This is a genomic window from Polynucleobacter necessarius, from assembly GCF_900095175.1.
Lineage (GTDB): Bacteria > Pseudomonadota > Gammaproteobacteria > Burkholderiales > Burkholderiaceae > Polynucleobacter > Polynucleobacter necessarius_I.
Window position 1 is genome coordinate 1,548,460 of sequence record NZ_LT606946.1, and the last position, 359,250, is coordinate 1,907,709.

The 359,250-nt window shown below is 46.0% G+C and carries 372 protein-coding genes, 10 tRNA genes, 3 rRNA genes, 1 other RNA gene, 20 pseudogenes and 1 riboswitch (1 of these 407 only partly in view); of the genes and pseudogenes, 213 read left to right on the forward strand and 193 right to left on the reverse strand.

Annotation, left to right across the window (positions count from 1 at the left end; genetic code table 11):
- The 12 genes from DXE44_RS08030 to DXE44_RS11445 form a co-directional block, all read right to left on the reverse strand.
- A protein-coding gene (locus DXE44_RS08030) for a DUF294 nucleotidyltransferase-like domain-containing protein (protein ID WP_114653975.1) crosses the window boundary here: on the reverse strand, positions 1-876 show its 5' portion. Its footprint begins 291 nt before the window's first position; only the first 876 of its 1,167 coding nucleotides appear in the window; the start codon lies at positions 874-876; its stop codon lies off the left edge, out of view.
- A gap of 4 nt (positions 877-880) precedes the next feature.
- Positions 881-1,021, reverse strand: a complete 141-nt coding sequence (locus DXE44_RS08035; protein ID WP_231970627.1) for a CBS domain-containing protein — start codon at positions 1,019-1,021, stop codon at positions 881-883.
- 5 nt (positions 1,022-1,026) lie between these two features.
- Positions 1,027-1,596, reverse strand: a complete 570-nt coding sequence (locus DXE44_RS08040; RefSeq protein WP_114653977.1) for a Crp/Fnr family transcriptional regulator — start codon at positions 1,594-1,596, stop codon at positions 1,027-1,029.
- Positions 1,597-1,754: 158 nt separating this feature from the next.
- The gene (locus tag DXE44_RS08045) at positions 1,755-2,252 is read right to left on the reverse strand and encodes a pilin (RefSeq protein ID WP_114653978.1); all 498 of its coding nucleotides are present in this window, start codon (positions 2,250-2,252) and stop codon (positions 1,755-1,757) included.
- 122 nt (positions 2,253-2,374) lie between these two features.
- Positions 2,375-3,082 (reverse strand): TerC family protein, encoded by a 708-nt coding sequence (locus DXE44_RS08050; protein WP_114653979.1) that lies wholly within the window; start codon positions 3,080-3,082, stop codon positions 2,375-2,377.
- 81 nt (positions 3,083-3,163) lie between these two features.
- A complete protein-coding gene (gene sucD / locus DXE44_RS08055; RefSeq protein WP_114653980.1) occupies positions 3,164-4,057 on the reverse strand; it encodes a succinate--CoA ligase subunit alpha in 894 nt (297 codons plus the stop codon).
- A gap of 15 nt (positions 4,058-4,072) precedes the next feature.
- Positions 4,073-5,242 carry an ADP-forming succinate--CoA ligase subunit beta gene (gene sucC, locus DXE44_RS08060; protein WP_114653981.1) on the reverse strand — a complete coding sequence of 390 codons (1,170 nt, stop codon included), beginning with the start codon at positions 5,240-5,242 and terminating at the stop codon, positions 4,073-4,075.
- Positions 5,243-5,416: 174 nt separating this feature from the next.
- Positions 5,417-5,953, reverse strand: a complete 537-nt coding sequence (locus tag DXE44_RS08065) for a RecX family transcriptional regulator (RefSeq protein WP_114653982.1) — start codon at positions 5,951-5,953, stop codon at positions 5,417-5,419.
- Positions 5,954-5,960: 7 nt separating this feature from the next.
- Positions 5,961-7,043 (reverse strand): recombinase RecA, encoded by a 1,083-nt coding sequence (recA, locus tag DXE44_RS08070; protein ID WP_415065543.1) that lies wholly within the window; start codon positions 7,041-7,043, stop codon positions 5,961-5,963.
- Between the two features lie 121 nt (positions 7,044-7,164).
- A complete protein-coding gene (locus tag DXE44_RS11065) occupies positions 7,165-7,374 on the reverse strand; it encodes a DUF2878 family protein (protein ID WP_197712930.1) in 210 nt (69 codons plus the stop codon).
- Positions 7,341-7,544: a hypothetical protein gene (locus DXE44_RS11440; protein WP_415065388.1), complete on the reverse strand. Its 204-nt coding sequence runs from the start codon at positions 7,542-7,544 to the stop codon at positions 7,341-7,343. The genes DXE44_RS11065 and DXE44_RS11440 overlap by 34 nt, the downstream gene beginning before the upstream one ends.
- Positions 7,501-7,674, reverse strand: coding sequence for a hypothetical protein (locus DXE44_RS11445; RefSeq protein ID WP_415065545.1), 174 nt, complete (start codon positions 7,672-7,674; stop codon positions 7,501-7,503). Before DXE44_RS11445 ends, DXE44_RS11440 begins: the two co-directional genes overlap by 44 nt.
- Here DXE44_RS11445 and DXE44_RS10415 point away from each other — a divergent pair.
- Positions 7,600-7,755, forward strand: a complete 156-nt coding sequence (locus DXE44_RS10415; protein ID WP_197712940.1) for a hypothetical protein — start codon at positions 7,600-7,602, stop codon at positions 7,753-7,755. The two genes, DXE44_RS11445 and DXE44_RS10415, sit on opposite strands and share 75 nt — an antisense overlap.
- A 5-nt stretch (positions 7,756-7,760) precedes the next feature.
- Here the strand turns inward: DXE44_RS10415 and DXE44_RS08080 are convergent.
- The 3 genes from DXE44_RS08080 to DXE44_RS08090 all read right to left on the reverse strand — a co-directional run bounded on the left by DXE44_RS08080 (position 7,761) and on the right by DXE44_RS08090 (position 8,990).
- Positions 7,761-7,837, reverse strand: a tRNA-Met gene (locus tag DXE44_RS08080).
- A 39-nt stretch (positions 7,838-7,876) separates the two neighbouring features.
- Positions 7,877-8,530: a VTT domain-containing protein gene (locus tag DXE44_RS08085; RefSeq protein WP_114653984.1), complete on the reverse strand. Its 654-nt coding sequence runs from the start codon at positions 8,528-8,530 to the stop codon at positions 7,877-7,879.
- Positions 8,531-8,582: 52 nt separating this feature from the next.
- Entirely contained in the window at positions 8,583-8,990 is a 408-nt protein-coding gene (locus DXE44_RS08090) for a hypothetical protein (protein WP_197712871.1), read from the reverse strand.
- A gap of 46 nt (positions 8,991-9,036) precedes the next feature.
- Here DXE44_RS08090 and DXE44_RS08095 point away from each other — a divergent pair, with 46 nt between their 5' ends.
- Positions 9,037-9,648, forward strand: a complete 612-nt coding sequence (locus DXE44_RS08095) for an MOSC domain-containing protein (protein ID WP_114653986.1) — start codon at positions 9,037-9,039, stop codon at positions 9,646-9,648.
- 60 nt (positions 9,649-9,708) lie between these two features.
- Here the strand turns inward: DXE44_RS08095 and DXE44_RS08100 are convergent, their stop codons facing one another.
- The 5 genes and pseudogenes from DXE44_RS08100 to DXE44_RS11455 form a co-directional block, all read right to left on the reverse strand.
- A complete protein-coding gene (locus tag DXE44_RS08100) occupies positions 9,709-11,379 on the reverse strand; it encodes an MFS transporter (RefSeq protein ID WP_114654404.1) in 1,671 nt (556 codons plus the stop codon).
- A 151-nt stretch (positions 11,380-11,530) separates the two neighbouring features.
- Positions 11,531-12,459 (reverse strand): annotated as a pseudogene (locus tag DXE44_RS11450) (TRAP transporter large permease).
- The gene (locus DXE44_RS11075; protein WP_269460681.1) at positions 12,459-12,857 is read right to left on the reverse strand and encodes a TRAP transporter large permease subunit; all 399 of its coding nucleotides are present in this window, start codon (positions 12,855-12,857) and stop codon (positions 12,459-12,461) included. Before DXE44_RS11075 ends, DXE44_RS11450 begins: the two are co-directional and overlap by 1 nt.
- Positions 12,850-13,374, reverse strand: a complete 525-nt coding sequence (locus DXE44_RS08110) for a TRAP transporter small permease subunit (protein WP_114653987.1) — start codon at positions 13,372-13,374, stop codon at positions 12,850-12,852. The genes DXE44_RS11075 and DXE44_RS08110 overlap by 8 nt, the downstream gene beginning before the upstream one ends.
- Before the next feature lie 33 nt (positions 13,375-13,407).
- Positions 13,408-14,507 (reverse strand): annotated as a pseudogene (locus DXE44_RS11455) (TRAP transporter substrate-binding protein).
- 236 nt (positions 14,508-14,743) lie between these two features.
- Here DXE44_RS11455 and DXE44_RS08120 point away from each other — a divergent pair.
- Positions 14,744-16,342 (forward strand): annotated as a pseudogene (locus DXE44_RS08120) (gamma-glutamyltransferase family protein).
- Here DXE44_RS08120 and DXE44_RS08125 read toward each other — a convergent pair.
- Complete coding sequence (locus DXE44_RS08125) at positions 16,329-16,958, reverse strand: trimeric intracellular cation channel family protein (RefSeq protein WP_114653988.1); 630 nt, start codon at positions 16,956-16,958, stop codon at positions 16,329-16,331. The pseudogene DXE44_RS08120 and the gene DXE44_RS08125 overlap by 14 nt on opposite strands.
- 80 nt (positions 16,959-17,038) lie before the next feature.
- Here DXE44_RS08125 and maiA point away from each other — a divergent pair, with 80 nt between their 5' ends.
- Positions 17,039-17,719, forward strand: a complete 681-nt coding sequence (maiA, locus tag DXE44_RS08130) for a maleylacetoacetate isomerase (RefSeq protein WP_114653989.1) — start codon at positions 17,039-17,041, stop codon at positions 17,717-17,719.
- Here the strand turns inward: maiA and DXE44_RS11235 are convergent.
- The 3 genes from DXE44_RS11235 to DXE44_RS08145 all read right to left on the reverse strand — a co-directional run bounded on the left by DXE44_RS11235 (position 17,690) and on the right by DXE44_RS08145 (position 20,397).
- A complete protein-coding gene (locus DXE44_RS11235; RefSeq protein WP_331851859.1) occupies positions 17,690-18,523 on the reverse strand; it encodes an AEC family transporter in 834 nt (277 codons plus the stop codon). The two genes, maiA and DXE44_RS11235, sit on opposite strands and share 30 nt — an antisense overlap.
- Before the next feature lie 111 nt (positions 18,524-18,634).
- On the reverse strand, positions 18,635-19,159 hold the full coding sequence (locus tag DXE44_RS08140) for a gamma carbonic anhydrase family protein (RefSeq protein ID WP_114653990.1): 525 nt from the start codon (positions 19,157-19,159) through the stop codon (positions 18,635-18,637).
- Between the two features lie 35 nt (positions 19,160-19,194).
- Entirely contained in the window at positions 19,195-20,397 is a 1,203-nt protein-coding gene (locus tag DXE44_RS08145; protein ID WP_114653991.1) for an ammonium transporter, read from the reverse strand.
- Between the two features lie 138 nt (positions 20,398-20,535).
- On the opposite strand from DXE44_RS08145, the gene DXE44_RS08150 reads away from it, so the two are divergent.
- A complete protein-coding gene (locus tag DXE44_RS08150; protein WP_114654405.1) occupies positions 20,536-20,898 on the forward strand; it encodes a Rap1a/Tai family immunity protein in 363 nt (120 codons plus the stop codon).
- 48 nt (positions 20,899-20,946) lie between these two features.
- Entirely contained in the window at positions 20,947-21,234 is a 288-nt protein-coding gene (locus DXE44_RS08155; RefSeq protein ID WP_114653992.1) for a glycine zipper domain-containing protein, read from the forward strand.
- Positions 21,235-21,340: 106 nt separating this feature from the next.
- Here the strand turns inward: DXE44_RS08155 and htpG are convergent, their stop codons facing one another.
- Both htpG and DXE44_RS08165 read right to left on the reverse strand, forming a co-directional pair.
- A complete protein-coding gene (gene htpG, locus DXE44_RS08160; RefSeq protein ID WP_114653993.1) occupies positions 21,341-23,242 on the reverse strand; it encodes a molecular chaperone HtpG in 1,902 nt (633 codons plus the stop codon).
- A 90-nt stretch (positions 23,243-23,332) separates the two neighbouring features.
- On the reverse strand, positions 23,333-23,743 hold the full coding sequence (locus DXE44_RS08165) for a rhodanese-like domain-containing protein (protein ID WP_114653994.1): 411 nt from the start codon (positions 23,741-23,743) through the stop codon (positions 23,333-23,335).
- 81 nt (positions 23,744-23,824) lie between these two features.
- On the opposite strand from DXE44_RS08165, the gene DXE44_RS08170 reads away from it, so the two are divergent.
- From DXE44_RS08170 to DXE44_RS08210, 9 genes are read left to right on the forward strand one after another with little or no spacing between them, the layout of a single operon-like run.
- Complete coding sequence (locus DXE44_RS08170; RefSeq protein WP_114653995.1) at positions 23,825-25,087, forward strand: putative Na+/H+ antiporter; 1,263 nt, start codon at positions 23,825-23,827, stop codon at positions 25,085-25,087.
- 55 nt (positions 25,088-25,142) lie between these two features.
- Positions 25,143-26,501, forward strand: coding sequence for a tRNA (N6-isopentenyl adenosine(37)-C2)-methylthiotransferase MiaB (gene miaB / locus DXE44_RS08175; RefSeq protein ID WP_114653996.1), 1,359 nt, complete (start codon positions 25,143-25,145; stop codon positions 26,499-26,501).
- A complete protein-coding gene (gene ybeY / locus DXE44_RS08180; RefSeq protein WP_231970631.1) occupies positions 26,473-26,979 on the forward strand; it encodes an rRNA maturation RNase YbeY in 507 nt (168 codons plus the stop codon). Before miaB ends, ybeY begins: the two co-directional genes overlap by 29 nt.
- Positions 26,980-27,035: 56 nt before the next feature.
- Positions 27,036-27,875: an HlyC/CorC family transporter gene (locus DXE44_RS08185; RefSeq protein ID WP_114653998.1), complete on the forward strand. Its 840-nt coding sequence runs from the start codon at positions 27,036-27,038 to the stop codon at positions 27,873-27,875.
- An 8-nt stretch (positions 27,876-27,883) separates the two neighbouring features.
- A complete protein-coding gene (gene lnt, locus DXE44_RS08190) occupies positions 27,884-29,407 on the forward strand; it encodes an apolipoprotein N-acyltransferase (protein ID WP_114653999.1) in 1,524 nt (507 codons plus the stop codon).
- A gap of 60 nt (positions 29,408-29,467) precedes the next feature.
- Positions 29,468-30,352 (forward strand): glycine--tRNA ligase subunit alpha, encoded by an 885-nt coding sequence (glyQ, locus tag DXE44_RS08195; protein ID WP_114654000.1) that lies wholly within the window; start codon positions 29,468-29,470, stop codon positions 30,350-30,352.
- A 16-nt stretch (positions 30,353-30,368) separates the two neighbouring features.
- Positions 30,369-32,507 (forward strand): glycine--tRNA ligase subunit beta, encoded by a 2,139-nt coding sequence (gene glyS, locus DXE44_RS08200; protein ID WP_114654001.1) that lies wholly within the window; start codon positions 30,369-30,371, stop codon positions 32,505-32,507.
- Entirely contained in the window at positions 32,504-33,076 is a 573-nt protein-coding gene (gene gmhB / locus DXE44_RS08205; protein WP_114654002.1) for a D-glycero-beta-D-manno-heptose 1,7-bisphosphate 7-phosphatase, read from the forward strand. Before glyS ends, gmhB begins: the two co-directional genes overlap by 4 nt.
- A 7-nt stretch (positions 33,077-33,083) precedes the next feature.
- Positions 33,084-33,818 carry a lysophospholipid acyltransferase family protein gene (locus tag DXE44_RS08210; protein WP_114654003.1) on the forward strand — a complete coding sequence of 245 codons (735 nt, stop codon included), beginning with the start codon at positions 33,084-33,086 and terminating at the stop codon, positions 33,816-33,818.
- Positions 33,819-33,828: 10 nt separating this feature from the next.
- Here the strand turns inward: DXE44_RS08210 and rsmA are convergent, their stop codons facing one another.
- From rsmA to DXE44_RS08230, 4 genes are read right to left on the reverse strand one after another with little or no spacing between them, the layout of a single operon-like run.
- Positions 33,829-34,608: a 16S rRNA (adenine(1518)-N(6)/adenine(1519)-N(6))-dimethyltransferase RsmA gene (gene rsmA, locus DXE44_RS08215; RefSeq protein WP_114654004.1), complete on the reverse strand. Its 780-nt coding sequence runs from the start codon at positions 34,606-34,608 to the stop codon at positions 33,829-33,831.
- Positions 34,605-35,624, reverse strand: a complete 1,020-nt coding sequence (gene pdxA, locus DXE44_RS08220) for a 4-hydroxythreonine-4-phosphate dehydrogenase PdxA (protein WP_114654406.1) — start codon at positions 35,622-35,624, stop codon at positions 34,605-34,607. The genes rsmA and pdxA overlap by 4 nt, the downstream gene beginning before the upstream one ends.
- A complete protein-coding gene (locus DXE44_RS08225; protein ID WP_114654005.1) occupies positions 35,599-37,047 on the reverse strand; it encodes a peptidylprolyl isomerase in 1,449 nt (482 codons plus the stop codon). The genes pdxA and DXE44_RS08225 overlap by 26 nt, the downstream gene beginning before the upstream one ends.
- On the reverse strand, positions 37,044-39,578 hold the full coding sequence (locus tag DXE44_RS08230; protein ID WP_114654006.1) for an LPS-assembly protein LptD: 2,535 nt from the start codon (positions 39,576-39,578) through the stop codon (positions 37,044-37,046). The genes DXE44_RS08225 and DXE44_RS08230 overlap by 4 nt, the downstream gene beginning before the upstream one ends.
- Positions 39,579-39,611: 33 nt before the next feature.
- Between DXE44_RS08230 and DXE44_RS08235 the strand changes: the two genes are divergently transcribed.
- The 10 genes and pseudogenes from DXE44_RS08235 to ruvB all read left to right on the forward strand — a co-directional run bounded on the left by DXE44_RS08235 (position 39,612) and on the right by ruvB (position 49,186).
- Entirely contained in the window at positions 39,612-40,613 is a 1,002-nt protein-coding gene (locus DXE44_RS08235; RefSeq protein WP_114654007.1) for an aminoglycoside phosphotransferase family protein, read from the forward strand.
- Positions 40,614-40,625: 12 nt separating this feature from the next.
- A complete protein-coding gene (gene murU, locus DXE44_RS08240) occupies positions 40,626-41,342 on the forward strand; it encodes an N-acetylmuramate alpha-1-phosphate uridylyltransferase MurU (RefSeq protein ID WP_114654008.1) in 717 nt (238 codons plus the stop codon).
- Positions 41,335-42,705 carry a Xaa-Pro aminopeptidase gene (pepP, locus tag DXE44_RS08245; RefSeq protein WP_114654009.1) on the forward strand — a complete coding sequence of 457 codons (1,371 nt, stop codon included), beginning with the start codon at positions 41,335-41,337 and terminating at the stop codon, positions 42,703-42,705. The genes murU and pepP overlap by 8 nt, the downstream gene beginning before the upstream one ends.
- 10 nt (positions 42,706-42,715) lie before the next feature.
- Positions 42,716-43,885 (forward strand): FAD-dependent monooxygenase, encoded by a 1,170-nt coding sequence (locus DXE44_RS08250; RefSeq protein ID WP_114654010.1) that lies wholly within the window; start codon positions 42,716-42,718, stop codon positions 43,883-43,885.
- A gap of 149 nt (positions 43,886-44,034) precedes the next feature.
- Positions 44,035-45,005: pseudogene (dusB, locus tag DXE44_RS08255) on the forward strand (tRNA dihydrouridine synthase DusB); the annotation flags it as partial.
- 71 nt (positions 45,006-45,076) lie between these two features.
- Positions 45,077-45,316 (forward strand): helix-turn-helix domain-containing protein, encoded by a 240-nt coding sequence (locus DXE44_RS08260; RefSeq protein ID WP_114654011.1) that lies wholly within the window; start codon positions 45,077-45,079, stop codon positions 45,314-45,316.
- 48 nt (positions 45,317-45,364) lie between these two features.
- The gene (purH, locus tag DXE44_RS08265) at positions 45,365-46,945 is read left to right on the forward strand and encodes a bifunctional phosphoribosylaminoimidazolecarboxamide formyltransferase/IMP cyclohydrolase (protein WP_114654012.1); all 1,581 of its coding nucleotides are present in this window, start codon (positions 45,365-45,367) and stop codon (positions 46,943-46,945) included.
- A gap of 6 nt (positions 46,946-46,951) precedes the next feature.
- Positions 46,952-47,473: a crossover junction endodeoxyribonuclease RuvC gene (ruvC, locus tag DXE44_RS08270; protein WP_114654013.1), complete on the forward strand. Its 522-nt coding sequence runs from the start codon at positions 46,952-46,954 to the stop codon at positions 47,471-47,473.
- Between the two features lie 26 nt (positions 47,474-47,499).
- Positions 47,500-48,084: a Holliday junction branch migration protein RuvA gene (gene ruvA / locus DXE44_RS08275; RefSeq protein ID WP_114654014.1), complete on the forward strand. Its 585-nt coding sequence runs from the start codon at positions 47,500-47,502 to the stop codon at positions 48,082-48,084.
- 31 nt (positions 48,085-48,115) lie between these two features.
- On the forward strand, positions 48,116-49,186 hold the full coding sequence (gene ruvB, locus DXE44_RS08280) for a Holliday junction branch migration DNA helicase RuvB (RefSeq protein ID WP_114654015.1): 1,071 nt from the start codon (positions 48,116-48,118) through the stop codon (positions 49,184-49,186).
- Positions 49,187-49,189: 3 nt separating this feature from the next.
- On the opposite strand, the gene tyrS is transcribed toward ruvB, so the two are convergent.
- On the reverse strand, positions 49,190-50,422 hold the full coding sequence (tyrS, locus tag DXE44_RS08285; protein ID WP_114654016.1) for a tyrosine--tRNA ligase: 1,233 nt from the start codon (positions 50,420-50,422) through the stop codon (positions 49,190-49,192).
- Between the two features lie 101 nt (positions 50,423-50,523).
- On the opposite strand from tyrS, the gene DXE44_RS08290 reads away from it, so the two are divergent.
- Positions 50,524-51,654: an anhydro-N-acetylmuramic acid kinase gene (locus DXE44_RS08290; RefSeq protein WP_114654017.1), complete on the forward strand. Its 1,131-nt coding sequence runs from the start codon at positions 50,524-50,526 to the stop codon at positions 51,652-51,654.
- An 18-nt stretch (positions 51,655-51,672) separates the two neighbouring features.
- Here DXE44_RS08290 and erpA read toward each other — a convergent pair whose 3' ends face one another.
- From erpA to rplM, 4 genes are all read right to left on the reverse strand, one after another.
- Positions 51,673-52,050, reverse strand: coding sequence for an iron-sulfur cluster insertion protein ErpA (gene erpA, locus DXE44_RS08295; protein WP_114654018.1), 378 nt, complete (start codon positions 52,048-52,050; stop codon positions 51,673-51,675).
- Positions 52,051-52,133: 83 nt separating this feature from the next.
- On the reverse strand, positions 52,134-53,192 hold the full coding sequence (gene argC / locus DXE44_RS08300; RefSeq protein WP_114654407.1) for an N-acetyl-gamma-glutamyl-phosphate reductase: 1,059 nt from the start codon (positions 53,190-53,192) through the stop codon (positions 52,134-52,136).
- A gap of 113 nt (positions 53,193-53,305) precedes the next feature.
- Positions 53,306-53,707: a 30S ribosomal protein S9 gene (gene rpsI, locus DXE44_RS08305; RefSeq protein WP_076023685.1), complete on the reverse strand. Its 402-nt coding sequence runs from the start codon at positions 53,705-53,707 to the stop codon at positions 53,306-53,308.
- Between the two features lie 9 nt (positions 53,708-53,716).
- Entirely contained in the window at positions 53,717-54,145 is a 429-nt protein-coding gene (gene rplM, locus DXE44_RS08310) for a 50S ribosomal protein L13 (protein WP_114654019.1), read from the reverse strand.
- A gap of 418 nt (positions 54,146-54,563) precedes the next feature.
- Between rplM and DXE44_RS08315 the strand changes: the two genes are divergently transcribed.
- Entirely contained in the window at positions 54,564-54,989 is a 426-nt protein-coding gene (locus DXE44_RS08315; RefSeq protein ID WP_114654020.1) for an OsmC family protein, read from the forward strand.
- A gap of 12 nt (positions 54,990-55,001) precedes the next feature.
- Here the strand turns inward: DXE44_RS08315 and rnpB are convergent.
- The 13 genes from rnpB to DXE44_RS08380 all read right to left on the reverse strand — a co-directional run bounded on the left by rnpB (position 55,002) and on the right by DXE44_RS08380 (position 70,851).
- An RNA gene (rnpB, locus tag DXE44_RS08320) (RNase P RNA component class A) lies at positions 55,002-55,308 on the reverse strand.
- Positions 55,309-55,374: 66 nt separating this feature from the next.
- On the reverse strand, positions 55,375-56,433 hold the full coding sequence (gene pyrC, locus DXE44_RS08325; RefSeq protein ID WP_114654021.1) for a dihydroorotase: 1,059 nt from the start codon (positions 56,431-56,433) through the stop codon (positions 55,375-55,377).
- A gap of 2 nt (positions 56,434-56,435) precedes the next feature.
- The gene (locus DXE44_RS08330; RefSeq protein ID WP_114654022.1) at positions 56,436-57,758 is read right to left on the reverse strand and encodes a glycerate kinase type-2 family protein; all 1,323 of its coding nucleotides are present in this window, start codon (positions 57,756-57,758) and stop codon (positions 56,436-56,438) included.
- A 9-nt stretch (positions 57,759-57,767) separates the two neighbouring features.
- On the reverse strand, positions 57,768-59,591 hold the full coding sequence (locus DXE44_RS08335) for an ABCB family ABC transporter ATP-binding protein/permease (protein ID WP_114654023.1): 1,824 nt from the start codon (positions 59,589-59,591) through the stop codon (positions 57,768-57,770).
- Positions 59,592-59,615: 24 nt separating this feature from the next.
- Entirely contained in the window at positions 59,616-60,059 is a 444-nt protein-coding gene (nudB, locus tag DXE44_RS08340) for a dihydroneopterin triphosphate diphosphatase (protein ID WP_114654024.1), read from the reverse strand.
- Between the two features lie 22 nt (positions 60,060-60,081).
- A complete protein-coding gene (gene aspS / locus DXE44_RS08345; protein WP_114654025.1) occupies positions 60,082-61,881 on the reverse strand; it encodes an aspartate--tRNA ligase in 1,800 nt (599 codons plus the stop codon).
- 16 nt (positions 61,882-61,897) lie between these two features.
- On the reverse strand, positions 61,898-62,551 hold the full coding sequence (locus DXE44_RS08350; protein ID WP_114654026.1) for a DUF502 domain-containing protein: 654 nt from the start codon (positions 62,549-62,551) through the stop codon (positions 61,898-61,900).
- A gap of 64 nt (positions 62,552-62,615) precedes the next feature.
- The gene (gene ubiB, locus DXE44_RS08355) at positions 62,616-64,202 is read right to left on the reverse strand and encodes a ubiquinone biosynthesis regulatory protein kinase UbiB (protein WP_114654027.1); all 1,587 of its coding nucleotides are present in this window, start codon (positions 64,200-64,202) and stop codon (positions 62,616-62,618) included.
- Positions 64,203-64,208: 6 nt separating this feature from the next.
- Complete coding sequence (locus DXE44_RS08360; protein WP_114654028.1) at positions 64,209-64,826, reverse strand: ubiquinone biosynthesis accessory factor UbiJ; 618 nt, start codon at positions 64,824-64,826, stop codon at positions 64,209-64,211.
- Between the two features lie 52 nt (positions 64,827-64,878).
- Positions 64,879-65,796 carry a Tim44 domain-containing protein gene (locus DXE44_RS08365; protein WP_114654029.1) on the reverse strand — a complete coding sequence of 306 codons (918 nt, stop codon included), beginning with the start codon at positions 65,794-65,796 and terminating at the stop codon, positions 64,879-64,881.
- Between the two features lie 56 nt (positions 65,797-65,852).
- Positions 65,853-66,596 (reverse strand): bifunctional demethylmenaquinone methyltransferase/2-methoxy-6-polyprenyl-1,4-benzoquinol methylase UbiE, encoded by a 744-nt coding sequence (ubiE, locus tag DXE44_RS08370; protein WP_114654030.1) that lies wholly within the window; start codon positions 66,594-66,596, stop codon positions 65,853-65,855.
- A gap of 26 nt (positions 66,597-66,622) precedes the next feature.
- Entirely contained in the window at positions 66,623-67,012 is a 390-nt protein-coding gene (locus tag DXE44_RS08375; RefSeq protein ID WP_114654031.1) for a gamma-butyrobetaine hydroxylase family protein, read from the reverse strand.
- Positions 67,012-70,851 (reverse strand): DUF3683 domain-containing protein, encoded by a 3,840-nt coding sequence (locus DXE44_RS08380; protein WP_114654408.1) that lies wholly within the window; start codon positions 70,849-70,851, stop codon positions 67,012-67,014. Before DXE44_RS08380 ends, DXE44_RS08375 begins: the two co-directional genes overlap by 1 nt.
- Before the next feature lie 135 nt (positions 70,852-70,986).
- On the opposite strand from DXE44_RS08380, the gene ilvA reads away from it, so the two are divergent.
- The 3 genes from ilvA to queF are packed head-to-tail and all read left to right on the forward strand — an operon-like array spanning position 70,987 to position 74,257.
- Positions 70,987-72,507 carry a threonine ammonia-lyase, biosynthetic gene (gene ilvA, locus DXE44_RS08385; protein ID WP_114654032.1) on the forward strand — a complete coding sequence of 507 codons (1,521 nt, stop codon included), beginning with the start codon at positions 70,987-70,989 and terminating at the stop codon, positions 72,505-72,507.
- A gap of 14 nt (positions 72,508-72,521) precedes the next feature.
- Positions 72,522-73,430: a 5'-nucleotidase gene (locus DXE44_RS08390; RefSeq protein WP_114654033.1), complete on the forward strand. Its 909-nt coding sequence runs from the start codon at positions 72,522-72,524 to the stop codon at positions 73,428-73,430.
- Positions 73,430-74,257, forward strand: a complete 828-nt coding sequence (queF, locus tag DXE44_RS08395; protein ID WP_114654034.1) for an NADPH-dependent 7-cyano-7-deazaguanine reductase QueF — start codon at positions 73,430-73,432, stop codon at positions 74,255-74,257. The genes DXE44_RS08390 and queF overlap by 1 nt, the downstream gene beginning before the upstream one ends.
- Here queF and DXE44_RS08400 read toward each other — a convergent pair whose 3' ends face one another.
- From DXE44_RS08400 to DXE44_RS08415, 4 genes are all read right to left on the reverse strand, one after another.
- Positions 74,258-74,491 carry a hypothetical protein gene (locus DXE44_RS08400; protein WP_114654035.1) on the reverse strand — a complete coding sequence of 78 codons (234 nt, stop codon included), beginning with the start codon at positions 74,489-74,491 and terminating at the stop codon, positions 74,258-74,260. It lies immediately after the preceding gene.
- A gap of 60 nt (positions 74,492-74,551) precedes the next feature.
- The gene (locus DXE44_RS08405; protein ID WP_114654036.1) at positions 74,552-75,493 is read right to left on the reverse strand and encodes a hypothetical protein; all 942 of its coding nucleotides are present in this window, start codon (positions 75,491-75,493) and stop codon (positions 74,552-74,554) included.
- A 125-nt stretch (positions 75,494-75,618) separates the two neighbouring features.
- Complete coding sequence (ssb, locus tag DXE44_RS08410) at positions 75,619-76,074, reverse strand: single-stranded DNA-binding protein (protein WP_114654037.1); 456 nt, start codon at positions 76,072-76,074, stop codon at positions 75,619-75,621.
- A gap of 82 nt (positions 76,075-76,156) precedes the next feature.
- Positions 76,157-77,341, reverse strand: a complete 1,185-nt coding sequence (locus DXE44_RS08415) for an MFS transporter (RefSeq protein WP_114654038.1) — start codon at positions 77,339-77,341, stop codon at positions 76,157-76,159.
- A 37-nt stretch (positions 77,342-77,378) separates the two neighbouring features.
- Between DXE44_RS08415 and uvrA the strand changes: the two are divergent.
- Positions 77,379-80,271 (forward strand): annotated as a pseudogene (uvrA, locus tag DXE44_RS08420) (excinuclease ABC subunit UvrA).
- A gap of 28 nt (positions 80,272-80,299) precedes the next feature.
- Here the strand turns inward: uvrA and DXE44_RS08425 are convergent.
- A complete protein-coding gene (locus DXE44_RS08425; protein ID WP_114654039.1) occupies positions 80,300-82,279 on the reverse strand; it encodes a monovalent cation:proton antiporter family protein in 1,980 nt (659 codons plus the stop codon).
- An 11-nt stretch (positions 82,280-82,290) separates the two neighbouring features.
- Here DXE44_RS08425 and DXE44_RS08430 point away from each other — a divergent pair, with 11 nt between their 5' ends.
- From DXE44_RS08430 to rapZ, 9 genes are all read left to right on the forward strand, one after another.
- Positions 82,291-83,283, forward strand: coding sequence for a KpsF/GutQ family sugar-phosphate isomerase (locus tag DXE44_RS08430; RefSeq protein ID WP_114654040.1), 993 nt, complete (start codon positions 82,291-82,293; stop codon positions 83,281-83,283).
- A 35-nt stretch (positions 83,284-83,318) separates the two neighbouring features.
- Complete coding sequence (locus tag DXE44_RS08435; RefSeq protein WP_114654041.1) at positions 83,319-83,891, forward strand: KdsC family phosphatase; 573 nt, start codon at positions 83,319-83,321, stop codon at positions 83,889-83,891.
- Positions 83,892-83,903: 12 nt separating this feature from the next.
- Positions 83,904-84,548 carry an LPS export ABC transporter periplasmic protein LptC gene (gene lptC, locus DXE44_RS08440; protein WP_114654042.1) on the forward strand — a complete coding sequence of 215 codons (645 nt, stop codon included), beginning with the start codon at positions 83,904-83,906 and terminating at the stop codon, positions 84,546-84,548.
- The gene (lptA, locus tag DXE44_RS08445) at positions 84,545-85,102 is read left to right on the forward strand and encodes a lipopolysaccharide transport periplasmic protein LptA (protein WP_114654043.1); all 558 of its coding nucleotides are present in this window, start codon (positions 84,545-84,547) and stop codon (positions 85,100-85,102) included. The genes lptC and lptA overlap by 4 nt, the downstream gene beginning before the upstream one ends.
- Positions 85,099-85,866, forward strand: coding sequence for an LPS export ABC transporter ATP-binding protein (gene lptB, locus DXE44_RS08450; RefSeq protein WP_114654044.1), 768 nt, complete (start codon positions 85,099-85,101; stop codon positions 85,864-85,866). The genes lptA and lptB overlap by 4 nt, the downstream gene beginning before the upstream one ends.
- Before the next feature lie 191 nt (positions 85,867-86,057).
- On the forward strand, positions 86,058-86,381 hold the full coding sequence (gene hpf, locus DXE44_RS08455; protein ID WP_114654045.1) for a ribosome hibernation-promoting factor, HPF/YfiA family: 324 nt from the start codon (positions 86,058-86,060) through the stop codon (positions 86,379-86,381).
- Between the two features lie 33 nt (positions 86,382-86,414).
- On the forward strand, positions 86,415-86,873 hold the full coding sequence (locus DXE44_RS08460) for a PTS sugar transporter subunit IIA (protein ID WP_114654046.1): 459 nt from the start codon (positions 86,415-86,417) through the stop codon (positions 86,871-86,873).
- Entirely contained in the window at positions 86,870-87,859 is a 990-nt protein-coding gene (hprK, locus tag DXE44_RS08465) for an HPr(Ser) kinase/phosphatase (protein WP_114654409.1), read from the forward strand. Before DXE44_RS08460 ends, hprK begins: the two co-directional genes overlap by 4 nt.
- Before the next feature lies 1 nt (position 87,860).
- On the forward strand, positions 87,861-88,751 hold the full coding sequence (gene rapZ, locus DXE44_RS08470; RefSeq protein ID WP_114654047.1) for an RNase adapter RapZ: 891 nt from the start codon (positions 87,861-87,863) through the stop codon (positions 88,749-88,751).
- On the opposite strand, the gene mutY is transcribed toward rapZ, so the two are convergent.
- Positions 88,696-89,856, reverse strand: coding sequence for an A/G-specific adenine glycosylase (gene mutY / locus DXE44_RS08475; protein WP_114654048.1), 1,161 nt, complete (start codon positions 89,854-89,856; stop codon positions 88,696-88,698). The two genes, rapZ and mutY, sit on opposite strands and share 56 nt — an antisense overlap.
- Positions 89,841-90,677, reverse strand: a complete 837-nt coding sequence (gene mutM, locus DXE44_RS08480) for a bifunctional DNA-formamidopyrimidine glycosylase/DNA-(apurinic or apyrimidinic site) lyase (RefSeq protein WP_114654049.1) — start codon at positions 90,675-90,677, stop codon at positions 89,841-89,843. The genes mutY and mutM overlap by 16 nt, the downstream gene beginning before the upstream one ends.
- 35 nt (positions 90,678-90,712) lie before the next feature.
- Here mutM and DXE44_RS08485 point away from each other — a divergent pair, with 35 nt between their 5' ends.
- From DXE44_RS08485 to pth, 6 genes are all read left to right on the forward strand, one after another.
- Positions 90,713-92,200: a lipoprotein insertase outer membrane protein LolB gene (locus tag DXE44_RS08485; protein WP_114654050.1), complete on the forward strand. Its 1,488-nt coding sequence runs from the start codon at positions 90,713-90,715 to the stop codon at positions 92,198-92,200.
- Positions 92,201-92,210: 10 nt separating this feature from the next.
- Complete coding sequence (gene ispE, locus DXE44_RS08490; protein ID WP_114654051.1) at positions 92,211-93,083, forward strand: 4-(cytidine 5'-diphospho)-2-C-methyl-D-erythritol kinase; 873 nt, start codon at positions 92,211-92,213, stop codon at positions 93,081-93,083.
- A gap of 5 nt (positions 93,084-93,088) precedes the next feature.
- Positions 93,089-93,165, forward strand: a tRNA-Gln gene (locus DXE44_RS08495).
- Between the two features lie 73 nt (positions 93,166-93,238).
- A complete protein-coding gene (locus DXE44_RS08500) occupies positions 93,239-94,195 on the forward strand; it encodes a ribose-phosphate pyrophosphokinase (protein WP_114654410.1) in 957 nt (318 codons plus the stop codon).
- 136 nt (positions 94,196-94,331) lie between these two features.
- Positions 94,332-94,952 (forward strand): 50S ribosomal protein L25/general stress protein Ctc, encoded by a 621-nt coding sequence (locus DXE44_RS08505; RefSeq protein ID WP_114654052.1) that lies wholly within the window; start codon positions 94,332-94,334, stop codon positions 94,950-94,952.
- A gap of 90 nt (positions 94,953-95,042) precedes the next feature.
- On the forward strand, positions 95,043-95,639 hold the full coding sequence (pth, locus tag DXE44_RS08510) for an aminoacyl-tRNA hydrolase (RefSeq protein ID WP_114654053.1): 597 nt from the start codon (positions 95,043-95,045) through the stop codon (positions 95,637-95,639).
- Between the two features lie 4 nt (positions 95,640-95,643).
- Here the strand turns inward: pth and DXE44_RS08515 are convergent, their stop codons facing one another.
- From DXE44_RS08515 to DXE44_RS08535, 6 genes are read right to left on the reverse strand one after another with little or no spacing between them, the layout of a single operon-like run.
- Positions 95,644-95,913: a YfhL family 4Fe-4S dicluster ferredoxin gene (locus tag DXE44_RS08515; RefSeq protein ID WP_114654054.1), complete on the reverse strand. Its 270-nt coding sequence runs from the start codon at positions 95,911-95,913 to the stop codon at positions 95,644-95,646.
- Positions 95,914-95,930: 17 nt separating this feature from the next.
- Positions 95,931-96,425, reverse strand: coding sequence for a pantetheine-phosphate adenylyltransferase (gene coaD, locus DXE44_RS08520; protein WP_114654055.1), 495 nt, complete (start codon positions 96,423-96,425; stop codon positions 95,931-95,933).
- A gap of 36 nt (positions 96,426-96,461) precedes the next feature.
- Positions 96,462-97,091, reverse strand: a complete 630-nt coding sequence (gene rsmD / locus DXE44_RS08525) for a 16S rRNA (guanine(966)-N(2))-methyltransferase RsmD (RefSeq protein ID WP_114654056.1) — start codon at positions 97,089-97,091, stop codon at positions 96,462-96,464.
- Positions 97,084-97,743: a M16 family metallopeptidase gene (locus DXE44_RS11090; RefSeq protein WP_331851860.1), complete on the reverse strand. Its 660-nt coding sequence runs from the start codon at positions 97,741-97,743 to the stop codon at positions 97,084-97,086. The genes rsmD and DXE44_RS11090 overlap by 8 nt, the downstream gene beginning before the upstream one ends.
- The gene (locus DXE44_RS11095; RefSeq protein WP_269460682.1) at positions 97,670-98,419 is read right to left on the reverse strand and encodes a M16 family metallopeptidase; all 750 of its coding nucleotides are present in this window, start codon (positions 98,417-98,419) and stop codon (positions 97,670-97,672) included. The genes DXE44_RS11090 and DXE44_RS11095 overlap by 74 nt, the downstream gene beginning before the upstream one ends.
- Entirely contained in the window at positions 98,406-99,791 is a 1,386-nt protein-coding gene (locus DXE44_RS08535; protein ID WP_114654057.1) for a M16 family metallopeptidase, read from the reverse strand. The genes DXE44_RS11095 and DXE44_RS08535 overlap by 14 nt, the downstream gene beginning before the upstream one ends.
- A 62-nt stretch (positions 99,792-99,853) precedes the next feature.
- Between DXE44_RS08535 and ftsY the strand changes: the two genes are divergently transcribed.
- On the forward strand, positions 99,854-100,744 hold the full coding sequence (gene ftsY, locus DXE44_RS08540; protein WP_114654058.1) for a signal recognition particle-docking protein FtsY: 891 nt from the start codon (positions 99,854-99,856) through the stop codon (positions 100,742-100,744).
- Positions 100,745-100,831: 87 nt separating this feature from the next.
- Complete coding sequence (gene rpoH / locus DXE44_RS08545) at positions 100,832-101,773, forward strand: RNA polymerase sigma factor RpoH (RefSeq protein WP_114654059.1); 942 nt, start codon at positions 100,832-100,834, stop codon at positions 101,771-101,773.
- A 22-nt stretch (positions 101,774-101,795) separates the two neighbouring features.
- On the opposite strand, the gene DXE44_RS08550 is transcribed toward rpoH, so the two are convergent.
- Genes DXE44_RS08550 through DXE44_RS08570 form a run of 5 tightly spaced genes read right to left on the reverse strand, consistent with a single transcriptional unit; the run spans position 101,796 to position 105,858 of the window.
- Positions 101,796-102,359, reverse strand: a complete 564-nt coding sequence (locus DXE44_RS08550; RefSeq protein ID WP_415065548.1) for an SCO family protein — start codon at positions 102,357-102,359, stop codon at positions 101,796-101,798.
- 49 nt (positions 102,360-102,408) lie between these two features.
- Entirely contained in the window at positions 102,409-103,302 is an 894-nt protein-coding gene (cyoE, locus tag DXE44_RS08555; RefSeq protein ID WP_114654060.1) for a heme o synthase, read from the reverse strand.
- The gene (locus DXE44_RS08560) at positions 103,299-104,429 is read right to left on the reverse strand and encodes a COX15/CtaA family protein (protein ID WP_114654061.1); all 1,131 of its coding nucleotides are present in this window, start codon (positions 104,427-104,429) and stop codon (positions 103,299-103,301) included. The genes cyoE and DXE44_RS08560 overlap by 4 nt, the downstream gene beginning before the upstream one ends.
- On the reverse strand, positions 104,426-105,085 hold the full coding sequence (locus DXE44_RS08565) for a hypothetical protein (RefSeq protein WP_114654062.1): 660 nt from the start codon (positions 105,083-105,085) through the stop codon (positions 104,426-104,428). The genes DXE44_RS08560 and DXE44_RS08565 overlap by 4 nt, the downstream gene beginning before the upstream one ends.
- A complete protein-coding gene (locus DXE44_RS08570) occupies positions 105,082-105,858 on the reverse strand; it encodes an SURF1 family protein (RefSeq protein WP_231970632.1) in 777 nt (258 codons plus the stop codon). Before DXE44_RS08570 ends, DXE44_RS08565 begins: the two co-directional genes overlap by 4 nt.
- 20 nt (positions 105,859-105,878) lie before the next feature.
- Here DXE44_RS08570 and DXE44_RS08575 point away from each other — a divergent pair, with 20 nt between their 5' ends.
- Complete coding sequence (locus tag DXE44_RS08575) at positions 105,879-106,091, forward strand: twin transmembrane helix small protein (RefSeq protein ID WP_114654064.1); 213 nt, start codon at positions 105,879-105,881, stop codon at positions 106,089-106,091.
- Positions 106,092-106,150: 59 nt separating this feature from the next.
- Here the strand turns inward: DXE44_RS08575 and DXE44_RS08580 are convergent, their stop codons facing one another.
- The 7 genes from DXE44_RS08580 to DXE44_RS08605 all read right to left on the reverse strand — a co-directional run bounded on the left by DXE44_RS08580 (position 106,151) and on the right by DXE44_RS08605 (position 111,745).
- A complete protein-coding gene (locus DXE44_RS08580) occupies positions 106,151-107,005 on the reverse strand; it encodes a cytochrome c oxidase subunit 3 (protein ID WP_114654065.1) in 855 nt (284 codons plus the stop codon).
- 29 nt (positions 107,006-107,034) lie between these two features.
- Positions 107,035-107,229, reverse strand: a complete 195-nt coding sequence (locus DXE44_RS08585) for a DUF2970 domain-containing protein (protein WP_197712874.1) — start codon at positions 107,227-107,229, stop codon at positions 107,035-107,037.
- Positions 107,226-107,819 carry a cytochrome c oxidase assembly protein gene (locus DXE44_RS08590; protein WP_114654066.1) on the reverse strand — a complete coding sequence of 198 codons (594 nt, stop codon included), beginning with the start codon at positions 107,817-107,819 and terminating at the stop codon, positions 107,226-107,228. Before DXE44_RS08590 ends, DXE44_RS08585 begins: the two co-directional genes overlap by 4 nt.
- Before the next feature lie 15 nt (positions 107,820-107,834).
- On the reverse strand, positions 107,835-108,050 hold the full coding sequence (locus DXE44_RS11460; protein WP_415065417.1) for a cytochrome oxidase small assembly protein: 216 nt from the start codon (positions 108,048-108,050) through the stop codon (positions 107,835-107,837).
- Positions 107,950-109,569, reverse strand: a complete 1,620-nt coding sequence (ctaD, locus tag DXE44_RS08595; RefSeq protein WP_114654067.1) for a cytochrome c oxidase subunit I — start codon at positions 109,567-109,569, stop codon at positions 107,950-107,952. Before ctaD ends, DXE44_RS11460 begins: the two co-directional genes overlap by 101 nt.
- 40 nt (positions 109,570-109,609) lie before the next feature.
- The gene (gene coxB / locus DXE44_RS08600; protein WP_114654068.1) at positions 109,610-110,767 is read right to left on the reverse strand and encodes a cytochrome c oxidase subunit II; all 1,158 of its coding nucleotides are present in this window, start codon (positions 110,765-110,767) and stop codon (positions 109,610-109,612) included.
- A gap of 174 nt (positions 110,768-110,941) precedes the next feature.
- Positions 110,942-111,745 carry a methyltransferase domain-containing protein gene (locus tag DXE44_RS08605; protein WP_114654413.1) on the reverse strand — a complete coding sequence of 268 codons (804 nt, stop codon included), beginning with the start codon at positions 111,743-111,745 and terminating at the stop codon, positions 110,942-110,944.
- A 23-nt stretch (positions 111,746-111,768) separates the two neighbouring features.
- Between DXE44_RS08605 and DXE44_RS08610 the strand changes: the two genes are divergently transcribed.
- Positions 111,769-112,530, forward strand: coding sequence for a ComF family protein (locus DXE44_RS08610; protein WP_114654069.1), 762 nt, complete (start codon positions 111,769-111,771; stop codon positions 112,528-112,530).
- Positions 112,523-112,993 carry a tRNA (uridine(34)/cytosine(34)/5-carboxymethylaminomethyluridine(34)-2'-O)-methyltransferase TrmL gene (gene trmL / locus DXE44_RS08615; RefSeq protein ID WP_114654070.1) on the forward strand — a complete coding sequence of 157 codons (471 nt, stop codon included), beginning with the start codon at positions 112,523-112,525 and terminating at the stop codon, positions 112,991-112,993. Before DXE44_RS08610 ends, trmL begins: the two co-directional genes overlap by 8 nt.
- 3 nt (positions 112,994-112,996) lie before the next feature.
- Here trmL and DXE44_RS08620 read toward each other — a convergent pair whose 3' ends face one another.
- From DXE44_RS08620 to DXE44_RS08635, 4 genes and pseudogenes are all read right to left on the reverse strand, one after another.
- A complete protein-coding gene (locus tag DXE44_RS08620; protein WP_114654071.1) occupies positions 112,997-114,019 on the reverse strand; it encodes an NAD(P)H-dependent glycerol-3-phosphate dehydrogenase in 1,023 nt (340 codons plus the stop codon).
- A gap of 26 nt (positions 114,020-114,045) precedes the next feature.
- The gene (secB, locus tag DXE44_RS08625; protein WP_114654072.1) at positions 114,046-114,567 is read right to left on the reverse strand and encodes a protein-export chaperone SecB; all 522 of its coding nucleotides are present in this window, start codon (positions 114,565-114,567) and stop codon (positions 114,046-114,048) included.
- 22 nt (positions 114,568-114,589) lie between these two features.
- Positions 114,590-114,842: pseudogene (grxC, locus tag DXE44_RS08630) on the reverse strand (glutaredoxin 3).
- Between the two features lie 17 nt (positions 114,843-114,859).
- A complete protein-coding gene (locus DXE44_RS08635; RefSeq protein WP_114654073.1) occupies positions 114,860-115,273 on the reverse strand; it encodes a rhodanese-like domain-containing protein in 414 nt (137 codons plus the stop codon).
- Between the two features lie 22 nt (positions 115,274-115,295).
- On the opposite strand from DXE44_RS08635, the gene gpmA reads away from it, so the two are divergent.
- Genes gpmA through DXE44_RS08650 form a run of 3 tightly spaced genes read left to right on the forward strand, consistent with a single transcriptional unit; the run spans position 115,296 to position 118,208 of the window.
- A complete protein-coding gene (gene gpmA / locus DXE44_RS08640; protein ID WP_114654074.1) occupies positions 115,296-115,985 on the forward strand; it encodes a 2,3-diphosphoglycerate-dependent phosphoglycerate mutase in 690 nt (229 codons plus the stop codon).
- Between the two features lie 14 nt (positions 115,986-115,999).
- Positions 116,000-117,433 carry a S41 family peptidase gene (locus DXE44_RS08645; RefSeq protein WP_114654075.1) on the forward strand — a complete coding sequence of 478 codons (1,434 nt, stop codon included), beginning with the start codon at positions 116,000-116,002 and terminating at the stop codon, positions 117,431-117,433.
- A 22-nt stretch (positions 117,434-117,455) separates the two neighbouring features.
- Positions 117,456-118,208 (forward strand): HesA/MoeB/ThiF family protein, encoded by a 753-nt coding sequence (locus DXE44_RS08650; protein WP_114654076.1) that lies wholly within the window; start codon positions 117,456-117,458, stop codon positions 118,206-118,208.
- Between the two features lie 4 nt (positions 118,209-118,212).
- Here DXE44_RS08650 and ptsP read toward each other — a convergent pair whose 3' ends face one another.
- The 8 genes from ptsP to DXE44_RS08690 form a co-directional block, all read right to left on the reverse strand.
- Positions 118,213-119,964 carry a phosphoenolpyruvate--protein phosphotransferase gene (gene ptsP, locus DXE44_RS08655; RefSeq protein ID WP_114654077.1) on the reverse strand — a complete coding sequence of 584 codons (1,752 nt, stop codon included), beginning with the start codon at positions 119,962-119,964 and terminating at the stop codon, positions 118,213-118,215.
- 2 nt (positions 119,965-119,966) lie between these two features.
- Positions 119,967-120,236: an HPr family phosphocarrier protein gene (locus DXE44_RS08660; RefSeq protein WP_015422104.1), complete on the reverse strand. Its 270-nt coding sequence runs from the start codon at positions 120,234-120,236 to the stop codon at positions 119,967-119,969.
- Positions 120,237-120,244: 8 nt separating this feature from the next.
- On the reverse strand, positions 120,245-120,679 hold the full coding sequence (locus DXE44_RS08665) for a PTS sugar transporter subunit IIA (RefSeq protein ID WP_114654078.1): 435 nt from the start codon (positions 120,677-120,679) through the stop codon (positions 120,245-120,247).
- A gap of 2 nt (positions 120,680-120,681) precedes the next feature.
- Positions 120,682-121,623, reverse strand: coding sequence for a glutathione synthase (gene gshB / locus DXE44_RS08670; RefSeq protein WP_114654079.1), 942 nt, complete (start codon positions 121,621-121,623; stop codon positions 120,682-120,684).
- Positions 121,624-121,648: 25 nt separating this feature from the next.
- Entirely contained in the window at positions 121,649-122,947 is a 1,299-nt protein-coding gene (gene gshA, locus DXE44_RS08675; protein ID WP_114654080.1) for a glutamate--cysteine ligase, read from the reverse strand.
- Positions 122,948-123,066: 119 nt separating this feature from the next.
- A complete protein-coding gene (locus DXE44_RS08680; protein ID WP_114654414.1) occupies positions 123,067-124,452 on the reverse strand; it encodes an ammonium transporter in 1,386 nt (461 codons plus the stop codon).
- Positions 124,453-124,477: 25 nt separating this feature from the next.
- On the reverse strand, positions 124,478-124,816 hold the full coding sequence (locus DXE44_RS08685) for a P-II family nitrogen regulator (RefSeq protein ID WP_011903792.1): 339 nt from the start codon (positions 124,814-124,816) through the stop codon (positions 124,478-124,480).
- A 25-nt stretch (positions 124,817-124,841) separates the two neighbouring features.
- Positions 124,842-125,684, reverse strand: coding sequence for a TorF family putative porin (locus DXE44_RS08690; protein ID WP_114654081.1), 843 nt, complete (start codon positions 125,682-125,684; stop codon positions 124,842-124,844).
- A gap of 262 nt (positions 125,685-125,946) precedes the next feature.
- Here DXE44_RS08690 and DXE44_RS08695 point away from each other — a divergent pair, with 262 nt between their 5' ends.
- Complete coding sequence (locus tag DXE44_RS08695; RefSeq protein ID WP_114654082.1) at positions 125,947-126,201, forward strand: accessory factor UbiK family protein; 255 nt, start codon at positions 125,947-125,949, stop codon at positions 126,199-126,201.
- Between the two features lie 79 nt (positions 126,202-126,280).
- Here the strand turns inward: DXE44_RS08695 and DXE44_RS08700 are convergent, their stop codons facing one another.
- The 7 genes from DXE44_RS08700 to DXE44_RS08730 are packed head-to-tail and all read right to left on the reverse strand — an operon-like array spanning position 126,281 to position 130,927.
- A complete protein-coding gene (locus DXE44_RS08700) occupies positions 126,281-126,814 on the reverse strand; it encodes a hypothetical protein (RefSeq protein ID WP_231970634.1) in 534 nt (177 codons plus the stop codon).
- A complete protein-coding gene (lipA, locus tag DXE44_RS08705) occupies positions 126,807-127,823 on the reverse strand; it encodes a lipoyl synthase (RefSeq protein WP_114654084.1) in 1,017 nt (338 codons plus the stop codon). The genes DXE44_RS08700 and lipA overlap by 8 nt, the downstream gene beginning before the upstream one ends.
- The gene (lipB, locus tag DXE44_RS08710) at positions 127,820-128,464 is read right to left on the reverse strand and encodes a lipoyl(octanoyl) transferase LipB (protein ID WP_114654085.1); all 645 of its coding nucleotides are present in this window, start codon (positions 128,462-128,464) and stop codon (positions 127,820-127,822) included. The genes lipA and lipB overlap by 4 nt, the downstream gene beginning before the upstream one ends.
- A gap of 9 nt (positions 128,465-128,473) precedes the next feature.
- The gene (locus tag DXE44_RS08715; RefSeq protein ID WP_114654086.1) at positions 128,474-128,743 is read right to left on the reverse strand and encodes a YbeD family protein; all 270 of its coding nucleotides are present in this window, start codon (positions 128,741-128,743) and stop codon (positions 128,474-128,476) included.
- A 28-nt stretch (positions 128,744-128,771) separates the two neighbouring features.
- Entirely contained in the window at positions 128,772-129,488 is a 717-nt protein-coding gene (locus tag DXE44_RS08720; RefSeq protein ID WP_114654087.1) for an alpha/beta hydrolase, read from the reverse strand.
- A 23-nt stretch (positions 129,489-129,511) separates the two neighbouring features.
- Positions 129,512-129,820 (reverse strand): (2Fe-2S) ferredoxin domain-containing protein, encoded by a 309-nt coding sequence (locus DXE44_RS08725; RefSeq protein WP_114654088.1) that lies wholly within the window; start codon positions 129,818-129,820, stop codon positions 129,512-129,514.
- A 12-nt stretch (positions 129,821-129,832) separates the two neighbouring features.
- Positions 129,833-130,927: a VanZ family protein gene (locus tag DXE44_RS08730; protein WP_114654089.1), complete on the reverse strand. Its 1,095-nt coding sequence runs from the start codon at positions 130,925-130,927 to the stop codon at positions 129,833-129,835.
- A gap of 46 nt (positions 130,928-130,973) precedes the next feature.
- On the opposite strand from DXE44_RS08730, the gene DXE44_RS08735 reads away from it, so the two are divergent.
- On the forward strand, positions 130,974-131,774 hold the full coding sequence (locus DXE44_RS08735; RefSeq protein WP_114654090.1) for a biotin--[acetyl-CoA-carboxylase] ligase: 801 nt from the start codon (positions 130,974-130,976) through the stop codon (positions 131,772-131,774).
- The gene (locus DXE44_RS08740; protein WP_114654091.1) at positions 131,771-132,592 is read left to right on the forward strand and encodes a type III pantothenate kinase; all 822 of its coding nucleotides are present in this window, start codon (positions 131,771-131,773) and stop codon (positions 132,590-132,592) included. The genes DXE44_RS08735 and DXE44_RS08740 overlap by 4 nt, the downstream gene beginning before the upstream one ends.
- 26 nt (positions 132,593-132,618) lie before the next feature.
- Here DXE44_RS08740 and rfaE2 read toward each other — a convergent pair whose 3' ends face one another.
- Positions 132,619-133,110: a D-glycero-beta-D-manno-heptose 1-phosphate adenylyltransferase gene (gene rfaE2, locus DXE44_RS08745; RefSeq protein ID WP_114654092.1), complete on the reverse strand. Its 492-nt coding sequence runs from the start codon at positions 133,108-133,110 to the stop codon at positions 132,619-132,621.
- Positions 133,111-133,212: 102 nt separating this feature from the next.
- Here rfaE2 and DXE44_RS08750 point away from each other — a divergent pair, with 102 nt between their 5' ends.
- From DXE44_RS08750 to DXE44_RS08770, 8 genes are all read left to right on the forward strand, one after another.
- Positions 133,213-133,779: a glutathione peroxidase gene (locus tag DXE44_RS08750; protein ID WP_415065550.1), complete on the forward strand. Its 567-nt coding sequence runs from the start codon at positions 133,213-133,215 to the stop codon at positions 133,777-133,779.
- The gene (locus DXE44_RS11240) at positions 133,779-134,369 is read left to right on the forward strand and encodes an NAD(P)-binding protein (RefSeq protein ID WP_331851845.1); all 591 of its coding nucleotides are present in this window, start codon (positions 133,779-133,781) and stop codon (positions 134,367-134,369) included. The genes DXE44_RS08750 and DXE44_RS11240 overlap by 1 nt, the downstream gene beginning before the upstream one ends.
- The gene (locus DXE44_RS11245; RefSeq protein ID WP_331851846.1) at positions 134,370-134,684 is read left to right on the forward strand and encodes an NAD(P)/FAD-dependent oxidoreductase; all 315 of its coding nucleotides are present in this window, start codon (positions 134,370-134,372) and stop codon (positions 134,682-134,684) included.
- Between the two features lie 6 nt (positions 134,685-134,690).
- Positions 134,691-135,161 carry an NAD(P)/FAD-dependent oxidoreductase gene (locus DXE44_RS11250; protein WP_331851847.1) on the forward strand — a complete coding sequence of 157 codons (471 nt, stop codon included), beginning with the start codon at positions 134,691-134,693 and terminating at the stop codon, positions 135,159-135,161.
- Positions 135,162-135,947 (forward strand): DUF1365 domain-containing protein, encoded by a 786-nt coding sequence (locus DXE44_RS08760; protein ID WP_114654094.1) that lies wholly within the window; start codon positions 135,162-135,164, stop codon positions 135,945-135,947.
- Complete coding sequence (locus tag DXE44_RS11100; protein WP_269460683.1) at positions 135,944-136,489, forward strand: class I SAM-dependent methyltransferase; 546 nt, start codon at positions 135,944-135,946, stop codon at positions 136,487-136,489. Before DXE44_RS08760 ends, DXE44_RS11100 begins: the two co-directional genes overlap by 4 nt.
- Positions 136,489-137,187 carry an SAM-dependent methyltransferase gene (locus DXE44_RS11105; RefSeq protein ID WP_269460684.1) on the forward strand — a complete coding sequence of 233 codons (699 nt, stop codon included), beginning with the start codon at positions 136,489-136,491 and terminating at the stop codon, positions 137,185-137,187. Before DXE44_RS11100 ends, DXE44_RS11105 begins: the two co-directional genes overlap by 1 nt.
- Positions 137,188-137,282: 95 nt before the next feature.
- Positions 137,283-138,011 (forward strand): SDR family NAD(P)-dependent oxidoreductase, encoded by a 729-nt coding sequence (locus DXE44_RS08770; RefSeq protein WP_269460701.1) that lies wholly within the window; start codon positions 137,283-137,285, stop codon positions 138,009-138,011.
- A gap of 9 nt (positions 138,012-138,020) precedes the next feature.
- Here DXE44_RS08770 and DXE44_RS08775 read toward each other — a convergent pair whose 3' ends face one another.
- The 3 genes from DXE44_RS08775 to argS are packed head-to-tail and all read right to left on the reverse strand — an operon-like array spanning position 138,021 to position 141,072.
- A complete protein-coding gene (locus tag DXE44_RS08775; RefSeq protein ID WP_114654096.1) occupies positions 138,021-138,683 on the reverse strand; it encodes a thiol:disulfide interchange protein DsbA/DsbL in 663 nt (220 codons plus the stop codon).
- Positions 138,680-139,294, reverse strand: a complete 615-nt coding sequence (locus DXE44_RS08780; protein ID WP_114654097.1) for an SPOR domain-containing protein — start codon at positions 139,292-139,294, stop codon at positions 138,680-138,682. Before DXE44_RS08780 ends, DXE44_RS08775 begins: the two co-directional genes overlap by 4 nt.
- 50 nt (positions 139,295-139,344) lie before the next feature.
- Positions 139,345-141,072, reverse strand: coding sequence for an arginine--tRNA ligase (gene argS / locus DXE44_RS08785; RefSeq protein ID WP_114654098.1), 1,728 nt, complete (start codon positions 141,070-141,072; stop codon positions 139,345-139,347).
- A gap of 35 nt (positions 141,073-141,107) precedes the next feature.
- On the opposite strand from argS, the gene DXE44_RS08790 reads away from it, so the two are divergent.
- Entirely contained in the window at positions 141,108-141,425 is a 318-nt protein-coding gene (locus tag DXE44_RS08790; protein WP_114654099.1) for a DUF1840 domain-containing protein, read from the forward strand.
- A gap of 30 nt (positions 141,426-141,455) precedes the next feature.
- Here the strand turns inward: DXE44_RS08790 and metH are convergent, their stop codons facing one another.
- Together metH and DXE44_RS08800 are read right to left on the reverse strand one after the other, a co-directional pair.
- The gene (metH, locus tag DXE44_RS08795; protein ID WP_114654100.1) at positions 141,456-144,203 is read right to left on the reverse strand and encodes a methionine synthase; all 2,748 of its coding nucleotides are present in this window, start codon (positions 144,201-144,203) and stop codon (positions 141,456-141,458) included.
- Positions 144,200-145,264, reverse strand: coding sequence for a homocysteine S-methyltransferase family protein (locus DXE44_RS08800; protein ID WP_114654101.1), 1,065 nt, complete (start codon positions 145,262-145,264; stop codon positions 144,200-144,202). Before DXE44_RS08800 ends, metH begins: the two co-directional genes overlap by 4 nt.
- Before the next feature lie 80 nt (positions 145,265-145,344).
- Here DXE44_RS08800 and DXE44_RS08805 point away from each other — a divergent pair, with 80 nt between their 5' ends.
- Positions 145,345-145,791: a PhaM family polyhydroxyalkanoate granule multifunctional regulatory protein gene (locus DXE44_RS08805; RefSeq protein WP_114654102.1), complete on the forward strand. Its 447-nt coding sequence runs from the start codon at positions 145,345-145,347 to the stop codon at positions 145,789-145,791.
- Here the strand turns inward: DXE44_RS08805 and DXE44_RS08810 are convergent.
- The gene (locus tag DXE44_RS08810) at positions 145,703-146,788 is read right to left on the reverse strand and encodes an MBL fold metallo-hydrolase (RefSeq protein WP_114654103.1); all 1,086 of its coding nucleotides are present in this window, start codon (positions 146,786-146,788) and stop codon (positions 145,703-145,705) included. The two genes, DXE44_RS08805 and DXE44_RS08810, sit on opposite strands and share 89 nt — an antisense overlap.
- Positions 146,789-146,810: 22 nt before the next feature.
- Between DXE44_RS08810 and DXE44_RS08815 the strand changes: the two genes are divergently transcribed.
- Entirely contained in the window at positions 146,811-146,987 is a 177-nt protein-coding gene (locus tag DXE44_RS08815; protein ID WP_114654415.1) for a DUF1289 domain-containing protein, read from the forward strand.
- A gap of 17 nt (positions 146,988-147,004) precedes the next feature.
- Here DXE44_RS08815 and acuI read toward each other — a convergent pair whose 3' ends face one another.
- Positions 147,005-147,988 carry an acrylyl-CoA reductase (NADPH) gene (acuI, locus tag DXE44_RS08820; RefSeq protein ID WP_114654104.1) on the reverse strand — a complete coding sequence of 328 codons (984 nt, stop codon included), beginning with the start codon at positions 147,986-147,988 and terminating at the stop codon, positions 147,005-147,007.
- An 87-nt stretch (positions 147,989-148,075) separates the two neighbouring features.
- Between acuI and DXE44_RS08825 the strand changes: the two genes are divergently transcribed.
- Genes DXE44_RS08825 through DXE44_RS08835 form a run of 3 tightly spaced genes read left to right on the forward strand, consistent with a single transcriptional unit; the run spans position 148,076 to position 149,569 of the window.
- The gene (locus DXE44_RS08825) at positions 148,076-148,378 is read left to right on the forward strand and encodes a hypothetical protein (RefSeq protein ID WP_114654416.1); all 303 of its coding nucleotides are present in this window, start codon (positions 148,076-148,078) and stop codon (positions 148,376-148,378) included.
- A gap of 25 nt (positions 148,379-148,403) precedes the next feature.
- On the forward strand, positions 148,404-148,892 hold the full coding sequence (locus tag DXE44_RS08830; protein WP_114654105.1) for a flavin reductase family protein: 489 nt from the start codon (positions 148,404-148,406) through the stop codon (positions 148,890-148,892).
- Positions 148,893-148,942: 50 nt separating this feature from the next.
- On the forward strand, positions 148,943-149,569 hold the full coding sequence (locus tag DXE44_RS08835; RefSeq protein WP_197712875.1) for a glutathione S-transferase family protein: 627 nt from the start codon (positions 148,943-148,945) through the stop codon (positions 149,567-149,569).
- A gap of 91 nt (positions 149,570-149,660) precedes the next feature.
- Here DXE44_RS08835 and DXE44_RS08840 read toward each other — a convergent pair whose 3' ends face one another.
- The 9 genes from DXE44_RS08840 to DXE44_RS08880 all read right to left on the reverse strand — a co-directional run bounded on the left by DXE44_RS08840 (position 149,661) and on the right by DXE44_RS08880 (position 162,127).
- Entirely contained in the window at positions 149,661-152,696 is a 3,036-nt protein-coding gene (locus tag DXE44_RS08840; protein ID WP_114654106.1) for an efflux RND transporter permease subunit, read from the reverse strand.
- Positions 152,697-152,703: 7 nt separating this feature from the next.
- Complete coding sequence (locus DXE44_RS08845; RefSeq protein ID WP_114654417.1) at positions 152,704-153,843, reverse strand: efflux RND transporter periplasmic adaptor subunit; 1,140 nt, start codon at positions 153,841-153,843, stop codon at positions 152,704-152,706.
- Positions 153,844-154,012: 169 nt separating this feature from the next.
- A complete protein-coding gene (locus DXE44_RS08850) occupies positions 154,013-155,515 on the reverse strand; it encodes an efflux transporter outer membrane subunit (RefSeq protein ID WP_114654107.1) in 1,503 nt (500 codons plus the stop codon).
- A 180-nt stretch (positions 155,516-155,695) separates the two neighbouring features.
- Entirely contained in the window at positions 155,696-156,493 is a 798-nt protein-coding gene (locus DXE44_RS08855) for a pirin family protein (protein ID WP_415065435.1), read from the reverse strand.
- Between the two features lie 116 nt (positions 156,494-156,609).
- A complete protein-coding gene (gene glmS / locus DXE44_RS08860) occupies positions 156,610-158,442 on the reverse strand; it encodes a glutamine--fructose-6-phosphate transaminase (isomerizing) (protein WP_114654108.1) in 1,833 nt (610 codons plus the stop codon).
- Positions 158,442-159,932 (reverse strand): bifunctional UDP-N-acetylglucosamine diphosphorylase/glucosamine-1-phosphate N-acetyltransferase GlmU, encoded by a 1,491-nt coding sequence (gene glmU, locus DXE44_RS08865; protein ID WP_114654109.1) that lies wholly within the window; start codon positions 159,930-159,932, stop codon positions 158,442-158,444. The genes glmS and glmU overlap by 1 nt, the downstream gene beginning before the upstream one ends.
- A complete protein-coding gene (gene ttcA, locus DXE44_RS08870) occupies positions 159,929-160,837 on the reverse strand; it encodes a tRNA 2-thiocytidine(32) synthetase TtcA (protein ID WP_114654110.1) in 909 nt (302 codons plus the stop codon). Before ttcA ends, glmU begins: the two co-directional genes overlap by 4 nt.
- A gap of 28 nt (positions 160,838-160,865) precedes the next feature.
- On the reverse strand, positions 160,866-161,261 hold the full coding sequence (locus DXE44_RS08875; protein ID WP_114654111.1) for a dihydroneopterin aldolase: 396 nt from the start codon (positions 161,259-161,261) through the stop codon (positions 160,866-160,868).
- A 44-nt stretch (positions 161,262-161,305) separates the two neighbouring features.
- Entirely contained in the window at positions 161,306-162,127 is an 822-nt protein-coding gene (locus tag DXE44_RS08880; protein ID WP_114654112.1) for an SDR family oxidoreductase, read from the reverse strand.
- Positions 162,128-162,242: 115 nt separating this feature from the next.
- Here DXE44_RS08880 and DXE44_RS08885 point away from each other — a divergent pair, with 115 nt between their 5' ends.
- Positions 162,243-163,340, forward strand: a complete 1,098-nt coding sequence (locus DXE44_RS08885; protein WP_231970635.1) for a class I SAM-dependent methyltransferase — start codon at positions 162,243-162,245, stop codon at positions 163,338-163,340.
- Between the two features lie 4 nt (positions 163,341-163,344).
- Here the strand turns inward: DXE44_RS08885 and DXE44_RS08890 are convergent, their stop codons facing one another.
- The 4 genes from DXE44_RS08890 to DXE44_RS08900 are packed head-to-tail and all read right to left on the reverse strand — an operon-like array spanning position 163,345 to position 167,379.
- Entirely contained in the window at positions 163,345-164,484 is a 1,140-nt protein-coding gene (locus DXE44_RS08890; protein ID WP_114654114.1) for a polynucleotide adenylyltransferase, read from the reverse strand.
- A gap of 4 nt (positions 164,485-164,488) precedes the next feature.
- Complete coding sequence (locus tag DXE44_RS10815; protein ID WP_231970636.1) at positions 164,489-164,896, reverse strand: Rossmann-fold NAD(P)-binding domain-containing protein; 408 nt, start codon at positions 164,894-164,896, stop codon at positions 164,489-164,491.
- A gap of 9 nt (positions 164,897-164,905) precedes the next feature.
- Positions 164,906-165,397, reverse strand: coding sequence for an NAD(P)H-binding protein (locus tag DXE44_RS10820; protein ID WP_231970637.1), 492 nt, complete (start codon positions 165,395-165,397; stop codon positions 164,906-164,908).
- A 23-nt stretch (positions 165,398-165,420) separates the two neighbouring features.
- Positions 165,421-167,379: a lytic transglycosylase domain-containing protein gene (locus DXE44_RS08900; protein ID WP_114654115.1), complete on the reverse strand. Its 1,959-nt coding sequence runs from the start codon at positions 167,377-167,379 to the stop codon at positions 165,421-165,423.
- Positions 167,380-167,434: 55 nt separating this feature from the next.
- Here DXE44_RS08900 and DXE44_RS08905 point away from each other — a divergent pair, with 55 nt between their 5' ends.
- A complete protein-coding gene (locus DXE44_RS08905) occupies positions 167,435-168,058 on the forward strand; it encodes a 5-formyltetrahydrofolate cyclo-ligase (RefSeq protein WP_231970638.1) in 624 nt (207 codons plus the stop codon).
- Here the strand turns inward: DXE44_RS08905 and metF are convergent.
- The 3 genes from metF to metK form a co-directional block, all read right to left on the reverse strand.
- Positions 168,048-168,878 (reverse strand): methylenetetrahydrofolate reductase [NAD(P)H], encoded by an 831-nt coding sequence (metF, locus tag DXE44_RS08910; protein ID WP_114654117.1) that lies wholly within the window; start codon positions 168,876-168,878, stop codon positions 168,048-168,050. The two genes, DXE44_RS08905 and metF, sit on opposite strands and share 11 nt — an antisense overlap.
- 55 nt (positions 168,879-168,933) lie before the next feature.
- On the reverse strand, positions 168,934-170,379 hold the full coding sequence (gene ahcY / locus DXE44_RS08915; RefSeq protein WP_114654118.1) for an adenosylhomocysteinase: 1,446 nt from the start codon (positions 170,377-170,379) through the stop codon (positions 168,934-168,936).
- A 61-nt stretch (positions 170,380-170,440) separates the two neighbouring features.
- A riboswitch (S-adenosyl-L-homocysteine riboswitch) is annotated at positions 170,441-170,552 on the reverse strand.
- A gap of 88 nt (positions 170,553-170,640) precedes the next feature.
- Complete coding sequence (metK, locus tag DXE44_RS08920; RefSeq protein WP_114654119.1) at positions 170,641-171,807, reverse strand: methionine adenosyltransferase; 1,167 nt, start codon at positions 171,805-171,807, stop codon at positions 170,641-170,643.
- Between the two features lie 203 nt (positions 171,808-172,010).
- On the opposite strand from metK, the gene DXE44_RS08930 reads away from it, so the two are divergent.
- From DXE44_RS08930 to dapF, 3 genes are read left to right on the forward strand one after another with little or no spacing between them, the layout of a single operon-like run.
- Positions 172,011-172,871, forward strand: a complete 861-nt coding sequence (locus DXE44_RS08930; RefSeq protein WP_114654121.1) for a lysophospholipid acyltransferase family protein — start codon at positions 172,011-172,013, stop codon at positions 172,869-172,871.
- Between the two features lie 25 nt (positions 172,872-172,896).
- On the forward strand, positions 172,897-173,796 hold the full coding sequence (locus DXE44_RS08935) for an LpxL/LpxP family acyltransferase (RefSeq protein WP_114654122.1): 900 nt from the start codon (positions 172,897-172,899) through the stop codon (positions 173,794-173,796).
- 59 nt (positions 173,797-173,855) lie between these two features.
- On the forward strand, positions 173,856-174,710 hold the full coding sequence (dapF, locus tag DXE44_RS08940; protein ID WP_197712936.1) for a diaminopimelate epimerase: 855 nt from the start codon (positions 173,856-173,858) through the stop codon (positions 174,708-174,710).
- Positions 174,711-174,751: 41 nt separating this feature from the next.
- On the opposite strand, the gene pyrE is transcribed toward dapF, so the two are convergent.
- Entirely contained in the window at positions 174,752-175,420 is a 669-nt protein-coding gene (pyrE, locus tag DXE44_RS08945) for an orotate phosphoribosyltransferase (protein ID WP_114654124.1), read from the reverse strand.
- Between the two features lie 8 nt (positions 175,421-175,428).
- Between pyrE and DXE44_RS08950 the strand changes: the two genes are divergently transcribed.
- Positions 175,429-176,211: an exodeoxyribonuclease III gene (locus tag DXE44_RS08950; RefSeq protein WP_114654125.1), complete on the forward strand. Its 783-nt coding sequence runs from the start codon at positions 175,429-175,431 to the stop codon at positions 176,209-176,211.
- Here the strand turns inward: DXE44_RS08950 and DXE44_RS08955 are convergent.
- The 12 genes from DXE44_RS08955 to gatC form a co-directional block, all read right to left on the reverse strand.
- Positions 176,204-177,538: an AmpG family muropeptide MFS transporter gene (locus DXE44_RS08955; protein WP_269460685.1), complete on the reverse strand. Its 1,335-nt coding sequence runs from the start codon at positions 177,536-177,538 to the stop codon at positions 176,204-176,206. The genes DXE44_RS08950 and DXE44_RS08955 overlap by 8 nt on opposite strands.
- Positions 177,531-178,112 (reverse strand): methionine biosynthesis protein MetW, encoded by a 582-nt coding sequence (metW, locus tag DXE44_RS08960; protein WP_114654127.1) that lies wholly within the window; start codon positions 178,110-178,112, stop codon positions 177,531-177,533. Before metW ends, DXE44_RS08955 begins: the two co-directional genes overlap by 8 nt.
- The gene (gene metX, locus DXE44_RS08965) at positions 178,109-179,248 is read right to left on the reverse strand and encodes a homoserine O-succinyltransferase MetX (protein ID WP_114654128.1); all 1,140 of its coding nucleotides are present in this window, start codon (positions 179,246-179,248) and stop codon (positions 178,109-178,111) included. Before metX ends, metW begins: the two co-directional genes overlap by 4 nt.
- Complete coding sequence (slmA, locus tag DXE44_RS08970) at positions 179,245-179,901, reverse strand: nucleoid occlusion factor SlmA (protein ID WP_114654129.1); 657 nt, start codon at positions 179,899-179,901, stop codon at positions 179,245-179,247. Before slmA ends, metX begins: the two co-directional genes overlap by 4 nt.
- Before the next feature lie 21 nt (positions 179,902-179,922).
- On the reverse strand, positions 179,923-180,825 hold the full coding sequence (argB, locus tag DXE44_RS08975) for an acetylglutamate kinase (protein WP_114654130.1): 903 nt from the start codon (positions 180,823-180,825) through the stop codon (positions 179,923-179,925).
- A gap of 26 nt (positions 180,826-180,851) precedes the next feature.
- Entirely contained in the window at positions 180,852-181,229 is a 378-nt protein-coding gene (dksA, locus tag DXE44_RS08980) for an RNA polymerase-binding protein DksA (protein ID WP_174221145.1), read from the reverse strand.
- A gap of 224 nt (positions 181,230-181,453) precedes the next feature.
- Positions 181,454-182,476 (reverse strand): CobW family GTP-binding protein, encoded by a 1,023-nt coding sequence (locus tag DXE44_RS08985; RefSeq protein ID WP_174221146.1) that lies wholly within the window; start codon positions 182,474-182,476, stop codon positions 181,454-181,456.
- A 63-nt stretch (positions 182,477-182,539) separates the two neighbouring features.
- Positions 182,540-183,541 carry a tyrosine recombinase XerC gene (locus DXE44_RS08990; protein ID WP_114654133.1) on the reverse strand — a complete coding sequence of 334 codons (1,002 nt, stop codon included), beginning with the start codon at positions 183,539-183,541 and terminating at the stop codon, positions 182,540-182,542.
- Positions 183,522-184,085: a DUF484 family protein gene (locus DXE44_RS08995; protein ID WP_231970639.1), complete on the reverse strand. Its 564-nt coding sequence runs from the start codon at positions 184,083-184,085 to the stop codon at positions 183,522-183,524. The genes DXE44_RS08990 and DXE44_RS08995 overlap by 20 nt, the downstream gene beginning before the upstream one ends.
- Before the next feature lie 147 nt (positions 184,086-184,232).
- Positions 184,233-185,702 (reverse strand): Asp-tRNA(Asn)/Glu-tRNA(Gln) amidotransferase subunit GatB, encoded by a 1,470-nt coding sequence (gene gatB, locus DXE44_RS09000; RefSeq protein WP_114654418.1) that lies wholly within the window; start codon positions 185,700-185,702, stop codon positions 184,233-184,235.
- The gene (gene gatA / locus DXE44_RS09005; RefSeq protein ID WP_114654134.1) at positions 185,702-187,219 is read right to left on the reverse strand and encodes an Asp-tRNA(Asn)/Glu-tRNA(Gln) amidotransferase subunit GatA; all 1,518 of its coding nucleotides are present in this window, start codon (positions 187,217-187,219) and stop codon (positions 185,702-185,704) included. Before gatA ends, gatB begins: the two co-directional genes overlap by 1 nt.
- On the reverse strand, positions 187,216-187,509 hold the full coding sequence (gatC, locus tag DXE44_RS09010) for an Asp-tRNA(Asn)/Glu-tRNA(Gln) amidotransferase subunit GatC (protein WP_114654135.1): 294 nt from the start codon (positions 187,507-187,509) through the stop codon (positions 187,216-187,218). The genes gatA and gatC overlap by 4 nt, the downstream gene beginning before the upstream one ends.
- Positions 187,510-187,569: 60 nt before the next feature.
- Between gatC and DXE44_RS09015 the strand changes: the two genes are divergently transcribed.
- From DXE44_RS09015 to rodA, 5 genes are read left to right on the forward strand one after another with little or no spacing between them, the layout of a single operon-like run.
- Positions 187,570-188,613: a rod shape-determining protein gene (locus tag DXE44_RS09015; protein WP_114654136.1), complete on the forward strand. Its 1,044-nt coding sequence runs from the start codon at positions 187,570-187,572 to the stop codon at positions 188,611-188,613.
- A 24-nt stretch (positions 188,614-188,637) separates the two neighbouring features.
- Entirely contained in the window at positions 188,638-189,567 is a 930-nt protein-coding gene (gene mreC / locus DXE44_RS09020; RefSeq protein ID WP_114654137.1) for a rod shape-determining protein MreC, read from the forward strand.
- Positions 189,564-190,088, forward strand: coding sequence for a rod shape-determining protein MreD (gene mreD / locus DXE44_RS09025; RefSeq protein WP_114654138.1), 525 nt, complete (start codon positions 189,564-189,566; stop codon positions 190,086-190,088). The genes mreC and mreD overlap by 4 nt, the downstream gene beginning before the upstream one ends.
- Positions 190,089-190,096: 8 nt before the next feature.
- Positions 190,097-192,004 carry a penicillin-binding protein 2 gene (gene mrdA / locus DXE44_RS09030; protein ID WP_114654139.1) on the forward strand — a complete coding sequence of 636 codons (1,908 nt, stop codon included), beginning with the start codon at positions 190,097-190,099 and terminating at the stop codon, positions 192,002-192,004.
- Positions 191,986-193,137 carry a rod shape-determining protein RodA gene (gene rodA / locus DXE44_RS09035; RefSeq protein ID WP_114654140.1) on the forward strand — a complete coding sequence of 384 codons (1,152 nt, stop codon included), beginning with the start codon at positions 191,986-191,988 and terminating at the stop codon, positions 193,135-193,137. Before mrdA ends, rodA begins: the two co-directional genes overlap by 19 nt.
- A 93-nt stretch (positions 193,138-193,230) precedes the next feature.
- Here the strand turns inward: rodA and DXE44_RS09040 are convergent, their stop codons facing one another.
- Complete coding sequence (locus DXE44_RS09040) at positions 193,231-193,533, reverse strand: HU family DNA-binding protein (RefSeq protein WP_331851861.1); 303 nt, start codon at positions 193,531-193,533, stop codon at positions 193,231-193,233.
- A 93-nt stretch (positions 193,534-193,626) separates the two neighbouring features.
- A complete protein-coding gene (locus DXE44_RS09045) occupies positions 193,627-193,992 on the reverse strand; it encodes a hypothetical protein (protein ID WP_114654142.1) in 366 nt (121 codons plus the stop codon).
- A gap of 163 nt (positions 193,993-194,155) precedes the next feature.
- Here DXE44_RS09045 and DXE44_RS09050 point away from each other — a divergent pair.
- Positions 194,156-195,060 (forward strand): annotated as a pseudogene (locus tag DXE44_RS09050) (aspartyl/asparaginyl beta-hydroxylase domain-containing protein).
- A gap of 3 nt (positions 195,061-195,063) precedes the next feature.
- Here DXE44_RS09050 and DXE44_RS09055 read toward each other — a convergent pair.
- The gene (locus DXE44_RS09055; protein WP_114654143.1) at positions 195,064-195,360 is read right to left on the reverse strand and encodes a DUF167 domain-containing protein; all 297 of its coding nucleotides are present in this window, start codon (positions 195,358-195,360) and stop codon (positions 195,064-195,066) included.
- A 22-nt stretch (positions 195,361-195,382) separates the two neighbouring features.
- On the opposite strand from DXE44_RS09055, the gene can reads away from it, so the two are divergent.
- The 4 genes and pseudogenes from can to DXE44_RS09075 all read left to right on the forward strand — a co-directional run bounded on the left by can (position 195,383) and on the right by DXE44_RS09075 (position 199,443).
- On the forward strand, positions 195,383-196,048 hold the full coding sequence (can, locus tag DXE44_RS09060; protein WP_114654144.1) for a carbonate dehydratase: 666 nt from the start codon (positions 195,383-195,385) through the stop codon (positions 196,046-196,048).
- Between the two features lie 8 nt (positions 196,049-196,056).
- Positions 196,057-196,944: pseudogene (locus tag DXE44_RS09065) on the forward strand (LpxL/LpxP family acyltransferase).
- A 67-nt stretch (positions 196,945-197,011) separates the two neighbouring features.
- Complete coding sequence (locus DXE44_RS09070; protein ID WP_114654145.1) at positions 197,012-197,749, forward strand: pseudouridine synthase; 738 nt, start codon at positions 197,012-197,014, stop codon at positions 197,747-197,749.
- Positions 197,750-197,808: 59 nt separating this feature from the next.
- Positions 197,809-199,443: a peptide chain release factor 3 gene (locus tag DXE44_RS09075; protein WP_114654146.1), complete on the forward strand. Its 1,635-nt coding sequence runs from the start codon at positions 197,809-197,811 to the stop codon at positions 199,441-199,443.
- On the opposite strand, the gene DXE44_RS09080 is transcribed toward DXE44_RS09075, so the two are convergent.
- Positions 199,430-199,678, reverse strand: coding sequence for a hypothetical protein (locus DXE44_RS09080; RefSeq protein ID WP_114654147.1), 249 nt, complete (start codon positions 199,676-199,678; stop codon positions 199,430-199,432). The genes DXE44_RS09075 and DXE44_RS09080 overlap by 14 nt on opposite strands.
- Before the next feature lie 228 nt (positions 199,679-199,906).
- Here DXE44_RS09080 and DXE44_RS09085 point away from each other — a divergent pair, with 228 nt between their 5' ends.
- The 3 genes and pseudogenes from DXE44_RS09085 (at position 199,907) to DXE44_RS09095 (ending at position 201,296) form a co-directional block, all read left to right on the forward strand.
- Positions 199,907-200,071, forward strand: a complete 165-nt coding sequence (locus tag DXE44_RS09085; RefSeq protein ID WP_231970640.1) for a hypothetical protein — start codon at positions 199,907-199,909, stop codon at positions 200,069-200,071.
- Positions 200,072-200,123: 52 nt separating this feature from the next.
- Positions 200,124-200,630, forward strand: coding sequence for an MOSC domain-containing protein (locus tag DXE44_RS09090; RefSeq protein WP_114654419.1), 507 nt, complete (start codon positions 200,124-200,126; stop codon positions 200,628-200,630).
- Positions 200,631-200,649: 19 nt separating this feature from the next.
- Positions 200,650-201,296, forward strand: a pseudogene (locus DXE44_RS09095) (histidine phosphatase family protein).
- A gap of 44 nt (positions 201,297-201,340) precedes the next feature.
- Here DXE44_RS09095 and DXE44_RS09100 read toward each other — a convergent pair.
- The 4 genes from DXE44_RS09100 to DXE44_RS09115 all read right to left on the reverse strand — a co-directional run bounded on the left by DXE44_RS09100 (position 201,341) and on the right by DXE44_RS09115 (position 203,505).
- Positions 201,341-201,580 (reverse strand): hypothetical protein, encoded by a 240-nt coding sequence (locus DXE44_RS09100; protein ID WP_114654149.1) that lies wholly within the window; start codon positions 201,578-201,580, stop codon positions 201,341-201,343.
- 72 nt (positions 201,581-201,652) lie between these two features.
- A complete protein-coding gene (locus DXE44_RS09105) occupies positions 201,653-202,405 on the reverse strand; it encodes a transporter substrate-binding domain-containing protein (protein WP_114654150.1) in 753 nt (250 codons plus the stop codon).
- Positions 202,406-202,442: 37 nt separating this feature from the next.
- Positions 202,443-202,808, reverse strand: coding sequence for an aspartate 1-decarboxylase (gene panD / locus DXE44_RS09110; protein WP_114654151.1), 366 nt, complete (start codon positions 202,806-202,808; stop codon positions 202,443-202,445).
- Between the two features lie 139 nt (positions 202,809-202,947).
- Positions 202,948-203,505, reverse strand: a complete 558-nt coding sequence (locus tag DXE44_RS09115; protein ID WP_114654152.1) for a phasin family protein — start codon at positions 203,503-203,505, stop codon at positions 202,948-202,950.
- Between the two features lie 269 nt (positions 203,506-203,774).
- Here DXE44_RS09115 and pagP point away from each other — a divergent pair.
- Positions 203,775-204,239, forward strand: a pseudogene (gene pagP, locus DXE44_RS10825) (lipid IV(A) palmitoyltransferase PagP).
- Between the two features lie 6 nt (positions 204,240-204,245).
- Here the strand turns inward: pagP and DXE44_RS10830 are convergent.
- The 3 genes from DXE44_RS10830 to DXE44_RS09140 all read right to left on the reverse strand — a co-directional run bounded on the left by DXE44_RS10830 (position 204,246) and on the right by DXE44_RS09140 (position 205,836).
- Positions 204,246-204,491 (reverse strand): redoxin family protein, encoded by a 246-nt coding sequence (locus tag DXE44_RS10830; RefSeq protein WP_231970641.1) that lies wholly within the window; start codon positions 204,489-204,491, stop codon positions 204,246-204,248.
- Between the two features lie 310 nt (positions 204,492-204,801).
- Positions 204,802-205,371, reverse strand: coding sequence for an SRPBCC family protein (locus DXE44_RS09135; RefSeq protein ID WP_114654155.1), 570 nt, complete (start codon positions 205,369-205,371; stop codon positions 204,802-204,804).
- 60 nt (positions 205,372-205,431) lie between these two features.
- Positions 205,432-205,836: a BLUF domain-containing protein gene (locus DXE44_RS09140; RefSeq protein ID WP_114654156.1), complete on the reverse strand. Its 405-nt coding sequence runs from the start codon at positions 205,834-205,836 to the stop codon at positions 205,432-205,434.
- Positions 205,837-206,326: 490 nt separating this feature from the next.
- Here DXE44_RS09140 and katG point away from each other — a divergent pair, with 490 nt between their 5' ends.
- Complete coding sequence (gene katG / locus DXE44_RS09145) at positions 206,327-208,480, forward strand: catalase/peroxidase HPI (RefSeq protein ID WP_114654157.1); 2,154 nt, start codon at positions 206,327-206,329, stop codon at positions 208,478-208,480.
- 215 nt (positions 208,481-208,695) lie between these two features.
- The gene (locus tag DXE44_RS09150; RefSeq protein WP_114654158.1) at positions 208,696-210,102 is read left to right on the forward strand and encodes a GntP family permease; all 1,407 of its coding nucleotides are present in this window, start codon (positions 208,696-208,698) and stop codon (positions 210,100-210,102) included.
- Positions 210,103-210,135: 33 nt separating this feature from the next.
- On the opposite strand, the gene DXE44_RS09155 is transcribed toward DXE44_RS09150, so the two are convergent.
- The 3 genes from DXE44_RS09155 to DXE44_RS09165 form a co-directional block, all read right to left on the reverse strand.
- Positions 210,136-210,693, reverse strand: coding sequence for a haloacid dehalogenase type II (locus tag DXE44_RS09155; protein WP_331851862.1), 558 nt, complete (start codon positions 210,691-210,693; stop codon positions 210,136-210,138).
- On the reverse strand, positions 210,694-210,819 hold the full coding sequence (locus DXE44_RS11255; RefSeq protein ID WP_331851848.1) for an HAD family hydrolase: 126 nt from the start codon (positions 210,817-210,819) through the stop codon (positions 210,694-210,696).
- A 285-nt stretch (positions 210,820-211,104) separates the two neighbouring features.
- Positions 211,105-211,641, reverse strand: coding sequence for a peroxiredoxin-like family protein (locus tag DXE44_RS09165; RefSeq protein ID WP_114654159.1), 537 nt, complete (start codon positions 211,639-211,641; stop codon positions 211,105-211,107).
- 232 nt (positions 211,642-211,873) lie between these two features.
- On the opposite strand from DXE44_RS09165, the gene DXE44_RS09170 reads away from it, so the two are divergent.
- Complete coding sequence (locus tag DXE44_RS09170; protein WP_162785908.1) at positions 211,874-212,497, forward strand: helix-turn-helix transcriptional regulator; 624 nt, start codon at positions 211,874-211,876, stop codon at positions 212,495-212,497.
- Here DXE44_RS09170 and DXE44_RS09175 read toward each other — a convergent pair.
- The 7 genes from DXE44_RS09175 to DXE44_RS09205 form a co-directional block, all read right to left on the reverse strand.
- A complete protein-coding gene (locus tag DXE44_RS09175) occupies positions 212,487-212,687 on the reverse strand; it encodes a hypothetical protein (protein WP_231970642.1) in 201 nt (66 codons plus the stop codon). The genes DXE44_RS09170 and DXE44_RS09175 overlap by 11 nt on opposite strands.
- Positions 212,688-212,915: 228 nt before the next feature.
- The gene (locus DXE44_RS09180; protein ID WP_231970643.1) at positions 212,916-213,416 is read right to left on the reverse strand and encodes a DUF1134 domain-containing protein; all 501 of its coding nucleotides are present in this window, start codon (positions 213,414-213,416) and stop codon (positions 212,916-212,918) included.
- Positions 213,417-213,474: 58 nt separating this feature from the next.
- Positions 213,475-213,873 (reverse strand): MAPEG family protein, encoded by a 399-nt coding sequence (locus tag DXE44_RS09185; RefSeq protein ID WP_114654162.1) that lies wholly within the window; start codon positions 213,871-213,873, stop codon positions 213,475-213,477.
- A 136-nt stretch (positions 213,874-214,009) separates the two neighbouring features.
- Positions 214,010-214,495: a hypothetical protein gene (locus DXE44_RS09190; protein WP_114654163.1), complete on the reverse strand. Its 486-nt coding sequence runs from the start codon at positions 214,493-214,495 to the stop codon at positions 214,010-214,012.
- A 198-nt stretch (positions 214,496-214,693) separates the two neighbouring features.
- Positions 214,694-215,155, reverse strand: a complete 462-nt coding sequence (locus DXE44_RS09195; RefSeq protein WP_114654164.1) for a DUF411 domain-containing protein — start codon at positions 215,153-215,155, stop codon at positions 214,694-214,696.
- A 54-nt stretch (positions 215,156-215,209) separates the two neighbouring features.
- Positions 215,210-215,833, reverse strand: coding sequence for a DUF6803 family protein (locus DXE44_RS09200; RefSeq protein WP_197712878.1), 624 nt, complete (start codon positions 215,831-215,833; stop codon positions 215,210-215,212).
- A 68-nt stretch (positions 215,834-215,901) separates the two neighbouring features.
- Positions 215,902-216,234: a hypothetical protein gene (locus tag DXE44_RS09205; RefSeq protein WP_162785909.1), complete on the reverse strand. Its 333-nt coding sequence runs from the start codon at positions 216,232-216,234 to the stop codon at positions 215,902-215,904.
- Between the two features lie 84 nt (positions 216,235-216,318).
- Between DXE44_RS09205 and DXE44_RS09210 the strand changes: the two genes are divergently transcribed.
- A complete protein-coding gene (locus DXE44_RS09210; RefSeq protein WP_114654421.1) occupies positions 216,319-216,669 on the forward strand; it encodes a DUF3147 family protein in 351 nt (116 codons plus the stop codon).
- A gap of 92 nt (positions 216,670-216,761) precedes the next feature.
- Here the strand turns inward: DXE44_RS09210 and DXE44_RS09215 are convergent, their stop codons facing one another.
- The 5 genes from DXE44_RS09215 to DXE44_RS09235 all read right to left on the reverse strand — a co-directional run bounded on the left by DXE44_RS09215 (position 216,762) and on the right by DXE44_RS09235 (position 220,867).
- On the reverse strand, positions 216,762-217,472 hold the full coding sequence (locus DXE44_RS09215) for a carbonic anhydrase (protein WP_114654166.1): 711 nt from the start codon (positions 217,470-217,472) through the stop codon (positions 216,762-216,764).
- 125 nt (positions 217,473-217,597) lie between these two features.
- Positions 217,598-219,118, reverse strand: coding sequence for a SulP family inorganic anion transporter (locus tag DXE44_RS09220; RefSeq protein ID WP_114654167.1), 1,521 nt, complete (start codon positions 219,116-219,118; stop codon positions 217,598-217,600).
- A gap of 383 nt (positions 219,119-219,501) precedes the next feature.
- Positions 219,502-220,254 (reverse strand): LpxL/LpxP family acyltransferase, encoded by a 753-nt coding sequence (locus DXE44_RS09225; RefSeq protein WP_114654168.1) that lies wholly within the window; start codon positions 220,252-220,254, stop codon positions 219,502-219,504.
- 56 nt (positions 220,255-220,310) lie between these two features.
- Positions 220,311-220,386 (reverse strand) — tRNA-Phe (locus tag DXE44_RS09230).
- A 139-nt stretch (positions 220,387-220,525) separates the two neighbouring features.
- Positions 220,526-220,867, reverse strand: coding sequence for a MarR family winged helix-turn-helix transcriptional regulator (locus DXE44_RS09235; RefSeq protein WP_114654169.1), 342 nt, complete (start codon positions 220,865-220,867; stop codon positions 220,526-220,528).
- A 194-nt stretch (positions 220,868-221,061) separates the two neighbouring features.
- Here DXE44_RS09235 and DXE44_RS09240 point away from each other — a divergent pair, with 194 nt between their 5' ends.
- Positions 221,062-221,289, forward strand: coding sequence for a hypothetical protein (locus tag DXE44_RS09240; protein WP_114654170.1), 228 nt, complete (start codon positions 221,062-221,064; stop codon positions 221,287-221,289).
- Positions 221,290-221,993: 704 nt separating this feature from the next.
- A pseudogene (locus DXE44_RS10835) lies at positions 221,994-222,710 on the forward strand (DUF3014 domain-containing protein).
- Between the two features lie 526 nt (positions 222,711-223,236).
- Here DXE44_RS10835 and DXE44_RS09260 read toward each other — a convergent pair.
- Positions 223,237-224,043, reverse strand: coding sequence for a spermine/spermidine synthase domain-containing protein (locus tag DXE44_RS09260; RefSeq protein WP_162785912.1), 807 nt, complete (start codon positions 224,041-224,043; stop codon positions 223,237-223,239).
- A gap of 9 nt (positions 224,044-224,052) precedes the next feature.
- Positions 224,053-224,247 carry a CopG family transcriptional regulator gene (locus tag DXE44_RS09265; RefSeq protein ID WP_114654175.1) on the reverse strand — a complete coding sequence of 65 codons (195 nt, stop codon included), beginning with the start codon at positions 224,245-224,247 and terminating at the stop codon, positions 224,053-224,055.
- 600 nt (positions 224,248-224,847) lie between these two features.
- Here DXE44_RS09265 and DXE44_RS09275 point away from each other — a divergent pair.
- Both DXE44_RS09275 and DXE44_RS09285 read left to right on the forward strand, forming a co-directional pair.
- Positions 224,848-225,606 (forward strand): YoaK family protein, encoded by a 759-nt coding sequence (locus tag DXE44_RS09275; RefSeq protein WP_114654177.1) that lies wholly within the window; start codon positions 224,848-224,850, stop codon positions 225,604-225,606.
- A gap of 921 nt (positions 225,607-226,527) precedes the next feature.
- Positions 226,528-227,112 (forward strand): DNA-3-methyladenine glycosylase I, encoded by a 585-nt coding sequence (locus DXE44_RS09285; protein WP_114654179.1) that lies wholly within the window; start codon positions 226,528-226,530, stop codon positions 227,110-227,112.
- Between the two features lie 484 nt (positions 227,113-227,596).
- Here the strand turns inward: DXE44_RS09285 and DXE44_RS11110 are convergent, their stop codons facing one another.
- From DXE44_RS11110 to def, 13 genes are all read right to left on the reverse strand, one after another.
- On the reverse strand, positions 227,597-227,800 hold the full coding sequence (locus DXE44_RS11110; RefSeq protein WP_114654180.1) for a hypothetical protein: 204 nt from the start codon (positions 227,798-227,800) through the stop codon (positions 227,597-227,599).
- Positions 227,739-228,101 carry a DUF1275 family protein gene (locus tag DXE44_RS09295; RefSeq protein ID WP_114654181.1) on the reverse strand — a complete coding sequence of 121 codons (363 nt, stop codon included), beginning with the start codon at positions 228,099-228,101 and terminating at the stop codon, positions 227,739-227,741. The genes DXE44_RS11110 and DXE44_RS09295 overlap by 62 nt, the downstream gene beginning before the upstream one ends.
- A 120-nt stretch (positions 228,102-228,221) precedes the next feature.
- Positions 228,222-228,746, reverse strand: coding sequence for a calcium:cation antiporter (locus tag DXE44_RS09300; protein WP_162785914.1), 525 nt, complete (start codon positions 228,744-228,746; stop codon positions 228,222-228,224).
- A gap of 10 nt (positions 228,747-228,756) precedes the next feature.
- Positions 228,757-229,230, reverse strand: a complete 474-nt coding sequence (locus DXE44_RS09305; protein ID WP_114654183.1) for a calcium:cation antiporter — start codon at positions 229,228-229,230, stop codon at positions 228,757-228,759.
- A 27-nt stretch (positions 229,231-229,257) separates the two neighbouring features.
- Positions 229,258-229,899 carry a trimeric intracellular cation channel family protein gene (locus DXE44_RS09310; RefSeq protein ID WP_162785915.1) on the reverse strand — a complete coding sequence of 214 codons (642 nt, stop codon included), beginning with the start codon at positions 229,897-229,899 and terminating at the stop codon, positions 229,258-229,260.
- Entirely contained in the window at positions 229,880-232,096 is a 2,217-nt protein-coding gene (locus tag DXE44_RS09315; RefSeq protein WP_114654185.1) for an OsmC domain/YcaO domain-containing protein, read from the reverse strand. The genes DXE44_RS09310 and DXE44_RS09315 overlap by 20 nt, the downstream gene beginning before the upstream one ends.
- Before the next feature lie 107 nt (positions 232,097-232,203).
- Positions 232,204-232,884, reverse strand: a complete 681-nt coding sequence (locus tag DXE44_RS09320; protein WP_114654186.1) for a response regulator — start codon at positions 232,882-232,884, stop codon at positions 232,204-232,206.
- A gap of 2 nt (positions 232,885-232,886) precedes the next feature.
- A complete protein-coding gene (locus tag DXE44_RS09325) occupies positions 232,887-235,196 on the reverse strand; it encodes a sensor histidine kinase (RefSeq protein WP_114654187.1) in 2,310 nt (769 codons plus the stop codon).
- On the reverse strand, positions 235,193-235,774 hold the full coding sequence (locus tag DXE44_RS09330; protein ID WP_114654188.1) for a DUF4390 domain-containing protein: 582 nt from the start codon (positions 235,772-235,774) through the stop codon (positions 235,193-235,195). Before DXE44_RS09330 ends, DXE44_RS09325 begins: the two co-directional genes overlap by 4 nt.
- Positions 235,771-236,979, reverse strand: coding sequence for a 16S rRNA (cytosine(967)-C(5))-methyltransferase RsmB (gene rsmB / locus DXE44_RS09335; RefSeq protein ID WP_231970644.1), 1,209 nt, complete (start codon positions 236,977-236,979; stop codon positions 235,771-235,773). Before rsmB ends, DXE44_RS09330 begins: the two co-directional genes overlap by 4 nt.
- A gap of 107 nt (positions 236,980-237,086) precedes the next feature.
- Positions 237,087-237,953 (reverse strand): zinc metalloprotease HtpX, encoded by an 867-nt coding sequence (gene htpX / locus DXE44_RS09340; protein WP_114654189.1) that lies wholly within the window; start codon positions 237,951-237,953, stop codon positions 237,087-237,089.
- On the reverse strand, positions 237,946-238,968 hold the full coding sequence (gene fmt / locus DXE44_RS09345) for a methionyl-tRNA formyltransferase (RefSeq protein WP_114654190.1): 1,023 nt from the start codon (positions 238,966-238,968) through the stop codon (positions 237,946-237,948). Before fmt ends, htpX begins: the two co-directional genes overlap by 8 nt.
- 7 nt (positions 238,969-238,975) lie before the next feature.
- Positions 238,976-239,491, reverse strand: coding sequence for a peptide deformylase (gene def / locus DXE44_RS09350; RefSeq protein WP_197712879.1), 516 nt, complete (start codon positions 239,489-239,491; stop codon positions 238,976-238,978).
- A gap of 71 nt (positions 239,492-239,562) precedes the next feature.
- Between def and dprA the strand changes: the two genes are divergently transcribed.
- Together dprA and DXE44_RS09360 are read left to right on the forward strand one after the other, a co-directional pair.
- A complete protein-coding gene (gene dprA / locus DXE44_RS09355; protein WP_114654192.1) occupies positions 239,563-240,237 on the forward strand; it encodes a DNA-processing protein DprA in 675 nt (224 codons plus the stop codon).
- A gap of 216 nt (positions 240,238-240,453) precedes the next feature.
- Positions 240,454-243,132, forward strand: coding sequence for a DNA topoisomerase III (locus tag DXE44_RS09360; protein WP_114654193.1), 2,679 nt, complete (start codon positions 240,454-240,456; stop codon positions 243,130-243,132).
- On the opposite strand, the pseudogene mnmC1 reads toward DXE44_RS09360, so the two are convergent.
- The 7 genes and pseudogenes from mnmC1 to rpmH all read right to left on the reverse strand — a co-directional run.
- Positions 243,102-244,193, reverse strand: a pseudogene (gene mnmC1, locus DXE44_RS10840) (FAD-dependent 5-carboxymethylaminomethyl-2-thiouridine(34) oxidoreductase MnmC1); the annotation flags it as partial. The gene DXE44_RS09360 and the pseudogene mnmC1 sit on opposite strands and share 31 nt — an antisense overlap.
- Before the next feature lie 46 nt (positions 244,194-244,239).
- On the reverse strand, positions 244,240-246,087 hold the full coding sequence (locus DXE44_RS09370) for a phosphoenolpyruvate carboxykinase (GTP) (protein ID WP_114654195.1): 1,848 nt from the start codon (positions 246,085-246,087) through the stop codon (positions 244,240-244,242).
- A gap of 89 nt (positions 246,088-246,176) precedes the next feature.
- On the reverse strand, positions 246,177-247,556 hold the full coding sequence (gene mnmE, locus DXE44_RS09375) for a tRNA uridine-5-carboxymethylaminomethyl(34) synthesis GTPase MnmE (RefSeq protein WP_415065556.1): 1,380 nt from the start codon (positions 247,554-247,556) through the stop codon (positions 246,177-246,179).
- Between the two features lie 41 nt (positions 247,557-247,597).
- On the reverse strand, positions 247,598-249,274 hold the full coding sequence (gene yidC, locus DXE44_RS09380) for a membrane protein insertase YidC (protein ID WP_114654422.1): 1,677 nt from the start codon (positions 249,272-249,274) through the stop codon (positions 247,598-247,600).
- A 6-nt stretch (positions 249,275-249,280) separates the two neighbouring features.
- Positions 249,281-249,523 (reverse strand): membrane protein insertion efficiency factor YidD, encoded by a 243-nt coding sequence (yidD, locus tag DXE44_RS09385; RefSeq protein WP_114654197.1) that lies wholly within the window; start codon positions 249,521-249,523, stop codon positions 249,281-249,283.
- A gap of 1 nt (position 249,524) precedes the next feature.
- On the reverse strand, positions 249,525-249,773 hold the full coding sequence (locus DXE44_RS09390; RefSeq protein WP_231970645.1) for a ribonuclease P protein component: 249 nt from the start codon (positions 249,771-249,773) through the stop codon (positions 249,525-249,527).
- A 77-nt stretch (positions 249,774-249,850) separates the two neighbouring features.
- Entirely contained in the window at positions 249,851-249,985 is a 135-nt protein-coding gene (gene rpmH, locus DXE44_RS09395; protein ID WP_011903922.1) for a 50S ribosomal protein L34, read from the reverse strand.
- Between the two features lie 222 nt (positions 249,986-250,207).
- Between rpmH and dnaA the strand changes: the two genes are divergently transcribed.
- The 25 genes and pseudogenes from dnaA to priA all read left to right on the forward strand — a co-directional run bounded on the left by dnaA (position 250,208) and on the right by priA (position 276,235).
- Positions 250,208-251,635, forward strand: coding sequence for a chromosomal replication initiator protein DnaA (gene dnaA, locus DXE44_RS09400; RefSeq protein ID WP_174221128.1), 1,428 nt, complete (start codon positions 250,208-250,210; stop codon positions 251,633-251,635).
- A 263-nt stretch (positions 251,636-251,898) separates the two neighbouring features.
- Positions 251,899-253,014, forward strand: coding sequence for a DNA polymerase III subunit beta (gene dnaN / locus DXE44_RS09405; protein WP_114654198.1), 1,116 nt, complete (start codon positions 251,899-251,901; stop codon positions 253,012-253,014).
- A gap of 11 nt (positions 253,015-253,025) precedes the next feature.
- On the forward strand, positions 253,026-255,524 hold the full coding sequence (gyrB, locus tag DXE44_RS09410) for a DNA topoisomerase (ATP-hydrolyzing) subunit B (RefSeq protein ID WP_114654199.1): 2,499 nt from the start codon (positions 253,026-253,028) through the stop codon (positions 255,522-255,524).
- Positions 255,525-255,527: 3 nt separating this feature from the next.
- Entirely contained in the window at positions 255,528-256,022 is a 495-nt protein-coding gene (locus DXE44_RS09415; protein ID WP_114654200.1) for an SET domain-containing protein, read from the forward strand.
- An 8-nt stretch (positions 256,023-256,030) separates the two neighbouring features.
- Positions 256,031-256,255: a DUF3717 domain-containing protein gene (locus DXE44_RS09420; RefSeq protein ID WP_114654201.1), complete on the forward strand. Its 225-nt coding sequence runs from the start codon at positions 256,031-256,033 to the stop codon at positions 256,253-256,255.
- Positions 256,256-256,369: 114 nt separating this feature from the next.
- A pseudogene (locus DXE44_RS09425) lies at positions 256,370-257,115 on the forward strand (ABC transporter ATP-binding protein).
- Positions 257,112-257,818 (forward strand): annotated as a pseudogene (locus tag DXE44_RS09430) (ABC transporter ATP-binding protein). The pseudogenes DXE44_RS09425 and DXE44_RS09430 overlap by 4 nt, the downstream one beginning before the upstream one ends.
- A 22-nt stretch (positions 257,819-257,840) precedes the next feature.
- Positions 257,841-259,064 (forward strand): ABC transporter substrate-binding protein, encoded by a 1,224-nt coding sequence (locus tag DXE44_RS09435; RefSeq protein ID WP_114654202.1) that lies wholly within the window; start codon positions 257,841-257,843, stop codon positions 259,062-259,064.
- Positions 259,065-259,085: 21 nt separating this feature from the next.
- Positions 259,086-260,003, forward strand: coding sequence for a branched-chain amino acid ABC transporter permease (locus tag DXE44_RS09440; protein WP_114654203.1), 918 nt, complete (start codon positions 259,086-259,088; stop codon positions 260,001-260,003).
- 1 nt (position 260,004) lies between these two features.
- Positions 260,005-260,934, forward strand: a complete 930-nt coding sequence (locus DXE44_RS09445; protein WP_114654204.1) for a branched-chain amino acid ABC transporter permease — start codon at positions 260,005-260,007, stop codon at positions 260,932-260,934.
- 263 nt (positions 260,935-261,197) lie between these two features.
- Positions 261,198-263,123: a tRNA uridine-5-carboxymethylaminomethyl(34) synthesis enzyme MnmG gene (gene mnmG, locus DXE44_RS09450; protein ID WP_114654205.1), complete on the forward strand. Its 1,926-nt coding sequence runs from the start codon at positions 261,198-261,200 to the stop codon at positions 263,121-263,123.
- Positions 263,116-263,778, forward strand: coding sequence for a 16S rRNA (guanine(527)-N(7))-methyltransferase RsmG (rsmG, locus tag DXE44_RS09455; RefSeq protein ID WP_114654206.1), 663 nt, complete (start codon positions 263,116-263,118; stop codon positions 263,776-263,778). Before mnmG ends, rsmG begins: the two co-directional genes overlap by 8 nt.
- A 25-nt stretch (positions 263,779-263,803) precedes the next feature.
- Positions 263,804-264,574, forward strand: coding sequence for a ParA family protein (locus tag DXE44_RS09460; RefSeq protein ID WP_114654207.1), 771 nt, complete (start codon positions 263,804-263,806; stop codon positions 264,572-264,574).
- A gap of 22 nt (positions 264,575-264,596) precedes the next feature.
- Positions 264,597-265,484, forward strand: a complete 888-nt coding sequence (locus DXE44_RS09465; protein ID WP_114654208.1) for a ParB/RepB/Spo0J family partition protein — start codon at positions 264,597-264,599, stop codon at positions 265,482-265,484.
- A gap of 69 nt (positions 265,485-265,553) precedes the next feature.
- Positions 265,554-266,048, forward strand: coding sequence for an ATP synthase subunit I (locus DXE44_RS09470; RefSeq protein ID WP_114654209.1), 495 nt, complete (start codon positions 265,554-265,556; stop codon positions 266,046-266,048).
- A gap of 38 nt (positions 266,049-266,086) precedes the next feature.
- The gene (atpB, locus tag DXE44_RS09475; RefSeq protein ID WP_114654210.1) at positions 266,087-266,962 is read left to right on the forward strand and encodes a F0F1 ATP synthase subunit A; all 876 of its coding nucleotides are present in this window, start codon (positions 266,087-266,089) and stop codon (positions 266,960-266,962) included.
- 45 nt (positions 266,963-267,007) lie between these two features.
- Positions 267,008-267,274 carry a F0F1 ATP synthase subunit C gene (atpE, locus tag DXE44_RS09480; RefSeq protein WP_114654211.1) on the forward strand — a complete coding sequence of 89 codons (267 nt, stop codon included), beginning with the start codon at positions 267,008-267,010 and terminating at the stop codon, positions 267,272-267,274.
- A 63-nt stretch (positions 267,275-267,337) separates the two neighbouring features.
- A complete protein-coding gene (locus tag DXE44_RS09485; RefSeq protein WP_114654212.1) occupies positions 267,338-267,808 on the forward strand; it encodes a F0F1 ATP synthase subunit B in 471 nt (156 codons plus the stop codon).
- Between the two features lies 1 nt (position 267,809).
- Entirely contained in the window at positions 267,810-268,346 is a 537-nt protein-coding gene (locus DXE44_RS09490) for a F0F1 ATP synthase subunit delta (RefSeq protein ID WP_114654213.1), read from the forward strand.
- 45 nt (positions 268,347-268,391) lie between these two features.
- Positions 268,392-269,933, forward strand: a complete 1,542-nt coding sequence (gene atpA, locus DXE44_RS09495) for a F0F1 ATP synthase subunit alpha (protein ID WP_114654214.1) — start codon at positions 268,392-268,394, stop codon at positions 269,931-269,933.
- A 19-nt stretch (positions 269,934-269,952) separates the two neighbouring features.
- Positions 269,953-270,822, forward strand: a complete 870-nt coding sequence (atpG, locus tag DXE44_RS09500) for a F0F1 ATP synthase subunit gamma (RefSeq protein ID WP_114654215.1) — start codon at positions 269,953-269,955, stop codon at positions 270,820-270,822.
- Between the two features lie 55 nt (positions 270,823-270,877).
- Complete coding sequence (atpD, locus tag DXE44_RS09505; protein ID WP_015420207.1) at positions 270,878-272,278, forward strand: F0F1 ATP synthase subunit beta; 1,401 nt, start codon at positions 270,878-270,880, stop codon at positions 272,276-272,278.
- A 21-nt stretch (positions 272,279-272,299) separates the two neighbouring features.
- Positions 272,300-272,716 (forward strand): F0F1 ATP synthase subunit epsilon, encoded by a 417-nt coding sequence (locus DXE44_RS09510; protein ID WP_015420208.1) that lies wholly within the window; start codon positions 272,300-272,302, stop codon positions 272,714-272,716.
- Positions 272,717-272,725: 9 nt separating this feature from the next.
- Positions 272,726-273,844 carry a uroporphyrinogen decarboxylase gene (gene hemE, locus DXE44_RS09515; protein WP_114654216.1) on the forward strand — a complete coding sequence of 373 codons (1,119 nt, stop codon included), beginning with the start codon at positions 272,726-272,728 and terminating at the stop codon, positions 273,842-273,844.
- A 261-nt stretch (positions 273,845-274,105) separates the two neighbouring features.
- Positions 274,106-276,235, forward strand: a complete 2,130-nt coding sequence (gene priA, locus DXE44_RS09520) for a replication restart helicase PriA (RefSeq protein WP_114654217.1) — start codon at positions 274,106-274,108, stop codon at positions 276,233-276,235.
- Here priA and gcvH read toward each other — a convergent pair.
- Positions 276,232-276,624, reverse strand: a pseudogene (gcvH, locus tag DXE44_RS09525) (glycine cleavage system protein GcvH). The gene priA and the pseudogene gcvH overlap by 4 nt on opposite strands.
- 74 nt (positions 276,625-276,698) lie before the next feature.
- Here gcvH and DXE44_RS09530 point away from each other — a divergent pair.
- Positions 276,699-277,337 carry an MBL fold metallo-hydrolase gene (locus tag DXE44_RS09530; protein WP_415065471.1) on the forward strand — a complete coding sequence of 213 codons (639 nt, stop codon included), beginning with the start codon at positions 276,699-276,701 and terminating at the stop codon, positions 277,335-277,337.
- 261 nt (positions 277,338-277,598) lie between these two features.
- Here the strand turns inward: DXE44_RS09530 and DXE44_RS09540 are convergent, their stop codons facing one another.
- Positions 277,599-278,633, reverse strand: coding sequence for a fatty acid desaturase (locus tag DXE44_RS09540; protein WP_114654426.1), 1,035 nt, complete (start codon positions 278,631-278,633; stop codon positions 277,599-277,601).
- A 191-nt stretch (positions 278,634-278,824) separates the two neighbouring features.
- Positions 278,825-278,900 (reverse strand) — tRNA-Arg (locus DXE44_RS09545).
- Positions 278,901-279,005: 105 nt separating this feature from the next.
- Here DXE44_RS09545 and DXE44_RS09550 point away from each other — a divergent pair.
- A complete protein-coding gene (locus tag DXE44_RS09550; protein ID WP_231970646.1) occupies positions 279,006-279,422 on the forward strand; it encodes a c-type cytochrome in 417 nt (138 codons plus the stop codon).
- A gap of 124 nt (positions 279,423-279,546) precedes the next feature.
- On the opposite strand, the gene rsmI is transcribed toward DXE44_RS09550, so the two are convergent.
- A complete protein-coding gene (gene rsmI, locus DXE44_RS09555) occupies positions 279,547-280,452 on the reverse strand; it encodes a 16S rRNA (cytidine(1402)-2'-O)-methyltransferase (protein ID WP_114654427.1) in 906 nt (301 codons plus the stop codon).
- Positions 280,453-280,557: 105 nt separating this feature from the next.
- Here rsmI and DXE44_RS09560 point away from each other — a divergent pair, with 105 nt between their 5' ends.
- From DXE44_RS09560 to DXE44_RS09570, 3 genes are read left to right on the forward strand one after another with little or no spacing between them, the layout of a single operon-like run.
- Entirely contained in the window at positions 280,558-281,160 is a 603-nt protein-coding gene (locus DXE44_RS09560; RefSeq protein ID WP_114654219.1) for a phosphoheptose isomerase, read from the forward strand.
- Positions 281,161-281,187: 27 nt separating this feature from the next.
- The gene (locus DXE44_RS09565; RefSeq protein WP_114654220.1) at positions 281,188-281,835 is read left to right on the forward strand and encodes a BON domain-containing protein; all 648 of its coding nucleotides are present in this window, start codon (positions 281,188-281,190) and stop codon (positions 281,833-281,835) included.
- A gap of 44 nt (positions 281,836-281,879) precedes the next feature.
- Positions 281,880-282,212 (forward strand): c-type cytochrome, encoded by a 333-nt coding sequence (locus DXE44_RS09570; protein ID WP_197712881.1) that lies wholly within the window; start codon positions 281,880-281,882, stop codon positions 282,210-282,212.
- Here the strand turns inward: DXE44_RS09570 and DXE44_RS11465 are convergent.
- Positions 282,209-282,867: pseudogene (locus DXE44_RS11465) on the reverse strand (GNAT family N-acetyltransferase). The gene DXE44_RS09570 and the pseudogene DXE44_RS11465 sit on opposite strands and share 4 nt — an antisense overlap.
- A 493-nt stretch (positions 282,868-283,360) precedes the next feature.
- Between DXE44_RS11465 and DXE44_RS09580 the strand changes: the two are divergent.
- The 53 genes from DXE44_RS09580 to dsbD all read left to right on the forward strand — a co-directional run bounded on the left by DXE44_RS09580 (position 283,361) and on the right by dsbD (position 323,318).
- Positions 283,361-284,893: ribosomal RNA gene (locus tag DXE44_RS09580) — 16S ribosomal RNA — on the forward strand.
- A 58-nt stretch (positions 284,894-284,951) separates the two neighbouring features.
- Positions 284,952-285,028: transfer RNA gene (locus DXE44_RS09585), tRNA-Ile, on the forward strand.
- Between the two features lie 30 nt (positions 285,029-285,058).
- A tRNA-Ala gene (locus DXE44_RS09590) sits at positions 285,059-285,134 on the forward strand.
- A gap of 267 nt (positions 285,135-285,401) precedes the next feature.
- Positions 285,402-288,275, forward strand: a 23S ribosomal RNA gene (locus DXE44_RS09595).
- A 108-nt stretch (positions 288,276-288,383) separates the two neighbouring features.
- A 5S ribosomal RNA gene (rrf, locus tag DXE44_RS09600) occupies positions 288,384-288,497 on the forward strand.
- The 16S, 23S and 5S rRNA genes sit together here with 5 tRNA genes alongside, the layout of an rRNA operon.
- 112 nt (positions 288,498-288,609) lie before the next feature.
- Positions 288,610-288,694 (forward strand) — tRNA-Tyr (locus DXE44_RS09605).
- 5 nt (positions 288,695-288,699) lie between these two features.
- Positions 288,700-288,773 (forward strand) — tRNA-Gly (locus DXE44_RS09610).
- Between the two features lie 21 nt (positions 288,774-288,794).
- Positions 288,795-288,869: transfer RNA gene (locus DXE44_RS09615), tRNA-Thr, on the forward strand.
- 56 nt (positions 288,870-288,925) lie between these two features.
- The gene (tuf, locus tag DXE44_RS09620) at positions 288,926-290,116 is read left to right on the forward strand and encodes an elongation factor Tu (protein WP_114654221.1); all 1,191 of its coding nucleotides are present in this window, start codon (positions 288,926-288,928) and stop codon (positions 290,114-290,116) included.
- A 12-nt stretch (positions 290,117-290,128) separates the two neighbouring features.
- Positions 290,129-290,204: transfer RNA gene (locus DXE44_RS09625), tRNA-Trp, on the forward strand.
- 20 nt (positions 290,205-290,224) lie between these two features.
- On the forward strand, positions 290,225-290,602 hold the full coding sequence (gene secE, locus DXE44_RS09630; RefSeq protein ID WP_114654222.1) for a preprotein translocase subunit SecE: 378 nt from the start codon (positions 290,225-290,227) through the stop codon (positions 290,600-290,602).
- A 7-nt stretch (positions 290,603-290,609) separates the two neighbouring features.
- Positions 290,610-291,185: a transcription termination/antitermination protein NusG gene (gene nusG, locus DXE44_RS09635; protein WP_114654223.1), complete on the forward strand. Its 576-nt coding sequence runs from the start codon at positions 290,610-290,612 to the stop codon at positions 291,183-291,185.
- Between the two features lie 154 nt (positions 291,186-291,339).
- A complete protein-coding gene (gene rplK, locus DXE44_RS09640) occupies positions 291,340-291,771 on the forward strand; it encodes a 50S ribosomal protein L11 (protein ID WP_114654224.1) in 432 nt (143 codons plus the stop codon).
- Positions 291,772-291,773: 2 nt separating this feature from the next.
- Complete coding sequence (gene rplA / locus DXE44_RS09645) at positions 291,774-292,475, forward strand: 50S ribosomal protein L1 (RefSeq protein WP_114654225.1); 702 nt, start codon at positions 291,774-291,776, stop codon at positions 292,473-292,475.
- A 236-nt stretch (positions 292,476-292,711) separates the two neighbouring features.
- Positions 292,712-293,320, forward strand: coding sequence for a 50S ribosomal protein L10 (gene rplJ / locus DXE44_RS09650; protein ID WP_114654226.1), 609 nt, complete (start codon positions 292,712-292,714; stop codon positions 293,318-293,320).
- Positions 293,321-293,354: 34 nt separating this feature from the next.
- Entirely contained in the window at positions 293,355-293,729 is a 375-nt protein-coding gene (gene rplL, locus DXE44_RS09655; protein ID WP_114654227.1) for a 50S ribosomal protein L7/L12, read from the forward strand.
- A 178-nt stretch (positions 293,730-293,907) separates the two neighbouring features.
- Positions 293,908-298,008 carry a DNA-directed RNA polymerase subunit beta gene (gene rpoB / locus DXE44_RS09660; RefSeq protein ID WP_114654429.1) on the forward strand — a complete coding sequence of 1,367 codons (4,101 nt, stop codon included), beginning with the start codon at positions 293,908-293,910 and terminating at the stop codon, positions 298,006-298,008.
- Position 298,009: 1 nt separating this feature from the next.
- Positions 298,010-302,272, forward strand: a complete 4,263-nt coding sequence (gene rpoC, locus DXE44_RS09665) for a DNA-directed RNA polymerase subunit beta' (protein WP_114654228.1) — start codon at positions 298,010-298,012, stop codon at positions 302,270-302,272.
- Positions 302,273-302,448: 176 nt separating this feature from the next.
- On the forward strand, positions 302,449-302,829 hold the full coding sequence (gene rpsL / locus DXE44_RS09670; protein WP_041484791.1) for a 30S ribosomal protein S12: 381 nt from the start codon (positions 302,449-302,451) through the stop codon (positions 302,827-302,829).
- 150 nt (positions 302,830-302,979) lie between these two features.
- Positions 302,980-303,450, forward strand: coding sequence for a 30S ribosomal protein S7 (gene rpsG / locus DXE44_RS09675; RefSeq protein WP_015420229.1), 471 nt, complete (start codon positions 302,980-302,982; stop codon positions 303,448-303,450).
- A 27-nt stretch (positions 303,451-303,477) separates the two neighbouring features.
- Positions 303,478-305,580, forward strand: a complete 2,103-nt coding sequence (fusA, locus tag DXE44_RS09680) for an elongation factor G (protein ID WP_114654229.1) — start codon at positions 303,478-303,480, stop codon at positions 305,578-305,580.
- 50 nt (positions 305,581-305,630) lie between these two features.
- On the forward strand, positions 305,631-306,821 hold the full coding sequence (gene tuf, locus DXE44_RS09685; protein ID WP_114654221.1) for an elongation factor Tu: 1,191 nt from the start codon (positions 305,631-305,633) through the stop codon (positions 306,819-306,821).
- A gap of 110 nt (positions 306,822-306,931) precedes the next feature.
- Complete coding sequence (gene rpsJ / locus DXE44_RS09690; protein ID WP_011901899.1) at positions 306,932-307,243, forward strand: 30S ribosomal protein S10; 312 nt, start codon at positions 306,932-306,934, stop codon at positions 307,241-307,243.
- A gap of 197 nt (positions 307,244-307,440) precedes the next feature.
- Positions 307,441-308,097: a 50S ribosomal protein L3 gene (rplC, locus tag DXE44_RS09695; protein ID WP_114654430.1), complete on the forward strand. Its 657-nt coding sequence runs from the start codon at positions 307,441-307,443 to the stop codon at positions 308,095-308,097.
- Positions 308,098-308,108: 11 nt separating this feature from the next.
- Complete coding sequence (gene rplD, locus DXE44_RS09700) at positions 308,109-308,729, forward strand: 50S ribosomal protein L4 (RefSeq protein WP_114654230.1); 621 nt, start codon at positions 308,109-308,111, stop codon at positions 308,727-308,729.
- Positions 308,726-309,040 (forward strand): 50S ribosomal protein L23, encoded by a 315-nt coding sequence (rplW, locus tag DXE44_RS09705; protein ID WP_076024545.1) that lies wholly within the window; start codon positions 308,726-308,728, stop codon positions 309,038-309,040. The genes rplD and rplW overlap by 4 nt, the downstream gene beginning before the upstream one ends.
- 2 nt (positions 309,041-309,042) lie before the next feature.
- Positions 309,043-309,873 carry a 50S ribosomal protein L2 gene (gene rplB, locus DXE44_RS09710; protein WP_114654231.1) on the forward strand — a complete coding sequence of 277 codons (831 nt, stop codon included), beginning with the start codon at positions 309,043-309,045 and terminating at the stop codon, positions 309,871-309,873.
- Positions 309,874-309,892: 19 nt separating this feature from the next.
- The gene (gene rpsS / locus DXE44_RS09715) at positions 309,893-310,171 is read left to right on the forward strand and encodes a 30S ribosomal protein S19 (RefSeq protein WP_114654232.1); all 279 of its coding nucleotides are present in this window, start codon (positions 309,893-309,895) and stop codon (positions 310,169-310,171) included.
- A 7-nt stretch (positions 310,172-310,178) separates the two neighbouring features.
- Complete coding sequence (rplV, locus tag DXE44_RS09720; RefSeq protein ID WP_197712938.1) at positions 310,179-310,511, forward strand: 50S ribosomal protein L22; 333 nt, start codon at positions 310,179-310,181, stop codon at positions 310,509-310,511.
- 8 nt (positions 310,512-310,519) lie between these two features.
- The gene (gene rpsC / locus DXE44_RS09725; protein ID WP_114654233.1) at positions 310,520-311,341 is read left to right on the forward strand and encodes a 30S ribosomal protein S3; all 822 of its coding nucleotides are present in this window, start codon (positions 310,520-310,522) and stop codon (positions 311,339-311,341) included.
- A gap of 2 nt (positions 311,342-311,343) precedes the next feature.
- Positions 311,344-311,757, forward strand: coding sequence for a 50S ribosomal protein L16 (gene rplP / locus DXE44_RS09730; RefSeq protein WP_114654234.1), 414 nt, complete (start codon positions 311,344-311,346; stop codon positions 311,755-311,757).
- Between the two features lie 14 nt (positions 311,758-311,771).
- Positions 311,772-311,966: a 50S ribosomal protein L29 gene (gene rpmC, locus DXE44_RS09735; protein ID WP_114654432.1), complete on the forward strand. Its 195-nt coding sequence runs from the start codon at positions 311,772-311,774 to the stop codon at positions 311,964-311,966.
- Positions 311,967-311,978: 12 nt separating this feature from the next.
- Complete coding sequence (gene rpsQ / locus DXE44_RS09740; protein ID WP_076024550.1) at positions 311,979-312,248, forward strand: 30S ribosomal protein S17; 270 nt, start codon at positions 311,979-311,981, stop codon at positions 312,246-312,248.
- A 186-nt stretch (positions 312,249-312,434) separates the two neighbouring features.
- The gene (gene rplN / locus DXE44_RS09745) at positions 312,435-312,803 is read left to right on the forward strand and encodes a 50S ribosomal protein L14 (protein WP_015420241.1); all 369 of its coding nucleotides are present in this window, start codon (positions 312,435-312,437) and stop codon (positions 312,801-312,803) included.
- Positions 312,804-312,812: 9 nt separating this feature from the next.
- A complete protein-coding gene (gene rplX / locus DXE44_RS09750) occupies positions 312,813-313,121 on the forward strand; it encodes a 50S ribosomal protein L24 (protein ID WP_011901911.1) in 309 nt (102 codons plus the stop codon).
- A 16-nt stretch (positions 313,122-313,137) separates the two neighbouring features.
- Complete coding sequence (gene rplE / locus DXE44_RS09755) at positions 313,138-313,680, forward strand: 50S ribosomal protein L5 (protein ID WP_114654235.1); 543 nt, start codon at positions 313,138-313,140, stop codon at positions 313,678-313,680.
- A gap of 9 nt (positions 313,681-313,689) precedes the next feature.
- A complete protein-coding gene (gene rpsN / locus DXE44_RS09760; RefSeq protein WP_046329384.1) occupies positions 313,690-313,995 on the forward strand; it encodes a 30S ribosomal protein S14 in 306 nt (101 codons plus the stop codon).
- Positions 313,996-314,019: 24 nt separating this feature from the next.
- A complete protein-coding gene (gene rpsH / locus DXE44_RS09765; RefSeq protein WP_114654236.1) occupies positions 314,020-314,415 on the forward strand; it encodes a 30S ribosomal protein S8 in 396 nt (131 codons plus the stop codon).
- Between the two features lie 10 nt (positions 314,416-314,425).
- Positions 314,426-314,959: a 50S ribosomal protein L6 gene (rplF, locus tag DXE44_RS09770; protein WP_062307051.1), complete on the forward strand. Its 534-nt coding sequence runs from the start codon at positions 314,426-314,428 to the stop codon at positions 314,957-314,959.
- Between the two features lie 13 nt (positions 314,960-314,972).
- Entirely contained in the window at positions 314,973-315,326 is a 354-nt protein-coding gene (gene rplR / locus DXE44_RS09775; protein WP_062307056.1) for a 50S ribosomal protein L18, read from the forward strand.
- Between the two features lie 18 nt (positions 315,327-315,344).
- On the forward strand, positions 315,345-315,863 hold the full coding sequence (rpsE, locus tag DXE44_RS09780; RefSeq protein ID WP_114654237.1) for a 30S ribosomal protein S5: 519 nt from the start codon (positions 315,345-315,347) through the stop codon (positions 315,861-315,863).
- Positions 315,864-315,887: 24 nt separating this feature from the next.
- Positions 315,888-316,076, forward strand: a complete 189-nt coding sequence (rpmD, locus tag DXE44_RS09785) for a 50S ribosomal protein L30 (protein ID WP_114654238.1) — start codon at positions 315,888-315,890, stop codon at positions 316,074-316,076.
- A gap of 27 nt (positions 316,077-316,103) precedes the next feature.
- Positions 316,104-316,544, forward strand: a complete 441-nt coding sequence (gene rplO / locus DXE44_RS09790; RefSeq protein ID WP_015420250.1) for a 50S ribosomal protein L15 — start codon at positions 316,104-316,106, stop codon at positions 316,542-316,544.
- Positions 316,545-316,561: 17 nt separating this feature from the next.
- A complete protein-coding gene (secY, locus tag DXE44_RS09795) occupies positions 316,562-317,899 on the forward strand; it encodes a preprotein translocase subunit SecY (RefSeq protein ID WP_114654239.1) in 1,338 nt (445 codons plus the stop codon).
- Between the two features lie 4 nt (positions 317,900-317,903).
- Positions 317,904-318,122: a translation initiation factor IF-1 gene (infA, locus tag DXE44_RS09800; protein WP_114654240.1), complete on the forward strand. Its 219-nt coding sequence runs from the start codon at positions 317,904-317,906 to the stop codon at positions 318,120-318,122.
- A 35-nt stretch (positions 318,123-318,157) separates the two neighbouring features.
- A complete protein-coding gene (rpmJ, locus tag DXE44_RS09805; protein WP_012357167.1) occupies positions 318,158-318,274 on the forward strand; it encodes a 50S ribosomal protein L36 in 117 nt (38 codons plus the stop codon).
- 24 nt (positions 318,275-318,298) lie between these two features.
- On the forward strand, positions 318,299-318,664 hold the full coding sequence (rpsM, locus tag DXE44_RS09810; RefSeq protein ID WP_114654241.1) for a 30S ribosomal protein S13: 366 nt from the start codon (positions 318,299-318,301) through the stop codon (positions 318,662-318,664).
- A gap of 18 nt (positions 318,665-318,682) precedes the next feature.
- Complete coding sequence (gene rpsK, locus DXE44_RS09815; protein WP_114654242.1) at positions 318,683-319,090, forward strand: 30S ribosomal protein S11; 408 nt, start codon at positions 318,683-318,685, stop codon at positions 319,088-319,090.
- Between the two features lie 118 nt (positions 319,091-319,208).
- A complete protein-coding gene (rpsD, locus tag DXE44_RS09820) occupies positions 319,209-319,832 on the forward strand; it encodes a 30S ribosomal protein S4 (protein WP_114654433.1) in 624 nt (207 codons plus the stop codon).
- 22 nt (positions 319,833-319,854) lie between these two features.
- A complete protein-coding gene (locus tag DXE44_RS09825) occupies positions 319,855-320,835 on the forward strand; it encodes a DNA-directed RNA polymerase subunit alpha (protein WP_114654243.1) in 981 nt (326 codons plus the stop codon).
- Between the two features lie 16 nt (positions 320,836-320,851).
- Positions 320,852-321,244, forward strand: a complete 393-nt coding sequence (rplQ, locus tag DXE44_RS09830; protein ID WP_015420256.1) for a 50S ribosomal protein L17 — start codon at positions 320,852-320,854, stop codon at positions 321,242-321,244.
- A gap of 68 nt (positions 321,245-321,312) precedes the next feature.
- Entirely contained in the window at positions 321,313-321,645 is a 333-nt protein-coding gene (gene cutA / locus DXE44_RS09835; RefSeq protein ID WP_114654244.1) for a divalent-cation tolerance protein CutA, read from the forward strand.
- A 5-nt stretch (positions 321,646-321,650) separates the two neighbouring features.
- Complete coding sequence (dsbD, locus tag DXE44_RS09840) at positions 321,651-323,318, forward strand: protein-disulfide reductase DsbD (protein WP_114654245.1); 1,668 nt, start codon at positions 321,651-321,653, stop codon at positions 323,316-323,318.
- Positions 323,319-323,368: 50 nt separating this feature from the next.
- Here dsbD and hemB read toward each other — a convergent pair whose 3' ends face one another.
- Positions 323,369-324,388 (reverse strand): porphobilinogen synthase, encoded by a 1,020-nt coding sequence (gene hemB / locus DXE44_RS09845; protein ID WP_114654246.1) that lies wholly within the window; start codon positions 324,386-324,388, stop codon positions 323,369-323,371.
- Positions 324,372-325,037, reverse strand: a complete 666-nt coding sequence (gene yihA, locus DXE44_RS09850) for a ribosome biogenesis GTP-binding protein YihA/YsxC (RefSeq protein WP_114654247.1) — start codon at positions 325,035-325,037, stop codon at positions 324,372-324,374. Before yihA ends, hemB begins: the two co-directional genes overlap by 17 nt.
- A 185-nt stretch (positions 325,038-325,222) precedes the next feature.
- Here yihA and DXE44_RS09855 point away from each other — a divergent pair, with 185 nt between their 5' ends.
- Positions 325,223-325,885 (forward strand): c-type cytochrome, encoded by a 663-nt coding sequence (locus tag DXE44_RS09855; protein WP_231970685.1) that lies wholly within the window; start codon positions 325,223-325,225, stop codon positions 325,883-325,885.
- A 91-nt stretch (positions 325,886-325,976) separates the two neighbouring features.
- On the opposite strand, the gene lysA is transcribed toward DXE44_RS09855, so the two are convergent.
- Both lysA and lptM read right to left on the reverse strand, forming a co-directional pair.
- On the reverse strand, positions 325,977-327,275 hold the full coding sequence (gene lysA, locus DXE44_RS09860; protein ID WP_114654248.1) for a diaminopimelate decarboxylase: 1,299 nt from the start codon (positions 327,273-327,275) through the stop codon (positions 325,977-325,979).
- The gene (gene lptM / locus DXE44_RS11470; RefSeq protein ID WP_162785916.1) at positions 327,272-327,463 is read right to left on the reverse strand and encodes an LPS translocon maturation chaperone LptM; all 192 of its coding nucleotides are present in this window, start codon (positions 327,461-327,463) and stop codon (positions 327,272-327,274) included. Before lptM ends, lysA begins: the two co-directional genes overlap by 4 nt.
- A 47-nt stretch (positions 327,464-327,510) precedes the next feature.
- Here lptM and cyaY point away from each other — a divergent pair, with 47 nt between their 5' ends.
- Positions 327,511-327,894, forward strand: a complete 384-nt coding sequence (gene cyaY, locus DXE44_RS09865; protein WP_114654435.1) for an iron donor protein CyaY — start codon at positions 327,511-327,513, stop codon at positions 327,892-327,894.
- A 19-nt stretch (positions 327,895-327,913) separates the two neighbouring features.
- Here the strand turns inward: cyaY and aroB are convergent, their stop codons facing one another.
- The 5 genes from aroB to DXE44_RS10435 are packed head-to-tail and all read right to left on the reverse strand — an operon-like array spanning position 327,914 to position 330,652.
- Positions 327,914-328,996: a 3-dehydroquinate synthase gene (gene aroB / locus DXE44_RS09870; RefSeq protein WP_114654249.1), complete on the reverse strand. Its 1,083-nt coding sequence runs from the start codon at positions 328,994-328,996 to the stop codon at positions 327,914-327,916.
- Between the two features lie 8 nt (positions 328,997-329,004).
- Positions 329,005-329,529 carry a shikimate kinase gene (locus DXE44_RS09875; RefSeq protein ID WP_114654250.1) on the reverse strand — a complete coding sequence of 175 codons (525 nt, stop codon included), beginning with the start codon at positions 329,527-329,529 and terminating at the stop codon, positions 329,005-329,007.
- 12 nt (positions 329,530-329,541) lie between these two features.
- Positions 329,542-329,706 carry a hypothetical protein gene (locus DXE44_RS11475; protein ID WP_197712939.1) on the reverse strand — a complete coding sequence of 55 codons (165 nt, stop codon included), beginning with the start codon at positions 329,704-329,706 and terminating at the stop codon, positions 329,542-329,544.
- Positions 329,646-329,966, reverse strand: a complete 321-nt coding sequence (locus DXE44_RS10430; protein ID WP_231970650.1) for a hypothetical protein — start codon at positions 329,964-329,966, stop codon at positions 329,646-329,648. Before DXE44_RS10430 ends, DXE44_RS11475 begins: the two co-directional genes overlap by 61 nt.
- A complete protein-coding gene (locus DXE44_RS10435; protein ID WP_197712883.1) occupies positions 329,963-330,652 on the reverse strand; it encodes a secretin and TonB N-terminal domain-containing protein in 690 nt (229 codons plus the stop codon). Before DXE44_RS10435 ends, DXE44_RS10430 begins: the two co-directional genes overlap by 4 nt.
- Before the next feature lie 971 nt (positions 330,653-331,623).
- Between DXE44_RS10435 and DXE44_RS09890 the strand changes: the two genes are divergently transcribed.
- The 16 genes and pseudogenes from DXE44_RS09890 (at position 331,624) to hisD (ending at position 350,033) form a co-directional block, all read left to right on the forward strand.
- Positions 331,624-333,813: a penicillin-binding protein 1A gene (locus DXE44_RS09890; RefSeq protein ID WP_231970651.1), complete on the forward strand. Its 2,190-nt coding sequence runs from the start codon at positions 331,624-331,626 to the stop codon at positions 333,811-333,813.
- A 12-nt stretch (positions 333,814-333,825) separates the two neighbouring features.
- Positions 333,826-334,338 carry a transposase gene (locus DXE44_RS09895; RefSeq protein WP_197712884.1) on the forward strand — a complete coding sequence of 171 codons (513 nt, stop codon included), beginning with the start codon at positions 333,826-333,828 and terminating at the stop codon, positions 334,336-334,338.
- 385 nt (positions 334,339-334,723) lie between these two features.
- Positions 334,724-339,469, forward strand: a complete 4,746-nt coding sequence (locus tag DXE44_RS09900) for a glutamate synthase-related protein (RefSeq protein ID WP_114654253.1) — start codon at positions 334,724-334,726, stop codon at positions 339,467-339,469.
- Between the two features lie 38 nt (positions 339,470-339,507).
- On the forward strand, positions 339,508-340,971 hold the full coding sequence (locus DXE44_RS09905) for a glutamate synthase subunit beta (protein WP_114654254.1): 1,464 nt from the start codon (positions 339,508-339,510) through the stop codon (positions 340,969-340,971).
- 148 nt (positions 340,972-341,119) lie between these two features.
- A pseudogene (locus DXE44_RS09910) lies at positions 341,120-341,847 on the forward strand (ABC transporter ATP-binding protein).
- Positions 341,844-342,627, forward strand: a pseudogene (gene mlaE / locus DXE44_RS09915) (lipid asymmetry maintenance ABC transporter permease subunit MlaE). Before DXE44_RS09910 ends, mlaE begins: the two co-directional pseudogenes overlap by 4 nt.
- Before the next feature lie 21 nt (positions 342,628-342,648).
- Positions 342,649-343,131 (forward strand): outer membrane lipid asymmetry maintenance protein MlaD, encoded by a 483-nt coding sequence (gene mlaD / locus DXE44_RS09920; protein ID WP_114654255.1) that lies wholly within the window; start codon positions 342,649-342,651, stop codon positions 343,129-343,131.
- A gap of 119 nt (positions 343,132-343,250) precedes the next feature.
- Positions 343,251-343,874, forward strand: a pseudogene (locus tag DXE44_RS09925) (MlaA family lipoprotein); the annotation flags it as partial.
- 71 nt (positions 343,875-343,945) lie between these two features.
- Positions 343,946-344,593 carry an MlaC/ttg2D family ABC transporter substrate-binding protein gene (locus tag DXE44_RS09930; RefSeq protein ID WP_114654436.1) on the forward strand — a complete coding sequence of 216 codons (648 nt, stop codon included), beginning with the start codon at positions 343,946-343,948 and terminating at the stop codon, positions 344,591-344,593.
- A gap of 34 nt (positions 344,594-344,627) precedes the next feature.
- On the forward strand, positions 344,628-344,888 hold the full coding sequence (locus DXE44_RS09935) for an STAS domain-containing protein (protein WP_114654256.1): 261 nt from the start codon (positions 344,628-344,630) through the stop codon (positions 344,886-344,888).
- 1 nt (position 344,889) lies between these two features.
- Positions 344,890-345,573: pseudogene (locus tag DXE44_RS09940) on the forward strand (ABC transporter ATP-binding protein); the annotation flags it as partial.
- 65 nt (positions 345,574-345,638) lie between these two features.
- Positions 345,639-346,427, forward strand: coding sequence for an ABC transporter permease (locus DXE44_RS09945; protein WP_114654258.1), 789 nt, complete (start codon positions 345,639-345,641; stop codon positions 346,425-346,427).
- A 64-nt stretch (positions 346,428-346,491) separates the two neighbouring features.
- The gene (locus DXE44_RS09950) at positions 346,492-346,740 is read left to right on the forward strand and encodes a BolA family protein (RefSeq protein WP_114654259.1); all 249 of its coding nucleotides are present in this window, start codon (positions 346,492-346,494) and stop codon (positions 346,738-346,740) included.
- Between the two features lie 33 nt (positions 346,741-346,773).
- Entirely contained in the window at positions 346,774-348,048 is a 1,275-nt protein-coding gene (gene murA / locus DXE44_RS09955) for a UDP-N-acetylglucosamine 1-carboxyvinyltransferase (protein ID WP_114654260.1), read from the forward strand.
- A gap of 20 nt (positions 348,049-348,068) precedes the next feature.
- Positions 348,069-348,695 carry an ATP phosphoribosyltransferase gene (hisG, locus tag DXE44_RS09960; protein WP_114654261.1) on the forward strand — a complete coding sequence of 209 codons (627 nt, stop codon included), beginning with the start codon at positions 348,069-348,071 and terminating at the stop codon, positions 348,693-348,695.
- Positions 348,696-348,707: 12 nt separating this feature from the next.
- Positions 348,708-350,033 (forward strand): histidinol dehydrogenase, encoded by a 1,326-nt coding sequence (hisD, locus tag DXE44_RS09965; protein ID WP_114654262.1) that lies wholly within the window; start codon positions 348,708-348,710, stop codon positions 350,031-350,033.
- Between the two features lie 39 nt (positions 350,034-350,072).
- Here hisD and hisC read toward each other — a convergent pair whose 3' ends face one another.
- Positions 350,073-351,146: a histidinol-phosphate transaminase gene (gene hisC, locus DXE44_RS09970; protein WP_114654263.1), complete on the reverse strand. Its 1,074-nt coding sequence runs from the start codon at positions 351,144-351,146 to the stop codon at positions 350,073-350,075.
- Positions 351,147-351,272: 126 nt separating this feature from the next.
- On the opposite strand from hisC, the gene hisB reads away from it, so the two are divergent.
- The 10 genes from hisB to tatC all read left to right on the forward strand — a co-directional run bounded on the left by hisB (position 351,273) and on the right by tatC (position 356,997).
- Entirely contained in the window at positions 351,273-351,860 is a 588-nt protein-coding gene (gene hisB / locus DXE44_RS09975; protein WP_114654264.1) for an imidazoleglycerol-phosphate dehydratase HisB, read from the forward strand.
- Between the two features lie 62 nt (positions 351,861-351,922).
- Complete coding sequence (hisH, locus tag DXE44_RS09980; RefSeq protein WP_114654265.1) at positions 351,923-352,585, forward strand: imidazole glycerol phosphate synthase subunit HisH; 663 nt, start codon at positions 351,923-351,925, stop codon at positions 352,583-352,585.
- A gap of 20 nt (positions 352,586-352,605) precedes the next feature.
- Complete coding sequence (gene hisA, locus DXE44_RS09985) at positions 352,606-353,367, forward strand: 1-(5-phosphoribosyl)-5-[(5-phosphoribosylamino)methylideneamino]imidazole-4-carboxamide isomerase (protein WP_114654266.1); 762 nt, start codon at positions 352,606-352,608, stop codon at positions 353,365-353,367.
- A gap of 11 nt (positions 353,368-353,378) precedes the next feature.
- On the forward strand, positions 353,379-354,137 hold the full coding sequence (gene hisF / locus DXE44_RS09990; RefSeq protein ID WP_114654267.1) for an imidazole glycerol phosphate synthase subunit HisF: 759 nt from the start codon (positions 353,379-353,381) through the stop codon (positions 354,135-354,137).
- A 40-nt stretch (positions 354,138-354,177) separates the two neighbouring features.
- The gene (hisI, locus tag DXE44_RS09995; RefSeq protein ID WP_197712886.1) at positions 354,178-354,582 is read left to right on the forward strand and encodes a phosphoribosyl-AMP cyclohydrolase; all 405 of its coding nucleotides are present in this window, start codon (positions 354,178-354,180) and stop codon (positions 354,580-354,582) included.
- Positions 354,583-354,626: 44 nt separating this feature from the next.
- A complete protein-coding gene (locus DXE44_RS10000) occupies positions 354,627-355,028 on the forward strand; it encodes a phosphoribosyl-ATP diphosphatase (RefSeq protein WP_114654269.1) in 402 nt (133 codons plus the stop codon).
- A 3-nt stretch (positions 355,029-355,031) separates the two neighbouring features.
- Entirely contained in the window at positions 355,032-355,418 is a 387-nt protein-coding gene (locus DXE44_RS10005; protein WP_114654270.1) for a histidine triad nucleotide-binding protein, read from the forward strand.
- Positions 355,405-355,647 (forward strand): Sec-independent protein translocase subunit TatA, encoded by a 243-nt coding sequence (tatA, locus tag DXE44_RS10010; RefSeq protein WP_114654271.1) that lies wholly within the window; start codon positions 355,405-355,407, stop codon positions 355,645-355,647. Before DXE44_RS10005 ends, tatA begins: the two co-directional genes overlap by 14 nt.
- Before the next feature lie 28 nt (positions 355,648-355,675).
- Positions 355,676-356,152, forward strand: a complete 477-nt coding sequence (gene tatB / locus DXE44_RS10015) for a Sec-independent protein translocase protein TatB (RefSeq protein ID WP_114654272.1) — start codon at positions 355,676-355,678, stop codon at positions 356,150-356,152.
- A gap of 32 nt (positions 356,153-356,184) precedes the next feature.
- Entirely contained in the window at positions 356,185-356,997 is an 813-nt protein-coding gene (gene tatC, locus DXE44_RS10020) for a twin-arginine translocase subunit TatC (RefSeq protein ID WP_114654273.1), read from the forward strand.
- On the opposite strand, the gene DXE44_RS10025 is transcribed toward tatC, so the two are convergent.
- Entirely contained in the window at positions 356,982-358,460 is a 1,479-nt protein-coding gene (locus DXE44_RS10025) for a tetratricopeptide repeat protein (protein WP_114654274.1), read from the reverse strand. The genes tatC and DXE44_RS10025 overlap by 16 nt on opposite strands.
- Before the next feature lie 208 nt (positions 358,461-358,668).
- Between DXE44_RS10025 and DXE44_RS10030 the strand changes: the two genes are divergently transcribed.
- Positions 358,669-359,250: porin (locus tag DXE44_RS10030; RefSeq protein WP_162785917.1), on the forward strand; the 582-nt coding region annotated here is incomplete at its 3' end.

A 359,250-nucleotide genomic window follows, 5' to 3' on the forward strand; every position in this document is an offset into this window, starting at 1 on the left:
TGCAGCATCTACCAAGATAGCGGTGCCATGTTTTTTCAAATCAATGCGCTGCTTGCCATCGAGCTTAATCGTATCTAAACCACCGTGCCAAGTAATAGGCACCTTCATGCGCAATGAATTGTCTGCCAATTGCTTCAGGAAACGCAGATTGCGAGGAGCATGAGTCAGGATAATTTCTTTCATCTTGAGAAGTAAGTCGGGATTGCCGGCAACCCTTCTAAAGTCAAAGTAAATACTGGCGTTCAATAAATTCTCACCAGAACCTTCGTCAATCCAGTGGGCAAACTTACGATTCCACTCGGCCTCACTTAAGCAGATCTTCGGATTGCTTGCCATCACATTACCTTTACATAATGGATATCCGCAGACATCTAAAGCCTTATTCACATCCAGAGCAAAGGCAAGATACTTGTCCCGCACAGCATCGCTTGCTTCTCCTGCAAATACCGGGGCGTTATCTTGATCAGTGGCAATGGTTTGCTCAGAGCGGCCCTCAGAACCCAAGGCAATCCAAGCAAAGCTCTTCATATCAATGTGGTGCTGGTGCGCATACAACTCAATCAACCTGTCACACACTAGATCATTCAAATCGCTAATTAATCTGGTCAGTTGCTTAGCTTGAACCCCTTGACCAATCAGGTTCTTAGCAAAACGTCGAATATCTTTTGCGCATAGGGCTACGCTCGCTAAATCTGGTGCTGAGCGAATTGCCATGCTGATATGCTTTAGCGAGAGCCTCTGCATCGCAAACAAGTCTCTCTCCGAGAGAATGTTGACCACCTCACTGCCGTCCATCACCGGGATATGTCCAATCCCCAGCTGCAAAAACATCAATGCAGCATCCTGAGCGCTATCGCGGATGGTTAGTGATTTCACCCCTTTAGTTCACCTCTTTAATAGGTAGGTGCACATCTATCTGAGGAATCGTCACTCTTCCTAGTATGTCATAACGCGTCAAGATACCCTGCAGACCTTCTTCTGAGTCACCCACCAATATCGAACCAACCCTGCGCTCATGCATTAATGTCAGCGCCTCTTTGATACTGGTATTGGGGGTGACACACAATGGTTTTTACGAGGCAAGTCTCCCAAAGGGGTTTCTAAAGACTGCTCTGAGAAAATTTGTGATGTATAGGTTCTCTGCAATACCTGCCAAGAACGCTCTAAGAATTTCATAATGCTTTGACTTAAAAAGTCAGCAAACTGTGGCGACATTTCTGCCAAGCGCCGCATCACATCAGTTGTAATACTTAAACAGAAACAATCGCCAATAGCGGCATATGTTGCGGCTGGAGATCGCCCTGCCATTGCAGTGCTGACTGGAAAAAGTTCCCCCGCTTCAAACTCATGTGCCTCACCCGCTTCATTGGAGAGACCACGACGAGAGACAACGCCGCCCTTACGAATAAAAAACAATCTATTGACCGGTGGACTCTGCGGAGACAGAAATACCTCTTCTGGCGCAAAGTACTCTTCCTGCGAATTTTCAATGAAGAAATCTACATGCTCTGGCTTCATTTCAGAAAACGGCAGAACCTGCATCATCTGCTGGGTCAGATTCACAATCAAACTGCGGGATGGGCTGGTTTTCTTCAAGGCATCCTCTGTTCTTCGCTTTACTTTAACTGTTCAATTTATCGCGTCATTAGGCTACTGTCTATATGATTTGACCCCCTTATTTGATTACGATCAAATAAGGGGGTCATTCTCTTGCCTAAACCCCAGCACTTTGCCCCTAAGAATCAAAGAGAGGCTTACTTAGCGAGTCGGCACTCTGAAGGTAGTAATTGTGGGGATAAGTTGCTATCCGGGCTTCTACAAGACCATCCTCCAGACCATGATGATGATTCAGGCCTTGATAAATCCATTGCACTCGGGATGATCGCATCGGGCTCATTTGTTGGAATGAGGTACAAAGTGTTTTTACCTGCAGGCGCCACATTGGCTTGATAGCCAATAACAACGGTCCCAGAAGGGTCAATTTCAATGAACTTCACATTGCGCGTTGGCGCAAAAGTAAAGGCGCCCTGCGTCGCCTCATCCATTGCTACAGCACCTTGACTAGAAAATACCTCCGTGACGGCAAGCTTAGCAGTAGAGGCGAGATTCAAGTCCTCCACAACTCGACTTCGGGCTATGTAATCTTGATATTTAGGAACAGCTACAGCAACCAAGATGCCAATGATGGCTACAACCACCATCACCTCAATTAAGGTGAAACCGGATTCTTGTTGCTGATCTTGCGTAGACATTTTTATAAGCTCCTGAGGTTAAATACCTCATCATCCAGTCTATACCCAACAAGCTCAAGACGTCCAAATGTAAGAAAAGCCGGCTTTAAAGGCCGGCTCTTTCTGATTAACGCGAAAGAAAATTAGTGAGCCTCTTTGGCTGCATTCTTTTTCTTAAAATAGCTGCCAACTAAAATCACTATCCCAATGCCAACCACTTCAAAAGCTAGCTTTGCATCACCTAGTGCAGCTTGAATGCTATCTTTGATAGCAGGGTCATCAACTAACATGCCGCCAGCCAAGAAACCCAAAAGTCCTGCGCCAAGAGTAATGATGATTGGGAAACGCTCCATTACTTTGAGCAACATTGCGCTACCAAAAATAATTAACGGAATAGACATTGCTAAACCAATGATCAGGAGCAAGAGGCGAGTTTCTTCAGGTCCCTTTTGGGCTGCTGCTGCAACCGCCAAAACGTTATCCAAGCTCATTACCAAATCAGCAATTAAGATTGTGCGGATAGCTGCCCAGATACTAGTCTTTGCTTCCATATGCTCTTCGCCACCACTATCAGACAAAAGCTGAATACCGATGTAGAGCAACAGCAAGCCACCAACGATTTTTAAGTACGGTAAGGTTAATAAAGCAACTGCGGTGATCGTGAGCACCACACGCAAAATGATGGCTGCAAAGCTACCCCAAAAAATAGCTTTCTTTTGTTGGGCAGGCGGCAAATTGCGAGATGCTAAAGCAATCAAAACAGCGTTATCACCAGATAACAAAATATTGGCAACGATGATTGAGAGTAATGCTGCCCAAAAAGCGGCATCTGAAAATGCTGAAAAATCCATAATGTCTCCGTACTTTTATATTTTAGTTTTAACTACAAGGTGCTACAAGAAACATGCCGACGAATCGGCATGTTTATTTGATTACAACATGGCTTTGAGTAAAGCCGCCATTTCTGATGGATTTCTTGTTACTTTAAAGCCACATTCTTCCATAACCGCAAGCTTAGCATCGGCCGTATCTGCACCACCAGAAATCAATGCGCCAGCGTGGCCCATACGTTTTCCAGGAGGCGCTGTTACACCAGCAATAAAGCCAACTACCGGCTTTTTCATGTTTTCTTTGCACCAGCGAGCTGCTTCAGCCTCATCTGGACCACCAATTTCACCAATCATGATGACTGCATCGGTTTCAGGATCTTCGTTAAACATTCTCATCACATCAATGTGCTTGAGACCGTTAATAGGGTCGCCACCAACACCAACTGCTGTGGACTGACCTAGACCAATCGCTGTCAATTGACCAACTGCCTCATAAGTCAAAGTACCAGAACGGCTAACTACGCCAATGCGACCCTTCTTATGAATATGGCCAGGCATGATGCCGATTTTGATTTCGTCTGGAGTGATGATTCCAGGGCAATTTGGTCCAAGCAACAAAGTCTTCTTGCCGCCTGCAGCTTCTTTTGCATGCATCTTGTTACGCACTTCCAGCATATCCTTGACCGGAATGCCTTCAGTAATACAGATAACAAAATCGAGGTCAGCTTCTACAGCTTCCCAAATTGCAGCAGCAGCGCCAGGAGGCGGAACATAAATTACGGAAGTAGTAGCGCCAGTTTGCTGGACAGCTTCTTTTACAGTTCCGTAAATTGGAATGTTAAAAATAGACTCGCCCGCTTTTTTAGGATTTACACCCGCTACAAAACAGTTTTTTCCGTTTGCGTATTCCTGGCACTTCTCAGTGTGGAACTGGCCAGTCTTACCAGTAATACCTTGAGTAATCACTCGTGTATTTTTATTTACCAAAATAGACATATTGAAGTTCCTTGATTATTTGTTTTTCGCAACAGCAGCAACTACCTTAGTAGCAGCTTCCGCCATTGAATCGGCGCTAATGATTGGCAAACCAGAGTCTGCAAGAATCTTCTTGCCCAACTCCTCATTGGTACCCTTCATGCGAACAACCAAAGGTACAGTCAAGTTCACCGCTTTACATGCTGTCACTACGCCATCGGCGATCACGTCGCAACGCATAATGCCACCGAAAATATTCACCAAAATAGCTTCAACACTCTTGTTTTTGAGCATGGTCTTGAATGCTTCAGTAACCTTCTCTGCTGTAGCACCACCGCCAACGTCCAAGAAGTTTGCTGGCTCACCGCCAAACAATTTAATGGTGTCCATCGTAGCCATTGCCAAGCCAGCACCATTCACTAAGCAACCGATGTTGCCGTCGAGTGAAATGTAAGCCAAGTCAAATTTAGAAGCCTCAATCTCAGCTGCGTCCTCTTCATCGATATCGCGGTAAGCCACGATCTCTGGATGACGATACAAAGCATTGGGATCAAAATTAAATTTAGCATCAAGAGCTTTGATCTTGCCGTTGCCTTCCAGAATTAATGGGTTGATCTCAACCAATGAAGCATCAGTTTCCCAATAGGTCTTGTACAAATTCTTGAATACATCACGCGCCATTGGAATAGAAGTGTCAGGAACGCCAATGCCCTTAGCAATGATGTCGCAATCAGCATCTGTCAAACCAATCAATGGATCAACAAATACTTTGATAATTTTTTCTGGGTGAGATTCAGCAACCTCTTCAATGTCCATGCCGCCTTCGCTGGACGCCATGATCACATTCTTTTGTGTGCCACGGTCAGTAACGATGCTGAAGTAATACTCTTTTTTAATATCAGCGCCATCTTCAATTAAGAGGCGATTTACTTTTTGACCTTCTGGGCCAGTTTGGTGAGTCTTCAACTGCATACCCAAAATTTCAGAAGCGTACTTTTTCACTTCGTCCATGCTGCGAGCTAATTTCACGCCACCACCTTTACCGCGACCACCTGCATGAATCTGTGCCTTTACAACCCATACTGGGCCGCCGAGCTTTTCGGCAGCTTTAATAGCCTCATCAACGCTGAATGCAGGAATGCCATTTGGGACAGGCACATTAAATTGGCGCAAAAGTTCTTTGCCTTGGTACTCGTGAATTTTCATAATTACTCCGAAACGGTGTCTTTTTTAGCAAGCGATAAGAATGTATAAAATCAGCCGCCTGCTTTTTAGTCTTTTTTCTCTATCCAACCAAAAAAATGGCGAGCGTTTTACCCGACTTTGTAAGTCTATCATGCTGCAATGCATCAACTTGGGGTTTTTGGCTCCGTAATTGCCCTAGTCAGGGCGTCCTGCGACTACCTTGGAGACCGCATCAGAGCTGAAGCCCTTAGAGGCCAGAAATCGATATTGGCGAGCCCGCTCTTTTTGTTCAATTGCCAATGCACCAAACTTGCGCAACCACAACTCATGGGCACGCTGGTATTCAGTTTCCTTGAGATTCTTGAGCAAATCAATGGTCTTTGCGCTATCTACCCCGGCCTGAGCAAGTTCATCCTGTATTTTTCGAGTACCAAAGCGCTCGCTACGGCGTCGGACCAGAGCCTCTGCAAAGCGTTGGTCAGACAACCAACCGCGAGCCTCAAAATCATCCAGAACAGCTTCAATTTGTGTGCTCAAGGGAATTACTGGGTCAAGCACCTCAGCATCACCCTCGGAAGACTGGAACTTCAACATCCTCGCTGCAGATTCTTCGAGCTTTGCAGCCAGTCCTTTGCGGCTGTACTCTCGCATAGACAAAAGGCGCAAAGCCCGAGCTTTAAGACTCGGGCTTTGTTTTTTACTCTTCTTAACAGTGCTACCTAATTCTGACATTGAAGAATTACACTTCCTCTTCTTCACTCAAAACGTCGCTCACTACTGCTGTGCCAGCCTTGACACCCAATTTCGCACGAATCTTCGATTCGATATCTTGTGCAATGGCTGGGTTCTCTTTTAAGAACTCGCGCACATTATCTTTTCCTTGACCAATCCGATCACCGTTGTAGCTATACCAAGAGCCTGATTTTTCTACGATATCGGCTTCAACACCCATATCAATAATTTCACCTTCTCTAGAGATACCGGCGCCGTACATGATGTCAAAAATGGCTTCGCGGAATGGAGGTGAGACCTTATTCTTTACCACCTTCACACGAGTCTCATTACCGACCACTTCATCACCCTTCTTAATACTGCCGATACGGCGAATGTCTAAGCGCATAGAAGCGTAAAACTTCAGCGCATTACCGCCAGTAGTGGTTTCAGGGGAACCAAACATCACGCCAATCTTCATTCGAATTTGGTTAATGAAAATGACTGTGGTGTTCGTACGTTTAATTGCGCCAGTTAATTTGCGCAATGCTTGACTCATCAAACGCGCCTGCAGACCCGGTAATGAATCACCCATGTCACCTTCAATTTCAGCTCTTGGTACCAAGGCTGCTACTGAGTCGATCACGATTAAATCGATTGAACCTGAACGCACCAATGCATCCGCAATTTCCAATGCTTGCTCGCCAGTATCGGGCTGAGAAATCAATAGATTATTAACGTCTACGCCCAAGCGTGAAGCATATTGAACATCCAAAGCATGCTCAGCATCGATGAACGCGCATGTGCCGCCAATCTTTTGCATTTCTGCAATTGCATGCAATGTGAGTGTTGTTTTGCCTGATGATTCAGGACCGTATATTTCAATGACGCGACCGCGCGCTAAACCACCAACACCCAGAGCAATATCTAAACCTAATGACCCACTAGAAACCACTTGAATATCTTGATGAATCTCTGCATCACCCAATCTCATGATTGAGCCTTTGCCAAATTGCTTTTCAATTTGCGCCAAAGCAGCCGTTAATGCCTTTTGCTTATCTCCACTCATGCCGTCAAACTCTGATGAGGCTGATTTCTTCTTATTATCCAAGGCCATTTTTTAATTCCTTTTTGCTATGTATTGGGCTTTTTCCCGAAGTTTCTGTACTGCTTAACAACTTAGAAGTTACTGTATATAAAAACAGTAGTATTTGCAAGAAACTTTTTTGGCTCTAAGGCTGATTTTTATCTAGGACCACTCTTACGCGATCCCAATACATGAACAGTGGCATTGCCGCACCCCAAACGATTGCCAAAAGTATGAGTCCGCCCACTTGCCCCTGTGGCCCCCATGCTCCAGCACCCATTCTGATGTCAGCTTCATAAGACATCGGGCCTGCAATTGCACCTAATACTGCTGCCAGAATAGGCCTTCCACGCAGCTAGGACAGCGATCCATTGATTGTGCTGGCAACCAAGGCCAGAGCGTCCACATCCAAATGGGTGATAAATATCTGCTTGGCCAAGCATCTTCAAAGATTAAAAATCCAGATAAAGATATAAGTGAGTCAGCACTTACTCCATATACAGATGCCTTGAATAATAGACTCATCTCCAAAGATGGCTGATTGGAGCGGGCAATATGGATAGCCAGATAGAGTAAGGTAATGACAACAGGCCAAAAACACCTGATGATTTGCAGCGCCAATGACACAAGCAAACCAACCCAACTGGAAAAGCACAAAGTTCCAAAATTTAGTCATCGCTTACGCCCAAGCAGTCACACCCAAGAAAAAGGCCACTGCCGCTGGGCAATGGCCTAAAGATATGGTGGCGAATCAGGGATTTGAACCCCGGACCTGCGGATTATGATTCCGTTGCTCTAACCAGCTGAGCTAATTCGCCGAAGCTGTGATTTTAGCTTATTTGAATAAGTCGATCAATTTATTTACTACGGTGAGAGAGCTTGTTAAAGACCTCTTTGACGAAAATCCAAAGAGCTGGCGAGCCCGGAATGACAATCATTGCCAGCGCCACTAGTGAGAAATTGCTTTTCACCCAGGGGTGATCGCCAATTAAGAACCCAAGGCTAGACAGGCTGCAGACCCAAAGAATGCCACCAACAACGTTATAGAAAATAAAGACGGAATAGCGCATATGCGCCACCCCAGCTACAAAGGGGGCGAAAGTACGAATAAATGGCATAAAACGCCCGAGAACAATGGTAATTGGGCCATATTTCTCATAAAAGGCATCCGCCTTATCAAATGCATTCCGATTAAACCAACGTGAGTTTTCCCAAGAAAAAACTCGGTTACCAATTTTTCTACCGATGGAGTAATTCAGAGCATCGCCCGTTACTGCAGCTGTAGTGAGAAGGGCCATCAATGCAAATAAATCTAAGCCCCCTACCGCTGCAATTGCACCTGCAACAAACAGCAAAGAGTCGCCGGGCAAAAAGGGCATCACTACTAAACCAGTTTCGACAAAAATAATGACGAATAGCAGGGCATAAATCCAAACACCCCACTGGTTAGCAACTAATGCCAGATTTTTATCTAGATGTAGAAATAGATCGATGAGGTATGAAAAGTCCAAAAGGGCTCCAGGGTTTTAATAGGTGAGCTGATGTTAGGTCTGAGCTAGGATGCTACTTGATTTGAAAAGTGCTGATGGCTTCATCTCGGTTGTAACGAACAAAAACCTCAACCTTCTTTGCCAAAAAGAGTTTTTTGAGCACCTCATCCTTATTCTCAAAGGTAATTGCGGTTTGCTCAGGGTAACGTGAGAAAGGATCGCTCATCACTTCAATAGGCTGATCATCGATCTTTATTAAACGAATTGTGCGCTTATAAAGGCGGTCGGGTCTAATGAAAATGAGGCGCTTAATATATTTATCGAGCACTAGCTTTTGCCCCTGCTCATTGGTTTTAAAGTAGTACACGAGCTCATCTTTGCCGTTGACGGTGAAGTCGCGCTCTTCCTCCCATTTTGCTAGGGCGGACTGACTCAGACAAATACTCAGAATCACCCCTACTACGATCCTATACAGTTGCATTATTTGCTTTCTTGATGTGATCGTTCAATCTTATCAGTGAATCTCTATGCGACTACTATCTATCTCCTGCGGCAAAGCAACTTCCTTATTTGGAGTAAATCATCCCAACTACTCAAGCGTAGCTTCCGCGATTAATAAAAAGCCAGTTAGCACGCTAAGCCAAGCAGTTCCAGTGGAAATCAAATCCTTGGGCGTTGTGGGTGACGAACAGGCTGATTTATCAGTACATGGCGGCCTTGAAAAAGCGATATATGTTTATCCAATCGAGCACTATGCATTTTGGAATGAACTGCTCAGCAGAGAAACCAAGCAAATAGTTAATCTCCCGATTGGCTCCATGGGTGAGAACTTCACGATCGAAGGACTTCTTGAGGATGAAGTATTTGTGGGGGATAAGTTGTCCATTGGCGAACTTGAATTTACTGTCGCTAAACTGAGAGAGCCATGTTTTAAGTTCAACGCAAAGATGAAATATAAAGGCGCGGCCAAGGCAATGCTGCAGCCCGGAAAAAGTGGCTGGTACTTACGGGTTAACAAACCAGGAATACTTGCAGCAGGCGCCAAGATTGATCTCACACCTGGACAAAGAATCACCTCAATAGCCAGTCAAAACAAAGCCCTCTTTCAGCACGGGAACCAAAAAGATCTTTGGGATTAATGTTGGCAATAAAAAACCCGACCATAGAATGATCGAGTTTTTGACAGAGCAAAAAATTAACTAATCGTTCGCATAAATATCAACATCTTTTGTCTCGCGAATAAATAAAGTACCAATCACCAATGTAATCGCAGCAATAATGATCGGATACCAAAGACCATAGTAAATGTTTCCGTTTTGAGCCACCAGGGCAAATGATATTGTTGGTAGTAAACCCCCAAACCAGCCGTTACCAATATGGTAGGGCAAGGACATTGATGTATAGCGAATGCGTGTTGGGAACATCTCAACCAACATTGCTGCAATAGGGCCATACACCATGGTCACCAAAATGACTAAATAAGCCAACAACAAGAGCACTGGCACATAACTGATTTCTTCAGGATTGGCTTTCGCTGGATAGCCCGCATAATTTAGAGCATTACGGATAGCATTTTTAAGCTCTGCGTCTCTCGACTGACTCTCTACTAAAGTCATTCCCCTTGCTGAATACGCCTGAATTTCAGTTTCACCAATTTTGATAATGGCAGCACTTCCCACTGCACCAGGAATTGTTTTGTAGCTGGCAGAGTTAGATGCCATAACCTGCTTAGCAATGTCACATGAACTCACAAACTTAGCCGTGCCAGTTGGATTGAGCTGGAAACTACACTCACTCAAATCAATAGTAATTGTTGCTGGTGCAGCAACCATCGCTTTTTCTAAGGCAGGATTTGCGAAGTGGGTTAATGCATTAAAGACAGAAACTGGTGTGCCCGGGATATAGGTCACTACAGCGAGCAATAGGCCACCCATGATGATGACCTTGCGCCCAATCATGTCCGACAAGGTTCCAAAAATAACAAAGAATGGTGTACCAATGATTAAAGCGGCAGTGATTAATAGATTAGCTGTTGTGGAGTCTACTTTGAGTACCTGAGTAAGGTAGAACAAAGCATAAAACTGGCCTGTGTACCACACCACTGCTTGACCAGCCACCAAGCCAAATAAGGCCAAGAGAACAATCTTTAAATTCTTCCAGCGGGCAAACGACTCGGTCAGCGGCGCTTTAGATAGCTTGCCCTCCTCTTTCATTTTTTTGAAAGCGGGCGATTCATTCATGGACAAACGAATCCAAATCGATATGCCAAGCAATGCAATGGATACGACAAATGGAATACGCCATCCCCAAACCTCAAAATCAGAACCCGTTAGCTCACGAGCACCCAAGATCACTAGTAGGGATAAAAACAAACCCAAAGTAGCCGTCGTCTGAATCCAAGATGTATATGCACCGCGACGACCATGAGGTGCATGCTCGGCAACATAAGTGGCAGCACCACCATATTCACCACCTAAAGCCAAGCCCTGCAGCATCCGCAATGCGATGAGGATGACTGGGGCAGCGACACCAATCGAGTCGTAATTTGGCAAGATGCCAACAACAAATGTTGAGACACCCATCAATAAAATGGTGACTAGGAAGGTGTACTTACGACCAATCAGATCTCCTAGTCGTCCAAATACCAAAGCACCAAAAGGCCGCACGATAAAACCAGCAGCAAAAGCCAACAAGGCAAAAATAAAAGCAGAACCCTGGTCTAGCCCTGAGAAAAACCGTTTGGCGATAATGGCGGCCAATGAGCCATATAAATAAAAGTCATACCATTCGAAAACGGTGCCCAAGGACGAAGCAAAAATAACTTTACGTTCCTCAGCAGTCATGGGGGTGACCTTAGTTGATTGTGACATCTCCAACATTCCTAATAATTTTTTTCAGGGGCAGATTATCCCTTGGAAATTTACTTTCAAATATCAGAATTAGGGTAATTCCTCATCAAAGTAAAAAAAATTTGATGCAAAAAGAGGAGGCGTTGCCTCCTCTTTTTTCTAACCAACTCTTCTACCAACCAATTGCTTTAGGCAACCAAAGTGAAATTTGTGGGTAGTAGAAAACTAGGAACAATGCTACGCCCTGCATAAACAAGAACGGCAAGACACCAATGTACAAGTCCCGAATCTTTACTTCGGGCGGGGCAACTCCTTTGAGATAAAAGAGTGCCCAACCAAATGGCGGGGTTAAGAATGATGATTGCAAACAAACCGTAATCGTCATCGCAATCCAAACGGGATCTGCACCTTGCGCCAAAAGAACAGGTAGGAATAAAGGAACGGCAATGTAACTAATTTCAATCCACTCAATAAAAAATCCGAGTACAAAAATTAGCAAGAGCATGAACCAAATATCGCTATTAATTCCGCCAGGTATTACCTTGAACATCCCAGAGATGAGCTCCTCACCATTAAGCCCCCTAAAGGACAAAGCAAAGACTTGTGCGCAAATTAAAATAAACATCATTAAGGCGCTAATCTTGGTAGTATCTATTGCGACTTGCTTCAAAATGTCCCACTTGAAGCGACCAGAAAAAAAGTCACCAAAATTGAGCCAACAGCACCCATCGCTGCAGCTTCAGTTGGTGCAGCAACACCGCCAACGATAGAACCTAATACAGCAACTACCAACATAATTGGTGGAACCACGACTTTCCAAAAACGCACCCATAGCTCTTTACCCGAAACACGACTGCGTTCTTCCTTGGGAATAGGTGGCATCAAATCAGGTTTGAGCCAGCCTAAGATCAAAATGAAGGCTATATAAACCACCACCAAAATGAGCCCAGGGCCCACTGCAGCGGCAAACAAAGTACCAACCGACAGCTGCATGATGTCAGAGAGCAAAATTAAAATGAGACTAGGTGGAATAATTTGACCCAAAGTACCAGAGGCGCAAATTGCACCGCAGGCAATACTCTTGTTATAGCCACGTCGTATTAAGGTTGGCGCGGGGTCAACAGACCCAAGGTGATGACGGTAGCACCAACAATCCCGGTGGTAGCACCCATCAAAGCTCCGAACAAAATAATTCCGACCGCCATGCCGCCCTTGACACCACCAGCAATGTGCCCAATCACGTCTAGCAAATCATCCGCTAGCCGGGATTTTTCCAGCATGATCCCCATAAAGATAAACAAGGGAATTGCAAGCCATTGATAACCCGCCACAATGCCAAACACTCTCGCTGGCAATAAGTTAAACAAGGATGTTCCGAATCCTAAAAATCCAAATACGAATCCCACTGTCGCCAAAGTAATAGCAACTGGAACACCAATCATCAATAAAATGAAAAAACCAATCAGCATCAGAATGGCCATCACATGCATATCAAACATGCTGACCTCCTTTGGTGCTATAACCATTCAGAATCACGCGGCACAACTCGCCGACACCCTGCAAGGCAAGTAAAGTAAATCCAATTGGGATCAAGCCCTTCACAATCCAGCGATAAGGAATGCCCCCTGGATCAGGAGACATTCCTCCGATGGAAAAAGACTGGACAACATATGATGAGGATAGGTAAATAAATAGTAGCGCTACGATGATAGTCAGTACCGCTGAAATAATATCGACACGATATTTAGTCTTAGGCGAGTAATTGGCGTAGAACAAATCTACCCGAACATTATCACCACGCAATAAGGCATAGCTCATACCGAATAAGATTAATGCTGCTAATAGATGCCACTCAAGCTCTTGTGCCCACACTGAACCAATACTCATGGAGTATCGTAAAAAAACGTTGACTGTAATTAATCCCACAATGGCCAAGGCCACGTAAGACGTGGCCTTGCCAGTGAAATCAATTAAGCCTTCGATACGCAATGCGATTTTTAGTAAAAAAGGGTGCACTGATATTCCTAACTTAAATGATTAGAACGAAAATCAACCGCGAATTTTGCTATGGTATGTAGCCTCGCTATAAGAGGCCCAAGAGTCATAGTTCCGCTTAAAGGCAAAATAAGAATCATGTACTTTCTTAGTCATAGGATCAGCGGCAGCAGACTCGTCCAATATCTTCTTAGTTTCAGCGCGCATCGCAGCCACCACTGAATCTGGTAATTGCAGAGCGGTAACGCCTTGCTTCTCAACCAAATCTTTCATTGCTTCAGCATTGTTACGCTGACACCATGCTTCACCGATTACATTGCATGCAGCCGATGCGTTTTGAACTACCGCTTGCAGATCTTTAGGTAACTTTTCCCAAGCAGCTTTATTGATTAAGAGCTCAGAGGTAGTTGCTGGCTCATGCCAACCAGTGGTGTAGTAGAACTTGGCTGCCTTTTGCAATCCAAGACGACGGTCTTGATATGGGCCAACGAATTCAGCTGCATCAATCACGCCACGCTCAAGCGCCGGGAAATCTCACCGCCTGACAATACCTTCACATCAACACCCAACTTGGCATAGACCTTACCAGCAAGTCCTGGGATACGCATTTTTAAACCTTTGAGATCTGCGACGCTATTAATTTTCTTCTTAAACCAACCAGTCATTTGCACGCCGGTATTGCCGCAAGGCATTGCAATCATTCCAAATGGTGCATAGGTTTCATTCCAGAGATCAATACCGCCACCGTCATATAGCCAACCATTCATACCCTGGAAATTTAGGCCAAATGGCACAGCAGTAAAGTACTGAGCTGCAAATGTTTTACCAGTCCAGAAATAACTGTTGGCACGATTCATTTCAACTGTGCCAGAACGTACCGCATCAAAACCCTCGAATGCCGGGATCAACTCGCCCGCTCCAAATACTTGAATCTTTAAACGGCCATTAGACATCTCGCCGATGCGTTTAGCCAAGTCAGTTGCGCTACCAGGTCCATCCATGTAAAACGGTGAGCCTTTTGGATAGGCGCCGGTCATCTTCCAATTAAATGTTTGTGATGATTGGGCCTGAACAATTGCTGGAGCGCCCAAGGCAATCCCCGCAACACCAGCTCCAATACCCGTACTCAAAAATTTCCGACGATTTGTAGTCATTAAGCTCTCCTTTAATTGATCTCGTGTTGGAAGCAAACATCACCTTGCCCCTCGATAACAATTTATTCAAACTTGAGTTCAATCGTCAGTAGAAATACTTACTTGTGGGCATAAAAACACCTGTCTGGTGCAGGCGCATCTTTTTGGGGCAATAAATCGATTAAATTCAAAAGCGTGAAAAAATGAATTACTAAAATTTGTTGTATCTAATAAAACTAAAAAAGGGACTAATAACCATGCAACAAAAATGGGGTATTCGTGGAATGGCGGTAGCGCCACACTCACTGGCATCTGAATCAGCTTTGAAGGTTCTTCGTGATGGTGGCAATGCATTAGAAGCAATGATTGCTGCAGCAGCAACTATTGCAGTGGTTTATCCCCACATGAATTCGATTGGTGAAGACTCATTCTGAGTTGTTCATTCACCCGGAAAAGCAATGGGGGGCATTGACGCTTGCGGAGCCGCAGCAGGATTGGCCACTAAAAACTGGTACGCAGAGCGCGGCATTACTAAAGCGATTCCATTCAGAGGCGCTGTTGCAGCCAACACTGTTGCAGGCACTATTTCTGGTTGGGGTGCTGCTCAGAAACTTTCCCAACAAGGTCTTTGCGGTAAGCTTCCACTCTCACGACTCTTAGCTGACGCCATCTACTATGCGGAAGCTGGCGTGCCAGTCACTTATAGTCAATCAAGCTTAACTGCCAAGAAGCGAGCGGAGCTTATTGATATTCCAGGTTTTGCAAATACCTTTTTAGTAAACGGCCAAGCACCTGCAGTCGGCAGCATCTTCAAACAAGATCGCCTCGCTAAGACCTTGCGCCAAATTGCCCGCAAAGGCACTGAGGATTATTACCGCGGAGACTTAGCAGAGCTATTAGCCAAAGAACTGACGGAATTAGGCAGCCCATTGAGACTAAGCGACCTTCATCGTCACCACGCAAAATTAATTGATCCACTGGAGTTAAAACACAGCCTGGGAAATGTCTACAACATGACCCCACCAACCCAAGGTGTCGTATCGTTGATGATCCTGGGAATATTAGATCAACTTAATCTCAAGCGCTTCAAAGTAGATAGCGCTGAGTATGTCCACCATTGCGTAGAGGCAACTAAACAAGCCTTTAAGGTAAGAGATCAATATGTCACCGATCCGGCATACATGACTAAACACGCACAGTCTTTCTTGGCGCCAGCATTCTTAAAAAAACTGGCTAAAAATATTGATCCCGAAAGAGCATTACCTTGGGGTCAAGGTAAGGGTCCTACTGACACAATTTGGATGGGCGTAGTCGATGGTGAGGGCAACTGCGTTTCCTTCATTCAGAGTATTTATCATGAATTTGGTGCAGGAATTGTGCTGCCGAAATCCGGCGTCAATTGGCAAAATCGCGGCTGCAGTTTTTCATTAGACCCCAAAACACTCAATCACCTAGAGCCTTATCGCAAACCATTTCATACATTAAATCCAGCAATGGCTTTATTTAAAGATGGGCGTTCTATGGTTTATGGAACGATGGGAGGCGATGGACAACCCCAAACACAATGTGCAGTATTTACGCGCACAGCCACCTATGGACTAGACCCTCAAGATGCAATTAGCCGTCCTCGCTGGCTATTGGGAAGAACCTGGGGGCAAACAAGTGATAGCTTAAAACTCGAATCACGTTTTAACCCCTGGGTCGCTAAAGAGCTCCATGCCCTTGGGCATGAAATTGAAATGCTAGATGCCTTTGATGAAACCGTAAGCCATGCGGGCTGCATTATTCGAGAGCCCTCCGGAACCTTGCGCGGCGGCTGGGACCCTCGTAGCGATAGCGCAGTTAGCGCATTTTAGTAATGAATAATTTGGGTACGCGTAGATCCCAATGAATGGCAGCTACGCGTAATCCGAATATAGCCAGCATGCAAACTACCGAAGCTTCTAGCGTGTATTGCGGCAAGTAATTCAGCGCTAATACATAGAGGGTGCATCCAATAGTCACAGGAATCGCATATAGCTCATGGGACATCAGCAAGGTTTTTCTACCTGCCAAGACATCTCGTAACAGACCACCCCCAATAGCAGTAACCACACCCAAGATGACAGGTGCTACCGGTAATCCGAACCCTAGATTCCAGACTTTATCCGCCCCTTGAATCCCAAACAAAGCGGCGCCTAGACCATCTATATAAAGCATCGTCCGATAGATCTGCGGTTGAGTAAAAAACGATTCCGCTACAAACGTCAACACACAAGCACCAAAAGCAACCCAGATATAAATTTGCGAAATTGACCAAAAAGCTGGGACGTCCAAAATCATGTCGCGAATCGTACCGCCGCCAATTGCAGTAATGACGCCCAAAACCAGGACGCCAAATAAATCAACACCACGATCAGAGATTGCTAAAACCCCTGTAACAGCAAAGGCAACTGTGGCGATCATGCCAATCCAGAAATTAATTTGATCCATGACCTTGAGTCTAAAGCACTCGGGTGTGACGAGCAATGAAGTCCTGAATATACTGAGACTTACGATCACAGGAAATTCTTATGAAAACCCAACTTTATAGTTTTTGGCGTAGCTCAGCAGCTTTTAGGGTGCGCATTGCCCTCAATTTAAAAGGGGTGGATCATCAAATCATTCCGATTCATCTTCTCAAGAATGGTGGCGAACAGACTAGTGCGCAATACACAGATAAAAATCCTACTCGCTTAGTGCCTCTTTTGATTGCAGGTGATCATGCTATTCATCAATCACTAGCCATCATTGAGTATCTTGAAGAAACGCACCCCAACCCGCCACTACTCCCCAAGAGTGCAATCGATCGGGCGTGGGTGCGCGCTTTAGCAATGGATATAGCCGTCGATGTTCATCCGATTGGTAATTTGCGAGTGCTACGCTACTTAATGAAAAACTTGGGTGTTAGTGCAGAGAACAAAGATGTCTGGAGTCAGCATTGGATGATGCTGGGTTTAGGGAGCCTAGAGAAACAATTAGCTAAAGACGCTAGGGTAGGTCGCTTTGCTTATGGAGATGCGCCAGGTCTTGTCGATATTTGTTTAGTGCCACAAATATTTAATGCGCTCAGTGCCAAGTTGGACATGAAAATCTACCCGACACTCATGAAGATATTTAATGAATGCATGACCTTGCCTGCTTTCATTGATGCGGCCTGGGAAAAACAAATTGATGCGGAGGGATTAAACCCCTCTATTCCACCAAAGGAATAGTGAGAGCGTCAGTAGTGATCCAACGGTAGTTACAAGCACTACTCGAGAAATGACTCTGCCATCTGCCATGTAGTACTGAGCCAGCATGTATGGTCCTGTGCCAGTTGGCATTGCTGCCAGTATTACCGCCGCATTAACCCATAGCGTAGGTAATTCCAGAAGAGGGTCAGCAATTAACCAGGCAATGATTGGCTGAATAATCAGCTTGCCGAAGCTAATACCCCACACCTTGCTCGAAGCATTTTCATCTTTACGAATCAGAAATAATCCGATTGATACCAACGCGCAAGGTGTTGCTGCTGCAGCCAAAAATGAAATCACTTGTGCCAATGGGTCGTAAATCACCCAACCAGAAGCAGACCATGCTAGACCTAATACGGGTGACACTAAGAGCGGATTTGAGGCCAAGGATTTCAGCACACTCCAAACTATTTCATGGGACTTTTTATGCGACAACATGTCGATCTCAATCAGAATCGTCGCCAATGCAAACAGAATAAACACTAGGAAAGTAGCAATAATCGCGGGTGCCAGACCATCTTGACCAAGCGCTAGTAGGCATAACGGAATACCCATGTAGCCAGTATTCGAATAAGAGGCACTCAAACCAGCAAAGCTTGCAGCTGCTAAATCACGCCCTTGATACCAATAAAAGATGAGGACGAGAGAAAAAACAATTAAGGCGCTAATTAAAAAAGCAGCAATAAACCCGGGGCGCCAGAGTGTCTCCCAACCACTATTGGCTGCGAAGTTAAAGAGTTGAGCGGGTAGCGCAAGCCAGATAACAAATCGATTGAGTTCAATAGATGCATTCGCGCCTAACTTACCACTTTTGCCACTTAAAGTAGCCTAATAAGATGAGTGCAAATACGGGTAAGAGAACGTTAAAGACGTAGATCACGGGATAAGTCTTAATTACGCAATCTTGCGTAGTGTTGATTGATAACGAAGAGCATTCTGAACATAACGTCCAGCAATGTCGTTAATACCAGTAATCTGTTCAGGACTGAGCAATTTAACAACTTTCGCCGGCGCGCCCAAAATCATGGAGCCATCCGGAAACTCTTTTCCCTCAGTGATTAAAGCGCCTGCACCTACAAGACAGTTTTTACCAATTTTGGCGCCATTCAAAATAACCGCACCAATACCAATCAAACTACCGTCACCAATCTGACAACCGTGCAGCATCACTTTGTGACCAACAGTAACGCGTTTGCCAATGACCAAGGGATAGCCTGGGTCAGTATGCAAGACAGAAGCATCTTGCACATTACTGCCCTCACCAATCTGAATATGGTCGTTGTCCCCGCGTACTACTACCTGAGGCCAAACGCTCGCATTTTTTTGGAGCTCTACCATGCCGATTACTTCAGCGCTCTCGGCAACCCAAGCCCCCTCAGCTAACTGGGGAGCATTTCCGCCTAGTTCAAATATAGCCATGACCCATTATAGGTAATGGCTATATTTATGAAAGCCTACCAGTTAGGTTCGCGGTCTGGCGTTGAAGAAATACGATGAATACTCAAATCAACACCGTCATACTCTTCTTCATGCGACATACGGATGCCCAGGAATGCTTTCAAGAGACCGTAAACCACGATACCCCCCACCAAAGCAATCCCTATTCCGATGAAGCTACCAATGAACTGCCCCTTGAAGCTAACGCCACCCATGCCGCCGAGAGCCTTGCTTCCAAAAATACTTGCTGCTAAACCGCCCCACAAACCACATAAGCCGTGTAATGGCCAAATGCCCAATACATCGTCAATCTTCCAGCGGTTTTGCACTAAGGTGAACATATAGACAAACAGGCCGCCGGCAATTAAGCCCACGATTAATGCACCCAATGGATGCATTAAGTCTGATCCAGCGCAGACAGCCACCAAACCAGCCAAAGGGCCGTTGTAAGTAAAGCCAGGATCATTACGACCAATCACCCATGCCGCCAAAGTCCCACCAACCATTGCCATCAAAGAGTTCATGGCGACTAAGCCGCTGACCTTATCAATGGTCTGCGCACTCATCACATTAAAGCCAAACCAACCCACTGCCAAAATCCAAGCACCCAAAGCCAAGAAAGGAATGCTTGATGGTGGGTGTGCGGCAATGTGGCCTTCTTTGGTGTAGCGGCCACGACGAGCACCCAACAAAATAACCGCTGGCAATGCAATCCACCCTCCTACTGCATGGACCACGATCGAGCCCGCAAAGTCATGGAACTCTTCGCCAGTCAGCCCCTTAATCCAGGCCTGAATACCGTAGTGCTGATTCCATGCAATACTCTCAAAGAAGGGATAGACAAAGCCCACCAAGACAAAGGTTGCAATTAATTGGGGATTAAATTTCGCACGCTCCGCAATGCCGCCAGAAATAATGGCTGGAATTGCAGCAGCAAAGGTCAATAAGAAAAAGAATTTGACTAGCTCATAGCCATTTTTCTCGGCCAATAATTCCGCCCCTGAGAAAAAGTTCACGCCATAAGCAATGCTGTAGCCAATAAAGAAATAAGCGATTGTCGAAACAGCAAAGTCGACCAAGATTTTGACTAAAGCATTGACTTGGTTCTTTTTGCGAACCGTGCCCAACTCTAAAAAAGCAAACCCTGCATGCATGGCCAAAACCATAATGACGCCGAGCAATATAAATAGGACATCACTGCCTGATTTCAAGACTTCCATTGAAGTACCCCCCTGATATTTTGTGCATCATTATGGGGAATATATAGGGCAAATTTTTCTGGTATTGCACTCATTTAGTGCAATTTATGGGCGTCAATATGGTTTATGATCGAAATACATACACTCGAGGGAGAACCCATGAAAAAAGTTTTATCAATTTTGGCTATTTTGGCCGCTTTTTCTGGCTTGGCACAAGCACAGGAAAAAATTCCCGTTCTGAGCACTCAAGAGCTGGCAAAGGTCTGCAAATTACCAGCTAGCCCAGAATCCCGTAGCTTTTGTATTGGTTACACCACTGCTATTTATGACACTTACTTAGCCACACGTCACCCACAACGCGCCAAGCCTTACATTTGCGTTAAGCAACCAGCTCCGGCTCGTGATGAAGTTATTGGTGAGTTTGTAAAATTTGCTGATGCTAATCAACAGACTGCGGGCAAACCGGCAGCTGGCGTTTTCTTGGGCTTCTTAGCAGCACGCTTTCCTTGCGCCAGAAAATAATCCAAGCCACTCAGCATATTTAATCTATAGACATAAGGAACAGTTGATATGAAAAAAATTATCGCTATTACTGCTGCAACCCTAGCAATCGTAGGTTGCTCCAACATGAGCAAGACAGAACAACGCACCTTATCTGGCGCTGGTATCGGCGCAGCTGCAGGCGCAGTTGGTACAGCTATTTTTCACGGCAATCCAATCTGGGGTGCAGTTGGTGGCGCAGCAGTTGGTGCAGCATCTGGCTATGTATACGATGCCCACAAAAAAGAGCAAGCATCTGAATACAACTCTGGTTACAACGCTGGCAAAAATAATCAACCAGCTAAAGCACCGAACTAATCTGCCATTACTTGTATCAGTAGTGCTGTAGATTTAAAGTAGTCAACAAAAAACCCGACTTGTTATTTGCAAGTCGGGTTTTTCTTTTAATGCCTCAGTTGCAGTCTTAACTTAAAAGCAATTGATTAATCCGCTTTACATAAGCAGCAGGATCACTTAACTGACCACCTTCTGCCAAGAGCGCTTGATCAAAAAGTACCTCAGTCCACTCATCAAACTGTTTGTCATCTGACTTGAGTTTCAATAGCAGTGGATGCTCAGGATTGACTTCCAAAATCGGCTTCATATCTGGCGCTTGTTGGCCTGCAGCCTTGAGCATCCGCAATAAATTACCAGATAGCTCATTCTCATCAGAAACTAAACATGCTGGAGAGTCAGTCAGGCGGAAGGTGACGCGCGCATCCTTCACCTTGTCTTCCAAGGCAGCTTTCATGCGATCGAGCAGATCCTTGAAATTCTTTTCAGTTTCTTCGTGCTCTTTCTTTTCTTTCTCATCACTAAGATCGCCAAGATCAAGTCCACCCTTGGCAACTGAAGTCATGTGCTTGCCATCAAACTCCGTAAAGAAAGAAAGCATCCATTCATCCACGCGATCGGACAACAGAAGCACTTCAACACCCTTCTTGCGGAAGATTTCTAGATGCGGACTATTTTTTGCAGCATTAAATGAATCGCCAGTGACGTAATAAATTTTGTCCTGGCCTTCTTTTATTCTAGAGATGTAGTCCGCCAAAGAAACTGTCTGCTCAGATGAGTCAGAGTGCGTACTTGCAAAACGCAAGAGCTTCAAAATGCGCTCTTGGTTCGCTTGATCTTCACCAACACCCTCTTTCAGAACCTGCCCAAACTGCGCCCAGAAGGTGTGGTACTTTTCTTTCTTGGTCTCATCATCGCTATTAGCCAGCTCTTCCAGCATGCTCAGCACACGCTTAGTAGAGCTCTCCCGAATAACCTTAACATCCCGTGACTCTTGCAGAATTTCACGAGACACATTCAGTGGCAAATCCGTTGAGTCAATCACGCCAGTGACAAAACGTAGATACATGGGCATTAATTGCTCTGCATCATCCATGATGAATACTCGCTTTACGTACAACTTGATCCCACCACGTTTATTACGATCCCATAAATCAAATGGTGCACGCGTTGGAACATACAGCAGTTGTGTAAATTCGCTGCGACCCTCTACTCGGTTTAATGAATAGCAAAGTGAGTTTTCATAATCATGGGGTAGATGCTTGTAGAACTCGTTGTATTGCTCTTCGGTAATCTCTGATTTGGAGCGCGCCCATAAGGCGCTGGACTGATTAATACTCTCAAGCTCATCTTTAATTACCTGCTCTTTTTTATCGGCATCCCACTCTTCTTTATTCATCTGAATAGGTAGCGAGATGTGATCGGAATATTTGCGAATAATTGACTTCAACTTATGCGTAGAAAGGAAGTCATCTTCACCTTCGCGCAAATGCATAGTGATAGAAGTTCCGCGCTGTGGGCGATCGATGCTTTCTACAGTGAATTCACCTGAGCCATCAGACTCCCAACGCACACCGTCAGCTGCTGGCAAACCAGCTCGACGAGTTTCCACAGTAATACGATCAGCAACGATAAAGGCTGAATAAAAACCAACGCCAAACTGACCAATCAAAGCTGCATCTTTTTGCTGATCACCAGAGAGTTTTGAGAAAAACTCTTTAGTTCCGGACCGAGCGATAGTTCCTAAATTGGCAATCACCTCATCTCGACTCATGCCAATGCCATTATCAGAAGTGGTGACGGTTCTAGCAGCCTTATCAAAACTGACCTTGATCTTTAAATCAGGGTCATCACCATACCAATCTGGATGCTCGATCCCCTCAAAGCGGAGCTTGTCTGAAGCATCAGACGCATTAGAAATTAACTCACGAAGAAAAATTTCCTTGTTGGAGTACAAGGAATGAATCATCAACTGCAATAATTGCTTTACTTCGGCCTGAAAGCCCAAAGTCTCTTTACTAGCAACAGTCATGTAGCTACCCCCTTAATGAATACCAATCAACTAGATTGACCCTGGATGGGGTCAAAATCCAGCATTTCAAGGCTCAAAAATGAGGGAGGGCTAGCCTGAATGGGGTTTTGGGTGCTTTTCTGCCACGGTAAGTCCCGCCTTTTTCCAAGCGCTAAATCCGCCCTCTAAGTGGCAAACACGGGGAACCCCCATTTTTTGAAGGGTTTCGGTGGCCAAGGAAGATCTCCAGGCTGAGGCGCAATAAAGCACTAAACGCTTACCCTCACCAAAAATCGGCTTGAAATAGGGGCTTTTAGGGTCCACCCAAAACTCCAGCATGCCCCGAGGAGCATGAAAAGCGCCAGGAATCATGCCTTCGCGCTCCAACTCCCGAATATCTCGAATATCAATAAAAACCGTGTTTTCATCATCAAGCAGGGTTTTGGCCTGATCCAAGGGCACCGTTTCAATCTGAGCCAATGCGTTGGCAATTAAATCCTCATACCCCAGAATTAAACTCATATTTACCCCTATATAGATAGTGATTAATGGCAGTCAAACAAAATAGAATTAGTTAAAACTACAGTCTGAAAATATCTTCCCATGAACTTTACCCCTACAGAACTCGGTGCCAGTATTATTTTCGCGATAGCGGTACTGCACACCTTTAGCACCTCCTATTTTGAAACTCTAGCCAAAAAGTCTCGCCTGCATTCTGGCTTATGGCATCTACTTGGCGAAGTAGAGATTGTTTTTGGTTTCTGGGCAGCAGTGCTGCTAATTTACATTGGCTTTGCAACTGGTCTTGATAGCGCCAGAGAATACGCAAGTAAGCGTAATTTCACAGAGCCGCTTTTTGTATTTGCCATCATGGTGGCTGCGGGTAGCAAACCGATTCTCACTTTTGCAACCCACCTTCTCTATAGTCTAGGAAAATTTTTACATGTCGCCTTGCGAACACGCGAAGCGCCAATGCTGTATTTCCTCACCTTATCCCTTACTCCGTTACTTGGTTCATTTATTACCGAACCAGCAGCAATGACGCTTGCGGCATTCTTATTGCGCGATCTAGTTTACAAACATAAATGCTCTACCCCATTGCTGTTTGGCACACTAGGAGCATTATTCGTAAACATCTCAATTGGCGGGACACTCACCAATTTTGCTGCGCCACCAGTACTGATGGTCGCATCTACTTGGGGCTGGTCAACCGCTTTTATGTTTACCCATTTTGGTTACGAAGCTGCAGTTGCAATCTTTATCAACTCTTTCATCGTAACTCTACTTTTCCGAAGTCAACTTGTCGAACCAGAAGAGAAAAAGATTCCAGAAAAAATTCCGCTCACCGTTACTTCAGTTCATTTGCTGTTTTTAGCGGGCATTGTTTACTTTGCACATGATCCAGTTATTTTCATGTGGCTCTTATTGTTCTTTATTGGCTACACCACTGCGTATCCAAAACATCAAAGCCCATTGATTTTGCGTGAGGCCTTATTGGTTGGGTTCTTCCTCGCTGGCTTGGTAGTCTTAGGTGCCCTGCAAGGTTGGTGGTTGCAACCACTCCTGGAGAAGATGAGTCCAACAGCAGTCTTCTACGGAGCAACCGCGCTTACTGCAATTACAGACAACGCGGCATTGACGTACTTGGGATCCCTAGTCACAGGCACCTCGGATGAATTCAAATTAGCTTTGGTAGGTGGCGCGGTGGCTGGTGGTGGCTTAACTATCATCGCCAACGCACCGAATCCAGCAGGCCTAGCTATCTTACGTAGCCACTTCTCGAACGGTGCTGTATCAGCACTGTATCTGTTCCTAGGCGCATTGCCTCCAACGATTGTTGCTATTTTGGCTCTGCGCTTGCTGTAATTTGTTTTTTGTAAAATTTGAGCTTGGCCCCCAGTTATAAACCTGAGAACGGCATATGAAAAAGCTCTATATCAAAACCTTCGGCTGTCAGATGAACGAGTACGACTCGGGCAAGATGGCCGACCTCTTGCATGCCGATGAGGGCATGGTCATGACTGACACTCCTGAAGATGCGGATGTCGTTCTACTGAACACCTGCTCTATTCGTGAAAAAGCGGAGGATAAAGTATTTTCCGACTTAGGTCGCTTACGTGAACTCAAAAAAACCAAACCTGATTTATTAATTGGTGTTGGGGGTTGCGTCGCCAGCCAGGAAGGTCAACAAATTATTAGCAGGGCACCTTATGTTGATGTCGTCTTTGGTCCGCAAACATTACATCGCCTATCTGATCTCATTGCTCAACGTCGCGAAACCGGTAGATCTCAGGTGGATATTTCTTTTCCGGAAATTGAGAAGTTTGACCGCCTACCTGCCTCGCGCCAAACTCGTGGCTCTGCTTACGCCTCCATCATGGAAGGTTGCTCAAAGTATTGCAGCTATTGCGTAGTTCCTTACACTCGCGGTGAAGAAGTATCACGCCCATTTGATGATGTATTAACTGAAGTGGCAGGCCTAGCTGCGCAAGGCGTTAAAGAAATTGTGCTGCTCGGTCAAAACGTCAATGCCTATTTGGGAAAAATGGGTGGTACAGAAGAAATCGCAGACTTTGCACTCCTGACTGAATATGTTGCAGAAATTCCAGGTGTCGAAAGAATTCGCTTCACCACCAGTCATCCCAAAGAATTTACTCAGCGCTTAATTGATGTCTATGCCAAAGTTCCCAAGTTGGTGAGTCATTTACATCTTCCAGTACAGCACGCATCCGACTCGGTTTTATCCGCCATGAAACGTGGCTATACCGCCCTGGAATACAAAAGCATTATTCGTAAGATGCGTGCTGTGAGGCCCGACTTGACACTCTCTAGCGACTTCATTGTGGGCTTTCCAGGCGAGACCGATGAGGATTTTGTAAAACTCTTGAAGATGGTTGAAGAGCTCAATTTTGATAATAGCTTTTGCTTTATTTTCAATGCGCGCCCCGGGACACCCGCTGCCAATTTGAGTGACGACACTCCTTATGAGGTCAAACTTAAGCGACTACAAACACTGCTTGCCCTAGTGGAGTCACAAGCAAATCAAATTAGTAAAAACATGTTGGGCAATACTGAGCGAGTACTCGTTGAAGGGTTGGCAAAAGATGGTGTAAACCTACAAGGTCGTGCTGCTAATAATCGCGTGATTCACTTTGCTGCACCAAATGAAGATATTGAATCACTCATAGGTGAAATGGTAGACATACGCATTACTGAAGTACTCAATTACACTCTCCGAGGTGAGCTTATTAGTGAACTCACTTCAACCCTTACCCATTAAGATGGTAAGCAAGCAAGCGCCTTCCTCTAAATTGGACATTGATATTCAATTTGCTAGTGCTGCCATTGAAGATAAAGTGCTTGCAATTGCCTCTTTAGCAGCAATTAAAAAATGGGTGAAAGCAGCCACCCGCCTCAATGGCCTCATCACCTTGCGTTTTGTCAATGCTGCTGAGGGTAAAAAGTTAAATTTTGCTTTTCGGAACAAAGATTACGCAACCAACGTACTCACCTTTCCATATGAGCTAACTAAAAAGACATTGGCTGCTGATATTATTTTTTGCCTTCCCATAGTTCAAAAAGAGGCAAGGGAGCAAGCTAAGACTGCTAAGGCTCACTTAGCCCATCTCATCATTCATGGTTGCTTGCATGCCCAAAGTCTTGACCATGAGAGCAATGCTGAAGCAAGTAAAATGGAAAACAAAGAAATTGCCATTCTCAAATCACTGGGTTTCGCGAACCCCTACGCACCCATTTAAAGCATTCTTAACACCCCCTTCACTGAATTTACATATTTCTACGATATTCTTGCTATATGCCTGACCCCAATAAATTCCTTTTAGAACGCTTGGCGGATTTTTTAACGCCACAGCCAACCAGCCCAGCAGAACGTCGCCAAGAGCTTATTGAGACCCTCAGAGAAGCACAGTCCGAGGGCTTAATTGATGCAGATGCTCTCTCTATGATTGAGGGCGTATTTCAGGTGGGCCAGCTATGTGCTCGCGATATTTTGATTCCTAGAGCCCAGATTGATTGGATTGATATCAATCAATCTCTACCCGAAATTATCCAGAGCGTGATTACTGCTGCTCACTCACGCTTTCCTGTATTTGAAGGTAACCGCGACAATGTCATTGGCACCTTGCTAGCAAAAGACTTATTGCGTCACTCCTCTGAAAAAGATTTTCAGGTACGCGATTGGCTCCGCCCTGCAGTTTTCATTCCAGAATCTAAACGTTTGAGTGTTTTGCTACGTGACTTCAAAGACAATCGAAACCACTTAGCTATCGTTGTAGATGAATACAGCGGCGTAGCTGGAGTGATCACGATTGAAGATGTGCTTGAGCAAATTGTTGGCGATATTGAAGATGAGCATGATATTGACGAAGAAGCAGATAACTTGATCTCTTTAGATAATGGCGATATTCGAGTTAAAGGCATTACAGAGCTAGAACAATTTAATGAGGCTCTAGGCACACAATTCCACGATGAAGACATTGAGACTATTGCTGGCTTAGTCATTCAACATCTTGGTCGTGTACCGAAGATGGGTGAACTGATTGAGATCGACGGAATTGAATTTGAGGTTCAGCGCGCTGACCCAAGACAGATACACATTCTGCTCGCACGACAACTTCCTAAACAGCTTCCCTGAGAATTACTTTGATTGATCAGCAATCAACCAGGTTTGATAATGGCGTCAATCTATTGCTGCTATTTTTTTTGGGTGGGTTGCTAGCTGCTGCTGCTGAGCTCACTTATGGTGGCTGGATACAAATCCCCATTCTCAGTTTGATTTGGTGGCGGATGAGTCTGCAAGCAAGGCCATCCATTAAAAATCAATTTATCTCTGGAATGTCCTTTGGTTTAAGCTACTTTGTTCTGGGCTTATGGTGGATCTACATTAGCCTGCATGATGTCGGCGGTATGCATGCTGCCGCCTCTGGTTTAGCTGTGTTCTTACTAGCAGCAGGAATGGCCTTATTTTTCTCCTGCGCTTCCCTCATCCTCTGTTTACCTAAACGTAAGTACTTAACGGGCTTAGTACTAGCAGCATCTTGGGTGCTCGTTGAATACCTACGTAGCGTAGTCTTAACTGGCTTTCCTTGGATGGGGCTTGCTGAGGCACAATTCAACGGCCCCTTCGCGCCAGTTGCGCCATTCTTGGGTGGCCTGGCTTGCACATTTTTAGTGGTGTGGGTCTCTTGGGAAATCAGTCAGTTAAAGAAAAATATGTTCTTTAGCAGTGCTTGCATTATTTCTACGATCGCACTTGCACAACTCGCGAGCTTGTGGACCTTCACAAGCCCAATTGGCGAACCGCTCAGCGTTCGTTTAATTCAAGGTAATTTTGAGCAAAGCCTCAAGTTCAACCCCAAGTCCATTGAAGACCAGTTTAGTTTTTATACCAATGCCATCGAAAGCCAAGCAGCTGATCTCATCATTACTCCAGAGACCGCATATCCTTGGCCACAAAGTAATCTACCTACAGGATTATTAGGATCGCCCCAACAGTTTTCTACCAATACCTCCAGCAACGTTTTGCTTGGCTTGATTGGAGAGACTGGTGACTCTACTGGTGTGAAATACACCAACCGGGCCCTTGGACTATCTCCTAATGCCCCAATGTACCAATATGACAAATCCCACTTGGTACCCTTTGGTGAATTTATTCCGCCCGGCTTTCGATGGTTTGTGAATGCTTTCCATGTTCCTATGAGCGACTTTGCACGCGGCACATTAGATCAAGCCCCCTTCAGCATCATTCGCTCTGGGAAAGAATCAGTTCATGCGGCCATCACGATTTGCTATGAGGATGTCTTTGGTGGGGAGCTAGCGTCCCGAATTCATCACAGCAGTAAACCCGTTAACTTGTTGATCAATATGACTAATCTGGCCTGGTTTGGGGATTCTCAAGCGCCAGCACAGCAATTAAGACTATCCCAGTTACGCTCCCTAGAGACTGGCCTCCCAGCGCTGCGAGCCACAAATACCGGCATTACGGCAGCCCTTGGTCCAGATGGGAAAGTGCTATCTCATCTTAGCGAATTTACCCAAGGCGTGCTCAGCCTGAAGATTCAAGCCTACTCTGGCAAAACCCCTTATATCATTTGGGGAAATGCCCCCATTTTGAGTCTTTCTTGCCTCTTGCTTATCCTGGGTCTGATTCGCCATAAACGAAACTAATCGCGATTTCATAGTTCAGCTGTTTAGCCATGTAAAATCAAAGACTTAGCCAGGTAAATCATGCTTACTTTTCAGCAAATCATTCTCAAACTCCAAGATTACTGGGACCAACAAGGTTGCGCCCTATTGCAACCTATTGACCTTGAGGTCGGTGCCGGTACATCTCATACAGCCACTTTCTTGAGGGCCATTGGCCCTGAGCCATGGAAAGCGGCTTACATCCAACCTTCACGTAGACCAAAAGATGGTCGCTACGGAGAAAATCCAAACCGTTTGCAGCACTACTACCAGTACCAGGTAGTGCTGAAACCTGCACCAGAAAATATTCTTGAGCTCTACTTGGGCTCGCTTGCCGCTCTAGGTCTTGATCTTCAAAAAAACGATGTCCGCTTTGTTGAGGACGATTGGGAAAACCCAACCTTGGGTGCCTGGGGTCTAGGCTGGGAAGTGTGGCTTAACGGCATGGAAGTAACTCAGTTCACCTATTTCCAGCAAGTGGGCGGCATTGATTGCAAGCCTGTTTTAGGCGAAATCACTTACGGTATCGAGCGTTTGGCGATGTACATCCAAAATTGCTCCAACGTATATGACCTCGTTTGGGCCGACGGCATCTCTTATGGTGATGTATATCACCAGAATGAAGTAGAGCAATCTTGCTACAACTTTGAACACTCCAATACTGACCTCTTGTTTGCAAACTTCACCAATTATGAGAGTGAAGCCAAACGCTTGATGGAAGTGCCATTAGCTTTACCCGCTTATGAAATGGTGCTCAAGGCTGGACACACTTTTAACTTACTAGATGCACGCGGTGCTATTTCAGTGACTGAGCGTGCCGCTTATATCGGACGCATCCGCAATCTATCTCGTGCAGTAGCGCAAGCTTACTTTGAGTCTCGTGAGAAGTTGGGTTTCCCGATGTGCCAACGTCAATCCAAAGCCTAATCAGCTCAATCTAATTATGAGTACACCGAATTCCCTCTCTCAATCAGACAACCTTCTGATTGAAGTATTTACCGAAGAGCTTCCACCAAAATCCTTACGCCGCCTAGGTGACTCCTTCAGTGAGGGCATTTATTCCACACTGAAGTCCGCTGGCCTCTTGAGTGAAAATTCCGTTGCGACTGGCTACGCAACACCGCATCGCCTTGCTGTTCAGATTACTCATGTCTTGAGTCAAGCGCCAGACTATCCGGTACGCGAAAAATTACTGCCGACTAGCATTGTTTTTGATGCGGAAGGCAAGCCTACTGCGCCACTTCAAAAGAAATTAGCCTCTTTGGGTTACGCTGATATTGATCTCTCCACTCTAGAAAAATCAGGTGAAGGAAAAAATGAAGCACTGTATCTCAATGTCGTTGCTAAAGGCGCAGCATTAGAGCAGACTGCCCAACAAGCACTTGAGCAAACACTCAGCAAATTGCCTATCGCCAAAATGATGCACTATCAAGTGCTACAGAAAAATGGTGAGCTGGCAGACGTTGAGTTTGCTCGTCCTGCACACCGCATCATTGCCCTGCATGGCAAACAAGTCCTTAATATCAGTGCACTAGGAATTGATGCAGCCAATCAAACTGAAGGTCATCGCTTTTTAGCTCCAGGCCTTATTACGATCGCCTCCGCAGATCAGTATGAATCCGATCTCAGCACTACAGCCAAAGTATTACCAAGCTTTGATAAGCGTCGTCAATTTATCGAATCTGCATTATTAAAAGCTGCTGGCACTGATTTAGTGTTAATGCCAGATAGCCTATTGGATGAAGTAACAGCTTTGGTTGAATGGCCAGCAATTTATGAATGTCATTTTGATCAAGAGTTCTTAGAAGTCCCTCAAGAGTGCTTGATTCTGACAATGCAGACTAATCAAAAATACTTTGCATTGACTGACAAGCAAGGCAAGTTACGCAATCGCTTCCTCATTGTTTCTAATATCGAGACTGATAAGCCAGAAGCGATTATTTCTGGTAACGAACGTGTGGTGCGCCCGCGTCTATCCGATGCGCGTTTTTTCTTCCAACAAGATCAAAAGCGCCCGTTAGCATCCCGTGTAGCTGATCTTGGAAAAGTGGTTTATCACAATCAACTTGGCAATCAATTGGATCGCACTAAGCGTGTTCAAGGAATTGCAGTAGGCATTGCCAAAGCCTTATCGGCTAATGAGGCGCTAGCCAGTCGCGCCGCTGAAATTGCTAAAACTGATTTGCTAACTGATATGGTTGGTGAGTTCCCAGAGCTCCAGGGCATCATGGGCCGCTACTATGCAACGCATGATGGCGAAAATGCCGAAGTCGCATCCGCTTGCAGCGAACACTACATGCCCCGCTTTGCTGGTGATGCATTGCCACAAACTCAAATCGGCACCATCCTCGCTATTGCGGACAAGCTAGAAACATTGGTTGGCATTTGGGGTGTTGGTCTTGCGCCGACAGGTGACAAGGACCCATATGCCCTGCGTCGTCACGCTTTAGGTGTTTGCCGTCTTTTGCTAGAGAAGAACCTGAGCCTGAGCCTGCCTGATTTAATTGAACTGGCTCGCAAACAATTTCCACAAAACGACGTGCAAGAAAAAGCTAAAGCAGAAGATATTTACGCTTTCATCATTGATCGTCTGCGCGCTTACTTACGCGACCAAGCAGTTGCAGGCAAACCATTCACGACCGAAGAGATTGATGCTGTATTAAGTCAGTCACCCGCTCAACTCAATGATTTAATCGATCGCTTAGCTGCATTGCGTGAATTTAACGCCTTGGCGGAAGCTGCTCAATTAGCCGCCGCCAATAAACGCATCAGCAATATCCTCAAAAAGAATGTAGGCGCTATCCCGGCGGCTTGCTCAAGCAAGCTCTTACAGGTTCCTGCTGAAATCGCTCTCCATCAGGCGCTTGAGAAACTCACCCCAACATTGAGCGCCGCCTATGAGCAGCGTCAGTTCGTAGATCTATTGAAGGCACTCGTAGCTCTCAGCGTCCCAATTGATCAATTCTTTGCCGATGTGATGGTGATGGATCCAAATCCAGAGCTGCGCGATAACCGCCTGGCCCTCCTGCAACAACTTCACCAGAAAATGAATCTCATTGCCGATCTCGGCAAATTAGCATGAGCATCAGCTCTTCTAAGCTCATCATTCTGGATCGCGATGGTGTGATCAATGAAGATCGAGATGATTATGTGAAGTCGAGTGATGAGTGGGTTCCTTTGCCTGGTAGTCTTGAGGCAATTGCACTACTCAATCAAGCCGGCTACCAAATTGCTGTAGCGACGAATCAGTCTGGCTTAGCAAGGGGTTATTTCAACATCAATGATCTCCATGCCATGCATGGCAAGATGGACAAACTCCTCAAACCCTTGGGTGGCCATATCGACAGTATTTTCTTTTGTCCACATACCGACGCCAATGCATGCGATTGTCGCAAGCCTTTGCCAGGAATGATGAAAGAAATTGCACTTCGGTATAAAAAAAATCAGAGTGCCACACCTTTATTAGGGGTGCCGATTGTTGGTGATTCCTTGCGCGACCTTCAAGCAGGCATTGCTTTGGGCGCTAGCCCGCATTTAGTCTTAACTGGCAAAGGCAGTAAAACTTTGGAAAAGGGTGGCCTCCCCGAGGGAACACAGATTCATGCAGATTTGATGGCATTTGCGACCACATTCCTACAAGATAGGGTTTAATAGAAATATGATTTTTATTCGCTCAGCCCTATTTACGCTTTTCTTGCTGATATTCACGCCGATCTGGTCGGTACTCTGCATTCTCGTTTTTCCTTTCCTAAATCCTGAGAATCGCTATCGCTTTATCGGTCTCTGGAATAAGGTGGTGATCTGGATCTTGCAACCCCTCTGTGGCATTCGTTACGAGATTCGTGGCATGGAAAACATGATGGCGGTTTTGGATAAACCGGTTGTTGTATTGAGTAAGCATCAATCTGCCTACGAAACCATTTTTTATATTGCCAAGCTTCCTAAACAAGTTTGCTTCGTTTTCAAAAGAGAGTTACTTTGGATTCCTTTCTTTGGCTGGGCTTTGGCCTTGCTCAAGATGATTCACATCAATCGCAATAGCAAAGAAACTGCAGCACTCTCCGTTGTCGGACAAGGAAAAAAACGTTTGAGTGAAGGTAAATGGATTTTGTTATTTCCAGAAGGTACTAGAACACCTACTGGATCACACAAACCCTATAGTAAGGGTGGCGCAAGGCTTGCCAGCGCTACTGAAGCCTTAGTAATTCCAATTGCCCACAACGCGGGTCATTGCTGGCCTAAGAACAGCCTTCTAAAGCAGCCTGGAATAATCATCTTCTCAATCGGCCCCGCCATTACTTCTGCCGGAAAAACCGGTGGTCAACTGCATCAAGAAGTGGAAAAGTGGATTGAAGCTGAAATGCGGGTGATTAATCCCGCCGCCTACAAGTAATACTGAGTGGTTAATGGGCTAAAGTTTTGGCCCACTCAATATAGCGCTCCACCGGAATATCCTGGGCACGCGCTTTTAACTCCGATTCAGATAAAGAGAGTCGATCCGCAAAAGCCGATAGGTTGGTGCGTAGCATTTTTCTTCTCTGAGAAAACGCTGCGGCCACGACCTTTTCCAAGGCATGCCACTGCGTATCACTTAAGTTGAAATCCCGTCGCGGAATCATGCGCACAACCGCTGAATTGACTTTAGGTTGTGGGTCGAAAGCTTCTGGCGGGACTTCTAAAACTTGCTCCATATCGTAGCGAGCTTGCAGCATGACAGATGGCCGGCTGAATTCAGAGCCGCCAGCCTTGGAGACCATCCGCTCGACGACTTCAGCTTGCAGCATAAATACCTGCTCATCAATTGCATGGGCAGCAGAAACGAGATGAAACAGTAGTGGGGAAGAGATGTTGTAAGGCAGGTTACCAACCACCTTACATAAGCCACTATTAGCCGGTCGTGCGTTTGCCCATTCGAGGAAATTAAACTTAACTGCATCACCCTCGATGACATTCAGACCCTGAAGATTCTCTTGATTCCAATAGGCCACTAAATCTCGATCGATTTCTAAAAGATCTAAGTGATCTAGATTATTTAATAAGGGTCTTGTGAGTGCACCAAGGCCGGGGCCGATCTCAATCACGTGCATATTTTCACTGGGATTGATTGCAGCAATAATGGAATAAATTACCCCAGAATCCTGCAGAAAATTTTGGCCAAATCGTTTACGAGCGCGATGCGTCATGTTTTTAAATTCTTTACATTGATAGCCAATTGGTAGGCCAAGCGTAGTGCCTCTAACATACTGCCTGAGTCAGCTAAACCTTTACCAGCAAGATCTAACGCTGTGCCGTGATCTACCGAAGTACGAATAATTGGCAAACCTAAAGTGACATTCACTCCACCACCAAAGCTCACAAACTTAAATGGCACCAAACCCTGATCGTGATACATCGCAATGAATGCATCCACGCTATCCAAGGCTTTAGCATCAAACATCGTATCACCAGGACAAGGCCTACTCACCTGAATACCTAACTCTTTAGCAGCTCTGATAGCAGGTTCAATCACATCAATTTCTTCACGACCGAGGTAGCCTGATTCACCTGCAGGAGGATTAAGTCCTGCCACCCGAATCACCGGCTTAGCAATTCCAAGTCTTGCCTTCAAATCCCGATCAACGATTTGAATCGTTTCCAAAATATGCTGTTGATTTAGCGCTTCAGAAACTTCTCTCAAGGGTAGATGAGTTGTAGCTAAGGCCACCCGAAGGTCACGACTTTGATGCAACCCTAAAAATCCTTCTGGCAATGTTGCGCACAACATCATGACAACATGCTCTTGATGGCAAAGCTGAGCTAGATATTCAGTATGTCCAGTAAATAAGTCATCACTTGAAACATTGCCTTCGTTGATAACGCTCTTTTGTATCGGCGCAGTTACCATCGCATCAAAACGGCCTTCAAGACATCCCTTAACAGCGGTATCCATGATACTCAGGACATACTGAGCGTTTTTAGGATTAAGCTGACCCGCTATTGCTGGGGCAGCTAAGGCGATTGATTCCACCTGCAAGTGACTCGATAACTCTTGAGGAATCTTAGTCGCCGGAATCAAACTGGGGTCAGCAAGCAAGGTAATCGTACTTGCGGGCTGCTCTTGCAAGAATGCTAAAGCAGCTGCAAGAGAAACCTCTGGACCAACCCCTGCAGGCTCTCCAGAACTAATGACTAAATTAACGAGGACTGGCTGCTGGATCATCTGCATTAATGATCTTCACCGTAGCGGTGTCGCGTAATTCACGTAACCAATCTTGATAAGCCTGTTCGAACTTACGCTCACGGATTGCTGCACGGGCAAATTGACGCTGCTTCTCCAGAGTTAATTGCGCTTCACGACGCTCGAGTACCTGAATCAAATGCCAACCAAACTCGGTCTTCACTGGGTTACTGACTTCACCAATTTGCAAGCGATTCATTGCTTGATCAAATTCTGGAACCAAATCACCGGGACCCATCCAACCCAGATTGCCACCATTCGCAGCAGATCCATCTTCAGAATACTTTTTAGCCAGTTCGCCAAAATCAGCAGTCTTTGCACGAACTTGATCGCGATAACCAGCCAATCGTCTTTCAGCGTCTTGATCCGTTAAGCCTGCGCGACTACGCAACAAGATATGACGAGACAAAGTCTGTGTCACCATGATGTTTTGTGGGGTAGTGGCACTTTCTTGAGGAGCAGCTTGCTGCGGCTCAGGAGCGCCAGCAACTAAGGCACGTCGATCAAGAACCTTGAGTACGTGATAGCCAGCGGGGCTCTTTACCACTGCATTAGCAAGTTGCCCACTACCCGTATTTCTCACAGCTTCATAAAATAATTGTGGCAAGCGATCTGGTGTACGGTAACCCAACTCTTGAAACTTAATTTTTGGATTGTCTTTTGCAGCCATTGCACCAAGCTGCAAAAAATCGACATCACCACGCGCTTCACGCAATAAAGATTCCGCCTGCTTCTTTGCTGCAGCCTGAGCACCAGCACCTGCACTTGCATCCACTGGAATAAAAATTTGAGCTACGTCGATTTCTTCTGGCTCACCTTTAGCAGCTGGAGTAGAACGCGTCGCCCTACCTGCGCCAGCTACTTCACGATTACGATCAATAATGAAATTATCCACCTCTGCATCAGAAATCTTGATCTTGCCTTCTACCTCGCGCTCACGATAGCGACTAATAATCACATCATCACGCAACATTTGACGATAGCGATCATAGGTACTGCCAGTAGCGGCAATTTTTACCTTCAACTCTGCAATGGTTAATTTATTCTTAGCCGCAATATCGCCAATAATCTTGTCGAGCTCTTTATTGCTTACCGCAACACCTTCTTGCTCGGCATTTTGGAACTGAATCTTTTCAACAATGAGACGTTCAAGCACCGTCTTGCGTAAAGTAGCAGCATCGGGAAGTTTACTTCCCTGCTTTTGTAAAGCTGCGATACGATCATCAATCTCTTTACGTGTGACGTAGCCAGTATTTACAACCGCTGCAACACCATCAATATTACGAATTTTGCTATCAGTCGCAGTCTTTGAGCCATCTTGTGCAAACGCGAGCTGAGACATAAAAGCAGTAGAGGCCAAAATCATGGCCGCAAGGACTTGGTTAAATCGATTACTACACATCATTGATAGTTCTCATATATTGAAGGTGGTATAGGCTTAGAAGTAGGCATATATCCAGGAACATTTAGCTTCATGATATCAACTGGATTGCTACCAGCGCTACCAACTCCCCTAAATTCTATTTGGAATAAAACCTGGGTAGTGGTTATTTGCGAGGTATTCAGCATTTGAGAATAGGCGCCACGTAGAGTCCAGCAATCCTTCATCCACTCAAGGGCTAGCAAGGTATTTAAGGTTTTGGTCGTTAGGGCGTCATAACCCCATCCGCCTAATACTGAAACCTCCCGAGTAAGAGGCCATTGACCAGAGATGTTGTACTGATCAGTAGTGGTCTGAGCTAGCGTGCCCGGCGTATTATTTTGTATTGATGGTTGAATGGGAGGTGACCATACGTTTCTATAACCAAAGTTCAAATTTCTACCCGGGGTTGGGCGCCAGCTTCCACCAACTGTTGTCTGAACAAATTTATTTAACTGGGTGTTGTACTGCCCAAACATAGCTGCACTAAAGTTACCCAAAAGACGCACAGAGGCAGACCCCAAGGTGTCGGAATACGTTGTAGGGTTTAGGATATTTCCGTTAAGGCCTACCTTCTGAGCTGTAAAGGCCCGACGTTGTGCAAGAGTAACGTTAGCTCGCTCAGCACCAGTACTCGCCTCAATCATGCGACTAGTTAAACCGCCCGTAAGCTTATTGTTATCTGCGATACGGTCATTACCAATAAATGTATTTTCACTAAAGATTTGAGTCATACCAAAACCAGCATCTGCTGTATCAAATAAAGGGGTTTGTGCCTGACTTTGATATGGTGTGTAGACATAAAACGCTCTTGGCTCCATCGTAAGCAACATATCACGCCCAAAAAAACCTTTTAATTCAGTGGCATCTCTTTCGAATGCCAAACCTGAATCAAGACTAAATGTGGGGATAGTGAAACCCTGGGCAGCCGGAGCGCCCACAGGGTTATAAGGAGTTGCATTGTAGGTATTGGACTGAAAGCTCACCTTTGGAGTGATGTAATAGCCAGGGGTAATCTGCGGTAGTGCCATGGCGCCTTTAATTACAGTTCGGTCTGCCTGGCTGTATGCACCCGGGGCAGTTGCTTGCAAGTTCCCACCAATGTTGTATGCAAAATGGGTGTAATCCGTTGAAAACGTTGTTATAGGGCCTGATGGCAAGGTAATGTATTTTCCGCTGACATCGCCAACCGTTGGAGTTAAACGACTGTTATAGGTGGCAGTGATATTCGGCAAAATATTGTATGGGGACTGTACTGTCACTGTGGGATCAGGCTGAAGGGTCTGAAAAGTCATCGCTCTTGCGGCAACCGTCCAGCTACTTAAGCTGCCAGTCAAGTTCTTGGTGGTACCAACTTCTTGACGAAACCGATTGGTAACTGCACCAGCAATACTTTGTGAAAAGTCGGTTGGATACAAGTTATCCGAAACCCGCGCCATATTGGCATATCCAGTCCAGGCACCAGCAATGGGGATGCCACCCATTCCCAATAAGCCACCACTGAAGTTTTGTCTCTGCTGCCAGTCATAACGCCAACGAGCAGTTCCAGTTTTGCGGTCGTAGGGAAGATAATCTCCCATTAGGTTGCCGGCATACTGTTTATCCAAAAACTGATATTTAGCGCCCAACTGCACTCCACGTTGACCCACGACCCGGGGCAGTAATAGCAAATCACGATTTGGCGCAATATTGACATAGTAAGGCTGGGTCACATCAATACCATTATTGGAATTATAGCCAGCTACTGGTGCCAAGATTCCGGAGCGCCGTTGATTTGATGTTGGCGCAGTGAAGTAAGGTACGTAAGCAATTGGTACATCAAAGAATCGCATGACCCCATGCGTACCAACCATTTCTTTTTGCTCGTTATCAATCTCCAAAGTGCTTGCCGTGAAATACCAATCTAAGTTTTCTGGGGTACAGGTTGTGTAGGTGGCCTTATCAAACACAAATACATCAGCAGTTTCAATCGTTAATTTTTTTGCATTACCACTAGCGCGGTTATCACGCAGCTCGTAGTTGGGGCTTTCCATTTCTCCTTCACGCGCATCCACTCTAAAACGCGCTTTGGGTCCCTTGAAAGATGCGTTGCCTTTTGAAAATTCAGTATTGCCCAATAAGTTCGCCACATCAGAATCAGGATCGTATTTAATTTCATCCGCTTTAATCACTGCACCATTACGACGAATTTGTGCGCGTCCCTTTAAGCGCATTTCACGACCAACAATTCCATCAATCGAATCGCTAGAAGTAAACGTTAAAGCCTGCCCATCATTAATCGGTTTTCCAACTCGTAGTTGATCGTCTAACTTAAGGACGATAACATCACCCCGGTCAGGTATTAAAACGGAGTTGGCAGATCTACCTAAGGACTGCGCGGAAGGGGGCAAAGGTGCGGGTGCCTGGGCCATAGTTGAGAGGGCAAATTGCGACAATGCAACCCCCATGATTACGCGCAGGGTGACAGCTAAAAAAAGAGGGGCGCAAAGGCCGGCGCGACGGCGATAATGACTCATAGATCCAGACCCGCCTTATTATACGAATCGACCATGACTGACTCTCGCTTAGACTCCCTCCGTAGCTGGCTAAAAGGCCTTGAACCTAGCTGGCAATTAGATCTCCCCACTTTGGCCCCCGCCTCGGCAGATGCCAGCTTTCGACGGTATTTCCGGATTGAGTCCAAAAAGCCAGATTTTCCGACTTTAATCGTGATGGATGCCCCACCCCAACATGAGCCGTTGGACGCCTTTATTAAGGTCGACTTATTGCTTGAAAGTGCGGGTTTAAATGTTCCAAAAATTCTAGAAAAAAATTTAGGCGAGGGGTTTCTTTTACTCAACGATCTTGGCACCAAAACCTACCTCGCAGAACTCAATTCTGAGAGTGCCGACCATCTCTACAAAGATGCGACGCATGCTTTAGTACAAATGCAATTAGCAAGCAAACCAGATGTCCTGCCAAATTATGATGAGGCACTCTTACAACGTGAGCTCGATTTATTTCCTGAGTGGTATCTCAAGAAGCATTTGCAAATCGAATTAACTGAACTTCAACATTTTCAAGTTAAGCAAGCATTTGAACTCATCATTCAAAATAATCTTGCACAAGCAAAAGTCTACGTTCATCGCGACTATCACTCACGCAATCTGATGATGACCGAAAAAAATAATCCTGGCGTGATCGATTTTCAAGACGCAGTTTATGGTCCCATCACTTACGATGCTGCCTCACTCTGGCGTGATGCTTATATTGCATGGCCTGAAGAACGCGTGATTGATTGGGTGATTAAATTTTGGGAAGCCGGCCGCAAAGCAGGATTGCCAATGCCAGAGGATTTTGGTCAATTCTATCGTGACTTTGAATGGATGGGCTTACAGCGACATCTCAAAGTTTTAGGTATTTTTGCAAGGCTGTTTCATCGCGATGGTAAAGATGGCTATCTCAAAGATATTCCATTGGTGCTTGAGTATGCGATTGCTACTGCAAATCGCTATATCGAATTAAAGCCTTTGGCACGTATTTTGGAATCAACACGTCCTGCCAAGGAATAACAGCAAACCATCATGAATCAGTACAATCTCATTCCATGTTTTTTGCTGGCTGCCGGTCGTGGCCAGCGTATGCGCCCGCTAACGGATGAATTGCCTAAACCGCTGCTCACCATCAAAAATAAGTCCTTGCTTGCCAGGCATTTAGAGGCTTTAAGTGCGGCAGGCCTAAAAAAGGTTGTCATCAATCATGCTTGGCTTGGTAACAAGATTGAGGAAGCCCTAGGAAATGGCAGTCAATTTGATCTAAATATCACCTACTCCCCAGAAACTAGTGCGCTTGAAACTGCTGGGGGCATTCGCAAAGCACTCCCTTTGCTGAGCCCCAGTGATTATTTCTTGGTGATTAATGGGGATGTTTTTAGCCCAAATCTACTAATTCAGGGACTTTTGGATCGAGTTTCTACCTTACGCAGCATGCCAAATCAGCCTTTGGCCCATCTTTTAATGGTTCCAAACCCAATTCAGCATCCTGAGGGGGACTTTTATCTGAAAGACTCCAAAGTGACTAACGAACCACTAGATGGAGCAGAAAAACTCACCTTTTCCGGCATTGGGCTTTATCACCGAGATCTCTTCAAAGATATAGAGTTAAATGTACTCACTAAGTTAGCCCCACTCCTCAGGGAGGCTATGGCCAAAAATCAAGTGTTCGGTGAAAAATATGTCGGTCCGTGGCACGATGTAGGTACACCTCAACGATTACAAGAGCTCAATGCAGCACATGAATAAGTCTAATTTTTACCAACAACGCCGGGTTGAACTCACAAAGCTGATCTGCGCCAAAACTAGTGGAGGCATTGCCATCATTACTACGGCACCTGAGACTGCCCGCAATCGAGATAGCGAATTTCCTTATCGTCACGACAGTGATTTTTTCTACCTCACTGGTTTTGAAGAGCCGGGTGCAACGCTCGTCTTAAAGATTGCTGGATCAACATCACAACCACAACTGGAATCGCATCTTTTTTGCAGACCTAAAGATGCGGAGCGTGAAATTTGGGATGGTATTCGTTTGGGACCAGAAGCTGCACCATCGATCTTGGGTGTGGAATACGCCCATAGCAATCATGAACTAGATAAAAAACTGGGTGAGTTATTAGCAGATCAAGATGCTGTTTATATTCGTCTTTCAGAAAGCGCTGAAACAGATCGTCGCTTACGTCATTGGATGAAACAAGTACGGGCTCAGGCACGTGCAGGCGTGAACCCACCGTCTGAGTTTCATGATGTAGAGAGTTTGATTCATGAAATGCGTCTCTTTAAAGATGCTCATGAAATCGATGTCATGCGTCGTGCTGCCCAAATTTCTGCACGCGCCCATATTCGTGCCATGCAAACCTGCAAACCCGGTATGCGTGAATACCATCTTGAAGCAGAACTGCTTCATGAGTTCCGTTATAGCGGTGCGCAAAGCGTTGCGTACAACAGCATCGTTGCTAGCGGTGCCAACTCTTGCATTCTGCACTACCGTGCTGGTGATGCCGAACTGCGAAGCGGTGATCTCTGCTTGATAGATGCCGGTTGCGAACTAGATGGCTACGCATCGGATATCACCCGTACATTCCCAGTGAACGGTAAGTTCACAGGGCCGCAACGCGCGCTGTATGACATTACCCTGACGTCACAAGAAGCCGCTATTGCAGCGACAAAGCCAGGCAATACATTTATGCAGCCACATGAGGCAGCACTCAAAGTACTCACTCAAGGCTTGCTGAATGAAAAGCTTCTCAAGCTTGCAGAAGTAGGTTCTTTAGATAACGCAATTGAGACTGGCGCCTATCGTCGCTTCTATATGCACCGCACCTCGCACTGGTTGGGTATGGATGTGCACGATGTTGGTTCGTATCGCGAGCCACTCAGCAAATCTACAGATTCCACTGAAAAACCATGGCGCCACCTTAAGTCTGGCATGGTCCTCACCATTGAGCCTGGTTTATATATTCGTCCAGCAGATGATGTAGATGAGCGCTTCTGGAATATTGGCATCCGCATTGAGGATGATGCGGTAGTGAATGATTCTGGATGCGAATTAATTTCTCGCGGCGTACCAGTCAAAGCCGATGAGATTGAAGCGCTGATGAAGAATCATTAAGTTGCGAAGCATGTCAGCAAAGAACTTCGATATTGTGATTCAAGGTGGTGGGCCAGTTGGCCTAGCCTGCGCAGCATGGTGCTTGCAAAAATTTCCAGAAGCTAAGATTGCCTTGCTCGATCGCAACCCTATGGATGATGCCGACTTAGCTGCTGCCGATAGCAGAGGGATAACCTTATCGCACGGCAGCAAATTATTGCTAGACACCATCGATGCGTGGTCTACTGAGTGTGCGGACATCCATCGAGTGCACGTATCTCAAGCAGGTCGCTTTGGTCGTGCCCTGATGACTCGCGAAGAGCTTGGGGAGGATGCACTAGGTCACATCATTCGCTATCGCGATATTCATCTCACACTGCGTCAGGCCTTAAGAGTCATTCAAACAAAGAGTCCCAATTTTGTTTGGGAGCACATCAATACCAACAAAGGTGCCGATACCGATACTTCACATATTCAAGCCAAATGCGTAGTGCATGCTGAAGGTGGTTTATTTAAAACCCAGGATTGGGTGGAATCCGGCAGAGACTACGAGCAATCCGCCTTAGTTGGCTTAGTCGAGGTTGAGAATGCATCGCCCCATCAAGCATGGGAGCGTTTTACCTCCGGAGGACCTTTAGCAGCTTTACCAAGCCACTATGGCCCCAACATTCTCAATTTGGTTTGGTGTGGAACGCCAAGCTCTTCACAAGCTCGCCTTGCTTTAAGTGATACTGATTTCCTGAAGAGCCTGCAAGCCGAGTTTGGATCGCGTATTGGTCAATTCCTCAAAATCCAAGATCGCCGCCTTTATGAGCTAGGTCTCAACTATCGCAAAGAAATTACTCAGGGCAATGAAGTTTGGATTGGCAATGCCGCCCAAACTTTGCATCCCGTTGCCGGACAAGGTCTTAACCTTGGATTAAGGGATGCCTATCTCTTGGCCGAAAAACTCAGCATCCTGTTCTCTAAGCCAGAAGATCAAAAAACTGCCACAGCGATTGAGGCAACATTGCAGGACTATGCCCAAAGCCGTAAGGCGGATCGGTCAGCCACCATAGACTTAACTGATTTCATGGCTCGAATCTTCACCTCCGATCTATTTCCTATTGTGATCGGTCGTGGATTGGCTTTATCGGCCCTCCAATGGCTCCCACCAGTCAAAACAGCCTTAGCTCGCCAGATGATGTTTGGTAGGCGCTAAGAGGCTGAAATAGCCCTCAAAATACAAGCATTCCTCATTTGATCTAAATCACAGAATCTGCCTATTTTTTAGGCAGATTTAGGTCGACCTGTGCTAAAGTGTGACCCTTCCCCAGCACTAGAAGCTCTCCAGAAATCAGCCCGCAACCCATGAAGATCGGCCCACACCTTCTCGCGAATAGATTATTTGTTGCCCCAATAGCAGGGGTAACGGATCGCCCTTTTCGCCAGCTTTGCAAAAAGCTTAGTGCCGGCTATGCCGTGTCTGAAATGATTGCCTCTAACGCTTTGTTGTGGAAGAGCGAAAAAACCCAGCGTCGCGCTAATCATCAGGGTGAATTTAAGCCGATTGCAGTCCAAATCGCCGGCGCCGATCCCAAGATGATGACGGCAGCTGACAAGCTGAATGTTGATCATGGCGCCCAGATTATTGATATCAATATGGGTTGCCCAGCTAAAAAGGTATGCAATGTTGCAGCTGGTTCCGCGCTATTGAGAGACGAGCCTTTAGTGCAGCAAATTTTGGAAGCCGTAATTCAGGCTGTAGGCGTAGGTCCCGATGCAGTTCCTGTGACCTTAAAGATTAGGACTGGTTGGGACCGCGCGAACATAAAAATGCAATTGATATTGCACGTCTTGCTGAGAAATCTGACATCTCCATGTTGACCGTTCATGGTCGCACGAGAGCTGACCTGTATCACGGCGAAGCTGAGTACGAAACTATTACCGCCGTGAAGAATAGTGTTGCCATTCCGGTAGTTGCTAATGGCGATATCACCACTCCAGAAAAAGCAGAATTTGTTTTAAAAGAAACTGGTGCTGATGCCATCATGATTGGCCGTGCTGCTCAAGGACGCCCATGGATTTTTCGTGAGATCAATCATTTTTTAGAAACCGGCGGCAAGCTACCTACACCACAGATTAATGAGATTCAAGAGATCATGAACGCCCATCTGATTGATCACTATGAGTTCTATGGCGAATATGTCGGCTTGCGTACAGCACGCAAACATATCGGTTGGCACTGCAAGGGATTGCGTGACTCCCGCGCTTTTCGCCAAAGAATGAATACCGCCGATGATTGCAAAACCCAATTACAAATGGTGAATGGTTTTTTCAATGAAATCCCATTCTGATCGTTTGTTATTTTTAGAAGCAGCCTAAATTTAGTTTTTAGTTATTTAATTTACCCATGACCACTAAGCACCCCATCACTGAATGTATTGAGACCCAACTCCAAGGTTATTTGGATGATCTCAAAGGAACACCTCCATCTAACTTGTACCAAATGGTTCTCGCAGTAGTTGAGAAGCCGATGCTCGAACTAGTGATGCAGCACGCGAAGCAGAATCAATCCTTGGCTGCCCAGTACCTTGGTATCAACCGCAATACGCTGCACAAGAAGTTAGTTGAACACCGGCTTCTGAAATAAGCCACGCCCCATACGTAAATTCCTTATTAATTAATCCTTCTGAAAAATATGATCCGCACAGTCCTACTCTCTGTATCCGATAAAAATGGCATTGTGCTGTTCGCCAAAGCCCTTCATGAGCAAGGCATCAAGCTGATTTCTACTGGTGGCACAGCAAAACTCTTGGCTGAAAATAATTTGCCTGTGGTGGAAGTATCTTCACTTACTAAGTTTCCAGAGATGTTGGATGGCCGTGTGAAGACATTGCATCCCATGGTGCATGGCGGTTTATTGGCTCGCCGAGACTTCCCTGAGCATATGGCTGCCTTGAAAGAACATGGCATCGATACGATCGACATGCTCGTGATTAACCTCTACCCATTCAATGAAACCGTCGCTAAAGCGGATTGCTCATTTGAAGATGCGGTGGAGAATATTGATATTGGCGGTCCAGCAATGTTGCGTGCCGCCGCCAAGAACCATCAAGATGTGACTGTACTCATTTCTCCAGAAGATTACGCACCTGTACTCGAAGAAATGAAAGCGAATAAGAACGTGGTTTCTTATAAGACCAATTTGGGTCTAGCTAAAAAAGTATTTGCCCACACAGCGCAATACGATGGCGCGATTGCAAATTATCTATCTGCATTAGGTGATGACCTCGATCATAAGAAACGTTCTGCCTATCCAGAAACTCTGCATCTTGCCTTTGAAAAAGTACAAGAGATGCGTTATGGCGAGAACCCACATCAGTCAGCAGCTTTCTACAAAGATATCTATCCAGTTGATGGCGCACTTGCCAATTACAAACAATTGCAAGGTAAAGAACTTTCTTATAACAACATCGCCGATGCTGACTCCGCATGGGAATGCGTCAAGAGCTTCACTGGTAATGCTGGCGGTGCTGCAGCCTGCGTCATTATCAAGCATGCAAACCCTTGCGGCGTAGCCGTTGCTGCTAATGGTCTAGAGGCTTATCAAAAGGCATTCAAAACAGATCCAAGCTCAGCCTTCGGTGGAATCATTGCCCTCAATGTGCCATGTGATGGTGCTGCTGCTGAGGCAATTTCCAAGCAGTTTGTAGAAGTATTGATTGCACCTAGTTTTAGCGATGAAGCAAAAGCCATCTTTGCCGCCAAACAAAATGTACGTCTCTTAGAAATTCCTTTGGGTACTGCATTTAATACATTTGATTTCAAACGTGTTGGTGGTGGCTTACTCGTTCAATCTCCAGATGCGAAGAACGTCCTTGAGAATGAAATGCGTGTTGTCAGCAAGCGTCTCCCGACTCCAAGCGAAATGCACGACATGATGTTTGCATGGCGTGTTGCGAAGTTCGTCAAATCCAATGCGATTGTGTATTGCGCTAACGGTATGACCCTCGGTATTGGCGCTGGCCAAATGAGCCGCGTAGACTCCGCGCGTATGGCAAGCATTAAGGCAGAAAATGCTGGCCTCAGCCTTAAAGGCTCTGCAGTAGCGAGTGATGCCTTCTTCCCGTTCCGCGACGGCTTAGACGTAGTTGTAAACGGTGGTGCAAGCTGCGCAATCCAGCCGGGTGGCAGCATGCGTGATGATGAAATCATTGCAGCGGCTAATGAACATGGCATTACCATGATCTTCACCGGCACACGTCATTTCCGTCACTAAGCACCCATGCGCTGGATAGGAATCGACCCGGGTCTACGAACAACGGGTTTTGGTGTCATTGATGTTGATGGCCAAAAGCTGAGCTACGTAGCCTCTGGGACGATTGAAAGTGGTGATCCAGACCAAGGTCTTCCCGTGAGATTGGGAATCTTGTACTCAGGCATTAAAGAGGTTCTAGAGACCTACCGCCCGGAGCAAGCTGCTATCGAAGAAGTATTCCTGAACGTCAATCCTCGTTCTACCCTGATGCTAGGGCAGGCTCGAGGTGCAGTGATTGCAGCCCTCGTATCCGACAAACTCCCTGTTGCAGAGTTCAGCGCACTGAGGGTGAAGCAGTCCATCGTGGGAACCGGTAGAGCGACTAAGCCTCAAGTTCAAGAAATGGTGAAGCGCTTACTGCGTCTCAGCCGTGCCCCTGGAACAGATGCGGCCGATGCTTTGGGAGTGGCGATTTGCGCTGCGCATCATGCCCAGATTCCGAAAGCAATTACTACCGCTCTTGCACCCAAAAAGACTAGCAAGAAATAACAATACAAACAGGTTAAGATCTTTACATGATTGGTCGCATACAAGGCGTTCTCGTTTCAGTTCACCCTCCTCGCCTCTTGGTCGATTGCCAAGGCGTTGGCTATGAGATCGATGTGCCAATGAGCACCTTGTATCAACTGCCAGAGACCAATCAAAAAATTACGCTTCTCACCCACTTTCAAGTGCGGGAAGATGCACAGCAACTCTTTGGCTTTGCTACAGAAACAGAGCGCGAAGCTTTTAAACAACTGGTCAAGATTAGCGGTGTCGGCTCACGTACCGCCCTTGCCGTACTTTCTGGTATGAGCGTCAATGAATTGGCTCAAGCCATTGCCATGCAAGAAGCAGGACGCCTGACTCAAGTCCCTGGCATTGGCAAGAAGACTGCTGAACGCCTTTGCCTTGAGCTCAAAGGCAAGTTAGCTCCAGATATAGGAATTGTAGGTGGCAAACCCCAAGCGATTGAAGCAAGCAGCGAAGTATTGCAAGCCCTCTTGGCACTGGGTTATTCAGAAAAAGAAGCACATCTTGCCCTCAAACAAATACCCCCTGACACCTCCGTATCTGATGGTATTCGTATGGGCTTGAAATACCTCTCGAAGTCTTCATAACTAAGCACTCAAACACCACTACACTTGCAGTATGGCAATCCACACAGAAGACCTTAGCTCAATTCCTGAAGATTTACCGGAGGGTAATGACCGCATCGTTAGCGGTGCAGCCGGAAACTCGGAAGTCGTCTTCGAAAGAGCTTTGCGCCCAAAACAGCTTGATGAGTATGTTGGCCAAACTAAGGCTCGAGCCCAATTAGAAATCTTTATTACTGCTACTCGAGCTCGTCAAGAAGCTCTAGATCACGTTCTCTTATTTGGTCCTCCAGGACTTGGTAAAACTACCCTGGCCCACATCATTGCCAGAGAGCTTGGTGTGAACTTGCGCCAAACTAGCGGCCCTGTTCTGGATAGGCCTGGTGATCTTGCCGCTTTACTAACCAATTTAGAAGCAAACGATGTGCTCTTTATTGATGAGATTCATCGCCTCTCTCCAGTAGTTGAAGAGATTCTGTATCCAGCACTAGAGGACTACAGCCTAGACATCATGATTGGTGAAGGGCCTGCAGCACGTAGCGTCAAGATTGATCTCAAACCATTTACCTTAATTGGCGCAACGACTCGCGCTGGCATGCTCACCAACCCCCTGCGCGACCGCTTTGGCATCGTGGCAAGACTCGAGTTCTACACCACTGAAGAGCTCACCAAAATCATTACGCGCTCTGCCAGCCTACTCAAGGCCGATATTGACCCAGAGGGATCAATTGAGATTGCGAAGCGCGCTAGAGGCACTCCACGTATCGCCAATCGCCTATTACGTCGCGTACGTGACTATGCTGAAATCAAAGGCACTGGCACGATTACCAAAGATATGGCCGATGCAGCATTGAAGATGCTCGATGTCGATCCAAGTGGTTTTGATGTGATGGACCGCAAATTACTAGAAGCCATCTTGCATAAGTTTGATGGTGGCCCTGTAGGTATTGATAACTTGGCTGCAGCGATTGGCGAAGAGCGTGACACCATTGAGGATGTCTTAGAGCCTTACTTGATTCAACAAGGCTACTTACAAAGAACCTCTAGAGGAAGAGTGGCAACGCGTCAGGCTTATGAGCACTTTGGCCTCACCCCACCAAGCGGCTCTGCTAGCCTCGATATTTAAGATTTAGCTCAGTGCAACCTTGGCAAACTTACGCTTGCCAACCTGAACAACATAAGTACCCGCATCAACTTTTAACTGTTTATCAGTAATGGTTACGCCATCAATCTTCACACCGTTTTGTTCAATGTTGCGATTGGCTTCTGATGTTGATGGTGCCAATCCGGCAGCCTTCAGAAGATTAGCGATTTGCATTGGCGCTCCAGATAAGGCTACTTCTGGGATGTCGTCCGGGATTCCGCCTTTTGCGCGATGGTTAAAGTCTTCTAACGCTTTTTCTGCAGCAGCTTGCGAATGGAAGCGCGCAACGATTTCTTGTGCGAGTAGCACTTTGCAATCTTTAGGATTTCTGCCGGCAGCAACTTCTTGCTTCATTAAATCAATTTCAGCCATCGGGCGGAATGAGAGCAAGGTGAAGTAATCCCACATTAATTCATCGGAGATGCTCAAGAGCTTGCCAAACATCTCGCCAGCAGGCTCGCTGATGCCAATGTAATTACCTTTGGACTTACTCATCTTGTCAACACCATCTAAACCAACGAGGAGAGGCATAGTCAAAATACATTGTGGCTCTTGGCCATACTCACGTTGTAGCTCGCGCCCAACTAAGAGATTAAATTTCTGATCCGTACCACCGAGCTCTAAGTCACTCTTCAAGGCAACAGAGTCATAGCCCTGCATCAATGGGTATAAGAACTCATGCACAGAGATCGGCACACCACTACGGTAGCGCTTTGTAAAGTCATCACGCTCTAACATTTGCGCAACGGTATACCGTGCCGCCAACTGAATCATGCCGCGTGCACATAGAGGATCGCACCACTCGCTGTTGTAGCGCACTTCAGTTTTAGCAGGATCAAGTACCATGCTAGCCTGACGATAGTAGGTCTGCGCATTGACAGCGATTTCTTCAGCAGTCAGTGGTGGACGGGTGGCATTACGCCCCGAAGGATCACCAATCATGCTGGTGAAATCACCAATCAAGAAAATCACGGTGTGACCCAAATCTTGCAGCTGACGCAATTTATTCAAAACAACCGTATGGCCCAAATGAATATCAGGCGCCGTTGGATCTAAACCCAATTTAATACGCAAAGGCGTACCTGTAGCCTGGCTCTTGGCTAGCTTCTGAATCCAATCCGCCTCGACCAATAACTCATCACAACCCCTTTTGGTTACTTCAAGGGCTGCAAAAACTTCAGGGGTCAGAGGGTATTTTTGTTCTGGTTTAGCCGTCATACTGATTGGGTTAGCTTAGTGACTTACTTAGTCGGTTAAATTAGTATTTAGATTGCTAAAGCATAATTGTCGCATTCCTGAGAATAAAGCCCTGATACTGCATGAATAAGCCTCAATCTCTCTATATTGGCCTGATGTCTGGCACTAGCCTAGATGGGATAGATGCCGTGCTGGCAAAGATTGAAGTCTCCGGAGAGGCATCCCTTCTGGACTCCGTAAGTATTGCCTTTAGCCCTGAATTACGTAAAGCCCTATTGGCTCTCCAGACCCCCGGGCCAAACGAGATTCACCGGGAAAATCAGGCGGCTAATTCCTTAGCTGTAGCCTATGCGGATGCGGTCAAACAATTGCTTACTCAGGCCAAGCTATCTCCTGCAGATATCAGCGCCATTGGCGCCCATGGTCAGACTATTCGTCATCAAGCTGATCTGGCTCATCACCTTGCCTATACCCATCAAACTCTCAATCCAGCCCTATTAGCGGAACTCACTGGAATTGATGTCATTGCGGACTTTAGAAGTCGTGATTTAGCAGCAGGTGGTCATGGTGCACCTCTAGTGCCAGCCTTTCATGCACAGCAGTTTTCCTCTAATGAAAATGTAGCCATTCTCAATCTTGGTGGCATTGCCAATCTGACGCTGCTGCCCAAAGTTGGAGGTGTGACTGGATTTGATTGCGGTCCAGCCAACATGTTGATGGATGCCTGGATTGCAGATCAGCAAGGTCATACCTTTGATGAGAACGGTACTTGGGCATCGCAAGGCAAAGTCAATCAAGCACTGTTATCAAGAATGATGGCTGATGCATTTTTCGCAAAAGCTCCGCCCAAAAGTACGGGGCGTGATGACTTTCATCTAGAGTGGTTGCAAAAGCAAGTTGGCTCAGACAACATCAACGCCGAAGATGTACAAGCCACCCTATTGCAATTAACCGTGGACTCAGCCTTGCAAGCTTTAGAGGGTCATGCCCCGCAAACCCAAACACTGATTGTCTGTGGTGGCGGTGCGCGCAATATTGCCTTATTGGAATTATTTAAAGCCAGAGCTGAAGACTTATTTAAAAACTCACTGGGGATTGTTACCAGTGATGCATTTGGGATTGATCCACAACTCGTAGAAGGACTCGCGTTCGCATGGCTTGCTTGGGCCCACAAAGAAAAACGGCCAGCAAATTTGCCAGCTGTTACGGGAGCGAAGGGACCTAGAATTCTAGGCGCTTGCTATCCTGCGTAATTAAATTGCTTTCTCTCTTTAAGCAGAGAAAGAAGATCCGCAACCACAAGTAGTTTGGGCATTTGGATTTTTGATTACGAACTGTGATCCATTGATGTCTTCTTTGTAATCAATCTCAGCACCAACTAAATATTGGAAGCTCATTGAATCGACCAATAAAGTGACGCCGTTCTTTTCAAAGAGTGTGTCATCTTCATTTACAGCATCATCAAATGTGAAACCATACTGAAATCCTGAGCAACCACCGCCTTGAACAAACACGCGTAGTTTTAATTCAGGATTGCCTTCTTCAGCAATCAAGTCGGCCACTTTTGCAGCAGCGCTATCCGTAAACACCAATGGAACTGGTGGCTCGGCTAAATCTTGTGCAGTGTCTTGCGTAGCTAATTGGGTCATGATTTACTCCTAATTCAAAAGGCAATGGTTCATTTTAGGCTTTTAATTCCAAGTGTGCTGAAGGGTCTTTCCAACACCCTCCATTACGGGGAAACAGCAATCTGCGTTAATCCAGCGGTCTCCGGCAAGCCAAACATCAGGTTCATACACTGAACACCCTGGCCTGAGGCACCCTTCACCAAGTTATCTTCAACCACCAAAATGACTAAAGTATCCCCATCGCCAGGACGGTGAATGGCGATCCGCAAGCCATTGCTACCCCGCACAGACCGTGTCTCTGGATGACTACCGGCAGGCATCACATCTACAAAAGGCTCGCCTTTGTAGAAATCCTCATACAGCCTCTGGAAATCCACCTTCATGCCAGCCTCAGTCAAGCGAACATACAAGGTTGAATGAATGCCCCTAATCATTGGCGTTAAGTGCGGCACAAATGTCAGACCAATCTGATCGCGACCAGCGATGGCCTTCAATCCCTGGATGATTTCTGGAAGATGGCGATGGCCTTTAACGCCGTAAGCCTTAAAGTTATCACTGGATTCTGATAGTAAGGTGCCGATTTCCGCCTTACGTCCAGCACCAGATGTGCCTGACTTAGAGTCAGAAATAATATGTGTGCCATCAATCAGCTGTTTGCCACCAGTAGACTTTGGTGAAAGCAATGGAGCAAGCCCAAGCTGCACAGAGGTTGGGTAACAGCCCGCTAAACCCACTACGCGTGCTTTTTTAATTTCTTCACGATTGATTTCTGCCAAACCGTAAACTGCCTCAGCCAAAATTTCTGGGCAACCGTGTTCCATGCCATACCACTTGGCAAATTCTTTCACGTCCTTCAAACGGAAGTCAGCAGCGAGATCCAAAATCTTCACATTGTTCGCAAGTAATTCTTTTGCTTGTGCCATTGCTACACCATGAGGTGTTGCAAAGAACACTACATCGCATTCATTTAACTTGGCCTCATCCGGCGTCGTGAATTTCAGATCAATGCGGCCACGTAAAGATGGAAACATCTCAGCTACTGGCATGCCAGCTTCTGTGCGAGAAGTAATTGCTTGGATCTTTACTTCGGGGTGTTGCGCAAGCAAACGCAGCAACTCCACTCCGGCATATCCAGTGCCACCTACGATGCCAACTTTAATCATGCCATTCTCCAAAATACCAACTGATGAATTTTATTCCTTGAATACCTCGATTGTAGAAACAAAAAGGGCCGCTTGCGCGACCCTTTCGATAAAACTGAAGCGACTGAAAGAAATTAGCGCTTGCTGAACTGCTTACGACGACGCGCGCCATGCAGACCAACTTTTTTACGCTCAACTTCACGAGCATCGCGAGTTACCAAGCCTGCTTTAGACAGGGCTGGCTTCAAGGCGTTGTCGTAGTCGATCAATGCACGAGTAACACCGTGACGAACTGCACCAGCTTGTCCAGTTTCACCACCACCGCTAACGTTTACTTTGATGTCAAAGGTAGTTAGGTGGGCTGTGAGAGCCAAAGGCTGACGAGCGATCATGCGTGATGTTTCGCGAGCAAAGTAAGCATCGATAGGTTTACCGTTAACAGTAATCTCACCTTTGCCAGATTTAATGAATACACGTGCTACAGAGCTCTTGCGACGACCTGTACCGTAATTCCAATTTCCGTAATTAATAGCCATTTGGGTTCCTTAAATCTCTAACGCTTTTGGCTGTTGAGCCGCATGCGGATGACTGGCGTCGCCATAGACTTTCAATTTCTTGATCATGGCATAGCCCAGTGGGCCTTTTGGCAACATACCCTTCACAGCCTTCTCCAAAGCGCGACCTGGGAAACGATCTTGCATCTTGTCGAAGTTAGTCGAACTAATACCACCTGGGTATCCGCTGTGACGGTAATAAATTTTGTTCAAGCCTTTTGTGCCTGTAACACGCAGCTTAGAAGAGTTGATGACAACAATGAAGTCGCCAGTATCAACGTGTGGGGTGTATTCAGGCTTGTGCTTGCCGCGTAGACGGAATGCCACTTCACTGGCGACACGACCGAGGACTTTGTCCGTAGCGTCAATCACGAACCATTCATGCACTACCTCATGGGATTTTGCAGAAAAAGTTTTCATGAGTTCTCAAATTGTTATGGTCAAAAAAATTACCCCAACCAAATTACGCCCACCTTGGCCCTGCTTATGTTTGCAAGCTCGCAGATTCTGCAATTTAACTGGTACAACAAATTACCGCTGACCGGCTCGGTAATCCAGTAAAGTCTTGAATTGTAACCCAAAAAAACCCAGGAACGAGTCCTGGGTTGGAATCCACCTATGTTTAAGTGGAGGAGACACTGGGAGGCACATCGATCTCTTATATAAGACTGACAGCCAATATGGTTATTCTACACAAGAAATATGGTGCAACGCAAGAATATTGACCAAAATCAATTTTTTGATGCTTTTTAGCAATATCAACGCCAAAACAAAGCTCCACCTTTATTGGTAAACTATTGATAATATTGATTAATTTACTAATTTAGGGGCCACTAACATGGAATGTCGAGTATCTTGGTTGGGTATTGGTGGAATGGCCTTTTCAGCAGAAACTGGAAGCGGCCATCAGGTCACCATGGATGGGCCACCTGAAGCTGGCGGTAAAAATAGTGCTCCAAGGCCCATGGAACTACTTTTGGCGGGAACTGGCGGCTGCTCAGCCTTTGATGTAGTTTTAATCCTACAAAAGGCACGCCAGGAGATCAGTGCCTGTGATGTCAAGCTAACAGCCGAGAGAGCCGAGACTGAACCTAAGGTATTTACCAAAATTAACCTGCATTTCACGATTAAAGGCAAAAATCTCGATTTGAGCAAGGTTGAGCGCACAGTGAAGCCATCCCACGAAAAGTACTGCTCAGCCACAACGATGCTCGCCAAAACAGCTGAGATCACCTATTCCATTGACGTTCTAAACGACGAATAAGTATTGAGAAAAGTGCAGAGTCAATCGATAAGCCGGATTCTGTCGCCTAGATTTGCATCTAGGGGCAATCATTCCTCTAGGCCGGCAGTTACCTGACGGCTCAAGCTCCCTACCCGCAGACTCAGCGGGACGCCTCATCGCCTGCTTACTTGGGATTGCTCCAGGTGGAGGTTACCGCGTTTCACCGTAACTAAATACGCTCGTCTCTGTGGCCCTATTCCTCACGTCACCGTGGATGGCCGTTAGCCATCACCCTTCCCTATGGAGTCCGGACTTTCCTCCCCCTCAATAAAGAGGCGGCGATTGCCCAATTGACTCTGCGCCTGCAGTCTAACGCAGTCGCAGAAATTTAGTCTAAAAATGAATTAGGAAAGTATTGAACGACTTAAGACAAAGTCCAAGCGATGGTCTCACCAGCACGTAGCGGCACAATCGTGGCATCACCCAAAGGAAGTTCTACTGGAATGCTTTGTGCCTGCTTCACCAAAGTAATTTTCTTAGTATTGCGGGGCAATGAATAAAAGTCAGGGCCATTAAAACTAGCGAAACCTTCAAGCTTATCCAACTTGTCAACACTCTCAAATGCCTCAGCATATAAGCCTAAAGCATTGAAAGCACTGTAACAACCAGCACAACCACAAGCAGCCTCTTTAGCGTCCTTGGCGTGTGGCGCACTATCGGTGCCCAAGAAAAATCTGGGGCTGCCACTCGTTGCCGCTTCTAGTAAAGCAACTCGATGCTCTTCACGCTTCAGTACTGGCAAGCAATAATTGTGTGGGCGAATGCCCCCAGAAAAAATCGCATTACGATTCATGAGTAAATGTTGTGGGGTGATAGTGGCAGCTAATGTATTTTTTCCAGCAGTTTGTGCATCACGCACATAGTGTGCAGCTTGCTTAGTAGTGATGTGTTCAAACACAATCTTCAGCTCAGGAAAATCTTTACGCAAAGACTCGAGCACTTGATCAATAAATACTGCCTCACGATCAAAGATGTCAATATGCGCACTAGTGACTTCACCATGCACTAACAAGGGCATACCGACAGACTGCATTGCCTCAAGCGCAGCATAACAACGCTTGATATCACTGACCCCTGCATCACTATTGGTTGTTGCGCCAGCTGGGTAAAGCTTTAAACCAGCAATACCAGCCTCTTTTGCCTTGCGCACCTCATCAGCTGATGTGTTATCAGTGAGATATAAAGTCATCAATGGAGTAAAGCTAGCAACACCCAATGATTGAAGACTCGCTTCAATCCGAGCGCGATAGGCATTTGCCAAATCCACTGTCGTCACAGGTGGCTTCAGGTTCGGCATGATGATGGCACGGGCAAATTGGCGCGCAGTGTCTGCCAATACATCTTTCATGACTTCACCATCACGAATATGTAAATGCCAGTCGTCCGGCTGAATCAGTTCAATTTGTATTGGGCTAATGGTCATAATTATTTATCAAGCAAGATGATGCGGAAATCATTCACATTCGTCAGTGTAGGGCCAGTTTCCACCAATGCATCTAATTGTGCAAAAAAATCGTAGCAATTGTGCTGAGTTAAATACTGCGCAGGAATGAGGCCTTCCTTGCTTGCAGCTAAGCGAGTCTCGGGAGTAAACCACGCACCGGCATTCTTCTCACTCCCATCAATCCCATCAGTATCGGCAGCCAATGCCGCCAATTGAGGAATTTCCTGAGAAGCGGCAAACAGTGAGAGTAAGTATTCGCTGCAGCGACCACCACGACCTTTTATTCCATTAGGAATTGTGACGGTGCACTCACCACCTGAAATAAGGGCAATGGACTTGCCAGTCTTAACCAACAAATGCTCACGCACCAAAGCTGCTTGCTCAATACCGACATCCCTAGCTTCGCCTGTAACAGTGTCGCCCAAGATCACCGGCTCGTAGCCTTGTGTACGGACGTAATCTGCTGCAGCCTCAAGACTCTTATGCGCAGTAGCAATCACATGATTGTTTACTTGGGCATCCTTTAGATCAGCTTCTTTTAAAGTCTCAGGAACTTCACCAGCAAGACCACGCTTTAAGTGGGATAAAACAGATGTCGGAATAACGTCAGCGCTAAGGCGATGTTTCCCTAGGATATCTAGGGCATCTTGATAGGTCGAGTAATCTGGAGCACATGGGCCACTGGCAATATCCGCAGGTGCATCTCCCGTGACATCAGAGATCAGCAAAGTCTCAACTCGGGCGCCACGTGCAATTGCTAGTCTTGCCAAATTGCCGCCCTGAATCGCTGACAAGTGCTTGCGAACAATATTCATCTCTTCGATCGGTGCACCAGAACGCAAGAGCGCCTCAGTTGATTTGCGCATATCGTCAATGCTGATCCCAGCCTGAGGCAAAGTGAGTAAGCTTGAGCCACCACCAGAAATCAAAGCAATCAGAATATCGCCAGCCTGTAGCTCAGCAACCAAGCGATAGATTTCTTTAGCACCATCCATACCAGCCTGATCGGGTACGGGGTGACCTGCCTCAATAATTTGAATGTGACTGGTTGGAGAGTTGTGTCCATATCGAGTTAACACTACGCCCTCAAGAATTACATCAGGCCAACAACTCTGCGCATGAGACTCTAGGGCTGTTGCCATAGATGCACTCGCCTTACCGGCCCCCACCACCAAACATCTTCCTTTAGGCTCTGAACCTGGGGGAAAGATCTTGCTGAGATGCTCTGGGACAATTTTCTTGGGGTCGGCAACCGCTAAAGCTACCGCAAAAGCATTTTTGAGAATAGTTTCTTGCTGGCTCATACGGATATTCTAATCAAGAGTACTTCGCTCTTGCATTTGCCACATCTCAGCATATCGGCCATTAGCAGCCAAGAGTTCAATATGGGTTCCGCGCTCCACAATTTGGCCATGATCCATGGCCAAAATTTGATCGGCATGAACAATGGTCGAGAGCCTGTGTGCAACGATCAAAGTTGTACGGTTTTTGGCTAGGCTAAGCAATTCTTCCTGAAAGGCTCGTTCCGTTTTGGAATCCAGCGCTGATGTTGCCTCATCAAAAATGAGCATCGCTGGTTTTTTGAGGAGGGTTCGTGCAATCGCAACACGCTGCTTCTCGCCACCTGACAGCTTTAAGCCACGCTCACCTACTTGGGTGTCATAGCCATCTGGGAGATGTTGGATAAAGCGATCTATCTGTGCAGCCCTTGCGGCCTCGTGCACCTCTTCAATCGAGGCATTGGGATTGCCATAGGCGATGTTGTAGCCAATCGTATCGTTAAAAAGTACTGCATCTTGTGGAACGATACCAATCGCTTTTCGCAAACTCAATTGAGTGACATCGACAATATTTTGATCATCGATCAGGATCTTGCCAGATTGAACATCATAAAAACGGAATAGCAGCCGCGCCAAGGTGCTTTTACCTGCACCACTCTGTCCCACGACAGCAGCAATTATTCCCGCAGGGATATTAAAACTCACATCTTTCAGAATTTCACGTTTAGCATCGTAATGAAACGAAACATTCTCAAAGCGAATATCAGGTCCACGGCTTTGATTCCTAATTAGTAAAGATTTTGCATTGGGCGCATCAGCAATCTCTTTCTCAGTATTGAGGAGTGAGAACATGCGATCCATATCTGTGAGCGCCTGCTTGATCTCTCGATAGATCACCCCCAAGAAATTCAATGGGATATATAACTGAATCATCAGGGTATTAACCAAGACCAAATCACCCAAGGTCATGGATCCATCAATCACACCTAAGGTCGCACGCCAAAGCATGAGAACCAAACCAACCGCAATAATAGTTTGCTGCCCAAAATTCAGAACTGCTAAGGATTTCTGAGACTTAACGGCAGCGGCCTGATAGCGCATTAAATTCTGATCGTAGCGACTCGCTTCAAATGCCTCATTACCAAAATACTTGACTGTCTCAAAATTCAATAGTGAATCAATTGCTTTTTGATTAACTTTGGAATCCATATCATTCATGGTGCGACGGAAATGGGTTCGCCATTCAGTCACGACAACCGTAAATCCGATATAAAGCAGCAAAGCTACCAGCGTAATGGCGGCAAACCAAATATCGTAGGCATAAGCAAAGTAGCCGAGTACTAAACAAAACTCAATTAAAGTTGGCAGGATGCTGTAAAGCGAATAGGAGATCAGAGACTGGATGCCACGAGTACCACGCTCAATATCCCGACTCACCCCACCGGTCTGACGAGCCAAATGAAAGCTCAGGGCCAAAGAATGCAAATGCTCAAAAACTTGTAGCGCCACTTTACGCACCGCATTTTGGGTGACCCGCGCAAAAAGAGACTCACGCAACTCAGTAAACAAAGAGGCCGAGATTCTTAAAAGGCCATAGGCTAGTATCAATCCGGCTGGGACTACCAACAATGCTTGCGGAGAATCTGCCTTGATATTGAGAGCATCAATCAATTGCTTCATCAAAATCGGAATACCGAGATTGGTAACCTTGGCAGCCACCAAACAGGTCAGAGCAATAGCAACCCTAAATTTGTACTCCAACAAATAGGGAAGTAAATCTCGAATGACTTTCCAGTCACTCCCTTGTGAAGGTTTAGAAGCTGCTGCTGAATGGTGATGCCCCGATGAATGTCTCATCGCTCTATCTTAGTCACTTCTACACTAAGGCGCAGAGAACAATTGCAGAATGGCTGCACCATTGCTAGGAGAAAAACACTTTTTAGCAGCCTCAGTAAATGGAAGCCACTGATAGGCGACATGCTCCCGGGGGGCTAATTGGACTTGGGTATCACTCGGTACTAGTAGTGAAAACCAATGCTCAGTATTTCTAGTGACGCCAGGAGCATAACGAAGACGCCATTGCGGATAAATCTCGTACTCGATCTGATAATGCATATTTCGTAAAGAGCTTGCTGGGAGAGATTGAACATCAATACCAGTTTCTTCAAGGACTTCACGCGCTGCAGCGACACGAAGGTCCTCATCAGCGAAATCAACGCTTCCGGTAACAGATTGCCAGAAGCCCGATTTATCGGCCCGCTCTATCAGCAAGACCTCCCCATTCGATTTATAGATGACAACTAAAACCGAAATGGGGATTTTCAAGATGCTTTAAATACTCTTTTACTTAAGCAGCTGGGGTAGCTTGGCGCAAACGAATGTGCAACTCTTTCAACTGACGCTCATCTACTGGGCTAGGAGCTTGAGTCAATAAACACTGTGCACGCTGCGTTTTAGGGAAGGCAATCACATCACGAATGGATTCTGCACCAGTCATCATGGTGACAATGCGATCCAAACCAAACGCGATACCGCCATGCGGAGGTGCGCCATATTGCAAGGCATCCAATAAGAATCCAAATTTAGCCTGCGCTTCTTCAGCGCCGATCTTCAGCGCACGGAATACCTGGCTCTGAACCGCCTCCTGGTGAATACGAACTGATCCACCACCAATCTCGCTACCATTGAGAACCATGTCATAGGCTTTAGCTAAGCACTTGCCTGGGTTGGATTCGAGATACTGCATATGCTCATCTTTAGGGCTAGTGAATGGATGGTGACATGCAACCCAACGGGCGTTGTCTTCATCGTATTCAAACATTGGGAAGTCCACTACCCACAATGGCTTCCAACCCTCGGTAGAGAGACCATGCTCTTTACCCCAAGCAGAATGACCAATCTTCAAGCGCAATCCACCGATAGCGTCATTCACTACCTTTTCTTTATCAGCACCGAAGAAAATAATATCGCCATCTTTAGCGCTAGTGCGCTTTAAGATGCCTTCAATGGCAGCATCATGCAAGTTCTTCACGATGGGTGATTGCAAGCCATTGCGGCCTTCTGCAACGGAGTTCACCTTAATCCATGCCAAACCTTTAGCACCATAGATTGCTACAAATTGAGTGTAGTCATCAATTTCACTATGGCTAATTTCAGCACCACCAGGTACGCACAAACCAACTACGCGTCCACCTTCTTGGTTTGCTGCACCAGAGAACACTTTGAAATCGACATCTTTCATTAAGTCAGTCAATTCAGTGAATTCAAAATTCACACGCAAATCAGGCTTGTCTGAACCAAAGCGTGCCATACCTTCTGAATATGGCATTGTTGGGAATGGATTTGGCAACTCCACATTCATGGTGGTTTTAAAAATATGACGAATCATGTTTTCAAATAAGTCACGAATTTCTAATTCATCTAAGAAAGCAGTTTCACAGTCGATCTGAGTAAATTCAGGTTGGCGATCAGCACGTAAATCTTCGTCACGGAAACACTTCGTAATTTGGTAGTAGCGATCAAAACCAGCCACCATCAACAATTGTTTAAACAATTGAGGCGATTGTGGCAATGCAAAGAACTGACCATCATGAACACGAGAAGGGACTAAATAGTCACGCGCACCCTCAGGAGTGCTCTTGGTCAACATCGGCGTTTCAATATCAATGAAACCAGCAGCATCTAAGTAGCGACGGCATTCCATGGCGACGTTATAACGTAAACGCAAATTCTTTTGCATTTGTGGGCGACGCAAATCCAGAACACGGTGAGTTAAGCGAGTGGTCTCAGATAAATTCTCATCCTCTAATTGGAATGGAGGGGTAATAGATGCATTCAAAATCACCAAGCTATGGCAAAGCACTTCAATCTTGCCGCTCACTAAATCATTATTCTCAGTACCAGCTGGACGCGCACGAACCAAGCCTTTAATCTGAATACAAAACTCATTACGCACCTGCTCAGCTAAAGCAAACATCTCCGGACGATCTGGATCACATACAACCTGCACAAAACCCTGGTGATCTCGTAAGTCAATAAAGATTACGCCACCGTGGTCACGGCGTCGATTTACCCAACCAGAGAGGGTAATTTCCTGACCAATGAGTGATTCAGTTACCTGACCGCAGGTATGGCTTCGCATCGACATAACAATTTCCTATAAATCAAAGATGATGGTTTGGCCCAATCGTGGGCAAACCAGTTAAACTAGTGGGAGGAACAGATCCCATTGAAATAATATGCTTGAGCGCCGCTTCGACACTCATCTCTAATTCAATGGTGTTCGCACGGGGGACAATCATAAAAAATCCAGAAGTCGGATTTGGTGTGGTTGGTAGGAATACGTTGACATAGTCCTCACCCAACTTCGCAGCCACTTCTTTAGCTGGCATACCAGTCTGAAATGCAATCGCCCAAGAATCTGCATGGGGATAACGAATTAATAATGCTTTGCTAAAAGCTTGGCCACTACCAGAAAATAGTGTGGAGGAGACCTGCTGAACGCTGGAATAAATTGATCGCACAATAGGAATGCGATTCATGAACTGGTGCCATATCTTTAGCCACCATTGCCCTGCAAAACTAATTGCAAGTAATCCAGTAAGCATGATGACCGCAACAACGATCAGAATGCCGACACCTGGCAACTCACGGAAATGCCGTAAATCTCCAGCAAACTGATTGGGGAAAATGGTGATAAGGGCTTGCATAACAGAGCCAAAAACACCGTCGAGCAGGCCCAAGCCCCATGCAATCACCCAAATGGTGACTGACATTGGTGCCCACACCAGAATGCCTGCGATGAAGTATTTTTTCATTTGCCTATGCTTGAACTTTGCCTAACCTGGCATTTTAGCGGTTTAAGCGCCGGCAGGCGACAGACTAGTAAAGACCAAGGCCGATTATCAGAATCCCAGCCAAAAAACCGCCGACAAATAGCAAAGCCCCTGCCAAGAGGCGATGGGTACGTCTTTCCTGCAATAAAAGGCCTTTTAAGACCTCCAATTCAGGATTTGACTCTGTACGAGGGATACGTGCCTGCGCCAAACCCTCCGCAATCAAACGCGGCAGGGTGGGCAAGATTTGCGCCCAACTTGGCGCCTCAGCCTTAATGCCATCAACCAAAGCCCGCCAACCAAGCTGCTGACTGACCCATTTTTCCAAAATTGGCTTTGCAGTCTTCCAGAGGTCTAAGTCTGGGTCAAGCTGACGTGCAAGACCTTCAACGTTCAATAAGGTCTTCTGAAGCAAAGTGAGTTGGGGTTGAATTTCTACCTTAAACCGTCGGGAAGTCTGGAATAAACGCATCAGCACGATCCCCAAGGAAATTTCTTTCAGTGGTCGATCAAAGTAAGGTTCACAAACGGAACGTACTGCTCCCTCAAGCTCTTCGACGCGCGTGTTTGCCGGAACCCAACCAGACTCGATATGCAATTCAGCAACACGACGGTAATCGCGATTAAAGAAGGCGAGAAAATTTAATGCCAAATAACTTTTATCAGACTGACTCAGCGCGCCAACAATACCGAAATCCAAAGAAATAAATCGGCCGAATGTTTCTGGCTCAAGACTGATCATGATGTTGCCAGGGTGCATGTCTGCATGAAAGAAACCATGCTCGAAGACTTGCGTGAAAAATATTTCTACGCCATCGGCTGCAAGTTTTTTAAAGTCAACACCTGCGGCGCGCAACTCGGCTGTTTTTCCAATCGAGATGCCATCCATCTTTTCCATCACGATGACATTCGTATGACACAAATCCCAATACATCTCTGGAATCATTAACTTTTTAGAATCAACAAAATAGCGACGCAACTGACTTGCATTTGCTGCCTCGCGCATCAGATCTAATTCATCATGCAAATGAGTATCAAACTCAGCAACGTTTTCACGAGGCTTTAAGCGACGCCCATCCTCGGAAAGTCTCTCAATAATTTTTGCTAAGTCATAGAGCAAAGCAAGATCGCCATCAATGATTGGCAGGATGCCAGGACGCAGAACTTTAATCGCAACAGCGCGGCCCTCCCACTCTGGATGTTTCTCCGTTCCACGTAATAAGCCAAAGTGCACTTGGGCCACAGAGGCGCTAGCCGCGGGAGTTGCATCAAAACTAATAAATACTTCTTCGATGGACTGCCCAAGTGCTTGCTCAATGAGGCGACAAGATTCTTCATTCGAAAATGGCGGGACTTGATCTTGCAGTTTCGCCAACTCGTTAGCAATATCTTCAGGCAATAAATCACGACGCGTAGAAAGCGCTTGCCCAAATTTCACGAAGATTGGACCCAGCGCCTCTAGGGTCAAACGAATCCGCTCACCTCTGGGTAAAGATTGACCTGGAGAGGTCCAACAAATGACAGTCAACACACCACGGCGAAGGCCAGATTTTAGAATATCGCGCAGTAATGGCAACATGCCATAGCGCCATGCAGTAAAGAAAATAAAGGAAAGGTGGGCTAGACGACGCACAATGAATTAACCTTTTCGCTCTATAAGTTGGATGCGCTTTTCTATGCGATCAACTGCATCACGCAAAGCGTTTAATTCATTTTTACGAATCATAAAATCTCGTTTATTCAAAAGTACTTTTCTTTCTTCGCTGACATACTCAATGACATTTTCCAACAAGTCAGTCGCCGCAGATTTCCCGGCAGAAACGAATTTTTTACCTTGGCGTACAGCAAAATTAGCAGGTGCATCTCCAATGAAACGCGCCAGATCCTCTTCATACTCCCACCGAATCTGCCCTGCCAAGCGACCTAATAATTGCGCTAGGTCAGCATCGCCAGTGATCTTGACGGACTTCATGGCCTGTTCCCGCAAATTACCTGAACCGCCAGCTAATGCGCTAAGCACCTCAGAAGAGACTTCCAGCTCAAGAGATGGAGCATCAATATTGCTTACAGCAACTAAAGAACCCTCGGGTGCTATCTCAAAACCCAAATTGCCGATTGACAAACCCAGCAAAATCACTTTGCCAGCATGTCGAGCCAACTCTGCCATAGCCCATGGCTCAGCTTTGAGTACGTGATTAATTCCTTGAGAGGCGGCAGAAGCAGCAATGTGATGGGTGGCAGATGAAGTCGTGGTCATAAGTGTAAAAAACCCGCACAAGTGCGGGCTTTCAAAGGAAAGTACCTCAAGCTTAAACTAACTGAGAAATACCCGCTAGTACCCAGCCCCCAGGACCACTTACAGGCTTACTTAAGTTCCAAATTTCAGAAAAATTATTTGCTTGTGCGCCTGCTTGCTCACGAATCATGCCCGTGAACTGAACGCTACAGTAATAAGTATTGTCAGTTGTTTCAATTCCCAATAACTGTGCATTGAGAGTAACCACATCAGTTTGGTTAGCGCTGTCGGCGCGACCTGATAGGTCTTGCTCAATCGTTGCGAACATTTCAGGTGTGGTGTACTCGCGCAAAGCATCTAGATCGCCCCGATCCCATGCTTTTTGCAGAGTTGAGAAATACTGTTTTGCATTATCCAGAAATGCATATTCATCAAAACCTGGCGGCAAGGTTGATTGGAGTGGCGCTGGTTCACTAGAAATACCACCAAATGCATTTGCAGCTGGTGTAAATGCTGGCTCCTGCCTAGGGGCCTGGTCCATATTGGCACGCTGCATTCCTTGGAAAGCCACTTGAGGGCTTTTGTTGGCACCAGATAAAGCAGGCATCATTCTTCTCATTACGAACATGATTGCAAAACCTGCTAAAGCAGCAATCAATAATCCAGTGATTAATGAAGCGGCACCCTCACCCAAACCAAAATGAGATAAGAGGTAGCCAATACCAAGTCCCGCAGCAAACCCGCCGAGGATTCCACCCATTCCGCCTAAGCGACTAGATGCTGGTGCTGGTGCTTTAGGCGCTGTAGCCGGCGTAGCTGGCTGAGCTTGTTGAGCTGGTTTTTGTACAGGAGCAGCTTGTTTTTGCATAGGCGCACTTGGTGCCTTACCAAAACTTCTGCCGCCACCTAAACGAGCGGCATCAGCATGACCAACCGTGGCAAAAATTAAGCTGACACTTAATAGCGTTGCCTTGAAAAAATGCTTATTCATCTTTTTATCTCCTATGGAACTACTTTAATTCTGGACCGCTAAAAACTACAAATTCACTAGTATTTAATACCAACATGAAGCGCGACGATACCCCCAGTCATTCTATGAGCATCAACTTCATCAAAACCGGCCGTTAGCATCATTTCCTTCAGGGTTTGAGCATCTGGGTGCATCCGAATGGATTCAGCTAAATAACGATAGCTCTCAGAATCTTGGGCGATTTTTTCACCCAACCAAGGTAAAACCTTAAATGAGTATGCGTCATAGACTGGCTGTAAAAAGGCATCTGGCTTAGAAAGCTCCAGCACCAGAACTCGACCTCCTGGCTTAATGACCCGCAGCATCTCTGCTAAGGCAACATCTTTGTGCGTCATATTGCGCAAACCAAAGGCTACCGTCACTACATCAAAATGATTATTGGGAAAAGGAATTTTCTCAGCATCAAACTGAACGCAGGGCAAAGCCAAGCCTTGATCTAGAAGACGATCACGACCAACTCCGAGCATGGAAGCATTAATGTCGCTTAACCACACTTGCGCTTCCGGGGTATGACCCCAGCCAGCTGCGCGTGCAAATGCCGCAGCCAAGTCACCTGTACCACCAGCGATATCTAAAACTTTTTGCCCGGGACGAACTTGTGCACGAGCAATGGTGACTTTCTTCCACAGGCGATGAAGGCCGAATGACATTAAGTCATTCATCACATCGTATTTGCTAGCTACAGAATGAAATACCTCTGCGACCTTACCTGCTTTTTCAGTCTCATCGACGCTTTGGTATCCAAAGTGAGTCTTACTCATATTCTTTGCTCTATCCAATGAAATACTCAATGACTACCACAAGACTTGCCACCAGCAACACCCATTGGAGCATCTCGGTCTAATCCAGCAGCAGCTAATTTATCTAAATGCTCTTTCCAAAGCTCTTCCTGGTTCTCGCACAAAAATTGCAGGTAGTCCCAAGAATACAAGCCAGAATCATGACCATCTGAAAAGGAAGGCTTCAAGGCGTAGTGGCCTACAGGCTCAATATTGGCAATGAGGACTTCACGTTTACCGGTTTGCAAAGTCTCCTGTCCAGGACCATGACCCTGAACCTCGGCAGAAGGAGAAACCACTCTTAAGAACTCAAAAGGAAGGCGATAAGTGTTGCCGTTTTCATAAGAGAGCTCTAAAACTTTTGACTGCTGATGCACCACAACATTCGTTGGAATCATTAAACCAATACCCTTTCAATGCCGCCTTGATTTGCCTTAGTAACATAATCCTGCATCCAATCAGAGCCCAATAATTTTTGCGCCATTTCAACTACGATGTAATCAGCAGTCGTATCACTATCGGCATCAAAGCGAGTAAGGCCTTGTAGGCAAGATGGGCAGCTTGTTAGCACTTTGACATCGCCAGTGAAATCATCTTTACGCAATTCATTGGCAGCCTTCTCCATCTCGATCTGCTTACGGAAGCGCACTTGAGTTGAAATATCAGGGCGAGTCACAGCAAGAGTTCCAGATTCACCACAGCAGCGATCATTCTTCTGAATGGCTTTGCCATCTTCAAGCTGAATCAACTCATTTACAGTCTTAAGTGGATCCTGCAACTTCATCGGTGAGTGGCATGGATCGTGATACATATATTTCACACCAGTTACATTCGAGAGCTTGACGCCCTTTTCAAGTAAATACTCATGAATATCAATGATGCGGCAACCTGGGAAGATCTGCTCAAACTGATAACCTGCTAACTGGTCATAGCAAGTACCACATGAAACTACGACAGTCTTGATATCTAAGTAGTTCAGGGTATTAGCAACGCGATGGAAGAGAACGCGATTGTCCGTAATCATCTTTTCTGCTTTATCGAAGTCGCCATTGCCACGCTGAGGGTAGCCGCAACAGAGGTAGCCTGGGGGTAATACCGTTTGTACACCCACATTCCACAACATTGCTTGCGTCGCCAAACCCACTTGCGAGAACAAACGCTCAGATCCACAACCAGGGAAATAAAACACCGCTTCCGTATCCGCAGAAGTCGTTTTTGGATCACGAATAATCGGCACGTAATTCGCATCCTCAATATCCAAAAGTGCGCGCGCAGTTTTCTTCGGCAAGTTACCAGGCATCTTCTTATTCACAAAGAAAATGACCTGCTCTTTTATATTGGGCTTGGTAACCGTTGCAGGTGGATGGGCAGTTTGCTTACGTGCCAGTTTACGGAATACATCGTTACCCAAACGCTGAAGCTTATAACCCCAGCCAATCATGGTCTTACGAGCCAACTTGATTGTGTCTGGATCGGTGGCATTCAAGAAGAGCATAGATGCCGCTGTTCCAGGATTGAAACGTTGTTGACCCATCTTGCGTAACAAGTTACGCATATTCATGGTGACGTCACCGAAGTCAATTTTGACTGGGCATGGCGTTAAGCACTTATGACATACAGTGCAATGCGCTGCAACGTCATCAAACATTTCCCAATGACGAATCGACACGCCACGGCGTGTCTGCTCTTCATACAAGAAGGCTTCGATTAACAGCGAGGTTGCCAAAATTTTGTCGCGTGGACTGTAAAGTAAATTTGCGCGCGGCACATGCGTAGAACAGACCGGCTTGCACTTACCGCAACGTAAACAATCTTTCACGCTATCTGCGATCGCGCCAATATCGCTCTGCTGCATGATGATGGACTCATGGCCCATCAAGCCAAAGCTCGGAGTGTAGGCAATGCGGAGATCCGCATGCGGCATTAACTTGCCTTTGTTGAAACGCCCCTCAGGATCCACACGTTTTTTATAAGCGCGGAAATCTTTGAGCTCTTCCTCAGTCAAATACTCGAGCTTCGTAATGCCGATCCCATGCTCACCAGAAATCACACCATCTAATGAGCGGGCTAATTTCATAATCCGATCGACAGCGCGATGTGCATCTTGCAACATCTCATAGTCATCCGAATTCACTGGAATATTGGTATGCACATTACCGTCACCAGCATGCATATGCAGCGCTACGAACACGCGCTTGCGCAAAATATTTTTATGAATAGCCTCTAATTCATTGAGGATGGGCTCAAACGCCAAGCCGCCAAAAATGATTCTCAGTTCAGCACGAACCTCAGTCTTCCATGAAGCACGCAAACTGTAATTCTGCAGATCCGGGAAGTACGTATCCATCTGTGTCAGCCAGTCTGACCAACGCGCCCGTACTTTAGAAATAAGTTCTAAAGCTTGCTGAACGCGATCACCCAAAATTTCAGCGCTGGGGATTTCAAAATCCTCATCATTCTTACCAAGTGGTAAAGCGCTCTTTTTCAAGAAAGCTTCGAGACCATCTAAAACTTGTAATTTATTTTTAAGCGAGAGTTCAATATTGATGCGCTCGATACCCTCGGTGTATTCACCCATACGCGGCAATGGGATCACCACGTCTTCATTGATCTTAAAAGCGTTAGTATGACGAGCAATCGCAGCAGTACGCGCACGATCGAGCCAAAACTTCTTACGTGCCTCGGCACTAACTGCCACAAAGCCTTCGCCCACTCGGTTGTTGGCCATGCGCACAACTTCACTAGTCGCCGCCGCCACCGCTTCCTCATCATCGCCAGCAATGTCACCAATCAATACCATCTTGGGCAAAGCATTGCGCTTGGACTTCGTGGAATATCCAACTGCTCTTAAGTAGCGATCATCCAAATGTTCTAGGCCGGCAAGGATTGGCCCGCCATCTTTACTCAAACCATCGAGGTAGGCTTTGATTTCTACAATGCTCGGAATCGCCTCTTGTGCTTGACCAAAAAACTCCAAGCAAACAGTACGCATGTATTTAGGCATGCGATGCAAAATCCAAGTAGCGCTGGTAATCAAGCCATCGCAACCTTCTTTTTGAACGCCAGGTAAGCCTGATAAAAACTTATCAGTCACATCCTTACCTAAACCTTCTTTACGAAAGCGCTTGCCTTCTACTTCTAAAATTTCTGTTTTAAGAATGCGCTCGCCTGGCTCACTCAAGCCATCAGACCAAGTCAGCTGAAAACGCACTTTATCTACAACGTGAATTTTTCCCAGATTGTGGTCAAGACGTTCGACATCAAGCCAATTACCCTCTGGATCGACCATGCGCCAGCTAGCTAAGTTATCGAGTGCAGTACCCCACAAGACTGCTTTCTTACCCCCAGCGTTCATGGCAATGTTGCCACCAATGCAACTCGCATCCGCTGAAGTTGGGTCGACCGCAAACACCAGCCCAGCGCGCTCTGCAGCGTCTGAGACTCTGCGGGTTACTACGCCAGCACCAGTAAAGATCGTAGAAACTTCATGCTCTACACCCGGTAAGTGTTTAAGCTTGACAGCATCGATTTGCTCAAGCTTCTCAGTGTTAATCACTGCCGACATAGCGTAGAGAGGAATAGCGCCACCGGTATAACCCGTGCCACCTCCGCGAGGAATGATGGTTAAGCCCAACTCAACACAGGCTTTCACCAAACCAGGGATTTCAGATTCATAATCCGGCTTAAGCACTACCAGTGGAAACTCAACACGCCAGTCTGTTGCATCAGTCACATGCGCTGCACGTGAGACACCATCAAAGCAAATATTGTCAGAGGCAGTAATGCGGCCCAACTCTTTACGAGCACGCTTACGAATTTCCGCAACCTCTTTAAAGCCCTGCTCAAAACTTTCAACCGCATGGTGTGCGGCTTTCAATAAAACCTGCACTTGCTCAGCAGATTCGCCGCTAGATCTTTTCTTCACCTCGCCAAGACGATGCCAAAGAGCTTCAATCAACAATTTGCGACGATTGGCGCTATCTAATAGGTCATCTTGCAGGAAAGGATTGCGTTGCACAACCCAGATATCACCCAGAACTTCGAACAACATGCGGGCCGAGCGGCCAGTACGGCGCACCCCACGCAAATCATTCAGAACGCGCCATGACTCCTCACCCAACAAGCGAATAACGATTTCACGATCGGGAAAAGAGGTGTAGTTGTAGGGGATTTCGCGGAGGCGGGGTGAGCCCGCTTCAGCATCCAACAACTGGTTCAAAGCTAATGGAGCGTTCATAGCGTCATATTTGATAAATATGCATTTTAATTGAGGGATCCTGATATTGGCAGGAAACCAAGAAAGATGTTGGCCTAAGGCGATAAACCCTTGCAAATCTAAGGGCTTAGAGCCCATTCATGGTACGCTCATCGCATGGCAACGAACTATTTAAAGAAAATTTTATCGGCCCGAGTCTACGATGTGGCCAGGGAAACAGAGCTCCAAGTAGCCCCCGAACTCACGAAGCGCTTAGGTAACCAAGTTTTACTCAAAAGAGAGGATAACCAGCCGGTTTTCTCCTTCAAACTGCGTGGCGCCTATAACAAAATGGCCCATTTGCCCCCAGAAGCCCTAAAACGGGGGGTTATTGCAGCTTCAACCGGCAATCATGCCCAAGGCGTGGCCTTGGCGGCAGCCAAAATGAAGTGCAAAGCGGTCATCGTGATGCCACTCACCACCCCCAGCGTCAAAATTGACGCAGTCAAGGCGCGCGGCGGGTCTTGGGTTGAAGTGATCTTGCATGGTGAGTCCTATAGCGATGCTTTCCAATACTCTGAATTGTTGGAGAAAAAATGGGGCTTAACCTTTGTCCACCCTTTTGATGACCCCGATGTCATTACTGGACAGGGAACGATTGCCCAAGAAATTTTTCAGCAACACCAAGAGCCTATCGATGCCATTTTTGTCGCTATCGGTGGTGGTGGCCTCATTGCAGGTATCGGTGAATATGTCAAAGCAGTCAGCCCCAAGACCAAGGTAATCGGCGTTCAGTCAGTTGATTCAGATGCAATGAGAAGATCACTCGAAGCTAATAAGCGCATCGAGATGAAAGATGTCGGCCTGTTCTCCGATGGCACTGCAGTCAAACTCGTTGGTAAAGAAACTTTTCGTATTTGCAAACGCGTAGTTGATGACATCATCACTGTTGATACTGATGAAATCTGCGCCGCTATCAATGATGTCTTCACGGATACCCGCAGCATTCTCGAGCCGGCTGGCGCTTTAGCCATTGCCGGTATGAAGAAGTATGTCGAGAAGCATCGCCTGAAAAAGAAAACATTGGTAGCAATTGCTTGTGGCGCGAATATGAATTTCAGTCGCCTACGCTTTGTTGCCGAGCGCGCTGATGTTGGTGAATTCCGCGAAGCCGTTTTTGCAGTCACCATTCCTGAAGAGCGTGGCTCATTCAAGCGCTTCTGCGAGTTGCTTGGCAAGCGTAATGTCACTGAATTTAACTACCGCATTGCCGACCAAAGCGAAGCGCATATTTTTGTTGGTATTGGCACTCAAAAGGCCGCTGATAGCACCACTATTGCAAAGCATTTTCGCAAAGCAAAATTTGCAACAATCGATTTGACGCATGATGAGTTAGCAAAATCTCACCTGCGTCATATGGTGGGCGGTCGCTCTACTCTTGCTCAAGATGAATTACTTTATCGCTTTGAATTTCCGGAGCGCCCAGGTGCTTTGATGAAGTTCCTGACCAGCATGGCACCCAATTGGAATATCAGTCTTTTCCATTACCGCAATCACGGTGCAGACTATGGTCGCATCTTGGTTGGCCTTCAGGTTCCCAAAAATGAGCAGAAGAAATTTCAAAATTTCTTGGCTTCACTCGGTTACCCACACTGGAATGAAACTGATAATCCTGCTTATCGTCTGTTCCTTAAATGAGATGTAATCCGTAAGTGTCATACACACTCACCGGGAAACTCGTCGTTGCGATTTCATCGCGCGCCTTATTTGATTTCGAAGAAGAAAATCGTATCTTCGAATCTACAGATGACAGTGCCTACATGAAACTCCAATTAGAGCGCTTATCTAAAGCTGCGCAAACTGGAGTTGCTTTTCCGCTTGTAAAGAAGTTGCTCGCATTTAATGAAGAAGGTGAGCAGCGTGTTGAGGTAGTCATTCTTTCTCGCAATGATCCAGTGAGCGGCTTACGCGTATTCCGTTCAGCAGAACATCATGGCCTTCATTTAGAGCGTGGCGTATTTACCAGAGGGCGCCCACCATATCACTACCTTCGCTCGCTACATGCCAACCTATTTCTCTCGGCTAACGAAGATGATGTGCGTGCCACGATTGATGCAGGGTTTCCTGCGGCACGTGTTTATCCAGAATCCAGTAAGACTGCAGAGTCTCACCCAAATGAAATTCGCATTGCTTTTGACGGAGATGCTGTTTTGTTTTCCGATGAGGCGGAGCAAGTATTTCAGAGTGAAGGCTTAGTAGCCTTTGTCGATCATGAAAGCAAGAAGGCTGCGATCCCTTTGCCGCCAGGCCCATTTAAACCTTTACTAGAAGTGCTGCATCGCTTGCAACGCACCACTAGTGAAAAGGGTATGCGCATTCGAACAGCATTAGTTACGGCTCGCTCTGCACCCGCACATGAACGTGCCATTCGTACGCTCATGGCTTGGGGTATCGATGTCGATGAAGCCATGTTCCTAGGCGGACTCTCCAAGAGCGAATTCCTCCGCGAGTTTGAGCCAGACTTCTTCTTTGATGATCAAACCGGTCACTGCCAATCCGCTGCATCAGTAGCGCCTACTGGTCATGTCGTATCTGGCGTATCCAATAAACCTAAAAGCTAATGCCCACACTTTCTCTTGGTCAAGCAACGCAATATCCCGATCAATACGATCCGAGCTTGCTCTTTCCTATTCCGCGTTCAGAGAATCGCCTTAAGCTTGATATCAAGCCCAATCAAGCCTTACCTTTTGTAGGCATTGATGTTTGGAATGCCTTTGAGCTTGGCTGGCTCAATAAAAAAGAGAAACCCCAGATTGCCCTAGCGGAATTTCAGATACCAGCTGATTCCCCCAATATGATTGAGTCCAAATCATTCAAGCTGTATCTGAACAGTCTCAATAGTGCCCGCTTTGAAGATGAAGCTGAAGTGCGCGAAAGATTGATTGCAGATTTATCGGCAGTAGCTGGGAGCAAGACTGCCACTCGCATCAACCCAACAGAGATAGTTGCCAAAAAAGGAATACAAGAGATGAGCGGCGTTCTCATGGATCGTCTTGATATCGAAATCGATCCAAGCCTATCCGCTGATCCTGCTTTGCTAGAGGTAAATGAATCGTTTGGACCCATCGAGCAATGCTTGGTTTCCCATTTACTTAAATCCAATTGCCCGGTGACCGGTCAACCAGATTGGGCTAGCGTACAAATTCGCTATCAAGGCCGCCCCATTTTGGAAGAAGGCTTGCTGCGCTACTTAATCGGATTTAGACAAAAGGGAGAGTTTCATGAGCATTGCGTTGAAACCATCTTTACGGATATCAAGCACCAGTGCAAACCAGAGAAACTTTCTGTCTACGCTCGCTATACCCGACGTGGCGGTCTGGATATCAACCCCTTCCGCACCGATCACAATGCGCCCTGGCCTGACAATATGCGCCACGCTAGGCAATAACTAAGGCTCGATCACCTGTTTTACTGGTGCTACGCTGGGTCCATAAATCAGCTCAAGATTTTTTTGAATCCTAGGCACTTGCGAGAAACAGCTTTTAACTAGCGCTGGATTTGCATACCAATCGGCATCATCTCGCGCTTCGTCAATAAATGATTTCATGACAATGGCACTATCGACATCATCAAGCCCAGCAGCCTTGAGTTTTGCAAATCCCGATGAACAAGCTTTTGCCAAATAAAGGCCTTCTGCCTTAGAAATACGCTGAAGTAAGCTGGGTGCTGAGCTATTTAAGATCTACATAAAATTGAGTCCCGAGCCAGGCATTTGGAAATTCAAAATGTATTCAGATGAGAGATTTTCTCGACTTGCCAATCCCTCAATTTGGGACACTGTTGGATAAAACACGCTGCGGAAAAATTGAAACTCCAGTTTCACAGTAAACAGAAGTTGTTTTTCAGATTTAGGATCTTTTTGTAATTGCAGAATTTGCTTGTCACTAAGACTGCCAACACTTTGATCCGCTTTATAAACTAGGATTTCAACCGCTCGAATCCCTTTGCGTAATTCTGACCAATTAAAAGTAATGGGCACCTTAGCGTCAATCATTCCCTGTAAAAGACTATTGGCTTTCTTTTGGGTCTCACCTACCACTGAGTTTCCAACTGTTGCTGAAATTCCGCCGATCGCAGCTGCTGAACCACCAGTTGCAACAATTGCAGCAGCCCCCAATAGCAATTTGGCAGAACCAATGAAATCCTGATTAGAGTCACTCGAACTTCTGACATTGAGCACTAAAGAGCGCGCCCCTGGATTGAATATGGAATAAGTTCCCAGCACCGTCATAGGCACTATTAATAATGGAGTGGTACTCAATGAGGCGCACTCGGAACCGCCCTCTCTTCCATCAAAGGTAGCAATCGGAATTTCTAACTTATCGACCTTACCCTTGAAGCCCTGAGTCACAACCGATAATACGAGTTGCGTTTTATCAGATCCCCAAAAACTACGACTAGCCATTTGCGTACAACTACTCACAGGAATTACTTCAGAACTAATTGTGAGGTATCCGTCATTACCTCGCCCTTCATTTAACCAATCCGGAGGATCCCCTTTAACAAAAGAGGGGTTCATGTCTGGAAAGAAAAAGGGGGCTGCCAAGGATGACTGTGGCAAAGCACCAATACAAATGGCTACAGATGCCAAAAGTGGAGATTTGATTGCCCCTAGGAGATTCATGAGCACATTTTAAGGTGAATACAGCAAATTAAGCATCGCATACGCCTATATCAAAAAGAAACCCCAGGAAGCTCATGCTTGCTGGGGTTGATTGCTACGCAGTCAAATAACTGCTTACGCACCAATTAAAACGGAATATCGTCATCCATTGCACCAAGGGATGCAGCATTTGAAGATGCTGGTGCAGACTGCTTAGCCGGCTTTGAGCGGCTATAGCTTTCGCCACCGTCACCACCGCCACCTACTGGCTTACCGCCAAGCATTTGCATTGTTTCTGCAACGATCTCAGTGGAATATTTTTCCTGGCCACTAGCGTCAGTCCATTTACGTGTTCGCAAACGACCTTCTACATAAACCTGTGAACCTTTTTTGAGGTATTGACCAGCGATCTCTGCAAGTTTTCCAAAGAATGCAACGCGGTGCCATTCTGTGGTTTCTTTCATTTCGCCAGACTGCTTATCTTTGTAACGATCTGATGTCGCTACTGAAATGTTGGTTACTGCGTCGCCGCTTGGCATATAACGTGTTTCTGGGTCGCGCCCTACGTTACCTACGATGATGACCTTATTTACCGAAGCCATGTTGTCTCCCGAAGAAAAATACTACTGTTATTACTACTAAAAAAATAAACTACTCGCTTTAATTAAACCAATGAAGCTACGGTTATGCCTTTGCCGCCTCATCCTTTGAATCCACTACTGTCGCAGGCAATTCGCGCATCGACCAAGCAATTATAAGCCAGCATAAAAGGAGGGCTGCGCCCATCGTAAAGACCGATAAATCTCCAAGGCTATCCATTAAGTAACCGCCAATTACAGCTCCTGTAAAGAGGCCAATCGACTGAGTGGTGTTGTAAACCCCCAATGCTGTTCCTTTAGATTCTTTGGCAAAACGAGAGACTAATGATGGCTGCAATGCTTCCAGTAAGTTGAAACCTACAAAGTAAATTAACAATGCAATCGCAATGCCAATAATAGAGTGAGTGCTTGTAAACACAAATTCAGCAATGAGAAGCAACACAATCGCCACCAATAAGATGGTTCTTAGCTGCTGCTTCTTTTCACCAAAAATTAGAATCGGCGCCATTAGGAAAAAGGAGAGCAAAACAACAGGGAGATAAACCTGCCAATGTGATGCCAAGGGCAAACCTGCCTGCACCAATAAACGCGGCACCACCAAGAACATCGCTACTTGTGTTGCATGTAATACAAACACACCGGCGTTGAGGCGCATTAACTCAGGGCGCAAAAATACTTCTTTCAGACTGGCTTGTTGAGCCTTGGGCTCAGGCTTAGTGCTTGGCAAAATGTAATAAGCGACAAACATCGCACCAACACCTAGCACTGCTAAGACTACAAAAATTCCGCTCAAACTAATTAAGCGATAGATTGGCGCAGCAATCACGAGCGACAAAGCAAAAGATAGGGCAATACTTCCTCCCACCAAGGCCATCGCACGGGTGCGAACCTGCTCACGCGTTAAATCGGCAACCCAGGCGGAGATTGCTGCTGAGACCGCGCCAGCGCCCATCACCCCACGGCCAATAGCAATCCAAAGAAGATCGTCTTGAGCGGCACAAATCAAGGCACCTGCGACAAATAAAGAAAGTCCCCACAAAACAACTGGTTTTCGACCAATTCGGTCAGAAAGCCGGCCTAAAGGGATATAGAAGCAAGCCTGAACAATATTGAAGATTCCCAGAGTTAATCCAACCCAGAGGGCGTGCTCACCGCCCGGCAAACCATGCGCATGAATGCTGAAAACCGGCAAAAGCAGAAATAGGCCCAACATACGGAGGCCAAAGATGCCTGCTAAGGCCAGAGTGGAGCGAAGTTCAGAAGGATTCATGGGAAAGGGCTATATTAACAAATTACGCTAAAAAATCATGAATAACGAAATTAAGATCCGCGGTGCACGCACGCACAACCTCAAAAACATCAATCTAGATATCCCTAGAGAGAAACTGGTCGTTTTGACTGGTCTGTCTAGCTCGGGTAAAAGTTCATTGGCTTTTGACACACTGTATGCGGAGGGTCAACGTCGATATGTTGAGTCCTTATCGGCTTACGCACGTCAGTTTTTGCAATTAATGGAAAAACCAGACGTTGCTACGATCGAAGGCCTCTCCCCGGCAATTTCAATTGAGCAAAAAGCCACAAGCCATAATCCGCGCTCAACCGTGGGTACGGTGACAGAAATTCATGATTACTTGCGCTTACTCTTTGCCCGCGCTGGCACCCCACATTGCCCAGACCACGGTCTGCCATTAGAGGCGCAAAGCGTCTTCCAAATGGTGGATACGGTTTTAGCAATGCCTGAAGATACCAAGCTCATGATTCTGGCTCCGGTAGTTAGCGAGCGTAAAGGTGAATTCGTTGACTTATTCCAAGATCTCCAAGCCCAAGGCTTTGTGCGCTTTCGTGTGCGTTCTGGTGGCGGCACAACTAATACTGCTAAAGCTGAGATCTTTGAGGTGGATCAATTACCAGCGCTAAAGAAAAACGATAAGCACTCAATCGAAGTCGTTGTAGATCTCATCAAGGTGCGCCCGGATATTCAGCAGCGCGCAGCAGAATCATTTGAGACAGCTCTGCGTCTTGCCGATGGCAAAGCCATGATTGTCAATATGGACACCAGCAAGGAAACGATTTTCTCCAGCAAGTTCGCTTGCCCCATCTGCTCGTATTCATTGCAAGAGTTAGAACCACGTCCCTTCTCATTTAATAATCCAATGGGTGCGTGCCCATCTTGTGATGGCCTTGGGCATCAGTCCTTTTTCGATCCAAAGCGGATTGTTGCTCATCCCGACTTATCGCGCTAGCATCTGGTGCAATCAAAGGCTGGGATCGTCGCAATCAGTTTTATTTCAAACTCTTGCAGACACTCGCAAAGCATGGTGGTTTTGATGTCGAGAAACCCTTTGAGACTCTGAATAAGAAACAACAAGATCTCATTTTGCTTGGTTCTGGCGATGTCACTATTCCATTTGAATACATCAATGAGCGTGGCAAGAACAGTATTCGTGAGCATGCCTTCGAGGGTATTGTTGCTAACTTTGAGCGTCGCTATCGTGAGACTGATTCAGCAACAGTTCGCGAAGAATTATCACGTTATCAAAATGTACAAACCTGTCCATCATGCAATGGTAGTCGTTTACGCAAAGAGGCTCGCTTTGTCAAAGTAGGTGATGGCAAGCAGTCCCGTGCTATTTATGAAATCAGTGCTCTACCTTTAAAAGAAGCGAAAGAATATTTTGAGTCTCTAGAACTCAAAGGTGCTAAACGAGAAATCGCCGACAAGATTGTCAAGGAGATTGGCTCACGTCTACGATTCCTCAATGATGTTGGTTTAGATTACCTCTCACTCGAGCGCAGTGCAGATACTCTCTCTGGTGGTGAAGCGCAGCGTATTCGTCTGGCATCACAGATTGGCTCCGGCTTAACTGGTGTTATGTATGTACTAGATGAGCCTTCGATTGGTCTCCATCAACGTGACAACGGTAGACTCATCGGCACGCTCAAGCATTTGCGTGATTTGGGCAATAGCGTTCTCGTTGTTGAGCACGATGAAGATATGATTCGCGCTTCTGACTATGTGATTGACATTGGTCCTGGCGCTGGCGTACATGGTGGTGAAGTCGTTGCTGAAGGCACTCCTGCAGAAGTAGAGGCCAGTCCGAAGTCATTAACTGGCGCCTATTTATCTGGCCGCGAGTGGATTGCAGTTCCAGAAAAACGCATTCCAGTAAATGACAAGTTCTTAGAAATCATTGGCGCACGTGGCAACAATTTGCAATCTGTTCACGCCAAGATTCCAGTCGGCCTCTTAACCTGTGTCACCGGTGTATCTGGCTCTGGCAAATCGACACTGATTAACGACACACTGCATCACGCAGTCGCACAACATATTTATGGCTCAAATGCTGAACCTGCAGCGCATGATGCAATTAAAGGCTTAGAAAACTTTGACAAGGTCATCAGTGTCGACCAATCTCCAATCGGTAGAACGCCCCCGCTCTAACCCTGCTACTTACACTGGATATTTACACCGATCAGAGAGCTCTTCTGTGACGTACCCGCTGCACGCGAGCGCGGATATGAAGCTGGACGTTTTTCTTTCAACGTTAAAGGTGGTCGTTGCGATGCCTGCGAAGGTGATGGCGTTATTAAAGTCGAAATGCACTTCTTGCCAGACGTCTATGTACCTTGCGATGTCTGTCATAGCAAACGATACAACCGCGAAACTTTAGACCTTCGCTACAAAGGCAAGAATATTCATGAAGTGCTGTCGATGACTATCGAACAAGCCCATGAATTTTTCGAAGCCGTTCCGATTGTCAAACGCAAACTCAAAACCTTACTCGATGTAGGCTTGGGTTATGTGAAGCTTGGTCAAAGTGCCACCACCTTATCGGGTGGTGAAGCCCAGCGCGTAAAACTCTCCCTAGAACTTTCTAAACGCGATACTGGAAGAACGCTATATATCCTGGATGAGCCAACTACGGGTTTACATTTCCATGACATTCAACTTTTACTAACTGTTCTTCAGACCCTGAAGAAGCAAGGTAATACGATCGTCATCATTGAGCACAACTTAGATGTCATCAAGACTGCCGACTGGATTATTGACTTAGGCCCTAAAGGTGGCGCCCCGGTGGCGGGCAAATTATTGCAACCGGTACACCTGAAGAAGTTGCGAAGAACGAGGCTAGCTTTACCGGTCACTACTTAGCGCCGCTACTAGTTCGCAAACCAGCACCTTCAAAAAAGAAGAAATAATTCAGAAAACGGAAGTAGCTGGATGTATTCAGAGCAATTTAGATTCGGCTAAATCAGTCGCCTCTGAATTGCCTGAGAGCACTAATATATCGTTGGCCTGCAAGCGCAAGTCTGGAGTGAGTTCCAATTTGACATAGTCAGACCCGCCAACTTTTCGTCTAACTGCTTGGACGCTCACACCTTCATTTTCAAGATGTAATTCTTCAAGAGTCTGCCCAATACTGGCTGACTCAGGCAGCAAGGTAACTGAGTGCAAGCGCCATGATTCCTTGGAATCTACTTCATCAGCGACACCGCGGAAGTAACCGCGCAATAGACTGTAGCGGGCTTCCTGCGCGCTGGTAATGCGCCGCACTACCTTGCGCATCGGCACGCCCATCATCAACAAGACATGTGAGGCCATCATGAGACTGCCTTCAATTAACTCAGGCACTACCTCAGTAGCCCCAGCTGCTTGCAGTTTTGCTAAATCCGCATCGTCTTTTGTACGCACCAATACAGTCATGCCCGGACGTAAGCGCTCAACTTGATGCAATACCTTTAATGTTGCTAGCGTATCTGCATAAGTAATCACTACCGCCTTTGCTCTGGACAAACCAGCAGCTACCAAATAATTTTCTCTACTAGCATCCCCGTAGACCACGTTATCACCAGCCGCAGCGGCTTCCTTCACTCGATCAGGATCCATATCCAATGCAAGATAAGGAATTTTTTCTTGATCGAGCATGCGAGCCAAGCTTTGTCCTGAGCGACCAAAACCACAAATAACAACATGGTTTTCTGTACGAACACTTTTTGCTGCAACGCGTGTCAGCGCTAATGATTGCAACAACCACTCATTACTTGAGAAGCGCATCGCAATCCGATCGCTATATTGAATTAAGAAAGGTGCTCCAAACATCGAGAGCAACATTGCCGCCAATACCGCTTGACTTAACTCCGGGTCAATTAAATTCAGACCATCGATCTGATTTAGCAATACAAATCCAAACTCGCCTGCTTGCGCAAGACATAAACCGGTTCGAATAGAAACGCCAGGACTTGAGCCGAAAGCACGCGACAGCAATGCAATCAAACCGAACTTGAAAATCAGAGGGCCGATCAATAAGAGTAAGACCAACATCCACTGCTGATAGATCACCTCGAAATCGAGCAGCATGCCAACGGTAATAAAGAACAGGCCCAAGAGCACATCTCTAAAGGGCTTTACGTCCTCCTCCACCTGATGACGGTAGGGCGTCTCAGCAATCAGCATCCCAGCTAAGAAAGCTCCGAGTGCAAGCGATAAACCAAAATGCTCGGTGAGCGCTGACATACCCAAAACAATGAGTAGCAAGTTGAGCATGAATAGCTCTTGAGAGCGCAGCTTTGCAACCACACTAAACCACCGACTTATTAAAGTCTGGCCAATAAAGAAAATGAGAATCAGCGCTACCGTAATCTTGATCGATGCCGTAGTAAGGGCAAGAAATAAATCGCTTGGGTTACTTCCCAGGGAAGGTATCAAGATCAATAAAAAAACTACTGCTAAGTCCTGGAATAACAAAATACCAATGACGTTTCTGCCATGTTCAGTTTCTAGCTCTGAACGGTCTGAAATGAGTTTGGTAACAATGGCAGTGGAAGACATGGCTAACGCACCTCCCAGGGCGATAGCTGCCTGCCATGAAATGGGGTATGCCCAATTGAGCAAAAGACTGGCTGGAACGGCCAAAAGCATCGTCAAAACGACTTGGCTGCCACCTAGGCCAAATACGATGGAGCGCATAGCCCTAAGCTTATGGAGATTGAATTCCAGGCCAATCGAGAACATCAAGAAAACCACGCCAAATTCAGCCAAATACTTGACTGTGGCCGAATCACTGGCCAAACCAAAGGCATGCGGCCCAATCAGGACGCCGATGGCAAGATAGCCCAAAATAGGGGGTAGCCCAAAATGGCGGAAAATAACTACCCCGGCCACTCCGGAGGCCAGCAAGATGAGAGTTAACTGAAGGACTGACGGCATATACTCACCCCATGATAACTAAGACTCGTGACCGAACCCTAAAGCTTGCGCGCGACACCCTCACAATTGAGGCTGCTGCACTGCACACAATGCGTGATCGCCTTGAGGGCGCTAACGCCGACGCCCTTGTTTTGGCGGTAGATCTTCTTCACTCCTGTAAAGGCCGTATCGTTGTTTCTGGGATTGGCAAATCGGGGCATATTGCACGTAAGATTGCCGCCACCTTTGCGTCTACCGGCTCCCCAGCCTTTTTTGTTCATCCCGCCGAAGCCAGTCATGGCGACCTGGGAATGGTCACACGTGATGATGTCTTCGTTGCACTCTCCAATTCCGGCGAGACTGATGAGCTTCTCACCATCGTGCCAATTGTCAAACGTACTGGTGCAAAACTCATTGCGCTGACTGGCGCACCAAACTCTTCTTTAGCAAAATTGGCGGATGCCCATTTAGATACTAGTGTTGAGAAAGAGGCATGCCCTTTGAACTTGGCGCCAACCACCAGTACAACTGCTGCACTTGCCATGGGGGATGCCCTGGCTGTTGCCTTACTGGATGCGCGCGGCTTTGGGGCCGAAGATTTTCAGCGTTCCCACCCAGGCGGCCGCTTGGGTCGCAAGCAACTGATGCATGTCAGTGAAGTGATGCGCAACTTTGATGAGACTCCTAAGATTTCGATCTCTGCGTCCCTGCAAGAAGCTTTGCTCGAAATGACTTCTAAACGTATGGGTATGGTGGTTACTTTAGACAATGCAAATAAAGTTGCCGGTATCTTTACTGACGGTGACTTACGTCGCCTACTGGAGAAGAGCACCAATTTGGATGGCCTCACTTTAGAAAAAGCAATTACTTCGGCGCCGCGTACGATTCCTCCAGAGCTGCTCGCAGAAGAAGCTATTGAGATGATGGAAAAACATCGTATTAATCATTTAGTGGTCACTGATCCTCAGGGCGTATTACTGGGAGCGCTTAACCTCCATGATTTATTTGCAGCCAAAGTAATTTGAGTTGTTTACTTTTTAATCATTCAACTATTCATCACATGCCAACTGCCTTTAACACCCATAACACCAATCCTCTGAGCCAATATCCACAGGCCTGGGATCGGGCTGGGGCAGTCAAGCTACTTGTTCTTGATGTCGACGGCGTCCTAACAAATGGTCAAGTATTTATTGGTGAAAACGGTAAAGAATCTTTGAAGGCTTTTGATATTCAGGATGGACTGGGAATTAAGCTCTTAGAAAAAATTGGCATTTCCACCGCCATCATTACTGGGCGTAGTTCCAAAATGGTTTTAGCCCGCTGCGATGAGCTGGGTATTCAACATGTGCATATGGGTGTCGAAAATAAAGCTGCGGCCTTAGAAAACATTTTGCAATCGCTTGGACTTAAGCCATCTGATTGCGCCGTCATGGGTGATGACTGGCCTGATTTTCAAATGATGAAGTCTGCAGGTTTAAAAGTATGTCCTGCACAAGGGCATGATGCCGTGAAAGAAATTGCTCATTTTGTCACTACTCGATCTGGCGGTAGTGGTGCAGTTCGTGAAGTCTGCGACCTAATCTTAAAGGCACAAAACCGCTATGACGAATTACTCACCCAAGCGCGCGCTTAAGGTCTCTTTGTAATGGAATTGAATGCCCAAAAAATTAAGCTCGGCATCATGCGTACCCTATTACGCATGATGCCCTTGATCTTGATGGGTACACTCACGCTCATCACATTTTGGCTGGTAAAAAAAAATGCTCCGGCAGAAAAATCGGCCATAGAACGGGTACGCTTACATGAGCCTGATTACACCATTACTAATGGTGCCCTATCTGCCCTCAATGAATCCGGTAATACCAAATATCGAGTGCTAGGCAAGAAAGTGATTCACTACGACGACGATGCTTCGATTGATATTGAAACGCCCCGTATACGCTTGTTCCCTCCTGAAAAATCGCCGATTACTGTTAAGGCGAATATGGGTCACATAGATGGCGATATCACCATACTGGATCTCATTGATAACGCTGAAATATTTCGTCCACCACAAGCTGCCACCGCCACCGAGCCAGCAAGACCACGCATGCTCGCACGCTCCTCCTATTTCAAGGTGCTTATTAATGACGACATTATTGAGACCGATAAGCCTATTACGCTTGAGCAAGGCGTTTCCATCATGCGCTCAACTGATGGCGGCGTGTTCAATAACATCGAACAAAGTATGGTTTTATCTGGGCAAGTAAGAGGTCGTATCGAGCGCGTTCAATCTGGAGCCCAGCCATGATCTTGTTGCGCAAACTAAGAATATCTTCTGCTGTCATTGCAGTATGTTTAATCGCCAGTGCTCATGCTGAAAAAGCGGATCAAGATAAACCAATTGTTTTAGAGGCTGAAAAAGTTTCTGTAAATGATGTGCAACAGGTATATGAGCTTGACGGTCAAGTACTCTTAACCAAAGGTAGCATTTTGATTACCGGCGAAAAAGGGAATATCAAGGTTGATCCAGAAGGCTACGAGTATGTTGATGTTCAGGGTAAGCCAGAATTGACTGCTAGTTTCAGACAAAGACGCGAAGGCCCCGCTAATGAGTTTATGCAGGGTCGTGGCCAAGCAGTTAGCTACAATGCAAAAACTGAACTCCTAAACTTAAAGGGGGATGCCAGCTTAAAGCGTCTCCTCAATATGCAAATGCTGGATCAATTACGCGGCTGGAAAATTGATTACGACGATGTCCTGCAGTGCTATCAAGTCACGTCGCCCCCAAATGCTAAAGCAGAAGATCTACCGCTGGCGAAAGCCATCCTTTCACCAAGAAGAAAAGCTACACTAGAGAGATGACTACGGATTCCAGCAGCATTCAAATGCCAGCAACCCTTAGCGCTCAACATCTTCAAAAGCGTTATGGATCTCGCACAGTAGTGCGGGATGTTTCTGTAGAAGTTAAATGCGGCGAAGTGGTAGGACTCTTAGGTCCCAATGGTGCTGGCAAAACTACCTCTTTCTACATGATTGTTGGCTTAGTCCCTCTGGATGGTGGCAGCATCGTTCTCGATGGAACTGACATTACCCATCTACCTATTCATGAACGAGCTCGCATGGGCTTGTCATACCTACCGCAAGAAGCTTCTGTTTTCAGAAAGCTCAATGTAGCCGAAAATATTCAAGCGGTCTTAGAGCTGCAGGTGCAAGGCGGAAAACCATTAAGTAAATCTGAGATTGCGCATCGCCTAGATGAGCTCTTGGGCGAACTTCAAATTAGCCATCTTCGTGACAACCCGGCACTTTCCTTATCTGGGGGTGAACGTCGTCGAGTTGAAATTGCAAGAGCACTCGCCTCTCAGCCTAAGTTTATTTTGCTTGATGAGCCATTTGCCGGCGTTGATCCGATTGCAGTCGGAGAGATCCAGCGGATTGTGCGTTTCTTGAGAGATCGTCAAATTGGTGTACTCATCACGGACCATAACGTACGAGAAACCTTAGGCATTTGTGACCACGCCTACATCATCAGTGAAGGCAGTGTGCTGGCAGAAGGTAAGCCGGACCAAATCATTGAGAATGATGCCGTTAGAAGAGTCTATTTAGGCGAAAATTTCCGCATGTAAATATTCAGATTTTTTTGAATATTTATTAAATAAACATGATCTGCCCCCTTGGTTTTCAGCAAAATCGCTGATACGCTGGAGGCTCATGAAGTTCATTTCCAAATAATTAAGTACAACATTACAGGGGCCTGCTGCGCACCCCAGGTAATTATTTGCGCATGCATTTGTTTTGCTATGAATAGGAGCTGCTGATGAATCTGAAAATTAATAGCCGTCATGTCGAAGTTACTCCAGCCATGCGTTCCCACCTCGAAGCCGGGTTAGCTAAAATTCGCAAACATTTTGATCACGTCCTAGATGCCTCAGCATTTTTGATAGTCGATAACGCGAAGGAAAAAGATCTTCGTCAAGCAGCCGAGATCACGATTCACCTTAAAGGCAAGGATCTTTATGCTGAAGCGCATAACGCCGATCTGTACCATGCCATGGATGCGGTGGTCGATAAACTAGAGCGTCAAGTTGTAAAGCACAAAGAAAAGATTCAAGACCATCACCATGAAAAGCATTTTAAGTGATGCCCGGCGTCAGGACACCTATAATCAATTGACATGAATGCCCTGACCGATCTTTTCGCTATAGACCGCATTGCCTTAAATAGCCCCTCTAAAAATCGGGCTGAGGCATTTGCGGCCGTAGGACAGCTGTTTGCCAAGCAGGCCGGGCTTGAATCCGAAGCAATTGTTGGCTTCTTAAATGCTCGCGAGGACTTGGGCTCTACTGCCTTAGGTGCTGGCGTTGCCATCCCCCACGGCCGCGTAAAAGGGCTGAAGAGCCCAATTGCTGCCTTCGTCAAATTAAAAGATCCGATTGAATTTGCTGCACCCGATGGTGAAGCTGTCTCTATTTTGATTTTTTTGCTAGTCCCTGAAAAAGCGACTCAGCAACATCTAGAAATTCTGTCCTCCATTGCACAACTCCTCTCCGACCCAGACGCTCGCAAATCGCTTGCAACGGAAGATAGCCCAGAAAAGGTGTGCCAGTTGTTACAGACTTGGGGCTCCGCTTGACAACCCAACCCCTACTCCTTGAGGGAGTAACTGCCCAGCAGATCTTTGATGACAATGTCTCTGACTTAAAGCTCTCCTGGATTGGGGGGCTCGAAGGGGCGGCTCGCACATTTCCTCCAGAGGCTGTTAAAGCTGCTGCAGCTAGCTCAGACCTAGTAGGTCACTTAAACCTCATTCACCCAAGCCGTATTCAGATTTTTGGTGAACAAGAGGTTGACTACCATGCTCAGCTAGAACAAAAACAAAGACAAGATCAGATCTCTAGCTTGATTTCCAAAACACCGCCTTGTGTGATTGTGGCGGATGGAAAAACAGCTGATGCAGATCTACAACTGTTCTGCCAAAGATCCTCTACTCCACTCTTTACAACCGCCATTTCTGCCGCTGAGGTGATTGACCACCTCCGCACCTATCTCACGAAGATTGGCGCGCCCCAGATTACGATGCATGGTGTGTTCATGGATATCTTAGGCTTAGGCGTCTTAATCATGGGCGAATCAGGCTTAGGAAAAAGTGAGTTGGGCTTAGAGTTGATTTCTCGTGGCCATGGTTTAGTGGCTGATGACGCAGTGGACTTTGCTCGTCTTGGGCCAGATTACCTTGAGGGTCGCTGCCCTGTGATTCTGCGCAACCTCCTAGAGGTTCGTGGGCTAGGCTTATTGGATATCCGCACTATTTTTGGTGAAACGGCTGTGCGTCGTAAATTGAAATTACGCTTGATCGTACAGCTCGTTCGTCGTAACGATGGCGAATTTGAGCGCCTTCCATTGGAAGCGCAGCATATTGATGTGCTGGGCATTCCGATTAGAACCGTCAAAATTCAAGTGGCTGCAGGACGCAACTTGGCAGTTTTAGTAGAGGCAGCAGTCCGCAATACTATTTTGCAACTGCGGGGCATTGATACTCTAAAAGAATTTATGGAGCGCCAGCGTCTGCAAATGAATGCAGAGGCGGAATCTACTAAGTCACAGGGTCGACTCCTTTAATATGCAAGTCAATCTGATTGCCGGTATTTCCGGCTCAGGTAAATCCGTTGCGCTGAGAGCCTTTGAGGATGCAGGCTATGACTGTGTGGATAACCTTCCGGTCACCCTCTTAGAAAACCTCATCATCACACTGGAAAGTGAAAAGAGTGAACGTGTTGCAGTAGCCATTGATGCCCGTCGTGGTCAATCTATTGCAGAGCTACCCCAGATCTTAGAAAACTTACGGCGAAATCATGATGTGCGAGTTGTTTTCTTGAATGCAGATACCAATACACTTATCCGGCGTTTTTCCGAGACCCGTAGGCGTCATCCACTCTCTGGAAAAACTCAAGAGACTCAGGCCGCCACCCTGATAGAAGCAATTGATACAGAGCGCAACCTCCTAGAGCCTCTTCGTACTCAAGCGCATAGTATCGATACCAGTAACCTGCCTGCCCATGCGCTGCGCTCTTGGATACAAGATCTCCTGAAAGATAAGCCCCAAGGACTTACAGTGCTTTTTGAATCCTTTGGATTTAAAAAAGGTTTGCCAAGTGAAGCAGATCTTGTGTTTGATGTTCGTTGCTTACCCAACCCACACTACGACAAAGCTTTGCGACCGCTATCTGGCAAAGATCAGCCTGTGCGTGAGTTCTTGGAAAAAATTCCTGAAGTGGTCAGCATGGAGAATGACATTATTCAATTTATTGAAAAATGGTTGCCTCACTATATTGCAGATGGTCGCAGCTATTTGACTGTTGCCATCGGTTGTACTGGCGGGCAGCATCGCTCGGTCTATTTGGTCAGTCGCATTGCTGCACATTTTCTGCCACAAAAAGATTTAGCATCACTCCAAATTAATTTCTTAAGTCGTCACCGTGAGCTAGACTCAATCCCTGCAGTAGCAATTTGATTGGTTGAGGTAAGCCGTACTTGCCAAGCTGACGCAGTGGCACCCACTTCAAATCATCACTAGAGAATTTCACAGCATCACGTGAAGTTACATGCCAGATCTGCATCCACAAACGTCGATGCGTAAAGATATGTTTAATCTCTACTCCCTGTTCGATGGATTGGCAATTCTTTAAAGCAGTAGTGGTCTTTTCATCTGGCAATACCAGCTGAAACAACTCTTTCACAGTAAAAGCAGCTGAATTGCTGACTGAAGGTTTAGTGCTTTTTTCCTTAGCCCTCCACGCAGATTCAGGCAAAGACCATAATCCACCCCAGATGGCTTTATCTGGGCGCCGTTGCAGCAAGACTGAATCGCCATGTCTCAGTAGCAACATATCGCAATTAAATTCGGGAGACTTTGCTTTGATTACCTTACGAGGTAATTGCAAAACCTGATCGCTGAGATTGGCCTGGCATTCTTTTTCAAATGGGCATTTTCTCTCGCCACTTAAACACACCGGCCTACGAGAAGTGCACCACGTTGCCCCAAAATCCATCAGAGCCTGTGTGTATACCGGCATATCCGAAGATTTTTTAGGAAGCAGTGTTTTAGCTAGTAACCATAGCTCTTCATTCACTGCCTTTTCTTGGATAGCGCCATCTATACCAAAAAGTCTTGCCAAAATACGTTTGACATTTGCATCTAGGATAGGTGCTCGCTCATGAAATGCAAATGAGGCTATAGCGCCCGCTGTTGACCTGCCAATGCCTTTGAGTTGTTCAAGTAATGCCGGATCCTCCGGAAACGTTCCTCCAAACTCCACCATCACTTGCTTGGCACAGGCATGGAGATTGCGAGCACGCGTGTAATAGCCGAGTCCCGCCCATTCCGCTAAAACATCATCCACCGGTGCAGCAGCCAATCCCTTCACATTTGGAAAGCGTTTCATGAAACGCGGATAGCGCTCCAGAACAGTAGCTACTTGAGTTTGTTGCAACATGATTTCAGAAACCCACACAGCGTATGGATCGCGAATACTCTGCCATGGCAAACCTTGACGTCCATCTTTGCCATGCCAAGCCAGGAGCTTGGTGGAGAAATGCTGAATTAGCGCTTCTGACATTGAGGACAAAAATAAGTGGAACGTTGACCTTGCACTATTTGTTTAATCGGCGTCTTGCATACCTTGCAGGGCTGATCTTTGCGATCATAGACTTTGGTTTGAACCATGAAGTGGCCTGGGTCACCCTCGCTATTTACAAAATCTTTCAAAGAACTGCCGCCTGCAGCAATCGCTTTTTTCAAAATCAATCTCACTGCATTAGCCAGTCTCGAACATTGTGGACGCGTTAGCTTTCCAGCAGCCTTTGCTGGATGGATGCCAGCCTCAAATAAACTTTCCGAGCAATAGATATTGCCAACACCTACTACCGCCTGTCCTGCTAATAAAAATTGCTTCACAGCAACGCTACGTTTGCGTGAGCACTGATAAAGAACCTCAGCACCAAGCTCGCCCGAAAATTCCGGTGAAAAGGGCTCAACTCCTAGTTTCTGTAAAAGGGTATTGCCCTCAATCGGCCCTTTGGATTTCGGGTGCCACAAAACGGCGCCAAACTTTCGGGGGTCATGCAGACGCAAACTCAGCTTGTCAAACTCGAATGTCACTCGATCATGTGGCTTGAGGATGTCACTGCTAGGCAGTACCCGCAATGTGCCTGTCATTCCTAGATGCAGCAATAAATACCCGGCGTCAAACTCCATTAAGAGGTATTTGCCTCTGCGTTCTATTCCCAAGACTTTCTGGCCAGAAAGTAGTGTATTTAAATTGCTGGGTACAGGCCAACGCAGTCGACCATCAATAATTTTGACTGCGCTCACCCTACGCCCCTCTAAGTGGGGCGCAATACCCAAGCGGGTAACTTCAACTTCTGGGAGTTCAGGCATAAATGGATTGTAGATTCGCGGATTAGAATGTGCTCATGACCAAATTTTCATTAAAGCCTTCTTTAAGGGTCTTATTGCTCGCAGGCGGACTTGGCTTGAGCCTTTCTTCCAGTTATGCCAGCGCCCAAAACAGTAGCCTAGAAAGCGGTCAAGCGGTGTTTGAGGTCTTAGCCTCCGAAATTGCCCTGCAACGCGGTGAAGCTGGTCTGGCATACACGACCTATTTGGAGCTTGCTCGCCAACTCGATGACCCCCGTTTAGCCCAAAGGGCCATGGAGATTGCCATTACTGCAGGGGTACCTGATTTAGCACTTCAAGCAGCACAAACCTGGGATAGGTTGGCTGGACCAAAGCAAACAAAACCCAAAGAAGTGCTCATCACACTCTTAATCTTGAATCAACGCTGGTCAGATGCAGTCAAACCCACCATCTCTCTTCTAAATCAGCAAACTCCGGCGCAGCGAGAAAAAACTTTGCTACAGATTCAGTCATTACTTGGTAAGGCAAGTAATGAATCAGAAGCCTTAAGGGTTTTTTACGAAATCGTCTCAACACTAAAGCCGGAGCCACAAGATCCTGGGCTACTCTATACCTATGCCATGTCTGCTGAAAAAGCGGGACACTTCGATGTGATGGAAAAAACTCTGCGCGAAATCTTGCGCAAGAATCCCAATGACGTCAATAGCCTGAATGCACTTGGATACTCCCTGGCCGATCGGAACCAAAAATTACCCGAGGCGTTCAAGCTCATTAGCAAAGCAAATCAGCTCTCACCTAGGGATGGTTTTATTTTGGACAGTCTCGGTTGGGTGAGCTTTCGCATGGGCAAAAATGCTCTTGCGCTCGAACAACTTCAACAAGCATTCAACATGAAGCCTGAAGCAGATATTGCCGCCCATATTGGCGAAGTCTTATGGGTTATGAATCGCCCAATCGAAGCGGAGGATATGTGGCGCAAAGGGCAGCAATTAGATGCCAACAACCCCACCCTCAAGGAAACTTTGAAACGCTTAAAGCCTGATTGGTCTGTGGCGGATACCGCCATCAAAGGCTCATGGGACGGGCGTTTCGCGGTGAAAGTCACCGGGCTTACCGAAAGTAAAAATCAAGGTGGATCAGGTGGATTTACCTTGACTCAAGATGCACTCACAGATGTTTTAGAAATTCGTAATCCAGTCGGCGGTTCCATTGCCAAAATTACGATTAAACCTGGAGAGGCAATTCTGGAGCGCGATGGTCAACTCACCACAGCTATTGATGCCGACACTCTTATTCAGAATGCATTGGGCCTTCCACTACCAGCCCGTGGTTTATCTGACTGGTTGCGTGGACAAACCCGCCCTGGTAGCAATGCGAGTGTGGAGCGAAATGAAAAAGGACAAGTCAGCAAAATTACACAAGATGGCTGGACCTTAAATTACAACTGGAATGACGCTCAGCGCTTAGAAAAACTGACGATGACTCGCAGCTCTAATATCGGATCGATTGATATCCGCTTGGTATTTGATACTCCGAACGAGTAAAGAATGAATCATGAGTAACGCGATAGAACTAGCTTGCCCTGCAAAACTCAATCTCTTTTTGCATATCGTTGGTCGCCGTGATGATGGCTACCACCTTCTGCAATCTGTTTTTCAACTGATTGATTGGTGCGATGTTCTCACCTTGAAGCTCATTCCGGAAAACGAAGTTCGCCGCAACAATCCCATTCCTGGAGTCCCTCCTGAGCAAGACTTGGTCGTTCGCGCAGCCCAACTCCTCAAAGAGCACTGCAGGATTGATCGTGGGGTTGAAATCAGCCTCAAGAAAAATATTCCCATGGGCGCTGGACTTGGTGGCGGGTCCTCTGATGCCGCATCCACCCTGATTGGATTAAATACCCTCTGGGACCTTCATCTCGATATCGCCACACTTTGCCAACTTGGCCTACAACTTGGCGCTGACGTGCCATTTTTCATCTTTGGCCAAAATGCCTTTGTTGAGGGGGTTGGGGAAAAATTACAGGCCATTTCCTTGGAAACCCAAGACTATGTGGTGATCTTCCCCAACAAGGGGGTCGCCACTGCTCAGATTTTTCAAGACCCTCAATTGACCCAAGATCATGCTCCGATTACAATAGATCGCTTTCTTGCATCACCAAGGTCTTATCAGTCAAATGATTGTCAGGCCGTAGCGGTGCAGAAATGTCCTGAAGTGAAGCAAGCATTAGATTGGATTTACAAGGCAGTGCCAAACTCGGCGCCTTGCATGTCCGGCTCTGGAAGTAGCATTTTTGCCGCCTTAGACCCTAAGACGGATCGCACTAATCTAGAAAATCTCCTGCAAAATCTTCCAAAAGGATGGATAGGTCAAATTGTTCGGGGGCTAAATAAAAATCCCGCTTACAATTTGGTTTCTTCAGATTGACCTGTAGGGGAATCGCCAAGCTGGTTAAGGCACTGGATTTTGATTCCAGCATGCGAAGGTTCGAATCCTTCTTCCCCTGCCAACTACTGTAGATAAGACCAAAAGACATCCATTCGACCCCTACCAAAATTCCAAAATCACCTATGTCCGCCCCAATGAACGCAGATTTACTGACTCTTTTCACAGGCAATGCAAATCCGGTTTTGGCCCATGCGGTAGCCAAAGAGCTCAATCTCCCGATGGGAAAAGCATTTGTTGGTCGATTCTCCGATGGTGAAATCCAGGTAGAAATTCAAGAAAACGTTCGCGGTAAGAACGTTGTCGTAATCCAATCTACCTGCGCTCCAACGAACGATAGTTTGATGGAACTCATGATCATGATTGATGCCCTAAAACGAGCATCAGCAAGCCGCATAACCGCAGTGATCCCTTACTTCGGTTACGCTAGACAAGACCGCCGCCCACGCTCAGCACGGGTTGCCATCTCTGCCAGAATCGTTGCAAACATGCTTCAGTCCGTTGCTGGCGTTGAACGTGTTTTAACCATGGATCTCCATGCCGACCAAATTCAGGGTTTCTTTGATATCCCAGTAGATAACATTTATGCCTCCCCAGTTCTATTGGCCGATTTAGAGGCTCAAAAAACCAAGAAGGACCTCATCATCGTTTCGCCGGATATCGGCGGCGTAGTACGCGCCCGTGCGATGGCCAAACAACTGGGTACAGATTTGGCAATTATTGATAAACGCCGCCCCAAGGCAAACGTATCAGAAGTAATGCACCTTATCGGCGAAGTGGAAGGCCGTCATTGCGTCATCATGGATGACATCATTGATACCGGTGGAACACTCTGTAAAGCCGCTGAGGCGCTTAAAGAGCGTGGCACTAAGGGCGTTACCGCCTACTGTACTCATGCCGTGCTTTCTGGCGGTGCTGTGGCCCGTATTGCCGCCTCTGAATTAGACGAATTAGTCGTTACTGACACGATTCCATTGACTCTAGAAGCAATGAAAATCGCCAAAATTCGTCAATTGAGCGTTGCACCCATCCTCGCTGAGACCCTTTCCCGTATTAGCAAGGGTGATTCAGTGATGTCAATGTTCGCTGAATAAGCCAAAAATAGCGTTTCTACCCCTGTTTTTGGCAGTTTTGAGCCTTTTCTAGGCAAAAATCACCATTCCCACGATATAATCAAAGGCTTTTCTGTTTGGTCGCGAACGGAAATTAACCTTAATTTAGGAATTCAATATGAAAGTAGTAGCCTTTGAAAGAAGCGTACAGGGAACGGGTGCGAGCCGCCGTCTGCGCAACTCCGGTAAAACTCCGGGCATCATTTATGGCGGTAAAGACGCCGCAACTGTAATTGAGTTGGATCACAACGCACTGTTCCATGCTCTCCGCAAGGAAGCATTCCACTCATCTATCCTTGATCTCGAAATCGGCGGCAAAGCACAAAAAGTGTTGTTGCGCGATTACCAGATGCATCCATTTAAGCCTTTGGTTCTGCACATCGACTTCCAGCGCGTTTCTGCGACTGAGAAAGTTCACATGCGCGTTCCATTGCACTTCATCAACGCTGACACATCAGCTGCAGTGAAATTGCAAGGTGCTGTAATCAGTCACATCGCAACTGAATTGGAAGTATCTTGCTTACCAGCAGACTTGCCAGAATTCATTGAAGTGGACCTGAACAAGATTGAAGTTGGTCATGGTATTCATGCTAAAGACCTCGCATTGCCAAAAGGCGTTACCTTGGTATTGCATGTTGAGCAAGAAAACCCAGTATTAGCTAATGCACGTATCCCAGCAGTGAAATCTGCCGATACTGAAGCTGCTCCTGCTGCTGAAGCTCCAAAGGATAAAGCTTAATTATTTAAGCCTTATCTTTGCGACAGAGGAAGTCCGCTTACAAGCGGGTTTTCTTTTTTGCAGAAATGCTTTTATCCTTAAGCACTCATCATGACTAAATTAATTGTTGGCCTTGGCAATCCAGGCGAAGAACACATAGAAGATCGGCACAATGCTGGCTTCTGGTTTGTTGACGCCCTTGCTAAACAATTGAACACTCGCTTTGAAACTGAAAAACGCTTTCATGGCAAAGTGGCTAAAGCTAAATGGGGGGATGAAGATCTCTTCTTGCTCAAACCTAGCACCTATATGAATCTCAGTGGCCAGTCTGTCGGGGCACTATGCCGCTTCCACAAAATTACACCCAAGGATGTGCTGGTGGTACAGGATGAGCTTGATCTCAAGCCCGGCACTGCACGCATCAAGCTTGGTGGTGGCACCGGTGGACACAATGGACTAAAAGATATTCAAGCTCACCTAGGGACGCCTGAGTACTGGCGCTTGCGACTGGGTATCGGGCATCCACGCGACCTAGCTGCAGAGGGTGCGCGAGTGATGGACGTGGCCGACTATGTGCTGAGAAGGCCTTTGCAGCTTGAGCAAAAGAAGATCGATGCGAGTATCGAAGATGGTTTACAGATTCTGGGTTTGTTTATGAAGGGCGATACTCAGGCAGCAATGCTGGAGTTGCATTCAAAAACGAATTAGTGCACTACTTTGTAGCTAGGGCTTTTTTAGCTGCAGTTAAGGCTTGATACTTCGCCATGAGTTGCGTTTGGTTTTCTGGGAACGCGGGGTTCAGTGGAATGCAATCCACTGGGCACACCTGCTGACACTGAGGCGCATCGTAGTGCCCTACACACTCAGTGCATTTATTGGGATCAATCTCATAGATCTCTAGACCCATGTAGATTGCATCATTCGGACATTCAGGCTCACACACATCGCAGTTGATGCATTCGTCCGTGATCATTAGAGCCATCTTGTTTTCCTGGCGCCTTACTCTTTGCTCTTATTGGCTTCGATCTTTTTCTCTAACCACTTTTCTACAGATGGGAATACAAACTTACTCACATCACCACCCATTGAAGCAATTTCACGTACAAAGGTGCCGGAGATAAACTGGTATTGATCAGAAGGCGTAAGAAATAGCGTCTCAACATCAGGCAACAAATAACGGTTCATGCCCGCCATCTGAAACTCATACTCAAAATCAGAGACTGCGCGCAAGCCACGCACGATCACTCTCGCATTATGTTCACGGGCAAAATCTTTTAATAGGCCTGTGAAACCAACAATCTTCACATTGGAATAATGACCAAGAACCTCTTTAACAATCTCAATACGCTCATCCAAAGTGAAGAAGGGGTGCTTGCTACGGCTATCGGCAACACCAACAATCAATTCCTCAAAAATGCTGGAAGCACGGCGAACTAAGTCCTCGTGACCACGAGTAAAGGGATCAAATGTTCCAGGGTATACAGCAACAGTCATAACGCTCCTCAGGCTTTTTCAGCTACAGCCAAGAGTTTAGCCCCTCTTAGAGCGAAATAGACAAGCTTTTACCTGCCCAGCCTCTAGGTATTTCCCGCAATGCCATTCGGGTACTAGGGCTTCAATCTGATCCCGTGAGCGACTAGAGGGAAACTCGACGTAAATTCCCCCGCCGGCACTGTCATCGCAAACGCGAGCTGCTTCTACTAAAGCTTGATTTAATAAGCCCTCCTCCTGAAAGGGGGGGTCAATAAAGATCAAATTACTGGACCGATCAGCCTGTTGCTTTAAAAACTCCAGACTATCTTTATGCAAAATCTGTACCTGCCCAGCAGCAGGAGATGACTGAAGCAACGCAAAATTAGCCAAGAGTTTGGCATGAGCCTTCTTATCTTTTTCTAATAGCGTGACTGCATGCGCCTGTCTAGAGGCGGCCTCAAAGCCCAATGCACCCGTACCAGCAAATAAATCCAGACAACTTAATCCTACCAAGTCCTGCCCTAGCCAATTAAACAAAGTCTCACGAACACGACCAGTGCTCGGACGGAGGCCAGGTAAATCCAACACACTCAATAAACGACTGCGCCAAACTCCACCAATAATGCGAATTTTCTGAGGAGGCTCTGGGCGCTTGCCTAATGAAGCAGACTTTGTTGGCTTATTTATTTTTAGCCCCTAGCACCACAATCTTCATCCGATCCATGGCTAAGTATTTTTGGAATGCCGCCTTAATTTGCTCTAAGCTCACCGCCTCTACTTGTTTAGTCCACACCTCCATCGTATCGAGCGGCAAATTATTCCAAGCAATAGATGAAACGTTATCAAGCAGCTTACGGTTGTTATCAATCCTTAAAGGATAACCATTGATTAAATTTGATTTAGCTGTATCAAGTTCAGATTGCGTAGGGCCGTTAGCAATAAATTGTCCAATGATAGAACTCATCACTTCAAGGGCCAAAGTAGCTTGATCATTCTTGGTCTGTACACCCGCCTGAAATATCCCCACATCTTTACCGGGCGCAAAATAACTAAACACGCTATAAGCAAGGCCGCGCTTCTCGCGAACCTCTGACATCAGACGCGATACAAAACCACCGCCACCCAATACATAGTTCCCAACCAACAATGGAAAATAATCTGGGTTACTACGGGTGACCGCTGTCATTCCCATAGCAATATGCGCTTGTTGCGAATCAAATGGAATAGTGACTTCGCGTTGACTTAAAGGCTCTACTGGTGAGCGCTTAAACTCTGGCAGCTTGGCAATAGTAGGGCCCAGACTGAGGCACTCTTTGCAATAAACCCTGAACGATTTCAGCGGCCTCGACTTTACTCACATCACCAACAATGCTGACAATCATCCGATCACCACGGTAGAGCTGCTTATGAAACTGCTGCAAATCAGCAGCATTGATGTTGGCAATACTTTGCACCGTTGGCGAGTTAGCCAAGGGATAGTCGCCATATACCAATTTTCTAAAACGACGATCCAATACTGACTCCGGCTTTGTCTCCGACTCTAACAATGCCGTAGTCATTCTTTGCTTCTCACGGGCTAAGATTTTGGCATCGTAAGTAGGTGCACTCAACATGGCTGATACCAATTGAACGGCGCGATCACGCAAATCTTTGCGACTTAAAGTCCGAATGCGCATGATGGCACGCTCTCCGCTGACAGAGACCCCAAGGTTTGCACCTAAATCAGCAATCTGTGCCTCATTCAACAAACCCTTCTCTGACTTGGCGCCATAGTTCATCAACTGCCCAGCCACAGTAGCTAAACCACTCTTGGCCGATGGATCATAACGATCGCCTGCATCAATACTGATTTCAATATCGACCATCGGTAGCGATTTGGTTTGAACTAAATAGGCCTGCGCTCCCTTGAATGATTCCAATTTTTCAATTGGCAATATCGCATGGGCAGAGGTACTGACTCCTGCTATCAGTGCGAATGTAAGACAAACTTGCTTGATCAATTTATTTAGCAGCATGATTAACCCCTTGCTTGCTCTCAGCGGACTGACGTCCCTGCGGATCTAGCACTGCAATAGTCAGACCCTCATCTACCAAATATTTTTTTGCAACGGCTTGAACTTGTATGGGAGTGATTTTTTGCATCTTATCCAATATCACATCAATATCTCTCCATGAAAATCCCGCCATCTCTGTGCTGCCAATTTCCATTGCCTGACCAAAGATCGAATCGCGCTTATAAATCTGATCAGACAGAATGCGTACCTTAATGCGCTTGAGCTCCGATTCCAGAATGCCTTTATCGACAATTTCTTTCAGAGCCTTCCGAATACTGCTCTCAGCCTGCTCTACTGTTTTTCCTTTAGCCATACTGGTGCTAATCAAAAAAAGCTCTGGGCCTCTTGAGACCAAGTCGTAGCTGACACTCACATCATTGACTACGCGCTCTTGCTTTACTAATACTCGATTCAGGCGTGCGTTGTCATAACCGTCAAGCACCGCAGCCAACAATTCCAATGCATAAGGCTCATCATCATCTAGCTTACCCACTTGTAGCTTGGGAACCTTCCAGGCCATTGCCAGCTGTGCGCTATCTGCGGGTGCTTTAACCTGGACTCGCTTAATACCTTTTTGCGGAGGTTCAATCTGGGGCTTGCGATCTGGCAACTCTCCCGCAGAAGCAACTCCATAATATTTTTCCGCTGCTTGCAAAATGGCTTGAGGTTCAACATCACCAGCAATCACTACTGTTGCATTATTCGGCTTATACCAACTACGATACCAATCCCGTGCATCAGCAGCCTTCATATTGACTAGATCATTCATCCAGCCAACTACTGGGTGACGATAAGGCGAACTCATGAAAGCAGTAGCCATCAGTGATTCATATAGCAAACTGGTGGGGTTATCTTCAGTGCGCAAACGACGCTCTTCCATCACCACCTGAATTTCTTTTAAAAACTCCGCATCATCAAAATTGAGATTAGACATGCGATCGGCTTCTAGCCTCATGACTTCATCCAACTTAGACTTTTCAACTTGCTGAAAGTAGGCCGTGTAATCTCGAGAGGTAAATGCATTTTCGCGACCGCCTACCGCAGCAACCAAGCGAGAGAACTCACCTGACTTCACTTTGTCAGTGCCCTTGAACATCATGTGCTCAAGCACATGGGCTACCCCAGTTTTGCCGTTAACCTCATCCATCGAGCCGGCACGGTACCAAACCATATGCGCGACCGTAGGCGCCCGATGATCTTCGCGCACAATCAACTTCAGACCATTGGAAAGCACAAACTCATGGGTATTGGATGGGGCACCTTCAGGGGCTGCCCATGCGGCTGAGCAAGAGATCAGCAAAAAGAAAGAAAAACGCAATAAAGTGGAGCGCATCTGTAAGATCACCTATCCCAAGAATTTAATTGATAAGATGCAAGGATTAAATTGTATCGATTATGTTCGGCTTACGTAAAACCCTCGGATCCCTATTCAAATCGAATCAGACTGATGAAGCCTGGTTTGATACCCTAGAAGAATCTCTCATTCTGAGTGATGTGGGTCTGCCTACGACTGAACAACTGATTAGCAAACTTCGTAAGGCTGCCAAATCAGAAAAGGCTAGTAGTCCTGAAGACTTGAAGCAACTACTCATTCAAGAGGTGGCAAGCCTCTTAAAGCCTTTGGAGCCAAGCCCGAACCCTTTATATGTGCATGAACAAAAGACCACCCCGGAAATATGGCTAGTGATTGGCGTCAATGGCGCTGGTAAGACCACCACGATCGGCAAGCTCTGCAAACTCTTTCAGTCTCAAGGTAAATCCGTCTTGCTAGCAGCAGGCGATACTTTCCGAGCGGCTGCACGCAATCAACTCCTAGAATGGGGTGGCCGCAACCAAGTTGACGTCATCATGCAAGAAAGCGGTGATGCTGCAGCCGTGGCGCATGATGCGATTCATGCGGCGGTGTCTCGCAAGAGCGATATTTTGATTATTGATACTGCCGGCAGATTAGCCACTCAAGACCATCTCATGGAAGAATTGAAGAAGGTTAAAAGAGTGATTGGCAAGGCCCTTCCTGGGGCCCCTCACCAGACTTTGCTAGTTCTTGATGGCAATACGGGTCAAAACAGTTTAAGCCAAGTAAAGGCCTTTCATGCTGCTTTAGGGCTGTCCGCCTTAATCGTGACTAAGTTAGATGGCACTACCAAAGGTGGAGTGATCTGCGCACTGGCTCACACCCTCAATGATGGGTCAAAACCAGCAGTTTTAGCCCTTGGCAAAGGTGAGGGAATTAATGATTTAGCCCCCTTCACTGCCGCCCAATATTCATCCGAATTATTCAATTAAATCAAAGACTTGTAGAAGTAAAAAACCATTAGCACTCTCTTGACAAGAGTGCTATAATGGAACCTTATTAATACCTAAAAAAAGAAAATGGTTCAAAAGAAAGCATACAAACCGCAATTGCAAGCAAGGCAAACGTTGCCAGCAGCGCAGACTGCTGCGGCTTCGCTTGCCTTTCCGATGCTGCCTTCCCTTGGGGTTGGCACGCTCGACTCTTACATCTCATACGTGAATCGCGTACCCATGCTCAGCGCCGCAGAAGAGCTGCACCTTGCGCAGGAATTTCGTCGTACTGAAAATGTAGATGCCGCAAAAACTTTGGTTCTCTCACACCTTCGCTTGGTGGTATCTGTTGCTCGTCAGTATTTAGGCTATGGCATTCCGCATGCCGACCTCATTCAAGAAGGCAATATCGGCTTGATGAAGGCTGTAAAACGTTACGACCCTAACCAAGGTGCACGCTTAGTCTCTTATGCAATCCATTGGATTAAGGCGGAGATTCATGAGTACATTCTCAAGAATTGGCGTTTGGTTAAAGTTGCTACAACTAAAGCGCAACGTAAGTTGTTCTTTAATTTACGCAGCAACAAACCTACTTTAGCTGCGCTGACTCCCAATGAAGTTGAGGCATTAGCCAAGGCCCTGGATGTTAAAGGCTCTGACGTTAAAGAAATGGAAATGCGTCTTGCTGGTGGTGATGTTGCCTTAGAGGGTGATGACACGGACGATGAGTCTGCCTATGCACCAATTCAATGGTTAGCAGACAACAGTCAAGAGCCTACCGAGATGATAGCTGCTGCTGCAACCGATGCACTACATGGCCCGCAGCTGGATCAAGTACTCATGGCTTTAGATGAGCGTAGTCGCAATATTGTGCAATCCCGCTGGTTAGCAATGGACGCAGATGGTAATGGCACAAAGACATTGCATGATCTCGCCAGTGAATATGGCATCTCTGCAGAGCGTGTTCGTCAGATTGAGACTGCTGCTCTCAAAAAGATGCGCAGCCTCTTACAAGCTGAAGCTGCTTAAGCAGCCTCGCTTTCCCAACCCTTTACTTCAGCAATTCCTTCAAGTCTTGTGCCAAGGTCTCTGGACCTTGCGCATGCTTGATATAGAGGCGCAACCGCCCTGCTGGGTCAAACGCATAGCTTCCAGCTGTGTGATCCATGGTGTATGAACCAGGGCTAGTGCCAGGAACTTTTTTGTAATAAATCTTGAAGTCCTTAGTGACCTTTTCTAAAGCTGCCTCGTCTGCTGGACGTAGACCTAAGAAGCGCGAATCAAATGCAGGCACATACTGCTTCAAGATATCTGCGCTATCTCGCCCGGGATCGACCGTGACAAATAGCACTTGCACCTTATCTGCCTGAGACCCTAAGAGAGTCATCACTTGCTGCATCTCAGTCAGGGTCGTAGGACAAATATCTGGACACTGCGTATAACCAAAGAACATCACAACCACCTTGCCTTTGAAGTCAGCCAGCGTTCGCACTTTGCCATCGGGGTCAAGCAAACTAAATTCTGTACCAAATGCCTTGCTACCCGTGATGTCTACATTCTTGAAACTCTGCTTGGGGCTACAAGCTACTAGAGTCAAGCCGATAAGCGACAACATCAAGATATGGGTGAGACGAAGGTAGCGTGTAGATAAATTCATAATCAACTCAAATGAAATAGTGATCAATTAATAGTGCTGCAAATAGCAAAGACAAATACGTTATCGAAAAGCGGAAAGTCTTTTTCGCGAGATCATCACTATAAGAAACAAACAAGGCAACCACATAGGCAAGGAACATCAAACCTAATATGATTGCGGAAATCAAATACACCAGCCCACTCATGCCGTAAATGTAAGGTAACAAAGTAGCAGCAATCAAGATCAAGGTGTACAGCAAAATATTGAGTAGCGTAAAGCGCTCACCATGAGTCACTGGTAGCATCGGCAAACCACTTTGCAGATAGTCATCGCGACGATATAGGGCAAGCGCCCAAAAGTGCGGCGGAGTCCAAACAAAAATAATGAGCACCAAGAGCCAAGCCTCGGCAGATAAGCCATTAGTCACGGCAGCCCAACCTAAGGCAGGTGGCATGGCGCCAGAAAGTCCACCAATCACAATATTCTGTGGTGTAGCAGGCTTTAGTAACCAGGTATAAATCACGGCGTAACCCACAAAGGTTGCTACGGTAAGCCACATCGTTAATGGGTTACAGAAGCTCCATAGGATGACTATTCCCAAACTGCCAAGAACGATCGAGAAAACAGTAATGTGAAAAGGGGTTACTTCACCAGTTGCAGATGGCCTCCAAGAAGTGCGCTTCATCTTGGCATCAATGGCTTGCTCAATTAAACAATTCATTGCAAAAGCTGCACCTGCCAATAACCAGATACCCACAATGCCGCCAATCAGCACTGGATAAGGAACCATACCAGGGGTGGCCAAGAACATTCCAATCACTGCACAGAAAACAGCGAGCAAAGTGACGCGAGGCTTGGTAAGCACCCAGTATTGACGCCAACGCGGCATCGCTATAGGTGTAGATGAAGTGGGACTATTCATAATGATTTGACCATCTTAATACGAATGGGAGCACTCCAGGTCGACCACTGCGCTAGGCGAACCAAACAGAACATCAATGCAGCAGAACCAGCGGTATGCAGTAAAGCGGCAAGCAGGGGCCACTGGAAGACCACATTGGAAATGCCTGTCAGCGCCTGAAGAATTAATAAGCCCAGCAATAACTTGGCAATGCTACTCATTCTAGGTAATGCGGGATAACTTAACTGGAGAGCGCTGATTCCGAGAAGACTTAAAGCTGCAATGGCAACCACAGCAAACACGCGATGCGCCCAATGGATTGTTTGCAAAGCAACAGGGGAAATAGATTCACCCTGTGCATTCAGACCTAACTGACGCCACAGAGTGAAGCCCTCCTGCCAATTTGTTTCAGGCATGAAAGTGCCTAGGCAAGTTGGAAAATCAGGGCAAGCTAATACAGCGTAATTTGTACTTACCCACGCACCTAAAAAGATTTGGATGGATAAGACGACTGAAGTAAATAAAAGCAACTTCGCAGAAAGCGGCTTTATCTGCAAGAGGGCTACTGAAGAGGTTTTATCTTCCCACTCTTGCTGTGCGTAAGCCGTTAAACAGGCCAGCAAAACTAAAGCCAGCATTAAGTGGATAGTCACAATAATGGGTTGCAACTTGAGTGTTACTGTCCAAACACCAAACGCCCCCTGAATACACACCAAAACCAGCAGACCGAGACTACCCAATAAAGGCCACTTGCCCAAGCTTCTTAACTTACTCCAAGCTACCCCTACCTGAATCAAAATTAATGCGCCAACCGTCATTGCTAAATAGCGATGAATCATTTCAATCCAAGCCTTGATCACAGTAACGGGGCCAGTAGGCATATTGGCTTCAGCCAATTGAATCTCACCAATTGCATGCCATGGATTAGATGTGCCATAGCATCCAGGCCAATCAGGGCAACCTAAACCCGAGTCTGTGAGACGGGTAAAGACACCAAAGACAATTAAGTCAAAAGTCATGAAGACCAAAACCCAATTGAGCTTTTGGAAAAAATTAAATCTCGACCTAGTCCAGAGATAGAGCAAAGGTAGACCTGCAAAGACAATTGCAATTGCAGCCAACTCCGAAAGCAATAATGCACCGCTCATTGCAACTTCTCACCCTTGCGATTGAGGCGCAGTAGTTTCTCGAGATCTTTTTTGATGCTGCCAAATTCTTTTGGAGAATTCGTCACTGGGAAAACCATCATTTTTGCCGGGCTCGGGTCAATCAACTGAATTTTCTGACCAGCGCCTTCACGATTAAGCCAAGCATCAAACTCCTCCTTTAGCTTGGCATCTGCTGGCAAACTCAAAACCTGAAAACCTGCCACTTTCTGATCATAGGCCAACAAGACTTCTGGGTCTACCGGCTTACCATCTGTATTCACCCAAACTAACTGAACGCGACTACTCTCGCGACCGACTGCAACGCGCAATTGACGCATCAAAAATAAGGCTTCAAGGCAAGATTCATTTTTAGTGGTGCATTCACCAGCTGGTCTAGCCACTAGCAAAGTCCATTTGCCATTAAAGGGTATGTCAAACCAAGCAGGATTCACATCTTGCACAGGCTGAACAAGGATTCCGAAATTGGTCTTACCGCCTTCTGGCTTAAAAACGTAATACGCCAAATAGGAGGCGATAACCGGTGCTGCGCATGCAAGCAATAAAAATAGCATTTGCAGTCGACCCCGACGAGTCTGCGCATTAATCGCCGATGAATCCATTTGTGAAGCTGGGATCAATAACTCTTTATCACTCACACTCTATCTCCATTTACCGCTAGCTCTCGCCGATATTTCATGAGCCCATTGATGAGCCAAAATAAAAATCCAGCCAATGCCAAAGCAAACCACTGAAAGGCATAAGCATAATGGTGATCGACTCCATTTGTTGGAGAGGGCCAATTTCGGACTAAATCATCTTTTTTAGCCGAATCAGATTCACGAACAATAAATGGCAACTGCTTCCACCCATGACTTTGAGCCTCGAGCGCTAAATCAAAATTTTGCTCAATTCTAGGAATCGCTTTTGCAGTGCCCTTTTGTCCCAATTCATAAACCCTTCCTGGGTGAGGAAAAGCAACACCCTCAATAGTCACAGGCTCATCAGTAGTCTTGACTGGAGGGAGTACAACACGATCTTGATTGTTACGTGGCGCCCAGCCTCGATTAACCCAAAGAACAGCTTCTTGACCATCTAATTTCAAGGGCATCATCACATAAAAGCCTGATTGCCCAGAAGAACCAGATCCACCCTCTGGAATGGGGCGAGGACGGTTGTCGAGCCAAATAGCCTCAGCTGGGATAAAGCGGCCACGAGCAAGAATACGACGCTCTGAAGCCTGCTCTAAGCTCAAGCTATCGGCATTAGCGTTAAGTACGGGCATTTCCAGTTTGGCGGCCAGAGATTCGCCCAGGCGAACTTTTTGCTCAGCCCGATTCAGCTGCCAGATACCAGCTCCACAGCCCACTAAAATCACCAGAAGGGCTGATAAAGTAGCGACTATACGACTAGTAATTAAGCTAGAAAACATATTCACGGGGGTATTTTGAGATGAACTGGATTATTCCAGTTGCACTGCTAATGATTGTAGGGAGCTTGGGCTCTGCTCTCTACTTCATGATGAAAGACAAAGGCGGGAGCTCAAGAATGGTTCAGTCTCTCATGCTGCGTATTGGACTTTCAATAGTTCTGTTTCTTGGCATATTGATTGCCCACTACTTTGGTTATATTGAAGCTACTGGTGTTCGGGTGGGAGCAAACTAACAAAATAAAAACGGCAATCCAAAACAAATCGGGGCTTAACGCCCCGATTTTTTATTTCCTTACATCCAGTAAACAGCGATGTAGAGACCAAGCCAGACAACGTCAACGAAGTGCCAGTACCAAGCGGCACCTTCAAACGCAAAATGATTTTCAGCAGTGAAGTCACCACGAATCATTCGACGCAACACAATAGCTAACATTAAGCCACCCAGGAATACGTGGAAGCCATGGAAGCCAGTCAACATAAAGAAGGTTGAGCCATATACGCCTGAAGTGAGCTTTAAGTTCAAGGCATGATATGCATGGTAGTACTCATACATCTGAAAGCCCAAGAAGATAATACCAAGGCCAACAGTTGCAGCCAAACCATTGATGGCTTTCTTCATGTGATTTTCACGAAGCGCATGATGAGCATAGGTAACTGTTACACCTGAACTCAAGAGCAACAAAGTATTAATAGTTGGGATTGGCCATGGGCCCATGGTCGTGAATTTCTCTACCAAGCCTGCTGGGCCATCATTAGGCCAAACCGCCGTGAAATCAGGCCAGAGTAATTTACTTTCGACGTCACCCATCCAAGGCATCGCAATATTACGCGCATAGAACAAAGCCGCAAAGAATGCTCCGAAGAACATAATCTCGGAGAAGATGAACCAAGCCATTGACCAGCGATAGGAGATATCTACGTTTACACCGTTTTTGCCAGCATTAGACTCGGCAATCGTGTCACCAAACCAGTTATAGAGCACGAACAAAACCCAGAGCACACCAACTGCAGTTACTGGGCCACCCCAGGCTGCATGGTTTACCCAGCCAGACATTCCAGCGCCAAAAGCAAGCAAGCCTAAAGCTGCAGATGCTGGATGACTGGATAGCCCAGGAACGAAATAGTAAGGGGTTGAATTGGATGACATCTTATTCTCTCTATTCAATCAAAAAATAATCAATGGGACACAACTGCTTTAACTATTAAGAGGAGTACGCCCATAAAAATCAAGGCACCTAAAACTCCCGCAATAACAATATGGACAAAACTTAATGAAGCTACATCTTCCTGCAATCCTGATTTCTTACGCACACCCAAAAAAGCCCACAATACAGCGATCATGGATTGCATAAAAGTACTTTTCTTACTCATGACGTCGTTTTCGATTTAGGAGTTGTTGAGCCTGCTGGCTGCTGACCAACGCCTAACTCAAAGAAGGTGTACGACAAGGTAATCGTTTTCACATCCGCAGGTAGTCCCGCATCAATCACAAACAGGACAGGCATCTTTTTCATTTCATGAGCTGCCAAGGTTTGCTGCTGAAAACAAAAACACTCTAATTTGGTGAAGAACTCCATGGCGCTTTTAGGTGCATAACTTGGAATTGCTTGCGCATCAACAGGACGATTCAAATTGTTTGTTACTTCGTAAACAATTTCCGCCATCTCTCCTGGATGCACTTCTAAAAAGTTCTTTACCGGGCGAAATGTAAATGGGCCGCGACTATTCGAGTCAAACTCAATAGTTACCTTGCGGGAATAATCGACCTGGGTATTGCCTACCTTGTTTGCACTGTAAGCTCGGATACCGTAGTCATTCTTGCTGGTGACTACGTTAATGCCAGTCACTTCACACAAGGCCTTATACATCGGCACTAGCGCATATCCAAAACCAAACATCATCACAGAAGCGATCAATAGCTTCAGCAAGATTTGGCGGTTAACGGAGGCGATAGCAGACATGATTATGTAAGGGCCTTAACTCAGTACGCTCCGTTTAATTACGATACCAACAAAGAAAACCAGGGCAACGCTTAAAAGGATAAAACCCAATCTGCGATTGCTAGCAGATTGGGATTTGTGTGCGGCCAATTTAGATTCCTGCAGCATGCAACTCTTTAGCATCAGGAGGCGTTTCAAATGTGTGATGTGGAGCAGGCGATGGAATTGTCCACTCCAAACCTTTAGCACCATCCCATGGCTTCATTGGCGCTTTTTCGCCTTTACCGTTGTAAGCTGGCAAGACAACAAAGAGCAAGAAATACACTTGTGCCAAACCAAAACCAAGCGCACCAATCGAAGCGATCATGTTGAAATCAGCAAACTGAGTTGGGTAATCAGCATAACGACGTGGCATACCTGCTAAGCCCAAGAAGTGCATTGGGAAGAAGGTGATGTTGAAGAAAATCATGGAAGCCCAGAAATGGATCTTGCCGCGAGTTTCATTAGCCATGTAGCCAGTCCACTTTGGACACCAGTAGTAGAAGCCAGCAAACATTGCGAACAATGAGCCTGCTACCAATACGTAGTGGAAGTGGGCAACAACGTAATAAGTATCTTGTACACCAATATCAATTGGGGCCATTGCCAAAATCAAACCTGTGAAACCACCCATCGTAAATACGAAGATGAAACCAACAGACCACAACATTGGAGTTTCGAAAGTCATCGAACCTTTCCACATAGTTGCAACCCAGTTAAAAATCTTCACGCCAGTTGGAACGGCAATCAACATAGTTGCGTACATAAAGAACAGCTGACCTGTTACTGGCATACCAGTTGCAAACATGTGGTGAGCCCAAACAATGAATGACAAGATCGCAATGGATGCAGTTGCATAAACCATGGAGCTGTAGCCAAACAATGTTTTTCTAGAGAATGCAGGAACGATTTCACTGATGATTCCGAACGCTGGAAGAATCATGATGTAAACCTCTGGGTGACCGAAGAACCAGAAAATGTGCTGGAACATGATTGGGTCACCACCGCCAACTGCGGAGAAGAAAGAAGTACCAAAATGGCGGTCTGTAAGAACCATGGTGATTGCACCAGCCAATACCGGCATTACAGCGATCAACAAATAAGCAGTAATCAACCAAGTCCAGCAGAACATTGGCATCTTCATCAATGTCAGGCCAGGAGCACGCATATTCAAGATGGTTACGATGATGTTAATCGAGCCCATGATGGAAGAAGCACCCAATAAGTGGAGTGCAAAAATACCCATGTCTAAACCTGGGCCCATCTGCGAAGTCAACGGAGCATACAAAGTCCAACCGCCTGCAGGAGCGCCGCCAGGAGCTAAGAATGAGCCGAACAATAAGCAAGCAGCTACCGGAAGAATCCAGAAGCTAAAGTTATTCATACGGGCAAAGGCCATATCGGATGCACCGATTTGCAAAGGAATCATCCAGTTTGCAAAACCAACGAATGCCGGCATGATTGCGCCGAACACCATCACTAAACCGTGCATGGTAGTTAATTGGTTAAAGAACTCAGGACGCAAGAACTGCAAACCTGGTTGGAATAATTCCAAACGAATTCCCAAAGCCATAACACCACCAGCCATCAAACTCACGAATGAGAAGATGAGGTACATCGTGCCGATGTCTTTATGGTTGGTTGCAAACAACCAACGACGCCAGCCATGTGGCGTGTGATCGTCATGCGCGTGGTCGTGTGCGTGATCGTGGGTGGTAGAGACTGTGCTCATGGATTACTCCGGTTTAGTTTGATCTGTATTAATAAACAAATTACTTGCCTGCGCGTGCAGAGACAATATCTTGGGTCTGAATAATTTCACCTGTCTTATTGCCCCATGCATTGCGGGTATATGTCATCACAGCAGCAATATCGCCATCAGAAATCACGCCAGCCCACTTTGGCATCGCACCCTTACCATTGATAAGAATGTTGTATTGACCAGCTTTTGGCCCAAGCACCACTTTGCTACCATCAAGCGCTGGGAATGTGCCCGCACCTTTACCGTTAGGCTGATGACATGCTGCGCAATTGGCTGCATAGACTTTGGCACCACGCTCTTTTTGCTCATCCAAGGTGTAAACCTTAGTTGGGTCATCAGAGGCCGCGCCCATTTCTTTTTTCTTCTCTGCTACCCACTTGGTGTAGTCGTCTTGTGAAACAACGTTGACCACAATAGGCATAAAGGCATGCTCAGCACCACACAACTCTGAACATTGACCGCGGAATTTACCGATGGTCTCTGCACGGAACCAAGTGTCGCGTACAAAGCCAGGAATCGCATCTTGCTTCACGCCAAACGCAGGGATAGTCCAAGAGTGAATGACGTCATTAGCTGTAGTAATCAGACGAATCTTTTTACCAACAGGCACAACCATTTCGTTATCCACTTCCATCAAGTAGGTATTGGATTTAGGCTCTAAATTATTGATCGCTTCACGTGAAGTAGACATCGTAGATAAAAAGCTAATGCCTTCGCCTTCGCCTTTGATGTAGTCGTAACCCCACTTCCACTGGTACCCAGTGGTCTTAATAGTGATATCTGAATTCGTAGTGTCTTTCATCGCAACAACAGTTTTTGTTGCTGGCAAAGCCATGCCGATCACAATCAACAATGGAATCACTGTCCAAATGATCTCAACAGTCGTACTCTCGTGGAAAAAGGCAGATTTAGCACCTAAGGATTTGCGATGCTTGAGGATGGAATAGAACATCACCCCAAAAACACCCACAAAAATAAGAGCGCAAATAATCAACATCATCCAATGCAACCAATGGATTTCTTGCATGATTTTTGTTGCAGGGGCAGTGAAGTTCAGCTGATTCACGGCTGGGCCGCCTGGCATATCTTCAGCGGCTTGCGCAAGCGCCGCGCCAAAGGCTGCTACTAAATAGAGCGAAGCCCTAGTGACTTTTCCAAATAAATTCATCTTATTCTCTGTTTATTGTCGTGAACTTCTGCGGCAATACAGCCTCAGAAAGCCCAAAAAAACGGTATCAAGCAATTCTTCTAGGCGTGATTATAGGGTTGCTCAACAACAAACGGGATTAACCATGCCTGACTCAATCTTGACAATGGTTTAAAAGATAGTAAGCACTCACACTTAAGCAGAATCATTGCTAATCTTGCGTCCGATTTGATTTGGATCAATATAGGCAACATGATCTTGTGGTTTGGCAAGGTGCTTACCTAAAGCCCAAGCATGTCCATACACCACCTCTAAAGTGAGTTTGCTGGGCAATTGAGTGAATTGAGCATCATTTTTATCTTCTACAGCGAGCAGATTTAATGCCTTGGCATCTGATAGCAGCAGTGCATCTGAGTCGTAATCCAGCTTTAAAAACTCCATATCCATTACGGGATCAGAAAAACGCTCACCCAAGAGAGCATCCCCCATATCGTGCATATCCCAGGGGCTAGGCAAGTTCCGAGTTGGCAATTGTTGAGCCAAGGATTCAGACTTGAGTTCTTTAGCGGTATCGGGGCCAAGATAACTCAATGTCAGCAAGCCACCTTCTTTAAGCACTCGCCAGCACTCCTTCAAGAAATGCTTAGGGTCAGCCAAATTCTGAATCAATAGAACACTCACTACTAAATCTACAGAATTGCTAGGGAGATTAATACTTCCCGTTCTCATATAGTCATCTAGAGAAACTACAGCAGAAGATTTCATTTTGGAATTCCAAAAACGAGTCAACCTCAATTTATATAAATCGAAACTCGATAGCTCACTTTCTGGCGCACTATGAAAACGAATTCCAGGAAAACGTTTTGTCAGAAAAGGGGCATGCGCTCCAGGGAAATCTGGAATCAACAATACATCCTTTGCCTCCAACTTCACGATGTCTAATTTTTGCAGCATGCAGCCTGCAATTTCATCCTGAAGCCATCTGATTGATTGGGTCATTGGCTCAGTATACTCAGCAGCCCATGCATCCAATAGAGAATATTTTCCAGGCAGTCTGTTCTCACCTTCTACCCAGCGCTTGCATTATTTGCGGCACATTTCAGCAACTCACTCTCTGCAAGAATTGCGCCTCCATATTGAAATCAGAGCAGTTATTGAATTACGAATGCTGCCAGCAATGCGGCCTTACTCTTCAAGTGGACGAGCTAAAAGAAAACACTTGCCAAGAGTGTTGTACTAAGCCACCCTACTTTGATGCAACTTACTGCCTTGATCGATATGATGGCAGACTGCAATCAGCATTGCATCAATTGAAATATCAGCGTCGACTTGCATATGCACATGGCTTAGCATCCGCATGGAATGCCCTGCTTGCAAAGAGTTCTATAGAAGCTCAAGCAGACTATCTTCTTCCGGTACCGCTGAGCCAAGAAAAATTCTGTGCCCGAGGCTTTAATCAAAGTTGGGAGTTAGCTAGACGGATTAGTTGCGATAAACGCATTCATAAAAACCCACACATCTTGAAGCGCCATCACAGCCCGCAGCATCAGGCTCAAGGGAATCGTGCTAGTCGTCAAATTGCCATTCAAGATATGTTTTATATCAACCCGCAGTACCAGGGACAACTAGAGTCCGCCTCTGTCATTGTGTTTGACGACGTGATGACTAGCGGAGCAACCTTAAATGAAATCGCGCGCATATTGAAGGACAATGGGGCATCTCGTGTTATTAATTGGGTTTTACTAAGAACACTTCGTCCATCACAAAGATCTACGTATGTTTAACATTGTTTTATTCGAACCAGAAATTCCACCCAATACAGGCAACATCATTCGCCTGTGCGCAAATACGGGCGCAAAGTTACACCTCATCGAGCCGCTTGGTTTCCCTATGGAGGATGCCAAACTTCGCAGAGCAGGGCTGGACTATCATGAGTTCGCCAAAGTAAAAGTTCATAAAAACTGGCCGCAATTTCTGCTTGATGAAAAACCTCAGCCCGAGAGAATGTTTGCTCTGACTACCAAAGGATTTGGGAAGTTTCATGATGGCAACTATTTGCCAAATGACTATTTCATTTTTGGCTCAGAAACCAAAGGTATTACTGACGAAGTGAGAAACTCAATCCCCACACCCAATCAAATGCGCTTGGCAATGCAAGACAGTAGTCGCAGCTTGAATCTCTCAAATACGGTAGCGATTGTGGTTTATGAAGCATGGCGCCAAAACGGATTGCTTGGCGGAGGTTAAAACTTAAGCCTCAACCTTGGGGTTGCGTCCCATCAGTTTTTTCACTGCTTCATGCGGTGAGAGTTTTCCAGACAAGACTTCGCTCATCATGGCGGTGATTGGCATTTCCACACCCAAGCGAGTCGCCAAATTTCCGACTGCCGAGGCGCACAGTACGCCCTCAGCAACATGTCCTAAGTTACCCAAAATTTCAGGTAAAGGTTTTCCTGCAGCAAGCGCCAAACCAACACGACGATTACGCGAGAGATCACCAGTTGCAGTCAAAATCAAATCGCCAACACCAGTTAATCCCATGCAGGTCTCCGGTCGGCCGCCGGCCGCCTTTACTAGACGCATCATTTCTGCAAGGCCACGAGTTAACACTGCAGCGCGCGCATTAAGACCAAGATCCAAGCCATCACCAATGCCGGCAGCGATAGCTAAAACATTTTTAATAGCACCACCCAACTCAACGCCAACCAAATCATCGCTCGCATAGATGCGCATATTGCCGTGATGGAAAGCACCCTGAACAATGTCGCACAAAGCGTTTGATTTGCTAGCAATTGTTAATGCACAGGGCATTCCATTGCCAACTTCTTGGGCAAAACTGGGTCCGGATAAAGCGCCGTAAGAATGCTGAAGGCCATGACTATGTAACTGATCTTCGCGTGCTACCACTTGGTGTGGCAACAAAGTAGTGCTGGGCTCCAACCCCTTACATAACCAAACAATATTGAGTGGGTGCTTTGCAAGGCGCAATACATGCGCCACTGTTTCTGACAAACCCGACATTGGCGTAGCAATCACCAGAAGATCTTTTTCTGAGAGGCGCTCGATAGCGTGCTCAAAACTGGCTTCTAATTGCAGACTCTTGGGCAAGATAACGCCAGGCAGGTAGTCGGCATTTTCACCTGACTTCCGAATACCCTCTAACTGCTCAGGGCTTCGTGACCACAAACAAACATCGCCTGACTGAAGATGGCGCGCAGCTTGCGCGGCCATAGCAGTGCCCCATGAACCAGCTCCAAGCAGCGTCACTTTCATGATCTGAGAGCTTTACCTAAATCAGCTTAATGAGGGAGAATGATTTTGCTTTCATCGGTAGAGCCACCTTCCGTTGCGGCAGCTTGTGCAGCCTGCATAAGGCGATGTTCGTACATACCGTGGAAGTTAATCTCATTCAAATGTATTGGCTGGAAACCAGCACGGCTGATAGTGTCAGCAATATTCGAGCGCAAGTAAGGATACAAAATCGTTGGGCATGCAATGCCTAACATGGGATCAATTTGCTCTGGAGGAATATTGCTAAATTCAAAAATACCCGCTTGCTTTGCTTCAACCAAAAAGAGTACTTTGGCCTCTACTTTGGCAGTTACTGTCGCAATTAAGGCAACCTCAAAAATCTCATCACCCAAACGAGTAATAGCAACATCCACTTCAACCTCTACTTGAGGTTCAGCTGCGACCAATAAAATTTGCGGTGCGTGTGGCTGCTCTAAAGACAAGTCTTTAAGGTAAATACGTTGAATGCGGAAACCAGGCTCTTTTGAATTTTCAGCTGCGTCTGGAGCGGAAGTAGTTTGATCAGTCATGGAGAACTTTCTGAGTAAATTTTTAAGCTAATAGTGGATCAAGTTGGCCGGCGCGATCTAAGGCCACTAGATCGTCATAACCACCAACATGGGTTTCACCGATATAAATTTGCGGCACAGTACGACGGCCTGTCCGAGTCATCATAATTTCGCGCTGCGCAGGATCGCGATCAATCAAGATCTTCTCTAGATTTGTAACGCCTTTTTTGCAAAAGCTTCTCTGCCATAACGCAGTAAGGACAAACTTGGGTGCTGTACATCATGACTGGTGGCATATCTAAAACCTGCTAAATTATTTGATTAATGGGAGGGCTGCAGCTTGCCAACCCTGAACGCCGCCGTCCAAAACCGCAACCTCAGAAAATCCCAGTTTCTTGAGCTCTGGAACCGCTTTGCGGGCGCTCACACCGGATTGACAGACCAAAATGACCGGGTTTTTGCGGTCCAGTTTGAGCTTGTCGAGTCTAGTAGAGATTCGGTCGGCCAAGATATGCTTAGATCCAGGCAGATGACCCGCTTTAAAGTCCGATTCTGGACGCAAGTCCAAAACAGCTGCTTTTCGGCGATTAATCCAAATAGTTGCCTCCGAAGGCGATAAACCTTTTCCGCTAATAAGCGTAGATAATGTGGGGAGGAAGAGCGCTGCGCCCGAAACAAACAAGAGGGCGATAAGCGCTAGATTATCAATTTGCGTGAGAAAGTTCATCACCGGATTATAGAATGGCTCTATGAAACAACTTGTCCTTATTCGTCATGGCGAATCCGCCTGGAACCTTGAAAACCGCTTCACTGGCTGGGCGGACGTTGACTTAACCCCAAAAGGCACAGAACAGGCCCTAGCAGCAGGAGAAAATCTCCGCAAAGCAGGCTATGAGTTTGATTTGGCCTACACCTCGGTACTGAGAAGAGCGATTCGCACCCTGTGGCATGTTCAGGACACCATGGACCTCATGTGGTTGCCCGTAGTCCATAGCTGGAGACTAAACGAACGTCACTATGGCACCCTCACTGGCCTTAATAAAGCTGAAACTGCTGAACAGTATGGAGACGCTCAGGTTCATATTTGGCGACGCTCCTACGATGTGCGTCCACCACTCCTAGAAAAGGGTGGCGAACGTAATCCGCAGAATGATCGACGTTACGAAAAACTCAATGCTTCTGACATTCCCTTGGGCGAGTGCCTTAAAGATAACGTCGAGCGTGTATTGCCTCTTTGGAATGAATCTATCGCTCCCGCCCTCAAAGCAGGTAAGCGCATATTAATCGTTGCACATGGCAATAGCATCCGCTCTTTGATTAAGTATCTCGACCAGGTTTCCGACGAAGACATTATGGAAATAAATGTTCCCAATGGCATCCCGCTTGTTTATGAGCTCGATGACAATCTCAAACCCATTCAGCATTTTTATTTGGATTAAGGTAAAACAGAAACATGCGCGTATTTTTCAAGAACCTAGCCCTAGTCTCTGTTGGCCTCATCGCCGGGGTTGCAGCTACCATCCAACCCTCTGCTACTGCCCAGCAAGGCACGACGCTACCTTTAGATGAACTGCGCACACTATCAAATGTGTTTGCCCAAATTAAACGTGAGTATGTTGAGCCAATTGAAGACAAACAGTTACTAACTGATGCGGTCAAGGGCATGGTGAGTAGTCTTGATCCGCACTCCACCTATCTTGATAAAAAAGATTTTTCTGAGATGCAAGAGCAAACTAGCGGCAAGTTCGCTGGCCTTGGTATTGAAATCACTTCAGAAGATGGCGTTGTTAAAGTACTCAATCCCATTGAAGACAGCCCTGCTGCACGCGCTGGCCTGCAAGCCGGGGACCTCATTACCCACTTAGATGACAAGCCTGTTCGTGGCATGTCTCTAGATAAAGCGGTGCGCACTATGCGCGGTACGCCGGGGACAAAAATTACTTTGACGGTCTTTCGCAAAAGTGAAGAGCGCAGCTTTCCAGTAACCATTACTCGCGCTGAAATTAAGGTGCAATCCGTTAAAGCCAAAATTCTGGATAACGACATTGCCTGGGTAAGAGTCACAAGCCTTCAAGAGCGTACCGTTCCTGATCTAGCAAAAAAATTAAGCGACCTTGCCACTCAAGACCCTAAGATGAAGGGCATCATTCTTGACCTCAGAAATAATGGTGGGGGCTTGTTACAAGGTGCAGTTGGTGTTGCAGCAGCCTTCTTGCCGACAGATGCCGTGATCGTCTCCACTAAAGGTCAAACAGCCGATTCAAATCAGGTGTTCAATGCAACGCCAGCCATGTATCGCCTGAGTGAGCCTGGCGATCCTTTAGCTGGTGTGCCTGAGATGTATAAAAAATTGCCAATGGTAGTTTTAGTCAATGCCTACTCTGCTTCTGCCTCTGAAATTGTGGCTGGCGCATTACAGGATTACAAACGCGCCACCATTATCGGTAAAACCACTTTCGGCAAAGGCTCTGTTCAGACCGTCCGCCCTCTCACAAATGAGTCTGCATTAAAAATTACTACGGCCTATTACTACACGCCGAGTGGTAAATCGATTCAAGCTTACGGCATCAAGCCTGACATCGCGGTTGATCAAAATAAAGATGGCGATCCCAATGATGTGTTGATTACTCGCGAAATCGACAGTGAAAAACATTTACGCAATAAGCAATCTTCAGAAGAAAAACTCGTTGCTGATCGTGAAAAACGTCGTCTCGAAGAGTTACAACGCATTGAAGAAAAAAATGCCAAGAAGACTCCTGAAGAGAAAGAAAAAGAAAAGTCTAAGAAGCCTATCGAACTTGGTAGTGCAGATGACTTCATGCTTTCTCAGGCAGTTGCGTTTATCAATGGTGAGCCTGTAAAACGCTCGGCCTCTAAGCTAGAGTAAGTTCTAGCAATGAGGTATACATATGAATGATGAGCAGCTACTTCGCTACTCGCGGCATTTACTATTAGAAGAAATTGATGTTGCTGGCCAAGAAACACTTCTTGGCTCACACATCCTCATCATTGGTGCTGGCGGACTGGGAAGTGCTGCTGCGCCTTACCTAGCCGCGGCTGGCGTTGGAAAAATAACGCTGGTTGATCATGACAAAGTTGAGCTCACTAATTTGCAGCGACAAATCATGCATAGCCAGAACTCCATTGGCAAAAGTAAAGTGGAATCTGGTAAACAATTTTTGCAAAGTATTAATCCTACCCTCATGATTAATACAATTGCAGAGAAGGCAACTGAGGATTTATTAAAAGAAGTTTTGCCAACGGTGCATCTTGTTCTAGATTGCACGGATAACTTTGCTACTCGTCAGCTCATCAATGCAGCTTGCTTTCACCAAAAGGTGCCTCTTGTATCTGGATCCGCACTCAAATTTGACGGTCAATTAAGCGTCTTTGACTTCCGTAATGCCACATCTCCTTGTTACGCCTGTCTTTTTTCTCCAGAAGAACAGTTTGAGGAGGTCAGCTGTGCCAGCATGGGCATTTTCTCGCCTCTAGTGGGCATTATTGGCGCGATGCAAGCAGCCCAAGCACTCCAGGTATTAATTGGCTTTGGTCAGCCTTTAGTGGGAAGAATGTTGCTTTGGAATGCACTCAATACTCAGATTGATGAGATTCGTATTTCTCGAAATCCCGCATGCAAGGTTTGCGGCTCCCAACACTAGGGAATTAAGAGAGCAATCGCTCCAATGCTTTAGCCTGCTCTTCGGGCTCGTAGGCACGTAGAACTCTAGGAACGCGGGCTTTTAATAGACCTACATTTGCCTTTAAGACCTCCCGCTTAACTAACAACAACTGACTAAAGTGCATTGAGAAATCTGTCAGCCCGAGCGCGAGCAATAGCTTTGTTAACGTAGGGTCTCCAGCCATCTCGCCACAAACGGCAACCGGAACATCCGCGCGCTTAGCTTGATCAATGATGCTTGATAGCAAATTCAAAATAGCAGGATGAAGCGGATCATATAAATGTGCAACTGCATGATCTGCCCGATCGATTGCCAAGGTGTATTGAATTAAGTCGTTCGTGCCAATAGAAAGAAAGTCGAATCGATTAATAAATAAGGGCAGCATCAAAGCAGCCGCAGGAATTTCAATCATTGCGCCAACTTGAATATTGGGATTAAATGCCTTCCCGCGTTGGTGTAGCTGCTGCTTTGCTTTTTCAATCAATCTAAATGTTTCGTCAATCTCTTTAACATGAGCCAACATCGGAATCATAATGCGCGCCTGGCCATGGGCTGATGCGCGCAAGATAGCTCTGAGTTGCGTTAAAAAGATTTCCGGCTCAGTCAGAGACCAGCGAATCGCACGCAATCCCAGTGGTGATGCACCCGTTTGAGAAACATCACCTCCACCGCCCAAGGCCTTATCAGCACCAACGTCAATAGTTCTAATATTGACGGGCAAGCCATGCATTAAATCGACTACGCGACGATATTCTTGATACTGCTGCTCTTCATCGGGGAGAGCTTGCTTGCGATCCATAAATAAAAATTCAGACCGAAATAAGCCAACACCTACAGCACCCAACTTCACCGCCTGAATAGCATCCTCAGGCAACTCAATATTGGCAAATAACTCAATCTGAACACGATCAGCTGTTTCTGTCTTGGCGTGCTTTAACTGCTTTAGTTTGCGAGCGTCTTTTAAAGCTTGGGCCTGTAGCTTTCGATACTCAACAAGAAGTTGTTCATCGGGCACAACAACGACAACCCCATGCTCCCCATCCAATATCAACCAATCGCCATGACGAATCATTTCACTGGCATGTCGCACACCGACTACCGCAGGAATCTCCATGCTGCGCGCAACAATAGCGGTATGAGAGGTTTTACCACCAAGATCTGTTACAAACCCTGTAAAAGCATGTTCTTTAAAACGCAGCATGTCATGGGGGGCAATGTCATGGGCAACAATAATTGACTCAACACCAATATCGCTTGCAGGCAAAAAATCGGCATCATGTAAAGGGTCTTTTTTCTGAGCATTTAAAGCTTTAATTACACGCTCAGCTACCTGTCGAATATCGTTGGCACGCTCTTTTAAGTACGCATCCTCAATCTCTGCAAATTGCTCCAAAAGATCATTGAGCTCGGTTGTTAAGGCCCAAGCGGCATTCAACCTTTGCGTACGAATTAATTTAATCGGCTTCTCCGCTAGAGCTGGGTCTGCCAGAATCATGCCGTGCACATCTAAGAATGCGGCCATTTCTTGTGGCGCATCTTTAGGCAATCTTTGACGCAATTGCGCCAACTCAAGGCGTACCTGCTCAAAAGCGTCTAATAACTTTTTGGCCTCAGCGTCTTCTTTGCCAGCTTCAATAAGGTAATGGCTAACCTCTAATGCTGCACGCGATATCAGTACGGCTTTGCCAATAGCAACACCTTTAGATACTGCAATTCCGTGCAAAGCAAAAGTCATCCTTATTCGCCCTCACCAAATCGATCGTTAATTAATGCCGTTAAGGCCTGCATTGCCTCATCTTCTTTTTCACCAACAGTCTCCAAGGTGACTGTGCTGCCAATTCCAGCGGCCAGCATCATGACACCCATAATGCTCTTCGCATTGATTTGACGACCATTACGGGATAAGAAAATTTCACAGGGAAACTCTGCGGCAAGCTGGGATAACTTCGCAGATGCCCGAGCATGCAAGCCCAACTTGTTAATGATTTCGATTTCAGCAACAGGCATAGTGAGTCCTATTTCTCCGTAGTGACTTGCGGTGTTTTAGAACCCAAACGCAAAATTCCATTTTGACCACCCAGAAGTGCTTTATGAGCAAGCTCTTCGAGACCTTCACCACGATGAGAAATACAACGCATCAGCATGGGTAGATTCAATCCGGCCAAGACAATCACGGGTGCATTTAAACCAGATAATGGCCCTAGAGCTTCAAGTTTGGATGCCACATTAGCTGGAGTCGCGCCCATTACATCCGTCAGTATTAAAACGCCCTGACCTGTATTGACGCCATATGCCGCTTTCAACAGGCGATCAAAACTGGCTTTTGTATCTTCATAGGGCGGAATATCAACCGCCCTAACTCTCTCTGGCACCACACCAAACGCATGCTCAGCAAAACCGAGCATCGCACTTGCGACTGGGGTGTGCGCAACAATTACGATTCCAACCATTTTTATGCCAATGCCTTTTCAAGTGCTGTTAACCAAAATTTCGGAACATCAAATCTGCTTTGCTCAGTAATCTCTACAAAACAGGTTGGGCTGGTCACATTAATTTCAGTGACATAAGCACCAATTAAATCTAATCCTACCAAGAACAAGCCCCGGGCATTCAAAATAGGGGCAAGGCGCTCTGCAACCTTCATCTCAGCATCCGTTAATGGCATAGCCACCCCTTTGCCGCCAGCAGCTAAGTTGCCTCTGATCTCACTCCCCTGCGGAATGCGGGCTAATGCAAATGGCACTACCTCGCCACCGATGAGCAGCACACGTTTATCGCCTTGAGCTATCTCAGGCAAGAATCTTTGCACCATCAAAGTACGAGCGCCATTCTCACCTAGTGTCTCGACAATACTGGCCAGGTTTAAACCGTCTGGCCCTACACGAAACACGCCCATACCACCCATACCATCTAGGGGTTTAATGACAATATCTTGATGCTCTTGGTGAAATACTTCAATCGCACTCAGCTCACGCGTTACTAAAGTTGGCGGAATGAGCTCCGGAAACTCCGTGATGGATATTTTTTCAGAGTGATCTCGAATAGCTGTTGGATTATTAAATACTTTTGCACCTTGACGAACCGCAGCAGATAACAACCAAGTCGTATTGAGATACTCGATATCAAATGGGGGGTCAGTACGCATCATGACTGCGTTAAAAGTATTTAATGGGCGGCCTTCAATGGTGCCTAACTCAAACCATGCTGTGCCACTTGGCTTAATGGTGAGCGACTGACAATCCGCTACTACAAAGTCATCTCTCCAGAGAATATTGCGGCTTTCGCAAAACCAAAGTTGATGACCCGCTTCTTGCACAACACGCATCATTGCCAAAGTGGAATCCTTGCTCACCTTAAATGATTCCAAAGGATCAGCAATGAAAAGAAAGTTCATCTTATATCCGAGTATTCAAATAAAGTTAAGCAGCTTCAGCATTAGGATCAGAACGCTCTAACTCTAAAGAGGCGGCTAACAAAGCTAGGCGAGCGACAACACCATAAAGATAAAAACGATTTGGCGGCGCACTACCAGGCTTGGCACCTAGATCTGGCATAGAGTTTTGCTCGAACGCCAAAGGTACAAAATGCATGCCCGGCGCGTTCAGATTCTCATCTGGCCCACGATCAGTATGTACGCGATAGAAGCCGCCAATCACATAGCGGTCAATCATGTATACCACCGGCTCTGCAACTGCTTCATTGACTTTCTCGAGGGTATATACACCCTCCTGAATTAAGACATCGCTAACTTCAAGACCTTCTTTAACAACACTCATCTTGTTGCGGTCTTTGCGATTCAGACCCTTGAGTTGCGCAGGATCGTTTACCACCATGACACCCATACCGTATGTACCAGCATCAGCCTTCACTACGACGTAAGGCTTTTCTTTAATGCCGTACTCTCGATATTTCTTAGCAGTTTTCTTAAGCACTTTCTCAACGGCAGCTTGCAACTCTTCTTCGCCCTTACGCTCATGGAAATTCACATTAGAGCAACTAGCAAAGTAAGGATTGATCATCCAAGGATCAATATCAACCATCTTCGCAAATTTCTTGGCGACTTCATCGTAGGCTGCAAAGTGATTTGACTTACGGCGGACATGCCAACCGGCATGCAGACCTGGTAAGAGATATTGCTCGTGGAGGTTTTCTAGGATCGGAGGAATACCTGCTGATAAATCGTTGTTCAGCAAGATTGAACAGGGATCAAAATCTTTTAAACCTAAACGCTGCTTCTTCAAACCTAAGCGAGACAAAGGCTCCATCAAGAGACGATTGCCATCAGGCAAATCAATCCAAGTTGGTTTTTTAATTTCATCAGACAAAGTACCCAAGCGAACATTAAGACCTGCTTGGCGCAAGATCAAAGACAGACGTGCAATATTGTGCAAATAGAAAGTATTGCGAGTATGTCGCTCAGGTATTAATAGTAAATTTTTTGCTTCCGGGCAAACCTTCTCAATGGCTGCCATAGCCGCCTGAACTGCCAAGGGCAACATCTGAGGTGAAAGATTATTGAATCCACCTGGGAAAAGGTTCATATCAACTGGCGCAAGCTTAAAACCTGCATTACGTAAATCAACTGAGCAGTAGAACGGCGGAGTGTGCTCCTGCCATTCAAGCCTGAACCAGCGCTCAATCGTTGGAGTTGCTTCTAATACCTTCGACTCGAGATCGAGAAGAGGGCCGCTAAGGGCAGTAATGAGATGTGGGACCATGACACTATTGTAAGATTTTTAAAACACAAAGGGCGGCATCCGAAGATACCGCCCTCTTTACCCACTAAATTGACCGAAATTTACTTCTAGGGGGCCATTCAGCCCCCTAATTAAGTCAATTAGTTTGAATACGCTGTTTCGCCATGAGAAGTGACATCCAAACCTTCACGCTCTTGATCTTCAGGAACGCGTAGGCCAACTACCATATCCACTACTTTGTATGCAATCACTGAAACTACTGCACACCAAATGATAGTAATGATTACGCCTTCTGCCTGAATGATGGTCTGACTAAAAATTGAGAAGTCAGCAGGAGCAGCTCCGCCAGTGCCACCCAAACTAGGTGCAGTAAATACACCAGTCAAGATCGCTCCAACGATACCGCCAACACCATGGATGCCAAATACGTCGAGGGTGTCATCTGCGCCAAGCATTCTTTTCAGACCACTCACCGCCCATAAGCAAACTAGGCCAGAGATAAAGCCGATAGCAATTGCACCCATTGGGCCAACAGTACCGCAAGCTGGAGTAATGCCAACCAAACCAGCTACCGCACCAGAAGCAGCGCCCAACATTGAGGCTTTACCTTTGAACAAAGTTTCGCCCAAGTTCCATGCCAATACTGCAGCAGCAGGGGCAAGCAAAGTGTTGATGAATGGCAGTGCAGCACCTTCATTAGCCTCTAGGTTTGAGCCTGCGTTAAATCCAAACCAACCTACCCACAGCAATGCAGCACCAACCATAGTGAGAGTTAAGCTATGAGGAGTCATTGCATCTTTGCCATAACCCAAGCGCTTGCCAATCATGTATGCACCTACTAAGCCAGCAATACCAGCATTAATGTGTACAACTGTACCGCCAGCAAAATCAAGTGCACCCTTACCAAGCAAGTAACCACCAGCACCCCAAACCATATGTGCAATCGGGAGGTAGCAGAAAGTTAGCCATATTGCGCAAAAGAGCAACACAGCAGCAAACTTCACGCGCTCAGCAAATGAACCTACGATCAAGCATGCAGTGATACCAGCAAATGTTGCCTGGAATGCGATGAAGATAAACTCCGGAATCTTTGATGTTGGTGTGAAAGCATCCGCTTGTGAGGCAGTTGTAACGCCGGACAAGAACACTTTACTAAAGTCACCAATAATCAAGCCTTCTGCACCAAATGCTAATGAGTAGCCATAGACAACCCACAGAACAACCATTAAAGAAAATACTGTCATTACTTGCATCAAGACTGACAACATATTTTTACTTCTGACTAAGCCACCATAGAAAAGCGCTAAGCCTGGTAACACCACCAGAATAACTAAGATGGTACTGACCATCATCCAGACTGTATCAGCTTTATCAACGGTAGCCGCCACGGCACTAACTGCACCAGCAACACTGGCAGCAGCAGCCGCTACAGGCTCATCAGGAGCCGCATAAGCGACTGAAGTTACCATTACGCCAGAGACGCCAATAGCCAAGGCTACAGCGGTTCTAGCAAGAAGTTGTTTCATTCGAGCAAACATTTTGAACCCCTCTTTAAAGTGCTGACGCACCGGTTTCACCGGTACGAATGCGAATGACGTGTTCAACTGGTGAGACAAAAATCTTGCCATCGCCAATCTTTCCAGTACGAGCAGATTTTTCAATTGCTTCAATCGCTCGCTCCAAGATGCCATCTTCAACAGCAGCTTCAATTTTTACTTTTGGCAAAAAGTCGACTACATACTCTGCACCGCGATACAACTCGGTGTGACCTTTTTGACGACCAAAGCCTTTAACTTCAGTGACGGTGATGCCCGAAACTCCCACTTCCGAGAGAGCTTCGCGCACTTCGTCAAGCTTGAAGGGCTTGATGATTGCGGTAATTAATTTCATACGTTTCTCCGTTCAGAGGAAAGAATTAGAAAGTTTTTGTGAGGGCAACTACAGCACCGCCACGACCGGCTGCACTATTTGGCGTACCTAGCGGACTACCGCTGTATGTATTCCAACAAACTGGATTAGCATTAGTCGCCACATAAGATGCTGAAAGTGCTAGGCCACTACCAAAATCTTTGATTACACCAAGCTTCCAGTCTGTATAACTAATGTTATTTTCAGTCTGATTTATGCCACCCGTAGATGCTGGTTGACCCGCAACATATTGATAACCTACGTGCGCATTTGCCGTTAAACCCCAAAATCCTGTGTCATAGTTCACTGTTAAATCTGGGTACATAGAGCCTGCACTATTTGGAATACCGAAGAGTGTTGTTACTGCATATGAGAGTTTCACAAAACCAGTCAAAGGTCCTAAAGTGAAGTTCTGAGCAGCGTAAAGCTCAGTGCTGTTTGGATTTAGCATTGCAGAATACTGATCCTTACTTGGATAGTAGTACTGGAGTACACCAAAGTCAGATGCGAATCCTGGGGCAATCAATTCTTTCTTAAAACCGCCATAAAAATCCATCTCGATTGGTGCTGATACACTACCGCTTGTAGTGTTTCCAACCCAGCTGATTGTGCTATTCCAGTTTCCAATATAGAAACCACTCTCATGGGCGTAGTCGAAGCCGCCTTGAATAGCTGGCTGATAGTTGGATTGAGTAATGCCGCGGTAACGGTAATCATTGGTTACAGTAACGTTTGCAGAAATCGGGCTACCTGCATCTTCAGGGTTAGTTGGAGTATCGGCAGCAAATGCTGCTGTAGCAAATAGGCCAGACGCTGCTAGAGCGATGGCTGTCTTTTGAATAGTTTTCATGTGTTGCTCCTTGCTGTGTGTAATGAAAAAGGGATAAATGCTTTATTGCATGGAGTGATCATGAATCTCCCACCCCCTTTCAATTTGGTGCAATTCCCCTAAATAAGGCCTATGCCCAGCTTTAGTGCACTTATTTGCACCAATTTGGTTCATTTTGGTGCAAGTGCAGCATTTATGGCTGGTTTCAGCTGTTTTTGACTCAACAACATAAAATGATAGGTGTGTCTTTTATGCAACTTTCAATAGAACGGCGGGCAGCATTATGCAAAAAACAGGCGAAATCCTAGAACAAATCCAGCGCGTTGCTAGCGATATGCAAAACAAGGTTGGGGATGCTATTCGTAACTCACCTGCACAAGAGATAGAAAAGAATGTGCGTGTCATGATGAATCAAGGGTTCCAGAAAATGGACCTAGTAACGCGAGAAGAGTTTGATTTGCAATCGAAGGTATTGGCAAAGACCAGAGAAAAACTAGAAGCTCTTGAAGCTAAAGTAGCTGCTTTAGAAAAGCCTTAACCTGAATTTTCTTTTCGTCTAGAAACTATTCTGGGCGGAACTCATCGAAGAAGTTAGAGTAAACCTCTTCAGAGAAAAACTATTTTGCATCCACCCTTGCTGGAGCTGTATGCAAAACGGAGATTTGATAAATCCAAGTTCCATTATCTGAACCAATTCTGGTAATCCAACGTACACGCATTGACTGCTCTACTGCACCAGTAGATTTAAATTCTAAGAAGTAATCCTTAGTAGCAACACGCTGTTTATTGGCAGTCTGATAAAGAGCATCAACACTAAGAGCACTCTCCAAACTGACACTTGCACGATTCAATAAGTTGCCCTGCAATTGCTCCAACAATTTAGGCGCCAGGGTGGACTGATCTTTGGTCAGGTGAATCGTACTCACTGAATAAATATCATCCTCAATTTTTACAGCTTGTAAAGTTTGAGGAATCTCTTGATCTTGATAAGAGATTTTTCGCTGAATCTTTTCAGGCTTACCTGGAAATAAAGCGCTATAGCCATCTTGCGGAGACTGCACAGTCCGCCAATCTAGCTTGGGACTACAAGCAGAAAGTAGAAATGCAAGTGCTAGAACTACACCAAACTTTTGGAGCATGAGTTTAGACAAGACCTGCGCTATGTGCTTGTTGGTCAGCATGGTAGCTAGAGCGCACCATCGCGCCGACGGCGGCATGTGAGAAGCCCATGGCATAAGCCTCTTCCTCGAAATGCTTAAAGACGTCGGGGTGCACATAGCGACGAACTGGCAGGTGATGTCCTGAAGGAGCTAGGTACTGACCAATAGTCAGCATATCAATATTGTGTTCACGCATATCGCGCATGACTTCTAATATCTCTTCGTCAGTTTCCCCCAAGCCAATCATTAAACCGCTCTTGGTTGGAATATGCGGAAAGCGCTCTTTGAAATCTTTCAGCAACTTTAAAGAATGTGCGTAGTCAGCTCCAGGTCGCGCCTCTTTGTATAAGCGCGGAACTGTTTCTAAATTGTGATTCATGACATCAGGCAGGCCTTGAGGGGCATGTTCAGAAAAAATATCCAACGCTTTATCTAAACGGCCACGGAAATCTGGGACCAAGACTTCAATACGGGTATTTGGGGAGAGATTACGTGACTGAGAAATGCAGTCCACATAATGCATGGCGCCGCCATCACGTAAATCATCGCGATCAACGCTTGTAATCACCACATAATTTAATTTCAGGGCAGCGATCGTACGCGCTAAATTACCCGGCTCTTTGGTATCTAGTGGATCTGGTCTGCCATGACCCACATCGCAAAATGGGCAACGACGCGTACATTTGTCGCCCATGATCATGAAGGTAGCAGTGCCTTTACCAAAGCACTCGCCAATATTGGGACAACTTGCCTCTTCACAAACCGTGACCAACTCATTCTCACGAAGAATTTTTTTGATCTCAGAAAAACGTGAATTATTAGAAGCGGCCTTTACTCGAATCCAATCTGGCTTCTTAAGCACTTCCTCTAAGGGTACGATCTTGATTGGAATACGCGCAATTTTCTCGCTCGACTTCTGCTTACGCGAAGCATCGTAATTTAGGTCTTGGCGACTATTACTAGTAGGGGCGGTATCGAGGTCCGGCTTATTGGTGGTCATGATGAAGTCAGTTGCTTTTGCAAATGCCCTAAAAGGGTTTGGCTAATAGTGTCTATATTGTCCTTGATCCCAAGGGTTTGCATATCTACCGTCCTTAAGCCCTCATAACCGCATGGGTGAATACGGGCAAAAGCCTCTAAATCAGTCGATACATTCAGGGCAAGTCCATGATAGGAGCATCCTTTTGAGACTTTAAGACCTAAAGCAGCAATCTTTGTACCCCGATACTCCAATGGAACCGGACTGTATTGAGCAATATAAATACCAGGCGCACCAGCATGTCTTTCCGCTTGAATGCCAAAATCTGCCAGAGTATCAATTAAAGCCTGCTCAATTCGGGAAACGAGCTCTTTTACAAAAATCCCTAAGCGCCGGAGGTCGAGTAGTAGATACACCACGATTTGGCCAGGGCCGTGATAAGTAATCTCACCACCGCGATCAACCTGCACTAACGGAATTTGAATGCTAGGGGAATGGAGGTTGCTCGCATCTCCCGCCAAACCTAAAGTAAATACTGGCGAATGCTCCAGAATCCAAATTTCATCTGGGGTTTCGCCATCTCGCTGCTGCGTGAAATCTCGCATCGCTTGATAAGTTGACTCGTAGTCAGCGACCCCTAAATGTTTTACTAAAAAACTCATGCAAATAATTTAGAGGACAACGCTAACCAAAGGATGTGTGGATAAAGTGCGATACAATTCATCTAATTGCTCACGGCTGGTTGCAGTAATCGGCAAAGTAATCCCCAGATAATTTCCATCTTTAGAAGGTCGTTGTTCAACCTTGCTCTCGTCAAGCGTAGGGTCAAATTGACGAGCAATGTGCAAAATTGCTGGCAAGTATTCTGGATTGGTCTTACCCATCACCTTAATTGGAAACTCAGATGGATACTCGATAAGAGATTTTCTATCCTCAGTCATGTTTTATCTTCCTCATTTACTTTGTAGTTTATTGGTTGCGATGATCAGGCATGCCTAACCAAGCACCAGTGATGATGTTGCGTATGCAATGTAGACGTCGGTGGAAAAAATGATCTGCGCCCGGAACTACCTGAACTGCTAGCTCTTGAGGGCGCGCCCAATCTAAGACATCGATCAAGGGAATAGTTTCATCCACTTCACCATGAATCAAAATCGTATCAGCAGGCACGGGTGCCAAGACCCACTTGCCAGCCGCACTACCAACCATGACGAGCCGCTCAGCTGGGCGCCCAAGTTCTGACAAGCGTTGCACTAAATGCGTCCCAACAAAACTTCCAAATGAGAAACCCGAAACTACTAAAGGCAAAGTATTTGCAGTCTGAGTCCACGCTTGTTGTGAGGTAGCCTCAAATTGATTCCAGCTTGAGGGAGTGCGCATCCAATCAATGACATGTAGCAGATCCTCCATCTCACCAACGCCATCATCATGCACACCAGCAGTAGCTCCTACACCTCGAAAATTCGGACGGACGCTGACGTAACCCAATTGATTAAAAGCGCGCGCCATAGTTTGCGCGACTTTGTTATCCATCGTTCCACTCATTAACGGATGAGGATGGGCAACTAACGCTAAACCCCTTACCAAAAAATCTGTATTGGTTTTTAATTCATCCGGCAGATCAATCGACATTTCGATTTGACCCACAACACCATCAATATGAATGATTTTTGTACGGCTATTCATGAGAAACGCTTTCTGAAATCTTTTTAAGCCAACTGCAATCGCTCTACTGGGCGCCCTTGCACCAAGTGTGACTGAATAATTTCTTCAATGTCTTCAGTATCGACAAATGTGTACCAAATACCCTCTGGATAAATTACCGCCACCGGTCCATCGGCACAGCGATCTAAACACCCCGCCTTGTTAATGCGGATTTTTCCTGGGCCAGATAAACCCAATTCTTTCACACGATTTTTTGCGTACTCAAATAATGCAAATGCGTTATGGCGATCGCAACAATCTTCGCCATTCTTACGCTGGTTTAGACAGAAAAAAACATGGTGCTTAAAGCTCATACATACTCTCAATCAAGTTTTTGAATTAAAGGCGGTCCGATTTCGGAGTGCCCAAAATAAAGCTAATGGCAACCATACTACTGAAACCCATTGCATTAATTCATTAAAGTGTAATAGCCGACCCTGGTACCACTGCCGTAATGTCAAAATGAAATAGGGATTGTCTGGCAAGAGATTAATTGCCAGGGTGGCACTCAGCAAGCAAGTGATCGCAAGCCAAGCTTTATTGCTTACAGATAACCGGAGAGCCCATCTCAGCAATAGACTTCCCAGCAGCATCCCCCAGATAGCTCCAGCCGTGAGCCACGCTAAGCTAAATACCGCCCCGAATTGCAATGTCGTAAAGGCAATTTTTACTAGAACGGTGAAACAGAGTAGGCCATTCAAGATTTTCCACTGGGGGGCTTTTGCGCGCATCCCTAGCGATAGCAAAAGCCCGGTACCCAGCCAGCAGACCGCTGTAATGATGGACTCTTGTACAACATGGTTTATCACCATGGTTCCCCAGTCAACTGAGGCAAAAATCGCATGCCCCCACACCCCTGTACCCAACCAAGAATTCTGAGGGTAGATCTGAGTCCAAGGAAAAAGTAGAAACAGAGCGCAAGCAGCCCAGTTCAAACCAAACCATTGGTCAAAACGGCGGCGCACCACACTCCCAGAGAGCCACTGAGGGCCTAAGGGTATGGCTAGCAAGCCACCTAATAGGGCGCCCAATACATTGGCCCACCAATCCATTTGACTCGGTATCCGAGTGGGGAGCCAAGTTTGCAAGGATTCCACGCTCAACGCTAATACCGCGCTCAAACCCAAAGCAATACCCAAGGCAACAAAATTACGCCAACGCGGGTAACAGGCAAAAACCAAGATAAATCCCAGAGGAATATAGGCCAAGATATTGACCGAGACATCAAAGAGCGTAATAAAGCGAGGCAAAGGGGCAGCTAACCACGCTAATGCAGCAATACCATTGTCAAATTGGAAATCAAAGGGATTGAGGCTGACGTAAAGGATCAAAAGCGCGTAGCTCAAGCTAATAGCCCTAGCTAAAGGCATCGCCTGGAGAGGCCAAATAAACTTGCGAGGACGCTGATCTTCGTGATGCATTCCCTTATTCTAGGTCAGCTAGGCCAGATCTTTCTACAATAGGAAAATGAGTCCGAATTGCATCCTAGAACGTGTTGCCACCACCAAATCGACGAATGATGATTTATTGGCCCGTTGGCGTGCCGGGGAATTAATCGATCCTGTTGCCCGAATTGCCCATGAGCAGACCTCTGGCAAAGGCAGGGCTGGAAGATCTTGGCTTTCCAACCCAGAAGACACGCTATGCTTTTCCTTGGCGCACCCATTCCAAAAGCGCCCCAACGAACTGAGTGGACTCAGTCTAGTAATTGGACTAGCAGTCATTTCCGGCATTGCCGAGGCCTTAGGAACCAGTGAAGTCGCACTCCATCAACAAGGTCTTCGACTGAAATGGCCCAATGATTTACTGCTAAATTATTCCAAACTTGGTGGCATTCTGATTGAAGGCGGGCAAAGCAATCCAAGCTCACCTACTTGGATGGTGATCGGACTGGGCCTCAATCTTCGCAATGCATTGCTGATTGAAAAGAATCTAGATGCTCAATCCTCAATCGGCGTTGCTGCTTTGGATCAACTCGTATCTCACCAAACATCACTTCCTGATACTGAATTTATTTGGCTAAAACTCATTGAATCATTTGAAAAGTATTTAGCCCAATTTAAGCAGCATGGATTTAGCTATTTTAAAAATTCCTGGGCGCAGTGGGATGCATATAACAATCAGTCTGTTTGCATATCAGGGGCGGGCAAAGAACCTATCATCGGAATTTCTACCGGGGTTGATGACACTGGTGCACTTATCCTAAAGCAGAGGGACCAATCAATCGTCATTCATGCAGGCGATGTTTCTTTGCGAGTTCAATCATGAGTCTGTATTTAGTATTTGATCTTGGTAATACTCGGCTGAAGTGGGCGGCTGTCGAATCAACACAAAACATTTCAGACCGAAACAAAAAACTGTGGGCATATTCTGGATCGATTAGCAATAAATCTTTCCAGTCTCCCGAGCTACGTGCTGAGCTATCGGACTATATTTCTAAAACATTACCAAAGCCAGATGCAATTGCATTTTGCTGTGTGGCTGGTAATACTGCCATCGAAAATCTACGCAGCCTTTTTCCGCAATGGCAAGAGCTTGAGTGGAAGCAGTTTTCAGGTGGCAGTACTTATGAGGGTGTTCGCACACTCTATCAAGACCCAAGCAAGCTGGGTGCAGACCGGTGGGCTGCGCTGATTGGTGCAAGAGCACTCTCCAATACCAATACCCTGGTGATCAACGCTGGGACGGCTACAACCATTGACTTACTAGGTGGTAACGGGATTCATTATGGTGGCTGGATCTTGCCGGGCCTGAGTCTCATGCAGGAAAGCCTGCAACAAAATACAGCCCAACTTCCATTAGCAGTTCGTACTAGTAAGCCTGAAACACAAGCAGGCTTTGGCATAACAACGGATGAAGCTATCACCGGAGGGTGTGATGCGGCTCAAATAGGAGCAATACTGCGAGCAGTGTATTTAGCCAAAGCGATGCATCATCCTGTCGAACGAATTTGGCTTGACGGTGGTAATGCCAAAATTTTGGCAAACGCGATTAAACAATTTCCTGAGCTAGCAGCACTACCTATTGAACCTATCGAAGGCTTGGTACTACGAGGGCTTTGGGCCTGGCTCTTGCAAAATATTTGAGACCAGCCCACTTTAATTTGAAGGGCTTAGCTGGTACGAATCTTTCCCAGTAGCGTTGTAGTAGAGCGCTCATATAAAAATGAGATGGCGACTGCTTTGCCACCCCAGGTTTTTACCAAACGAGTTTCCTCAAGGGTGTCGATCTCATAATCTCCACCCTTGACATAGATATCCGGATGAATTTTTGCAATTAGATTCACTGGCGTCTGCTCTGTAAATAACACGGCTAAATCGACACTCTCCAGCGCCGCTAATAAAGCTTGTCGGTCAGCCTCGGTATTGATAGGCCTGTCATCACCCTTACCCAACATCTTGACTGAGGCATCCGAGTTCACACCAACGACCAGACTCGCTCCTAATGCTCGGGCTTGAGCTAAGTAACTAGCATGTCCGCGGTGCAAGATATCAAAGACACCGTTCGTAAATACCAGGGGTCTTGGAAGCGCGGCAATACGAGCCTCCAGCTCTGCCGGCGCACAGACTTTGGACTCAAAAGAAGGTAAAGGTAAAGAGCTCATAGCGTCATATTAATAGCATTGAGCCAGGCTCAACGATATTTGCCAGAATGTCTTAGACTTGGACATCCCCACCCCTTTAATAGGCTCAAGATGATTCGTAACATGCCAAGGCATTTATTGGCACTTCTCTTTCTGATCGCTGCAACGCAATTGGTTCAGGCTGCGCCCCCAGCATCAACCAGCTGTAGCCCCCTGCTATCCCACACCTTCCCTAGATTGCAGGATGAAGCGCCACAAAACCTGTGCCAATACCAAGGGAAAGTCATTTTGGTCGTTAATACAGCGAGTTTTTGCGGCTTTACAAGTCAATATGAGGGTCTAGAGAAGTTATATGCCAAATATAAAGATCGTGGCTTAGTTGTATTAGGATTTCCATCAAACGATTTTGGGCAACAAGAGCCAGGCAGCAATAAAGACATTGCTGACTTCTGCAAAAATACCTATGACGTGAAGTTCCCCATGTTTGCCAAGAGCGCAGTCAGCGGCAGCAACCCAAATCCTTTATTTAAGATGCTCATTGCCAAAACTGGTACAACTCCTAAATGGAATTTTTATAAATACCTCATTGATCGCAACGGTAATGTGGTGGACTCATATGGCAGCTTGACTAAACCAACAAGCAGCAGCATTACTGGTGAAATAGAAAAACTTCTTGGAGAGAAAATTTAGTGGGTAAGAAAAAAGTTGCCATCATTGGTGCCGGCATTTCTGGCTTAGGATGCGCATATAGACAGCACCCAGACTTAGATCTCGCCGTATTTGAAGGTGGCAATCACATTGGGGGTCATAGCAATACAGTAGATCTCACACTAGAAACCTCTGAAGGCAAGGTGTCTCATGGGGTTGATACTGGCTTTCTAGTATTTAATCGCAAAACCTATCCTCGATTAGTTCGTCTATTTGAAGAAATTCAAGTGCCGATTGCACCATCAGAGATGTCTTTTTCTGTATCAATAGATGCGAGCGAAAAAACGGGGCACACCAATAAGATTGAATGGGCTGGTAATGACATCAATTCTTTTTTTGGACAAAGAAGCAATTTATTCTCACTGTCATTCTGGAGAATGGCTTATGACATCCTACGATTCAATCGTCTCGCCACTCGACTCGCAGAAGAACAAATCACTGCCAAGCTTGAATACTCTGAACCAGATGAGCGCATTAAGGATTTTTTAGATCGTAATCGCTTTAGCACTAGCTTTAGAGAAAATTATTTCCTGCCAATGATTGGTGCCATTTGGTCATGCTCTGTTGAGTAGATGCTGGAGTTTCCAATTCAGACAATGGTCCGCTTCTGTCATAACCATGGACTTTTACAAATTCAAAATCGCCCACAATGGCTTACTGTTAAGGGTGGTTCGCGAGAATATGTAAAGCTTTTGGTTGCAGCACTGGAGAAACATCAAGTCCGGTTTGTGCGCGAATCCGTTTCCCGCGTCAACACCTGTCAAGCAGAAAATTCTCAGGTTGAAGTCATTACCCCTTCAGGATCGCACTGGTTTGATGAAGTGGTTATGGCCTGTCATAGCGATCAGACTTTAGAGCTAGTACATGGTATTGACCAAGATGCCTGAAATATTTTGGCCTCTGTACCCTATCAAAAGAATCGTGCAATTTTGCATACGGACAGGAATTTTTTACCAGCTACTGAGCGCTGTTGGGCTGCCTGGAACTACACTGCAAAATCTGGTGCAACACCAACTGCGCAACAACACGTCAGCGTCAATTATTTAATCAACCGCTTACAACCTCTGCCTACAGCATTCAATAGCACGCAGATTATTGTGAGCCTGAACCCGCTAACTGATCCCAACCCATCCCTAGTACATGAAGAAATTCATTACTCGCATCCAGTATTTGATATGCGTGCCGTTCAGGCTCAAAAACAGCTGCCTTTAATTCAGGGTAACTCCTCAATTTGGTATTGCGGTGCATGGACTGGTTTTGGCTTTCATGAAGATGGTCTTCGTTCAGGTGAATTAGTAGCAATGGATCTGATGGAAAAAATTGCTCATCGCGTTCTACCCAGCTCCATTAAAGATATTCAGTAAATGAATTTGCCAACGATTAATTTTGGGACTGTAAAGCATCGGCGTTTTCGACCCGCTAAAAATGCGTTTGGCTATGGAGTATTTACTTTATCCATTCCAATGCGTACGCGCAGGAATGACCCAACATTACTCAGCAAGCATGGTCTTAGAGACAATCAATTGGGACTCTTCTCATTCTTCGACCAAGATCATGGATTAGGCAATACGGATAGCCTGTCCTGGATAGAAGAAATCCTTGAGGCAAATCATATTCAGCATGTTGATGGTGAGATCTGGTTACAAACCTTCCCAAGAGTCCTGGGCTACGTCTTTAATCCCGTTAGCTTTTGGATCTGCACTCAGGCCAATGGTAAGGTTCAAGCTGTATTAGCTGAAGTGAATAACACCTTTGGCGAACGACACTGCTACCTACTCCATCATGACTCTGGCAAGGTCCTGCAATCTGGCGAGACTCTAATTAGTAAAAAGGTATTTCATGTGTCGCCTTTCTGTGACGTACGCGGGGAATACCATTTTCGCTTTTTGTTTCCTCAGAATAGTCACTCCAAGAGAAATATCGTTTGTCGAATTGAACTCCATGAGGATGAGAGTCCATTGATTAACACCAGCATCAGCGGCCTAGCTCAACCCCTGACTAAAAGCGCACTTTATCTTGCCTTCCTGCGCTACCCCCTAATGAGTCTTGGCGTGATTGGTCGCATTCATTGGCAAGCATTGAAATTATGGATAAAAGGTGTACCCTTTCATTCAAAACCCAAACCACCAGAACTTGAAATTACCCGATGAATCGCCCCGGTCAATCACTACTGTCTCGACTCACATTCTCCCGCCCGGAGAAGCGGGAGTCTAAGCAGCAACAATATCGCGCAAGCACACGTACCCTTTTAGGTCTCTTGGCGCAATTGCGAAGTGGGCATTTGATTCTGACATTGCCAAATAATGAAGTAAGGGAATTTGGAAGCAACTCGGACCAACTGCATGCAGAGATTCAAGTTTTAGATTGGTCCGTATTTAAGCAGGTGTTATCCCATGGTGATATCGACTTTGCTGAGAGTTATATTCGAGGTGAGTGGAATACACCAGACCTCAAGGCTGTTCTGGAGCTAGCTATTCGGAACCGCACCATTCTAGAAAAAGCAATCTATGGAAGTTGGTTGGGCTCCATAGCGTATCGCCCAAGACATTGGTTTGGGGATAACTCCAAATCTGGTAGTCGTAAAAATATTCATGCTCACTATGATCTAGGGAATGCCTTCTATACCCTTTGGCTAGACCCATCCATGAGCTATTCAAGCGCCTGGTTCTCAGAAGGTGCAAGCAATCACTGATGGAGGCGCAGCGCGCCAAAATCAAACGCATACTAGACTTCATCCATGCCAAACCAGGTGACCGATTTCTAGAGATTGGCTGTGGTTGGGGCGGATTTATGGAAGAAGCCTTACGCAATGGCAATCAAGTTACCGGCCTGACTTTATCCACAGAGCAAAAAACCTTCGCGGATACCAGACTTCTAAAGGTCACCGCAGAGGTGGGTAATCAACAACAATTCGAGGTCCGCCTTCAAGACTATCGAGACTGCGATGAGCAATTTGATGGCATTGTCTCCATTGAAATGTTTGAAGCAGTCGGCGAAAACCATTGGAATGAATATTTCCAAGCGGTTGCAAAGCGACTCAAAGCGGGTAGTCGAGCCTGCATCCAAACTATCGTCATAGCAGAAGACTTATTTGATCGCTATCGTCGCAGTACCGACTTTATTCAGCAATATGTTTTTCCAGGTGGCATGCTACCCTCGCCAAGCAAATTCAAGGCTGCTGCTGCCAGCGCAGGACTAGAGGTGGAGGCTGAGTTTGCATTTGGTGCTGACTACGCTAAAACCTTATGTCTATGGCGCGATAGCTTTAATCACAAGATTGAAGAAATCTATCGACTTGGCTTTGACGAGGCTTTTATTCGACCATGGAATTTCTATCTCATGTATTGCGCCGCTGGATTCTCCGAAAAGAATATTGATGTTGTGCAATAAACCCTCAAACACCAAGATGCTATTTACTCAAGCAATGCCCTGCGCCCATAAAACAAAAAGGAATTAATTCATTTGTAAATCAACGCATTTGGATCATCGAGGCTTCCAGCGGAATTGGTGAAGCCTGCACTCAAGCCTTCATCAAGGCTGGTGCAAAAGTCGCTCTCTCTAGTCGTCGCGCTGAGCGCCTCAATGCCCTTGCTAAATCAGCGCAGTCGGAACAAGCATTGGTACTCCCTCTTGATGTCACCGAGCAAGAACAGATCATCTCTGCCTACCAGAGAATTCTAGAGACCTGGGGTGGATTGGATCTTCTGCTATTTGTTTCGGGTGTATATACCCCCTTACGCGCTGACAATTTTGAGTTTGAGATTGCACACAAGACAATCGATGCCAACCTACTCGGCCCTATGAGAGCAGTAAGCGTTGTTTTGCCCAATATGCTCAAAGTGCATGCTGGACATATCGCCATAGTGGGTAGCGTGGCTGGATACAGTGGATTACCAAAAGCGCTAGCTTATGGACCAAGCAAAGCAGGGATTATTAATTTCTGCGAAACCCTGTATTACGATTTACTGCCACAGGGTGTGAGCGTGCACATGATTTCACCAGGTTTTGTAGCCACAGAAGCGACTGCACAGAATGATTTTGAAATGCCAGCACTCATCACTGCTGACGAGGCTGCAAAAGAAATTCTCGCAGGACTACAGGCTGGAGAATTTGATATTCACTTCCCTAAGCGGTTTTCAGGATTCTTAAGATTCCTCAGAATCCTGCCCTACCCATTCTATTTTTGGATCGTACGACGCTTCGTCAAAATCTAAGACTTTGAATTACTTGTACTTATCCTTGCGGATTTTTTGCTCCAAGAAATCCATCACTGCAATCGCTTTAGCTTTAGTCCCAGCAATGGATGGAGAGGTCACATAGCGACCCTGCATCACAATAGTTGGTACGCCATCAATACGATAGGTATCAGCCATCTGTCTTGCAGCACGGGCTTTAGACACAACAGCAAATGAACGGTAAGTAGCCAAGAAAGTATTGCGATCAATGCCTTGGGAAGCGACCCAATCTGCAATCTCATTTTCAGTCATCAGACGCTTATTTTCTTTATGCATGGCATACATGACTTTGTCATTCATCGCCTCACCCTTACCCATAGCCTCCAAGGCATAGAACAGCTGGCTGTGCGGCATGAAGTCATCACGAAAGGCAACGGGTACTTTACGGAAAGTGACGTCTTTTGGTTGGCGCTTGAGCCATGCATTGAGCTCGGGCTCAAAGTCATAGCAATGCGGGCAACCGTACCAAAAAAACTCGATGACCTCAACCTTGCTCTTGGACTCAACTGGTTGAGGGGTAGGAAGAATACGGCAATCAAAACCCTCTTCAATCTTAGGGCTTTGCGCACTAGCAATGCCTGAGAATGAAACTACCAAACTCAGAATGGCGGCAGATAAAAAAGTTCTCTTAGATTTAGATAATGTAATCATGATTTACTAGATTTGATAACGTTTGGTTTAATGCCCATACTATTTAACTTATCTCGCACGGGATTGCTTTCTTCAACACTGTTATACGGACCCACACGAACACGCCATAGTGTGTTGCCATCACTTGTGATCTCACTTAATTGAGATTGAATACCCTGAATAGCCAAACTCGCTTTTTGAGCATCTGCATCCGCGCGCTTATTAAATGCGCCAACTTGCAAGAAATAAATTGCATCGGATTTTGCGACAGGGGCTGGAGGCACTTCAGCCGGCTTCTTACCATTGGCCAAATCAGCAATTGGGTCTGAGGTATCGGCGGTAGGTGTCGCAGACTTACCTTGTAAAGGTTTGTTCAAATCCAGAACTTCTGCGGGGGCAGCAGCTTCACCTTCAGCGGGTGCTGGTCCTGATTTAATGGTTAAGGGAAGATTGGGGGCTCTCACTCCAGGGCGCTCTTGGGGCGTATTTTTTGAGAGGTAAAAAGCTATTACAAAAGCAACACCTAAGCCAACCCCAAGCCCTAAAATAAAGCCAAGGATAGTGCCACCATACTCTGAACTCGTAGACTGAGTCTTTGGAGTGAAGCTGGCATGTTGATTGTTTTTTTTCATCGTGTCCCAATCCTTCTTTTTACTTCTTAAGCGCTAACGAGTACTACAGCTTACATCTTAGCGGGTGCTGATACACCCAATACTTTTAATCCATTTTCAAGCACTTGACGAGTTGCCGATAGCAATGCAAGACGAGCTAATTTCAATGCAGGGTCATCGACCAAAACGCGGTCGGCGTTATAGAAGGTATGAAAATCTCCCGCCAAATCACGCAAGTAGAAAGCCAATGCATGTGGAGCTAAATCTGCCGCTGCATCAGTGAGCATTTCTGGATATTCAGCCAAACGACGCAAGAGATGATCTGAGGCTTTGCTTTTCAGCAGGGAAAGATCCGCGCCCTTCAGGTCAGAAACCTGCCCACCCCATTGAGTCAAGATGGAGCAAATACGCGCATGGGCGTATTGCACATAGAACACGGGGTTTTCATCATTTTGCTGTAAAGCCAAATCAACATCAAATACAAACTCCGTATCAGCCTTTCTGGAGATGAGGAAGAAATGTACGGCATCTCGTCCACGCTGAAGCGCTAATTCACGTTCATCAGGAGTCATCTCTGGCGTAACGCCACCGGACCACTCAACCAAGTCACGCACAGTCACATAAGAGCCTGCACGCTTAGAAATTTTGACTTCCTCGCCATGACGCATCACAGTCACCATCTTGTGAAGTACATACTCGGGATAGGTTTTCGGAATCTCCCAACCACGCTTCTGAGCCACACCCTGCAAGCCCGAACGCACACGAGCAATCGTGCCATGGTGATCGCTGCCTTGGACGTTAATCACTTTTTCAAAGCCACGATTCCATTTGCTGGAGTGATAAGCGATATCAGGAACAAAGTAAGTAAAGCTGCCATCAGACTTACGCATAACACGATCTTTATCGTCACCGTCGTCTGTTGTCTTTAGCCAAAGCGCGCCTTCAGACTCATAGGTCTTACCAATACTCTGTAGCTCGTCGACAATTTTTGCAACACTGCCATCGGTATACAAAGAAGACTCTAGGTAATAGCAATCAAACTTCACGCCAAATGTTTTCAGATCGATATCTTGTTCATTGCGCAAATACGCCACGGCAAATTGACGAATAGCCTCAAGATCATCTTTATATTCAGATGAAGCCTTAAAAGCAGCGGCAATCTCCGCAATATACTCACCGTTGTAAGCACTCTCTGGCCAGGCGGCATCACCTGGTTTAAGTCCATTTAATCTAGCCTGAACTGAGAGAGCCAAGTTCGCAATCTGTACCCCAGCATCGTTGTAATAAAACTCGCGGTGCACCTTAATACCTTGAGTTGCTAATAAGTTTGCTAGTGCATCGCCTAGCGCAGCTTGACGGCCATGACCAACGTGTAGTGGTCCAGTGGGATTGGCAGACACAAACTCAATCATCGCGCTGGAGACTGGAGCCACTTCTGGAGCTAACCGACCAAACTGGGGTCCTTCCGTGAGGACTTCTTGCACCACCGCAGTTTTAGCGGTGTTACTCAAGCGAAAGTTAATAAATCCAGGGCCCGCGATTTCGCATGAAGCAATGAGGTCACCATAGCCGGGTTGCCGCTCCAAACGCTCAACCAGTGCTTGCGCTAGCTCCCTGGGATTTGGCTTCCAAGCCTTAGAAAGCTGGAGGGCAATATTACAAGCAACATCACCATGGTCTACCGCCTTAGGGCGCTCTAAACGAGGTGTTGGGGCGTCACCCAAACCACGCTCTTGAGCTAAACCCTGGAGGGCAGCACTCAGCATTTCAATTAAACGATTTTTATTAGTTAACAACATAGATAAGTGAGTTTATCAGGTGGTAAGCTATCGAAATGATCTATCAATTTCGCTCCAAAGCGGGTCCTGACGTCATCATGCTGGCTGATCTGACCCAGCGAATCTTTGACATTTTGGGCCGCCCATTAGAGCCCAGAGGTATTTTGACGGTTGAGCAAATCCCAACCCTCATCATCGCCTTAGAAACGGCCATCCTCAAAGATTTGGAAGATCGAACTAAAAACAATGCAGCTGATCAAGAAAATACCGAAAAACCGAAGCTTGCCGATAGACTGGGGCAGCGCGCCTATCCCTTCCTAGAGCTCATGAAGCAGGCTAGAGCCAAGGATGAACCGGTGATGTGGGGCGTATAAACCCCAGCACCCCACTCCAATAAAGCAGACTTAGTCGATTGAACTTGCCAGTTGGCGGCGGATGTCTTCAACAGACTCATTACGACGCTTAGCAAGATCTTCAATTTGATCCGTTGACAACTTACCCACATTGAAATAACGCGTATCCGGATGCGCAAGGTAAAAACCGCTGACGCTGGAAGCCGGATTCATAGCCATCGATTCGGTCAATGTCATACCAATATCTTCTGAGCCAATCACACGCAATAAGTCTTTTTTAACCTCATGGGCAGGGCAGGCTGGATAGCCTGGCGCCGGACGGATGCCGCGATATTCCTCATTGATCATTTGATCATTTGTCAAAATCTCATCGGTCGCATATCCCCAAAGATCAGTGCGAACGCGGTGATGCATTAATTCTGCAAATGCTTCCGCTAAACGGTCGGCCAAAGATTGCAGCATGATTGCGCTGTAGTCATCATGCTTTGCATGAAACTCAGCCACTTTTTTCTCAACACCGTGGCCAGTCGTAACAGCAAAGCAGCCAAGGTAATCAGCCACATTGGAATCTTGTGGTGCGACATAATCTGCCAAGCAACGATTAGGTCGGCGAACGCCGTCGACTACGGGGCGCTCAGACTGCTGACGTAAGTTATGCCATACAAATAATGGATGCTCGCGAGATTCATCGCTATATAAAACGATATCATCACCTATCGTGTTTGCTGGATAGAACGCTACTACAGCATCAGCTTGCAACCACTGGCCTTTGATTAACTTATCCAAAAGCGCCTGGCCATCTTCAAACACCTTACGAGCCTCTACGCCCACAATTTCATCATCCAAGATGGCTGGGAACTTACCGGCTAAATCCCAAGTTTGGAAGAATGGCGTCCAGTCAATGTATTTAGCAATATCACTTAAAGCGAAATTCTTAAAAACGCGGCGCCCAATAAACTTAGGCTTCTCGGGCACATAATTAGCCCAATCAATCAGCTCTCGATTCTTGCGTGCCGCTTCTAGTGAAATCGTTGAAGATGCTTTTTTATTGGCATGCTGCTCACGAATACGTACATAATCATCGCGCAGATCTTGAATAAATTTCTTAGCACTTTCATCCGATAGCAAGCTGGATGCTACTGATACAGAGCGGGATGCATCGGGCACATAGACCACAGGGCCATCATAGTGTGGCGCAATCTTGACGGCAGTATGCACACGTGAAGTTGTCGCACCACCAATCATCAATGGAATTTGACGTTCACGGAAATAGTCATCACGCTGCATCTCTTGAGCAACGTAAGTCATCTCTTCTAAAGACGGAGTAATCAAGCCAGAAAGGCCAACGATGTCCGCCTTTTCTTCTTTCGCTCGCTTCAGAATTTCTGCACAAGGTACCATCACGCCCATATTGGCAACTTCAAAGTTATTACATTGCAGCACCACTGTCACAATGTTTTTACCAATATCGTGCACATCGCCTTTAACGGTCGCCATCACAATCTTGCCTTTGGCTTTCGCTTCGCCACCAGAGGCAATATGCAGGCGCTTTTCTTCCTCAATATAAGGAATCAAAATCGCCACTGCTTGCTTCATCACACGCGCACTCTTAACCACTTGAGGCAAGAACATCTTGCCGGCACCAAACAAATTGCCGACGACATTCATTCCATCCATCAGAGGGCCTTCAATCACCTCGATCGGACGACCGCCCGCACCCATAATTTGCGCGCGCAGCTCTTCAGTATCTTCTTCAATAAAAGTAGTGATGCCATGCACCAAAGCATGGGTTAAACGTTCACGCACTGGGGCTTCACGCCACACTAGGTTCTCTACCTGCTTGGCGCCACCGCCTTTAAATTGATCGGCAATATCCAGCAAGCGCTCTGTTGGCGTCTTGCCATCCTTTTCTTTAAAGCGGTTCAGCACAACGTCTTCAACACGCTCGCGCAATTCAAGATCTAGGTCTGCATAAACGCCCAGCTGGCCTGCATTGACGATACCCATGTCCATACCCACCTGAATGGCGTGATACAGGAATACCGTATGAATGGCTTCACGCACACGATCGTTACCGCGGAACGAGAAGCTGACGTTTGAGACGCCACCACTGACCTTCGCGCCCGGCAGGTTTTCTTTAATCCAGCGAGTCGCATTAATGAAATCTACTGCGTAGTTGTCATGCTCCTCAATACCGGTCGCAATGGCAAAGATATTGGGATCAAAAATAATATCTTCTGCTGGAAAGCCAATCTCATTTACGAGAATTTGATAGCAGCGCTGACAAATTTCAGTCTTACGCTGAAAGGTATCGGCTTGACCCACCTCATCAAATGCCATCACTACAGAAGCTGCGCCGTAACGGCGAATCAAACGTGCTTGCTTTCTGAAAGGCTCCTCACCCTCTTTCAGTGAGATCGAATTCACAATCGGCTTACCTTGAATACATTTCAGGCCAGCCTCAATCACACTCCATTTGGAGGAGTCGATCATGATTGGCACACGAGCAATATCGGGTTCTGAAGCAATCAAATTCAAGAAGCGCGTCATCGCTGCTTCGGAATCTAACATCGCCTCATCCATATTGATGTCAATCACTTGGGCACCATTCTCAACTTGCTGCCTTGCAACTACTAAGGCTTCATCAAATTGATTATTCAAAATCATGCGCGCAAATGCTTTAGAGCCCGTAACGTTAGTACGCTCACCAATATTCACAAACCCGACATCAGCCGTGACATTGAAAGGCTCTAAGCCGGAAAGCTTCATCGGAGGCATTGTCTTTGTTGTCTTGCTCATGCCGACACCTCCGCGCTCTCACGATAGAAGGCGCGTGGCTTGCGCTTAGCAACTGCGTTCGCAATCGCACGAATATGATCTGGCGTCGTTCCACAGCAACCGCCTACGAGATTAACTAAACCATCTTTTGCAAAGCCGTCAACCAAGCTAGAGGTTATTTCTGGGGTCTCATCAAAGCCGGTGTCACTCATCGGATTAGGCAGGCCGGCATTGGGATAGCAAGATACTGCGGCGTCACAAATACGAGCAAGCTCAGCAATATAAGGACGCATGAGCGCTGCACCTAAAGCGCAGTTCAAACCAAAGGTCAGGGGCTTGATATGGCGCAAGCTATTCCAAAACGCTTCAACTGTTTGTCCAGACAAAATACGACCAGAAGCGTCAGTGACTGTTCCGGAAATCATCACTGGCAAACGCTCACCAGTCTCTTCAAAGAATTCATCTAAAGCAAACAATGCAGCTTTGGCATTCAGTGTGTCAAAAATTGTTTCAACTAAAAATAAATCAACGCCGCCTTCAAAGAGACCTTCGATCTGCTCGCGATAAGAAGCACGTAATGCATCAAAGGTCACATTACGCGCACCTGGATCATTTACATCCGGAGAAATACTTGCCGTCTTTGGAGTAGGTCCAATTGCGCCAGCTGCAAAACGTGGCTTGTCTGGCGTGGAGTATTTTTCACATGCAGCACGCGCCAATTGAGCAGAGATGACGTTCATCTCACGTGCCAAGCCCGCCATTTTGTAATCTTCTTGCGCAACAGAAGTGGCGCCAAAAGTATTGGTCTCAATAATGTCTGCGCCTGCGTCTAAATATTGCTCATGAATCTTGCTGATGATTTCAGGCTGAGTCAGAACCAAGAGTTCGTTATTGCCCTTGATATCGCCAGGATGTGCTTCAAAGCGCTTGTTAGCCGGCAATCCACGGTAATCTGCCTCATTGAGCTTGTATTGCTGAATCATGGTGCCCATAGCGCCATCCAAAATCAGAATGCGCTGCTTCAGTAGCTCGGGAAGTGCCTGACCACGGGTGTAAGGCTGGGATAAACCATTAGATTGCATTGCTTAACCGGGATTAATCTCTAGAATCTCTTATTGTATTAGCAATAAGCCACTTTTATCTGACCCCGGAGCCCCCCCCTATGTTTGGAACTATCCCTGAATTCAATCAAAGCCTTGAAATGATGAAAACCATGTGGGGACAAGCAGCCGGTGGGCAGACGCCAGGACAATTCCCCTTCACTACAGATGCCTCTAAGGCTGCAGGGGGCTTCGACTCCGCATTTCCAGAGCTGGATACAGATGAGCTAGAAAAGCGCATCAAGGACCTGAAAAGTGTTGAAAACTGGCTGAACCTCAATCTCAACATCTTGAAGTCCACTATTCAGGGCCTAGAAGTACAACACGCCACCATGATGGCACTCAAATCCTTTGGAGATGCCGTTTCCGCAACCGCTGCTGCCGCTACTGGATCTTCTGAAGAATCTGGAACAAAGGCTGCTAAACCACGCAAAACCGCAACACGCCGTCGTCGCAAAGCTGGCGACTCAACTTTCCTCGACGAAGTAGGTAATTCAGATGAGCAATAGCCTCACCCATGGCAAATGTCATTTGGTGAATATCTAATTCACGCTTAAATAAAACCGGCACGATCTCACGAGCAGTTGCCGGTTTTTTACATGCACCAAGCGTTTCTGCCAAACGATCATCGTGATGGGCTTTTAGCTGATCAATTCGCGGCTTCATTCCTGTAAATGGCTTGCCATGTGATGGCAACACTAGAGTGTTATCGGGAAGTGGGAGATATCGATCTAATGAGCTGAGATACAAACCCAAAGGATCAGCATCTGGATCGGCATCGTAAACACTGACATTAGTGGAAATCCGTGGCAACAACATATCCCCAGAAATCAACACTCCGAGATCCTTGCAAAATAGTGAAGCATGCTCCGGTGCGTGACCAAACCCCATGATCACTTGCCACTCATGCCCACTAATCAAAATCATTTCACCATCGATGATGCGACGATATTGCCGCGGCACACCTGGAACCATATTGCTGTAGTAGTTTGATCGCGCCCGAATTTTTTCTAAATCCTCTGGGGCAATGAGCCCATGCTTTTGAAAGTGATCTGCAGAACCGCCGCCGCCAGCACGTGCACCAACCGCAGCGCCGCCCTCTTTGTGGCTCAGCCATTGCGCAGTTAAATAATCCGTCATAGAAATCCAGAGCGGTGCATTCCATTTTTCGCAGAGCCATTGGGAGAGCCCTACGTGGTCTGGATGCATATGTGTCACGATCACTCTCAGCACTGGCAAGTCTTCTAATTGGGTAGCGAAGATCTGATCCCACGCGGCTTTTGTCTCTTCATTGGCAATGCCACAATCCACAATCGTCCACCCTTGAACACCTTCAAACTGATCACGCAGTAGCCATAAGTTAATGTGATCCAAAGCAAACGGTAGGCGCATTCGCAACCAACGTACGCCAGGCGCAACCTCCATTGAGCTAGCCACTTCCGGCAAAGCATCGGCTAAGGGATAATGAATAGAACTAAAATCGCTAGATTGGTTTTTGGTATTCATCTATTTCTACTCTAGGTTAGCTTTGACAACGATTCCATCGCCTTGCATTAACTGGTGCGACATCAATCCTGAAAATGGTTTTTGTCGTGGTTGCTATCGCACACTTACTGAAATTGCTGATTGGTCTGAACTCTCTAATCCTGAAAAGCTTGAGGTCTGGGCAAAATTGGAAACGCGCAAACCTCAAGCACCGCAGTAAATATTGCTAATTAGCAATTACTTATTTACATCTACGATTAAACGGCCGCGCACATTTCCGGCCATCAGTTCTGCAGCATATTTAATGGAGTCCTCCAGGCTAATTTCATGAGAGATCTCTTCTAAAGTTTTAAGATCAACCAGCTTGCTCAATTGCTCATAAGCAGCAATCCGTTTTGCTTTTGGTACCGTCACACTATTAATGCCATACAAAGTCACACCGCGCAAAATGAATGGTGCAACCGTTGACGGAAAATCCATTCCCTGGGCAAGACCACAAGCGGCGACTGCGCCATCACTTTTAGTTTGCGCGCAAGCATTAGCCAAGGTACGACTACCAACGCTATCCACTACCGCTGCCCAACGCTCTTTTGCCAATGGCTTACCAGGCGCTGATAATGCGGCACGATCAATCACTTCACTCGCGCCTAATTTCTTTAAATAATCTGCTTCAGACAGCCGGCCCGTGCTAGCTACAACTGTAAAGCCTAATTTGCTCAGCAAAGTAATGGCAAAGCTACCCACTCCACCCGCTGCACCAGTGACCAATACCTCGCCATCACTAGGCTTCAAGCCATGCTTTTGCAATGCCATCACGCACAGCATTGCGGTATAGCCAGCAGTACCAATAGCCAGGGCCTGCTTAGCAGTAAACCCTTTTGGCAAGGGAATGAGCCACTCTGACTTCACGCGCGCTTGTTGGGCCAATCCACCCCAATGACCTTCGCCAACACCCCAGCCATTTAGTAGCACCATATCTCCAGCCTTAAATTCTGGGCTAGCACTCTCCAAGACTTCTCCTGCGAAATCAATTCCGGGTACCATCGGAAAGCTACGTACCAGCGGACCTTTTCCAGTAATCGCTAAACCATCTTTGTAATTTAAAGTGGAATAGAGCACCTTCACCCTGACATCCCCCTCCGGCAGGCTGACCTCATCAACCTGAGTCAGCTCAGCCCGATAACCGCGATCATCCTTATTTACCAAAATAGCATTAAACATGTCTCTTCCTTTTAAATGCGCTGCATTCCCCGCAGCAAATGCGTAATAGGTTTATCCTAACGAGCATTGCTGATTATGGAGGCTTCCATGAAAAAAATTCTACTATTAACTACGCTTTGCGGCTTAACTCTAGCCGGATACTCCTCAAGCCAAATTCAGATGTCTATGGGCAATATGCGCTTAATCAGCTCCAGCGCCTCCCCACAAGATGTCATGGATTTTGCTAATACGACTTGTAAGAATGATTTTTACCAAGGTGCAAGCTTCCTTTCTAAGGCTGGCAAGGAATATCGCTTTAAATGCGTCAAAGCTGAAGAGAACGAAATCCTGACCCCAATTCCAGGCACGATCATCCCTGCTGATGCTCCGACTCCAGTTGCAGCGAAGTAAGAAATTAATCAATCAAGAAAACTAGATGACCCCATTTACCTCCCAAGAGCTCCGCAAAGGCTTTTCCTCCTTTGCAACAGGGGTCACAGTCATCACCTGTCTAGATGCGGCCCAGAACGCACACGGCATCACCATTAGCTCATTCAATACAGTTTCGCTAGAGCCGCCACTCATTTTGTGGAGCCTCAAGAAACATTCACGCCTAATGCCCAATTTTGAAGTGGGTCATAAACAGTTAATTCATGTACTTGAGCGTTCGCAGGAAGCCATGGCAATGCACTTTGCTACTGTCAAAGAGAATCAGTTCGTTAACATTCCGCACAAAATTGCAGCAAGTGGCCTCACTCAAATTGAAGGGTGCTCAGCCTACTTTGAATGCGAAACAGTTTCAGCCCACACCGGCGGCGATCACAATATCATTGTTGCTAGAGTGCTCAACCTGAAGCACATTCCAGAGAGTTATCCGCTGATATTTGCTCATAGCAAATTTATGGGATTAGATTCATCACTTTAAAAATAGGGGCTAACATGATGCGCTTATAGGGAAGAAAAAGTTCTATTAATGTGCAAAAGGTATTGTGGTGCCTTGCAGAGCTGGGACTTGAAGAAGGCAAAGATTTTGAACGCATAGATGCCGGTCTTCATTTTGGAATTAATCACACCCCTGAATTTCTAACGCTCAATCCCAATGGTTTGGTCCCCACCTTAGAAGATGGCAATCTTGTGCTCTGGGAGTCCAATACCATTTTGCGATATCTTGTTCGTCAATACGATAGGTCGAAGCGCTTTCCTGTGGATACTAAAAGTCAGTACCAATCGGAGAAGTGGATGGACTGGCAACTGGGAACTATGTGGCCACCATTACGAGTTGCATTCCTAGGGCTCACTCGCATCCCCGAAGCGGATCGTAACTATGAGTTAATTCAGAGTTCGTACCAAGAGGCGGATGCATTGCTAGGATTGCTTGATCAGACCTTAGAAAAACATACTTACTGCGCTGGCGAACAATTTAGTGTCGGAGATATTCCATTAGCCTTATGTGTCAGTCGATGGGTCTTGCTACAACAAACCTTTCCAGAAAAAACTGGGCCACGTTCAGATTTACGCAATATTGATGAATTGATGAAACGGATTGAACTGGAAACGCAATACAAGGTCGTGAGACAAAAAGAGCTCAATATCGTTAAGTAAATAAGTGATGTATCAGATTTCCTGAATCTGAGGTCTCAAGTAAAAAAGGGTGAACTCAGTTCACCCTTTTTTTAGTCATTTGCAGAATAGACTATTCTTGCTTGAATTTCCTCTGATGGTGATCTGCACCAATAAACAAGTACATCGCAGGCACTACAAAGAGTGTAAACAGGGTGCCGATCGACAAACCCGTAAAGATCGCGATACCCATAGATTGACAGCCAGCAGCACCTGCACCAGATGCAATCACTAAGGGAACAACACCCAGCACCATTGCCGCAGTTGTCATCAAGATCGGGCGCAAACGCACACTACTAGCTTCAACAATGGCATCTAACTTACTGCGACCAGCTTCCTGCAACTCATTAGCAAATTCCACAATCAAAATACCGTGCTTACTAATTAACCCCATTAGCGTAACTAGTCCAACCTGGGTATACACATTCAAAGTTGTGAATCCCAAATTAATAAAGATCAATGCACCAAATAAGGCGAGCGGTACTGAAACCAAAATCACGATCGGATCCCGGAAGCTTTCAAACTGTGCAGCCAAGACCAAGAACACAATCAAAATCGCAAAGAACATGGTCGCCAAGAAGCCACCAGACTCTGCCATAAACTGACGGGATGGGCCAGCGTAATCCATGGTGTAACCATTGGGCGCCACTTCCTTCAAAGTTTGACGCATAAACTCGAGCAAATCTGCTTGAGAAATAAACGGTGTACTCACACCAGAAATCGCTGCGGAGTTCAACTGCTGAAAGTGATTAATGGATTGCGGAACCACTTTTTGCTTAATTGTTGCTATCGTGCGCGCCTGAATCATCTGCCCACTTGGAGTGCGTATGTAGTAATCCAAGATTTGATCTGGGTTGAGACGATCCACCTGCTTGACTTGTAGGATAACACGATAGGAACGACCAGCGACAGAGAAGTAATTGACATAACCACCACCTAAGGCGGCGGAGAGGGCGCTACCCACTTGCTGCTGGGTCATACCCAGAGCGGCGACTTTCTCACGATCAATTTCTAAAACGTCTTGCGGCTTATCAATCTTCAAATCCGAATCCACGAAGAAGAAATTACCGCTACGACGAGCCTTATCTAAAACCGCCTGAGACACTTCATTAAGTTGCTCATAAGACTCAGTAGTATTAATAACCACCTGAACAGGCAAGCCCTGTGCACCTGGCAAAGCTGGAAACTGGAAGGCGGCTATACGAGCACCGGCGATCGAATTCCACTTACTTTGCATATCTTCTTGAAACTTCGTGGCATTACGACTGCGTTGATCCCAATCCTTGAGCAATACACCACCGAAACTACTGGTTGGGCTAGTGATCTGAAACATCTGCTCATATTCAGGCTCTGCTGCTGATATTTGATAAATCTGATCAGCATAAGTCTGCATTTGATTAACCGTACTGTTCGGTGGACCTGAAGCCTGCATCAACACAATCCCTTGGTCTTCTGTTGGCGCCAATTCAGCACGAGCAGTAGCGTAGAGATAAGCCACTCCTCCCAGCAAAATCACACCCATCACAATGATGACCTGCCAGGCGCTCAGGAGCTCACGCAAAGTGGATTGATAGCTGTGGTGCACCTTATCAAAAATGCGATCGATCTTTTGTACAAACGATGAAGCTTCTTGCTCTTCAGTAAAAATGTGTGAACACATCATCGGTGAAAGCGTCAACGCAATCAATCCTGATACTGCGACTGCACTTGCTAAAGTAAAGGCAAACTCGGTAAAGAGCGCTCCCGTTAAACCGCCCTGGAAGCCAATCGGGATATAAACCGCAATCAACACAATCGTCATTGCCAAAATTGGGCCGCCTAACTCGCGCGCAGCAATTAAGGAAGCCTCCAGCGGAGATTTGCCTTCCTTCATATGACGGTCAACGTTCTCAACCACAATAATGGCATCGTCGACCACCAAACCAATCGCTAATACCAAGGCGAGTAGTGTCAGCAAATTAATGGAATAGCCCAATACTTGCATTAAGAAGAATGTGCCAATTAATGAGAGTGGCATCGCAATCACAGGTACAGCAACTGCGCGTGCGCTGCCCAGGAAGAGATAAATCACCACCGTCACAATCAACAGTGCCTCTAGAAGGGTTGCTACTACCTCATCAATTGAAGTAGTAATGAACTTAGTCGAGTCATAAACTACTTTGCCTGACATACCAGTTGGTAACTGCTTCTGAATATCTGGCACTACAACACGAACACGCTCTGCCACATCAAGCAAATTCGCCTGAGGCGCCACCTTGATAGCAATAAATACTGAGCGCTTGCCACTAAACGCAACATTGGTGTTGTAGTCCTCAGAGCCCATGCTCACGGTTGCCACTTGATCTAAATACACAATATTGATGCCATCTTTTTTGACAACCAATTTGCGAAACTCATCGAGCGTATGTAGATCAGTGCCAGCCACTAAATCGACAGCAACCATGTCACCCTTAGTGCTACCTACTGCGGATAAGTAATTATTGGCTGCCATGGCGCTATAAACATCATCGGCACCCACGCCAAGTCCAGCCATCTTCTCGCGATCAAGCCATGCACGCAGGGCAAACTTTCTACCACCAGTGATTTCAGCATTCTGAACGCCATCGACAGCGTCCAGCTTTGGCTTCACTACCCGTAACAAGTAATCAGTTATTGCATTATTTGGAATGTCATCGCTATAAAAGCCCATGTACATTGCTGCAGTAGACTGGCCAATTTGCACGGTCAATACGGGTTGCTGAGCTTGCGGTGGCAACTGATTCTTCACCGAACTAATCTGTGTCTGGATCTGTGTCAGCGCAGCATTGGAGTCGTAATTGAGCTTGAGAGTCGCGGTTATGGTCGAGAGGCCACTCACACTCATCGAGGATAAATAGTCGATACCTTGAGACTGAGCAATCGCCGTCTCTAGTGGCTGTGTAATAAAACCTGCAATCGTCTCTGGATCAGCGCCATAGTAAGCCGTTGTAATGGTGACAATCGCATTTTGGGTTTGCGGGTATTGGTTGACTGGTAAAGAACCAACCGCTTTCAAACCAAACACCAAGACAAGCGCACTCACTACCAGTGAGAGAACTGGCCTACGAATAAATATGTCAGTCCAATTCATCTAGGACTTATTCCTGTGGCTGTGGGTTTGGTGAATTGGATGGCAGCACCTTGTTATTCACAATCAGCGGTGTGCCATTCTTCAACTTAAGCTGGCCACTAGTAACAACCGTATCCCCCTCTTCAACCCCTTTGAGAATTGCTACTTGATCGCCACGCGTTAGCCCTGTAGTTACAAAGACTTGTTGTGCTTCAAGCGTAGGTTTGCCCTGTTTATCTTTTTTGCCAGTTGACTTGGCAATAAATACTGTCGAGCCATACGGGTTATAAGTCACAGCAGTTTGAGGCAATGTCAGCAACTTCACTTCGTCACCCAACTTAATATTCACGTTAGCAAACATGCCTGGCAAAATCTTTTTATCCGGATTGGCCAGCTGGGCTTCAATCTGAATATTGCGCGTATTGGTATCCACTTTAGGACTCACGGCAGTAACCTTACCAGTAAAGCTTGCACCCTTGAATGCATCCGTTGTCACCACAATTTCTTGTCCAACCTGAATCTGTTCAGCATTACTCTGCGGGAGATTGAAATCTACAAAAATAGGACCCAAGGTTTGAAGGGTGAGCAACTTATCACCTGGATTAACGTACTGACCAGGGTTAATCATTACGATACCGACGCGTCCACTGAAGGGGGCTTTTAAATTCTTCTTGGCCACCAGGGCTGTTTGCTGCTCTACTTGAGCCTGCTTGGACTTGGCATCGGCTTTACTGGTGTCGAATACGTTCTTACTAATCGCCTGAATCTCTAATTGCTGTCTATCACGCTCATTAATAACTTTAGCTAAATCTGCCAATGCTTTTAATGAATTCAATTGGGCAATGTCTGATGCGTCATTTAATTTAATTAATAACTCACCCTCTTTAACATCCATGCCCGATTTAATAGGTACGTTTTGAACCAGGCCACCAATTTCAGTGCTGAGCTCTACCCCTCTAAACGCACGCACATTTCCAACGCTAGATAACTTGGGTTGCCATGCTGTTGTTTCGACCACCATCGTAGAAACCGTTGCGGGCGGTAAATCCATACCCGCAATGAAATGCTTAATCATGAAGGTCTTGAGTTGATTGAATCCAAAGATCAAGCCCAATAATAAAAATACGCCACACAACATAATGGTCATGCGTCGACCCAAAGGTGTCATCGATTGCAGTTTGGCGTTAGCTTTACTGCGCTGGAAGCGTTCACGCAAGCGCACCCAGAATCCTTTTACCTTTTCCCAAAGCGCAATGAGTCTCTCGCGAAGTTTCCACTCAACTGCCTTCGCGCATATCCAAGTCCACAAAGCAAGCACTGCTGCCGTTACCTTGGTTTTAATTGTTTCCAGAAGTTTCATTTTGATCTTTGTTTGCTATGGCTTTTGGTTGAAAGGCTGGGCCGGTGCGATTCCACCAGCCGCCGCCTAGTGCTGCAAATAATGCTGCTGTGTCAGAGAATCGAGTTGCTTGCGCAGAAACCGATTTGACTTTCGCAATTTGATATTGATTTTGATAATAGAGAACGGCCAAGTAACTTGCAGTGCCCAACTTATATTGCTGCTGTACTAACTCTAAAGTTTCATAAGCGTAACGCTCTGCATCTGATGCAGACTTCAATGCTTGAGCACCGGTCTCTAGAGCGCATAAGGCATCCGCCACTTCTTGAAAGGCTTTCAGCACAGTGGCTTGGTATTGGTAAACCGCCCGCTCGTAATTCGCAATAGCGCCACGACGTTGTGCCAATAATTGTCCACCCTGAAAGAGTGGCTGAAATATACCGCCAGCAATAGACCATAGGGTTGCGTTCGGCCCAAACAGAGCTGCACTAGTCAACGCTGCGGAACCAATTGCACCGGTGATATTAAATTGCGGCAATAAATTAGCAGTAGCCACGCCCACCAAAGCATTCGTGGCCTTGAGCTGCGCTTCTGCAGCACGTACGTCTGGGCGTTGGCGCACAAGGCTAGATGGTACTGAATGCGGTAGCTTCTCTGGCAAATGCAAAGACTTCAAGTCAAACTTAGTGATGTTGGCATTACTGGGGAGCTCACCAACCAATACGGCTAACTGATTGCGTGCAAAGGAAAGATTGCGCTCATAGGTAAATAAATCCACTTGGGAGTTAGATACCAAAGTTCTTTGTGATGTCACATCCACTCGAGAAACTGTACCAATCGCTAGTTGCTTTTCTGTCACCTCAGCTAAATTTGTTTGCGCCTTCAGAATTTCTTCTGTGGCCTGCATCTGTGCGCGCAAAGCAGCTTCGCGTACTGCACCAGTAACAATATTAGCCGTCAGAGAAAGGTATGCGCCTTCTAACTGAAACTGCGCTATCTCTGCTTGCGCTCTTGCGCCTTCAACTGCACGGCGTGCACCACCAAAAACATCAAGCTTATAGGTGACGTTAACGGAAGCGTTATAGAGATTGTAGGTATCGGAACCGTAAGGCAAGCCATAAATAGCGGAAGGCTGTAACTGTCGAGCGACGCCGCCATTTAAACCAATCGCCGGAAAGTACTGTCCACCAATTTGTGCGCTGACATTTTCTTGGCTCGCACGCAGGGCAGCATCAGCTGCGCCTAAATTCGGGTTTTGTTGCAAAGCTTTTTTGATTAATACGTCTAGCTCTGGAGATTTAAATAATTCCCACCATTGAGCCTCAATATCAGCGCCTTCAATAAATTCTTGATCCGTTCCACCAGGCACTCCAGGCGCAGTGGCCAACTTTTGTGAAAGTGTAGTTTCGGTATACCCAGATGTATTCGGGGCATCGGGCTGTTTAAAGTCTGGACCTACTGCGCAGGCAGAAAGAAATCCCGCAAAAAAAACGGAAGCCAACGCAAACTAGAGAAATCCTGAAAGCCAAGCATGAACGGTGACAAATATCCTTTTTTACAGTAGATATTTGAACACATTTTTCTAATCGAGTCTGTGTAACACATTGATTTGACTAATAAATTTTGTACACAGCTGCGCGTAGAAGTCAAACAGATTTTTTACACCCCAACCCTATTCTTCTTAGGCGATTCTTCCAAAGCTTCCGCTGTTGAAATCTTGCATTGCTTGAGCAATCTCTTCTTTGGTATTCATGACAAATGGGCCATATCCAACAATAGGTTCACTAATCGGCTCTCCACTCAGCAGCAAAGCAATAGAGTCCTCAAGCACATTGAATTGAATATCTTGACCCTGATTACTAAACATCAGCATCTGAGCGTCTTTAGCTACCACGCCCTCACCAGCCTCTACGGTACCCTTAAGTACAACTAAGGAAGTATTCCAGCCCTCAGGCACAGGAATGCTTGCCGAACCCTTTTTTAACTTTAGGTCAATCACATTGAGAGGAGTGAAGGTGTTAGCTGGTCCTGTATGGCCATCAAACCCTCCAGCAATAATGCGCGCTTGCCCTGCGCCATTACTCAAATCCGTTACAGGAATCTGTTTATCCAAAATGGCTTGATAAGCTGGCTTAGTCATTTTGAGCTTTGCTGGCAAATTCACCCAGAGCTGCACCATCTCCAAAGTTCCGCCACTTCTGGCAAAACTTTCTGAGTGAAACTCTTCATGCAAGATGCCAGAGCCGGCAGTCATCCACTGCACATCCCCAGGGCCAATGACACCGCCCTGACCTGTGGAATCTTTATGTGCCACTTCACCTTCATAAACAATGGTGACTGTTTCAAAACCGCGATGAGGGTGTGAACCCACACCCTTGCGTTCAGTTGTGGGAGGGAACTCTGCTGGACCTGCATAGTCCAACATCAAGAATGGGCTCATTTGCTTGCCCAGGTCTTGATAAAAAAATAAGGTGCGCACAGGAAAGCCATCGCCAACCCAATGACCCTAATCATTGCCTCGTATACCAATAATTTTTTCCATTATTTTCTAAAGAGCATCCATCACTGCGTACAAATATTTGTACTGAATTGCGACTACTCGACTGTAACGCTCTTTGCGAGGTTGCGGGGCTTGTCAACATCCGTACCTAAGGCACAAGCAGTGTGGTACGCCAGGAGTTGCAATGGAACAACATGCAGGACTGGAGAAAGCTTGCCACAGTGCTCAGGCAAACGAATTACGTTGATACCTTCGCTACTGGTAATCTCGGTATCTTGGTCAGCAAAGACATACAACTTGCCACCGCGAGCTTTAACTTCTTGCATATTGGACTTCAACTTTTCAAGCAAGTCATCATTAGGCGCTACCGTCACTACTGGCATCTTTTCAGTAACTAAGGCAAGCGGGCCATGTTTTAATTCACCAGCTGGATAGGCCTCAGCATGAATATAAGAAATCTCTTTTAACTTGAGTGCGCCTTCAAGGGCAATCGGGTAGTGCATGCCGCGCCCGAGAAATAAAGCGTTTTCACACTTAGCAAATGCAGTACTCCAAGCCATGATCTGGGGCTCAAGTGCTAATACTCCATGCAAAGCCTTTGGCAAATGACGCAAATCACGCAAGAGCTCTTTTTCTTGCTCAGGACTCACCTTACCTGCACGCTTGGCCAATGAAACAGCAAGCAGATAGAGCGCAACTAGCTGCGTTGTAAAGGCTTTAGTGGAAGCCACGCCAATCTCGGTGCCAGCCTTGGTCAAGAAATTCCAATTTGTTTCGCGAACCATCGCACTACTTGCAACATTACAAATTGCTAGCGTGTATTGATGGCCCAGGGACTGCGCATGACACAAGGCTGCCAAAGTATCTGCAGTCTCACCCGACTGCGAAACCACCACAACCAATGTATTCGGATTAGGAACGGTTGTGCGATAACGATATTCACTAGCAATCTCTACTTGCGTCGGAATGCCGGCTAAATCTTCTAACCAGTATTTAGCAACACAAGCTGAATAGTAACTAGTGCCGCAAGCCAAGATCAAAATTTGATTAAACTTTTCCCATTGCTCAGAATCAGCGTTGAAGAGCTCCGGACCAAAGCTAGCAATATTGGCAAGTGTGTCGCCAATTGCTCTTGGTTGCTCGAAGATCTCTTTCTGCATGTAATGCTGATAAGGGCCTAGATCTACGGAGTCAGCTTGGGCTGGCATTGGTTTTTGCTCACGCTGTGCAGCCCTACCAGCTTGATCAACAATCTCGACGCTCCCTGCCTTCAGAATGGCAACATCACCTTCCTCTAGGTACATCATCGAATGAGCGCGACCGGCCAAAGCCAGCGCATCAGAAGCAAGGAAATTCTCATTCTCGCCAAGCGCTACAACCAAAGGAGATCCCGCTCGTGCACCCACCAAAACATCAGGACGATCTTGTGCAATCACACCAATTGCGTAAGCACCATGGAAGCATGGCAATACAGAGCGCACTGAAGCAACTAAATCTGCCCGCTTACTTGCCACATACGCTTGATGAATTAAATGCGCAATTACTTCAGTATCTGTTTCTGAGGTAAATACATAGCCTGCAGACTTCAACTCAGTGCGTAGTGATTCGTAGTTTTCAATAATGCCGTTATGCACTACAGCGATTAACCCACCAGAGATATGGGGATGTGCATTTTGTGTATCAGGTTTACCGTGCGTTGCCCAGCGAGTATGTGCAATACCTAGGGTGCCATCAAATTCTTTGCCCTGCTCTGCTAACTCAGAAACACGGGCAGTAGTGCGAGCACGTTCAATTGGGTGCTTGGCATCATTGCTGTTAATTACTGCAAAACCACATGAATCGTAACCGCGATATTCAAGGCGACGAAGTCCTTCAATCAAGACCTCAACAATATTCTTGCGCGAAACCGCGCCAACGATCCCGCACATTATTTTTTAGCCTTCACAGGTTTTTTGGTGGCTACTTTTTTTACAGCGGCCTTCTTGATTGCCGGCTTTTTCTCTTGCGGCTTTTTCTCTTTCTTTGGTGGGCGTTGCCACTGTAAAGAAATTTGTTTGGCTCGTGACACGGTAAGTTGATTAGGCGGCGCATCTTTAGTCAAGGTTGTACCTGCACCCAATGTGGCACCACGGCCAACGCGCACTGGGGCAACCAACTGAGTATCTGAACCAATGAAGACATCGTCCTCAATAATCGTTTGGTGTTTATTTACACCATCGTAGTTGCAAGTAATCGTGCCTGCGCCGATATTGACTCTAGAGCCCACAATCGAATCGCCCACGTAAGCTAAGTGATTAGCTTTACTATTGGCGGCAATCTTGCTGTTCTTCACTTCGACAAAGTTGCCAATATGTACATCATTGGACAAATCTGCACCGGGGCGCAAGCGAGCATAAGGTCCGATCAACGAACTTGCACCAACTTTTGCACCGTCAATATGGCTGTATGGGTGAATAGTGACATTCTTACCAATCACGCTATTGCGAATAATGCAGTACGGGCCCACTTTTGTGCCAGCGGCTAAAGTCACGCAACCTTCAAATACACAGCCGACATCAATAAATACATCCGTGCCGCACTCTAGTGTTCCACGGATATCAATCCGTGCTGGATCAGCCAAAGAAACACCAGCATCCATGAGTACATTTGCTTGATTGAGTTGATGTACTCGCTCTAACGCGGCTAACTGATCTCGACTATTAACGCCAACAGTTTCATATTCAGCATCAGCTTGTGCAGTGCGAATAGGCACACCATCCTTCACTGCCATCGCAATCACATCAGTTAAGTAGTATTCGCCTTGAGCATTGCTAGCACGCAAAGCTTTAAGCCACTTCTTCAGTGCGTTGGTTGGCAGCACCATGATGCCGGTATTGATTTCTTGAATACGCTTTTGCTCAGATGATGCATCTTTTTCTTCAACAATCGCCTTTACCGAACCATCGATATCGCGCACGATGCGGCCATAGCCCGCTGGATTGTTGAGGTTTTGAGTCAGGAGCGCCAAAGCGGAATCTTGACCACGCACACCGTCAGCCAACTTAACTAATTTAGAGAGCGTCTTTTTACTTGTAAGAGGTACATCGCCATACAGAACTAAAGTCGGCTCATTTACGTCCAATTTAGGCAGAGCTTGCAATAGAGCATGGCCTGTTCCCTTTTGTTCAGCCTGCAGTGCAGTGCTTACTTTGCTAAAGCAAGAATCTTGCTCGCTAGCGATTTGAAGAAACTCTTTAACATCAGCAGCGCCATGCCCTACAACAACTATGGGGCCAGTTTTAGCGCTTTTACCCTGTAAATCCAGAGCTGTATTGAGAACGTGCTGGAGAAGGGGTTTCCCGGCCAAGGTTTGGAGAACCTTGGGTAATGCGGACTTCATCCGCTTTCCCTGCCCAGCAGCCAAAATAACGATGTTCATAAAGAGGGATTATAAGGCCCCTGAATCAGCGTTCCACAGGCTATTTCATCGATTTCTATCTCGTCAATCGCTTTATCGCCAGCAGATCTTGCAGCAATGCCCGACAGCTCTGTAGAAATCTCGAGATTCTTAAAATCAAAGGCCTCTCCATCCATTAAATGGGATGGCACGATATGGTGCATTGAGCGGAATAGATTCTCGACGCGCCCTGGGTGCTTTTTCTCCCATTCGTGCAACATCTCTTTCATGGCACCACGCTGTAGATTGGGCTGACTGCCGCAGAGATTGCATGGAATGATCGGGAAGTTCATATCTACCGCATAACGCTCCAGCAACTTTTCAGGAACGTATGCGAGAGGACGAATCACAATATGTTTACCATCATCAGATCGCAGCTTTGGCGGCATCCCTTTGAGCTTTCCAGCAAAGAACATGTTGAGCATTAATGTTTCTAAGATGTCATCACGGTGATGGCCTAAAGCAATCTTGGTAACACCCAACTCATCTGCTACGCGATACAAAATCCCACGACGCAAACGAGAGCAAAGACCACAAGTCGTTTTTCCTTCAGGAACGACACGCTTGACGATGCTGTAAGTATCTTGGTTTTCAATATGGTACTGAACACCCAAAGCTTTTAAGTAGTTCGGCAAAATCTCTGCCGGAAATCCTGGCTGCTTTTGATCTAAATTAACAGCAACAATTTCAAAATCAATTGGGGCACGCTCGCGCAACTTGAGCAGAATATCGAGCATGGCATAACTGTCTTTACCGCCTGATAGGCAAACCATTACTTTGTCACCATCTTCGATCATGCCAAAGTCGCCAATTGCTTGGCCGACTAAACGACATAACTTTTTCTCAAGTTTGTTTTCTTCGAAGACGACTTTGCGCATATCACTCATAGCTACTAAATTCTTTTCTGAAATTTCTTTAAGCCTGCTTCATCCGAGATACTTCAACGCCAACAGAGTGGCAATCTGGGTAGACATCTGGCTTTGCTGTACTGACTCGAGCAGCAATGACCTTAGGATGCAAAAGCATCGCGCTCACAATGTCATCGCAGAAGGTTTCCTGTAAATGGATATGGCCCTGAGAAGACCGTGCCTTAATGGTTTCACGCATGAAGTCGTAATCCACAACTTCTTCCAATAAGTCTTTAGAAGGTGTGTTCATATTTAATGGGATATAGAGATCTACATTCAGAATAACGCGCTGCTCAGCCTTCTTCTCAAAATCATGCACACCAATATTGATATAGATTTCATAGTCACGTAGAAACAAGCGGCGGCAATCAGCAAGTGCTGGATGAGAAAGAATGGCATGCATAATTTTTATGAACTCTTTTTAATTTTTTATTCTGTATTAAATTCTTAATTTGTTTTAAACATCACATCGCGTGATGACGGCAATAGATGTTGTCCGCCATCTACATATAAGGTGGTGCCTGTAATCGCATTTGAACTGGCCAAAAATACAGCGGCTTTTGCAATATCGACTGGTGTTGATGACTTACCCAATGGCGTCATCTGATGGGCCTTGGTAAAACCTGCTGCAGTTTGATCGCCCGAAGTCAGCGTAATGCCAGGAGCCAAACCAATCACCCGTAAGTGCGGAGTAAAATCTACCGCCAACACTTCAACTGAAGTGAGCAATGCAGCTTTAGATAATGTGTAAGACAAATAATCTGGATTGAGATTGATCAGTTTTTGATCGAGCAACTGAATCACCGATGGAATCGCTAAATTGCTCTCACTTGCTTTCTTTATCTGACGCTTGTGATATTCAAACATCAGCTGAGATAGCAAGATGGGTGCAGCTAAATTGACTTGCATGTGGTCTTGCAAACTTTTACCGCTCAGCGGAGTATTCGAATTGGCGCGATCGTATTCAAAGATTGAAGCGCTATTCACGAGACACTTAAGGTTTTGAAACTCAGCAACAACCGCAGCAAACAGGGAATGGATTTCTGCTTCTCTGGCGAGGTCAGCCTTAAAAGCCGCTGCCTTAACTCCCAATTTTTGGATTTCGGCTACGGTAGCTTGGGCATCCGAATCAGACCGGCCATAATGGACCGCCACATCCCAGCCCTGACGAGCAAATTCCAAGGCAATTTCCCGACCAAGGCGCTTAGCTGCACCGGTCACTAAAACCGCTTTATTTTGCTGAGGTGATGGGTTTGAACTCAAGTTCACTTAAATTTTCTTAGACTAGCGAGCTATGGATATTACCTTGACCAGCCTTGAAACGGCTCATACCGAGCTTCTTAGCCAAAAAATAATGGCTGAAATCGCCTCCAAAGGCGGCTGGATGCCCTTTTCAAGGTATATAGAAATGGCTTTATATGAGCCAGGCATGGGTTATTACAGCGCTGGAACCCACAAATTGGGTGCTGGCGGTGATTTCACAACAGCCCCTGAGCTTTCCCCCTTATTTGGTGCCGCCATTGTAGAAACCCTTTTGCCTATTCTAGAGGGGTTGAAGGCCCAAGGGCTAGCTACCCAAATTCTGGAATTTGGCGCTGGCACTGGCAAGTTAGCTGAATCTATTCTCACCCGATTACACGATTTGGATTTCACCCTGGATCACTACGACATTATTGAGATCTCACCCGACCTAGCCCAAAGGCAAGAAGAGCGCCTCAAGCAAGTTGTAGAGAAACTAGCCCTATCCACTCAATGCCATTGGTTAAGTTCTTTACCCGGTAATTTCAAAGGCATCATTCTGGCAAATGAGGTGATAGATGCCATTCCGTGTGATGCCATCATTTTTCAAAATGGCTTTTGGTATTGGCAAGGTGTTTCAATTATTAATGGCAAGCTTGCTTGGTCAACAGGACAACCCGTTGAGCAGTCACTGCTTCCGGAGACTTTGCTCACTGGAAACTTTTCTGAAGGCTACATTACCGAATTACACGCACCCGCAAATGCTTGGATGCACCAAGTAGCCAAGCATCTCGATACTGGGCTCTTCCTCACCTTCGATTACGGGTTTCCGGAGAGCGAGTATTACCATGCACAACGCCTTGAAGGCACGCTCATGGCACACCATCGGCATCATGCTATTCAAGATCCATTTCATCTTCCAGGTCTTTGTGATTTAACAACGCATGTGGAGTGGTCACAGATTGCACGTAGCGCGCTAGAAGAAAAAGTTGATGATGTCTATCTCAGCAATCAAGCAAGTTACTTGCTGGATGCTGGTATCGGCGATATTGCGCTAGAGATTGGCGATCCCAGCAATCCAGAAACTTTTCTACCTATTTCAAACTCGCTACAAAAACTATTATCTGAAGCAGAGATGGGTGAGCTCTTCAAAGTCTTTGCATTCTCAAAGAAATTAAATGCTGTACTACCGGGTCATGCACTAGAGGACTTACCAGGCCTTCGAGGCAGAAACCGGCTGTAAGCTTTTAGCTGATTATGGCTGCAGTAATAGCAGAAAGTCTTGCGGAGTCCATTGCACTACGAATATTTTCACCATTGGAGCGCTTTTGTAGCGGAACGCCTTCAATAATTTGAGCCGTGTTGAGCGATTGGGTATTTTGCATTGCCGAAATTAAAGTATCGACATTCAAGCCAATACGCTTTGCCAAATCCAACAAAGCATTTCCACGATCAGGCTTACGCCAAATGTCTGCGCGGTTGAACCAAGCCAGTATATCTGCAGGCTGATAGCCAACACCTGCATCACCGACTGATTTCTCGATAAGCACATTGAGCTCGCTAAATATTTCACTAAAGCCACGCACCTCATTTGGCATCTTGACGCACTCTGCCCATGAGCGAATTTCACTAGCAGGTAAATCCATGAGAGTGACAGCGCACCGATCTTCCAGGCGATTGTCTGCTGCATGCAAATGTGCAATGAGTTGCTCGCGGAAATCTTCTTTAGCTAAATAGGATGTCAGCGTTAATGGTAGCAATGCTTTGGCTGCGGCAGAATCTAACAAGATTTGAAACATGCGCATTGGCTTATTTGCAGTAAAACCTCTTGCCAACTCCTGCCAGATTCTTTCAGCCGAGAGTGCTGATAATTCATTAGATTCAACGATGGCCTGCAAAGAATCCATTGTTTCTGGTGCAACCGTAAACTCAGGGAAGCGCGCTGCAAAACGAGCAATGCGCAAAAGACGTAAAGGGTCTTCGGCAAACGCATCGGATACATGACGAAATACCTTAGCAGCTAAATCTTGCTGGCCGTTGTAGGGATCCAAAATAGGGCCCACCCATTTACCATTAGCGCCGACCTCTTGTGCCATTGCATTGATGGTCAGATCGCGACGCTCTAAATCCTGCTCCAGCGTGACAGTCGGGTCTGCATAAAACATAAAGCCCTTATAGCCCTTCCCTGTTTTACGCTCTGTGCGCGCCAAGGCATATTCAGCTTGCATCTCTGGATGCAAGAACACTGGAAAATCTTTGCCCACCGGACGAAAGCCCTGAGCAATCATCTCTTCTACGCTAGAGCCAACCACTACATAGTCAATGTCGCGCACTGGCAACCCCATGAGGGTATCCCGAATAGCGCCACCAACAGCGTAGATCTTCATAGGCTTATTTCATGCCTTCTAGGGTACGTCGGCTAATGCCAAAAACCCGAGTCAATGCATCCACGCCATTGAGTGGGAGGATGTTGGGTAACCGCATTGAGGCAATATTGTCGCGAGACATCAAGGTTGGAACTGGCAAAAACTCAAAAGCCAAGGCCTGAAGATAACCAACAAAAGCAGGCACAGGAATGATGGCGCATTTTGTATTGACCTTACGCGCAGCAAATTCCATAATCTCTCTCATGGTGTAAACCGTAGGCCCCACCAAATCATAAGACTGATGAATAGTAGATGGCATTTTTAATGCCTTGGTAAATGCACTAGCTACATCATCTACGCTGACTGGCTGAAACTGCGCCCCTGAGTTTGCCAATGGCATCGCAGGAAATAACTTCGTTAGCCTGGCAAACAAATTAATAAATTAATCTTGAGCGCCAAAAATGACTGAAGGCCTAAAAATAGTCCAGTTCAAGTTACTTGCTTTTACTGCAGCTTCGCCATCACCTTTACTACGCTGATACATCGATGGACCATTTGAGTCTGCACCCAATGCGCTCATATGTAAGTAGCGTTTTAGGCCATGTAGCTGCATGGCAGTGATGATATTTTTAGGAAGCTCTACATGCGCAGCTTCAAATACTTTTCCATAGGGCTGGACTGGCTTGTCATGCAGTACACCCACTAAATTAATGACTGCACCAGTAGGCTTAATTCGTGAGCAAAGCTCTTGCAAAGAATCAAACTCATGAACATCAGCATCTTCTAGATGCACCTTCGGGAGCATGCGCAATTCACGTGCGGATGCTAGGTATCGAGTTGGCAGTAAAACGGAATAGCCGTCTGCTTGCAGTTGGCCTGCCAGGATTCTGCCTACAAAACCGTTACCGCCAATTAGCAGAATGTCATATTTCATAAAACTCCCATGCGGTTGAAATACTAAGGTAGCTCTGATGCACTTGCAGCTTTAGGGGAAATGACGCCTAAACGCTGTTTTAAAGACTGTGTCTGACCGTACATTACCGATGAATAATACGTTGCATTCGCCAAAACGTTTTTTACATAGGTACGCGTCTCATTAAATGGAATCGTTTCCGCAAAGATCGCGCCCTCAGTAGGGCTGGTGAGTTTTTCCCGCCAGTTTTTAGAGCGTGATGGGCCAGCGTTATAAGCTGCAGATGCGAGAACCCAAGATCCATCTAAATCTACCAAGACCATATTCAAGTAATTACTACCCAAGGTGAGATTGGTATTGGTATCGGTGAGCTTGTCATTGGTATAGGATGTCATACCAATTTTCTTAGCGACATACTTCGCCGTATTCGGCATCACCTGCATCAAACCTGAAGCGCCAACTGAAGAAGAGGCATTCATGATGAATCGTGACTCTTGACGAATCAAGCCATATGCCCAAGTCAAATTCAAATCAATTTGCTTGGCAATTAGCGATAGCTCATCACGATAAGGGGTTGGGTAGCGTAAGCTAAAGTCATGCTCTTGCTTGGTGCGATCTGCCGTATTCACAACACGGTCATATAGGCCGATGCGCTTGGCATATTCAGCCGCTGCGAGTAACTGCTTATCACTCATATTGCGCAACTCCCAATTCCAGTCGCGATTACCTTCAAAGCGCAAATTCATGGCATAGAAGCGTTCACCCCGAATGAAGCCTTTGCGTTGTGACATGGCTTCGATTTCTGCATCACTCACTTTGGTTCTGGCAGGCGCATGATTGGATTTCCCCAAATCTTCGCGCGCAAGCTGTCCATAGAAGTTGTACTGGTCAGCAATGAGTTCAAGGTTCTCGCGCGCATTTTCATTTTGGCCCTCAACTTTTAATGCACGCGCATACCAATAAGTCCAAGCGGGATCTCTACTGCGCACCACAGGACTCATACCCTCAATTGCATTCTTTACCAGCGTCCAGTCTTTAGCGCGCAAGCCTGCACGCACTTTCCATTCCTGGCCTTCAGTAGAAAGAAGTTCGTTGTAGCCCAGCTCTTGTTGAAGACGATACGCATCATCTGCATTCGGATCTAATTTCTTTGCAAGGAATTGGCCAATCACACCCCAAGCCATGGCCTGATTCTCTTTGCTATAGCGAGATGCATTTTGAGAAAAATCTCTAAAAGCTTTTGCTGGATCTGCTTTAGCAGATTTCACAATGTCGGCAATAGGATCTTCACCGCCAATGTGACGCGACATGGATTCAAAACCCATCTCACCTGCAGCGCGGCCCAATGCCTTTGCCTCGCTAGGAGTCATTCCTCCAGCGCCAACCAAAGTTGGTATTAGCTCCTGGCAAGCCTGACCGAAATAACGTGGGCCCAATAATATTGCGCGCGCATCAATCGCTACTTTGGTTGGGTTATCACCTTGGGCCAATTTAGATTGGAGTACATAACACTTCACCTGAATGTCGTCATCCAAAACAAACTTAGGATATTCAGCATCAAAGCGTGACCAATCTTTTCGCTTACCTAAAACGAGTAGCCAGTCATTGCGCATCCGATCAGCCAAAGCGGTGCCCTGGTATTGATTTAGGAAAGCAACTACCTGTGAGTCTGCATTGCTATCAGCTCGAGCCACACCAGCACTATCAAATAGCTGAGGCTTGATACGGAAATAGGCTACATAGTCTTGGTAAGGATAGTTTGAGAGAGTGGCAGCCAAGGTTTGTGCGCGAGCTACGTCATTCCTTTTAGAGGCCTCACGCAACTCAATAAAGGTGCGATCCCCCTCCATGACTTCAAAGGCCGAAATTCTGCTTTCTTTGGCGGGAACAGTTTTCTTGACCTTCTCTGCAAAAATGCTGGGCGAACCACTTAATAGAGCCAGAAATAGAATTCTGCCCACCGCCCTTTGTCCAGCACTCAAAACATCAAACCTCTTTTTCACCGTCTAACCCAATCGATTTACTATATCTCTTAATTTTCGCCTGATAATGGTCGATATGCACGGCAATTCTCCAAAATCGCTACGGCAGGACTTACTAGCCCAAAGGAAACAATTTGCGGCTAGCGCAGGCTATCCCGTGGCACGAGAAGCAATTTTGCTTGGCTTAGCCAGTTTTCTAGCCGGCCATGACGCTCAGACTCATTCCGTCGCCCTGTATTGCCCCATACAAGATGAACTTGATCTTCGGCCGACTCTATTGGCCTGGGCCAAGAGCAATAAAGCTAGGATGCTGGCCCTTCCTTTTGCACGCCCCGATAAACATTTAGATTTTTATGTCTGGCAAGAAGGTGACTTGCTGATTCCAAGCCGCCATGGTGTAGCGGAACCAGACCCCAACAACCCTCGTAGGCATCAAATCACTCCAGACTGTATTTTGATTCCCTGTGTAGGCTGGTCAGAATCTAGGGAGGGCGATAGAACACACTATTGGCGGCTTGGGTATGGGGGCGGCTACTTTGACCGCACCTTAGCTCAGTTGCGCAAAGCTAAACCAAGCCTTCTGTGCGTAGGCATTGGCTTTGACTGGCAAAAATTAGATGATGCTCAATGGCAGGCTCAAACACATGATGAGCCTTTGGATGCCATGCTGACTGAGTCAGGCTTATTAATTACTTATTGAGACTGAGGTTGTCTGCAATTGCTAAAACAGCATCTGCCTGATTTAGCGAATAGAAATGCAATCCTGGAGCGCCAGCAGTTAAGAGCTGATCGCAAAGATCGGTCACTACCTCTTCGCCAAACGCACGAATCGAAGCAGTGTCATCGCCATAAGACTGCAAGCGCAAACGAATCCAACGTGGGATCTCTGCGCCACAAGCATCTGAAAAACGTAGTAACTGAGTGCTGTTGGTTATCGGCATGATGCCTGCAATGACTGGCTCAGTAACACCCAAGTCATAAGCTTCATCTACAAAGCGGAAGTAAGCATCGCTGTTATAGAAGTACTGAGTCACTGCTGAATTGGCTCCAGCTTGCATCTTCTGCACAAAGAAATCGATATCTGTTGCAGGTGACTTTGCCTGAGGATGCGTTTCTGGGTAAGCGGCTGCATCAACATGAAACCAATCGCCAGTTTCTGCACGAATAAATTCGACTAATTCATTGGCGTGATGAAACCCACCATACTGACCCATGCCAGATGGCAAGTCGCCACGTAAAGCTACGATACGTTTAACACCTAAAGCTTGGTATTGCTTCAACATTTCGCGCACGCTTTCACGTGAGCTGCCAACACAAGATAAGTGGGGAGCAACCGCTGCACCTGCAGCATGAATATCGCTCACCACTTTCAATGTGCCAGATTGCGTAGAACCACCGGCACCAAAAGTCACGGAATAAAAAGCGGGCTTGAGTGTTTCACTAAAACGCTCGCGCACCAGATGGAGCTTAGTCTCACCTTCAGGTGTTTTTGGAGGGAAGAATTCAACGCTTAATTCCATGATCTTGGGCCTGTGTCTCTATTTCTCTATTGAACAATATCTAGCAATGTGCAGATCAATAACGGTAGTGGTCAGCCTTGTATGGGCCTTCCTTCGTTACACCAATGTAAGAAGCTTGCTGATCTGACAATACGGTTAACTGGGCATTCAATGTCTTGAGCTGCAAGCGAGCAACCTTCTCATCCAAATGCTTAGGCAAGGTGTAAACACCCACTGGGTATTTATCTGTGCCAACTGCATTCCACAATTCGATCTGTGCAATTACTTGGTTCGCAAATGAAGAGCTCATTACATAAGATGGGTGACCTGTACCGCAACCGAGGTTAACCAAACGGCCTTTAGCCAGGATGATGATGCGCTTCTCAGGATTGCCATTAGCTGCTGGGAAAATCACATGATCTACTTGTGGCTTGATTTCTTCCCACTTGTATTTTTCAATACCAGCAACATCAATCTCGTTATCGAAGTGACCGATGTTACAAACAATGGCTTGGTTCTTCATCTTCACCATATGGTCATGTGTAATCACATGGTAGTTACCTGTTGCGGAAACAAAGATGTCTGCTTTATCTGCAGCGTAGTCCATTGTCACCACTCGGTAACCTTCCATGACTGCTTGCAATGCACAGATTGGATCTACTTCAGTCACCCAAACTTGAGCTGACAAAGCGCGCAAAGCTTGAGCAGATCCCTTACCTACGTCGCCGTAACCACAAACCACGGCAACCTTACCGGCAACCATCACGTCAGTAGCACGCTTAATCGCATCAACTAAAGATTCACGGCAACCATAGAGGTTATCGAACTTGCTCTTAGTAACAGAATCGTTCACGTTAATTGCCGGGAACTTCAAGTCACCTTTTGCGAACATCTGATAGAGACGATGTACACCAGTAGTGGTTTCTTCGGTAACGCCTTTTACTTTTTCTAAGCGTGTGGAGTACCAAGTTGGATCTTGCGCCAATTTCTTTTTAATGGCTGCAAACAAAATAGTTTCTTCTTCGCTAGTTGGGTGATTCAAGCAAGCTTGATCTTTTTCAGCACGTGCACCAAGATGCAATAACAAAGTCGCATCGCCGCCGTCATCTAAAATCATATTGGTAAAGCCGCCATCTGCCCACTCGAAAATACGGTGGGTGTAATCCCAGTACTCCTCAAGGGTTTCGCCCTTGATCGCAAACACTGGAGTGCCGTTAGCAGCAATTGCTGCAGCAGCGTGATCTTGTGTGGAGAAAATATTGCAAGATGCCCACTGCACTTCAGCACCGAGAGCCTCTAAAGTCTCAATCAATACTGCAGTTTGAATGGTCATGTGCAATGAACCAGTAATGCGTGCGCCACGCAAAGGTTGCTGTGATGCGAACTCATCGCGAATGGCGATGAGGCCTGGCATTTCTGTTTCAGCAATTGCGATTTCTTTGCGGCCAAAGTCAGCCAAAGAAATATCAGCAATCGCGCAACGGGTTGCTACAAAGTTGTTTAAATCGAAAACGGTACTCATAAATGCTCCAGCTAAAGACGATCCAATGCTGGAGTAGGAACTCGCTAGCCATTGAATCATGGGTTAGCGAGCGCAGTTGCAATTAGCAAACTCTGGGGTTACCTAGGAGTCCACTCCCTTCAAGCCTGGGGAAACACTGGTTCTCAGTATTCCTTGCAACGCTCCTTGAAGGTATGGCGAAATTGTAATCAATTTCGCCATATTTCGCCATATTTCGCCTCAATACAAAACATACTGCAAATTTACTACCTAGAAAGCAGATTACAAGCCAGCAGCCGCACGTAACGCAGGGGCCTTGTCGCACTGTTCCCAAGTAAATTCTGGCTCTTCACGACCAAAGTGGCCATAAGCAGCCGTCTTACGATAAATCGGACGTAAGAGGTTCAACATCTTGACGATACCCTTTGGCCGCAAGTCAAAGTGCTCAGATACCAGTTGTGCAATCTTCTCATCAGAGATCTTGCCAGTGCCAAAGGTGCCCACCATCACTGAAGTTGGCTTAGCCCCACCAATCGCATAAGAGATCTGAATCAAGCACTTGCTTGCTAAACCAGCAGCAACTACGTTCTTTGCTACATAACGACCAGCATAGGCAGCGGAACGATCAACCTTAGATGGATCCTTGCCGGAGAACGCGCCACCACCGTGAGGAGCCGCACCGCCGTAGGTGTCCACAATGATCTTGCGACCTGTCAGACCGCAATCGCCTTGCGGGCCGCCAATAACGAATCGGCCTGTTGGGTTTACCAAGAAGTTAATCGCACCTTTGATCAAATGCTTCGGCAATACTGTTTTGATGATTTCTTCGATCACTGCTTCGCGCAATTTCTCGAGAGAGATTTCTTCATCATGTTGCGTAGAGAGAACTACTGTATCGATTGAGTCAGGCTTGCCATCCACATAGCGCAAGGTCACTTGAGACTTCGCATCTGGACGCAACCAGTTCAAACGGCCATCACGGCGCAGTTGAGACTGACGCTCTACCAAGCGGTGTGACAAATGGATTGGCAAAGGCATCAGTTCTGCAGTTTCGTCACAAGCGTAACCAAACATCAAACCTTGGTCACCAGCCCCCTGATCTAAACCGTCGTCATGCGCCTTGTCTACGCCCTGAGCGATATCAGGACTTTGCTTGTCATAAGCAACCAACACGGCACAACCTTTGTAATCAATACCGTAGTCAGTGTTGTCGTAACCAATTTCACGCAAAGTGTTGCGAGCTACTTGGATGTAATCCACATTGGCGTTCGTTGTGATTTCACCAGCTAAAACTACTAAGCCGGTATTGCACAAAGTTTCTGCAGCAACGCGCGCAGTTGGGTCCTGAGCCAGGATTGAATCCAGAATGGCATCAGAGATTTGGTCTGCTACTTTATCGGGGTGACCTTCAGAAACGGATTCTGAGGTAAAGAAGTAATCATTTGCCATTGCATATTCCTTTAAAAATTAACACGATCTATGGGACAACTCGACGTGCCAGGAACTACAACGGCGACGCTTTAGCAGAATTTATGAATCGCCCTGCAAGTTGCCTTAGCTCAGCGATGGGTGAATTCTATCCGAAAAACACCTTATTCATCAAGTGGCATAGGAAATTTGGCCCTAGCGCTGGCATTGAATATCATTAGAGGGTGCGCAAACTCCTTCTCAAGCTAACCCTCGCTGCAATTGCAGTGTTGCCCTTATTCCTAGTTCAGGTCATTGGGGGCGTTTTGGGAATTTTGGCTTATGTAGGCTCAAAGCAATATCGATCACTTTTTCGCCCTCAATATGAGGCGGTTGTTAAAAGTCATCATTTACCCCTGCAAATCTGGCATGCGGCTGCTGCATCAGGGCAACTCTTCTCAAACAGTTTGTGGATTTGGCGAAATCCTAAAAAAGCACTTTCCCTTGTTGAAGTGCAAGACTGGGATCTGGTTGAGGCGGCGATCAATGGGGGTCATGGCTTAGTCATGCTCACCCCACACCTCGGTGGTTTTGAAATCATGCCCAGAGTATTGGCCCAACACTTCCCTGCAACCATCCTCTATCGGCCATCACGCCAAGAGTGGCTAAATGAAGTAGTTGAAGAAGGTCGCGCGTACCCCAATATACATTTCGTACCAACCAGCCTCAACGGCGTACGTCAAATGACGCGGGCACTCACCCGCGGCGAAGCCATCGGCATTCTTCCAGATCAGGTACCTAGCGGCGGTGAAGGCGTTTGGGTACCCTTTTTCGGACGCCCAGCCTACACAACTCCGCTACCCGCAAGACTAGCTAATCGCAACAACACACCAGTGGTCATGTTTACTGCCAAACGCAAAGGTCTTGGCAAGGGCTGGCTAATGCAGGCTAAGAGACTGGAGCCACTTTCTGAAGACTCGACACTCGCAGCTGCTGAACTGAACACTGCCATTGAGAATGCGATCCTAGTTGCGCCCAATCAATTTATCTGGGCATATAACCGCTACAAACATCCTAGCAGAGCGGAATTACCACCAAGCAATTAGTTAATAAATTTATAATTTATTTAACATGACCTGGTTACAAATCGTTTTTAATTTTCTGGCGCTGAGCTTGCTGCGCCTATTTGCATTTCTACCTTATGGCCTTACCATTTATATTGGCTACGGTCTCGGATGGTTGGCGGCACACATACCAAATGAGCGTGCCAAGGCTGTAAAAACAAATTTGCGTTTATGCTTCCCCAATCTGAGTCAAGATGAAATTAACTCGCTCGCACTAGAGCACTGGAAACTATTTGGGCGTAGCGTCATTGAGAGAAGTCGTATTTGGCTTGGTAGCGGAAAACAAATTACCGATATCATCACCATCAACTCTGCAATCACTTTAGGCGATCGCAAGCCACGACTCTTAATTAATCCTCACTTTGTAGGGCTCGAGGGCGGCTTCATGGCGCTTTCGGCTTTGGCTAGTCAGCATGATTGGCCACGGGGTGCCGGTCTCTACCAAAATATGAAGAACCCATTCTTCAATCAAAAGATGATTGAATGGAGAAATCGTTTCGGTGGTAAATCGATTGAGCGTCAAAGTCGCTTACGTGATTTGATTCGCGAAATTCAAACAGGTAACTTTATTTTTATTGCGCCTGGTATTGATCTTGGTCCACGCGACTCTGTTTTTGTTCCTTTCTTTGGAATCCAAACCAATACGATCACTTCAGTCTCTCGACTAGCAAGGCTTAGCGGTGCGGAAGTCTGCCTCATGACTACCACTTTGAATGCTGATCGCATGGGGTATACCTGCAATATCAGCGCACCACTTCCCAATTTTCCAACAGATGACGTTGAGGCAGATTCCGCACGCCTGAATAAATACATCGAAGACCTTGTTCGAGAAAAACCTGCAGAGTACTATTGGGTACATAAACGCTTTAAGCATCGGCCACCTGGCGAGCCAAGTCTTTATAACTAATTGGAAATCTTTTGAGCACAAATTTAAACAAGCCTGCGCGCACATTACGCTTCACCAAAATGCATGGTGCTGGTAATGATTTCATTGTGCTCAATGGGATTGATCAAGACCTGAGCGATGTCACTTGCGAGCAGTGGCAAAAACTAGCCCATCGCCAATTTGGTATTGGCGCTGATCAAATCCTGCTGGTTGAAAAAGCCACGCGTCCTGATGCTGATTTTCGTTATCGCATTTTTAATGCGGATGGTGGCGAGGTGGGGCAATGCGGCAACGGTTCACGTTGCTTTGTTCGCTTTGTTCTCGACCAAGGTCTATCCACTAAAAATCCTTTGCGGGTTGAAGTTGCGCATACAGCGCTTACACTCAAATCTCATGAAGATGGCCAGGTGGAAGTGGATATGGGCGCGCCGATTTTTGAGCATAGTCAAATTCCATTTAATGCGAGTGGCCTAGCTAGCAAGCAAGAGTTTCATGAAATGCTCTACGCTCTGCCTATTACTACACCAGCAACGCGCGATAGCTGGATAGACGTCTTATCGATGGGCAATCCCCATGCAGTTCAAGTAGTCGGTGATGTGGATAGCGCACCCGTACTCGAAGAGGGTCCTTCCATTGAAAGAGATCCTGTATTTCCGAAAAGAGTCAACGCTGGCTACATGCAAGTTATCAATCGCAATGAAATCAAGTTGCGCGTTTATGAGCGTGGCGCTGGTGAGACTCTCGCTTGTGGTACTGGTGCATGCGCGGCAGTAGTCTCCGGCATTCGTCGTGGCTTACTTGATTCCCCCGTTAAAGTGCACACCCGTGGCGGTGATTTACTTATTGCCTGGGGCGGCATGATCAATGAGATTGCTCAGCCCGTCATCATGACTGGGCCAGCAATTACCGTGTTCGAAGGCGAAACAAAGATCTAAGAGTGGAAATGTGGGCGCTTCTGCTGCCACTACTCTTTAGATTAAATCCCGTACTTCTCGCGATAAGCCTTCACTGCTGGTAGGTAGTTTGTTAGCTCGGCATTGCTGGAGGTAGTTAAGAAAGTCATTAAGTCTGCCAAGTTCGCGATTGCCACTACTGGCAAACCAAACTCTTGCTCTACCGCCTGTGCTGCTGACTTATCACCAATCTCCGTAGCAGTGCCTGACTTTTCCATACGATCCAAAGCAATCAATACCGCTGCTGGCTCTGCACCTGCATCGCGAATCAGTTTTACAGACTCTCTCACCGAAGTCCCAGCAGAAATCACATCATCAATGATGACCACTTTGCCTTTAACAGGGGCACCTACTAATGAGCCTCCCTCGCCATGATCTTTAGCTTCTTTACGGTTGTAGGCATAGGGAACATTACGGCCAGAATCAGCCAAAGCAATTGCAGTGGCAGCAGCCAGAGTGATGCCTTTATAGGCTGGCCCATAAAGCATGTCGTATTGCAGGCCAGCCTCTTGCAAAGCCTTGGCGTAGTAGCGACCCAAGGCGCTTAAGCGAGCTCCATCATTAAATCCACCCGCATTAAAGAAATAGGGAGAAAGGCGACCCGCTTTAGTTTTAAACTCCCCAAACGACAAAACATTTGCCTCCAAGACAAATTGAATAAAGTTATCTTGATTAGAATTTTTTGAGCTCATAGGCCTATATGTTACGCATCATTTCTGCCAACCTCAACGGTATCCGTTCTGCAGTCAAAAAAGGCTTCATGTCTTGGGTTGTAAAACAAAAGGCGGACTTTGTCTGCATGCAGGAGCTCAAAGCTCAACAGGATGACTTAGAAGATGCCATTCTCAATCCGGATGGGTTACACGGCTTTTTTCATCATGCTGAGAAAAAGGGCTATAGCGGCTGCGGCATCTACACCCCCCATAAGCCAGACGAGGTGCTCTATGGCTATGGGAATGAAGAATTTGATGCTGAGGGACGCTATGTAGAAGCCCGATTCAAGAAGCTGTCAGTGATCTCAGTATACATGCCCTCAGGCTCAAGCTCGCCAGAAAGACAGGAGGCTAAATATCGTTATCTAGACTCTTTCTTGCCACACCTAGTTGAACTCAAAAAGTCAGGGCGCGAGATTGTGCTGTGTGGGGATGTGAATATTGCCCACAATGAAATCGATCTGAAAAACTGGAAAGGCAACCTGAAGAACTCAGGATTTTTACCAGAAGAGCGTGCTTGGCTGACAAACCTATTTGACAAAGTCGGTTACGTAGATGTCTATAGAAAGCTAAAGCCTGAAGCGACTGAGGCCTGCTACACCTGGTGGAGTAATCGCGGTCAAGCATATGCAAAGAACGTCGGCTGGCGCATCGACTATCACATCACCACTCCGGGCATTGCAGAAAGCGCTAAAAATACTGCGGTGTATAAAGAGGAGCGCTTCTCAGATCATGCGCCACTTACAGTAGATTACGACTGGTCTATTTAGCAACCTGTGAGTCGTGTTTTTTAAATTCCACAACTTTGAAATGAATAGTCAGCCAAATCAGAATTAAGACCGGCGCACCAATAATTGCCGTGCTAATAAAAAAGTTTGAGTAGCCAAAGTTATTTACAAAAACACCTGAGAATCCAGCCAACCACTTTGGCAATAAGAGCATCATCGAACTAAATAACGCGTACTGCGTTGCGGAGTACTGAATATTCGTGAGCGCCGATAAAAATGCAATAAAAGCTGCCGTAGCAATTCCGGAACTGAGGTTATCTGCAGAGATTACCCAAACCAAGCCATGCAAATCGTGGTCCTGTGTCGCAAGCCAAGCAAATAATAAATTGCTGACCGCCGATAAGATTGCGCCCAATAACAAAATGCGCATCACGCCAAAACGTAAAGTGAGTACACCTCCAAGGAAGGCGCCGACTAATGTCATCACCACGCCAAAGACTTTACTAACAGCTGCCACCTCATCTTTGGTGTAACCCATATCTACATAAAATGGGTTAGCCATAATACCCATCACCACATCACTAATACGATAGATGGCAATTAAAGACAAAATCAAAATAGCGTGCCAACCATAGCGCTTAATGAAATCTGCAAATGGTTCAATTAAAGTTTGATGTAGCCATACTTTTGCATTACGTGCTTTTGCAAGCTCAATACGAACGGGCTCTCTACTAAATAAGGTGGTAATGACACCCACACCAATCGAAAGCGCCATACAAAGATAGGCAAATTGCCAGGCGGCTGGATCATATCCAGCAACCCCAGATTCAGCACGGACAGCCAACCAGAGAGCACCAGCACCAGACCAAATTAAAGCTAGTCGATAACCTGTTTGATAAGCAGCGGCTAGCGCTGCCTGATGATCGCTATCAGCTGACTCAATTCGAAAAGCATCTAGGGCAATATCTTGAGTGGCAGAACCAAAGGCGACGAGGAGAGCACACCACACAATTGGTGTGAGTTGAACTTTGGGATCAATACTGGCCATACCGACCAGACCAAGAACAATTAGCAGCTGCGCAAAAAGCAGCCAGCTACGTCTTCTGCCAAATAATGTTGACAACAAGGGAATGGACAATCGATCTACTAAGGGTGCCCACATCCACTTAAACGCATAGATCAAACCAACCCAAGTGAGATAACCGATGGTGCTGCGATCAATGCCAGCCTCTCTTAGCCAAAAGCTCAAGGTACCCAAAATAAGCAGCAGGGGTAAACCGGCGGAGAAGCCCAAGAAGAGCATTCGAAGACATGGCCATTCGAGATAAACCCGAAAATCTTTCAGCCAGGACTGAAGGCTACTAAGCACGTCGAACGCGGAACAGCGCTAGGCTTCCAAAAAGATTGGGCATCAAAGTAACCTGGCGACCCTCATGCAAGATGCATTGATCCAGAATTTGCAGACCCAAGCTTGAGGCTAATTTTTCAAAATCAGCAACGGTCAGAACGCGTACATTGGGTGTGTTGTACCACTGGTAAGGCAAGCTTTTAGAAGCTGGCATACGGCCAAAGCCAACAGCTAGGCGGTGTGACCAATGGCCAAAATTTGGGAAAGAAACAACTGACTCCTTGCCAACACGCACCACTTCACGCAGGATCTTTTCAGTTTCGTGAATGGTTTGTAGTGTTTGGGAGAGTACGACCGTATCGAAACTCTTATTCTCAAAAAGTGCCAAACCGCCTTCAAGATTTTGCTGAATGACGTTCAAACCCTTTTGAGCGCAAGAAAGTACGCGCGCATCATCAATCTCAACTCCGTAGGCATGAATAGGTTTTTTCTTTTGCAAATACTCTAAGAAGCTGCCATCCCCACAACCGAGGTCAAGCACTTCACTATTCGGCGCAATCCAGTTCGCTATTGCGGCAAAGTCAGCGCGCTTCATGATTTAGCCTCTAGCATTTGTTCGAAATAAGCACGAATCAGATTGTGATAACGCGGGTCATCCAATAAGAAAGCATCATGCCCATGTGGCGCATCAATCTCTGCATAACTCACTTCACTCTTATTGCTGAGCAAGGATTCCACAATTTCTCGACTGCGGTTGGGAGGGAAGCGCCAATCCGTAGAGAAGCTCACAACTAAAAACTTGGCTTGCACTTCGGCTAAGGCACGATTCAAGCGGCCCTCGTAACGACGAGAAGGGTCAAAATAATCTAGCGCCCGAGTAATGAGCAAATAAGTATTGGCATCAAAGTAAGTAGAAAACTTATCACCTTGATGACGCAAATAGCTCTCCACCTCAAATTCCACATCAAAACTAAAGCGGTAGTCATGAGACTCACCATTTGGTCTTTGTAGTTCGCGCCCAAACTTTTCCGCCATATCATCGTCAGATAAATAGGTGATATGCCCAACCATGCGGGCCAGCTTTAGGCCACGCTTCGGTACAACGCCATGCTCGTAGTAATTGCCACCATGAAAATCTGGGTCAGACAAAATGGCATTGCGCGCCACTTCGTTAAATGCAATGTTCTGTGCGCTGAGTTTTGGCGTGGATGCAATTACCAAACAATGGGCAAGTCGTTTTGGAAACTGAATTGACCAGGCTAATGCCTGCATACCACCTAAGCTTCCACCGATAACTGCAGCAAAACGTCGAATGCCCAACTTATCAGCCAAGCGCGCCTGAGTGTTGACCCAGTCTTCAACTGTAATTACTGGGAAGTCTGCGCCATAGGGCTTACTAGTAGCCGGATTAATACTCATGGGACCTGTGGATCCAAAACAAGAGCCTAAGTTATTGACGCCAATAACAAAGAAATGATCCGTATCAACCGGCTTACCCGGTCCAATCATGTTGTCCCACCAGCCAATATCGTTTGGATCATCTGGGTTGGGGCCGGCTACATGGTGTGACGCATTCAGTGCATGACAAACCAGCACGGCATTACTTTTATCGGCATTGAGTTTGCCGTAAGTTTCAATTACTAAATCGTAGCCCGATAAGATGGCGCCACTTTGCAAAGGCAAGGGCTCGGCAAAATGGATAGTGTTTCTAGAGAGGTGTAGCTCGCTCATTCGGACAGAAGAATGCGAAGACTAATATCAGATGCTTCCGTTGGCAGCTTCTTAAAGCCACTGCGTGCAAATCGATGCCAGCGCCCTAGGACGCAACTCATCAACATGGCTGCGCGCACACTAACTTCATCTTGACTTACATTTGCCCAAGCTCCGCCTTGAGTTTGAGCAATGCGCAAAGACTGCTTTAGAGATGCCTCCACGCGGTCTAGAACTTGTGTAATACGCTCTTGCAGGCGATCATCCTCTTGCAATAAGGCATCACCCAAAAGTACGCGAGTCATGCCAGGATTCTTTTCTGCGAAGAACAACAACATCTGCAAAATCCCGCGCGCTTGCGCAAGGCCAGACTCTTCTTTTTGATTAATCTGATTAATCAAGCCAAAAACGGTTTGCTCAATAAATGAAATCAAGCCCTCAAACATCTGCGCCTTACTAGCGAAGTGTCGGTAGAGCGCTGCTTCTGAAACTTGAATTTTTGCCGCCAAGGCAGCAGTGGTTACGCGCTCACCCTTCGGGTTTTGCAACATCTCTGCCAACACCTGCAAGATCTGTAGACGACGCTCGCCAGGGCGCGGGCGCTTGCGTGTCTTACCCTCTTCGGCAACTGTCGCTTCGATCTCTGATGCAGTAGGGTCTAAGGAATCACGCATATCTATATCTCTTATCCACTCTCAGCGGGAGCGAATCATTGTTCCAAAAGCTTGTTCAGTCAGAATCTCAAGCAACAGTGAGTGCTCAATTCGGCCATCAATGATGTGAACAGAATTCACGCCACTCTTTGCTGCGTCTAATGCAGAAGAAATCTTTGGCAACATTCCGCCCGAGATCGTGCCATCTGCAAATAAACCATCGATTTCACGTGCAGTCAGATCAGTTAAGAGTGTGCCGGCCTTATCCATCACGCCCGGAATATTGGTCATCATGACTAATTTCTCTGCATGCAAAATTTCTGCCATCTTGCCAGCGACTAAGTCAGCATTGATGTTGTAAGCCTGACCCTCTTCGCTAAATCCGATTGGAGAGATCACCGGAATAAAGGCATCGTCTTGCAATGCTTTCACAACTGCCGGATTAATGGCCTCAATCTCACCAACAAAACCTAAATCAATCGTTCCGCCAGCTTTCTTTTCATCAGCAACCAACATTTTCTTCGCACGAATCAAGCCGCCGTCTTTACCAGTTAAGCCAACCGCCTGACCACCAAAGTGATTAATCAACATCACAATATCTTGCTGCACTTCGCCACCGAGAACCCACTCCACCACTTCCATGGTTTCTTCATCGGTTACGCGCATACCTTGAATAAAGGTGCCCGTCTTACCAATCTTTTTGAGGGCCTCATCAATTTGTGGGCCGCCGCCGTGAACGACGACAGGGTTCATGCCAACCAGCTTCAGCAAGATGACATCGCGCGCAAAACTTTCTTTCAGGCGCTCTTCAACCATCGCATTTCCACCGTACTTAATCACAATCGTCTTACCATGATATGCACGAATGTAAGGCAAAGCCTCGGCCAAAATCTCCGCCTTCAGTAAGGGTGGGATTTCGCTAATAGATGGGGATTGCTTGGTCATTGCTACTTTTATATTTAGTCTAGTAATTAATCGCCAAACAACTTTTGACGAAGTTCACGACGCTCTTGCGCCTCAAGCGAGAGATTGGCTGTTGGGCGAGCAATTAAACGGTTCAAACCAATCGACTCCCCAGTCTCTTCACACCAACCATAATCACCGGACTCAATGCGGGCCAAAGCCTGCTCCACTTTTTTCAGCAGCTTGCGCTCACGATCACGGGTGCGCAACTCGAGTGCATGTTCTTCTTCAATCGTTGCACGATCCGCAGGATCAGGAACCAAAATGTTTTCACGCAAATGCTCTGTGGTCTCAGAGGCATTTTTCAAAATATCGTCTTTTAAGGTCAGAAGCTTTTGACGGAAAAAATCCAGCTGAGCTGCATTCATATAGTCCTTTTCGGACATCTTGAGCAATTCAACTTCTGTTAAAGGTGCACCCTTAGCAGCCTTTGCACTTGCAGCCTTAGTAGGCGCTTTTGCTGTAGCCGTAGCTTTCGTTGGTGTTTTTACCGTCATTTCGTTCTTTCCATGGATCTAAACCATTATTACTTCATTCTGCCAAACTTTTGCCGCCGTTTTGCCAATATTTATCAATATTGGCCGTGGCGCCGGATTGTACTTTATATTTTCTAGGCCAAACACCCTTCAAGCCCAGCCAGCAGGGTGTCTTTAGGCAAATCAATGCCGATAAAAACCATCCGCGTTTGCTTTGGCTCAGCACCCCAAACACCCGCTAAATCACTCCCCATCATCTGATGGACGCCCTGGAACACGACTTTTCGGTTACTACCCTTCACATAGAGCACGCCTTTATAGCGCAACATCTTCTCTCCGAAGACCTCCAAAATGCCCCCCAGGAAGTCCTCTAATTTTTTATGATCAAAGGGTTTATCACTACGAAAAACGAAGGATTGAATGCGGTCTGTATGGCCTGCATGATCATGATGGTCGTGACTATGGTCATGCCCACAAGTGCTGTGATCATGATCGTCTTGCTCCAAAAAGTGAGGGTCAATATCTAGCTTGGCGTTCAAATTAAAGCCTTTGAGATCCAAAACAGCATCTAAAGGCACTACACCCTTAGAAATGCCCTGAATTGGGGCGCGGGAATTCATATGCATTAAACGATTGCGCAAAGCATCCACTTCAGCCGGCGTTACCAAATCCGTCTTAGTAATGAAGATTTGATCAGCAAAGCCTACTTGGCGCTGCGCCTCTTCATGCTCAGTAAGCTGCTGTGGTCCATGCTTAGCATCTACAAGAGTCACTACCGCATCTAATACGTAATGATCCGCAACATCATCATCCATAAAGAATGTTTGGGCCACCGGGCCTGGATTAGCCACACCAGTAGTCTCAATGACTACGCGATCAAAGCTAATCTTTTTATCTTTACGTTGTTCCCACAATGAGTTGAGCGCCTCTACTAAATCGCCACGAATAGTGCAGCAAATACAACCATTGCTCATTTGCACAATATTTTCTTGGTTATCTTGAACCAAGATGTCGTTATCAATATTTTCTTCGCCGAACTCGTTTTCAATCACGGCAATTTTTTTGCCATGCTCCTCAGTCAAGATATGTTTGAGCAAAGTCGTTTTGCCGCTACCTAAAAAGCCTGTGAGAATTGTTACCGGAATTAACGCCATGATCGATCCATTCAAAATCTATAAATACATTCCCTAAATGGGAAACCTACTATCTTACCCAGTTCCTCAAGCTTTGCCAGCCTTTGCGCGTGGATGGGCTTTATCGTATGCCTGCGCTAGGTGCTGGAAATCTAAAGAGGTATAAATCTGCGTGCTGGCAATGCTGGCATGCCCCAACATCTCCTGCACCGCCCGCAAATCTTGGGACGATTGCAATACATGACTAGCAAAACTATGGCGCATCATATGTGGGTGCACATGGGTTGGCAGACCAGCCCTCATTGCCAAAGTCCGTAGGCGCGCCTGCACCGTTCGAGGGGATAGGCGCGCACCAGTAGCGGAGATAAATAAAGCCATCGATACACCTGCTTGCTCCAGTTGGTCGCGGATCGCGCGCCAGACCTTGAGGGATTGCATGGCAGGTCCACCAATCGGGACTGAGCGACGTTTACCGCCCTTACCCAATACTGTGACTTCCGCTGCGTCCCAATCCAACCATCCTGCAGACTCCTGCTGTCGATCTTTGCTCTGCATCACATCAATGCCCAGCAACTCAGATAATCGTAGGCCAGAGGAATAAAGCAAATCAATGATTGCTACATCACGCACAGCTTCTAGATCTTGCTTTTCTTCAGCCTCTTTTACGGCTTGACTAACCAAAGCAAGAGCTTGCTCAACCGAAAGTGCTTTGGGTAATGACTTCAAACGTTTGGGCGCCTTCACATCATCAACGGGATTTGCCACTAGATTTGCTGTCGCTCTCCCGTCCTTTGCATCACGACGCGCATCTTTCTCAGTCAACCAGTCATACCAGCCACGCCACGCAGACAGCGCTCTAGCAATCGTGCGAGATGATTTTCCCTTTGAATGCAAGCGACCTGCCCAGCGACGCACATGCGCATTTGTGACTTTTAATAATTCGATCGAATCGTCTGTTGCCAATACTTGCAACTCGCCCAGATCCATGCGGTACGCTTTAAGCGTATGAGGTGACAGCTGCCTTAATACATGCAGCTCGTGCAAATACTCTTGCACTAAGGGATGAAGGTCAGCTGGTGCTTGGCTCATAAGCTTGGATACGATCCAAAGCTGCAGCAGTCAGTTCGGCAATCTGACGCAAATAAAATGCGCCCATATCTGCAGTAAAGCGAGATTCATCTTTACTTGCTAGCAAGAGTACTGCTGGCGATTGCACCACGCCAACACTCTTACCTAATGGCAAGCCAATTGCCACCATGCTTTGCCACTCAGGATTAATGCTCACTTGAGTTGCCAACAAATCCACGCTCGCAGTTGCTAATTCCTTAGCAGAGCCACATAAAGGCGTATCGACCCACGGACCAAATACCGTATTGGGCGAGAGAAGTTGCGCCGCCTCCACTTCAAATACTTCCGCTAAACCCGCGGTGACTGCAGACTCAACATCAGCCTTTGTATTAGCGCCTATCAGGCGCAACAACCAGGCCACCAAACTCTGTTGAGTCTTGTCATTGCGACTTCCAAAGTGCAACATCTCACTCAGGCGGCGGTTCAGCTCTTGGTTTTGCGTGCGCAACAAAGTCATCTGGCGCTCTTGCAATGAGATCGCGCGATCTTCATGTGGATGCTTCAAGCGAATTTCATTTAAGAGATTGGCATAACGCTCAAAAAAAACCTGGGGTAGCGCGTAACCACTCCGCCACCAATTCTTCTTGTTCGGCTTGCTTAGGATCGATTGCGCTCATCTATGTCTTTCTCGCTTATTTTCTGACTTAACTTTTTAGCTCAGCTTCTTACGTAGCAACTCATTCACCTGACCTGGATTGGCTTTACCTTGTGAGGCTTTCATGATCTGACCAACCAAAGCATTAAATGCCTTTTCCTTGCCAGAGCGGAACTCTTCAACAGACTTCTCGTTGGCGGCCAGGACCATATCAATCATGGCCTCAAGCTCACTACTATCACTGATCTGCCTCAAGCCTTTGGCGTCAATCACTTGATCAACAGTACTAATAACTTTGCCAGCAATAGCCTCTTCCCACAGAATTGCAAAGATATCTTTTGCGATCTTGTTAGAGATAGTCCCATCTGCTACGCGAGTTAATAGCGGCGCTAAATGCTCTGCCTTTAATGGCGCATCTGCAGTAGCAATGCCGGCGCGATTGAGTGATGAGGCAAACTCGCCCGCAATCAGATTGGCCGCAGCTTTTGCTAAAGGCTTTCCAACAATAGCCAAAAGCTCTTCAAATACTTTGGCGGTATCGCGATCTTGCGTGAGCAATTGGGCATCGTAGGCACTTAAACCGAACTCACTTTGCCATTGCTCGCGAAGCTGGGCAGGGAGGGCAGGCATCTTGCTGCGCACATCGGCAATCCACGCATCATCAATCACGACCGGCAATAGGTCTGGATCCGGGAAATAGCGGTAGTCGTTTGCATCCTCTTTACTACGCATGCTGCGAGTCTCTTGACGATCAGGATCGTACAGGCGGGTTTCTTGCACAACTGTGCCGCCATCTTCAATTAATTCAATTTGACGACGCACTTCATATTGAATCGCTTCCTCTAAAAAGCGGAAGGAATTTAAGTTCTTAATCTCGCAGCGGGTACCAAATTCTGTTTGACCTACTGGTCGAACGGATACGTTGGCATCACAACGGAAAGAGCCTTCTTGCATATTGCCATCACACACACCCAACCAAACTACGAGCGTATGCAGTGCTTTTGCATAAGCAACTGCTTCAGCAGCACTTCGCATCACTGGCTCAGTCACAATTTCCAACAATGGTGTGCCGGCACGATTTAAATCGATACCACTGGATGCTTCGCCATGCGGCCCTAAGAAGCCCTCTTCATGAGCTGACTTACCTGCGTCCTCCTCCATGTGGGCGCGTGTGAGCTCAACTACTTTGACTTGATCGCCGACTAATATTTCCAGATGGCCGCCCACAACCACCGGAAGATCCATCTGACTAATTTGGTATCCCTTTGGTAGGTCGGGATAGAAATAATTCTTGCGGGCAAAAATACTTGCGGGCGTAATCTTGGCATTGACCGCCAAACCAAAACGAATGGCATGCTCAACCGCCTGACGATTTAATACTGGCAAAACGCCCGGTAACGCCAAGTCAACGGCACAGGCTTGTGTATTCGGGCCAGCACCAAAGCGTGTACTCGCACCGCTGAAAATTTTTGACTGTGTTTGTAACTGTGCGTGGGTCTCTAGACCAATAACGATTTCCCATTGCATCATGCCACCTCGCTTGCTTGACGCAAATGCCAATCAGTACTTTGCTGATATTGGTGCGCCACCTGAAGTAAGCGCGCCTCAGAAAAATAATTACCAATGAGCTGCATGCCGATCGGTAGCTTGCTTGAATTAAAGCTGCAAGGAACACTCATAGCTGGCAACCCTGCTAAGTTCGTTGAGAGCGTGTAAATGTCTTCTAAATACATCTGCACTGGGTCTTTTGATTTTTCACCTAAACGCCATGCAACATCTGGCGCAACCGGCCCTAAGATGACATCGCACTTTTCAAATGCCGCTTGAAAATCCGCTGCAATAATGCGACGAATTTTTTGAGCTTGTAGGTAATACGCATCGTAATAACCATGACAAAGCACATAGGTGCCCACCAAGATGCGACGCTTTACTTCTGCGCCAAAACCTTCAGTACGTGATTTCTTATACATGTCAGATAAATCACGATATTCATTTGCGCGGTGTCCGTAACGCACACCATCAAAGCGACTCAAATTACTTGAGGCTTCGGCAGGAGCCAAAACGTAATACACCGGGATGGATAACTTGGTCTTAGGCAAGCTCACGTCCACAAGCTGGGCACCTAAATCTTGCAATGCTTTTGCAGCAGCATTAACGGCATTAGCAACTTCCGGCGCAAGACCTTCTGCAAAGAATTCTATTGGCAAGCCAACGCGCAAACCTTCTAAAGGTTTTGCTGGGTTAGAGTTGCCCTCTTTCCAGGCCTGGATCAAGTAACGACCGTAATCCTCGCCAGAATCAGCCAAGGAAGTCGAGTCACGCGGATCGTGCGAGGACATTGCTGTTAGTAATAAGGCGCAATCTTCAGCCGTCTTACCCATTGGCCCCGCCTGATCCAAGGAGGAGGCGTAGGCAATCATCCCGTAGCGAGATACGCGCCCATAACTAGGCTTTATTCCAGTCAGTCCGCAAAAAGCAGCTGGTTGACGTATTGAGCCGCCAGTATCTGTGCCTGTCGCAATCGGAGCTAGTCCAGCTGCCACTGCAGCAGCAGATCCCCCAGAAGATCCGCCAGCAACATATTCTGCATTCCAGGGATTTAAGACTGGTCCATAAGCTGAATTTTCATTAGATGAACCCATTGCAAATTCATCCATATTAGTCTTGCCAAGACAAACCATGCCAGCACCATTGGGATTGAGCTCGTCTGGAATTCCAAGATTAGAGACTACTGTGGCATCAAATGGGCTGAGGTAACCCTCAAGCATTTTGGATGCGGCAGTCGACTTCCAGCCGCGTGTAACAAACACATCTTTATGGGCTACGGGAATACCAGTCAGCTTTCCGCCTTTTCCAGAGGACAATAAGGCATCTGCTTTGGAAGCTTGGTCTAAACTTAAGTGAGCACTTACATCAAGGTATGCATTCCACTGTTTTCCAGCTTCAATACGGTCCAAAAAGTATCTTGTCAACTCAGTACTGGAGACCTCTTTTGCGGCCAATGCTTTAGCCATTAAGGCTATAGGGGTTTTGTGCCAACTCATTCAATCACCCTCGGAACTAAGAAGTAGCCGTCCTGCACAGCAGGGGCAGATTGCATGTTTTCGGCGCGATGGTCAGTTTCGGTCACTGCATCGCTCCGCAAGGGTTGCACCAAATCACGCAAAAAGAGTATAGGGTGGGCCAAGGGGGCAAGGCCGCTCGTATCGACAGCTTGCATCTCCTCAACCAAGGCAAAAACTGCCTGTAATTGGGGCAATACTGACTCGGCTTCTGCCTGACTTAACTCAAGGCTGGAAAGGTGCGCAATGCGCTGGACATCATCAAGTTTCATGGGGCGCTAGAGTATCATTCCTATATATTTTTTAACACTTACTTATTTTCCCACTACATCATGTTTGGTTTTTTCCGCAGCTACTTTTCTAATGACCTGGCCATCGACCTAGGTACCGCCAACACCTTAATTTACATGCGTGAACGGGGTATTGTCCTTGATGAATCGTCAGTTGTGGCAATTCGGACGGAAGGTGGCCCAAGTGGCAAAAAAACCATTTTGGCCGTCGGAAAAGAAGCAAAAGCCATGTTGGGACGCGTTCCTGGAAATATTGAGGCTATTCGCCCTATGAAAGACGGCGTTATTGCCGATTTCACGATTACCGAGCAAATGCTCAAACAATTTATCAAAATGGTACATGAGAGCAAGCTGCTGAAGCCAAGCCCGCGCATCATTATTTGCGTTCCTTGCGGCTCCACTCAAGTTGAGCGTCGCGCTATTCGCGAATCTGCTTTGGGTGCAGGCGCATCGCAAGTATTTTTAATTGAAGAACCAATGGCTGCTGCGATTGGTGCTGGCTTGCCAGTTTCTGAAGCGGCTGGTTCCATGGTGGTTGATATTGGTGGCGGTACAACTGAAGTTGGTGTGATGTCATTGGGCGGTATGGTTTATAAAGGCTCTGTTCGTGTTGGTGGCGACAAGTTTGATGAGGCGATCACCAATTACATCCGACGTAACTATGGCATGTTGATTGGTGAGCAAACTGCTGAGTTGATTAAGAAAACAGTTGGGTCTGCATTCCCAGGACGAGAAGTGCGCGAGATGGAGGTGAAGGGTCGCAATCTTTCTGAAGGTATTCCACGTAGCTTCACTGTAACTAGCAATGAAGTGCTTGAAGCCTTAACTGATCCACTGAATCAAATCGTGACTGCAGTTAAAGCAGCTTTGGAACAAATTCCTCCTGAGCTGGCATCGGATATCGCTGAACGCGGCATGATGTTGACTGGTGGTGGTGCGTTATTGCGTGACCTCGATCGCTTGTTGCTCGAAGAAACCGGACTTCCTATTCATGTTGCAGAAGACCCCCTCACTTGCGTCGCTCGTGGTTGCGGCATTGCCTTAGAGCGCATGGACAAGCTGGGTGGCGTGTTCTCTCAAGAGTAATTGACTTAAGCGTCGATTAGGGAATTGCAACATAGCGCTCCTCCACTTTTCAGACAAGGCGTTCCGGCTTTAGTCAAACTGATTGTCTGTCTATCGATCAGCATTGCATTGATGTTGATCGATTTTCGTTTTAAGGCGCTCGATCCAATTCGCAATAACGTCAACTGGATATTGCGTCCGCTAGAGTATGTGATGATGATGCCGCGCAATGCGTATGATGCGACTTCTGAATACTTCACAACACGTGGCATCCTTGATAAAGAAAATCAAGAGATGAAGGTACGTCAAGCAGAGCTCTCTTTGCTTGCCAACCAATCCGAATTTCTTGTCGTAGAAAATCAAAACCTGCGACAGTTAATGGGCCTGCAAAAGCAAGTGCCATTCAAAACATTACCAGTGGAAATTTTATTTAATCCACCCAATCCCATTTCTCAGCGCATCGTGATTAATCGCGGAAGCAATGATGGCCTAAAACTAGGCAACCCCATCGCCAATGATTCCGGAATTCTTGGCCAAGTAGTGCGCCTGTACGACAACTCCGCTGAAGTTTCTCTGCTGGAGGATCGTGACTTTGCTGTCCCCGTACAAGTAGCGCGCAATGGCTTGAGAGCTGCAGTATTCGGCGCAGGACGGGGCAACCCCCTTAAGCTTCGCTATCTACCGGTAGCAAGTGACTTAGAAGTCGGTGATGTGCTCATTACCTCTGGCATCGATGGCGTTTATCCGCCCGGCTTTGCAGTGGCTGTGATTAGCCGGATCGAGCGTAATGCCGACAAAAATTCTTCAAATGTCTTCTGCGTGCCAGTTGCACCGGTTAATCGCTACCGCCAGGCCTTAGCCCTTCTCTACGATCCACAGTGGGATGCCAAAGCCTCTACTGCAACCAGTAAGTCTGGTACCCCACCGACCAATACTCCAGGTCGTCGCCAAACTCGTGCTCGAGGCATGCAATGATTGACTTTCAAAGCGGCTATATTCTGCGCCCGGTCAATCCGGTCTTTATCTACTTCAGCTTGTTTTGTGCATTGCTGCTAAACCTGTTGCCTATTGGCAATTATGGTTGGATTCCTGACTGGCTCATTATTTGTATCGTGTTCTGGAACATCCACCAGCATCGCTACGTCGGCGTCATCATCGCGTTCATTCTCGGCCTATTGATGGATGTCCATAACTCTGACCTTTTAGGTCTTCATGCATTTAGCTATTCATTGGTGGCTTACATTGCTATTTCTTGGCATCGTCGCATCATTGCGCTGTCGGTATTAACGCAAGCTCTACATCTTTTACCAATCTTTTTGCTGGTCTCTTTGTTCCCGGCGCTTGCCCATTGGCTCTTAAGTGGTGATATCTACTGGTGGGCGCTCACTGGAGCTATTCAGGCTCTCATTGAAGCACTCTTATGGCCCATAGCAACACGCATCCTGTTATCGCCTCAACGTCGACCAATTGACGTTGATCACAATCGTCCGCTTTAACGCGTCACATGGTTTCTTTTAAAAAACCAAATCTCGATTCGTTTCAAGAGCGCATTCATATTGCGACCTTGTTTGTTACTTTTTGCTTCCTATTGCTCATTACGCGATTGGTTTGGTTGCAACTAGTCAGTCACGGTAAATACGCCTTATTAGCAGAGAACAATCGCATTGCTCTGGTTCCGGCCCCAGCTAATCGCGGCCTTCTCATAGACCGCAACGGAATCGTGATTGGCAGAAACTATTCGGCATTGACCCTGGACATCAATGCCGAAGAAGTCAAAGGCAATGTTGATGATCTGATCGACAAACTCTCCCAAATTGTCTTCATTTCTCCTCGAGACCGCCGAAATTTCAAGCGCTCCCTGGAAGATTCTCGAAAAATGGGCACTTTTCCGCTTAGATCGATGCTCACCGAGGCCGAAACAGCTCGATTTATGGCTAATCGCTACCGATTTCCTGGGGTAGAGATCCGTGCCCGAAGCTTCCGCGAGTATCCCTATAACGAGTTAGCCTCCCATTTAATCGGCTATATCGGGCGAGTTTCTCAAAAAGATAAGGAGAAAATGCAGGCGGAAATTGAGAATTCGAAAGTAGATGATCCGGATGCTTTGCAGACTTCTTTTTTGCCAGGCATTCAATACGTTGGAAAAATTGGCCTGGAGCAAAGCTATGAATCAGTTCTTCGCGGAGTGCCAGGATATGACCAAGTAGAAATTACTGCGGGTGGTAAACCGGTACGCACACTCTCTAGCTTGCCTTCAGTGCCCGGAAAAAATGTAGTGCTGTCAGTCGACATCAAACTGCAGTACTTAGTGGAGCAGCTCTACGGCAATTTCCGTGGCGCATTTGTTGCGATTGAACCCGAGACTGGCGACATCCTGGCCTTTGTATCGAAGCCCAACTTCAATCCCAATGACTTTGTTGAAGGTATTGATTCTGTGACATGGAAGGAGCTGAATGACTCTCCACAAAAGCCACTCTACAACCGCCCATTAAAAGGAATTTATCCGCCGGGATCTACATATAAACCATTTATGGCGCTCGCAGCTTTAGAAACTAAAAAGCGCACACCATCACAGTCGATCTCTGACCCGGGTTATTTTGAATTTGGCAACCATACTTTTAGAGATGATAAAAAAGGTGGGCACGGTATCGTAGATATGCAAAAGTCTATTGTTGAATCTTGCGATACCTACTATTACCTATTAGCACGCGATATGGGTGTCAACATGATGCATGACTTTATGAAGCCACTTGGCTTTGGTCAAATTACTGGCATCGACTTACAGGGCGAATCCAAAGGCGTGCTTCCATCCACTAAATGGAAGAAAAAAACTTTTAAAAAACCTGAGCAACAAAAATGGTACGAAGGCGAAACCATTTCTCTGGGCATTGGGCAGGGCTATAACGCATTCACAATTTTGCAGCTAGCGCACGCCATGGCAAACCTCGCTAACAATGGCATTGTGATGAAGCCGCACTTAGTCAAAGCAATTGAGGATCCATTTACAAGACATCGCACGCTCACAACCCCAAAAGAAAGTTATCGCATTGATCTGGTTCCCGAGAATATTGAAGTTATTAAGAAGGCCATGGTTGAGGTGAATAATTCCGGTACATCTGCTTCGGTTTTTAAAGGTACAGGCTATCAAGCTGGAGGAAAAACTGGAACGGCGCAAGTATTTAGCTTGGACTCAAAAGAGTATCACCACGGATCTACTGCAGAATTCTTACGAGATCATGCTTTGTTCGTAGCTTTTGCACCCGCAGATAAACCTACGATTGTGATTGCAATGGTTGTTGAGAACGCTGGATTTGGAGCGCAGTATGCCGCACCGATTGCACGTAAAGCGCTTGATTTTTATCTTGAAGGTAAATGGCCCAAGGAGATTCCTGAATGGAAAAGAGCGCCATAGGTAAAGCAAAAAAAATATTTCTCAGTATTTTTAGTGGGCTTGATCGCCAGCTAGGCCATATTTTACTTGGCTTGGCAGGAATTGGATTTATTATATTTTTATCTGCAAGTCAAAACACGCCCGTGCGCTTTGGGGATGAGCTTCGTAACCTTGCCATTTCATTTGCTGTCATGTGGGTCGTTTCCCGCATTCCACCAAAATGGTTGGAAATGGCTGCAGTTTGGATTTATGGGATTGGAGTTGCACTACTAATCGCTGTCGCGGCATTTGGATTAATTAAAAAGGGTGCGAGGCGCTGGCTCAACATTGGTTTTGTGATTCAACCTTCAGAGCTTATGAAAATTGCAATGCCGCTCATGTTGGCTTGGTATTTTCAAAAGCGAGAGGGCATACAAAAATCTTGGGACTATGGCGTGGCCGCCATCATTCTTGGCATTCCAGTACTGCTGATTGCACGACAACCAGACTTAGGCACTTCATTATTAGTTTTTGCTGCAGGCATGTATGTCATTATTCTTGCGGGATTGCCTTGGAAGTGGATCTTGCCATTCATAGGCATTGGCGCCCTCGGAATTATTCTGATTATTATTTTTGGCAGCACTATTTGCGCTCAAGATGTTGTATGGCCATTTGTACACACCTATCAAAAGTATCGAGTGTGCACCTTGCTTGATCCAAGCAGTGATCCACTTGGAAAAGGCTTCCATACAATTCAATCCATGATCGCAATCGGCTCTGGTGGATTTTTTGGCAAAGGCTGGTTTCAGGGTACGCAAGCTCACCTTGAATTTATTCCAGAAAAACATACCGACTTTATATTTGCTGTGTACTCTGAAGAATTCGGTCTGCTAGGCAATTTAGTCTTGATAACACTTTTCTTTGCCTTGGTTAAAAGGGGTCTAGCCATCTCCGCCAGCGCGCCCAATTTATTTACACGACTACTAGGCGCATCAGTCACGATGATTTTCTTTACTTACGCCTTTGTCAATATCGGCATGGTCAGTGGCTTACTACCAGTTGTAGGCGTTCCATTGCCTTTTATTAGCTACGGGGGTACTGCTTTAGTAACACTGGGATTTGGTGCCGGCATTTTGATGAGTATTCATCGCCATCGAAGATTGGTACAAAGCTAACTACTTAGATTCAATACTCACACCAAAGCATTGCCTTTTCTCTAGAAACAAAAAAGCCCGGCATGCCGGGCTTTTTCATCAACAAGGTCAGAATTACTTCTTACGCTTGTTAACTGAATCTTTAAATACTTTACCAGCAGAAAACTTAACAGTTTTAGCAGCAGCAATTTTGAGTGGCTCGCCAGTTTTTGGGTTACGACCCATACGTGCAGCGCGTTTACCAGAAGCAAAAGTACCGAAACCGATCAGTTGTACTGAGTCGCCTTTAGTAACAGCTTTAATGATTTGCTCAATAGCAGAATTCAATGCAAATTCAGCTTTGGCTTTTGAGATCTCAGCGTCGTCAGCAATCGCTGCGATTAGCTCTGCTTTGTTCAAGTGAAGCTCCTTATAGATATTGATATCAGCGCACCTTGCGCTTACATGATTTTAACCACAAAAAATTATAAAAATAAAGCTGCGTCACAGCAATTTTTTTATTACTGCTTTTTACTCTTCTAGAACTGTCACGTTGGACACAAAATACTCGGCGTCACCAAAGCAAGTGGTTGGCAATCCAATGTGCTGATCGTACTTAAGTGCAACTTTTTTGCCCAAATTGGCATTAATTTTTTGCGCTACAGCATCTTCGCGTACCGTAAAGAGGAATTTTTCTGACATAGTTCCCGGCATGGAAACCATCGCCAGTTCGCCCTCCCAAGTTTTGCAAATATAGCCCCGATTGGAAAATTTCTGAACATAACCAGCGCGCTCACCATTGCCATAGCTCCAATTCAGCATAATCCAGGTATAAGCTGCTAAACCCGCGAGGCCTATTAATACAGGGCTTAAAAGCCATTTTGCGAATCCGTTCATACAGCTTTCCTTAATAAATCATCTTTGCAGCCCTAATTAGGTGCATTTACCACGGCCTCTTTTGACCATAGCTAACATTTGAGCATATTCATTACAAAAATAGGGGTGAAATGGCGCTCCATCCAAATTAAAATACTAGTATTAACGCTAATTGGTAAACCTCATGGAATTTCGTCATCTTGTCTTTTTGATCTTTGTTGTCTCAGCTGTTTATGTTTATTTCAGAGGCAAGGTGCGATTCGGCTTAGTGCGCTCGTTAACAGACTATCAAGTACTTTTGGCGCCAATTAATAGCCTGCTCTACTAATTTTCAAAAACCAAGGCTGGGGCATTTATTCCGGTTGCCGACTTTCCTGAAATTAAGCCACTTCAAGATAACTGGCAAATCATTCGTGATGAAGCCCTTGCTTTAAATGCAGATGGCGCCATTGCAGCCGCTACCGGATATAACGATATTGGATTTAATTCCTTCTTTCGGACGGGCTGGAAACGCTTTCACCTCTATTGGTATGGCAAGGAAATGCCATCTGCACAGCTTAATTGCCCGAAAACTGTCGCCCTACTGAAATCTATACCCTCAATCAAGGCAGCCATGTTTGCCTCGCTACCCCCCCAGGAGCAACACTGGTTCGCCACAGAGGCCCTTATGCAGGCTCGCTACGCTATCACATTGGCCTTGTCACTCCAAACGATCCGAAGTGCTTTATCGACGTGGATGGGAAGCGTTATTTCTGGAAAGATGGCGAACCGGTGATGTTTGACGAAACCTACATCCACTATGCAGCCAATGAAACCGATCACCAACGCATTGTCTTGTTTTGTGATGTTGAGCGGCCAGTTCACACTAAATTGGTGCAATTGCTCAATCGCTGGTTCGGGCGCTATGTGATGAGTTCCGCCTCCTCACAAAACGTTGAGGGGGAGCAGGTTGGATTTGTAAATATTCTCTTTAAGTATTTTTATCACCTCAGGGCCCAGGCAAAAAAACTGAAAGCAAAGCATCGCAGCGTTTATTACGTCGGAAAATGGGTGCTGATATTAGGGATTCTGTGGGCGATATTTTGGTAAGCCTTAAGGACTTAGTACTTCAATAATTTGCTCTGGGGTGATTGAGCCCCAGATTTCTACCCTCTTAATTCGGCTACTTTGCCCCGATAAGAGTTGAATTTGCTTTTGCGGCACCCTTAAGCGCTTGGAAAGCCAAGACAACAGCATCTCATTTGCCCTGTTTTCAAGCGCAGGAGCCTGCAGAGATATCTTGAGACAACCATCATGAAGACCAACTACCTTGGTCAGCTTTGCGCCTGGCTGATAATGCAAATTCAGGACAATGCCAGTAGGGGTTTGTTTTAACCAAATGGGCATCATAAGAATACTTTAAACTCAAATCATGATTATGAAGAACTCCAACGCCTTAGACCAGCTATTTGCTAATAATCGCGAGTGGGCGGAAGCCATGATCGCCATGGATGCCGATTTCTTTAAGCGCCTAGTTTCTCAGCAGGCGCCAGAATATCTTTGGATTGGCTGCTCAGATAGCCGCGTTCCTGCCAACGAAATCGTGAATCTTCTTCCAGGGGAATTATTCGTTCATCGAAATGTTGCGAACGTAGTGGTGCATACCGATCTCAATTGCTTGTCTGTAATTCAATTTGCAATTGATCTTTTAAAGGTCAAACATATATTGGTTGTTGGTCATTACGGCTGCTCTGGTGTACACACCGCAATGACAGATAGGCGTGTAGGCTTAGCTGACAATTGGTTACGCCATGTCAAAGATGTACATCAAAAACATGAGAGCTATCTTGGTGAAGCAATCCCAACCCCTAAACGTCAAGACCGCCTATGTGAACTAAATGTGATCGAGCAAGTTGTGAATGTCTGCGAAACAACCATTGTTCAAGATGCATGGTCCAGAGGACAAGATCTCACGGTGCATGGCTGGGCTTATCGCCTTGAGACCGGCCTAGTAAATGATTTAGGAATGTCTATTAGCTCCGATGAGGAAATGCATACGCGTTATGCCACATCCCTGTCTCGTTACGATGCTAAATAAATTAAGTTTTGTTTAAAAACTTTTCAACCTACTCTGGGGTAGTGTTCCTCAGATTTTTGGTATCGCTTCCTTGCAAGACCCTAGTCTCGGTTGGCTATGGCTTAGGCTACCTAGCAGCGTATATTCCCAATGCTCGCAATCGTGTAGTTCAGAAAAATTTAGAACTTTGCTTCCCTGAGCTCAGCACCCAAGAGATCGATCAACTTCGCAAACAACATTGGCGACTACTTGGACGCAGCCTAGTAGAGAAGAGCGTCATATGACTCGGCAGCAAAAAACAGTTTGCCGATATGATTGAAGTTCGATCAGAGGTTGATCTAAATGATCGTCAACCGCGCATCCTAGTCAATATGCATTTCATTGGCATTGAAGGCGGCATTATTTTGAGTGCTCTTGCTGACGATAAAGACTGGCCTCGCACCTCTGGATTTTTCCAGAGAATGAAAGGTCCCTTCTTCAATAAGAAAATTATTGAGTGGCGCAATCGCTTTGGTGGAAACTCGATTGATCGTCAAGGCAATACTATTGAGCTGATCCGAAAAATCCGCAAGGGTAGCTTCATCATCATTGAACCCGATATTGACTTAGGCCTGAAAGACTCTACTTTTGCCCCCTTCTTTAATATTCAAACCAATACCATTACTGCTGTATCGCGCCTCGCCAAAATCACGGGGGCACAGGTCTGCATGATGATTACGACCCTCAAAAATAATGGGGCCGGATATGTTTGCTCTATCAGCAAACCATTGGAGAATTTTCCAACCGAGAATCCAGAAGCAGACACCGCACGTTTAAACCAAATTTTTGAACAAGAAATTAAACTCAGGCCTGCCGAATACTATTGGGTCCATAAGCGATTTAAAAATAGGCCTTTCAACGAAGCCAGCCCCTATTAGCAACCTATTCAGCATCCATCTACTCAGAACCTAGTCTTTATTAAAGTAATTGCCCGATAATGTAGCCATGGAAGAAAAAATTCGTGTCTCCAAGCTACTCTCCGAGCTAGGCCTATGCTCTCGTCGTGAGGCCGACTCTTATATTGAGCAGGGCCTGGTAACCGTAGATGGTGAAATAGTCAATGAACTAGGCTCTCGAGCTTTTCGTCATCAGAAAATTGAACTGCAATCTGGAGCTAAAGCACAGCAAGTATCCCGCATTACCGTCATTCTCAATAAGCCAGTAGGCTTCATCTCCCACTACGATGATGAGCAAGAGTATCAACCGGCTGCCTCACTCATCACTCCAGATAATTACTTTGCCAGCCCGCTTGATAAGGGGCGTAACCCACGCTTTAATACTCGTGGCCTAGCGCCTGCTGGACGTCTTGATATCGACTCCACTGGCATGCTCGTTTTAACGCAAGATGGTCGCATTGCCAAACTTCTGATTGGTGAAAACAGTCCTATTGAGAAAGAGTATTTAGTTAGAGTTGAAGGCGCCCTCTCTTTTGAAGATTTAGATAGGCTAAAACATGGCCTGGAATTAGATGGGGTTGTATTAAAGCCAGCCCAAGTGAGCTGGCAGAATGAAGACCAGCTTCGATTTGTTCTACGAGAGGGTCGCAAGCGTCAAATTCGGCGCATGTGTGAGATGGTTGGCCTTCGAGTTTTAGGTCTGAAGCGTGTCCGCATGGGCAGAGTTTCTCTGGGCGCCCTGCCGCCTGGAAAATGGCGCTTTGTGAGGCCTGAAGAGCAATTCTAATAAGCCCTCCCGCTTATAATTCTGTCAATTAGATTAAGCGCAGAATTACCATCGATACCATCACCTCCAGCACTCCCGGCGCAGAAGTTTTAAGACGTCGCAGCTTTGCCATCATCTCTCACCCAGATGCTGGCAAGACCACGCTTACTGAAAAACTCTTGTTATATGCGGGAGCCATTCAGGTTGCCGGTAGCGTCAAAGCCCGCAAAGCAAGTCGCCACGCAACCTCTGACTGGATGGAGATCGAGAAACAGCGTGGCATTTCTGTAGCCAGCTCAGTAATGCAAATGGAGTATCGCGATTGCATTATTAATCTTTTAGACACACCTGGCCACCAGGACTTCTCGGAAGATACTTATCGCGTTTTAACTGCAGTTGATTCTGCCCTAATGGTGATTGATGCCGCGAATGGTGTCGAATCACAAACGCTGCGTTTGCTTGAAGTTTGCCGTGCACGCAACACACCAATCGTCACCTTCATCAACAAGATGGATCGTGAAGTAGAGCCACCCATGGAACTAATGGACGAGATTGAAACTGCACTAGGCATAGAAGTGGTTCCTTTTACCTGGCCAGTAGGGATGGGCAAATCATTTGCCGGTGTAATTGATATTGCCAACTCTCAAATGCGCATGTTCAAGGCAGGCGAAGATCGTGTAACCGAAAACTCTCATGCAATTGTTGGCATCAACGATCCAGCACTGAAGGAGCGCCTAGGCACCGATCTTGAAAACGCACTTGCTGAAGTGGATCTCATTAAAAATGCAATGCCTGCATTTGATCGCGAAGCTTTTTTAGCCGGTCGTCAATCACCAATATTTTTTGGTTCTGCAATTAATAATTTTGGTGTGCGTGAAATTCTCAACACCTTAGTTGAGCTTGCGCCGTCACCGGGCTCACGCAAGGCCTTGCAACGCGAGGTGAGCCCCGCTGAAAATAAATTCTCTGCAGTGGTTTTCAAGATTCAAGCCAACATGGATCCAGCTCATCGAGATCGCGTTGCCTTCTTGCGCATCTGCTCAGGACATTTTCAACGCGGCATGAAGCTGAAGATTTGTCGCAATGGCAAAGAAGTGCGGACCAATAACGCCCTTTCCTTTCTGTCACAACGCCGTGATATCTTAGATGAAGCCTTTCCTGGTGACCTTATTGGATTACCAAACCACGGCCTTCTCAGGCTGGGCGATACACTCACCGAAGGTGAGCAATTGCAATTCACAGGTCTACCATTCTTTGCCCCTGAAATCTTCCGCATGGTCGAATCTGCCGATCCATTGCGCTCCAAACAACTACGCACAGGCTTAATGCAACTTGGTGAAGAGGGTGCGATTCAAGTATTCCGCCCAATGACTGGCGACACCATGTTACTTGGTGCTTTTGGGCAACTACAGTTTGAAGTCGTGAGCCATCGCTTGCAAACTGAATACGGCGCAGAGGTGCGCTTGCTGCCTGCACGCTACAACTTAGCTCGCTGGGTCAGCTCAGATGATCCTGTAACACTTAAGAAATTTATTCAAGAAAATATTCACCGCATGGCAGAAGATGTTGTGGGGGCTTCTGTATTTTTGGCCAGCCATAAATCCGAATTAGATGTAGCTCAACAGCGCTGGGAGTCGATTCAATTCCATGCACTAAGAGAGCATGCAGGTCTCATCTATCATCGGACCTTGCTGGCTAAGTCTAGCGCGGACTAGATGTTGGCCAGTTACAGTCAAATACTGCAACTAACTGAGTGTCACTCTTTCTAAACGAGGCAGTCTTGCCGTATTGAGCGCAATACGCATTGGCCTTTGGTGTTAGCGATGCAATGGATTCACCATCACTAATGAGAAAGGTGACATGGTTTGAATCTGATGCATCCGTGTAAACCGCAGCACAGGCACTTAGGCTAAGCACGCTCAGCAACAAAAAATATTTAAGATAAGACATTCGAGTCCTCATGTTCAATGAAGGTATTGGGGCTAATTTCAGGGTAGGTATATTCATCACAATCTAATCATAGCGCCTGGGCTGCTTAACTGTTATTCTGATTTGTGATCACTATTCCGCGCCCTACTTAGGGGGGTCTGCTGAGCAAGCTCAGAGGTTCATCATTCCAAGACTCAAGGAAAAAATATGGCTGTTGGCCAAAATCAAAGAAATAGAAAAAACGACCCTATGGTTAGCAAAACTGGCAAAGCCAAAATGGGTCCACTCACTACAACTCAATTAAGCAAATTGCTTGACTCAAGCACCAAGCCTAAAGAGAAGGCAAAGATTCAGAGGGCTATCAATAAGCGACCTCCAGTCGCGGTACCAACCGTCGAACCTGTTACAGCATAAATACTAAGCCCCGAAATTACCGGGGCTTTTTCTTATGTACTATGCTCTCATCATGACAGTATCTCCGCAAATTCATTCGATTCAAATTGCTTCTCAAGCGGGCGAGTCGATGGTGCAGCTTACACAAGCCAATATCGTTGCCGGCAAAGGAATTGAGGGTGATCGCTACGCTCTGGGCATAGGCGCATTCTCTAAAACCAAACCCAAGATTCGACATATTTCTCTCATTGCGCTTTCTGGCATCGAGCATGCCAATCAACAGCTCCTTGCCAAGCAATATGCGGTTTTTAGTGAAAGTGATGCCCGCAGAAATCTTGTGATTAGTGGCATTTCTGCAAATGAGCTTAACGATCTGGTGGGTAAGATTTTCTATTTAGGTGGCCTTATGTTTAGGGGCACAGAATTGTGTGCGCCCTGCCAGCGACCAGCTAATCCACTCAAAAGACCCGATTTCATGAGTGCATTTGATAACAGAGGCGGTATTAGAGCAGAGGCGCTCGAGTCCGGATGCCTTATTCCTGGCGACCTCCTCCACCTTACAGAACCCGATCGAAGCTAACTCGATTTAATATTGCCATATGCCAACAACAACACTCTGCCTTATTCGCCATGGCGAAACCGCCTGGAATGCCGAAAGACGCTTGCAAGGCCATACCGATACCCCCCTAATCCCAAAGGTGTATTACAAGCACGCCAAATGGCTCAAGCACTTAAAGACATTAATCTCAAATTTGATATCTTGTATACCAGCGACTTGAAAAGAGCGGCTGATACGGCAAATGCAGTGGTCGAATTATTTGGAGTGGAAGCACAAGTCGATAGCGCTTTACGAGAGCGCAATTTTGGCGCACTTCAAGGACTCTCAATTACTGAAGCCCCTCTGCTGCAACCCGATATTTGGCAAGCGCATATTGCACGCGACTTAGATCATGATCTCGAAGGCGGTGAAAGTATTCAGCAGTTTGCAGTTCGTGTACAAAATGCCCTGGACAGAATCCAAGAGCGCCACGCTGGTAAAACTATTTTGGTGGTTAGTCATGGCGGCACACTCGACATGATGTATCGAATTGCCAGCAAGCAATCTCTCAATGCTGAGCGGATTGTCTCGGTACCAAATGCATCATTAAATTGGATTAGCCATGAAGAAGTGAATGGCTGGGCAGTAGAACAATGGGCGGATGCTCGCCACCTGAAAGGCCCTGCTCTAGAAAACGTTGACCTCTAAGTAAAAAGTCACCATCAGGTGACTTTTTACTTTGCAGAAATGATTTATTTTCTGATATGCGCGTGACGAGCAGCATCTTGTGACATACCCTCACCCTTTGGTTTGTCTTCAAGCGCTTCTTTTTCAGCAGTAATTTCTTTGCGGCGCTCTTTACAAGAACCAGCAATCTCTTGCAAAGCCTTACGAGCTCTAGCAGCAGAAGCTTTAATCCCTTTACCGTGGAACTTTTCATTCTCTGATTGGTATATTTCGAAAGCGGCAATTAATTTGTCATGATGGGACATATTTTTCCTTATGAATAATTGAAATAATCAGCTTAGAAGCACTTTAACCCAATATATCAAAATCACTACAATTTATTTCGTCCACCGATTAATAATTGCTTTTAATTTTTCTGGCCCCAGCTCAGAAAGATACAAATTAAAGTCATCCCTCAATTTGGAGCCTTTTTTAAAGGCAAATCCTAGATTATCAAACCCAACCACTTGGTAGCTGCTGCTCACCGGGAGATTTAATGATTTTTGATAACTCTGCAACATTACGCTGTCCACAAATACCAGGTCCACATTGCCATTTTGTAAGGCAATCAAGGCCTCTGCGGGTGATGGATATAGCTTTACTTGGTCTAAGGAGTAATACCCTTTTGGCTGCAGCACATTTTTTACATAATCATCAAAGACGCTGCCGGTGGGATAAGCAATAGTGTATTTTTTTAACTGAGATAAATCGGTAATCTTGATATGGCGATTTTGCAGGCCAATTAAATCCCAAGTACTAGTGAAATAGGGCTTGGAAAAATCTATCACTTCTTTGCGTTTATCTGTAATAGAGATGCCCGAAAAAGCAACGTCGGCCCGCCCACTAGTCACGGCACCCAACATGCCCAACCAATCGTATGCAGTCATTTTGAATGCACAGCCCCGTGACTTACAGTAGCCTTCAAATATCTCCAAATCTACGCCTGTATATTTACCATCTTTCTCAAAAAGCATTGGAGGGATAGAGGGTGATACGGCAACCTTAATTACATTAGACTGCTCCTCTTTAGAGCATGCACTAAAGATAAGTAGGCTTACCAATACAATTGAAATTAGGCGGGCTAGTCTCATGGTGTACTCCGAATTAAATTAGGGTGCGCCTAAAGAGTTAATTCACCTTCTTAATTTCTTTAATGCTATTGCCTTCGCCTAATAGCACAATCTTAGGGACATGTTTTGCAACCTCATCGTTGCCGATTTGTCCGTATGTACAAATAATCAGATGGTCGCCAACATGTGCTTTACGTGCAGCGGCGCCATTCAGAGAAACGATCCCAGAGCCACGCTTTGCTTTAATGATGTAAGTTGAGAAACGTTCGCCATTGTTAATGTTGTAAAGCTCGATCTTTTCGAACTCACGCATATCGGCAGCATCGAGTAAATCCTCATCGATTCCACAAGAGCCTTCGTAATGCAAATCCGCCTCTGTAACGGTTGCTCTGTGAATTTTTCCCAACAACATAATGCGATTCATACGATTTCCTCAAGAATTAAAAGCGCGCCTCTTCAAGCGATTTTAGTAGCTATCTTTCTATTTTCTCAAATTTATTTGAAATTACACTAGCAAAAAACCCCGCTTACACGGGGCTTTCTGTGTGGCTATTATCTACTAATTACTTAGCGCGGCTTTTTGCTGCCTTGGGAGCCTGACCAAATTGACCCTGCGCTGTCTTCATCGCTGTTTCTACGCTTTTCTCAAAGTTTGCGAATGCATCTTGAGTGGTTGAACGTACTTGATCAAAGTTTTGCATTGCTGTGTTGAATGCTGAGGTAAAGGCGCTTACATATGCCTCGGGACCAGCAGGCGCCTTTGAGGTTGCGGCCGCTACAAAGCTCTTCAAATCATCTTGTGATTGATCAATAGCGGCTTCCACAGCCTCAACCAATTCTTGATTTCCGCGGCGCAATACTGCAGCTACCTTTTTCTGATAAGCGGCAACCTCAGCAACTGCCTCTTGTACCTCTGGGCTTTGCAGGAGGTCTAAGGCTGCTTTGGCATCTTTGCCCTTTAACAATTCAGCGGCCTTAGCTTGCGCATTGGCTACGGCTTGTTGCGCTGCTTGGTAATTGATTTCTGCCAGTTCTTGAGCGTTCTCAAGAGCAGTTTGACCCAATGCGCGGGCGTTTTCTACGGATTTAGCTTGATTTTCTGCAAATTGATTTTTGAACATGATATTTCCTTTAAAGAGTTATTTGTTGCACTGCACCATATTAATAGCTTATTTTGGGCTTAGCAAGCGAATATTGTTGCAAAGCAACATATAATTCTGGCAGTTCAAGCAGTTTGTTACCAAAAGGCTTTAAACCTCGCTTTAGAGATGTTTTGCTTTATCTAGTTCAGAAATTAATAGTTATGTGCCGTAGATTCATTGTGCTTCTGCTTTTCTGCATGCCGCTGACCTACTCACGCGCAGAAAGTGTCTCCGAGTGGTTTCAAAATATGACAAATCATCTGGAGTCCATTTGGGATAAAGGCGGAAATGAGCTTTACATTCCCCTCTATACGTACCACATGCCTTATGCGTACTCCCAAGACAAGATCAATGAATACACCGAATATCCGATGGGCATTGGCTTTGGAAGAGGCTTAATAAACGAGAGTGGCAATTGGGAGGGTATTTATGGGATGACCTTCAAAGACTCACATGGAATTTATCAGTACATGGTCGGCTATGGCTGGATCCCTATGTGGAACATCGGCGATAGTCCTGACTGAAAGTATGGTGTTGGAGCAACTGCCTTCATCATGTCGCGCCAAGACATCATGAACTACATCCCCTTCCCTGGCGTACCCCCCATTGCCTCCATCAGCTACAAAGACCTCAGCATTCAGACTGCCTATGTGCCTGGTGGACAAAACGTCGGTAATGTTTTGTTCACTTGGGCTAAATACAATTTGCCCTAAATATAACTAAGCAGGATCACTATCGCTTGGAAAAATGGGGTAGTGAGTCGCTTCAATCACACCATGATTCACAATCAAAGTGATGCGCTTTAGCAAAGTCATTCCAGCAGCAACAAAAGTAGGCAGCTGCAATGCCCTCTGAAATTGATAATCCTCATCACTCAATACCGGAAACGGTAAATGCAAGCGATCCGCCATCTCCTTTTGGTATTCGGTAGATTGCACACTAAAGCCAACCACCTCTGCACCCAAATTACGTAACTCTTGATAGTGATCTCTAAACGAACAGCTTTACAGCTGTACACCCTCTTGCTCCTGGTCTGATCCCAGCCTTCTAGCAAAGCAACGTTCGGTTGACCTGTCATTGGGTAGCAGTAAATCACCAGGCGACCCTTACTCTCGCCAGGGTTAAATTGACTACGGGTGGTGGCATTCAAGACAATGGAAGGCAAGCGCATACCTACCAAATGATCGGCAGCACCATCATCCTGAGTAATAGGTATGTCGCTAGGCAATTGATGAAAATTGGTCATAGTCATATCTCTTTAAGCTAAGCTAAATATTACAGCTTGCATGCCGTCTTTTGCGAAGGCCTTCTCTGGGAAACTGTTTCAGCCATAGACTCAAACTGTCGATGCACAATATTTTTGATAAAGAAATCGATTATTGCTGATGGCACCATCGAATTTGGCTCAACTTGTGCATCGTATTTAAAGATGGCGGAATCTTTCTCAGGTGACAGCCTCCAACTTCCTTTGTAATATTTTGTGTCTCCACTGAGCTGCTCAAATAGCAATGCTTTGTTAGGAAACTCTAGGTACTCCAACTCGGAGCGCATCTCAAAGGGGATGAATAAAATTCTTTCTTCGAGCAAGCGGGCCACCTTCACTTTATTTCCAGATCTAGAGATTACTTTTGAATCCACTATTCCAGGCAAACTCTTAGCACCCTCATAATCAGTAATAAATGCAAAGGCTTCGCATGGAGTGATTGGCGCCTCATAGCTTGCATTCACTTGAAAGCGATCGCCCGCCCTAGTGACGGCAACCTTTAAGTCATAAGAATTAGATGCCTCTTGTGCAATCACAATACCGGATGCTGCAATCAGAAAACAGCTGAGAAGTCGCTTCATGCCAATAGTGTAGAGGCTAATAAGACTGCTTAACGCTCATCACCAAGAAGAATTCGGCCCTTATTCCGCTGCTGAACGCATTAACCTCAAGAGTTCAACATCATGCTCGGGTAAGCCGTCCAATACGCTGGTGAGGCTTGGCATCTTAGCAATAATTTCCTTTGCCAAGAAAAAGCACATTGACCATGCAGGAAAACTTCTTTCTTCAATTTCCTCCAGCTTCAATAAGCGCACTTGATGATGACGAGGATCTCGCTGAATTTTTTCCCATATTTTCATGACCTCCGTGCGAGGCCCCTCTAATATTTGGCCAAAATGTTGATTCTCGTAAAAGAGCACTCCCGATAAGCCTAATTTTTGATTGAGTTGTGCAGCTTGATCGGTAAGGCGCATCAATGCCAAGACGCCCATATCCTGCGTTGCCTTGCTGATATAGCTCACAGAAATTAATTGGGACTTGCTCATCTTGTTATCTTAGGATTGAATCTAGCTAATCATAGATATTAGCTTTTGATATGGCTTCAATCAATGCTGACTTACCCGCAAGGCTCAGGGCTGCAGATAAGCCATTAAGAGCGTCTCCACTCCATGTAACCTGCTTAGTTATCTAACAATTAGATTAATAAGTTCATATTAATTCATTAGACAAATCAATTGATTGAGAACAGGATGACTTCATCGCAACACAAAAGGAAGGGAGTTAAAAATGGAAATTCAAAATAGATTGGATGGAATTGCAGAAGGCTTGCGCTTCCTCAAACATCAATATGAAAGCGACTTGCTACAAATATTGAAGCCAGAGACCGTCAAAAGAGGTTGATTATGAACATTCTTATCGTATTCATGGCTGGTGAGTAACTGGCTCAGCCAAACCCGAACAAATAATTGCTTTATCAGTTAACCTAAGTTGGTCAGGTTACTAAACCATAAATGATTTACCTACAAGGAGATTTAAATGACATCACAAGGAATGTGCCCAGTTGCTCACGGGGCTAATACTGAATCCAGCAATACCCCAATGACATGGTGGCCAAAATCACTTAACCTCGATATTCTTCATCAGCAAGATACAAAGACAAACCCGATGGGGCCGTCTTTTAGCTACCGAGATGAGTTGAAAAAACTCGATGTAGGCGCACTCAAGCAAGACATGAAAGACCTGCTGCTCAACAGTCAAGACTGGTGGCCTGCAGACTGGGGCCACTACGGCGGCCTCATGATTCGTATGGCTTGGCACTCTGCCGGCAGCTATCGAATTGCAGATGGTCGCGGTGGTGCTGGCACAGGCAATCAACGCTTTGCCCCATTAAATTCTTGGCCAGATAATGCGAACCTAGATAAAGCGCGGCGCCTCTTGTGGCCTATCAAAAAGAAATATAGCAATAAAGTAAGTTGGGCTGACCTCATGATCTTGGCTGGCACTATCGCCTACGAATCTATGGGGCTCAAAACATTTGGCTTCTCATTTGGCCGCGAGGATATTTGGCACCCAGAAAAAGATATCTATTGGGGATCAGAAAAAGAATGGCTCCAAAAAAGTGGTGGCGAAGGAAGTCGCTATTCCGGTCAACGTGACTTAAGCAATCCATTGGCAGCGGTGATGATGGGCTTGATCTATGTAAACCCAGAAGGCGTAGATGGCAATCCAGATCCCTTGAAAACTGCTCAAGACATTCGGGTCACTTTTGCTCGCATGGCTATGAATGATGAAGAGACTGTTGCACTAACTGCTGGTGGACATGCTGTTGGCAAAGCACACGGTAACGGGAATGCGGCCAACCTTGGTCCTGCACCAGAGGGCGCACCGATTGATGAGCAATGTCTTGGCTGGATGAATCATAAAACTCGTGGTGTTGGTAGAGATACTGTCACCAGCGGAATTGAAGGGGCCTGGACAACAAACCCAACCCAGTGGGATAACGGCTATTTCCACTTACTCCTCAGCTATGAATGGAAGTTGACTAAGAGCCCAGCAGGAGCTTGGCAATACGAACCAATCAATATCAAAGAAGAAGACAAGCCAGTCGATGTTGAGGATGCCTCTATTCGCTGCATGCCAATGATGACAGATGCGGATATGGCGATGAAGATGGATCCAGAATATCGCAAGATCTCAGAAAAATTCTATAAGGATCAAGCTTATTTCTCTGAAACTTTTGCACGCGCTTGGTTCAAGTTAACTCATCGCGACATGGGACCAAAAGCGAGATACTTCGGACCAGATGTTCCTAAGGAAGATTTGATTTGGCAAGATCCCGTGCCAGCAGGTTCAAAAGACTATGGTGTCGAAGCCGTAAAAACAAAGATCAAGGCTAGCGGCTTATCGATTAGTGATCTAGTAACAACTGCCTGGGATAGCGCTCGCACTTATCGTGGGTCCGATAAACGCGGCGGTGCAAATGGCGCACGCATTCGTCTGGCACCTCAAAAAGACTGGGCAGGAAATGAGCCAGAACGTTTGACAAGAGTGCTCTCCATCTACGAAAAAATTGCCAAAGAGTCAGTCATCAGTATTGCTGACACTATCGTGCTTGGCGGCAATATCGGCATTGAACAAGCTGCCAAAGCTGGAGGGTTTGACGTAAAAGTGCCATTCACTCCAGGTCGTGGTGATGCAACTCAAGAAATGACAGGCGTAGAGTCATTTGAAGTTCTTGAGCCGCTGGCAGACGGCTATCGCAACTGGTTAAAAGAAAACTACGTTGTCACGTCAGAAGAAATGCTCTTAGACCGTACACAGTTGATGGGACTCACTGCTCAGGAGATGACTGCACTAGTTGGCGGTATGCGGGTTATGGGAGCAAACTATGGTGGAGCTAAACATGGCGTATTCACAGAAAGAGAAGGTGCATTAAGCAATGACTTCTTCGTTAATCTAACTGATATGAATTACCAGTGGAAACCTACCGGTCGCAATAGCTACGATATTGTTGAGCGCAATACAGGAAAGACCAAATGGACCGCTACTCGAGTTGATCTGGTCTTTGGCTCTAACTCTATCCTGCGTGCCTACGCAGAAGTATATGCACAAGATGACAACAAAGAAAAGCTTGTAAATGACTTTGTTGCAGCCTGGATAAAGGTAATGAATGCAGATATTGCAAATTAATTACCGAGGTTAAGCCGTTTGATAAAGGGGCAAATTTTTGCCCCTTTCTTTTTTCTAATTTAATTGATAACAGTTTTTATAGTTTTTTCATTTATATAGCAAATTGTTCTCTTTCGCCTTCCTAAGATCATGGGCTTATTCAAGAAATTGATTTCTAGCCAACACACATTACTATACTGAGACATTACTATTTCTGATATGCGAGTGATCACGCCATGGACTTAATCGCAATTGTTGCCTCCCTCGGCCTATTGATGTTGCTCGCTTATCGCGGTATGAGCGTGTTGATTTTGGCGCCAGTCATGGCTCTCTTAGCGGTACTGCTGAGTGGCAACCCCGGTGATCTATTACCCGTTTATACCCAAGTATTTATGAAGGCCATGGGCGGCTATCTCATTCAATACTTCCCACTCTTCTTGCTAGGTTCTGTATTTGGTAAGCTGATGGAATCTTCAGGCTATGCACTAGTGATCGCAAATGGTATTACTCAAAAACTAGGTTCTCAGCATGCCCTTTTGGCGGTGGTCTTAGCTTGTGCTATTTTGACGTATGGCGGCGTATCTCTATTTGTGGTCGCATTCATGATGTATCCGATTGGCAAGTCACTATTTGAACGCTCAGCCATCTCACTCAATCTTCTTCCCGGCGCAATTGCTCTTGGTGCATTCACCTTCACCATGACAGCTCTCCCTGGAACACCGTCTGTACAAAACTCAATTCCAAGTCCTTTCTTTGGAACAGATGCATTTGCAGCACCGGGCTTGGGCTTGATTGCTAGCTGCGTCATGCTAGGTTTTGGTACGGTGTGGCTCAATCGTCAGAAACGTTTACTCGGCAAAATACCTGCTAAGCAAGAAGATATGGCAGTGGATTTTCAGACATCAGAAAAAATGTCGGATGACTCCAAAAATATTTCATTTCAGTTGGCTATTGTGCCCATTTTGCTGATGGGCCTGACTAACCTGTTAATGGCCAAATGGTTTTTGCCCAACTGGCACCCTGAGTTTTTGCACAACAATACCTTTGGCATCACCTCGCTCTCATCCCTTGCTGGAATCTGGGCCATCATCATTGCCTTAACCGTGGGCATTTTGTTTATTTATGCGCTGCAAGCGGTTGTCGCCAAACAAACTGCAAGGGCAAATGAGGCAATTAATCAGGGCTCCATTGGCTCCATGCTGCCAATTTTGAATACAGCGTCAGAAGTTGGATATGGCTCAGTGATTGCAAGCTTAGGCGGATTTATTCTGATTCGCGAATTTGTTCTCAGCATTGCGCCTGGTAACCCTCTCATTAGTGAAGCTGTTGCCGTTAATGCGCTAGCGGGCATTACAGGCTCTGCGTCTGGCGGCATGTCTATCGCCCTACAGACACTTGGCGCCGACTACTTAGCCAAGGCAGTTGCCCTCGGAATCAGTCCCGAGATCCTTCACCGAATTGCTGTAATGGCCTCAGGCTGCATGGATACGCTTCCCCACAATGGCGCTGTGATTACTCTGCTTGGCATTTGCCAACTTACTCACCGAGAAGGTTATCGCTACATTGCAATGGTAACTATTGTTTTCCCGTTACTTGCGTTGGTTCTAGTGATTACTCTAGCCTCGTTCTTTGGCAGCTTTTGAGCGGGCTGCCCGTTCAATGGCTCGCAATATCCACTAAATAACCTCTAGAACCTTACTTAAAGAATTGCCTTCATAGTTTGGCTTCTCACCAATTTCCTCAAAAGGGTGTCCAAGGCGATTAACCCAAAATATATCAAATCCAAACCACTTTGCGCCTAGCGCATCCCAAGCGTTGCTTGACACAAATAGAATTTCTTCTTTTTTGACTGGAAATGCTTTTAATAAAAGCTCATAAGCTTGTGGGGCCGTCTTAAATAACCGTATATCTTCAACCGTGATAACTTGATCCAAATAGGGCATCAAACCATTGCTCTTAACTACTGTTGCCAGCATCTCTCTGCTGCCGTTAGACAAAATGGCCGTTGGTATTCCTTTGCTTTTTACTGTCTTGAGGACGGTTAGGCTATCTTCAAAACCAGTGAGCTTTGCATACTGACCCATCAAGCACTTCTCATCGTCCTGGGTGAGATTTAAGTTCATACGCTTGCAAACGTAATGTAATGAGCGAACTGTTAACTCCCAAAAGGGGAGATAGTGCTTGCTGCCACTAGGATTGGGGTCACTCATAGTGACGAGGCGTGTGTATTCAATTTAGCGGTCTCGCCACATTAACGCGAAGGCTTGGCCATTACCCGGAAATAACGCTTCCGCCAACTCTCCCATGGAATAAACATCAAACAATGTGCCGTAAGCATCAAAGGCTATGGGCTTATACATGAAGTCTCCTCATTATTGGTATTTGCTTGTATTGCCGTTTAAAACGGCGCCGTCTGATGATGTCTTATCCAAGCCCTGATTCACTAAAAGCATCTCTTATGTAGACAGGAAGATCTATTGATGGCGGCCTAAAGCCTGACTGATAAAGCATATCTTCAATATGGCCTCATAAACAATATCCCCAATTTTCTGGGCCACTCCATCGGGATATTGCTTACCTAAATCTATTCGCACAAATGGCATCTTTAGATCTCTTATTTTTTACATTGTCCAAGCAATGATTGCCTATACAGCACCAGTGTATTCACCACGCGCTGGATAATCTTTGGCCAAGGCAAAATCAATTGCGCCCAATAGGTCGGTGAAATTAGGGCGTGCGAAAGGCATCGTTTGGACAGCGCCGTAATAAAGCGAAGTGTCCGGTCTTACGATAAAGACTGCTGGCTCAGAGAATAAGGCAGGTTCTTCTATTCCAATTGACGTTAAACCGCGTGAGGTGCTGATATACATGCCCCATTGACGCGCAACATTCAAGCTTAATCCATAGCCCATTCGCAATTCAGGGGCGTTGAGTTTTTCAGCCATTTGCTCTGCGCGCTCTTTAGTATCGCTAGAGATGGCAATAACTTTAACGTCACGTTTTTCAAACTCGGGAACTAAACGCGCCAACTCCAACAGATACTTCATACATATTGGGCAATGAAGACCGCGATAAAACACTATTAATGTGAAATTCTCGGCAGCATCATTGGACGTATCAAAAGTGCCATGATGCAAGGTAGGGACGCTTAATGCAGGAGTAGTTTGACGGGGTATCAGCACAGAAAGCCTCTTCTTAAAAAGTTATGAATTTTGATTATTACTGATTAAATGCAACAATGTGTCCATATTTATTTGCTTTTAGTACAAATATGCCCACCCCAAATCTAGATCGACTATCCGCCCTCTTGCAGGGACTCGCCCCCGAGTCTCACTTAATGAGCGGCCCGTCGGCTTTGGTTTGCATATTTTGGTTGATGAACATCCGCAAAAACCAAGCCCCTCTCTTGAGAATATGGCATTACTCGTCTGCCCAGCCCCTGATGATATGGTTTTGCCGCCGCATACAAAGAAGTGGATGAGTTTTGAGGTGGAGCTAGATGGGCCATTGGCGCCTATATTTTTATCGGAGTTTTCAGAGCAGCTCTTCATTAACCTAGACAATGCAGATGCCTCACTCACTCAAATTGTGCGCTTAATTTCAAGTGAAATGGCTGCTACCAGATGCGGTCGGCCTTTATTAATTAATCGTGCTGGAGATATTTTGCTGATTGGCTTACTGAGGCATTTGGTTGCTCGGCCACAAAAAACTACCGGTCTATTTAGTGCGTTAGCCAATCCAAGAATTGCCAGAACACTTGTTGCCATCCATGAGGATGCATCCAAGAACTGGTCTCTAGAAATTCTTGCTCTAGAAGCGGGAATGTCACGTACATCGTATGCATATCAATTTAAGCGGCTGATGCAAATAACACCCGGTAAATATATAGAATGGATTCGGCTGAATTTAGCGCGGCGACTCATTGTTAACGGCATGGGCCTAAAGCAGGCAGCGCATCATACAGGCTATTCAAGTGCATCTACTCTCTCGCGCGCACTGAGCCGCCGATCAACTAAAGATCAATGGCCTAGAGCATAGAAGAAATTAGATTTCCTTTCCAATCATTTTCTGTCTTGATATTGGCAATTCCAGACCAACCACGATAAAAGAGCAAGGCCGTATATGCTTGTGTGAAAGGCTTAAGCAATATCGCCCTTTGAACAACTGGAGATTTTGAGAAAACCCCAGACTCTCTTCCGACATCCACTTCCAGAAGAATGGGGGTCATTGCTTGGGCGGTTGCAGAGCCAAAACAAAAGAAAGCGCAGACGCTTAATAGCGCCATTTCATTTTTTATCCCCAGACTTACATATGAATAGACTTCACCAACCTTGAAACTCTATCTTATTTTTGAGGAATTTCATAAAACCCACAAATGAAAAAACCACCCGAAGGTGGTTTTCAGAGAGCGGCGCAATCCTCGAGAATTCAGCAGTGTACCTCATACATACTCCAATTACTTATCAAACTTCACAGAGACACCGCTAGCGCTAAGATTTAATTGCAGCCCTTCAGAGGTGCCTGTTAAGCGCATGATTACACCATTCTCGTTCTTCAGAATAGTTCCGCCAACACCACCACCCAAGGTAATGCTGCTCTCGAGTTTAGTAAACGTTCCTGGAAACTTTGATAGCTCACTCAAGTCATAAACTTCACCAGAAGCAGATAACTTGGATACGCCCACATTAGCGCCTAGGCTCATGCCACCAATCTTGAAGGGGTATTTTTTTCCTTGGTAGGTCAACACACCACCGCCAGTGCTTCCACCAATAATTAAAGCGAACTGGGTTTCATTAATGCTGACCGTGCCAGATGGCTTCTTAGGCGCATCTGCAGCGCTAGCACCGAAACTTAAGACAGCTAGCCCCAAAATTAAAAAAGATAGGGCTTTACGAATATTTGTAATATAACTTCTCCACTGGTTGCAACCTTTAAATCTGGATTGCGTAATTAGCAATATTACTATTTAAAGCTTACTCTAGTTAAGCAAGCATTACAAATCATCAGGGCCAACCTTATCCAACCAGCTTATACAGAGTCCACCCCAAGTTCAATATAGCCAATGTAATCAACGTAGCAAATGTAAACTTCATTCCCAAAATGCGCTTACTGAAATCTGGTGGTGGCTCATTAATGCCTACAGCATGAATTAAGCGTCCGATAATTAAAGCGATGCCTGGAATGGCAACCAACCACCAAGGCGCACCATTCAACTCTAGACAAGCAATCAAAATGATTCCGAATGGCACGTATTCGGCAAAGTTTCCTTGGGCACGAATCGCCCTCTCAAGATCATCATGACCCCCGCTTCCCAGGCCACACTTGTTCTTTCTTCTAAGCCCAATGACCGCAAATGAGAGTTTGATAAAGATGATGGTTAATACAGAAGCAATGATTGAGGTGACTAATAGCATTTAGAGCTCCCGGGAGAATTCCTAGATATTAATCAGAAAAAGAAAAAACCGCCCGAGGGTGGTTTTAGTATTTCTTGGTAGCTCGGGGCGGAATCTACCAAGGCCTTAGGAGATCTTATGCAACTCTAGGCTATCTCTAGCTGTCGCCCACAACTGCCTCATCTGAACCTTTTATTTTGCGATAAGTGCGCATCATATCCATCATTACAGCGGTGCTCCAAGCAAAGCAAAAAAGACTGCTCATTGAAAGAACCACAGCAAGAATGCGATATCTACTTGGCAGATTTGAAACAGCCTGCTCAGATCCAATCGTTGTGTATATGCCACCAATCACAACAATAGCGTGATCAATACTTGTTGCCACTCCATGCATTAAACCCAAGAGAGATAGTATGCCAATCTCACTTAAATGAATCAACGCTAGTGCAGATAAGCCCATAAAGAAAAAAATTTCCATTCGGAAATATTGCTTCTTAGCAATCAATTTATTCGCGTGTCGATGGTACATAGATTGTGCGGCCCACAAACATAAACCGTGATACACAATCAATACGAAAAACACGACAATAAAGCCTATCAATAGGCCAAAAGAAGATAAGTCACCAATTGAAATGTCCTTCATTTTGAGCGCCCAATTAATACCGTTCGGTTAACTTTTACAACCTGTTAGATGGATTGTATCTAGCACCGAAACCAACCGTGGAGTAATTTTGATGACGCATTTGGAGCCGTGCGCCCCAAACGAAAAACCACCCGAAGATGGTTTTAGTGTTTCTTGGTGGCCCGGGGCGGAATCGACCAGGGCCTAGGATCGCTGACGCTACCTGTAGGCTTGGTAGATAGTGGATTTGCTATTAAATCCAATTAATAAAACATCGTAGGGATCTTTTCTCCCCCTATATTCAGGACCACCCATACTCGGGGAGCCCACTGGCATAGCAGGAACAGCAAGTCCAACCGCCTTGGGCCGTTCTGCCAGCAGCCGCTTAATTTCTTTAGCAGGCACATGACCTTCAATCGCGTACCCACCAATTAATGCGGTGTGACAAGAGCCAAATTGGATAGGCATTCCCAACTTCTTGCGAATCTCATCATTGCCATCTGTATAAGTCTTAACAGCAAAGCCATTCTTTTCAACATGTTCAGCCCAATCTTTACAACAGCCGCAAGTAGGACTCTTCCACATAGTAATCACAGGTTTTTCAGTGACCGCAAAACTTAGCGTAGACAATAAAACCAATCCTAAAGAAATAAGTCTTCTTTGTTGATTTATTAGTTTCATCTTTTAACCATCACTTTCTTAAAGTAGAGATTGCCCTTACGGGCAATCCCCTGATTAATGATTGTGCCCTTGGGTATTCATTGGCATGTTTTGTTTCATTTGGCCGTTACCCATCATTTGCTGATGTTGCTTCGCCATCTTTTCATGCTCTTCGGGATGACAGAACTCATGACTATCAGCACCAGAACTCATTTGATGAGAACTAGCTCCCTTGTAACCAAGAATGGATGGATCAAGCATGCCTGCGATCATGGCGATATGGCCGAACACCAAAAACAAGGCAACACAGATCGCATGAATCTTTAACTTACCCATTTGATCTAGCGCCCGATTAACCAAACCGAACTCTTGTAGGGCAATCCAAATCAGGGGTAAACCAGCGACAACATAAGTACTCACAGCAATCACATCAATCACCGTTCTCCACTCGCCTGTCTGTGTAATAGGAATAATGGCGTTAGTCACAATGTAGTAAATGATGCCTATAAAGTAAACGCCAACAGCTATCCCAGAAAAGCGGTTGAGGTAATAAATAGCGCCATCAAACTTACGAGTAAAGAGCAGGTATAACTCAGTGATAGCTAAGGTTTCGGCCAAAACAATTGGTATGGCCATAAAGATTATTAAATTCCATGGCTGGTTAACAGCCAGCAACTCCATGTAGTGAGTCATGTTCATTGTGTTTCTCCAAAATATAAGCGTGACTAGGCGTCACAAATCAAGCTAACTTGTATTACGAAATTAGCTTAGACTTTTGGAGGTTTATAGATGAAGTTAATCATTGGCTGAAGAACCAATGATGAGCCCTTTAAAGGCGGAGCTTGGGTGGAGCCTGCCGATAACTCAATACTCAATATTGGAATAACAACCAAACCTAAACAGCACTGATAACCGTCGCCATGGCAGGGTTGATTAGTATTTGTATCGTGAGAATTACTTGCCACCTCATCACAATGATGGGCTAAGTTATCAGTAACAGTAACTTGAGGCTGATGTGCCGATAAGTTCATAGGCATCACTGCCGCATGAATCAAGCTGGCAAATAGACTAAAGCAAAGGGCGATAAATATCCTACTCATGTTTCCATTCTATGCCCATTTGCTAGATTTGTCGTTTTAAACAACATTCCTATAATGGAACAAGCAAACACACTTAAGGCATCTATGGCTTGGGTTATTACTAAATATCTACTAACCGCAGGAATGGTTGTATTCATTTCTGAAGTTGCCAAACGAAGTGATAGGTTGGGCGGGTTTATTGCGGCACTGCCCTTAATGACCCTTTTAACTTTAGTATGGCTGTATGTAGAAAACCAGCCTGAAGAAAAGATTGCCAATCACGCCTATTACACCTTTTGGTATGTGATTCCAACACTCCCTATATTTATATTGTTTTCGTACCTGCTTCCAAGGCTAGGATTCTGGATGACGATGGGCGCGTCCGTAGTGGCAACAGTTATCTGTTTTGGCTTATTTGCCTTGCTGATGAAAAGCTTTGGAATTAATCTTCTTTAAATAAAAAACTGCCCGAAGGTGGTTTTAGTGTTTCTTGGTGGCCCAGGGTGGAATCGCAGCAAGACCCAAGGATGTATGGCTCTATTTGTGACCTAAGCGACCAGCTCAACCTTGCCCGTATTCAAATGATACAAACCGCCCGCTACTATTAACCTCTTATCATCAACCATCTTTCTGAGTAAAGGAGTTGATTCCTTAAGCTTGACCACATTGATTTTGATATTTTCTAAAGTGGTCGACGTTAACAAATTGCCCCCATGTTTTTGCCCTGCCTTAACAGCGGGACTTAAGGCAGATGTTATGTTCTGGATGTGGCCTGGATAATCAGTGTGGTTTTTTTCTGCATCAATCGCTGCTTTGACTGCGCCACATTCAGAATGCCCTAAGACCATAATTACTGGGGCTCTCAACACGGCAGCACCGTATTCGATGCTAGCCAAAATATCTGGGGTAACGAAGTTACCAGCCAAACGATTTACAAATAAATCACCACGACCCTCATCAAAGCAAAACTCTGGGCCCACCCTAGAATCGGCGCACGATAATATGGAAGCATAAGGATTTTGACCTTTGGCTAATGCCACTCTGGATTGATTAAAATCACGCACATTCAATTTCCCCGAGACATATCTTTTATTGCCGTCCATTAATCGCTTAAGAGCAGCCTCAGGAGTCATCACATTTGCAGGTAGTGGCGGGCTATCACTTGCCGCCCAAGCTATTTTGCCTCCAAGCATAGACAACATAAAAGCTGCGCTAAATATTTTCAGCGCATTACGGCGGGAATTTGAATTCATTTTCATCTCCTTAGAGTGGTTGGCGACATTACCCTTTTAACCCAGAAAGCATGAAAAAACTACCCGAAGGTGGTTTTGGTATTTCTTGGTGGCCCGGGGCAAAATCGAACCAGAGCCGAGGATGCGTGCCTCTAGCCCAGCTTATCATCGGCAATATGGTAATGGGGATCTTCATAGGAGTTGACCTCCACCATATATTTTGCTTTCTCCAATAGCTCTAGGCAATCAGGGCTCAGATGTCTCAGATGAAGCCGCTTACCTTCTGCCTGATAACGACTAGCCAGAGTATCGATTGCCTCTACAGCTGAATGATCAACCACCTTAGAGCGCCTAAATTCAATCACAACATGCTCGGGATCTTCCTTTGGACCAAACAAGTTCTGAAATTGGGCAATCGAAGCAAAAAAGAGTGAGCCCTCTAGCTCATAGACTTTCCATCCTCTGTCATCTGTGTAAGTTTTGACATTAATCCGTTTAGCATGCTGCCAAGCAAAGACTAGCGCAGCAATCACAATACCCAGAATGACGGCAATGGCCAAATCAGTAAATACGGTGACAACGGTTACTGCAACAACAATGATGGCATCATATCTCGGAATCTTTTTAAGCGCGGCTAAGCTGCCCCATTCAAAGGTTTTCTCAGATACAAAGAACATCACACCTATGAGTGCTGCCAGTGGAATAGCTTCAATCAGGCCAGATCCAAACAAAATGAAACTTAGTAAGAATAAAGACATTGAGATGCCTGACAATCTTCGTAATGCGCCGTTGTTTACGTTGATCATGCTTTGACCAATCATGGCGCAACCGCCCATACCACCAAAGAATCCCGTCACGATATTGGCAGCCCCTTGCGCCATATACTCACGATTAGGCTGTCCACGGGTATCAGTCATTTCATCAATTAAATTGAGTGTGAGCAAAGACTCAATCAAACCAATCGCAGCCAAAATAAGGGCGTATGGAAAAATGATTCGCAAAGTTTCAAAGCTCAAATCCACACTAGGAATGTGAAATGTTGGTAAGCCACCGGCAATAGAGCCCAAGTCTCCTACGGTCTTCGTTTCAATTCCTGTGAAGGCAACTAGCAAGGACACAACGAGAATGCCTACCAGCGTGGCTGGAACAGCTTTAGTGATCTTAGGAAAGAGATAGATGATGGCCATCGTCAAGGCAATGAGGCCTCCCATGACATATAGAGCTTGGCCACTCATCCAAGTAGTAACACCATCGGCATCCGTGACCTTGAAATGACTGAACTGTGCCAAGAAAATCACAATTGCCAAACCATTCACGAAACCTAGCATCACTGGGTAAGGCACCATCCGAATTAACTTACCTAGCTTTGCTGTAGCAAATAGCACTTGTAATATGCCCATCAGGACTACGGTAGCAAATAGATACTCGACGCCATGAGTAATAACCAATGCCACCATGACAACTGCCAGCGCGCCCGTAGCGCCAGAAATCATTCCTGGCCGCCCACCGAATGCTGAGGTAATGAGCGCGACGATAAAAGCGGCGTATAAACCAGTTAAAGGTGACACATGCGCTACAAGTGCGAAGGCGATTGCCTCTGGCACCATGGCCAGGGCAACAGTTAAGCCGCCGAGAATATTGATTTTGATTTCTTGTGCTGAGATTGACTTCATATTATTTCCACAAATACATTCCAACAGCCCAAAGGCAATTAGATTTTTGAATAACTAAAGAATTCAGCGATATGGGCTGAACTTAGATTTGAATGCCGCGAAGGCGAAGAATGAGAGCAATTACATTGGTGTTTTAATTTGTGACATTCTAAATCACTAGGGTGTTGATAATGACTTTGTCGTTTCAAAAGACATCACGAGCATCAGCAATGAAAAAACCACCCGAAGGTGGTTTTGGTGTTTCTTGGTGGCCCGGGGCGAAATCGACCGGGACTAAGGATGCCTTACTCTGTGGGAGGCAATTCTGCTCCCGCTGGTCTTTTGTAGCGGTTGTAAGACCACATATATTGGTGTGGCTTTGAAAGTATCATTTTCTCAAAACACTAATTCATTTCTGTACAGGCATCAACTAGGCAATTGGGAAAGGCTCCTGTCATCAATCGACTCTTAATTAGCCAGCCTCTTCCTAACCCCAGTCTTTCTGCTCCAACAAAAAGAATTGCTACATTTGCTTGGCGAGCTAATTTAATTGGGAATGAGGTTGTGTAAGCATATTGATTAAAAAATTTAGCCCATACACCATCGCCAACGCTAGGCACCCGATCTGCCAATAGGCCAACTACCTCACCTTTTACTAAAGCTCGTTTAATCTGACGAACCCCACTAATATTCGCTTCAACAAAATCAATTTCAGGGTGTTTACGTGACTTAAGCATAAGCTGATTCACCCATTTTTTTCTAGCTGGTCTATACATTACTGTTGCTCTTGTATGCTCAGCAAAAATACGTGGCACTATTTCAAAGCCCCCTAAATGTGAAGCAAGAACAATTAAGCCTTTTCCATTTTTGGATAGCTCAATAACTTGATCTAAATGCTCTGTGCTAACTTTCTCAATGGGCGATTTTGGATGTCGCCAAATCCATAATGTGTCAGCAAACATCATTCCAGATTCAGCCGCCACCCTCCACGGGGTTGATTTGAATCCCGAATAATGGGCTGCGCTCTGATGATTTTTATACAGGCGTTGTCGGTACCTAGAAGAAAACAAGTAAACCAATACGCCTATGCCTGCCCCAATAATTTGAATGGCTGCCAATGGAAGAGAGCTAAATAGCCTCAATGTGAAATACAACATTGGCCATTCTAGACGCTATTAATGAAAAACCACCCGAAGGTGGTTTTGGTATTTCTTGGTGGCCCGGGGCGGAATCGAACCACCGACACAAGGATTTTCAATCCTCTGCTCTACCGACTGAGCTACCAGGCCAAGAGTTGGAATTATAAATGAAACTGAAAATGGGCTTACTAAATTGGCGAACTGAGCTGACTCTGCCGGATTTTGCTGAGAAATCCTGCTGTGTGGGGATGGGAGACCCTACGGGACGGTAGAATTAATAGACGGGGGATTAACGAACCAACTTGCCCAGCTCGGCAAGCAAATTAATTGACTTGGTACTGGGCACTAGATACTTCACTCTTCCATCATGTTTATCTTGCACAAGCTTAATTGCTTTTTTAGCAACCAACCTTTTGATGATTCCATGAATGGTGGCAGGAGAAGCAATAAAGTCCATATCCAATAATTGCTTAACTCTAAATGCCTCTTGTTTTAAATATTGCCTAGTGATCACACGCAATACTAAGCACTCTTTTATTGAAAAATTGCACTGATTGCGCATTGAGTCTCTGCGATCCACAAAATCAAGATATGCAGTAACGTATTTTGTGGTGGTGTTTGCTACAGGCATAATGAATTTTAACTATTAGGCCGAGAACTTTCTTGCTCAAGGTCAATTATATTGCCATGACTATCCCCGTAGTTACCCTAAGATTTCCTCTCATCTTATCAATTAGCCCATCTTTAGAGCTGTAAAGATGCTTTCTCTTGTAGACAACATTTAGATTTACAGAACATATTTGATATAAATTTCATAACAAATATATGCTCAAAAAACTACTCGAATTTATTCTTCCTGCACGCAGCTCTTTTGTTATCGAAGAAATAGACCCCATTCGAAATGTGGTCGTACTGGAAGACAAGCAGTTTGGTATTCGCGCTGAAGTCAATATTGGCCCCAAAGAGCTAAGAGAAGCCAAAATTGCTGGGCCTTATTGTGTTGCGCTTCACTACAAAGATGGTACCAGCAAAAAAACAAGGTTTATGAAATAACTTGGCATGAATTGATATGTTCAAGATCTATAGACAGCCTAGATCATTTCAAATCATTAGGATTAATCACGAACTTCAAATGCTTGTAATACAAGACCAATTCAGCGGCTTAAAAATTGAAGCCCCTTATGGCCCAAGAGAACTTAGACATGCTGAATTTATTGGAGAATACGAATTGCGAATTGCTTATTGTGACGATAGCGAAAAGATTATTAATTTACTGATGCAGGGTTACTAGATCGGGACGTGATGATGTAATCATAAGAGGACATGCCTACACTTCAGGAGGACTCCAAACCCCCGAGAAAAGAGGCGTTTACTTCTGCCTTAAGATGGCTTACGACAACAAAATACTTAACCTACTACCAAATATAGCTAACTCAGCGATACTTCAAGATTAAAGCAATTATGCGTAGGCTGATCCAAGCTGCCCTGGCAATCACTGTATCCCATCAATATCTATGCCCGAAGCCATTCTTGGATGTACCATACAACTAACAGCAAAGCTCTAGCTGATTAACGCTAAGTGCAAAGAAGTCTGAATAAATGTCGACAATTTTGGCTTAGATTAGCCAATTTATTAGGGGCGCAATATGAAAGCTCATTCACCTAATCCCGTCATCATTGGTGCAATTGTGGCCATAGTGATTGCAATGGGATTGTTCTTTTATAAGCACTATTACGGCAATTACTCTCCCTCTAAGATGCAAACTCCCACAGCGATCAGTGGGGGCGAAAGTCCTATTCTCAGTCTTACTGCGCCACCCGTAGAAATAAAAGTATCGCCAGTAGAGCTTCCCATATTAGGCAACTCACCAAAAAATATCAATACAGCCTTATTAGAGCTTTTTGGTGAAAAAGCGCTACTGTCATTATTGAGGATAAATGATTTCATCAATCATTTTGTTGTAACCGTTGATAATTTAGGTGGCCCAGTCTCTTCTATTGAAAAGTGGCCAGTTAAAAAAGCAGATGGGCGATTCCAAACTGAGATACGTGATGGTCAAGTGGTTATTGCTTCCACTAACGCTCAACGCTATCAAACTTATGTTGACGCCATTAAGAAAATTGATCTTCCAAAAGCTGCAGCGCTTTACTTTGCTTTCTACCCCAAGATTCAGGAGACTTATGCAAGTATTGGCTATCCTGATAAACAATTTAACCAGCGTTTCATTCAAGTCCTGGACTTATTAATTTAAACTCCCGAAGCCTCTGAATTTATGCCAGTCGAAATGATGAAAGTAGGGGGTCCATATCAATTTGCCCAACCATGGACTCATTACCAGTTTCAAAATTCCTTATATGAACAACTGACCATTGGTCAAAAGATCATGCTAAGACTGGGGCCTCAAAATGAATCCACAGTAAAAGCGAAATTAAAGTCTTTTCGGGAGCTGATAAATCGCCCAATTCCATCGTGAGGCGGTTAAAGCAGGCGGAGAGCGTTACGTACAATAAGATGTAATGCATATTCAAGTATCAAAGGGCTTTAATGCTCGCAAATATTAAGTGATGGCAACTTGGTTTATCTGTCCGCAAGCAAGCTGGGAGAACGCAGTAGCAATATAGAAGTGCTCGTGGGTTAGATAGGCAGAAATATAAGAATCCTCTGCTCTACCGATGTGGGCTACTGAGATAGCCACCCACACGCATCAGAATTATCTCCCACCTTCCATCCCGATGGCGAACCAAAAGAAGCTATCTGTAACTCTTTGTTATTGCCAATTCTTCTGAATCAGAGGCAACCTTCCCCGTGAGGCCTGGGTAAGGCCAATAGTAGCCATTGAGCATCCCATAACTAGACGCCATACAAATTTATCCTACTTAATTAACCATCCTCCACCTAACAAGGCTTGATGGTGTGGGCAGATAAAAATATTGGAACTATTGCTCCGCTTATAGAAGAATCACTGATTTTCAAATGAATCTATAAACCCACTTCTTTCATCATGCAACGATTGCAGCATAATTTATTTGACGATGAAATAGGAAATTTTGGGCTACTTTTTTAACATCAAATGTATGCGTCCCGCTTAACTCTTCTGCGCGCAGCATTAATTCTTCAATTGAGACATTCAATGCATCGCCTTTGCATGCAAATAGCACTTGATTTGCATAATCACTTTCCAATACCTTGACAGAAATATTATTAAAACTTTGATTAACCAATTCTTGGTATTGCTTATTTTTATTGTGCTCTCCAAGTAAATTAATCATCAACATACCGCCTGGCTCCAAGCTATCAAAGCAATCAAAGCAATCAAAGCAATCAAAGCAATCATCATAGAAATTTTTGGTGCATAACTGAGATGGCTGTCCATCCTTATTAAAACCATCAATAATGATTACATCAAGCCGCTCTTTTTGTTTTTTTAAGTACTGAGCGCCATCTGCAAGTTTTACTTCAAATGAATCGCTGTCACTTGGAATTTGAAATACATCGCGCAATTGAATTATTTTTGGATCATTCTCAATGACCAACATATGTGTGTTTGGCAAGTGTCGATGGCAATATTTAGCGATTGACCCACCGCCCAAACCAATCATGGCTATTTTCTTGGGGCTGGCATTAAATAAAGTGAAGCCCATGATGCTTTGGGTGTAGTTCACCACCAAGCGAATGGGGTCGTCTACATCCATCAAACTTTGCACCGCATCATAATCAAAATGCAAAGAGGTGAATTTGCGACTTTCAATGGCAAACGGCTCACCGCTAGCTCTATCGCAATGTTCGGTCATTTTGAACTCACGCATCTTCATTTTTTAAAGTACTGCCTCCCGATTACTCTGTAGAAGCCGCTCTAACTGCTCTGAATTTCCGTACTTATGTACATAGTCGCGAATCATTTGGCGCACCACCTGAGAGGGTGTTTGATCCCTTAATTCACAAATTTCCTCAAAAACTTGTTTTTTTATAGGGTCAATTAACAAGGTAAGTCGCGCAGTTCGGTTTTCCATAGTGTCTTCCTTTATGTTAATAATATGTTAATATAGTTAACATAATGACGCAATCAATAACTCCATCAACGGCGTCTTTTGTTTGCGATAAATCTACTTTGAGCTGCCATATCTAAAAGGTAATTAAGGGCACAGCACACACCATGAGTTTAATAAATGGATCTTCGCTTGGATCTACTCAACCCACGCATTCACTTAATTGCTCCAGCTGTGAGCAATTCAAACCACTTGAGGGCGGCGTATTAACGCATACCAGCAACGGAGAAAAAGACTGGAAATGCGCCACCTGCTTCGCGCAAAAAAATCGTATGGAACTGCAAAGGCAAGAACTGAGTTTACGTAGAAGATGAATGACCATTCAAATATAACTACCAACCAGTGGATTAAATCGTCTGGCATATTGAACGCAAAAGTCGTAAAGGCTTTTCAGGAGTGGAACGACCTAAGCGACGGTGAAATATTTAGCATCATGGAGAATTGCCTGTTAGCTGCAAGACGAGCAAATAAAGAAACCAAGCTGAACTTACATGGATTTAAGCAATACTATTTCTATTCGTACATTCTGAATCATTTTGATCAACCGATTGGCTTAAGGAAATAATGCCCATCCAAGCCATTCAATTACTGTCTAGCCCACAGCGATCCAAAAAAACAAATTATCAACTTGGTGCCTTTCTCGCCTTTGTCGCTGGGGCAATTAATGCCGGCGGCTTTTTGGCTGTAGATAGGTACACATCTCATATGAGTGGAATTATCTCTGCGGTTGGCGATGACTTAGCCCTAGGCAATATCATGCCCGTCATTGTTGGCTTGATTCTGTTAGTGTCATTTATCTTGGGGGCAGCGACTACTGCGCTATTAGTAAATTGGGGGAAACGCAGACAAATTCGCAGCCAATATGCCCTCCCCTTACTACTAGAGGCATTTGTATTACTTTTATTTGGCCTTCTAGGCTCATATCTCACTAGCTATATTCAGCTGACTATACCGGCCATAGTCTTTTTATTGTGTTACGTCATGGGACTTCAAAACGCCATTGTCACTAAGATGTCAAATGCGGAAATTAGGACCACCCACATGACTGGAGTTGCAACAGACATTGGCATTGAAGTTGGCAGAATGCTCTATTGGACTCGATCTGAGTCTGCAAACCAGCATCACTACGTTAAATTTAACAATCAAAAGCTCAAACTTCATTTCCTGATTTTAGGGATGTTTCTCATTGGAGCATTTACTGGAGCAATCTCCTTTAAGCGCGTTGGTTATATCTCCGTACTGCCAATTTCTGCGACATTATTAATGATCTCTATGTCTCAAATATTTAGAGATCTTAAGAGGGCAATTCAAAAACACCCCTAAGGCTTAAATCATGAATCATTTTATAAGGCTATGTATTATTTTGAGTATTGCAGTTTCGCTCCTCGGTTGCTCTCAGAGAGGAGAATCTGAAAACTTTTTTTGCTATGGAACAAGTTTTACCCATAAAAATAATGTTCTTGTAGATAGCAAAGAAGAAAAAAGAACCTATTCCATTGGGGAAAAATGGGGTAGCAGACCATAAGTGCGACTTTTCAGAGCGAACCATCTTGTGTCGTTCCGACTCTATATCTGGTGAGGGGGTGCTCACAAAAGAATTAATTATTAATCGGGAATTTCGATTTGTCGTTGAGATTGAGACATTAGCAGCCAGAAGAAATGCCAACAATATGTCGGGCCAAGTTATCTACGAGGCCAAGTGTGATCAAGGTTTTTTTGTAATCCTTATGCCAAATAGCATAAATTATTTGACACGTAAGATGAAATTTTGCTCATCCTGTAGCCGAGATCAGATTGAGGCAACTGGTCAAATGATCCAAACCGCCTCCAAAAAGAAACGGTGGATATGCGGGGCCTGTTTTATTTGCAGAAAGAATAGGTCTGGCTCCGCAAGAAATCCAGCAGTAGATGCTTCCAAAGATGGCAATTAGTATTAAATTCCCTTTAGAGCCCCTATCAAAAACCCTTCGTTTCTGCTCCTCCTATGGGAGAGAAAAGATTATTGAAGGGGGCAAATGGCTTGACACTAGCAATAAGAAGCGACGTTGGATCTGTGTCTATTGTTTATATAACCGCACCCATAGAATTAGCTCACGCTGAACAATTAAACCCGGTTTGCCAGGCGTCGCGTAATTAAACGCTTTTCAAAAGCGTTTAATTTGGAACAGTTTTATAGTTTTCCCAATACTCTAGGGGTGGGCAATTAACCACCCTCTATCTTACCTACCGCCTTAGAATCAAGACATGAAATCACTAATTCGCTGCCCCTGGTGTGAGGGCTTTGATCTATATCGCCAGTATCATGATACTGAATGGGGTGTTCCACTGCACGATAGCAGGCAATTATTTGAATTGCTGATATTGGAAGGTGCCCAGGCTGGTCTTTCTTGGTCAACCGTCTTAAAAAAGCGAGAAACCTATCGCGAAGCATTTGACAACTTCGACCCAAAGAAGATCGCCAACTATGACGATAAGAAGGTGGCTGAACTATTGGTAAATCCTGGAATTATTCGTAATCGCCTTAAAGTAGCCGCAACGATTGGCAACGCTAAAGCTTATTTGGCCCTTGAGAGAAGTGGGCAACCCTTCAATCAATTTCTTTGGGCATTCGTTAAAAACAAACCCATTCAAAATAATCATCTCTCTTTAAGTGAGCTGCCATCAAACTCACCTGAATCAGATGCAATGAGCAGGGCATTACTAAAAGCCGGATTTAAGTTTGTTGGCACAACAATTTGTTATGCGTTTATGCAGGCCAGCGGAATGATTAATGATCATCTCGTTTCTTGTCATCGACATGCCGCAGTGAAAAGGAAGACAAAAATATAGCGTCCATCAACTAGCCGATTAACTTTTTTGCGCTAAATCAAATACAAAATATCTCGCCAATTCAACGCTGTCGATGCCATTCGGGAAATATTTGAAACCACTGAGAGCCAATAGATCCAGTGCTTGTAGGGCGGTAGGCGCAACCAGCCTAGACCCAAATGCGCAGAACTGTTTTAATCTTCTATCCTAGCCTTTCAATCATAAATGAAGCTCTATTCCAGCTCGAAAAACAGCTTAATGAGGGCCAACAATTGGCTAGGTCCTGAAAATCTAAATGGGCAGGGGTATTGCTGGGGGCGCGATTAAGGGCCTGTAAGTTTTAGCCTAAGCATCTTGCTCTTGGGCAGATTTATTGAATACCACCATAGCCAAGGACATGACGATAAATGCTATCCCAAGCCGACCATGCTGGATCAATCTTTGCTAAATAGCCGCTAATAGCTCCACTAACAATAAATAACAAAATGGAGGTGAGTCTTCTGACCTAGCGCTCACTTTTAGAGGCAGTTAATGGCGACTCGGCAATCAGCGAGGTATATGTTCCCGTCAACAGACTAGTCGCTAAATCTTGAACGCCATGTACTCTGACGATAGTTGCCATGGCACCCATAGCCATTGATAAAAGATTAACCAGCATATCTCTGAGGGGCTGATGTGTTTCCGGCGCCCGCCAAATAGTTAAGGCCATTGCAATGCCCAGTAGCAACCAAACAATCCAAAAAGCTTTGCGCGAGCGGATTTCCGCCACCACAAACTTTCATCACCCTTGCTGCAATGATGACGCCGATAGTAAAACCGTCCAAGGCCCGAAGATACTTGAGGCCCATTTCAATTGGATGGCCATCTGCAAGTGCAATAGTGAACATCAATATATTGCCAGTCATCATTGCAGAAAATACGCCATCCAGACCCACAAAACAGGTGACATCTACTAAGCCACAAACACAGGCTAAAAGATAGATAGCATATTTATGCTCAGGGATGCGCATCAAAATCCTTGGTTAAGTTAGTTAACAAAATCAAGCGCAGCGAATGAAATCAATTTTTCCTCTACGTCGACTGAGCTGGCAGGTGAATAGACATTTAAATTCTACTGAATAGAGTCCTTCTTAGGGAGTAATGCTTAAACGTAAGTAGGCCCCAAAAACAACTAAGTGAATAATGCCTTGAGCAAATGTCGCCCTTCCCATCGAAATAGTCATGATGCTTAGGATAAAGGTGAGCATTAAGGTGAGCATTAAGAAGACTAATGATTTTGCATCGAGGCCCAGCGTTAGAGTGATGCCAAATACATAAGAAAGAACAGCTACCACTGGAATGGTGAGGCCTACGCTAGCCAAGCCTGACCCAAATGCTAAGTTAAAACTATTTTGCATTTTGTTGTCGATGGCTTGTCTGATTGCGGTAAAAGACTCTGGCAATAGCACTAAACAGGCAATCAAGATTCCAACGACTTCGTGTGGTGCGCCTGCCGCCTTAACTCCAGTCTCAATAAATAGGGCCAATTGCTTGGCCAACACAATCACGGCGGTTAATGAGGTGAGGAGCGCAAAGGCCCCAATAATTGTTTTGCGATTACTTGGCTTAGGGTGGGATTTTGAGCCTTCTTCAGCATGATCAAAGATAGGCGCCAAAAACATCGCCTTATGACGAATAGTTTGGGCATACACAGGTCACATACAAAATAAAACATGCTATAGCAGCCCCTCTGAGTTGAGGTAGGGAGTAATTAGGCCCTGGCGTACTAGTTGTATAAGTAGGCAAGACAAATGCTAGTGTAGATGCCGTAATTAAAAGAGCTAGTGCAATATTGCTACCTTCAGACTTAAACACAGTCTCATGATGTTTAATGGCGCCTATCAATAAACTAACGCCTACTATGCCGTTACATACAATCATGATGGTGGCAAAAATAGAATCTCTTACGACTGCTTCGCTACCAGGAGTTCTGCTTAATAAAATACTAGCAATCAATGCCACTTCGATCACAGTCACTGCAATAGCCAATATTAACGTCCCATAGGGTTGGCCAACTCGATGTGCGATGATTTCGACAAAATACACCGAGGCAAGTACTGCGGCTATAAGTGCAATCGTCAGAATTAGCGCTGTCATCATGGGATATATTTTTTACTATTAGTTTTATTATTTCTTAGATCTCAGCACCAAGAAGTTTGGCACACTTAAATTCCAGTGAATTGCGCAAGCCCTAAATAAGAATATTTGTGCGGAGCAAAGCACCTCGCCAATCAGAGCATGTTCAGGAAAAGACTTTAACACTGCAACCATGGACACACAACCCAAGAGCACCGGAATAATATAAAGCTCACTGGACATCAATAATGTTTTTCGTTCGGCAATGACATCCCTGATGACTCCACCACCAATTGCAGACATCACGCCAAAAATAAGGGGAAGAATCGGTACGGTGTAACCAAACTCCCAAACTTTGAGAGTCCCCTGTACGGCAAATAAAGCCGCGCCAAAGGCATCTAAATACAACATTAATAGATACACTTTATTAATTCTGAAAAGTGGTTTTGCAATAAAGACACAGGCACTAGCTAGTACAGCCAAGCGAATCTCAGTCGCATCCGGCAACCAAAATACGGGCTCACCAATCATAAGATCGCGCAAAGTTCCGCCACCAACAGCAGTAATACCGCCTAAAACAACTACTGCAAAAATATCAATATCGTCTTTCTCATTCACCGCAAGGACTGCCGTTATTGCAAAAGCAATGGTTGCGAGATTGCCTAACCAGAAATTAAGTGTTTGGAAGTCCATCGGGATCCTTAAATTTTGCTCGGGCAGCATGAAGTTTCTTATAACTATCAAGCAAGCGATGATTTCTATCGAGGCCCTCAAGCTTTATGCTTGTGGGAGTCAAACCATAGAATCGGACAGTACCGTCTACCGAACCCATCACAGCATCCATTCTCTCGTCGCCAAACATTCGGCGGAAGTTTGCCATGTAGTCATCCAGCTCCAAATCTCCATCTAGCACGGCCTCTAACACCGCATTTAGTGCCTGATAAAACAATTTGCGTTCGACTGTATTGTCGTTATATTGCAGAAAAGCGCCGACAAGCTCATGTGCCTCTTCAAATTGTTTTAAGGCAAGATGAATGAGCAGTTTCAGCTCCAGAACAGTTAGCTGACCCCAAGGCGTATTCTCATCAAACTCAATGCCAATCAATGTGGCAATATCGCCGTGCTCATCCAACTCATTATTTTCCAAGCGCTCAAGTAGTGCAGTCAAACTTGCATCATTTAAGTTTGATAGATTCAAAATATCTGAGCGGAACAATAGCGCTTTGTTGGTGTTATCCCAAATCAAATCTTCGACTGGATAAATCTCGGAATATCCTGGCACCAAAATTCGGCAAGCGATCGCACCCAGCTGATCATATACCGCGACGTAGGCCTCTTTACCCAGAGGCTGAAGAATGTCAAATAATGTAGCGGCTTCTTGAGCATTTGAGTTTTCCCCTTTTCCAGAAAAATCCCAATCAACAAAATCGTAATTTGATTTGGCGCTGAAGAATCGCCACGACACAATCCCACTAGAGTCGATAAAGTGCTCAACAAAATTATTTGGCTCAGTCACTGCCTCACTTGTAAAAGTGGGTGGGGGTAAATCATTCAAGCCCTCCAGACTGCGACCTTGCAGGAGTTCTGTTAGGCTCCGTTCCAGAGCGACCTCCAAGCTTGGATGTGCCCCAAAGGATGCAAATACTCCACCTGTTCGAGGATTCATCAAAGTAACGCACATGACGGGATAGACGCCGCCTAGTGATGCATCCTTTACCAGCGCCGGAAAGCCCTGCTCCTCAAGGCTCTGAATGCCAGCCAGAATGCCGGGGTATTTTGCAAGCACCTCTTGTGGAACATCTGGCAAAGCAATTTCATCTTCAATAATTTGACGCTTAACTGCTCGCTCAAAGATCTCTGACAAGCATTGCACCTGCGCTTCGGCTAGTGTGTTGCCAGCACTCATGCCATTGCTGACATACAAATTTTCAATTAAGTTGGATGGGAAATAAACAGTCTTACCATCTGAATGTCGCACATATGGCAATGAACAAACACCGCGCTCGACATTGCCAGAATTGGTATCGATTAAATGTGAGCTACATAGTTCACCATCAGCATTAAAAATCTCTAGGCAATACTCATCCAGAATTTCTTTGGGTAACGCATCTTTTGGTCCCGGCTTAAACCAACGTTCATTTGGATAATGAACAAAATGGTCATTGGCAATATCTTCACCCCAAAATACGCCCGCATAAAAATGATTGTTACTCAGTCGCTCGATATACTCGCCCAAAGCAGATGCTAAGGCGCTTTCTTTGGTAGAGCCTTTGCCGTTGGTAAAACACATTGGCGAGTGTGCATCGCGAATATGCAAAGACCACACATTAGGAATCAGATTGCGCCATGAGGCAATTTCAATCTTAATTCCTAGATTGGCGAGCACAGCAGACATATTCGCAATGGTTTGCTCTAGCGGCAAATCCTTACCCGGAATAAAGGTGCTTACATCTGAGGCCGAGTTCAAAGTTAAAAGGCTCTGCGCATCAGCATCTAGGTTTTTAACCTCTTCAATGACAAACTCTGGGCCCGCCTGCACAACTTTCTTGACCGTACAGCGTTCGATGGATCGCAAGATACCCTGACGATCATTGGCAGAAATATCTTCTGGCAATTCAACCTGAATTTTGAATATCTGTTGGTAACGATTTTCTGGGTCGACAATATTATTTTGCGAAAGGCGGATATTCTCGGTTGAGATATTGCGTGTATCGCAATACAGCTTCACAAAATAGGCAGCACATAAAGCTGAGGAGGCTAAAAAGTAATCAAAAGGCCCGGGGGCTGAACCATCCCCCTTATATCGAATGGGCTGATCAGCAATCACCGTGAAGTCATCGAACTTGGCTTCGAGCCGCAACTTATCGAGAAAGTTAACCTTTATTTCCATGGGAATAATTCCGAAATGATGTGAGCGCTATTATCCGTCGCAACGTCAACGCTGTGTGCCACATCATTGTCCCCACACATTCATTTCCAGGGGCTCATGGCGGAGTCTTACTGCTCGGCTTTATTGCGTGACGTGTCGATTCCTAAGGCTTTTAGCTTGCGGTAGAGATGGGTTCGCTCCAGACCTGTGTATTCAGAAATCTTGGTCATGCTACTGCCCATGATGATCATTTGATGCTCAAAATAGGCTTTTTCGAATAAGTCTCTAGCCTCACGGAGCGGCAAATCAAAATAGGTTTTTGCAATTCCGCTAATGTACTCCCCTTCTTGCGCTTGGGTCGCTTGCTTGCTAGCTGCTGCTCTAGGAATGGGGGTGGATGAAGGTGCCGAAGGTGTCTTCTCCTCCACAGGCTCAACATACTTAGGCGCGCTCTCAAGCGCTTTATTGACTGTCTTTAGTAGTTTTTGAAGTGCAATTGGCTTTTCTAAGAAGTTGAGTGCGCCAATGCGTGTAGCCTCAACCGCAGTATCGATCGTGGCATGTCCAGACATCATGACTACTGGCATCGTGAGCTGACCCGTCTTAGACCACTCCTTTAATAGAGTAATACCGTCAACATCTGGCATCCAAATATCAAGCAAAACGAGGTCTGGGCGCATTTGTTCGCGGATTGTACGAGCCTGCATAGCGCTCTCAGCCGCATAAACAGTGTGACCTTCATCCGTCAGAATCTCATTGAGAAGCTCTCGGATTCCCATCTCATCGTCGACCACCAAAATACTTGCCATACTTATGCTGCCTCTTTTGCCAGATTCATAAACAAAATTGATACTTGTGCACCGATCACTTCGTCTCCCCGCATGCGGTTTCGAACTTCAATTTTGGCGCCGTGATCATCCACGATTTTCTTCACTACTGCCAGACCCAATCCGGTGCCCTTGCTCTTTGTTGTTACATACGGCTCAAATGCCCTTGCCAATATCTTAGCTGGAAATCCTGAACCGCTATCACTTATCGTTAGGCGCACCGCATTCTGTGGCACACCATTGACTTCACCGTAAGACACTAATTCAGTTTTTACTTCAACTGGCTCAGCTTGATGCTTACCCTCAAGAGTAGCATCTTGTGCATTCTGCAAAAGATTATGAGTAATCTGCCTGAGTTGCGTAGGATCGCCCATGATGTTTGGACAACGCGTATCTAGTTGGGTTTTTATGGGGCTGCCTTCGTACAAACCCAAAATCTCTTGTGTCAAGGTGTTAATAGAGACTGATTTCAGTTGTGGGCTGGGCGTTTTTGCAAAATCCCTAAAATCATTCACCATCTCCTTCATAGCCTGAACTTGTCCGATGATTGTTTCAGTACTCCGATTCATCATCTCTTCTTGCTCGGGGCTCAACTTACCTGCTAACTTATGCTGCAATCTCTCTGCTGAGAGCTGTATAGGGGTTAGCGGATTCTTAATCTCATGCGCTAGGCGTCTGGCAACCTCACTCCAAGCAATCGAGCGCTGAGCGCTGACTACATCAGTAATGTCATCAAACACCACCATGCGTAAATCCGCAGTTAACTCGGTTCCGCGAATAAATAAGGTCACGCCAGGTTCATTCTCAAACTCGTTTGTACTGTGGAGCTGAATCTGTTTTTGCCATACTGGTGCAGATTTCTTGGCCTCTAAGTCAGGCTGACCACTCTCTACACTCACTGCTAACTTCATTGTGGCAAAGCCCTCTTTAATTGCCTGATCAAATTCAACAAGACTTGGGCTGTCACTTAAAGGGCGTCCATCCATTTGCGTTAGGTCTTGCCCAAAAATACGATCGGCACCTGCATTGCTTGAAACCACATTGAAATTTTTATCAAAAATACAAACGCCCGCAGTTAAATTACCCAATACTGTTTCTAAGAATGATTTGGATTCTTGGAGGGATGTCCTGGTATCGGCCAACTGACGGGTCATCAAATTAAATTGACGGGTTAACATCCCCAGCTCGTCCCCAGTGTCCAACTCTGGTTTGGGAGATAAGTCACCCTGAGCAACAGCCTGAGTCCCCTCTAATAACATCAACAAAGGTCTGGCTAGCTGACGGCCCAAAGTTAAAGCCAAAGTAACCGCTACAAATAATGCAAAAAATAGCGTTAATGTAAGTGTGCCCACAAACATTTTCCTTAAGCCAGTTCGGCCCAAGGACTTCTCTTGATAATCGCTATAGGCAGACTCAACTGTAACGATATTTTTAGCTAATGGTCCAGGAATAAAGCGCACTAACTGTAAAAAATATTTATCTTCCACCTCTCTGACAGAACCCGATTTACCGAAGAGCTGCTTTTTGCGCACAATCGGGATGATTGCCCTCACTCGGTAACCGCGCTGACCACCATCTATTTCTATTTGCTCTACAGAAGTGATGCCCTTCTTTTTAAATGCCTCAACAATGACATCGGGAGCGGGTGCGGGAAGATATTTTTTAGGCCGTGATTCACTAGTTAAGATCAAGTTGCGCTGGATACCAAAAAGACTTACCTCTTGAATACCAAATTGATTGCGAATCTTCATCACCATCGGACCAACCTGCTCAGAGGTTGCGCCCGATGGGACCTGAATAATTTGCTCGGCAATGTAATTGCCTTCAGCCAAAATCTCTTCTTGTGCAACACGCAGGGTAACGCGCCCCAGCTCAAGCCCAGCATCTAGTGCAAACTCTGCCTGCACATCAAACCACGTCTCAATGCTGCGAGAAACGAACTGCAAAGAGACGCCATACAAAATTAAGCCTGGGACGACGCCAACCAAAGCAAAAATCATGGCTAGCTTAGCAATTAAGCGAGTACCAAATCGGCCCTTACGCCAACGAATGGCAATGACTATCACCAAGGTCAAGATGACCAGTGTTAAACAAATACCAATGATGACGTTAGCTGCATAAAGCCAAATGAAATAGTTATCAAAGAACTCGGTATTTGATGTTGCAATAGATAACAACACCAATAGTAGGAGCGCAAAAGTGCCAATCACTGCCATCGCTATCGGCAGAGCGCGCCTTTTCCAAATGTCCCTCTCAAACGCATTTGATCCAATGAAGTCTAAAGATATCTTCATCGTTTAATCAGGTTGGGACCGGTCGGTAAAAATGGAAAGCGAACCCAATCACTAGTGACATTCCAGTCACGATTGTTTAGCGCATTTACCTGAAATGGCTTGGGTAGCTTACTCAAATCTAGAGTCATTCTGAGTGCTGCAGTGTAAGACTTGCTTGCATCAATCTGGCTGCCATCAATAACTCGCCAACCGCCGATACTCCCAACGGCCTGCAAGGCTTCAAATATTGTTTTTGCAGAAAAGGTAAAGCCTTCAGAGGCGATACGATATTGCTGAGTCATTGGCTGATATGACAAGCGCGTTAGTCGCTGTGCCAGTGCAGGCTTTTCATCAAACCAATACCAGCGTGAACGGGTTACATCAAACTCAGTCTGAAAATATAAGACAACCCCTTTTTGAACTGCGTCTTCTAGGCCAGGGCTTAATTCAATCTTAAAAGTAGCATTCAATAGCCAGTCGTTATCCACCCGCTCTAGCTCAGCAGATTTAAGTTTGATTCCCTCTGCATTTGCAGCCACCGAAAATAGACTCAGCGTTATCAAAACACAAAGGGTGAATTGTTTAATGCATTGGCTCATGGCCCTTTTTTCTTAAACAAAGCATAGAAAAAACCATCATTTAGCTCAGCAGGCAAAATTTGTCCGGGAGCGCTTAATCGTAACGCATCGGCATGCTCATTCACAAACCAAGCGGCCTGCTCCTCGCCCTCTTCCGGAAATACGGAGCAAGTCACATACAAAAGCGTGCCGCCTATCTTCAGCATCTTCCACGCTTGCTCCAAAATAGCGCGCTGCCTTAGTTGTAGTGCCTTAATATCTGCCTCACGACGCAAGAAGGGAATATCGGGGTGTCTTGAAACAATGCCAGATGCGGAGCAGGGTGCATCCAATAGGATTTTGTCAAACAGCTTGCCGTCCCACCAGGCGGTCTTTGAGGCGTCGCCACGCACCACCCGAACGTCGTCAGATTGCAATCGCAATCGATCTAAATTACCGCCAATTTTTCCAAGACGCTGACCATCCAACTCCAATGCAATCATCTCGCATTGCGCTAGTTCCAATAAATGGGCAGTTTTTCCACCAGGCGCAGCACAAGCATCCAATACACGCTCTCCTGGTTTTGGATCAAGGAGAACTGCTGCAATTTGGGCCCCTGCATCTTGAACAGAAACGGCGCCACTATAAAATCCTGGCAAATCGGATACCGGCACGGGCGCACGCAAGACCAATGCAGAATTCAATGGGATTCCAGCAACGCTATCAATGGGCTCAGAAACGATGCCTACTTGATGCAATAAATCTTGATATTCCTGACGAGTATGCTGCTTGAGATTCACCCGCAAAATTAAGGGCGCACGTTGGGCCTGCTGAATCAACATGGCCTGCCAAGACTTCGAATAGTTGCGCTTCAAACTTGCTCGCCACCAGGGCGGGAAGAAGATAGGAATAGGATCTGGGGGATAGGGCTTCTCATTCTCAGCCTGAACTGCCAGGCTAACCTTACGCAGTACAGCATTCACTAAGCCCTTGGCATACAGCGTTGGCTCATATTCACTGCAGGCCTTTACTGCCTGATCAACGATCGTATGGGCCGCATAGCCCTTACCTTCCGCACCACTTTGCAAGAACAAGGCGATTGCTACGCTTAATAAATGCTCTACTTCTACTGATGGTGTCTTTGGAGTGAATTGCTTAATGAACTCATGAGATCTCACCCACTTACGCAAAGCGTCAAATGTAAGGCTTTGAACAATAGGGCGTTCGTGCGCATCCAGTTGATCCAATACTTCTGTGAGTGATCGACCCACCCATCACCTCACCTATTGCTTGCGCAGAAATAGTGATCGCCTCGGATAGCGGAAGACTGCGTGGTGTTTTTTGGTCAGTCAAATTATTCCGCTCCGGGGTAAACCCCGTTTTTAGACATGCTAATTAAACGAGCTACCCGCTCCTCCATTGGGGGATGGGTAGAAAAAAGTTGAGAGAGGCCACCAGCGGTCAGAGGATTAATGATCATCATCTGCGCCGCTTCAGGATGCCGCTCAATTGCTTGAAATGGGATACCTTGAGCATAAGCATGAATTTTTTGCAGGGCCTGCGCCAAGGACTCGGGATCAGAGCTCATTTCAGCACCGCCACGATCGGCCTCATATTCGCGCGCCCGAGAGATGCTCATTTGAATTAGGCTTGCTGCCAAAGGCGCCAAAATCATTACCGCCAATGCCGCTAGGGGATTGCCTTGCCGACCCTCTGAATTTCGACCACCAGCAAACATCGCTAAATTTGCCAACGCAGAAATGGCGCCAGCCATAGTTGCTGCGACAGTAGAAATCAAAATATCTCGGTGCTTTACGTGTGCGAGCTCATGCGCCATTACACCGCGCAACTCACGAGGCGAAAGAATTCTGAGGATGCCGGTGGTTGCTGCAACAGCAGCATTCTCCGGATTGCGACCGGTTGCAAATGCATTAGGTGCATCCTCATCAATTAAAAATACTTTAGGCATGGGGAGTCCAGCCTTTTCAGCCAGCTCTTTAACCATGGCATACAGCTGGGGAGCAGAATGCTCATCTACTTGCTGTGCATTCGTCATCTTGAGGACCATCGTATCTGAGAACCAGTAGCTAAAAAAGTTCATTCCGATTGCGATCAGCAGCGCAATCAACATCCCCTCTTCACCACCAAGCATGCCACCAACTACGATGAAGAGAGCAGTAATTGCCGCCATCAAAATCGCGGTCTTTACTAAATTAAACATTTACGTCTCCTTGCCTGTTTGCCGTCTTTTCAAACCTCATTAGATGATGTGCACTTACTCCACCAGGAATGCATAGACTTGCAGAAATTCTTTTCCCGCCTGGTTTTTGCATTTCTAAAATCTCGATCACGCCCTCACCACATTGAACATACACACCATCAGCACTACGGCCTACAATTTGTCCAGGCTTAGCAGCTGGATCCACTTCCTCTTGCTTGGGCAAACAAGAGTTCCAAAACTTAAATTGCTCACCTTGAAGGCCGCTCGTCGACCCGGGAAATGGATTGAAAGCTCGAATGCGTCGATCAATTTCAACGGCGCTTAGCTGCCAATCAATTTCTGCCTCGTTCTTTAATATTTTTTCTGCATAGGTAATACCGATACTAGGCTGTGGAGTTCTTAAAGTGACAATGCCCTTATCTAGATCATTCAGAACCTTGACCATCAACTCAGCGCCCAGCCTAGCAAGACGATCATGAAGTGTTGCGCTAGTTTCGTCAGATGTGATTTTCAGATCACCCACCAAAACGGTATCGCCAGTATCTAAACCAGCATCCATTTGCATGATGCTCACACCCGTGCAGGTGTCACCATTCTCAATGGCACGCTGTATTGGGGCTGCGCCACGCCACCTTGGCAACAAAGAGGCATGAATATTAAAGCAGCCAAATCTACCATTGCGAGATGCAAGGTCCAGAACATCTTGAGGAAGAATTAATCCATACGCAACCACTACCATTGCATCAAAATCAATGCCAGATAAATATTGATATGCCTCAAGTGCTGCCGCTTGTTTCTGGAAGTCAGGATGGCTCTGTTTAAGAGATACCGGTTGCAATACAGGAATATTTTTTTCTTGCGCAAAAAGTTTTACGGGGCTCGCCTGCAGATGCATGCCGCGACCCGCACGACGATCCGGCTGAGTAAGGGCCAAAACAATTTGATGACCAACCTTTTCTATTGCGTGCATTGCTTGCGCAGCAAACTCTGGGGTACCAGCAAAAACAATTCTCATTGGGCGCTTAGCGCTCGCCTACTAATTCTTTTGCGCGCTTTTTCATTTTGAGAGAAATACGATTGCGCTTCAACATCGAGAGGTACTCGACAAACACCTTGCCCTGCAAGTGATCCATCTCGTGTTGCAAGCAGACCGATAACAAACCATCTGCCTCTACTTCAAATTCCTTTCCATTGATGTCGAGCGCTTTTACTCGAACTACCGCTGGGCGATCAACTTCATCGTAATACTCTGGCACAGAAAGACATCCCTCGCGCCATGATTTTTTTTCTGGGCTTGCCCAAACTAATTCTGGATTGATGAACACCATTAGCTCATCTTGATTGTCAGAAACATCAATCACCACAATTCGCTCATGAATATCAACCTGTGTTGCAGCCAAACCAACCCCAGGCGCTTCGTACATTGTCTCGGCCATGTCGGCCACAATTTTTTTGATGCGTGCGTCTACCTGCGCTACAGGTTTGGCAACCTTATGTAGGCGTGGATCTGGGTAGCAAAGGACGGTTAATAAAGCCATATCGGAATTATCCAACAGAGTAATAAAGCTGTCCTGATAGTTCTCTCTTGCCCCATGCTGAAAATTGCTTTATGAACACCCTAAAAAATCCAGGCATCACCCAAATTCATCAAAACACCCCTTGCTATCCTTCTCGCCTATTGGATTTGTACGACCCTCCCAATTCACTCTATATATATGGGGATATTCGCTTGCTGGATTCCCCGATGATTGCCATTGTTGGATCCCGCAACGCCAGCCAAAAGGGAATTAGAAATGCCCGCTATTTTGCTCAAGCCCTATCTGCGGAGGGCTATCTCATTATTTCGGGCTTAGCCAGGGGTATTGATGGCGCCGCCCACTTAGGCGCCCTTGGACAGAAGTGGGACCAGCCAACCATCGCAGTATGCGGAACAGGGCTGGACATTGTGTACCCCAGAGAGCACCAAAAATTAGCCCAAGCGATTGGTAAGAGCGGCTTACTGGCGTCTGAATTAGAGCCAGGATTGGGGCCAAAAGCCTGGCACTTTCCACGCAGGAACCGCATTATTGCCGCCCTAGCACTAGGAATCCTAGTAATCGAAGCAGCTGAGCGCTCTGGCTCATTGATTACAGCCAGACTAGGCGTCGAGCTTGGTCGTGAGATCTTTGCAATTCCTGGGTCGATACATCACCCCCTGTCCAGGGGCTGTCACCAGCTACTTCAGCAAGGTGCCAAACTAGTCCAAACTCCAAAAGATATCCTCGAAGAACTCAAAAATTGGTGAAAACTGCATTTAAACCCCATTAAAGACCCATTTTAAGAAAATTTAGGTATTAATGGGGTCTTTCGAAACCCCAAAAATTGAGGGTTTTGGACTTTTGTTAATTTATCGGTTAATAATAAAAAAAGTGTGGGGAAGATTAGCCCAAAAATGGATTTAATTTGGCTTCCTATTTGCATCCAATAAACATCATTTCAAGCTCAAATTTAGGCAAAACGCGTGGCAACTAAAGCAACTACCAAAAAAAGCAGCTCAAAGACTTCAACCGTGGATCACCCTAAGGCGCTGATCATTGCGGAGAAACCTTCTGTTGCAAATGACATTGCCAAGGCTTTAGGAGGCTTCACTAAATATGAGGACTATTTCGAGAGCGATGACTTTGTTATCTCTTCTGCGGTAGGCCACTTATTAGAAATTGCTGCCCCCGAGGAATTTGATGTCAAGCGTGGGAAATGGTCGTTTGCAAACCTACCAGTTGTGCCGCCCTATTTTGATTTACGCCCGATTGCTAAAACTGAATCGCGTCTCAAGGTATTGCAAAAACTCATTAAGCGTAAAGATATCAACGAACTTATTAATGCATGTGACGCGGGCCGTGAAGGTGAATTAATTTTCCGCTTGATCGCGCAGCATGCGAAAGCGCCACAGGCCATTAAGCGTCTCTGGCTGCAATCTATGACCCCAGCAGCGATTCGGGATGGCTTTGCTTCACTGCGTAGTGATGCCGACATGCAGCCTCTAGCAGATGCAGCACGCTGCCGCTCTGAAGCAGATTGGATGGTTGGCATTAACGGCACTCGCGCAATGACTGCATTTAATAGCAAGAGCGGTGGATTCTTTTTAACGACAGTTGGCCGAGTACAAACACCAACCTTATCAATCGTTGTAGAGCGCGAAGAGCTGATTCGTAAATTTATCTCTAAAGACTATTGGGAAGTTAAGGCCGAATTTATTGCTGCAGCCGGCGTATATGAAGGCCGCTGGTTTGACCCCAAGTTTAAAAAAGATGTTGATGCTCCAGATGCGCGCGAGAATCGCCTATGGAGTGAGGCTGCTGCACAAAGCATTGTGGCCGCGTGCCGCGATAAAAAAGCAAGCGTCAAAGAAGAAGCTAAGCCAGCAACTCAGCTAGTGCCCCAGCTGTTTGATTTAACAAGTTTGCAACGCGAGGCCAATGCACGCTTTGGCTTCTCCGCCAAAAATACCTTGGGCCTGGCTCAAGCGCTTTACGAGCGTCATAAGGTGCTTACTTATCCACGTACGGATGCTAAGGCTTTGCCCGAAGACTACTTGGATACCGTGAAGCAGGCCATGGAGAACCTGGCGGAGAGCTCATCAGAATATCGTCCATTTGCTAAACAAATTTTGCAAGGCGATCCTAAAGATCCAAAGGCAAAAGCTGGATATGGCTGGATCAAGCCAAACAAACGTATTTTTGACAACTCAAAAATATCTGATCACTTTGCGATCATCCCAACCTTAGAGTCTCCAAAGAGTCTAAGCGAGCCAGAGCAAAAGTTGTATGACTTGGTAGTCCGTCGCTTCTTAGCAGTGTTTTATCCTGCTGCCGAGTTCCGTGTCACCACTCGTATTACCGAAGCATCAGGCCATCACTTTAAAACCGAAGGCCGTGTTCTAGTATTCCCAGGCTGGCTAACAGTCTATGGCAGGTCCAACCAAGCAGATGATGAACTGGTGGCCGTACAAGAAGGTGAAACCGTACAAACCGAGCCCATCTCCGCCATCCCATTAAAAACCAAACCCCCTGCTCGCTATACCGAGGCAACCCTGCTATCCGCCACGGAAAGTGCTGGCAAATGGGTAGACGATGATGAGATGCGTGAAGCCATGGCTGAAAAAGGTTTAGGAACACCAGCAACCCGTGCGGCGATTATTGAAGGCTTACTAGCAGAAAAATATATGGTTCGCGAAGCGCGTGAGCTGATTCCTACGGCCAAAGCATTCCAATTAATGACGCTATTGCGCGGCCTGGATGTAGAAGAATTAACGCGCCCTGATCTCACGGGTAGTTGGGAAAACAAGCTCTCTCTAATTGAGCGTGGCAAGATGAATCGCGACACTTTTATGCAAGAAATTGCACAGATGACGCAACGCATCGTCAAACGTGCCAAGGAGTATGACAGCGATACTATTCCCGGTGACTATGCGACCATGTCTACACCCTGCCCACACTGTAATGGCGCGGTTAAAGAAAACTATCGTCGCTTTGCATGTGAGAAGTGCGGGTTCACGATTAGCAAAACTCCGGGTGGACGTGCATTTGAATATCCAGAGGTAGAAGAGCTGCTTCGTGAAAAAACTATTGGGCCGCTCCAAGGCTTTCGCAGCAAGATGGGCAGGCCATTTGCGGCAATTATTAAGTTAAGCGAAATTCCTGAAGATGATGCCGACTATCCCAATGCGGGCTTTAAGCTTGAGTTTGATTTTGGCAATACACAAGAAGATGAATCTGAAGCAATCGACTTTACCGGCCGTCAGGCTTTAGGTGTTTGTCCAAAGTGCTCTGGTGCTGTGTATGAAGATGGCATGCGCTATCTTTGTGAGAACAATACCGGCCCAAATAAATCGTGTGATTTCAAAACGGGTAAGGTCGTTTTGCAACAAGAAATTTCTGCGGAGCAAGTTCAAAAATTGCTAGCAGAGGGCAAAACAGATTTGCTAACCAATTTCAAATCCAACCGTACTGGTCGTGGCTTTAAGGCTTATCTTGCTTTAGGCGCAGATGGCAAAATTGGTTTTGAGTTTGAAGCCAAAGCGCCCAAGGCTGGTGCTGCCGCTAAAGCGCCAGCGAAGAAACGTGCGGGTGCCAGCGCAGCCACTAAGTCTGCAGCGAAGCCTAAGCGTGCCAGCAAAGCAAAGTCACCTTCAAGCACTTGAGCAGTAATGAGCTTGGCCGCTAAAGCCGACCACAACACACCTCTTGATCCCAGGGCTGTTGCCAAAAATATCCCTGGGCGTTGAGTGAGTGCTCCAATAATCGGCAAGCGATCGCCAGCAACACAACGCACGCCGACAAAGCTTCCTGACTTCTGAAGATGGCTAATATCACCCTCTTCATAATCTAGTAAATCCTTTGCCTGCTCGCGATTAAAGTCATCGCTTGTATCCCAATCCCGCAGATCGGACTCTCCTTCATCAAAGCTAGAGCCCACTATCCACTGGTAACTTCCATCGGGTAATTTCTTGGCTGGCAAACAATAGCCATCACCCGAGATGGCGGTACGAGGTAATTTTGGCGCCCACGCACTTTTTTCTTCAATCGAAAAAATGCTCAGCTGTCCACGTACCGGTCTCAAAGGCAGACGCACGTCGGTGCTTGCGGCTAAGTTTTTGGTTTCTAACCCTGCTGCAATAATGGCCTTGCCAGCGGTCATGATGGTGATGCTCTGGGGGTCAATCAAGCGCCAGCCCGAAGGGGTTTTCTCCAATCGGGCCACTGTAGTATTCCAGCAGCAAGTCAATTTTGTGTGGGGAGCCAACGCAAGATGCGTTGCTTCAAATAAATTCAACGATGCCCCGCGAGGGAGCCAAATTCCGTCTTGAGAAATTCCACAAGCTTCCATTGCCTCATTTGCATACAGCCCTTGCGCTAAGCCTTCATCAAGATTAAGTGACTGCAAATAGTCTGCAACATCATCCTGATTAAAAACTTTATCCTTCTTATTTGGTTGAAAGATGCCATGCTGATTCCAGTGCTTGCCCCAGCGGGCTTCGGCCATCAAAAATGCAATGCGAGTTAAACGTAATAAACGGGAGGCACCTCGACCAACATGCGGATGAGCAATAGCATAGGCGTGACTAGAACATGCGGATGCGGGGTGGGGGGCTGAATCAAGGATGCAAACTGTTTGACCGCGTTCAAGCAGTTCATTGGCAATGCTAGATCCCGCAATGCCTGCCCCAATCACCACGATGTCGTGGTGTTGGGGTGGGGCCATTAAATGCGGATGTTTTTGAATAGGCTTCTTAAATTCCTAGGGGTACCTAGGCGTTTAAGCGCTTCTCAATTTTGCTACGAGCTTCGATTAACTCTTTAGGCAAACGCTCACCTAGATGCTCGAACAATTCTGAATGCAGCTTGAGCTCGTTTTTCCAATCGTCAACAGCAACGGTAATGGCTTTTTCAAACTTGTCTGCTGAGTAATCGAGACCATTCCAATGCATATCAGCATGCTCTGGGCAAATACCAAATACAGTTTCTTTACCTTTGGCTGTGCCTTCAGCACGACCCAAAATCCAAGAAAGCACACGCATGTTTTCACCGAAACCAGGCCATACAAACTTGCCGTTTTCATCTTTGCGGAACCAGTTCACGCAATAGATTTTTGGTAGCACAGCGCCTTCAGCAGCAAGCTTACTTCCAACATTCAACCAATGCTGGAAGTAATCGCTCATGTTGTAACCAGCAAATGCAATCATAGCAAATGGATCACGACGAACAACGCCGACCTGGCCAGTAATCGCAGCGGTAGTTTCAGAGCCCATTGTGGCGGCCATGTAAACACCTTCTACCCAGTCACGCGCTTCACTTACCAATGGCACTGTGTTTGAGCGACGACCGCCAAACAAGAATGCATCAATCGCCACGCCCTCAGGATTGTCCCAATTTGGATCTACTGCAGGATTGTTTGTAGCAGCTACAGTGAAGCGTGAATTTGGATGCGCAGCTTTACGGCCAGCGGCACCATCAGCAGGAGTCCAATCCTTACCTTGCCAGTCAATTAAATGTGCTGGAGGTGTGTCAGTTAAACCTTCCCACCAAACATCACCATCATCAGTTAAACCAACGTTAGTGAAGATCACATCTTGATTTAATGAATCGAGACAGTTTGGGTTGGTTTGGCGGTTTGTTCCGGGAGCAACGCCAAAGTAACCAGACTCTGGGTTAATCGCAAACAAACGCGTCTTACCTGTAATAGGGTCTTTGCGCGGCTTGATCCATGCAATGTCATCGCCAACTGTAGTGACCTTCCAACCCTCGAAGCCTTTTGGAGGAATCATCATAGAGAAGTTGGTTTTTCCGCAGGCAGATGGGAAAGCCGCAGCAATATGGTATTTCTTACCCTCAGGTGAAGTTACACCCAAGATCAACATGTGCTCAGCTAACCAGCCTTGATCACGACCCATATTGGATGCAATACGCAAAGCAAAACATTTTTTACCTAGCAATGCATTGCCACCGTAACCAGATCCAAAAGACCAAATCTCACGAGTTTCTGGGTAGTGAACGATGTATTTGTTTTTGTTGTTGGGCCAAGCAACGTCTTTTTCGCCTACAGCCAATGGCTTGCCAACCGTGTGGATACAAGGAACGAATTCGCCAGTGGCGCCAAGCTGATCAATCACGGCTTTGCCCATACGGGTCATTAAGCGCATGTTGATAGCAACATAAGGGCTGTCAGACAACTCAATGCCAATATGGGCGATTGGGGAGCCAATCGGGCCCATAGAGAACGGCACTACGTACATTGTTCTGCCGCGCATGCAACCATCAAACAATGGCTGGAGGGTGGCACGCATTTCACTGGGCTCTACCCAGTTATTGGTTGGGCCAGCATCTTCTTTTTTTGCAGAACAGATAAATGTGCAGTCCTCAACACGAGCTACGTCATCAGGGTCTGATAGCGCTAAGAAAGCGTTTTTGCGTTTTGCTGGGTTGAGGCGCTTGAATACGCCCGTATTTACCAGTAACTCACAAAATTCATCATATTCAACCTGGGAGCCATCACACCAGTGAATCTTGTCTGGCTTGGTTAGAGCGGCAACATCTGCAACCCATTGAATGAGTTTTTGATTTTTTACGTACTCAGGTGCATTGGTATTGATAGTCATTAGAGTCCTATGAAATGTAATGTTTTTGATCGCACTATTTTAACATTTTGGGCGTATTTTTAGGCGCAAGACGGCCAAGAGCAAACCCTTTACTTGCCAATGCAAAACTGGCTAAATATCTTGCCTAAAAGATCATCTGGGAGCAATTTTCCAGTGATCTGCCCAAGCCGATCTTGTGCTAAACGGAGCTCTTCTGCAAATAACTCCAGCGATATGTTGCCATCTGCAGCGAATTGTTGAGATTTATCCAGATGGGTTGCCGCCCGATCCAGACAGTCGAGATGTCTTCTGCGAGCCACAATGGCACCCCCTTGAGAGCCACCCCAACCAACCGATTCTAGGATTTTTTGTTTTAGGGCCTCAATCCCATCGCCAGTCTTGGCCGAAATAAGTAAAGATGGATTTTCACTATGGCCGGGCTTAGCATTGCCCAATAAGTCCGATTTGTTATTCACCTCTAGAACGGGGCACTTTAGTGGGAGGGCCTTCAATATTTGGGCCTTTAACTCCAAAACAGGTGCGCTATCGATCGTATTAATTGAATTTGGGTCTTGCAGAAAAATAACCAGGTCTGCTGCTCGTATTGCCTCCCAAGACCGTTCAATTCCCTTTGCCTCAACTAGATCGCTGGTCTCACGTAGACCTGCCGTATCAATAATGTGCATCGGAACACCGTTTATGGTGATGCTTTCCTTAACGCGATCCCTTGTGGTGCCAGCGATAGGAGTGACAATTGCCACCTCTTCACCAGCCAAGCGATTAAGAAGCGAACTCTTTCCAACATTGGGGGCGCCAGCCAAAACTAGCTGAATGCCATCGCGCAAAATCTTGCCCTGTTTTGCACCTTCTCTCAGCCTGTGCAATTTTTCCATCACCGTGCTCAAGCGCCGGCGAGCTTGGGCATTCTCCAAAAACTCAATCTCTTCTTCAGGAAAGTCCAAGGTGGACTCAACCAAAATGCGTAATTGGGTAATTTCTTCTATCAAGCTATTAATGTCGTTTGAGAAGGCGCCCTGCAATGAGCGCGCTGCCGCACGTACTGCTGCCTCACTTTGAGCATCAATTAAATCTGCAATAGCCTCTGCTTGAGCTAAATCGATTTTGTTATTGAGATATGCGCGCAAAGAAAATTCGCCCGGCTCTGCAATAACCAAGCCTTGATCTTTTCCCAGCTCGAGACACCGTTTCATGACCAACTCTAAAAGCTGGGGGCCCCCATGGCACTGCAGCTCCAAGACATCTTCACCAGTAAAGGAGGCGGGGGCAGCAAAGTAAATTGCAATTAGTTGATCAATCGTCTCACCCCGTGAATCACTAAGAGTAAGGAGATTGGTCTGACGGGGCAGAAGTGTCTTCTGAAATAAAGCTTCTGCGAGCGGTAAAAGCCGAGATCCACTAATGCGAATAACGCCAACCCCAGCCTTACCCGGCGCGGTGGCAACCGCAATGATGGGTAGCTTTCTCGTCATCATTGCGGGTACTCCTTGTTTATTTTTTATCGGCTAAAGATTTATTTAGCCGGCTTTTTTCCAAACATTTGATTGATTTGCCACTGCTGAGCAATTGAGAGTAAGTTGTTCACCACCCAATACAAGACCAAGCCTGCCGGGAAGAAGAAGAACATTACAGAAAATACAAGCGGCATGTACATCATCACCTTCGCCTGAATTGGATCGGGCGGTGTTGGATTCAATTTGGTTTGCACAAACATTGAAGCTGCCATAATGATTGGCAAAATGTAGTACGGGTCTGGAACTGATAAATCATGAATCCAACCAATCCACGGTGCATTGCGCATTTCTACTGAAGACAACAGAACCCAGTACAAGGAAATAAATACAGGAATCTGAATGACTACTGGTAAGCAGCCACCCAAAGGATTAATTTTTTCCTTGCGGTACATCTCCATCATCGCTTGGTTTAATTTTTGTGGCTCACCCTTGTATTGCTCTTTCATGGCAAGTAGGCGCGGCTGAACCTCTTTCATGCGCGCCATTGATTTATAGCTAGCGGCAGACAGCGGGAAAAACACCAACTTAATCAAGATAGTCAAAAGGATAATTGACCAACCCCAGTTGCCAACATAGGCATGGATGTTCTCCAGCAACCAGAAAATAGGTTTAGCAAGAATGGTGAGGTAGCCGTAGTCCTTCAATAAAGCAAACCCTGGTGCAATCGTTTCTAAAACACTTTCCTCTTGTGGACCGACAAACAACTTTGCTTTTTCAACAACTGTTGTTCCTGGTGCAACTACGCCCAAAGGTGTTTGCATACCAATGCGGTAAAGGTTGTTATCAATCTTTCCAGCATAAATATCTCGCGCCTCTTTATCGCTAGGAATCCACGCACTAGCAAAGTAATGCTGAACCATAGCAATCCAAGCGAGGTCGCCAGCTGGAACTTGCGTTGGAATAGTGATCTTGTTTTTATCAATCGCCGTGAATTCAAGCTTATTGAATTTTTCCTTTTCGGTGTAAGTGGCAGGGCCGGTAAAGGTGCTTGCTGAAAACGCGCCATTAAAAGGTCCAATTTTTTGCTCTTGCGAGGCGTCGCGCACGATCTCTGTGTAGAGAACTAGTGGTGCCGCATTTGCATTACTTTGTGTAACTCGATGTCCAACATCAACAACGTAACTGCCGGGACTTAAGACAAATGTCTTCTCTAGTTTTACGCCGTTGCGCTCGCTAGCCAAAACAATAAAAGGCTTTCCGGATCCATCTTTCCCGGACTGCACTAATTTAAACGTTGTGGTGTGGTTGGGTAAACCTCCGTTACCCATAGCAATTAAGCCAGAACGTGCAAAGTATTTATGGTTCGGTGCGTATTGAAATAGTTCAACTGGTTTCTTTTCTGCTGTCAGCTGCTTAGGTAGCTTCGCATCAATAATGTTTGCACCATTGGCGCTGATTTCCAAAATCAACACATCGTTTTGCAATACAAACTTTTCTGATGTTTCAATTGCGCTGGTAACAATTGCAGGCGTTTGATTTGGCGCTGGAATGTTTGGGTTTTGTACTGGAGATGGAATATCAATTTTGCTTGCCTGAGCTTTATCAACTACAACAGCAGTGCTTGCAGGGTTTCCACCAAACATCGGTGGCTTTCCTTCATGAACTTGCCAGTTGTTGTACAACAAGAGGCCCGACATGGGAAAGATTGCCCAAAGAATTGTTTTTTTATAGTCCATTTGCATTCACTTAAGATGATGAGATGTTGGTTTTACTGCTGGGTCGTAACCGCCCTGTGACCATGGATTACAACGCAAAATACGCCATACCATTAGCCTAAAACTTTTAAAAAATCCGTAATTCGCAAAGCAATCGCATGCGTATTGAGAACAGGAGGGCGCAAACTTACAATGCATGCCAATAAAAGGGCTGAGTGCTACTTGATAAAGTCGCACAAACTTAATGGCTACCCTGTTTGCCGGTTGCACGTTAAATTAGCCCTGCAATTTGTGTTCGCAGAATTTCTTTTTCTTTGCTTCTGAGTTTCCCGCGGGTTTCGCGACCAATTGGTTTTTTCAGTTTCACCACAACATCACTGTTGAGATTTATAGCTTGAGCGCCCCTGACTAATTCTCGGATCATGCGCTTTAATTGGTTTCGGTCTACCGCGCGTTTAGCTAATTTTTTGGCTACCGCAATACCTAAATCTGGCCTGGTGCCTTGATCGGAAGACGCCAAATACAAACCCCAATACAAACTTGTCTTGGGGCGTGTTTTTAGTAATTCAGAAATCCTGGCGCTATTCAACTGCTAAATTAAACAGCCAGACGTTTGCGGCCTTTAGCACGACGTGCGTTTAATACTGCGCGTCCGCTCTTGGTTTTCATGCGAATACGAAATCCGTGAGTACGTTTGCGACGTGTTACTGAGGGTTGATATGTTCTTTTCATGATTCATCCTGCAAAACCCCGTATTTTCCTTGTTGCCAAACAAAAGGTCAACCGCTGCGGAAGAATATATAGGTATTTTTCTCTATTTTATTGGTGTTAATTTTGTAATCATGTGATTTTATTGGGTTTTATATTTTTATTCACAAGTTATCCACAGGTTTTCCACATTTTTCCAGCTTGTGAATAACTTTATTGGCTGGCTACAATGGATCCTCCAAAAATATGAGTAACTTACAAAACCCTCCCACATTGAATTCACTTAGCCCACTGGGGTTTTGGGACAGCGCACTTGGTGCGCTTGCCCGCGAACTCCCCCCCCAACAATTTAAGACTTGGATTCAGCCATTAAGTTTGGTTTCCTATGATAAAAGTGAGCAATCACTCATATTGGGAGCACCAAATAGGTTTAAGCTTGATTGGATTAAGAAGACTTTTTCCGACCGCTTCCAAGAGATGGCCGACGAGTATTTTGGCCGCCCAATCACCTTGAGTTTTGTTCTCAACATTGAGGGGTCGAACACGCAATCACCAGAAATTAGCTCACCCCCTCAAGATAAATTTGAGCAGCAAGAAGTGCTAATGGGCTCGGACAGCAGCTCTACAGAAGAGCAATCCTTTGAAACCGAAGACCACTCTAAATTAAACCCAAACCTTACTTTTGAGACTTTTGTGACTGGCAAGGCCAATCAACTTGCAAGGGCGGCATCTATTCAGGTTGCCCACAACCCCGGCACCTCATATAATCCCATGTTTTTATATGGCGGGGTTGGCTTAGGTAAAACACATTTAATTCATGCGATTGGGAATCACCTTCTAAAAGAGAAGCCTAATGCTCGAATTCGATACATTCATGCTGAGCAATATGTCTCTGATGTGGTTAGGGCTTATCAGCAAAAGGCTTTTGACCGATTTAAGCGTTACTACCATTCGCTTGACCTGCTTTTAATAGATGACATCCAATTTTTTAGTGGCAAATCCAGAACGCAAGAGGAGTTTTTCTACGCCTTTGAGGCGCTGCTAAGCAATAAAGCCCAAGTCATCATCACAAGCGACACCTACCCCAAGGAAATGGCTGGAATAGATGATCGACTAATTTCACGCTTTGACTCAGGGCTTACGGTTGCAATTGAACCGCCAGAGCTGGAAATGCGAGTTGCTATTTTGATGAAAAAAGCTCAAAGTGAGGGCATCCCCATGAGTGAGGATGTGGCTTTTTTTGTGGCAAAACACCTCAGATCAAATGTGCGTGAGCTTGAAGGGGCGTTAAGGAAAATTTTGGCATTTGTACGCTTCCACGGCAAAGAAGTCACGATTGATGTAGCTCGAGTAGCCCTAAAGGACCTGCTCTCAATCCAAAATCGCCAAATTTCGGTTGAAAACATACAAAAGGCAGTTGCAGACTTTTACAGCATTAAAGTGGCTGACATGTACTCAAAAAAGCGTCCGGCAAACATTGCTCGACCTCGTCAAATTGCGATGTTTATGGCCAAAGAATTAACTCAAAAGAGCCTGCCGGAGATTGGTGAGCTGTTTGGTGGGCGTGACCACACAACTGTTTTACATGCGGTTCGGAAGATTGGTGAGGAACGCTCCCACGATGGGCAACTTAACCACGAAATCCACGTTATTGAGCAAACCTTAAAGTCTTAGGTTTTTTGCCTGTGGATAAGGTTGTGGACAACTTAATGGATAACTTTGGGGACAACATGTGGATAAATTGTGGAAAGCTAGCGCTTCATGCAAAAATAGGGTGTTGATAAAAAGTTATCCAACATTTATACAGCGTTTATACAAAAGTTTTCCACAGGTTTTTTGGGTTTTAATGGGTTGTTTTATATAAGGTTTTTGAGTTATCCACTGAAAAAAAGAAGTCTTATTACTACTAATAAGATGTATACAAGGATTTAAAAGCAATGCAACTCATAAACACTTCGCGCGATAGTTTATTGAAACCACTCCAGGTAGTTAGTGGCATTGTTGAACGTCGACACACCTTACCAATCTTGGCAAACCTATTGTTTAAAAAACAGGGTGATAAGGTATCCTTTGTGTCAACGGATATAGAGATTCAAATTACCACTAACGCTAGCTTTGGTGTTGGTGCTGAGGATGTCACTACTACGGTGGCTGCAAGAAAGTTATTAGATATCTTGCGTGCACTTCCAGAAGGCCCGGTTGCACTTAATCTTAAAGATAATAAGATGGTTGTACGGAGCGGCAAAAGCCGTTTCTCCTTACAAACACTTTCTGCAGTTGAATTTCCTGTCATGCAAAGCGTTGGTGAAGTGACTGCAAGTTGGAAGATGACTCAAAAGAGTTTTCGTCAATTAGTTAATCAAGTTCATTTCGCAATGGCGCAACAAGATATTCGTTATTACCTAAACGGCATGTTGTTGGTTGTTGAGGGTAAACAAGTGATTGCAGTAGCCACTGATGGTCATCGCTTGGCTTACTCGCAAGTTGAGTTAGCGGAAGCTTCTGTGGGTTCTGGGCAAAGGCAGGAAATCATCATTCCACGTAAAACTATTTTGGAGTGCCAACACCTACTTGAAGATTCAGATGAGTTGTTAGAGATGAGTCTTACATCAAATCAAGTGAAATTTTCATTTGGTGATATCGAGTTGATTTCAAAACTCGTGGAAGGAAAGTTTCCCGATTTTCAACGAGTCATTCCTAAGGGGCATAAAAACTCTTTAGTAGTTGGGCGTGATGTTTTGCAGTCAGCCTTACAGCGTGCAGCAATTCTGACAACCGATAAATTTAAAGGTGTACGTTTTTCTTTGTCGCCAAATCGAATTACTGTTCAATCAACCAACGCTGAACAAGAAGAAGCGCAAGAAGAGATTGAAACTGAATACAGTGGTGATGCCGTTGAAATTGGTTTCAATGTGAGCTACCTCTTAGATGTTTTATCAAACTTGAAAAATGAAAAAATTCAAATTAGTTTGGGTGATGCGAATAGTAGCGCCGTGATTACCTTGCCTGGTCCTGAAGATTTCAAGTATGTTGTGATGCCAATGCGTATTTAATTTAGAAAAAAATGACTGAAGAAAAAAAGGTAGTAGAGCAGTACGGTGCATCATCGATCCAAATCTTAGAAGGTCTTGAGGCTGTTCGTAAACGTCCAGGAATGTATATTGGAGACACCTCCGATGGCACGGGTTTGCATCATTTAGTTTTTGAGGTTTTAGATAACTCAATTGATGAAGCGTTGGCAGGGCATTGCTCTGAAATTACCGTCGTCATTCAAACTGATAATTCCATTTCTATTGTTGATAACGGGCGCGGCGTTCCAACGGGGATTAAATACGACGATAAGCATGAGCCAAAAAGAAGTGCGGCTGAAATTGTGATGACTGAGTTGCATGCTGGCGGCAAGTTTGACCAAAATAGTTATAAGGTCTCCGGTGGTTTGCATGGTGTGGGTGTTAGTTGTGTAAACGCGCTCTCAAAATGGTTGAAGCTTACTATTCGCCGCGATGGTAAAGCGCATTACATGGAGTTTGCGCGTGGTGTTATTCAAAACCGCAACATTCAAGAAGAAAATGGTGTTGCAGTTTCACCAATCACTATTACAGGTGATACGGCTTTATCAGGTACTGAGGTACATTTTTTAGCAGACGAAGAAATTTTTGGAAACATTGAGTTTCACTATGAAATTCTTGTAAAGCGTATTCGTGAACTCTCATTTTTAAATAATGGCGTTCATATCAAATTAATTGATCAACGCTCTGGTCAAGAAGAGGGTTTTGCTTTCTCTGGCGGTGTTAAAGGTTTTGTTGAGTACATCAACCAAACTAAAAATGTCTTACACCCTAATATTTTTTACGCAGAAGGTATTCGCCCATCAGATTTAGGTGGCAACATTACTGCTGAAGTATCTATGCAATGGAATGATAGTTTTAGTGAGCAGGTTTTATGTTTCACTAACAACATTCCCCAACGCGATGGTGGTACCCACCTTACCGGCTTGCGTGCTGCTATGACCCGTGTCATTAATAAATATATTGATGAGCATGAGGTTGCCAAAAAAGCCAAAGTAGAAATTTCTGGTGATGATATGCGCGAGGGTCTAGCTTGCGTATTGTCAGTCAAGGTTCCTGAGCCAAAATTTTCTAGCCAAACAAAAGATAAGTTGGTCTCCAGTGAGGTTCGCGGGCCAGTAGAGGAAATTGTTGCAGAAGCGTTGAGCGCTTATCTGCAAGAGCGTCCAGCTGATGCAAAAATCCTTTGTGGAAAAATTGTAGATGCTGCTCGTGCTCGTGAGGCAGCTCGTAAAGCTCGAGATATGACTCGCCGCAAAGGGGTTTTAGATGGCTTAGGCCTTCCTGGAAAATTGGCAGATTGCCAAGAGAAAGACCCCACCAAATCTGAATTATTTATTGCCGAGGGAGATTCTGCGGGCGGTTCTGCTAAGCAGGGGCGTGACCGACGTTTTCAAGCGATTCTTCCTCTTAAAGGAAAAATCCTCAACGTTGAAAAAGCTCGATTCGATAAGATGTTGGCCAGCCAAGAGGTGGTTACCTTAATTGCCGTTCTCGGAACTGGTATCGGTGTTGAGGAATTCAAAGCCGATAAGCTGCGTTATCACCGCATTATCATCATGACCGATGCTGACGTTGACGGTAGTCACATCCGCACACTTTTACTCACCTTCTTCTATAGACAGATGCCTGAGTTGATTGAGCGTGGCCATATCTATATTGCACAACCACCTTTATATAAAGTGAAGTTTGGTAAGAATGAGCAATACATTAAAGATGATGCAGAGTTGAATCAATTACTCTTAAAGATTGCGTTGGAGTCGGCATCACTTCAAACCCCAGCGGGCGAAATTATTGAGGGTGCAGTATTGGGTGAATTGGCCAAACACTATCAAGTCATTCAATCGGTTGTGGATCGCTTATCTCGCACCATTGATGAAGATGCTTTGCGTGCAATCGCCTCTGGTACCCAACTTAACTTAGACACAGAGAAGTCAGCAAACGAGTCTGCTGAGCTTTTGCGTCAGGCACTTGCCGACTCTTTAAATCCTCTAGCACTGCCCCCAGAAATTATTGTGCAAAAGGAAGGGCGCACCGATCGCTACAAACTCTTACTTTCCCGTCGCATTCATGGCAACCTAAAGTTATCGGCAATTAACTCCGATTTTGTTCATGGCGATGATTATCAAAGCTTGTCAAATGCTGCTGCAGTTTTATCGGGTAAAGTATTGCCAGGCTCAAAGGTTCGCCGTGGCGATCCAGATAAAAATCAAAAAGAGCAAGCCATTCAAGATTTCAGGGCCGCCTTTTCTTGGCTGCTTTCCGAAGCTGAGCGAGTGCTCAGCCGTCAGCGCTATAAGGGTCTTGGTGAGATGAACCCCTCCCAGTTGTGGGAGACCACCATGGATGCTGGTTCAAGAACTCTGCTCCAAGTCAAAATTGAAGATGCGATTGCTGCTGACCAAGTCTTTACAATGCTGATGGGTGATGAGGTTGAGCCGCGCCGCGCCTTTATTGAGAAAAATGCCTTAATTGCTCGCAACTTGGATGTTTGATAAATGGCTAAAAAGAAATTGGTTGTACCGAGCGTAGACAGGTCTTGCATTGTTGTTAAGTCCTCACCCATTCACGGTAAGGGTGTATTTGTTACTAAGCCCATTAAAAAGGGTGCTGCCATTATTGAGTACAAGGGCGAGCGGATCAACTGGAAGTTGGCAGAGAAGTGCCACCCACACGATCCAAAAGACCCAAACCATACTTTTTACTTTTCATTAGAAGATGGCCGATGCATTGACGCCAAGTATGGTGGCAATGCAGCACGTTGGATTAATCACTCATGCAAGCCCAGTTGTGAAACAAGGGAAGATAGTTTTGATGGCGAGCCTCGCGTCTTTATTTATGCGAAACGTGATCTTAAGGTGGGCGAGGAACTTGTTTATGACTACTCCCTTGATGTTGAGGGTCGAGTCACCAAGCAAATGAAAAAAGACTACGAGTGTCGTTGTGGTGCCAAGAAGTGTCGTGGCACCATGTTGTCCCTTGACGGCAAATAATTCTAAAAATGTTATTTGTTAGCATTCGGGAGTTAGAGGCAGCCATCAACTATTGGCGCAGCCGGTCGCCTGCAGTTGGTGAGGAGTTGCACTTGTGTCCTGAGGCCGCAGCGCTTGCAAAACCCTATGCCCTTATGATTGTCCAGGGGGCTCAAAGGGTTCCCATGGATGTGTTGGATGAGATGGCTAAGGTGGCAATCCAAACCTTTTTAAAAATCACCCATACAAATTAAACAACACACCCTATATTTTTTAGGGTTATCGCTATATTAGTTAACACTCTCTTGGAGTATCCTCAAACTCTTGCCTAAGGTGTGGTGTGAGGATTCGAGTTTGCAAGAAACAATATTAAAACAATTGGCCTTGGAAAAACTTTTAAAGGTTTTTCTGCGGTGAGTGACGTCAACTTAGATGTCGCTCGAGGAACGATCCACGCCTTGATTGGCCCTAATGGTGCAGGTAAAACTACCTGCTTTAATTTGCTCACCAAGTTCTTGGAGCCCAGCGCGGGTCAAATTTTTTTAACGGTTTTGATATCACTAAAGAGAAGCCCGCCCAAATCGCGCGTCGTGGGGTGGTTCGGTCATTTCAGATTTCCGCTGTTTTCCCACACCTAACTGTTTTAGAGAATGTTCGTGTTGCACTGCAGCAAGGATTGGGTACGGAATTCCATTTTTGGAGGTCTGGGGATTCTCTCAACGTGCTTAATGGGCGGGCTGAAGAACTCTTATGCGAGGTTGGGTTGGCTGATTTTGCTCATGAGGAAACCTTAAACCTGGCCTACGGACGTAAAAGGGCGCTAGAAATTGCCACCACTATGGCTATGGAGCCCGAACTGATGTTGTTGGATGAGCCAACACAAGGTATGGGTCACAAGGATGTCGAGCGCGTTACCGAGTTAATAGATCGGGTGGCCAAAGGCCGCACCATTTTGATAGTTGAGCACAATATGAAAGTGGTTTCATCTATTGCCGACCGAATTACAGTATTGCAACGGGGTTCGGTTTTGGCTGAAGGCTCCTATCATGAGGTTTCAAGTAATCCCTTAGTGGTCGAGGCTTATATGGGTAGCCATGGGGGCGACAGCATATGAGCACCGTGGCGCTGGAGGTTAAAAACCTTGAATCTTGGTATGGCGAGTCCCACATTCTTCATGGCGTGAACTTTTCTGTTCGTGATGGTGAGGTGGTAACTCTGCTGGGTCGTAACGGGGCCGGCCGAAGCACCATCTTAAAAACTATCTTGGGTTTAACTAGCAAAAGAACGGGGTCAGTAGAGATTTATGGCACCCAAACCATTGCGATGCCAACCTATAGAATCGCCCGCCTAGGGGTTGGTTTTTGCCCTGAAGAGCGCGGCATCTTTGCTAGCTTAAGCGCTGAAGAGAATTTGTTGTTATTGCCAGAGATTGCTCCCGGAGGCATGGGTTTAGACGAGATTTATGAGATGTTTCCCAATCTTTACGAACGACGTAATAGTCCTGGCACAAGGCTTTCGGGTGGTGAGCAACAGATGCTCGCGATGGCACGTATATTTTGAGAACGGGCGCAAAACTACTGTTGTTGGATGAAATTACCGAAGGCTTGGCCCCAGTGATTGTTCAAAAATTGGGTGAGGTGGTAACTAGTTTACGCAACAAGGGCTTCACTATTGTGCTGGTGGAGCAAAACTTCCGTTTTGCTGCACCCTTAGCTGATCGTCATTATGTGGTTGAGCACGGCAACGTGGTTGAGGTTGTCAATCAAAACGAGCTTACTGAAAAAGCAAGCTTATTAAATGAGTATCTTGGTGTCTAGTGGTTATTTATAGGAGACGTAAATGAAGTTAAAGCAAATTACCGCGTGTCTGGTGGCGACAGCCCTTTTTGGATCAAATCCAGCATTCGCGCAAACATCCAAAGTTAGTGGTGATGTAATTAAGATTGGCGTATTAACAGACCTGTCATCAACTTATTCTGATTTGGCTGGTGCTGGTGCGGTGATTGCAGCAAAAATGGCAATCGCTGATTTTTCAAAGGACGGCACTGTTATTGGTAAGAAGATTGAGCTCGTTAGTGCTGACCATCAGAACAAAGCAGATATCGCCGCCAATAAAGCGCGCGAGTGGTACGACAAGGATGGTGTTGATGTGATTGTTGAGTTGGTGTCAACCAACGTTGCTCTTGCTGTAATGGAAGTGGCAGAGCAAAAAAACAAGATCACCTTAGTGTCTGGCGCAGCTTCCCTGCCAATTACCAATGAAAAATGTACTGCCAATAACGTGCATTGGACTTATGACACTTACGCGCTTTCAAACGGTACAGCTAAAGCTGTTGTAAAGCAGGGCAAAAAGAACTGGTACTTCCTTACTGCTGACTATGCTTTCGGAGCAGCTCTAGAGAAAGATTCGACCAATGTTGTTAATGCTAACGGTGGTAAGGTGCTGGGAACTAGTAAACACCCATTTCCGAATAGCGACTTTTCTTCATACCTCTTGAAGGCACAAGCTAGTGGTGCTGATGTTGTTGCGCTGGCAAATGCGGGCCAAGACACTAACAACTTTGTTAAACAAGCTGCAGAGTTTGGTATCAACAAAAAACAAACGGTTGTTCCTTTGTTAATGTTTATCTCTGATGTTCATTCTTTGGGTTTGAATGCAGCCCAAGGCATGTACCTAACGGAAGGCTTCTATTGGGATAGAGATGAGAAAACACGTGCGTTTTCTAAGCGTTTCATCTTGCAACATAAGCGCATGCCAACCAGCGTTCAAGCTGGTGTTTACTCATCAGTTCTCGCCTATTTAGCTGCAGTTCAAAAAGCAGGCACGGATGATACTCAAGCGGTAATGAAGGCTTTGAGATCGACCAATATTGATGATGGTTTGTTCAAAGGAAAAATCCGTGCTGACGGCAAGTTTGAGCATGACATGTATTTACTTGAAGTGAAGAAGCCATCCGAATCTAAGAGCCCATGGGATTATTACAACGTCAAAGCAGTGATTCCGGCTGCTGAGGCAACACAACCACTTTCATTGTCACGATGCAAGTTGGTTACTAACAAGTAATCTATTTCTTATTAAGCATGTTTGAACTTCTTGGAATTACCCCACCAAGGGCTGGTTGCTCAGCTCTTGGTGGGGCTTATTAATGGCTCTTTTTATGCCATTTTGAGTTTGGGTTTGGCCATTATTTTTGGTCTACTCAACATCATTAATTTTTCCCATGGTGCTCAGTACACAATGGGCGCATTCGTTGCGTGGATTGACCTAACTCAAGTTGGCCAGTGGATTGGTTTTCCTGAATTCTCGATTAATTATTGGTTTGCGCTAATTCTCGTGCCCCTAGTGATGGCAGGTTTCGGCTTGATACTTGAGCGCACCATGCTCAGGCGCTTGTATCACCTGGATCATCTTTACAGCTTGTTATTAACTTTCGGTTCGGCGCTCATTATCGAGGGCATGTTTCGTCATTGGTATGGAATCTCTGGTGAGAGTTATTCAGCCCCTGAGATATTGCAGGGCGCCATCCCGTTAGAGTTGATTGGCATTATTTTGCCTAAGTATCGCTTGTGGGTGGTGGTGGCCTCATTGGTGGTTTGTTTTTCTACTTGGTTTGTCATAGAAAGAACAAAGTTGGGCGCATACCTTCGCGCCGGAACTGAAAATCCAAAATTACTTCAAGCGTTTGGTGTCAATGTACCTGTAATGATTTCTTTGGCCTATGCCTATGGTGTGGGTCTTGCTGGTTTTGCTGGTGTTTTAGCTGCACCAATTTTCCAAGTGAATCCATTGATGGGTTCGAATCTCATCATCGTAGTTTTTGCGGTTGTTGTGATTGGCGGCATGGGCTCAATCATGGGCTCTATTTTGACCGGCCTAGCTTTAGGTTTAATTGAAGGATTGACTAAAGTGTTTTATCCAGAAGCATCTGGCGTAGTAATATTTGTGATCATGGCAATCGTGTTGCTTATTCGTCCTGCTGGACTTTTCGGCCGGGAGAAATAAGGTGCACTCAAAAACAAAATTGTTGTACGGCATTCTGGTTTTAATTGCCCTATTGCTACCTTTTCAAGGCTTCATCTATTTAGTGTTTGCAATGAAGGTGTTGTGCTTTGCACTCTTTGCTTGTGCTTTCAATTTGTTGTTGGGTTTCACGGGCCTCCTTTCTTTTGGTCATGCCGCATTTTTTGGAACCTCTGCTTACATTACTGCTTATCTTTGTAAAGAGGCCGGCCTGTCCCCTGAGCTTGGAATTGCTTTAGGTGTACTGGGCTCAGGCGCCTTGGGTTTTTTAATTGGCTCTTTAGCAATTCGTCGGCAGGGTATTTATTTTGCGATGGTGACGCTAGCCCTTTCGCAGATGGTGTACTTCCTGGCCGTACAGCTTCCATTCACGGGTGGCGAGGATGGTATTCAAGGTGTGCCGCGGGGAATGCTGTTCGGTTTGATTGACTTAAAAGATGATGTCAGCATGTATTACTTTGTGCTGGCCGTTTTCTTATTGGGATTTGCGTTAATCGTTCGTACAGTGCACTCCCCATTTGGCCAAGTCTTAAAGGCTATTCGTGAAAACGAGCCGCGCGCAGTTTCTTTGGGTTATGACGTTGATCGTTTCAAGTTAATTTCTTTTGTGATTTCAGCTGCACTTGCTGGTTTGGCCGGTTCTTTGAAAACCCTCGTCTTCCAGTTGGCAACGTTGACGGATGTGCATTGGCATATGTCTGGCGAAGTGGTCTTAATGACTTTGCTTGGCGGCATGGGTACAATCCTTGGCCCAGTGGTTGGTGCAGGTATTGTGGTCGGCTTACAAAACTACCTGGCTAATATTGGGTCGTGGAGCACCATTGCAACCGGATTCATTTTTGTAATCTGTGTTTTGGCATTCCGTCGCGGGGTTGTTGGCGAAATTACACACCTCTTTAAGAAGAAAAATTGATTTAGGTTTTTTCTTATTCGCTTTTAGTACGGCGCTTCGGCGCCGTACTTATTTAAAGTCTTCCGCTATTCACTTGAGATGCGCCCCCTTGGCGATGTGCATTGCGGGTGACCTAACACCAACAATTTCCAAGTATTTTTATAAAAACCTAATTAAATCAATGGGTTATATCAAATTATCAACATATTTTGTTAGTCGGGAATTTATTTGTTTCACGTGAAACCTACAAAATGCTATGATCATCGCCCTATCTGAGGCAAATCATGCGTTATTCAAAGAGCTTCGATGTCATTGTTGTTGGCGGCGGTCACGCCGGGACTGAAGCTGCCCTTGCGGCTGCGCGCATGGGATGCGACACCCTTCTTATTACGCACAGTATTGAGAATTTAGGCGCCATGAGCTGTAATCCCTCAATTGGTGGGATTGGCAAAGGCCACTTGGTTAAAGAAATCGATGCTATGGGCGGCGCTATGGCGGCGGCTACTGATGAGGCTGGTATTCAGTTTCGGATATTAAATTCAAGTAAAGGCCCTGCTGTTCGCGCAACCCGCGCCCAAGGTGATCGGGTTTTGTACAAGGCGGCGATTCGTCGTCGTCTTGAGAATCAACAAAATTTGACTCTCTTCCAGGCTGCCGTGGATGACCTTCTGGTTCAGGGTGATGAGGTCCAGGGTGTGGTTACACAAATGGGCCTGAAGTTTACGGCTAAGAAAGTGGTCTTAACTGCCGGAACCTTCTTGGATGGAAAGATTCATGTAGGTTTAAATAACTATGCTGGTGGTCGAGCTGGTGATCCAGCCGCCATTTCTTTGTCTGCTAGACTGAAGGAGCTAAAGCTTCCCCAGGGAAGATTGAAGACTGGCACCCCACCCCGGATTGATGGGCGAACCATTGATTTTTCGGTGATACTGGAGCAGCCCGGGGATTTAGATCCCGTACCGGTTTTCTCTTATCTAGGTAGACCAGAGCAACATCCGAAACAGGTGCCATGCTGGATTTCCCATACAAATGAACAGACACATGACATTATTCGGGGTGGTTTAGATCGCTCACCAATGTATACGGGTGTGATTGAGGGGGTTGGCCCGCGCTACTGCCCCTCTATTGAGGACAAAATTCATCGTTTTGCCTCCAGAAATAGTCATCAGATCTTTCTGGAGCCCGAAGGTCTAACAACGAACGAGTTTTATCCGAATGGCATATCTACCAGCTTGCCATTTGATGTTCAGTGGAACTTGGTCCGAAGTATTCGTGGACTCGAGTCTGCCGTCATTGTGCGCCCTGGTTATGCTATTGAATACGACTTCTTTGATCCGCGGTATTTGCGTCATAGTCTAGAGACCAAGGCGATTGCCGGTCTTTACTTTGCTGGCCAGATTAATGGCACAACGGGTTATGAAGAGGCTGCCGCCCAAGGAATGCTGGCCGGCATTAATGCTGGCTTGGCAGTGCAAGGCAAAGAACCATGGTTGCCTAAGCGTAGTGAGTCTTATATTGGCGTTTTAGTGGATGACCTGATTACTTTGGGTGTTCAAGAGCCATATCGCATGTTCACTAGCCGCGCGGAGTACCGCTTGAGCTTGCGGGAAGATAATGCAGATTTGCGCCTCACCACCAGTGGGCGCGAGCTTGGCTTGGTGGATGACTACCGCTGGGCTACGTTTTGCAGAAAACAAGAGGCTGTTTCACGTGAAACATCTCGCTTACAAGATATTTGGATTGGGCCAAAACATGGATCAGCAAAGGCTGTCTCCGAGTTGTTAGGGCAAGATTTATCGCATGAGTGCAGTTTGGCTGATCTTTTAAGGCGCCCTGGTATCACTTATGAGGCAGTCATGGGTTTGGCAGAAGGCCTTTGGTCGCCAGGAACATTGGACGATGACCTGGGTTTAGCGCAACAAATTAGCGACCAGGTTGAGATTTCTATCAAATATCAAGGCTATATAGATAGGCAGGCTGTTGAGATTGCTCGGCAAGAGCATAACGAGAGCTTTCCTTTATCCGAATCTTTGGACTACACCCAGGTTCTTGGTTTATCCAAAGAGGTGCAGCAAAAGCTAAATCTGCATAAGCCTGGCACTCTTGGCCAGGCTGGCAGGATTTCTGGCGTTACGCCTGCAGCACTCTCTTTGTTGTTAGTCCATCTGAAAAAAGGTTTGGGTCGGACGCAAGAAGAAGCCCATGAGTAATGATTTGGTTTCTTTGGGGATTGAGAGCTTGGATCTCAACCTTAGCGCTGTCAATATTGCCGATTTGGAGCTCTTTTTGCAGGAAATGGGGCGCTGGAACCAGGTGCATAACTTGACAGCAATTGAGGGTGAAACGAACTCGGTGCGCCTGCATCTCATTGATTCTATTGCTGTTTTACCCATAATGCGCCAATTTCTAACCCAAGAAACCCCCAATATTGCAGATCTTGGTTCTGGTGGTGGATTGCCAGCTATACCCATTGCGATTTTGCAGCCAAGCTGGCATGTAACCTTGATTGAGGCCATCCGCAAGAAGACGGCATTTTTGCAGCATGTTCGCGATAAGCTAGGATTGAAGAATATTCAGGTTCTAAGTGAGCGCGTTGAAGAGGTAGCGAAATCACAGCCCGGACAGTTTGATGCGGTGATTTCTAGAGCATTTACTAATCTTGCCCACTTTCTAGAGCTTGCCCTCCCCCTTCTCAACCCAAATGGTTTGGTATTTGCCATGAAGGCTAAGCGGGCAGATAAGGAGCTGCAAGATGTGTGTATGGATGATTGGCAATTGGTGGCCGATGAGCCCCTGCACATCCCGAATTTGGAGGTTGAGCGCAGGTTTTTAGTCTTATCCCCCGTGAGAAAATTACCCCTTTAAAGCACGACATTTTTTAAGAAAAATTATGGCCAAAATATTTTGTATTGCGAATCAAAAAGGCGGGGTTGGAAAAACCACCACCGCTGTGAATTTGGCTGCTGGTTTAGCTGGACATCAGCAACGCGTTTTGTTGGTCGATTTAGATCCACAGGGCAATGCCACGATGGGGTCTGGTATTGAAAAGGCGGATCTCAACAGCACTGTGTATCAAGTGTTAATTGGCTTGTCATCAGTGAAAGAATCCGCAGTGCCTTGTGAGGGCTCTGGTTATGATGTGTTGCCAGCAAATCGTGATTTAGCTGGTGCAGAAATTGAGTTGGTAGATTTAGATTCTCGCGAACAAAGATTGAAAGATGCGCTGGCTCTTGTAGCAAATGATTATGACTTTATTTTGATTGACTGCCCGCCTGCATTATCTCTGTTAACACTGAATGGATTATGCGCAGCGAACGGCGTCATTGTGCCAATGCAGTGTGAATATTTTGCATTAGAAGGATTGTCGGATTTAGTGAACACCATCAAACAAGTTCACGCCAACTTAAATCCTGACTTGGTGATTATTGGATTGCTGCGCGTCATGTTTGATGCGCGCATGACATTGCAACAACAAGTTTCCGATCAATTGATTGAGCACTTTGGCGACAAGGTATTTAAGAGCATTATTCCTCGCAACGTCCGCCTGGCCGAAGCCCCGTCCTATGGGCTTCCTGGGGTGGCGTTTGATAAATCATCGCGTGGTGCTAAAGCCTACTTGGAGTTTGGTGCCGAGATGATCGAACGTATTAAGCAAATGTAAAACCTAGGAACATAAAAATATTATGGTTGCAATAAAGAAAAAGGGCTTAGGTCGCGGCTTAGAGGCCTTGCTTGGTGATAAGGCGAAAAAAGAAACCACAGCAGAAATTAATCGTTTGCCATTGACTGCATTGCAGGCTGGTAAATATCAACCGCGTCAAAAAATGGAAGCGGTTGCATTACAAGAGTTGGCTGAAAGTATTCGTGAGCAAGGTGTGATGCAACCATTGTTGGTGCGTTTAGTTGCTCCTGGTAAGTATGAAATTATTGCTGGCGAGCGTCGCTTTCGTGCGGCAACATTAGCCGGCTTAAAAGAGGTACCAGTTTTAGTTTCTGGTGCCAACGACCAGGCCGCTGCAGCAATGGCCTTAGTCGAGAATATGCAGCGCGAAGATTTGAATCCGCTGGAAGAGTCTCAAGGGCTCGCAAGACTGATTGAAGAGTTTGGTTTTACGCACGAACAAGCGGCAAAGGCGGTAGGCAAGTCACGTAGTGCGGTAACGAATTTGCTTCGCTTAAACCAATTGGCAAAACCAGTGCAAGCCATGCTTTTGGCAGGCGACATTGATATGGGCCATGCACGCGCTCTATTGCCACTTTCAGGTGCCAGTCAAGTTGCGCTGGCCCAAAGAATTGCAGCTCAAGGGCTGTCAGTTCGAGAGGCTGAAAGGATGGCTACAGCCCTTGCGCTGGCCGGAGGTCAGATTGGCGATAAAAAGACTAAAACTAAGGCCGGCGCTGATGCTCCAGCTCACGACGCAGATATGCGCCGTTTAACACAAGAAATCGCTGATTTAATAGGTTTGAATGCGGAATTAAAGTTTAAAGGCAAGGGTGGCGAGCTCAGGATTCAATTTAGTCAGTTTGATGAGCTGGATTCATTGCTTAAAAAGCTGGGTATTGAGGCCTAAATTGGGCAGAAATATGTTTCCAAATCCTTTGACATATTGCACTGCACACATTAAACTCTCGGGGCTAAATTGATTCCTCAAAAAAATCGATTTTCCGAGGTAAATGACTGGGATGAACCCGAAGAAGAGGCATATCGGGTTTTAAGTAAAGAGGAAATGGCGGCGTTGCAAGCTAGTAATGCCATTAAACACCCCCCGCTGTCTCCCTGGAAGATTTTGGCTGCACAAGTAGCGATTACCGCGCTTAGTATGGTGATTTGGTCAATTTTTGGGGAGCCGATAGGGGTTAGCCTTTATACTCAGTCGGCCTTTTTAGGTGGTTTAATTAGCGTCTTGCCTTCTGCCCTTTTCTTAGTTCGGTTGGAGTTGGCGAAAAAAACGCAGATATTGAATCCAGGGAATTATTTGGCAGCATTGGTTTCTGGCGAATTTATCAAAATCGTCGTTACCTTGATGCTGTTTTTAGGGGTTGCATTTTGGATCCCGGGCGTGCTTTGGGCCCCACTTTTGGTGACTTATGTGCTGGCCCTTAAGCGTGTTTGGCTAGCGTGGTTGTGGCGCTAAGAGTAATAAATGTGATTGAACCAAAGGACTTTTAAGAGATGTCTAGCGAAGTAAACCAAGCCCACGCGGCTGCCGAGCAAATGACGCCAACAGCGTACATTTCTGAGCACTTACAAAACCTCAACAGTACAGGTGGGCCACAGTCGTCCATCATTGATTTCAGCATCATTAATTTAGATACGATTTTTTGGGCATCAGCTATGGGCTTGCTCGCCGTATTTATTTTGTTGATTGCAGCACGTCGTGCAACTCCTGGTGTGCCAGGTCGTTTCCAGTGTTTTGTTGAAATGATTGTAGAAATGGTAGAGACACAATCTAAGAGCATTGTTCATGGCGACCGCTCTTATATTGCCCCACTTGCGCTATTCGTATTCTTTTGGATCATCTTGCTCAACACTTTAGACTTGGTGCCTGTGGATTGGGTTTTAGGCGTAAACCATTTCATTGAAGGTTTTGGTGTTCATGTGCCGCATCATAAGGTTGTTCCTACAACCGATCTAAATGCGACCATGGGTATGTCCATGCCTGTTTTGCTTTTGGTTTTCTTTTATAGCTTCAAAGTAAAAGGTTTTGGCGGCTTCTTGCACGAGCTTGTTTCCGCCCCGTTTGGTGCAAAGTGGTACCTAGCCCCATTCAACCTTGCTTTGAACATTATCGAATATCTTGCTAAAGGTGTTTCATTGGGAATGCGACTTTTCGGCAATATGTATGCTGGAGAGCTGGTCTTCTTGCTGATTGCATTGCTAGGTAGTGTGTGGACATTTAATTTAGATTTATCTCTGTTCGGATTGGTGGGTCATGTTATTGCAGGATCAGCTTGGGCCATCTTCCACATTTTGGTTATTTTGTTACAAGCCTTTATTTTTATGATGTTGACCTTGGTCTACATCGGGCAAGCGCATAGCCACCACTAAGATTTTTATTTTTAACTTATCTCTTTAACTTCAGGAGTCAGCAACATGCAACAATTTTTCGCAAACATTCAAGGTTTCACAGCAATCGCTATCGGCATCATCATCGGCCTCGGCGCGATTGGTGCTTGTTTAGGTATTGCATTGATGGGTGGTAAGTACATCGAAGCTTGTGCACGTCAACCAGAATTGATGGAGCCACTCCAAACTAAGATGTTCCTTTTGGCTGGTTTGATCGACGCTGCGTTCTTGATCGGCGTTGGTGTTGCAATGTTGTTTGCTTTCGCAAACCCACTGCTTGCAGTTATTAAGTAATTGTTTTGGCGTGGGTGACCATCGGGTCATCCAACTGTTCTCAACAATACTGAAAGGAATATCGTGAATCTGAACGCGACCCTATTCGCGCAAATGATCGTTTTCTTCGTCTTATGGTGGGTTGTTGCACGTTTTGTGTGGCCACCGCTAGTTAAGGCGTTAGATGAGCGTTCAAGCAAAATTGCTGACGGCCTAGCTGCTGCCGAGCGCGGTAAAGAAGCGCTCGCATTAGCAAGCAATGAAGCAGAGCAAGAATTAACCAAAGCACGCCAAGAAGGTATGCAACGCGTTGCTGAAGCAGAAAAACGTGCACAAATGTCCGCTGAAGAAATTCGCGTCAACGCACAAGCTGAAGCAGCTCGCATTATTTCTCAAGCTAAGCAAGACGCAGATCAGCAAGTTACACGTGCACGCGAGGTATTGCGCACAGAAGTGGCAGTGTTGGCCGTTAAAGGTGCAGAGCAAATTTTGCGTCGTGAAGTTGACGCAAAAGCACACGGCGCATTGCTTGATCAACTAAAGGCAGAACTTTGATATGGCTGAATTAGCCACGATTGCACGCCCTTACGCTGAAGCACTTTTTCAAAGCGCCAAGTCTGCTGAGCTTTCTGCTTGTTTAGAGCAGCTAAATGAACTGGCGCAGCTCGCTGCATTGCCAGAAGTTGCCGCTTTATCAAACAATCCAAAAGTATCCGCAGATGATTTAAGCAAGTTACTGTCCGGCATGGTGAAGACAAAGCTGGACGACAAAGTCGCAAGCTTTTTAAATCTTGTAAATCAAAACCATCGCTTATCTGCGATTCCGGAAATTGCTCGTCAATTTGAGGCAATGAAGAATCAGAGCGAGGGTGCGGCAGAAGTAATGCTTACTAGCGCATTCCCATTAGAGGGCTCTGCGTTAAATGATTTGTTGTCAAGTTTGAAGAAGCGCTTTGGGGGTAAAGAATTGCGCCCAACTATTCAAATAGATCCTGCGTTGATTGGCGGAGTACGCATTCAGGTTGGTGATGAGGTAATGGATAGTTCTGTTAAAGCACAGTTAGCTCAAATGCAAGCAAGTCTTGGCGCATAAGTTATCCCTATTAAGAACATACGAAATAAGACCCAGGAGCAAGTAATGCAACTCAACCCTTCCGAGATCAGCGAACTGATCAAAAGCCGAATTAGCGAAATGGGTGTTGATTCCCAACTTCGCAACGAAGGCACTGTAATTTCAGTGACCGACGGTATTTGCCGCGTACATGGCTTGTCTGGTGTTATGCAGGGCGAAATGTTGGAATTCCCTAACAACACAATCGGCCTCGCGTTGAACCTTGAGCGTGATTCAGTTGGTGCTGTGGTATTGGGTGAGTACACCCACATTAAAGAAGGCGACCCAGTTAAATGTACGGGCCGCATTTTGGAAGTTCCAGTTGGTCCAGAGTTGCTCGGTCGCGTTGTAAACGCACTCGGTCAACCGATTGATGGCAAAGGCCCAATCAATACCAAGTTGACTGACTTTATTGAAAAAGTTGCTCCAGGCGTTATCGCACGTCAATCCGTTAGCCAGCCAGTACAAACTGGTTTGAAAGCGATTGATGCGATGGTTCCTATCGGCCGTGGTCAGCGCGAGTTAATCATTGGTGACCGTCAAACAGGTAAGACAGCGGTTGCTGTCGACGCAATCATTAACCAAAAAGGTAAAGGCGTTTATTGCGTTTACGTTGCGATTGGTCAAAAAGCTTCTACTATTGCTAACGTTGTTCGCAAGCTCACAGAGCTAGGCGCAATGGAGTACACCGTGGTTGTTGCAGCAAGTGCTTCTGAGTCTGCAGCAATGCAATACCTCTCAGCATACGCAGGTTGCACAATGGGCGAATACTTCCGCGACCGCGGCGAAGACGCTTTGATCGTTTATGACGATTTAACAAAACAAGCTGTTGCATACCGTCAGATTTCTTTGCTCTTGCGTCGCCCACCAGGTCGCGAAGCTTACCCTGGCGACGTGTTCTACCTCCACTCACGTTTGTTAGAGCGCGCTGCTCGTGTAAACGCTGAATACGTAGAGAAATTTACAAATGGTTCAGCAAAAGGTAAGACGGGTTCTTTGACCGCATTGCCAATTATTGAAACTCAAGCTGGTGACGTTTCTGCATTCGTTCCAACCAACGTAATTTCGATTACTGATGGTCAGATCTTCTTGGAAACTGACTTGTTTAACGCTGGCGTACGTCCTGCGATTAACGCCGGTATTTCTGTATCACGCGTTGGTGGTACAGCTCAAACTAAAGTCATTAAAAAATTGTCTGGCGGTATTCGTACCGACTTGGCACAGTATCGTGAATTGGCAGCGTTTGCTCAGTTTGCTTCTGACCTTGACGAAGCAACTCGTAAGCAGTTAGAGCGCGGTCGTCGTGTTACAGAATTGTGTAAGCAAGCTCAGTACAAGCCTTTGCAGGTTTGGGAAATGGCAGCTTCACTCTATGCTGTGAATAACGGTTGCTTTGATGACCTCGAAGTCAAGAACGTATTGCCATTCGAAAAAGGTTTGCAAGATCACTTGAAATCTAAATACGCTGATTTAGTTGGCCGTATTGAAGAGACTAAAGATTTGAGCAAAGATGACGAAGCTGCTTTGCGTGCTGCAATTGAGAATTACAAGCGTTCAGCCTCTTTCTAAGGGGGGGCTCGCATAAATCATGGCAAACACAAAAGAGATACGATCAAAGATCAAGAGCGTGCAAAACACGCGCAAGATCACGAAGGCAATGGAAATGGTCGCCGCATCCAAGATGCGTCGCGCCCAAGAGCGCATGCGCAATGCGCGTCCATATGCTGAAAAAATTCGTGAGATTGTTGCCAATCTTTCTAAAGCAAATCCTGAGTTCCGCCCTGCTTATATGGCAACTCGTGAAGTGAAGAAAATTGGCACGATCCTGGTTACAACAGACAAAGGATTGTGCGGTGGTTTAAATACCAACGTATTGCGTCTGATTGCAAACCAAGTGCGCGATATGGAAGGCAGCAATGTTGGCATTGAATACACTGCCATCGGCTCAAAAGGCCTCCAGTTTTTAAATCGTTCTAAAGCAAAACTCATTTCTCAAACAATTCAGATTGGCGACACACCACATATGGATGTTTTGATTGGTGCAATTACTGCCCAATTGGAAGCGTTTGAGCGCGGCGAAATTGATGCTGTTTATTTGGCATATACCCGCTTTGTTAACGCAATGAAACAAGAGCCTGTTTTAGAAAAACTCTTGCCACTGGAGCCAGCAGAATTAACTCCAGAAGAGAAAGCGGGAAATTCTTGGGATTACATCTACGAACCAGATGCAGAGTCTATTTTGAATGGCTTGCTCAAGCGTTATGTAGAAGCAATGATTTATCAAGCTGTTGCTGAGAATATGGCTTCAGAACAATCTGCGCGCATGGTCTCCATGAAGGCCGCTTCAGATAATGCGAAGAATGTAATCGGCGAATTGCAATTGGAATACAACAAAACACGACAGGCTGCTATTACTAAAGAGTTGTCAGAGATTGTTGGCGGAGCGGCTGCGGTTTAAGCGGTCAGCGTTTAGGAATACGAAAGAATTCAGGAATTAAAAGCGGAGAAATGCGATGAGTAACGGAAATATCGTGCAGTGTATCGGTCCAGTGGTGGACATTCAGTTCCCGCGCGACAAAATGCCAAACATTTATGATGCGTTGACATTAGTTGATAGCGGCGAAAAATCATTTGCTGAAAAAGGTTTGACCTTTGAGGTGCAACAACAGATCGGTGATGGCGTAGTTCGCGCGATTGCCATGGGCGCAAGCGATGGCTTGCGTCGCGGTATGGAAGTGAAATCTACTGGCGGTCCAATTTCTGTTCCTGTTGGTCCAGCAACATTGGGACGCATCATGGACGTTCTAGGTCGCCCAATTGATGATGCAGGTCCGATTGCTACTGAAGAGCGTCGCGCTATTCACCAGCCAGCACCAAAGTTTGACGAACTCTCTCCTTCCGTTGACTTGTTGGAAACCGGCATTAAGGTCATTGACTTAGTTTGCCCGTTTGCTAAAGGCGGTAAGGTTGGCTTGTTCGGTGGTGCGGGTGTTGGTAAGACCGTGAACATGATGGAATTGATTAACAACATCGCTAAGCAACACTCAGGTTTGTCAGTGTTTGCCGGTGTTGGTGAGCGTACTCGTGAAGGTAATGACTTCTACCACGAGATGAAAGAATCTAACGTTATCGACAAAGTGGCGATGGTGTTTGGTCAGATGAACGAACCTCCTGGCAACCGTTTGCGCGTAGCGTTGACTGGTTTGACAATGGCCGAAGCATTCCGTGACGAAGGCCGTGACATTTTGTTCTTCGTTGACAACATCTACCGTTACACACTAGCCGGTACTGAGGTATCAGCGTTGTTGGGTCGTATGCCTTCAGCTGTGGGCTATCAGCCTACTTTGGCTGAAGAAATGGGTAAGTTACAAGAGCGTATTACTTCAACTAAGACTGGTTCTGTTACTTCTATTCAGGCCGTTTACGTTCCTGCGGATGACTTGACCGATCCATCACCAGCCACAACCTTCTTACACTTAGACTCCACAGTTGTGTTGTCACGTGATATTGCTGCTTTGGGTATTTACCCAGCGGTTGATCCATTAGATTCAACCAGCCGTCAGCTTGATCCACAAGTGGTTGGTCAAGAGCACTATGAAGTTGCTCGTGAAGTTCAGATGACTTTGCAGCGCTACAAAGAATTGCGCGACATTATTGCTATTTTGGGTATGGACGAGTTGTCACCAGAAGACAAATTAGCCGTATCACGTGCACGTAAGATTCAACGTTTCTTGTCCCAGCCGTTCCACGTTGCTGAAGTGTTTACTGGTTCACCAGGCAAATACGTTCCATTGAAAGAAACTATCCGTGGTTTCAAAATGATTTGCAGCGGTGAATTGGATCACTTACCTGAGCAAGCGTTCTACATGGTGGGTTCAATTGATGAAGCCATCGAGAAAGCTAAGAAGCTTTAATCGAACTCATCTAGGGAAATTATGTCAACCATACGCGTCGATGTAGTAAGTGCTGAGCAATCTATTTTCAGCGGTGAAGCTAAGTTTGTTGCGCTTCCTGGTGAGAATGGTGAGCTCGGTATTTTGCGCGGCCACACTCCTTTGATTACACGCATTCGTCCAGGCTCAGTTCGTATTGAAAAAGCCGATGGTGATGAAGAGTTTGTATTTGTTGCGGGTGGCTATTTAGAAGTTCAGCCTGATCATGTCACTGTATTGGCAGACACTGCTATTCGTGGCCATGATTTAGATGAAGCTAAAGCTAACGAAGCCAAGAAGCGCGCTGAAGAAGCAATGCAAAATCGTGGCACCGACTTCGATTTGGCACTGGCTCAATCAGAATTTGCAATGGCAGCGGCACAGCTTGCAGCTATTGCTCGTTTCCGTCGTAAAAAGTAAGAGCCGGTCATCTCCTTGCTGTTAAATGATCGTTTTTTAAAAGCCTGCTTGGGCGAAGCGGTTGATCAAACACCGCTTTGGCTCATGCGACAAGCGGGGCGTTATTTGCCTGAGTACAACGATGCTCGTGCAAGAGCTGGAAGTTTTCTCGGCCTTGCTAAAAATCCAGCCTACGCTACTGAAGTAACGCTCCAGCCATTGGACCGTTATCCATTGGACGCAGCAATTTTGTTCTCTGACATTTTGACCATTCCCGATGCAATGGGTTTGGGCCTGAAATTTACTGTCGGCGAAGGCCCCAGTTTTGATAATCCTCTTCGAACAGAAGAGGCAGTTAAAAAATTACGCGTTGCAGATATGGATCAGCTCAAATATGTTTTTGATGTCGTCTCTGAAATTCGTAAAGCATTAGTTCAGGATGGAAAGCAGCGTGTTCCTTTAATTGGTTTCTCTGGAAGCCCATGGACTTTGGCTTGCTACATGATTGATGGCTCTGGCTCTGACGATTTCCGTCATGCCAAGACAATGATGTTTAGCCGACCTGATTTGCTGGAACATATTCTTGAAATTAATGTGTATTCAGTTGCCGCTTATTTAATTGAGCAGGTAAAAGCTGGCGCACAAGCATTGATGATTTTTGATACTTGGGGAGGCTTGCTTCCTGACGGTTGGTATCAGCGTATGTCATTGGCCGCAATGCAAAAGGTAATTGCACTACTACCGCGTGAACATGAGGGACGCAAGATCCCGGTAATTATGTTCACCAAGGGTGGTGGTATTTGGTTAAATGATATGGCCCAGGTTGGTGCGGATGTTATTGCGATTGACTGGACCATGAAATTGAGTCGTGCTCGCAAGCAGCTTTTAGACATCAACAAGCCCTTGGCATTGCAAGGAAACTTAGACCCTCTCATCTTGTTCTCAGATTCAAAGCAAGTCACAAGTGCTGTCGAAGATCTTTTGACAGACTTAGCTGGTGCGCCCGCATTAAAGCCGGGCCTGCACCCACTTGATGGCCACATCTTTAATTTGGGTCATGGCATTAACCAATTTACGCCACCTGAAAGTGTGACAGCCCTCTCTGAAGCTGTAATCTCTAAGTCAAAAGCCCTTCGGGCAAAGCAATAAGCACAAGTAATTGCTAACTTTGGCCAATATTGTGGCAAAAGTTATGCACAGAAATGTGCAAAATCATAAATACAGTGAGATTCGTGAGAAATATCAACTTTCACCTTTAGCAAATAATGTAAACCATTGATTTATAATAATAATTATAGAAATGCTGAAATTCTGTGCAGAAGTGCATTCCTATAAAATATATGTAGAAATATAAAGCAGCGAATGATATCCACAGACTTATCCACAGGGTAAGACAGAAAATTTGAGTAAATGACCCCCCATCCCATCGTTGTTCAGATAGTGATAGATAAGCCCCTAGCACAGGGGTTTGACTATCTATGGGATGCAGAAAAATTAGGCAAATTACCTGAAATAGGTAATGTAGTTGAGGTGCCCTTTACTAGGAGGAAGGAAATTGGACTTGTAATAAAAGTGAGCAATCACTCCGATTATGAGATAGAAAAGCTTAAGTCTGTAGAGCGCCTTGCCCCCCTTCCAGCATTCGATCCCTCCTTATTGCGACTGATGAATTTTGCAAGCCAGTACTATATCCACGCGCTGGGAGAAACCATCTTGCCGGTTATTCCACAGATGTGGAAAAAGGCTGATAACTGGCAAAAAATTCCCGAAAAACTAGAGTCAGCTGAAAAGAGTAAAAAAAAGCTTGATGTACTTGCAGGGGGATTAATAACCCAAGAACAATTAAATTCAAGCCAAAAGAAAGCCTTGCAAGAGTTATTAGCAAATCATGAAAAAGAAAATCAATTTAGAGCAATCCTGTTGCAGGGTCAGACCGGCAGCGGAAAGACCGCTGTATTTCTGAATTGGCTAGCAAGCATCTTGCATGATGAAAGCGCACAAGTACTGTTGCTGGTGCCAGAAATCAATTTAACGCCGCAACTAGAAAGGCGCGTGAAGGCCTACTTCCCAGATAAAAAAATGGCTGTACTGCATAGCAGTGTCAGTGAAAAGAAAAGAGGCATTGCTTGGTATGAAGCAATGACGGGCAAGGCGAAAATTATTTTAGGAACAAGGTTGGCAGCATTAACGCCAATGACAAACTTACGCGCCATCGTAGTCGACGAGGAGCATGACCCGTCATATAAGCAGCAAGATGGTACGCGATACTCAGCAAGAGATTTGGCAATATGGCGAGCGCATGATCAAAAAATTCCCATCCTCCTATCTTCTGCAACACCATCACTAGAAACCTGGCTTGCCGCCCAATCGGGCCGCTATGAATATATTCGGCTAGATCAGCGAGCGCAGGGCGCAAACCTACCAAGTGTGCACCTAATCAATATGCGTGACCCACGAAATCAATTTAGTCCAGGGGATGTCGGCGCAACCAAAGAAAAGAGCCTTATTAGTAAAACGCTTGCGAACGCCATCACTAAGACCTTGGCAGAAAAAAAGCAGAGCTTAATTTTGATTAATCGCCGAGGTTATGCTCCGGTACTGAGTTGCTCGGCATGCAATTGGTTGTCAAAGTGTACACAATGCTCAACCTACACTGTGATGCATAAGGCGGGAGCATTGGGGAAAAGATCGGTGTTGAGTTGTCATCATTGTGGCTTGGCAAAACCTGTTCCACAGTTTTGTCCAGATTGTGGAAATGCCGATTTAAAAACGCTTGGGCATGGCACACAAAAATTAGAAGATGCAATAGAAGAGATGTGGCCCCAATCTAGGGTGCTACGGGTCGATACAGACTCAAGCAGAAAGAGTAAAGGAGCGGAAGCACTCTTTCAGGAAATTCATAATGGAAATGTAGATATTGTTGTTGGTACTCAAATGATTGCCAAGGGACATGACTATCAAAACATTGGATTGGTTGCGGTATTGGACGCGGATAGTCGACTCTATTCGGCAGACTTTGGGGCTGCAGAAAGATTATTTGCGCAGTTAGTTCAAGTGGCTGGACGTGCAGGTAGATCTGGCAGTAGCAGTGATGCTGGCGGTGATATTTATATCGAGACTCAGTACCCCGAGTCACCCGTTTTTCAGTATTTGCTTAGACACGATGTTGATGGATTTCTAGCATTCACTGCAAGCGAGCGTGAAGAGGCAAAGTTGCCGCCCTACTCTTATCAAGCCCTGATTCACGCGGAAGGCAAAAGCCTAGATAAGGCGATTCAGTTTTTGCTTGAACTGAAGGCTCGCATGAGAAGCAAAGGCATGCTCACAAAAGAGCTGAAGGCCTATGACCCTGTACCTAAGCCTGTTATGAGGGTGGCGGGATCAGAGCGCGCCCAGTTATTAATTGAGTCTACTAATCGCAAGACGCTACAAGAGACGCTTGAAATGATTGATCAGGATTTGCGTCAAGATTCCACAGGAAGAATCAGCAAAACATCCCGCATCCGTTGGCTCGTTGAGCGGGACCCAATTAGTATTTAGGCGCCTGGACCAAATTCATATTGCGCAAGAGACATTAAAACATTGAGATCTGCGGCTAAAGATTCCGTTGATGTCGGTTTAATTTTAAACAGCCAAATTGCATAAGGTTTTTCATTCACCACTTCAGGGCTGCCATCCATTGCATCATTCAGGGCAATGATCTCACCACTAATGGGTGCATGAATATCACTTGCGGCCTTAACGGACTCAATTGCGGCAATAGCCTCACCCTGCTTTACTTGTTGGCCAATTTTCGGGGCTTGAAAAAACATCACATCACCTAAGGCTTCTTGCGCGTGATTGCTAATACCGACTCACACTACTCCATCATCTTCGATGCTGGCCCATTCATGGGTTTCTGCGAATTTAAATGTGTCTTGAGTTTTCATTGTGTATCCTGTGAGAGATATTCTAGCTTCTTTGCCATAAACTAGTGGCTAACTACTTTAAGTGTTTCTTATTTATGCCGATCAAATTGGGAATTGTTCCTGTTACTCCATTTGAGCAAAACTGCTCAGTTTTGGTTTGTCAAGAAACAGGTGATGCAGCAATGGTAGACCCGGGCGGCGATACAGATAAGATCTTGGAGGCCGTGCAACAAATGGGCGGAACCGTTAAAAAGATTTTGTTGACTCACGGCCACCTCGATCATTGTGCTGCAGCTAAGGACCTGGCTGATGAACTGGGTGTGCCTATTGAGGGTCCGCAAATTGATGAACAGTTTTGGTTAGATCAATTGCCTGAGCAAACTGTACGTTTTGGATTTGGTCATGCAAAAGCATTTGTGCCTACTCGCTGGTTAGAGGATGGCGACCATGTACAAGTTGGCAATGTTGATTTAGAGGTGTTGCACTGTCCCGGCCATACCCCAGGCCATGTAGTATTTTTTGACAAAGAAGATCGCTTGGCTTTAGTTGGCGATGTTTTATTTGCTGGATCAATCGGCAGAACAGATTTCCCGCGTAGCAATCATGCCGACTTAATTAATGCAATTAAGACAAAGTTATGGCCACTTGGCGATGATGTGCAGTTTGTTCCGGGACACGGACCTATGTCCACTTTTGGCAAAGAGCGCCAAACAAATCCCTACGTTGGGGATTGATCAAACTTGAATTTGGTGAGGTCTAATTGAGAAATTGGGCTTTTGCTGAGCCAGTGCGATGTGTGCGGTTGTACAAACAGCTAGCGCAAATCCAGCGTTGCTTTCGATTGCTTGTCAGAATCCAGGCGCCACCTTCTAGGCGCCTTTCGCGACTGCATGAAGAGCAAAACTTAAGGCTCTGTGAGGTTTCTTGGGTAGCAGCTGGAGTCGAGGTAGTCATGGGCAATCCGGGTAAGCCAAATCTTGTACAGAAGATATATTTTACCCGTTTTGTCCCGCTGGGGCTGGGCTTAGGACGACTCGGACTGAATCGGCCGTTTTATTGCCATCGAAATCCAACCAAGCCTTATTTTCAAAGTCATACAGCTTGCACTTGCGCGCTGTATCGAAATACCAGGCCCAAGAGAACTTTTGCACAAAAATACGCTCTGGAAGGATGGTTTCAAGGGTATTTTGAGCTTCTTGGAGGCGATATAGGGGAACGCTCATATCTACGTGGTGGGCGGTGTGCTCCATGATATGGTGCATCAGAGAGCCCCAAATCCAGTTAAAGATCAGATGAACTGTAGTAGATACAAAAGGCTGGGCACGCAACCACTCGGATTTCTTGTCATACCAAGAAACTTTTAGATGTGTATGGTGAACATAAACCACAAAGCCGATCATGCCGTTCCAGAATAAGAACGGAACAGCAAAGCCGGTGATCAGGCCAAGCCAAACTGATTGGCCAGTGGCAAGGGCACCAGCAATGAGGCAACCAGTCCAAACCATGGCAAAACCAGTCACCAACAGGTTGTCCTTCAGGAAAATTGGACGATCGCCCGGCTTGTTCTTGGCATTGGGGAAGTACTCACGTCTCCACCAAATTTCAATTAGGTGGTAGAAAACTGGGCCCCAGCCGCTACGGTAAAGGCGCTCTAGAGCTTTGCGCCATGGTGGCAGAGCATCAAACTCAGCTTTCGATAGAGGGGCCCAGACGAAGTCAAAGCCCTTAAGATTGGTTTGACCGTGGTGAACTACGTTATGGCCTACATCCCATAAGCTATATGGGGTTAAGGACGGCAGGAACGCAATACGACCCAAGACTTTGTTCAGTTTGCGGTGAGGTGTGTAGCTTTGGTGGCAAGCATCATGCCCCAAGATAAAGATACGGCCGGTAACAAAACCAGCAACCAAGCCCAAGATAATCTTAATTAAGATACTTTCGACAAAAATGGTCTCAGCTATACAAGCAAGCCATAAAGCTGCATCTATTACTAAAAGCGCGATTGCTTTTGCTGTTTCTCCTTGAGCCATTGGGATCAGCCAGCTGCGAATGACTTTGCGGTGAGGCAATGGAAGATCAGGTGCCAAAGGATTGGCAATTGAGGGCTCAGAGAGTGCAGAATTTAGATGATTTGACATGATAAGAATCAATAAGTTAGGTACAAATGATAGCCTTTTTCACGGATTTACGCATGATATAGGTCAAAAACCCCCCCCTGTTTTGGTGCGCCCGGCAGGAATCGAACCTGCGACCCTTGGCTTCGGAGGCCAATACTCTATCCACTGAGCTACGGGCGCCAGTAGGAAATTCGCTAACTACGCCATTGTAAGTGCCTATACCCTCTCGGTCTCGTTATAATCACGGCAAAGTAATCCTTCAACCCGTCAAACGATAAAAGTCCTATGAGCGAAGCGCACGGCAGCCTAATTAAGTCCCCTAAACAACTAATCATCATGGTGTTTGCTAGCTTTTTTGTGCCACTGATTATTATTTTGTTGCTAATGGTGTTTGTAAATAATGGCAAGCGCACAGATGCTGAAGCATCTGCTGAGGTATTAATTAAACCTGTTGCGCAATTAAACTTTAAAGACGCTAGCAAGCCGCGTGAGTTACAAACTGGCGAACAGGTATACAAAGCAGTATGTGCATCATGCCATGCAAGTGGCGCAGCTGGTGCGCCGAAGTTTGGCGATACTGCTGCTTGGAGCGCCCGTCTTGGTAAGGGTTACGATGGCTTGTTGACCTCAGTACTCAAGGGCAAGGGCGCTTGCCTGCGCGTGGCGGTGCAAGCCCAGCAGACATCAGCGATTACGAGCTAGGTCGCGCCGTTGTGTATCTAGCAAACCCTGCTGGCGGTAAATTGCCAGAGCCTAAAGCTCCCGACACTCCTGCCGCTAAATAATTTTTAGCGAACTCGAAAAAGCTGGCATGTAGCCAGCTTTTTTATTGCCCATCATCTTGGCCTTTAGCATCAAGCGCCACCTGGTAAGCTTCTTTCTTGCTGAGCCCTAGTGTTTGTGCGAGCACGGCAGCAATTTCCTTGCTGCCTAAATAGGGGCTTAATGCATTTGCCCACAGCAATAGCGCTGAGCGCTCCGGAGCCTCATCAGCATTGGCTTGGCGGCCAGCCACCAAAACAATAAATTCACCCTTGAGACTTTCTGCTTGCTCAAGCCACGCGGGAATATCTGCAGCAGTGAGTGTGACGAGCTGCTCAAATTTTTTAGTCAGCTCCCTCCCTACCAGTACCTGTCGGTCTGGCTCTAGCTCTTTGTTCATCATCATCAGCGTTTCACGGATTTGATGTGGTGATTCAAAAAAAATGCTCGCTTTTGAATTGCTGCGAATATCTTGGATCAGCGTACTTCGCTCTTTGGCTTTGTTTGGCCAGAAGCCGAGAAACTGAAAGCGCCCTTCCGAAGGTAGCATCACTGAGCCGCTAGCAGAAACGGCAGAGGATACGGCGCTAGCGCCAGGTATGGGAATAATTCGAAAGCCTGCTTTTTGAACCGCATTCACCAAGCGTGCGCCTGGGTCGGAAACCCCTGGAGTGCCAGCATCAGAGATGTGGGCCCAACGTTCATTTTGGGAGAGATGCTGAATAATATTTTGAGCGCCAGCAATCTCATTGTGTTCATGCAAGGCGACACATTTCTTATGAATGCCAAAGTGTTGAAGTAAGGGTGCGCTATGCCTGGTGTCCTCACAAGCAATGCCGTCTACAGAATTAAGCACATGCAGAGCCCGCAAGGTGATGTCTCCCATGTTGCCGATGGGAGTGGCAACCATATATAAGGCCCCAGCCGGTAAATCCTGCTGTTTTAAAAAGTCAAAGGAGCTTAATTCCATGGGGCAATCTTTTATAAAAGAGATATCAATAAGTAAGAGAATACGCCCCTTTTCAGTTGGGGGCAGCATAGACATTTTGCGCGTACTTTGGCGCATAATAATGTGATGGATAAAGATACCCTCGAACGTTTGCGCGCTCGCGCATCCCAACATTTCTTGGACAGCATTGCTGTAAAGCAAGAAGCTGAAAAAATGCTTCCTGAGCAAGTTGCTCTTGGCATCGTTGCCATGACAGATTGTTTGCGTGCTGGTAGAAAGGTGATGGCCTGCGGTAATGGTGGATCTGCTGCTGATGCACAACATTTTGCCGCTGAGCTGATTGGTCGCTTTGAGAGAGAGCGACAAGAGTTGGCTGCGATTGCATTGACAACTGATACTTCAATTTTGACTGCGGTAGGAAATGACTACAGCTATGACGAGATCTTTAGTAAGCAAGTGCGCGGCCTTGGAAAAAAAGGCGACATCTTGCTTGGAATTTCTACATCCGGAAATTCAAAAAACGTAGTGAAGGCAATCGAGGCTGCAAAAAAAATGGGGATCAAAATTATTGCCCTGACTGGTAATGGCGGCGGAAAAATTGCAAGCTTGCTAGACGCCGATGACATTCATTTGTGCGCACCCTCCACTCGCACTGCACGCATTCAAGAAACGCATTTAGTTTTGCTTCACGCGCTATGTGATGGTGTAGACCATCTCTTGCTTGATTAATAGCCTCACCAATTAGAAAGTTCTTACATGAGAAATACGCTCACCATCAAACTGTTTGCTGCGATTTTGATTTCATCATTCTTATCTGGATGTGGAGTGTTAGCCGTTGGTGGTGTTGTAGCGGGCGCGAGTGTCATGGCTGACCGTCGTACGCCAGCTGTGCAGGCAATTGATAAGGGCATTGAACTCGAAGCTGGGAACGCTCTGGCTAAGCGCTATGGCGACGATGCACACATCAATGTGACTTCATTTAATCAAAAGGTATTGTTGACCGGTGAAGCGAAAGATGCCGATATTAAAGGCCAGGCTGGCGCTTATGTAAAGGCTATGAAGAACGTACGTTCCGTCTTTAATGAATTGATCATTGGGCCAAATAGCACTTATACGGCTCGCGCAAACGATACATTCCTCGAATCCAAAATCAAAACACAAATGATTTTTACAGACAAGTTGCCATTCAACTCCATGGCGATTGTTGCTGAAGGTAGCAGTGTTTATTTGATGGGAATTTTGACGCAGAATGAGGCAGCGATTGCTAAGAAAGTAGCAAGCAATGCTGATGGCGTAAAAGAGGTTTACGCCTACTTCGATATTATTTCTGAGGCAGAAAAAGTGCGCTTAGAAAAACAAGGTAAGGCCGACGAGTCTCAGCCTAACTCCGCTCCAAATCAGTAAGTAGTTTGGTAGTGGTCCGCCAAAAATTATTTTTGAGATCAGGCGTGAAATTTTTTTTGCTTGCCACCCTCCTTTCACTTTTTTCTGTTGGTGCGCGCGCTACTGCAGATGATGCAAAGGCACTCGCACTTGCAAAACAAAGTGCTTGCTTAGGGTGCCATGCAATAGATAAAAAAATTGTGGGGCCAAGCTTTCAGGCGATTGCAAAAAAATATGCGAACGATCCTAGCGCAATAGTGTTTTTAAAAAACAAAATTATTAAAGGCGGTTCGGGATCTTGGGGTGTTGTGCCTATGCCAGCAAATGCGAAGTTAAGCGATGTCGATGTATCCTTGCTGACAACTTGGATTTTGCGCGGAGCACCTCGCGCAAATTAAGTTGGGCGAACGACAGGCTTCCCTAGCAACCAAGACCAGGCATCATTTGAGCGCTTAAAATTTTCTTTCAGCGCATAGTCAAAGTCACCCCATTGCTCATTGGCGGCTTCTTCAACAATCGTCCCTGGATTTGCAGGCGGCAGTTTCAAGTAAGCATCTGCATCGCCATATGCATATTCAACGCGCATTCCAGCCTTTTGAGCGAGCCGCATCATCGCTTTATGTTTGCTAGGCAGTGCACAAACAAGGTTTCGATACGAGTATTGCGTGAGTGCACTGAAGCGCGTGCTAGCAATGCTGTGCCAATGCCCATTCCACGTCCGGCTGGAAGCGCGGATACGCCAAATTCCGCGGCCCGCGGCTGATCTTTGATCTTTGGTAAATAGGCCAAATGCGCCATGCCAATCAGGTTTAGTTCAGAATCAAAGCTATCAAAAACGGTATCTCTATTAAAATCTAGCCCATCTACATAGTGATGAATGACCTCATCAGGCGTCTAGGTGCCAAAGCGTAGACGGCGATCCTCTTCATTTAATAGCAAAAGATGACTCAATATCTCACCCTTGTGTCCGGCATGTAATTCACGAACAGGAACAACCGAGCTAGCCGTATATGGCTTGCTAGGTAAGTGATTGGTCGCTAATTTATGGTGCATTGCAGTATCTTAGCAGAAATCACCAAAATTTTCAGGGTTTTCCCTAGGTATATGCCATTTTCGGGAGGAGGAAGAGGGAAATGGGTAAAAACTGCGGGTATACCACCACTTTTTTATACCTTATCCATAAAAATACGTAAATTATGAAAAAAGTTCAAAATATTTTCAATCTCTATCCCATTGTTTTTAATGGATTTATTTCAAAAGTAAGAAAAAACTTCGCATTTTGAGAGAAAAAGACTACGAAAGGTGTTGACAGACCCAAATACGTGAGATACAGTCTCATCTCTCTGCTGAATGTTTTTAAGAAATACCAAACAAGTCAGCCCTCTTTAAAAATTAGTCAACCGATAATTGTGGGTACTAAGTGAAAGCATCAAGTCCTTCGGGACAGATGTAAATAAATAGTACTCATAGACAGTAAAAAGATTTGGTTTTATTACCAAGTCAATTTCTTGAATGAGTGCGACGATCCGCAAGGATCACAGGAATTGAACTGAAGAGTTTGATCCTGGCTCAGATTGAACGCTGGCGGCATGCCTTACACATGCAAGTCGAACGGCAGCACGGGTGCTTGCACCTGGTGGCGAGTGGCGAACGGGTGAGCAATACATCGGAACGTACCTTATCGTGGGGGATAACGCAGCGAAAGCCGTGCTAATACCGCATACGCCCTGAGGGGGAAAGCGGGGGATCGAAAGACCTCGCGCGATTAGAGCGGCCGATGTCTGATTAGCTTGTTGGTGGGGTAAAAGCCCACCAAGGCGACGATCAGTAGCTGGTCTGAGAGGACGATCAGCCACACTGGGACTGAGACACGGCCCAGACTCCTACGGGAGGCAGCAGTGGGGAATTTTGGACAATGGGGGAAACCCTGATCCAGCAATGCCGCGTGAGTGAAGAAGGCCTTCGGGTTGTAAAGCTCTTTTGTCAGGGAAGAAACACTGGCTCTAACACAGTCCGGGAATGACGGTACCTGAAGAATAAGCACCGGCTAACTACGTGCCAGCAGCCGCGGTAATACGTAGGGTGCGAGCATTAATCGGAATTACTGGGCGTAAAGCGTGCGCAGGCGGTTATACAAGACAGGCGTGAAATCCCCGGGCTTAACCTGGGAATGGCGCCTGTGACTGTATAGCTAGAGTGTGTCAGAGGGGGGTAGAATTCCACGTGTAGCAGTGAAATGCGTAGATATGTGGAGGAATACCAATGGCGAAGGCAGCCCCCTGGGATAACACTGACGCTCATGCACGAAAGCGTGGGGAGCAAACAGGATTAGATACCCTGGTAGTCCACGCCCTAAACGGTGCTGACTAGTTGTTCGGGATTTACATCCTGAGTAACGTAGCTAACGCGTGAAGTCAGCCGCCTGGGGAGTACGGTCGCAAGATTAAAACTCAAAGGAATTGACGGGGACCCGCACAAGCGGTGGATGATGTGGATTAATTCGATGCAACGCGAAAAACCTTACCTACCCTTGACATGTCACTAACGAAGTAGAAATACATTAGGTGCCCGTGAGGGAAAGTGAACACAGGTGCTGCATGGCTGTCGTCAGCTCGTGTCGTGAGATGTTGGGTTAAGTCCCGCAACGAGCGCAACCCTTGTCTTTAGTTGCTACGCAAGAGCACTCTAAAGAGACTGCCGGTGACAAGCCGGAGGAAGGTGGGGATGACGTCAAGTCCTCATGGCCCTTATGGGTAGGGCTTCACACGTCATACAATGGTGCATACAAAGGGTTGCCAACCCGCGAGGGGGAGCTAATCTCAGAAAATGCATCGTAGTCCGGATCGTAGTCTGCAACTCGACTACGTGAAGCTGGAATCGCTAGTAATCGCGGATCAGAATGTCGCGGTGAATACGTTCCCGGGTCTTGTACACACCGCCCGTCATACCATGGGAGTGGGTTTTGCCAGAAGCCGTTAGCCTAACCGCAAGGAGGGCGACTGCCACGGCAGGGTTCATGACTGGGGTAAAGTCGTAACAAGGTAGCCGTATCGGAAGGTGCGGCTGGATCACCTCCTTTCTAGAGAAAGATGCTGGAGCTCTAGTGCCCACACTTATCGGTTGACAATAAAAGCCACGGGTCTGTAGCTCAGCTGGTTAGAGCACTGTGTTGATAACGCAGGGGTCGTAGGTTCAAGTCCTACCAGACCCACCACCAGCCAGAAACAAGACTTAGTGGGACGTTGGGGGATTAGCTCAGCTGGGAGAGCGCCTGCTTTGCAAGCAGGGGGTCGTCGGTTCGATCCCGTCATCCTCCACCATCATCTAAATAGCAAAACTAAACGAACATTTAATCGTTTAGTTTTGCCATTTATGGCTGTTCTTTAAAAATTTGAGTAAGCAAAGTGTTAAATGTTTCTTTGAGAGGATATTTGACAATGTAATAAGGGTAAAGATTGAATCATCAATCAGTAATACAAACGAGTTTTACCAAGTTCTTAACAAAGTACTTACAGTTTGGATTACGGCAAACATGTCAGAAGTAGAAGTAAACCTGTAACAGGTACTAGCAATGGTGCTCGTTATAGGATCAAGTGAATAAGTGCACATGATGGATGCCTTGGCGATTACAGGCGACGAAAGACGTTATAACCTGCGATAAGCCCCGGGGAGCTGGTAAATAAGCTTTGATCCGGGGATTTCTGAATGGGGAAACCCACCACTTTTGTGGTACCCATACCTGAATACATAGGGTATGAGAAGCGAACCTTGTGAACTGAAACATCTAAGTAGCAAGAGGAAAAGACATCAACCGAGATTCCCAGAGTAGTGGCGAGCGAAATGGGAACAGCCTACTAGTGATAGCTCAGTAATTAACAGAACGGAATGGAAAGTCCGACAATAAAGGGTGATAGTCCCGTATGTGAAAATTATTGGGTGGTACTAGGCTAGAGACAAGTAGGGCGGGACACGTGAAATCCTGTCTGAATATGGGGGGACCATCCTCCAAGGCTAAATACTCGTAATCGACCGATAGTGAACAAGTACCGTGAGGGAAAGGCGAAAAGAACCCCGGAAGGGGAGTGAAATAGATCCTGAAATTGTGTGCATACAAACAGTAGGAGCCTCGTAAGAGGTGACTGCGTACCTTTTGTATAATGGGTCAGCGACTTACATTCAGTAGCAAGCTTAACCGAATAGGGAAGGCGTAGCGAAAGCGAGTCCGAATAGGGCGCTAGTTGCTGGGTGTAGACCCGAAACCAGTTGATCTATCCATGGCCAGGTTGAAGGTGCGGTAACACGTACTGGAGGACCGAACCCACTAACGTTGAAAAGTTAGGGGATGAGCTGTGGATAGGGGTGAAAGGCTAAACAAAACTGGAAATAGCTGGTTCTCTCCGAAAACTATTTAGGTAGTGCCTCGTGTATCACTGTAGGGGGTAGAGCACTGTCATGGTAGTGGGGTCCATTGCGGATTACTGCGCCATAGCAAACTCCGAATACCTACAAGTGCAAGCACGGGAGACAGACATCGGGTGCTAACGTCCGGTGTCAAGAGGGAAACAACCCAGACCGCCAGCTAAGGTCCCTAATATATGCTAAGTGGGAAACGAAGTGGGAAGGCTAAAACAGTCAGGAGGTTGGCTTAGAAGCAGCCATCCTTTAAAGAAAGCGTAATAGCTCACTGATCGAGTCGTCCTGCGCGGAAGATGTAACGGGGCTAAGCATATAACCGAAGCTGCGGATCACAGTAATGTGATGGTAGGAGAGCGTTCTGTAAGCCTGTGAAGGTGTCTTGTAAAGGATGCTGGAGGTATCAGAAGTGCGAATGCTGGCATGAGTAGCGATAAAGGGGGTGAAAAGCCCCCTCGCCGTAAGCCCAAGGTTTCCTGTTCAACGTTCATCGGAACAGGGTGAGTCGGCCCCTAAGGCGAGGCAGAGATGCGTAGCTGATGGGAACAAGGTTAATATTCCTTGACCATTGTTAGATGCGATGGGGGGATGGATCGCGGAAAGTTGTCCGGGTGTTGGAAGTCCCGGTTCTTGCGTTGGAGATGGCTATTAGGTAAATCCGGTAGCGTAATTCAAGGGCGTGAGACGAGCGAATTTATTCGCGAAGCAATTGGAAGTGGTTCCAAGAAAAGCCTCTAAGCTTCAGTCTAACAAGACCGTACCGCAAACCGACACAGGTGGGCGAGATGAGTATTCTAAGGCGCTTGAGAGAACTCAGGAGAAGGAACTCGGCAAATTTGTACCGTAACTTCGGGATAAGGTACGCCCTGGTAGTTTGACCCTGTACAAGGGGAGAACGAAAGGGTTGCAATAAAAAGGTGGCTGCGACTGTTTAATAAAAACACAGCACTCTGCAAACACGAAAGTGGACGTATAGGGTGTGACGCCTGCCCGGTGCTGGAAGATTAAATGATGGGGTGCAAGCTCTTGATTGAAGTCCCAGTAAACGGCGGCCGTAACTATAACGGTCCTAAGGTAGCGAAATTCCTTGTCGGGTAAGTTCCGACCTGCACGAATGGCGTAACGATGGCCACACTGTCTCCTCCTGAGACTCAGCGAAGTTGAAATGTTTGTGATGATGCAATCTACCCGTGGCTAGACGGAAAGACCCCATGAACCTTTACTGTAGCTTTGCATTGGACTTTGAACCGGTCTGTGTAGGATAGGTGGGAGGCGTTGAAAGCGGGATGCTAGTTCCGCTGGAGCCAACCTTGAAATACCACCCTGGTTTGTTTGAGGTTCTAACCTTGGCCCATTATCTGGGTCGGGAACAGTGCATGGTAGGCAGTTTGACTGGGGCGGTCTCCTCCCAAAGTGTAACGGAGGAGTACGAAGGTACGCTTGGTACGGTCGGACATCGTACCTAAAGTGCAATGGCAAAAGCGTGCTTAACTGCGAGACCGACAAGTCGAGCAGGTGCGAAAGCAGGTCATAGTGATCCGGTGGTTCTGTATGGAAGGGCCATCGCTCAACGGATAAAAGGTACTCTGGGGATAACAGGCTGATACCGCCCAAGAGTTCATATCGACGGCGGTGTTTGGCACCTCGATGTCGGCTCATCTCATCCTGGGGCTGTAGCCGGTCCCAAGGGTATGGCTGTTCGCCATTTAAAGAGGTACGTGAGCTGGGTTTAAAACGTCGTGAGACAGTTTGGTCCCTATCTGCCATGGGCGTTGGAGATTTGACGGGGGCTGCTCCTAGTACGAGAGGACCGGAGTGGACGTACCGCTGGTGTACCTGTTGTTTCGCCAGAAGCATCGCAGGGTAGCTATGTACGGAAGAGATAACCGCTGAAAGCATCTAAGCGGGAAACTTGCCTGAAGATGAGATCTCCCGTAGGTTTAACCTACATAAAGGGTCGTTGAAGACCACAACGTTGATAGGTCAGGCGTGGAAGCGCAGTAATGCGTTAAGCTAACTGATACTAATTGCCCGTTAGGCTTGATCCTATAACCAGCACTATTGTGTTGGATGTTTGCCAGATTTAATCTGCATCCTTATTACATGCTTACTCAAATAGAGTTGTTGATGATTTATCAGCAACTCGACCCTCTACGCCCGGTGACCATAGCAAGTTGGAACCACTCCTTCCCATCCCGAACAGGACAGTGAAACGACTTTACGCCGATGATAGTGCGGATTACCCGTGTGAAAGTAGGTAACTGCCGGGCACCAATGCGACGCCCAGACCCTCTTAGGTCTGGGCGTTTTTACTTGTGCAAAGCGTTTTGAGGTTTTAGAGATTGACAGAAACTCCATTTGGAGTCAGAATATTGGGTTCGCGGAGGGGTGTCCGAGCGGCTAAAGGAGGCAGACTGTAAATCTGTTGGCTATGCCTACGTAGGTTCGAATCCTACCCCCTCCACCAGATGTGCGGGATTAGTTTAATGGTAAAACAGCAGATTTCCAATCTTCGGTCAAGAGTTCGATTCTCTTATCCCGCTCCAGTATTAATAGTATTTGTATTTGCCCATGTGGCTCAGTGGTAGAGCACTCCCTTGGTAAGGGAGAGGTCGGCAGTTCGATCCTGCCCATGGGCACCATGGAAAATTTTAATTTCGTGTGTTGGTTTAAGAGTTAACTAAGGGCAGACAAAAAAATGGCAAAAGAAAAGTTTGAGCGGACAAAACCGCACGTAAACGTTGGTACAATCGGTCACGTTGACCACGGTAAAACCACATTGACAGCAGCTATCGCAACCGTGCTTTCAAAAGCATTTGGTGGCGAAGCAAAAGCATACGATCAGATCGATGCTGCTCCAGAAGAAAAAGCACGCGGTATTACTATTAATACAGCACACGTTGAGTATGAGACTGCGAATCGTCACTACGCACACGTGGATTGCCCAGGACATGCTGACTACGTTAAGAACATGATTACTGGTGCTGCTCAGATGGACGGCGCTATTTTGGTTTGCTCTGCAGCTGACGGCCCAATGCCACAAACTCGTGAGCACATCCTCTTGGCGCGCCAAGTTGGTGTTCCATACATCATCGTGTTCTTGAACAAGTGCGACATGGTGGATGACGCTGAGTTGTTAGAACTCGTAGAAATGGAAGTTCGTGAGCTTCTATCTAAGTACGACTTCCCAGGCGATGACACACCAATCATTCAAGGTTCTGCTAAGTTAGCACTTGAAGGCGACGAAGGCCCATTGGGTAAAGAAGCCATCATGAAGTTGGCTGAAGCACTTGACTCATACATCCCAACTCCAGAGCGTGCTGTTGACGGTGCGTTCTTGATGCCAGTAGAGGACGTGCTCTCTATCTCCGGTCGCGGTACTGTTGTTACAGGCCGTATCGAGCGCGGTATCGTTAAAGTTGGTGAAGAGATTGAAATTATCGGTATCAAGCCAACACTCAAGACAACTTGTACTGGTGTTGAAATGTTCCGCAAATTGCTCGACCAAGGTCAAGCAGGCGATAACGTTGGTATCTTGTTACGCGGTACAAAACGTGAAGAAGTTGAGCGCGGCCAAGTATTGGCTAAGCCAGGTTCAATCACCCCACATACTCACTTTACAGCCGAGGTTTACATCTTGGGTAAAGATGAAGGTGGTCGTCATACTCCATTCTTTAACAACTATCGTCCACAGTTCTACTTCCGTACAACGGACGTAACTGGTTCAATCGAGTTGCCAAAAGACAAAGAAATGGTAATGCCTGGTGATAACGTGACTATTACCGTAAAACTCATCGCTCCAATCGCGATGGAAGAAGGTTTACGTTTTGCGATCCGTGAAGGTGGCCGTACTGTTGGCGCCGGCGTGGTTGCAAAGATTTTGGCTTAATAGTTTTAATAAAGGGGTGTAGCTCAATTGGCAGAGCGTTGGTCTCCAAAACCAAAGGTTGGGGGTTCGATGCCCTTCGCCCCTGCCACGATTTGAACTGAAAGTAATATGTCTCAACATACAGCAAGTCATACCGAAGAAAAAAGCAGCTGGGTCTCTGGGCTCGCTGCTTTACTAGTCGTTGCAGCGTTAGTTCTTTACTACACGCTGGCCGATCAATCGATATTGATTCGTTTGGCTGTTTTGTTTGGCGGAATTGCTGTTGCAGTTTTGATTGTGGCGATGTCGGCAGATGGGCGTCGTTTTATCGCCTATGCAAAAGACTCTTGGTATGAAGTAAAAAAGGTTGTTTGGCCGACTCGTAAAGAGACGACTCAGATGACTCTAGTCGTATTTGGCTTTGTTGTGATCATGTCCCTGTTTTTGTGGATTGCAGACAAATTAATTGAATGGCTAGTTTTTTCAGTCTTCCTAGGCTGGAAGTGAGTAAAAAATGATTGATACTGAATTGGTTTCAAATAATCCACAGGCTACCGGCAATATGCGTTGGTATGTGATTCATGCATATTCAGGCATGGAAAAAAGCGTTAAAAGAGGTCTTGAGGAGCGTATTGCACGCTCTGGAATGCCAGAGAAATTTGGATGCATCTTGGTCCCATCCGAAGAGGTTGTAGAAATCAAGTCTGGCACTAAGTCAGTTTCTGAGCGCCGCTTCTTCCCCGGCTATGTACTAATTGAGATGGAAATGACTGACGAGAGCTGGCATTTGGTGAAAAATACGCCAAAAGTGACCGGTTTCGTTGGTGGTGTAAGAAGCCGACCAAGCCCGATTTCTACGGCTGAAGTGACCAAAATCATGGATCAAATGCAGGCTGGGGTTGATAAACCTAAGCCTAAGACCTTGTTTGAGGTGGGCGAGATGGTTCGCGTTAAAGAAGGTCCATTCACAGATTTCAACGGAAACGTCGAAAAAGTGAACTACGAGAAGTCAAGATTGCGCGTTTCTGTTACAATTTTTGGCCGCGGTACCCCAGTTGAGCTGGGGTTCGGGCAAGTAGAAAAGATGTAAAAAACACCCAATTTAGGGGGTTTAGTAGCAAAAGTAGTGGTTTTAAGTGGTTAGCAATAACCGAGGAGCGGATCTAGAAAGCCAAAAACTAGTAAAGCGTTTACTCAACAGCGGTCTTTCCTAATGAGGTTAGGCGCGCTTTTAGGAGCAATCAATGGCAAAGAAGATCATTGGCTTTATCAAGCTGCAGATCCCTGCAGGTAAAGCAAATCCATCACCCCCCGTAGGTCCAGCATTGGGTCAACGCGGCCTTAATATTATGGAATTCTGTAAGGCGTTTAATGCTCAAACTCAGAGCATGGAACCTGGCCTTCCAATTCCAGTCGTGATTACAGCGTTTGCTGATAAGAGCTTCACTTTCATCATGAAGACTCCTCCAGCAGCCATCATGATTAAGAAGGCCGCAAAGATCGAAAAAGGATCACCACGTCCGCATACCGATAAGGTAGGCAAAATTACACGTGCTCAAGCAGAAGAAATTGCTAAAGCAAAAATGCCAGATTTGACAGCTGCTGATATGGACGCTGCTGTAAGAACTATCGCTGGTAGCGCCCGTTCCATGGGCATCACAGTGGAAGGCCTCTAATCATGACTAAGTTATCTAAGCGTTTAAAGGCGATTGAATCTAAAGTAGATCGCAATAAGTTTTATACATTAGAAGATGCATTGAACCTAGTTAAAGAATGTGCAACTGCGAAGTTCGATGAATCTATCGACGTTGCAGTTCGGTTGGGTATTGATGCGAAGAAATCTGACCAAGTTGTGCGTGGCGCAGTTGTGCTCCCAGCCGGTACAGGTAAGCATGTTCGTATAGCGGTATTTGCACAAGGCGAAAAAGCTGAACAAGCTAAAGCAGCTGGTGCTGAGATCGTTGGCATGGAAGACCTCGCTGACCAAATTAAGAGCGGCAAAATCGATTTCGATATTTTGATCGCATCCCCAGACACAATGAAGATTGTTGGTACTTTAGGTCAAGTATTGGGCCCACGTGGTTTGATGCCGAATCCAAAAGTGGGAACTGTTACTCCTGACGTTGCTACTGCAGTTAAGAATGCAAAAGCAGGTCAAGTGCAATTCCGTGTGGACAAAGCCGGTATCGTGCACGCAAGCATTGGCCGTCGTTCATTCGAACCAGCTGCATTGAAATCAAACTTGCTCGCATTGCTTGAGGCTTTGAACAAAGCTAAGCCACCTGCATCTAAGGGCATTTATTTAAAGAAGGTTGCCGTAAGCAGCACCATGGGTGCAGGCGTACGTGTAGACCAAGCATCGATACAGGCTGCTCAGTAATTAGCCTGTAGCAAAAAGAACTTTGGGTCGACTCCCGCTCTTTGAGTGAGAGTCGAACATCAAAGACCGTTGGTGAATTATTTGCTTACTCAGAACTAATTCTTAATCGTTACGAAAGTAATAGCCAGCGCAGATGGCGACCCTGAAAAGATTTCACAAGATTTCCTTGTGACAAATGATCAGACGCTGGTGTGTAACCCCAACTGGAAACAGTTGGTTTTTTTAGGAGTTAAACCGTGCCTTTGAATGTACAAGACAAAAAAGCGATTGTTGCTGATGTCGGCGCTCAATTGGCTGGAGCTCAAACAGTCGTGCTCGCTGAATACCGTGGTATTCCAGTAGAGCAGTTGACAAAGCTACGTGCTAGCGCACGTGACCAAGGTGTATATCTTCGCGTTTTGAAGAACACATTGGCACGCCGTGCTGCACAAGGCACACAGTTTGAGCCTCTTGCTGATTCGATGGTTGGCCCCTTGATCTATGGCATCTCTGCTGATCCGATTGCTTCGGCAAAAGTATTGCAGAACTTTGCTAAGACTCAAGACAAGCTAGTCATTACTGCTGGCTTATATAGCGGCAAGTTGTTAGACGTTGCGGGCGTTAAAGCTCTTGCAACAATTCCAAGCCGCGACGAGTTGTTATCTCAGTTGTTAGGTGTGATGTTGGCACCAGTATCTGCGATGGCTCGCGTATTGGGCGCAGTAGCAGCGCAAAAATCAGCCGGAGCACCTACTCCAGTTGCAGCACCTGTAGTTGAAGCAGCAGCCTCAGAAGCAGTCGCTGAGCCTGAAGCCGCAGCCCCAGAAGCTGGAACAGAAACACCGCAAACCCCTGCCGCTGAATAAGCGCAGATTAACTATTAAGTATTAGGAGCTAAAAATGGCGATTACCAAAGAAGAAATCATTGATGCAGTAGGCAGCATGTCCGTAATGGATTTGAACGACTTGGTTAAGGCGTTCGAAGAGAAGTTTGGCGTTTCAGCTGCAGCGATGGCTGTTGCTGGTCCTGCTGGTGGTGGCGCAGCTGCTGCTGGTGAAGAGCAAACAGAATTCACTGTTAACTTGCTCGAAGCTGGCGCAAACAAAGTTTCAGTAATTAAGGCTGTTCGTGAAATCACTGGTCTTGGCTTGAAAGAAGCTAAAGACTTAGTTGATGGCGCACCAAAGCCAATCAAAGAAGCTGTTGATAAGAAGACTGCTGAAGAAGCTAAGAAGAAGCTTGAAGAAGCTGGCGCTAAAGCAGAACTCAAGTAATACAAACTCAGTTAGCGCCCCTCAAAAAGGGGTGCTAGCCATGTTGGGTTTGCCTTCTGATACGACTGCAGAATGCAAGTTTGGTCGGACACTAGATCTTTCGATTTAGTGTTGTCCGCCAGTGATTGGTAGTGGCCAATCGCCAAATCTTTGTACAGTCGCTGAATTCGGAGATGAAATGAACTACAGCTTCACCGAACGCAAGCGAGTCCGTAAAAGCTTTGCTAAGCGAGTAAATAATCATCAGGTTCCATGCCTGATTGCAACGCAGCTGGAATCCTACGCTAAATTTTTACAGGCTGAAAAGCCAGCAATGTCTCGTCTTACAGAGGGACTTCAAGCTGCCGTTACATCAGCATTCCCAATTGTGTCCAACAATGGCTACGCACGTATGGAATACGTGTCATATCAGTTGTCACAGCCACCGTTTGACGTTAAAGAATGTCAACAACGTGGTTACACATACCACTCAGCCTTACGTGTAAAAGTTCGCTTGATTATTTATGATCGCGAAGCACCTACTAAGGTTAAAGAGGTAAAAGAGAGCGAAGTCTACATGGGTGAAATTCCACTCATGACTAATAACGGCTCTTTTGTGATCAACGGTACTGAGCGCGTCATCGTTTCTCAGTTACGCCGTTCCCCAGGCGTGTTCTTCGAGCACGATAAGGGCAAGACACATAGCTCAGGTAAGTTGCTGTTCTCAGCGCGCATCATTCCTTACCGTGGTTCATGGCTCGATTTTGAGTTTGATCCAAAAGACATTCTCTATTTCCGCGTTGACCGTCGTCGTAAGATGCCCGTCACCATTTTGCTCAAAGCAATTGGTTTAAACAACGAGCAGATTCTTGCAAACTGCTTTAACTTTGATCATTTCTCATTGGGCGCAAATGGCGCTTCTATGGAATTTGTTCCAGAGCGTTTGCGTGGCCAAATGGCCAGCTTTGATGTGCTAGATAAGAATGGCGTTGTTGTCATTCAAAAAGACAAGCGTATCAATGCAAAACATATTCGTGAGCTCGAAGCTGCTAAGACAAAGAACATCGTTGTCCCAGATGATTACTTAGTTGGTCGCGTAGTTGCACGTAATATCATTGATCCAGACTCTGGTGAAATTCTAGCTTACGCTAATGATGAAATCACTGAAGAGTTGTTGGCTACATTGCGCGATGCAGGCATTAAGCAATTGGAAACCATCTACACCAATGATTTGGATTCTGGCGCATACATTTCACAGACATTGCGTACTGATGAAACTGCAGATCAAATGGCTGCTCGTATTGCCATTTATCGCATGATGCGCCCTGGTGAGCCTCCAACAGAAGATGCTGTTGAAGCCTTGTTCCGGCGCTTGTTCTACAACGAAGATAGTTACGATTTATCACGCGTTGGTCGTATGAAAGTAAACAGCCGTCTCGGTCGTTCTGAGATGGAAGGCAAAGTGGTTTTGTCGGACGAAGATATCCTCGACACCATTAAGTCTTTGGTTGACTTGCGTAACGGTAAAGGCGAAGTCGATGACATCGATCACTTAGGTAATCGTCGCGTACGTTGCGTAGGTGAGTTGGCTGAGAATCAATTCCGTGCTGGTTTGTCACGTGTTGAGCGTGCGGTTAAAGAACGTCTCGGCCAAGCCGAAACAGAAAACCTCATGCCGCATGATTTGATTAACAGCAAGCCAATCTCTTCAGCGATTCGTGAGTTCTTCGGTTCTTCACAGCTGTCCCAGTTTATGGACCAAACAAACCCATTGTCAGAGATTACGCACAAGCGTCGTATTTCTGCATTGGGACCTGGTGGTTTGACGCGCGAGCGCGCAGGTTTCGAAGTGCGCGACGTACACCCAACCCACTACGGACGTGTTTGCCCAATTGAAACTCCAGAAGGACCAAACATTGGTCTGATCAACTCACTCGCGTTGTTTGCGCGTTTGAATGAACATGGTTTCTTAGAGACCCCATACCGTAAAGTTTCCAATAGCAAAGTAAGCGACGAAGTGGTTTACCTCTCTGCGATTGAAGAAGCGAAATACGTGATTGCTCAGGCAAACGCAACGATCGACAAGAGTGGTAAGTTGGCCGATGAATTGGTTTCAGCGCGTCAAGCTGGTGAGACCATGATGGTTAGCCCAGAGCGTATCGATTTCATCGACGTTGCCCCTAGTCAGATCGTTTCTGCTGCTGCTTCATTGGTTCCATTCTTGGAGCATGACGATGCGAACCGTGCGTTGATGGGTGCGAATATGCAACGTCAAGCGGTTCCTTGCTTGCGTCCAGATAAACCATTGGTTGGCACAGGTTTAGAGCGTATCGTTGCGGTTGACTCAGGTACAGTTATTTTGGCTTCCCGTGGCGGTATCGTTGACTACGTTGACGCTAACCGTGTAGTTATTCGTGTAAACGATGACGAGACAGCGGCCGGTGAAGTTGGTGTGGATATTTATAACCTCATCAAGTACACCCGTTCTAACCAAAATACCAACATTAACCAACGTCCAATCGTTCAGGCTGGTGATCGTGTAGCCCGTGGCGACGTAGTTGCTGACGGCGCATCTACCGATTTGGGTGAATTGGCTTTGGGTCAAAACATGACTGTGGCATTTATGCCATGGAACGGTTACAACTTCGAAGATTCAATCTTGATCTCTGAGAAAGTTGTTGCTGACGACCGTTACACCTCTATTCATATTGAAGAGTTGTCGGTTGTTGCTCGTGATACCAAGCTTGGTTCAGAAGAAATTACACGCGATATCTCCAACTTGGCTGAGTCACAACTCTCCCGTTTGGATGAGAGCGGTATTGTTTATATCGGTGCTGAGGTTGAAGCTGGTGACGTATTGGTTGGTAAAGTTACTCCTAAGGGTGAGACTACTCTCACTCCAGAAGAGAAGTTACTGCGTGCGATCTTCGGTGAAAAAGCATCTGACGTTAAAGATACTTCTTTGCGCGTTTCATCTGGAATGATCGGTACCGTTATTGATGTTCAAGTCTTCACCCGCGAAGGCATTGAGCGCGATGCACGTGCGCAGTCAATTATTCAAGAAGAATTACAACGCTATCGTTTGGACTTAAACGACCAGTTGCGTATTGTTGAAGGCGATGCCTTCATGCGTTTAGAAAAGCTGTTGATTGGCAAAGTTGCCAATGGTGGTCCTCAGAAATTAGCTAAAGGCACTAAGCTCGACAAGGAATACCTTGCCAGCCTAGATAAATACTATTGGTTTGATGTTCATCCAGCAGATGATGAGGTTGCCACACAGGCTGAGGCAATCAAATCTTCTATCGAAGCGAAGCGTAAGCAATTTGATGAGGCTTTTGAAGAGAAGCGCACCAAGCTTACCCAAGGTGATGATTTGCAGCCTGGCGTAACGAAGATGGTTAAGGTGTACTTGGCAGTTAAGCGTCGCTTACAGCCTGGCGACAAGATGGCCGGTCGTCACGGTAATAAAGGTGTGGTTTCTAAAATCGCTCCTGCAGAAGACATGCCATTTATGGCTGACGGACGCCCTGTTGATATCGTCTTGAACCCATTGGGCGTTCCTTCCCGTATGAACGTAGGTCAGATCTTGGAAACCCACTTAGGTTGGGCAGCTCAAGGTATTGGTAAGCGTATTGATGAGATGGTTCGTCAACAAGCTAAGCAAGCTGAACTCCGCAAGTTCATGAAGCAGCTTTACAACGAAACCGGTCGTATCGAAGATATCGATAACTTCACTGATGAGCAGATTACTGTTTTGGCTGAGAATTTACGCCAAGGCTTGCCATTTGCTACTCCAGTATTTGACGGTGCAACCGAAGCTGAAATCGGCCGCATGCTGGAGTTGGCTTATCCAGATGAAGTAGCTACTGCATTGAAGATGACGCCTTCACGTCAGCAAATGATTTTGTGTGACGGCCGTACTGGCGATCAGTTTGAGCGTCCTGTAACTGTTGGCGTAATGCACGTCTTGAAACTCCACCATTTGGTCGATGACAAGATGCACGCACGTTCAACCGGACCTTACTCTTTAGTAACGCAACAGCCACTTGGCGGTAAAGCTCAGTTTGGTGGTCAGCGCTTTGGTGAGATGGAAGTTTGGGCCCTCGAAGCATACGGCGCTTCATATGTCTTGCAGGAAATGCTGACAGTGAAGTCCGATGACGTCGCAGGCCGTACCAAGGTTTACGAAAACATCGTCAAGGGCGAGCACACAATTGATGCTGGCATGCCCGAATCCTTTAACGTGTTGGTAAAAGAAATCCGCTCGTTGGGTATTGACATTGACATGGAGCGCAACTGATATGAAAGCATTGCTCGATTTATTTAAGCAAACGCAGGGTGATGAGCAGTTTGATGTCATCAAGATTGGTCTTGCATCCCCTGAGAAAATTCGCTCATGGTCTTTTGGTGAAGTACGCAAACCAGAAACCATCAACTACCGGACTTTTAAGCCCGAGCGTGATGGTTTGTTCTGCGCCAAGATTTTTGGACCAACCAAAGACTACGAGTGCTTATGCGGTAAGTACAAGCGTTTAAAGTTCCGTGGCGTTATCTGTGAGAAGTGTGGCGTTGAAGTTACGCTCGCTAAGGTACGTCGTGAGCGCATGGGCCACATTGAGTTGGCAGCCCCTGTAGCGCACATCTGGTTCTTGAAGTCATTGCCGTCCCGCTTGGGTATGGTTCTCGATATGACATTGCGTGATATCGAGCGCGTTCTTTACTTTGAAGCATATGTCGTTGTTGATCCTGGCATGACTCCTGAAGGCGCGATGAAGCGTGGTCAGATCATGTCTGAGGACGAGTACATTGCCAAGACTGAAGAGTATGGTGACGGTGCATTTACTGCCATCATGGGCGCTGAAGGTATTCGTGATCTCTTGCGTTCGATTGACATTGATCGTGAAGTTGAGACCATTCGCGCTGACTTGAAAGCCACTGGTAGCGATGCCAAGATCAAGAAATACGCTAAGCGCTTAAAAGTGCTCGAGGCGTTCCAGACTTCAGGTATTAAGCCTGACTGGATGATCATGGAAGTATTGCCAGTATTGCCACCTGAATTGCGCCCATTGGTGCCATTGGATGGCGGTCGCTTTGCTACTTCCGATTTGAACGACCTTTATCGTCGCGTGATTAACCGTAACAACCGTCTCAAGCGTTTGTTAGAGTTGCGCGCACCAGAGATCATCGCTCGTAACGAAAAACGTATGTTGCAAGAAGCGGTTGACTCATTGCTCGACAACGGTCGTCGCGGTAAGGCTATGACTGGCGCTAACAAGCGTCCATTGAAGTCCTTGGCTGAGATGATTAAAGGTAAGAGCGGTCGTTTCCGTCAAAACTTGTTGGGTAAACGCGTTGACTACTCAGGTCGTTCAGTCATCGTGGTTGGCCCTACATTGAAATTGCATCAGTGCGGCTTACCAAAATTGATGGCCTTGGAATTGTTCAAGCCATTTATTTTCAACAAGCTTGAGACTTTGGGAATTGCAACCACAATTAAGGCTGCGAAGAAAGAAGTTGAAAGTCAGACTCCAATCGTTTGGGACATTCTCGAAGAAGTGATTCGTGAGCATCCAATCATGCTCAACCGTGCGCCTACATTGCACCGTCTTGGTATTCAGGCTTTCGAGCCAATGCTGATTGAAGGCAAGGCGATCCAATTGCACCCATTAGTCTGCGCGGCATTTAACGCCGACTTTGACGGTGACCAAATGGCGGTTCACGTTCCTTTGTCGCTCGAAGCGCAAATGGAAGCACGTACATTGATGTTGGCTTCGAACAACGTATTGTTCCCAGCTAACGGCGAGCCATCTATCGTTCCTTCACAGGACGTGGTGTTGGGTCTGTACTACGCTACTCGTGACAAGATTAACGGTAAAGGCGAAGGCATGGTCTTCGCTAATATCACTGAAGTAATTCGTGCATATGAAGCTGGCCAAGTTGAATTGGCTTCACGCGTTGCTGTACGTATTACTGAGTTTGAGATTGTGGACAAAAAGGCAGAGGGCGATGCCCGTTTTGCTGAAAAGACCAAGATCTATCAAACCTCAGTTGGCCGTGCAATCCTGTCAGAAATTTTGCCTAAAGGCATGTCTTTCGAGGAAATCAATAAGCCTCTGAAGAAAAAAGAAATCTCACGCTTAATCAATACTTCGTTCCGTAAGTGCGGCCTTCGTGAAACAGTTATTTTTGCTGACCGCCTCTTGCAGTCTGGTTTCCGCTTGGCGACTAACGCTGGTATCTCGGTTGCGATCGACGATATGCTGATTCCAAGCTCTAAAGAGCGCATCATCACTGAAGCTTCTACCAAGGTTAAAGAGTATGACAAGCAGTTCATGTCAGGCCTCGTAACCAATCAAGAGCGTTATAACAACGTGGTTGATATTTGGGGTGCCGCTAGTGACCAAGTTGGTAAAGCGATGATGGATGAGTTGTCACACGTTGACGTACTCGACCGTAACGGTAAAACTGTGCGTCAAGAATCTTTCAACTCCATCTACATGATGGCGGATTCTGGTGCGCGTGGATCTGCAGCGCAGATTCGTCAGTTGGCTGGTATGCGTGGTTTGATGGCGAAGCCTGATGGCTCCATTATTGAAACCCCAATTACTGCGAACTTCCGTGAAGGTTTGAACGTGTTGCAGTACTTCATCTCAACCCACGGTGCTCGTAAAGGTCTGGCTGATACAGCGTTGAAGACAGCGAACTCTGGTTACTTGACACGTCGTTTATGCGACGTAACTCAAGACCTCGTGGTTATTGAAGAAGATTGCGGCGCAACTTCTGGCGTAACGATGAAGGCGCTTGTTGAAGGTGGCGAAATTATCGAAGCATTGCGTGACCGTATTTTGGGTCGTGTATGTATCGGTGACATCTTTCATCCTGACACACAAGAGGTCATCGTTCCTAACGACACATTGCTCGATGAAGATCATGTTGATCAAATCGTTGCCTTGGGTATCGATGAAGTTAAAGTTCGCACAGTGTTGTCATGCTTAACTCGCTTTGGCTTGTGCGCTAAGTGCTATGGCCGTGATTTAGGTCGCGGTGGTTTGGTAAACGTTGGTGAGGCGGTTGGTGTTATCGCTGCTCAGTCCATCGGTGAGCCAGGTACACAGTTGACTATGCGTACTTTCCACATTGGTGGTGCAGCGTCACGTGCATTGGTTGCAAGCAATATTGAAGCAAAGTCTAACGGTACCCTGAAGTTCTCTGGCACGATGCGTGTTGTGAAGAATGCGAAGGGTGAGCAGATCGTGATTTCACGTTCTGGCGAAGCCGTGATCATTGACGATAACGGTCGTGAGCGTGAGCGTCATAAAGTGCCTTACGGTGCAACTCTCTTGTTGAAAGAAGATGCTGCAGTGAAAGCTGGCGCAAGCTTGGCAACATGGAATCCGTTAACACGTCCAATCATCTCTGAGTACGCTGGTATTGCTCGCTTCGACAACGTTGAAGAAGGTGTTACTGTAGCCAAGCAGGTTGACGAAGTAACTGGCCTCTCCACTTTGGTAGTGATTGACGGTAAGCGTCGTAGTGCTGCTAGCAAAGGCGTTCGTCCAATGATCCACTTAGTTGATGACAAGAGCGGCGAAGTGATGATTGCAGGTACAGATCACCCAGTAAACATCGGTTTACAAGTTGGCGCTTTGATCACTGTTAAAGATGGTCAAAAAGTTGAGGTTGGTGAAGTATTGGCACGTATTCCAATCGAATCACAGAAGACTCGCGACATTACCGGTGGTTTGCCACGCGTTGCTGAATTGTTCGAAGCACGTTCACCAAAAGATGCTGCTGTATTGGCTAAAGTCACTGGAACTGTTTCCTTCGGTAAAGAAACCAAAGGTAAGCAGCGCTTAGTGATTGCCGATATGGATGGCGAAGCAAATGAATTCTTGATTCCTAAAGAGAAGCAAGTTCTCGTTCATGACGGTCAAGTTGTGAACAAGGGCGAGATGATTGTGGAAGGCCCTGCCGATCCGCATGATATCTTGACACTGAGAGGTATTGAGGAGCTGGCGATCTACATCGTGGACGAAGTTCAAGACGTTTACCGTTTGCAAGGCGTGAAGATTAATGACAAGCACATTGAAGTCATCGTGCGTCAAATGTTGCGTCGTGTGCAAATTACTGATGGTGGCGATACTGCCTACATCACTGGTGAGCAAGTTGAGCGTTCTAAGTTGTATGACGCAAACGATGCTGTGATTGCTCAAGGTAAGCGCCCAGCTCAATTCGAGAATGCGTTGCTCGGTATTACTAAGGCATCCTTGTCGACAGACAGCTTCATTTCAGCGGCTTCTTTCCAAGAAACCACCCGTGTATTGACCGAAGCCGCAATTATGGGCAAGACCGATACACTCCGTGGCCTCAAGGAAAACGTTATTATTGGTCGCTTGATCCCTGCTGGTACTGGCTTGTCTTACCGCCGTGCACGCAAGGTCAGAGAGCAATTCGAGCGTGATCGCGCTCAAATGATTGCCGCCGAAGAGGAAGCAATGGCTGATATGCCTGTAGAAATAGAGGCTGAAGTGATTGCTCCTGCTGGGGAGGCTGATCCAAGCTAATTTGGTATTCCTGGCCAGAAATGGCCAGTTTTTTCCCTCGAGGTTGACGGAAAGGGCTGGCCAGGCTAGAATGCTGAGTTATACTGATTCAGAAGAGGGTCGTTTTGACCTAGGATTTCTCTAAGTCATTGATTTTCTTGAAGAAAGCAACAAAGAAGTACTAACCGAGCTATTTTATGCCAACAATTAATCAATTATTACGTAAGCCAAGAACGCGGCTGACCGTTAAAAGCAAGAGCCCTGCGCTGCAAAACAGCCCGCAGCGCCGTGGTGTATGTACACGTGTGTATACAACTACTCCTAAAAAGCCTAACTCTGCGCTACGTAAAGTAGCTAAAGTTCGCCTAACCAATGGTTTTGAAGTCATTTCATACATTGGTGGTGAAGGCCATAACCTCCAGGAACACTCAGTAGTATTGATCCGTGGTGGTCGTGTAAAGGATTTGCCAGGTGTTCGTTACCACATCGTTCGTGGCTCACTTGACTTGCAAGGTGTTAAAGACCGTAAGCAGTCACGTTCCAAGTACGGTGCTAAGCGCGCTAAGAAAGCTGCTTAATAGCAACTTACAGTATTTGTAGTAGGTCTTCGTTTGTCAGACTTTAAAGACAAGTAAGTGGCCGTTCCGTTTAGAGAATTCTCTAGATAGTAGGACGGCCGGAGCGGGTGATCCATGTGGGCCACCCCTAACTGAACTGAAGGAGTAGTTATGCCACGTCGTCGTGAAGTTCCCAAACGGGAAATCCTGCCTGATCCAAAATTCGGCAATGTAGAAGTAGCAAAATTCATGAACGTCCTGATGTTGGACGGCAAAAAATCGGTTGCAGAGCGTATCGTTTACGGTGCCTTTGATCACATCGAGAAAAAAGCAAACAAAGAACCACTCGAAGTTTTCTCAACAGCTATGGGCAACGTTAAGCCAATGGTTGAGGTGAAGAGCCGTCGTGTTGGTGGCGCTAACTACCAGGTTCCTGTTGAAGTTCGCCCATCACGCCGTTCTGCTTTGGCAATGCGCTGGGTGCGCGAAGCCGCTAAAAAGCGCGGTGAAAAATCTATGGCTCAACGTTTGGCCAACGAATTATTAGAAGCTGCAGAAGGTCGCGGCGGAGCAATGAAGAAGCGTGAAGAAGTTCACCGTATGGCAGAAGCCAACAAAGCTTTCTCACATTTCCGCTTCTAATCGCACAGTAAAGAAAAGGTACCAACAGTGGCACGTAAAACCCCTATCGACAAATACCGCAATATCGGTATTTCTGCGCATATTGACGCAGGTAAGACAACAACAACAGAACGCGTTTTGTTCTACACCGGCGTTAATCACAAAATCGGTGAAGTGCATGATGGCGCTGCAACTATGGACTGGATGGAGCAAGAGCAAGAGCGTGGTATCACGATTACTTCTGCTGCTACTACAACGTTCTGGAAGGGCATGGCTGGTAATTTCCTAGAGCACCGTATCAACATTATTGATACCCCAGGACACGTAGACTTCACTATTGAAGTTGAGCGTTCAATGCGCGTTTTGGATGGCGCTTGCATGGTTTACTGTGCAGTAGGTGGTGTGCAGCCACAATCTGAAACTGTTTGGCGTCAAGCTAACAAGTATCAAGTTCCACGTTTAGCTTTCGTAAACAAGATGGACCGTACTGGTGCGAATTTCTTTAAGGTCTATGACCAAATGAAGATGCGCCTCAAAGCTAATCCTATCTTGATCCAAATTCCAATCGGTGCTGAAGAAAACTTCAAAGGTGTTGTGGATTTGGTGAAGATGAAAGCTATCTATTGGGATGAGGCTTCACAAGGTACTAAATTTACATACGAAGATATCCCTGCTAAATTGCAAGCATCTGCCGAAGAGTGGCGCGAGAAAATGCTCGAAGCTGCTGCAGAGAGTTCAGAAGAGTTGATGGAAAAGTATCTCGGCGGCGAAGGCTTGACCGAGGAAGAAATTAAAGCAGGATTGCGTCAGCGTACTATCGCCAATGAAATCGTTCCAATGTTGTGCGGAACAGCTTTCAAAAACAAAGGTGTTCAGGCGATGTTGGATGCGGTTGTTGAATTGTTGCCTTCACCATTAGACGTTCCACCAGTTCCATGTGAATTGGAAGATGGCACACCGACAACACGTGAAGCTTCTGACAATGCGAAGTTTTCAGCATTGGCATTTAAGATCATGACTGACCCATTTGTTGGCCAGCTCATCTTCTTCCGTGTTTACTCAGGCATAATGAAATCTGGTGACACAATCTACAACCCAATCAAGGGCAAGAAAGAGCGTGTTGGTCGTTTGTTGCAGATGCATGCAAACGAACGTGAAGAAATCAAAGAAGTATTCGCTGGCGATATCGCAGCTGCTGTTGGTCTGAAAGACGCAACAACAGGCGAAACATTGTGTGATCCAGATAGCATCGTTATTTTGGAGCGCATGGTATTCCCAGAGCCAGTGATCTCTCAAGCTGTAGAGCCAAAGACAAAAGCTGACCAAGAAAAAATGGGTCTTGCTTTGAATCGCTTGGCACAAGAAGATCCATCTTTCCGCGTAAAAACAGACGAAGAGTCTGGCCAAACAATTATTTCCGGTATGGGCGAGCTCCACTTGGAAATTTTGGTTGATCGTATGAAGCGTGAATTCGGTGTTGAAGCAACTGTTGGTAAGCCACAAGTTGCCTACCGTGAAACCATTCGCAAGGTTTGCGAAGAGATTGAAGGTAAATTCGTTAAGCAGTCTGGTGGTCGCGGTCAGTATGGTCACGTGGTATTGAAGTTAGAGCCACAAGCCCCAGGCAAAGGTTTTGAATTCGTTGACGCTATTAAGGGCGGTGTAGTTCCACGTGAATACATTCCTGCGGTAGAAAAAGGAATTATCGAAACATTGAACTTCGGTATTTTGGCTGGCTATCCAGTTGTAGATATCAAAGCAACATTGTTCTTCGGTTCATACCATGATGTTGACTCCAACGAAAACGCATTTAAGATGGCGGGCTCGATGGCATTCAAAGATGGTATGCGCAAAGCATCACCAGTGTTGCTTGAACCAATGATGGCTGTTGAAGTTGAAACGCCAGAAGATTTCATGGGTAACGTAATGGGTGACCTCTCATCACGTCGCGGTATTTTGCAAGGTATGGATGACATTCCAGGGGGCGGTAAGATCGTTCGCGCTGAAGTGCCATTGGCAGAGATGTTTGGTTACTCAACTGGCTTGCGCTCGTTGACCCAAGGTCGCGCTACCTACACCATGGAATTTAAGCATTATTCCGAAGCACCTAAGAACGTTGCTGAAGCAGTTATGGCTGCTAAAGCGAAGTAATTTATCCACATTATTTTGAATATTGACTAGCTAAGAAGGCAGACAAAAAAATGGCAAAAGAAAAGTTTGAGCGGACAAAACCGCACGTAAACGTTGGTACAATCGGTCACGTTGACCACGGTAAAACCACATTGACAGCAGCTATCGCAACCGTGCTTTCAAAAGCATTTGGTGGCGAAGCAAAAGCATACGATCAGATCGATGCTGCTCCAGAAGAAAAAGCACGCGGTATTACTATTAATACAGCACACGTTGAGTATGAGACTGCGAATCGTCACTACGCACACGTGGATTGCCCAGGACATGCTGACTACGTTAAGAACATGATTACTGGTGCTGCTCAGATGGACGGCGCTATTTTGGTTTGCTCTGCAGCTGACGGCCCAATGCCACAAACTCGTGAGCACATCCTCTTGGCGCGCCAAGTTGGTGTTCCATACATCATCGTGTTCTTGAACAAGTGCGACATGGTGGATGACGCTGAGTTGTTAGAACTCGTAGAAATGGAAGTTCGTGAGCTTCTATCTAAGTACGACTTCCCAGGCGATGACACACCAATCATTCAAGGTTCTGCTAAGTTAGCACTTGAAGGCGACGAAGGCCCATTGGGTAAAGAAGCCATCATGAAGTTGGCTGAAGCACTTGACTCATACATCCCAACTCCAGAGCGTGCTGTTGACGGTGCGTTCTTGATGCCAGTAGAGGACGTGCTCTCTATCTCCGGTCGCGGTACTGTTGTTACAGGCCGTATCGAGCGCGGTATCGTTAAAGTTGGTGAAGAGATTGAAATTATCGGTATCAAGCCAACACTCAAGACAACTTGTACTGGTGTTGAAATGTTCCGCAAATTGCTCGACCAAGGTCAAGCAGGCGATAACGTTGGTATCTTGTTACGCGGTACAAAACGTGAAGAAGTTGAGCGCGGCCAAGTATTGGCTAAGCCAGGTTCAATCACCCCACATACTCACTTTACAGCCGAGGTTTACATCTTGGGTAAAGATGAAGGTGGTCGTCATACTCCATTCTTTAACAACTATCGTCCACAGTTCTACTTCCGTACAACGGACGTAACTGGTTCAATCGAGTTGCCAAAAGACAAAGAAATGGTAATGCCTGGTGATAACGTGACTATTACCGTAAAACTCATCGCTCCAATCGCGATGGAAGAAGGTTTACGTTTTGCGATCCGTGAAGGTGGCCGTACTGTTGGCGCCGGCGTGGTTGCAAAGATTTTGGCTTAATAGCAGTAAATTATTTAGCGGTTTGCTAACCGGTGACGTCCGTGCTGCGGATGTCACCGAGCTCTTTAGAAATATAACGTGGCAGCACCACAACGCTCTTTGGAATTAATATGCAAAACCAAAAAATTCGTATTCGTCTTAAAGCATTTGATTACCGTTTGATCGACCAGTCTGCAGCTGAAATCGTTGATACAGCTAAGCGTACTGGTGCAGTTGTTAAGGGTCCAGTACCTTTGCCAACACGTATCGAGCGCTTTGACATTCTGCGTTCACCACACGTAAACAAGACATCACGTGACCAGTTAGAGATTCGTACCCATTTGCGTTTGATGGATATCGTTGATCCTACAGAGAAAACAGTGGATGCCTTGATGAAATTAGACCTTCCAGCAGGTGTGGACGTCGAAATTAAGTTGCAGTAATTCAGTATTTCCAGTCTTAGCGCTTGCCAAGACTGGCCTTTCGGGATACAATCTAAGGCTTCGCTCAATTATTTGGGCGGATTTAAAGGTTTTATCAGCATTAAAAACGTTGTAAGTTATTGATTTAGAAGTACTTTTACTTGTAAATCACTTAAATTAATTTTGCCGATCAATCGAAGTCGGCGCGGAGCATGAATATGAGCTTAGGCTTAATCGGTCGCAAGATCGGCATGACCCGTCTATTTACGGACGAAGGGGAAGCGATTCCTGTCACCGTAATTGACGTGAGCGACAACAGAATCGCTCAAATCAAGACCCAGGCAACTGATGGCTATGATGCTATCCAGTTGGCACATGGTACACGTAGAGCTACTCGCGTTACCAAAGCAATGGCAGGTCGCTTCGCTAAAGCGGGTGTGATGGCTGGTAACGGTCTCAACGAATTTTATTTAGATGCAGCAAAAATCGCAGAAATGACACCAGGACAAGTAATTCCTGCTGACACTGCATTTGCTGCTGGCCAAAAAGTGGATGTACAAGGTGTAACGATTGGTAAAGGCTATGCCGGTACTATCAAGCGCCATCACTTCGTTTCAGGTCGCGCGTCACACGGTAACTCACGTTCACATAACGTGCCAGGTTCTATCGGTATGGCGCAAGATCCAGGTCGTGTTTTCCCAGGTAAGCGCATGACAGGCCACCTTGGTGACGAAACACGCACTGTACAAAATTTAGTCATCGCACGCATTGATGCAGAACGCAATCTCATCATGGTTAAAGGCGCTATTCCAGGTGCCCCAGGCGGTAAAGTTATTGTTACTCCAGCGGTGAAGACACCGTTGAAGAAGAAATAAGGAGAGCGAATATGGAACTTAAGCTTCTCCAAGATAACGGAACTTTGGGCGCAGGCGTTCAAGCCTCACCAGAAGTATTCGAGCGCGAATATAACGAAGCATTGGTACACCAAGTTGTAGTGGCTTACCAAGCAAATGCACGTAGCGGTAACCGTGCGCAAAAAGACCGTGAGCAAGTTAAGCACACAACCAAAAAACCTTGGCGTCAAAAAGGTACTGGTCGTGCTCGTGCTGGTATGAGCTCTTCCCCGCTGTGGCGTGGAGGTGGTCGTATATTCCCGAATTCACCTGAAGAAAATTTCAGCCAAAAAGTAAACAAGAAAATGTACCGCGCTGGTATGAGATCAATTTTGTCTCAGTTAGCACGCGAAGGTCGTTTGAATGTTGTTGACCAATTTAATCTTGATGCTCCAAAGACTAAAGTTTTAGCTGACAAAGTTAAAGCAATGGGATTGGATTCAGTCTTGATCATCGTTGATCAGGTTAGCGAGAATTTGTACTTGGCATCACGCAACTTGCATAAGGTTGCTGTATGTGAGCCACGGCACGCTGATCCATTAGCTTTAGTTCAATACAAAAAAGTATTGGTAAGCAAAGCAGCGATCGCAAAAATTGAGGAGTTGCTGAAATGAGCCAAGTCCGTAAAAACGATCACAGCTTGATGAAGGTTCTGCTTGGACCGGTTATCTCTGAAAAAGCAACTATGGTTGCAGAGAAAAACGAGCAAGTAGTATTCCAAGTTACACGCGACGCCAATAAGAGCGATGTGAAACAAGCGGTTGAGTTGCTCTTCAAAGTGCAAGTTGACTCTGTTCAAATCGTGAATCAAAAAGGTAAGCCAAAGCGCTATGGCCGTTTTGAAGGTCGTCGTGACCACACTAAGAAGGCCTATGTTAGCTTGAAGCCAGGTCAAGAAATTAACTTTGAAGCGGAGGCGAATTAATCATGCCTTTGATGAAGACAAAACCGACCTCACCAGGTCGTCGCTCAATGGTCAAGGTGGTCAATCCTGACCTCCATAAAGGCAAACCTTTTGCACCATTGCTCGAGCCACAGTTTCAAAAAGCGGGCCGTAACAACGACGGTCACATCACTACCCGTCATAAAGGTGGTGGTCATAAGCATTACTATCGTGTTGTTGATTTCAAACGCAACGACAAAGATGGTATTCCAGCAAAAGTTGAACGCTTGGAATACGATCCAAACCGCAGTGCAAATATTGCATTGATCGTGTTTGCTGATGGTGAGCGTCGCTATATTCTTGCTGCAAAAGGCATGACTGTTGGTCAGGCGTTGATGAGTGGCTCTGAAGCCCCAATCAAGTCTGGTAACAACTTGCCAATTCGTAACATTCCAGTTGGTAGCACGATTCACTGCGTAGAAATGTTGCCAGGTAAAGGTGCTCAAATCGCACGTTCTGCTGGCGGCTCTGCAGTGTTATTGGCTCGTGAAGGTGTATACGCTCAGATGCGCTTGCGCTCTGGTGAAGTACGTCGTATTTTGATCGATTGCCGTGCCACTATTGGTGAAGTTGGTAATGAAGAGCATAGCTTGCGCGTTATCGGTAAAGCTGGTGCTAATCGCTGGCGTGGTATTCGCCCAACCGTTCGCGGTGTGGCAATGAACCCAGTAGATCACCCACACGGTGGTGGTGAAGGTAGAACTGGCGAAGGCCGTGTACCTGTCTCCCCATGGGGCACACCAACCAAAGGTTATCGTACACGTCGCAATAAGCGTACAACTTCGATGATCGTTCAACATCGTCAAAAACGTTAAGCGATAAGGATAAATAGATATGACACGTTCAGCTAAAAAAGGCCCATTTTGCGACGCCAGCTTAGTAAAAAAAGTTGAAGTTGCACAAGCCAACAAAGACAAAAAGCCAATCAAAACTTGGTCACGCCGTTCAACAATCCTCCCAGACCTTATTGGTCTGACGATTGCTATACATAACGGCCGTCAACACGTTCCGGTATATGTATCAGAAAACATGGTGGGTCATAAGTTAGGCGAATTTGCCTTGACCCGTACTTTCAAAGGGCACGCTGCTGACAAGAAAGTAACGAAGAAGTAAGGGGATGATGATGGAAGTTAAAGCTATTCACAAGGGCGCCCGCATTTCTGCGCAAAAGACACGTTTGGTCGCTGACCAAATCCGTGGTTTGCCAATTGCTCGCGCTATGAACATTTTGAATTTCAGCCCCAAGAAAGCTGCCTTCATTGTGAAGAAAGTTGTTGAGTCCGCAATGGCCAACGCTGAACACAATAAGGGTGCTGATATTGATAAGCTCAAGGTTTCAACAATTATTGTTGATAAGGGTACTTCCTTGAAGCGCTTCACAGCACGTGCTAAGGGTCGCGGTAATCAAATCGAAAAACAAACATGTCACATCACCGTGACTTTGAGTAACTAAGGGAAGATATGGGACAAAAGATAAACCCAACCGGATTCCGACTCTCGGTAATGAAGAACTGGACATCAAAGTGGTATGCAAACAATACTGATTTTGCGAAGATGCTCAAAGAGGACGTAGATGTCCGCATCTATCTCAAGAAGAAGTTGAAGAATGCATCAGTAAGTAAAGTTATTATCGAGCGTCCTGCAAAGAACGCACGCATCACAATTTACAGCTCACGCCCAGGTGTTGTGATCGGTAAAAAAGGTGAAGATATTGAAGTTCTCCGTCGTGAACTCCAGAAGCGTATGGGCGTTCCAGTCCATGTGAACATCGAAGAAATTCGTAAGCCTGAAGTTGATGCTCAATTGATCGCTGACTCTATTACTCAACAGCTAGAGAAGCGCATCATGTTCCGTCGTGCAATGAAGCGTGCAATGCAAAATGCAATGCGCCTTGGTGCACAAGGAATCAAGATCATGTCTTCTGGTCGTTTGAATGGTGCTGAGATTGCACGTCGCGAATGGTACCGTGAAGGTCGTGTTCCACTTCATACATTGAAGGCTGATATTGACTACGCAACTTCAGAAGCGGAAACAACATACGGCATCATCGGTGTAAAAGTTTGGGTATATAAAGGCGATACATTAGGCCGCGGTGCTGATGCTGTAGCAGTAACAGCAGAGCCAGCAGCTGAAGAGAAAAAGCCACGTCGCGCACCAGCTAAAACAACCGCACGCAAACCAGCAGCTGACAGCAAGCCTTTAGTTGCTGCTAAGCCAGCAGTAAAGCGTGCACCGAAAGCCGCTGAAGCCGCAAGTGCTGAAGCGCAGAAGTCAGGAGAGTAAGCATGCTACAACCAAAGCGTCGTAAGTATCGCAAGGAACAAAAGGGACGTAACACTGGCGTGGCAACACGCGGTAGTTCAGTAGCCTTTGGTGACTTTGGATTGAAAGCTATTGGCCGTAGTCGTTTGACTGCACGTCAGATTGAATCTGCACGTCGCGCAATGACACGTCACATTAAGCGTGGTGGCCGTATCTGGATTCGTATTTTCCCAGACAAGCCAATTTCACAAAAGCCAGCTGAAGTACGTATGGGTAACGGCAAAGGTAATCCAGAGTACTACGTAGCAGAAATTCAACCAGGCAAGATTTTGTACGAGATGGATGGCGTAGATGAAGGTTTGGCGCGCGAGGCTTTCAAGCTTGCTGCTGCTAAATTGCCATTGCAAACCACTTTCGTGATTCGCCACTTAGGTTGATCGGGATAGAGATTATGAAAAAGACAGAATTAGCATCTAAAGATCTGGTTGCCTTGAACGCAGAATTAACAGAGCTCTTGAAGACTAGCTTCAAGCTCCGTCTGCAAAAGGGTACTCAGCAACTCACCAACACCAGCCAATTGGGTAAAACTAAACGTGAAATTGCTCGCGTGAAGACTTTTATTACTCAAAAAACTGCACAGAAATAAGGAAAAAGGGATATGACAGAATTATCTAAACCCTTGCGCCGCACCCTTGTGGGTCGTGTCGTTAGCGATAAAATGCAAAAAACTGTGACTGTGCTAGTTGAGCGCCAAGTAAAACATGCGCTTTATGGCAAATATGTTGGACAGTCCAAAAAATACCACGCTCATGACGAAGCTGGCCAATACAAGATGGGTGATACCGTTGAAATTGCAGAATCTAAGCCAATTTCACGTACTAAATCTTGGGTTGTGACCCGTTTAGTTCAAGAATCCAAGGGTATTTAAAGAAATATTAGGGATTTTGGCGAACTTTCTTGCCAAATCCCTGTTTTGCGTAGTATGATGGAAGGCTTCTCTGGTTTTATTGGGAGAAGCGGTGTTTTTTTATTAATTCCGGGTTTTAACTTTCGTTAAAGCCCATAGACGGAACCAAGACTGTTTGCCTTTGGCTAACAAGTTGGGGATTAAAAAATGATTCAGACCGAAAGTAGATTACAGGTCGCCGATAACACAGGCGCCAGTGAAGTTTTGTGCATCAAGGTATTGGGCGGCTCTAAGCGTCGTTACGCCAGTATCGGTGATGTCATCAAAGTGACTGTAAAGTCCGCAGCTCCACGTGGCCGTGTAAAAAAAGGTGATATTTATAACGCCGTAGTAGTGAGAACTGCTAAGGGTGTGCGCCGTCCAGACGGCTCATTGATTAAGTTCGATGGAAACGCTGCAGTATTGCTCAACGCTAAGTTAGAGCCAATCGGCACACGTATCTTTGGACCAGTTACGCGCGAATTGCGTACTGAGAAGTTCATGAAGATCGTTTCTCTCGCCCCCGAAGTTATTTAAGAGGCTGATATGAAAAAGATTCGTAAAGGTGATTCAGTAGTTCTCTTGACTGGCCGCGATAAAGGCAAGCAAGGAACTGTTACAGCCGTTCTCGAGAACAAATTAGTGATCGAAGGCGTAAACATTTATAAAAAGAGCGTTAAGCCAAATCCAGCAGCCGGTGTTACTGGCGGCATGATTGACAAGACGATGCCTGTTCACATTTCTAATGTGGCTGTGGTTGACGGTAACGGCAAACCATCACGTGTTGGTATCAAACTCGTGGACGGTAAAAAGCAACGTTTCCTCAAAACCACTGGCGCAACTTTAAGCGCATAAGGGGCACGGAGAAATTATGAGCACACGTTTTCAAGAACACTATCAAGCTAAAGTAGTTGCTGATTTGATCGCCAAATTTGGTTACAAGTCAGTAATGGAAGTTCCACGTATCACCAAGGTAACCCTGAACATGGGCTTGGGCGATGCAGTAAACGACAAGAAAATTATCGAAAATGCAGTTGGTGATTTGACTAAAGTAGCAGGTCAAAAGCCAGTTGTGACAAAAGCAAAAAAAGCGATTGCTGGTTTCAAAATTCGTCAAGGTTACCCAATCGGTGCCATGGTCACATTGCGTGGTGCACGCATGTATGAATTTTTAGACCGTTTCGTGACTGTTGCTTTGCCACGCGTACGTGACTTCCGCGGAATTTCCGGTAAGGCATTTGACGGCCATGGTAACTACAACATCGGTGTTAAAGAGCAAATCATTTTCCCTGAAATCGAATACGACAAAATTGATGCCCTCCGTGGTCTCAATATCAGTATTACGACGACCGCTAAGACTGACGAAGAAGCTAAAGCTTTGTTAGCAGCGTTCAAATTCCCTTTCCGCAATTAAGAGGCTAACGTGGCAAAACTATCCCTAATTGAGCGCGAGAATAAGCGCACAAAAACTGTAGAGAAGTACGCTGTGAAGCGTGCTGAACTCAAGGCAATCATTGCTGATCAATCACGCAGCGATGAAGAGCGCTATGAAGCTCGCTTGAAGCTACAGGCACTTCCACGTAACGCAAGCCCGATTCGTCAAAGAAATCGTTGTTCATTAACCGGTCGTCCGCGCGGTGTATTCAGCAAGTTTGGTTTAGCGCGTAGCAAAATTCGTGAAATTGCCTTCCGTGGCGAAATCCCCGGTTTAACCAAGGCCAGCTGGTAAGCGGCGAAAGAATTAGGAGAACTCATGAGTATCAGCGATCCAATCGCCGACATGTTGACAAGGATCCGCAATGCGCAAGCAGTGCAGAAACCCGTAGTCTTGATGTCGTCGTCAAAAGTTAAAGTAGCTATTGCAAAAGTCTTGCAGGATGAAGGTTATATCGATAGTTTTGAAATCAAAGGTGAAGTAGCTAAGCCAGTGCTACACATTGAACTCAAATACTACGCAGGCCGTCCTGTTATTGAACGTATTGACCGTGTTTCTACACCAAGTCTACGTATCTACAAAGGCCGTCACGACATTCCTGAAGTAATGAATGGCTTGGGCATTGCAATTATTTCAACCCCACAAGGCGTAATGACAGACCGCAAAGCTCGTGCAAACGGCGTTGGTGGTGAAGTTATTTGCTACGTCGCGTAAGGAGAGAAATATGTCCCGCGTTGGTAAATCACCCATTCCAGTCCCTAAGGGCGCTGAAATCAGCATCAACGGTGCAAACATTACTGTTAAAGGTCCATTAGGCACTTTGACACACAACTTGCATCCTTCTGTTGGTTTGAAACAAGAAGACGGCGTATTGACAGTTGTTTTAAATAACGACACACCAGAAGCTGGTGCACAGTCAGGTACAGCCCGTGCTTTAGTTAACAACATGGTTGTTGGCGTAACTACTGGCTTTGAGCGCAAGCTCAGCTTGGTAGGCGTTGGTTACCGTGCTGCTGCTCAAGGCGAAACATTGAAGTTACAGTTAGGTTTCTCACACGACATTATTTACAACCTGCCAAAGGGTGTAAAAGCTGAGACTCCAACACAAACTGAAATCATTATCAAAGGTTCCAACAAGCAGCAAGTTGGCCAGGTTGCAGCTGAAGTTCGCGCATACCGTTCACCAGAGCCATACAAAGGCAAAGGTGTTCGCTACGTGGATGAGGTTGTACATCTGAAAGAAACTAAGAAGAAGTAAGCGAGATTAGAAAATGAATAAAGACGAATCCAGACAAAGACGTGCTAGGCAGACTCGTATTCGCATTGCCGAAGCATTGGCAAATCGCTTAACAGTTATCCGTAGCAATTCACACATCTCTGCACAGGTATATAGTCCATGTGGAACCAAGGTTGTGGCAGCTGCCTCATCAATGGAAAAAGAATTGCGCCAAGCGATCAAAAACGGCGGCAACGCTGAAGCGGCTAAACAAATCGGCAAACTAGTTGCTGAGCGTGCTGTTAAAGCAGGCGTTGTTGATGTTGCTTTTGATCGTTCCGGTCATCGTTACCACGGCCGTATTAAGGCCTTAGCTGAAGCTGCGCGTGAAGCCGGCCTGAAGTTCTAATAGGGTTTAGGAAAAAACATGGCAAAAATGCAAACCAAAATGCAAAACGAAGAGCGTGATGATGGTCTTCGCGAGAAAATGATCGCTGTTAATCGTGTAACTAAAGTGGTTAAGGGTGGTCGTATTCTCGGCTTCGCTGCACTCACTGTAGTTGGCGATGGCGATGGTCGTATCGGCATGGGTAAAGGTAAATCAAAAGAAGTTCCAGTTGCTGTTCAAAAGGCAATGGACGAAGCACGTCGCAAGATGATCAAAGTTTCCTTACGTAAAGGTACTTTGCAACATACTGTGATTGGTAAGCATGGCGCATCACGCGTGATGATTTCTCCAGCTAAAGACGGTACTGGCGTTATTGCTGGTGGCCCAATGCGCGCAATTTTCGATGTAATGGGTGTAACTAACGTTGTTGCTAAGTCACTTGGCTCAACAAACCCTTACAACATGGTTCGTGCAACGATTGATGGTTTAAGCAAGGTGAGCACTCCTTCTGAAATTGCTGCTAAGCGCGGTAAGTCAGTTGAAGAGATTCTCGGCTAAGACCAAAAGATTAGGAATCTATAAATGACAACATCTAACTCCAAAGTCAAACTGCAATTAGTACGCAGCTTGATCGGCACACACGAAAGCCACCGTGCAACTGTTCGTGGTTTGGGTCTCGGACGTATCAATTCTGTTTCAGAATTGGAAGACACTCCAGCTGTTCGCGGAATGATTAATAAAGTTTCTTATCTAGTTAAAATCATTGGCTAATAACTAGCAAGTAAATAGGCGAAGAATATGCAACTCAATACACTCAAACCCGCAGAGGGATCCAAGAAAAACCGTCGTCGCGTAGGTCGTGGCATCGGCTCTGGTCTTGGTAAAACTGCTGGCCGCGGTCACAAAGGTCAAAAATCACGTTCAGGCGGATTCCACAAAGTTGGATTCGAGGGCGGGCAGATGCCGATGTATCGTCGTTTACCAAAACGTGGTTTCGTATCTTTGACACGTCGTCACGTTGGTCAAATTACTTTGAATGACTTAGCAAAAATTAACTTGCCAGAAGTGGACTTGTTAGTTTTAAGAGCGCACGGTTTTGCTGGTGAGCAAATCAATGCAGTCAAAGTAATCAAGACTGGTGAATTGTCGATTGCTGTAACCCTCAAGGGTATTACAGCAACAGCAGGTGCAAAAGCAGCTATTGAAGCAGCTGGCGGCAAATTGGTTGACTTGGTTTAATTAGTTCTTAGTAGACGATGGCACTAGCACCTACCAACACAGCGAATATTGCTAAATCAGGAGGCAAGTTTGGCGAATTGCGCCAACGCTTGATATTCCTGGTGTTGGCTTTGCTCGTCTTCCGTTTAGGTGCACATATTCCTGTTCCAGGCATTGACCCTGACCAATTGGCTCAATTGTTCTCTGGTCAAAAAGATGGCATCTTGGGTATGTTTAACCTGTTCTCAGGTGGCGCTTTATCTCGCTTTACCGTGTTTGCTTTAGGAATCATGCCGTACATTTCTGCGTCGATCATCATGCAGTTAATGACGATTGTTGTGCCTTCACTAGAGGCATTGAAAAAAGAAGGTCAGGCTGGTCAGCGTAAGATTACTCAGTACACACGTTATGGCACTGTTGTATTGGCAACATTCCAAGCTTTGGGTATTTCAGTTGCATTACAAGCTCAGCCGGGCTTAGTTATCAACCTAGGTTTAATGTTTGAATTGAACACCGTGGTAACTCTGGTTACTGGCACGATGTTCTTGATGTGGCTCGGTGAGCAGATCACGGAGCACGGCCTTGGTAATGGCATCTCTATTATTATTTTTGGCGGTATTGTTTCTGGTTTGCCATCTGCAATCGGTAGCTTGCTTGAATTAGTGCGTACCGGCTCCATGAATATCTTGTCTGCATTGCTGATCGTTGTGGTCTGTATTGCGGTGACTTATTTTGTTGTGTTTGTAGAGCGTGGTCAGCGCCGTATTTTGGTGAACTACGCTAAGCGTCAAGTTGGTAACAAGGTATATGGCGGTCAGTCTTCATACTTCCCATTGAAGTTGAATATGGCTGGCGTTATCCCCCCAATTTTTGCTTCATCTATTATTTTGTTCCCTGCAACGATTGCTGGCTGGTTTACTTCTGGCGAGCCAACCAATATGTTCAGCAGAGTGATTAAAGATTTGGCGGCTACATTGGCTCCAGGTCAGCCTGTTTACACAATTTTGTACGCAGCTGCAATTATCTTCTTCTGCTTTTTTTACACAGCCTTGGTATTCAATAGCCGCGAAACAGCAGATAACTTGAAGAAGAGCGGTGCCTTTGTTCCAGGTATTCGTCCTGGTGACCAGACTGGTCGTTATATCGACAAGATCTTGGTACGTTTGACATTGGCTGGTGCAATTTATATGGTTTTGGTTTGCTTGTTGCCAGAATTCTTAGTATTGAAGTACAACGTGCCATTCTATTTTGGCGGTACTTCATTGTTGATTATTGTCGTTGTTGCAATGGATTTCATGGCTCAAGTTCAGTCATTCGTAATGCAACAACAATATGGTTCTTTGATGAAAAAAGCTAACTTTAAGATGGGCGCTTAACTGAATGTCTAAAGACGATGTAATTCAGATGGCGGGAGAAATTATTGAGAATTTGCCGAACGCAATGTTTCGCGTGAAGCTAGAGAACGGACATGTGGTTCTAGGGCACATTTCTGGAAAGATGAGGATGCATTACATCCGCATCCTGCCAGGAGATAAGGTGACGGTGGAGATGACTCCGTACGACCTGACGCGCGTAAGAATCATTTTCCGAGCGAAGTAAAGATTAAGTAGTACATATTTTTTTAGAGGTGAGTTATGAAAGTTTTGGCATCCGTTAAGTGTATTTGCAGAAATTGCAAGATCATTAAGCGCAAACGCGTTGTGCGCGTGATCTGTTCTTCAGACGCACGTCATAAGCAGCGTCAAGGCTGATCTGGTTAATTAAGAGGAAATCTCATGGCACGTATCGCTGGGGTAAATATCCCAAATCATCAACATACTGTTATCGGTTTAACAGCAATTTTTGGCATCGGCACAACACGTGCTCGCAAAATTTGTGAAACCACAGGTGTTGCAATCGACAAAAAAGTTAAAGATCTTACTGACGGTGACTTGGAAAGGTTGCGTGATGAAGTAGGTAAGTTCATCACTGAAGGTGGCCTTCGTCGTGAAGTAACGATGAGCATCAAGCGTTTGATGGACTTAGGTTGCTATCGTGGCGTTCGCCATCGTAAGGGCTTGCCTGTACGTGGTCAACGTACTAAGACTAACGCGCGTACCCGCAAGGGCCCGCGTAAGTCTGGCGTGCAACTCAAGAAATAATCAAGAAAGTTTATTGACATGGCAAAACAACAATCCGCTTCTGCAGCTTCACAGCGCGCACATAAGAAGGTTAAAAAGAACGTTGCTGACGGTATTGCACACGTTCACGCTTCTTTTAATAACACCATTATTACGATCACTGATCGCCAAGGTAATGCGCTTTCATGGGCAACATCTGGTGGCCAGGGTTTCAAGGGCTCACGTAAATCAACACCTTTTGCTGCTCAGGCAGCCGCTGAAGTTGCTGGTAAGACAGCCATTGAATGCGGTATCAAGAATTTGGAAGTTCAGATCAAAGGCCCAGGCCCAGGTCGTGAATCAGCAGTGCGTGCATTGAACTCATTGGGCATCAAGATCACTGAGATTCAAGACGTAACTCCAGTTCCACACAATGGTTGCCGTCCTCCTAAGCGTCGTCGTATCTAAGCTTGGATGTTGGCAGTACAACAGTTTTAGTAGTTTTTTATTAAAGCCCACCGTTCATCTGAATTAAAGGGTGAACTCACCGTCAGTCGTAAGACTGCGGCAAAGAAAGGAAAGCATCGTGGCACGTTACTTAGGGCCTAAGGCCAAATTAGCACGTCGGGAAGATACCGACTTATTTTTAAAGAGCGCACGTCGCGCCCTGTCAGACAAGTGCAAGTTAGATACTAAGCCTGGTCAACATGGCCGTACATCTGGCTCAAGAACATCTGATTACGGTAATCAATTGCGTGAAAAGCAAAAGGTTAAGCGTATCTATGGCGTATTAGAGCGTCAATTCCGTCGTTACTTCGCAGAAGCTGAGCGTCGTAAGGGCAACACTGGTGAAACATTGCTCCAGTTGCTAGAGTCACGTTTAGACAACGTGGTGTATCGCATGGGCTTTGGCTCTACTCGTGCTGAAGCGCGTCAGTTGGTTTCTCACTGTGCAATTTTGCTCAATGGCAGCCCAGTAAACATTCCATCAATTCAGGTTAAGCCTGGTGATGTAGTGGCTATTCGTGAAAAAGCGAAGAAGCAAGCGCGTATTACAGAATCACTCAATTTGGTTGGACAAATGGCAGCTGTTACTTGGGTTTCAGTTGACGCAGCCAAGCTCGAGGGAACATTTAAGCAAGTGCCTGACCGTGAAGACATTAGCGGCGAAATTAATGAAAGTTTGATCGTCGAATTGTATTCACGCTAATTAGCACTCTCAAGGAAAAAATATGCAAACAAATTTGCTCAAGCCAAAAATTATTTCTGTTGAAGCGCTTACCGCCAACCAAGCTAAGGTTGTTATGGAGCCGTTCGAGCGTGGCTATGGCCACACACTCGGAAATGCATTACGTCGTGTTTTGTTGTCCTCGATGGTTGGTTATGCACCAACTGAAGTAGCAATTGCAGGTGTGGTTCATGAGTACTCCACATTAGATGGCGTTCAAGAGGACGTAGTAAACCTCTTGTTGAACCTCAAGGGTATCGTATTTAAGTTGCAGTCACGTGACGAAGTTACTATCAATTTGCGTAAAAAAGGTCCAGGCGTTATTACTGCAAAAGATATCGACTTGCCACATGATGTAGAAATCATTAACCCTGATCACGTTATCGCTCACTTATCAGCTGGTGGTAAGTTGGATATGCAGATCAAGGTTGAAAAAGGCCGTGGTTATGTACCAGGCAATATGCGTCAATACCATGACGAAGTTACCAAGATCATTGGTCGCATCGTATTGGATGCCTCATTTAGCCCGGTAAGCCGTGTTAGCTATGCTGTTGAGTCTGCTCGTGTTGAGCAACGTACCGACCTCGATCGTCTCGTCATTACAATTGAAACCAACGGTGTGTTGTCTCCTGAAGAGGCAATTCGTCAAGCCGCTACTATTTTGGTTGATCAGTTAGTTGTATTCGCAGCCCTCGAAAGCAGCGAAGTTTCTGGTGATCTCGCGCCAAGCCGCTCTTCAATGGTTGATCCAATGTTGATGCGTCCGGTTGATGATCTCGAACTCACAGTGCGCTCTGCAAACTGCTTGAAGGCTGAGAACATTTACTACATCGGTGACTTGATTCAACGCACAGAGAATGAATTGTTGAAGACGCCTAATCTAGGTCGTAAGTCTTTGAATGAAATCAAAGATGTATTGGCGGCTCATGGCTTAAGTCTTGGCATGAAACTCGAAAGCTGGCCTCCAGCTAACCTCGAGAAATAATTAGAAAGGAAGCATCATGCGTCACGGAAACGGCTTACGCAAACTAAACAGAACATCATCACATCGCTTGGCGATGCTGCGCAATATGTCCAATTCACTCTTGGAACACGAAGTCATTAAAACGACTTTGCCAAAAGCTAAAGAATTGCGCATGGTTGTTGAACCTTTGATTACCTTGGGTAAAAAAGATAACTTAGCAAACCGTCGCTTAGCATTCAATCGCACACGCGATCGCGATATCGTGACCAAACTCTTCACAGAGCTCGGCCCACGCTACGCAACTCGTCCAGGTGGCTATCTTCGTATTTTGAAGTTTGGCTTCCGTCATGGTGACAATGCACCTATGGCTTTGGTTGAGTTAGTTGATCGCCCTGAAGTTGAAGAAACAGCAGTAGCTGAAGAGGCTTAAGCCCTTTAGCGAGATTAAAAGCCAGGCTTCGGTCTGGCTTTTTTCATTTGTACGGTTATAAATACAAGATGACCCTAGATAAACCTACTGAATTGCTGATTGTTGTCACCACTTTTGCATCGCTAGAGGATGCAAAGAAAATGGCGCACCTGTTGATTGAAGGTTGTCTAGCTGCTTGCGTACAAATTCAGGAGGGTGTGCATTCCATATATCGATGGGAGGGCAAGATTTGCGAAGCAAGTGAAGTTCTATTGTCAGCAAAAACAGTTGCAGATAAGTGGGTCGATATTTCTAATTTCATCAAAAGTCATCATCCTTATGATTTGCCAGAGGTGATTGCCTATGTCCCTGAGAAATACGAAGCAGAATATGGCAAGTGGGTAGAGTCCAAGGTAAAGTGACATTCATGAGATTGATTAGTAAATTCATTCCGGCGTTAGCTGCATTCCTATTCTTTGTGGGCAATGCATTTGCAGCCCCAGAATTTCTTCCTCCTGAGAAAGCATTTCAAGCTGAGGCAACGTGGGCAGTCAATACGAATGACATTGAGTTGGAAATTTTTCCAGCCAAGGGTTATTACATCTATCAAGAATCCCTGCATTTCAAGATGGGCTCCGAGGCCAATAAATTAGGGCTTGTAAAGGCAACGCTGCCTGCTGGTATTGAAAAGTATGACGAGACTTTTCAAAAGAAAATGCAGGTTTATAAGCAGGCATTTCTTCTGACATTGGACAAAAAAGCAGAAATAGGGAAGCCGCTTTACCTAGAGCTCGAATTACAGGGGTGTGCTGAAGCGGGTATTTGTTATCCACCCATGACGCTCAAATTTTTGCTTGCAGGCCCTGGTGTAAAGGCTGGACCGATACCGGAGGTACTGGATGGGGCAAGTAATTCCTCCAAAAAAGAATTTAGCTTGATGGGTGTATGGCGCGAGCGAGATGACGTCAATGCCATTAGCCAATTCTTAGAAAGTACGCCAACAGGCTATTTATTTTTGGCTTTCTTCATCCTGGGGCTGGCTTTGGCGTTTACCCCATGTGTGCTTCCAATGCTACCAATCCTGTCGAGTGTGGTGTTTGGAACGCAGGGAAAGAAAGCCATCAGCAAGGGGCGGGCAAGCCTCTTGGCTGGGGCTTATGTGCTTGGTATGGCCTGTGTATACGCTTTGGCTGGAGTATTGATGGCAGCGCTGGGCGGTAGCGTACAAAGAGCCCTGCAGAGCCCTATAGCGCTGATTGGGTTTGCATTGCTACTGTTAGCACTGTCAGGTAGCTTATTTGGCCTATATGAGCTCAGAATGCCCCAATCTTGGCAGGAAAAAGTCGACCAATTAGCAGGACGCCATAAAGGCGGGAGCTTTTTTGGTGCCTTTGCTTTGGGTGGAATTTCGACATTAGTTGCCAGTCCTTGCATTACTGCCCCTTTGGCTGGAGTGCTTGCTTTCATTGCCCAAACAGGATCGATGAGTTTGGGGGCCGGGTTACTGTTTGTGATGGCTTTGGGTATGGGCTTGCCACTCTTCTTTATTGCTATTGAGGCACGCATTCTCATTCCTTCAACTGGTATTTGGATGGTTTGGTTGCAAAGAACGCTCGGCGTTTTATTGGTGGCAACTGCAGTCTGGATTGCTTCACCTTTGTTACAAAGTAGCAACGAAGCGGGTGGCAAGATGATGGCTAATGGCCAACGCCAACACCAAATTGGAAATGCGAGTTTTGATGTAATTCAATCTAGTGTCCAGTTAGATCAATTCTTGGCCCAAGCAAAAGAGCAGAAGAAATTAGTGCTTCTAGATTTTTATGCGGACTGGTGCATCTCCTGCAAAGAGATGGAGGTCAATACCTTTGCTAATTCTGAAGTGAATCAAGAGCTGCAGAAATTTGTTTTACTACAAGCTGATCTGACAAAGAACAGTCCTGAGAATCAGGAATTACTAAAGCGTTTTGGATTATTCGGACCGCCTGGAATTTTGATCTTTGATCTCAACTCAGTAGAGTTAAAAGATCAGCGTGTAATTGGCTATATGCCGCCACAACGTTTTGCTGAGCGTTTGAAAAAAGTACTGGCCAATTAAATTAATTGAAACTGAATAAGTTTTTACTTATTCAGTCTTCATCATCAAGTTTATTTACTTGCTTTGAGAAAACGCGCAGCCTCGAGTGCGAAGTAAGTCAAGATGCCATCTGCGCCAGCACGTTTAAATGCGAGCAAGGACTCCATCATTACGGCATCATGATCAAGCCAACCATTTTGCGCAGCGGCTTTGAGCATGGCGTACTCGCCGCTTACTTGATAGGCGTAAGTGGGGTAATTAAATTCATCACGAACTCTACGTACGATATCTAGGTAAGGCATGCCAGGCTTGACCATCACCATATCAGCGCCTTCGTTGATATCGAGTGCAACCTCCCGCAAAGCCTCATTAGTGTTGGCGCAATCCATTTGATAGGTTTTTTTATCGGCTTTACCTAAATTTTTTGCTGAACCTACTGCATCACGAAATGGGCCATAAAAAGCCGAAGCATATTTTGCTGAGTAAGTCATGATGCGGGTGTGAATGAGTTTATTTTGCTCTAGTGCTTCACGAATTTTTCCGATGCGACCATCCATCATGTCTGAGGGAGCAACGATATCGACACCAGCTTGGGCTTGAGTAATCGCTTGTTGTACCAAGATTGCCGTAGTCTCATCATTCAGAATGCGACCTTGCTCATCTAAGACGCCATCTTGACCATGACTTGTGTAAGGGTCAAGTGCGACATCAGTCATGATTCCCAAATTAGGAAAGCGTTTCTTGAGTTCACGCACTGCAGTCGGAATTAAACCATTGGGATTAAAAGCTTCTTTGCCATCAGGTGTTTTTAGAGATGCATCAATTACTGGAAAGAGAGCCATCACAGGAATGCCCAATGAAACGCATTCTTCGGCAACGCTATAAAGTAAATCGAGAGATACGCGATTAACTCCCGGCATGGAGCTAACGGCTTGAGACTGATTGCTACCCTCAAGCAAGAAGACGGGATAAATCAAATCACTTGCCTGGAGATGGTTCTCTTGCATCAGGCGGCGGGACCAATCATCACGTCGCATACGGCGAGGGCGATGATTTGGAAAGTTCAATAAAGAGTTAGCTTGTGATTTCATCTTCTTGAGTCTCTGCTTCAAATAACCATTTAATAACTGTATTGTCGGCCTCTTCAAGGCCAATTCGCTTGGTGCTTGAGAATAATTGTGCCGTAAGTTGTTTGGATTCACCATTGCCATCAGGCAGCGCTGGATCATATTGCTGCAACTGTTTGCGCACGGCCTCTAAGGCATGCTTGCATTCACTTTTATTGAGCTTGTCGCATTTACTAAGCAAAATATGGATTGGTTTGCCAGCTGGGACAAACCATTGAATCATTTGTTCGTCCAGATCGGTGATTCCGCGTCTGGAGTCCACGATGAGAATCATCCCGACCAGTTGCTCCCGCTCCTGCAAATAATCGCTTAGAAGGCTATTCCAGTGGTATTTGGTCTCGTGATTAACGGCTGCATAGCCGTATCCCGGTAAATCCACCAAATAGGCTAATAGGTCGTCCTTAGCAAAAAGGCCAAAATAGTTAATGTGCTGCGTACGTCCCGGCGTTTTACTGGCAAAAGCAAGCCGTTTTTGGTTGCAAAGTACATTAATTGCACTCGATTTACCCGCATTTGAGCGCCCAGCAAAGGCCACCTCCCGGAGTGGAGTGGCAGGCAGGCAATGGATGTCATTGACTGTGGTCGCGAATCGGGCTTGAAAGAGTTTAGACATGTCCAGAAGCTATTGTAAAATCACGCAAAATCATGAAATATCTCATGGTGTTGGGTAAAGGTTGTAAAAGTAGGGCCCAAACACTTTTAGGAATTTTTGCCAAGGTAAACATAATGCGTCAAACCTCTCAAATCTCCAAATTAACTAGCGTCAGCGCTAGCCTAGCCGCTGGCTTAGTTCTGGCAATGACCAGCTTCTCCGGCGTAGTTAGTGCTGCAGATGCTGCCACTGCGGCCGCCCCAATGGCCGAAGCTGCTGCTAAGCCGGTAGTTCCAGGTAAGCCAAAAGTCGATCCAGCAGCTGGCGAAGCGCTTTACTCTAACGGCGATGCTAGCCGTGGGGTGACAGCCTGCTTGACTTGCCATGGCCCTAAAGGTCAGAGTGCAACAGCAACTTGGCCTAAATTGTCTGCTCAGCATGCTGCCTACACTACCAAGCAGTTAAAGAACTTTAAGGATGGCACACGTGCCAATCCAGTCATGATGGGAATGGCTGCCACCTTGACTGAGCAAGATATGAACAATATTTCTGCTTATTTGGCTAAACAGCCAGTGTCACAGGGTGTTGCTCAAAATAAAGACACAATTGAATTGGGCCAAAGCATCTATCGTGGTGGTATCGCCGCTAAGGGTGTTCCAGCATGTGCAGCATGCCATAGCCCAACTGGCGCCGGTATTCCTGCGCAGTATCCACGTATGGGTGGCCAATGGGCTGAGTACAACGCAGCTCAGTTGTTAGCGTTCCGCGAAGGTACTCGCAAGAATAGTTCGCAGATGACTACGATTGCTACTAAGCTTTCTGATCAAGAAATGAAGGCTGTTGCTGATTACATGGCGGGCTTGCATTAATTGCCCATTCAGTAAAAACAAAACCCCGCGATTGCAGCGGGGTTTTTTATTGCCTAGAAATTTACCAGGCTCAATGAATTATTAATGAAATTTAGTTTGGCAAAGTAATTTCACTAGCAAAAAGATCGGCAACATTTTCACGCACACGAATAAGGTATGCATTTTTTCCATCAACCATAATTTCTGCAGGCTTAGGTCTGGTGTTGTAATTTGATGCCATGACAAATCCATATGCGCCTGCTGACAGAATAGCCAATAGATCACCTTCTTCAACGGCAAGTTCACAATCTCTTCCAAGCCAGTCACCAGATTCACATACAGGTCCAACGATGTCATAGGTGGAGCTTGCAACTTGTTTAGTTTGCACTGGAACAATGCCGTGATAAGCCTCGTAGAGAGCAGGGCGCATTAACTCTGTCATTGCTGCGTCCACAATACAAAAGTTTTTCTCGGCCCCGGGCTTGAGGTATTCCACTTGAGTTAAGAGCACGCCAGCATTGCCCACCAAGGATCTGCCAGGTTCTAAGACTACATCTAGATGCGCAAAGCCACGTTCAGCAACACGGTTAAGTAGGGTGTTGGTGAACTCGGTAATGTCAGGTGGGTTGTCTTCCCCATACGAAATACCAAGGCCTCCACCTAAATCAAGATGATGAATCTCAATACCTTCTTTTTTCAATTGGGCCACTAACTCGAGAACCTTATCAAGCGCATCAAGGTAGGGTGCGGTTGTGGTGATTTGTGAGCCAATATGACAATCAATGCCAACCACATCAATTTGTGAAAGCAGTGCAGCTTCACGATAGGTTTTTAAAACCTCGTGATAGGCAATACCAAATTTATTTCCTTTTAATCCAGTAGAAATATAAGGATGGGTTTGAGCATCCACATCGGGATTCACGCGTAAAGAAATTGGGGCACGGCAATTCAGCTTAGTGGCAACACGATTAATTTGGTGGAGCTCCGCAATCGATTCCACATTGATGCATTTAACGCCTGCTTGCAAGGCTTGGGCGATTTCATTTGCAGATTTGCCAACACCTGCAAATACCAAACTCTTTGGATCTGCACCCACTGCAAGGGCGCGAGCTAACTCACCGCCACTAACTAGGTCAAATCCAGAGCCTAATTTTTTAAAGCAATCTATTACTGCAAGATTGCTATTAGCTTTCATTGCATAGTGGACGCGGGCACGTCTTTTGCCAGAGGAATCTACACACGCTTTGTCATAGGCTTGATACGCTTCGGTTAAAGCCTTCTTGCTATAGATATACAAGGGTGTGCCAAACTCTTTTGCCAAATCTGACAAAGGAATTTCTTCCGCATACCAAGTGCCATTTCGTTCTGTAAATCCAGCTAAGTTGGGGAGTGGAATCGCTTTACTTGTCATTGCTTGGTCGATATTGGGTTGGTAGCAGCAGGGCTTTGGGGTGGATAGAGCTTGCCTTTGGGTTCTGGCTCGGAAGGAGGGCTAGGCGTCGGTGGCACATTTGGCAAATATAAAGGCCCTCTTACCCCACACCCAACAAGGGATATTAGAAGGCTAATGCCCAGAGTTCTTTTAAGAATCGCTATCATGAATGTCTCTAAAACGAATGATTGAATATAGCATGCAGGACTCTAATATGAAGCCAAGCGATTTAACGGTTGAAACCATTGATGACAAGCAATTCCATCAGCTGGGTAGTAATTTATTGCAGTCAATAGAAGTGGCTTTGGAGGCTGCAGACGATGCGTTGGATTTAGACCTTGATGTAGAGCGTCAGGGTGGCAACGTCATCAATATTCGATTTAGGAATCGCAGTGTCATTGTGGTCAATACCCAACCTCCTTTGCACGAGATCTGGGTGGCGGCTAAATCTGGTGGTTATCACTATCGCTGGGCTGGTACTTTGGCTTCACCGCAGTGGTTGGATACCAAAACTGGGCGCGAGCTATTGAGTGACTTATCAGAGTTTGCTAGCGCTCAAGCTGGGCAGGCGATCACTATTGGCCTACTCCAAAAATAAGCAGCAATATCCCAGGAAATTAAACTGCCCCAGTTGCTGTGAGTGTCTCGATGACCTGAGCATCGGGAACGCTTTTAATTTGAGCTTTGCCAATCTTTTCTAAAACAACGTACCGAATCTGACCGCCCTCAGTCTTTTTATCTACTTGCATCAATTCCATATAACGCTGAGCACCAAACTTGGGCGGCGCAATCGGTAGGTTCATAGATTGAATAATGCGAGTGAGACGATTGACCTCCTCTTGAGTGATGAAGTTCAGGCGACGTGAGAGGTCTGCTCCCATGACCATGCCACAGCCAACGGCCTCACCATGCAACCACTCGCCGTAACCCATACCGGCCTCAATCGCATGACCAAAGGTGTGTCCAAAATTGAGAGTAGCGCGAATACCGCCTTCCCTTTCATCCGCTGAAACAACCGCTGATTTAATTTCACAAGAGCGTAACACTGCATGCACCATTGCATTGGTATCGCATGCCAATAAAGCTTTTACATTTGCTTCAATCCAGCTTAAGAACTCCGCATCCGCAATAGCGCCATGCTTGACCACTTCAGCGAGGCCCGCAGAGAGCTCGCGTGCAGGTAATGTCTTCAATGTATTGAGGTCGGCAATGACTGCTGCAGGCTGATGAAACGCCCCAATCATATTTTTCCCAAGCGGATGGTTAATGCCTGTCTTCCCGCCAACAGAGGAGTCCACCTGAGCTAGTAAGGTTGTTGGCACTTGAATGAAGCGGATACCGCGCATAAAGCTAGCAGCAGCAAAGCCAGTCATATCGCCAATGACGCCACCACCTAAAGCAACCAACATGGTTTGACGATCAGCGCCAAACTTGAGGAGGTCATCAAAAATTAACTGAAGATTTTTCCAGTCCTTATAAGACTCTCCATTTGGTAAGACAATGGTTCTGACCGGCTTGCCGAATTTCTCTAAAGTCTTGGTGAGGCGCTCTGCATATAAAGGGGCAACAGTCGTATTGCTAACGATATAAATCGATGTCGATTTTTCACAGGCGCCAAATAATTCTGGCTGACCTATTAAATCTGTACCGATATGAATAGGGTAGCTACGATTGCCTAGATCAACTTCTAATATTTTCATGAATAAATTTATGCGGAGAGTTCAAGTTGCATGATAAGAGTGTTGACCAGTTGATTGACGCTGGGCTTCCCAGTTTCAATGACATAGTCAGCGATTTCGCGATACAAAGGATCACGAAAGGCGTATAGGTTTTCTAAAATCTTTTTTGCATCACCATTTTTTAGTAGCGGCCTACCTTCGCCACCTTTAGTCCGATGCCATAACTCCATCGGATTGGCGTGCAGATAAATTACTGTTCCTCTTTCGCTGAGGAATTGACGATTCTCAGGCAGGAGTACGGCGCCACCACCGGTTGCCAAGATGACATCATGTTCGGCTGTAATGTCTTTGATGGCCTGAGCCTCGCGTTTGCGAAACCCATCTTCACCTTCCATTTCAAAAATGACGGGAATTTTGACTCCACAACGATCTTCAATCACATGGTCAGCATCTAAAAAGCGGCGACCCAATTTCTTGGCTAGCAATTTGCCGACGGTCGACTTCCCGGCGCCCATAAGGCCAATTAGGAAGATGTTGTTTGATGAAGAGTTCACCCTTCGATTTTATTAGTGTTTGTCCAGCACAGTGGGGGTTAAGAAGACTAATAGTTCAGTTTTATCTGCCAATTTGGATTTGTGGCGAAATAAATACCCAATCAAAGGAATACCCCCTAAAAGTGGAACCTTGATCTCATCATCACGTTCGGTAGTTTGAAAAATGCCTCCAATGATGGCTGTGCCCCCATTTTCAACGGTGACTTCAGGGCTGAGTTTTTAGTATCAATGGCATAGCCCTGCTCGGTTTTCATGCCAATAGTGTCTTTATTAATGCCTACCAGCATGGAGATTTTTCCGTCCGGATGAATTTTCGGCAAGACCTCTAGGCGTAAGTTAGCCTTACGAAACTGCAATTTGCTGCCGCTTTGAGAGCTGACTTGGTAAGGTAGTTCGGTTCCCTGCTCAATTGTGGCTTTAACTTGATCAGCAGTCATGATGCGTGGGTTAGACGGAATCTTGCCTTGACCATCGGATTCCAGGGCTGAGAGCTCCATTTGTAGAAGGCGGGCTGCATTCTTAGAAACCAGGGTGGCGCCAAGGTAGCTGGATTAAAGCCAGCTAAGCCAGTCCCTCCTAGATCGAGATTGGCGTTGGCGTTTTGGTCTGCGTGGTTGCCGATGCCATTGGCTTGATATCCCAGCTTAATACCTAGTTCATGGGCAAAGCGCTGGTCAGCTTCGACAATGCGCGCCTCTATCAGAATCTGGCGAGGGCTATTGATGTGATCACCCCCAAAAGGCAGGGCAGCATCCTCCCGCCGAAACTTTTGGAAACTCTGAATTTCTGCATGAGGGCCAATCCAGTAAATATCGCCATTTCGGACAAGTCGAAGGCCCCGGCTAGCAAGAATCGAATGTAGGGCGGTTTGCCAGGAAGCGTCCTTAAGGTCGACTGAGATCTTGCCCTGAATGGATTCGCTGAGAAGGAAGTTGGTATCCCCCATTTTGGCTAAAACCTGCAAAAGCTCAGTCATTTCAATTTGGCTAAATTGCAGGCTAATGCGACTCTCTTTGCGGCTGCCCGAGGAGTTTGCTTCAGGGTAGTTTCCGAGGGCTGGATTGAAGCAAAAAGCCAGAATGAGGAGGAGAAAGTGGGCGGGGGTATTTAGTAAGATTTTCAATGGAGTCACTCTGATTGGGTTGACTTAAAAGTGATGGATTTCCCTTTTGGGTGAGTCAAAACAGCTAGCTCTTTTTCAGCTTGAGTTAGGCGCCATTTCCCTAGTGCCTGATCCCCCTTGACCACCATTTTTGTGGAATTGCCGGTATGGAAAAAGACTTGTTCCGTAGCCCCCATGCGGGTGATGCCCAAATATCGCCAACGACGAAGATCCGCCTCATACGGGATTACTGAGGTTTTACTTTGAGTGCTCTGAGTTGGTGGTTTTATCTCAATTGAGTGAACACTTACTTCTATTTCTTCTATTGCCTGATATAGATCCTCTTTCTCAGATGCCCATTCAGTTTGTGAGAATTCAAATTCTCTTTGAGTGCTAATAGTTAGTTTTGTAGGGCGCTTATTTCGAGTTCATCCCCAGATTTATTGTTGTCAAAATATAAAAAGAGGCCTCCTCCACAGAGCAATAGGATGCCGCCAAATAGCCAAAGTGAGTTGAAAGTAAGGTTCCTCACTTCAAAAGATTTGGCTGAAAATGCGGGCTTCGGAACTTTGGCTTGGGGTGTCGGATCAACCCTGGAGGGAGAGGCTAATTTGCGAATTCCATGAGGGTCTGGAATAGCAGGGTCGTCTCCCAGTTCACTCAGAATGTCGTCAAAAGATTGGGGGGAGATGTGGCGTGGAGGCATGCCATATTGTTCGCTCCGGGGATATTAAAAACGATCAGGGGAAGCGGAATTACTTGTCAGAAAATCCTCCTCACAATATTTCAAACAAGGGTTTTGGAGCTTTCGGAAAAAATGCTTAAGCACCCTATAATTTGACTCTATGGCTCTAACCCCAAAAGACAAGCCGCCCTTAAATAGGCGGTTTAACCGACAGCCTGATAGACGTCCTGGTCAGCCAAGAGCGGAGCATCTCTCGCACAGAAAATCTGGGAGCAATCCCCTGATTAAGGCGCTGCTAATTATCAGCATGGTCTTTGCGGTGGTGGTCACATTGCTTCTGGGATACACCTTCTTAATTGCGAAGCCGAATTTGCCAAAGATCTCGGCATTGGTCGACTACAACCCCAAAACGCCATTACGTATCTATACGGCTGACAAAGTCTTAATAGGTGAGTTTGGAGAAGAGCGCCGAAAGGTAATTCCTTTGAGCGAAATCCCGATGACCATGCGTAATGCAGTTTTGGCCATTGAGGATGATCGCTTCTATTCTCATGGTGGCGTAGATTATGTAGGTATCTTAAGGGCTGCCCTCACCAATTTACGCGGCAATCTTTCTCAGGGTGCATCCACCATCACGATGCAGGTTGCTCGAAATTTCTTTCTTAGCAATGAAAAGACCTTTAGTCGTAAGATTTACGAGGTTCTCCTCTCTTGGGAAATTGAGTCTCAATTAAGCAAAGACAAGATTCTGGAGATTTATATGAATCAGATCTTTTTGGGGCAAAGAGCTTATGGATTTTCTAGCGCAGCTCAGATTTATTTTGGCAAAGAATTAAAAGACATCACGATTGCTGAATCTGCGATGTTGGCAGGTTTGCCCAAAGCACCATCAGCATATAACCCGGTAAGCAATTTCCGTCGCGCAAAAATTCGTCAGGAATACATTTTGCAGCGTATGCGGGATTTGTCATACATAACTCCCGAGCAATATCAGGTTGCCATGGCAGAAGAGTTGCATATTCGGGGTCTTGGGAATGAATTTAGCACTCGCGCCGATTTTGCTTCAGAGATGGTGCGTCAATTGCTGTTTACGCAATACGGCGAGGCAATTTATTCCCAAGGAATAGATGTATACACCACGATCCTGAAAGCAGATCAAGATGCTGCATACAGAGCAGTGCGCCGTGGTATTTTTGAATATGATTTGCGCCATGCTTATCGTGGGCCTGAAGGTTTTATTGATTTGCCGGAAGATCCAGTGAAGCGTCAGCGTGCAATTGATGAGGCTTTGTTGGCATATCCCCAGTTAGATGATTTGCAGTCTGGTGTAGTGCTCGGTGTCAAGCCAAAAGAACTGCAGGTCATGATTGCTACTGGGGATATGATCACCTTAAAGGGTGAGAGCATGAAGCTTGCTACCGCTTCACTAACTGATAGCGCTCAACCAAAAAAACGTTTACGCCCTGGCGCCATTATTAGATTGCTATCTGAAGGTGGTATTTGGAAGTTGGCGCAATTACCCCAGGTTGAAGCCGCCTTTATTTCTATGAATGCTGAAACGGGTGCGATTCTCTCATTGGTAGGGGGGTTTGATTTCCGTCGTAACCAATTTAATCATGTGACTCAGGCCCAACGCCAGCCAGGCTCCTCATTTAAGCCATTTATTTATGCTGCCGCAATCGAGAAAGGTTTTTCTCCAGGCACCATGGTGAACGATGGGCCACTATCAATTGGTAGCATGGAAACAGGTAGCCAAGCATGGGAGCCGAAAAACTATGATGGCAAGTACGAAGGCATGATGCGTTTACGCACTGCTTTGGCTAAATCAAAAAACTTGGTTTCTGTGCGCTTAATTCGTGCCATCGGCCCCTCTTATACACAAGAATATATTCAGCGCTTTGGGTTTGAGGCAGAGAAGCATCCGCCCTACCTAACAATGGCGTTGGGCGCTGGCTCCGTGACACCTTTGCAAATGGCATCTGCCTATAGTGTGTTTGCTAACGGTGGCTATCGTGTAGACCCATGCTTGATTAGTAAGATGACAGATTCAAAGGGCACAGTTTTGTTTGAAGCGAAACCTACTCATGCACACGAGGATGCAACTCGTGTATTGGATGCGCGTACAGCCTTTGTCATGGATAGCATGCTGCAAGAGGTCACAAAAACAGGAACAGCTGGAAGTGCAAGAGCGAAATTAGGTCGCAGTGATATTGCCGGTAAAACTGGTACAACTAATGAGTCCCACGATGCTTGGTTTGCTGGATATAACCCGAAGGTGGTTGCCATTGCTTGGATTGGTTTTGATAAGCCTGCAAGCCTGGGCGACCGTGAAACTGGTGGCGGTCTTGCTCTGCCTATGTGGATCTCTTATATGAGTACCGCATTAAAGGATCAGCCGCTACAGGGGCGCGAAGTACCGGCAGGCGTGACTCAAGTTGATGGTGATTGGTTTATCCCTGAGTTCTCTAATAATGGTGGTGTGGGCGAACTGCAGTAGTTCGTTTTAGCGATGGCAAGGCAAGCACGCACCATCATTCCTGGCCAAGCAATGCATGTCATGGTTCGCGGCAATAATCGGGAAACACTTTTTTTTAATGATGCTGATCGCCGTATCTATTTAGATTGGCTACGAGATGCGGCAAAACAATTTGGTAGTGCGGTGCATGCATTCGCTTTAATGCCAAATCATGTGCATCTCCTGATGACTCCCCAGAACCCGGATTCACTTGCAAAGACAATGCAATCTCTGGGTAGGCGTTATGCCCAGTACTTCAATCAACAGCATCACCGTTCTGGAACAATTTGGGAGGGGCGCTATCGTTCTTCGTTGATAGATCCTGATTATTTTCTGCGCTGCCAACGCTATATTGAGCTCAATCCTGTCAGAGCTGGTTTTGAATCTAGCCCTCAAGATTCAACCTGGACTAGCTTTGCATCCCACATGGTGGGAATGCGGAACCTTGGTTGGTTGATCACCAACACTTTTGGAAATTGGGTAATACCCCTTTTGAGCGACAAATGACTTGGGCAGAATTTGTGAAGGAAGGGGCGCCTCACTGGGAAGATCGCCAAATCACGGAGGCCTTAGTGAGATCCAAGCCCTGGGTAAGTGATATTTATGCCAAAAAGTTATTTAAAGATAATCCTGATCAAGTATTAATCCGTCATCGTGGACGCCCAAAGAAATTAATATCAATAAATTCAATGGCTTAAGGAATTCTTAAGGACTTTGGCATTTTATTATTTCGCTATAAAGTTCTGACTCTGTCTCTTTTATATAAATGAATGTTGCTTGTTGCCTAATTTAAATGGGACGGATTCATTTTATTTCTATTGCATCAGCATGGGTATTCCCCTACATTTGATCCTCCAAAAGTAATCAGGCCCCCTGGGCAAACGGAAATACCATGACTACACAAATGAACACAGACCTTCGTCCAATTGCACAGGGTCTTTACGATCCACAAAATGAGCATGATGCTTGCGGCGTAGGATTCGTCGCACACATCAAGGGCAAGAAGTCACATGAGATCGTTGCTCAAGGATTGAAAATTCTTGAGAACTTAGACCACCGGGGCGCTGTTGGTGCGGACCCACTGATGGGTGATGGTGCTGGAATTTTGATTCAGGTTCCTGATACTTTGTATCGCGAAGAAATGGCTAAGCAAGGTATTGAATTGCCACCGTTCGGTGAGTACGGCGTCGGCATGATTTTCTTGCCTAAGGAGCATGCTTCTCGTTTAGCTTGTGAACAAGAATTAGAGCGCACTGTAAGGTTGGAAGGTCAGGCCGTATTGGGTTGGAGAGATGTGCCTATCGATGTGAAATTGCCAATGTCTCCAACCGTACAAATGACAGAGCCATTTATCCGTCAAATTTTTATTGGACGTGGCCGCGACATCATGACAACCGATGCTCTTGAGCGTAAATTGTATGTCATTCGTAAAACTGCAAGTCATGCAATTCAAGATTTACATTTAAAGCATGGCAAAGAATATTTTGTTGCATCGATGTCTGCTCGCACTATTGTTTATAAGGGTTTGCTATTAGCCAATCAAGTAGGCGTGTACTACAAAGATTTGCAAGATCCACGTACTGTATCTGCATTAGCTTTAGTGCATCAGCGTTTCTCTACAAATACTTTCCCAGCTTGGGAGTTGGCTCACCCTTACCGCATGATTGCGCACAATGGTGAGATCAACACTGTTAAAGGCAACGTCAATTGGGTGAATGCACGCGAAGGTGCTATCAGCTCCCCAGTATTAGGCGATGATCTTAAAAAATTATGGCCGCTCATTTATCCAGGCCAATCTGACACGGCTTGTTTCGATAACTGCTTAGAGTTATTGGTGATGTCAGGCTATCCTTTGGCTCAAGCCATGATGATGATGATTCCAGAAGCATGGGAACAGCATTCATTGATGGATGAAAATCGCCGTGCCTTCTATGAGTACCACGCAGCAATGATGGAGCCATGGGATGGTCCAGCAGCAATGGCATTTACCGATGGCCGTCAAATTGGCGCGACCTTAGACCGCAATGGTTTACGTCCAGCGCGTTATTACGTGACTGATGATGATTTAGTAATCATGGGTTCTGAGGCTGGCGTATTGCCAATTCCAGAAAGCAAGATTGTTCAAAAATGGCGCTTGCAACCAGGCAAGATGTTCATGATTGATATGGAGCAGGGCCGCATTATTGACGACGTTGAATTGAAAGACGCCGTCTCAAAAGCGAAGCCATATAAGAGTTGGATCGATGCGGTGCGTGTGAAGCTCGATGAAGTTGACGCAAGCAAGGTTGACTTGGTGGATGAAAAGACCACTATTCGCCCAGCTGCAAAATTATTAGATCGCCAGCAAGCTTTTGGTTATACCCAAGAAGACATCAAGTACCTCATGGCGCCAATGGCTATGAATGGCGAAGAGGCAATTGGTTCAATGGGTAACGATAGCCCATTAGCTGTGCTCTCTAATAAGAACAAGCCACTCTATAACTACTTCAAGCAATTGTTTGCGCAGGTGACCAATCCTCCGATTGACTCCATCCGCGAAAACATGGTGATGTCTTTAGTGTCTTTCATCGGACCTAAACCGAATTTGTTGGACACCAACAATATCAACCCACCAATGCGCTTGGAAGTAAGTCAGCCGATTTTAGATTTTGACGATATGACCAAGATTCGTCATATAGGCCATTACACCAATGGCAAGTTCCGTTCATATGAGCTGGATATTTGCTACCCAGCTTCTTGGGGCAAAGCAGGTATCGAGGCTCGCTTAGCCTCTTTGTGTGCAGAAGCGGCTGATGCGGGTCGCTCTGGTTACAACATCTTGATCGTGAGCGATCGTCAGGTTGATGAACAGCGTGTGGCAATTCCTGCATTGCTGGCAACTTCAGCGATTCATCAGCACTTAGTTGAAAAAGGTTTACGCACTAGCGTTGGCCTCGTTGTTGAGACTGGTAGCGCGCGTGAGACGCATCACTTCGCACTCTTGGCTGGCTATGGCGCTGAAGCAGTTCATCCGTACTTAGCAATGGAAACTTTGGCTGAAATGGCTAAAGGGTTGCCTGGCGATCTGTCAGCAGAAAAAGCCGTAAAGAATTTTGTCAAAGCAGTTGGTAAGGGCTTGCAAAAGGTGATGTCCAAAATGGGTATCTCTACTTACATGTCTTACACCGGCTCACAGATTTTTGAAGCGATCGGTTTAAATAAAGACGTTATTGATCATTATTTCAAAGGCACTCCATCTAATGTGGGTGGTATTGGTGTATTCGAAGTGGCTGAAGAAGCATTGCGTATGCATCAGTCTGCATTTGGTAATGACCCAGTGCTAACCAATATGCTGGAAGCTGGTGGTGAGTATGCTTTCCGCATTCGTGGTGAGAACCACATGTGGACTCCAGACACGATTGCGAAGTTGCAGCACTCCACTCGTATTGGTATCGACAAGGGCTATCAAACCTATAAAGAGTACGCCAACATCATCAATGACCAAACTAAGCGTCAGATGACATTGCGTGGATTGTTTGAGTTCAAGATTGATCCAGCAAAAGCGATTCCATTGGATGAAGTCGAGTCCGCAAAAGAAATCGTCAAGCGTTTTGCAACGGGCGCGATGTCTTTAGGCTCCATCTCTACTGAAGCGCATGCTACTTTGGCTATTGCCATGAATCGTATTGGCGGCAAGTCCAATACTGGTGAGGGTGGTGAAGATCCAAACCGTTATGTGAATGAGCTCAAAGGCATTCCTATTAAGAAGGGTGAAACCCTAGCCAGCATTCTGGGCGATGATGTGGTTGAGGCAAACATTCCTTTGCTCGATGGTGATTCATTGCGTTCCAGAATCAAGCAGGTTGCCTCAGGCCGTTTTGGTGTTACTACTGAATATTTGCGTTCTGCTGATCAGATTCAGATCAAGATGGCCCAAGGCGCTAAGCCCGGTGAAGGTGGCCAATTGCCGGGTGGAAAAGTTTCCGATTACATCGGTAAGCTGCGTTTCTCTGTGCCGGGAGTAGGCTTGATTTCTCCTCCTCCGCACCACGATATTTACTCTATTGAAGATATTGCCCAGTTGATTCACGATCTGAAGAACGTGAACCCAGCTGCTGACGTATCTGTGAAGTTAGTTTCTGAGGTGGGTGTTGGCACGATTGCTGCCGGTGTTGCTAAGGCGAAAGCAGATCATGTCGTGATCGCTGGACATGACGGCGGTACAGGTGCATCTCCACTATCTTCTATTAAGCATGCTGGTTCACCATGGGAATTAGGTTTGGCTGAAACTCAACAAACTTTAGTGCTCAATGGTTTGCGTAGCCGTATTCGCGTGCAAGCTGACGGTCAAATGAAAACGGGTCGTGACGTCGTGATCGGTGCTTTATTGGGCGCGGACGAGTTTGGTTTTGCAACAGCGCCATTGGTTGTTGAGGGTTGCATCATGATGCGCAAGTGTCATTTGAATACCTGTCCAGTTGGTGTTGCTACTCAAGATCCTGAGTTGCGTAAAAAGTTCTCTGGTAAACCAGAGCATGTTGTGAATTTCTTCTTCTTCATTGCAGAGGAAGTGCGCGAGATCATGGCTCAACTCGGTATTCGTAAGTTTGATGATTTGATTGGTCGCGTTGATTTCTTGGATACCCGTAAAGGTATTGAGAACTGGAAAGTCCATGGCTTGGATTTCAGTAAGATTTTTGCTGAGCCGAATGTTGCTCAAGATGTGCCTCGCTACCAGGTCCTGACACAAGAGCATGGTTTGGGCAGTGCGCTCGACAATGTTCTGATCGAGAAGAGTGAGTCTGCGTTACAACGTGGCGAAAAAGTTTCCTTCATTGTTCCAGTGAAGAACGTGAACCGTACTGTTGGCGCAATGCTCTCCGGAGAAATTGCTCAACGTTATGGCCATGCTGGCTTGCCTGATGACACCATTCATATCCAATTGAACGGCACTGCTGGTCAAAGTTTTGCCGCCTTCTTGGCGCGCGGCATTACGTTGGACTTAGTTGGTGACGGCAATGACTATGTCGGAAAAGGTTTATCTGGTGGACGTGTGATTGTGCGTGCCCCACATGAGTTCCGTGGCGACACAGCAAAGAACATCATTGTTAGTAACGCTGTTCTTTATGGCGCCATCGGCGGTGAAGCATTCTTCAACGGTGTGGCTGGCGAGCGTTTTGCAGTTCGTAACTCTGGTGCAACAACGGTAGTTGAAGGCACGGGCGATCACGGATGCGAGTACATGACTGGCGGTACTGTTGTGGTGTTGGGCGCAACCGGTCGTAACTTTGCTGCAGGTATGAGCGGTGGCATTGCTTATGTATACGACGAAGATGGACTCTTTGAGAAGCGTTGCAATACCAGCATGGCAACTTTGGAAAAAGTATTGCCGTCAGCTGAGCAGATTGCCAAGATGCCTCAGCCACAGTGGCATGCCCCTGTTGACGTGAAGGATGGTGGTGAGCGTATGACTGATGAGCAAATTCTGAAAGGCTTGATCGAGCGTCATTTCCGCCATACCGGTTCAGAGCGTGCAAAAGCGCTCTTGGCTGATTGGGAAAATGCCCGCGGTCGTTTTGTGAAAGTGCTGCCTACTGAGTACAAACGTGCTCTAGGTGAGTTGTGGGAAAAAGCGCAAAACAAAACTGTTGCAGCTTAATCAATATAGACATTAAGAAAAGATACTAAGGATTCGATATGGGTAAGGTCACTGGATTTATGGAGTTTGAGCGCGTAGAGGAAACCTACGAAGCTCCCGTTAAACGCCTCCATCACTACAAAGAGTTCGTTGTGGCATTAACGGATGAAGAAGCCAAAGTACAGGGCGCACGCTGTATGGATTGTGGCATTCCCTTTTGCAATAACGGTTGCCCTGTAAACAACATCATCCCCGATTTCAATGACTTGGTATTTCATAGTGATTGGAAGAATGCATTAGATGTTTTGCAATCAACTAATAACTTTCCTGAATTCACGGGCCGCATCTGCCCAGCACCTTGCGAAGCCGCATGCACCCTAGGAATCAATAGTGACGCGGTTGGTATTAAGTCAATCGAGCACGCCATTATTGATAAAGGTTGGGAGAATGGTTGGGTTAAACCGCAACCATCCAAGACTAAGACCGGCAAGAAGGTTGCCGTTGTTGGCGGCGGCCCTGCTGGTATGGCGACTGCGCAGCAATTAGCACGTGTAGGTCATGACGTTACCGTATTTGAAAAGAATGATCGTGTTGGCGGATTGTTACGCTACGGCATTCCTGATTTCAAGATGGAAAAATGGCTGATCGACCGTCGCATTGAGCAGATACAAGCCGAAGGCGTGAAGTTTGAAACGGGCGTATTTGTGGGTAAAGAGGCGATTGGCGCTGAAGTTAAAAACTATTCTACAAAAACCGTTTCACCTGATCAGTTGATGAAAGATTTTGACGCTGTTGTGATTAGCGGCGGATCTGAGCAGCCACGTGACTTGCCAGTCCCCGGTCGCGAGTTGAAGGGTGTTCATTACGCTTTGGAATTCTTGATTCCTCAGAACAAAGAAAACGCAGGCGATTTCAAAAACGAAATTTCTGCAGCTGGTAAGCATGTCGTTGTAATTGGTGGTGGTGATACCGGATCTGATTGCGTGGGCACCTCCAATCGTCATGGTGCTGCCAAGATTACTCAATTTGAATTATTGCCACAGCCACCAGAAACTGAAAACAAGCCTTTGGTATGGCCTTACTGGCCAACGAAGTTGCGCACCTCTTCATCACATGAAGAAGGTTGTGAGCGTGATTGGTCAGTTGCAACTAAGCGCTTTGAAGGTAAAGACGGCAAATTAGAGAAACTAATTTGTGTGCGTTTGGAGTGGAAAGACGGCAAGATGACAGAAATGCCAAACTCTGAATTTGAGATTAAGGCAGATTTAGTGTTCTTAGCGATGGGCTTTGTATCACCTGCCGCTCAGGTTCTGAATGCATTTGGTGTTGAAAAAGATGCTCGCGGCAATGCCAAGGCTACTGTTGATGGCAAAAACGCTTATCAAACCAATGTTCCAAAGGTCTTTGCTGCTGGCGATATGCGCCGTGGACAATCTTTGGTTGTTTGGGCGATTCGTGAAGGTCGCCAAGCTGCTCAAGCAGTAGACGAGTATTTAATGGGGTCTTCTGTTCTCCCGCGATAATATCGAGGATATGAACAGTAGCCACTCCAACTCGGTGGAAGTGAAGCAAAAAACCTCTAGCGGTGGCCATGGCGAAGTTGTAGTTCAAATTAAGGACGTCAACTTTTCCTATGCTCCTGGTGAGCGGCAAATTTTATCGGGACTCAATATGGAGTTCCGCCGTGGCCAAGTTGTTGCGGTGATGGGTGGCTCCGGTTGTGGCAAGACCACAATTCTGAGACTGATTGGTGGACAATTCACAGCATAGTCTGGCCAAGTTCTTTTTGAAGATCATGACATTGGCAAAATGAACGGCGCCGAGTTAATGGCTGCCCGTCGTCGTATGGGAATGCTTTTTCAGTTTGGTGCACTATTTACGGATCTGAGTGTTTTTGAAAATGTCGCTTTTCCTTTGCGTGAACATACCGATTTAAGTGAAGAGTTATTGTGTTCACTAGTGCTCATGAAGCTGAATACAGTTAGCTTACGCGGCGCACGCGATTTAATGCCTTCACAAATTTCCGGTGGCATGGCGCGCCGTGTTGCTCTTGCAAGAGCGATTGCGCTTGATTCCCCTTTGATTATGTATGACGAACCCTTTGCTGACTTGGATCCAATTTCATTAGGAATTACTGCACGCCTGATCCGCAACTTAAATCAAGCTCTGGGTGCAACTAGCCTATTGGTCACACATGATGTTGAAGAAACGTTTGAAATTGCCGATTACGTTTATTTCATTGCCAATGGTCGCATTGGTGCAGAAGGTACGCCAGAAGAATTGAGTCGCTCAAGCGATCCGTTTGTACGCCAATTCCTAGTGCCTCACCGGATGGCCCCGTGCCATTTCATTATCCAGGACAAAGCCCTGCAGAAGATTTTGGGGTGAGTCTGAAATGAGCATTCTTCATAAGGCCTTAGATCTTCTCGGTGACCTCGGTTTTTTTGTTCGTCGTAATTTAACGAGCCTTGGTCTTGCTGCAGTGATTTGGCGTTCCGGATTTTTATTAAAAAGACCTCGCTTAATTTCTGATCAGATTTTGTTTGTTGGAAATCACTCATTTGTGATCATTGCGGTATCTGGTTTATTCGTTGGCTTCGTCTTGGGTCTGCAGGGTTATTACACGCTCAATCGTTATGGCTCTGAACAAGCTCTCGGTTTATTGGTTGCGCTATCACTCACTCGTGAATTAGGTCCCGTGATTACTGCTCTATTGTTTGCCGGTCGTGCCGGCACATCTCTCACTGCAGAGATTGGATTGATGAAAGCTGGCGAACAGCTCAGCGCAATGGAAATGATGGCGGTAGATCCATTGAGTCGTGTGATTGCATCGCGCTTATGGGCGGGTATTATTGCAATGCCGATTTTGGCGACGATCTTTACGGCTGTTGGTGTGATGGGCGGCTACTTTGTTGGAGTCCCATTAATTGGTGTGGACTCTGGCGCCTTCTGGTCTCAGATGCAGGGTGGGGTGGGTCTCTTCTCTGATATTGGTAATGGCCTGATTAAGAGTCTGGTGTTTGGTGTGGCGGTGACCTTTATAGCCGCTGTATCAGGGCTATGAGGCAAAACCTACACCTGAGGGCGTATCGCAAGCTACCACTAGAACGGTGGTGATTTCCTCCTTATCGGTTTTAGCATTGGACTTTTTGCTAACTGCAATGATGTTCTCGAATTAGAAAGAATAAACTGGGACTCTTATGAGAAAAAGTGCAATTGATATTTGGGTTGGAATCTTTGTAGCCATTGGTTTGTTGGCTGCTTTGTTTCTTGCATTAAAGGTCGGCAATATGAACGCCGTTTCTTTTGCGCCTACTTACAAAATTTCTGCCAGATTTGACAATATTGGTGGACTCAAGCCACGTGCGCCCGTGAAAAGTGCTGGTGTAGTTGTTGGCCGCATTGCCAATATCTCTTTTGATGACAAGACCTATCAAGCAACCGTCACCATGACGATTGAAGATACTTATAAGTTCCCTAAAGATTCTTCCGCAAAGATTTTGACATCCGGTTTATTGGGTGAGCAATACATTGGTCTTGAGGCTGGAGGCTCCGACGATATGTTGGTTGCCGGAGATAAGATTACTCAGACGCAGTCCGCAGTGGTTCTTGAAAATCTGATCAGCCAGTTCCTGTACAGCAAGGCGGCTGATAGTGGTCAAGACAAAGGCGCAGCAAAATAATGATGCTGGCAAAGCTTAAACGCCTTGTGCTGCTTGGCATAGCGACCGCTATGGTTGGTTGTGCATCAATTCCTGCAGGCGTTGAGCCCTCCCCGCATGATCCTTGAGAGCCGTTTAATCGCTCCGTTTTTGAATTTAACGAGGGCTTAGATGCCTATTTTCTCAAGCCAGTAGTGTCCGGCTATCGCTTTGTTTTGCCTGAGTTTGTGCGTGATGGCATTTACAACTTCTTTAGCAATTACAGTGATATCTATACAGCCCTCCAAAATCTATTGCAGGGCAAGCCAGACTATGCATTTAACGATCTTATGCGAGTAGTGGTCAATACCACTATGGGTTTGGGCGGTCTGATTGATTTGGCAACCTCAGGCGGCCTTGAAAAACATAAAGAAGACTGGGGCCAAACCTTTGGGGTGTGGGGCATTCCATCGGGGCCATATGTTGTTTTGCCATTCTTTGGCCCAAGCAATGTGCGCGACACCTTTGGTACCGCAGCGGATTTAGAGTCAGATTACTTATTTAGGTTATTGCCAGATGTTGCTCTAAGAAATAGCTTGACTGGTCTTAGGGTGGTCAATTCTCGTAATACGTATTACGAGGCTGGTGATTTATTGGATGGGGCGGCTATTGATAAGTACAGCTTTATGCGTGATGCATATATCCAAAGACGTCAATATCAGATTAATGAGGGTCGAGATGATGAAGAGCCATTAATGCCCCCTTATCAAAATCCTTATGAGTAACATTGGCTGATTACATCAGATTGATGAAAAGGCTAAAATGGCCCTCAATCATCAGCCCAGAGCGAGGAAATATGAAAAGCCAAAAACCCATTCAAAAATACTTTGCAGCCTTGCTCTCAGGCTTGTTTTTGTTTGTCGGTAGCGTTTCTGCGCAAGCAGTTGATCAGTCAACGCCAGATGGTTTGATTAAGACTGTAGTCTCTGATGTGATGGCCTCCGTCAAGTCTGATCCAGAAATTCAAAAAGGTAATATTCCACGCATCGTGGATTTAGTGGATAAGAAAATTGTCCCCTATACCGATATGCGCCGCACTACTGAAATGGCAATGGGGCCCAATTGGAAAAAAGCCACCCCAGAGCAGCAGGCTCAATTAGTTTCTGAGTTTAAGAATTTACTGATTCGTACTTACTCTGGTGCTTTAAGCCAATTGCGTGATCAGACAATTCAATTTAAGCTTTTGCGTGCAGCTCCTGACGATAAAGAGGTCGTTGTGAAGACTGTAGTGATTGGTCGTGGCGATCCGATACCTCTCGACTATCACCTAGAAAAAACAGCCAATGGCTGGAAAGTCTATGACATGAACATCATGGGTGTTTGGCTGGTAGAGGCTTATCGCAATCAATTCGCTAATCAGATTAGCCAGAATGGTGTCGAGGGTTTAGTGAAGTTCTTGCAGGATCGTAATAAGCAGCTTGCTGCTGCGAAGCCTGCAAACTAAAGACTACACAAGATTAATCAAAGATAAATATCAGATGCCATTTTTATTGCCTATTTCAGTGACGCAGAGCAACGTTCTGCAGTTGGAAAAAGATGGCCTCTTCAATCTTGCATCATTACAAACTGTTGATTGCATCAATCTCAAGGATTTTGACTCCACCGTGCTAACGGTTTTGTTGGCATGGCAGAAAAAATTACAAGCTGATGGTTTACAGATTTCAGTGAAAAACGCATCAGAAAAATTAACTGTATTGGCTAGCGTGTATGGTGTTGCTGAGTTGCTAGGTTTGTCATAGCATGCATGCAGCAATATCGATAAAAAACGTATCAAAAAATTATGGCGCCCTACAAGCGCTTGATGATGTCTCCTTATCAATAGAGCAGGGCGAATTCTTTGGCTTGCTTGGCCCTAATGGTGCTGGTAAGACAACGCTCATTTCTATTTTGGCTGGCTTAGTGACTGCGGATCGTGGTCACGCTTCAATCATGGGCGCTGATGTTCAGGACCAATTTCGTGATGCACGCCGGATGCTAGGGGTTGTGCCGCAAGAGTTGGTATTTGATCCCTTCTTTACAGTCAGAGAGACGCTGCAATTTCAGTCAGGCTATTTTGGCATTCGTCACAACGATTCATGGATTGACGAGATCATGGCTAATTTGGATCTGACCAATAAAGCCGATAGCAATATGCGTTCCCTATCTGGCGGTATGAAGCGCCGAGTATTGGTAGCTCAGGCTTTAGTTCACCGGCCACCGGTGATTATTTTGGATGAGCCAACGGCAGGGGTTGACGTAGAGTTGCGCCAATCTCTCTGGCAATTCATTAGTCGCTTAAATCAAGATGGCCACACGATTGTCTTAACAACCCATTACCTTGAAGAGGCTGAGGCATTGTGTCAGCGCATTGCCATGCTCAAGCAAGGAAAAATTGTTGCTTTGGACACCACTGCCAACTTATTGAGTCAGTATGGCTCGGTGAAAAAAGATGGTGAGGGTAAGACAGATCTCGAAGATGTGTTTGTCAACATTATGTCGGGAGTCGCTCGATGAAATCCACCTTGAATAAATTACCCATTTCTTATGGCAGCGGCTTCCCAACATTGCTCCGCAAAGAAATTAAGCGCTTTTATAAGGTAGCGTTTCAGACGGTTGCTGCGCCAGTACTCACTGCTGTTTTGTATTTAATGATTTTCGGACATGTGCTGGAAGGCAAAGAGGTCTATGGTCGCTTGAACTACACAGCCTTTTTGATTCCAGGCTTAGTCATGATGAGCGTGTTGCAGAATGCATTTGCGAATACCTCTTCATCACTCATTCAATCGAAGGTGACTGGCAATTTAGTCTTTGTTTTGCTGGCCCCTTTTAGCCACTTAGAGTTTTATGCCGCTTATGTCTTGGCTGCGGTGTTTCGTGGAATTGTTGTTGGCTCAGGCGTGCTGCTAATTACGGCATGGTTTGCTATGCCATCTTTTGAATATCCCTTTTGGATCATGGTATTTGCCCTGTTAGGCGCTGCAATTTTGGGAAGCATGGGTTTAATTGCCGGTATCTGGGCGGATAAATACGATCAACTAGCTGCTTTCCAGAATTTCATCATCATGCCAGCAACAATGCTGTCAGGCGTGTTTTATTCGATTCATTCTTTGCCGGCAGCATGGCAAGTGGTATCTCACTTCAATCCATTCTTCTACATGATCGATGGTTTCCGTTACGGCTTCTTTGGAGTGTCAGATATATCCCCGTGGAATAGTTTGGCGATTGTGACTTGTTTCTTTGTTGTAGTGTCAGCGATTGCTTTGCGCTTACTGCAAAAAGGCTACAAGCTCAAGAACTAGCTGTTGATCTTTCCTTAAATGCGTATTGAAACATTGTTAAGAAATTAGAAATCAGGAGATTGTGATGTTGCCAACCCCAGAGCAAATTGAAGGCTATATTCAGCAAGGCCTTACATGCACCCATGTCAAAGTGGAGGGTGATGGCCAACATTTTTTTGCCACGATTGTGAGTCCAGAGTTTGAGGGTAAGCGTTTAATTCAGCGCCATCAGTTGGTATACGGCGCTATGGGTGACCGTATGAAAGCAGAGGTTCATGCCTTATCAATCAAGGCATTTACTCCTGAAGAATTCGCACAAAACACCCCAACTTAAAATACGACATTAGCTTTTTACTGGAATAGATTCATGGATAAATTACGAATGGTTGGCGGCACTCCGCTTAAGGGCGAAGTGGTGATTGCTGGTGCAAAGAACGCAGCGCTACCCATTTTGTGTGCTTGTTTGCTCACTGACCAGCCCATCATTTTGCGTAATGTTCCCGACTTACAAGATGTGCGGACTATGCTCAAACTCCTCCAGGAGATTGGCGTAACGGTTACTTTTCCAGATGTGAATGATCGTAATTGTGTTGTGCTAAACGCAGCCCATATTAAAAGCTCTGAAGCAACCTACGAGATGGTGAAAACCATGCGTGCCTCGATTTTGGTTCTGGGCCCGTTGCTTGCCAGAATGCATAGTGCCAAGGTTTCTTTGCCGGGTGGTTGCGCTATTGGTGCGCGCCCAGTGGATCAGCACATCAAGGGCTTAAAAGCCATGGGTGCCACCATCAAGATTAAGAGTGGTTACATTCAGGCGGAAACCAAATCTGCCACGGGGCGCTTGCAAGGTGCCTCGATTTTGACGGACATGATTACCGTAACTGGTACTGAAAATTTATTGATGGCTGCCACCTTGGCCTCAGGTACAACGATTTTGGAAAATGCTGCACGCGAGCCTGAAGTGGGGGATTTAGCTGAGTTGCTCGTCAAAATGGGTGCAAAGATCACCGGTATTGGTACAGATCGCCTAGTTATTGAGGGTGTTGAGAAGCTCCACAGTGCAGAACATGCCGTCATTGCTGACCGGATTGAGGCTGGCACATTCTTATGCGCAGTTGCTGCTGCTGGCGGTGAAGTGCTAGTAAAGCGCTGTCGTCCAGATACATTGGATGCGGTGATTGTGAAGCTCAAAGAGGCTGGCTTAGAGATGGAAGTGGGTCCTGATTGGATTAAGGCCTCCATGAAAAGCCGCCCTAAGGCGGTTAGTTTCCGCACTTCTGAATACCCAGCATTCCCGACAGATATGCAGGCTCAACTCATGGCGGTCAATGCGATTGCTGAGGGCAACGCCACCATCACTGAAACCATCTTTGAAAATCGCTTTATGCACGTTCAAGAGATGAATCGCCTGGGGGCTGATATCGCAATTGAGGGTAATACCGCTATTGCGCAGGGTGTTGAGAAGTTATCTGGGGCTATCGTGATGGCTACGGATTTACGTGCTTCAGCCAGCTTGGTAATTGCAGGCTTGGCCGCCCAAGGCGAAACCCAGGTAGATCGGATTTATCACCTAGATCGTGGATATGACCGTATGGAGCAAAAGTTGACCCTCTTGGGGGCCAACATTCAGCGAATCAAGTAAGCCTGATAGATAATTAGTCCATGAAGTTAACTTTAGCCCTCTCGAAGGGGCGCATCTTCGAAGAAACCGCTGAGATCTTATCTAAGATCGGTATTCGTCCGCTTGAGGACCCAGAAAAGTCACGCAAGCTCATTATTGAGACCTCCAATCCTGATGTCCGCCTAATTATTGTGCGTGCTTCAGATGTGCCGACCTATGTTCAGTTTGGTGGAGCTGATTTTGGAGTTGCCGGTCTTGATGTCTTAATGGAAAACGGCACTGATGGTCTGTATGTTCCTTTTGATTTGAACATCGCTAAATGCCGTATGTCCGTTGCCGTTAAAGAAGGCTTTGATTATGCGGTTGCGGTAAAGCAAGGATCTCGTTTAAAAGTGGCCACCAAGTATGTCAATTGTGCACGTGAACACTTTGCTAACAAAGGCGTACACATCGATACGATTCATTTATACGGCTCGATGGAGCTGGCCCCATTGGTTGGCTTGGCGGATGCGATTGTGGATTTGGTGTCCACTGGCAATACCTTGCGTGCCAATGGTTTGGTTGAGGTTGAGCCAATCGCCGATATCAACGCACGCTTAGTAGTTAATCAGGCTTCGTATAAACGAAAGCGTACACAGCTACAGCCATTTTTTGAATTGTTGAAGTAAGTAAATATTCAAATGTCAGCGCAAGTTAAAGTCAAACGCCTTATTAGCAAAAAAGATGTTGGGTTCAAAGAAACCCTGCTTTCAAGTCTATCTTTGCCTATGGCAGATGATGAGGCGATTGATGCCGCAGTAGTCAAAATCTTGGCGCAAGTAAAAGCCAATGGCGACGAGGCAGTGCTTGATTTCGCAAAACAGTTTGATCGCTTGAATGTTCGTAGTGTTACCGAGCTAGAGATTTCTCAAGAAGAATTAAAAAAAGCCTATGAAGGTTTATCAGTAGAGCAAAAAAATGCTCTTGATATTGCTGCGCAAAGAGTGCGCGCTTATCACGAGAAACAAAAGATTGAAACAGGTTGCCACTCTTGGGAATATGAAGAGGCTGATGGCACACGTTTGGGTCAGAAAGTCACGGCCTTAGATCGTGTGGGTATTTATGTTCCTGGCGGTAAAGCGGCTTATCCCTCTTCAGTATTAATGAATGCTATTCCTGCTAAGGTTGCCGGTGTAAAAGAAGTCATCATGGCGGTACCCACTCCTGATGGCGCTCGCAACCCCTTGGTCTTGGCTGCTGCTTATCTATCTGGGGTTGATCGTGTCTTTACGATTGGGGGAGCACAAGCTGTTGGTGCTTTAGCTTATGGCACGCAGACCATTCCACCGGTGGATAAGATTGTTGGGCCTGGTAATGCCTATGTAGCGGCTGCTAAGCGCAGAGTGTTTGGTATTGTTGGCATTGACATGATCGCTGGCCCTTCAGAAATTTTGGTTCTCTGCGATGGTTCTAGCAATTCCGATTGGATCGCGATGGATCTATTTTCTCAAGCAGAGCATGATGAGTTAGCGCAGTCTATTTTGCTTTGCCCAGATGAGAAATTTATTGGGCAAGTACAAACAAGTATTAATAAGCTACTGCCCGAGATGCCAAGAAAGAAAGTGATTGAAGCATCGCTTGCTAATCGTGCTTTATTGATTCAGGTAAGAGATATGGGCGAGGCTTGTGAGATTGCCAATGCCATCGCTGCTGAGCATTTAGAAATTTGTGCAACTGAGCCACGCAAATGGGCTGAGTTAATTCATCATGCTGGTGCTATTTTCATGGGCAACTACACCAGTGAATCTTTAGGCGATTATTGTGCAGGCCCGAATCACGTTTTACCAACAGCCCGAACTGCTCGCTTCTCTTCACCTTTAGGTGTGTATGACTTTATCAAGCGCTCAAGCATGATTGAAGTGAGTGAAGCGGGTGCTCAAACATTAGGCGCTGTCGCTAGTACGCTCGCTCACGGTGAGGGTTTAACGGCTCATGCCCGTGCTGCTGAGATGCGTCTTAAAAAATAATTCAGTAATAAATAAAAGTATTAACGCGGCTAAGCTAGCTTAAGGGCTAGCCAGAATTTCTTTCAGAGCAGCAATCAACTCATTCGTTTGATCGTTAGTGCCGATGGTGATGCGCAAAAACTCTTCAATACGCGGCGACTTGAAGTGACGCACAATAATTCCACGATCTCGTAAGGCTTGATAGAGCTTTGCACCGGCATGCTTAGGATGACGGGTAAAAATAAAGTTGGCTGTTGATGGTAGGGTATCAAAACCTAGTGAGGCTAGTTCGCCCACTAAGCGCTCACAAGTGTGGATTACTTTTTTGCAGGTAGATTCCAAATGGGCCTGATCTTGGATTGCAGCAATTGCTCCTGCTTGAGCCAAACGACCAAGTGGATAGGAGTTAAAACTATTCTTCACTCGCTCTAAGCCTTCAATCAATGCTGGGTGGCCTACTGCAAATCCAACGCGAAGCCCTGCTAGGGCTCGTGACTTGGAAAGGGTATGAACGACTAAGAGGTTTTGAGGGCAACTGTTTCCGCGAAGCAGGGGAATGCAGGATTCGGTCCCGTAATCTACGTAAGCTTCATCGATCACCACGACTGAATCGGTATTTCTGCTCAGAAGAGCTTCGATATCTGATCGTGGAATAGCGCGACCAGTTGGGGCATTGGGATTGGGGAAAATGATTCCACCATTGGGGGTTTTGAAATCCCCCGTCTGAATCTCAAAATCAGGGCCTAGGGGGACTGCTTGATACTCAATCCCAAATAACTTGCAATAAACCGGGTAGAAGCTATAGGTAATATCCGGAAACTGAACGGGTTTGGCTTGTTTGAGCAGGCCTAAAAATATGTGTGCCAGGACTTCATCAGAGCCATTGCCTAAAAACACCCGTTTTGGGTCCAAGCCGTGTAAATCAGCAATGGCCTTCTTCAGGGCGGCACCTTCGGGGTCTGGATAAAGCCTTAAATCATCCGTGTTTTGTTGATTTATGGCGGCTAGGGCCTTGGGCGATGGGCCACAAGGACTCTCATTGGTGTTGAGCTTTACCAGTCGCTGCATTTGCGGCTGCTCCCCGGGAACATAGGGGGTGAGGGTCTGAACAACGGGGCTCCAAAAGCGGCTCATGAGGGACTCTAGTCAAAAAACAGCAAAATTGAATAAACACCAGCAAATAAAATCGGCATTTATATCTATAATAGGAATGATATTATGAGGCTTCAATCAACACTTCGCCTCGCGGCGCACTGAAGCATGCGGCAAGCCGACGTTACCCGAAACACTTCGGAAACCAAAATTCAAATTGCTATCAATTTAGATGGCACTGGTAAAGCTGAGCTAGCCTCTGGCGTACCCTTCCTTGACCACATGTTGGATCAAATTGCCCGTCACGGCATGATTGACCTCAAAGTCGTCGCAAAAGGCGATACCCATATTGATGATCACCATACCGTTGAGGATGTGGGGATTACCTTGGGTCAGGCATTTGCTAAGGCAGTAGGCGATAAAGCAGGCATCACTCGCTATGGCCATTCTTATGTGCCTTTGGATGAAACTCTTTCTCGCGTAGTGATCGATTTTTCTGGCCGCCCAGGCTTGGAGTTCAACGTCCCATTTACCCGTGCTCGTGTTGGCGACTTTGATGTGGATCTGAGTATTGAGTTCTTCCGTGGCTTTGTAAACCATGCTGGAGTAACTTTACACATCGATAACTTACGCGGCATTAATGCTCATCACCAGATTGAAACCGTATTCAAGGCTTTTGGATGTGCATTGCGCATGGCTCTGGAGCTCGATCCACGCGCATCTGGCGTTGTTCCTTCTACTAAGGGCAGTCTCTAATCTAGAAAATTTCTAGTGTTGAGTAGAAGACTGTCAACAAACTACAGAACATAGGCTAACAATTGGCGCAAACCATTGCGATCGTTGACTACGGAATGGGTAATCTACGTTCCGTGCATCAGGCCTTTCATCATGTGGCTCCGGATGCGAATGTCCTGATTGCACAGACCCCAGAAGAAATCCTATCCGCTGAGCGGGTAGTGCTTCCAGGGCAAGGCGCCATGCCCGATTGCATGAAGCATCTTGAGGAGTCTGGTTTATTGGAGGCGCTATTAGAGGCCGCTAAAAATAAACCCTTACTAGGTGTTTGTGTGGGTGAGCAAATGCTATTTAATCAAAGCGCTGAAGTGCGAGCCAACTCTAGTGCCGCCTGGACACCTTGCTTGGGATTGATTCCTGGTGAGGTCAGACGTTTTGAATTGGCTGGCAAATTACAGCCAGATGGTTCTGCCTACAAAGTACCCCATATGGGTTGGAACCAAGTACGTCAGGATCGTCGGCACCCAATATGGGATGGCATCCCAGATTTAACTAGTTTTTATTTTGTACATAGCTACTATGTTGTGTCGCAACGTAAAGAAGGTATTGCGGGCTCAACCGAATATGGTGATTGGTTTACTTCTGCCGTTGCAAGGGATAATATTTTTGCAACACAATTTCATCCGGAAAAGAGTGCAGAATACGGATTAAAGCTCTACAAAAATTTTGTTTCTTGGCAACCTTAATACTTCTCTAAGCTACCGCTATGCTGCTGATTCCCGCGATTGACCTAAAAGATGGCCACTGTGTTCGACTCGAACAAGGTGACATGGATAAAGCTACTGTGTTTTCTGAAGATCCAGGTGCGATGGCTGCACATTGGATTGCTAAGGGCGCGCGTCGTTTGCATCTCGTCGATTTAAATGGCGCATTTGCTGGCAAGCTGAAGAATGAGTCTGCGATTAAGTCGATTCTCAAGGCGGTTGGTGATGAGATTCCAGTTCAGCTGGGTGGTGGTATTCGTGATCTAGAAACGATTGAACGTTTATTGGATGACGGTATTAGTACAGTCATTATTGGTACTGCAGCAGTAAAGAGTCCTGGCTTTGTACAAGATGCCTGCACTGCCTTTCCTGGTCACATCATGGTGGGACTGGATGCCCGCGATGGCAAAGTTGCAACAGATGGTTGGAGCAAGATCACCGGCCATGAAGTCATTGATTTCGCCAAAAAGTTTGAAGATTACGGTGTTGAAGCAATCATCTATACCGACATTGGCCGCGATGGCATGATGAAGGGTATCAATATGGATGCCACGATTAAATTAGCTCAAGCCATTCGTATTCCAGTGATTGCTAGTGGTGGTTTATCTAGTAATCAAGATATTGAAGCCTTGTGTGAAGCCGAAGCTGAAGGCGTCATGGGTGTTATTGCCGGACGCTCAATTTACGCAGGCGATTTAGATTTAACTGAAGCACAAAAATATGCTGATGAGTTAACTCTGAAGTTTTCTAAAAAAATTATTTAGATTGCTCAATAGTGCTCACTAAACGAATTATTCCTTGCCTGGATGTCACGGCAGGACGCGTTGTGAAAGGCGTGAACTTTGTTGGGCTTCGTGATGCGGGCGATCCTGTGGAGATTGCCAAGTGCTATGACACACAGGGTGCTGACGAGTTAACCTTTTTAGATATCACGGCAACTTCAGACGGTCGCGATCTGATATTGCACATCATTGAAGATGTTGCATCTCAAGTATTTATTCCTTTGACTGTTGGTGGTGGTGTGCGCGCGGTAGCTGACGTGCGCCGTTTGCTTAATGCAGGCGCTGACAAGGTGAGTATGAATTCATCCGCAGTAGCAAATCCAGACCTGGTGTCGGATGCAGCTGCATATTACGGTTCGCAGTGCATCGTTGTTGCTATTGATGCCAAGAAAACGGAAGCAGGCAATTGGGAAGTCTTTACCCATGGAGGTAGAACTGCGACCGGTATGGATGTCGTTGCATGGGCTTCTGAAGTGGCGAAGCGTGGTGCTGGAGAAATTCTTCTCACCAGTATGAATCGTGATGGCAGTAAAGATGGTTTTGATTTGGGGTTAACTGCCGCGGTGAGTGATGCGGTGAGCGTTCCAGTGATTGCCTCTGGCGGCGTGGGTAATTTGCAGCACTTGGTCGATGGCATTACCAAAGGCCATGCTGATGCAGTTCTGGCAGCCAGTATTTTTCATTATGGTGAATACGCTGTGGGTCAAGCAAAAGAATATATGGCAAGCCAAGGCATTCCTGTTCGCATTTAAGTGCAGATAGATCCACTAAGAAAATAATTCGAAGATGAACATGAAAAATTCCTTCACTCCAGTTGACTCCTTAGAGGCCGGTGTATGGCTTGATGCCGTAACCTGGAATGAGCAGGGCTTAGTTCCGGTAATCGCTCAGGAAGTCGGCAGTAAAGATATTTTGATGATGGCTTGGATGAATCGCGACGCCCTGTTGGCAACCTTGCGTTTGGGCGAGGCAGTGTATTGGACGCGTTCTAGGCAAAAGTTGTGGCACAAGGGTGAAGAGTCTGGCCATACTCAAAAAGTAAAAGAAATCCGTCTTGATTGCGATAGCGATACGATTTTGCTGATGATTGAGCAAAAAGACGGTATTGCTTGTCACACCGGCGAGCACAGTTGCCTCTTTCAGAGGTGGGATTCAGCCCAATCCACCTGGGTTGACGAGTCTAAGGGCCTTAAATAGCCCATCCCTCGTCTACCTGCTAATAAAAGACATAAAATTACCTGATGACTAGTTCAGCGAATACCCCTTCTAATTTAGATGCTGCTTTGGCCCACTTGGCTGACGTAGTTGATCGGCGGCGCGATGCGTTTAAGGCTGGCCAGGTCGATCCTAAGACTTCTTACACAGCCTTACTCTTCTCTAAGGGTGATGATGGAATTTTGAAGAAGATTGGAGAAGAGGCTACCGAAGCAGTCATGGCTGCCAAGGATGCTCGAAATGCCAATTTAGCCCCTGAGCAACAAAAGCTCTTGGTAGGCGAGATGGCAGACCTCTGGTTTCATTGCCTAATTGCCCTTTCTCAGTTTGGTTTGAGACCAGAGCATGTGATTGCTGAGCTGGAGCGCCGTCTCGGCACTTCAGGCATCGAAGAAAAAGCCGCCAGAAAAGCAGCAAGCAAGGAGTAATTGATGCCCCACGACCCAAATTGCCTATTTTGTAAGATTTCCAAAGGTGAAATCCCATCCCAAAAGGTGTACGAGGATGAGGAGATTTATGCCTTTAAAGATATCAATCCTGCCGCTCCTGTCCATTTTTTGATGATTCCTAAAAAACATATCCCTATACTGGAATCTGCAGAAGTGGCTGATGCGCCATTGCTAGGTAGAATGATGGAATTAGCACCGCGTCTCGCCAAGGAGCAGGGTTGCCGTCCTGGAAAAGATGGTGGCTTTAGATTGGTAGTGAATAATGGTGCAGATGGTGGGCAAGAGGTTTATCACTTGCATTTGCATGTGATGGGCGGTCCGCGCCCCTGGAAAAAATGGTCCGAGGAGATTAAAAATGGGTTCATTTAGCATTTGGCATTGGTTAATTGTTTTAGTAATCGTGATGTTGGTATTCGGTACCAAAAAATTGCGCAATATCGGCACCGATTTAGGTGGCGCTGTTAAAGGTTTCAAAGATGGCATGAAAACGTCTGAGGGAGCTGAAGAGTCGCAAGACAAAGCTAAGGAACAAATTCAAAGTGCTGCTACATCACCAGAGAAGACTGTGGATGTTCAGGCAAAAGACATCAATAAATAATTGTTGATAGAAATAATGCGTAGCTGCAATGATTGATCTCGGAGTTTCAAAGCTTGCACTCATTGCAGTAGTTGCATTGGTAGTGGTCGGCCCGGAGCGACTTCCAAAAATTGCCCGTATGGCGGGTAACTTATTTGGAAGAGCGCAGCGCTATATGGCTGATGTCAAATCCGAAGTCAGCCGTCAGATGGATGTAGAGGAATTCAAGAAACTCCGTGAAGAAAGTGTCTCCGCCTTTAAAGATGTTGAGAACTCCATTCAATCTGCTACTCAAGAGGCTGGTGCTAATCTTAGCGATCAAGCAGACATCTTTGAAAATCATTTTACGAGAGCTCCTCTTGATGAAAAAGAAGTGTTGCAAAAATCGATACGCCAAGGTCGTAAGAGTTGGGGTGTGAAGCGCGCTGCGAGACCGGTCTGGTTTAAGCATTCCACTGGTATGCGTACAAGAGTGCAATCTGGTGCTGCACGGATGAAGCGCTTTCACCACAGCGCGGGCAAATAAATTAGCCCAAAGAAAAGTAAATACGAATATCAATGACGCAAAATAATTCAACAAAAGATTCCGGCCTACAAGAATCCTTCTTATCGCACTTATTTGAGTTGCGTGATCGCATCATCAAGTCGGCGATAGCAATCATTGCGGTGTTCGTTTGCTTAGTTTATTGGGCGCCAGATATTTTTCATTTGTTTGCCAAGCCACTACTTCAAGCATTACCTGCTGGCGGCAAGATGATTGTTACTGATGTGACGGGTTCATTCTTTGTGCCCATGAAAGTCACCATGTTGGTTGCTTTTTTAATTGCTCTGCCAGTAGTGATGTATCAGTTATGGGCATTTATTGCGCCTGGCCTCTATCAGCACGAGCGTAAGTTAATAGTACCTTTGGTCATCAGTAGCTATAGCCTGTTTATTTTTGGGATGGCTTTTGCTTACTTCTTAGTCTTCCCAACGGTATTCCAATTCATGGCTAGCTATAACGCCCCCTTAGGCGCTGAAATGTCTACTGATATTGATAAATACCTTGGCTTTGCAATGACAACCTTTTTGGCCTTTGGCATTACCTTTGAGGTTCCGGTTGTTGTGGTGGTGCTGGTTCGCATGGGCATGGTCCCGCTAGCCAAACTTAAAGAGATTCGTCCTTATGTGATTGTTGGCGCTTTTGTGATTTCAGCAATTGTGACGCCACCAGATGTGCTGTCTCAACTACTCTTAGCTGTGCCAATGTGCTTGCTCTATGAGCTCGGGCTTCTGATCGCTCGTTTTTATGTCCCAAAAGTCTCAGAAGATGAGTCTGATGACATGAACGATAGCGAATCTAAAAGCTCAGATACTCAAGCCACTGTTTGATCTTGTGAGAAGGTAGTAGTTAGCCACTCAGTTACTCGATCAAATCGATAGCGTCTTTGTCTTAAATTACCCTCTAAGTCAGATTCACTCCCAGCAAATATTTTTCCTGCTGCAAGCAAGGAGCGACGTTGCTGAGTGGTATCAATCTGAATTAATCTAGGCAGTATCTTTGGTAGCTCGTGGCGAATGTCGACAACGACACAATGCTCATGTTGAAGTTGACCTACCTCACACAATAGCAGCTCAGCTTTGCTTAAGTTAAATTGATTGGCAATGATCAGTCGGTGGCATAGCAGGATCCACTCTTCATCTAATTTGTGTTCAGCATGATGGTTTAGTGCCTTTTCAGCATAAGTAGCTAATTCAAACCAATCATTGTTCTTTGGACTGGAGACATTCTCCAGAATCTTTTCAAGCAATTCTTTTGCTTCGGGAACACCTTGTTGGTGGGCTTGCCAAATCCAATAAGAAGCTTGTAGGCCGCGAACCTTCTCTTCAACTTTTTCGCGTTTACGCCAGAGGTTTGCGCCTCTTTTGAATTGAGCCACTGGATGACCTAAATCTGCCGCACGATCAAGACAGCGATCACTCTCAGCCGCGTTGTATCCAGAGAACTGCGGACGGCGGTAAATTTCACCTAAAGCAAACCAAGCATCACGATCACCATCCTTCGCCGCAAGCTCTAACCAGTAGGCTGCTTTTTTGAGGGGGGCATTGGATTTGCTACCACCCACCCCAATCACATCTTTCTCAGCAGAATCAACTTCATTGAATTGCGCTAGGCGTAATCCCAGTGTGAGTTTGGCAATCGTCAGCCCAAGTTCTGCTGCTTGTATCAGTGCTGCCTCATTTTTATCTGACAGCCAAGCATTCCAAAGAGAGGAAAGTGCTTCATCTTTTGACTGCAGTTTGATGAGTAATTCTTTTGCGCTACCAGTAAACGGAGTTTCTGATTCTGCTAAGCTCAATAAAAACTCTTTTGCTTTCTTTTGCAGAGACAGAAAGTCATCACCATCTTTGCCTTGCTTCAAAAGCCAGTTAGAGAGCTCAGTTTGTAAGTCTTTTTTAGCAGGATTCAGTAAAAGTTCTGCAAGCTGCCATTGCGCTGAGTAACTTGCATCAATATTGGCCTTAGCTAACCTCCAGAATGCTTCCCAGCCAAAAGCAAATGCCGGTGAATTAAATGTTTCCTCCAGTGGAACAGTCGAGATTTGCTCCAGCATCTCCAAAATCTCTGGGGAAGAACTATCCAAGTCAGAAAATTCAGCATCACTTGAGCTCAATTGGCTAACTAATTGATTTTGAATAGAAAAATAGGATTTTTCTAGCCAAATTAGGGCATTAGCAGGCTGGATTGGGGTTTTAAAGGCGCCTGTAAGGTAAGCAGAGGCTAAATTTTGTTGCGCAGAAACGTCACCAATGCGGGCTAATTGGAGGATTTTTAGGAATTCACGGCTTGCCATATGACAATTTTGGCATTCCAGGCCTCAAAAAGACAGAAATCAAAGCCCTTGTTGCCCTGATACAACGAAGAAAGCCAAAAAACTGTCTTTTGACAAGCAAAAAGAGCTCCTAAATACCCTGACCCTCAGTCTGGCACGGTAAAACAAGCAAAATTCGTAGGTCCCAGTTTTATTTGGGCATTACTTTCAATTTATGGAGATTTAAAGAATGAAAAAATCGCTATTAGCAGTTGCAGCAATGACAGCATTTGCTGGCGCAGCTCAAGCTCAGTCATCAGTGACTGTTTACGGTATTTTGGATGTTGGTTACATCGGTGGTAACGCTAAAGATGGTTCCGGTAACGCTGAAACTTTTAACCAAATTGGTCAGCCTGGAGAAAATACTTCACGTTTAGGTTTCAAGGGCACTGAAGATTTAGGCGGCGGTATGTCTGCTTTCTTCACGGTTGAAACTGATTTAACCCCAGAAGGCCCAAATTTTTCAGGCCTTTCTAACCGCCAAACTTTTGTTGGTTTAGGCAAAAAAGGTGTTGGTAAAGSYKCTATTGGTACYCAGTACACTTTGATGCATGATGCAACTGGCGCAACTTCTGCCGGCCAAAACAATAACATCATTGGTGACGTTATTTATCCAAAGAATACCAACTTGGGTGGTGTGGATAGTAATGCAAACGGTAATACTATTGGCTATATCTTACGTGCCGCAAATGCATTGAAATTTAACTCTGATAAGTTTGCAGGTTTTGGTGTAAATGCTTTCTACAGCTTGAATAATAGAAATGAAAATCAA

Excerpts from the sequence above, each read along its gene's own strand:
- pyrC (WP_114654021.1), bottom strand. The coding sequence starts at position 56,433 with ATGACCATTAGCCCAATACAAATTGAACTGATTCAGCCGGACGACTGG.
- DXE44_RS08405 (WP_114654036.1), bottom strand. The coding sequence starts at position 75,493 with ATGAATCTCCTAGGGGCAATCAAATCTCCACTTTTGGCATCTGTAGCC.
- fmt (WP_114654190.1), bottom strand. The coding sequence starts at position 238,968 with ATGAGAATTGTTTTTGCTGGTACCCCAGAGTTTGCTGCGCAAGCAATG.
- DXE44_RS10000 (WP_114654269.1), top strand. The coding sequence starts at position 354,627 with ATGACTAGTTCAGCGAATACCCCTTCTAATTTAGATGCTGCTTTGGCC.
- gmhB (WP_114654002.1), top strand. The coding sequence starts at position 32,504 with ATGAGCATCAGCTCTTCTAAGCTCATCATTCTGGATCGCGATGGTGTG.
- ptsP (WP_114654077.1), bottom strand. The coding sequence starts at position 119,964 with ATGACTTTTGCTTTGCACGGAATTGCAGTATCTAAAGGTGTTGCTATT.
- rplF (WP_062307051.1), top strand. The coding sequence starts at position 314,426 with ATGTCCCGCGTTGGTAAATCACCCATTCCAGTCCCTAAGGGCGCTGAA.
- DXE44_RS09090 (WP_114654419.1), top strand. The coding sequence starts at position 200,124 with ATGACAGTATCTCCGCAAATTCATTCGATTCAAATTGCTTCTCAAGCG.
- DXE44_RS09080 (WP_114654147.1), bottom strand. The coding sequence starts at position 199,678 with ATGTCTTATCTTAAATATTTTTTGTTGCTGAGCGTGCTTAGCCTAAGT.
- DXE44_RS09070 (WP_114654145.1), top strand. The coding sequence starts at position 197,012 with ATGGAAGAAAAAATTCGTGTCTCCAAGCTACTCTCCGAGCTAGGCCTA.
- mnmG (WP_114654205.1), top strand. The coding sequence starts at position 261,198 with ATGCGTTATTCAAAGAGCTTCGATGTCATTGTTGTTGGCGGCGGTCAC.
- gyrB (WP_114654199.1), top strand. The coding sequence starts at position 253,026 with ATGACTGAAGAAAAAAAGGTAGTAGAGCAGTACGGTGCATCATCGATC.
- def (WP_197712879.1), bottom strand. The coding sequence starts at position 239,491 with ATGGCTTTATTAACCGTCCTTTGCTACCCAGATCCACGCCTACATAAG.
- DXE44_RS08150 (WP_114654405.1), top strand. The coding sequence starts at position 20,536 with ATGAAAAAAGTTTTATCAATTTTGGCTATTTTGGCCGCTTTTTCTGGC.
- DXE44_RS08430 (WP_114654040.1), top strand. The coding sequence starts at position 82,291 with ATGATAACTAAGACTCGTGACCGAACCCTAAAGCTTGCGCGCGACACC.
- DXE44_RS09260 (WP_162785912.1), bottom strand. The coding sequence starts at position 224,043 with ATGCGTGAGTTCAAAATGACCGAACATTGCGATAGAGCTAGCGGTGAG.
- rpsL (WP_041484791.1), top strand. The coding sequence starts at position 302,449 with ATGCCAACAATTAATCAATTATTACGTAAGCCAAGAACGCGGCTGACC.
- DXE44_RS09150 (WP_114654158.1), top strand. The coding sequence starts at position 208,696 with ATGGACTTAATCGCAATTGTTGCCTCCCTCGGCCTATTGATGTTGCTC.
- hpf (WP_114654045.1), top strand. The coding sequence starts at position 86,058 with ATGAATCTGAAAATTAATAGCCGTCATGTCGAAGTTACTCCAGCCATG.
- priA (WP_114654217.1), top strand. The coding sequence starts at position 274,106 with ATGACCCCCCATCCCATCGTTGTTCAGATAGTGATAGATAAGCCCCTA.
- gatB (WP_114654418.1), bottom strand. The coding sequence starts at position 185,702 with ATGCAATGGGAAATCGTTATTGGTCTAGAGACCCACGCACAGTTACAA.
- DXE44_RS08365 (WP_114654029.1), bottom strand. The coding sequence starts at position 65,796 with ATGAATAAGCATTTTTTCAAGGCAACGCTATTAAGTGTCAGCTTAATT.
- DXE44_RS08580 (WP_114654065.1), bottom strand. The coding sequence starts at position 107,005 with ATGTCATCCAATTCAACCCCTTACTATTTCGTTCCTGGGCTATCCAGT.
- DXE44_RS08605 (WP_114654413.1), bottom strand. The coding sequence starts at position 111,745 with ATGACCCAATCAATCAGATGGCTTCAGGATGAAATTGCAGGCTGCATG.
- pth (WP_114654053.1), top strand. The coding sequence starts at position 95,043 with ATGACTAAATTAATTGTTGGCCTTGGCAATCCAGGCGAAGAACACATA.
- atpA (WP_114654214.1), top strand. The coding sequence starts at position 268,392 with ATGCAACTCAACCCTTCCGAGATCAGCGAACTGATCAAAAGCCGAATT.
- metH (WP_114654100.1), bottom strand. The coding sequence starts at position 144,203 with ATGAGCAAGACAACAAAGACAATGCCTCCGATGAAGCTTTCCGGCTTA.
- glmU (WP_114654109.1), bottom strand. The coding sequence starts at position 159,932 with ATGAACATCGTTATTTTGGCTGCTGGGCAGGGAAAGCGGATGAAGTCC.
- rplV (WP_197712938.1), top strand. The coding sequence starts at position 310,179 with ATGATGGAAGTTAAAGCTATTCACAAGGGCGCCCGCATTTCTGCGCAA.
- DXE44_RS08715 (WP_114654086.1), bottom strand. The coding sequence starts at position 128,743 with ATGACTGAGGATAGAAAATCTCTTATCGAGTATCCATCTGAGTTTCCA.
- DXE44_RS08360 (WP_114654028.1), bottom strand. The coding sequence starts at position 64,826 with ATGACCACGACTTCATCTGCCACCCATCACATTGCTGCTTCTGCCGCC.
- DXE44_RS10415 (WP_197712940.1), top strand. The coding sequence starts at position 7,600 with ATGACAACAGGCCAAAAACACCTGATGATTTGCAGCGCCAATGACACA.
- rplA (WP_114654225.1), top strand. The coding sequence starts at position 291,774 with ATGACTAAGTTATCTAAGCGTTTAAAGGCGATTGAATCTAAAGTAGAT.
- rplK (WP_114654224.1), top strand. The coding sequence starts at position 291,340 with ATGGCAAAGAAGATCATTGGCTTTATCAAGCTGCAGATCCCTGCAGGT.
- DXE44_RS08250 (WP_114654010.1), top strand. The coding sequence starts at position 42,716 with ATGTCAGCAAAGAACTTCGATATTGTGATTCAAGGTGGTGGGCCAGTT.
- DXE44_RS08125 (WP_114653988.1), bottom strand. The coding sequence starts at position 16,958 with ATGGATCAAATTAATTTCTGGATTGGCATGATCGCCACAGTTGCCTTT.
- trmL (WP_114654070.1), top strand. The coding sequence starts at position 112,523 with ATGTTTAACATTGTTTTATTCGAACCAGAAATTCCACCCAATACAGGC.
- hisD (WP_114654262.1), top strand. The coding sequence starts at position 348,708 with ATGTCAGCGCAAGTTAAAGTCAAACGCCTTATTAGCAAAAAAGATGTT.
- secY (WP_114654239.1), top strand. The coding sequence starts at position 316,562 with ATGGCACTAGCACCTACCAACACAGCGAATATTGCTAAATCAGGAGGC.
- DXE44_RS08685 (WP_011903792.1), bottom strand. The coding sequence starts at position 124,816 with ATGAAATTAATTACCGCAATCATCAAGCCCTTCAAGCTTGACGAAGTG.
- DXE44_RS09295 (WP_114654181.1), bottom strand. The coding sequence starts at position 228,101 with ATGCGCATCCCTGAGCATAAATATGCTATCTATCTTTTAGCCTGTGTT.
- DXE44_RS09905 (WP_114654254.1), top strand. The coding sequence starts at position 339,508 with ATGGGTAAGGTCACTGGATTTATGGAGTTTGAGCGCGTAGAGGAAACC.
- DXE44_RS08585 (WP_197712874.1), bottom strand. The coding sequence starts at position 107,229 with ATGAGTAAGAAAAGTACTTTTATGCAATCCATGATCGCTGTATTGTGG.
- metF (WP_114654117.1), bottom strand. The coding sequence starts at position 168,878 with ATGGAATTAAGCGTTGAATTCTTCCCTCCAAAAACACCTGAAGGTGAG.
- DXE44_RS08550 (WP_415065548.1), bottom strand. The coding sequence starts at position 102,359 with ATGTTGTCGCTTATCGGCTTGACTCTAGTAGCTTGTAGCCCCAAGCAG.
- katG (WP_114654157.1), top strand. The coding sequence starts at position 206,327 with ATGACATCACAAGGAATGTGCCCAGTTGCTCACGGGGCTAATACTGAA.
- rpsJ (WP_011901899.1), top strand. The coding sequence starts at position 306,932 with ATGCAAAACCAAAAAATTCGTATTCGTCTTAAAGCATTTGATTACCGT.
- lipB (WP_114654085.1), bottom strand. The coding sequence starts at position 128,464 with ATGAGTTTTTTAGTAAAACATTTAGGGGTCGCTGACTACGAGTCAACT.
- murU (WP_114654008.1), top strand. The coding sequence starts at position 40,626 with ATGAATCAGTACAATCTCATTCCATGTTTTTTGCTGGCTGCCGGTCGT.
- DXE44_RS08155 (WP_114653992.1), top strand. The coding sequence starts at position 20,947 with ATGAAAAAAATTATCGCTATTACTGCTGCAACCCTAGCAATCGTAGGT.
- DXE44_RS08775 (WP_114654096.1), bottom strand. The coding sequence starts at position 138,683 with ATGATTACATTATCTAAATCTAAGAGAACTTTTTTATCTGCCGCCATT.
- sucC (WP_114653981.1), bottom strand. The coding sequence starts at position 5,242 with ATGAAAATTCACGAGTACCAAGGCAAAGAACTTTTGCGCCAATTTAAT.
- argB (WP_114654130.1), bottom strand. The coding sequence starts at position 180,825 with ATGACCAAGCAATCCCCATCTATTAGCGAAATCCCACCCTTACTGAAG.
- rfaE2 (WP_114654092.1), bottom strand. The coding sequence starts at position 133,110 with ATGAGCTCTTTACCTTTACCTTCTTTTGAGTCCAAAGTCTGTGCGCCG.
- DXE44_RS09560 (WP_114654219.1), top strand. The coding sequence starts at position 280,558 with ATGGATAAAGATACCCTCGAACGTTTGCGCGCTCGCGCATCCCAACAT.
- DXE44_RS11100 (WP_269460683.1), top strand. The coding sequence starts at position 135,944 with ATGAATCGCCCCGGTCAATCACTACTGTCTCGACTCACATTCTCCCGC.
- DXE44_RS09540 (WP_114654426.1), bottom strand. The coding sequence starts at position 278,633 with ATGGCTCAAGGAGAAACAGCAAAAGCAATCGCGCTTTTAGTAATAGAT.
- DXE44_RS08425 (WP_114654039.1), bottom strand. The coding sequence starts at position 82,279 with ATGCCGTCAGTCCTTCAGTTAACTCTCATCTTGCTGGCCTCCGGAGTG.
- coaD (WP_114654055.1), bottom strand. The coding sequence starts at position 96,425 with ATGACTGTTGCTGTATACCCTGGAACATTTGATCCCTTTACTCGTGGT.
- aspS (WP_114654025.1), bottom strand. The coding sequence starts at position 61,881 with ATGTCGATGCGAAGCCATACCTGCGGTCAGGTAACTGAATCACTCATT.
- tatB (WP_114654272.1), top strand. The coding sequence starts at position 355,676 with ATGATTGATCTCGGAGTTTCAAAGCTTGCACTCATTGCAGTAGTTGCA.
- rpsE (WP_114654237.1), top strand. The coding sequence starts at position 315,345 with ATGGCAAAAATGCAAACCAAAATGCAAAACGAAGAGCGTGATGATGGT.
- DXE44_RS09115 (WP_114654152.1), bottom strand. The coding sequence starts at position 203,505 with ATGTTCAAAAATCAATTTGCAGAAAATCAAGCTAAATCCGTAGAAAAC.
- DXE44_RS08145 (WP_114653991.1), bottom strand. The coding sequence starts at position 20,397 with ATGGAAGTCTTGAAATCAGGCAGTGATGTCCTATTTATATTGCTCGGC.
- DXE44_RS08330 (WP_114654022.1), bottom strand. The coding sequence starts at position 57,758 with ATGAGCCAGCAAGAAACTATTCTCAAAAATGCTTTTGCGGTAGCTTTA.
- DXE44_RS08290 (WP_114654017.1), top strand. The coding sequence starts at position 50,524 with ATGAATAAGCCTCAATCTCTCTATATTGGCCTGATGTCTGGCACTAGC.
- ssb (WP_114654037.1), bottom strand. The coding sequence starts at position 76,074 with ATGGCTTCGGTAAATAAGGTCATCATCGTAGGTAACGTAGGGCGCGAC.
- DXE44_RS08210 (WP_114654003.1), top strand. The coding sequence starts at position 33,084 with ATGATTTTTATTCGCTCAGCCCTATTTACGCTTTTCTTGCTGATATTC.
- hisB (WP_114654264.1), top strand. The coding sequence starts at position 351,273 with ATGCGGCAAGCCGACGTTACCCGAAACACTTCGGAAACCAAAATTCAA.
- rplD (WP_114654230.1), top strand. The coding sequence starts at position 308,109 with ATGGAACTTAAGCTTCTCCAAGATAACGGAACTTTGGGCGCAGGCGTT.
- DXE44_RS11460 (WP_415065417.1), bottom strand. The coding sequence starts at position 108,050 with ATGGTGCTAAAGGTTTGGAGTGGACAATTCCATCGCCTGCTCCACATC.
- rodA (WP_114654140.1), top strand. The coding sequence starts at position 191,986 with ATGGAAAAGAGCGCCATAGGTAAAGCAAAAAAAATATTTCTCAGTATT.
- lysA (WP_114654248.1), bottom strand. The coding sequence starts at position 327,275 with ATGACAAGTAAAGCGATTCCACTCCCCAACTTAGCTGGATTTACAGAA.
- DXE44_RS09205 (WP_162785909.1), bottom strand. The coding sequence starts at position 216,234 with ATGAGTAGGATATTTATCGCCCTTTGCTTTAGTCTATTTGCCAGCTTG.
- queF (WP_114654034.1), top strand. The coding sequence starts at position 73,430 with ATGCCCACACTTTCTCTTGGTCAAGCAACGCAATATCCCGATCAATAC.
- DXE44_RS09320 (WP_114654186.1), bottom strand. The coding sequence starts at position 232,884 with ATGGCAAGTATTTTGGTGGTCGACGATGAGATGGGAATCCGAGAGCTT.
- mutM (WP_114654049.1), bottom strand. The coding sequence starts at position 90,677 with ATGCCTGAACTCCCAGAAGTTGAAGTTACCCGCTTGGGTATTGCGCCC.
- ttcA (WP_114654110.1), bottom strand. The coding sequence starts at position 160,837 with ATGAGTGATATGCGCAAAGTCGTCTTCGAAGAAAACAAACTTGAGAAA.
- argS (WP_114654098.1), bottom strand. The coding sequence starts at position 141,072 with ATGTTGTTAACTAATAAAAATCGTTTAATTGAAATGCTGAGTGCTGCC.
- ftsY (WP_114654058.1), top strand. The coding sequence starts at position 99,854 with ATGTTCGGCTTACGTAAAACCCTCGGATCCCTATTCAAATCGAATCAG.
- DXE44_RS10005 (WP_114654270.1), top strand. The coding sequence starts at position 355,032 with ATGCCCCACGACCCAAATTGCCTATTTTGTAAGATTTCCAAAGGTGAA.
- DXE44_RS09305 (WP_114654183.1), bottom strand. The coding sequence starts at position 229,230 with ATGATGACAGCGCTAATTCTGACGATTGCACTTATAGCCGCAGTACTT.
- mreD (WP_114654138.1), top strand. The coding sequence starts at position 189,564 with ATGATTGACTTTCAAAGCGGCTATATTCTGCGCCCGGTCAATCCGGTC.
- DXE44_RS09900 (WP_114654253.1), top strand. The coding sequence starts at position 334,724 with ATGACTACACAAATGAACACAGACCTTCGTCCAATTGCACAGGGTCTT.
- DXE44_RS09895 (WP_197712884.1), top strand. The coding sequence starts at position 333,826 with ATGGCAAGGCAAGCACGCACCATCATTCCTGGCCAAGCAATGCATGTC.
- rplW (WP_076024545.1), top strand. The coding sequence starts at position 308,726 with ATGAGCCAAGTCCGTAAAAACGATCACAGCTTGATGAAGGTTCTGCTT.
- DXE44_RS08485 (WP_114654050.1), top strand. The coding sequence starts at position 90,713 with ATGACCAAATTTTCATTAAAGCCTTCTTTAAGGGTCTTATTGCTCGCA.
- gatA (WP_114654134.1), bottom strand. The coding sequence starts at position 187,219 with ATGAGTTGGCACAAAACCCCTATAGCCTTAATGGCTAAAGCATTGGCC.
- dnaA (WP_174221128.1), top strand. The coding sequence starts at position 250,208 with ATGAGTAACTTACAAAACCCTCCCACATTGAATTCACTTAGCCCACTG.
- DXE44_RS09135 (WP_114654155.1), bottom strand. The coding sequence starts at position 205,371 with ATGAAGCGACTTCTCAGCTGTTTTCTGATTGCAGCATCCGGTATTGTG.
- DXE44_RS08515 (WP_114654054.1), bottom strand. The coding sequence starts at position 95,913 with ATGGCTCTAATGATCACGGACGAATGCATCAACTGCGATGTGTGTGAG.
- rplO (WP_015420250.1), top strand. The coding sequence starts at position 316,104 with ATGCAACTCAATACACTCAAACCCGCAGAGGGATCCAAGAAAAACCGT.
- slmA (WP_114654129.1), bottom strand. The coding sequence starts at position 179,901 with ATGCGTGATTCCTTAGACCCTACTGCATCAGAGATCGAAGCGACAGTT.
- DXE44_RS08090 (WP_197712871.1), bottom strand. The coding sequence starts at position 8,990 with ATGCAACTGTATAGGATCGTAGTAGGGGTGATTCTGAGTATTTGTCTG.
- DXE44_RS09325 (WP_114654187.1), bottom strand. The coding sequence starts at position 235,196 with ATGAAGATATCTTTAGACTTCATTGGATCAAATGCGTTTGAGAGGGAC.
- glmS (WP_114654108.1), bottom strand. The coding sequence starts at position 158,442 with ATGTGCGGGATCGTTGGCGCGGTTTCGCGCAAGAATATTGTTGAGGTC.
- DXE44_RS08805 (WP_114654102.1), top strand. The coding sequence starts at position 145,345 with ATGTTTGGAACTATCCCTGAATTCAATCAAAGCCTTGAAATGATGAAA.
- gpmA (WP_114654074.1), top strand. The coding sequence starts at position 115,296 with ATGAAACAACTTGTCCTTATTCGTCATGGCGAATCCGCCTGGAACCTT.
- DXE44_RS08720 (WP_114654087.1), bottom strand. The coding sequence starts at position 129,488 with ATGAATAGCCGTACAAAAATCATTCATATTGATGGTGTTGTGGGTCAA.
- DXE44_RS09100 (WP_114654149.1), bottom strand. The coding sequence starts at position 201,580 with ATGTCCCATCATGACAAATTAATTGCCGCTTTCGAAATATACCAATCA.
- DXE44_RS08760 (WP_114654094.1), top strand. The coding sequence starts at position 135,162 with ATGAATTTGCCAACGATTAATTTTGGGACTGTAAAGCATCGGCGTTTT.
- DXE44_RS09310 (WP_162785915.1), bottom strand. The coding sequence starts at position 229,899 with ATGGACTTCCAAACACTTAATTTCTGGTTAGGCAATCTCGCAACCATT.
- hisA (WP_114654266.1), top strand. The coding sequence starts at position 352,606 with ATGCTGCTGATTCCCGCGATTGACCTAAAAGATGGCCACTGTGTTCGA.
- mrdA (WP_114654139.1), top strand. The coding sequence starts at position 190,097 with ATGGTTTCTTTTAAAAAACCAAATCTCGATTCGTTTCAAGAGCGCATT.
- rpsH (WP_114654236.1), top strand. The coding sequence starts at position 314,020 with ATGAGTATCAGCGATCCAATCGCCGACATGTTGACAAGGATCCGCAAT.
- DXE44_RS08845 (WP_114654417.1), bottom strand. The coding sequence starts at position 153,843 with ATGACACCTTTGGGTCGACGCATGACCATTATGTTGTGTGGCGTATTT.
- DXE44_RS09105 (WP_114654150.1), bottom strand. The coding sequence starts at position 202,405 with ATGAGACTAGCCCGCCTAATTTCAATTGTATTGGTAAGCCTACTTATC.
- ruvA (WP_114654014.1), top strand. The coding sequence starts at position 47,500 with ATGATTGGTCGCATACAAGGCGTTCTCGTTTCAGTTCACCCTCCTCGC.
- DXE44_RS09185 (WP_114654162.1), bottom strand. The coding sequence starts at position 213,873 with ATGCTATTAGTCACCTCAATCATTGCTTCTGTATTAACCATCATCTTT.
- dsbD (WP_114654245.1), top strand. The coding sequence starts at position 321,651 with ATGAGATTGATTAGTAAATTCATTCCGGCGTTAGCTGCATTCCTATTC.
- DXE44_RS08035 (WP_231970627.1), bottom strand. The coding sequence starts at position 1,021 with ATGCATGAGCGCAGGGTTGGTTCGATATTGGTGGGTGACTCAGAAGAA.
- rpsQ (WP_076024550.1), top strand. The coding sequence starts at position 311,979 with ATGACAGAATTATCTAAACCCTTGCGCCGCACCCTTGTGGGTCGTGTC.
- DXE44_RS08680 (WP_114654414.1), bottom strand. The coding sequence starts at position 124,452 with ATGAAACAACTTCTTGCTAGAACCGCTGTAGCCTTGGCTATTGGCGTC.
- DXE44_RS09225 (WP_114654168.1), bottom strand. The coding sequence starts at position 220,254 with ATGTTGTATTTCACATTGAGGCTATTTAGCTCTCTTCCATTGGCAGCC.
- DXE44_RS08830 (WP_114654105.1), top strand. The coding sequence starts at position 148,404 with ATGACCCCATTTACCTCCCAAGAGCTCCGCAAAGGCTTTTCCTCCTTT.
- DXE44_RS09315 (WP_114654185.1), bottom strand. The coding sequence starts at position 232,096 with ATGGAAATAAAGGTTAACTTTCTCGATAAGTTGCGGCTCGAAGCCAAG.
- DXE44_RS09530 (WP_415065471.1), top strand. The coding sequence starts at position 276,699 with ATGCCGATCAAATTGGGAATTGTTCCTGTTACTCCATTTGAGCAAAAC.
- argC (WP_114654407.1), bottom strand. The coding sequence starts at position 53,192 with ATGATTAAAGTTGGCATCGTAGGTGGCACTGGATATGCCGGAGTGGAG.
- pepP (WP_114654009.1), top strand. The coding sequence starts at position 41,335 with ATGAATAAGTCTAATTTTTACCAACAACGCCGGGTTGAACTCACAAAG.
- DXE44_RS11095 (WP_269460682.1), bottom strand. The coding sequence starts at position 98,419 with ATGCTGCTAAATAAATTGATCAAGCAAGTTTGTCTTACATTCGCACTG.
- DXE44_RS11255 (WP_331851848.1), bottom strand. The coding sequence starts at position 210,819 with ATGTATAAGCCCATAGCCTTTGATGCTTACGGCACATTGTTTGATGTT.
- mutY (WP_114654048.1), bottom strand. The coding sequence starts at position 89,856 with ATGTCAGAAGCGCTAATTCAGCATTTCTCCACCAAGCTCCTGGCTTGG.
- DXE44_RS08780 (WP_114654097.1), bottom strand. The coding sequence starts at position 139,294 with ATGAAAAAAAACAATCAACATGCCAGCTTCACTCCAAAGACTCAGTCT.
- DXE44_RS09240 (WP_114654170.1), top strand. The coding sequence starts at position 221,062 with ATGCTCAAAAAACTACTCGAATTTATTCTTCCTGCACGCAGCTCTTTT.
- gshA (WP_114654080.1), bottom strand. The coding sequence starts at position 122,947 with ATGGTCCCACATCTCATTACTGCCCTTAGCGGCCCTCTTCTCGATCTC.
- ctaD (WP_114654067.1), bottom strand. The coding sequence starts at position 109,569 with ATGAGCACAGTCTCTACCACCCACGATCACGCACACGACCACGCGCAT.
- DXE44_RS11110 (WP_114654180.1), bottom strand. The coding sequence starts at position 227,800 with ATGGCCTTAACTATTTGGCGGGCGCCGGAAACACATCAGCCCCTCAGA.
- rapZ (WP_114654047.1), top strand. The coding sequence starts at position 87,861 with ATGCAAGTCAATCTGATTGCCGGTATTTCCGGCTCAGGTAAATCCGTT.
- tatC (WP_114654273.1), top strand. The coding sequence starts at position 356,185 with ATGACGCAAAATAATTCAACAAAAGATTCCGGCCTACAAGAATCCTTC.
- panD (WP_114654151.1), bottom strand. The coding sequence starts at position 202,808 with ATGAATCGCATTATGTTGTTGGGAAAAATTCACAGAGCAACCGTTACA.
- aroB (WP_114654249.1), bottom strand. The coding sequence starts at position 328,996 with ATGAAAATATTAGAAGTTGATCTAGGCAATCGTAGCTACCCTATTCAT.
- rplQ (WP_015420256.1), top strand. The coding sequence starts at position 320,852 with ATGCGTCACGGAAACGGCTTACGCAAACTAAACAGAACATCATCACAT.
- DXE44_RS09825 (WP_114654243.1), top strand. The coding sequence starts at position 319,855 with ATGCAAACAAATTTGCTCAAGCCAAAAATTATTTCTGTTGAAGCGCTT.
- DXE44_RS08415 (WP_114654038.1), bottom strand. The coding sequence starts at position 77,341 with ATGAATCCTTCTGAACTTCGCTCCACTCTGGCCTTAGCAGGCATCTTT.
- DXE44_RS08230 (WP_114654006.1), bottom strand. The coding sequence starts at position 39,578 with ATGAGTCATTATCGCCGTCGCGCCGGCCTTTGCGCCCCTCTTTTTTTA.
- pyrE (WP_114654124.1), bottom strand. The coding sequence starts at position 175,420 with ATGAGCTCAAAAAATTCTAATCAAGATAACTTTATTCAATTTGTCTTG.
- DXE44_RS08905 (WP_231970638.1), top strand. The coding sequence starts at position 167,435 with ATGCACGGCAATTCTCCAAAATCGCTACGGCAGGACTTACTAGCCCAA.
- atpG (WP_114654215.1), top strand. The coding sequence starts at position 269,953 with ATGGCAAACACAAAAGAGATACGATCAAAGATCAAGAGCGTGCAAAAC.
- rpoB (WP_114654429.1), top strand. The coding sequence starts at position 293,908 with ATGAACTACAGCTTCACCGAACGCAAGCGAGTCCGTAAAAGCTTTGCT.
- rpsM (WP_114654241.1), top strand. The coding sequence starts at position 318,299 with ATGGCACGTATCGCTGGGGTAAATATCCCAAATCATCAACATACTGTT.
- DXE44_RS08790 (WP_114654099.1), top strand. The coding sequence starts at position 141,108 with ATGATCTATCAATTTCGCTCCAAAGCGGGTCCTGACGTCATCATGCTG.
- DXE44_RS11105 (WP_269460684.1), top strand. The coding sequence starts at position 136,489 with ATGGAGGCGCAGCGCGCCAAAATCAAACGCATACTAGACTTCATCCAT.
- DXE44_RS09565 (WP_114654220.1), top strand. The coding sequence starts at position 281,188 with ATGAGAAATACGCTCACCATCAAACTGTTTGCTGCGATTTTGATTTCA.
- pdxA (WP_114654406.1), bottom strand. The coding sequence starts at position 35,624 with ATGATCCAGCAGCCAGTCCTCGTTAATTTAGTCATTAGTTCTGGAGAG.
- DXE44_RS09435 (WP_114654202.1), top strand. The coding sequence starts at position 257,841 with ATGAAGTTAAAGCAAATTACCGCGTGTCTGGTGGCGACAGCCCTTTTT.
- mlaD (WP_114654255.1), top strand. The coding sequence starts at position 342,649 with ATGAGAAAAAGTGCAATTGATATTTGGGTTGGAATCTTTGTAGCCATT.
- DXE44_RS09950 (WP_114654259.1), top strand. The coding sequence starts at position 346,492 with ATGTTGCCAACCCCAGAGCAAATTGAAGGCTATATTCAGCAAGGCCTT.
- ilvA (WP_114654032.1), top strand. The coding sequence starts at position 70,987 with ATGGCAACGAACTATTTAAAGAAAATTTTATCGGCCCGAGTCTACGAT.
- DXE44_RS09415 (WP_114654200.1), top strand. The coding sequence starts at position 255,528 with ATGGCTAAAAAGAAATTGGTTGTACCGAGCGTAGACAGGTCTTGCATT.
- secB (WP_114654072.1), bottom strand. The coding sequence starts at position 114,567 with ATGACTGATCAAACTACTTCCGCTCCAGACGCAGCTGAAAATTCAAAA.
- rplX (WP_011901911.1), top strand. The coding sequence starts at position 312,813 with ATGAAAAAGATTCGTAAAGGTGATTCAGTAGTTCTCTTGACTGGCCGC.
- DXE44_RS08950 (WP_114654125.1), top strand. The coding sequence starts at position 175,429 with ATGTTACGCATCATTTCTGCCAACCTCAACGGTATCCGTTCTGCAGTC.
- DXE44_RS09085 (WP_231970640.1), top strand. The coding sequence starts at position 199,907 with ATGGTTAGCAAAACTGGCAAAGCCAAAATGGGTCCACTCACTACAACT.
- atpB (WP_114654210.1), top strand. The coding sequence starts at position 266,087 with ATGTCTAGCGAAGTAAACCAAGCCCACGCGGCTGCCGAGCAAATGACG.
- rpoH (WP_114654059.1), top strand. The coding sequence starts at position 100,832 with ATGGTTCAAAAGAAAGCATACAAACCGCAATTGCAAGCAAGGCAAACG.
- DXE44_RS08610 (WP_114654069.1), top strand. The coding sequence starts at position 111,769 with ATGCATCCAATAGAGAATATTTTCCAGGCAGTCTGTTCTCACCTTCTA.
- sucD (WP_114653980.1), bottom strand. The coding sequence starts at position 4,057 with ATGTCTATTTTGGTAAATAAAAATACACGAGTGATTACTCAAGGTATT.
- mnmE (WP_415065556.1), bottom strand. The coding sequence starts at position 247,556 with ATGACGAGAAAGCTACCCATCATTGCGGTTGCCACCGCGCCGGGTAAG.
- DXE44_RS08665 (WP_114654078.1), bottom strand. The coding sequence starts at position 120,679 with ATGGTTGGAATCGTAATTGTTGCGCACACCCCAGTCGCAAGTGCGATG.
- hisG (WP_114654261.1), top strand. The coding sequence starts at position 348,069 with ATGAAGTTAACTTTAGCCCTCTCGAAGGGGCGCATCTTCGAAGAAACC.
- DXE44_RS09275 (WP_114654177.1), top strand. The coding sequence starts at position 224,848 with ATGCCCATCCAAGCCATTCAATTACTGTCTAGCCCACAGCGATCCAAA.
- DXE44_RS09420 (WP_114654201.1), top strand. The coding sequence starts at position 256,031 with ATGTTATTTGTTAGCATTCGGGAGTTAGAGGCAGCCATCAACTATTGG.
- DXE44_RS10820 (WP_231970637.1), bottom strand. The coding sequence starts at position 165,397 with ATGAAATATGACATTCTGCTAATTGGCGGTAACGGTTTTGTAGGCAGA.
- rpoC (WP_114654228.1), top strand. The coding sequence starts at position 298,010 with ATGAAAGCATTGCTCGATTTATTTAAGCAAACGCAGGGTGATGAGCAG.
- DXE44_RS08990 (WP_114654133.1), bottom strand. The coding sequence starts at position 183,541 with ATGAGCCAAGCACCAGCTGACCTTCATCCCTTAGTGCAAGAGTATTTG.
- rsmA (WP_114654004.1), bottom strand. The coding sequence starts at position 34,608 with ATGACGCATCGCGCTCGTAAACGATTTGGCCAAAATTTTCTGCAGGAT.
- DXE44_RS08350 (WP_114654026.1), bottom strand. The coding sequence starts at position 62,551 with ATGAAAAAATACTTCATCGCAGGCATTCTGGTGTGGGCACCAATGTCA.
- lptA (WP_114654043.1), top strand. The coding sequence starts at position 84,545 with ATGATCTTGTTGCGCAAACTAAGAATATCTTCTGCTGTCATTGCAGTA.
- DXE44_RS08095 (WP_114653986.1), top strand. The coding sequence starts at position 9,037 with ATGCGACTACTATCTATCTCCTGCGGCAAAGCAACTTCCTTATTTGGA.
- ubiE (WP_114654030.1), bottom strand. The coding sequence starts at position 66,596 with ATGAGTAAGACTCACTTTGGATACCAAAGCGTCGATGAGACTGAAAAA.
- tatA (WP_114654271.1), top strand. The coding sequence starts at position 355,405 with ATGGGTTCATTTAGCATTTGGCATTGGTTAATTGTTTTAGTAATCGTG.
- metW (WP_114654127.1), bottom strand. The coding sequence starts at position 178,112 with ATGAAGCGCGCTGACTTTGCCGCAATAGCGAACTGGATTGCGCCGAAT.
- DXE44_RS08840 (WP_114654106.1), bottom strand. The coding sequence starts at position 152,696 with ATGAATTGGACTGACATATTTATTCGTAGGCCAGTTCTCTCACTGGTA.
- tuf (WP_114654221.1), top strand. The coding sequence starts at position 288,926 with ATGGCAAAAGAAAAGTTTGAGCGGACAAAACCGCACGTAAACGTTGGT.
- rpmJ (WP_012357167.1), top strand. The coding sequence starts at position 318,158 with ATGAAAGTTTTGGCATCCGTTAAGTGTATTTGCAGAAATTGCAAGATC.
- rplL (WP_114654227.1), top strand. The coding sequence starts at position 293,355 with ATGGCGATTACCAAAGAAGAAATCATTGATGCAGTAGGCAGCATGTCC.
- DXE44_RS08890 (WP_114654114.1), bottom strand. The coding sequence starts at position 164,484 with ATGAAGATCTACGCTGTTGGTGGCGCTATTCGGGATACCCTCATGGGG.
- DXE44_RS08140 (WP_114653990.1), bottom strand. The coding sequence starts at position 19,159 with ATGGCTATATTTGAACTAGGCGGAAATGCTCCCCAGTTAGCTGAGGGG.
- DXE44_RS09370 (WP_114654195.1), bottom strand. The coding sequence starts at position 246,087 with ATGACTATCAATACCAATGCACCTGAGTACGTAAAAAATCAAAAACTC.
- gshB (WP_114654079.1), bottom strand. The coding sequence starts at position 121,623 with ATGAACTTTCTTTTCATTGCTGATCCTTTGGAATCATTTAAGGTGAGC.
- yidC (WP_114654422.1), bottom strand. The coding sequence starts at position 249,274 with ATGGACTATAAAAAAACAATTCTTTGGGCAATCTTTCCCATGTCGGGC.
- DXE44_RS09200 (WP_197712878.1), bottom strand. The coding sequence starts at position 215,833 with ATGAACATGACTCACTACATGGAGTTGCTGGCTGTTAACCAGCCATGG.
- yihA (WP_114654247.1), bottom strand. The coding sequence starts at position 325,037 with ATGTCTAAACTCTTTCAAGCCCGATTCGCGACCACAGTCAATGACATC.
- lptC (WP_114654042.1), top strand. The coding sequence starts at position 83,904 with ATGGAATTGAATGCCCAAAAAATTAAGCTCGGCATCATGCGTACCCTA.
- gatC (WP_114654135.1), bottom strand. The coding sequence starts at position 187,509 with ATGAAACTTGATGATGTCCAGCGCATTGCGCACCTTTCCAGCCTTGAG.
- DXE44_RS09215 (WP_114654166.1), bottom strand. The coding sequence starts at position 217,472 with ATGAAAATGAATTCAAATTCCCGCCGTAATGCGCTGAAAATATTTAGC.
- DXE44_RS09190 (WP_114654163.1), bottom strand. The coding sequence starts at position 214,495 with ATGAAGGACATTTCAATTGGTGACTTATCTTCTTTTGGCCTATTGATA.
- htpX (WP_114654189.1), bottom strand. The coding sequence starts at position 237,953 with ATGTTTAATTTAGTAAAGACCGCGATTTTGATGGCGGCAATTACTGCT.
- DXE44_RS08740 (WP_114654091.1), top strand. The coding sequence starts at position 131,771 with ATGAGTCTGTATTTAGTATTTGATCTTGGTAATACTCGGCTGAAGTGG.
- rpmH (WP_011903922.1), bottom strand. The coding sequence starts at position 249,985 with ATGAAAAGAACATATCAACCCTCAGTAACACGTCGCAAACGTACTCAC.
- ruvB (WP_114654015.1), top strand. The coding sequence starts at position 48,116 with ATGGCAATCCACACAGAAGACCTTAGCTCAATTCCTGAAGATTTACCG.
- DXE44_RS09550 (WP_231970646.1), top strand. The coding sequence starts at position 279,006 with ATGAGCGAAGCGCACGGCAGCCTAATTAAGTCCCCTAAACAACTAATC.
- rplN (WP_015420241.1), top strand. The coding sequence starts at position 312,435 with ATGATTCAGACCGAAAGTAGATTACAGGTCGCCGATAACACAGGCGCC.
- acuI (WP_114654104.1), bottom strand. The coding sequence starts at position 147,988 with ATGTTTAATGCTATTTTGGTAAATAAGGATGATCGCGGTTATCGGGCT.
- cyoE (WP_114654060.1), bottom strand. The coding sequence starts at position 103,302 with ATGAATAGTCCCACTTCATCTACACCTATAGCGATGCCGCGTTGGCGT.
- glyQ (WP_114654000.1), top strand. The coding sequence starts at position 29,468 with ATGCTTACTTTTCAGCAAATCATTCTCAAACTCCAAGATTACTGGGAC.
- miaB (WP_114653996.1), top strand. The coding sequence starts at position 25,143 with ATGAAAAAGCTCTATATCAAAACCTTCGGCTGTCAGATGAACGAGTAC.
- atpD (WP_015420207.1), top strand. The coding sequence starts at position 270,878 with ATGAGTAACGGAAATATCGTGCAGTGTATCGGTCCAGTGGTGGACATT.
- DXE44_RS08505 (WP_114654052.1), top strand. The coding sequence starts at position 94,332 with ATGAAAGTAGTAGCCTTTGAAAGAAGCGTACAGGGAACGGGTGCGAGC.
- DXE44_RS08535 (WP_114654057.1), bottom strand. The coding sequence starts at position 99,791 with ATGCGCTCCACTTTATTGCGTTTTTCTTTCTTTTTGCTGATCTCTTGC.
- dapF (WP_197712936.1), top strand. The coding sequence starts at position 173,856 with ATGCATGGTGCTGGTAATGATTTCATTGTGCTCAATGGGATTGATCAA.
- rplE (WP_114654235.1), top strand. The coding sequence starts at position 313,138 with ATGAGCACACGTTTTCAAGAACACTATCAAGCTAAAGTAGTTGCTGAT.
- DXE44_RS09015 (WP_114654136.1), top strand. The coding sequence starts at position 187,570 with ATGTTTGGTTTTTTCCGCAGCTACTTTTCTAATGACCTGGCCATCGAC.
- cutA (WP_114654244.1), top strand. The coding sequence starts at position 321,313 with ATGACCCTAGATAAACCTACTGAATTGCTGATTGTTGTCACCACTTTT.
- DXE44_RS08460 (WP_114654046.1), top strand. The coding sequence starts at position 86,415 with ATGAATGCCCTGACCGATCTTTTCGCTATAGACCGCATTGCCTTAAAT.
- hisI (WP_197712886.1), top strand. The coding sequence starts at position 354,178 with ATGAAAAATTCCTTCACTCCAGTTGACTCCTTAGAGGCCGGTGTATGG.
- DXE44_RS08375 (WP_114654031.1), bottom strand. The coding sequence starts at position 67,012 with ATGATTCCAACGAATGTTGTGGTGCATCAGCAGTCAAAAGTTTTAGAG.
- lipA (WP_114654084.1), bottom strand. The coding sequence starts at position 127,823 with ATGACCACCAATAAGCCGGACCTCGATACCGCCCCTACTAGTAATAGT.
- DXE44_RS08575 (WP_114654064.1), top strand. The coding sequence starts at position 105,879 with ATGAACTGGATTATTCCAGTTGCACTGCTAATGATTGTAGGGAGCTTG.
- DXE44_RS08660 (WP_015422104.1), bottom strand. The coding sequence starts at position 120,236 with ATGCCTGTTGCTGAAATCGAAATCATTAACAAGTTGGGCTTGCATGCT.
- DXE44_RS11245 (WP_331851846.1), top strand. The coding sequence starts at position 134,370 with ATGCTGGAGTTTCCAATTCAGACAATGGTCCGCTTCTGTCATAACCAT.
- glyS (WP_114654001.1), top strand. The coding sequence starts at position 30,369 with ATGAGTACACCGAATTCCCTCTCTCAATCAGACAACCTTCTGATTGAA.
- rpmC (WP_114654432.1), top strand. The coding sequence starts at position 311,772 with ATGAAAAAGACAGAATTAGCATCTAAAGATCTGGTTGCCTTGAACGCA.
- rsmG (WP_114654206.1), top strand. The coding sequence starts at position 263,116 with ATGAGTAATGATTTGGTTTCTTTGGGGATTGAGAGCTTGGATCTCAAC.
- DXE44_RS08560 (WP_114654061.1), bottom strand. The coding sequence starts at position 104,429 with ATGAGCGGTGCATTATTGCTTTCGGAGTTGGCTGCAATTGCAATTGTC.
- metX (WP_114654128.1), bottom strand. The coding sequence starts at position 179,248 with ATGAGCGAGCTACACCTCTCTAGAAACACTATCCATTTTGCCGAGCCC.
- rplM (WP_114654019.1), bottom strand. The coding sequence starts at position 54,145 with ATGAAAACTTTTTCTGCAAAATCCCATGAGGTAGTGCATGAATGGTTC.
- DXE44_RS08100 (WP_114654404.1), bottom strand. The coding sequence starts at position 11,379 with ATGTCACAATCAACTAAGGTCACCCCCATGACTGCTGAGGAACGTAAA.
- DXE44_RS08435 (WP_114654041.1), top strand. The coding sequence starts at position 83,319 with ATGCCAACTGCCTTTAACACCCATAACACCAATCCTCTGAGCCAATAT.
- DXE44_RS08235 (WP_114654007.1), top strand. The coding sequence starts at position 39,612 with ATGACTGACTCTCGCTTAGACTCCCTCCGTAGCTGGCTAAAAGGCCTT.
- DXE44_RS11440 (WP_415065388.1), bottom strand. The coding sequence starts at position 7,544 with ATGAGTCTATTATTCAAGGCATCTGTATATGGAGTAAGTGCTGACTCA.
- rpsK (WP_114654242.1), top strand. The coding sequence starts at position 318,683 with ATGGCAAAACAACAATCCGCTTCTGCAGCTTCACAGCGCGCACATAAG.
- DXE44_RS09945 (WP_114654258.1), top strand. The coding sequence starts at position 345,639 with ATGAAATCCACCTTGAATAAATTACCCATTTCTTATGGCAGCGGCTTC.
- DXE44_RS08260 (WP_114654011.1), top strand. The coding sequence starts at position 45,077 with ATGACCACTAAGCACCCCATCACTGAATGTATTGAGACCCAACTCCAA.
- DXE44_RS08730 (WP_114654089.1), bottom strand. The coding sequence starts at position 130,927 with ATGCATCACGAAGATCAGCGTCCTCGCAAGTTTATTTGGCCTCTCCAG.
- cyaY (WP_114654435.1), top strand. The coding sequence starts at position 327,511 with ATGAAGCCAAGCGATTTAACGGTTGAAACCATTGATGACAAGCAATTC.
- DXE44_RS08645 (WP_114654075.1), top strand. The coding sequence starts at position 116,000 with ATGCGCGTATTTTTCAAGAACCTAGCCCTAGTCTCTGTTGGCCTCATC.
- DXE44_RS09510 (WP_015420208.1), top strand. The coding sequence starts at position 272,300 with ATGTCAACCATACGCGTCGATGTAGTAAGTGCTGAGCAATCTATTTTC.
- DXE44_RS08800 (WP_114654101.1), bottom strand. The coding sequence starts at position 145,264 with ATGCAATCTAATGGTTTATCCCAGCCTTACACCCGTGGTCAGGCACTT.
- DXE44_RS09045 (WP_114654142.1), bottom strand. The coding sequence starts at position 193,992 with ATGAACGGATTCGCAAAATGGCTTTTAAGCCCTGTATTAATAGGCCTC.
- DXE44_RS08650 (WP_114654076.1), top strand. The coding sequence starts at position 117,456 with ATGAATGATGAGCAGCTACTTCGCTACTCGCGGCATTTACTATTAGAA.
- hemB (WP_114654246.1), bottom strand. The coding sequence starts at position 324,388 with ATGAAATCACAAGCTAACTCTTTATTGAACTTTCCAAATCATCGCCCT.
- metK (WP_114654119.1), bottom strand. The coding sequence starts at position 171,807 with ATGGCAAATGATTACTTCTTTACCTCAGAATCCGTTTCTGAAGGTCAC.
- maiA (WP_114653989.1), top strand. The coding sequence starts at position 17,039 with ATGAAAACCCAACTTTATAGTTTTTGGCGTAGCTCAGCAGCTTTTAGG.
- DXE44_RS09170 (WP_162785908.1), top strand. The coding sequence starts at position 211,874 with ATGGCATTACTCGTCTGCCCAGCCCCTGATGATATGGTTTTGCCGCCG.
- DXE44_RS09195 (WP_114654164.1), bottom strand. The coding sequence starts at position 215,155 with ATGAAACTAATAAATCAACAAAGAAGACTTATTTCTTTAGGATTGGTT.
- ruvC (WP_114654013.1), top strand. The coding sequence starts at position 46,952 with ATGCGCTGGATAGGAATCGACCCGGGTCTACGAACAACGGGTTTTGGT.
- can (WP_114654144.1), top strand. The coding sequence starts at position 195,383 with ATGATTATGAAGAACTCCAACGCCTTAGACCAGCTATTTGCTAATAAT.
- DXE44_RS09460 (WP_114654207.1), top strand. The coding sequence starts at position 263,804 with ATGGCCAAAATATTTTGTATTGCGAATCAAAAAGGCGGGGTTGGAAAA.
- coxB (WP_114654068.1), bottom strand. The coding sequence starts at position 110,767 with ATGAATTTATTTGGAAAAGTCACTAGGGCTTCGCTCTATTTAGTAGCA.
- DXE44_RS08875 (WP_114654111.1), bottom strand. The coding sequence starts at position 161,261 with ATGCATGCCATTCTTTCTCATCCAGCACTTGCTGATTGCCGCCGCTTG.
- rplP (WP_114654234.1), top strand. The coding sequence starts at position 311,344 with ATGCTACAACCAAAGCGTCGTAAGTATCGCAAGGAACAAAAGGGACGT.
- DXE44_RS09220 (WP_114654167.1), bottom strand. The coding sequence starts at position 219,118 with ATGAAGTCAATCTCAGCACAAGAAATCAAAATCAATATTCTCGGCGGC.
- tuf (WP_114654221.1), top strand. The coding sequence starts at position 305,631 with ATGGCAAAAGAAAAGTTTGAGCGGACAAAACCGCACGTAAACGTTGGT.
- murA (WP_114654260.1), top strand. The coding sequence starts at position 346,774 with ATGGATAAATTACGAATGGTTGGCGGCACTCCGCTTAAGGGCGAAGTG.
- rplB (WP_114654231.1), top strand. The coding sequence starts at position 309,043 with ATGCCTTTGATGAAGACAAAACCGACCTCACCAGGTCGTCGCTCAATG.
- htpG (WP_114653993.1), bottom strand. The coding sequence starts at position 23,242 with ATGACTGTTGCTAGTAAAGAGACTTTGGGCTTTCAGGCCGAAGTAAAG.
- DXE44_RS08620 (WP_114654071.1), bottom strand. The coding sequence starts at position 114,019 with ATGAAAGTGACGCTGCTTGGAGCTGGTTCATGGGGCACTGCTATGGCC.
- DXE44_RS08690 (WP_114654081.1), bottom strand. The coding sequence starts at position 125,684 with ATGAAAACTATTCAAAAGACAGCCATCGCTCTAGCAGCGTCTGGCCTA.
- DXE44_RS09140 (WP_114654156.1), bottom strand. The coding sequence starts at position 205,836 with ATGAGCAAGTCCCAATTAATTTCTGTGAGCTATATCAGCAAGGCAACG.
- DXE44_RS09465 (WP_114654208.1), top strand. The coding sequence starts at position 264,597 with ATGGTTGCAATAAAGAAAAAGGGCTTAGGTCGCGGCTTAGAGGCCTTG.
- lptB (WP_114654044.1), top strand. The coding sequence starts at position 85,099 with ATGACTACGGATTCCAGCAGCATTCAAATGCCAGCAACCCTTAGCGCT.
- erpA (WP_114654018.1), bottom strand. The coding sequence starts at position 52,050 with ATGACCCAATTAGCTACGCAAGACACTGCACAAGATTTAGCCGAGCCA.
- atpE (WP_114654211.1), top strand. The coding sequence starts at position 267,008 with ATGCAACAATTTTTCGCAAACATTCAAGGTTTCACAGCAATCGCTATC.
- DXE44_RS08170 (WP_114653995.1), top strand. The coding sequence starts at position 23,825 with ATGAACTTTACCCCTACAGAACTCGGTGCCAGTATTATTTTCGCGATA.
- DXE44_RS08810 (WP_114654103.1), bottom strand. The coding sequence starts at position 146,788 with ATGAATACCAAAAACCAATCTAGCGATTTTAGTTCTATTCATTATCCC.
- DXE44_RS08165 (WP_114653994.1), bottom strand. The coding sequence starts at position 23,743 with ATGAGTTTAATTCTGGGGTATGAGGATTTAATTGCCAACGCATTGGCT.
- rpsC (WP_114654233.1), top strand. The coding sequence starts at position 310,520 with ATGGGACAAAAGATAAACCCAACCGGATTCCGACTCTCGGTAATGAAG.
- DXE44_RS09890 (WP_231970651.1), top strand. The coding sequence starts at position 331,624 with ATGGTCTTTGCGGTGGTGGTCACATTGCTTCTGGGATACACCTTCTTA.
- DXE44_RS08570 (WP_231970632.1), bottom strand. The coding sequence starts at position 105,858 with ATGTTTTCTAGCTTAATTACTAGTCGTATAGTCGCTACTTTATCAGCC.
- infA (WP_114654240.1), top strand. The coding sequence starts at position 317,904 with ATGTCTAAAGACGATGTAATTCAGATGGCGGGAGAAATTATTGAGAAT.
- purH (WP_114654012.1), top strand. The coding sequence starts at position 45,365 with ATGATCCGCACAGTCCTACTCTCTGTATCCGATAAAAATGGCATTGTG.
- rpsS (WP_114654232.1), top strand. The coding sequence starts at position 309,893 with ATGACACGTTCAGCTAAAAAAGGCCCATTTTGCGACGCCAGCTTAGTA.
- DXE44_RS08065 (WP_114653982.1), bottom strand. The coding sequence starts at position 5,953 with ATGTCAGAATTAGGTAGCACTGTTAAGAAGAGTAAAAAACAAAGCCCG.
- DXE44_RS08185 (WP_114653998.1), top strand. The coding sequence starts at position 27,036 with ATGCCTGACCCCAATAAATTCCTTTTAGAACGCTTGGCGGATTTTTTA.
- DXE44_RS10430 (WP_231970650.1), bottom strand. The coding sequence starts at position 329,966 with ATGACTGCTGATCAAGTTAAAGCCACAATTGAGCAGGGAACCGAACTA.
- DXE44_RS09935 (WP_114654256.1), top strand. The coding sequence starts at position 344,628 with ATGCCATTTTTATTGCCTATTTCAGTGACGCAGAGCAACGTTCTGCAG.
- DXE44_RS09855 (WP_231970685.1), top strand. The coding sequence starts at position 325,223 with ATGACCAGCTTCTCCGGCGTAGTTAGTGCTGCAGATGCTGCCACTGCG.
- rpsG (WP_015420229.1), top strand. The coding sequence starts at position 302,980 with ATGCCACGTCGTCGTGAAGTTCCCAAACGGGAAATCCTGCCTGATCCA.
- DXE44_RS08935 (WP_114654122.1), top strand. The coding sequence starts at position 172,897 with ATGACCTGGTTACAAATCGTTTTTAATTTTCTGGCGCTGAGCTTGCTG.
- rplC (WP_114654430.1), top strand. The coding sequence starts at position 307,441 with ATGAGCTTAGGCTTAATCGGTCGCAAGATCGGCATGACCCGTCTATTT.
- tyrS (WP_114654016.1), bottom strand. The coding sequence starts at position 50,422 with ATGACGGCTAAACCAGAACAAAAATACCCTCTGACCCCTGAAGTTTTT.
- ispE (WP_114654051.1), top strand. The coding sequence starts at position 92,211 with ATGAGTAACGCGATAGAACTAGCTTGCCCTGCAAAACTCAATCTCTTT.
- nusG (WP_114654223.1), top strand. The coding sequence starts at position 290,610 with ATGATTGATACTGAATTGGTTTCAAATAATCCACAGGCTACCGGCAAT.
- DXE44_RS09175 (WP_231970642.1), bottom strand. The coding sequence starts at position 212,687 with ATGACCCCCATTCTTCTGGAAGTGGATGTCGGAAGAGAGTCTGGGGTT.
- DXE44_RS10025 (WP_114654274.1), bottom strand. The coding sequence starts at position 358,460 with ATGGCAAGCCGTGAATTCCTAAAAATCCTCCAATTAGCCCGCATTGGT.
- lptM (WP_162785916.1), bottom strand. The coding sequence starts at position 327,463 with ATGATAGCGATTCTTAAAAGAACTCTGGGCATTAGCCTTCTAATATCC.
- DXE44_RS08050 (WP_114653979.1), bottom strand. The coding sequence starts at position 3,082 with ATGGATTTTTCAGCATTTTCAGATGCCGCTTTTTGGGCAGCATTACTC.
- secE (WP_114654222.1), top strand. The coding sequence starts at position 290,225 with ATGTCTCAACATACAGCAAGTCATACCGAAGAAAAAAGCAGCTGGGTC.
- rsmI (WP_114654427.1), bottom strand. The coding sequence starts at position 280,452 with ATGGAATTAAGCTCCTTTGACTTTTTAAAACAGCAGGATTTACCGGCT.
- DXE44_RS08885 (WP_231970635.1), top strand. The coding sequence starts at position 162,243 with ATGCCCTTTTCAAGGTATATAGAAATGGCTTTATATGAGCCAGGCATG.
- rpmD (WP_114654238.1), top strand. The coding sequence starts at position 315,888 with ATGACAACATCTAACTCCAAAGTCAAACTGCAATTAGTACGCAGCTTG.
- DXE44_RS08225 (WP_114654005.1), bottom strand. The coding sequence starts at position 37,047 with ATGATGTGTAGTAATCGATTTAACCAAGTCCTTGCGGCCATGATTTTG.
- DXE44_RS09210 (WP_114654421.1), top strand. The coding sequence starts at position 216,319 with ATGGCTTGGGTTATTACTAAATATCTACTAACCGCAGGAATGGTTGTA.
- DXE44_RS09235 (WP_114654169.1), bottom strand. The coding sequence starts at position 220,867 with ATGCCTGTAGCAAACACCACCACAAAATACGTTACTGCATATCTTGAT.
- DXE44_RS08695 (WP_114654082.1), top strand. The coding sequence starts at position 125,947 with ATGCAAAAAACAGGCGAAATCCTAGAACAAATCCAGCGCGTTGCTAGC.
- DXE44_RS08825 (WP_114654416.1), top strand. The coding sequence starts at position 148,076 with ATGAAAAAAATTCTACTATTAACTACGCTTTGCGGCTTAACTCTAGCC.
- DXE44_RS08735 (WP_114654090.1), top strand. The coding sequence starts at position 130,974 with ATGAGTCCGAATTGCATCCTAGAACGTGTTGCCACCACCAAATCGACG.
- DXE44_RS08590 (WP_114654066.1), bottom strand. The coding sequence starts at position 107,819 with ATGTCTGCTATCGCCTCCGTTAACCGCCAAATCTTGCTGAAGCTATTG.
- DXE44_RS09330 (WP_114654188.1), bottom strand. The coding sequence starts at position 235,774 with ATGAGCCAATGCATTAAACAATTCACCCTTTGTGTTTTGATAACGCTG.
- rpsI (WP_076023685.1), bottom strand. The coding sequence starts at position 53,707 with ATGGCTATTAATTACGGAAATTGGAATTACGGTACAGGTCGTCGCAAG.
- dprA (WP_114654192.1), top strand. The coding sequence starts at position 239,563 with ATGAACACCCTAAAAAATCCAGGCATCACCCAAATTCATCAAAACACC.
- DXE44_RS09285 (WP_114654179.1), top strand. The coding sequence starts at position 226,528 with ATGAAATCACTAATTCGCTGCCCCTGGTGTGAGGGCTTTGATCTATAT.
- DXE44_RS09930 (WP_114654436.1), top strand. The coding sequence starts at position 343,946 with ATGAAAAGCCAAAAACCCATTCAAAAATACTTTGCAGCCTTGCTCTCA.
- DXE44_RS09490 (WP_114654213.1), top strand. The coding sequence starts at position 267,810 with ATGGCTGAATTAGCCACGATTGCACGCCCTTACGCTGAAGCACTTTTT.
- hisC (WP_114654263.1), bottom strand. The coding sequence starts at position 351,146 with ATGAGCCGCTTTTGGAGCCCCGTTGTTCAGACCCTCACCCCCTATGTT.
- DXE44_RS08045 (WP_114653978.1), bottom strand. The coding sequence starts at position 2,252 with ATGTCTACGCAAGATCAGCAACAAGAATCCGGTTTCACCTTAATTGAG.
- DXE44_RS09055 (WP_114654143.1), bottom strand. The coding sequence starts at position 195,360 with ATGATGCCCATTTGGTTAAAACAAACCCCTACTGGCATTGTCCTGAAT.
- rplR (WP_062307056.1), top strand. The coding sequence starts at position 314,973 with ATGAATAAAGACGAATCCAGACAAAGACGTGCTAGGCAGACTCGTATT.
- DXE44_RS11075 (WP_269460681.1), bottom strand. The coding sequence starts at position 12,857 with ATGTTTGATATGCATGTGATGGCCATTCTGATGCTGATTGGTTTTTTC.
- DXE44_RS08750 (WP_415065550.1), top strand. The coding sequence starts at position 133,213 with ATGCCAAGGCATTTATTGGCACTTCTCTTTCTGATCGCTGCAACGCAA.
- DXE44_RS08335 (WP_114654023.1), bottom strand. The coding sequence starts at position 59,591 with ATGAGACATTCATCGGGGCATCACCATTCAGCAGCAGCTTCTAAACCT.
- DXE44_RS08500 (WP_114654410.1), top strand. The coding sequence starts at position 93,239 with ATGAACGCAGATTTACTGACTCTTTTCACAGGCAATGCAAATCCGGTT.
- DXE44_RS08315 (WP_114654020.1), top strand. The coding sequence starts at position 54,564 with ATGGAATGTCGAGTATCTTGGTTGGGTATTGGTGGAATGGCCTTTTCA.
- DXE44_RS08635 (WP_114654073.1), bottom strand. The coding sequence starts at position 115,273 with ATGAACTTTCTCACGCAAATTGATAATCTAGCGCTTATCGCCCTCTTG.
- ahcY (WP_114654118.1), bottom strand. The coding sequence starts at position 170,379 with ATGAGTACCGTTTTCGATTTAAACAACTTTGTAGCAACCCGTTGCGCG.
- DXE44_RS09265 (WP_114654175.1), bottom strand. The coding sequence starts at position 224,247 with ATGGAAAACCGAACTGCGCGACTTACCTTGTTAATTGACCCTATAAAA.
- DXE44_RS08725 (WP_114654088.1), bottom strand. The coding sequence starts at position 129,820 with ATGAGCTTTAAGCACCATGTTTTTTTCTGTCTAAACCAGCGTAAGAAT.
- dnaN (WP_114654198.1), top strand. The coding sequence starts at position 251,899 with ATGCAACTCATAAACACTTCGCGCGATAGTTTATTGAAACCACTCCAG.
- dksA (WP_174221145.1), bottom strand. The coding sequence starts at position 181,229 with ATGTCCGAAAAGGACTATATGAATGCAGCTCAGCTGGATTTTTTCCGT.
- DXE44_RS08380 (WP_114654408.1), bottom strand. The coding sequence starts at position 70,851 with ATGAACGCTCCATTAGCTTTGAACCAGTTGTTGGATGCTGAAGCGGGC.